The organism is Colwellia sp. 12G3 (genome assembly GCF_002836775.1).
Classification (GTDB): domain Bacteria; phylum Pseudomonadota; class Gammaproteobacteria; order Enterobacterales; family Alteromonadaceae; genus Colwellia.
The window spans coordinates 288,358-717,465 of record NZ_PJAQ01000066.1 but is presented as its reverse complement, the minus strand read 5'-3'; the positions used below and the strand labels follow the sequence as shown (position 1 = coordinate 717,465).

The 429,108-nt window shown below is 38.2% G+C and carries 361 protein-coding genes, 8 tRNA genes, 1 other RNA gene and 1 riboswitch; of the genes, 164 read left to right on the top strand and 206 right to left on the bottom strand.

Going from position 1 to position 429,108, the window contains the following annotated elements; genetic code table 11:
- Positions 1–451 precede the first annotated feature (451 nt).
- The 3 genes from CXF71_RS17450 to CXF71_RS17440 form a co-directional block, all read right to left on the bottom strand.
- Positions 452–697 carry a hypothetical protein gene (locus CXF71_RS17450; protein ID WP_101234195.1) on the bottom strand — a complete coding sequence of 82 codons (246 nt, stop codon included), beginning with the start codon at positions 695–697 and terminating at the stop codon, positions 452–454.
- 500 nt (positions 698–1,197) lie between these two features.
- On the bottom strand, positions 1,198–1,467 hold the full coding sequence (locus tag CXF71_RS17445) for a hypothetical protein (protein ID WP_101234194.1): 270 nt from the start codon (positions 1,465–1,467) through the stop codon (positions 1,198–1,200).
- Positions 1,468–1,901: 434 nt separating this feature from the next.
- On the bottom strand, positions 1,902–2,234 hold the full coding sequence (locus CXF71_RS17440; RefSeq protein ID WP_101234193.1) for an immunity protein Imm33 domain-containing protein: 333 nt from the start codon (positions 2,232–2,234) through the stop codon (positions 1,902–1,904).
- A gap of 892 nt (positions 2,235–3,126) precedes the next feature.
- Here CXF71_RS17440 and CXF71_RS17435 point away from each other — a divergent pair.
- Both CXF71_RS17435 and CXF71_RS17430 read left to right on the top strand, forming a co-directional pair.
- Positions 3,127–4,095: an integron integrase gene (locus tag CXF71_RS17435; protein WP_101234192.1), complete on the top strand. Its 969-nt coding sequence runs from the start codon at positions 3,127–3,129 to the stop codon at positions 4,093–4,095.
- Positions 4,096–4,108: 13 nt separating this feature from the next.
- The gene (locus CXF71_RS17430; protein WP_101234191.1) at positions 4,109–4,525 is read left to right on the top strand and encodes a hypothetical protein; all 417 of its coding nucleotides are present in this window, start codon (positions 4,109–4,111) and stop codon (positions 4,523–4,525) included.
- A 110-nt stretch (positions 4,526–4,635) separates the two neighbouring features.
- On the opposite strand, the gene gcvP is transcribed toward CXF71_RS17430, so the two are convergent.
- From gcvP to CXF71_RS17395, 7 genes are all read right to left on the bottom strand, one after another.
- Positions 4,636–7,533, bottom strand: a complete 2,898-nt coding sequence (gene gcvP, locus CXF71_RS17425) for an aminomethyl-transferring glycine dehydrogenase (RefSeq protein WP_101234190.1) — start codon at positions 7,531–7,533, stop codon at positions 4,636–4,638.
- Between the two features lie 279 nt (positions 7,534–7,812).
- The gene (gene gcvH / locus CXF71_RS17420; RefSeq protein WP_101234189.1) at positions 7,813–8,202 is read right to left on the bottom strand and encodes a glycine cleavage system protein GcvH; all 390 of its coding nucleotides are present in this window, start codon (positions 8,200–8,202) and stop codon (positions 7,813–7,815) included.
- A 253-nt stretch (positions 8,203–8,455) separates the two neighbouring features.
- Positions 8,456–9,544, bottom strand: coding sequence for a glycine cleavage system aminomethyltransferase GcvT (gene gcvT / locus CXF71_RS17415; protein ID WP_101234188.1), 1,089 nt, complete (start codon positions 9,542–9,544; stop codon positions 8,456–8,458).
- Between the two features lie 276 nt (positions 9,545–9,820).
- Positions 9,821–11,170: a UbiH/UbiF/VisC/COQ6 family ubiquinone biosynthesis hydroxylase gene (locus tag CXF71_RS17410; RefSeq protein WP_101234187.1), complete on the bottom strand. Its 1,350-nt coding sequence runs from the start codon at positions 11,168–11,170 to the stop codon at positions 9,821–9,823.
- A gap of 239 nt (positions 11,171–11,409) precedes the next feature.
- Entirely contained in the window at positions 11,410–12,756 is a 1,347-nt protein-coding gene (gene ubiH, locus CXF71_RS17405; RefSeq protein WP_232771527.1) for a 2-octaprenyl-6-methoxyphenyl hydroxylase, read from the bottom strand.
- Between the two features lie 50 nt (positions 12,757–12,806).
- Positions 12,807–14,174 carry a Xaa-Pro aminopeptidase gene (gene pepP, locus CXF71_RS17400; protein WP_101234185.1) on the bottom strand — a complete coding sequence of 456 codons (1,368 nt, stop codon included), beginning with the start codon at positions 14,172–14,174 and terminating at the stop codon, positions 12,807–12,809.
- 239 nt (positions 14,175–14,413) lie between these two features.
- The gene (locus CXF71_RS17395) at positions 14,414–15,016 is read right to left on the bottom strand and encodes a UPF0149 family protein (RefSeq protein ID WP_101234184.1); all 603 of its coding nucleotides are present in this window, start codon (positions 15,014–15,016) and stop codon (positions 14,414–14,416) included.
- 202 nt (positions 15,017–15,218) lie between these two features.
- Between CXF71_RS17395 and CXF71_RS17390 the strand changes: the two genes are divergently transcribed.
- The 4 genes from CXF71_RS17390 (at position 15,219) to CXF71_RS17375 (ending at position 19,241) form a co-directional block, all read left to right on the top strand.
- The gene (locus tag CXF71_RS17390; RefSeq protein ID WP_101234183.1) at positions 15,219–15,527 is read left to right on the top strand and encodes a cell division protein ZapA; all 309 of its coding nucleotides are present in this window, start codon (positions 15,219–15,221) and stop codon (positions 15,525–15,527) included.
- A 169-nt stretch (positions 15,528–15,696) separates the two neighbouring features.
- Positions 15,697–15,877, top strand: a non-coding RNA gene (ssrS, locus tag CXF71_RS17385) — 6S RNA.
- Positions 15,878–16,273: 396 nt separating this feature from the next.
- Complete coding sequence (locus CXF71_RS17380) at positions 16,274–17,500, top strand: GAF domain-containing sensor histidine kinase (protein ID WP_232771526.1); 1,227 nt, start codon at positions 16,274–16,276, stop codon at positions 17,498–17,500.
- 205 nt (positions 17,501–17,705) lie between these two features.
- Positions 17,706–19,241 carry a sensor domain-containing diguanylate cyclase gene (locus CXF71_RS17375; RefSeq protein WP_198559900.1) on the top strand — a complete coding sequence of 512 codons (1,536 nt, stop codon included), beginning with the start codon at positions 17,706–17,708 and terminating at the stop codon, positions 19,239–19,241.
- Positions 19,242–19,302: 61 nt separating this feature from the next.
- On the opposite strand, the gene CXF71_RS17370 is transcribed toward CXF71_RS17375, so the two are convergent.
- Both CXF71_RS17370 and CXF71_RS17365 read right to left on the bottom strand, forming a co-directional pair.
- A complete protein-coding gene (locus CXF71_RS17370; RefSeq protein ID WP_101234181.1) occupies positions 19,303–20,019 on the bottom strand; it encodes a hypothetical protein in 717 nt (238 codons plus the stop codon).
- A gap of 115 nt (positions 20,020–20,134) precedes the next feature.
- Positions 20,135–21,463: an MFS transporter gene (locus CXF71_RS17365; protein ID WP_101234180.1), complete on the bottom strand. Its 1,329-nt coding sequence runs from the start codon at positions 21,461–21,463 to the stop codon at positions 20,135–20,137.
- Between the two features lie 189 nt (positions 21,464–21,652).
- Between CXF71_RS17365 and murI the strand changes: the two genes are divergently transcribed.
- Positions 21,653–22,471: a glutamate racemase gene (murI, locus tag CXF71_RS17360; protein WP_332871783.1), complete on the top strand. Its 819-nt coding sequence runs from the start codon at positions 21,653–21,655 to the stop codon at positions 22,469–22,471.
- Between the two features lie 83 nt (positions 22,472–22,554).
- Here murI and CXF71_RS17355 read toward each other — a convergent pair whose 3' ends face one another.
- The gene (locus CXF71_RS17355; protein WP_101234178.1) at positions 22,555–23,697 is read right to left on the bottom strand and encodes a porin; all 1,143 of its coding nucleotides are present in this window, start codon (positions 23,695–23,697) and stop codon (positions 22,555–22,557) included.
- 272 nt (positions 23,698–23,969) lie between these two features.
- Between CXF71_RS17355 and metK the strand changes: the two genes are divergently transcribed.
- Positions 23,970–25,157, top strand: coding sequence for a methionine adenosyltransferase (gene metK, locus CXF71_RS17350; RefSeq protein WP_101234177.1), 1,188 nt, complete (start codon positions 23,970–23,972; stop codon positions 25,155–25,157).
- Between the two features lie 179 nt (positions 25,158–25,336).
- Here metK and CXF71_RS17345 read toward each other — a convergent pair whose 3' ends face one another.
- A complete protein-coding gene (locus CXF71_RS17345) occupies positions 25,337–25,939 on the bottom strand; it encodes a DUF3313 family protein (RefSeq protein WP_101234176.1) in 603 nt (200 codons plus the stop codon).
- Positions 25,940–26,103: 164 nt separating this feature from the next.
- Here CXF71_RS17345 and rsmE point away from each other — a divergent pair, with 164 nt between their 5' ends.
- From rsmE to CXF71_RS17305, 8 genes are all read left to right on the top strand, one after another.
- Entirely contained in the window at positions 26,104–26,838 is a 735-nt protein-coding gene (gene rsmE / locus CXF71_RS17340; protein WP_101234175.1) for a 16S rRNA (uracil(1498)-N(3))-methyltransferase, read from the top strand.
- A gap of 75 nt (positions 26,839–26,913) precedes the next feature.
- Entirely contained in the window at positions 26,914–27,876 is a 963-nt protein-coding gene (gene gshB, locus CXF71_RS17335; RefSeq protein ID WP_101234174.1) for a glutathione synthase, read from the top strand.
- A gap of 97 nt (positions 27,877–27,973) precedes the next feature.
- A complete protein-coding gene (locus CXF71_RS17330; protein ID WP_101234233.1) occupies positions 27,974–28,609 on the top strand; it encodes a YqgE/AlgH family protein in 636 nt (211 codons plus the stop codon).
- A 98-nt stretch (positions 28,610–28,707) separates the two neighbouring features.
- Complete coding sequence (gene ruvX, locus CXF71_RS17325; protein WP_101234173.1) at positions 28,708–29,154, top strand: Holliday junction resolvase RuvX; 447 nt, start codon at positions 28,708–28,710, stop codon at positions 29,152–29,154.
- Positions 29,155–29,180: 26 nt separating this feature from the next.
- Entirely contained in the window at positions 29,181–30,116 is a 936-nt protein-coding gene (locus CXF71_RS17320; protein ID WP_101234172.1) for an AEC family transporter, read from the top strand.
- A gap of 155 nt (positions 30,117–30,271) precedes the next feature.
- Complete coding sequence (locus CXF71_RS17315; RefSeq protein WP_101234171.1) at positions 30,272–31,240, top strand: HlyD family secretion protein; 969 nt, start codon at positions 30,272–30,274, stop codon at positions 31,238–31,240.
- Complete coding sequence (locus CXF71_RS17310; RefSeq protein ID WP_101234170.1) at positions 31,237–32,190, top strand: ABC transporter ATP-binding protein; 954 nt, start codon at positions 31,237–31,239, stop codon at positions 32,188–32,190. The genes CXF71_RS17315 and CXF71_RS17310 overlap by 4 nt, the downstream gene beginning before the upstream one ends.
- A 2-nt stretch (positions 32,191–32,192) precedes the next feature.
- Positions 32,193–33,341: an ABC transporter permease gene (locus CXF71_RS17305; RefSeq protein WP_101234169.1), complete on the top strand. Its 1,149-nt coding sequence runs from the start codon at positions 32,193–32,195 to the stop codon at positions 33,339–33,341.
- A 76-nt stretch (positions 33,342–33,417) separates the two neighbouring features.
- Here the strand turns inward: CXF71_RS17305 and CXF71_RS17300 are convergent, their stop codons facing one another.
- Complete coding sequence (locus CXF71_RS17300) at positions 33,418–34,311, bottom strand: M23 family metallopeptidase (protein ID WP_101234168.1); 894 nt, start codon at positions 34,309–34,311, stop codon at positions 33,418–33,420.
- A 180-nt stretch (positions 34,312–34,491) separates the two neighbouring features.
- On the opposite strand from CXF71_RS17300, the gene CXF71_RS17295 reads away from it, so the two are divergent.
- A complete protein-coding gene (locus CXF71_RS17295) occupies positions 34,492–34,935 on the top strand; it encodes a DUF4124 domain-containing protein (protein ID WP_101234167.1) in 444 nt (147 codons plus the stop codon).
- Positions 34,936–34,969: 34 nt separating this feature from the next.
- A complete protein-coding gene (locus CXF71_RS17290; RefSeq protein ID WP_101234166.1) occupies positions 34,970–35,647 on the top strand; it encodes a DUF2982 domain-containing protein in 678 nt (225 codons plus the stop codon).
- 61 nt (positions 35,648–35,708) lie between these two features.
- Here CXF71_RS17290 and CXF71_RS17285 read toward each other — a convergent pair whose 3' ends face one another.
- Positions 35,709–36,626: a LysR family transcriptional regulator gene (locus CXF71_RS17285; protein ID WP_101234165.1), complete on the bottom strand. Its 918-nt coding sequence runs from the start codon at positions 36,624–36,626 to the stop codon at positions 35,709–35,711.
- Between the two features lie 145 nt (positions 36,627–36,771).
- Between CXF71_RS17285 and CXF71_RS17280 the strand changes: the two genes are divergently transcribed.
- Both CXF71_RS17280 and lysA read left to right on the top strand, forming a co-directional pair.
- On the top strand, positions 36,772–37,296 hold the full coding sequence (locus tag CXF71_RS17280; RefSeq protein WP_101234164.1) for an NADPH-dependent FMN reductase: 525 nt from the start codon (positions 36,772–36,774) through the stop codon (positions 37,294–37,296).
- A gap of 295 nt (positions 37,297–37,591) precedes the next feature.
- Positions 37,592–38,854: a diaminopimelate decarboxylase gene (gene lysA / locus CXF71_RS17275; protein WP_101234163.1), complete on the top strand. Its 1,263-nt coding sequence runs from the start codon at positions 37,592–37,594 to the stop codon at positions 38,852–38,854.
- A 139-nt stretch (positions 38,855–38,993) separates the two neighbouring features.
- Here the strand turns inward: lysA and CXF71_RS17270 are convergent, their stop codons facing one another.
- Entirely contained in the window at positions 38,994–41,279 is a 2,286-nt protein-coding gene (locus tag CXF71_RS17270; protein WP_101234162.1) for a winged helix-turn-helix domain-containing protein, read from the bottom strand.
- 277 nt (positions 41,280–41,556) lie between these two features.
- Between CXF71_RS17270 and CXF71_RS17265 the strand changes: the two genes are divergently transcribed.
- From CXF71_RS17265 to CXF71_RS21845, 5 genes are all read left to right on the top strand, one after another.
- Positions 41,557–42,432, top strand: coding sequence for an alpha/beta hydrolase (locus CXF71_RS17265; RefSeq protein ID WP_101234161.1), 876 nt, complete (start codon positions 41,557–41,559; stop codon positions 42,430–42,432).
- Between the two features lie 3 nt (positions 42,433–42,435).
- Entirely contained in the window at positions 42,436–43,287 is an 852-nt protein-coding gene (locus CXF71_RS17260) for a hypothetical protein (protein ID WP_232771525.1), read from the top strand.
- Positions 43,288–43,332: 45 nt separating this feature from the next.
- Positions 43,333–44,187: a PD40 domain-containing protein gene (locus tag CXF71_RS17255; RefSeq protein ID WP_101234231.1), complete on the top strand. Its 855-nt coding sequence runs from the start codon at positions 43,333–43,335 to the stop codon at positions 44,185–44,187.
- A gap of 103 nt (positions 44,188–44,290) precedes the next feature.
- Positions 44,291–45,508, top strand: a complete 1,218-nt coding sequence (locus CXF71_RS17250) for a serine hydrolase domain-containing protein (RefSeq protein ID WP_101234160.1) — start codon at positions 44,291–44,293, stop codon at positions 45,506–45,508.
- A 208-nt stretch (positions 45,509–45,716) separates the two neighbouring features.
- The gene (locus tag CXF71_RS21845) at positions 45,717–45,839 is read left to right on the top strand and encodes a hypothetical protein (protein ID WP_269800821.1); all 123 of its coding nucleotides are present in this window, start codon (positions 45,717–45,719) and stop codon (positions 45,837–45,839) included.
- Positions 45,840–46,092: 253 nt separating this feature from the next.
- Here the strand turns inward: CXF71_RS21845 and CXF71_RS17245 are convergent, their stop codons facing one another.
- The 3 genes from CXF71_RS17245 to CXF71_RS17235 all read right to left on the bottom strand — a co-directional run bounded on the left by CXF71_RS17245 (position 46,093) and on the right by CXF71_RS17235 (position 47,429).
- Entirely contained in the window at positions 46,093–46,752 is a 660-nt protein-coding gene (locus CXF71_RS17245; protein WP_101234159.1) for a DsbA family oxidoreductase, read from the bottom strand.
- A gap of 42 nt (positions 46,753–46,794) precedes the next feature.
- Complete coding sequence (locus tag CXF71_RS17240) at positions 46,795–47,142, bottom strand: rhodanese-like domain-containing protein (RefSeq protein WP_101234158.1); 348 nt, start codon at positions 47,140–47,142, stop codon at positions 46,795–46,797.
- 77 nt (positions 47,143–47,219) lie between these two features.
- A complete protein-coding gene (locus CXF71_RS17235) occupies positions 47,220–47,429 on the bottom strand; it encodes a YgaP family membrane protein (RefSeq protein ID WP_101234157.1) in 210 nt (69 codons plus the stop codon).
- 168 nt (positions 47,430–47,597) lie between these two features.
- On the opposite strand from CXF71_RS17235, the gene CXF71_RS17230 reads away from it, so the two are divergent.
- The 4 genes from CXF71_RS17230 to CXF71_RS17215 all read left to right on the top strand — a co-directional run bounded on the left by CXF71_RS17230 (position 47,598) and on the right by CXF71_RS17215 (position 53,470).
- Positions 47,598–47,924 carry an ArsR/SmtB family transcription factor gene (locus tag CXF71_RS17230; RefSeq protein ID WP_101234156.1) on the top strand — a complete coding sequence of 109 codons (327 nt, stop codon included), beginning with the start codon at positions 47,598–47,600 and terminating at the stop codon, positions 47,922–47,924.
- Positions 47,914–51,330 carry an efflux RND transporter permease subunit gene (locus CXF71_RS17225; protein WP_101234155.1) on the top strand — a complete coding sequence of 1,139 codons (3,417 nt, stop codon included), beginning with the start codon at positions 47,914–47,916 and terminating at the stop codon, positions 51,328–51,330. The genes CXF71_RS17230 and CXF71_RS17225 overlap by 11 nt, the downstream gene beginning before the upstream one ends.
- Positions 51,327–52,406, top strand: a complete 1,080-nt coding sequence (locus CXF71_RS17220; RefSeq protein WP_101234154.1) for an efflux RND transporter periplasmic adaptor subunit — start codon at positions 51,327–51,329, stop codon at positions 52,404–52,406. Before CXF71_RS17225 ends, CXF71_RS17220 begins: the two co-directional genes overlap by 4 nt.
- Before the next feature lie 257 nt (positions 52,407–52,663).
- Positions 52,664–53,470 carry a DUF481 domain-containing protein gene (locus tag CXF71_RS17215; RefSeq protein WP_101234153.1) on the top strand — a complete coding sequence of 269 codons (807 nt, stop codon included), beginning with the start codon at positions 52,664–52,666 and terminating at the stop codon, positions 53,468–53,470.
- A 201-nt stretch (positions 53,471–53,671) separates the two neighbouring features.
- Here CXF71_RS17215 and CXF71_RS17210 read toward each other — a convergent pair whose 3' ends face one another.
- Positions 53,672–55,255 carry an isocitrate lyase gene (locus CXF71_RS17210; RefSeq protein ID WP_101234152.1) on the bottom strand — a complete coding sequence of 528 codons (1,584 nt, stop codon included), beginning with the start codon at positions 55,253–55,255 and terminating at the stop codon, positions 53,672–53,674.
- Positions 55,256–55,598: 343 nt separating this feature from the next.
- Here CXF71_RS17210 and CXF71_RS17205 point away from each other — a divergent pair, with 343 nt between their 5' ends.
- From CXF71_RS17205 to pheA, 8 genes are all read left to right on the top strand, one after another.
- On the top strand, positions 55,599–56,549 hold the full coding sequence (locus CXF71_RS17205) for a LysR family transcriptional regulator (RefSeq protein WP_101234151.1): 951 nt from the start codon (positions 55,599–55,601) through the stop codon (positions 56,547–56,549).
- A gap of 6 nt (positions 56,550–56,555) precedes the next feature.
- Positions 56,556–56,936: a CidA/LrgA family protein gene (locus CXF71_RS17200; protein ID WP_101234150.1), complete on the top strand. Its 381-nt coding sequence runs from the start codon at positions 56,556–56,558 to the stop codon at positions 56,934–56,936.
- Entirely contained in the window at positions 56,936–57,658 is a 723-nt protein-coding gene (locus CXF71_RS17195; RefSeq protein ID WP_101234149.1) for an LrgB family protein, read from the top strand. The genes CXF71_RS17200 and CXF71_RS17195 overlap by 1 nt, the downstream gene beginning before the upstream one ends.
- A 360-nt stretch (positions 57,659–58,018) precedes the next feature.
- The gene (locus tag CXF71_RS17190) at positions 58,019–60,187 is read left to right on the top strand and encodes a malate synthase G (protein WP_101234148.1); all 2,169 of its coding nucleotides are present in this window, start codon (positions 58,019–58,021) and stop codon (positions 60,185–60,187) included.
- Between the two features lie 370 nt (positions 60,188–60,557).
- Entirely contained in the window at positions 60,558–61,007 is a 450-nt protein-coding gene (locus CXF71_RS17185; protein WP_101234147.1) for a hypothetical protein, read from the top strand.
- 224 nt (positions 61,008–61,231) lie between these two features.
- The gene (locus CXF71_RS17180; RefSeq protein ID WP_101234146.1) at positions 61,232–63,673 is read left to right on the top strand and encodes a penicillin acylase family protein; all 2,442 of its coding nucleotides are present in this window, start codon (positions 61,232–61,234) and stop codon (positions 63,671–63,673) included.
- Between the two features lie 51 nt (positions 63,674–63,724).
- On the top strand, positions 63,725–64,111 hold the full coding sequence (locus tag CXF71_RS17175) for an MAPEG family protein (protein WP_101234145.1): 387 nt from the start codon (positions 63,725–63,727) through the stop codon (positions 64,109–64,111).
- A gap of 111 nt (positions 64,112–64,222) precedes the next feature.
- Positions 64,223–65,398: a prephenate dehydratase gene (gene pheA, locus CXF71_RS17170; RefSeq protein ID WP_101234144.1), complete on the top strand. Its 1,176-nt coding sequence runs from the start codon at positions 64,223–64,225 to the stop codon at positions 65,396–65,398.
- 436 nt (positions 65,399–65,834) lie between these two features.
- Here the strand turns inward: pheA and CXF71_RS17165 are convergent, their stop codons facing one another.
- The 15 genes from CXF71_RS17165 to CXF71_RS17095 form a co-directional block, all read right to left on the bottom strand.
- On the bottom strand, positions 65,835–66,245 hold the full coding sequence (locus CXF71_RS17165; RefSeq protein WP_101234143.1) for a type IV pilin protein: 411 nt from the start codon (positions 66,243–66,245) through the stop codon (positions 65,835–65,837).
- A complete protein-coding gene (locus CXF71_RS17160; RefSeq protein WP_101234142.1) occupies positions 66,245–68,521 on the bottom strand; it encodes a pilus assembly protein in 2,277 nt (758 codons plus the stop codon). The genes CXF71_RS17165 and CXF71_RS17160 overlap by 1 nt, the downstream gene beginning before the upstream one ends.
- 78 nt (positions 68,522–68,599) lie before the next feature.
- On the bottom strand, positions 68,600–69,151 hold the full coding sequence (locus tag CXF71_RS17155; protein WP_101234141.1) for a pilus assembly PilX family protein: 552 nt from the start codon (positions 69,149–69,151) through the stop codon (positions 68,600–68,602).
- Positions 69,145–70,158: a PilW family protein gene (locus CXF71_RS17150; RefSeq protein WP_101234140.1), complete on the bottom strand. Its 1,014-nt coding sequence runs from the start codon at positions 70,156–70,158 to the stop codon at positions 69,145–69,147. Before CXF71_RS17150 ends, CXF71_RS17155 begins: the two co-directional genes overlap by 7 nt.
- A gap of 12 nt (positions 70,159–70,170) precedes the next feature.
- A complete protein-coding gene (gene pilV, locus CXF71_RS17145) occupies positions 70,171–70,746 on the bottom strand; it encodes a type IV pilus modification protein PilV (protein WP_101234139.1) in 576 nt (191 codons plus the stop codon).
- A gap of 1,142 nt (positions 70,747–71,888) precedes the next feature.
- A complete protein-coding gene (locus CXF71_RS17140) occupies positions 71,889–72,311 on the bottom strand; it encodes a type IV pilin protein (protein WP_101234138.1) in 423 nt (140 codons plus the stop codon).
- 22 nt (positions 72,312–72,333) lie between these two features.
- Positions 72,334–74,397, bottom strand: a complete 2,064-nt coding sequence (locus CXF71_RS17135) for a type IV pilus modification PilV family protein (protein ID WP_157826783.1) — start codon at positions 74,395–74,397, stop codon at positions 72,334–72,336.
- 14 nt (positions 74,398–74,411) lie between these two features.
- Positions 74,412–75,680, bottom strand: coding sequence for a pilus assembly PilX family protein (locus CXF71_RS17130; RefSeq protein WP_101234136.1), 1,269 nt, complete (start codon positions 75,678–75,680; stop codon positions 74,412–74,414).
- Positions 75,674–76,468, bottom strand: a complete 795-nt coding sequence (locus CXF71_RS17125) for a PilW family protein (protein WP_101234135.1) — start codon at positions 76,466–76,468, stop codon at positions 75,674–75,676. Before CXF71_RS17125 ends, CXF71_RS17130 begins: the two co-directional genes overlap by 7 nt.
- Positions 76,468–77,115 carry a GspH/FimT family pseudopilin gene (locus tag CXF71_RS17120; RefSeq protein WP_101234134.1) on the bottom strand — a complete coding sequence of 216 codons (648 nt, stop codon included), beginning with the start codon at positions 77,113–77,115 and terminating at the stop codon, positions 76,468–76,470. The genes CXF71_RS17125 and CXF71_RS17120 overlap by 1 nt, the downstream gene beginning before the upstream one ends.
- Before the next feature lie 474 nt (positions 77,116–77,589).
- Positions 77,590–78,519 (bottom strand): 4-hydroxy-3-methylbut-2-enyl diphosphate reductase, encoded by a 930-nt coding sequence (ispH, locus tag CXF71_RS17115; protein WP_101234133.1) that lies wholly within the window; start codon positions 78,517–78,519, stop codon positions 77,590–77,592.
- 209 nt (positions 78,520–78,728) lie between these two features.
- Positions 78,729–79,688 (bottom strand): PstS family phosphate ABC transporter substrate-binding protein, encoded by a 960-nt coding sequence (locus CXF71_RS17110; RefSeq protein WP_101234132.1) that lies wholly within the window; start codon positions 79,686–79,688, stop codon positions 78,729–78,731.
- Positions 79,689–79,803: 115 nt separating this feature from the next.
- Complete coding sequence (phoR, locus tag CXF71_RS17105; RefSeq protein WP_101234131.1) at positions 79,804–81,108, bottom strand: phosphate regulon sensor histidine kinase PhoR; 1,305 nt, start codon at positions 81,106–81,108, stop codon at positions 79,804–79,806.
- Positions 81,109–81,140: 32 nt separating this feature from the next.
- The gene (gene phoB / locus CXF71_RS17100; RefSeq protein WP_101234130.1) at positions 81,141–81,848 is read right to left on the bottom strand and encodes a phosphate regulon transcriptional regulator PhoB; all 708 of its coding nucleotides are present in this window, start codon (positions 81,846–81,848) and stop codon (positions 81,141–81,143) included.
- A gap of 233 nt (positions 81,849–82,081) precedes the next feature.
- Entirely contained in the window at positions 82,082–83,089 is a 1,008-nt protein-coding gene (locus CXF71_RS17095) for a porin (RefSeq protein ID WP_101234129.1), read from the bottom strand.
- A gap of 274 nt (positions 83,090–83,363) precedes the next feature.
- Here CXF71_RS17095 and CXF71_RS17090 point away from each other — a divergent pair, with 274 nt between their 5' ends.
- The gene (locus CXF71_RS17090) at positions 83,364–85,106 is read left to right on the top strand and encodes a sensor histidine kinase (protein ID WP_101234128.1); all 1,743 of its coding nucleotides are present in this window, start codon (positions 83,364–83,366) and stop codon (positions 85,104–85,106) included.
- A gap of 74 nt (positions 85,107–85,180) precedes the next feature.
- A complete protein-coding gene (gene rdgC / locus CXF71_RS17085; RefSeq protein WP_101234127.1) occupies positions 85,181–86,104 on the top strand; it encodes a recombination-associated protein RdgC in 924 nt (307 codons plus the stop codon).
- 86 nt (positions 86,105–86,190) lie between these two features.
- On the opposite strand, the gene CXF71_RS17080 is transcribed toward rdgC, so the two are convergent.
- Positions 86,191–87,033 (bottom strand): HDOD domain-containing protein, encoded by an 843-nt coding sequence (locus CXF71_RS17080; RefSeq protein WP_101234126.1) that lies wholly within the window; start codon positions 87,031–87,033, stop codon positions 86,191–86,193.
- A gap of 265 nt (positions 87,034–87,298) precedes the next feature.
- Here CXF71_RS17080 and trhP point away from each other — a divergent pair, with 265 nt between their 5' ends.
- Both trhP and CXF71_RS17070 read left to right on the top strand, forming a co-directional pair.
- A complete protein-coding gene (gene trhP / locus CXF71_RS17075) occupies positions 87,299–88,690 on the top strand; it encodes a prephenate-dependent tRNA uridine(34) hydroxylase TrhP (RefSeq protein WP_101234125.1) in 1,392 nt (463 codons plus the stop codon).
- Between the two features lie 32 nt (positions 88,691–88,722).
- Positions 88,723–88,974 carry a YfhL family 4Fe-4S dicluster ferredoxin gene (locus CXF71_RS17070; RefSeq protein WP_101234124.1) on the top strand — a complete coding sequence of 84 codons (252 nt, stop codon included), beginning with the start codon at positions 88,723–88,725 and terminating at the stop codon, positions 88,972–88,974.
- 530 nt (positions 88,975–89,504) lie between these two features.
- Here CXF71_RS17070 and cysB read toward each other — a convergent pair.
- Positions 89,505–90,479, bottom strand: a complete 975-nt coding sequence (gene cysB / locus CXF71_RS17065; RefSeq protein ID WP_101234123.1) for an HTH-type transcriptional regulator CysB — start codon at positions 90,477–90,479, stop codon at positions 89,505–89,507.
- Between the two features lie 282 nt (positions 90,480–90,761).
- Between cysB and CXF71_RS17060 the strand changes: the two genes are divergently transcribed.
- Positions 90,762–91,532, top strand: a complete 771-nt coding sequence (locus CXF71_RS17060; protein WP_101234122.1) for a hypothetical protein — start codon at positions 90,762–90,764, stop codon at positions 91,530–91,532.
- Between the two features lie 59 nt (positions 91,533–91,591).
- Complete coding sequence (locus tag CXF71_RS17055; protein WP_101234121.1) at positions 91,592–91,960, top strand: ribosome recycling factor family protein; 369 nt, start codon at positions 91,592–91,594, stop codon at positions 91,958–91,960.
- 97 nt (positions 91,961–92,057) lie between these two features.
- Here CXF71_RS17055 and topA read toward each other — a convergent pair whose 3' ends face one another.
- Complete coding sequence (topA, locus tag CXF71_RS17050; protein WP_101234120.1) at positions 92,058–94,763, bottom strand: type I DNA topoisomerase; 2,706 nt, start codon at positions 94,761–94,763, stop codon at positions 92,058–92,060.
- A gap of 416 nt (positions 94,764–95,179) precedes the next feature.
- On the opposite strand from topA, the gene CXF71_RS17045 reads away from it, so the two are divergent.
- On the top strand, positions 95,180–96,286 hold the full coding sequence (locus tag CXF71_RS17045) for an arginase family protein (protein WP_101234119.1): 1,107 nt from the start codon (positions 95,180–95,182) through the stop codon (positions 96,284–96,286).
- Positions 96,287–96,369: 83 nt separating this feature from the next.
- Here CXF71_RS17045 and CXF71_RS17040 read toward each other — a convergent pair whose 3' ends face one another.
- Entirely contained in the window at positions 96,370–98,997 is a 2,628-nt protein-coding gene (locus tag CXF71_RS17040) for a beta strand repeat-containing protein (protein ID WP_101234118.1), read from the bottom strand.
- A 265-nt stretch (positions 98,998–99,262) separates the two neighbouring features.
- Here CXF71_RS17040 and CXF71_RS17035 point away from each other — a divergent pair, with 265 nt between their 5' ends.
- Positions 99,263–100,624 carry a dicarboxylate/amino acid:cation symporter gene (locus tag CXF71_RS17035; RefSeq protein WP_101234117.1) on the top strand — a complete coding sequence of 454 codons (1,362 nt, stop codon included), beginning with the start codon at positions 99,263–99,265 and terminating at the stop codon, positions 100,622–100,624.
- Positions 100,625–100,778: 154 nt separating this feature from the next.
- Here the strand turns inward: CXF71_RS17035 and sohB are convergent, their stop codons facing one another.
- Together sohB and CXF71_RS17025 are read right to left on the bottom strand one after the other, a co-directional pair.
- The gene (sohB, locus tag CXF71_RS17030; protein WP_101234116.1) at positions 100,779–101,828 is read right to left on the bottom strand and encodes a protease SohB; all 1,050 of its coding nucleotides are present in this window, start codon (positions 101,826–101,828) and stop codon (positions 100,779–100,781) included.
- Positions 101,829–101,985: 157 nt separating this feature from the next.
- On the bottom strand, positions 101,986–104,481 hold the full coding sequence (locus tag CXF71_RS17025) for a VolA/Pla-1 family phospholipase (RefSeq protein WP_101234115.1): 2,496 nt from the start codon (positions 104,479–104,481) through the stop codon (positions 101,986–101,988).
- 260 nt (positions 104,482–104,741) lie between these two features.
- On the opposite strand from CXF71_RS17025, the gene CXF71_RS17020 reads away from it, so the two are divergent.
- Complete coding sequence (locus CXF71_RS17020) at positions 104,742–105,479, top strand: YciK family oxidoreductase (RefSeq protein ID WP_101234114.1); 738 nt, start codon at positions 104,742–104,744, stop codon at positions 105,477–105,479.
- Between the two features lie 116 nt (positions 105,480–105,595).
- Here CXF71_RS17020 and fadD read toward each other — a convergent pair whose 3' ends face one another.
- From fadD to murJ, 9 genes are all read right to left on the bottom strand, one after another.
- Entirely contained in the window at positions 105,596–107,251 is a 1,656-nt protein-coding gene (gene fadD, locus CXF71_RS17015) for a long-chain-fatty-acid--CoA ligase FadD (RefSeq protein ID WP_101234113.1), read from the bottom strand.
- 117 nt (positions 107,252–107,368) lie between these two features.
- Complete coding sequence (locus tag CXF71_RS17010) at positions 107,369–108,295, bottom strand: alpha/beta fold hydrolase (RefSeq protein WP_101234112.1); 927 nt, start codon at positions 108,293–108,295, stop codon at positions 107,369–107,371.
- A gap of 54 nt (positions 108,296–108,349) precedes the next feature.
- The gene (locus tag CXF71_RS17005) at positions 108,350–109,030 is read right to left on the bottom strand and encodes a M50 family metallopeptidase (RefSeq protein ID WP_101234111.1); all 681 of its coding nucleotides are present in this window, start codon (positions 109,028–109,030) and stop codon (positions 108,350–108,352) included.
- A 79-nt stretch (positions 109,031–109,109) separates the two neighbouring features.
- Positions 109,110–109,817: a tRNA (adenosine(37)-N6)-threonylcarbamoyltransferase complex dimerization subunit type 1 TsaB gene (tsaB, locus tag CXF71_RS17000; RefSeq protein ID WP_101234110.1), complete on the bottom strand. Its 708-nt coding sequence runs from the start codon at positions 109,815–109,817 to the stop codon at positions 109,110–109,112.
- 19 nt (positions 109,818–109,836) lie between these two features.
- Complete coding sequence (gene fkpB / locus CXF71_RS16995; protein ID WP_101234109.1) at positions 109,837–110,280, bottom strand: FKBP-type peptidyl-prolyl cis-trans isomerase; 444 nt, start codon at positions 110,278–110,280, stop codon at positions 109,837–109,839.
- 2 nt (positions 110,281–110,282) lie between these two features.
- Positions 110,283–110,825, bottom strand: coding sequence for a signal peptidase II (gene lspA, locus CXF71_RS16990; RefSeq protein WP_101234108.1), 543 nt, complete (start codon positions 110,823–110,825; stop codon positions 110,283–110,285).
- Between the two features lie 116 nt (positions 110,826–110,941).
- On the bottom strand, positions 110,942–113,791 hold the full coding sequence (ileS, locus tag CXF71_RS16985; protein ID WP_101234230.1) for an isoleucine--tRNA ligase: 2,850 nt from the start codon (positions 113,789–113,791) through the stop codon (positions 110,942–110,944).
- 125 nt (positions 113,792–113,916) lie between these two features.
- Positions 113,917–114,837, bottom strand: coding sequence for a bifunctional riboflavin kinase/FAD synthetase (gene ribF / locus CXF71_RS16980; protein WP_101234107.1), 921 nt, complete (start codon positions 114,835–114,837; stop codon positions 113,917–113,919).
- A gap of 146 nt (positions 114,838–114,983) precedes the next feature.
- Positions 114,984–116,585 (bottom strand): murein biosynthesis integral membrane protein MurJ, encoded by a 1,602-nt coding sequence (gene murJ, locus CXF71_RS16975; protein ID WP_101234106.1) that lies wholly within the window; start codon positions 116,583–116,585, stop codon positions 114,984–114,986.
- A 334-nt stretch (positions 116,586–116,919) separates the two neighbouring features.
- Between murJ and rpsT the strand changes: the two genes are divergently transcribed.
- Together rpsT and CXF71_RS16965 are read left to right on the top strand one after the other, a co-directional pair.
- Positions 116,920–117,180, top strand: a complete 261-nt coding sequence (gene rpsT, locus CXF71_RS16970; RefSeq protein ID WP_101234105.1) for a 30S ribosomal protein S20 — start codon at positions 116,920–116,922, stop codon at positions 117,178–117,180.
- A gap of 403 nt (positions 117,181–117,583) precedes the next feature.
- Positions 117,584–119,302, top strand: coding sequence for a dipeptidyl-peptidase 3 family protein (locus CXF71_RS16965; protein ID WP_101234104.1), 1,719 nt, complete (start codon positions 117,584–117,586; stop codon positions 119,300–119,302).
- Between the two features lie 142 nt (positions 119,303–119,444).
- Here the strand turns inward: CXF71_RS16965 and CXF71_RS16960 are convergent, their stop codons facing one another.
- Together CXF71_RS16960 and CXF71_RS16955 are read right to left on the bottom strand one after the other, a co-directional pair.
- Positions 119,445–121,241 carry an acyl-CoA dehydrogenase C-terminal domain-containing protein gene (locus CXF71_RS16960; RefSeq protein WP_101234103.1) on the bottom strand — a complete coding sequence of 599 codons (1,797 nt, stop codon included), beginning with the start codon at positions 121,239–121,241 and terminating at the stop codon, positions 119,445–119,447.
- Between the two features lie 555 nt (positions 121,242–121,796).
- Positions 121,797–122,267 carry a DUF3010 family protein gene (locus CXF71_RS16955; RefSeq protein ID WP_101234102.1) on the bottom strand — a complete coding sequence of 157 codons (471 nt, stop codon included), beginning with the start codon at positions 122,265–122,267 and terminating at the stop codon, positions 121,797–121,799.
- 135 nt (positions 122,268–122,402) lie between these two features.
- Between CXF71_RS16955 and CXF71_RS16950 the strand changes: the two genes are divergently transcribed.
- Both CXF71_RS16950 and CXF71_RS16945 read left to right on the top strand, forming a co-directional pair.
- Positions 122,403–123,128 (top strand): SDR family NAD(P)-dependent oxidoreductase, encoded by a 726-nt coding sequence (locus CXF71_RS16950; RefSeq protein ID WP_101234101.1) that lies wholly within the window; start codon positions 122,403–122,405, stop codon positions 123,126–123,128.
- A gap of 53 nt (positions 123,129–123,181) precedes the next feature.
- On the top strand, positions 123,182–124,159 hold the full coding sequence (locus CXF71_RS16945; RefSeq protein ID WP_101234100.1) for an amidohydrolase family protein: 978 nt from the start codon (positions 123,182–123,184) through the stop codon (positions 124,157–124,159).
- Positions 124,160–124,179: 20 nt separating this feature from the next.
- Here the strand turns inward: CXF71_RS16945 and CXF71_RS16940 are convergent, their stop codons facing one another.
- From CXF71_RS16940 to CXF71_RS21560, 3 genes are all read right to left on the bottom strand, one after another.
- Positions 124,180–125,355 carry a mandelate racemase/muconate lactonizing enzyme family protein gene (locus CXF71_RS16940; RefSeq protein WP_101234099.1) on the bottom strand — a complete coding sequence of 392 codons (1,176 nt, stop codon included), beginning with the start codon at positions 125,353–125,355 and terminating at the stop codon, positions 124,180–124,182.
- A 273-nt stretch (positions 125,356–125,628) separates the two neighbouring features.
- Positions 125,629–126,399, bottom strand: a complete 771-nt coding sequence (locus tag CXF71_RS16935) for a class II aldolase/adducin family protein (protein ID WP_101234098.1) — start codon at positions 126,397–126,399, stop codon at positions 125,629–125,631.
- Positions 126,400–126,482: 83 nt separating this feature from the next.
- The gene (locus tag CXF71_RS21560; protein WP_198559899.1) at positions 126,483–126,656 is read right to left on the bottom strand and encodes a hypothetical protein; all 174 of its coding nucleotides are present in this window, start codon (positions 126,654–126,656) and stop codon (positions 126,483–126,485) included.
- A gap of 88 nt (positions 126,657–126,744) precedes the next feature.
- On the opposite strand from CXF71_RS21560, the gene CXF71_RS16930 reads away from it, so the two are divergent.
- Both CXF71_RS16930 and CXF71_RS16925 read left to right on the top strand, forming a co-directional pair.
- Positions 126,745–127,971, top strand: a complete 1,227-nt coding sequence (locus CXF71_RS16930; protein ID WP_101234097.1) for a threonine/serine ThrE exporter family protein — start codon at positions 126,745–126,747, stop codon at positions 127,969–127,971.
- A gap of 314 nt (positions 127,972–128,285) precedes the next feature.
- Positions 128,286–130,349 (top strand): M13 family metallopeptidase, encoded by a 2,064-nt coding sequence (locus tag CXF71_RS16925; RefSeq protein ID WP_101234096.1) that lies wholly within the window; start codon positions 128,286–128,288, stop codon positions 130,347–130,349.
- An 84-nt stretch (positions 130,350–130,433) separates the two neighbouring features.
- Here the strand turns inward: CXF71_RS16925 and CXF71_RS16920 are convergent, their stop codons facing one another.
- Complete coding sequence (locus CXF71_RS16920; RefSeq protein ID WP_101234095.1) at positions 130,434–131,381, bottom strand: substrate-binding periplasmic protein; 948 nt, start codon at positions 131,379–131,381, stop codon at positions 130,434–130,436.
- Between the two features lie 158 nt (positions 131,382–131,539).
- On the opposite strand from CXF71_RS16920, the gene CXF71_RS16915 reads away from it, so the two are divergent.
- Complete coding sequence (locus tag CXF71_RS16915) at positions 131,540–131,734, top strand: (2Fe-2S)-binding protein (RefSeq protein ID WP_101234094.1); 195 nt, start codon at positions 131,540–131,542, stop codon at positions 131,732–131,734.
- A 74-nt stretch (positions 131,735–131,808) separates the two neighbouring features.
- Here the strand turns inward: CXF71_RS16915 and bfr (CXF71_RS16910) are convergent, their stop codons facing one another.
- Together bfr (CXF71_RS16910) and bfr (CXF71_RS16905) are read right to left on the bottom strand one after the other, a co-directional pair.
- Positions 131,809–132,276, bottom strand: a complete 468-nt coding sequence (gene bfr, locus CXF71_RS16910; RefSeq protein ID WP_101234093.1) for a bacterioferritin — start codon at positions 132,274–132,276, stop codon at positions 131,809–131,811.
- Between the two features lie 8 nt (positions 132,277–132,284).
- Complete coding sequence (bfr, locus tag CXF71_RS16905; protein ID WP_101234092.1) at positions 132,285–132,770, bottom strand: bacterioferritin; 486 nt, start codon at positions 132,768–132,770, stop codon at positions 132,285–132,287.
- Positions 132,771–133,218: 448 nt separating this feature from the next.
- On the opposite strand from bfr (CXF71_RS16905), the gene CXF71_RS16900 reads away from it, so the two are divergent.
- The 5 genes from CXF71_RS16900 (at position 133,219) to CXF71_RS16880 (ending at position 138,827) form a co-directional block, all read left to right on the top strand.
- Complete coding sequence (locus CXF71_RS16900; RefSeq protein WP_101234091.1) at positions 133,219–134,049, top strand: ABC transporter ATP-binding protein; 831 nt, start codon at positions 133,219–133,221, stop codon at positions 134,047–134,049.
- Positions 134,042–135,028 (top strand): FecCD family ABC transporter permease, encoded by a 987-nt coding sequence (locus tag CXF71_RS16895; RefSeq protein WP_101234090.1) that lies wholly within the window; start codon positions 134,042–134,044, stop codon positions 135,026–135,028. The genes CXF71_RS16900 and CXF71_RS16895 overlap by 8 nt, the downstream gene beginning before the upstream one ends.
- A gap of 56 nt (positions 135,029–135,084) precedes the next feature.
- Positions 135,085–135,702 (top strand): cob(I)yrinic acid a,c-diamide adenosyltransferase, encoded by a 618-nt coding sequence (cobO, locus tag CXF71_RS16890; RefSeq protein WP_101234089.1) that lies wholly within the window; start codon positions 135,085–135,087, stop codon positions 135,700–135,702.
- 115 nt (positions 135,703–135,817) lie between these two features.
- Positions 135,818–136,723 (top strand): cobalamin-binding protein, encoded by a 906-nt coding sequence (locus CXF71_RS16885; protein WP_232771524.1) that lies wholly within the window; start codon positions 135,818–135,820, stop codon positions 136,721–136,723.
- Positions 136,724–136,761: 38 nt separating this feature from the next.
- Positions 136,762–136,913: riboswitch (cobalamin riboswitch) on the top strand.
- A 36-nt stretch (positions 136,914–136,949) separates the two neighbouring features.
- Complete coding sequence (locus tag CXF71_RS16880; RefSeq protein WP_101234088.1) at positions 136,950–138,827, top strand: TonB-dependent receptor domain-containing protein; 1,878 nt, start codon at positions 136,950–136,952, stop codon at positions 138,825–138,827.
- Positions 138,828–138,992: 165 nt separating this feature from the next.
- Here CXF71_RS16880 and CXF71_RS16875 read toward each other — a convergent pair whose 3' ends face one another.
- Together CXF71_RS16875 and CXF71_RS16870 are read right to left on the bottom strand one after the other, a co-directional pair.
- Positions 138,993–140,342, bottom strand: a complete 1,350-nt coding sequence (locus CXF71_RS16875; RefSeq protein ID WP_101234087.1) for a hypothetical protein — start codon at positions 140,340–140,342, stop codon at positions 138,993–138,995.
- A 256-nt stretch (positions 140,343–140,598) separates the two neighbouring features.
- Entirely contained in the window at positions 140,599–140,976 is a 378-nt protein-coding gene (locus tag CXF71_RS16870) for a response regulator (protein WP_101234086.1), read from the bottom strand.
- 231 nt (positions 140,977–141,207) lie between these two features.
- Here CXF71_RS16870 and CXF71_RS16865 point away from each other — a divergent pair, with 231 nt between their 5' ends.
- The 3 genes from CXF71_RS16865 (at position 141,208) to CXF71_RS16855 (ending at position 142,536) form a co-directional block, all read left to right on the top strand.
- A complete protein-coding gene (locus CXF71_RS16865; protein ID WP_101234085.1) occupies positions 141,208–141,630 on the top strand; it encodes a hypothetical protein in 423 nt (140 codons plus the stop codon).
- Positions 141,627–141,830, top strand: a complete 204-nt coding sequence (locus CXF71_RS16860) for a helix-turn-helix transcriptional regulator (protein WP_101226729.1) — start codon at positions 141,627–141,629, stop codon at positions 141,828–141,830. The genes CXF71_RS16865 and CXF71_RS16860 overlap by 4 nt, the downstream gene beginning before the upstream one ends.
- A gap of 172 nt (positions 141,831–142,002) precedes the next feature.
- Positions 142,003–142,536 (top strand): NUDIX hydrolase, encoded by a 534-nt coding sequence (locus CXF71_RS16855; protein ID WP_101234084.1) that lies wholly within the window; start codon positions 142,003–142,005, stop codon positions 142,534–142,536.
- On the opposite strand, the gene CXF71_RS16850 is transcribed toward CXF71_RS16855, so the two are convergent.
- Positions 142,533–143,246, bottom strand: a complete 714-nt coding sequence (locus tag CXF71_RS16850; protein ID WP_101234083.1) for a glutathione S-transferase — start codon at positions 143,244–143,246, stop codon at positions 142,533–142,535. The genes CXF71_RS16855 and CXF71_RS16850 overlap by 4 nt on opposite strands.
- Before the next feature lie 134 nt (positions 143,247–143,380).
- On the opposite strand from CXF71_RS16850, the gene CXF71_RS16845 reads away from it, so the two are divergent.
- Entirely contained in the window at positions 143,381–145,720 is a 2,340-nt protein-coding gene (locus CXF71_RS16845; RefSeq protein ID WP_101234082.1) for a peptidase U32 family protein, read from the top strand.
- 428 nt (positions 145,721–146,148) lie between these two features.
- On the opposite strand, the gene CXF71_RS16840 is transcribed toward CXF71_RS16845, so the two are convergent.
- From CXF71_RS16840 to trmJ, 12 genes are all read right to left on the bottom strand, one after another.
- Positions 146,149–146,592, bottom strand: a complete 444-nt coding sequence (locus tag CXF71_RS16840; RefSeq protein ID WP_101234081.1) for a CBS domain-containing protein — start codon at positions 146,590–146,592, stop codon at positions 146,149–146,151.
- Positions 146,593–147,257: 665 nt separating this feature from the next.
- A complete protein-coding gene (locus tag CXF71_RS16835; protein WP_101234080.1) occupies positions 147,258–147,587 on the bottom strand; it encodes a VF530 family DNA-binding protein in 330 nt (109 codons plus the stop codon).
- A 182-nt stretch (positions 147,588–147,769) separates the two neighbouring features.
- Positions 147,770–148,384: a LysE family translocator gene (locus CXF71_RS16830; protein WP_101234079.1), complete on the bottom strand. Its 615-nt coding sequence runs from the start codon at positions 148,382–148,384 to the stop codon at positions 147,770–147,772.
- Between the two features lie 225 nt (positions 148,385–148,609).
- Entirely contained in the window at positions 148,610–148,948 is a 339-nt protein-coding gene (gene fdx, locus CXF71_RS16825) for an ISC system 2Fe-2S type ferredoxin (RefSeq protein WP_101226722.1), read from the bottom strand.
- Positions 148,949–149,040: 92 nt separating this feature from the next.
- The gene (gene hscA, locus CXF71_RS16820; protein WP_101234078.1) at positions 149,041–150,903 is read right to left on the bottom strand and encodes a Fe-S protein assembly chaperone HscA; all 1,863 of its coding nucleotides are present in this window, start codon (positions 150,901–150,903) and stop codon (positions 149,041–149,043) included.
- Between the two features lie 99 nt (positions 150,904–151,002).
- Entirely contained in the window at positions 151,003–151,530 is a 528-nt protein-coding gene (gene hscB / locus CXF71_RS16815; RefSeq protein WP_101234077.1) for a co-chaperone HscB, read from the bottom strand.
- Between the two features lie 183 nt (positions 151,531–151,713).
- Positions 151,714–152,037: an iron-sulfur cluster assembly protein IscA gene (gene iscA / locus CXF71_RS16810; RefSeq protein ID WP_101234076.1), complete on the bottom strand. Its 324-nt coding sequence runs from the start codon at positions 152,035–152,037 to the stop codon at positions 151,714–151,716.
- Positions 152,038–152,048: 11 nt separating this feature from the next.
- Positions 152,049–152,432, bottom strand: coding sequence for a Fe-S cluster assembly scaffold IscU (gene iscU, locus CXF71_RS16805; RefSeq protein ID WP_101234075.1), 384 nt, complete (start codon positions 152,430–152,432; stop codon positions 152,049–152,051).
- 115 nt (positions 152,433–152,547) lie between these two features.
- Positions 152,548–153,762, bottom strand: a complete 1,215-nt coding sequence (locus CXF71_RS16800; protein WP_101234074.1) for an IscS subfamily cysteine desulfurase — start codon at positions 153,760–153,762, stop codon at positions 152,548–152,550.
- Positions 153,763–153,810: 48 nt separating this feature from the next.
- Positions 153,811–154,317 (bottom strand): Fe-S cluster assembly transcriptional regulator IscR, encoded by a 507-nt coding sequence (gene iscR / locus CXF71_RS16795; protein WP_101234073.1) that lies wholly within the window; start codon positions 154,315–154,317, stop codon positions 153,811–153,813.
- A gap of 285 nt (positions 154,318–154,602) precedes the next feature.
- On the bottom strand, positions 154,603–155,412 hold the full coding sequence (gene cysE / locus CXF71_RS16790; RefSeq protein WP_101234072.1) for a serine O-acetyltransferase: 810 nt from the start codon (positions 155,410–155,412) through the stop codon (positions 154,603–154,605).
- A gap of 32 nt (positions 155,413–155,444) precedes the next feature.
- Positions 155,445–156,266: a tRNA (cytosine(32)/uridine(32)-2'-O)-methyltransferase TrmJ gene (trmJ, locus tag CXF71_RS16785; protein WP_101234071.1), complete on the bottom strand. Its 822-nt coding sequence runs from the start codon at positions 156,264–156,266 to the stop codon at positions 155,445–155,447.
- A 357-nt stretch (positions 156,267–156,623) separates the two neighbouring features.
- Here trmJ and suhB point away from each other — a divergent pair, with 357 nt between their 5' ends.
- Positions 156,624–157,427, top strand: a complete 804-nt coding sequence (gene suhB / locus CXF71_RS16780) for an inositol-1-monophosphatase (protein WP_101234070.1) — start codon at positions 156,624–156,626, stop codon at positions 157,425–157,427.
- Between the two features lie 183 nt (positions 157,428–157,610).
- Entirely contained in the window at positions 157,611–158,402 is a 792-nt protein-coding gene (gene cobA, locus CXF71_RS16775) for a uroporphyrinogen-III C-methyltransferase (RefSeq protein ID WP_101234069.1), read from the top strand.
- Between the two features lie 126 nt (positions 158,403–158,528).
- On the opposite strand, the gene CXF71_RS16770 is transcribed toward cobA, so the two are convergent.
- The 6 genes from CXF71_RS16770 to queA form a co-directional block, all read right to left on the bottom strand.
- The gene (locus CXF71_RS16770; protein WP_101234068.1) at positions 158,529–159,929 is read right to left on the bottom strand and encodes a DEAD/DEAH box helicase; all 1,401 of its coding nucleotides are present in this window, start codon (positions 159,927–159,929) and stop codon (positions 158,529–158,531) included.
- A gap of 823 nt (positions 159,930–160,752) precedes the next feature.
- A complete protein-coding gene (gene secF, locus CXF71_RS16765) occupies positions 160,753–161,700 on the bottom strand; it encodes a protein translocase subunit SecF (protein ID WP_101234067.1) in 948 nt (315 codons plus the stop codon).
- Between the two features lie 21 nt (positions 161,701–161,721).
- On the bottom strand, positions 161,722–163,569 hold the full coding sequence (gene secD / locus CXF71_RS16760) for a protein translocase subunit SecD (RefSeq protein WP_101234066.1): 1,848 nt from the start codon (positions 163,567–163,569) through the stop codon (positions 161,722–161,724).
- Positions 163,570–163,834: 265 nt separating this feature from the next.
- Positions 163,835–164,170, bottom strand: a complete 336-nt coding sequence (gene yajC, locus CXF71_RS16755) for a preprotein translocase subunit YajC (protein WP_101234065.1) — start codon at positions 164,168–164,170, stop codon at positions 163,835–163,837.
- 188 nt (positions 164,171–164,358) lie between these two features.
- On the bottom strand, positions 164,359–165,492 hold the full coding sequence (gene tgt / locus CXF71_RS16750; RefSeq protein WP_198559905.1) for a tRNA guanosine(34) transglycosylase Tgt: 1,134 nt from the start codon (positions 165,490–165,492) through the stop codon (positions 164,359–164,361).
- Between the two features lie 93 nt (positions 165,493–165,585).
- Positions 165,586–166,656, bottom strand: coding sequence for a tRNA preQ1(34) S-adenosylmethionine ribosyltransferase-isomerase QueA (gene queA, locus CXF71_RS16745; protein ID WP_101234063.1), 1,071 nt, complete (start codon positions 166,654–166,656; stop codon positions 165,586–165,588).
- Between the two features lie 249 nt (positions 166,657–166,905).
- Between queA and aceK the strand changes: the two genes are divergently transcribed.
- The 8 genes from aceK to CXF71_RS16705 all read left to right on the top strand — a co-directional run bounded on the left by aceK (position 166,906) and on the right by CXF71_RS16705 (position 175,479).
- A complete protein-coding gene (gene aceK, locus CXF71_RS16740) occupies positions 166,906–168,672 on the top strand; it encodes a bifunctional isocitrate dehydrogenase kinase/phosphatase (protein WP_101234062.1) in 1,767 nt (588 codons plus the stop codon).
- Positions 168,673–168,834: 162 nt separating this feature from the next.
- Positions 168,835–168,911, top strand: a tRNA-Trp gene (locus tag CXF71_RS16735).
- A gap of 166 nt (positions 168,912–169,077) precedes the next feature.
- Entirely contained in the window at positions 169,078–169,458 is a 381-nt protein-coding gene (locus CXF71_RS16730; protein WP_101234061.1) for a DNA polymerase III subunit psi, read from the top strand.
- A gap of 5 nt (positions 169,459–169,463) precedes the next feature.
- Positions 169,464–169,955 (top strand): ribosomal protein S18-alanine N-acetyltransferase, encoded by a 492-nt coding sequence (rimI, locus tag CXF71_RS16725; protein ID WP_101234060.1) that lies wholly within the window; start codon positions 169,464–169,466, stop codon positions 169,953–169,955.
- Between the two features lie 139 nt (positions 169,956–170,094).
- Positions 170,095–170,382 carry a hypothetical protein gene (locus tag CXF71_RS16720; protein WP_232771523.1) on the top strand — a complete coding sequence of 96 codons (288 nt, stop codon included), beginning with the start codon at positions 170,095–170,097 and terminating at the stop codon, positions 170,380–170,382.
- Positions 170,383–170,676: 294 nt separating this feature from the next.
- Positions 170,677–172,257 carry a peptide chain release factor 3 gene (gene prfC / locus CXF71_RS16715; RefSeq protein ID WP_101234059.1) on the top strand — a complete coding sequence of 527 codons (1,581 nt, stop codon included), beginning with the start codon at positions 170,677–170,679 and terminating at the stop codon, positions 172,255–172,257.
- 325 nt (positions 172,258–172,582) lie between these two features.
- Entirely contained in the window at positions 172,583–174,343 is a 1,761-nt protein-coding gene (gene argS / locus CXF71_RS16710) for an arginine--tRNA ligase (protein ID WP_101234058.1), read from the top strand.
- A 257-nt stretch (positions 174,344–174,600) separates the two neighbouring features.
- Positions 174,601–175,479 (top strand): TatD family hydrolase, encoded by an 879-nt coding sequence (locus CXF71_RS16705; protein WP_232771522.1) that lies wholly within the window; start codon positions 174,601–174,603, stop codon positions 175,477–175,479.
- A gap of 19 nt (positions 175,480–175,498) precedes the next feature.
- Here CXF71_RS16705 and CXF71_RS16700 read toward each other — a convergent pair whose 3' ends face one another.
- Positions 175,499–176,182, bottom strand: coding sequence for a hypothetical protein (locus CXF71_RS16700; RefSeq protein ID WP_101234056.1), 684 nt, complete (start codon positions 176,180–176,182; stop codon positions 175,499–175,501).
- 108 nt (positions 176,183–176,290) lie between these two features.
- Between CXF71_RS16700 and serB the strand changes: the two genes are divergently transcribed.
- Positions 176,291–177,301 carry a phosphoserine phosphatase SerB gene (serB, locus tag CXF71_RS16695; RefSeq protein ID WP_101234055.1) on the top strand — a complete coding sequence of 337 codons (1,011 nt, stop codon included), beginning with the start codon at positions 176,291–176,293 and terminating at the stop codon, positions 177,299–177,301.
- An 89-nt stretch (positions 177,302–177,390) separates the two neighbouring features.
- Here serB and CXF71_RS16690 read toward each other — a convergent pair whose 3' ends face one another.
- Positions 177,391–179,862, bottom strand: coding sequence for a PilZ domain-containing protein (locus tag CXF71_RS16690; protein WP_101234054.1), 2,472 nt, complete (start codon positions 179,860–179,862; stop codon positions 177,391–177,393).
- A gap of 316 nt (positions 179,863–180,178) precedes the next feature.
- On the opposite strand from CXF71_RS16690, the gene radA reads away from it, so the two are divergent.
- The 3 genes from radA (at position 180,179) to hpf (ending at position 184,701) form a co-directional block, all read left to right on the top strand.
- Positions 180,179–181,567 carry a DNA repair protein RadA gene (radA, locus tag CXF71_RS16685; protein WP_101234053.1) on the top strand — a complete coding sequence of 463 codons (1,389 nt, stop codon included), beginning with the start codon at positions 180,179–180,181 and terminating at the stop codon, positions 181,565–181,567.
- A gap of 199 nt (positions 181,568–181,766) precedes the next feature.
- Positions 181,767–184,043 carry a S9 family peptidase gene (locus CXF71_RS16680; RefSeq protein WP_232771521.1) on the top strand — a complete coding sequence of 759 codons (2,277 nt, stop codon included), beginning with the start codon at positions 181,767–181,769 and terminating at the stop codon, positions 184,041–184,043.
- 322 nt (positions 184,044–184,365) lie between these two features.
- Positions 184,366–184,701 (top strand): ribosome hibernation-promoting factor, HPF/YfiA family, encoded by a 336-nt coding sequence (gene hpf / locus CXF71_RS16675; protein WP_101234226.1) that lies wholly within the window; start codon positions 184,366–184,368, stop codon positions 184,699–184,701.
- Positions 184,702–184,977: 276 nt separating this feature from the next.
- Here hpf and metH read toward each other — a convergent pair whose 3' ends face one another.
- Together metH and CXF71_RS16665 are read right to left on the bottom strand one after the other, a co-directional pair.
- Entirely contained in the window at positions 184,978–188,670 is a 3,693-nt protein-coding gene (gene metH / locus CXF71_RS16670; protein WP_101234052.1) for a methionine synthase, read from the bottom strand.
- Positions 188,671–188,726: 56 nt separating this feature from the next.
- Positions 188,727–189,665, bottom strand: a complete 939-nt coding sequence (locus CXF71_RS16665; RefSeq protein ID WP_101234051.1) for a homoserine O-succinyltransferase — start codon at positions 189,663–189,665, stop codon at positions 188,727–188,729.
- 543 nt (positions 189,666–190,208) lie between these two features.
- Here CXF71_RS16665 and CXF71_RS16660 point away from each other — a divergent pair.
- Positions 190,209–190,787 carry a hypothetical protein gene (locus CXF71_RS16660; protein WP_101234050.1) on the top strand — a complete coding sequence of 193 codons (579 nt, stop codon included), beginning with the start codon at positions 190,209–190,211 and terminating at the stop codon, positions 190,785–190,787.
- A gap of 109 nt (positions 190,788–190,896) precedes the next feature.
- Here the strand turns inward: CXF71_RS16660 and CXF71_RS16655 are convergent, their stop codons facing one another.
- Positions 190,897–191,379, bottom strand: coding sequence for a YajQ family cyclic di-GMP-binding protein (locus CXF71_RS16655; protein WP_101234049.1), 483 nt, complete (start codon positions 191,377–191,379; stop codon positions 190,897–190,899).
- A 191-nt stretch (positions 191,380–191,570) separates the two neighbouring features.
- Here CXF71_RS16655 and CXF71_RS16650 point away from each other — a divergent pair, with 191 nt between their 5' ends.
- Complete coding sequence (locus CXF71_RS16650) at positions 191,571–191,948, top strand: VanZ family protein (RefSeq protein WP_101234048.1); 378 nt, start codon at positions 191,571–191,573, stop codon at positions 191,946–191,948.
- Between the two features lie 31 nt (positions 191,949–191,979).
- Positions 191,980–192,981 (top strand): ketopantoate reductase family protein, encoded by a 1,002-nt coding sequence (locus CXF71_RS16645; RefSeq protein ID WP_101234047.1) that lies wholly within the window; start codon positions 191,980–191,982, stop codon positions 192,979–192,981.
- Positions 192,982–192,990: 9 nt separating this feature from the next.
- Here CXF71_RS16645 and thiI read toward each other — a convergent pair whose 3' ends face one another.
- The 3 genes from thiI to pomA all read right to left on the bottom strand — a co-directional run bounded on the left by thiI (position 192,991) and on the right by pomA (position 196,261).
- Positions 192,991–194,445 (bottom strand): tRNA uracil 4-sulfurtransferase ThiI, encoded by a 1,455-nt coding sequence (thiI, locus tag CXF71_RS16640; RefSeq protein ID WP_101234046.1) that lies wholly within the window; start codon positions 194,443–194,445, stop codon positions 192,991–192,993.
- A gap of 93 nt (positions 194,446–194,538) precedes the next feature.
- Positions 194,539–195,483, bottom strand: coding sequence for a flagellar motor protein MotB (locus tag CXF71_RS16635; RefSeq protein ID WP_101234045.1), 945 nt, complete (start codon positions 195,481–195,483; stop codon positions 194,539–194,541).
- A 13-nt stretch (positions 195,484–195,496) separates the two neighbouring features.
- Positions 195,497–196,261 (bottom strand): flagellar motor protein PomA, encoded by a 765-nt coding sequence (pomA, locus tag CXF71_RS16630; RefSeq protein WP_101234044.1) that lies wholly within the window; start codon positions 196,259–196,261, stop codon positions 195,497–195,499.
- Between the two features lie 321 nt (positions 196,262–196,582).
- On the opposite strand from pomA, the gene CXF71_RS16625 reads away from it, so the two are divergent.
- The 3 genes from CXF71_RS16625 to dxs all read left to right on the top strand — a co-directional run bounded on the left by CXF71_RS16625 (position 196,583) and on the right by dxs (position 199,700).
- Entirely contained in the window at positions 196,583–196,831 is a 249-nt protein-coding gene (locus tag CXF71_RS16625) for an exodeoxyribonuclease VII small subunit (protein ID WP_101226683.1), read from the top strand.
- Complete coding sequence (gene ispA, locus CXF71_RS16620) at positions 196,831–197,733, top strand: (2E,6E)-farnesyl diphosphate synthase (protein ID WP_101234043.1); 903 nt, start codon at positions 196,831–196,833, stop codon at positions 197,731–197,733. Before CXF71_RS16625 ends, ispA begins: the two co-directional genes overlap by 1 nt.
- Positions 197,734–197,807: 74 nt before the next feature.
- On the top strand, positions 197,808–199,700 hold the full coding sequence (dxs, locus tag CXF71_RS16615) for a 1-deoxy-D-xylulose-5-phosphate synthase (RefSeq protein WP_101234042.1): 1,893 nt from the start codon (positions 197,808–197,810) through the stop codon (positions 199,698–199,700).
- Between the two features lie 120 nt (positions 199,701–199,820).
- On the opposite strand, the gene nqrM is transcribed toward dxs, so the two are convergent.
- From nqrM to CXF71_RS16505, 21 genes are all read right to left on the bottom strand, one after another.
- Positions 199,821–200,051: a (Na+)-NQR maturation NqrM gene (nqrM, locus tag CXF71_RS16610; RefSeq protein WP_101234041.1), complete on the bottom strand. Its 231-nt coding sequence runs from the start codon at positions 200,049–200,051 to the stop codon at positions 199,821–199,823.
- Positions 200,052–200,197: 146 nt separating this feature from the next.
- Positions 200,198–201,229 (bottom strand): FAD:protein FMN transferase, encoded by a 1,032-nt coding sequence (locus CXF71_RS16605; RefSeq protein WP_101234040.1) that lies wholly within the window; start codon positions 201,227–201,229, stop codon positions 200,198–200,200.
- 247 nt (positions 201,230–201,476) lie between these two features.
- On the bottom strand, positions 201,477–202,700 hold the full coding sequence (gene nqrF / locus CXF71_RS16600; protein WP_101234039.1) for an NADH:ubiquinone reductase (Na(+)-transporting) subunit F: 1,224 nt from the start codon (positions 202,698–202,700) through the stop codon (positions 201,477–201,479).
- A 63-nt stretch (positions 202,701–202,763) separates the two neighbouring features.
- Positions 202,764–203,387, bottom strand: a complete 624-nt coding sequence (nqrE, locus tag CXF71_RS16595) for an NADH:ubiquinone reductase (Na(+)-transporting) subunit E (RefSeq protein WP_101153562.1) — start codon at positions 203,385–203,387, stop codon at positions 202,764–202,766.
- 2 nt (positions 203,388–203,389) lie between these two features.
- Entirely contained in the window at positions 203,390–204,013 is a 624-nt protein-coding gene (locus CXF71_RS16590) for an NADH:ubiquinone reductase (Na(+)-transporting) subunit D (protein ID WP_011041921.1), read from the bottom strand.
- A complete protein-coding gene (locus tag CXF71_RS16585; RefSeq protein ID WP_101234038.1) occupies positions 204,013–204,798 on the bottom strand; it encodes a Na(+)-translocating NADH-quinone reductase subunit C in 786 nt (261 codons plus the stop codon). The genes CXF71_RS16590 and CXF71_RS16585 overlap by 1 nt, the downstream gene beginning before the upstream one ends.
- A complete protein-coding gene (locus CXF71_RS16580; RefSeq protein WP_101234037.1) occupies positions 204,791–205,993 on the bottom strand; it encodes an NADH:ubiquinone reductase (Na(+)-transporting) subunit B in 1,203 nt (400 codons plus the stop codon). Before CXF71_RS16580 ends, CXF71_RS16585 begins: the two co-directional genes overlap by 8 nt.
- Positions 205,994–205,995: 2 nt before the next feature.
- Complete coding sequence (locus tag CXF71_RS16575; protein WP_101234036.1) at positions 205,996–207,333, bottom strand: Na(+)-translocating NADH-quinone reductase subunit A; 1,338 nt, start codon at positions 207,331–207,333, stop codon at positions 205,996–205,998.
- 1,133 nt (positions 207,334–208,466) lie between these two features.
- A complete protein-coding gene (gene rpoS / locus CXF71_RS16570) occupies positions 208,467–209,357 on the bottom strand; it encodes an RNA polymerase sigma factor RpoS (RefSeq protein ID WP_101234035.1) in 891 nt (296 codons plus the stop codon).
- A gap of 114 nt (positions 209,358–209,471) precedes the next feature.
- Complete coding sequence (locus CXF71_RS16565; RefSeq protein WP_101234034.1) at positions 209,472–210,347, bottom strand: peptidoglycan DD-metalloendopeptidase family protein; 876 nt, start codon at positions 210,345–210,347, stop codon at positions 209,472–209,474.
- An 83-nt stretch (positions 210,348–210,430) separates the two neighbouring features.
- Complete coding sequence (locus CXF71_RS16560; RefSeq protein WP_101234033.1) at positions 210,431–211,009, bottom strand: YqaA family protein; 579 nt, start codon at positions 211,007–211,009, stop codon at positions 210,431–210,433.
- The gene (locus CXF71_RS16555; protein ID WP_101234032.1) at positions 211,009–211,659 is read right to left on the bottom strand and encodes a protein-L-isoaspartate(D-aspartate) O-methyltransferase; all 651 of its coding nucleotides are present in this window, start codon (positions 211,657–211,659) and stop codon (positions 211,009–211,011) included. Before CXF71_RS16555 ends, CXF71_RS16560 begins: the two co-directional genes overlap by 1 nt.
- Positions 211,660–211,677: 18 nt before the next feature.
- Positions 211,678–212,433: a 5'/3'-nucleotidase SurE gene (gene surE / locus CXF71_RS16550; protein ID WP_101234225.1), complete on the bottom strand. Its 756-nt coding sequence runs from the start codon at positions 212,431–212,433 to the stop codon at positions 211,678–211,680.
- A gap of 30 nt (positions 212,434–212,463) precedes the next feature.
- Positions 212,464–213,552, bottom strand: a complete 1,089-nt coding sequence (truD, locus tag CXF71_RS16545; protein ID WP_101234031.1) for a tRNA pseudouridine(13) synthase TruD — start codon at positions 213,550–213,552, stop codon at positions 212,464–212,466.
- 64 nt (positions 213,553–213,616) lie between these two features.
- Positions 213,617–214,129 carry a 2-C-methyl-D-erythritol 2,4-cyclodiphosphate synthase gene (gene ispF / locus CXF71_RS16540; RefSeq protein WP_101234030.1) on the bottom strand — a complete coding sequence of 171 codons (513 nt, stop codon included), beginning with the start codon at positions 214,127–214,129 and terminating at the stop codon, positions 213,617–213,619.
- A 9-nt stretch (positions 214,130–214,138) separates the two neighbouring features.
- The gene (gene ispD / locus CXF71_RS16535; protein WP_101234029.1) at positions 214,139–214,864 is read right to left on the bottom strand and encodes a 2-C-methyl-D-erythritol 4-phosphate cytidylyltransferase; all 726 of its coding nucleotides are present in this window, start codon (positions 214,862–214,864) and stop codon (positions 214,139–214,141) included.
- Between the two features lie 23 nt (positions 214,865–214,887).
- Positions 214,888–215,187: a cell division protein FtsB gene (gene ftsB, locus CXF71_RS16530; RefSeq protein WP_101234028.1), complete on the bottom strand. Its 300-nt coding sequence runs from the start codon at positions 215,185–215,187 to the stop codon at positions 214,888–214,890.
- 332 nt (positions 215,188–215,519) lie between these two features.
- Positions 215,520–216,170: a hypothetical protein gene (locus tag CXF71_RS16520; protein WP_101234027.1), complete on the bottom strand. Its 651-nt coding sequence runs from the start codon at positions 216,168–216,170 to the stop codon at positions 215,520–215,522.
- 43 nt (positions 216,171–216,213) lie between these two features.
- Entirely contained in the window at positions 216,214–217,332 is a 1,119-nt protein-coding gene (locus CXF71_RS16515; RefSeq protein ID WP_442871938.1) for a beta-ketoacyl-ACP synthase III, read from the bottom strand.
- 242 nt (positions 217,333–217,574) lie between these two features.
- Complete coding sequence (locus CXF71_RS16510; protein WP_101234026.1) at positions 217,575–218,612, bottom strand: ABC transporter permease; 1,038 nt, start codon at positions 218,610–218,612, stop codon at positions 217,575–217,577.
- A gap of 27 nt (positions 218,613–218,639) precedes the next feature.
- Entirely contained in the window at positions 218,640–219,527 is an 888-nt protein-coding gene (locus CXF71_RS16505; RefSeq protein ID WP_101234025.1) for an ABC transporter ATP-binding protein, read from the bottom strand.
- A 167-nt stretch (positions 219,528–219,694) separates the two neighbouring features.
- On the opposite strand from CXF71_RS16505, the gene CXF71_RS16500 reads away from it, so the two are divergent.
- Both CXF71_RS16500 and CXF71_RS16495 read left to right on the top strand, forming a co-directional pair.
- Positions 219,695–219,901 (top strand): hypothetical protein, encoded by a 207-nt coding sequence (locus CXF71_RS16500; RefSeq protein WP_101234024.1) that lies wholly within the window; start codon positions 219,695–219,697, stop codon positions 219,899–219,901.
- On the top strand, positions 219,892–220,119 hold the full coding sequence (locus CXF71_RS16495) for a hypothetical protein (RefSeq protein WP_101234023.1): 228 nt from the start codon (positions 219,892–219,894) through the stop codon (positions 220,117–220,119). The genes CXF71_RS16500 and CXF71_RS16495 overlap by 10 nt, the downstream gene beginning before the upstream one ends.
- Positions 220,120–220,134: 15 nt before the next feature.
- Here the strand turns inward: CXF71_RS16495 and CXF71_RS16490 are convergent, their stop codons facing one another.
- Positions 220,135–222,390 (bottom strand): tRNA(Met) cytidine acetyltransferase TmcA, encoded by a 2,256-nt coding sequence (locus CXF71_RS16490; RefSeq protein WP_232771520.1) that lies wholly within the window; start codon positions 222,388–222,390, stop codon positions 220,135–220,137.
- Between the two features lie 248 nt (positions 222,391–222,638).
- On the opposite strand from CXF71_RS16490, the gene napE reads away from it, so the two are divergent.
- The 10 genes from napE to CXF71_RS16440 all read left to right on the top strand — a co-directional run bounded on the left by napE (position 222,639) and on the right by CXF71_RS16440 (position 229,663).
- Complete coding sequence (gene napE / locus CXF71_RS16485) at positions 222,639–222,803, top strand: periplasmic nitrate reductase, NapE protein (protein ID WP_101234022.1); 165 nt, start codon at positions 222,639–222,641, stop codon at positions 222,801–222,803.
- 4 nt (positions 222,804–222,807) lie between these two features.
- Entirely contained in the window at positions 222,808–223,386 is a 579-nt protein-coding gene (locus tag CXF71_RS16480; protein WP_101234021.1) for a ferredoxin-type protein NapF, read from the top strand.
- A 29-nt stretch (positions 223,387–223,415) separates the two neighbouring features.
- A complete protein-coding gene (locus CXF71_RS16475) occupies positions 223,416–223,721 on the top strand; it encodes a chaperone NapD (protein WP_101234020.1) in 306 nt (101 codons plus the stop codon).
- A 107-nt stretch (positions 223,722–223,828) separates the two neighbouring features.
- Positions 223,829–226,327: a nitrate reductase catalytic subunit NapA gene (napA, locus tag CXF71_RS16470; protein ID WP_101234019.1), complete on the top strand. Its 2,499-nt coding sequence runs from the start codon at positions 223,829–223,831 to the stop codon at positions 226,325–226,327.
- A 9-nt stretch (positions 226,328–226,336) separates the two neighbouring features.
- Positions 226,337–226,840, top strand: coding sequence for a nitrate reductase cytochrome c-type subunit (locus CXF71_RS16465; protein ID WP_101234018.1), 504 nt, complete (start codon positions 226,337–226,339; stop codon positions 226,838–226,840).
- Between the two features lie 8 nt (positions 226,841–226,848).
- Positions 226,849–227,436, top strand: a complete 588-nt coding sequence (locus tag CXF71_RS16460) for a cytochrome c3 family protein (RefSeq protein ID WP_101234017.1) — start codon at positions 226,849–226,851, stop codon at positions 227,434–227,436.
- 506 nt (positions 227,437–227,942) lie between these two features.
- A complete protein-coding gene (locus CXF71_RS16455) occupies positions 227,943–228,155 on the top strand; it encodes a PA3496 family putative envelope integrity protein (protein ID WP_101234016.1) in 213 nt (70 codons plus the stop codon).
- Positions 228,156–228,266: 111 nt separating this feature from the next.
- Positions 228,267–228,920 (top strand): pyridoxamine 5'-phosphate oxidase, encoded by a 654-nt coding sequence (gene pdxH / locus CXF71_RS16450; protein WP_101234015.1) that lies wholly within the window; start codon positions 228,267–228,269, stop codon positions 228,918–228,920.
- Entirely contained in the window at positions 228,921–229,379 is a 459-nt protein-coding gene (locus CXF71_RS16445) for a hypothetical protein (protein ID WP_101234014.1), read from the top strand. It begins immediately after the preceding gene.
- A 65-nt stretch (positions 229,380–229,444) separates the two neighbouring features.
- Positions 229,445–229,663 carry a hypothetical protein gene (locus tag CXF71_RS16440; RefSeq protein ID WP_157826782.1) on the top strand — a complete coding sequence of 73 codons (219 nt, stop codon included), beginning with the start codon at positions 229,445–229,447 and terminating at the stop codon, positions 229,661–229,663.
- 11 nt (positions 229,664–229,674) lie between these two features.
- Here the strand turns inward: CXF71_RS16440 and CXF71_RS16435 are convergent, their stop codons facing one another.
- The 20 genes from CXF71_RS16435 to CXF71_RS16340 all read right to left on the bottom strand — a co-directional run bounded on the left by CXF71_RS16435 (position 229,675) and on the right by CXF71_RS16340 (position 247,268).
- Positions 229,675–230,499: a M48 family metallopeptidase gene (locus CXF71_RS16435; RefSeq protein WP_101234012.1), complete on the bottom strand. Its 825-nt coding sequence runs from the start codon at positions 230,497–230,499 to the stop codon at positions 229,675–229,677.
- 197 nt (positions 230,500–230,696) lie between these two features.
- Positions 230,697–231,830 carry a sodium ion-translocating decarboxylase subunit beta gene (locus tag CXF71_RS16430; protein WP_101234011.1) on the bottom strand — a complete coding sequence of 378 codons (1,134 nt, stop codon included), beginning with the start codon at positions 231,828–231,830 and terminating at the stop codon, positions 230,697–230,699.
- Between the two features lie 8 nt (positions 231,831–231,838).
- A complete protein-coding gene (gene oadA, locus CXF71_RS16425) occupies positions 231,839–233,617 on the bottom strand; it encodes a sodium-extruding oxaloacetate decarboxylase subunit alpha (protein ID WP_101234010.1) in 1,779 nt (592 codons plus the stop codon).
- A 65-nt stretch (positions 233,618–233,682) separates the two neighbouring features.
- Positions 233,683–233,955: an OadG family transporter subunit gene (locus CXF71_RS16420; RefSeq protein ID WP_101234009.1), complete on the bottom strand. Its 273-nt coding sequence runs from the start codon at positions 233,953–233,955 to the stop codon at positions 233,683–233,685.
- Between the two features lie 843 nt (positions 233,956–234,798).
- Positions 234,799–234,875: transfer RNA gene (locus CXF71_RS16415), tRNA-Arg, on the bottom strand.
- 64 nt (positions 234,876–234,939) lie between these two features.
- Positions 234,940–235,016 (bottom strand) — tRNA-Arg (locus tag CXF71_RS16410).
- A 178-nt stretch (positions 235,017–235,194) separates the two neighbouring features.
- Positions 235,195–235,287, bottom strand: a tRNA-Ser gene (locus CXF71_RS16405).
- Between the two features lie 376 nt (positions 235,288–235,663).
- A tRNA-Arg gene (locus tag CXF71_RS16400) sits at positions 235,664–235,740 on the bottom strand.
- 274 nt (positions 235,741–236,014) lie between these two features.
- Positions 236,015–236,091: transfer RNA gene (locus tag CXF71_RS16395), tRNA-Arg, on the bottom strand.
- 65 nt (positions 236,092–236,156) lie between these two features.
- Positions 236,157–236,233: transfer RNA gene (locus CXF71_RS16390), tRNA-Arg, on the bottom strand.
- Positions 236,234–236,312: 79 nt separating this feature from the next.
- Positions 236,313–236,404, bottom strand: a tRNA-Ser gene (locus CXF71_RS16385).
- Between the two features lie 375 nt (positions 236,405–236,779).
- Complete coding sequence (gene csrA / locus CXF71_RS16380) at positions 236,780–236,980, bottom strand: carbon storage regulator CsrA (RefSeq protein ID WP_101234008.1); 201 nt, start codon at positions 236,978–236,980, stop codon at positions 236,780–236,782.
- Between the two features lie 448 nt (positions 236,981–237,428).
- Positions 237,429–240,059, bottom strand: coding sequence for an alanine--tRNA ligase (gene alaS, locus CXF71_RS16375; RefSeq protein WP_101234007.1), 2,631 nt, complete (start codon positions 240,057–240,059; stop codon positions 237,429–237,431).
- 51 nt (positions 240,060–240,110) lie between these two features.
- Entirely contained in the window at positions 240,111–240,347 is a 237-nt protein-coding gene (locus tag CXF71_RS16370) for a hypothetical protein (protein ID WP_101234006.1), read from the bottom strand.
- Positions 240,348–240,498: 151 nt separating this feature from the next.
- Positions 240,499–241,557 carry a DNA polymerase IV gene (dinB, locus tag CXF71_RS16365; RefSeq protein WP_101234005.1) on the bottom strand — a complete coding sequence of 353 codons (1,059 nt, stop codon included), beginning with the start codon at positions 241,555–241,557 and terminating at the stop codon, positions 240,499–240,501.
- A 125-nt stretch (positions 241,558–241,682) separates the two neighbouring features.
- Positions 241,683–242,747, bottom strand: coding sequence for a ferrochelatase (hemH, locus tag CXF71_RS16360; protein WP_101234004.1), 1,065 nt, complete (start codon positions 242,745–242,747; stop codon positions 241,683–241,685).
- Positions 242,748–242,864: 117 nt separating this feature from the next.
- On the bottom strand, positions 242,865–244,172 hold the full coding sequence (gene ccmI / locus CXF71_RS16355; RefSeq protein ID WP_101234003.1) for a c-type cytochrome biogenesis protein CcmI: 1,308 nt from the start codon (positions 244,170–244,172) through the stop codon (positions 242,865–242,867).
- 36 nt (positions 244,173–244,208) lie between these two features.
- Positions 244,209–244,676, bottom strand: coding sequence for a cytochrome c-type biogenesis protein (locus CXF71_RS16350; protein WP_101234002.1), 468 nt, complete (start codon positions 244,674–244,676; stop codon positions 244,209–244,211).
- A 1-nt stretch (position 244,677) separates the two neighbouring features.
- Positions 244,678–245,226 carry a DsbE family thiol:disulfide interchange protein gene (locus CXF71_RS16345; RefSeq protein ID WP_101234001.1) on the bottom strand — a complete coding sequence of 183 codons (549 nt, stop codon included), beginning with the start codon at positions 245,224–245,226 and terminating at the stop codon, positions 244,678–244,680.
- A 2-nt stretch (positions 245,227–245,228) separates the two neighbouring features.
- Positions 245,229–247,268 (bottom strand): heme lyase CcmF/NrfE family subunit, encoded by a 2,040-nt coding sequence (locus CXF71_RS16340; protein ID WP_101234222.1) that lies wholly within the window; start codon positions 247,266–247,268, stop codon positions 245,229–245,231.
- 334 nt (positions 247,269–247,602) lie between these two features.
- Between CXF71_RS16340 and ccmA the strand changes: the two genes are divergently transcribed.
- From ccmA to ccmE, 5 genes are all read left to right on the top strand, one after another.
- Positions 247,603–248,262: a cytochrome c biogenesis heme-transporting ATPase CcmA gene (ccmA, locus tag CXF71_RS16335; protein ID WP_101234221.1), complete on the top strand. Its 660-nt coding sequence runs from the start codon at positions 247,603–247,605 to the stop codon at positions 248,260–248,262.
- A gap of 185 nt (positions 248,263–248,447) precedes the next feature.
- Positions 248,448–249,101: a heme exporter protein CcmB gene (gene ccmB / locus CXF71_RS16330; protein ID WP_198559904.1), complete on the top strand. Its 654-nt coding sequence runs from the start codon at positions 248,448–248,450 to the stop codon at positions 249,099–249,101.
- Positions 249,101–249,847 (top strand): heme ABC transporter permease, encoded by a 747-nt coding sequence (locus tag CXF71_RS16325; RefSeq protein WP_101233999.1) that lies wholly within the window; start codon positions 249,101–249,103, stop codon positions 249,845–249,847. Before ccmB ends, CXF71_RS16325 begins: the two co-directional genes overlap by 1 nt.
- Positions 249,848–249,900: 53 nt before the next feature.
- Entirely contained in the window at positions 249,901–250,134 is a 234-nt protein-coding gene (ccmD, locus tag CXF71_RS16320) for a heme exporter protein CcmD (RefSeq protein ID WP_101233998.1), read from the top strand.
- The gene (gene ccmE / locus CXF71_RS16315; protein WP_101233997.1) at positions 250,134–250,670 is read left to right on the top strand and encodes a cytochrome c maturation protein CcmE; all 537 of its coding nucleotides are present in this window, start codon (positions 250,134–250,136) and stop codon (positions 250,668–250,670) included. The genes ccmD and ccmE overlap by 1 nt, the downstream gene beginning before the upstream one ends.
- A 193-nt stretch (positions 250,671–250,863) precedes the next feature.
- Here ccmE and CXF71_RS16310 read toward each other — a convergent pair whose 3' ends face one another.
- From CXF71_RS16310 to CXF71_RS16290, 5 genes are all read right to left on the bottom strand, one after another.
- Positions 250,864–251,004 (bottom strand): TIGR02922 family protein, encoded by a 141-nt coding sequence (locus tag CXF71_RS16310; RefSeq protein ID WP_232771518.1) that lies wholly within the window; start codon positions 251,002–251,004, stop codon positions 250,864–250,866.
- Between the two features lie 625 nt (positions 251,005–251,629).
- Positions 251,630–252,943, bottom strand: coding sequence for an N-acetylglucosamine MFS transporter NagP (gene nagP, locus CXF71_RS16305; protein WP_442871937.1), 1,314 nt, complete (start codon positions 252,941–252,943; stop codon positions 251,630–251,632).
- 57 nt (positions 252,944–253,000) lie between these two features.
- Positions 253,001–254,131, bottom strand: a complete 1,131-nt coding sequence (gene nagA, locus CXF71_RS16300) for an N-acetylglucosamine-6-phosphate deacetylase (protein ID WP_101233996.1) — start codon at positions 254,129–254,131, stop codon at positions 253,001–253,003.
- A 51-nt stretch (positions 254,132–254,182) separates the two neighbouring features.
- Positions 254,183–255,097, bottom strand: coding sequence for an N-acetylglucosamine kinase (gene nagK, locus CXF71_RS16295; protein WP_101233995.1), 915 nt, complete (start codon positions 255,095–255,097; stop codon positions 254,183–254,185).
- A 176-nt stretch (positions 255,098–255,273) separates the two neighbouring features.
- Positions 255,274–257,913 (bottom strand): family 20 glycosylhydrolase, encoded by a 2,640-nt coding sequence (locus CXF71_RS16290; RefSeq protein WP_101234219.1) that lies wholly within the window; start codon positions 257,911–257,913, stop codon positions 255,274–255,276.
- Between the two features lie 434 nt (positions 257,914–258,347).
- On the opposite strand from CXF71_RS16290, the gene CXF71_RS16285 reads away from it, so the two are divergent.
- Both CXF71_RS16285 and CXF71_RS16280 read left to right on the top strand, forming a co-directional pair.
- Positions 258,348–259,067: a DUF6445 family protein gene (locus tag CXF71_RS16285; RefSeq protein WP_101233994.1), complete on the top strand. Its 720-nt coding sequence runs from the start codon at positions 258,348–258,350 to the stop codon at positions 259,065–259,067.
- Positions 259,068–259,143: 76 nt separating this feature from the next.
- Complete coding sequence (locus CXF71_RS16280; protein WP_101233993.1) at positions 259,144–259,860, top strand: SapC family protein; 717 nt, start codon at positions 259,144–259,146, stop codon at positions 259,858–259,860.
- 50 nt (positions 259,861–259,910) lie between these two features.
- Here the strand turns inward: CXF71_RS16280 and CXF71_RS16275 are convergent, their stop codons facing one another.
- The 3 genes from CXF71_RS16275 to pgi all read right to left on the bottom strand — a co-directional run bounded on the left by CXF71_RS16275 (position 259,911) and on the right by pgi (position 266,367).
- Positions 259,911–261,434 (bottom strand): tryptophan halogenase family protein, encoded by a 1,524-nt coding sequence (locus tag CXF71_RS16275; protein ID WP_101233992.1) that lies wholly within the window; start codon positions 261,432–261,434, stop codon positions 259,911–259,913.
- A 112-nt stretch (positions 261,435–261,546) separates the two neighbouring features.
- Positions 261,547–264,198, bottom strand: a complete 2,652-nt coding sequence (locus CXF71_RS16270) for a TonB-dependent receptor (RefSeq protein WP_101233991.1) — start codon at positions 264,196–264,198, stop codon at positions 261,547–261,549.
- Positions 264,199–264,726: 528 nt separating this feature from the next.
- On the bottom strand, positions 264,727–266,367 hold the full coding sequence (gene pgi / locus CXF71_RS16265; protein WP_101233990.1) for a glucose-6-phosphate isomerase: 1,641 nt from the start codon (positions 266,365–266,367) through the stop codon (positions 264,727–264,729).
- Positions 266,368–266,622: 255 nt separating this feature from the next.
- On the opposite strand from pgi, the gene CXF71_RS16260 reads away from it, so the two are divergent.
- On the top strand, positions 266,623–267,654 hold the full coding sequence (locus CXF71_RS16260) for a LacI family DNA-binding transcriptional regulator (protein ID WP_101233989.1): 1,032 nt from the start codon (positions 266,623–266,625) through the stop codon (positions 267,652–267,654).
- Positions 267,655–267,810: 156 nt separating this feature from the next.
- Here CXF71_RS16260 and CXF71_RS21555 read toward each other — a convergent pair whose 3' ends face one another.
- The 10 genes from CXF71_RS21555 to CXF71_RS16215 form a co-directional block, all read right to left on the bottom strand.
- Positions 267,811–267,966, bottom strand: coding sequence for a hypothetical protein (locus CXF71_RS21555; protein ID WP_198559898.1), 156 nt, complete (start codon positions 267,964–267,966; stop codon positions 267,811–267,813).
- Positions 267,967–268,128: 162 nt separating this feature from the next.
- Positions 268,129–268,479, bottom strand: coding sequence for a ribonuclease E inhibitor RraB (gene rraB / locus CXF71_RS16255; protein WP_101233988.1), 351 nt, complete (start codon positions 268,477–268,479; stop codon positions 268,129–268,131).
- Between the two features lie 36 nt (positions 268,480–268,515).
- Positions 268,516–269,244 carry a 1-acylglycerol-3-phosphate O-acyltransferase gene (locus CXF71_RS16250; protein WP_198559897.1) on the bottom strand — a complete coding sequence of 243 codons (729 nt, stop codon included), beginning with the start codon at positions 269,242–269,244 and terminating at the stop codon, positions 268,516–268,518.
- 177 nt (positions 269,245–269,421) lie between these two features.
- Positions 269,422–270,192, bottom strand: a complete 771-nt coding sequence (locus CXF71_RS16245; protein WP_101233986.1) for a response regulator transcription factor — start codon at positions 270,190–270,192, stop codon at positions 269,422–269,424.
- A gap of 126 nt (positions 270,193–270,318) precedes the next feature.
- Complete coding sequence (locus tag CXF71_RS16240) at positions 270,319–271,437, bottom strand: ABC transporter ATP-binding protein (protein ID WP_101233985.1); 1,119 nt, start codon at positions 271,435–271,437, stop codon at positions 270,319–270,321.
- Positions 271,434–273,062: an ABC transporter permease gene (locus tag CXF71_RS16235; RefSeq protein ID WP_101233984.1), complete on the bottom strand. Its 1,629-nt coding sequence runs from the start codon at positions 273,060–273,062 to the stop codon at positions 271,434–271,436. Before CXF71_RS16235 ends, CXF71_RS16240 begins: the two co-directional genes overlap by 4 nt.
- Positions 273,059–274,069 (bottom strand): extracellular solute-binding protein, encoded by a 1,011-nt coding sequence (locus CXF71_RS16230; protein ID WP_101233983.1) that lies wholly within the window; start codon positions 274,067–274,069, stop codon positions 273,059–273,061. The genes CXF71_RS16235 and CXF71_RS16230 overlap by 4 nt, the downstream gene beginning before the upstream one ends.
- 107 nt (positions 274,070–274,176) lie before the next feature.
- Complete coding sequence (locus tag CXF71_RS16225; RefSeq protein ID WP_101233982.1) at positions 274,177–275,046, bottom strand: sulfite exporter TauE/SafE family protein; 870 nt, start codon at positions 275,044–275,046, stop codon at positions 274,177–274,179.
- Positions 275,047–275,105: 59 nt separating this feature from the next.
- Positions 275,106–275,621 carry a YcxB family protein gene (locus CXF71_RS16220; RefSeq protein WP_101233981.1) on the bottom strand — a complete coding sequence of 172 codons (516 nt, stop codon included), beginning with the start codon at positions 275,619–275,621 and terminating at the stop codon, positions 275,106–275,108.
- Positions 275,622–275,764: 143 nt separating this feature from the next.
- A complete protein-coding gene (locus CXF71_RS16215; protein ID WP_101233980.1) occupies positions 275,765–277,225 on the bottom strand; it encodes an HDOD domain-containing protein in 1,461 nt (486 codons plus the stop codon).
- A gap of 375 nt (positions 277,226–277,600) precedes the next feature.
- Here CXF71_RS16215 and nagB point away from each other — a divergent pair, with 375 nt between their 5' ends.
- The gene (gene nagB / locus CXF71_RS16210; RefSeq protein WP_101233979.1) at positions 277,601–278,407 is read left to right on the top strand and encodes a glucosamine-6-phosphate deaminase; all 807 of its coding nucleotides are present in this window, start codon (positions 277,601–277,603) and stop codon (positions 278,405–278,407) included.
- Between the two features lie 140 nt (positions 278,408–278,547).
- Here nagB and panP read toward each other — a convergent pair whose 3' ends face one another.
- From panP to CXF71_RS16190, 4 genes are all read right to left on the bottom strand, one after another.
- Positions 278,548–280,179 carry a pyridoxal-dependent aspartate 1-decarboxylase PanP gene (gene panP / locus CXF71_RS16205; protein ID WP_101233978.1) on the bottom strand — a complete coding sequence of 544 codons (1,632 nt, stop codon included), beginning with the start codon at positions 280,177–280,179 and terminating at the stop codon, positions 278,548–278,550.
- A gap of 168 nt (positions 280,180–280,347) precedes the next feature.
- Positions 280,348–281,103 carry a tRNA (guanine(46)-N(7))-methyltransferase TrmB gene (trmB, locus tag CXF71_RS16200; RefSeq protein ID WP_101233977.1) on the bottom strand — a complete coding sequence of 252 codons (756 nt, stop codon included), beginning with the start codon at positions 281,101–281,103 and terminating at the stop codon, positions 280,348–280,350.
- 1 nt (position 281,104) lies between these two features.
- Positions 281,105–281,869, bottom strand: coding sequence for an ABC transporter permease (locus CXF71_RS16195; RefSeq protein ID WP_101233976.1), 765 nt, complete (start codon positions 281,867–281,869; stop codon positions 281,105–281,107).
- Complete coding sequence (locus tag CXF71_RS16190) at positions 281,870–282,850, bottom strand: ABC transporter ATP-binding protein (protein ID WP_101233975.1); 981 nt, start codon at positions 282,848–282,850, stop codon at positions 281,870–281,872.
- 310 nt (positions 282,851–283,160) lie between these two features.
- On the opposite strand from CXF71_RS16190, the gene CXF71_RS16185 reads away from it, so the two are divergent.
- On the top strand, positions 283,161–285,524 hold the full coding sequence (locus tag CXF71_RS16185; protein WP_101233974.1) for a S9 family peptidase: 2,364 nt from the start codon (positions 283,161–283,163) through the stop codon (positions 285,522–285,524).
- Positions 285,525–285,821: 297 nt separating this feature from the next.
- On the opposite strand, the gene CXF71_RS16180 is transcribed toward CXF71_RS16185, so the two are convergent.
- Positions 285,822–286,004, bottom strand: coding sequence for a hypothetical protein (locus tag CXF71_RS16180; RefSeq protein ID WP_101233973.1), 183 nt, complete (start codon positions 286,002–286,004; stop codon positions 285,822–285,824).
- A gap of 123 nt (positions 286,005–286,127) precedes the next feature.
- Positions 286,128–286,526 carry a hypothetical protein gene (locus CXF71_RS16175; RefSeq protein ID WP_101233972.1) on the bottom strand — a complete coding sequence of 133 codons (399 nt, stop codon included), beginning with the start codon at positions 286,524–286,526 and terminating at the stop codon, positions 286,128–286,130.
- Positions 286,527–286,968: 442 nt separating this feature from the next.
- Between CXF71_RS16175 and CXF71_RS16170 the strand changes: the two genes are divergently transcribed.
- Positions 286,969–287,364, top strand: coding sequence for a hypothetical protein (locus CXF71_RS16170; protein ID WP_101233971.1), 396 nt, complete (start codon positions 286,969–286,971; stop codon positions 287,362–287,364).
- A gap of 48 nt (positions 287,365–287,412) precedes the next feature.
- On the opposite strand, the gene CXF71_RS16165 is transcribed toward CXF71_RS16170, so the two are convergent.
- Together CXF71_RS16165 and CXF71_RS16160 are read right to left on the bottom strand one after the other, a co-directional pair.
- Positions 287,413–290,142 (bottom strand): serine/threonine-protein kinase, encoded by a 2,730-nt coding sequence (locus CXF71_RS16165; RefSeq protein WP_101233970.1) that lies wholly within the window; start codon positions 290,140–290,142, stop codon positions 287,413–287,415.
- Positions 290,135–291,148 carry an FHA domain-containing protein gene (locus CXF71_RS16160; protein WP_101233969.1) on the bottom strand — a complete coding sequence of 338 codons (1,014 nt, stop codon included), beginning with the start codon at positions 291,146–291,148 and terminating at the stop codon, positions 290,135–290,137. Before CXF71_RS16160 ends, CXF71_RS16165 begins: the two co-directional genes overlap by 8 nt.
- An 849-nt stretch (positions 291,149–291,997) precedes the next feature.
- Here CXF71_RS16160 and CXF71_RS16155 point away from each other — a divergent pair.
- Complete coding sequence (locus tag CXF71_RS16155; protein WP_101233968.1) at positions 291,998–292,870, top strand: lysophospholipid acyltransferase family protein; 873 nt, start codon at positions 291,998–292,000, stop codon at positions 292,868–292,870.
- 164 nt (positions 292,871–293,034) lie between these two features.
- On the opposite strand, the gene pulA is transcribed toward CXF71_RS16155, so the two are convergent.
- Positions 293,035–296,037, bottom strand: coding sequence for a pullulanase-type alpha-1,6-glucosidase (gene pulA / locus CXF71_RS16150; RefSeq protein ID WP_101233967.1), 3,003 nt, complete (start codon positions 296,035–296,037; stop codon positions 293,035–293,037).
- 589 nt (positions 296,038–296,626) lie between these two features.
- Between pulA and CXF71_RS16145 the strand changes: the two genes are divergently transcribed.
- The gene (locus CXF71_RS16145) at positions 296,627–299,437 is read left to right on the top strand and encodes a TonB-dependent receptor (protein ID WP_101233966.1); all 2,811 of its coding nucleotides are present in this window, start codon (positions 296,627–296,629) and stop codon (positions 299,435–299,437) included.
- A gap of 97 nt (positions 299,438–299,534) precedes the next feature.
- On the top strand, positions 299,535–301,103 hold the full coding sequence (locus CXF71_RS16140; RefSeq protein WP_101233965.1) for a tryptophan halogenase family protein: 1,569 nt from the start codon (positions 299,535–299,537) through the stop codon (positions 301,101–301,103).
- 53 nt (positions 301,104–301,156) lie between these two features.
- Here the strand turns inward: CXF71_RS16140 and CXF71_RS16135 are convergent, their stop codons facing one another.
- The gene (locus CXF71_RS16135; RefSeq protein ID WP_101233964.1) at positions 301,157–301,846 is read right to left on the bottom strand and encodes a hypothetical protein; all 690 of its coding nucleotides are present in this window, start codon (positions 301,844–301,846) and stop codon (positions 301,157–301,159) included.
- 137 nt (positions 301,847–301,983) lie between these two features.
- Here CXF71_RS16135 and CXF71_RS16130 point away from each other — a divergent pair, with 137 nt between their 5' ends.
- The 3 genes from CXF71_RS16130 to ygjK all read left to right on the top strand — a co-directional run bounded on the left by CXF71_RS16130 (position 301,984) and on the right by ygjK (position 306,492).
- A complete protein-coding gene (locus CXF71_RS16130; RefSeq protein ID WP_101233963.1) occupies positions 301,984–302,388 on the top strand; it encodes a BlaI/MecI/CopY family transcriptional regulator in 405 nt (134 codons plus the stop codon).
- Entirely contained in the window at positions 302,381–303,709 is a 1,329-nt protein-coding gene (locus CXF71_RS16125) for a M56 family metallopeptidase (RefSeq protein WP_101233962.1), read from the top strand. Before CXF71_RS16130 ends, CXF71_RS16125 begins: the two co-directional genes overlap by 8 nt.
- Positions 303,710–303,996: 287 nt before the next feature.
- Positions 303,997–306,492: an alpha-glucosidase gene (gene ygjK / locus CXF71_RS16120; protein ID WP_101233961.1), complete on the top strand. Its 2,496-nt coding sequence runs from the start codon at positions 303,997–303,999 to the stop codon at positions 306,490–306,492.
- Between the two features lie 355 nt (positions 306,493–306,847).
- Here ygjK and CXF71_RS16115 read toward each other — a convergent pair whose 3' ends face one another.
- Positions 306,848–307,147 carry a PAS domain-containing protein gene (locus CXF71_RS16115; RefSeq protein ID WP_332871782.1) on the bottom strand — a complete coding sequence of 100 codons (300 nt, stop codon included), beginning with the start codon at positions 307,145–307,147 and terminating at the stop codon, positions 306,848–306,850.
- Positions 307,148–307,265: 118 nt separating this feature from the next.
- A complete protein-coding gene (locus CXF71_RS16110; RefSeq protein ID WP_101233959.1) occupies positions 307,266–307,844 on the bottom strand; it encodes a response regulator in 579 nt (192 codons plus the stop codon).
- A 770-nt stretch (positions 307,845–308,614) separates the two neighbouring features.
- On the opposite strand from CXF71_RS16110, the gene CXF71_RS16100 reads away from it, so the two are divergent.
- A complete protein-coding gene (locus tag CXF71_RS16100; RefSeq protein WP_101233957.1) occupies positions 308,615–309,682 on the top strand; it encodes a DUF1254 domain-containing protein in 1,068 nt (355 codons plus the stop codon).
- A gap of 395 nt (positions 309,683–310,077) precedes the next feature.
- Here the strand turns inward: CXF71_RS16100 and CXF71_RS16095 are convergent, their stop codons facing one another.
- Entirely contained in the window at positions 310,078–311,055 is a 978-nt protein-coding gene (locus tag CXF71_RS16095) for a zinc-dependent alcohol dehydrogenase family protein (RefSeq protein ID WP_101233956.1), read from the bottom strand.
- A 219-nt stretch (positions 311,056–311,274) separates the two neighbouring features.
- Between CXF71_RS16095 and CXF71_RS16090 the strand changes: the two genes are divergently transcribed.
- From CXF71_RS16090 to CXF71_RS16075, 4 genes are read left to right on the top strand one after another with little or no spacing between them, the layout of a single operon-like run.
- Positions 311,275–312,174, top strand: coding sequence for a LysR family transcriptional regulator (locus CXF71_RS16090; RefSeq protein WP_101233955.1), 900 nt, complete (start codon positions 311,275–311,277; stop codon positions 312,172–312,174).
- Between the two features lie 24 nt (positions 312,175–312,198).
- The gene (locus CXF71_RS16085; RefSeq protein ID WP_232771516.1) at positions 312,199–312,762 is read left to right on the top strand and encodes a class I SAM-dependent methyltransferase; all 564 of its coding nucleotides are present in this window, start codon (positions 312,199–312,201) and stop codon (positions 312,760–312,762) included.
- A 36-nt stretch (positions 312,763–312,798) separates the two neighbouring features.
- A complete protein-coding gene (locus CXF71_RS16080; protein ID WP_101233954.1) occupies positions 312,799–313,920 on the top strand; it encodes a GNAT family N-acetyltransferase in 1,122 nt (373 codons plus the stop codon).
- Positions 313,921–313,972: 52 nt separating this feature from the next.
- The gene (locus CXF71_RS16075) at positions 313,973–314,575 is read left to right on the top strand and encodes a DUF938 domain-containing protein (RefSeq protein WP_101233953.1); all 603 of its coding nucleotides are present in this window, start codon (positions 313,973–313,975) and stop codon (positions 314,573–314,575) included.
- A 303-nt stretch (positions 314,576–314,878) separates the two neighbouring features.
- Here CXF71_RS16075 and CXF71_RS16070 read toward each other — a convergent pair whose 3' ends face one another.
- Complete coding sequence (locus tag CXF71_RS16070) at positions 314,879–316,666, bottom strand: alpha-amylase family glycosyl hydrolase (protein WP_101233952.1); 1,788 nt, start codon at positions 316,664–316,666, stop codon at positions 314,879–314,881.
- Between the two features lie 80 nt (positions 316,667–316,746).
- Positions 316,747–318,375, bottom strand: a complete 1,629-nt coding sequence (locus tag CXF71_RS16065) for an alpha-glucosidase family protein (RefSeq protein WP_101234217.1) — start codon at positions 318,373–318,375, stop codon at positions 316,747–316,749.
- Positions 318,376–318,655: 280 nt separating this feature from the next.
- Between CXF71_RS16065 and CXF71_RS16060 the strand changes: the two genes are divergently transcribed.
- The 3 genes from CXF71_RS16060 to CXF71_RS16050 all read left to right on the top strand — a co-directional run bounded on the left by CXF71_RS16060 (position 318,656) and on the right by CXF71_RS16050 (position 324,016).
- Positions 318,656–321,232 (top strand): TIM-barrel domain-containing protein, encoded by a 2,577-nt coding sequence (locus CXF71_RS16060; protein WP_101233951.1) that lies wholly within the window; start codon positions 318,656–318,658, stop codon positions 321,230–321,232.
- 3 nt (positions 321,233–321,235) lie between these two features.
- Entirely contained in the window at positions 321,236–322,279 is a 1,044-nt protein-coding gene (locus CXF71_RS16055; RefSeq protein ID WP_101233950.1) for a glucokinase, read from the top strand.
- 249 nt (positions 322,280–322,528) lie between these two features.
- Positions 322,529–324,016 (top strand): MFS transporter, encoded by a 1,488-nt coding sequence (locus CXF71_RS16050; RefSeq protein ID WP_101233949.1) that lies wholly within the window; start codon positions 322,529–322,531, stop codon positions 324,014–324,016.
- 426 nt (positions 324,017–324,442) lie between these two features.
- Here the strand turns inward: CXF71_RS16050 and CXF71_RS16045 are convergent, their stop codons facing one another.
- The 3 genes from CXF71_RS16045 to efp all read right to left on the bottom strand — a co-directional run bounded on the left by CXF71_RS16045 (position 324,443) and on the right by efp (position 327,026).
- On the bottom strand, positions 324,443–325,465 hold the full coding sequence (locus CXF71_RS16045) for a LacI family DNA-binding transcriptional regulator (RefSeq protein ID WP_101233948.1): 1,023 nt from the start codon (positions 325,463–325,465) through the stop codon (positions 324,443–324,445).
- Positions 325,466–325,739: 274 nt separating this feature from the next.
- The gene (locus tag CXF71_RS16040) at positions 325,740–326,426 is read right to left on the bottom strand and encodes an outer membrane beta-barrel protein (RefSeq protein WP_101233947.1); all 687 of its coding nucleotides are present in this window, start codon (positions 326,424–326,426) and stop codon (positions 325,740–325,742) included.
- Between the two features lie 24 nt (positions 326,427–326,450).
- Positions 326,451–327,026: an elongation factor P gene (efp, locus tag CXF71_RS16035; protein ID WP_101233946.1), complete on the bottom strand. Its 576-nt coding sequence runs from the start codon at positions 327,024–327,026 to the stop codon at positions 326,451–326,453.
- 98 nt (positions 327,027–327,124) lie between these two features.
- Between efp and epmB the strand changes: the two genes are divergently transcribed.
- Together epmB and CXF71_RS16025 are read left to right on the top strand one after the other, a co-directional pair.
- On the top strand, positions 327,125–328,165 hold the full coding sequence (gene epmB / locus CXF71_RS16030; protein ID WP_232771515.1) for an EF-P beta-lysylation protein EpmB: 1,041 nt from the start codon (positions 327,125–327,127) through the stop codon (positions 328,163–328,165).
- Between the two features lie 52 nt (positions 328,166–328,217).
- Complete coding sequence (locus CXF71_RS16025; RefSeq protein WP_101233945.1) at positions 328,218–328,520, top strand: hypothetical protein; 303 nt, start codon at positions 328,218–328,220, stop codon at positions 328,518–328,520.
- Between the two features lie 46 nt (positions 328,521–328,566).
- On the opposite strand, the gene CXF71_RS16020 is transcribed toward CXF71_RS16025, so the two are convergent.
- The 3 genes from CXF71_RS16020 to CXF71_RS16010 form a co-directional block, all read right to left on the bottom strand.
- Positions 328,567–330,231, bottom strand: coding sequence for a mechanosensitive ion channel family protein (locus tag CXF71_RS16020; RefSeq protein ID WP_101233944.1), 1,665 nt, complete (start codon positions 330,229–330,231; stop codon positions 328,567–328,569).
- A 132-nt stretch (positions 330,232–330,363) separates the two neighbouring features.
- Positions 330,364–330,867: a DUF3016 domain-containing protein gene (locus tag CXF71_RS16015; RefSeq protein ID WP_101233943.1), complete on the bottom strand. Its 504-nt coding sequence runs from the start codon at positions 330,865–330,867 to the stop codon at positions 330,364–330,366.
- 128 nt (positions 330,868–330,995) lie between these two features.
- Positions 330,996–331,562 (bottom strand): DUF4136 domain-containing protein, encoded by a 567-nt coding sequence (locus CXF71_RS16010; protein WP_101233942.1) that lies wholly within the window; start codon positions 331,560–331,562, stop codon positions 330,996–330,998.
- Positions 331,563–331,844: 282 nt separating this feature from the next.
- Between CXF71_RS16010 and CXF71_RS16005 the strand changes: the two genes are divergently transcribed.
- The 4 genes from CXF71_RS16005 (at position 331,845) to CXF71_RS15990 (ending at position 335,920) form a co-directional block, all read left to right on the top strand.
- A complete protein-coding gene (locus CXF71_RS16005) occupies positions 331,845–333,590 on the top strand; it encodes a substrate-binding domain-containing protein (protein ID WP_232771514.1) in 1,746 nt (581 codons plus the stop codon).
- A gap of 56 nt (positions 333,591–333,646) precedes the next feature.
- Positions 333,647–334,219 carry a hypothetical protein gene (locus CXF71_RS16000; protein ID WP_157826779.1) on the top strand — a complete coding sequence of 191 codons (573 nt, stop codon included), beginning with the start codon at positions 333,647–333,649 and terminating at the stop codon, positions 334,217–334,219.
- Positions 334,220–334,530: 311 nt separating this feature from the next.
- Positions 334,531–334,953, top strand: coding sequence for a hypothetical protein (locus tag CXF71_RS15995; RefSeq protein ID WP_101233940.1), 423 nt, complete (start codon positions 334,531–334,533; stop codon positions 334,951–334,953).
- Positions 334,954–335,125: 172 nt separating this feature from the next.
- Positions 335,126–335,920 (top strand): hypothetical protein, encoded by a 795-nt coding sequence (locus tag CXF71_RS15990; RefSeq protein WP_101233939.1) that lies wholly within the window; start codon positions 335,126–335,128, stop codon positions 335,918–335,920.
- Between the two features lie 890 nt (positions 335,921–336,810).
- Here the strand turns inward: CXF71_RS15990 and CXF71_RS15985 are convergent.
- Complete coding sequence (locus tag CXF71_RS15985; RefSeq protein ID WP_101233938.1) at positions 336,811–337,470, bottom strand: 3-oxoacid CoA-transferase subunit B; 660 nt, start codon at positions 337,468–337,470, stop codon at positions 336,811–336,813.
- Between the two features lie 2 nt (positions 337,471–337,472).
- The gene (locus CXF71_RS15980; RefSeq protein ID WP_101233937.1) at positions 337,473–338,180 is read right to left on the bottom strand and encodes a CoA transferase subunit A; all 708 of its coding nucleotides are present in this window, start codon (positions 338,178–338,180) and stop codon (positions 337,473–337,475) included.
- Between the two features lie 196 nt (positions 338,181–338,376).
- Here CXF71_RS15980 and CXF71_RS15975 point away from each other — a divergent pair, with 196 nt between their 5' ends.
- The 4 genes from CXF71_RS15975 (at position 338,377) to CXF71_RS15960 (ending at position 342,141) form a co-directional block, all read left to right on the top strand.
- Entirely contained in the window at positions 338,377–339,279 is a 903-nt protein-coding gene (locus CXF71_RS15975; protein ID WP_101233936.1) for a LysR family transcriptional regulator, read from the top strand.
- 348 nt (positions 339,280–339,627) lie between these two features.
- Positions 339,628–340,425: a 3-hydroxybutyrate dehydrogenase gene (locus tag CXF71_RS15970; protein WP_101233935.1), complete on the top strand. Its 798-nt coding sequence runs from the start codon at positions 339,628–339,630 to the stop codon at positions 340,423–340,425.
- Between the two features lie 127 nt (positions 340,426–340,552).
- Entirely contained in the window at positions 340,553–341,737 is a 1,185-nt protein-coding gene (locus tag CXF71_RS15965; RefSeq protein ID WP_101233934.1) for a thiolase family protein, read from the top strand.
- Positions 341,738–341,826: 89 nt separating this feature from the next.
- Complete coding sequence (locus tag CXF71_RS15960) at positions 341,827–342,141, top strand: carboxymuconolactone decarboxylase family protein (protein WP_232771531.1); 315 nt, start codon at positions 341,827–341,829, stop codon at positions 342,139–342,141.
- A gap of 723 nt (positions 342,142–342,864) precedes the next feature.
- On the opposite strand, the gene CXF71_RS15950 is transcribed toward CXF71_RS15960, so the two are convergent.
- Together CXF71_RS15950 and CXF71_RS15945 are read right to left on the bottom strand one after the other, a co-directional pair.
- Positions 342,865–343,836 carry an alpha/beta hydrolase gene (locus CXF71_RS15950; protein ID WP_101233931.1) on the bottom strand — a complete coding sequence of 324 codons (972 nt, stop codon included), beginning with the start codon at positions 343,834–343,836 and terminating at the stop codon, positions 342,865–342,867.
- Positions 343,824–345,074: an MFS transporter gene (locus CXF71_RS15945; RefSeq protein ID WP_101233930.1), complete on the bottom strand. Its 1,251-nt coding sequence runs from the start codon at positions 345,072–345,074 to the stop codon at positions 343,824–343,826. The genes CXF71_RS15950 and CXF71_RS15945 overlap by 13 nt, the downstream gene beginning before the upstream one ends.
- A 184-nt stretch (positions 345,075–345,258) precedes the next feature.
- On the opposite strand from CXF71_RS15945, the gene CXF71_RS15940 reads away from it, so the two are divergent.
- Positions 345,259–348,744: a hybrid sensor histidine kinase/response regulator gene (locus tag CXF71_RS15940; protein ID WP_101233929.1), complete on the top strand. Its 3,486-nt coding sequence runs from the start codon at positions 345,259–345,261 to the stop codon at positions 348,742–348,744.
- A 29-nt stretch (positions 348,745–348,773) separates the two neighbouring features.
- On the opposite strand, the gene CXF71_RS15935 is transcribed toward CXF71_RS15940, so the two are convergent.
- The 9 genes from CXF71_RS15935 to CXF71_RS15895 form a co-directional block, all read right to left on the bottom strand.
- Positions 348,774–349,445: a response regulator transcription factor gene (locus tag CXF71_RS15935; protein ID WP_101233928.1), complete on the bottom strand. Its 672-nt coding sequence runs from the start codon at positions 349,443–349,445 to the stop codon at positions 348,774–348,776.
- A gap of 99 nt (positions 349,446–349,544) precedes the next feature.
- Complete coding sequence (locus tag CXF71_RS15930; protein WP_101233927.1) at positions 349,545–351,830, bottom strand: TonB-dependent receptor; 2,286 nt, start codon at positions 351,828–351,830, stop codon at positions 349,545–349,547.
- A 148-nt stretch (positions 351,831–351,978) separates the two neighbouring features.
- Entirely contained in the window at positions 351,979–352,902 is a 924-nt protein-coding gene (locus CXF71_RS15925; RefSeq protein ID WP_101233926.1) for an extracellular catalytic domain type 1 short-chain-length polyhydroxyalkanoate depolymerase, read from the bottom strand.
- Positions 352,903–353,430: 528 nt separating this feature from the next.
- On the bottom strand, positions 353,431–355,128 hold the full coding sequence (locus CXF71_RS15920) for a SulP family inorganic anion transporter (protein ID WP_232771513.1): 1,698 nt from the start codon (positions 355,126–355,128) through the stop codon (positions 353,431–353,433).
- Positions 355,129–355,745: 617 nt separating this feature from the next.
- The gene (locus tag CXF71_RS15915) at positions 355,746–356,036 is read right to left on the bottom strand and encodes a type II toxin-antitoxin system RelE/ParE family toxin (RefSeq protein ID WP_101233924.1); all 291 of its coding nucleotides are present in this window, start codon (positions 356,034–356,036) and stop codon (positions 355,746–355,748) included.
- Complete coding sequence (locus CXF71_RS15910) at positions 356,023–356,310, bottom strand: type II toxin-antitoxin system ParD family antitoxin (protein ID WP_101233923.1); 288 nt, start codon at positions 356,308–356,310, stop codon at positions 356,023–356,025. Before CXF71_RS15910 ends, CXF71_RS15915 begins: the two co-directional genes overlap by 14 nt.
- Positions 356,311–356,637: 327 nt before the next feature.
- On the bottom strand, positions 356,638–358,281 hold the full coding sequence (gene groL, locus CXF71_RS15905) for a chaperonin GroEL (RefSeq protein ID WP_101233922.1): 1,644 nt from the start codon (positions 358,279–358,281) through the stop codon (positions 356,638–356,640).
- A gap of 192 nt (positions 358,282–358,473) precedes the next feature.
- Positions 358,474–358,764 (bottom strand): co-chaperone GroES, encoded by a 291-nt coding sequence (locus tag CXF71_RS15900; RefSeq protein WP_101233921.1) that lies wholly within the window; start codon positions 358,762–358,764, stop codon positions 358,474–358,476.
- A gap of 132 nt (positions 358,765–358,896) precedes the next feature.
- Entirely contained in the window at positions 358,897–359,403 is a 507-nt protein-coding gene (locus CXF71_RS15895; RefSeq protein WP_101233920.1) for an FxsA family protein, read from the bottom strand.
- 143 nt (positions 359,404–359,546) lie between these two features.
- On the opposite strand from CXF71_RS15895, the gene cutA reads away from it, so the two are divergent.
- On the top strand, positions 359,547–359,858 hold the full coding sequence (cutA, locus tag CXF71_RS15890) for a divalent-cation tolerance protein CutA (protein WP_101233919.1): 312 nt from the start codon (positions 359,547–359,549) through the stop codon (positions 359,856–359,858).
- A gap of 5 nt (positions 359,859–359,863) precedes the next feature.
- Positions 359,864–361,705, top strand: coding sequence for a protein-disulfide reductase DsbD (locus CXF71_RS15885; RefSeq protein ID WP_101233918.1), 1,842 nt, complete (start codon positions 359,864–359,866; stop codon positions 361,703–361,705).
- Between the two features lie 55 nt (positions 361,706–361,760).
- Here CXF71_RS15885 and CXF71_RS15880 read toward each other — a convergent pair whose 3' ends face one another.
- Genes CXF71_RS15880 through CXF71_RS15870 form a run of 3 tightly spaced genes read right to left on the bottom strand, consistent with a single transcriptional unit; the run spans position 361,761 to position 365,953 of the window.
- A complete protein-coding gene (locus CXF71_RS15880) occupies positions 361,761–364,232 on the bottom strand; it encodes a putative bifunctional diguanylate cyclase/phosphodiesterase (RefSeq protein WP_101233917.1) in 2,472 nt (823 codons plus the stop codon).
- Positions 364,233–364,245: 13 nt separating this feature from the next.
- Positions 364,246–365,532 carry a hypothetical protein gene (locus tag CXF71_RS15875; RefSeq protein ID WP_101233916.1) on the bottom strand — a complete coding sequence of 429 codons (1,287 nt, stop codon included), beginning with the start codon at positions 365,530–365,532 and terminating at the stop codon, positions 364,246–364,248.
- A complete protein-coding gene (locus CXF71_RS15870) occupies positions 365,510–365,953 on the bottom strand; it encodes a substrate-binding domain-containing protein (RefSeq protein ID WP_198559896.1) in 444 nt (147 codons plus the stop codon). Before CXF71_RS15870 ends, CXF71_RS15875 begins: the two co-directional genes overlap by 23 nt.
- A gap of 328 nt (positions 365,954–366,281) precedes the next feature.
- Here CXF71_RS15870 and aroQ point away from each other — a divergent pair, with 328 nt between their 5' ends.
- The 4 genes from aroQ to CXF71_RS15850 all read left to right on the top strand — a co-directional run bounded on the left by aroQ (position 366,282) and on the right by CXF71_RS15850 (position 368,945).
- Positions 366,282–366,740: a type II 3-dehydroquinate dehydratase gene (gene aroQ / locus CXF71_RS15865; protein ID WP_101233915.1), complete on the top strand. Its 459-nt coding sequence runs from the start codon at positions 366,282–366,284 to the stop codon at positions 366,738–366,740.
- A gap of 91 nt (positions 366,741–366,831) precedes the next feature.
- Positions 366,832–367,278 (top strand): acetyl-CoA carboxylase biotin carboxyl carrier protein, encoded by a 447-nt coding sequence (gene accB / locus CXF71_RS15860; RefSeq protein ID WP_101233914.1) that lies wholly within the window; start codon positions 366,832–366,834, stop codon positions 367,276–367,278.
- A gap of 45 nt (positions 367,279–367,323) precedes the next feature.
- On the top strand, positions 367,324–368,670 hold the full coding sequence (gene accC, locus CXF71_RS15855) for an acetyl-CoA carboxylase biotin carboxylase subunit (RefSeq protein ID WP_101233913.1): 1,347 nt from the start codon (positions 367,324–367,326) through the stop codon (positions 368,668–368,670).
- Between the two features lie 110 nt (positions 368,671–368,780).
- Positions 368,781–368,945, top strand: coding sequence for an oxidoreductase-like domain-containing protein (locus tag CXF71_RS15850; protein WP_101233912.1), 165 nt, complete (start codon positions 368,781–368,783; stop codon positions 368,943–368,945).
- Between the two features lie 144 nt (positions 368,946–369,089).
- Here the strand turns inward: CXF71_RS15850 and CXF71_RS15845 are convergent, their stop codons facing one another.
- The 3 genes from CXF71_RS15845 to CXF71_RS15835 form a co-directional block, all read right to left on the bottom strand.
- Positions 369,090–372,182 (bottom strand): efflux RND transporter permease subunit, encoded by a 3,093-nt coding sequence (locus tag CXF71_RS15845; RefSeq protein ID WP_101233911.1) that lies wholly within the window; start codon positions 372,180–372,182, stop codon positions 369,090–369,092.
- Positions 372,175–375,453 (bottom strand): efflux RND transporter permease subunit, encoded by a 3,279-nt coding sequence (locus CXF71_RS15840; protein ID WP_101233910.1) that lies wholly within the window; start codon positions 375,451–375,453, stop codon positions 372,175–372,177. Before CXF71_RS15840 ends, CXF71_RS15845 begins: the two co-directional genes overlap by 8 nt.
- A 129-nt stretch (positions 375,454–375,582) precedes the next feature.
- Positions 375,583–376,707, bottom strand: a complete 1,125-nt coding sequence (locus CXF71_RS15835) for an efflux RND transporter periplasmic adaptor subunit (RefSeq protein ID WP_101233909.1) — start codon at positions 376,705–376,707, stop codon at positions 375,583–375,585.
- 411 nt (positions 376,708–377,118) lie between these two features.
- Between CXF71_RS15835 and CXF71_RS15825 the strand changes: the two genes are divergently transcribed.
- The gene (locus tag CXF71_RS15825) at positions 377,119–377,400 is read left to right on the top strand and encodes a hypothetical protein (RefSeq protein WP_232771512.1); all 282 of its coding nucleotides are present in this window, start codon (positions 377,119–377,121) and stop codon (positions 377,398–377,400) included.
- Positions 377,401–377,845: 445 nt separating this feature from the next.
- Entirely contained in the window at positions 377,846–378,787 is a 942-nt protein-coding gene (locus CXF71_RS15820) for a DUF4382 domain-containing protein (RefSeq protein WP_101233906.1), read from the top strand.
- A 513-nt stretch (positions 378,788–379,300) separates the two neighbouring features.
- On the opposite strand, the gene ssb is transcribed toward CXF71_RS15820, so the two are convergent.
- Both ssb and CXF71_RS15810 read right to left on the bottom strand, forming a co-directional pair.
- Complete coding sequence (gene ssb / locus CXF71_RS15815; protein WP_442871936.1) at positions 379,301–379,966, bottom strand: single-stranded DNA-binding protein; 666 nt, start codon at positions 379,964–379,966, stop codon at positions 379,301–379,303.
- Positions 379,967–380,272: 306 nt separating this feature from the next.
- Complete coding sequence (locus tag CXF71_RS15810; protein ID WP_101233904.1) at positions 380,273–380,677, bottom strand: acyl-CoA thioesterase; 405 nt, start codon at positions 380,675–380,677, stop codon at positions 380,273–380,275.
- 122 nt (positions 380,678–380,799) lie between these two features.
- On the opposite strand from CXF71_RS15810, the gene CXF71_RS15805 reads away from it, so the two are divergent.
- Both CXF71_RS15805 and CXF71_RS15800 read left to right on the top strand, forming a co-directional pair.
- Positions 380,800–382,416, top strand: coding sequence for an amidohydrolase family protein (locus CXF71_RS15805; protein WP_101233903.1), 1,617 nt, complete (start codon positions 380,800–380,802; stop codon positions 382,414–382,416).
- 91 nt (positions 382,417–382,507) lie between these two features.
- Positions 382,508–384,319 (top strand): hypothetical protein, encoded by a 1,812-nt coding sequence (locus CXF71_RS15800; RefSeq protein WP_101233902.1) that lies wholly within the window; start codon positions 382,508–382,510, stop codon positions 384,317–384,319.
- Positions 384,320–384,405: 86 nt separating this feature from the next.
- Here CXF71_RS15800 and pssA read toward each other — a convergent pair whose 3' ends face one another.
- Positions 384,406–385,734, bottom strand: a complete 1,329-nt coding sequence (gene pssA, locus CXF71_RS15795; RefSeq protein WP_101233901.1) for a CDP-diacylglycerol--serine O-phosphatidyltransferase — start codon at positions 385,732–385,734, stop codon at positions 384,406–384,408.
- 116 nt (positions 385,735–385,850) lie between these two features.
- Positions 385,851–387,893 (bottom strand): oxidoreductase, encoded by a 2,043-nt coding sequence (locus CXF71_RS15790; RefSeq protein ID WP_101233900.1) that lies wholly within the window; start codon positions 387,891–387,893, stop codon positions 385,851–385,853.
- A gap of 347 nt (positions 387,894–388,240) precedes the next feature.
- Between CXF71_RS15790 and CXF71_RS15785 the strand changes: the two genes are divergently transcribed.
- Positions 388,241–388,726, top strand: coding sequence for a hypothetical protein (locus CXF71_RS15785; RefSeq protein ID WP_101233899.1), 486 nt, complete (start codon positions 388,241–388,243; stop codon positions 388,724–388,726).
- A gap of 61 nt (positions 388,727–388,787) precedes the next feature.
- Here CXF71_RS15785 and CXF71_RS15780 read toward each other — a convergent pair whose 3' ends face one another.
- Together CXF71_RS15780 and CXF71_RS15775 are read right to left on the bottom strand one after the other, a co-directional pair.
- Positions 388,788–389,003 (bottom strand): dodecin, encoded by a 216-nt coding sequence (locus CXF71_RS15780; protein WP_101233898.1) that lies wholly within the window; start codon positions 389,001–389,003, stop codon positions 388,788–388,790.
- Positions 389,004–389,129: 126 nt separating this feature from the next.
- On the bottom strand, positions 389,130–390,494 hold the full coding sequence (locus CXF71_RS15775; protein ID WP_101233897.1) for an MFS transporter: 1,365 nt from the start codon (positions 390,492–390,494) through the stop codon (positions 389,130–389,132).
- A gap of 309 nt (positions 390,495–390,803) precedes the next feature.
- Between CXF71_RS15775 and uvrA the strand changes: the two genes are divergently transcribed.
- From uvrA to CXF71_RS15755, 4 genes are all read left to right on the top strand, one after another.
- Complete coding sequence (gene uvrA / locus CXF71_RS15770) at positions 390,804–393,635, top strand: excinuclease ABC subunit UvrA (RefSeq protein WP_101233896.1); 2,832 nt, start codon at positions 390,804–390,806, stop codon at positions 393,633–393,635.
- 114 nt (positions 393,636–393,749) lie between these two features.
- The gene (locus CXF71_RS15765) at positions 393,750–394,295 is read left to right on the top strand and encodes a GNAT family N-acetyltransferase (protein ID WP_101233895.1); all 546 of its coding nucleotides are present in this window, start codon (positions 393,750–393,752) and stop codon (positions 394,293–394,295) included.
- 400 nt (positions 394,296–394,695) lie between these two features.
- Positions 394,696–396,591, top strand: a complete 1,896-nt coding sequence (locus tag CXF71_RS15760) for a propionyl-CoA synthetase (protein WP_101233894.1) — start codon at positions 394,696–394,698, stop codon at positions 396,589–396,591.
- A 168-nt stretch (positions 396,592–396,759) separates the two neighbouring features.
- Positions 396,760–399,009, top strand: coding sequence for a tubulin-like doman-containing protein (locus tag CXF71_RS15755; RefSeq protein WP_232771511.1), 2,250 nt, complete (start codon positions 396,760–396,762; stop codon positions 399,007–399,009).
- A gap of 84 nt (positions 399,010–399,093) precedes the next feature.
- Here the strand turns inward: CXF71_RS15755 and rluF are convergent, their stop codons facing one another.
- On the bottom strand, positions 399,094–400,038 hold the full coding sequence (gene rluF / locus CXF71_RS15750) for a 23S rRNA pseudouridine(2604) synthase RluF (RefSeq protein ID WP_442871935.1): 945 nt from the start codon (positions 400,036–400,038) through the stop codon (positions 399,094–399,096).
- Positions 400,039–400,129: 91 nt separating this feature from the next.
- On the opposite strand from rluF, the gene CXF71_RS15745 reads away from it, so the two are divergent.
- Positions 400,130–400,831: a glycerophosphodiester phosphodiesterase gene (locus tag CXF71_RS15745; RefSeq protein ID WP_101233892.1), complete on the top strand. Its 702-nt coding sequence runs from the start codon at positions 400,130–400,132 to the stop codon at positions 400,829–400,831.
- Between the two features lie 235 nt (positions 400,832–401,066).
- Here CXF71_RS15745 and hutI read toward each other — a convergent pair whose 3' ends face one another.
- Positions 401,067–402,338 carry an imidazolonepropionase gene (hutI, locus tag CXF71_RS15740; protein WP_101234213.1) on the bottom strand — a complete coding sequence of 424 codons (1,272 nt, stop codon included), beginning with the start codon at positions 402,336–402,338 and terminating at the stop codon, positions 401,067–401,069.
- Between the two features lie 208 nt (positions 402,339–402,546).
- Between hutI and hutC the strand changes: the two genes are divergently transcribed.
- Positions 402,547–403,296 carry a histidine utilization repressor gene (gene hutC / locus CXF71_RS15735; RefSeq protein WP_101233891.1) on the top strand — a complete coding sequence of 250 codons (750 nt, stop codon included), beginning with the start codon at positions 402,547–402,549 and terminating at the stop codon, positions 403,294–403,296.
- Positions 403,297–403,516: 220 nt separating this feature from the next.
- Here the strand turns inward: hutC and CXF71_RS15730 are convergent, their stop codons facing one another.
- Both CXF71_RS15730 and hutH read right to left on the bottom strand, forming a co-directional pair.
- A complete protein-coding gene (locus CXF71_RS15730) occupies positions 403,517–405,559 on the bottom strand; it encodes a urocanate hydratase (RefSeq protein WP_101233890.1) in 2,043 nt (680 codons plus the stop codon).
- A 16-nt stretch (positions 405,560–405,575) separates the two neighbouring features.
- Entirely contained in the window at positions 405,576–407,093 is a 1,518-nt protein-coding gene (gene hutH, locus CXF71_RS15725) for a histidine ammonia-lyase (RefSeq protein ID WP_101233889.1), read from the bottom strand.
- Positions 407,094–407,227: 134 nt separating this feature from the next.
- Here hutH and CXF71_RS15720 point away from each other — a divergent pair, with 134 nt between their 5' ends.
- On the top strand, positions 407,228–408,127 hold the full coding sequence (locus CXF71_RS15720; RefSeq protein ID WP_101233888.1) for a LysR family transcriptional regulator: 900 nt from the start codon (positions 407,228–407,230) through the stop codon (positions 408,125–408,127).
- Positions 408,128–408,433: 306 nt separating this feature from the next.
- Here the strand turns inward: CXF71_RS15720 and dusC are convergent, their stop codons facing one another.
- The 5 genes from dusC to CXF71_RS15695 all read right to left on the bottom strand — a co-directional run bounded on the left by dusC (position 408,434) and on the right by CXF71_RS15695 (position 412,285).
- Complete coding sequence (gene dusC / locus CXF71_RS15715) at positions 408,434–409,366, bottom strand: tRNA dihydrouridine(16) synthase DusC (protein ID WP_101233887.1); 933 nt, start codon at positions 409,364–409,366, stop codon at positions 408,434–408,436.
- Positions 409,366–409,644: a hypothetical protein gene (locus CXF71_RS15710; RefSeq protein WP_101233886.1), complete on the bottom strand. Its 279-nt coding sequence runs from the start codon at positions 409,642–409,644 to the stop codon at positions 409,366–409,368. The genes dusC and CXF71_RS15710 overlap by 1 nt, the downstream gene beginning before the upstream one ends.
- 252 nt (positions 409,645–409,896) lie before the next feature.
- Complete coding sequence (locus tag CXF71_RS15705; protein WP_101233885.1) at positions 409,897–410,796, bottom strand: SDR family oxidoreductase; 900 nt, start codon at positions 410,794–410,796, stop codon at positions 409,897–409,899.
- A gap of 17 nt (positions 410,797–410,813) precedes the next feature.
- Positions 410,814–411,311 carry a nuclear transport factor 2 family protein gene (locus CXF71_RS15700; RefSeq protein WP_101233884.1) on the bottom strand — a complete coding sequence of 166 codons (498 nt, stop codon included), beginning with the start codon at positions 411,309–411,311 and terminating at the stop codon, positions 410,814–410,816.
- A 77-nt stretch (positions 411,312–411,388) separates the two neighbouring features.
- Positions 411,389–412,285, bottom strand: a complete 897-nt coding sequence (locus tag CXF71_RS15695; protein ID WP_101233883.1) for a bifunctional GNAT family N-acetyltransferase/hotdog fold thioesterase — start codon at positions 412,283–412,285, stop codon at positions 411,389–411,391.
- Between the two features lie 54 nt (positions 412,286–412,339).
- Here CXF71_RS15695 and CXF71_RS15690 point away from each other — a divergent pair, with 54 nt between their 5' ends.
- Positions 412,340–413,101: a hypothetical protein gene (locus tag CXF71_RS15690; protein WP_101233882.1), complete on the top strand. Its 762-nt coding sequence runs from the start codon at positions 412,340–412,342 to the stop codon at positions 413,099–413,101.
- Positions 413,102–413,827: 726 nt separating this feature from the next.
- Here the strand turns inward: CXF71_RS15690 and fusA are convergent.
- Together fusA and CXF71_RS15680 are read right to left on the bottom strand one after the other, a co-directional pair.
- Complete coding sequence (gene fusA, locus CXF71_RS15685) at positions 413,828–415,933, bottom strand: elongation factor G (protein WP_101233881.1); 2,106 nt, start codon at positions 415,931–415,933, stop codon at positions 413,828–413,830.
- A gap of 281 nt (positions 415,934–416,214) precedes the next feature.
- Complete coding sequence (locus CXF71_RS15680) at positions 416,215–416,631, bottom strand: diacylglycerol kinase (RefSeq protein WP_101233880.1); 417 nt, start codon at positions 416,629–416,631, stop codon at positions 416,215–416,217.
- 907 nt (positions 416,632–417,538) lie between these two features.
- On the opposite strand from CXF71_RS15680, the gene rpsJ reads away from it, so the two are divergent.
- The 12 genes from rpsJ (at position 417,539) to CXF71_RS15620 (ending at position 424,208) form a co-directional block, all read left to right on the top strand.
- On the top strand, positions 417,539–417,850 hold the full coding sequence (rpsJ, locus tag CXF71_RS15675; RefSeq protein WP_011041723.1) for a 30S ribosomal protein S10: 312 nt from the start codon (positions 417,539–417,541) through the stop codon (positions 417,848–417,850).
- 13 nt (positions 417,851–417,863) lie between these two features.
- A complete protein-coding gene (gene rplC, locus CXF71_RS15670) occupies positions 417,864–418,502 on the top strand; it encodes a 50S ribosomal protein L3 (RefSeq protein ID WP_101233879.1) in 639 nt (212 codons plus the stop codon).
- Positions 418,503–418,518: 16 nt separating this feature from the next.
- A complete protein-coding gene (gene rplD / locus CXF71_RS15665; protein WP_101233878.1) occupies positions 418,519–419,124 on the top strand; it encodes a 50S ribosomal protein L4 in 606 nt (201 codons plus the stop codon).
- The gene (gene rplW / locus CXF71_RS15660) at positions 419,121–419,423 is read left to right on the top strand and encodes a 50S ribosomal protein L23 (RefSeq protein ID WP_101233877.1); all 303 of its coding nucleotides are present in this window, start codon (positions 419,121–419,123) and stop codon (positions 419,421–419,423) included. Before rplD ends, rplW begins: the two co-directional genes overlap by 4 nt.
- A gap of 12 nt (positions 419,424–419,435) precedes the next feature.
- Positions 419,436–420,260: a 50S ribosomal protein L2 gene (gene rplB / locus CXF71_RS15655; protein ID WP_101233876.1), complete on the top strand. Its 825-nt coding sequence runs from the start codon at positions 419,436–419,438 to the stop codon at positions 420,258–420,260.
- A gap of 82 nt (positions 420,261–420,342) precedes the next feature.
- Positions 420,343–420,618, top strand: coding sequence for a 30S ribosomal protein S19 (gene rpsS / locus CXF71_RS15650; protein ID WP_011041718.1), 276 nt, complete (start codon positions 420,343–420,345; stop codon positions 420,616–420,618).
- Positions 420,619–420,629: 11 nt separating this feature from the next.
- Positions 420,630–420,962, top strand: coding sequence for a 50S ribosomal protein L22 (rplV, locus tag CXF71_RS15645; RefSeq protein ID WP_011041717.1), 333 nt, complete (start codon positions 420,630–420,632; stop codon positions 420,960–420,962).
- Positions 420,963–420,974: 12 nt separating this feature from the next.
- Complete coding sequence (gene rpsC / locus CXF71_RS15640; protein WP_101233875.1) at positions 420,975–421,670, top strand: 30S ribosomal protein S3; 696 nt, start codon at positions 420,975–420,977, stop codon at positions 421,668–421,670.
- Positions 421,671–421,681: 11 nt separating this feature from the next.
- Positions 421,682–422,095: a 50S ribosomal protein L16 gene (gene rplP / locus CXF71_RS15635; protein WP_101233874.1), complete on the top strand. Its 414-nt coding sequence runs from the start codon at positions 421,682–421,684 to the stop codon at positions 422,093–422,095.
- Positions 422,095–422,286 (top strand): 50S ribosomal protein L29, encoded by a 192-nt coding sequence (gene rpmC, locus CXF71_RS15630; RefSeq protein WP_011041714.1) that lies wholly within the window; start codon positions 422,095–422,097, stop codon positions 422,284–422,286. Before rplP ends, rpmC begins: the two co-directional genes overlap by 1 nt.
- Complete coding sequence (rpsQ, locus tag CXF71_RS15625; RefSeq protein WP_101228236.1) at positions 422,286–422,537, top strand: 30S ribosomal protein S17; 252 nt, start codon at positions 422,286–422,288, stop codon at positions 422,535–422,537. The genes rpmC and rpsQ overlap by 1 nt, the downstream gene beginning before the upstream one ends.
- 342 nt (positions 422,538–422,879) lie before the next feature.
- On the top strand, positions 422,880–424,208 hold the full coding sequence (locus CXF71_RS15620; protein ID WP_101233873.1) for an amidohydrolase: 1,329 nt from the start codon (positions 422,880–422,882) through the stop codon (positions 424,206–424,208).
- Between the two features lie 101 nt (positions 424,209–424,309).
- Here the strand turns inward: CXF71_RS15620 and norR are convergent, their stop codons facing one another.
- Positions 424,310–425,893 (bottom strand): nitric oxide reductase transcriptional regulator NorR, encoded by a 1,584-nt coding sequence (gene norR / locus CXF71_RS15615; protein WP_101233872.1) that lies wholly within the window; start codon positions 425,891–425,893, stop codon positions 424,310–424,312.
- A 278-nt stretch (positions 425,894–426,171) separates the two neighbouring features.
- On the opposite strand from norR, the gene CXF71_RS15610 reads away from it, so the two are divergent.
- From CXF71_RS15610 to hmpA, 3 genes are all read left to right on the top strand, one after another.
- On the top strand, positions 426,172–426,444 hold the full coding sequence (locus tag CXF71_RS15610; RefSeq protein ID WP_101233871.1) for a hypothetical protein: 273 nt from the start codon (positions 426,172–426,174) through the stop codon (positions 426,442–426,444).
- Position 426,445: 1 nt separating this feature from the next.
- Positions 426,446–427,717 (top strand): NnrS family protein, encoded by a 1,272-nt coding sequence (locus CXF71_RS15605; RefSeq protein WP_101233870.1) that lies wholly within the window; start codon positions 426,446–426,448, stop codon positions 427,715–427,717.
- 113 nt (positions 427,718–427,830) lie between these two features.
- Entirely contained in the window at positions 427,831–429,012 is a 1,182-nt protein-coding gene (gene hmpA, locus CXF71_RS15600) for an NO-inducible flavohemoprotein (protein WP_101233869.1), read from the top strand.
- Positions 429,013–429,108 lie beyond the last annotated feature (96 nt).

Genomic DNA, 429,108 nt, shown 5'->3' with positions numbered 1-429,108 from the left:
ATATTAAGCGGCTAAAATTAGTTGGCTAAAATGTTGAACGAAGTGAAAACAGCCAACTGTTTTTTGTCCGTTTGAATTGCTTGTTAGGTTAAATTTACTATAGAACCAAATAGTTAAAGCAAACTTCGAAACTTAATATAACCGCACCACGGCTATATGCCAAACCATTATTTTGAGCCATTACATAAAAGTACTTTTAGCGCACAACACAAATGTTATTACTGGACTCTCGACAATGATTCGCGACATTTAAAAAACGTTTCGGCGAAAACCCACGAAACAGAATAACCACCAAGCAAAAAATAGAAATGCATAAGTTGGTTAACCATTAAAACAGAAAAGTGGTGCCACCTAACGCCCACATTAACGGGCTAAGTAATAGTTGGCCAAAATAGCGAAGAATGAGCACGGGCAACTGTTGCGTGTCACGTTGAATTGCTTGTTATACGTACTACTGAACTGTGTGTTCTTTAATTGATTTGTTAATAGCATCAACTTGAGCTTGTTTTCTTTTACGGCAATTTACCCTATCTTGGGCATGACCTTGTTCACACTTAGATGCAGCATCGTTACTTTTGAGTACACCTAATGCAAGCTCGCCAAGATTGCCTGAACGAGTCTCGGGACTTTGATTCTTTGAACTAAGCTCAGCGCAAGAGCATAAAAAGAAAACTAGAATAAATATTAAGTACTTCATAAGTGAAGTTAACCTCCATGTACGTATAACGCTTACATAAGCGGAAAATTATAGTTGGCTAAAATTTTGAGGAACGAAAAAGAGCCAACTGTAAATTTTCCGTTTGATGTTCTTGTTAGTTGAACTTTAATTAAAAGCACAAAATTTACAATAAGTTACCATGTTTGTGGGATATTAGGAAGAATCCAAAAACCCCCAGCACCACGATACACAAAACCATGATTTTTGAGCCAAACAATACTGCCTGAACTAGCTAATGGCTTTACCGCAAAAGTGTCTTAAAAAGCGTAAAGTCTATTAGCGATCATAACCAAACTTCTGTGGCGAAAACTGAAGCGTAACCCACCAAATTAATTTAGAAAATACCGCTTTTACGCATAAATATTAACTTGATTTCGTGGTGCCAACTAACGCCCCAATAAGGGGCTGCTAATAGTTTGCTAAAATGTGAAACGTAGCGGAACCGAGCAAACTGTTAGCAGTCCTGCTTGATTGGCTTGTTATGTGTTAGTACGCCTAACTAATTCTTTTTTATACATATACTCATTAAGATACCACATGGACACACCAAATAGTAACCCTGCTAATGACCATGTTATAAAGTGAGAGGAAGCGGCTTGGAAAGTAAAACCTTCTGAGAACGGCTTACTGATAAAAGCCATAAGAATAAGCATAGGTAACCCATACGATAAAACTCCGTTGACGATGAAGAATCGTAACTTACCCTTTGTACGAAGTAGTTCCCAAGCATTAAATTGATCTTCTTTCATATTTCAAATCTCCATATTTGAATAACACATAACGCCGCTATAAGCGGCTAAGTACAATTTACTAAACTGCGCGAAGCGCGAGCAAACTGTACGTGTCCGTTTGATGGCCTTGTTAGATGCTGCGCTGGTAAAACCAAACGATACAATAACTTAAGGCGACCGTAATAAAACAACCTAACCGTGAACTTTTACGCTACACGATAAAGGTTGAACAAAATTAATAGCGTTGCCACCTTTGAAAAAGGTAAAAGAGGCAATGCTTATTAATGCTGATGCTAACTAGTTTTAGCGAAAAACTACGCACTAGAAAGCACTTTATTTAAAGCTTATTTTTATTAGCATATAACGCCCTGTTAAGGGGCAAAATTTAGTTGGCTAAAATGTTGAGCGGAGCGAAAACAGCCAACTGTATTTTGTCCCGCTTGAACAGCTTGTTATATGCCGATTAACTCCAAATCTTGCCATACATCTTCATAGCCGTCAGCAACTAAAAATCTGTGCCCTGGAGGTAATGCCAAATAAGGTTCAATTTGGGGAAGATACTCGTTAATATGTTTAACATGTAAAGGCTTAAAGAAATCAGGATCGTCGCTCCATTCTTCGCCGCACCAAATATACCAACCACACGTACCATTTTCAGCCACATGCCTTAAACCATTTATCGGAAGTTTGCCGATAGTTTCAATAGCAATACCTAATTTATCGGATTCATTACAAGGTGAAAATTCCGCTTTAAATTTAGCACAGATATCTTGCTGGCTACTCATGCTATTCCTTAGGCATATAACGCCGCTATAAGCGGCTAAGTACAATTTGCTAAACTGCGCGGAGCGCGAGCAAACTGTACGTGTCCGTTTGATGGCCTTGTTAGATGCAGCGCAGGTAAAACCAAGCGATACAATAACTTAAAGGCGACCGTAATAAAACAACCTAACCGTGAACTTTTACGCTACACGTTAAAGGTTGAACAAAACTAATAGCTTTGCACCTTTGAAAAAGGTAATTAGGCAAAGCTTATTAGTGACCTGCGTTAAACCAGTTTTAGCGAAAAACTATGTACTAGACATCACTTTATCTAAAGCTACGTTTTAACAGCATATAACGCTATATTAAGCGGCTAAGTACAATTTGCTAAATTGCGCGGAGCGCGAGCAAACTGTACGAGTCCGTTTGAATACCTTGTTAGCAGCAGGTAGTTAAAAGCACTAAACCTACAACTAACGCTAAAATTAAATTAGTGGAAGTGAGGTGCAATAAACACGGCAACACTTAGCCACTAAACTTGATTGATAAACAATAACATAGAATGCTTACCGACTTGTAAAACTCATAAGGTATACACGAAAAAGGAAGGGAAATATACACCAATCCTTTGATGTGAAGTACCAAGCAAAGCAACTAAATAAACTTGAACAAGTGTTGCCTGCTAACAGCTTAATAGAGAGAATAATTCCGTATTTAAACACGGATACTTTCCGTCTATCATGATTTTTAATTACTATTAAAATACGCTTTTTAATAGTAATTATCAATGAGTTTAATAACTTTTTAACTATTTCATAATTGCGTGCATTACGGAAATATTCCGTCTATCAAAGACACATTTTAATTTTCGACTACACTGGATATAAACACAGCGGATAATTATTTATTTTTACTATGCCTAAATCTTTATTTTTAAATAGCATCAACGAATTTATGATCACACGTAGATTTGCTAAAAGAACTATTCAAACGTACATTTATTGGATCAAGCGATATATTATTTTTAATAATAAGCAACATCCGTCAAAAATGGGCAATAATGAAGTTGAACAGTATTTAACTTACCTAGCAAATAAAGAAAATGTTGCGCCTGGAACACAAACAATTGCCCTTAATTCATTAGTTTTTCTTTATACCGAGTTTTTAAAGTCGCCCCTATCACTAACATTAAAATTTAATAAGTCGCAGCGACAAGCTAAATTGCCAGTGGTATTAACTAAAAGTGAAACTGCATGTTTACTTAGCTTAGTGGATGCTCAGTATTGGCTATTAGCTAGTCTTATGTATGGTAGCGGATTAAGGCTAATGGAAACCGTCAGGTTACGAGTTCAAGATATAGATTTTGACTATATGTCAGTTTTGGTTTGGCAAGGGAAAGGTGGTAAAAACCGCAGGGTTACTTTAGCACAAGAATTAGTGGAGCCATTAAAATTACAAATAGATATCTGTAAGAAGTATTTCGATTTAGACAACAATACATCGCATTATCAAGGAGTTTGGCTGCCCTTTGCTTTAAATAAAAAATATCCAACAGCAGCTAAAGAGTTTGGTTGGCACTATTTATTCCCATCAGCAAGATTAAGCCACGACCCTCACGATACTAATAAAGTTCGTCGACATCATATTGATGAAAGCTCATTACAAAAAGCAATTAAAAAAGCCGCTAAATTAGCACTCATCAAAAAGGTAGTCTCATGCCACACCTTGCGCCACTCTTTTGCTACACATTTGCTACAACGGGGGGCTGATATTCGTACGGTACAAGAACAACTAGGTCATACTGATATCCGAACAACACAAATATATACTCATGTTATTCAAGCAGGTGCTAATGGCGTGCGTAGTCCTTTATCTGACTTATAAATAGGATAAACTTATGGGAATAAGTCCAAGAGTCCATTTTTTTGATAAATACGGTAAAATAGAAAAAATACCTTATCGTAAGTTTGAACGCTTATTAAATGCTGACAAAGATGTATTTTACCCTAAGTACAGCTCTGAGAGGGTTAAGTGCTCCATATCCTATGTTGAAATGGAAAACCGTCAAGCGATAAACATTATTCACTGTGACTACTTAATCATAACTTTTAATGAAAATGGTCAATTAGATACAAACAAACATGCACAGGGTACAGCGTTAATGTTTCAATCTATTGATCTTCTAGGTAACTTAAATAATATTACATATTTACAGCCTGTTATAGCACAAAAGCAATATAGACAGGATTTTATATGGCAGGCAAACCAACAAGAGATTAATGCAATTGTGAAGCAAATTTTTTCAAAAAAATAAAAAAAGGCGAACCATTTCTGGTTCGCCTTTTTATTTATCAGTCAAATACTGGATCCCCGACAAAAACCTCGGGGATGACTAATCCAACTCAGGATTGAAAAATCAAAAATTTAGTCAATATAGCTTTCAATTGGTGGACATGAACAAATTAAGTTTCTGTCTCCGTATACATCATCAATACGGTTAACTGTTGGCCAGAATTTATTAGCCGCTGCCGCTGGTACTGGGAATACTGCTTCTTGAACCGTGTAACCACGATCCCAAACATCAGTAATATCAGCTAGTGTATGCGGAGCATTCTGTAATGGGTTATCGTTTAATGCCCACTCGCCAGATTCAACTTTACGTACTTCATCACGAATACATGTCATTGCTTCTATGAAACGGTCAAGCTCAACTTTAGATTCTGATTCCGTTGGTTCAATCATGAACGTGCCCGCTACTGGGAACGACATCGTTGGTGCATGGAAACCGTAATCGATTAATCGCTTTGCTATATCAACTTCAGTAATACCTGACGTTGCTTTAAGTGGGCGTAAATCAATAATACATTCGTGTGCAACACGACCATTTTTACCTGTGTATAATAACGGGTAATGTTGGCTTAGTTTAGTTGCCATGTAGTTAGCGTTAGTGATCGCATATTTACTTGCATCAGTAACACCTTTTTTACCTAAAAGCGCAACGTAAAGGTAAGAGATACATAAAATACCGGCACTACCGTAAGGTGCTGCTGATACTGCGCCGTTACCTTTCGTTTCTTCATCTACGTTGATGATTGCGTGATCTGGTAAGAATGGTGATAAATGCGCTTTAACGCCGATAGGACCCATACCTGGACCGCCACCACCGTGTGGAATAGCAAAAGTTTTGTGCAAGTTAAGGTGAGAAACATCAGCGCCGATATGGCCTGGAGATGTTAAACCAACTTGTGCATTCATGTTCGCGCCATCAAGGTAAACTTGACCGCCATTGTTATGAACGATGTTACAAATTTCTGCAATCGTTGTTTCATATACACCGTGCGTAGACGGGTAAGTGATCATGATACAAGCAAGGTTGTCTGCTAACTCTTCAGCTTTCGCTGTTAAGTCGGCCATGTCAACGTTACCTTCTTTATCACAATCTACTACAACCACTTTAAAACCAACCATTTGCGCTGTTGCAGGGTTAGTTCCGTGTGCTGAAGATGGGATTAAACAAATGTTACGATGACTGTCCCCTCGGCTTTCGTGATACTTGCTGATTGCGATTAAGCCAGCGTATTCACCTTGAGCACCCGAGTTAGGCTGCATAGACATTTTGTCGTAGCCTGTTAATTCAACTAACCAATCGGCTAGCTCATCAATCATTTTCTTGTAACCTAGCGCTTGGTTAACTGGCGCAAAAGGATGCATGTTAGCAAATTCAGGCCATGATACTGGGATCATCTGCGCTGTTGCATTTAACTTCATGGTACAAGAGCCAAGAGAGATCATTGAGTGGTTCAATGCTAAATCTTTGTTCTCAAGTTTTTTGATATAACGAAGCATTTCTGTTTCGCTGTGGTACGAGTTAAATACTGGGTGAGTTAATATTGCAGACTCACGTACTAAAGACTCAGGAATTGAAGAATGAGCTAATGCAATCACAACATCATCTAACTCAGCTACGTTAAGACCGTGACCTTCACCTAATAAGATATCGAAAAGCCCAGCTACGTTTTCACGTGTAGTGGTTTCATCTAGTGAGATAGAGATTTGACCAGCAACGTCAGTGCGGAAGTTAACACCGGCAGTTAATGCACGTGCTACCACTTCATCTTTGTTAGTTAACTTGAATGTAAGCGTGTCGAAGTAGTGAGCATGCTTGGCAATTAAGCCTTTGCTTGCTGTACCTAAACATAAAATGTCAGTTAAACGGTGAATACGGTTAGCAATAGTTTTTAAACCTTGAGGACCGTGGTAAACCGCGTAAAACGCTGCCATGTTGGCGAGTAATACTTGCGCTGTACAAATGTTTGAGTTGGCTTTTTCACGACGTATATGTTGCTCACGTGTTTGCATAGCCATGCGTAGTGCGTTGTTATCACGTGTGTCCTTTGAAACACCGATAATACGACCAGGTAATGAACGTTTGTATTTGTCAGACGTGGTAAAGAATGCAGCGTGTGGACCGCCGTATCCCATAGGAACGCCAAAACGTTGCGTTGAACCAATAACAGCATCTGCGCCTAATTCACCAGGAGACTTCAATAAAACTAAGCTCATGATGTCGGCAGCTACCGCTACAATGCCTTTTTTCTCTTGAATTTTAGCAATTAAGTCGCTGATATCCGTTACTTTACCGCTAGCGCCAGGGTATTGGATAAGGGCGCCAAAGATATCGTGATCAGCGGCTTCTTCTGCTGGAGCAACGATAATGTCGAAACCAAACATTTGTGCACGTTGCTTAACAACGTCAATTGTTTGTGGGTAAACATCATCACCGATGAAAAATAAGTTTGATTTTTTGTTTTTAGAAACACGTTTGGCTAATGCCATGGCTTCTGCTGCGGCAGTTGATTCATCTAATAATGATGCTGAAGCAAGGTCAAGACCGGTAAGGTCTATACACATTTGTTGGAAGTTTAATAATGACTCTAAACGACCTTGTGCAATTTCTGGTTGATACGGCGTATACGCCGTATACCAACCTGGATTTTCTAACACGTTACGTAAAATAACGTTTGGCGTTAAGGTACCGTAGTAACCTAAACCAATGTAAGTGTCGTTTACTTTATTTAAGCTAGCAACGGCTTTTAAATCAGCCAATGCTTGAACTTCTGTTTTACTCTCTTGGATGTTTGGTAAATCAGCTAAACGAATATCACTTGGTACGATTTCATCAATTAAGGCATCAACCGACTCAACGCCTAGGTCTTTCAACATAGCTTGAGTTTGTGATTCACTTGGGCCAATGTGGCGACGGATGAAGTCTTCAGTTTGCTCTAACTCAGCTAATGAGTTAACAATTACATTTGAGGTCATAACAGTTTCACTTAAATAAAATTTACATATTGAAAATATAAGAAAGCCTCATGTTCATAAAGAGCAAAGAGGCTTAATATTTAGTACTAATAGTTTAGCTAAGATAATCAATGTTTAGGTTGTCTTTTAACACTAAACAATAAAGCTAAATAATATTTTTCATAAACAGTCGGCTTTTAGGCAAGGCGCTGAAGTTATGAGTTTGCTGAGCTTAGTACACTAAGCGATGAAAACGAATAACAAAGGCAACGCAGCATAAATGCTGAATGTGACTGAAAATTAGTCTTCATCGATAGAGTTGGCATAACCTTCAGCATCAAGTAAGTTGTCTAACTCGCTTGCATCATCAAGTTTAACTTTAAATAACCAACCTTCACCAAACGCGTCAGAGTTAACTAACTCTGGAGCATCTTCAAGTGCTTCGTTGATTTCAACAACAGTACCTGAAACAGGTGCGTAAATGTCTGAAGCTGCTTTAACAGATTCTGCAACAGCAACATCATCACCAGTGCTGATTGAATCATCAACGTCTGGTAATTCAACAAATACCATGTCACCTAAAAGGCCTTGTGCGTGTTCAGTAATACCAACAGTAACGATACCGTCTATTGCTACGCTAACCCACTCATGAGAAGTGGCATATTTTAATTCTGTAGGGATGTTGCTCATTTTAATTGTTCCTATTGTTACTTTATTAGTAAATTGACCAAATACTTGATTCGATCAATAGATTAAATTTCTGTAAATTTATATAGCACAAATGCAGCTAGATAATAATATAAATTCTAAATAATTGGAATTACAGCAAAGGTATCGAGTTATAGATCCTTGAGCTTAGCTAATATAAGTTTGCTAAGTGATAGGACGAATAACGATGACAGTTTATACCTAAATATAATGCTGTAATTTCAAGTATGACGAATTAGAATACTTTTTTGCCGTTACGAACAAAGCTAGGCTTGGTTACTGTAACTTTAACTAATTTTTTACGCATTTCAACTTCAACAACGTCACCTACTTTTACGCTACGTGGAACACGCGCTAAAGCAACACTGTGACCTAATGTTGGAGAGAAAGTACCTGAGGTGATTTCACCGTTACCAAATTCAGTTACAACAACTTGATGTGAACGAAGCACACCTTTTTCTTCAAGCACTAAACCAACTAGCTTAGGCTGATCGCCCGCTGTTTTTTGTGCTGTTAATACGTCACGACCGATAAAATCACGGTCGGTAGGTTCCCATGCAATTGTCCACGCCATGTTAGCTGCGATTGGTGAAACTGTTTCGTCCATGTCTAAACCGTAAAGGTTCATACCGGCTTCTAAACGTAATGTATCACGAGCACCTAAACCACAAGGCGCTACACCCGCATCTAATAATTTCTGCCAGAAATCTTCAGCTGCGCTTTCAGGTACAATAATTTCGTAACCATTTTCGCCTGTGTAACCCGTAGTTGCGATAAATAAATCGCCAATTTGTACACCAAAGAATGGCTTCATGCCTTCAACAGCAGCACTTTCTTCTGCGGTAAGTAACGTAGCTACTTTTGCTATCGCTTCTGGGCCTTGAACGGCAATCATGCCAAATTCAGGACGTTCAGTAATTGTTAAGTCAAAACCAGCTGATTGCTTAGTCATCCACGCAAGATCTTTTTCACGTGTTGCTGAGTTAACCACTAAACGGTAGTTAGTGTCTGAGAAGAAGTAGATGATTAAATCATCAATCACGCCGCCTTCTTCATTCAACATACCTGTGTATAACGCTTTACCAGGAGTTGTTAGTTTAGCAACATCGTTAATCACTAAACGGCGTAAGAAAGCTTTTGCGTCAGTGCCTTGCACGTCAACAATGGTCATGTGTGAAACATCAAACATACCGGCATTGGTTCTTACTGCATGATGCTCTTCGATTTGAGAGCCATAGTTAATAGGCATTTCCCAGCCATAAAAATCAACCATTTTTGCGCCTGAAGCTAAATGCTTTGCATGTAATACTGTTTTATTAGTCATGTGTTCCACCTGAGAGTGATCAAAAGAAATAATCAAAGTTGACTGATTATAGCTGTCACTTACCGTTGATTCAACAGTAAAATCCACAATTAAAAAATATAAACCCGTGTTTCATTATTTATTAGAATTATATTTTATAAAAAGTAATATTACGAAATTAATCGCATTATTGTTTGGATTATCGAGGCACAGAACAAATAAAAGCCAATAACTTTATTGGCTTTTATTTTTTGATACTTATTATAGTGCTTGCTTATACGGGGAGAATTAGTCGTGTTAAAGGCTATCTTTTTGATAAGCAAGCTCAGGCAGATCGGCCTTGATACCTAAGGCTTGAGCAATCAAACGATTTTTAGCTGGAGCAAAATTGTTAATAATATTCATGCCCATTCCACGTAGTAATTTAATAGGTGACTGTTGCGGAGCGAAAGCTTGTTTAATGCCCTCCATGGCCGCTATCATTTCAGTGGCTTCACTTTTACGCCAGCGAGAGAATGCTTTAAGGTCTGAGCTATTAACAAATTCAGCATAACTTTCATGAGAATAGTTTTCATCATGTTCACTCAGTTTTGCTGTTAACGTTTGCGCTAAAGCTGCTGCATCAAGTAAGCCTAAGTTAACGCCCTGCCCGGCAAGCGGATGAATGGTATGCGCTGCATCGCCAATAAGAACTACGCGATCTTTAACAAAATCTTGTGCTAAACGCATGGTGAGTGGGTAAGTAAAACGCTCACTTTTAAGGGTAATATCGCCTAATTTGCCGTCACTGGCTGCCGTTAACTCTTTAGCAAAATCAATCGCATCAAGTGAGATTAAACGTTTGGCATCTTCTGGTGAGGTTGAATATACAATCGAGCATAAATCATCTACCGAGGAAACCGAGCTCTGTGTTGATGATTCTGCTTTATTTTTTTTACCAGACGTTAAAGAATTTAACGGTAAAAAGGCTAACGGCCCGGTCGGCAAGAACACCTGCCACGCAGTATTTTTATGACCTTGTGGACATGCTACAGTAGCAACAATGGCGTGATGATCGTAATCTTTAAAGATCATCGCCATGTTCATTTGCTTACGTACCCAAGAGTTAGCGCCATCTGCACCAACAACAAGTTTAGCGATAATAGGCGGTGTTGGTGTGCTGCTATTACCATTTATGGCAGTATCATTAGCGAAGGAGGCAAAAACTTCACTCTCGCCTTGACTAAGACTCGCTAATTTATTATCGGTAAAAAAGTGAATGCCTTCATCAAGCTCAGCTTGTTGCCATAAGGCATGGCGAATAACTTTATTTTCAATGATCCAACCTAGGTTATCTTCAGGGGGAAAACTGGCGCTGTCTTGGGCAGAGAAATCAAGTTTACCCAGCCCCGCTTTATCCCAAATATGCATGTGCTGATAATCTTGTACTCGGCTGTTTTCAATGGCATACCAAACGCCTAAATTTGCAAAGATGTTTTTACTGGCAACATTAATAGCACTAACTCTAACGTCAATTTTATCATCAAGTTCAGTTACCGCTAAAGTATCTACCATGGCAATTTTTAACTGGCTAGTTTTACGTAAAGCTAATGCAAGCGTTAAACCCACCATGCCCGCACCTACTATTAACACATCAAATTTTTGCATTTTCTTCTCTTGTTAAATTCTTATAAGGCACTATCGGATCTCACTTTATTAATAATGAGAATGACCTAGGTAACGATAAAAGTAAAAGTCATATGGATCCCCGACTAAGAAATCACGGAGATGACGATAACATTTCATCAGCCATCACCCTCTATGAGTTTTAACACATTCAAATCAATCGCCGTCATCCTCGAGTTTTCTTGTCGAGGATCCATTGTTTAATCTTTTAGCAGTAGCGATTAATATCCCATGGTCTTTTTAACTAAGGCATTTTTAAATGGGCTAATAACGTTAAGCGCCTGCAAACCTATGTTTCGCCCAAGCACCAACGGCGGCAAGTCATTAGCAAACAATGTCACCAATGAATCCGTTAATTGTATAACCTGTTGCTGGTCTTTCGCTCTATTAGTTTGATAAGCATGCAGTAAGGAAAAACCACCAATATCTTGATCTGCTGCCAAGGCGTTTTTAATTAATTCAGCCATCACGGCAACATCACGTAAACCTAAGTTAAAACCTTGCCCTGCGATCGGATGAATAGTATGTGAAGCATTACCGACTAGCGCCATACGATGAAACGTTTGTCGCTCGGCTTGTAACAAAACTAACGGATAAGTATCACGTTTACCAACCTGGGAGATTGCGCCAAGATAACTGCCAAAAGCACGTTCAAGCTCTTCTTTAAAAGCATCATCGCTTAAGCTTTTAATTTGCTCTGCTTGCGCAGGCGTCATTGTCCAAACGAGTGAGCAACGTGACGTATCTCCAGCTAAGCCATTCACTGAATTATTTAGCGAAGCCTTTCTTTGTTTAAGGGGGTTTAACGGTAGCATCGCAATAGGGCCAAACTCGGTAAAACGTTCAAACGCTTTATGGTGATGTGCTTTGCTGGTAGTAACATTAGCAATTAAAGCAACTTGCTGGTAATCATCACAAGTCACCTCGATATTGGCGAGTTTTCTTACTGGTGATTGCACGCCGTCACAGCCAAGTAACAACGTTGCTGACAAGATTTCACCTGAGTTAAGGGTAACCGTTATCTGCGCCTTATCTGTGGCTATTTCGTCTTGCCCTTTCCATTCGATATCAACAATGGAGTCAGGACTAAACCAGTGAATATTATTTTGACTATTATCGTTTAACGCTTTCAATTGCGCTTTACCAATAAGCGCCATATCGATGACATAACCTAAGGCATTAACGCCATGTTCCTTGGCTGCTAACCTTGCTTTGCCAAAGTGACCACGATCAGAAATATCAATAGTTGTAATAGCACTGGCATCACCTTTTAGATATTGCCAAACGCCCTGCTTAGCGAGGTATTTAGCGCTACCGTGTGAGAGTGCTAAGACCCTGGCATCAAATAAAGCATTTTCATCTGCAGGACTTGTCTGATCAAAAGGTAGGGTTTCAACAATGGCAATGGATAATAAACGGCCATCGTTTTGGGTTAATTTACTTAAACTTAACGCCATTAAGCTACCAGATAAGCCACCGCCTGAGATAATGACATCAAAATGTTGCTTATTTTTTTGCGTAAAGTTTTCCATCGCGTTCATCTTAGTATTTTTGTTTTTTATATTCACTTCAGTTGCGCTGATTTTACGTAACGGAAGTGAACCTTGTATTGATTTAGTTATGCTTTTTGCGTTTTTTTCATTAACTCTTCAATATCTTCAATGGTTTGTGGCGAGTTAGCGGTAAAGTTTTCAAAGCCCGTTGCGGTTACGGCAATGTTATCTTCTATTCGAACACCAATACCACGCCACTTTGCTTCGACGCTTAAATCACTTAGAGGGATATAAATACCAGGTTCAATGGTCATCACCATGCCCACTTCAAATGCACGTAACTGCTCTCTCTTGGTGTTGATATGATAATCACCAACATCATGTACATCTAAACCTAGCCAATGACCAAGGCCATGAATAAAGTATTCCTTGATTTTTTTATCACTAATCAGCTCGGTTAAGTCGCCTTGTAAAATACCTAAATCTACTAAGCCTTGCGTTAAAAAAGCATTGGTTAATATATTTAACTTGGCAAAAGACATACCTGGTTTGATGGCATTAATCGCAAGATTTTTGGCATCGAGCACTAATTGATAAATAGCTTTTTGCTCAGGGGTGAATTGTCCATTAACAGGGAAAGTACGGGTAATATCAGCAGCATAGCCAGCTAATTCAGCGCCGGCATCAATAAGTAATAACTCATTATTTTTTAAAACATCACTGTTATTAGTGTAATGAAGAATATTGGCGTTATCACCGCCAGCAACAATACAAGCATAGGCTGCATCCCTAGCACCATGGCGAGCAAATTCATGAAGAATGTCTGCCTCGACTTGATATTCAAATTTACCCACATGACAATTTTGCATCGCGCGTTGATGTGCTAAACCTGAAATATAGTTAGCTTGGCGCATCAAGGCCAATTCATTCTCTGTTTTAATTAAACGCAATTCTGCCACCATAGGATCAGTATCGTTTAATTGCTGTGGCACTTTAGCGCCTTGACGTATGCTGCTATTAACTTGCTTTAACCAAGTAAAAACTTGCGCCGCAAAAGTATGATCACTAAAACCAAAAAACACTTGGCTTATACCATCAAGATAATCAGGCAATAGGTTATCAATTTCAGTCACTTCAAAGCTTTCATCTACGCCATAATCTTGTACCGCTTTAATTTGACCAACGCGTCGACCATGCCAGATTTCATGCAAGGGATCTTTGGGTAATGAAAATAAAATAGACTCAGTATGACCCTGTTCGCCTTTAAGCAAAACCAACAAGGCATCTGACTCATTAAAACCCGTTAAGTAGAAAAAGTTTTTATTTTGGCAAAACGCATATTCGGTATCGTTACTGCGAGTAACTTCACTGGCCGCGGGAAATAAAGCAATACTGTTATTAGGCATTTTAGCCATTAAAGCGGCGCGATGTTTTCTATAGTCACATAATGGTAACTGACTTATTGGTGCTTTATTAAAAGGGGTAGTGGTCATATGTAGTCGCGCCTATTTCTTATTGTTTTACTTTAGTAATACCAGTTTCATTAAATAAGTGTTCTACTTTTTGGTGAGGAAAAATGGATAAGAACAAGGCATAAATTTTACTAAGTAGTTATTCTACTTATGAAATTTATAACGCTGTTATTATTTATTTTAACCATAAAAAATGATCACTTAATTAGTGAGATTGGTATAACTATCACTAGTTAACCCACTATTCGTAAACAGTAAGGTTAGTGAATTATCTTTTTGTCTGCGCTGTTGTTTTCATGGTTAGGTGGTGTCGCTAGTTCACTAAAGCACAATAAAGCTGAAATTCGAACATACTCACTAATTTCAAAATACGCCTGTTCGGTATCTTCATCTTCGTCCATTTCGTCAGATAAGTTAGCAATTTCGCTAAAATCTGTCAGTACTTCTTTAACTTCTGCAGAAACAACGGGGGTATCTTTGTGCTCTAAACCAAAACCTAAATTAAAACCTTGCACCCACATACTTAACCCATGGCCACGTTCAGCCATACTGTCATCATCATCAGGCAATACAAGGTTAAAGCTATAACTGTCATCTAGTATGCTGGTCCATAATTCACTATACATCTGCTTGAGTGCTTTCTTTACTGCTTTAGGAAAACCATCACCTTCATTAAATAAATCATGAAGCATAGTCACATACCCTTGATTTTCAAATTCAAAACCTGCACAAACTAACCCGGTTAATACACCATGAATTTCACTGGCATGGCATTTTACATCTTCGCTAGTCATAATGGCTTGCAAGGAAGCAAAGTCCATTGCGTTATTTTGGGTATCGTTATTTGAGCTTGATTCAGTCATGATTTACTTTCTATGTTTGCTGGAAGTTATGATAAGTATGGTATCACTGCCGAAAATCACAGCAAAGGAAAATAACAGAAAATGCCCATAAACTGCGCTATTTACTTGCATAGGAAGCTCAGCATCGTTATCATGAAAAATAATAGGCTAAAAATCGAGTTATTTTGTCTATATTATTAATAATACATGGAATTTTTTGTAAATGTCTCAACGAACCGTAGAAATCAACATTGTTGATCGCAAGCTAAAAATCGCTTGTCCCATAGGGCAAGAAACGGCCTTATTATCTGCGGCGCAAGAATTAAGTGATCGTTTAAGCAAAGCGAGCGTTAACAAAGCCATTAGTTCTCCGGAACAAACATTATTAATGACCGCCTTAAATTTGGCCAATGATTTATTGAAAACTCAACAGCAATTAAAAATTGAACAGCAAGGTAATCAGCAAAAAATCACCTTATTACAATCAACCATAGAACAAGCCATTTCCCATACTAAGAAAAAAACAGCTTAAGCATTAGTCGCTTACTCCTTGTACACACCTTAATAATTTATTTTCACCTTCGTCTAGCTTAGCTGCGGTTAAAGCTTAAAAATAAAACATAACGAATAATTACTCGTCACTCAGCTAAATATTACAAAAAAAAGCTTATTTGATGATATTTTTTTCGCTATACTTAATTTGTCTTCTGGGGTGTTTGTATGTGAACTGTGTCCCTGAGCCGATAAGTTTTACCTTAGGAAGTTGATTATTAACTTTTGCGCAAGCCCGGCTCGTATCGGGAAGCCTACGGTTAGCATGATATTTCCGCCCTGAACACACGGTGTTCAGGACTCTGTGAACTGCGGCACCTTGGAAGCGTCTTATCTTTTGTTAAAGTTATCTCCGTTCTAATAAAAATATCAACTATATTTCCGCGCACCACTAGAAAAGCACACGGTGTTCAGGACTCTGTGAACTGCGGCACCTTGGAAGCGTCTTATCTTTTGTTAAAATACTCTCAGTTAAAATAAGAAAATATCAACTATATTTCCGCGCACCTCTACTTTTTACCTTAATGAAAGTACCACGATGTTATAGGGTCGTGAACTGCGCTATTAAAATCAGAAGTACCTAGCATCTTAAGACTTATCGGTAATAGGGGGATTTAAAAAATAAAGTCCTACGGCCTAAACTATGCCTACCTATTGGTCAATATCGCCCATCTTTCTTATACTAATATTATGAGTTAGCGATAACCTGTCTAGGAAGGATAAATTTTGTATTATCAAAAGCATGATGAATTGATAGAAAGTTGGAACAAAACGCTTGCCGTGGTGGCTAAGCTAGCCTCTGTACCTGTAGCCTTGGTTATGAAAATGGAACAAGATTATATTAGCGTTTTTAGCAAAAACGAAAATAATGAAAATCCCTATAATGTTGGTGACTCTGAGTACTTAAATGGCTCAGGACTTTATTGTGAACAGGTAATAAAATCACAAAAAATACTAAACATACCCAATGCTCTTTCTGATGAAAACTGGAATAATAATCCTGATTTAAAACTTAATATGATTGCCTATCTTGGGCTACCCATAGTTGATGATGAAGAGACTCCCTTTGGCACTGTGTGTATTTTAGATAACAAGGAACATGTATTTTCAGAAACAACCATTGAACTACTAGAAACAGTAAAACAAAGTTTTGAAGTTCAATTAAAACAATTACATCAACAACACCTTGCTGAAGAAAAACAACAACTTGAAGAGTTATCTATATTAATCAGTGGTCTTTCTCATGAAATTAACACCCCTTTAGGTATCGGGATCACGACAATCAGCATTATTGAATCCAATATCGAAGATATCCAACAAAAATTAGACTTGAAATCGCTCAATCAAAAAACACTCTCTAACTGCCTAAATACAATTAAGGAAAGTGTAAAGTTACTTACCAACAGCCTCAATAATGCGGCTGAAAAAGTCACTACATTACAAGACTTACTAATAAGCGATAACGTAAAATCAGCTCAAATAATTTCGCTATATCCATTCTTAAATAGCATTTTTGATACGTATAAAAAGATGCTAACTACCCATAATGTAAAATACAATATCAAACAAAAGCATAGCGAGAATACAGACGCTTTTATCGTGCCCGAATTACTCCAGCAAGTGTTACTCATACTTTGTAAAAACTCACTCGAACACGGCTTAGCTGAAACAAGTAATCCGGAAATACAAATTGAGCTAATAAATTATAGTAATGTTATAAAATTGCACTATAAAGATAATGGCAAAGGAATTGATAGCGCAGAACATAATAAAATATTCAGCCCTTTTTATACAACCAGTCGCGCTATAGGTAGTAGTGGTGTGGGTTTAAGCATAGCTAAAAGAATCATAACACAGCAGTTACACGGAGAAATATCTATAGTGAACTCATCTAGCGGTGTGCACTTCATAATAAGCTTGCCCAAAGCAGTCGATTCACTTGCTAACAGTTAAGTTTTATAGACACTCAGTTTTTACCACTTAACTATTTAATAATGAGTTGCTTATTTTAGCTATTTTCATTATCTACAACTACGCTTATTTATAGTCACTATTAAACTTCAGCTTAATTTTAGCACCTATAAATCAGGTAATTGCTTTGTTTATAAACTCATTAAAAACTAAACTTATTGTCTTTTATTTATTGTTAGTTATATTTGTGGCTTTTATCAAGGTAATTTCCCTCCACTATATCCAACTACCGCAACTCTATGCGCTAGAAGCCTCATCAGATGAAAAAGATATTAGCCGTATAAAAATGGCTTTTACTTCAAAAAGTAAAGAGTATGGCGTTATAAATTATGACAATGCTGTCTGGGATGATACTTATCACTTTATAAATAATCAAAACACTGAGTTCACTGACAGTAACTTTGTTACCGATACCTATAAAAGCTTAGGCATTAATGGTATTAATATTTATGACAAACAAGCCAAAACAGTGTGGCGCCAAGCATGGGACCTTGATAATTTTAGTCCCTTAACATTTCCGCCTTTTGATAGCCCCTCTGCATTTGTGACCAAACATATTTTAGTTTCTGAAGAGCAAATTAGTACAAACAATAATAAGCCAGTTTCTCGGGTCGGGTTTACCTTTTTAAATGATAAAATTATACTTTTTGCTGCGACCAGTATTTTTCAAGCAAATTTAACGGGGAGCACTAATGGCACTATGTTATTTTGGCGTTTTTTTGATGAAGAGGTGTTAACTAACTTACAACAAAGAGCAGGTATAGATTTTACTATAGAACTGGTTCAACCCAGTCTTAAGAACACAGTAAAGCTCACGTCAAAGAATGTATTTATTAATAAATCTTACCGAACCAAGAAAGGTGAAATATATGACGTTATCCCCCTTGTAACAGGTAACGGCGGTATTAAATTTACCTATAAAGCACCGATAAGACAGTTTTCAACAAGCTGGTTAAATCAATCAACCATTACCAGTTCAATGCTTTTTTTATTGACACTCTTTATGTTATTCATATTCTTTCATTACTTTATCATTCGTCCCATATTACGTGCAGACAAAATGGTTACCGCTATTGTTAAACACAATGATCATTCGATTCGATTTTCCAGTAAAAGAAAAGATGAACTGGGTACGCTATTTAATTTAATTGACAGACTTTTAGACGGCGTGGAATCTAAGGAGCAGCAATTAATATCTCATAATATACGTCTACAGCATATCAGCCAAACAGACAGTTTAACCAAAATCCCTAACCGAAGGGCATTTGATACTCACATGAAAAAAATATTGAATACCAGCTCTTTAGGCTTAAATGTTTCGATGATGATTTGTGATGTCGATTATTTCAAAAAATATAACGATAGTTATGGTCATGCAAAAGGAGATGAAGCCCTTTATTTAATTGCTCAAGCATTGCGTAAAAATTTACATGAAGAGACGGATTTTGTTGCGCGTTACGGTGGCGAAGAGTTTGTTGTGGTATTAAAAAATACTAATGAAGACAATGCTATAGCGGTTGCTAATAATTTAATTAATATTATAGCTGATTTGAAAATACCCCATATAAAATCTGATATTCATGATTCTGTTACTATAAGCATTGGTATTCATACTTTTGTTCTCGCTGGACAACAGCAATATATGCCGTTTTTTGAACGTGCAGATGAAGCGCTTTATCAAGCTAAAGAGCAAGGGCGAAATAGAGCTATTGCCAAAGACTAATGTTACTTCCCTATAATTTATTCCTTCATTTATCAACAGAACCAAGCTTACGTTTATTACCCTAACTTATGAGGTTCATGTCGTTGATAATTTCTTGAATCGGTTTTTTATAATAAGTAGCAATTAACAGTAAACGTTGTAACTCACTATTAACCAACTGAACTTGACTACGGCATATTTTTGCAACGTTCTGAGTTATTAATTTATAGTTAGCATCATCTATAACTTGTTGTTTACTTTCAATTTCGATTAAAGCAAATAAAGCGCTTAACTCATGATTAGGTAGTGGCGATAAATTTTTATTGAAATACAAATACACTTCAACTGGGGTGAAATTTTGGCTATCACGTTGACATAGCGCATTACATAACGATTCATTACGTTCAAATAACATCATAGAGCGTAAATAATTAAATGACGGCTCTACATGAGTTACCCCTGATTGAGCGCCCGCTAATAAATAATGCAATACGTTTCGTTGGTGTTCATTAGTTTTATTAAAATTCCCCTTTAACTGTAATGAGGGGGTAAAAAAACTTAACAGTTCACTGCTTTTAAATTCCGGAATAAGGGCAAGTGGCAAGCCTTTTTTATCTATCCATTTTGTTGCTAGTTGTTGATAGAAGCCAAACTTAATAAGGCTTTTTTTCCCTTGTAGGTATAGAAAAGCCAACTGCGCTATATTTTCAGGCTCGCTTGATGTTGAATAATGTTGGAGTAAAGCGTCAAAGTCATTTTTTGCCAATAAATCGATCATTGTTTGCATGTATTGCTTCATTTTTTCCCTTATTCGTTAATCATTCAGGCTAATACCCATGGTATTGTCTCAGTAAGCATTTCAAATGGCTTCTTATTTTTACTCAACGTTGGCAACGTTATTCACTAAACAGTCATTAGCTGTTAACTTCGATAAAATCCGGTCGAGGTAGGTTATCCAATACACTATAAAGGTAGATAACGATCGACGTTAAGGCTGCAGTAGTGAGGAACAACCAAGTTCCGCCAAGTTGGTCGAGAATAATACCGCCACCTAATGGTGCTATAGCATAGCCAAATTCATAAAATGAAGCGGCACCAAAGTAGGCTCCACGTAAATGCTCTGGAGCCAAACGGTCAATGTGAACATTCATGGTAGGGAAAAGAATCGTTTCCGCTAAACTCATCACAACTATAGCGCCTATCCAACCCCAAAAAAGTGTTAATGGATTAAGCGCTAGCCAAACTTGCGAACACATTAACAAGACTAACCCCACTTGTATTCGACTAATTAAGGATAAATTTGCCATTAACTTGAGTAATAAAAATTGTGTTGAAATAATCACTAACGCATTAGTAAAAATCATCGCAGAAATAAGTTGCAGAAGATCAGGTACTTCAGCGCGTGTTAAGTATTGTATAAGGGAACTATCCATTTGTGCATAAATGAACATACATAATATGTTAGCCCAAATGAGACACTGCAATAACTTATCAGCGACTAACACCTTGATAATTTGATTAACTCCACCGCCTTTTGCTTTAAGCTTTTCTTGAGGTTTAGTTTGAGAATGAACTTCTGCAGAAGCGCTGGCGTTATCCCCATCAATCACATCGGTAGCGATTTGGTGAACTTTCAGCGATTCTTCTTTATCAAGCTTGTTATGTTGGTGAAACCCCCACCATAGAAGCGCTAATAAAAAGGCAAACGCCCCAGCGGTAATATAAAAGCTTGATTGCTCTCCGGTTAAACCTAACCATAAGCCAAGCATAGGACCCACAGCGCAGCCAACATTAACAACAAAATATAATGATTGCATGGCGAGTTCACGGGTGCCTTTATCCTTAATGAGATCGCCAATTAACGCAGAAGTAAGTGGCCGCCATAACGCTGTCGCAATAGAGCATAAAGTTATCACTAAGGCGTAACCGGCAATAGAATTCACTTGTGCTAATAACGAAAAAGAAATGATATATAAAATACCACTGGCGTACATTAACTGATGACGACCAATTCTGTCAGATAGCGCGCTACCAACAAAACTCACTATGACAGAAATTACGGCAGCACTTGAAAGAATAAGTCCTACATGTGTTGCTGATAAGGCAAACTTTTCATAGAGAATGACCGCTAAAAATGGCCAAACCATGTAATAACTGCCACGGGTAATAAATGAGCCAAATAACAAAATCCACATCAATCGAGGGAATTGTTTAAAACGATCGATTGAGACAACACCTGACATACAAACTCACTCTACTAAATTATTCTCAGCAAATAGCGAGAATAATGCATTGAACAAACTAATTAATTGACAACCTAAACAAACCAATTAAATAAACAAAAAACTTTACATAATTAATTATATTGCTTTTAACGATGAAAAAGCAATACAATTTCGATAGAGCCATTGTTTGAATAAAGCAGAGCAAAGATCATCACTAAGCAAGTAACAACACAGAATAACAATTCAGCTGCAATCGGGGTATTTGACTCCGGTGTTGGCGGCCTTTCCATTGCAAAATGTATACATCAAACATTACCCTACGAAAACTTAATTTATGTCGCTGATACCCAATATGCTCCTTACGGGGATATACAACATGACATATTAACTAAACGTGTTCATAGCATTGCACAATATTTTTTAAGCAAAAAAGTAAAAGCAATAGTTGTTGCTTGTAATACCGCGACAGTCAGTGTTATTAGCCAACTAAGAGAAGAAATTGAAGTACCTATTATCGGAGTAGAGCCGGCTATTAAACCCGCCGCTTTAGCAAGTAAAAATGCCAAGGTAGGAATACTGGTAACACAAGCGACAGCAAAGAATAAAAACTTTATTCAATTAGTAGAACGATACAAAAATGATGCTCAAGTCTCTATTCAAGCCTGCCCTGGGTTAGTTGATTTAATTGAACAAGGGAAGATTGATAACAAAGAGTGTCAGCAGTTATTGCAACAGTATTTAACCCCTCTACTTAATGAAGGTATTGATAGCTTAGTGTTAGGTTGTACCCACTACCCTTTTTTAATCAAACAAATTAAAGCTATTGCGGGAGACCAGTTAACAATTTATGAAACAGCAACACCTGTCACACAGCAACTAAAAAGAAGGTTAGCGGCATTATCGGTAAATGCTTCATTGGAGCAGACAGGGCAGTGCCAATTCTTGAGTTCAAAGGTAAGCAGTCAACAACAGGAGTTATTTTCAAAACTGTGGGGACAGTCAGTAGATTTAAAGCCTTTACCTTAAAGTATTTAAAGAAAGGGCTAGCTCGTCAAATCAAACTAACTAAGCCCTATAATTTATAGTTTCTATAATAAATAGTTTACTTGCTAAAAGGCATAAGCCATGCCAATACCAATAGCATCTTCGGCTGTTGAAATCTCATTAGAAGACGCTGTTGATGCATCTATTTTATATTCTGCATATAAATGGGTATTTTCAATCCAGAGATATTTAACACCAAGTATGATGTGTTCTAAATGGTATTTTCCACTATTACTAAACTTAGCCGTTGAACCATCTTTCAATGAGTTATAGCCAATTAAAGGGGTAATGCCGTTAGCAAAACGATATGAAGCATGAATTTCAATACCCGTTGCTTCATCCATAATTTGTCCAGCATCATTAAACTCATGGTTATCCATTTTTGTTAACAATAGAGCCGCTTGAAATCCTTGTGCTCTTAAATTGCTATAGGTCATATGGCCAGAAATTACGGTGCCTTTTTTACTGGATGATAAAGTGCCTTTAGTCGATTCTAAATTAGCTTTATTAAAGCCTAAACCAAAACCAAGTTTATAGGGTGCTTTATAAGTTAAAGCAATCGCATAAGAATCGTCATAATTTACATTTAAGTTTAAATCACCAGGCTTAAATTCATCAAATATTATCTGCTCATCAGTTGCTTGATACTGAAAACCGGCATAAAAATCATCTGAAGAATAACTATATTGAATCGCTTGCTCTGCACGGCCTGCTCCTGAAAAACCACCATCAGTACCAAAATTGTATACACCTGATGCAGCTGAGCCAAACACATCAAATACATCTGTAATACCTGTGACGTTATAAGTTACTCCCCATTGTTTACCCAGGGTTATAGTGCCGTAATCTTTGTGCGTTAAACCAACATAGCCCATACGTAACCAAAAAGGATCCTCAGCAGGACCTGTGCTGGTTAAGCTACCATTATCAACATGTAAACTATCAGAGTTTGAAGAAACTTTAACACCCCACTCTAATTTAGCTAAAGACTTCCAGTCATTCGTTAACTTATGTGATGTATCAAAGTAAAATCGAGAGAACCCATCTTGTAATTGATTATCACCATCGCTAGCGTATAAATAAATAGAAACGTTACCATTTAAATTAAAGTTTGTTTCCCCATTGTTAAACACTTCAACAGCCGAGGCATTAAAGACTGCTGCCGATGAAAGGATGGCAGAGGTCGCGATTAACTTTATTTTTCTCATACTAGTTCCTTGAATATATATTTGTTGGCCACTTCTAGCGCCATGATAATGTACACCATTATAACTTAACTCAAGGATTTACCTCACTAATCATCAAAAATAATAGCAATATCGATGAATACTTTATTAAAATCAAATTTAACGAGCCATTGATATACATCAAAACTTTAAGACGTTTAGCCGTCTAGGCGTAGAAAATGCTAGAATGTTTTTTTCAACAAGTGTAGAATCTCCACATTATTTTGTATTACTTAAATTTTTGCTGAGGACTTATGTCTAGACACTTTTTTACTTCCGAGTCAGTTTCAGAAGGACATCCCGATAAAATTGCCGATCAAATTTCTGATGCGGTATTAGATGCTATTATCGCTAAAGATAAAAATGCCCGTGTTGCCTGTGAAACGATGGTAAAAACGGGTGTTGCAATCATTTCGGGTGAAGTTTCTACTACGGCTTGGGTTGATTTAGAAAAACTTACCCGTAATGTGATTAGTGAGATAGGCTATACCTCATCAGATGTTGGCTTTGATGGCGAAACTTGCGGCATCATGAATTTGATTGGTCAACAATCTCCTGAAATAGCGCAAGGCGTAGATCGTAGTAACCCAGAAGAACAAGGTGCTGGTGATCAAGGTTTAATGTTTGGTTATGCAACCAACGAAACCCCTACGTTAATGCCTGCACCATTATACTATTCACACCGTTTAGTTGAGCGCCAAGCACAAGCACGTAAATCTGGTATTTTACCATGGTTACGTCCTGATGCTAAATCACAGGTGACGTTTATCTATGAAGATAACAAACCTGTAGCTATTGATACGGTTGTACTTTCTACTCAGCATAATCCTGAAATCAAACAAGAAGACTTGGTTAGTGCGGTAATGGAAAACATTATTAAACATGTATTACCTGCAGAGCTATTAACTAAAGATACTAAGTATCATATCAATCCAACAGGCCGTTTTGTTATTGGTGGCCCGGTAGGCGATTGTGGTTTAACAGGTCGTAAGATTATTGTTGATACTTATGGCGGCATGGCTCGTCACGGTGGTGGTGCTTTTTCTGGTAAAGATCCTTCAAAAGTTGACCGTAGTGCCGCTTACGCTGGACGTTATGTTGCTAAAAACATTGTTGCCGCCGGTTTAGCTGATCGTTGTGAAATACAAATTTCATATGCTATTGGTGTTGCTGAGCCTACATCAATCTCAATTGATACGTTTGGCACAGGAAAAATTTCTGAAGAGAAATTAGTTGAAATTGTACGTGAACATTTTGACTTACGCCCTTACGGTATCACTAAAATGTTAGACCTATTACACCCTATGTATCAGCAAACTGCAGCTTACGGTCACTTTGGCCGTGAACCATTTGAAATGACTGTTGGTGATGATACTTTCACAGCCTTTAGCTGGGAAAAAACAGATAAAGCAGATGATTTACGTAAAGCTGCCGGCTTATAGTTAAAAAGCGAATAGAGTCTAGGAGCACAGGGGGCTATGTGATAAAGCATTACTTACCCGCTCCTAACGAGTCACGGTGCAGTTTTTTATAAATTCTGTCCATAAAAAAACCAGCTATCTAATAGATAAGCTGGTTTTTTATTTTAAAGCGCTATGTTTTATACCATTAAATACAGGTACTAGTTAGCCGCATCTAATTTTTTACGTAAACTCTTACCCCAAGATTTGAATAAGCTTTTAGCATCTTCAGCACGTGCCATATCAGTGTTTGGTTGGTAATCTGAACCCACAGCTACAGTACCTTCAAAAATATGAATTAAGCTTCTTGATTTACCATCACGTAACTGAACTGATAAATGAAACTCACCTGAGCCTTTCGTTGTTGCTTCTTTATCTTCTCGTAAAGCGTATGGCATAAAGCTGATAATTTCTACATCAACAATTAATACGCCCTTACCTTCTTTTCCTACAACGTCATAGCGACCATTGTTTTCAGTCAAACCCGCTTCAACACCTTCTTTAAATCGTCTCTTTAAGTGAGCTAAATTGCTTTCAGTTACTTCCCAGTGGAAGCTGTCTTTCTCAAGCCATGGTGGTGAGATTATTTTAGTAGCAGATAGGTCTAAATCCTCAAGGTATACTTTACTGTAACCGCTTAATGAAATGATTGGGCTAGCAAAGTTTTTATCAACAGAGATTATTTCACCAGCATTTACTGATGGCACTGCAAAACCTAACGAAAGTACACCCGCCGCGAGCGTGGTAAGTATAATTTTTTTCATTTTTATTCCTTTTTATTTAGATTGCCTAAGAAATTACAAGTAATCGTATAGGGAGTCAAATGAAACTGATAAAAGAGTACAACTTTATACATTTATTCATTGTTTTTTGCACTTGCCGCCCTTATTTTAATTAAATACTGATGATTTACCTTTAAGCCCTATTTATGCGTAATCCAAGAATTTTTCAATCGAGTCAATTTACTATTAACGAAACCGTGCCATTATCTGAGGACGCGTTTGGACATGTAGTGCGCGTTTTACGCCTAAAAGAGGGGGATTCGATTACACTATTTAATGGGGATGAACCGTTTCAATATACAGCAACACTGTGTAATGTTAGTAAAAAATCGGCTAACGTAACAATAATATCTCAAGAAGAAAATAACAGTGAATCACCACTCAACATTCATTTAGGCCAAGGTATATCTCGTGGCGATAGAATGGATTTTACCTTACAAAAATCCGTTGAACTTGGCGTTAATACCATCACGCCATTATTTACAGAGCGTTGCGGAGTTAAACTAAATGCAGAGCGTCTTGAGAAAAAGCTGCAACAATGGCAAAAAATAGTCGTTAGTGCCTGTGAGCAGAGTGGCCGTGCAAACGTGCCTGTTGTTGCAGAGCCTATGCTTTTAGCTGATTGGTTAAAACAGGAAACAAGCGCCTTAAAAATTAATTTGCATCCAAAAGCACAGCATTCCATCATGAGTTTACCAATGGAAAACACCCGTGTTCGCTTACTAATAGGGCCTGAAGGTGGTTTAACCGATGAAGAAATAAGTCAAGCCAACGAAAATAGCTTTCATGATGTACTACTTGGCCCTAGAGTCTTACGTACAGAAACGGCCGCATTAACGGCAATTACCGCATTGCAGTGCCGCTTTGGTGATTTGCACTAAATTTATTGTTGTTTTTCTCAACTACAGCGTTAAAAAATTACTCATTGATTAACATCACATTGAACAGGATAAAAAATGACTACAAATAAAGTAATAAAACTCGGCATCGTAATGGATCCAATTTCACAAGTTAACGTAGTAAAAGATTCATCAATGGCAATGATGCTTGAAGCCCAGAAACGTGGCTATGAACTTTACTACATGGAAATGAAGGACTTATATCTTGAGCAAGGCGAGTGCCATGCCACAACGCACAAGGTCAAAGTCTTTGATGATAGTGAGCATTGGTATGAGTTATCTGATCCGCAAGATATAGCCGTCAGTGAATTAGATGCTGTCTTGATGCGTAAAGATCCGCCTTTTGACACCGAGTTTATTTACGCGACGTACATGTTAGAACGTGCTGAAGAAGCAGGCACACTCATTGTGAATAAGCCGTCAAGTTTACGTGATTGTAATGAAAAACTGTTTACTGCATGGTTTAGCGAATTTACGCCTAAAACTTTGGTTACTCGTAGCAGTGATAAAATCCGTGAATTTCATAAAAAGCAGCAAGACGTTATTATTAAGCCCCTTGATGGCATGGGTGGCGCTTCAATCTTCCGCATAAAAGCTGATGACGTAAATGTTGGTGTAATTATAGAAACCTTAACTAACCATGGCGAGCAATATGCCATGGTACAAGAGTTTATGCCTGAGATTGCTGATGGTGATAAGCGTATCCTCATTGTTAATGGCGAGCCGATGCCTTATTGTTTAGCGCGTATACCTGCCATGGGTGAAACTCGCGGTAACTTGGCTGCTGGTGGACGTGGTGTTGCCCGCCCGCTAAGTGTCAGTGACAAAGCGATTGCTGATGCTATTGCTCCTGAATTGAAAAAGCGTGGTCTATACTTTGTAGGTCTTGATGTTATTGGCGATAAAGTAACTGAAATCAATGTGACGAGTCCGACATGTATTCGTGAGATTGAAGCAGCTTATCCAATAAACATTAGCGGCAAATTGATGGATGCTATTGAAGATAACATCAAAAAATAAGAGTTGGAATTGCATGGCAAAATTACAAAAATTAGAACTAAAAACAAAATCCAAAACAATGCTAACAAACGAGCTGAAAATTGGTGATTCACAATCTATGGATAGTTTAGAGAACCAGTTTTTGATTGCCATGCCCTCTCTTGGTGATCCCTATTTCAATAAAACGGTCACTTATATTTGTGAACACAATGAAGAAGGCGCTATGGGTTTGATCATCAATTTGCCCGTTAATATCACCTTATCAGACTTGCTTAAACAAATAGACCCAGAAGAAGATGACAAATCAGTTAAGGGACATGATAGTTCAAGCAGTAAGCTCGCTAAAACTATTGGCTTAACTGATAATTCACTCACTGATATTACTAATAGCTTAGAGCAATTAGTACTCACAGGAGGACCTATTGCCCAACAGCGAGGCTTTGTGTTGCATAGTTCACAGAAAGGCTGGAGTAGTTCGTTAGTTCTGAATAAAGAATTAATGATCACTACCTCAAAAGATATCCTCATGGCGTTAGGTACTGAAAAAGCACCTGAACAGTTTATGGTTACCTTAGGTTATGCTGGCTGGGGGCCTGGTCAGCTTGAGAAAGAACTGCAAGAAAATTCATGGCTTACCACACCTGCTGACAGTGATATTCTGTTTAATACCCCGATAGAGCTGCGCTGGAAAAAAGCGACAGAGAAGCTAGGTATTGATCTCGCCCATTTATCTTCAGATATTGGGCATGCCTAATTGCAGCTATTTTAACAAGAGTAAACAAAACAGCCACACCTAACTTTGCACCAAACAACATAGCTAAATAAGATACTGACTACATTCCAAGGAAAAAGATGTCTACTAAAACTAAATCGCCTATTGGCCAACGTACCGTTATAGGTTTTGATTTTGGTAAAAAATATATTGGCGTTGCTGTAGGTCAAGAAATGACCGGCAGTGCGACACCACTTGGCTCGGTAAAAGCGACCGATGGTATCCCACATTGGGACAACTTAGCTAAATACCTAACAGAATGGCAACCTGATTTTATTGTCGTTGGTTTACCACTCAATATGGACGGTAGTGAGCAACAACTTACTCTGGATGCCAAGAAATTCGGCAACCGAATTAATGGTCGTTTTGGTATACCGGTAGAATTTCAAGATGAGCGACTCACCACAGCTGATGCCAAAGAACAGTTATTTGCTCGCGGTGGTTATAAGAACTTAAAAAAAGATAATATAGATGCTGAATCGGCAAGGTTGATTATTGAAAGCTTTTTTGAGCAACAGTACGACTAATAACTCCAACTGCATTCTGAGATACAATGAGTATAATTTCTATCATAATGCCACTTATCCTAGTGGCATTATTAGGTTTTGTTTGTGCAAAAAGCCAATGGCTTAATCGCGCTCAAGTCGATGCTTTAAGTAAATTTACTTTTTATCTTAGTATTCCTGCTTTTTTATTTTATCAAATGGCTCAGGCTAAATTCAGTGAACAAATTAGTCCTGCATTATTTGCGGCGTTTTACTTACCGGTATTGTGCTGTTATTGCATCGCATGGTTGAGCCATTACTTTCTCATCGAGAGAAGAAAACCTCCATCAACGGCTGGCTCAGCAGTTTTTTCTTTAGGTGCAAGTTATTCCAATACGGTAATTATTGGCTTGCCCATTTTATTAACCTTATTTGGTGAGCAAGTCCTCGGCATAATATTCTTAATTATTACTTTTCATAGTGCTCTGTTATTTACCTTAACAAGTGCCATATCAAGCTTTAGTCGTAATGGCAGAAATTCTTTTAACGGTAAAGAAATTATCAAGCAGAACCTTAAAAACCCACTGGTTGTCAGTATTTCTACCGGTTTAATCGTTAACTTACTCGGGATTGAACTGCCTTCGATATTAGCTGATGGTTTAATGTTAATGGGTAAACCGGCGATCACCTTAGCTTTATTCATCTTAGGTGCTTCACTTTCTTATTATCATGTACGCGATAAGCTTTTTGCCATTGGTATAGCCAGCTTAACCAAATTAGTTTTATTGCCGGCTTTAGTGTTACTAACAAGCCAAGTATGGTTACAGCTATCATCACTGAGCGTGACTGTACTCGTTATATTGAGTGCTTGTCCAACAGGAGTGAATGCATATTTAATTGCCAAATCACATCAGCAAGAACAACAAACCGTCGCAGGAACGGTTGTGGTGACAACATTGTTAAGCATGATCACAATCCCGCTGTGGTTACTCTTGGTTGTATAAAAAACATACTCCAGCTTACCTGCATATCGAACGAACAACTATAAAGTAATATCAAAAACTCAACTGCCCCTAGTTCACTATCTGATAATGGATTGACTTTTAACTCATTGAGATTACACTAAAAACTAATCTATATTTCAATGAGATAAATAATCATGCCTGCCAAGTTTATCGTTACTTACGCTAATCTATTGATACTGTTTCTTTCGCTAATTTCACTTAGCGCTTGTAATAACAATAAGCCCGGCCTTGCCTTAGGAACATTAGAGCGAGAACGCATAGCTCACACAGCAACAGTCAATGAAGTTATCACCGCTTTACCTGTGAGTGCGGGTAGCCAAGTAAGTAAGGGCACTGTACTGGTAAAGCTTGATGACACCATTCAAAAAGCGCTCGTCGCAAAAGCCCAAGCTCAAATGCAGCAGGCAAAAGCTAATTTAGAGAAAGTGCATAATGGTGCCCGTGAAGAAGAAGTGGCTGCTGCCTCTGCGCAAGTTGCTGGCGCAAAAGCAGCCCTCGTAAAAAGTGAAGCTAATTATAAACGCGCAAAAATACTGATTAAAAAAGAGCTAGCAAGCCAAGCAACGCTTGATAATGCCCTTGCTTCACGTGATGAAAACACCGCAAAATTACAAAGCGCCCAAGAAAAGCTATTACAACTTATTAATGGCGCCCGTATTGAAGATCTACAAATTGCCGAAGCTATTTTAGCAACCACCATTGCAGTCGTTGATAGTGAAAATAAAAAACTTAAAGACTTAACCATTACCGCTAAGCGTGATGGCTTATTAGATAACTTACCGTGGAATTTAGGTGAACGCGTCACACTAGGTAGTCCTGTCGCTATTGTTTTAGCCGGAAAAGCCCCCTTTGCTCGCGTATATGTGCCTGAACCCTATCGAGTTAATATAAAAGTAGCGGATAAATTAATGGTGCAAGTTGATGGCTTAGCTGATCCCATTATAGGGACTGTACGTTGGATATCTTCCGAGCCCGCTTTTACCCCTTATTTCGCTCTGAACCAAGCAGAGCGCGCTAATCTCATGTATTTGGCTGAAATACAATTACCCGATAGCGCAGCAGAACTTCCTATGGGCGTTCCTGCACAAGTGCAAATGCCATGAGTACCAGCGATAGTAATAGCAACAATGATAAATTTGCCATTAATGCAGAAAAACTTAGTAAAGATTTTGGGGCATTAACGGCGGTATCTGCATTAGATTTACAAGTTGAAAAGCAAACTATCTATGGTTTTTTAGGTCCTAATGGCTCAGGTAAAACGACGGCGATTCGATTACTCACGGGGTTGTTAAAACCAACCAGTGGTCAAGTCAATGTTTTGGGTTGTCATTTACCTCAAGAGGCCAATAAACTGCGTTTAAAAATTGGCTACATGACACAAAAATTCTCACTTTATGATGATCTTACTGTTAAAGAAAACTTGCAGTTTATCAGTAGAATTTACGGTTTAACGGCTAACGAACAAAAAGCACGCTTGAGTGAATTATTAAGCACTCATCAACTAACCCAGCAAAGTAAACAACTGGCTGGCAGCATGAGTGGTGGTCAAAAACAGCGTTTAGCACTTGCCGCCGCCGTGATACACAGACCTAAATTACTCTTTTTAGATGAACCCACCTCTGCAGTAGATCCACAAAACCGTAGAGAGTTTTGGGAACAATTATTTGATCTTTGCGATCAAGGCACCACCATTTTAGTGTCAACCCATTATATGGATGAAGCAGAGCGTTGTCATAAACTCGCCATTTTAGAAAATGGTATTAAAAGAGCCGATGACTCACCGCAGGCCTTAATGAATAATATGGCAGCACAAGTTGTTGAAGTTGCTGCGAACAATTTACGTCACATTAAAGACAACCTAATCAAACTGCCGCAAGTAATTTCAGCGGCTCAGTTAGGCACGCACTTACGTGTTTTAGTTAGCAAAAATGAAAGCCAACCCATAGCGCTATTACAACAGCAGCCCTGCCTAAAACTTACCGATAAATTGGCTATTGTTAGACCAAGCTTAGAAGATGTCTTCGTCAGTTGTACCGGTCAGGGAGTTGTATAATAATGAAAACATCTTTGTTAAGAATTCAAGCTATTGTAATAAAGGAGTTGTTGCAGCTTAGCCGCGATAAAATGACCTTTGGCATGGTCATCATGATACCCCTAGTACAACTACTATTATTCGCCTTTGCGATTAATACCAATGTTAGAAATATTCCAGTGGGTGTAGTCGATCATAGTCAAACATCACTGAGCCGAGTATTACAACAAACGGTTTCTGCTACGGGCATTATCACCTTCACCCACAGTTATCACTCAGTGAAAGCAGCACAAGCAGCCATAGATAGTAGTGAGGTGCGCGCGGTATTGATTATTCCAGCAGACGTGAGCCAACGTTTGGTTCGCCACCCCAGCGTCGGTTTTGGTTTACCGCCATCGAGTAAGCAAGAGACGAGTCGACCTGTAGCGCAATGGTTGGTGGATGGCTCAGATACCGTCATAGCTGGGGCAATTAAAGGTTTGCGTAATATGCCGTTAGCTGAGCTATTAGATAAACCGGCCAACCGCAATACTCCTACGTTTGAGGTCACTTTACTTTATAATCCAGAACAACGTAGTGTCGTCAATATAGTACCGGGCCTTGTAGCCGTAATACTTACCATGACCATGATAATGTTCACCTCTGCCGCCATAGTAAGAGAGCAAGAGCGCGGCAATATGGAGATGCTTATTACCACGCCGCTGGCGTCACTTGAATTGATGATTGGTAAGATATTTCCTTATATTTTTATTGGTATTATTCAAGTCAGTATTATTTTAGGGCTGGGTTATTGGCTCTTTGACGTGCCATTTAATGGTGGTTTAGCACAACTTGCTGTCGCAACCTTGCTTTTTATTTGCGCCAGCTTAGTGCTTGGTTTAGTCATATCAACAATAGCCAAAAGCCAATTACAATCAATGCAAATGACTGTCTTTATTTTACTGCCGTCGATATTATTATCTGGCTTTATGTTTCCGTATGAAGGTATGCCACTCCCAGCACAATATATTGCCGAGGCGTTGCCTGCTACTCACTTCATTCGATTAGTCAGGGGCGTAGTACTACGTGATGTGGCTATCCTTGAGATGAGCTTTGATATGCTTTGGTTGATTGGTTTTACTTGTTTTGGTTTACTTGTTGCTGCATTACGCTTTAAGAAGACCCTTGATTAAACATTGTTCAACTATACCTGTAAACCATGCAGCCTATTCATAAATCAATCTTTTTTAAAATCAATATTTTTTAAAATCAAGGTTTACTGGAACCCACCATAATCATTGCTCGTTTTGGGGTAAATACCGAGCCCTTATTATCTACAAATTTAAAAGGAATCGAGATGTTTTTAAGGCCTGAATTTTTAACTATTGAAAAGTGCAGATGAGGTCCCGTAGAAAACCCTGATGAGCCTGAGCGAGCTAATCGATCACCACGCGCCACTTTATCGCCCTCTTTTACTAATGCGGTATCCATTAATATGTGTGCGTATGACGCAAAAGTACCATCATCGTGCAACACTTGAATGACATTCGCTTTATCAAGAAAGTAACGAGTCGTGCCACTCATATGGTAATCATCCTTAACCCAAATAACTGTACCTGCTCGCACAGCAGTTAAGTAGGTCCCTACATCCATGGCGATATCAACAGCATACTTACTGTATTCACTAGTATGAGAAAACTTACCATTAAAACCTTGAGTAATTTTATGGCCTTTAGGTGAACCGAAAGGGGCATGATATTGGTAACCATCAGCAACGCTTGTGGGATCGCCCAATGCCCAGTCATAACTTATTTTAGGTGCTTTTGTCTTGCTTTCAAGTAAAGCAATGCGACCTCTTGCCGGGATGACCTTACTAATACGCTCTTGGCTAAATGGAGAAGTAAAGCCAACTTCAATAGGTGTGTAAAAAGCACTTTGAGCATAGAGGATATAACCTTCCTCACCCTTTACATTATAAAATTTAATTTTAGACGTTGGTTGTTTCGGACGAGTATATTGTAACGTTGAAAAGTCTTGCTCTTTTTCTGGCGGTTTATCACTAAAAGCCCAGTTACCATTGGCATCTTTATATTTATACATTTGCCCTGCTTGGCAAACAGTAATACACCCAGCTAGCAGTAATAATAGCCATAACCCCTTCATTATAAATCTTCCTTGTCTTACTTTTTGAAGCGCTAAAAATTAATCATAGCAGGCTGTCACATGCTAATAAAGCTATGTTATTATTTCAATATCAGACTCTGTTAACGACAAATAAGTACACAGAAAAATTTTATCTTTATGAGTATTAGATAGAAAGTATTAATCTACAAAAGGGACTTTATGAAAAATTTAAAACTACTCGGCACTATTTTACTAGTTACCAGCATTACATTATCATTTAACTCTAGCGCTGAAATTTATACTTGGACCGATGAAAACGGCAAGGTCCACTATAGCGACAAACCAGTTCATGATGAAAAAGTAACCACGGTAAAACTGAAAGAAAATAATAATATTGCCAATACAGTCACCCAAGATAATCAATGGCAGCAAGACTACAATAAAGCTAAGCAAGATAAGGCTGAACAAACTCAAAAAGAGGCTAAAGAAGCTCGTAAAAATAAAGGTTATTGCGATAACATAAAACGTCAACTCGCAAAAATTGAACACGGTGGCCGTATTTATGTCATATCACCCAAGGGCGAACGTTCATTCCAAAGTGAAGATCAACTTAAAGCAGAAAAGAAAAAATATACTAAGGCTTATAAAAAGACCTGTCGCTAAGGTATTAGTTTGATAATTAGCTAAAGAGGTAATAATGACAAGAGAATTACCTGTTATCAATATTAAAGCGCAGAGTAATCACCATGCGTTTTTTTTAATGCTCGTTGCGCTCATCATTACTTTATCAACCATTTTATTTAGCCAAGGTTATTGGCGACAATTTCACCTGGTGATCATCTTTATCTACCTGTCTGCATTAGTGATATTTATAACAGGTTTAGCCAAGTATCTTGAACCTCTTTATAGTTTATGCCTTAGCCCAAAGGGCATCAAATATCAGCATAGATACGGCCACTGGAAACTTGATTGGCCGCAAATACAGCGGATATCATTAATGAATGAAACCTTTGGCTTAACGAGAATACAGTTGCCATACATAGGTATACGACTGATAGACCTGTCGTCACTTGCTGATCAGATTTCTCCGCGTTTGGCTAATCGGCTCATTCATGAACAAAAACCTTTATTAGCTTTTGCTATTAAGATGAATTTACTCACTCTTGAGCAAAGTACGCTGAATTTTGAGCCTTTTGTTTTACCTTCCGGTGAAATATTGAAAGGGCCATTAGCCGCATTTCTTCATCACTGTACTGTGTTACATAAAGCATTGGGTTATCACTTATTCCTTCCTGAAACAGCGATTGATCGAGAGCTTAATGAGTTTTGTTCTTTACTGACTCAATGTATGAGATATTCTACTGAATATAAGTGAGCTATACCTTTTAAAAAACCTGTTAAATCACCGTTAAGACCTCCACCCAAAAGTCATGAAACTAGCCTACCTTTTTAGGCATTTTTTCAACGAGTAAATCAATGAAACATCGGACTTTAGGTGACAAATGTTTTCGGCTTGGATAAATGGCGTAAACATCAATAGTAGGCGCAAGATAATCATTAAATAATATCGCTAACTGTTTATCTTTCAGTGCTTTTTCCATAACAAATTCAGGTAATCGGCAAATACCATGACCTGCAAGCACCATGGCTAATTCCATACTTGCGCTATTGCATAAAAGCTTTGCCTTCACTTCAACTTGGCTATCAGTGCCATTTTTGCGGCTGTACACCCATTTAGTCGCTTGCTTTAAATTACTATAACAAATGCACTGGTGCTCACTAAGTTGCTCTGGTAATTGTGGCACACCAAAACGTTGTAAATAGTCATGAGATGCTACGGTATAACCTTTGCAACTGTATATTTTACGACAAACCAAACTTGACTCAGCTAATTGCTCTGTTGCTCGAATAACTAAGTCAAAGCCATCTTGAACTAAGTCTACCTGTCGATCATTTAAATCTAACACTAAGTTGACTTCAGGGTACTGGTGCATAAACTCTGATACCACGTCTTGTAAATGACTTTCGGCAAACGAAGTAGGACAACTGACTTTAAGTAAACCTTTCGGCTCTATATGACTTTGAGTTAACAGTGATATCGCATCATGAGCATCGAGCACTAATTGTTGGCATTGCTCAAAATAGACTTGTCCTTCAGGAGTCAAGCTAATAGAACGTGTGGTACGATTTAACAAACGTACTCCAACACGTGCTTCAAGTTTATTCACTGTTTTACTAATGTAAGAATTTGAATGACCTGTGGCTATCGCTGCACCTGAAAAACTGCCGCACTCAACAACTTGGGTAAAAACTACCATGCCATCGAAAAGTGTTGAATCATCATTATAAGTCATATGGAAAAAGTCATTATCATTTAAGGGTATTAATTACATTAAATTATAGTTATATAATACTTATATCAAATGTCTAAGCCAAAGTATTTAGTCATTAATTAAACATTTTAGATACCTAACTAGGTATAAATAAGGAAGCATCATTATGAAATTATTAGCCTTTGCAGCCAGCAGTAGCTCAAAATCAATCAACAAAAAATTGGCCACTTACGCAGCCTCTTTAGTATCTGGTGCCACGGTAGAAATATTAGATATTAACGATTATGAAATGCCTTTATTTAGTCAAGACAAAGAAGAAGTATTAGGTCAACCTGATGCAGCAAAAGCTTTTTACGCTAAATTGGGTCAAGCAGATGCTATTATCATTTCTTTTGCTGAGCATAACGGCTCATATACTGCGGCTTATAAAAACTTATTTGATTGGACTTCTCGTATCGACCAGAAATTATTTCAAAACAAACCCATGGTATTGCTGGCCACTTCACCAGGTCCAGGGGGTGCCAATACAGTATTAACCGCAGCGACTGGCTCTGCACCTTATTTTGCTGGTGATGTAAAAGCTAGCGTATCAGTTCCTAGCTTTTTTGATAATTTTGATAGTGAAAAACAAGAGATTAGTAACCCAACCATACTTGATCAGTTACAGTCTGCCCTTGCTCAGCTAAGCTAAGCTAATCTAATCTAGAGTAGTCAAGTTAACGACTATTTTGAGTAAATAAACACATAAGATACCATCAACGTAAACTACATAGGTTGATGGTTATTTTTAGCTATTTGGGTGTGATTTTTTCATTAACTTTACCGGCTGATTGGGTGAAAAGTACTAAAGATAGTCCAACCTCGTAGATTCCAGTTATGAGCTATAACATTTTACCTTGACGATATTGCACTTAGCCCTTGAATAGTACGACAAGTTAGCATAAGTTTAGCTACATTATGTTTGCTCAATATTCGATGATTACCCTATGACACCAGTTACCTATTTCCCGCACAAAAATAATGAAATGTTTGTTGAAGATATTGCTATTAGCACTATTGCCAAGCAGGTTCAAACCCCATTTTATTGCTATTCAAGTGCCGCTATTGAAACAAGCTTTCAAGATTATCAAAACGCTTTTAGCGAACAAGATGCTTTAGTTTGTTATGCGGTAAAAGCCAATAGTAACCAGGCGGTTCTTGCCACTTTAGCCAAATTAGGCTCAGGCGCTGACGTGGTATCAATGGGGGAAATTCGCCGTGCAATAATGGCCGGCATTCCAGCCAATAAAATTGTTTATTCTGGTGTTGCTAAAACACAGGAAGAAATTAACTATGCATTATCATTAGGTATTTTCCAGTTTAATGTTGAGTCTGAGCCAGAGCTAGAATTAATATCAAAAGTAGCCTCGTCACTCAATAAGACGGCTGCGATTGCTTTTCGCATCAACCCTAATGTTTGTGCGCAAACCCATGAAAAAATTTCCACCGGTAAAGCTGAAAATAAATTTGGCGTACCTATTTCAAAGGCAAGAGTAGCCTATAAACAAGCAGCATCGTTACCCGGTATAAAAGTTCAAGGTGTTGATGTACATATAGGTTCGCAATTAACCAGCTTGGCTCCTTTTGAAGAAGCTTACCAACATATTGCACAGCTTGTTGTTGAGCTTCGGTCCGATGGCCATGACATTAGTGTGATTGATGTCGGTGGTGGTTTAGGTATTACCTATCTAGATGAAGTGATCCCAAGTAAAAAAACCTATGCAGATATGGTTAAGGCACAACTTGGACATCTCAATTGTAAAATCATTATTGAGCCAGGGCGTTCATTATTAGGTAATGCCGGTATTCTTGTCTCAAGTGTCGTCTTTGTAAAAACGGGTGAAGAACGCCAGTTTTTATTACTTGATGCGGGTATGAACGATTTAATAAGACCGAGTATGTACGATGCATTTCATCAAATTATCGCCGTGAATAAAGGCAATAATGAGCTAAAAACTTATGACGTGGTTGGTCCTGTTTGTGAAACCGGTGATACTTTTGCCAAAGCGAGACAGGTGCATGAATCTGACGCCGGTGATTTAATTGCCATAATGAGTAGTGGCGCTTATGGTGCGGTTATGTCGTCAAGTTACAATACGCGCATGTTAGCTCCTGAAATAATGGTTAAGGGTCATGAATTTGCTGTGGTACGAAAACGCCCAAGTTATGAAGATATTATCAAACAAGATATTACCCCAAGCTGGCTGTAAAAGTTTTTGTGGCTACTCATCACTATTGAGTAGTCTTATTTAATCAACTTAAATGTTATCAACTTATTTGGCTTAGCTCTTTACACATTAAGCTATTTGTAAAGAGCTATTAATTAGGCAATCCATTTTTAGAATTACCCTATTCTCTTAAATAGAGTTCAGCCACTTCTTTGTTTGAGGAAATCCTTACTGTCATCAAAACCTGTGTCTGGTTGATGTCGGTCAAATTATCTACGTTCCTAGGTAACGCTCCGATGATTGTAAATAGTTCTTCATTAAGCGCATACGACCACAATTGAAAATCATCATTGATACCATAAATAACATTGTCTTTTATTACGAATCCCTGTTTAGCACTACCTTGACCATTTAACGCTTCAATAAGTTTATCTTCAGCTGGCCCTGGCTGCCAAAACCTGTCCATGTGATCTTTGTAAATTAATTGACCGTCTTCACTTTTTAGCGCCCAACTAACCGTCTCTTCCTTAATGATATGGATCTTGAAGTTAGTTAAGTTAAGTTCGGCGAATTTTAATACGCCTTTGATGCGTATAAGCACTAAAGCGCTGTTGTTTTTACTATCCCATTGAAAAAGTCGAACAACCGCGTATTCCAATGGGAAGGTTTTTTGCGTTGAATCCAGATGTACTTGAGTGAGAGCATAGTTGGCATTAACTAAAATACTTTTACCATCTGCCGCCCAATCCAGCCCAGATAAATAAGTATCCATGGGAAAGTGGGTAAGTTGTTGTGAGCCATTGCCGTCAGTTACCCAAAGTTGTTCTTCTCCTGAACGTTCAGAGCTGAAGGCAATTAACTCTCCATTAGGTTGTAATTTGGCTTTGTCTTCACCGAGTATCGAGCGTTGAACAACTGAAAAACTTTTGTTTGGTTCACTTTGAATCTTTGTTGTTTGGACCGATGTTATCTGTGAAAGAGGCACTGAGGCTATGTCACTATCATAGTGCCCTTTAATGACGATCATTCTATCGCCATCTGGATGAAATGTAGGTGTTCCCATTGCTTCATCAATAGATAAGCTGATGTTGGTTACTTGGCCATCATAAGATAGTGTAAATAACTGTTTACCCGTGCTAAAAATGAGTTTGTTTTTTATAGGAGTAAAGTTGGGATAGACAAGTCTAAAGTTTGCTATTTCCTGCGGATATTTGATTCGATGACTCGATAAAACCTGACCATCGGCTTTGAGTACTTCAATGTAATAATAGCCATCATTATGAAAACTGGTTAGTGCAATTAAACCGTCTTTGACCGAATAATCATAGTCGATTATATTGCCATCATCGAGCGCATAGAGGTCTTGGCTTTTGTTTTCACTAACCGAATAACTGATTAACTTCCAACGATCTGAAAACTTCTGTAATAGAACAATATTGTCATTATTTAACCATTTAGGACTTCGTATTTCTGAATTGTTACATTCCATCAATACACTCGGAGATTGAGGCGACACCAGAGCCTTGTTAAAATCCAAGTTCATCAGTTTATAACATTTTTTCTGTGTGTTCGGATTACTACAACCGCCAGTTTTAATAAACACAAGATTCTTACCATCTTGAGAAAAACTATGACTACCATATGAATCTAAGTTCTTTGTTAGCTGAAACTCTTGCTGTGTCTGGGTGTTTTTTGCCCAGACATTATTAATGCAAAATTCTTCTGAATAACGGTGAAACACAACGTATTCTCCGTCAGGCGAATAAATACTCGCTAATTCTTTATTGTCCGTTGAGGTCAATGCACGTAACTTTCCAAAGGTTAATTGCGAAGGTTGCTGAGCAGGGAGGTATTGATATCCAATAATTCCCAAAATCACTAGACCAAAGATAATAGCAATGAGTCTTAAATCCGACCTTGTCGATATTGACCTATCTGCAGAATGAGTTACGGATGTGGTTGCCGTGTTAGTGGCTGTATGCAGCACCGTATTGGTACCACTAATGGCTGCACTTATGTCGCTTTTTTTAGTAACACCTTCATTCGTTTTGCTTTCTTTAGCATAGTTTTCGTCAGCTCGGTTTTCGTCAACTACTTTTTCTTCCATGGTGTTGATGCTTATTGAGTCAGCACTTGTCGAATTGGCATTATCAGGCCATTGAACATCACACTCCAAGCTATATCCTTGTTTAGCATGGGTCTTAATATAGACTTGGACTTTACCATCGTCACCCAACGCTTTTCTTAATTGGGCGATGCTTCTTTGTAATGTATTCGTTGATACCACAGTATCTTGCCAGACTTTCTCTAATAATGCGTCATGGCTAACCACCTTGCCCTGATTTTCAGCCAAGTAGGTTAGCACTGCCAAAGCTTTGGGAGCAACTACCTGAGATTGCATATTTTGAGTGATTTGATTTCTGGATAAATCGATAAAAAAACCACCAATCCGATATTGCTCTGCCATATAACCTCTATTGCGGATGAAAACTGTACTCAAAAGTGAGTCTAAACGAAATAAATCACCTTAACACACCTCTAACACCAGCTAAACTGATTTATTTAACCATCTGATAATAGGTTGTTTTTCTAATTATCATCAAGACGTCAGGTAAAAATCATCATAACGTCAAGTATTTTAATGTCGATTCATTTACATTCAATCCTTGCTTGTTTTAACAGAGCGAACGTTAACTGATATATGTTGTGTTACCCCCATGAAAAACACCGGAAGAGATTAATTAATGAATATGAAAAAGAGTTATACCCTAGTGCTTTTATTGTTCTTGCCTTTTTTAGCTGCCCAGGCAAGCAAGGTGAATGAGACAAGTGATTTCACCTTATCGAAAATACAAGTTTTACCGATTAAAGACAAACAGGCCGATAGACAGTATGAGTTGTATATTAAGTTGCCTGAGGGATATTCAAAACATAAAGAAAAGACCTATCCTGTCATCTATTTTACTGATGCACTATGGCAAATAGAATTATTATCCGGTGCCACTGAATTTATGATGGAAGACGCTATTTTGGTCGGAATTTCTTGGCAGAAGGATATTAATGAAGATTTAAAGAAAGAACATGGGGAGCACGTCAGTCGAAATAGAGATTATTCAATAAGTAAGTCAAGCAATCCAGAAACTCAGGCTAAATATCAGCTTGGGCAGGCCAGTAATCATCTGACTTTTATTCGTAACGATGTGATTAAGGCCATAGAAAAAAATTACCGAACTGATCCTGATAATCGCACTTATTTTGGCTTTTCCGCTGGCGGACGATTTGGCGCTTATATATTAATGGCACAACCCGATACCTTTAAAAACTACATTCTTGGTAGTCCTTCGCTTTGGCGAGATATTCCCTTACTTTTTTCTCTAGAACATGCGGCATTAAAAAGTAAAGCGTCAGCGATCAACCTTTTTATTTCATATGGCGAATTGGAGAGGGAATTGAGCACCCATATCGAAGATTTTGTTACCAAGCTAAAAGCTAAAAAATATCAAGGATTATCATCAATAAAGCACGTAGCGATTGAATCTTCTGGCCATAGCGACTCATTTCCTATACTGGGCGTGCGTAGTGTGAAATGGTTATCAAGCTTGTCAAAAGAGGAGGAATAAACAATGAACCAAATTACACTTTTTATTGCTCTGCTGCTTTGTGTGATCGCTATGAGTAACAATAGTTATGGCCATGATAAGCCTGCTGTTCTGGAGGGCCCGTATCTCGGACAAAAGCCGCCGGGTTTAACGCCTGAGGTTTTTGCCCCTGGCTTTGTGTCGACAGAACATCGTGACGGTAACGGTTTCTTTACTCCGGATATGAGGGAGTTTTATTTTACTAGAAAAAACAACAAAACTAAAAAGTGGTCGTTAGTCACTTTTAAATCCAAAAATAATCAATGGCATGAGTCTGTAGTAGGCCCCAGAGTAGGTCGACCATTTATTTCGCCTGATGGTAAGATCATGCATTTGGGCAATAAATATATGGAACGCACCAGTAATGGCTGGTCGGAGGTAAAAAGTCTGGGGCCCATGTTTGAGAGAGAAGATTGGGGCATTATGCGCCTATCTGCATCAGCCAAAGGCACTTATGTATTTGATGACTACAAAAACAATGATGTGATCCGCATTTCAACAATTAAGAATGACAAACGCCAACCACCGAAATTGATGGGATCGCAGATAAACTCAGGAAAATGGACTGCCCACCCTTTCATCTCTCCCGATGAGTCTTTCATCATGTGGGATAGTGAAAGACAGAGTGGATTTGGCGAATCTGATGTCTATATTAGTTTCAAGCAGCAAGATGGTTCATGGGGGGGCGCTATTAACTTAGGTGATAAAGTAAACACCGATGCTCAGGAAAATGGTGCCTATGTAACGCCAGACGGAAAATACCTGCTCTTTAATCGACATGGTGACATCTATTGGCTAGACGCAAAGATTATCAAGATGCTTAGGCCTAAAGAGTAAGCCATTAACCTTAAATAAAAATTTATCTTAAATGAGAAATAAATGATGAAATCTATTGTTATTTTTATCGCTGTTCTGCTTTCTAGTCTAACCATTAGCAGCAAAAGCTATAGTCAGGATGACTTTCCAATCCTGAAAGGTCCCTATATGGGACAAAATCCACCAGGCATGGTGGCAGAGCCTTTTGCACCGGGCATTATATCTAAAGACGGTTGGGAGCTTGAGGGCGTTTTTTCGCCCGGCATGAAGGAATTCTACTTCACTACAAACCGAAAAAAGGCCACCGTTACCGGCTTTCGCCTGCAAAACAATATCTGGAAGAAGTATATTGAATTTCCGCGGACCGGTGAAATCACGTTCTCGCCTGACGGAAAGCGCATGCATATGGCTAAAGGCTACAAAGAACGTGTGGGTGACGGTTGGTCAGAACGTAAAAGCCTTGGGCCGATGTTTGACCGAAAGGATTGGGGAATTATGCGCCTGACGGCAAGCGCAAAGGGCACCTATGTGTTTGATGACTATAAAAGCAATGACATGATCCGCATCTCTTCGCTCAAGGATGGCAAGCGCCAGGTGCCAAAAAAGATGGGGTCAATAGTCAACACTGGCAAATGGACTGCCCATCCTTTTATCGCGCCAGACGAAAGTTACCTGATTTGGGATAGTGAGCGAGAAGGTGGCTATGGTGATACGGACCTCTATATTAGTTTCAAGCAAAAAGATGGTTTATGGGGACCAGCCATCAATATGGGTGACAAGGTTAATTCCGATAAAGCGGATTTCTATGCGAGTGTCACCCCTAATGGCAAGTACATACTTTTTAATAGAGACTTTGGTGAAGGTAATATAGACATCTATTGGGTCGATGCGCAGATTATTGAGACGCTTAGATCCAAATAATCAGCCATATAACTAGCATAAAAATCGCAGTTCTATAGTAAATAAGATGCTTACTGCTTCGAATCAAATTAAGTACTGATAATAAAAAATTATAGGAAAAACTATGAAAATCATCTTAAAAAATGTCATCGCTGCAGCACTATTATGCGTTGTAAGCAGCTTTGTTTTTATCAATACAGCTACAGCAAATTCCGAAAAAGGTAACAAAGCAACCGAAAGCCTCGCACCGGAAGTTTCAGCCGTGAATGCCAAACTCTCATTTTGGGATCTGCCTTATCTTGAAAAAGCCTTTATCGATTCAACACCCGCGGATAGAAAAGACGGTCTAGCGGTTGGCGATTTGGTAGCTCATGGCGGCAATAAAGCGATGATTTTACAGCTGGCGCAAGAGATTGCCGACCAGAAACATGGCAAATACGATAGCCTACTTATTGCCCACCAAGGTAAGCTAATCTTTGAATCCTATTATTTGCGCGGTCGCGTCAACCTGCCTCATTTTCAAAATTCTGGTACTAAAGGTTACACTAGCTTGGCGCTCGGTCGTGCTATTCAGTTGGGTTATCTGACTATGGCCGATCTGGACAAGCCACTGATCAGCTTTTTTAAAGGCCTAGATCCAACTAAATTTGTCGATGGTGTAGAAAAGATAACCCTTCATCATGCGATGACGATGAGCTCAGGGCTTCGTTTTAGCGATGAACAGAGTACCAAATTCAGGGGAAATCCCGAACAGTTTAAAGGCCTAGATCAAGTTCAGGCTTTTCTTGAGCATAGTGAGCCTGTTACCTCAGAATCTCAGATATATAAATATCAAGGCCCTGATCCGATTATGGTCATGCAAGTACTTGATGCTGTCGTGCCAGGCTCCGCTAAAGATTTTATTAAAAACGAACTATTCGATAAGCTAGGGATCAATAATTACAGCTGGCGAAATGACCTCAGTGACCTGCCAATAGGTGATTCAGGAGCAAGCATGACAGCACGCGATATGGTTAAGTTGGGAACAATGGTCATCAATAAAGGTCAATGGCTTGGCAAACAACTTATTTCAGAAAAATATTTAGCTAAAGCCACCAGCGGAATAACTAAAGCTGCAGAAGATTGGCAACCCGACGGCTTTAATTATGGCTATTTTTGGTATCAAACAGATGTGAAGCTCGGTGATAAAAGCTACGATATCAAAGTGGCTTGGGGTGCTGGTGGAAATCGCATAATTGTGATTGATGATCTTGATTTGGTTGTTGTGATCACTGGCCATGATAGTGAAGATACTATATTTTCTCAGGTTTCAAAAGTCATCCTGCCGGCGTTTGTTAAATAACCTGAACTTCGGATAAGCGAATTTGCCCAATAACGCTATTTAAGCGCCTATCAGCGTTATTTTTACTCCCAATAACCAGTTATTGGTTTGTAAAAATATCTTAATAGACACTTAAATTTCGTCACTGGAACTTTAAGTTAATTTGTTCACCTAACTTCAATAAGTTACAAAACTCTTATTCAAACCTCAGGTTAAATAAGGAATAACCTTGAAACATTTTTGTATCCCGGTAGCTCTACTACTTTTTATGCTGATGAGTAGCATCAGCCATAGTCAGGATGAATTATCAGTGCTCGAAGGCCCTTATATTGAGCAAAGCCTCCAAGATTAACGCCTGAATTTTTCTCCTCTAATAGTAGTTCGACAGCGAGATGAATCATGGGATGGCGCCATTGCAACTCGCCAAATTTTGAAATAATGTGGTGGATGCGCAGATTATTGAGACACTTAGGCGCAAATAATGACTATTATTACAATCGCAGAGAGTGCTAGGTCAAAAGACAGCTCGCCTACTGGAGCATTGAACGCCCGCTGTCCAATTGATAGCTGCCACTGATTTGTCCCGTAATCGAGTAGAAAAGTATTTAACACCAACTCGCTTCCTCGGTTGGTTGTTTTAAATGTTCTTCAATATTTGCTAATAACACCCGATAGCCAACATTGCCATAAAGTACCTGCCTACCATTATCAATAATGTAAGATGGACTACCTTTCAAAGATAACGTTTTCGCTTGTTGGTAGTCAGCCATTAACGAGGCCATTGCGCTTCCATCACACAATGTCTTATTGATATCTTCAGCATCAATACCTGCGGCCTCAATCAACGAAAATAATAAGCTAAGTTGTGATATATCTTGTCCATCAATATAAAAGGCTTGTCGTATTAACAAAGCCATTTCAATGCTTTTCACTTTGCCGTAACTCAGTTCAATGGCCTTCAGTACTAAATGCGCATTAGCCGAAGTATTTGGGCGAACTTTATGCCAAATATCTGAATTTATCGGGGCATCAGGATAAGGCGCAGCAGAGCCAATGACATGTTTTGCAAACCCCGCATATCCGCCACGTTCAGCCCATTGATTAGGAATTTTATTACTGGCATCACCAAAGACATCAAGGTAATGATATCGCAACTCAATTTTACCCGACAATTTATCATTAAGTTCATCGATACGTCGCTGCGCTATCCATGCCCAAACACATAGAACATCGCTGTAATAATCTATAACAACGGGAGCTGCCATATTTTTTCCTCTTTAATATATACTGACTCTAAATTATAATAATTAACAACAAGCGTTACAAATATCATCCAGACTCGAAGTAATTACTGAAACATTTTGGTAGCCAACTCGTTTTAATTGCTCCGCAGAAAAAATAGCACGTGCGCCAGTTGCACAATGTAAAAAAATTGGCTGCGCTTCGTTGGGATACATTTGTAGCATTTTCATTTCAAGCAAGCCACGAGGAATATTGATAGTGCCCGCAGCCGATTTTTCAGCATATTCACTGGGCTCTCGTACATCAATTATCACACCATTTTTTTCTTTAGCTAATGCAACAGCTTCTGCTGCCGCAATAATAGTTAATGATTCTCGTGCTTGTGCTATTACTTCAGGTATCGTTTTTAACATACTCATTCCTCTATAGATAAATATAGCAACCAGACTAATAAGTTAATCCGATTGATATTAGGCTAAATTTAGTTGGCTTATTCATTACAGCTGGCATTCTTATCTTTTAAGCCTAATTTTTTTAAAATTGTCATCATTAAACACCATTTAGTGAAAGATGACTGTATTAAATTTACAGCAATAAAGACGGTAAACCATAACCAATTTTGAGAATAATTAACCGCTAAAAAAAGTGATAGTAAAATCATGATACCGGCAATTAATCTGAGAGCTTCGTTGATTGTCATAACTATTTCCTTAAAAAATGAAGCGAATATTTAAAATATTTTTACGGTATAAGTAAAACATCCTAAATATTAGCATTTACTAATAAACATTATATTAGCCTTTACTAATTTAGAAAACAAGTATAAAGTAAAATACATATTTCCGCACAAGTTATTACGGATACATTTATGAATACTGAACAACAGAAATTGTTAGAGAATGCTCAAGAAGTAGCGGGGATTTTAAAGCAACTGTCTAACCCTTATCGGTTAATGGTCTTGTGCTGTTTAAGTGATAATGAACTGACTGTTGGTGATTTGAATCAACGCATTGATCTTTCACAATCTGCACTTTCACAGCATCTGGCCAAATTAAGAGAGAGTAATATAGTCACCACAAGACGTGAATCGCAGACAATTTTCTACCGTATTGGTAACCCAAAAATAGAAGAATTACTGCGTGTATTACATGAGAAATTTTGTCCCGATGACGAGTTAATTCATAATGACTACTGAAACAACTTTTACCACAAGGTTACTGAGTAAAGTACTTAAGAGTAAAATCCCACTATTTATTTTGATCTTATCGATACTGGCAGGCTTGATGGCGCTCAACTTTACGCCACGTGAAGAAGAACCACAAATTGTTGTGCCTATGATCGATGTTATCGTCGATGCCCCTGGGGTTAACGCCAAACAAGTAGAACGCTTAGTTACCACTCCACTTGAAAAACTATTAGCGCAAGTAAAAGGCGTAGAGCACGTTTATTCAGTCAGTAATAGCAATCAATCTGTGGTTACCCTGCGATTTACGGTCGGAGAAAATCGCGAACGAGCACTGTTAAATACCTATAACAAATTACACGCTAATACGGAGAAAATTCCTGCCATTGTCAGTAATTGGCGAGTAAAACCTGTTGAAGTGGATGATGTCGCTATTGTCATGTTAGCGTTATATAGCAACGATAGTAGTCAAGTAGATGATTTCGCCTTAAGACGACTTGCACAAGAAGTGTCTACCTTTTTACAAGCGATTGAAAACACCAGTGAGGTTAATATTGTTGGTGGTCGCGCCCGCCAAATACAAGTAAATATAAATCCCGAACAAATGACCGCACGACAAGTTACTGTCGATGATATTTTTAATGCGATTAAAGTGTCAAATGTACTTGAAAACCACGGTAATATTACCTTATCGAATCAATCGATTGTGCTTGAAAGTGGTGATACCTATCGGGATATTAATGCCCTAAAGCAAACCCCTATTAGTGTTATTGATGGTAGTGTTATCTTACTAAAAGATATCGCTGATGTGGTCGATGGTCCCGCGGAACAAACAAGTTATACCTGGCTAGACTACACTAACAATTCGGTTAGTGGCGCTAGTGCCGATCACCCCATGGTAACGATTAGTGTTGCCAAACAAGAAGGTAGTAATGCCGTAACGGTTGCCAACGCCGTACATGAGAAAATAGCACAATTACAATCGACAATATTCCCTGCCAATGTCGAAGTACAAATTTTACGCGACTATGGTGCAACAGCTAACGAAAAAGTAAATGATTTAACCACCAGCTTAGCGTTTGCTGTTTTTACGGTAGTGGTTTTCATTGGCGTATTTTTAGGTTGGCGCTCTGCCTTAGTCGTTGGTTTAGCGGTACCTATTTGTTATGGCATCACCTTATCGCTAGATCTACTCTTTGGTTACACCATAAATCGCGTCACCCTGTTTGCGCTTATTTTATCATTAGGTTTATTAGTCGATGACCCTATTACTGGCGTCGATAATATTGAACGGTATTTAGCAAAAATTAAAGGAAAAGCGAATACTAAAAACATGCATGACGCTATAGTCTCGGCTATCAACGAAATACGTGTACCTTTGTTAATGTCTACCGTTACTATTGTACTTGCCTTTATCCCCCTCGCATTTATAACCGGCATGATGGGACCTTATATGGCACCAATGGCCTTTAATGTTCCGTTAAGTGTCATCAGTTCAACCTTGGTGGCTTTTTTAGTTACCCCATGGCTAGCTGGAAAACTTATTAAGGCTAAAGCGATATCAACCAGTGTCACTGAGGCAGAAAAACCGCTTGGTTTTCAACGTTTTTATCGTAGAATACTAACGCCACTTCTAGATAGCCGTGCAAAAGGAAAGGCCGTTCTCGCTTTGGTATTACTGTTATTTTTACTTGCTGCTTTGTTACCTGTAATGCGTTGGGTGCCACTTAAATTATTACCTTTTGATAATAAAAATGAAGTACAGGTCATTATTGATATGCCCGAGAGTGCCACTTTAGAGCAAACGGCTGCCATGGCAAAAAAAGTGTCGGTAATATTACAAAAAATTCCTGAAGTGACCACCATTGCCAGTTATGTTGGACTCCCCTCTCCCATAGACTTTAACGGTATGGTTCGACAGTACTATCAACGTCACGCTCCATACTTAGCTGATTTGCGCGTCCTATTACTTGATAAAAGCCAACGCGAACATCAATCTCATGCCATTGTATTAAGAATGCGTGAGCACTTAGCATCGCTCAATAATGCATTAGCACAAGACAGTGATATAAAAATACGTGTGGTAGAAGTGCCACCAGGTCCCCCGGTATTAAGTACACTTGTTGCAGAAATATATGGCAATGAATTTACCCCATATGCCAGTTTACAACAGGCAGCAAGCTTAGTTGAACAGCGTCTAAAGTTAGAGCCATTTGTGGTCGAAGTCGACTCTACAGTCGGCGGCGAACAAACAAAATTACGCTTTGTTAGTGATAAAACCAAAGCAGCACTGTCTGGCATATCGACTGCAAGTATTAACCAAACTATTGCTGTGGCAACAAAAGGACAAATTGCCGGTTATTTACACCTTGATAATGAAGCATCTGCCTTGGCCATTAATATAAAATTGCCCCTTGAACAACGTCAATCATTAAGCGATTTACAACGCTTATCTTTAAAAGGGCAAGCAGGTATAGTACAAAACAGCACGCCGCAAGGCATTGATATAGCGCCACAACCTTTAGTGTCTTTAGGGGAACTTGGTGAGTTTATTGAACACACCCGTGATAAAGCAATATTCCACAAAGATTTAAGACCGGTTGTTTATGTCACTGCGGATATTTCTGGTAGAACACCTGCTGAAGTTATTGCAGACATCAATAGCGACTTAGTTCAGCATAAAACTTACCTCAATACTGAGAGTATTGAGTCAACCAATCAACAAAACTGGCAAGAGCGCAGCTTCTTCGCTAATGGTGGTGGTATTGCTTGGCAATTACCCGATGATATTGAGCTTTCATTTAGTGGTGAAGGTGAATGGCGCATAACCATTAGAGTGTTTCGTGATATGGGGCTAGCTTTTGTGTTCGCACTCACGGCAATATTTATTGTTCTACGCATTCAAACAGGCTCAGCTGCTTTATCAGGCATTATAATGTCTGCTATCCCGTTAACGGTTATTGGTATTATGCCGGGTTTCTTCTTATTGAATCAATTTGGTGAACGTCAAGTTGCAGGTGCACCTGATCCAATTCTATTCACCGCTACAGCGATGATAGGCATGATTGCTCTGGCAGGCATAGTGGTTAGAAATTCATTAATTTTAATTGAGTTTATTAGCCAAGCTCAGCAGCAAGGTTCCTCAATCAAAGAATCATTAATTCAAGCAGGCGCGGTAAGAATGAGACCAGTTTTATTAACTGCCGGTACAACGCTATTGGGTAATTTAATTATCACCTTAGATCCTGTCTTTAGTGGACTGGCCATAGCGATTATATTTGGCATTATCTCTTCAACGGTATTTACGCTGCTGGTAGTTCCTATCGTCTATTCATTAGTTTTTGATGGCAATAAAGATAACGACAACGAAGTAGATCACCCATTAGACGATTCATTAGAGAATAAGGCTTCATCATGAGTACACCTCAAGTTCAAAAAGAAAATACAGTTAAAAAATTTATTGCGCCTATATTAGCACTTATACTATTACTCATAATGGTGGCTTGGTTAGCGGGATCTTTTAACAAAAAAGTATCACCTGGTTTTGAAGCTCAATCCTCTGCATTAATTAATGCGACTAGCTATGTTGTAAAGAGCAGTAAAGAAGCAATATTTGAAGGCGTTGCTGCTAGTATTACTGCAAAACAAACAACAATTATCTCTTCAAGACTGCTGGCACGTATTGATAAAATTAACGTACGAGCAGGTGATATAGTTAAAAAAGGTGACGTATTAATCACCTTAGAAAATAAAGATTTATCATCAAAAGTAATTGAAGCCAAAGAGCAGGTCAATGCCATGCTTGCTCGACATACTGAAGCACAACAAAATTATCAGCGTGCTAGCGAGTTATTTAATAAGAAAATAGCTTCTCAGTTTGATCTAGATAAAAGTAAGGCTGACTATCAAAGCATTAAGGCCGAGCTAACAGCAGCTCAACAAAACTTAGCTCAAGCACAAACCACGTTAAGCTACGCAACATTGCGTGCGCCGATTAATGGCAAGATTGTTGATCGTTTTGCTGAGCCCGGCAATACAGCACAAGCCGGTGGGAAGTTATTATCGCTATACAATCCCCTTTCATTACGTGTTGAAGCGCAAGTGCGTGAGCAACTCGCCCTGACGCTCAGTCAAGGACAAAGTATCACAGTAGACTTACCGACAATAAAACAAAAAGTTGTCGGCCTAGTTGAAGAAATAGTGCCTGCAGCGAATACCGGTTCACGTAGCTTTTTAATAAAAGTGAGCTTACCTTACCAAGAAAGTTTATTACCTGGCATGTATGCCCGTTTATTAATTCCTGCAGGTCACGCACAAAAACTTTATGTCCCCAAAGATAGTGTTTCTCAAGTTGGGCAACTCGACTTTGTTCACGTACTGGTTAATGGACAAAGTCAAAAACGGTTTGTACGCTTAGGCGAAATAAATGAACAAGGTTTTGTTGCAATTATCTCGGGTCTCGTTATCGGAGATATTGTTACCACAAGTAACTAAATATTTTTTGTGATTCAATAGCAATGAAATATTAATGACGACTTATAACAGTGATTTATTTTTTATTTTTGAAATCATAAACATTGTAAATTCGTCGCCCTAAGTTAGCTAAAACGTACCGATAAAGTGAAACTTAATGTAACTTCTTTCATTTACACCTTGTTTACACGTTGGCTATATAGTTAAAATTTGATAGGATCGCGTAAAATTTAATACATCAACATTTTAATCGATATAATCATTTTTTAAGGATGAACATGAAATCTAAAATAGCTATTGCAGCACTTCTTTTATTACCTCTATCAGGTCAATATGCCATGGCAGAAGAAGCAGTCGCTGAAGAAAAATCTTCTTTAACTGTTTCTGCCGAATTAGGTATGTTATTTAAAACAGGTAATACTAAAAGCGGCGATATCAAAGCCGGCTTAAATATCAAGCATGAAGAAGGTCAATGGTTGAACCTATTAGCTTTTAATGCTCTTGCTAAAAAACTTGAAAAAGAAGATGAAGATACTGGCCAAGATTCTTTTGAAAGCACTGATAATAAATGGGATATATTAGGTCAAACTAACTATTCGCTGCATAAAAATGGTAAAAACTACCTTTACGGTAACCTTTTTTATCAACAAGATAAATTCAGCAGCTTCTCTTATCAAACCTCGTTCTCCGCTGGTTGGGGTCGTCATTGGTGGGAAACTGAAACAAGTTCATTTTTTGCTGATATCGGACCGGGTGTAAAATACGACGTAACCCGTGCAGAAGCAGCAACAGCAACAAATGCTGCGATTATTGAAAGCAGCGAAACTGCGGTAATAGTTCAAGCACAAGCTTTATATACGAAACAAATCAATGACTTTGTTGAATTTAAACAGTACTTTGTTGCTAAGCAAGCGCTTGAGTCTGATAAAAACAGTGTTTATAAGTCAGAAACATCATTAACGACTAAGTTAATTGAATCATTACAGTTTAAATTCGCTTTTCGTGTTGATTACGATACTGAAGTAGAACAAGGTTTTGAGAAAACTAACACTGAAACATCAGTGACTTTAGTTTATAGCTTCTAAGCTCTTAACTAAAGAACACTCAGTTAGCGATACCGTTTTTTACGCGCTTAACATTAGAAAAGGCTGTCACTTCACTTTAGAAAGCAGCCTTTTTTTGTGCCTCAATTAAAACTAATTTATTATGCGATTTAAAACAAAAAACCAGCCTTGATGGCTGGTTTTTATTATTCAATTAGGAAAGCCTAATTAAACGAGTTACTATTAAAACTGGTTAGACGTATTGTTAGCGCCGCCTGCTTTAAGAGCATTTTCACCCGCAAAGTATTCTTTGTGATCATCACCCATGTCAGAGCCTGACATGTTTTGATGTTTAACACACGCGATACCTTGACGGATTTCTTTACGTTGTACGCCTTCAACATAACCAAGCATACCCGCATCACCGAAGTACTCTTTAGCCAAGTTATCAACAGACAATGCTGTTGTGTGATAAGTAGGCAGTGTGATTAGGTGATGGAAAATACCTGCTTCACGTGAAGTATCAGATTGGAAAGTACGGATTTTTTCATCGGCTCTTGCAGACAATTCAGAAGCGTCATAATCAGCATTCATTAAATCAGCACGAACGTAAGAAGATACGTCTTCACCAGCATCAACCATCGCATCAAATGCTTGTTGACGGAAGTTAAGCGTCCAGTTAAATGAAGGGCTGTTGTTGTAAACAAGCTTAGCATTCGGGATTTCTTTACGCACTTCGTTCATCATTGCCGTGATATCAGCAACGCTTGGTGTAGCCGTTTCAATCCAAAGAAGATCAGCACCCGCTTTAATTGCTTCGATACTATCAAATACACAACGCTCTTCACCAGTACCTTGACGGAATTGGTATAAACCAGAAGGTAAACGCTTAGGACGAACTAATTTACCATCACGGTTAAAGCATACATCGCCTTCAGCCATATCAGCTACGTCAATCTCTTCAACGTCTAAGAAAGAGTTATATATGTCACCTTGATCGCCAGGCTCTTTAACAACCGCTATTTCTTTAGTAAGACCAGCACCTTCAGAATCAGTACGAGAAACGATAATGCCGTTGTCGATACCTAGCTCTAGGAAAGCATGACGTAATGCGCGGATCTTAGAATGGAAATCAGCATGAGGAACCGTTACTTTACCGTCTTGATGGCCACATTGCTTTTCATCAGCAACTTGGTTTTCAATTTGAAGAGCACAAGCACCGGCTTCGATCATTTGCTTAGCCATTAGGTAAGTCGCTTCTGCGTTACCAAAACCAGCATCGATATCAGCAATAATTGGCACAACGTGAGTAACGTGGTTATCAATTTTGTCTTGGATAGCAGCTTTGTCGCCATCGCTTGCTGCATCTAACTCGCGGAAAAGACCGCCTAGTTCACGTGCATCAGCTTGACGTAGGAAAGTGTAAAGTTCTGCAACCAAAGAGGCTACTGACGTTTTTTCGTGCATAGATTGATCAGGAAGAGGACCAAATTCGCTACGAAGTGCAGCAACCATCCAACCCGAAAGGTATAAGTAACGACGATCTGTTTTGCCATCAAAATGCTTCTTAATAGAAATCATTTTCTGTTGGCCAACAAAACCGTGCCAGCAACCTAGAGATTGAGTGTACTGTGAACTATCAGCATCATAAGCGTCCATATCTCTACGCATAATGTCTGCTGTATACTGAGCAATTTCTAAACCAGTTTTGAATTTGTTCTGTGCACGCATACGTGCAACTGATTCTGGGTTTATAGCATCCCAAGAACTTCCTGCATTTGCTTTAATCGCTTGAACTGCTTCTATTGCACTTTGATAATTAGACATAACATTCTCCAAAAGTCTTGCTGTAGATTAATTAGTAGTTATTACTAGGTATTAGTTTTGGTTATTTAACTTTCGACTTAGAGACATTAAATCAGAGGTTGAACCCCTAGATGACTGCAAGAAAGTAAGCTTTCATACCGGACTACAAAAACAATACCCTATCACAGAGGTATTTTTGAAATATATAATCTCTATTACCACCATTCACGCCATGAATGCAAATACCCATTTATTGCCATAACTAGCTGCTTTATATTGCTCAAAAGGTAGAATTTCATTGAATTAGCCTTACATTTAGCTTATATCTATCTCACTTATATTTATTTACAGAGCCATTAATGACATGAATATTTCTAAAATTGATTTGAATTTGCTTATTTATTTAGACGTATTGTTGCGAGAGAAGAATGTTACGCGGGCAGCAAGCCAACTTAACATTACGCAACCAGCAATGAGTAATGGCTTAAAACGACTTAGGACGTTATTTAACGACCCTATTTTAGTACGTACTTCTGACGGTATGGTTCCGACAGAACGTGCCCGAGGTTTGGCACCTAGCATTCGCAAGATATTGCTTGAATTAGAAGAAGCATTACAAGGTGAGGAAGAATTTAACGAATTAAAAAGCCAACGTGTTTTCAGAATAATGGCGAGTGATTATGCAGCATCAACACTCATTCCTACGCTATTAAGGTCCTTGAATGAAGTTGCTCCCAACATTACTCTCGATATAATGACACCAAGTGATGTAACCTTTCATGATGTTGAAGCGGGGAAAATTGATATGGCGATTAACCGCTTTGATGAATTACCGCAATCTTTCCACCAAAAAGCTATTTGGCGTGACTCTTTCTCTTGTTTATTAAGTGCTGATAGCCCATTAGTGAGTAAATTTAACTTAAATGCATATCTCGGTGCCAAGCATGTCTGGGTTTCAAAGACCGGCTTTGGTGTTGGTGTTGGCATGGATCCTAAGGATGTTCAAAAACTAGGCTGGGTTGATGAAGCACTCGCCCGCTTAGGTAAGAAACGTGACATAAAGGTTTTTACCCGTAATTATCATGTTGCGATGCAGTTAGCTTATGAAGATGGTTTAATTGCTACCTTACCGACAAAAGCTGCCCAGTTACATAAAAATGATAGTAATTATACTATTGTAAAACCCCCTTTTGATATCCCTGACATTGAGCTAAAAATGATCTGGAGCCCTTTACTTCACCATGATGCCAGCCATATTTGGTTTCGACAATTAGTTGTTGCTGCTGCTGCGCTAAAGTGTCAGGAGAATACATAAGTTACTATGAATAATGTGCTTTATACCATTTTCGTCATCAGTATAAGTTTACTACTAGGAAAAGTTGCTAATTATTTATTAGCGGCTTTACCAGCCAGTTTATATGGCATGATTCTTTACGCGCTTTTTTTACAACTCAATTGGTTTAGCGCTAACAGAGTAACCAAAACAAATCAGTGGTTTATTAAACATATGGGCGTATGCCTAGTGCCTGCTGGCATGGGTATCATTAATCATTTTGAACTCATTCAGCAACATGGTATTGCACTAGTGATCATTATTTTTAGCTCTACGTTTATCTTACTCACGGTTATTGGCTACTTGAGTGAGCGTTTTTTAATAACACCTGATAATTACAAGAGCGAAACAACGAAGGGCTTAAGATAATGCTAACCACTTTTATTGCTAATAGCCCAATATTGGCCAGCCTAGTTATCACTTTGATCACCATAGCAACCTATCAATTAGCGTCTGCATGCCAACAGAAATGGCAATATATATGGTTAAATCCGATGTTGTTTTCTATCTGTATATTAGTGCCTTTCCTGCTGTTAACTGAGATCAACTATCAGGAATATAACCAAACAACTCAAGTACTTAACCTTTTACTTGAGCCAGCCATTGTTGCCTTAGGTTTGCCACTTTACCAGCAATTTAAACAAATACGTTTTTATTGGCGAGAAATGACCGCGATTTTAGTCTTTGGTATTACTGTGGTTATTACCGTAAGCTTTATTCTCGCTATGTGGTTGATAAAAGCCCCTGAAATAGCGATAGCTTTGTCATTAAAATCAGTCACCACCCCTATAGGTATCACCTTAACCGAACAATTGTTTGGTGATAGCTCCATTACGGCTTTCGCCATATTGATTGCAGGTTTATTTGGTGCGTTACTGGGTCCGCAATGGCTGAGCTTTATTGGCGTTAATTCAGCTAAAGCTCAGGGATTAGCTGTTGGTAGTGCTAGCCATGTTATAGGCACTGCGGTACTCGTGCGCAAAAGTGCAGAACATGGCGCATACAGCTCTGTTGCATTGATTTTATCTGCTGTACTCACCGCACTGATCAGCCCTTGGTTAATACCTTTACTACAGATATTATTTAACTAAAAGTTGTAACATCCATATCACATCAAGCATTATTCACAATATGAATGATGTTTATCATAAAGTACAATAATATGAATCATTGTACTTACCTCACTTCATAAAATAAATTTAATACCCGTTTTACAATAACTTACAACAAAAAAGAACTACATAATGTTTACCCTATGTATTCTCGCCTCCTAAAGCACTATTGCCAGCAGTGATAATAAGCCATAGGATTATCACTAATAGTTATTTCTAGCCCTATTTGGGCTCCACAGTTATTAAAATGACGCTAGAAATAGAAACTTTTACACAAACATTCTGATGCTTTAATCCGTTTGGTCTAACACAAGTTTTTTAAAATAAGGTGAAGTAATAATGTCAGCGACAGTAACAATAGAGAACTTAACAGTAAGCCAATGTCTTTTTGATTTTATCGAATATGAAGCATTGCCTGGCACCTCCATTAGTTCGACCCATTTTTGGCAGCAGTTTTCCAGTATAATTCATGAGCTGAGCCCTGAAAACAAACAGCTTTTATTAAAGCGAGATGCCTTACAAGCAAGCATTGATAGTTATCACCAAGACAATCAGCCTCTTGAGTTCTCTCACTATAAAAAATTCTTAGCGGACATCAATTACCTTGTACCGCAAGTAGATGATTTTAGTATCAACACCTGCAATGTTGATAATGAATTAGCATTGATGGCTGGGCCACAACTTGTTGTACCGATAATGAATGCCCGTTTTGCCTTAAATGCTGTAAATGCTCGCTGGGGAAGTTTATACGATGCACTTTATGGTACTGATGTAATAAGTCATGAGAATGGTGCAGAGCCAAGCAAAACATATAACCCTATTCGTGGCAAAAAGGTTATCGCGTTTGCAAAAAATTATTTAGATCAAGTTATTCCGCTTGTAACAGGTAATCATAGCCAAGCAGTTAGCTATCACTTAACTGAACAACAATTGATGGTAAGTTTAGCTGATGGTCAGCAAACGCCTTTAAAAGATCCATCAGCATTCATCGGCTTTACTGGCAGTATAAATAAGCCAGAGTCTATGATGTTTACCCATAACGGTTTACATCTAAATTTATTGTTCAATGACGACAGCGCAATTGGTCAGGAAGATGCCGCGACTTTAAGCGATATAATACTTGAATCAGCTTTAACAACTATTATGGATTGTGAAGATTCAGTCGCTGCAGTTGATGGCGAAGATAAAGTATTAGCCTACCGAAATTGGCTAGGACTTATGACGGGGAAGTTATCTGCTACCCTCAATAAAAATGGTCAAACGATAACCCGTACCATGAATGATGACTTGAGCGTTCAGACACTCAATGGCGACACTATTACCCTTAAGGGACGTAGCTTAATATTTGTCCGTAATGTCGGCCATTTAATGACAAACAATGCCATTTTAGATAATCAAGGTAACGAAGTACCCGAAGGTATACTCGATGCAATGATCACTAGTTTAGTTGCCTTGCATGATATAAAAGGCAATAGCGAATATAGCAATAGTAGTGAAGGTTCTATTTACATTGTTAAGCCTAAAATGCACGGCCCTGAAGAAGTCGCTTTTGCCGATACTTTATTTTCGCGTGTAGAGACGGCATTGTCATTACCTCAAAACACCGTAAAAATGGGCATAATGGATGAAGAAAGACGCACTAGTGTCAATTTGAAAAACTGTATTTTCGCCGCTAAAGATCGCGTAGTCTTTATCAACACCGGCTTTTTAGACAGAACTGGCGATGAAATTCATACCTCAATGATGGCAGGACCAATGGCAAGAAAAGCGGATATAAAGCTAACGCCTTGGATTGCCGCCTATGAAGATAATAACGTTGATGTAGGGCTTGCTTGTGGATTTAGCAAAAAGGCACAAATTGGTAAGGGTATGTGGCCAATTCCTGATCAAATGTCGAATATGTTGGCAACCAAAATAAACCATGTAGAAGCGGGCGCTAATACGGCTTGGGTACCTTCACCTACTGCCGCGACACTTCATGCTTTGCATTACCATAGAGTCAATGTCTTTGATTTACAAAAACAACTTAGCAAACGTCAACCCGCTAATATAGATGATATTTTAACAATTCCACTGGCAGAACACACTAATTGGACTGACCAGGAAATTAGTGATGAGTTAGATAATAACTGTCAGGGAATTTTAGGTTATGTCGTTCGCTGGATAGATGATGGTGTAGGCTGCTCTAAAGTTCCGGATATAAATAATGTCGGCTTGATGGAAGATAGAGCTACATTACGTATTTCTAGCCAGCACATTGCTAATTGGCTAACCCATAACATTTGTACAACAGCGCAAGTGCAGGCAAGTTTAGAGAAAATGGCGAGTATTGTTGATAAACAGAATGCAAGTGATAGTGGATATCAAGCGATGAGTAATGACTTTACCAATAGTATTGCTTTTAAAGCCGCTGCAGCGTTGATATTTTCAGGAGTAGAACAGCCTAATGGTTATACTGAGCCTTTGTTGCATCAATATCGCTTAGAAAAAAAGCGTCAACTCAGTTAATCTCTCGTTATATTAAGCTCAATAAGTAAAATTGAGTCCTAAAAATAATCAACACTAATGCTATTTGAAGTTTAACCATAGCGCTAGTGTTGATTTTTCTTTATGGGGATCAGATAAAGCACAAAGGATAGTTGCCATAAACTCATCGGCTCTTATGGCCGAATAATTAGATTTAATAACTGCCAGCTTTACTTTGAAATGCTCATTTACGCGGCCTATACCATCTGCCGTATGAAAGAAGCAGCTTATCTCAATTGGCTAGCATAATAATTAAACAACCCTTAAAGTAACGTTTGTAACAATTTAGTAATGTTGAATACGTCAACATTATACTTAAACAATTATAGGCATAGCTAAAAGGAACTAAGCAATGAATTCAATTAAAGTACTATTAATCAGTTTTACTCTCACATTTATTACATTGATTTTTATTTCTCCAGCCAATGCCTCCCCGACAGCTAAAGTGCAACATTTAAACGTAAGTAATACGCTAACAAGTACATTTAATAATTACGATATAATTAACGTTGTAAGTGATGTACCTCATAATTTATCAACCAACTATCGAAATAACCTATCTACCCGTTTATTTTTTTCTAACCCTGCCATATTTAGCGAAAAACACACGAAAACAACAATAGATGTAATCAATAAATCTAACGATTTTTTTACTACTGCCATGGTTTTCAATGATAAATTACATCAACTAATTTCATACTTCACCGTACCTAGTTATGAAAATATCACTGAATCAGCTTTACCAACATCTGAGAGTAAAGTGATAAAAGAGAAATGCAAAAGTAATTTAAATTTTAGTTAACCTTTGCTGTACCAAGGTGATCATTTAATCCGCCTAATCCTCATGCTATTACCCAAGAAGTATTTTTACTTCAACAACCTCTTTTTAAATAAGTAATCAATTTACTAACCTTAGCCAGCGTAGCCATCCTAGAACTGTTTTTTGATAAAAATGTAAACTAAAAATATTCTCCAAGCGCATTTTACGTTACTCTGCTCTATCCTTTTTTGTTAGCTTGTTTACCTATGAATATTTTTAAAAAACTCCTCATCTGCTTTCTACTTATTAGTTTGTTGGTTATCGCAACAGCATCAACTTGGCTTTACAGTAAAGTTGATAGCGCTCTCCCAATACTCGATGGGAAAAAAACGGTTTTTGGCTTAAAAAAATCAGCCATCATTGAGCGTGATAAGCAAGGTATAGCGACAATAAAGGCCCAAAACAGAAATGACATTGCCGTTGCTTTAGGTTTTGTTCATGCGCAAGAAAGGTTCTTTCAAATGGATTTGCTAAGACGTAATGCTGCCGGTGAGTTAGCAAGTTTGTTTGGTCCTCTAGCCCTAGATTATGATAAATCTATTCGGAGACATCGCTTTCGAGACAGAGCAAGAGTTATAGTTGCTCAACTACCTCAAAAGCAACTTGAATTAATTAAAGCGTATACTAGAGGAGTCAACCAAGGACTAAAATACTTAAACTCATCCCCGTTTGAGTACCTCCTTCTTCAGCAAGAACCGGTGCAATGGAGTGAAGAAGATTCAGTTCTAACAATTTTTAGTATGTACATAGACCTTCAATATCATGATGGGCAACGCGAGCGTACACTCGGTTTAATGAAAGCCGTTTTTTCTGGTGATGTTTACGCATTTTTAGATCCAAAAGGCAGTATTTGGGATGCTGCTATAGATGACAGTCACACCCCTCAAGCTCCCATGCCCATTGATGCTTGGCCTTCTGCATCAAGCTTCAACACTAATGACAACGATAACAGTTACAAGAAAGCTACCGCATTAACGAGCAATGATGAAAATAGATATCAAGGCGATCATCTACCTGGCTCTAATAGCTGGGCTATATCAGGGGCTTTAAGTGCTACTGGGAGTGCGATAATAGCTAATGATATGCACCTTGGCATTCGCGTACCTAATACTTGGTTCCGCGCTTCTTTTGAATATCCCTATACCACGATTGAAAATTCAACAGTCGTTAAGGAGCAAATTAAAGTAACTGGCGCCACCTTACCCGGCACTCCCAATATGGTAATAGGCAGTAATGGTAATATAGCTTGGGGCTTTACCAACAGTTATGGCGATTACAGTGATGTTATTTTGTTGACCACTAATGCTGATAATACTCAATATTTAACACCTTCTGGCTTTAAAGATTTCATCCTTCACAAACAAGTGATCGCGATAAAGGATCAAAAAGCACAAGAAATTACCGTTACAGATACTATTTGGGGTCCTGTTATTGGTAAAAACCATCAAGGAAAATTACTTGCCTTCCGATGGGTCGCACATGATAAAGAGGCTGTTAATGGAACGGCTATCGAGTTAGAACAAGCAAAAACAGTCGAACAGGCTTTCGATATTGCCGCTCGCTCAGGTATTCCTTCTCAAAATATGCTGGTAGCTGATAAAAGTGGAGCTATTGGTTGGACAATTATGGGACCAATCCCCGCCAAAAAAGGCGATATTGGCGAAACACCACAATCATGGAGCTCTGGAGAAAATAGCTGGCAAGGTTATTTAACGCCCGCACAATATCCGCAGATTAAGAACCCAGAAAATCAAAGGTTATGGACGGCAAATTCTCGTGTAGTTGGCGGAGATATGTATAAAAAACTTGGCAATGGTGGCTACGCATTAGGGGCTAGGTCAAAACAGATTCGAGATAATTTACTGCTTCAAGAAAAATTTGATGAACAATCTCTTCTTCAAATAGGCTTAGATGATGAGGCTATTTTCTTACAACGCTGGCAAACATTTATGCTTGAGACAGTATTAACCAAGCAAGTTCTGGCACAAAAAGATAGTTTTATGCAGGTGAAAAATCTGCTGGTAAACTCAAAAGAATTAAGAGCAAGCATAGACTCTGTTAGCTATCGCTTAGTACGTAATTTTAGGATAAATCTAAGAGATAACGTTTTCTTCGAATTGAAAAACAGTTTAATTAATATAGATAAAGCATTTAGCTTCAACAGTATTCGCCACCAAATAGAAGTGCCTTTATGGCAATTAATTAATGAACAGCCAAAAAACTTCATGATGCTAGGTGAAAACAGCTGGCAGGATGTATTTACTAAAGCACTAGAGTTAACCATTGCCGATATGTCTCTTAATCAACCTTTAAATGCTGCTACCTGGGGTCAACAAAATAGCTCTGCAATAAAACACCCACTAAGCAGTGCCTTGCCTTTGTTAAACTATTGGTTGGATATGCCCAGTAAAGCATTAGCAGGTGATAGCTATATGCCGCGAGTACAAGCAAACGCTTTTGGTGCCTCTGAACGTATGGTTGTATCACCCGGTTACGAAGAGAGTGGCATCTTTCATATGCCAACTAGCCAATCAGGGCATCCGTGGAGTCCCTATTATGGCATGGGTCATAGTGATTGGGAGCAAGGTGTAGCTTCTCCATTTTTACCCGGTAAAACGCACTATAAGCTGACATTACTCAGCTATTAAATACACACTCTATAAAAAATAATCACATCAACAGATAAATGACGAGATAACATGACTATATTAATTATTTGCTTATTTTTAGCGCTACTTTTACCGTTACTCGCAAAAGGACCAGTCGCTTATGCTATGGCTAAATTAGGAGGATATAACAACAACCATCCAAGGCAGCAGCAAAGCAAGTTAACAGGATTTGGTGCTCGTGCACTAGCTGCGCATCAAAATGCTTTTGAATCGGTTATTCTTTTTGCACCTGCCGTTATTTTAGCCCTAGTAACAGGTAATACCCAACAAAATATAGTCATATTGGCTGTTGTTCATGTTGTTGCCAGAGTGTTGTATAACATTTTATATTTACTGAATATAAGCCTATTAAGGTCAATAGCATGGGCGGTAGCCACTCTATGTAGCTTCGTTATAGTATTTCAATGCATTCCTTAAGGAGAACTCCTTAACAAAAAACGTCTAAAGAAACAGTTGACACTATTCAGCTAAGCTCGCTAGAGTAACTACTCAAAGTAAGCAGTTAATTAACCATAAAAAGGTAAACAAGTGAGCGAAAAGTTAGATTTAAATGAAATACGCCAAGAAATTACGCTTTTAGATCAAGATTTATTAGCTTTGTTTGCTAAACGTCGCGCGTTAACACTTAAGGTTGCGAAGAGTAAAGTACAACAAATTCGCCCTATTCGTGACCAACAACGCGAACAAGAGCTTTTAATACGCTTAATAAAACATGGTAAAAGCTTAAGCTTAGATGCTCACTATGTTACCAGTATCTTTCAAACCATTATTGAAGACTCGGTATTAAACCAGCAAGCTTACTTACAGAGTTTAGCGAACCCTGATATTCAAATACCAACGGTAAGTGTCGCATTCTTAGGTGATAAGGGTTCATATAGCTACCTTGCTAGTCATCGATATTTTTCACGCCGCGCTGAAAAAATTATAGAGTCGGGTTGCCAAAGTTTTAATGAAATACTACAACAAGTCGAATCAGGCCAAGTTGATTACGGCATGTTACCCATCGAAAACACCAGTTCAGGTAGCATTAACGAAGTTTATGACTTACTTCAGCATACTAACCTATCAATCGTGGGTGAAATAACTCAGCCAATAGAGCATTGCCTATTAACTTCGGTAAACACCAGCTTAGACAAAATAAAAACGATTTATGCTCACGGACAGCCGTTCGCACAATGTAGTAACTTCTTAGATAAGCAAAGTGGTATTCGTATTGAATATTGCGATAGCACTGCCGATGCCATGGCTAAAGTGGCTGAATTACAAGACGATACCATAGCGGTAATAGGTAGCGAAGAAGGCGGTCAGCTTTATCAGTTACATGCATTAGAGCAATCTATTGCCAATCAAACTGAAAACCATTCACGCTTTATTTTAGTTGCTCGCAAAGCCGTTGACGTGGCAGAACAAATACCTGCCAAAACAGCAATAATTTTATCTACAGGTCAAAAAGCAGGAGCTTTAGTTGAGTGCTTGTTAGTACTTAAAGATAAAGGTATTAACATGTGTAAGCTTGAGTCTCGACCTATTCAAGGACGACCTTGGGAAGAAATGTTTTATATTGATGTAGAAGCTAATTTAAAGAGTTTTGCTTTACAAGAGGCCATTAACGACATAACCCCTCACACTAATTTCATTAAGGTACTAGGTTGTTACCCTATTGAACATATCAGTCCTACTAGTGTTCCAAGCGGTGAAATTTAAGTAATGTAATGCCATATATACCCAAACAAAAACTTCATATGGTGATGGTAGGGATCAAGATAAAGCAGGTACTAATGTAGTTTGCCCCTAAATGACTAACCTGTAATGTTTTTTAGTAGCTTTAATTATTTAATTAGTCAAAAAACAAACGATAACTGTTGGTTTTATATTATATTCATTGTAATAAAAAGCACCTTATCAAACTTATAATATTGAGTTTGATAAGGTGCTTTTTCATCTACTACAAGTATGGATTGAACTACCTTGCAACTAATTAATTTATTTTTTGCAAGGTTTGTGCTGAATTGCTCTGTGGATTTGACACATTCTTTCACTTTCAATAGGCTTTTGTTGCTGCTTTTCTTTAGCTGTAAATGAACGGCTAAAAGACAAATGTAACTAAAGTGATTGAAAGTATTATGTATGTGTTGTCATTTTATTGCTCCCAACAATGACTTGAAGTTCCACCGTTATGCCCTACTTCATCTATGGTTAATGCGAGGCAATTCCTATCATTTTCTTGGCCATTTATAGCTGTCGCCGTTAAAGTAAATGCTGTGCCATCGGCACTAACAGAAGCAATACTGTATTTTCCTGACGGTGTGATATACGGATTAGCATCCATGCCTAAGGTTGTCAAATCTGCAGTATAAGCGCGCCAATCAACAAATCGTTGTTCTTGCAAGTTAGCAAGGCGCATTAACTCCCGTTGTGCTTCAGCGCGATTTGAGCGTAAAACAAAGTCATTGTATGAAGGGTAAGCAACTGCTGCCAAAATGCCTACAATTGCTACAGCTATCATTAACTCAATCAAGGTAAAACCACGATTTGTCAGTACGTTAATCATTATTGTTGTTCAGTGCGGTAAAGATAAGTCCGCGAAGTAGATAAATTAAAACCAACAGTGATAATTGCGTCGCCAACAATGAGATCTCCCTTGCCATCATCTTCTGGTAAAACAATCAAGGTAGGAGAGCCTAACCATCCATCATTTACCTTAATCACCCTATCATCGTTATCACGTGCATTTACTTTAAATAAGTGCTTACTAATCCCCAGTGCAAGGTCCACAGCATAGAGGTTGCCATTTCCTTCCGGGGACATACAATCCACTGAATCACTAAGTACTGCTGGGGTGAAAGTAGTGAAGTAAGCTATACCATTAATAACAAGTCCTGCTGCACTATTCTTCTCTCCGCTTTGTAATAAATCGAGATACCAACCAGATTGGTTACTAACAGCAATTTGTAATGTATCTTCTTCTTGCGTTGTCATAGTTTGACTAAATGGATTATTAGTATAATTATACAAATTAGTTTTAGTAAACGCTGTTGGTGTCGGCGGAACCGAGCTTGCAGAGAAGGTCTGTGACACTATATGACTATCCTTGATCATGTAAAGCGTATCACTTGTATCCTTGCCAAGTGGATTAGACCTATCTCCTGAGCCAATGAGCACAGCATCATAAGGAACTTCCTGATGAACTGACATAGTTTCAGTGCCACTCGCGCCATCACTTACCGTAGTTTCCACTGTTTCTGAAATAAAGGTACGCACTATGGTAGGTTCATAAAAAAATCGTTGATCATTCAAACTATCGGTTTCACTACCGAAACTTGCTAACTTGAAGACTGAAAATTTTGTTTTATCGCTACCTGGCATGTCCACACGCCAGACATTTCCGCCCGTGTCTCCAACATATAACCGATCAACTAAACCATCACCAGAGCTATCTAATAAACCAATGGTCGAAGGAACACTATCTGTACCAGGAAATATAGTCGTTGCATCAGTCGGTGCCATACTCCATAAAAGAGCGCCTGTTTTAGCATCCATCATGTAAATTGCTCTACCCTTTTCATCTCTGGAGCCCACACCTAAGTAATCTTTATTGGTATCATAACCACCACCAATAAATAAGACTGGGCTAGCAGTATTGCCTGACGTATTCAACTTTGAATAGCCAACTTTAGGTTGTGACCAAGACTGCCCTAACTCTTCAAAGCCGGAAATAGTGTTATCAATACGCCACATTAACTTAGGGGCTGTTGGGTCGGTAATATCTACCCCGTAATATGAGTCGCCACCTCGCCTTAAGCCAAAAAATAGCCAGGCTGTATCTTCACCATCAATCTTACCATCACCTTTTATATCATTGAGGTGCAAAGTAATTTTACCATCGATCCCATAAACCTTTTTGACTGAAGTGTAATTATCACGTAGTGCTTTAATGTTATGAACTAATTCTTTTGGCATAAAAACCCAGTTTTCCGTTACGCTGTCGCCTTTATCTTCAAACATATGCAACGCACCGGCGTTAGTACCAACAACAACTCGAATACCATGGGTTGAACCATAATTAACAACTAAAGGTTTTGAGTGCAATGGATCAGCAAAGGTATCTTTGCGCATGTCTAGTATGCTTTTATCATTATCCTCATCATCAACATCAATGCCTTTTGCCCAACTAATTTGCTGGTCGATAGCTGCCCTCTCTATAGATTCCCCTTCATCATTAAGGAGGCCAACAACACCTAACTCAGTCGCTAAACCTGTGGCGCCTTTAAAAGCTGTTTCAAGGTTAGTGCGGTTAAAGGTGACTAAGGGTCCGACACCTGCATCCATAAAAAATGTCCGTGCTGTAGTTTTATCATCGGTAAACCATGAAGCGACATCCCAAACTGGAGAATCGGTTTTTTCATCTCCGCAGACGCTATTATCACTTCCATAACCTACAACTTCGCCAGCCTTAGCTTTATATTTTTTCAAATTACCTTCCCATCTAGCACCAATCTTAGGCTCAAATAATGAAAAATATACTGAGTCTAAGGTTTGTGCTCTATTTAAGTTGTTTGCTGCTACTGAGGCTGAAGTTAAACGACTTGTGAACGGTGGTAGGTGATTTATAATACCGGTTATCGCATGTGCTAATTGAGGGCCGTTTTTTGCAGTAAATAATATCCCTTGATCTTGCCTTGCCGTTTCTTTTAATAATTCGGTCGCTTTCTCAGTTCCCTTACTAACCTTTTCGCTGATATAAAGTTCAATATCTTCACTTAAGGTTATGTTAGATACACAAGCAAGTGCTATTGCCAGTAAACTTCTTGATAGAAACTTATTCATTTTACATCCTTATATATCTCTATACATCCCTGTACTATTACTAAACAATTACTAAACAATTACTAAATAATTGCAATATCATCGCAATAATTGCTGAACGACCCCCGCATTAACTTGGACTGTACTATTTTTTTTTCGCCCATATTCTTTTCTTACTTGCACTCTAAGTACGTTACAACTAAACACCTGAGTTGAAGAGGCCGATCTCGAATGAGGGCAATCGGTCTCTAACACAAAGTCATTATTCCCTAAGCCGATTGTTGCTGAAGTAACATCATTGTGAATATTACTCTGCACTAAAGCAGGTAATACATTTATATTACTATTTGCAAAGGTAACAATAGGTAAAACAAAATTGTTTCTTTCACCATGCGCTGGTTTGATTTGACGAAATATAAGTTCATTGGTTGCGCCAAAAGCCTCTTCATTAGCAACAACTTTTGACTCGCTTGCTCCTGACATTTTCATATCAATAGTAGTATTTAACATCAATGCAGTTGCTACTGCGGTTAACGCCACAAGAAACACCAATGAGATTACCAACACAACACCACGCTGTGTATTTCCTCTTTGACTTAAACCATGAGGGGATTGATTAATCTGCCTTTTGATGTTGTTAGTTTTTACCATGAGTCAACACTCGCATTATATAAGGTTACCGTCGAACTAAAGAGCAAACGGCGAAAATTATCATTTACGGGCAACGCCAAATTACCAAGCTGATAGGTATTGGTATTTTGATATTTATTATCAGGAAAAATACTGCGCGCTAAGACATATATCTTGACCGCCAAAATTCGTGTGCCTACAGCATTATCCCATAAGACCTCATCCATAGTAGATGCAGAGACAAATCGAGAAACAACTCCTGTTGATTCAGGACCTATACCATACATAAACCGAATTACTTCAATACCATCAACAACAGGAGCGAAGCCCATTCTGAAATTAGCAAGGCGACCTTGCATTAGCACGGGCACTACATTATTACCAACAGTTTCATCTCTGACATAGTAAACATGATGCTGATATTTCCACGTACGAGCATTATCGAGTACAGGGGTTGCACCGCCAAATGGGAATATCCCCCCAGTAACAGTATTAGTTGTTAAATAATAATTACCCGCACTTAGTACGGTTAAGGGGTTTGCAATCACTCGCTTTATTTGAATAACGTCAGATCCAACGCTAATTTTACTTCTTGTTGGAAAGCAACCAAGTGGATTTGGTTGAGCAGCCGTAAGTGTTTGTCCCCAAAGCGTTCTAAAGTGACCTACGGCTAACGGGAATGTTGCATTATTAACACCTCCCCCGACACAATCATTGCCTGGAGCTGCTGGAATCTTAGTTAAATTGGCTATTCCAAAAGTACCAGGATAATCCCCCCAAAGGTTTTGATTTAATAAATCATCAGTTAACACGCTTATAGCAAAGCGGCCATTTTCTTGGAGTTCTCCATAGCTTGAGGTTTCTGCAGTTGTTGTTCTCATACCTACAAAGATACTCATTACACCAGAGAATAATATTAAGCCGATAGCCAATGAAATCATTAACTCTACCAAAGTAAAGCCTTTTAAAGACTTGCTTGCCTTCGTTCGCTTTGATATTGGTTTGTATATTTGATTAGAATTATTCATTAACACCCTCATCTAAAAAATAAAAGCTTGGACAACAACTTGGCGTCGCTTTCTTCCGTTTATCCCACAAGCGTCATCACCAGTTCCAGCATCAACTGTCTCTGTTCTCCCCTGCCAACTTACAACGACTGTGTAAGCATTACCATTTTGTGTAATACAGCCTCTGCCGCCAACTAAACCGCCAACATTTGTTGCACCCGCAGTGGTATCAGCTCCCATTAGAGCCCGTTCCCATTCAAATATATCATTAGCCGCCATCTCTGCAGCTGTGCAGGTAGTGACTCCGGAGCATCTATTTGTCGGAACAGCATCTAACCCTGCACCATAATCGGTTCGTGCATAAGTAATTAAAGCTAAATTTGGATTTAAAGAAGGTGCATGCGCTCTCATTCTAGCAACAATATCCTGCGCCAAGCTTGAAGCAAGTGAACGCTGCATAGCATCAAAACTACCCTGCTTGGCTGTGGCTTGCATGGCAACAGCCCCTAAAATCCCAGTAACAATGATAACGAAGGCAACGATAACTTCAATAAATGTCATCCCTTGCTGGGTATTAAAAGAAAAGAGCTTGTTGTTTAAGTTACACATAAAAAGTAGTCCATTGGTTAATTGTTCACTTATCTAAAAGTGAAGACAGGACGCTTAATTTCTAAAAACGCAATGAATGAGAAAGCTTATTGACGATTTAAAATTAAGAAAGAGGTCTGAAAATTAGCAGGGAATGCCCTACCTTCGATGTAAATAGAGGGATAAATAGAGGGGTAACAAAGAATAAACTAACAATTGTTTGACTAACATAATTTAACTACCCTACCGTTCCATGGTTATCATTAGTTATACTGAGTATATAGTTAGAAACAAATAAGTCTCTTTATATGCATAAGCAGCACAACTCACTAAGAGTAAACTTTTAACACGTTATCATTATTTTTTATGTATACAGCGACTACCGACGATTTTAGAAAAAAACAACCTACTAAAACCCTAAGAATTATATAGTTAGCATAAAACAAATGCGGACAATACAACTAAACCGACAACTGTAAACTGTACATTAACACCATGCTTATTCCCTTTGCTATAGGGTGTTAACGTAACAGATTATTTAAATTTTTCTGATGAATTAAGACTAGCGCAATTCAATTAAATTGCAAATACGATGCTCTCTTCTTTGCCTGTATACTCTATAACCTGATGAACTCCAGGGTTTTTATAACTTCAAATATTTATTTTATTAACACTACTGGTACTGAAAATCCTGCGTTTACCGCTACTTTGTTGACACCTTTACCCAGTCAATTTCAATATCTGCATCGGTATCAATTAAATATGAGGTTACACCTATTTTACTGGATAATCCTGTAATGGCTTTATTTACACTAGCAAATGAATTATGACTTGGGACAATTCTGAGTATAAAAGAGATCGGCAACGTTGCTTAAGGCTGTTAAATATAACCATTAAGCGAATAGGCATAGCTAAAGATGATATACATATACCATTCAAAGTGCAGGATTTCACGGGGAATTGAAGTGCTAGGGCTGATATATTCCATTGAATATATCAGCCCTAGCAGAATTTAGTGGTGAGCTTTAAAAATATAGTTCCAGAATCGATGCTATATATCGTTAATTTAATACGCTATATAGCACTGTCGAGATTCAGCAAGTATATTATAAATCCTGTTATTCTTAATTTTATTTAAAAACAATAAAAACTAAGCATGTCAGCTAGTCCCAACAAATTGCAGGTGTTTTTAAACCATCAGGGTTACTAGCATTCGTAGTAATTACCATGAATTTACAGACTGTGTCATAAGCTTGAGCCCCTTGTGCTGTTGCTGTAATTACAAACGCATTTCCCGTAACCCCAGAAAGCGTTAACACATAGTAACCATCTGAACTTGCTGAAGCATGTTTAATAGTTTGGGTAGCACAATTATTACTTGCTCCAGCTAAAGTATCAGCGTAAAGCGAACAATTCCCCCTAAACTTAGCCTGGGCAAGTTGTAGTGATAAAGATGCCGATATTGCATCTGAGCGTTTTGCTGCCCGCATTGAGTCTTGAAAAGAAGGCAAGGCTATAGCGGCTAAAATACCGACAATAGCAACAACTATCATTACCTCTATCAAAGTAAAACCTTTGTTTTTCAATCACCTACTCCCACTAATTTAATTAAGGACAATTACCATTATTTTGAATAACTTCCAATGCTAGTACTAAATTACCTTTATCGACGTTCATTAAGTCAATCCAGGCTGTACTAGAAGCACCATCGACTATTGCAAATGTTCCTACCGAGCCAACCGGTAATACAGGATCGCTAATACAAAGTTTACTGCCATTAGTTTGAAAAGTTAATCTACCTGACCACTGCACACCTGTGGCTAACAAATCGCTATTACAGGCATAACTAGCCCCATCACTTGCTACTACACATTGCCCACCATTATCATCTGTTGTTGCGCTAGTTAAAACTTTAGTACCATTAACAACAACAGCACCAGTAACTGTTAATACATCACCGATATTACAGATATTATCACCTGCACTAATATCATTAGTAATGGTGTTATATGCTTCCCTATAATGGTCACAAGCCATAATACTATAATCAGTATTTAATTGAATATAACCATCCCATCCAGTTCCCCAATCATATACATCACATTTATACGATAGAGAGTACTGAGTGCTACTCGGTTTAGTGAATGCTGCAATAACACAATTACCGCTACCATCAGAGGTATTAACCGTTATGGCTGCTATGTCACTATCAATAGAAAGGTCAGTATTTACTAACACTTTTCCTGAGATAACGTGACGTATAGATGGCGGATCGCTTGGATCAAATGGGCAACTAGCATCCATTGAAAACACAGTATCATCAAAGCTGTCAATATAGTCAGCGTTTTGATTTAAACAAAAAAAGTCGGTCGGGATGCCTTCGAACAGTTTACCTGGCGTAGTACCTGGCGGAGTATTATATTCTAGGTCAGCACGGCTATAATAACTATCGTCACGTACCATAATACCTTCCGACTTACATTTAAACCCCTCTGTGTCATTTATATTAAGGGAGCTAATAATAAAATCATGACCCGCATCACCAGCAGCAGGTAATACTAAGGCATCTGCAACACCAATCGAATAATAAATAGGCTGCTGATTAGCATCAACTATAATATCGCCATTTCCATCTTCCTTGTGCAGCATTCCTCGGTATACACGTCGTGCTGCTATTACGGGATCAGCAAAAGCGTCCAAAGAGGTTGGGTCTCCTTGACAAACTTTATCCTTTTGTGTGATGCCACCACTTAAAATAATACCTATATTGCCATGCCACCCACCGCCTAAATAACAAGTGTAATTGTAATAAGTATAATCATTGTTTGGTGTTTTCATATCACTATTCGCAACGGGAAGTAACTCTTGAGCGTTACCATCGCTATCTAAATAATACTGCTGACAAAAAGCAGCATCCGATGCTTGAATAAACACATCTCCCGTAGTTAAACTGCTCTGCGTAGCATTATCTATATATACTCGACCTGAAATTTTAACAAAATCTGTACAGTTTCCACCCGCTAAATCACAGGCATCGATTAAGGTTAATACAATAGTGCGGTCTTTATCAACAAGACGATATTGACCATCTAAACTATCATATAAGAACATCCCATCATCCGTCGCTTTTGCTGCACCCGTGGTTATTGCTGCATTCAACTCTGCTAGGGTCAGAGTGCCGTCACCTAACCTCGCTCTACCCGTTGCCGATGGAATTAACGGTTCAGAAGCTTCACTTGATAAATCACCAACAGAACGAGGTTTTTGCCAAGCGATTGAGGAATCGATCGATACTTCTTGAGCATCGCTATGATTGTCGTTCCACTTAACATAAACAGTAATACTTTTGGCACTGTTAGCATCAGCAATAGATTCTGTACGCGTAAAAGCGGCATTAATACCCGTAATATTTGTGCTGTTACCTTTATCAACTACTACAAATGCGGCTTCAAATTCATCTGTCGTATTGATACCATTACTAAAATTACGTAATGCTTCAATACGTGACTGAGCAATAATTATTGCCTCATTTTTAGCTTTATTATCATTACTATTACCAATAATACTCGTATGTAACGTGGCAACTGATAATAAACCTACCGCCAAAATAACCAGAGAAACCAAAACTTCAATTAAACCAACGCCACGTTGTTTATCGTTTGTAACTATCATACCTTGATACCTCTTTAAAAATCTTTCCATGCTCCGGAAGCAGCAGAAAAACCACCATTATCTCGCGTGTTACTTAGTAACCTTGAATTATACCAAATATTTAAACTACCCGTAGTATTGCTTTCGCCAGCTACAATCATCGCGCCATGCACAGTAGAATTACCACTTAGAGTGACATTACCCATAACAAAAACGATGCCATAAAAATGAGGGCCACCTTTCATATCTGCATTACCATCAATAATAACAATAGATGGGTCTTCATTTGCTACATCACAAATATTTCCACCCGTTACAGCAACAGTACATCCAACCGTGCCACCATTGATATCAGCATCACCATCATACCAAATCACTTCGTTCGTCGCTAAATGCGCCGCACCAAAATCTGAACCTCCAGCTAAATCCATGGTAACTGTTGATGCTTTATAGGCAGCAGGTGTCATACCGAAAAAATTTTCAAACATCTTCTCTGCTGTTAAATTAGCCAAATTACTATCATGCTCAATGATATCTAAGCCGACTGTCACTTTATTCGATGTGCTTACTGTATTACACTTCATAGGAGTATCCATACATAAAGGGTAATTCGCATCACTTGGATCAGCAACCTCAGTTGAAACAGAGTTATTAGCGCCGAGTTCAACATCACCGCCACTCCAAATACTACTCGTTCCCTCAGGATTAATTACTGTAGCAGAGCCAGCAATATCTACAGTGCCCCTCGCAGTTAAGGGGTTATCTGGTACATTAGGAAGCGCATCAACCACTCTAATTACTTGGGTGATAGTTCTAGTGGCACTACTGTCATCACTAAAACCTTGAGAGACAATTCTAAAAGCAAAAAAAGTATCAGGCGCCGTAGTAATATCGGTAATAGTTACGGTAACACTTTGTTGTTTACCTACCACTGTACCTACCAGCGAGGTGTTAGTGGTACCAACACCCAGAACAGCTGGAGCAACAGCCGCAGCAGGAGCAAATATAGGATCTATATTAGTATCATCATCTCGATCAATACCATCAGAAATATACTGAACAGCGGTTGATAGACCAAACTCAGCCGCTTCAAAGGCAAGTGCAGAGCGGGTTTGATTATTAACTATTTTCTGCTCTAACAAAATAGCCTTAGTGCTATATAAGGTAACAAACGTTGTTAGTAACAAAAAGATTATTGATAACGAGATAACTATAGCGCCACGCTGATTACCAACAGGTTTACCGCCAGAAAATATTACTACTTTACGAGGCTGCTCTTTATATTGGTGTGATTTAATTACCATACTCTCACCCTATCATTCCTTACCCTAACAATTTGGTTCATTTGCACCTTAACTTCACTATCACTCACTAAGGAGGCTTCAATACTTATGTTTATTTGCAACGTTTCTACTGTTATATTACCAGCGGTAGCAGGAGTGGTATAACAATCAGCTTCGACGTCATCATCAGCACCCACGCCATCAGGCTCGTTAGTATTAATACAAACGGAGCTTGCTAAACTAAACGTTAAGGTATCTACTGAAATAAGATCACCGTCAGTAAGGTCTTCCCACGTACCCGCTGTACAACTTACTTGAGTTGCTAAAGCCGCATTTCCAACTCGCCTCATTTGAGCAATAGTGCCATTTAGTCGAAAACCCACAATATCTGCATCACCAAGTACACCATCTTCATCGGTATCATAGGTATAAACTAAGCACTCACCTGTTGCGACGCCATTGCCAGTGATCAGCGCATTTCCCGCAATATTATTAATCAGCCCTAATGCAGTGACAGCATTAGTACTAAAAGGGTTAGTTGCTGCATCTCTATCAATATAAGTTGCTAATGGTGTAACACCTTGCCCCCAGTAACCTGCACGTCGGACATCATTGGTGATAATATTCATTAACGCTGACGTTTGCTGCGATACCTTACTCATAGCTAAAGTATCGCTGCTGCTAACTACAGTGGCAACATAAACACTGATCAAACCAGAAATGACTATAAGCCCCAAAACAAGGGAGACCATCAATTCAATTAAGGTAAAACCTAAAGATCGATTACTCTTTATTAATTTAATTTTCATTAACAACTCGATACATTATGAAACCCACCAGATCCATCAGGATCACAAACCTTAATCAGACCCAAAGCAGTCACGTCAACTCTTAATTTAAAAGCACCGGAAGAGAAAGTAATTTTACCTGAATCTGAAATGCCTCGCAGAGGGTTAAACGTTATTTGATTAGCGTTAACGGCGTTAGTAAAACCAGAACGAGACATGCTGACTTCCGGAAATTGACTATTGGTAAAGCGCTTTAACACTTTATCATCATTATCAACACCACCATTTAAACCATCGATAATCGCATCACCATCATTAATAACTACCATACAAGCAGTAGCATCAGCAGTAGGTGATGTTTTAGTTGGATCACATGCAAGTATTCCTTCTCTATAGCCATATTGCCAAGTAGTTGTTCCAGCAAAAACCAAGGTTATACTATTAGAACGAGAAATCGATTCTATTCGAGCTTGTTGAAGGTGACTATATAGCTGTTCAGAGGCTGTAATTAATTTCTTTTTATCAAAATCATCAGTAAAACTTGGCAAGCCTACAGCCAACAAAATTGATACAATTGATATACTGATGAGTAATTCTATCAAGGTAAAACCACGTTTGTACTTCATCGTACAAAATGCTTTTACTTGGTAATTTAAGTTAAAATTCACAATACCTCCTGGTAACAGAAATATCTAATTGGTAATGTCGATTAGAAAAATAATAAAATTGAAAAATTTCAATAAAAAATGAAAGAGATAGAATTTTGCTATTATTAAACAAGCGATGAGAAAGATTCAACGAGGGGAAATAACAAAAAGATACTAGAAGTCGATGAACGTTTTTTGTGAGAAAACTGAAGAGGTTTTGGTTTGCTCTAAATTTTACCTGCATAACACTACTACCCTACCATTTCCATGGTTATAACATAACTATACTGACATAAAAAAATCAGCATAACCTATTAAGAGTAGTATCCTAACACTTCATCATTATTATTTTAATGTTTACAGCGACTACTCACAGTTCAAGTTTAACTAATAACACAACTCAACCGACAACTGTACATTAACACCATGCTCAATAACTTTGCAAGAGGGTGTTAACATAACGAGTTATTTTAACTTTCTGCTGATTAATTAAGACTAGCGCAATTCAACGGGTACTGCAAATACTATGCTCTCTTCTTTACCCGGATGTTCTATAACCTGATGACCACCATAGGTTTTTAGTGCTTCAACAACTTGCTTTATTAGCACTGCTGGTGCTGAAGCTCCGGCGGTTACGCCTACTTTATTAACTCCTGTTAACCAATCACTTTCAATATTTTCTGCGGTATCAATTAGATAAGAGGTAACCCCCATTTTACTGGCTAATTCTTTAAGTCGATTAGAGTTAGAGCTATTTTTTGCGCCAACAACCAACATAAGATCAACTTTATCAGCTATTTCGCGAACAGCGTCTTGACGGTTTTGAGTGGCATAGCAAATATCATCTTTACGTGGCCCTTCAATCAATGGAAATTTAGCTTGCAGAGCCGATATTACATCCATAGTATCATCGACAGATAATGTGGTTTGGCTACAAAAGTACAGTTTCCCTGGATTTTTCACAACTAAATTATCCACATCTTCAGGTGATTCAACTAAGTAAATACCCGCAGAATCACTACTATACTGCCCCATAGTGCCTTCAACTTCAGGATGCCCTGCATGGCCAATGAGAATACACTCAATATCCTTACGGCTAACTCGAGAAACTTCCATATGAACTTTTGTTACCAATGGGCAAGTTGCGTCAAACACTTTTAATGCTCTAGATTTAGCTTCTTGTCTGACAGCTTTAGATACACCATGCGCACTGAAGATAACGGTATTATCATCAGGAACTTCATCAAGCTCATCAACAAAAATAGCACCACGCTCTTTTAGGCCATCGACTACAAACTTATTATGAACAACTTCATGACGCACATAGATAGGGGCGCCAAATAAATCTAAAGCGCGTTCTACAATACTAATGGCTCTATCAACACCCGCACAAAAACCACGAGGGTTTGCTAAAATAATTTCCATACCTTTCCTTCATAATATGCGACAACAAATTCTGTCTATCATTATACCAGTGAAACTAATTAATTATACATAGTTTAACTGATGTTGTTTTACTGGCACAACTGAATATGAATTAAAAGGGTACGGTAAAGTAGAGGAAGGGATATGAAATGAATAGGGCTAGCTAAAGTTAAAGCTAGCCCTATTAAAAGATATTAATGTTTATAAAATTATAAACCTAATTTTTTGATTTCTTTGGCAACGACTTCACTTGGCAGTGGTATGTAACCATCTTTTTCAACGATTTCTTGACCTGATTTAGAAAGAATCATTTTCAAAAATTCAGCTTCCATAGGGGGAAGTGCTTTATTTGGGTGCTTGTTAACATAAACATATAAATAGCGTGATAGCGGATATTTACCTGAAATAGCATTTTCCATATTAGCTTCAATATAGGTTGTGCCTTTTTTAGCTAATGGTAGAGCGCGTACTCCAGAAGTTCTATAACCTATCCCCGAGTAACCTATACCATTTAGTGAGGCAGACACCGATTGTACTACGGATGCTGAACCAGGCTGTTCATTTACACTATTTTTAAAATCACCTTTACATAACGCTTTCTTTTTAAAATAACCGTAGGTACCCGATACAGAATTTCGACCGTATAATTGCACATCTTTTCCTGTCCAAACACCGGTTAAACCAAGATCTCCCCAACGGTCAATGTTTTTATCAGCGCCACATTTGCGATTATTAGAAAAAACGGCATCAACTTGTGCAATTGTTAAGCCTTCTAATGGGTTATCTTTATGAACAAAAACAGCTAAGGCATCAATTGCTACTCTTACTTGCGTAGGTTTATAGCCATATCTTTTTTGAAAGGCTTCAATTTCGCGAGATTTCATCTTACGACTCATAGGTCCAAGATTAGATGTTGCTTCTGTTAATGCTGGTGGAGCAGTAGATGAACCTGCTGCTTGAATTTGTACATTCACATTTGGGTAAGTACGTTTAAAGTCTTCTGCCCAAAAAGTCATCATATTTGCTAAGGTGTCAGAGCCTACAGAAGAGACATTACCTGAAATACCGCTAACTTTTTTATACTCAGGTAGGTTTTCATCAAGCGCTGCAGCTGAAAAACAAATTAGACTTGATAAACTAATAATACTTATAACTTTCTTTAAACTCATGGTTATCTCCGATAAGAGTTTGAACTGTTTAATTACTGATACTATACAAAGTGAACATGACAGTTATATGGATGTTTTATGACAGAATTATGACGAAAAATAAGGTTGGTTATTTCTAATGTGCGGTATCTGATAGGGAGCTCGGGTCAAAATAGATTGAGAATTCACTTCCCTGCCCCCAGTGGCTATTAATAACCAATTCAGCTTGGTGGTGATGTAATACATGCTTTACTATTGCTAACCCTAGACCTGATCCTCCGGTATCTCTAGAGCGAGACCTATCTATACGATAAAAACGCTCAGTTAAGCGGTTAACATGCTCAGGTTTAATGCCATCACCGTTATCCTTGACTGAAAAAACAGCTTTATTGTCCATCAACTGCCAACTCACGACAATACAGCCCTTAGGTGGAGTATAAGCAATTGCATTTGATAAAAGGTTAGCACAAGCACTCTTTAATTCAGTTTCAGAGCCCAATACATATACATCTGTGGAAATATCAAGGCTAATTTCGTGCTGTTTTTCTTGGTTAAGCCAAGTAACTTCATCAACTAATGTACGAATCAATTGTGCCATATTGACGCATTGCTTCTCGTCATCACTATTATTCTCAACTTTAGCTAAATTAAGTAATTGTTCAACTAAACGATCCATACGAGAGACTTGACCTTCAATCGTTTTAAATGCTTTTTGCCAATGAGGATCAAATACTTCCTGTGAAGCTTGAATCATTTCAACATATCCACGTACTACGGTTAAAGGTGTTTTTAATTCATGTGAGACATTCGCTACAAAATCACGGCGCATGTCTTCTAAACGCTGAAGGTTAGATATATCTCTTGCCAAAAGTAAGACATGATCGCTTCCATACGCCATAAGACGAATTTCAAGTTGCACATCGGAGTGAATCGGAGACAATAACAAGCAAGGAGACTCAAAGTTCTCGAGTGCTAAATAATCTGTAAATTCGGGCGCTCTAATTAAATTATCTATACGCAAACCAAAATCATCTGGCCAACGAACACCGAGAAGTCGCTGTGCTTTTTTATTACCCCACTCAATGGTAAGTTCCTCAGATAACATCAATGCCGCATCTGGAAGTGCTTCAGCCCCATCTCGAAAACGCCGGATCCTTTCATTTAATTGCTTTTGCTTATTTCGCTGTAGCTTAACTTGTCGATACAAACCGTCATATAAATATCCCCACAGCCCCTTTGCTTGAGGAGGTGATAGCGCCTTCGATTGCCAAATCCAATTAATCAGTTTAAATAAATAGTGATAATGCCAAACCAATAAAAATATACTGGTAGCAAGCATGGTTACCAAAACATAATCGAATAACCAGCCAACAAAAGCACTAGCAACTAATAAGCCCAGTAAACGATAAATAATATTTATAAAAGATAAACGAAAATGCATACTTGTCTAATTAAATTCCAACAGAGAAATAGTTACAGTGAACTTACTTTTTTTAATTTACTTGAAAAGCGATATCCAGCGCCTCGGACGGTTTGCACAAAGTCGTCGTGTCCTTCGCCAGAAATGGCTTTACGCAAACGTCTGATGTGAACATCAACAGTTCGGTCTTCAACATAAATATTTGTGCCCCAAACATTATCAAGTAACTGTTCTCGTGAATAGACTCTCTCTGTATGTGTCATGAAAAAATGCAATAAACGAAACTCTGTTGGACCTAAATCTAAGCTATTACCATTTATCGCAACACGATGAGCAACAGGGTCAAGTTTTAATCCATGAAAATCGACCTCTTCTTCAAGGGATGTTGGAGAAACACGGCGGATAACCGCCTTAATACGAGCAATAAGTTCTTTAGGCGAAAAAGGTTTCGTAACATAGTCATCGACTCCTGCTTCAAAACCTTTTACTTTATCATCTTCATCACTTCGGGCTGTCAGCATAATAATTGGGATATTACGAGTGTACTCACTTTGCTTCAGTTTTTTTGCTAACGCAACGCCTGTCCCGCCAGGTAACATCCAATCGAGTAATATTAAATCAGGATAAGGTTCATGTATTTTAGCTAATGCTTGATCAATATCACTAGCTTCAATCGCATTAAAACCATTTTGATCTAATACAAAACTTATCATCTCCCTGATAGGAGTCTCATCCTCAACGACTAAAATTTTTCTACTCATGAATACATCCTAATAATATGAATAACTGATGGAATCTACTGTTTATAAAGTAAATATTAACAAAAAATTACACTTGATAAGTTATTGTGCAGAAGTTTAGTGACAGTTTTATGACAAAAGTGAAATTATCAAGCAAGCTTATCGCTTTAGCAAGTATACGCATATAAAAAAACCGCTAATCCAGAGGAGATTAACGGCTTGTTTGAATTAAATATTAAATATAGAGGTAACGATTAGAATTTTTGTTCCATGCCGATAGCAAAGTAAGTACCTTCTGTTGCTTTTTTGATTGTCTGTTCATTAAAGCTCAAACCTTCGCGGTCGGTATACCAAGCAAAAACTTTTGTGGACTTACCTAATTTATAATCCGCACCAATACTTATCGCATCAGCACCTGCAAATTCTTGATACTGGACTTTAGCTAATACCTTACCCATTTTATATGAAACATTGGCGGCATAACCATTTTCACTACTACCAACATAATCAATATATGCATTATCAAAAACGCCACTAACTTCACTTTCCGTTAAAATACCGCCAATACGTACATTACCTATTTTGTACATACCAACTAAACGTGTTGTTTGGTAAATGGCATTTTTTCCTTGCATATTCTCATCGTGAGCAAGTGACACAAAAAAGTTAGTTTTCTTTAAGCTAGTATCACCAAATTGTACACCCACAGAAAATGGGTCACTCAAATTTTTATCTTCAGAAAGGATATAACTCGCCAAAAACTTCACATGATTAAAGCTCGGTGATTTATAGGTTAATGCATCAGTAACACGGTTTTCACCAATAAAGAGGTTTTTCAAATCGCCTTCATAATCATTAAACAAATCAAACTTACCTTGTGATACCTTTAACGTAGTATCTGATCGACCAACAGTAACTTCACCAAAACTGCCTTTAACGCCAACCCATTGGTTACGAGCAGTCAACGATCCCTTTGAATCATCATCAACATTAACTTGCCATTCAAGCTTGTAAATAGCCGTTAATCCATAATCAGTATCAAGTTTGTATGCACCTTTAACACCAACACGAGAAGCATTACTTTTCAATTCATTAAATGAGCCATCCCCTTCATCTGATGCCTGCAATGAAATATTTAATTTACCGTAAAAATCAGCAACTTCTGTATTTTGTGTTTTGATAGGGGCTTGTTCCGCGGCAACTATTGACGCTGAAAATAAAGAACAGACCGTCATTGCAATACAGCTTTTAACCAATTTCATAAGTATTCCTAAATAAGTAAATTTTAAATTATGTGTAATATTGTTAATAAGGGTACTTTACTAGATATTTATTACAACTTTGTGACAGTCGTAAGATTATATTCATAAAAAACACCTACGAATGTCATAATATCTATTTATTTAAAATGATGTTTAATTGGGTTAATATAATAATTCTTATGATTTTAGACTATATAATTATTTTCGCGCATTTTATAAATGATTTACTAGAATTAACAATAAGTTCCTACAAATTACCTAAAAGATAACTGATATGAAAATAACCAGCATATCGCGTAAGCTGCTAACAAGAGTACTTTCTGTTTATTTTATTTTAACTGTCAGTGTTACTGGCGTTCAAATTATTGCTGAATATTTTAATACTAAAAGCCATATCAATAGTGAACTTCTCACCTTACAAAAAACCATTAGTGGTAGCTTAACACGTGCTGTTTGGGAGCTAAACACTCAACAAGCTGTTGATATTTCTGAAGGTTTAATAGCTATCCCTATGATACAGGGGATAACCGTAACAGATGAAGCGAATAATGTTATCACTCAGCTTGGTGAAGTACTTACGCTACCTTCACTCGATTCTCAAAAAACCTATAATGAGCATCAAAGTATCAGTTCGCTAAGCGATGGATTATTCGGTCACTCTTTTCCGCTAATATTTGAGTTTTCAGGGCGAACTACCACCGTTGGAACTGTCACTTTACTCTCAAGCAATGATGTTATTTTTAGCCGTATTGAGGTAGGAATTTATTTCCTGATAGGCAATGCCATTGTAAAAACAGCATTTTTGGTATTCTTATTCTCATTGGCTTTTGCAAAACTATTAACCGAGCCCCTACAAGACCTAACTGCTCAAATGAAGCGACTTGATCTACATGATCCCGAAGCGTCCAAATTTCATAGTATGAACGATGAAAGAAATGAGCTTGATATCCTTGAAGATGCTTATAACAACCTCATTGATGAACTTGTTGAATTTAAAGACAAACTTGCTTTATCACAACGAGAAACCAATTCAGCAAATGACAAACTAGATGAGCAGAATTTATTGCTTGAGCAGGAAGTTGCAAGGAAAACGTCCACTTTAAGTAGAACGTTATTGAAAATGGAAGTTCAGCAAAAAGAAATGCTAAAACAGCAACATCAGCTAGAAGACGAGAATAACCGTCGCCGTAAAACTGAAAGTACATTAATTACTACCAATAAAGATTTGAAAAGCTCAATAATCGAGCTAAGTAAAGCACAAGATAGACTACTAGAGGCTGAAAAAATGTCTTCTTTAGGGCAACTCAGTGCTGAAGTTTCCCATGAAATAAATACTCCTATAGGTATTAGCATTACTTCAATAAGCTATTTATCTGATATTACCGCTAAACTACAGCAAGACATCAGTGCTCAGAAACTATCAAAGCGCACCATTGACAATTTTATAGGTAATGCTCAACAAAGTATCGAATTACTATCAAGTAACTTACAAAGAGCTGCTGAGTTAATTACCAGCTTTAAACAGGTTGCTGTTGATCAAACCAATGATAAAGTGAGATTAATCAATATTGCTAAATATCTTGATGAGATAATCCAGTCTATTCATCCAAAATTAAAAAAAACCAATCACTGTGTCAAAATTAGTTGCGATTCACATATTGAAATTTATACACATCCTGGCGCTATCGCCCAAATCATCATTAATTTAATTATTAACTCTATTATCCATGGATTTCATAATATTAACCGAGGAATGATTAATATAGATGTGAGTATAGAGCAACAAAGGTTAGTGATATGTTATAAAGATAATGGTGTCGGCATTAATAAAGAGCAACTTGATAAATTGTTTGACCCTTTTTATACCACTCAGGTAGATAAGGGGGGCACGGGTTTAGGAACTCACATAATTAAAAATTTAGTTATTGATACGCTTAATGGTTCAATTGACGCCTACTCTGAATCAGGAGAAGGCTTAAGCTATCGCATGATGTTACCCGACATGAGGTATAGCTAAAAGCTGCTGTCTTAACATCAGAATTCAGGTATGATAATCGCCAAAATACTCCCTTATCAGCCTAGGATTTACTTATGTGGTTTAAAAACCTTTACTTTTTTGCCTTTACTCGTCCATTTGAATGGTCAGAGGAAGACTTAGAAAAACATTTATCTGAGCACTTATTTACTCCACTAGGCTCTACAGAAGTTGCTCACTTTGGTTGGATCAATGCATTAGGGAAGCATGGCGATACTAGCGTTCATAGTGCAAACGGCAACTTTTTAATTTGTGCACGCAAAGAAGAAAAAATGCTTCCTGCTTCCGTAATTAAAGATATGGTTGAAGAAAAAATCAACTTGCTTGAACTAGAGCAAGGTCGTGGTGCTACGAAAAAAGAAAAAGAACAGTTTAAAGAAGACATAACGTTTGAATTACTACCTCGTGCTTTTTCTCGTATAACAGATACCCATGCATATATAAGTCCTGTTAATAATATTATCGTTATCAATTCAAGCTCACGTGGTAAAGCAGAAGATTTATTAGCGTTATTGCGTAAAGTACTTGGTACCTTACCTGTTACCAGTTTCGAACCTGACGTTTGTGCTGATGAAACGATGACTGACTGGCTGAAAGAGAAAAGCTTAGGGGGTAAGTTTACTTTAGGTATGGAAGCCGAATTTAATGCTTTAGGTGATGATGGCGCGGTTGTAAGGGTAAAAAATCAAGACCTAATAGGTGAAGAGATTCAAGCGCATTTAGATGCCGATAAGTACGTTGTAAAAATAGCGCTAGAATGGGATGAATCGTTATCATTCATTTTATGTGATGATTTAGCAATAAAAAGAGTGAAGTTTTTTGATGTTATTCACGAACAAAATGATGATATTGATAGTGATGACGTAGTTGCTAAACTTGACGCAGATTTCGCGCTAATGTCGGGAGAGTTAAATCGTTTTATTATCGAACTATTGGCTGAGTTTTCGATGAAGACGACTGACCTTTTAGAAAAAGATTAAACTCTATATTTTAGCATTAAATAAAAATGGCAACTCGACGTTGCCATTTTTATTACACGTTTATTTTATGATAACTTTAATTATTATTAAATAAACATAGCTTTTACGCAGTCACACATCTCTTTAAACTCTTCACTATCCATGTAATCAGTTGTAGGTAAAATGCCTTTCTTCGTATAATTATTTAATAATGCCTCCTTGGTAGATTCATTTTTAAAGACATTATGATAAATGGCACCAGCTCTTATAAAGTCTAAATAATGAACTTCCTTAGGTAAAATAGTTAAATCACTCCAACTTTCAGCTAGTAATGTAAAGTCCTCAGAAAACCCCCAGCTACGAGTAATTGCACCACCCACTCGTCCAGAGAGTTTAATAATAGCCTGCTGTAGAAAAGTAGGATTAGCAAAAACATCAGGATGATTTTCTGCTTCAGTTAAAATAGGTAAAACACCTATATTATGTACTAATGCCGCTAAGGTAATGGTATCTAGCGATAGTGAAGTCCGTTTATTCTCTTTTAAATATAAATTCATCAAGCTAATAGCCACCGATGCAATATCAATAGTTTTTACCCAAGCCTTATTCATATACATAGTGACGACATCATTGTGTGAAACGAATACTTGCTCAATAGCCATTGCGGTTGCAATACTCTTAATCTGTCTTAAGCCAATACGAGTTACAGCTTGTGGGACAGTTTCAACTTTAATACTGCGCCCCAAAATAGCATTATTGGCAACTTTGAGTATACCTAAAGACAAGGCTGGATCTTGAGCAATGATATCACTCATTTGGTTTAAATTAATATCAGGATCATCCGCAGCACTCCGAACTTTTAAAGCCACCTCAGGTAATGTTGGAAGTACAAGTGTGTCTTGCTTTATCTTTTCAGTCAATATTGTATACAGGGCATTTTCAGTTGCCATAAATTCACCTTTATTTTTATTATGCTTACTATTAAAAGTAGCACATTTTTATAAAAGAAAGGCTTTTTATCAATATTTTTCAACCTAATAGCTAGGATGTATATTGGTTACCTGTAACCCCTTACATACTCCTGTCCATATAAGCGAAAGTAAATATTGATCTGAATCATATTTAACTTAATTTGAACTGATACAACAGTGGGTATTGAGTATAATTTGCCGCTAATTTTTTTCCTTTTCATTCCACCATAACTCTGGATATCTCATGATAAAACCTGAACTTCTTTCTCCTGCTGGTAGTTTAAAAAACATGCGGTATGCTTTTGCATACGGCGCCGATGCTGTTTATGCTGGCCAGCCACGCTATTCATTACGCGTCAGAAACAACGAATTTAGCTTAGAAAATATTCAAATAGGTATCAATGAAGCACATCAATTAGGAAAGAAATTCTATCTAGTTAACAATATAGCTCCGCATAACGGTAAATTAAAAACTTTTCTTAAAGATATAGCGCCTGTTATTGCCATGAAGCCAGATGCATTAATCATGTCTGATCCTGGCCTAATTATGCTGGCTAGAGAAAACTTTCCTGATATGCCTATTCACTTGTCAGTACAAGCAAACGCTGTCAATTGGGCGACAGTAAAGTTTTGGCAACAACAGGGAATAGAAAGGGTAATATTATCAAGAGAATTATCCCTTGATGAAATTGAAGATATAAGATTTCATTGCCCTGAAATGGAATTAGAAGTATTTGTTCATGGCGCTCTTTGCATGGCTTACTCTGGTCGCTGTTTACTTTCAGGCTATATTAATAAAAGAGATCCAAATCAAGGAACCTGCACGAACTCCTGTCGTTGGAAGTATGATACTCATGAAGCCAAAGAGACAGAAACAGGTGATATTGTTGCTGTTAAACCTGAGTCCGTTGAAATATATATGCCAGAGCAAGATATTGTCATCCCCTCTCAAAAACCTATCGATGATGTCATTTTACTGCAAGAGCAAGGCCGCCCAGGTGAATATATGCCAGCATTTGAAGATGAACATGGCACTTACATCATGAACTCAAAAGATTTACGCGCTGTAGAGCACGTTGAGCGCTTGGTTAAAATGGGTGTGCACTCACTTAAAATTGAAGGTCGAACAAAATCATTTTATTACTGTGCAAGAACAGCACAAGTTTATGGTCAAGCCATCAATGATGCCATGGCAGATAGAACATTCAATCAAAGTCTAAATACTGACTTAGAACATCTAGCACACCGTGGTTATACCGAAGGATTTTTACAACGTCATCGCCACAGTGATACGCAAAACTATGATTATGGCTATTCAAAAAGTGATACTCAACAATTTGTTGGAGAAGTGCTAGGACGAAATAAAGTCACAGGTCTCATAGAGATAGATGTTAAAAATAAGTTCCTTACGGGTGACCAACTTGAGTTAATGACACCCGCTGGCAATCAAACATTTACCCTAATAAATATGATTAACAGTAAGAACGGTGAAAGTATTAGCGATGCTAAAGGCTCTGGACACCAAGTATCCATTGAACTTGATACTGAATTAGATCTATCTTTTGGGATTATCATGCGCTACCTCGATGAAGGCGGTACAACTCGCCACCCCTTTATACAAAACCAAAAAGATTAAGCTATTGGTGCTGATGGAAGGTCACAAATGATATGGCATTAAAAATATTAGACTCATGCATCAATTGCGATATGTGCGATCCTGAATGCCCCAATGGCGCCATTACCCTTGGCGCTGAGATTTATGAAATTGATGTAGATAAATGTACTGAATGTGTTGGCCACTATGAAAAACCCACCTGTGTGAGTGTCTGCCCTATTGATTGCGTGAAGCCAGATATAGACAATGTTGAAGATGAAGAAGCATTACTAGCTAAATTTACAAGGTTATACCACTTGGATTAATTTATACCAATTTGATTAAATTTCTTCCCAACTCAGAGCTCTGCTCGATGTTCAATAACAAGGCAAATTTGTTTCGGTTTAGTCATTCTAAATCAAATAAACTTAACGATGTTAGTGAACATCGAGAAAGCTCCCAGAGTTCGAGTTTAAAAGGTTTACATGCTGCGTTATTGATTTTGATAAGGGAATAACCATTCTCTTCAATCAATGCCTTGCCTCTAAGCCTTTTAATTCTCGCTGAGCGGGAAAGAACTTAATCAACTTGGTATTAGTGATCAAAATTCAATGAGGATAAATCTTCAGATTCAAGGTGTGTGATTGAGCAATAGCGGGCTATTGGGATTGAACGCAACGCAGAAGCTGTAGATTTAGATTTAGATTTAGATTTGGACCATTTGAAGATAGGCAATTAATTAGTACAATTGGTATTGTAGGGTTAAGAATGAAAGAATTACAAAAAAGCCCTAAATAGAATATCTACTTGGGGCTTGGTGTTCTAATGAGTAGTTTGTAATAACGACCCAAATTATTTATCTTGTCGGTAGTTCGATATCCTTCAAAAACTCATCAACCTCATGGTTATTCTTTAATAACATAGCACGAGTAACAATATCTTTGGTTAAATGAGGTGCAAAACGCTCAATAAAATCATACATGTAGGCACGCAAGAAACTACCACGTCTAAAACCAATTTTAGTTGTACTGGCATTAAATAAGTGACTAGCATCAATCACTACAAGATCACTATCAATACACGGATCAATTGCCATTGAGGCAATGACCCCAACACCAACACCTAAACGAACATAAGTTTTAATTACGTCAGCATCGGTGGCTGTGAAAGCAATTTTAGGTTTTGCTCCAGCGGCATCAAACGCAGCATCGAGCTCAGAACGACCTGTAAAACCAAAAACGTAAGTAACAAGTGAATACTTTGCAATATCATTTATCGTTATATTTTGCTTTTTAGCCAAAGGGTGATCCGGACGAACAATAATACTTCGATTCCAGTGATAACAAGGGAGCATTACCAAGTCGTTATACAAGTGTAATGATTCAGTGGCAATGGCGAAGTCTGCATCACCTTTAGCGGCCGCATCACTTATCTGTGCCGGCGTTCCTTGAGACATATGTAATGAAACTTTACTATAGCGCTTAATAAAGCCCTGAATAACATTAGGTAATGCATAACGAGCTTGGGTATGAGTAGTAGCAATACGTAATTTACCTTCATCTGGCTGAGTATGCTCTCGAGCAACGGCTTTAATGCCTTCAACTTTTGACAGTATTTGTGTCGCAATGTCTATAACATCTTGGCCAGCTTCTGTGACGTGTGTTAAATGTTTACCACTACGTCCAAAAATTTGAATGCCTAACTCATCTTCAAGCATTCTCACCTGTTTAGAAATACCTGGTTGCGAAGTAAATAAGCTATCTGCCGTGGCAGAAACGTTTAGGTTGTTGTTTAATACTTCAACGATATAGCGCAGTTGCTGTAATTTCATATAAATACTCAAGTTGCATTAATAAATGCGAAATTTGTAACGTTCTTATGCCAAAAGAATATACTTAATCAAACATTTATTCCATAATAATTTTTTACTTTTTGTAAATATAATCCCCCACTTGCTCCAAAACTCTATAAAGATTTTTTTTTAATAACTTATGCAATATTTACAAACCCGCTTTTTTTACACCTTTTTATGGTTAATGTGTAACTAGCGCTATGCTAAACAAAGCATTTTTTGTAGACTGCTTAATAGTTTATTTATTCAAGAGAATCTTAAATGATTGCTATTATTGTTGGGCTAATTATTGCCTTAATCGTTATTGTTGTTGTGGTGACTTCCATTCAACAACATAAAGAAAAATTAGAAGCAGAAAAACGGATTAAAGTATCGAAACAAAAAGCGATTATTGATGAAAGTGAAGAACTGATCCTTAATTTAGCTAACTTACCCAGCAACCCTAATATTATCAAAATATTAAACCGACGCAGTTTAAATGCAGCCAAGAGTATGCAAGAACTTATGCCGGTAGTAAAAGGCATAAAAAAAAGAGTTCAAGAATTAACATCTCGATTAAAAGCCTCTGAAGAGCTTGCAGATACGCAAAATGTCACAGATGATAATTTTACCTTGCCAGATAACGAGCAACAACTTGTTGCCATTTTACAATGTATTAAGAAATTGCGTGCCGTGCTTAAGTCAGAGCAAACTAAAGGAGCTTTAGACGCGCAAACATACACGGCTGAAGACCAACGATTAGCTGTCATGCAATTAAAAATCAATATTGAAAGCTTAGTTAAGCGCGGTACCATAGCTTTTAATAAAGAAATGCTTGGCTCCGCCAGACAATATTTTGAAAAAGCTTTGCAAAGTTTAGCGAGCACCCCGGTAAAGAATGATTATGTTACAACGAGGCAAGCTGATATCGTACAACAACTAGAAGATATCACTGACGCTTTAAAACATACCAATGCCAAAGATGCTGCTAAAAAAGCAAAAAGCGAAGAGAATGAATTAGATTTATTATTCCAACCGAAGAAAAAATGGTAATTTCTTAGCTAAGTAGTTTATCAGCTGCTTAGCTAAAACCATTCAAGACGATTAATACAGTGGAAATAATTAATACTATTAACTTGCCTTCCTTTTTACGCCGAACAATAAAATCATACGTTTTAAAGACTTATATAAGACAGCAAGGTTGTGACTTAAATCGTATAGGACGCTCTAGAAATTGGCAATTGAAAACAAACTTAACGCAATTACAAGCTATAGTAACGTTTATAGAACTGGAACACGAAGTAAGCTGGCTCTGGCTAGCAAAGCGTCTTAGAAAAGAATACCTACACTTAAATCATGCAAACTTGGTAACACTTGCAAGTCGTCTGAAAACTCTGACTATCGCTAACTTGATAGCTCACACTGACTGTACCTTAGCACAAGCAAGAAAAGTGATAGATGAGTTAGAGGGGATGGATTAGCTCTCTATTAAAGAAGTCTTCACGTTATCTATGTAATGATTAATTTGAACAAAAAAAAAGGTACCCTTGGGTACCTTTTTTTGAGCGCAGAGTTTGTTTACTCAGCAGAATCTTTACTCGTTTTCTTTGCTGCAGACTTTTTAGCTGCAGGTTTTTTTACTACTTTCTTTTTTGGTTTAGGTACTTCTTCTACCCACTTCCCATCAACGTATTTAGCAGTCCAACCTGTTGCTTTAGGCTTGCCTTCTTCAGTAGGAATCTCAGTCATTACATACTGTTCTTTGGTTTTACGGCTGTAACGTACTACCGATAAATTCCCTTCATTATCTTCTGCAGGTGCATCCGCTAAATAATAGAATTTCTCAGAAATACGGTCTCTGAACCTTTGTAACTCGGCTACTTTTGGCGCTCGAGTTTCTCTTGAACGTGGAAAAGTATGCGCAGCTAAAAAGATACCTGCCGCACCATCACGAAGTACAAAGTGAGCATCAGATTTTTCACACTCAAGCTCAGGCAATTGTACTGGGTCTTCTTTTGGTGGCGCGGCTTCACCACTCGCTAATAACTTACGAGTATTATTACATTCTTCATTAGTACAATCGAAATACTTACCAAAACGGCCAGATTTCAACTCCATTGGAGATTCACAACGGTCACAATCTAAGATGGGTCCATCATAACCTTTAATTTTAAATTCGCCCTTTTCAACTTCAATGCCATCACATACTGGGTTGTTACCACAAACATGTAATTTTCGTGTTTCGTCAATGAGGTAACTATCCATCGCGGTGCCACATTTATCACAACGGCGCATTGCCATAAGCGCTTCAGTTTCAGCATCTTCTGCTAAAACACTTTCAGCTTCTTCACCAGCCGTTAAGTTCATCGTTTTTGTACAACGTTCTTTTGGTGGTAGAGCGTAACCAGAACAACCTAAGAACACACCCGTTTGAGCCGTTCGAATGCCCATTTTACGATTACAGGTAGGACAATCAATATCAGTTAATACCGGTTCATTAGTTTGCATACCACCATCTTCTGATGGTTGGTCAGCTTTAGATAATTGTTTGGTAAAGTTTTTATAAAATTCATCTAAAACACCTTTCCAATCAGCAGTACCACCTGCTATTTCATCAAGCTCTTGTTCCATATTCGAGGTAAATTCGTAGCTCATTAATTTTTCAAAGCTACCAGATAAACTGTTAGTAACAATTTCACCCATTTTTTCAGCGTAAAAACGTTTTTTGTCTAATCGAACATAACCGCGATCTTGAATCGTTGAAATAATTGACGCATACGTTGAAGGTCTACCGATAGAACGTTTTTCTAACTCTTTTACCAATGATGCTTCGCCGAAACGTGCTGGCGGCTTAGTAAAGTGCTGAGTTGGCTCGATATTATCTAACGTTAATGTTTCGCCAACTTTTAAATCGGGTAAGTGTGTATCATCACCTTTACTCAACTGTGGATGAACAATTGTCCAACCATCAAACTGCATCACTCGGCCTTTAGCTTTTAAATCAAAGCTAGCAGCACTAATAGTGAGAGTGCTAACTGTATAACGCGCAGCAGTCATTTGACAGGCAACAAACTGACGCCAAATCAGCTCATATAGCCTCTTAGCATCGGGTTCAATACCCTCAAGAAATGCAGCTTCAAGTTTAACGTTTGATGGGCGTATTGCTTCGTGAGCCTCTTGAGCACCGGCTTTAGAGCCATAAACTTTTACTTTTTCAGGTAAGTAGTTTTCACCAAAGCTATCAGTAATGTAATTACGACACATTTCTACCGCATCTTTACTTAGATTGGTTGAATCGGTACGCATATAAGTTATATGACCCGCTTCATATAAACGTTGAGCTAAGCCCATGGTACGTTTAACGCCATAACCTAATTTAGTACTTGCAGCTTGCTGTAGTGTAGAGGTGATGAACGGTGCAGACGGTGTACTTTTTGACGGTTTATCTTCACGTTTACTAACCGCATAATCAGCCGGTTTTAATATTGCTAAAGCGGCATTGGTCTCTTTTTCAGTCGTCGGCTTAAAAGCTTTTCCATTTTCATGGGTAACATCAAGAGCTAGTACTTCACCTGTGGTTGCGTGGGTATCAACAGCAATTTCCCAGAATTCTTTTGGATCAAACGCTTTTATTTCACGTTCTTTTTCAACCACTAATTTTACTGCAACAGACTGAACACGTCCTGCAGATAAACCACGAGCCACCTTCTTCCACAATAGTGGGCTAACCATAAAGCCAACCACACGGTCGAGAAAACGTCTTGCTTGCTGGGCATTAACACCTGGCATACTCAACTCACCCGGCGTAGAAAATGCCTGTTGAATTGAACTTTCAGTTATTTCATTAAAAACTACACGGCGGAACTTTTCATCTTCCCCACCAATAATTTCTTTTAAATGCCAGGCAATCGCTTCTCCCTCGCGATCCAAATCGGTTGCGAGATAAACAATGTCGGCTTTGTCTGCTAATTTTTTAAGCTCTGCAACAACTTTTTCTTTACCTGGCAGTATTTGATAATTGGCCGCCCAGTTATTCTCTGGGTCAATGCCCATGCGATTGATTAACGCCTGTTTATCTCGCTTAGCTTTGTATTTGGCTTTTGCTTCTGGTGCCATCTTACGCACCTCAGCCGGAGACTTGGCAGCAACTTTCTTGCCTGTGCTGCTGTGTGGAAGATCACGTACATGACCTACACTCGACTTTACAATAAAGTCATTACCTAGATATTTATTAATTGTTTTCGCTTTGGCTGGCGACTCGACAATAACTAGTGATTTTGCCATAAAAATTTATAATCCTTCGATAAAGACAAATTATTTTTTGTCTTTTTATTCAAACGCCAATTTAATCAAAAAAGTGCGAGCGTACTTGTTATGACCTTGCTAGCGATAAAAAAAACATTTTATTTAAAATTATTTTTTGCATAACTATTTATAGGTATATCTATAAATATGCAACCTGACAAGTAATTATTTTACATCTCAGCGAATGCTATTCACCCAGTTACTGGTTTTAGCTATAATAGGCAGAATTGATATCACTGTGCGCTTAGTCACATTTTGCCTACATTTAGCGGCAATCATAATCGACTTTACGATAAAACATAAGAGCATAATGTTAAAAATATTTAAATAAAGAAAGTATGGGGGTCATATTCCTCAGTAGATAGCCCATGTAAATAATCAAATAGAGAGCTCAAATGACACCAATTACATCAACATTTTATAACAAACTTAGCAATTGTTTGTGTCCTCCTGGCAATGGCGTATTTACTGTAAATACCGCTAAGGAGCGTAAAGAGCAATTACACCAAACTATTTTCGGACAAGCTGTCGGAGTTGAAGATTTATGGAAAGCATCATTAAAACAACTGCCAGAGGCATCTAAGGCAGTTGTTTTAGGTGTAGCATCAGATTGTGGCGGTGGGATTTTACGTGGTGCTAACTGGGGGCCATTATTTTTACGATCTACTTTATTAGATAAGTATCCTGAGTTAACCGCATTTGATTTAGGTGATGTTCGAGTAATTCCACACTTATTATCTGATAAATATCTAAATGATGCGACTATAGCTAACTGTAAAAAAGCCTTATATCAAGATGAACATAGTAACTACCCTATCAGCCCATTAAGTATTACAGAAGATGTTTTACATGACTTCTACGCAGAATTCCCTGACAAAGGTATTTTTGGCATTGGTGGTGATCACAGTGTTAGTTACCCCTTAACTAAAGCTTATTTGCAAGCTAAAAAACAACAAGGTAAGCGCGCGGCAATAATACACTTTGATGCTCATACCGACTTATTGGTTGAACGTTTAGGTATTGATTTATGTTTCGGCTCTTGGTGCACACACATATTAGATGACCTACATGAGAAACATCATCTAATTCAAGTGGGTATTCGCTCTAGCGGCAGACCACAAAGTCACTGGGAAGAGACATTTGGCGTTAGACAGCATTGGGCAAAAGATATTAAAGCACAGGGTATTGACCAAACGATAGAAAACATTTTCGCCCAACTTAGGGATGAAAATATTGACGAACTGTATGTCAGTTTTGATATAGATGCCATTGATGACAGTTTTGCTTGTGCTACAGGTACACCTGAGCCTGATGGTTTAATGCCAGATGATGCCATGGATATCTTGCGCGCTTTAGCTGCTAAGTACCCTATAACAGGTGCTGATATGATGGAGATAGCCCCATTTACTGACAGTTGTGGTCAAGGGGTAGCAGGACAAGAGAAAACCTTAAAAGTAGGCGCGGATATTTCAGCATTTTTGCTTAAAGAGATGGCTAAGTAATCAGTAAGTTTCATTAAAATACAAGAACATATAAAAAAGGCTCCTTAGGAGCCTTTTTATTGCAAAGTTAATATAACTTAACGTTAACCTTCATTTTCAATATTAAGAGCACAATCGGCAAGCATTCCAAATGGGCCAATGGTTCCAATGGCTTGAGTAGGGGGAATTACTTTTTCAGTATTAACATGAGCAGATAATACTGGCAAGGTAAATATAGTTTGAGTAGAACTTTCACTTCCCGTCACTTTACCTGAAACAATGAGCTTAGTATCAACCCAATGGGCATAACTTTGTGGATAAATAACTCTAATGACTGAGCGACCATCAGCATCTGTAACAAATGTACCACTGACTGACACTATATTGCCCGGCGTTAGCTCACCATCATTATTAAAGTCTTCGCCATCATCTAAAATACCATTGAAGTTAACATCTTCATTACTGCATTTAGTAGGTGCGTTCCAAACAGCCATTGATGGGAGAGAGCCGACACCAGAAGCTAACCAAACAACAAACTCATCACCATCAAAAGTTGGCATCCAGAAGCCTTTGTAATAGCTTTTTGGAATCGCTGATACTGTTAATGCAACATTCTCAACAGCATTTGATTCTGCATCGGTAACAAAGACAGAATACTCTTTTACATAATCAGTAGTGCCTAGCTCTTCTAATTCATTACCCGTACCTAATGAAATAAATAATTCACGACCAGATACGGTTAAATTAACAGTATCGAATATGTCAGTATCATCTTCCACAATAGCGGTAATTACTACTGCATCTTTGGCGGAAGTACTGTTAGAGGTATAAATTGTTGAAGCAGTACCGCTACTATTAGTTACCGCAGTTGCAGGAGATATTGCACCACCACTAATATCAGTTAATACGAACTTGATTTTTTTATTCTTAACCAGATTACCGTTAGCGTCTTTAACCACAACAGAAATTGTCGAAGTCTGCTCATTTGGACCAATTGAATTGGGTGACGCTTGCGCTTTAATCGTTGCAGCACTGTCAGCAAAAAATTCAAATTCTAGATAATTAGTTAGCTCAATTGCATTTCCATTAACACTATCTTTTCCAACAAAAGTAACTAAAGCCTTGCCAGCATCCGTTGAAGTTAAGGATATACTCACCTTGCCATCAACTGTTGTACCCGACGAGGCACCTAATAAAACACCACGAGTTGTGGTAAAGGTTACAGCTGTGCCATCTGCTACTATTACCCCATCTCTTTGCCAAGTCAGTGTTACTGTAGCCGTTTGTGCTAACGAAACATCAGGAATAACAGGGGTGTTTGATGGATTAATAGTATCAACGCCGTTACTAAAACTAGTAAACAAGAATGAGTCAGATTGCACTGATACATTTTGGCTTGCCGTAGCGCCTAATGCGGCAATAATAATAGTATTTGTACCACCACTGGTACCAGTTACTCCTAACGTAGCTTGACCTTCTGAATCTGTGGTTACCATGGTAGGAATAGTGATTTCAGCGGTACCTGTATCAGATAATGATATCGCGACGTCTGTTTTAGCTACGCCATTACCATCTGAGTCTAAAACATTAATTATATAAGTAGCTGCATCATTTAGTGCCAAAGAAGCCGAACCAGTAAGAGTCAATGTTGTTCCAACCACTTCGATATCTAACGAATCGGTAATATCCCCACTCGTTACTGTTACTGTAATAATTCTATTGCTAGGGTTAATTTGAGTAGATAACTTTTTGATCACTTTACCATCTGGACCAGTGACATCTGAACTTTCCCCATTTTCATCAAGTATGTTTCCTAGCTCACCCGAACTTGGTGAAAATTGAATAGTTACTCCTTCGAGCAAATTATTATTTACATCTTTAGCAATAGCGGTCAATTCAATAGATTGCGAACCACTTGAAGCAAGTTGCTGTGTACTGGCAAATAAGTTAATCGAAGCAGCTTTCGGCTCTCCTACTATTACTTTAACCCCATCACCGATACTCGTAAAACCGATAGAAGTAGAAGCAGAATCTGTAACTTTACCAACAGTAGCTGTAACTTCAACACCACCAGCGACATCCGTAACTTTAACTGTAATCTGCGCTACACCCGAAGCATCAGTAACTGCAGTACCTATAGCGGGGTCAAACGTTGCCATTGCAGGATCATTCAAAGTAAAGGTAATAAGTTCACCTTCTACGCCTTCACCAGTACTTACTGATAAGTAACTTGCAGAAATAATAATACTATTATCTGCAGACAAATCGCCCTCTGACTTAGCAATGGAGATCTTAATTAAGTTAGATACATCACCGTCACCATCTCCGGCACTATCAAAGCTAATATTATCTGTAGCACTTTCATAGGTAGCAATGACATTTACCGAGCCTTTCATATCGGTTACTTTTACAGTTATGCTTGCAATACCATTTGCATCGGTTGTCGCTGTACCTGCAACAGGGTCGAATGTAGCAGAGCCTTCAACGGCTAAGGTAAAGGTAACCGTTTTATTAACTACGGCACTTCCATTATCTAAAACAGTTGCAAAAACCGTAATATCATTTGCTGCAGATAAATCACCATCAGATTTGGTTACCGTTAAAGTGACTGCATCAGGCGTATCGCCTCCGCCATCACCACCTGTTAGATCACCATCTCCATCACCACAAGCTACAAGTGTCATCATTGACATCAATAACAGGGTAAAACTTATACGTCGAAGTAACTGCATTAAAGCATCCTCAGTTTCTTTTTATAAATATACTTAATAAACCATATTAACTGATAAATAACAAAAAGGTACTGCTTATTAAAAAATAATTACAAACATTTACTTAGTTAAGTGTTTTTTACTTATGACTTCGTGAAAAACAGTAAAAATAAAGTAGTTTTTAATCTAGGTAATTATTGCTAACCTTAACGCTGAACTCGGATGTGTAATATATGTATAATAATTACAACTTAACTTACAACCTAGCTGAAGTAACATAGACCCTATGACAATTGATAAAACGACTTCCCCGACCCCAAATAAAGCCAGTTTAACCAGCCGTATTGTTATCGGTATGGTTGCCGGTATTTTATTAGGTACATTTTTACAATGGCTGATGCCTAATGGCTCAGACAAAGTTATCAACCTCTATCTATTTGAGCTGTCTCTAAAAGGCTTTTTTGTAGATGGTATCTTAGAGGTTATTGGCCAAGTTTTTATGGCCAGTTTACGTATGTTGGTTGTACCACTTGTTTTTGTATCGCTTGTTTGTGGGGTATGTTCGTTGAAAGATACCAGCAAGCTTGGCCGTATCGGTGGTAAAGCCGTCGCGTTATATCTTGCTACTACAGCTATAGCTATTAGCTTTGCTATTTTTATTGCCCTTATCATTGCTCCGGGCGAAGGGGTGAATATGGTTGCTAACAGTAGTTTTTCTGGTAGAGAAGCTCCTTCTTTAGCGCAAGTAATTATTCAAATGTTCCCAACTAATCCTTTTGAATCATTCGCACAAGGAAATATGCTGCAAGTAATCGTTTTTGCATTACTGTTCGGTATTGCTATCGCTCTCTCAGGAAAAGCTGGTGAGCGTGTTGCTACATTATTTGAAGATTTAAGTGAAGTAATCATGCGTCTGGTAACTATCTTGATGAATATTGCCCCTTATGGAGTATTTGCCTTATTGGCAACATTATTTACCACGGTTTCACTAACTACCTTTGGTAATTTAATTGAATATTTCTTAGTAGTATTTTTTGTACTTATTATTCATGCCTTAGTGACTTATCCTATTATTTTAAAATTATTTACCGGTTTAAACCCATTAATCTTTTTAAAGAAAATGCGCGATGCTGCTATTTTTGCTTTTTCCACCGCTAGCTCTAATGCAACCATTCCTGTCACTTTAGAAACAGCAACGAAGAAGATGGGTGTTAAAAACTCTATTGCTTCATTTACTGTGCCACTGGGCGCCACCATTAATATGGATGGGACAGCAATCATGCAAGGTGTGGCCACAGTATTTATAGCGCAGGTCTTTACCCAAGATTTAACGCTAGCTGACTACTTAACCGTTGTTCTTACCGCAACCCTTGCTTCTATAGGTACCGCTGGTGTGCCAGGAGTGGGCTTAATTATGTTAGCCATGGTATTAGAGCAAGTAGGCTTACCTGTTGAAGGTATTGCGCTGATTATTGGTGTTGATAGATTACTTGATATGACACGTACCGCAGTGAATGTTACTGGCGATAGTATGGTGAGTATCGTAGTTGCCAAGAGTGAAGATCAATTTGATAATGAAATGTATCTTGACCCACAAGCTGGTCATAACATTGAAGATATCGACTTTAAGCACCTAAAAGATAATTAACACCTCTTAATATAGCTAGCTATTGCAGAACAAAAAAAGCCTTGCTGAGTTAACTCAGTAAGGCTTTTTTATTTTATATTCAACTGGATTACTTGTATGAACTGAAGTAACTATGCATTCAAGCTGTTGCGGTTACCCGTTAATTAACCAACGACTAACCAGGGAAGATATTATTGCGTTGTAATAACTTGCCTAAAAAGCTTTCAGCTGACAGTGAAGCTGCTCTAGAGAATTTTTCAGCTAAGCCTTTTTTCACTTCATACTTAATAGCAACGACTTTATGGCTTTTACTTTTGCCTTGTAAGTAATCATCACTGGTTTGAATACTATCAACGAGACCAAGTTCTAGCGCTGTTGTACCAAACCAATGCTCACCAGTTGCTACCTTTGCCATATCTAAACTTGGTCTACGCTCACTAACAAAGTTTTTGAATAAAACGTGCGTTTCTTCCAGCTCTTCGATGAATTTTTCTTTACCCTTTTCAGTGTTTTCACCAAACATAGTTACTGTGCGTTTAAATTCGCCCGCAGTAAATTGTTCAAAGTCGATATCATGTTTCTTAAGTAGTTTATTAAAGTTTGGGACTTGAGCAATAACACCAATAGAGCCTAGAATGGCAAAAGGTGCTGCTATAATATTGTTTGCTACACAAGCCATCATGTAACCACCGCTAGCAGCGACTTTATCTACCGATACTGTTAGTGGAATATTATGTTGGCGAATGCGGTCAAGTTGTGATGAGGCTAAACCATAGCCGTGCACCATGCCGCCGCCGCTCTCTAAACGAACAAAAACTTCATCTTCAGGTTTTGCCACCGAAAGTATCGCTGAAACTTCTTCACGTAAAGAGCTGACCTCTTTGGCATCAATACTACCGTTAAAGTCAACAACAAATACATGCGCCTTTTTGGCTGGACTTTCTTCTCCTGCTTTAGCTGATTTTTTGTCAGCTTTAGCTTGCTCTTTTTCTTGTTTTTTATCGGCTTTTTCTTTGTCTTTAAATTCTTCCTTGCTCAATAACGCATGAATAATATCTTCTTCAGTTTCTGTAAACTGTTCAGATAAGTCGGTGATATCAAGCTCACCTTTTTTGTGCTGCTGTTTTGTCGCAGCACCCGCAATCGCAATAATAATGGCTATTACGGCCAAAACAAACGTTATTGCTTTAGCTAAAAACAAACCGTATTCGTATAAAAATTCCAAGAGAGCTCCTGAGGATTAGATTGTTAAACGTAGATAAAATATTTGCGCTAATTCTACACTATTTTCCTGTATTGCAAACAATGTTAGAAAATAGAAATTTTTGGCAATAAAAAAGCCCTCAAAAGAGGGCTTTAAAAAGTAAAAAGCTAGAAAGGAGCTATTTAATAATTTCGGTATTAGTTACCGTAATTAATTGGCCCATAGTAGCAAAGAATCCAGCTACTTGCCCTTGCATCTCTTGAGTGGCTGCACCAGTCACTAGAGGATCTTGAATAGAAGAACTGTTAGGAGCTGCACTTAAGATAGAGCCATGATGACCATAAATAAAACGTACCGCACCAGAGCCTTCGGTTGTACTACTAACACTTGGTAAACCTAATAAGGCAATTGCACCTTCTGTGCCACCAAATGGAGTAGTTGTAACAGTATTAGGTATAACTTGGTCAGAACAGTTATCAGTATCTAATATATCTTTGCATTGAACACCATTGCTATCGACACCATTACCCACAACTTCAATTAAATGAGTCGGAGTTTGAGTTGCTTGGATAATACTCGCATAGTTAGCTGGATCACCAGAATCAGTAACTGTTTGTGCTGCAAAAGTAAATTGACTAAAGACACCATTTATACCTGCTTGTTGCTCAGGAGTAAGTGCTGCATAAAAGGCTAGATATGCGCCAACTAACTCAGCTTCTGAAGCTCCGCCACTTTCTGGCGGGTACGCTGCATCGACCATAGCTTTAAACTCAGGAGATGAACCATAAACTAAGTTCGATTTAATTACATCACCAAAAGCACCTGATTCCATTAAGAAGTTTGCGATCATCACACCAGGCATAGCCTGTGAATTTGAAGTGATTTTGAATGCAGGGTCTATCGCAGGGTTAAGTGGTGCATTAGCTAGAGCTACTAAATTAATTCCTGTAATAGCACCTAATGAATGACCTAAAAAGTGTACATTACTCGCATCAACATTTGCGCCAACAACCGCATTTAAACCTAAACGTAGGCCCAACATATCACTTGCTGACTGACGTAAATTATCACGTGTAGTAAGTAAACTAGCTAAGTTCATGTAATGAGTAGCTGAAACGGTAGAAGCGTTAATATCATCAACGCCGTCAGGAATACCATCAGGACCAGTTATATCAAAACCACGACTACCGTGTAACGGGTGATCAATTGCAACAGTTGCAAAACCAAAGGCTGATAAAACACCTGTCATAGCAAGCATATCTTCTTTTTTCGAAGTAATACCATGCTGCATAATAACTACTGGCCAGCCATTTGCTGGCATTTCAGTTAGCGCAGGTAAGCCAAAGGTTGAACGAACGTAATCAGTTGTCGGAGAAATAACCGGCGTGGTCATTTGCACATCGAGAATTGATGGATCTGTTACCCCGGGGATATCACTTACACCGCTTGGTTCAGGTACTGGGTTAAATTTGGTTAAGTTACGTTCTGTATCTAACGGCATCACGGTTCTTAAATCTCGTAAACCTGGTGCAGCTAAACCACCTGCCTCTGACACTGCCATACAAACGCCATCAGATTGTGATAACGGCCCTTCAGGTATAGCACCTGGATTAGCAGCTGCTAAGCCAGCTAACATAGCACCTGAGTCACACAAAGCTGTCCACCAATCAGTAACTGGTGCCATAGGGAATTCTTGAGTCGGCACACCTAAATAATAAGGTAGCGTAACAGAGCCTGAATATAATTGAGCTGTTGAGTATAACGCGTTTAAATTATCAGGAAGCACTATGCCTTGCATAGCAAAAGCTGTAGCAACTGTAATTGTAGTATCTGTTACTGAAACAATAGGAGGTAAACCACCTTGTGCTAAAGGTGCAGCTAACAAGCTTTTAACGGTAAACAATACATCGGTAGTCGATTGTGTTGTCATTGCAAAAGTATAAATTAAGTTATCTTTTTCAGCGCCTGCACCAACAATTGCGTTTTCAAAACTATTTACTAAGCCTTGAAGTTGTAATTGGCTTGCTGTTGCCAATGGATTAGTCGTTATATCTTGTCGAACAAGATCATAGGTTATTGAAGCAGCAACTGATTTACCATTACTATCCTTCAGGTTATTGGTTAACGCAACCACATAAGTGGTTTTACCTTTTAACGGCTTCATCGGCACAATAGCAATACTATTGCCTTTAGCTTGCGCAACAAAATCAACACCGAAGGTTAATTCAGCAACAACCGTACAAGCAGCACCGCGTGGGACAGCTTCACAGCCGGCAGCACCGCCCATTAAAGTTTCATATATTTTTACAGAATTCCCATCAAAAACACTCGCGGCATCTAATGAAGCCCCTGCTGGAAAATCTACTGCAAGTACAAACGGGTTTGTCGTTGACCAACCATCCAATGCACTCATTGCTACTATTGGATCACTAAAATCAGTTGCATCTGCTACAGGTAAATTAAGCGTGCCATCTTGTGTTCCTGAAAATAATAAGTCATTAGGGATAGATAAGCGTGGTTTAGCAGCACCGGGATCAAAAACGACTCGTGCAAGGGAGGTAACAGCTGTACCATTTTCTGCGACTTCTTTTTGTACATCTTCGATAGTTTCGCTATCACAGGCACTTAAACCAAGTGCGCTAATAATAGCAAGACTGAGAGCTAGCTTTTTCATGTTAAATTCCCCAATGCCGTAATATTTATTATGTATTTTTTTAAGTTATTTTTATTTCAACAGTTAAACTAGTTATTCAAACTAATGTTTGAATAACTAGTAAGACCAGTTCAAGTTACCCCAAGATGTCCTAAGGTTCCAGTGATTTTTTACTTTTTTGTTCTATTTAGTAACCAAAAGAAACTTTTTGCTCGTCAATGAAAATGTCAACGCGTAGAATAGACAAGTAATTTCCTCACTCACAGCAATAAGATCCCAAGATGTTTAATTATTCAATAAAAGACGCCTGTTTAACCAACAAAACGATTTTAGTTACGGGTGCTGGGGCTGGTATCGGCCGCACTGCTGCATTAACTTATGCCCAACTTGGCGCTACAGTAATTTTACTGGGCAAAACGGTTAGTAAACTTGAAGCTGTGTATGATGAAATTGTTGCTTTAGGTCAAGCAGAGCCGGCTATTATCCCCCTTGATTTGAAAGGTGCGACTAAACAAAACTATATTGATATGTCTTCAACGATTGCCAGTCAATTCGGTAAACTTGATGGTGTATTACTTAATGCGTCTATTTTAGGTGAACTAACACCGTTCACTCAAATGCATGAACAAATATTTAATGATGTGATGAAAGTCAACGTCACCGCACAATGTTTATTGGCTCAAACCTTAATTCCGACGTTATTGTTAGCACCAAGCGCTTCTTTAGTTTTTACCTCTTCAGGTGTGGGTAGTCAAGGCCGAGCTTATTGGGGCCAATATAGCATATCTAAATTTGCCACTGAAGGTATGATGCAAGTTATTGCTGATGAATATGAAGGATCAAATTTACGTACTAATGCGATAAATCCAGGCGCTACCAATACCAACATGCGCTCTTGTGCTTTCCCCGCGGAAGATAAAGATGAACTTGCTAATCCAGAAGATATTATGCCTTTATATGTTTATTTGATGTCTGATGATAGTGTGGAAGTAAATGGTCAAACGCTAAAAGCTCAATAAAAATCAATTTGGTACTGCAGAATTTCAAATACAAAAGGCAAGCTATTACAGCTTGCCTTTTTTATTTATTGATATGAATTCATTGCAGAATTCATATCTGTATTACTATTAACGACCTAACGAAGCTCTCTTCTTAGGATTTTACCTACATTGGTTTTAGGTAATTCTTTCCTAAACTCAACTAATTTTGGTACTTTGTAATTTGTTAAGTTTTCACGACAATGTTTGATAAGTGTTTCCTCATCTAAATCATCCGACTTCTTTACCACAAAAACTTTGACAATCTCACCTGAAACTTCGTGAGGTATACCAATAGCGGCCGATTCTAACACGCCCTCATGCATGGCAAGTACTTCTTCAATTTCATTGGGATAAACATTAAATCCAGACACGATAATCATGTCTTTTTTCCGATCAACAATGGTGAAGAAACCTCTATCATCCATCATGGCAATATCACCCGTAGCAAACCAGCCATCCTTTAAGACTTCAGCAGTCGCTTCCTCGCATTTATAATAACCTGTCATGACTTGAGGGCCTTTAACCCACATTTCGCCAGACTCGCCAATATCGGCTTCATGCCCATCTTCGCGCATAATTTTAACGTCAGTTGAAGCCGCAGGAAGACCTATACTACCGTCATAAGCCTCAAGGTTGTAAGGACTTATCGTTACGAGAGGTGCACACTCAGTTAAGCCATAGCCTTCTAACAAACGGGTACCGGTTACTTGCTGCCAACGTTCAGCAACAGGACGTTGTACTGCCATTCCGCCACCAAGCGACATTTTTAACGTGCTAAAGTTAAGTTCACTAAAGCCAGGGGTATTCAATAAGCCATTAAATAAGGTATTTACGCCCGTAATTGCGGTAAATGGGTACTTTGATAATTCTTTAACAAAGTTAGGCATATCTCTTGGGTTGGTAATCAATAAATTGGTACCACCCATAGTAAAGAATGTTAGGCAATTCGCTGTCAAAGCAAAGATATGATAGAGCGGTAGCGCTGTAACAACGAGCTCTTGACCTTCTTCTAGCATTGGGAATATTGCCGCTTTAGCTTGTTGCAAGTTAGCTACCATATTTCGGTGAGTCAACATTGCGCCTTTAGATAAGCCTGTTGTGCCGCCGGTATATTGTAAAAAGGCGAGATCATCTCCGCACAATTCAACGGGGGATAATGTAAGCCCTAAACCACGTGATAAAGCCGTATTAAAACGTACTGCGTGTGGCAAATTGAAGGCTGGTACCATTTTTTTAACGTACTTAACTACACAGTTTACTACAGTGCCTTTTACTAAGCCCAAACGATCACCCAATGATGTCATGATGACATGTTTCACTGCGGTCTTATCAACAACTTTTTCAAGTGTTTGCGCAAAGTTTTCTATGATCAACATTGCTTTGGTATCAGAATCTTTTAATTGGTGCTCAAGTTCACGGGCTGTATATAAAGGGTTTACATTGACTACGGTAAGACCGGCTAATAAAGCACCAAATAACGCGATTGGATACTGTAAGCAATTAGGTACCATAATGGCGAATTTATCGCCTCTCTCTAGACCTAAATCTTGTTGTAAGTATGCTGCAAAAGCCGTTGCTTGAATTGACAGTTCTTCATACGTAATGGAAGCGCCCATATTAATGAAAGCTGTTTTATCACTAAATTTTGTAGAATATTTTGTGAACATAGCCACAATAGATGGATATTTATCCGCATCAATTTCAAACGGCACATCACTAGGGTAACTTTTTTCTAACCAAATTTTTTCCACAACGGCTTTCCTCAATAGGTGATTATGTTGCTATTTATTTTAATAATCATTTTATTTGCAGCAACTAATATTTCAATAATACAGTTTTATCAAATTTTTTAGCAATACGCCACAAATTTAAACGCTTGTTTGAATTTTACTGAGAAAATGACTAAGTAAAGATGATAATTCCTTCGTTTGTTCCATATGGACATGGTGACCACCTTCCAGCTTAGTCGTTATTAGGTTATTAACAAAGGCAGAAAAATTTTCAAGTCCTGTTGTAACCATTTCCATGCCTTTATCACCATAGACTAGTTGTAAGGGACATTTAATATCACTAAACAACTGCTGCCCCTGCGCTAAACTTAATCGATAAGGAGATAGAGTACGTAACCGCGGATCTGAACGCCAACGATATAAGACACTAGTGTCATCAACCGCAGCTTTCTCACTTGATGTCGCCTCAACCTGAATCAAGGACCTTTGTACAATTAACTTGGCATGTTCCGTATTTAAGTCAGAAACATGCTGTCGAGCTTTTACTGCTGTTTCTGCAGTAAAGGCTCGGCTAGACTTAACTGATTTCACCCGACTCAATACGCCTTTTCGTAACTGTTCAGTCGTTTGCTCTGCGGAAGCACAAATAAAACCAAACGAGTCAATTAACGTCAATGACTTTACTTTTTCAGGAAAAGCGGCAGCAAAAGCACTCGCAATCATAGCCCCCATTGAGTGAGCAACAATATCGATAGCTTGCCAATTATTAAGTTCAAATAGGGCAAATAAATCACTGACATAATCAAAAAAATGGTAATGAGCACCAACACTACGATGGTCTGAGTGACCGTGTCCTGGCCAATCAAGTGCAATAATACGCCTATTATGCAGTAAATCACTTTCTTGCGCTGTTTGCTGCATTAAGGGGAGAAAACTCGCTGCATTATCCAAGTAGCCATGTAAACATAACATTGGTTGATGTTCTTTATTCCCACAAGCGAGTGCGGTAAGTGATAAATCACCTAACTGATAGCTAAGCTCATCAATTTCATTGTTATCTGTCATAAGGATATACCTGTGAGTTAATTCTTTGAGTTAAAGCTTTAAGTGGATCCCTTATTAAAAATGAGACTTTTTATTGGTTTTAATTAAGGAATACAAAGCTGTAATAGCTAGCACACACCATAATAAGACCCAAACTAACTCAGGAACCATTGTCATAGAAGCTAAAGTGGCACCATCCCCTAAATCACGACCATCAAATAAGTATGTTGGACTAAATAAGCTATTTAATAAAATACTCAAACCAAAAAACTTTAACAATAATTGCAAATAATATAAGCGACGCATTTTTACCGTAAATACAAACATCACGGCTAAGCTCCCGATAATAATCATAGTCAGCAAGTCTCTTGCCCATAAGACGATGGAAGCAAGCAGTAAAACGATCATCACGCCAGAAAAAATTTGTGCAGTACGTTGATGACTATTCGCCAGCTTGAATAGTAGCCAACCCCAAACAGTTGCTCCGGCATAACCAAAGAAGGTAATAAAAAAGCTTAAACCACCTTGGGTAGTACATAGCCCAGCGCCTGTAGCAAACAGTTGAATATTGATGATTTCACCACCGGTAAGCAATGCAGCAATACCATGACTTATTTCATGAAAGTATGTTTCCAACCAATTCAGCGGGATAGAGACGATAGGGATTTGTCTGATGACAATGGCCGCCACCAAGAGGAAATATAATTGATATTTTTTCCAAAAGCTGGATTTAATATTTTGTGGGCTACTCGTCATAATGTACTGCCATAATGTTCTGCTATAGTTTTATTCCAGAATTTTCTGATCACAATTTACTGACAAGAATAGACTTTTTTTATTTACCCGGTAGCTTTTTCCAAGAAACAGTATCTCTAACATATACCGGCTGAGCATCTTCAGCTGATACGCCCTGCCCTTGTTCTAATTTTACTTTACCAATACTCAACATAGCTTCTGCTGTCGGGAATAACACCTCAGGACTGCCTTCATTTACTTTCAATGACAACAACTGTTCACCTAGTTTTTCAGAGTACGCATCCCAACCTGTGCCAACAGCATAGAAAGAAGCAGTAAGCACTGATGAAAGATGTTCTGTTAGTTTCTCCGGTGGTGTAACCGCTTCAGCTTGTTGTGCTTGCATAATATTGTTTTCATCAAGGACAAAGCAGCCATTATAAACTTCAGACATACGGGCATCTATTGCCGCAACAACTTGTTTTTGACCATGTTTTATATAAGCCAATTGTGCCATAGCCTGTAAGCTAGAAACACCTACAACAGGTAAGTTAGCCGAAAAGGCTAAGCCTTGAGCAACACCAACACCAATACGAACACCAGTAAAACTACCTGGCCCTTGACCAAAAACAAGACCATCAAGTTCGGCTAGCTTTATACCGGCTTCTTGAAGTACTGCATCTATCATTGGTAGTAAATGTAAACTATGCGACTGTGGGCAAAGCTCATATCGAGAGAAGGTTTTACCGTTTACTTGCAACGCAACAGAGCATGCTTCAGTTGAGGCATCAAGAGCTAAATAATTCACTATATATACCTATCATTTACTAAAGGATGTCGACTAAATCAATGACAAACGTAACAGTTTGTCCTGCAAGTGGGTGATTAAAATCGATAGTAACAGAGTCACCATTAACCTCTTTAATCATGCCTGGTAGCTCACCACCGGGTTGAGAAAAGGTAATAATATTACCTATTTCTGCAGGCACTTCAGCAGAAAACTTATCAATACCCATATAGTGAATATTGTCTGGATTCGTCTCACCAAAGGAATCTTTTGCTTCAAGGGTAAATTCTCTTGAATCACCTTTTTTCATACCAATTAGCTCAGCTTCAAAAGCAGGAGAAATACTGTTATCGCCCATAATGATTTTTGCTGGTTTATTGTTTACTTTTGTACTATCAGCAGCCGAACCATCACTTAATTTCATCGTTATATGAACAAGAATGCTTGAGTCACTTTGAATCTGTACTTGCGTTAAATCGGTCATTATTAGCTCTCTATCTTATTTGTTTTATTCTTTTGTTTTTCGTCATCATTTTCTGTATTAGTGAATGATTCAAAAATCATTAAGGCTGCACCAATAAAAATAGCGGAGTCAGCAATATTAAACGCGGCGAAATGGTAGCCAGCCCAATGAAAATCTAGAAAGTCGATAACATAACCAAATAATGCTCTATCGATTAAGTTACCTACCGCGCCACTTAAAATCATCGCAAATGCAATACTTAATAAACGCTGCTGCTTGGGCGTTTTCGCCATCCAAACGAGAAATACGATACTAGCAATACTGGCTATTGCGGTAAAAAACCAACGCTGCCAACCACCTTGGTCAGCTAAAAAGCTAAAGGCTGCTCCGGGATTATGAACATATGTGAGGTTAAAAAAAGGCAAAACAGACAAGGTTTCTTTATAGTCAAACGTACCTGCAACCCAATGTTTACTTACTTGATCAATGATTAAGCATAGTAAAGTTAGCCATAACCAACGTAACCCTGTGTCATTAAATAATTTTTTCAATGGTGATAATCTCATATAGCGCAATTAAATAAGCTATTACTAACGCCCTATAATAGGTTGTAGGTAATAGCCCAATAATAAATATTTGTTAAACTAGATTCAGTTAACTTTAATTCAAACTAATGAATTAATTAAGCGAACTGTCTTGTTTCACCTTCACCATCAACATTAGTGATACAACGACCACATAACTCAGGGTGTTTTTCGCTTTCGCCAATGTCTGTAGTGACATGCCAGCAACGGTCACACTTAATACCTTCTGCAGGGGCTACTGATAACCATAAGCCTTCTACTTCAGTATCAAGCGCATTTTCCGGTGCCGCTGTTACTATTTCAATCGTTGCTTTTGAAGTGATTAACACAAAACGAAGTTCTTCACCCAGTTTAGCTAATTTAGTCGCTAACTCTTGGGTAGCAAACAAAGTGACTTGTGCTTCTAACGCTTTACCAACAGACTTATCTTTTCTTGCTTGCTCTAACGCACGGTTTACTTCGCCACGAACAGTAAGCAGTTCAGTCCAGTATTCGTTACCAAGTTCATCTACTGAGTTACTGTTTTCAATTTGCTTAGCTAAACCATCAAACCAAACACCAGTAAAGACAAACTCATCTCGCTCACCGCTTACAGGTAATGGTAAAGCTTCCCAAATTTCTTGTGCCGTAAATGACAATATTGGTGCCATCCACGCTGTCATTGCTTCTACAATTAAGTACATAGCTGTTTGACATGAACGACGCGCATTAGAATCACTTTTAGCGGTATATTGTCTATCTTTGATAATATCTAAGTAGAAACCACCAAGCTCGTTAGTACAAAAGTTCATAATTTTGTGCACTACTACGTGAAATTCATATTCATCGTACGCGTTAATAATTTCTTCTTGTAAACGTGCTGCTTGTTCAACTACCCAACGATCTAAAGCAACCATATCGTCAAAAGCAACGCTGTGAGTCGCTGGTTCAAAACCATTTAAGTTAGATAATAAGAAGCGTGATGTATTACGTATACGGCGATAGGCATCAGCTTGACGTTTAAATATCTCATCACCCGCAGTTATTTCTTGCGTGTAATTTACTGAAGCAGTCCACAAACGTAAAATATCAGCGCCTAAGTTGTTAGTAATTTCTTTTGGGGTAATAACATTACCTAACGACTTAGACATTTTGTGACCTTTAGCGTCAACCACAAAACCGTGAGTAAGCACTTGCTTATATGGCGCTTTACCATTCATCGCAACCGATGAAATCATTGATGACATAAACCAACCACGATGTTGATCTGAGCCTTCAAGGTATAAATCTGCAATATCGTCAAATTCTTCGCGTGCTTTGATAACTGATTCGTGGGTAGTACCTGAATCAAACCATACATCTAAGGTATCAGGTACTTTAATGTATTCTTTAGCATCATCACCAATTAGCTCGCTTGGCTCTAAATCAAACCATGCTTGAATGCCTTCTTTTTCAACACGCTGAGCAACTTCTTCAATCAACTCAATGCTACGTGGATGTAATGCACCTGAATCTTGATGAATAAATAATGCCATAGGCACGCCCCACGTACGTTGACGTGAGATACACCAATCTGGACGACCTTCAACCATAGATTCAATACGGCGTTGACCCCAATCAGGGATCCACTGTGTTTTTTCGATTTCGTTTAATGAATCTTGACGTAAACCTTTTTTGTCCATGCTGATAAACCACTGCGGCGTAGCACGGAAAATTAGTGGTGTTTTATGTCTCCAACAATGCGGGTAAGAATGATCTAACGCATGATGATGTACTAATGCCCCGTTTTCTTTTAACAACTCAACCACACTAGCATTGGCTTTAAATACATGTTGGCCAGCAAGTAATGGCGTATCTTCAAGATATACACCGTTAGCGCCAACAGGATTAGCCACTTCTAAGTCATATAGCTTACCAACAACAAAATCTTCTACACCGTGACCAGGTGCAGTATGTACACAACCTGTACCTGAGTCTGTCGTTACATGTTCACCTAAAACAACCGGAACCGTAAAGTCATAGAATGGATGTTGACATTGCACTAGCTCTAGCTCGCTACCTTTACAGAAACCTAATGCATGGTATTTATCAAAGCCGAAACGATCCATACAGGTAGTAACTAAATCAGAAGCAATGATTAAACGTTGCTTTTTACCTGCCTGTTCACATTGAACTAAAGTATATTCAACCTCAGAATTTACTGCTATCGCACGGTTAGCAGGAAGTGTCCAAGGTGTTGTTGTCCAAATCACAACGCCGATTTCACCTGTCCCTTTATGGTCTTCTGGGTGAGAGAATTTATCTGCTACGGTTTCGTCGCTAATAGTAAATTTCACATCGATAGCGGGTGATTGTTTATCTTTATATTCAACTTCAGCTTCAGCTAAAGACGAACCACAATCAGTACACCAATGCACAGGTTTAAAACCTTGATGTAAGTGACCATTTTCAGCAATTTTGCCTAATGAACGGATAATATTGGCTTCTGTGCCAAAATCCATTGTTAAGTATGGGTTTTCCCAATCAGCGAAAATACCTAAACGTTTAAAATCTTCACGTTGACCATCGACTTGCTTAGCTGCATATTCACGACACTTTTGACGAAAATCGCTAGCGCTAATCTTATGACCTGGCTTGCCTACTTTTTTCTCAACCATTAATTCGATCGGTAAACCATGACAATCCCAGCCTGGTACGAAAGGAGAATTGAAATCAGATAAGTTTTTTGATTTAACAATAATATCTTTTAAGATTTTATTAACGGCATGGCCTAAATGAATATTACCATTAGCATAAGGAGGGCCATCATGAAGAATAAATGACTTTTTACCTTTCTTGGCTTCACGAATCTTGCCATAAAGATCTTTAGCTGCCCAATCTTTGAGCATGTTAGGTTCACGGTTAGCCATATTACCTTTCATAGCGAAAGAAGTAGCTGGTAAATTCAAGGTCTGTTTGTAATCACTCATGTAAATCATTATCCGTTTCTGTTGGCTGATAAACTTAACGAAACGCTATAAATATCAACCAGATTCATAACTGTTAATTGAATATATTATTTTTTAACTATCGAAAATAAAGTACAAGTAGTGCCTTAAGCGAATACTTGTTTAGCTTGTTCACAATCTTGATGAATTTGCGTAGTAAGCGCTTCAAGGCTGTCAAACTTAATCACTGGGCGTAGTTTTTTCTTCACTATCACCTCAATACATTGTCCATACAGGTTTTCATCAAAATCAAAAATGTGTACTTCTAGCTGTTGTCTAACGCCATTAATCGTTGGTCTAGCACCAATGTTTGCAACACCTTTAAATTGACCACTATTTGTTTTTACCATTACAGCAAAAACACCACTTAACGGTGAAACTCGCCTTTTAAGCAAAACATTAGCGGTTGGAAATCCCAATTGACGACCACGCTTATCACCATGAAACACCCGACCAATGATCGAGTACTCTCTGCCTAACATCTGTTTAACTGACACTAAGTCATCTTGCTCAAATGCTTGACGAATAGCGGTAGAGCTAATTCTGCAATCCGCCATTTTGTAACTTGCGGTATCTGAAACATCAAAGCCGTACTTTTCTCCCGCTTGACATAGCATAGAGAAGTTACCGGTACGATTCTTACCAAAATGAAAGTCATCACCGACAATAAGGTGCTTTATGCCTAACTTTTTAACCAATAAATTTTCTATAAAGTGCTCGGCACTTTGATTAGCAAATTTAGCGGTAAAATTGACACAAATAAGTCGCTGTACGCCAAGTTGCGCTAATAAATTATATTTATCACGTAATCGGCATAATCTAGCCGGTGCAGTTTCGGGTGAAAAAAGCTCTTGTGGTTGTGGTTCAAACACCAATACCGCAGCCACACATTCTAATGCTTTAGCTTTACTTACTAGGGCTTTAATCACTTGCTGATGCCCTAAGTGCACACCATCAAAATTACCAATAGTTAATACACAACCATGATCTTGTAATTGAATATTATGTACACCACGAACTAACTGCATTAGCTATTATTCTACCTTTTACTATGACGCTAAATGGCTAATATAAGCCACTGACGAACCTCAACTTTGACATTCGCATAAAATAAATCGACGAATTATATAACAGCGCGCGCTAATAATCAGTAGTTCAAGCACTTTATTTACGCTTATTTTTCGTCTTTTAACACTTTAAAATCACTAAAACGTATACCTAACAAAATAATCATCATCAGGTAACTGACAACGCCTAAGAGAATGCAAATAGTCAGTTGTTGTACTTGGTCAAGAAAACTCATCGCTAACCACACAGTAAAGTCACTGGATAATTGGTAAACGACCAGTGCCATAACACCAGCACTAAGCACTAATTTAGCAATAAAAATGAGTGTTTTAGTTGATAGCTGATAAACACCTTGTGCTTTTAAACCGCGATATAATAACCAAGCATTCAACGTTGCGGATAGCGTAGTTGCTAAGGCTAGACCTACATACCCGATAAAAGGTGCCAGCATTAAGTTAAATACCATGTTAGCAGCCATAGCAATAATGCCAATTTTAACAGGGGTTTTGGTATCTTGTCGTGCGTAATAACCTGGCGCGAGTATCTTAATAAACATAAAACTCAATAAGCCTGATAGGTAGGCAAATAAGGCCATCGAAACGCGTATTACCGTTTGTTGGTCAAACTCACCGCGCATAAATAACACCATAATAATAGGTTGAGCTAATACCATTAATCCTGCCAACGCTGGCCAGCCAAAGAGACAAATAACTCGAATGCCCCAATCTAACGTTGCACTAAATTCTGCGGGGCTATTTTTACTGTGCAGCTTTGACAAGCTAGGTAGTATCACTGTCGCAATACCAATACCAAAAAGACCGAGCGGGAATTCAAGTAATCTATCGGCAAAATAAAGCCAGCTAATAGACCCGGTAATTAAAAAACTGGCAATAACGGTATCAAGTAGTAAATTAATTTGTGTTACTGATACTCCAAATAACGCCGGCACAATGAGTTTTCTAATTTTTGTAACGCCTTCACTGCGCCAAGCCCATTTAGGCTTTACAAGCATACCTGCTTGGTACATAAAAGGAATCTGAAAAAGAAATTGTATTAATCCGCCTAAAAACACCCCCCAAGCTAATGCGTGAGCGGGACTTTCAGAATAAGGAGAACCCCAAATGGCCATGCCGATAATGGCGATATTTAACAGAACGGGGGTGAAAGCAGCAACAGCAAATCGCCCCATCGTATTAAGCACTGCACCCGTTAACGCAACAAAGCTAATAAACCATAAGTAAGGGAAAGTGATTGATAATAAGTTACTGGCTATATCAAATTTCTCACCACCAGGTGCGTCATTTAACCAATCAACAAACCAACCCGTACCAAAAAGCATCACAATCACTGGTGATGCAATCATACCAAATAAAGTGACAATACTTACAATGACACCTAACGTACCCGAAACCTGCGCGATTAATAAACGGGTTTGTTCGTGATTATTTTGCTTACCGCTTTCCTGTGCGTCTTGCTCATCTTTAACTCGAAATTCACTCAAAACGGGAACAAAAGCTTGAGCAAAAGCGCCCTCCGCGAATAATCTACGTAAAAAGTTTGGGATTTTATTAGCAAGAATAAATACATCAGCCATTGCCCCTGCTCCCATCACATTGGCAATAACAACATCTCGCACTAAACCTAAAACGCGAGAAACCAATGTCATTACACTAACAATCAGCCCTGATTTAATTAACTTTTTACTCAAACAAACATCTCCGCACCAAGTCTTTTTTGGTTATTTAATAGCACTACACGAATACAGAAGTAACGTGAAAATAAGGTAAAAATAAGGAAAAAATAAATAATGTGTATTATGTGATGATTTTAGCCATTTAAACAATGTATACTTACCGCTGTTCACAACATGTTTTGTTTATCGATTAAATTTTTAACGTTAAGCAGTGACCATATTCTTTTTAATTGATCTTTTATCGTTAAGATATCAATTAAACAATTAAATCATTTGACAATCAGCTAAAAAAAAGGCATATTTCGTCGCCTTAAATTTAAGCTTATAATCAATCTTTTAGGAGATCACCTTGGCTAACTCAAAGCAAGCTAAGAAGCGCGCATTACAATCTGAAAAGCGCCGTCAACATAACGCAAGTCGTCGTTCAATGATGCGTACTTTACTTAAAAAAGTACTAGCAGCAATCGAAGCTGGTGACAAAGAAGTAGCAACAAAAGAATTCGTTGCTGCTACACCAATTTTAGACCGTTACGCAAGTAAAGGTCTTATTCATAAAAATAAAGCAGCTCGTAGTAAGAGCCGTTTAAATGCAGCGATCAAAGCACTTTAATTTTTGCTTTCACTGTATTATTTTATGAAATGCTCTTCGTATAGTTAATCTATATGAATCATTTAAAAACCGACTTATGTCGGTTTTTTTATGCCTGAAATCCCCCATTTATGCCTATCCCCTTCCCTTTTCATACCAATTAAATAAAGTATAAGTTTGCATAATTCAATGAGTATAAATGTTTAACAACAAGGCGCTTGATTGAGCAATAGCTGGCAATTTCGATTGAAAGCAACGACGTTATTGGATATATAGGCCATTTGAAACTGATCACTTAGTTAGTGTAATAAGTATTCTAATGAATAGTGAACTTTACAGCCCACATAGTATTAAATTTCTCTTCACTATTGCACTCACCTCCATTTTTGTTAGTCTCTAGGCAACTTATTTATAGAGACCTCCTATGAAAGCACTAAAACTAACAAAAATAGCCGCCGTAGTCTTACTAGCCAGCACCACTTTAACCGCTTGTAACAATGCCACCGAAAGTGATACTGCTAAAGAAAACATCACTAAAGAAAGTCCCTCAACACTGAAAAATGAGAGTGCAACAAATCAACCTGAGTTACTTCCTGGCTTTGAAAACCGCTTAAATATATACAAGGAAGTAACCCTAACTGCCGACTTAAGCCATTTATCTGCTAATCAAAAGCAAATGTTAGCGTTACTTATTGATGCTTCTAAAATAATGGATGACTTATTTTGGCAGCAAGCGTATTCGCAAGATAAAAAAAGCTTTCTAGCGAGTATTAGTGATGAAACAGTGAGACGTTTTGCTGAAATTAACTATGGTCCTTGGGATCGTCTCGATGGTGATAAAGTATTTTTAACTCAAGCGACTAAAAAAGCACACGGCGCTGAGTTTTATCCTGCCGATATGACTAAAGCTGAATTTGAGCAAAGTGATTTTAGCGATAAAATGGGACTTTATTCTGTTGTTAAACGTGATGATGAAGAGAAATTGATGAGCATTTCATACTCTGAAATTTATCATGACCAAATGAATCGCGCCGCAGCAATTCTTGATAAGGCTGCAAAATTTGCCGACGATAAAGAATTTTCTAATTACCTAACGATGCGTGCCCAAGCATTACGCACTGATGAATATCAGGCTTCAGATTTCGCCTGGATGGACATGAAAAATAATCCTATCGATGTGGTTATTGGACCAATTGAAAACTATGAAGATCAACTTTATGGTTACCGCGCTGCTTTTGAATCGTATGTGTTAATTAAAGATTTAGCATGGAGTGAAAAGCTGGCCAAATACGCACAGTTTTTACCTGAGCTACAAAAAGGTTTACCCGTAGCCAAAAAATATAAAGCTGAAGTTCCTGGCTCTGATGCAGACTTAAATGCTTATGATGTTATTTATTATGCCGGTCACTCAAATGCGGGGAGTAAAACAATTGCCATTAACCTACCCAATGATGAAGAAGTTCAGCTGAAAAAAGGCACAAGACGCTTACAATTAAAAAATGCTATGCGTGCAAAGTTTGATGCCATCATGTTACCTATTGCTGATGAGCTTATCGTTCCAGAGCAACGTAAAAACGTCACCTTTACTGGTTTCTTCGCTAATACCATGTTTCATGAAGTTGCACATGGCCTAGGCATTAAAAACACCCTTAATGGCCAAGGTCCAGTTCGCCAAGCATTAAAAGAGCATGCATCGGCATTAGAGGAAGGCAAAGCTGACATTCTTGGTTTATACATGATTCGCCAATTACTTGATAAAGGCGCAATTACTGATGGTACATTAGAAGATTATTACACCACCTTTATGGCTGGAATTTTCCGTTCAATTCGTTTTGGCGCAAGTTCAGCCCACGGTAAAGCCAACATGGTTCGTTTTAATTACTTCCAAGAAAATGGTGCTTTCAGTCGTAATGAGCAAGGTTTATATAGCATTAATATTGATAAGATGACCGCGGCAATAGACTCATTATCACAACTGATATTAACCTTACAAGGTAACGGTGACTATCAAGGGGTTGATAGCTTAGTGAAAGAGAGTGGCGTTATTGGTGAAACACTTGCTGCAGATTTAGCCCGCTTAGAAGCGGCGAGTATCCCTGTAGACATCGTCTTCAAACAAGGTAAGAAAGTATTAGGCCTGTAATTGCTTAACGTAGTGGTGTAATACACCCATTAAAAAGGCGCTTATCGAGTAATTCGATAAGCGCCTTTTATTTACTTAATAAAAAGTACTTCGCAAAGAGAAGTTAGCCATTAAATAAAGCTAACTCCTTTAAACAAATAACCTAGAAAGAAAAATCATCGGCATCAAGTGCCATCATAGATTCACCACCATTTTCAACACAAGCGGCATGGCCTTTGGCACGTGGTAATATACGTTCAAAGTAAAAACGGGCTGTTTTAATTTTTGCTTGATAAAAGGCTTCTTCATCACTGCCCTGAGCAAGTTTGTCTTGCGCAACCTTCGCCATTTTGGCCCAGAAGTAAGCCAGAGTTAAGTAACCTGAGTACATCAAGTAATCAACAGAAGCAGCACCAATTTCGTCTGGATTTTTCATTGCCTTTTCGCCGACTTTTTCTGTCATTTTCTGCCAATCACCACCAAAACTCATGATAGGTTGAATAAACTCTTGCATGGCATCGTCATCAGCATTTTCTAAGCAGAACTTGGTTACTTCACTACCAAACGCTTTAAGAATTTTTCCTTTCGATCCTAATATTTTTCTTGCTAACAAATCTAAAGCTTGAATACCGGTAGTACCTTCATAGAGACAACTAATTTTAGTATCGCGCATTAGTTGTTCCATGCCCCACTCTTTTATAAATCCGTGACCACCAAAGACTTGTACACCATGACTAGTACACTCTAAACCTAATTCAGTAAGGAAAGCTTTAGCAATAGGTGTTAATAATGCGAGTTTTGTTTCCGCCGCTGCTTTTTCTTCTTCACAGGTACTAACATGTCCTATATCGACCAGTTGAGCCAAATAAGCAATCAGTGCTCGACCACCTTCTGCAATAGATTTTTGTGTTAACAACATGCGACGAACATCTGGATGAACGATTATAGCATCTGCAGGGCCTTCAGGATTCTTCACGCCTGATAAAGAACGCATCTGTAGTCTATCTTTGGCATAAGCTAATGCGCCTTGAAATGATGCCTCAGCAGCAGCAACTCCTTCAGTAGCAACACCTAATCGGGCCACGTTCATAAAGGTAAACATACAATTTAGGCCACGATTTACTTCGCCAATTAAATAACCTTTGGCGCCATCAAAGTTAATCACGCAAGTTGCATTAGCGTTAATACCCATCTTATGTTCAATCGATCCACAAGAAACGGCATTACGATCACTAATAGCACCATCGTCAGTAATATTAAACTTAGGTACAATAAATAGCGAAATGCCTTTACTGCCTTCAGGAGAACCCGGGATCCTTGCGATAACAATATGAACAATATTGTCTGATAAATCATGTTCACCGGCAGAGATAAATATTTTAGTACCGGTTAACGAATAACTACCGTCATCATTTAACTCAGCTTTTGTACGTAGCATTCCTAAATCAGTTCCGCAATGCGGCTCTGTTAAACACATGGTTCCCGTCCAAGACCCTTCAACTAACTTAGGCATAAACTGATTTTTTTGCTGTTCATTACCATGTGCTTCAATGGTCGCTAATGCGCCATGACTCAAACCTGGGTACATTGCAAAACTATGGTTCGCGCTAGAGAATAGTTCGGTAATTGCGGTATTTAATGAATGTGGAAGACCTTGGCCACCAAAATCTACATTTTGCGCTAATGTAGGCCAGCCACCTTCAACATATTGTTGATAAGCCTCTTTAAAACCATCAGGCGTGGTCACCTCACCATTGGTCCAAGTACAACCTTGTTCATCACCACTTTGATTAATAGGGGCAATAACTTGCTCAGTGAATTTTGCCGCTTCGCTGATAATGGCATCGACCATATCTAAACTAGCATCTTCATAACCTAATTTTTGATAATGGTTATCGCAATCAAGCAACTCTTGCATAACAAACTTAATATCTCTGATCGGTGCTTTGTACTCTGGCATGACTTTCTCCAATGGTTAACTTTTTGGTTTAATAAAAACAAACTGGTCTGAGGTCTGATCTTTTTTTCAAACAAGTGTTTGATTAAATCATGTTATGAACACTTTTAAAATAGTTTAAACAAAAAAAGGAACATATTTAGTTCCTTTTTAACGATTAAATTATTTGCAATAGCGTCAAAATTTCAGATTTTCATTGATGAACCATTGTTTTATTGATTGGACTATAGACCATTTTAAGCTAAACACCAGTTCAGCTTCTACCTGCTAATAACCTATATGCATAGGCATCAAGTTATCATGCTGCACCGATATCATTTTTTAGCGACTCTTACTGAGTAGTTTAATTTTCTGTTGATTAAATCAAGAGCTACGCAACGGTAATCTCAACAACAAGCATCTATTGACTTGACCTATTTCAAAAATATTTAAAAAAAAGCTTAGTGAGGTTAATCACTAAGCTTTTAATATCTCTTTTTATTTAAAAATGTTTACTTTAAATCTGTCTTTTAAAATATCACATCAAAAAATAAATTTAAAACTCATCAAACGATAAATTTAATCTTCTTGATTGTTACTTTCAGGCTCTGTTCTATAGCTGTTGTTTTGCCCTTCAAAAAAAGCAAACACTGTAGTAAATGCTTGTTCTTGAAATTGCTTTAAGCCAGTATCACGAAAATCAATATCAATTTGGCTTCTAGATAATTCTTTCTTAATAAAGGTTCCTGATAAAATTTCTACTTCTAATGCATCAATCAGTTGAATAGCCGCTTCAATTTTAAAACCAATAGGACCACCAGAAAACTTACCTTTTAAGGCGCGACCTTTAATTTGTACATGAGTAACTTGGTAATCTTCCATCAATTTTGCAAAAGCAAATTGAAATTTTTTCACTTCTTCTGCATCGCCAGCATTATCAAGGCTAATTTTTTGTACGCGTGTATGAGGAATATCATACAAGTTGTTTTCTTTTGACACGATACAAATAATCGCATCATTACTTTTAATTTCTACGCCACAAGCTCTCATGGAAAAACCTCATTAATCTAATTGCCAATATTATACACGCAAACTATACAAAGAAGTAATTGGAAGTTAACTTTATGGAACTTGGCAGAGCTTACAGGTATCATTTATTATAATTACGATAATTGAGTAAATTTAATGAAAAAAGTGTGCGTGATCACAGGTGGTAGCTCTGGTATTGGCTTAAGTATTGTAAAACTCTTCGTCGAAAATAATTACCAAGTATTTAATTTAGACTTGTCTCCCTCTGCCATAGGTGAGTTTCGTCAATGTGATGTCACTAACATAAACCAAGTAACCGAGATAATTAATGATATCGCAGATAAACACAGCATCGATGTTTTAATTTCAAATGCCGGCATTCATTTTTCGGCTACGATTGAAAATACCAGTGAAGATGATTTAGATAGAATATTTAGCATTAATGTTAAAGGTGCCTATGCTGCGATCAAGGCAGTATTACCCTCGATGAAAGCAAACAAAAATGGCGCAATTCTGTTGATGGCTTCTGACCAAGCGTTAATCGCCAAACATAATTCGTTTGCGTATAATTTAAGTAAAAGTGCCCTCGCCTCTATCGCTAAAACAACTGCGCTTGATTACGCTGCTTTTAATATTCGTGCTAATGCCGTTTGCCCTGGTACCATTGAAACACCGCTGTACCATCAAGCAATTAATAACTATTGCCAAAAATCAGGTGCTAATATAAATGAAGTGCATCAAGATGAAGCTAAATTACAACCATTACAACGCTTAGGTCAGCCAGAAGAAGTCGCTGAATTAGTGCTGTTTTTAGCTTCCGACAAGGCAAAATTTATCACCGGTAGTTTACAAGTGATTGATGGCGGTTATACCGCGCAATAATGATATACCGTAATAGACAACTATCTCGTATATAAAGGTATCTAGATAACGTTATGACAATTAACCTCATTGATCCCCATTTACATTTATTTGATCGTTCGCGTGGAGATTACCATTGGCTTAAATCTGAAAATCCCCCTTTTTGGCCAGATAAGTCAGTTATCCAACAAGACTTTTCTATTGAAAACTTAAATAATAGCTTACAAGCCAGCAGTAAAATAAAACTAGCAGGTTTTGTTCATATTGAAGCAGGTTTCGATAATGCTAAATCTTGGCGAGAACTAGCGTATATTGAAAGTTTACCCTGTCAAAAAAATAGAACTATCGCCAGCATCGATTTATTAGCGCCGCCGGAGCAGTTCCAAGCATCCTTACAAAGATTATTGCCGTATAGCAGTTTAATTGGCGCTCGCCACATTCTTGATGAACAAGCTTGTGCTATTTTAGCGAATCAAAACGCACAACAAAATTTCGCCAGCCTTAATGCAGTAAGTGACTTTATTTTTGAATTGCAATTACCCTTAGCTGATGAAAATGCGATTAAAGTGATGCCGCTATTAAGGCAAACTATCGCCAAGCATAGTCAATTGCGTTTTATCATCAATCATGCTGGTTTCCCACCTAAAATAGTGTCTAAAGAGCTCCGAGGGGATGCTTGGTTTTTATGGAAAAAGCATATAACTGAACTTGCCAAATACCCGAATGTATTCATTAAATGCTCTGGATGGGAGATGCAAGACCGACAATATGAGATGTCTTGGTTTAGTGATGTCACTAGCTTTTGCCTCGACACCTTTTTAATGGAGAGAGTGATGCTAGCCAGTAACTTTCCGCTGTGCTTACTCGGTAAAAAACTCGGTAAAAAGCTCGGTAATCAGCTAGGAAATGAGTTAAGTAATAAGAGCTATGACAGCTATTGGCAGGATATTATTGAATCACCGCTAATTAAGCAATGTAGTGAACATGAAAAAAACGCATTACTGTATAGCAATGCGCTTAATATTTATAAATTTTCTAACGAAGAAAGCTAAAGCTTAATTTAGCTAGCTACTTATCTAATCGTCACGTTTGGCGATCTTTTCACGATTTTATCGTTAAGTTCAATACCAATACCCGGTACTTCTGTCACTTGAAAAAAGCCATCCACCGGTTGTGGGTCTTGTAAACACAACTCTCTGTTCCAGTCTTTTATCGCATAAGTATGATGCTCATGAATTAAAAAGTTTGGAATGGCTGTTTCTAAGTGTAATGATGCCGCTGTTGCAACAGGGCCACCACATACGTGCGCTTGTATACGAATATCGTAAACGTCGGCATAGTCACAGACTTTTTTCGATTCAGTAAAACCGCCACATAAGCCCACATCAGGTTGTAATACATCAATACTTTGATCTTCAAAGTAAGGTCTTACATCCCAACGATGGTACAAACGCTCACCACCGGCAATCGGCACATTAACGTTATCAGAGACTTTTTTATGTACAGCAGGATTTAAATAGTTAACCGGCTCTTCGTACATCATACAACCAACTTCTTCGACAATTCTGCCCATTTGTATTGCTGAAGCTGCGCCCATTAAGGAATGTGATTCAAAAATAATGTCAACATCTTCACCAACAGCATCACGAATAGCACGTAATCTGTTACCAAATAAACGCATTTGTGGTTTAGTAAATAGTTTAGTGCGATCAAAAGAAGAGCTACCATCACCGTTATAAACGATTGGATCAACCTTAACAGCATCGTAGCCCTGGGCTACCGCTTTTAACGCCGCTTCTGCATACTGCTCAGGCTCAATGAGCTTTTTAATATCAGTGTCCCAATCAAACTGAAGTTGACTAGCATAGGTACGCAGTTTGTCATTTACCTTGCCACCCAGTAACTGGTAAACCGGCACACCTAAAGCTTTACCTTTAATGTCCCATAGTGCCGTATCAATAGCGCTCATTGCTGAATACAAAACAGGTCCGCCACCTAGACCCCAAAAGCTTTCGCGTAACATTCGAGACCATAAAAGCTCGGTATTAAAAGGATTAAAACCAATAAGCACCGCTTCACTGATCTCTTTAATCATGGCAGCTGCAGCGCTATGCCCCCAATCATAAGCTAAGCCTGCTTCACCAACACCGCTAAGACCTTCATCGGTATGTATACGTACAAAAATAGGGTTCCAACCAATGCGCTTAGGGCAATGGATATCAAAAACTTCAACGTGAGTAATCTTCATATTTTTCTCAACTAGTTAATTCGTTATTGCGAGTGACTTTTAATCTAAGCACTCTCTATAATAAATGCAGTAGTGGCTTATATTGAAGTTGTATTATTCTATGTAAAGGAAAACGCACGGAGTTGACGTTAGTCAATATTCCGTACATCCTGTACTCCACCTTTCAGGACAACCTGCGGTTGTTCAAATTATTTCCCGAATAATTTGTGAGTACTTTTGACACCTACATAGTGTAATACAGCAAGAAGATAAGCAGCTACTCTGAAATAATCTTTACTCTGCGAAACTCGGATCATGTCGATACACTCTTCGCACCATCGCTGGCCATGCTTTTTGCCCGCCGGTTTCACCAGAATGCACAATATTAGCTTGCGCCTTAATACCATCAATAATACTTTGCGGGGCATAAATAGGCTTCATACCGGTAGCCATGACTTGTAACTGTATTTCACAAGCACGTGTTAAATCATACATATGCATAAAGGCATCACCAATAGTTTTACCCATGGTTAAGGCGCCATGATTTCGCAATAACATAAAGTTTTTATCACCTAAATCATGCTGCAATCGAAGCTTTTCATCGTCATTAACCGCTAGACCTTCATAATCATGGTAACTCATCGAGGCTAAAGCAAACATTGAATACTGACTTAACGGCAACAAGCCCTCTTCCAAACTGGCAACAGCAATAGTTTCATTAGTGTGTATATGCAATGCACAAATGTCATCATGGCGTACTTGATGGACTGCACTATGAATAGTAAAACCCGCTGGGTTTATTTCAAACGGACAATCTTTGTCGATAATATTACCGTCTATATCAATTTTAACTAAATTTGATGCGGTTATTTCTTCAAAAGCTAAACCGAAAGCATTTATCAAGATATGTTCTGTGCCAGGAATGCAGACTGAAATATGAGTATGAATAAGATCATCCCAACCGTGCATTTGTAATAATCGATAACAAGCCGCCAAATCGACCCGTAATTGCCATTCTTGGGCTGATACTTTATTTTTTAAATCGAGCTTAGGCAGTTGCTGCATTACAAGAATTCTCTATGTATAAGGAAATAACGATACTGATTATCGTTAGATTTTACCTGATGATGAATAGGCAATAAAGCCGTTTAAAACATTGCTTTGATAATAGCAGCGATTAATAATATAAATACCAGTATTGGTATTATTTTACCGTACTTACCTTGCTGTTCATCGGTCATGGGTTTAGCAAACTTCTCTCCTAAAGTAACCATCAGAAATATGGCTAAAAAAACACAAGCTAAAATAATTATTAATGTCATTTTTTTCTCTTTTAATTAGTTTTTTATACCCTGTTTTAGCAAAATCGATTACCATAGCAAACAGTGCAACTTACCATCATATACCGTCATGCAACAACCCGATAATTTTTACCAAAAACGTCGTTTTATCATAAAATTAGGCAAAGCTTTACATAAGTTAGGCTCTACCGCATATCGCTTAGAAGATAACCTATTATCTATTGCTAAGTTTCTTGATATTCGCGCTTCTTTTATTATCACGCCGACCGCGTTAACTTTTATCTTATCTGATGATGAAGACGATCAGCAATATAATCATTTAGTGCGTGTTAGTCCCGGCGACATCGATCTTGGTTCTTTAGCCCGTATTGATGAACTTGTTGATGAACTAATTAACGGCCAGCGCACACTTAGTGAAGCGATTGAGCGTTTAGCTGAAGTAAAAAATAAACCGGCGCCTTATGGCACTATGCTATCTTTTTTAGCTTATGGGGCATCAAGCGGCGCTTTTGCCATGTTAATGCATACTAGCTGGCACGATGTTTTTTGGTCTACTATTTTAGGCTGGGTTACTTTTGCTTTTGTGCTTTGGGCTGAACGCTCCAGGCGCATGACAGATTTACTCGAGCCAATGGCTGCACTTATGGCATCGCTATTAGCCTCTGCCATATCAATAATTGATCCTAGCATTAATATTCCCATGGTAATTCTGTCAAGCATCATAGTATTTATACCGGGGTTATCTTTAACCGTGGGCTTATCAGAACTTGCCGCACGACATTTAATGTCTGGTACGGCGCGTATCATGGACAGTATCATGATGTTATTTAAGCTGTACTTTGGTGCTGTGCTAGGTATGGCGTTAGGCAACTTGATATGGGGTACTTCGGTATTTATTCCCCCTGAAACCATGCCTGTATGGACCTCATGGCTTGCGGTAACAACGCTGTCTGCAAGTTTAGTTATTCTCTTTAAAGTCAGATTAAAAGATGCCCCTTGGGGCATGATTTCTGGTTATATTGCCTTTGGTGTTAGCATATGGGCAAGTAACTATTTAGGCGTAGCGTTAGGCGCATTTGTTGGCGCTTTTGCATTGGGCTTATACAGTAATTTATTTTCTCGACTAATGAACCTGCCTTCTAGCATTGTAAGAATCCTCGGCTTAGTTGTGCTTGTTCCAGGATCAAAAGTTTATATTGGCTTAAATAGCGCCGTCTCTGGACAGAATATGTTGAACGTCCCTGATTTAGGCTCACAAACATTCTTAATATTTATGTCTCTAGTCGCTGGTATTATTTTCTCCAATGCAGTATTACCCCATGGAAAAACCTTGTAATTATAGTCGTATTATCAAATTTAGCGTTGATTGCCCCACAAAAAGTTAACACCTATTTAACACAATGTTAACCCTTTAAAAGCAAACACTTACATAATAAACGACTCAACCCTCCATTTTTAGCGATAAGTCAAAATAAAACAAAGATGTAAACAGATGTTTCATTCGCTAGAAATCCTTATCAATACCCCGTAGAATCGAGCAATCGTGCGTATTTAGCATGTTCAAAGTATAAATAATTACAAAAATTAAAATACTATTTATATCTTTGATTACTCAAAAAACATTCTATGATTTATAGACAAGGAATTTTCATGAAAGCAATTATTACCAGTGCAATTTGTTCATCATTATTGCTAATGACTGGCTGTAGTACGCCAGCTGACACTAGCAATAACACACAATTTACGACGCAAAAAACTGTACTGGCATCTGGTATAGAAAAAGCTAATTTTGATAGTAGTATCCGTCCACAAGATAACTTCTATCGCTATGTAAATGGTAATTGGTTAGCAAACCATGACATTCCAGGTGATAAAACGGCTATCGGTTCATTTTATGATCTTCGAGACAAAGCTGATGATGATGTTAAAGCCATCATAGAAGAACTTGCTGCCGCTAAAAACCTTACCAAAGGTAGCGATGAACAAAAAGTAGCAGATATATTTCGCTCATATATGGACACAGAGAAGCGTAATAGTTTAGGTGTTAAACCGATCCAACCTATTTTTGATGCGATTAATAACCTTAATAACAAATCAGAATTAGCGAGTTTTTTTGGTAAATATCAAGCGGTAGGCGTAGGCAGTCCTTTAGCTTTTTACATTAGCGTTGATGCTAAAGACTCGGCTAGTTATGCTACTCACATCTGGCAGAGTGGCTTAGGGTTACCTGATAAAGATTACTACTTTAATGAAACTGAGCGTTTTAGTACTTTACGTGCTGGCTATATCGCTCATATTGAAAAAATGTTCGACTTAGCCGGTATTGCTGATGGTAAAGAAGCAGCAAAAACTATTATGGCAATAGAGACTAAGTTAGCTAAATTTCATTGGACCCAAGTTCAAAGTCGCGACAGTGAAAAGCGCTATAACAAATATGCTGTTAATAAGTTAAATGAATTAACTAATGCTTTTGATTGGTCAGCTTACCTTGCTGCTCAAGGTGTTGCTTCTCAAAAAGATATAATTATTAACCAACCAGATTTTATTACCGGTTTTGGCAGTATTTTTGCGGAAACTTCGTTAACTGATTGGAAAACATATTTGAGTTTCCATAGCTTAAGTCACTTTTCTAGCTACTTAACTGCTGATATTGATAATGAAAATTTTGATTTTTATTCAAAACAGTTAAGTGGTCGAGAAGAGCAACGTCCACAATGGAAACGCGGTGTTGGTGTTGTTAACTCAAATTTAGGAGAAGTGATTGGTAAAGTTTATGTTACTCGTCATTTTACTCCTCAAGCTAAGGCGCGCATGAGCGAATTAGTTGAAAACTTACGCTCATCTTATGGCAATAGTATTGACGATCTTGAATGGATGTCTACAGATACTAAAAAAGCAGCGCATGTTAAGTTAGCCGCTTTTACGCCAAAAATTGGTTACCCTGATCGATGGGAAGATTACTCTGGTCTTAATATCGATGGTGATGATTTAGTCGGTAATATTATCCGCTCTTCACGTCTGTCTAACGATAAAGAAGTTGCTAAACTCGGTGGTCCAATTAAAAACTGGGAATGGGGCATGACACCACAAACGGTTAATGCTTACTACAACCCTACGGTAAATGAAATTGTTTTTCCTGCGGCAATATTACAAGCACCATTTTTTAATATGAGAGCTGATGATGCTGTTAATTACGGTGGCATAGGTGCGGTAATTGGACATGAAATGGGCCATGGCTTTGATGATCAGGGCAGCAAATATGATGCTGAAGGTAACCTGAGAAATTGGTGGACTGAGCAAGATTTAGCTGAATTTTCAAACAGAACTAAAGCCTTAGTTGAGCAATATGATGAATATCATGTATTTGACGACTTAGCTGTAAATGGTAAGTTGACACTCGGTGAAAACATTGGTGATTTATCAGGTGTGACTATCGCTTACAGAGCTTATAGAACCTCATTAAATGGTGTAGAAGCTCCTGTTATTGATGGTTTAACTGGCGATCAACGTTTCTTCATGGGTTATGCTCAAATCTGGCGTGCAAAAATTGTAGAGAAATCTGCACGTAACCGTGTTGCTACAGACCCACATTCACCTGCTGAATTCCGTGCTCTTGGCTCACTTTCAAACATGAATGAGTTTTATCAAGCATTTGATGTTAAAGAAGGCGATGCCATGTATATAGCACCAGAAAAACGCGTTAAAATTTGGTAGTTAGTTTACCTGTATAACAATAAAAAAGGAGCTTAGGCTCCTTTTTTATTGAGTGAAATAAATTGGCACAAAAGTAAAAAATTATTATTCTAATTCAAATAATAATGCATCAAATTGACCATTTCTTTTCATTAATTTTAATAACGTTGACAGCTTCCCAGCCAATTCTGGGTGTTTATACTTATTAATATAAACATGCAATGCTATTTCAACTAGAGGGGGCTGATGAACCATAAGTTCCTGGTCATATTTTAAATGGCTTAGGAAAGTGTTTGCTGTATCCCTACTTGTAATAGTAATATCGGCACGACCAGAATGAATAAGTGATATGGCTTGATCAAATGTATTGACTAAAATAGCCCCTTTAAATTTATCTTGATTAGTCTCAATAAATTTTGTCCCCCTTTCATAAGCAACAATATACTTATTCATACTTTGCCAACCATCAACCTTAATACCTGGCTTTCCAATAACGGATTGATCAATAATAAACAGCGGTTCATCAACTCGTTGCAAGTTAATAAACATAGTTAAATCTAGATTACTGATGCGAAATAGTTCGCCATCAAGTACACCATTATTAGCCCAAATTAAACTCCGCTTATTCGGTAGGACCTTTATTGACAGGTCATACCCAAATTGAAAAAACGCATAAGTTAAAATACGATGAGCTTTTTGATATAAAGGTGTTTCAATCGCATTAGTAGTACCTAATGTTATGGTTTTATTCGGCGCTGACTTTGCACTTAATGAATAAAAAAGTACTGCTCCGATAATAAATATATTACAAAAAAGGGGATGCAAAATAATAGACCTAAAACTGTACCATCCTCTGCCACACTTATATTTTAAGTATACAACAATCGTTAAAATGGTGTAAAAGTAAAAATTTACATCAATTAAGTTTAGCAGTAAAAGTGACTCAAATCTTTCAACAATCTTATTTTTAAGGAGCAAATTCAAGATGAAATTATTATTAATAGCTATTTCATTATAATAAATAAGACTAATAATAAGACTAATAATACTCAATAATCTTATACAAAAACCTTCTCAATAAGATCGACAACATAACGAAATACACTAACTCATTAATTTTACTACCAAACAATCTTATTGATAATTGTTATCATTACGGTTACTATAAGCATCATTGTTTCTAAGTCATTTTACATTTAAGAGTCGTTTGTATGTACGTTTGTATTTGCCATGGTGTTACCGATACACAGATAGAATCCGCTATAGATAATGGTGCGGAAACAATGAAAGAGTTAACCAAAGAACTTAAAGTAGGTTCGCAATGCGGTAAGTGCTGTCAATGCACTAAACGTGTACTAAACAAAAAATTAATGCAAATTGCTGAAGCACAGCCACAAGTCGCTTAACTACTAATTAACGAATTTAACCATTACGGACTAACTTTAAGCGGCACTTCACACATTAGTTACGACGTTAAAAGTTAACTCATCATTGATTGCAAATAGTTTTCTATACCGGCATGGCCAATAATATATTGTTGAGATTCAATCCAATCTATTTGCTCTTCTACATTTTCTAATAAGTCTTCTGCTAAATCTCTGCTGATATAATCTTGTGCCTTCTCACTCTCTACAATCAATGTTTGCAAAGCCTGACGAGATACATATTCTAAATTCATGTTTGATTGCAACATTTCTGCAGCGTGCTCGCCAATATGTAAACGCCCCAAGTCTTGTAAATTTGGCAAACCTTCTAAAAATAATATGCGTTCAATAAGATCATCCGCTTGCTTCATTTTCTCAATCGATATTTTGTAATCTGCTTTATTTAACTTTTCTAACCCCCAATTTTTATACATACGCGCATGCAAAAAATATTGATTAATCGCTATCAACTCAATAGCTAAAGTACTATTTAACAGTGCAATAATATTTTTATTACCTTTCATGACACCCCCTACCCTGGTAAATGTTGACCCATATGAGATTGGATATAATTTTGCAGACCAATTTTATCAATAAGTCCAAGCTGCTTTTCAAGCCAATAAACGTGATCTTCTTCGGTATCTTCAAGCAGTTTTTCTAACATCTCTCTACTTTGAAAATCCGCTTCACTTTCACATAAAGTAATAGAAGCTTTTAATGCCGTAACAACCTCCATTTCAAGCGTTAGATCATGATTCAACATACTAGGAACATCATTGCCAATAAGTAGATCTCGTCGGTCAGTTAAATTAGGTATGCCCTCAAGAAATAAAATTCGCTTTATCAGTGCATCAGCATGGGTTATTTCTTCTTGCATTTCATGATCAAGTTGATCGAAAAGTTTATCTAACCCCCAATCTTGATACATTCTAGAATGAATAAAGTACTGATCAATGGCTGCTAATTCGTTGTGTAACAAACCGTTAAGGCTAGCTATAACTTTTGGACTACCTTTCATGTGAGACCTCTATATGAATTGTGAATTTATTGAAAATCAACTGTCTTAAAGCGTAGTAGAGTGATAAGAATTTATCGAATTAATGCAGGGAATTGATGTTATTAACTGTTTATATTTTAAGTGAAAATTATTTGTGTTTTCATTAGCTATAAAAGCAAAACCGCTAAATAATTAACCTATGGGATTGATACTTCAACCTTACTATTTACATTATAGCTACGTACAACAAATAGCCATCTAAACATCTAAAGTTTGCTAATGATTATGAATCAATATAGAATCCGCTTTCAAAGGTTTTATTGTGTTAACGAAGATGGTTTAAATCCATCACTGTGCCCGCAACTGTGAATGAATTGATATTTATTTTTTATAGAAAATATTATTTCAAAGTCAGATAGCTAACCAAAAAACTATACTTATTACCGTGCGGGAAAACACGAGTCTAAATATGTCTACACTTCTTAATATCTCAGGCCTTAGCTGGAGAGTTCCAAATAAAGCGATTTTGCATAACATTAACTTTAATGTCAGCAAAGGTGAAGTGATCGGTATTATTGGCCCAAATGGCGCAGGTAAAACCAGCCTACTACGTTGCTTAACTAACCAAGCAAATATTCTTGCCAGTAAAAATATAAGCGGGAGCGTTCAGCTAAAAAATCGTCCCATTACACAGTACAGTGCTAAAGCAGTTGCCCAACATTTTGCCCTTGTCATGCAAAAAAATGACACTATCTTCGCCCTATCGGTGCAAGATGTTATGAAAATGGGCTTATTACCGCACAAAACGCTTTTTTCATTAGACAATGATCATGATAAAGCTCAAATAGCATTAGCCCTAAGCAAGGTAGGTTTAAGCCACGCATTAAATAGTCACTTTAATCTACTCTCTGGTGGTGAACAGCAACGCGTATTAATTGCTCGCGCACTCGTACAAGCAAGTCAAATTTTAATCCTTGATGAACCAACCAATCACCTTGATGTTTATTATCAACATCAAGTATTACAGTTAGTAAATAAACTCAATATCACGGTAATCATGACAGTCCATGATCTTAATTTAGCCAGCTTATATTGCCAGCGTTTATTATTGTTAAACCAAGGTGAGTTAATTTGCGATGGCTCTCCTAAAGAAGTATTAGCACCCAAGCAATTAAGCCAGGTATTTGGCCTACCTTGTCAACAAAGTGTTGATGCCATCACAGGCGCTACACAAGTCTCTTTTTACCTTAAAGATACTAACATTCGAGCTAGCCACTTTGCGGAGTCACTCAGTGAATAAAGTCTCAACAATCTTATTCGCATTAGCGATATTAGTTATTTTGTCGGCCCTTGCCGCTATAACATTCGGCCCAGCAGACATCGACTCAACACAATTGCTGAACTGCTTAGTCGGTACTTGTCAAAATCAAATTGCGAATATTGTTATATGGCAAGTCCGTATTCCCAGGGTACTGGTTGCGCTGGTAGCCGGCATGGGCTTAGCTATTGCCGGTGCTATTTTACAAAACACCACGCGAAACCCTCTGGCTGATCCTTACCTTTTTGGTATTGTTTCAGGTGCGGGTTTAGGTGCAACAATTGCGAACATTTCCTTAGCCGATAATCTTACTATAGCCTTGCCTTTAGCCGCATTTCTTGGCGCATTATTTTCCGTCGTTATTGTTGTTTTTATCGCTAAAGTGCTACAACGTATGGAGCAATTATTACTTGCCGGTGTTGCGGTATCATTTATGCTTGCCTCAATAACTCAATTCATTTTATATTTTGGCGAACCCTTTGCCACCAATCGCGTTATTTTTTGGCTAATGGGTAGTTTAGCGCGCGTTGAAATGAGTAACTTTTATGTCATTGCCAGTATTTTAATAATCGCAATGATCACCGTATTTGCATTACACAGACAAATTGACGCGCTATTATTAGGTGATGAAAGTGCTGCCAGCTTAGGAGTTGATGTCGATAAATTGCGTTTACTCATGTTAGGAATTTGTGCCGCGCTTACGGCAACCATAGTGGCTTATTGCGGCGGCATTGGCTTTGTTGGTTTGATGATCCCTCACATTGTTAGACAACTTATTGGCGTAACAACACTTAAATTAATTATTGGCAGTGCATTAATAGGCGCCATATTTCTTATTTGGGTAGATGTAATTGCTCGCTCTTCACTGCCTCACGCCGAAATACCTATTGGTATTATAACATCAGCACTAGGTAGTATATTTTTCTTATTTATTATGTATCGCTCTCGTGCGATAACTTAATTAATCAATGTGTAATAAACTACTCTTTAATAAATTAACACAGCAGAGATAACCCTATGACTGATGAAAAAATGACTGACAGTAACATGGCTGACAACCATAAAAAAAGAATGCAGAAATTAAAAGAGAAAGTTGATTCTCGCATTGATAGTGCTACTGATGAGCGAGGTTTATTGATAGTTATAACGGGTAACGGTAAAGGTAAAAGCACCTCTGGCTTTGGTACGGTTGCCCGTGCAGTTGGTCATGGACTTAATGCTGCCGTGGCACAATTTATAAAAGGTACTTGGGCTTGTGGAGAGCGACAATTACTTGAAAATGCAGGGGTGAAATTTAGTGTCATGGGCACAGGTTTTACTTGGAATACTCAAGACAAAGAAAAAGACATCACCGCAGCAAAACAGGTATGGCTTAAATGTAAAGAGTTACTCAGCGACACTAATCTTGATTTAGTTTTATTAGATGAGATGACCTATATGTTGTCGTATAAGTATCTCGATTTAGATGACGTGATTGAAACACTAAATAATCGTCCCAAACATCAGCACGTGATAATTACTGGCCGTGCTTGTCATCGCGCTATTATTGACCTTGCCGATACAGTAAGCGAAGTTCAATCAATCAAGCATGCTTTTGATAGTGGTATTAAAGCGCAAAAAGGTATTGATTGGTAACGTTCGATCTCTTAATAAAAACAGTGAAACTTTGGGCATTCCTTGACTAATGTTTCGCTTAAATAAGTGACAAACATTACATAGTAACTACACAGCAACTACACAGAACGATCCCATGAAATATGCAATAAAATTGACCGCCCTACTTTGTTCTTTACTTGTCATTTCAAGCTCAGCTTTTGCCGTGCCTGATAAAGAACAAAATAAAGAAACGCGTTCAGAATTAAAGAAAGAAAAAAGCAAGCCAACCATTATTGCGTTATCGCCACACATTGTCGAAATGCTTTATGATATTGGCGCCGGCGAACAAATAATTGGTACTACAGCCTTTGCTGACTACCCAGAACAAGCAAAAAAAATCCCGAAAATAGGTAATTATGTACGCTTGCAGTTAGAGCGTGTTATTGAGCTTCAGCCAGACTTAATAATCGCGTGGAAAAGTGGTAACCCAAGTGATGATTTGGCGAGGTTAGAACAACTTGGTTTCAAGGTTATTTACTCACAACCGTATTCGTTTGAAGATATAGCGAACGAATTGCGCAGTTTTGCTAAAATTACTGGTCACACAGTGCAAGGCGAAAAAGTGGCGAAAAAATTTGAACACGAATTAGCAATTATAAAAAACACCTACAAAAATAAAACTGAAATCACTGGCTTTTACGAGCTTTGGTCACGCCCTTTAACAACCGTTGCTAAAGGCAGTTGGCCCCAGCAGTTTTTAAATGTTTGTAAAGTGAAAAACCCATTTGAGCAGGTAATCACGCCATACCCGCAAATTAGTATTGAGCAAGTACTACCCGCTTCAGTTCAGTTAATTATTCAGCCACTATCGGTAAATCAAAAAGACCGTGAAGCTTTTAATTGGCAAGATTGGCCAATTATACCAGCCGTTGCCAATAAACAGATAATTCAGCCTGATGCCGATGCAATGCATCGCATGACTTTACGTAGCTTAACGGCATTAAAAGATTTGTGCGCAACCATCGATCAAACTAGAACGATTTTGCAACAAAAAACATAGCTAGCCTAAACGCTAGTCACTAAGAAGCATTTTAGGTGCCTAATAGCTTTTTTTTGAGTAATAAAATGACCTCAACAATTGCTAAAGGTGAAACGGGAAATTGGTTAAACCAATACTGCCCCCGCAACGGTGTGAGCTATCAACTTTTGATATCTCAAGTCCGGAGACCGGCCTAAAATTTAATTTATCATTGTAAGCACGGTGGGTGCCTATAACTGAGGAAAACATGAAAAAAACAATAATAGCATTAAGTATTAGTAGCCTACTTTACTCATCACTTTCTTTTGCAGCGCCAACTAACACTGCAATGATTAATAAAGCTGATGAAAACATTGTCATTACTGCTAACCGCAGTATTCAAGACAAATTTGATACTTTAGCTGCCGTGAATATATTTACCCGAGAAAATATAGAACAGATCCAACCATTGTCCATCAGTGATTTACTGGGTCGTGTTGCCGGTATTTCAATTAGTACTCAAGGTACTTCTGCTCATAAGTCTTCGTCATTTGTACGTGGCACTAATTCTGACCACGTATTAGTGTTAGTAAATGGTGTTCGTGTTGGCTCTGCCACACTTGGCGTAAAGAGCATTGCAGACATACCGGTTCAATTGGTTGAACGTGTAGAAGTCATAAAGGGACCTAGAGCTGCCTTGTGGGGATCCGATGCCGTTGGTGGCGTAATTCAAATTTTTACCCGCGACTTAAAAGCAGGTGAAGGCCAAGCAGGCATAAAAGTAGGCAGTGATAGTTTGTACCAAGGTTATGGTGCTTTAGGTTTTGGTAATGAAAATCATAGCTACACGTTAAGCGCAACAGCTGAAAAATCAAACGGTTTTGATGTGATCGTTCCTGATGGTAGCAGTATATATACGGCTGACCAAAGTGATAATGATGGTTACGACCGTCAATCGGTAGGTCTTTCTGGTACTAGCCAATTTACCAAGCAGTATGCGCTTGAATTAAACACACAGTACGATCAAGGCACTACTGAAATAGATGCAAATACCCAATACAGTGGTGATGAGAGCAGTTACGAAAACTATCATTTTTTATTAAGAAATCATCTTCAGTTAGAGCAACTATATTTACAATTGAGTTTAAGTACTTCTCAAGACCGTAATGAAGATAACTACAGTAATTTCAATGATCAAAATGGCTTTAATAATCCAAATACCTTATTCATCACTACTCGTGATCAAATAACAGCTTTAGCTCAGCTTCCCTTTGCTAACTCTTCAGAAATAACTACAGGTGTCGAGTGGTATACGGAACACATCGATAGTAATTACGCATACGATGAAACTCAACGTGATGCTAACGCTATTTTCGTTACCGGTCGTCATGATATTGAGCAGATTAAAATAGAAGCCTCTGTTCGTTACGATAAAGTGGGAGACATTAATGGTGAAACTACCTATCAATTAGCCGCTGGTTACCAAGTGAGTGAACAGTTATTGTTCTCTTTAAGTCACGGTACTGCTTTTAAAGCACCCAGCTTTAATGATTTGTATTACCCTTGGTCAGGTAATTCTGACTTAGTTTCAGAAACAGCTGATAGCTCAGAATTTTTAACCCGCTATCAACATGAACTATTTTCTGCAGAAATATCAATCTACTATACAGATATTGATAACTTAATCGAATGGGCTCAAGTTGACATTTCTGATCCATACAACTGGAAGCCTAAAAATATTGCCCAAGCTAAAATATTAGGTGCTGAAGCAACTTTTACTGCAGACATTTACAACACGAATAACACGTTAACATTGAGTCATGTTGATGCTGAAGATAAAACGACAGCACGACAGTTAGCTCGTCGACCAAATTTCTCTGCTAATTATAATCTTATCTACTCGATTGGCGAGCTTGATTTTACTTTCGACACCAATTATCAAGGCAGTAGTTACGATAATGCTAATGCTATGGATAAAACGTTAAAAGCTTATACATTGTTTGATGTCGGGGTAAATTATCGCTTAAATAGCCAAATAAATGTATTCGCTAAAGTGACAAACCTAACTGATAAAAATTATCAAACCGCAAGTGAATACCCAGGAGCTGAGCGTGGTTATAGCATAACGTTAGATTATAAATTTTAATCTAACGTTATCGTTATACAATCGATTTGACAGTTAAAGCCAATACGTATTCCTAATATTGGCTTTAAGTCACGTTAATAATAGATGAAGTAAATTATAAAAATTTATTTCACTGGACAAAAAAGCCTGCAATTGCAGGCTTTTTTAATCGTATCAATTAGTTAATTAAAATTTAAGCGCAAGTTCTGCTGCGGTCATATTTTTAACAAAATCATTATTCACATCCAAAGTAATATCACCTTGATAATGTTTAATATAATCTTGATAATCATTGTTCATATTACTTTTTATTAAGCGCACATTTGTGCGTTCTATATTGGAATCAAGATTAATAATATCTTCATAACCCGTTAATTTCGCACTTATCGCTAACACACCTTTATCTGGTCCATAAAATGTCCACTTTGCAGGCATTAATAACTTTGTATCTGGATCATAAGCAGTAAAGATAAAGTTGATGATTGCCATAGGATATCCGGCAACTGCGCTATAGTCGTAGCTACCATCAGTATTAATTTCATCAAAGTATGGTTCGTTAAAAGCAGGTTGATACTCACTAGCCATTATAGTCAAAGACTCTTCAGCACTCGGTGAAATGATTTGATGATGATTTTTAATCACAGAGCTACGAAAAATAGAGTCGCTAGGTACAAAAGTAACACTGGCATGAGATTGATAATAGGCTTCACTGACATATGGATGGGTATCAAAAAGAAGTAAGCTTTGCTCATCTTTAGTGATTTCAGCAGAAAAATGCTTAGTCCCTTGAATTATCTGATTAGTGCTAGTCTCTTGATAAGGTGGGTTTAATTGAAATACATCGGCAAATTCTAATGCGGATAATAGCCAAATACCCTCTCCATTGATGGTAAACTCATCAATAAATCCAGCAACCCCTATCGATTTTTCATTTAGATCTGTACCTGCTATAGAAAATGAACTTAATGGCCAGTCTCCATCTAAAGTTTTGCATGCTCTAACCCCTTCAAATAATGTAGTACCACTATCTATAATACTAGTGCTAGTAAAGTCCAGAGAACTCGTCACCGATGTTTGAGTCGTAAACGAGCGATGTGTTAACTTCAAGTTTTGTGTCACACATTCACAACTGGTATTATCAATAGATTCATCAAATTGCGCTTGATAATGCGATGGCGTAGCACTATTCGCTTGATAATAACTGACAACATTTAAGCCCTGTGCTTCACTTCCTTGCTGGTCTTTAGCCACTAGGGTGTAGTTAATAAATTCACTCTCCGTTACAAAGCTAATAACACCATTATCATCGGCTTTATAAGTGTTAAGTGTTTGCCACGTATCATCTTGAAGTAATAGTTCCACATCAGTAAAGGCACTTGCGACACCGCAATCGTTAGTCAATTGTGCTGTTAATGAAAAAGTATATTCTACTGGCTCGACTGGTATCTCGGGTATCTCTGGTGTATCTGAAGAACTACTACCGCAACCTTGGAGAAATAGGGTAAGCAATAAAGGGGATATGAAGTATTTGTTCAAGGGGAAATCCTTAGGGTATTATTTCAAAAAATAACGGGTAAGTGAAAATGATATAAATGTTATGACTTCAGCGTAATAATCTGAAGTTAATATGACGTTTAAAAACCTGTTCAATGGAATTATACCCAATTTCATCAGCAATTAGCTAACTTTAGTTCTGAGTATTTCGTCGGTAGGCGCGCCTATTATGGCGCTGGTAAAACACTACTTTGGCAGTAAATATTAGAAATATGATGAATTAAAAGTCGCGCCCCTATTAAGCAATATTCCTATTGCTATGTATCCAATGCAACTGTTTTTTCAAGGTACTTAAATTAAAAGGCTTGACCATAAAACCCGTCACTTCACTGGCAATAAGCTCAACTATCTTAGCCTTATCATCTTCACTAGATACCATCAATACAGGTAAGTTACAGAGTTTTTTATCTCCCCTCACTTTACTTAACAATTGTTCGCCATTTAAATTAGGCATATGTAAGTCTGTAATGAGCAAATCATAATTATTCAATCGCAACATTTTCAACGCTTGTAGCCCACAACTTGCTTCATCAGGATTTTTGTAGCCTAAATTAGTTAGCATATGCATCATCACATGACGCATTGATGGCATATCATCCACCACTAATATTTTCATCTTATTACTCCGTTGTTGAAGGCTTAGTTCACTAATAAAATTTTAAGTAAAAATTATAGCGCTGTATAATTATTTTTCCACCACATCATCAATGTACTTCTATTACAATTTAAGACACAACAAAATAAAGACTAGTAAACCAACCTTTTTGTAAAGTCCACTTGACTTACGAACCAACGCGACTACAATAAAGTCAAACCTACTTTACATTTAATCAAAGAGAGTTTACTTATGTCAAATCCAGATTATGAAAAAAACAACTATCAAACAAAAAACATCGCCAATAACATAACCTTAAGAAATTGGACCATTGCCTGGGTAGTCACCATGGCCATTGCTGCTTTTGCACCAAAATTTATTTGGGATTTCAATACAAGTTTAACCATTATTGCACTAGTCGTTAATTTAGCTATTGGTCTTCGTATGCTAATCGCCAACCGAGCGTATTTGCGCGGTCTAGATGAAATGCAGCAAAAAATATTGCTGGAAGCAATGGCATTAGCACTAGGGGTCGGCTTAGTAGTTGGCTTGAGCTACGAATTATTAGAAGATATAAAGTTGATAACTTTTCAACCAGAAATTGCTCATTTGGTTATCTTGATGGGTATAACTTATCTGCTAGCAGTAATTTCTGGTCATAGGAAGTACCAATGAAAAATCGCTTGAAAGTATTACGTGCTGAACGTGACTGGACACAAGCACAACTTGCCAGCGCTTTAGAGGTATCAAGACAAACTATCAATGCCATTGAAAAAGGTAAGTTTGATCCAAGTTTACCTCTGGCATTTAAAGCGGCGAGATTGTTTAACTTATCCATTGAAGACATTTTTCATGATGAAGTTGAAACAGTATAGTGTGTTTGATTGCTAAAAACTTGTCGCGTTAATCATTGTTAACGCGACTCTATCCCTTATATTAATGCTTGTCCTGAGGATTACTGTGAGTTCAACTGACTTGATAAACGTCATGCAAGTCCCCACCTATAACTCAATAAATATTAATCATTATCTTATTAACTGCCCAATTATGCGTCTACTCAAATCAACAACTCATGCTGATATCAACACTCTTTCAGCCAAAAGCTTTACCCGAAAAGCCACCAGAGCGATAGTGCTTAATGGTGAAAGTATCTTACTGCTTTATACCAAACGTTATCACGACTATAGCTTACCCGGTGGAGGGGTAGATGAAGGTGAAAGCATTATCAATGGTTTAATCCGCGAGCTTAAAGAAGAAACTGGCGCGCATAATGTTAAAGATATTGAAGAGTTTGGTCTCTACGAAGAGTACCGTCCATGGCATAAAAGTGGCTTTGATATTATGCATATGCAATCTTATTGCTATACCTGCACCATTGATGATGAATTACTTGAGCCGGAACTTGAAGCCCATGAACTCAATAATGGTATGCACCCTGTTTGGATGAATATACATCAGGCCATTGCTCACAATGAAGAAACCATAGCGAAAAGTGACAAAAAAGGCCTATCGATAGAACGAGAGACCTTTTTACTCAAACTCATTGTCAGTGAATTACTCAACGAATCACTGCCATGTTAGTTTACGCCAAATAAAACATCTTGTGGCTCATCGACCCATAACGGGTGTTTTGCCATTACTTTAGTAAAAATAGGGCTCTGCAAATAACTATTTAACCATTGCCTTACCATTGGGTAAGGTGATTGCAGGTACCATTGGCGTTCGATTCGTGCGAATTGTCGAATAAAGGGTATTAACGCAATATCTGCCAGGCTTTCTTTATCTGACATTAAAAATGTATGCTCAGTTAAACGCTGTTCTACTCTTTTTATGTATTGCTGACAAACTTCTCTGCACTGCGCCACATTATCCTCTTGATAACGTTTGGCACACTTGTATGCTTCTAAACAGCTTTTAAAGTCAGTATCGAACTCATTAATGAGCAAAAGCATTTCTGATAATGCGCCCTCGTTTTGGCAATCTAAAAGATCATTGGGATCCGTTTCTTGTAAAGCCCATAACATAACCTCTAAACTTTCTTCGATCACTCGGCCATTTGCTAAAACCAATACAGGCACAGTACCTTTAGGTGATACAGCTATCATTTCAGCGGGTTTATTACTCAGTACCAGATCGCGCAATAATACTTGTTGCTGCGCTTTAAAAATAGCAAGTCTGGCACGCATCGCATAGGGGCAATTTCTTAACGAATATAAAATAGGTAACGCTTTTATTTTATTAGCCTTTTCATTGCTTTTTCCATGGAAAAATTCATTGTCACTCTTATTCATTGCTATAAATATTCCAGTACTACGATAAAAAATAACTTTAAAGAGGTACCTTAACTGTATTCATTGGCTAAATATATCGGTAAAATCCCCCCTTTGAAATTTAACTGCCTAGATAACAGGCCAAAGTTGTATAAATGAGTCCTAAAATTGAATTATTAGCCCCTGGTGGTGATATCGACGCGATAAAAGCAGCTATTATTGCTGGCGCAGATGCAGTGTACTGCGGTTTAGATACTTTTAATGCTAGAAATCGTGCTGCTAATATTTCTTTTGATGAACTCGTCGGTGTTATTAGACTCGCGCATGAGTATGAATGCCAAATATTCTTAACGCTAAATATAATTATTCTAGAGCGCGAATTTAAAACGCTTGCTAAGTTATTGAGTAAATTAGCCAACACCACGCTTGATGGTGTCATAGTGCAAGATTTGGGCATGCTGTATATCCTTAAAAAGCACTTCCCTACCCTTGATATCCATGCGTCGACACAATTAACAACCCATAACATTGGCCAAATTCCGTTTTTGAAAAAACTGGGTGCCTCGCGTGTTAACTTATCTCGTGAATTAGATTTAAAAGAAATCACCGCTATTACTGCCGTATCACAAGAAGAAAACGTACTTACCGAAGTATTTGTGCACGGGTCATTATGTGTCGCCTTTTCTGGTTTATGTTATTCAACCTCTGCCAGTGTCGGTAACTCAGGTAATAGAGGCCGTTGTAGTCAAGCCTGTCGCGAAGAATATAAACCTACCGAATCAGGTAATAAATTCCCATTAAATATTAAAGACAACTCAGCATTTTTTGATTTACCGGCACTCATCGAGGCTGGCGTTCACTCTTTTAAAGTTGAAGGACGCATTAAAGGTGCAAGTTATGTACACACCGTTATTGATAGCTTCCGTAAACAAATAGATGGCTTTGTAGAAACCGGTGAATTACTTGAAGATGGCGAACGCCTTTACAAAGTATTCAACCGTGATTTTTCTAATGCATTTTTACGTGGCGATTTAAACCAATCGATGTTTATAGAAAATCCACGTGATAATTCAAAATATCATGCTATTGATAAAAGTAATGCTATTTCTGTGGTACAAATTCAAGACGTTGAACAAAGCTTAAATGACGAAAAAGAAGCAATACACGCAGACGTATTTGATAAAATTAAACACCTTAGTATTGATAAACGTAACCTCTCATTAGTGTTCTCGGGTGAAGTCGGTAAACCATTAACCGTTACCATCAAAATTAACGAGACGCATGGCAATAAAATAACCCAAGGGTTTGCTGATAAAGCGCCAAAAGAACAAACGCATGTTATGCATTCTGAACGTGCACTTATCGCTAGTGAAAAAAACTGCATTGATCATAGTGCTATAGAAAAGCGTTTTAAAAGCTTCAATAACGCAGAATTTAACTTAAGCGAGCTATCTACTGACGATATGCCAGAAAGTGTCACTATTCCTTTTAAAGAGCTTACTACGCTTAAAAATAAAATAGCAGCGCTACTCAATGACGGCAAAACTGTATTAGCAGAAGTAGAATTGCCTAAATTAATACGTCACGATAAACAAGACGATACAGCAAAATTATCGCTCTTAATATGTGATGAAAGCGATATTAATCTTGGTGATGTAACCGATGCCGATATTTACTTTAAGTTACCTGATGCTTATAAGCGTGGCTGCACTAAATACGTTAGTTTTTTCAAAGAAAATCCTCGCCTTATTCCATGGTTCCCATCAGTCTTAATTGGTAAAGATTATGATGTAGCAGTCAATATTTTAGAGCAAGTAAAGCCTAAATTAATTGTTACCAATAACACAGGTATAGCCAATAGAGCATTTGAATTAGGTATAGAGTGGATTGCAGGACCTTTCTTAAATACGACTAACTCTTATGCGTTATTAGCGATGAAAGAATCCTTTAACTGTAGCGGTGCGTTTATTTCAAATGAAATAAACCGTCAACAAATGAAAACTATCGCCCGTCCTGAAAACTTTAAGATGCTTTACAGCGTTTACCACCCTATTTTATTAATGACTAGCAGACAGTGTTTCTTCCAACAAAGTGTTGGTTGTGAAAAGCCGCGCATTGATAATGGCTGTATGCTGTCATGCGATAAGTCGACCAGCATTACTAACCTTAAGGGTGTTTCTTTTGCTATTGATAAGCAAAAAGCGGGTTACCCAAGTATTTATAATAAAGATCAATTTTTAAATACCGAAATCATACAGGACTTGACGGAATTATATGATGGTTTCATGATTGATTTAACCAACATTGGTGCTGGTGATAAAGAGTCTCCTGATAAAGTGATGCTCATTAAGCAATTTGAACAGTTACTTAAAGGCGATAAGCACAAAAAAACTAGTTACTCTAACGAACTATCCGTTGAGCAATTAGATGCTCAAGATAAGCTTAACTCACTTGTGCCAGACTCAACCAATGTGCAATACCATAACGGTTTATAATTAACTCTCTTGTAAAGAGTCGACTTTGAGAGAAATTTGACAATAAAAAAGCCGCTAGCATTTACCTGTTAGCGGCTTTTTAGTTATATACCCATGATACTTCAAGATGCTCGTTTCAGGATGCCTGTGCGATTCATGATCGAGGCGCCTCTTTTTATTAAGGGTTATTCCCTTAAAAATAGAGGCAACGAAAAACATGATTTGCTCAGACATCCCCGTAGGGCTGGTTTAGAAACGTTTTAAGCTACGTTATAGATATCGATAAGGGAACAACCATTATCTTCAATCAATGCCTTGCCTAAAAACGTTTCTAATTCCAGCTGAATCCTGCATCTTGAAGTAACATGGGTATATAGAATATGTGAATTATAGAAAGTAATCTATTAGCACGAGTATTAAATCTAAAGATTGACTCCATACTTTAGATTTTAGGAGAAATGACGTTTATTCTTCCTATACTCCACCTGTTCGCTCTTGCTGTCGATTTGCTCCAGTAGTTGCTCGAGTACGCCGCGGCGCTGCACCAGTCCGACCACTTTGCCTTCCTCAACCACTGGTAGTACCCGGCGATTGTTGTGCAGGAATTTCTCCGCGACATCGACCAAGTTGGTATTGGCACCGATCGATTCAACTTCGGTTGTCATCCGGTCTCGAACTAACTCGCCGATGGTCGAAAAGTAGCCTCCCATCAGCGCGCCGCGCATACAGTCAGCTTCAGACAGAAAGCCGATTAGATTGTTATCGGCATCAACCACTGGTGCACCGGACAGACTGGCGGTCAGCAGTTGGCGCAGGGCGACGATCACCCCGCTATCTGGGCGAAATGATAACGGTGAACGATCCATGATGGTTTTAGCGGTGATAGTCTGCATGTTTGGCTCCTAAAGCGTGGGTCGCTCGTTTGGGTATTGTTGGTTGTTGGCGAATGATAGAAAGCAAAGGCCGCGCCATATTTTTAAATTTAATAATTAACTGTTTTATTACAGTGAGTTAATTATTTTACACGACACAAAATGCAACCACTGCCTGGTAATGTATAGCGGTTACCGGGTTGAAGGGCTCTTCTTTGCACCGAAATGGTGCTGTCAGCCGAGGCATGCCTGCGCTGAGGTAAGGCAATCCGTATCAGTCTATTGATAACTGTTGAATCGCGTGGGAGAAAATCATTCATATTATGAATAAGCGATAAAACATGTTTGAGCGCTGAAAATTGCCCCGTGAGAGACATACGTTCAATAACAGAATATAAACGACTGCTATGAGGCTTAGAGTGACGTTAGTCACAAGTCCCAAATAATGCCCTCTATGCGCGCTAGTTATCTCAATACAACGTCGTGACTGACGGCAATGGTGGCTTAGTACACATAGAGGCTGAACGACTTATTGGCAAAAAGTCATCATCAAAAGCTTAAAATTTTATCAATGGGAACGTCAGCTATCGGGAAGCTGCTAGAGGAATGTGATTGTTAAGCCATGTCTGCTGTAGATCAAAATATATAAAATTTTCAAATACTAATGTCTTCAGTGTGACATAAGTCTATTTATTTTTCGATGTTGGCCAAACAAAGGGAGTGGGCTTGGTGGAAGTCGTTTCTGCTACTGCTTTATTCTGGGCGAGTATTCCCCTGATTAATTTCCCCGTTTCTTTATGCTTACTACAAAATGTTTTTAGGTATAAAATTTCAACTCTACTGCGTGCCCAAGGGGTTGTACGCAGAAATTTCAAACTTGATTTGAGACGCGGTTTATTGGTGAAACAACGAATATTAAGTAACTCACCCATCTTATCCCAACCAATTTTCTTCTCCAGTTCTGTTAGAATCTGTTCAAGTTTAACGCCGTGTAGCGGATCATTACTTTTATTCATAGTCTACCTAAAATCAAAAATAGCATTGTAACAAGTTTCCTAAATATTGACAGACATATGCGTTTAACTCAGGTAAAAGTACACCAAGCACTTTATAGAAAAGTTAATGTTGAATACTCTGTGATCTATCCATTATTTCTTTAAATTAATAACAGGGTAATGACGTAAAAACGCTCTATCACCTAATTAATTACAACACGCACTGCAAGTAACAGTAAAACCACACCTGTAACTTTATCAATTATATGACTGTTCGCTTTTAGTTTTGCCAACACGGGCCCTCTTGTTAAGCCAAATACCACAAGACAATACCATATTGTATCAAGCCCGCCGACCGTAAAAATCATAATTAATTTGTGAGTTAGACTGGCATTAACATCGACAAATTGGCTGAATAAAGCTAAAAAGAATATCGCTAACTTAGGGTTTAAAAAAGCCAATAAAAATCCATCGCGCCAGCCATTTATACGTTTATCGTTTTGACCTTGTTCGACCTCAAGGTCAATATTACTGCCATTGCTTTTTAGCGCGTTGAACGCTAAATAAAGCAAAAAAGCTGCACCTGTGTATTGAATAATTTGAAAAATGAGTGGTGACTGCACAATAACAAGACCAATGCCGGTTACTGCAATAGCCGCATACAAGCCGACACCAAAGCCGTGACTAATGGCAGTAGCTAAACCTGGTTTATGGCCGCCCAACATAGTATTACGCACAACTAATGCCAATGATGGTCCCGGAGATAAGGCGCCTAAGACACAGATAACAACTAACGATAACCACAACTCTAAGGCCATAACTTACTCTACTATTTGATTAAAAATTTAATTAATTTAATACCCATTGGCTTAATTAAGTCACTACTTTTTCATGAGGAAAATGAGCAGCTACTTACGCAGATTGGTAACGAGTATAAATGATATTAGCGCAGAGTAGGCATTATCAACTACTCTCCAATACTAAAAAGGGTAATAACATTTTCATGTTATTACCCTTTCATAATATGATGTTAATCAAGCCAACTAGTGATTTTCAGATACCATATTTACTGTGTATTTAGGGATATCCACGACTAAGTCTTCATCACCAACAATAGATTGGCAGCTAAGACGTGATTCAGGCTCTAATCCCCATGCTTTATCAAGCATATCTTCTTCGAGTTCATCGCCTTCTTCGATAGAGTCAAAGCCTTCACGAATAATAACGTGACAGGTAGTACACGCACATACTTTTTCACAAGCATGCTCAATACCGATATCGTTTCTTAGAGCAACGTTTAATACGCTCTCACCTTTTTCGGCTTCAACTACTGCGCCATCAGGACATAGCTCTGCATTGGGTAAAAATATAATTTTTGGCATTTTATTTATTCTCTGCTTGCAAGGCTTTCGCCTAACTTAAATATTATTTGAATATGCTTTAAATATTGTTTAAAACATATTCTAACGAAACGCTAAATTTTATCAACGGCCTGACCCGCAAGGGCTTGGCTAATTGAACTGTCCATACGGCGTTCAGCAAATATTGCTGTGCTGTCGTTTAACTTATCAAGCGCATTTTCTATCGCTTTAACTTCAATACCTTGGCTCACTTTCGCAAGTGCTTTAATAGCGTTTTCAATGATTATCACTTCATCACTATCAAGTAACCGACTGTCGGCAAGTAAAGCGGCTTGAACAGACTCGATAACACGAGATGCTTCAACTTGTTGCTCTTTCAACATACGCGCTTGCATATCTTCTGCAGCATTACTCATTGAATCTTTGATCATTTGACTAATTTGATTGTCCTCAAGACCAAATGAAGGTTTAACCTCAATGCTAGCTTCCACACCGGAAGATTTTTCCATCGCCGATACAGACAGTAAACCATCCGCATCAACTTTAAAGGTTACTCTAATATGTGCTGCACCTGCTGTCATGGCAGGAATACCACGTAATTCAAAACGGGCTAACGAGCGACAATCTTCAACTAATTCACGTTCACCTTGTAATACATGAACAGCCATAGCTGTTTGACCATCTTTAAAAGTGGTAAATTCTTGTGCTTTTGCCACCGGTATTGTGGTGTTGCGTGGAATAACTTTCTCTACTAAACCACCCATGGTTTCTAAGCCAAGCGATAACGGCGTCACATCAAGTAATAACATATCACTATCAGGTTTATTACCCACTAAAATATCGGCTTGAATCGCTGCGCCGATAGCGACCACTTTATCAGGGTCAATTGACGTTAAAGGTGTTTTCTTAAAGTGTTTTTCAACTTCACTACGCACTAAAGGTACGCGAGTTGAACCACCAACCATCACAACTTCGATAACTTCATCAATAGTAATATCAGCATCTTTAAGCGTGCGACGACAAGCACGTAATGTTTTATTAACTAATGCGCCAATAAGTTCATTCAACTGCACTTTGGTTAAACTTGTTTTCCAATCACTATCGTCATCAAGAGAAATAGTGATATCAACTTGTTCGTTAACGGTTAACTGTTCTTTAGCAAAACAAGCTTGCTGCATCAGTTGACGCTCTAGCGAAGGTGATAAAGGTCTTACTAAACCAGCTTGTTCAACAAGATGATCAACTAAAACAACATCAAAGTCATCTCCACCAAGCGCAGAATCACCGCCAGTGGCTAACACTTCAAATACACCTTTGTTTAAGCGTAAAATAGAGATATCAAAGGTACCGCCGCCTAAGTCATAGACAGCAATAACACCTTCTTGCCCTGAATCTAGCCCGTAAGCTACCGCGGCAGCTGTCGGCTCATTCAATAGACGAAGTACGCTAACACCAGCTAATTTTGCCGCATCTTTTGTACTTTGTCTTTGAGCATCATCAAAATGAGCTGGTACGGTAATAACAACACCAGTGAGCTCTCCACCTAAAGCAGCTTGTGCTCTTAAGTTTAAGCTTTTTAATATCTCTGCAGAGACCTGAACTGGGTTAACAGCGCCTTGCCTTGTCATAATTTCAGGATGATTTTCATCACCACAAAACTCATAAGGTAAAGAGGGATATTTGCCTTGAATGTCTTTCAGTGAACGACCTATTAAGCGTTTAGCAGAAGTAATCGTATTTTGAGCATCTTCAATGCTAAGTGCTTGTGCTGCCTGGCCAACTAAAATATTGTCTGCTTGATAGCTAACAATAGATGGCAATATATCACGGCCTTGATCATCGCTTAAGGTACTTGCGTTACCGCTTTGTACACTAGCTATTAAGGAATTCGTGGTACCAAGATCAATGCCTGCAGCTAATCTGTGTTCATGAGGAACGGTACTTTGACCGGGTTCTGCAATTTGTAATAAAGCCATGATGTTATTTCAATGATTTAGTTTAAGGTTAAATTCAAGTTTAGGTTTTGTTCTTAGCTTAATGAAAAGTCTTTAACGTTGAAGTGTTTGCTAGTCACACTAGTCATCCAATAAACTGTCTTCAAGACGGTCCACTTCAACATTTAACTTTTGATAAAACTTTAATTTACGTAAATTATCGCATGCTGCACTATTTGATGCTGCATTATTTTCACTAAGTTGCGTTCTCATTAGCTGAGAAAGCTGTAAGTATTCTGTCGACAAAACACTTTGCACTTCCAGCAATGCTGCATCAACGTCACCAGAGTGTCTAACGTCTTCAAGCATTTCTCGCAAGTCCATTTGTCGCATTAAAAAACTGGTATCTTGGAAAGAATGCTGTTCGTTCGGCATTGCTACACCACGTTGCACAAGAATATATTGGGCACGTTGTAATGGGTTTTTAAGTGTTTGATAAGCGTCGTTAATATGTGCAGATTTTTGTACAGCAATTCGCTGCTCTTGCTCTGATGCATGGGCAAACTTGTCAGGATGCACAGTCTTTTGCAAGGTTTGATAATTTAATGAAAGTTGCTGTAAATCGACATCAAAGGAAACTTCAATGTTGAATAATTGAAAGTAATTCAAAATTTTTACTCTGATTTTACATGGACGGGCACTTACAAAGTGATCTCGCCATAATGAATTCAGCTCAACGATAGTTTGCTCTGAGGCAAGGCGAAAGCACGGAGTTGACGTTAGTCAATGAGTACTTTCAACACTGCAACTGAGCAAAATAGCTAAGAGATGAACTCGTTATCACACATTAGCTTAGACGTTGAACGACTCACCACACCCACACTCACCTTTGGCGTTAGGATTGGTGAATTTAAAGCCTTCATTCAAGCCTTCTTTAACAAAGTCGAGCTCAATGCCGTCAAGATAAACAAGACTCTTCTCGTCAATGATAATGTTGACATCTTCAATATTGAATAATTGATCATCTTCATTTAAATCATCAACAAATTCCAGCACATAGGCTAAACCTGAACAACCAGTGGTTTTAATACCTAAGCGAAGCCCAAGCCCTTTCCCACGGTTTTGCATGAACGATTGAACACGTTCAGCTGCAGCAGGAGTCATGGTAACAGCCATTGCTATCTCCGTTATTTACTTTGCTTGGATTTATAATCTTCAATGGCTGCTTTAATAGCGTCTTCGGCCAAAATAGAGCAATGAATTTTTACTGGAGGTAAAGCTAACTCTTCAGCAATCGCAGTATTTTTAATCTGACCCGCTTCTTCAATTGACTTACCTTTTACCCATTCAGTTACTAATGAGCTTGAAGCAATTGCAGATCCACAACCATAAGTTTTGAATTTTGCATCTTCAATGATACCGTCTTCAGAAATTCTAAGTTGTAACTTCATGACATCGCCACACGCAGGTGCGCCAACCATACCCGTTGCTACTGATGGATCGTTTTTATCCATTGAACCTACGTTACGTGGATTCTCATAATGATCTAGTACTTTTTCGCTGTAAGCCATGTGACTCTCCTAGCTTGTGTTAAATAATCCCTAGGAACTATTTAACACTAAATGTTATTTAAAATAATGAATTGTTTACTAAGCGTTATATTATAGGCATTAGCCTATGAATCGCTTAGTGAGCAGCCCATTCAATTGAATCTAAATCGATACCTTCTTTGAACATTTCCCAAAGCGGTGACATGTCACGTAAGTGACCAATTGCATTCTTAATAAGGTCAATTGCGTAATCAATTTCTTCTGTCGTAGTAAAGCGACCAAAGCTAAAACGAATTGAGCTATGTGCCATTTCATCATTTAAGCCTAAAGCTCGAAGTACATAAGACGGCTCTAAGCTAGCTGATGTACATGCGCTGCCCGAAGATACGGCCAAATCTTTCAATGCCATGATGAGTGACTCACCTTCAACAAAGTTGAAACTAACATTCAAGTTACCTGGGTAACGTTTATCAGGGTCACCGTTAATAAATACTTGTTCCATGCTATTTACACCGGCCCATAAACGATCGCGCATTGCTGTAACATGTGCTTGATCTTGTGCCATTTCTTCTTTAGCTATTCGACACGCTTCACCCATGCCAACAATTTGATGGGTAGCTAAGGTACCAGAACGCATACCGCGTTCATGTCCGCCACCATGCGTTTGTGCTTCTAGACGTATACGCGGCTTACGGCTTACATATAATGCGCCAATGCCTTTAGGTCCGTACATTTTATGTGCTGAAATTGACATTAAATCAACTTTCAATGATTGCATGTCGATATTAATTTTACCGGCACTTTGCGCGGCATCAACATGAAAAATAATTTTACGAGCACGACACATTTCGCCAATTTCGTTGATGTCTTGAATGACACCAATTTCATTATTTACTTGCATGATACTCACTAAAATAGTGTCATCACGCATAGCGTCATTAAGTTTATTTAAATCAATTAAACCGTTTTCTTCCGGATCAAGATACGTTACTTCAAAACCTTGACGCTCTAATTCACGACAGGTATCTAATACCGCTTTATGCTCAGTTTTGCAGGTAATAATGTGCTTGCCTTTCTTATTATAGAAATTAGCTGCACCTTTAATAGCAAGGTTGTTAGATTCAGTAGCACCTGACGTAAAAACAATTTCACGTGGGTCAGCATTAATTAACTCAGCAATTTGATTACGAGCGATATCAACCGCTTCTTCAGCTTGCCAGCCAAATTTATGTGAACGAGATGCAGGGTTACCAAAATGACCATCGTTGGTCATGTACTGCATCATTTTTTCTGCTACGCGCTTGTCTACTGGTGTAGTAGCTGAGTAATCAAAATATATAGGAAGCTTCATTTGCTAACACTCTCCGAAGGTAAATCTTTAATACGACGCGACTAGTTATTACCAGTCGTTCATTACATTTTTAGTGGTTATTAATGTTTCTAAGGCTATGCTTTTATGAGCATTGATATGTAGTTCATCTTGGCGCTTAGAAACTTCTTGTACATCACCCTTAGCGACTAATTCGGATAAGGTAATATTTCTCAAGAATTCTTCAATTCGTTGGCTCAACCCTTCCCAAAGGGAATGCGTTAAACATTGTTCTCCACCCTGGCAATTGCCTTTACCCGAGCACTTAGTTGCATCAACACTTTCATTCACTGCATAAATAACATCGGCAACGGCAATTTGCGCTGAGCATCTACCCAAACGATAACCGCCACCTGGGCCGCGAACACTAGTCACAAGACCTTCTTTACGTAAACGAGAAAAAAGCTGCTCTAAATACGACAAAGATATGCCTTGGCGCTCTGAAATATCAGCCAGAGATACAGGTCCAGACACGGCATGAATAGTAACATCTAACATGGCAGTAACTGCGTAACGACCTTTAGAGGTAAGTTTCATAATCTGTTCTCAAACACTATGTTGGTGTACTCAAAATATCAATTTAGTCGTATGACTGAATCAAAACCATTTGCAAAAAAGCATCAAATAAATGCCTTGTGTTGCAAATGCTGGGCAATTTTACATAACCCTACAAATTAGTCAAGTAAATACCCTAGCGCTTTACTCAGGTATTATATACCAACAGATGTTATGCGAAAAGCAATACTTGAGTATTTTACTCAACTATTATTTTTAATCGTAACAGTTGCATACAGATTAAGGTGCTAACACAGAATAACGAGGTTAAATTTCAGGATCAAAGCTGGCCACTTTACTTTCACGACGTTGTGCAGCCGCCTTCTCATCTTCGACAAATTCACCCACTCTTAACTCAGGTAAATTCTTAGAGCAAATATCCCCACCTAAGCGGTTAATTTCTTTGCAAAGTTCGCTGACTCTATCGTCCATTAAATGCATATGATCAAGTAAACGGCCGATCGCTTTAGCCACAGGATCTGGATTATCATGTGAAACCGCATAAGCATCAAAACCAAACTTTTTAGCCGCTTCTTCTCGTTGTTGACCTTCACCTTTACTGTGTTTATCCGGTACAATTCTACCCGGAATACCAACCGCTGTAGCATTGGCGGGTAAGTCTTTAACCACAACAGAGTTAGAGCCAACTTTACCGCCCTTACCTATGGTTATTGGCCCAAGCACTTGAGCGCCAGCACCGATAACAACATTATCTTCTAGCGTAGGATGACGTTTACCCGCTTTCCAACTCGTTCCACCTAACGTGACACCGTGATAAAGCGTGACATCATTGCCTACTTCGGCGGTTTCGCCGATGACAATGCCCATACCATGGTCAATGAAAACGCGACGACCTAATTTAGCACCAGGGTGTATTTCAATACCCGTTAACCAACGGGAGAAGGTTGAAATAACGCGTGCTAATAATTTCCAATTAGCACACCATAATCTATGACTTAATCGGTGAATCCAAATGGCATGTAAGCCCGGGTAATTGAGAATAACTTCAAAACTGGTACGAGCGGCTGGATCTCTATCAAAGACACTGTTGATATCTTCTTTGATACGGCTAAACATAAATCATTCCTTCTGTGTATTTTAAGTGGCTGTTACGACTTTTCTTTACTGGACCTTTCCATCGAGGCAAAAATCCCACGCATCATCTTAATTTCTTTAACATCTGGTCTTGCACGATTAAATAAGCGTCTTAGTTTAGTCATGACTAAACCTGGGTGATTTTCTACAATAAAACCTGTCGCTTTAAGGGATTTTTCAAAGTGCTCATAAAAACGCTCTGTTTCTTCTATAACAGGATAGAGCTCATCATCTTCATTTTTAGGTTTAGCAATTAAATTACCATTACCGGTACTACGTTCTTGATAATTTTGATCGTGTGCTAATAAATAACTGGTACGTACTTCATAACTTAACGTTTGTACTGCCATCGCTAAATTTAATGAACTGTAATCAGGGTTCGCCGGTATCTGAACATGAAAATGACAAAGCTGAAGTTCTTCATTCGTTAAGCCGCTATTTTCACGACCAAAGACTAATGCGACAGGATATTCTTGTGCTTCAGAAATCATCTTTTCACCACAACCTCTAGGCTCTAGCATAGGCCAAGGTAATGTACGTGATCGGGCGCTTGTACCGACAACTAAGCCACAATCTTCAATAGCTTCAGCTAGCGTACTAACAACTTTCGCATTAGCTAAAACGTCGGTAGCCCCTGCTGCCATGGCTTGAGCTTGCCCATTAGGCATTTCAATAGGGTCGACTAAAATTAGCTGACTTAATCCCATTGTTTTCATTGCGCGTGCTGCACTACCGATATTTCGACAGTCTGAAGTGTTAACTAAAACAATTTTAACGCGGTCTAATAGTGAACCAGTGGTGTTGCTTGGCTGAGAACCTTGTTGAGAATCTGACATTGTTTACTCTTCTTGTTTGCTTATTCGGGGGTTATAACAATGAAAACAATTTATTGCCCTATTGCTTTTAACAGCCCATCTAGATGGCTAACATTCTACCATAGAAGAGTACTGCTGTGGCTAACAAAAAGCACGCATATTTCCGGTTTTTATCTATGGTAATTTGCTATTTAATAGTTTTTTTCACTCTAAAGGAAAGTAATTAAACAAATAGTTCAATTATTAAACATCATTTAAATAAGTTTATCGCTAAATGCTTTTATTTTTGCTATAATTTGCGCGCTCAATTTTCCAAGACAATGTTTGCTTGGAAATGAATCGTTCTTTTAAAAATTATTTACAAATAGGTACTCTATTATGCATCCCATGCTAAATATTGCCGTGCGCGCAGCGCGTACAGCAGGTAAAGTTATCGTTCGCTCTATGGAGCAACTTGATAAAGTTGAAATTGAATCAAAAGGCACTAACGACTTCGTCACCAGTGTTGATATTAGCTCGGAAGAAGCCATTATCGAGACTATTCGTAAATCATATCCAAATCACACTATTATTGGTGAAGAGTCTGGTGTTTTAAAAGGCAGTGAAGACGATTACCAGTGGATTATTGATCCACTAGATGGCACAACCAACTTCATCAAAGGCATTCCACACTTTGCCGTTTCAATTGCGTTAAAAGTTAAAGGCAAATTAGATCAAGCCGTTGTATTTGATCCAATTCGTGGAGAATTATTCTCAGCGAGTCGTGGTAAAGGTGCACAACTAAACGGTTTCCGAATCCGTGTAAATAAAAACAAAGAAATTTCAGGCACTATCTTAGCGACTGGTTTCCCTATTAAGCACAAACAACATAGCCTTGCTTATATGGCAATGTTCTCAGCATTATTCCAAAAATCATCAGATATACGCCGTGCAGGTTCAACTGCACTTGACCTTGCTTATGTAGCAGCTGGGCGTGTTGATGGTTTCTTCGAAATTGGTACTAAACCATTTAATACTGCTGCTGGTGAATTATTAGTGATTGAGGCAGGTGGTTTAGTTACTGACTTTACTGGCGGTCATAATCATGCAAATTCAGGCAATATTGTTGCAGCAAACACACGTATATTGAAAGATGTTTTACAAGAAATTCGCCCACATTTAGGTGATGCTCTTAGCAAGTAATTTTGCATAGTTACCCGCTATTAACCAAGATGCATGTTTCAGAGCACTTTTAATAGTAACGGGTATACATTGAACGCTATACTTAAAGGCGCCACAGATATCTTTTTAAATAAAGGTAACGTGGCGCCTTTTTTGCTTTAGGTTAGCTAGGTAGTCAATAGAAGAATAGAATTAAGAGAGCTCATGGAAAATACGAACACCACAAAACAAGCCTTTATTGCTGGAGAAGTTGCCCTAGTTGGCTCAGGACCTGGAGATCCTGACTTACTTACCTTACAGGCCTATCGCTTTATCAAGCAAGCTGAAGTTGTTATTTATGATAGATTAGTAAGTAAAGCAATAATGGCGCTACTACCCATTACTTGCCAACAGATATATGTAGGAAAAAAACAAGCAGATCATAGAGTTCCACAAGATGGTATTAATCAATTACTGGTTGATAATGCTTTATTGGGTAAAAAAGTTGTTCGTTTAAAAGGAGGAGATCCTTTTGTCTTTGGTCGAGGCTCTGAAGAAGCTCAATTTTTATTAAGTCATGGCGTTGCTTGTCACATAGTTCCAGGCATGACAGCAGCTTCTGCGTGTACTAGTTATGCTGGCATTCCGTTAACTCATCGAAAAGTTGCCCGCAGTTGCACCTTTATAACAGGTCATGTGCAAGATAATGGTGCATTAGATCTACCTTGGCAGGCATTAAATGATAAAGAACAAACCATTGTTTTTTACATGGGCATAAAAAGTTTGCCAATCATCACCGCTCAGCTGATAGAAGCGGGTCGTGATACCAATACACCAGCGGCCTTGATTCGAAAAGGCACCCATCAAGACCAGCAAGTGATAAAGGGTACATTAGCCAATTTAACCAAGTTAGTCGCTTTACATAAGATAACACCCCCAAGTTTAATTATTATTGGTGATGTGGTGGGTATATTCCCTAGTGAACAACTTACTAATTTAGGTTACTTAACTCCATAATATTTTAATTTATTCAAGGTGTTGAGCCTCAAAATTTAGCATAAAAAAAAGCCTTGTGAAGAATGTTAGCTATTCGTCATAAGGCTTTTTAATAATCGAATCAGTTATGTAAATCAATTCTACCCATTATTTTGTAGGGCGTATTGCTCTGCGTGGTTTAGGTCCAGAACCATCATATTCAGGTTTTTTACGTCTAGAAGAATCATTGCCCGGTTTTGCTTTATTGCTACTGGTATTGTTACCATTAGCATTACGACCAGAACGTTGACCATCTTTGTGCTCAACTCTGCCCTTACCTGCCTCTTGATGCTTGCCAGACTTTGGTGGCTTACCTTGTTTTAAAGGTTTGATAGCACGGGATTCACCTAACTCATTGGCAGGTATAAATTCTTCAATAACTTTTCGTTCGATGTGTTGCTGAATAACATGTTCAATGCCCCACAATAAATCTAATTCGTCGGCACACACTAGAGACAATGCTTGTCCGGTATTACCTGCACGGGCTGTTCTACCAATACGATGAACATAATCCTCAGGTACATTAGGTAGGTCAAAATTAACAACCTGTGGTAACAAATCAATATCAATACCACGGGCTGCAATATCAGTTGCTACTAATATTTTCACTGAACCATCTTTAAAAGCAGCAAGGGCTTTTGTACGTGCGCCTTGGCTTTTATTACCGTGTATCGCCGCGGCAGTTAAGCCTTCAGCTTCAAGGTGCTTAGTAAGCTTGTTTGCACCATGTTTGGTTTTTGTGAAAACCAATACTTGTTGCCAATCATTTTCTTTTATTAAATGCGTTAACACTGCTGGTTTGCGCTTTTTATCAACCGCTGTTAACCATTGAGTCACTTTTTCTGCAGTGCTATTTTCTGCATCAACTGATATCTCTAATGGATTATTGACCATACCTTTAGCTAAGGCACGAATATCAGGTGAAAATGTTGCCGAGAAGAGTAAATTTTGACGTTCTTTTGGCAAAGCAGTCATCAACTTTTTAATATCACGAATAAAGCCCATATCTAACATACGATCAGCTTCATCAAGAATGAAGACTTCTAGTTGACTAAACTTAACGGCTCTTTGATTGTATAAATCTAATAGACGCCCTGGCGTTGCTACAAGTATGTCAACACCTTGGCGAAGACGCATCATTTGTGGGTTGATTTTAACACCACCAAAAACAACGGTTGAGTGTAAGTTTAAATACTTACCATACTCTTCAATGTTTACACTTATTTGTGCTGCTAACTCGCGAGTAGGCGTCAATATCAGCGCTCTTACGTTGTTAGATGAAACCTTGTTGCCAGTACTGCTAGAAAGGCGCTGTAATAATGGCAAAGTAAACCCTGCCGTTTTACCAGTACCCGTTTGTGCTGCAGCCATTATATCGCGTCCAGAAAGCACTGCAGGAATCGCTTGTGCCTGGATAGGAGAAGGCGTTTCATATCCCTTGTCACGCACTGCTTTTAGTAATGCTTCAGATAAACCTAAATCAGTAAAATTGGTTGGGGTATCGCTCATATGTATCTCTTTAAAAAGTATTAGGGTCTGTTGACCTTTAATGTTCAAAATATTGTTCGCATTAAATGCTTTTGATCAAGGCGCTAGGAATGCAGTCTAGTTATACGATGTAAACTCTTCGCAGCGAAGAGCAATAAGTACGTTAACGAATCCAAAGCACCTTTATTAGGCACTTTTACTTCGTCATACCATAATAGAGTCATTACGAAACGTCTGCTCAGCCTTGAATAAAAAGCAAATAAACGGCTGCAAATGTAGCAGCAAAGTTAAACAGCCCCTAATCAAATACTGACAGCGTTATTAAGAATGTTGGCAGCATGAAAGGGCGTGCAGCATACAGCAAGGTTCATTCCAAGTCTATTAATACCAAGTTGATTAAGTTCTTTCCCACTCAGCGAGCATTAAAAGGCTTAGAGATAAGGCATTGATTGATGAGAATGGTTATTCAGGAGAATATGCTCCTGCATTCTCTAAGAAGCTACATCCATGTAGCGTCCTTCTCAAAATCAATAACGATGTGTGTAAGCCTTTACCTTTTATTAGGTACTCGCCCTTGGGAACTTACTCGATGCCCATTAACTTCGTTAAATTAATTTGATTTAGAGTGACTAAACCGAAATGAATTTTCCTTGTTATTGAACATCGACTATAGCTCTGAGTTGGGAAGAAATTTTATCAAATTGCTATGGGTTAGCTGTCACTCTGCATGATTTACACTTATCGCGTTAAGTGTTTGTCTTTTTACCGATAAAATAAAACACGTTAAATAAAAAAAACCGAGTAACTTTCGTTACTCGGTTTTTTTTATTAATAACAATAATGCTTAAGGCATCATAGCTTCTTGATCTTCGCCTTCTTTTTCAATCACTTCAGGTATCAAATCTTCTCTTGAAATACCTAATGATAATGCCACTAAACTAGCCACATAAATTGAAGAGTAAGTACCAACAAATACACCAAATAATAATGCCGTAGCAAAACCATGAATCAGCGCGCCACCTTGAAAAAACAAGGCTGCTAATACTAATAAGGTAGTAATTGACGTTATAAAAGTACGGCTAAGTGTTTGCGTCAAAGAGATATTAATAACGTCTTCAGCTTCACTATTGCGTATTTTTCTAAAGTTCTCACGAATACGGTCTGACACAACAATGGTATCGTTAAGTGAATAACCAATAACCGCTAAAACAGCAGCAAGTACTGTTAAGTCGAACTCTAGTTGTAAAACAGAAAACAAGCCTAGTGTTAACAACACATCATGAAATAACGCTACTACTGAGCCAACCGCAAAGCGCCATTCAAATCGAAAAGCAACGTAGACCAAAATACAAATCAATGCAGTTAGCATCGCTAAACCGCCCTGCTCTGCTAATTCATCACCAACACTTGCACCAACAAACTCAATACGACGCATATCAACCGTTTGACCGGTAGTTGATTGTAATAAATCAAGTACTTCATTACCTAACATTTCAGCTTTAACATCATCACGTAAGCCTAAACGAATAACTACATCGCGGCTACTACCGTAAAGTTGTACTTTTGCATCAGCAAAGCCGTTGCTTTTCATCACCTCACGAAGCTTTTCTAAATCAGCCGCTTCTTGAAAGCCCACCTCAATTAGCGTACCACCAGTAAAGTCTAAGCCAAAGTTTAACTTGTTGGTTGCTAACGATATAACTGAAGCAATCATTAATAATGCACTAAATATCAAGGCTATCTTGCGATAGCTCATAAAGTTGACAGTTTCTTTTAATTGTAAAATTTGCATAAATTTAAATTCCTGCCCTTACTATATCGAAAGCTTATCAAGGCGTTTACCGCCCCAAATAGCATTAACTACGGCACGAGTACCTACAACAGAGGTAAACATTGAAGTAATGATACCGATAGATAATGTGATAGCGAAACCTTTTACTGGGCCTGTACCAATTGCAAACAGAATTAACGCGGCAATTAACGTGGTGATATTGGCATCAATAATGGTTGAAAATGCTGCATCATAACCTTGATGAATAGCTTGCTGAATCGTTTTACCTTCACGTATTTCTTCACGAATACGTTCAAAAATAAGTACGTTAGCATCAACAGCCATACCAACCGTTAATACGATACCAGCCATACCTGGCAACGTTAGCGTTGCGCCTGGTATCAGTGACATAATACCAACAATTAACACTAAGTTAGCGCCTAATGCAAGGTTAGCTACTACACCAAAGGCACGGTAATAAACCATCATAAAGACAAACACTAAACCAAAGCCCATCATAATAGCTTCGAAACCAAGTCTTACGTTTTCAGCACCTAATGTCGGGCCGACTGTACGCTCTTCTACAATGGCAATTGGTGCAATCAAAGCACCTGCACGTAATAATAAGGCAAGGTTATGCGCTTCAGCTGCACTACCAGAACCGGTAATACGGAAAGATTTGCCTAAACGTGATTGAATCGTGGCAACTGAGATGATTTCTTGATGCTTTTCAAAAACTAAATTTCCTTCAGCATCTTTTTTATCAGTGGCTTTGTATTCAATGAATACCGTTGCCATCGGCTTACCAATATTACTTTTGGTGCCACTTGACATTTTAGAGCCGCCAGCACTATCAAGTGAAATGTTAACTTGTGGTCGTGAGTACTCATCAAAGCCTGATTTAGCATCGGTGATGTGATCGCCGGTTAACATGACTCGTTTTTTCAATAAGCTGGGCTTACCATCTTTATCTCTTAATAAGATAGAGTTTGCAGGTACGCGGCCGTTTAATGCATTTGATAAATCACCTTCGGTATCAACTAATCTGAACTCGATAGTTGCCGTGGCATTCAGAATTTCTTTCGCTTTCGCGGTATCTTGAACACCTGGTAATTCAATAACAATATGTTTTTTACCTTGACGTTGAACCAGCGGCTCAGCAACACCTAACTCATTAACTCGATTACGAATAATGGTGATGTTTTGTTGTAAGGCATATTCACGAATTTCTTTAAGCTTAGCTTCGGTCATTTTTGCCGTTAGCGTTAGCGTATCGTCATCAGTGGTTAACAGTAAATCACGATAGCGTTTTTTCAGTAATAATTGCGCGGCTTCTAAGTCTTCAACTTTACGGAAAACGACGACAACAGCATTATTACCTTCTTTAACACTACGGTAGCGAATTTTTTCATTGCGTAAATCACCACGAAAATCACTTACCATACCTGTTTTAGCTTTATTGACGGCTTCTTTCATGTTCACTTCCATCAAGAAGCTAACACCACCGCTTAAATCTAAGCCTAATTTCATTGGCATACCGCCAATAGCAGCTAACCATTGTGGTGTATTAGGCGTTAAGTTTAAAGCAACAGAAAACTGCTTGCCTAAATTATCATCTAATACATCACGAGCTTTTAGTTGATCTTCAGTATTTTTAAAACGCGTTAATACTTGACCATTTTCTAAAGCAATACTATCAAAGGTCAGATTACTTTCTTCTAATTGTGCTTTGATTCTATCAAGGGTAGCTGTATTAGCTTCAACGCCGCGTAAACCTGATACTTGAACAGCGGGTGATTCACCATATAGGTTTGGTGTGGCATAGAGCGCACCGAAAGCGACAATCATTGCCACCATGAGTGTTTTCCATAAGGGATATTTGTTTAACACAATGTGTCCTTTTTTGGGAGCGGCTGTATTGGCACTTTATTTTTATAATTACGGCGTTAAAGTGCTCATTGACATGCGTCAACTCCGCGCTTTCGCCTAGTACTTATTTCAATAAGGTACAAATAAAACATCTAGTAATTTTTATTTATACACTTTATAGGATTTAGCTAAGTTAGTTGGCTTTAGTTCAAAGAAAAAGCACAGAGTTGACGCGTGTCAATGAGTACTTTTGATGATGAAATAAAGCCAAATAACAAGAATAAAATTATAAAGACTTCATTGTGCCTTTTGGAAGTACTGCATTGATAGCGCCTTTCTGTACTGTTACTTCAGTACCTTCGCTGATGCTAACAACGATAAAGTCTTTTTCATCAGAAACTTTAACGATTTTGCCAACAATGCCGCCTTGCGTTAAGACTTCATCGCCTTTAGCTAGTGAAGACATTAAACCTTTATGTTCTTTTACACGTTTAGCTTGTGGACGATAAATCATGAAAAAGAATACTAAACCAAAAACGGCTAGCATAATGATCATTTCCATTCCGCCACCGGCTGCTGCTGGTCCGTCTGCTGCATGTGCTGTATTAATAAATAAACTCATAAATTCCTCTTTTTTTTATAATTGGTTAGTGATTTTGTATTTTATTGCTCTTTCGCCCAATTGATTTGTCAAAGGTACTCACTGACTAACGTCAGCTCCGTGCCTTTTCCTTTCAATTGAACGAAAGCTCTTCAAAATACTAAACCACTGGATTTAACAAAATTCTTTAATGTCCGAAAGGTTTAAAGCTAAACTTGCTTACTACCTATCGCTAATGGTGGTACTGGTAAACCACGTAAAGCGTAAAATTCTTCTACATAGGCGTCTAACTTACCTTGCTCAATCGCATCACGCAAACCCTGCATCACTTTTTGGTAAAAATGAAGGTTATGTAAGGTATTTAGTTGCGAACCCAGAATTTCTTTACACTTATCTAAATGATGTAAATAAGCACGAGAGTAATTCTTACAGGTATAACAATCACAAGTATCATCAAGTGGTGAAACATCTGTTTTATGGGCTGCATTTCTGATCTTAATAACACCCGTATTGACAAATAAATGGCCATTGCGAGCATTACGTGTCGGCATTACACAATCAAACATATCTATACCACGGCGCACACCTTCAACAAGGTCTTCCGGTTTACCTACTCCCATAAGATATCGGGGCTTATTTTTAGGTATCAAGGGCGCGGTATGATCTAATATTCGAACCATATCTTCTTTAGGCTCACCTACTGATAAACCACCAATCGCATAACCATCAAACTCAATCGCTTTTAAGCCGGCAACTGATACTTCACGTAAGTCTTCATACATTCCGCCTTGCACTATACCAAACAGTGCATTCGGGCTATCGCCGTGAGCATCCTTTGAACGCTGTGCCCAACGAAGAGAAAGTTCCATTGAATCTTTTGATTCTTTATGGCTCGCTGGATATGGCGTACATTCATCAAAAATCATGACGATATCTGAATTTAAACTACGCTGTACTTCCATGGAACGCTCAGGCGTAAGCATAATTTTTTCACCATTAACGGGTGAACTAAAACGTACACCTTCTTCGGTGATTTTACTCATTTTTCCTAAACTGAATACTTGAAAGCCGCCAGAATCAGTTAAAATCGGTCCATTCCAATTCATAAAATCATGCAAGCCACCATGCTGCTCAATAATATCGGTACCTGGGCGTAACATTAAGTGAAAGGTATTACCCAAAATAATATGAGCACCAGTAGCGGCTACTTCTTCAGCCTTCATACCTTTAACCGTACCGTAAGTACCTACAGGCATAAATGCAGGGGTTTCCACTACACCACGGTCAAATGTTAATCGGCCACGACGGGCTTTACCGTCAGTAGTGATTAGTTCATATTTCATTTTATTTTTTACTACTTCTGTCATAAATATTCTCTCTCACCCACTAGCAAAACAGGCTGGCGGTGTTTGGTTTAAAATAAGGTTACTACTTAACTAGGAATTATTTAGCTCTTGTTTAGTTAAAAACATAGCATCGCCATAACTAAAAAATCGGTACTCTTCACTTATCGCATGTTGATAAGCAGGCATAATATGGTCATAACCAGAAAATGCACTCACTAACATAAGCAACGTTGACTCAGATAAGTGAAAGTTAGTCACTAAGGCATCAATAATTTGAAATTGATAACCTGGGGTGATGAATATATCGGTATCACCATAAAAAGCACTTAAGGATTCATTGTTATCTTTGGCAGCTTTTGCCGCACTTTCCAGAGAGCGAACTGACGTTGTGCCAACCGCAACTACTCGACCACCAGCGGCTTTAGTTTTTGCTATTTGCGCGACAACTTCATCTGACACTTCAACGTACTCTGCGTGCATAATATGATCGGCAATTTCGTCAACCTTAACGGGTTGAAAAGTGCCTGCGCCAACATGTAAGGTAACAAATGCTAGTTCAACACCTTTTTCTTTGATCTTTTCTAATAAGGCTTCATCAAAATGTAAACCTGCCGTTGGCGCGGCAACTGCGCCAGGCTTTTCATTGTAAACAGTTTGATAGCGCTCTTTATCACTGTCTTCATCAGGCCTATCTATATAAGGTGGTAGTGGCATATGCCCTATATCATCTAAAATAGTTAACACTGACTGATCACTATTAAACTTTAATTCGAAAAGAGCACCATGGCGAGCCACCATTGTTGCTTTGACTTTAACGTCACTGTCTTCATTGCCGAGGAAAAGCTCATTACCTACTTTAGGAGACTTACTGGCGCGAATATGAGCAAGAGCCGTATTTTGATCGACAATACGTTCAATCAATACTTCAATTTTACCACCACTGGCTTTTTGACCAAACATTCTTGCCGGAATGACGCGAGTATTATTGAAAACCAATAAATCACCTGAATTTAATTGCGCGACAAGATCGGTAAAAACGCCATCGGTTATTACACCAGAATTACCATTTAAGGTCATTAAACGACTAGATGTGCGCTCTGCTTTTGGATAACGAGCAATAAGAGCTTCGGGTAAATCGAAGGAAAAGTCTGAAACACGCATGATATTGGCTATTTTTCTGGCTTAAAAAAGGCGTAATTTTAGAGCTGCAAGCCATTGATAGCAAGTTAATTCGCCACTTTTAAAACTTAAGCCTACAGAACAGAGAACAAAGTTGTGTTGAAACAACATTATTGTTAGTTATAACCAGTATTTATGATAATTATCTCAGCAATAAAGCTTTTAGTGTATGTTGGGAGATAATCGATACTTATATACCCCATTTTAAAACGACTAAAGAGTTGATGCCCTATGAAAAATGAACTTGCGCTTACTATAGCCACCACTATTATTAACGGTTTTGAACGCCATGTCGCACTTTTCACTGAACTTACTCAATCAGCTAGGGAACGGTTTCAACAATGCCAATGGAATGAAATCCATAGGGCAGCTAGAGCAAGAACCACTTTTTATGATGATCGCGTAACTGAAACTTTCAACCATATAAAAGAAAATTTCGACATTAGCGCGCTCGATAATGCCTTGTGGCAGCAAGTTAAAGGTGCTTACTCAGACTTATTAATCAACCATAAGCAGCCAGAGTTAGCCGAAACTTTCTATAACTCAGTATTTTGTCATTTATTTGAGCGAAAATATTATAACAATGATTATATTTTTGTTGAAAGTACTGCGCACCGACTTGATGATAAAGAATCGCCAGAAATTTACACTTCTTATCAACCGGAAGTATTGGGTTTAAAGCAAACCATCTGTGACATTATGAACAATCATAGAACGGTAATCCCCTTTGAAAATCTCGACCGTGATGTTGATGCGCTCATTAATACCTTTCGCCGCCAAGCACATAAAACCCGGGTAAAATTAGAAGACTTACAATTTGATATTCTTAACTTTACTTTTTATCGCAACAAAGGTGCCTATTTAATTGGTCGAGTTTTATCGCCTGCGGGAGAAACGCCATTTATTGTTGCGGTACTTAATAACGAAAAAGGCGGTTTATACTTAGATGCACTATTAACTACCAGTGAAAGTATGGCGGTGGTATTTGGTTTCGCACGTGCTTACTTTTTTGTAGATTGTCAGCATCCTTATGCCTTAGTTAACTTCTTACAAGGGCTTATGCCTCATAAAACCAAAGCTGATTTATATTCTGCAATTGGCTTTCATAAACAAGGTAAAACACAGTTTTATCGGGATTTCCTTAACCACCTTGATAGCAGTGATGACCAATTTGAATTAGCTGCCGGTATTAAAGGTATGGTGATGTCTGTATTCACCCTGCCTTCTTATCCCTATGTTTTTAAAATTATTAAAGATAAATTCTCACCCAGTAAAAACATGACTAAAAAAGATGTAAAAGGGAAATATCGCTTAGTTAAGTTACATGACAGGGTCGGTCGTATGGCTGATACCATGGAATATTCAGAAGTCGCATTCCCCAAAAAACGTTTTAATGAGGAACTTTTAGCTGAGTTACAAAAAGTAGCCTCCTCAATTATTCGTTATGAAGGGGCTGGTGAAGAAGAACTGCTTATTATTGAACATGTCTACATAGAACGCCGTATGGTGCCACTCAACCTATACCTAATAGATGCTCTTAAAAATAAAGAACAGGAAAAAATAGACAATGCCATGTTTGGTTATGGCGAGGCCATTAAACAACTTATCTCCGCAGATATATTCCCAGGCGACATGTTACTCAAGAACTTTGGCGTCACACGCCATGGCAGGGTAATTTTTTATGATTATGATGAAATAACCTATATGAATGAGGTAAATTTTAGGGAGAAGCCTAAAGCAATTACTGAAGAGCAACTATATGCTTCAGAGCCTTGGTATACGGTATTACCAGGAGATATGTTCCCTGAAGAAATAGCCACCTTTGCATTGGCAAACCCAAGCTATTTAAAAGCATTTAAAATACATCATCAAGATTTGTTAACCGCAAGCTATTGGCAACAATGCCAACAAGATGTCGCCAATGGTATTTATAAAAGTGTCTTTCCTTACCCTGAAAAATATCGGTTTTGTCATCAGACCAAACTAGCTAAGCAATGAAGTTTAACTTTTAAACTAAATTAAAATTTTACTTAAACAAACACAAACTGGCTACTTAACTGCCAGTTTGTTGATAAATCAGTCAAACAAACGTTTTTTAGTAAAAAAATTGCATTAGTGCTTTACCTTTTAGCTCGCATCAGTATAATTCGATTCTGCTGCAGGGGTGTAGTTCCAATTGGTAGAACAGCGGTCTCCAAAACCGATGGTTGGGAGTTCGAGTCTCTCCACCCCTGCCATTTTTTCTTCTGTTATATCTGTATACCTCCCTAATCAATCATCTACAATCTAAAGCAATTTTTTCTAGATAATACTAACTAAAAGCCTCATTTATCTGCTTTTAGTCAGCAACTAATTCTGTCATTATATTTAACCGTAAATCCAAGAGCTAATGAGCCGTAACTGATGAGCATTAATCAACATCAATTTGAGCAACTTACTGAAATGGGCATCAGTCTTTGGCAGCATCGAACTTATGAAGCTCCAAATGACGCAGTTCAGACTCAGTCCAACAACTATCTTGACATCGATTTAAAAGAGTTGGCTAATCGACAACTATTCAATGACATTTTATTAGCGACAGGCTTAAGTATCGGTGAAATTAGTCACCAAGATGATCACTTAAATTTAGGGCTATTTAACTGGTATTTCACCTCGGTATCATCACAAAATCAAATACAATGGCTTGAGCAACAGTTAATTACGCCGACTATTGCCGAAATTTCAAAGTCGCCTGCGCTTAAAAAGCAATTATGGCAATTACTGACTAAAAAAATACAAGAGTAAGCACAATGAGTAATGGATCAAAATCGAGCAAAGAATACTTTGCTGATATAGCACACTCCGATGTAGATAAGTTAATGCCGATAGAGCTTGCTTGTCACTCGCACCCATGGAGTGAGAAAACCTTTTTAAGCTGTATTGGTGGACGTTACTTTGGTGAGTTTTTCCAAGTGATTGCAAAAGACCTGCCTGCAGAACAGGCCATAGGGTTTTATATTGGCGAATATATTATTGGTGAAGCAACGCTAATGGATATTTGTGTTTTACCAACAGAGCAAGGTAAAGGATACGGTAAAGTATTACTTAATCAATTTTTAGCCCAAGCGAAAAAACTCGGTTCAACAAAAATATTCTTAGAAGTACGCGCAAAAAATATAGCGGCACAAATGCTCTATATGAATGCTGGTTTTATCGAAATTGATCGCCGTACCGGATACTACCCAAGTAACTCAGGTTTTGGCTATGAAGACGCTATTGTTATGTCATTGGCATGCAAATAAATAATTAGCTAATAAACGACTAACCTTCCCTGCTTAAATAATAAACTAGCCAACTCAGTAACAAATAACAACATTTGCATACGTAAAGTGGCTAGTTAATTCCTTTCATTTAGTTAATATACTCAACAAGGTACTTAAGGTGCCATACAGAAATTTAACAAGTGATGAGCAGAGCCATATGTTTACTAAAATAACCCCGACGACTGATAGCCAACTATCAAATGAAGATGTCGCAAACCTTATTGTGAGTGATGCGCTAAGTAAAATAAGTCAACTTACTGGCTTGAGCAAACAAAAAGCTTTTGCATTATTGTCTAACCAAGTGACCCCCCAAAGTAATGACAATAAACAGCTCGCATTTAAAAAGATACACATCCCGTTATTAGATCAAAGTGAATCTCAATTTATTTCAAGCTTATTTATCTAATTGCACAATGTAAACTCATTCTCTTTCAAGTAAATTAGCCAACATTCTGGTTGCTTGCCTTAAGTTATAAGAAGGTAAATAGTCACCTTTCATCATTATTTCTAAGCCCTATCAATCTTCGTTTTATTAATATAAAAAGTTAAGTCTTATAAACGCTGCTTTTTGTAATTTATTTCTATTTTAATGTTACAATGCGCGCAATTTTTTAATAATGATGAAAAGCCCTGTACTAAGGCTAATATTAAGCCAAGTGCAAAAGGCGTTTTCCTACTATTTACTTAACAGGTAATTTGCATGTCTGTACAGCAAAAGCAAGTCGATTTACGTCGCACCTTTGCCATCATTTCTCACCCCGACGCGGGTAAAACCACCATCACCGAAAAGGTACTTTTGTTTGGCCAAGCCTTACAAAGAGCCGGTACGGTAAAAGGTAAAAAATCAGGTCAACACGCAAAATCTGACTGGATGGAAATGGAAAAAGAGCGTGGTATCTCAATCACTACCTCGGTAATGCAATTTCCTTACAATGACTGTTTAGTAAACTTACTTGATACCCCTGGCCATGAAGATTTCTCGGAAGATACTTACCGTACCCTTACCGCTGTTGACTCATGTTTGATGGTAATTGACGTTGCCAAAGGTGTTGAAGCCCGTACAGTTAAGTTAATGGAAGTTACTCGTCTTCGCGATACGCCAATTATTACCTTCATGAACAAAATGGACCGCGATGTACGTGACCCGATGGAAGTTATGGATGAAGTTGAAGAAGTATTAAAAATTAAGTGTGCTGCCATTACTTGGCCAATAGGCATGGGTAAAGAATTTAAAGGCATTTACCATATTCTTGATGACGAAATTACCTTGTATCAATCTGGCCTAGGCCACATGATTCAAGAAAAGCGCGTTATTAAAGGTCTTCACAATCCTGAACTTGATAAAATTATTGGTAATTATGCTGATGATTTACGTGAAGAATTAGAGCTTGTTTCGGGTGCTTCTCATGACTTTAATTTAGAAGAATTCTTAAAGGGTGAATTAACACCTGTATTTTTTGGTACTGCACTCGGTAACTTTGGTGTAGACCACATGCTTGATGGTTTGACTAAATGGGCACCGAAGCCATTACCGCGTAAAACAGATTTACGCGAAGTAACCGCTGAAGAAGAAAAGTTCTCCGGTTTTATATTTAAAATCCAAGCCAATATGGATCCAAAACATCGTGACCGTATCGCCTTTATGCGTATTTGCTCAGGCAAGTATGAAAAAGGTATGAAGATGAAGCAAGTGCGTATTGGTAAAGATATAAAAATCGCCGATGCGGTAACCTTTATGGCTGGTGATCGCTCAAACGTTGAAGAAGCTTTTGCCGGTGATATTATTGGTTTACACAACCACGGTAGTATTCAAATAGGTGATACGTTTACCTCAGGTGAAATGATGAAGTTTAGTGGTATTCCTAACTTCGCACCGGAAATGTTCCGTCGTATTCGTCTTCGTGATCCATTAAAAGCTAAGCAATTACAAAAAGGTTTGATTCAGTTATCTGAAGAAGGTGCTGTACAAGTATTTAGACCTTTCATTAACAACGATATGATTGTTGGTGCTGTTGGTGTATTACAGTTTGAAGTTGTTGTGCAACGTTTGAAAACTGAATATAAAGTTGATGCGATATACGAAGCCATTAGTGTTGCTACTGCACGCTGGTGTACTTGTGATGATGAGCGCACTTTAGAGCAATTTAAAAAGAAATCGGGTGATTACTTAGCACTTGATGGTGGTAATAACTTAACGTATATCGCACCAACGATGGTTAACTTATCGCTAGCGCAAGAAAGAAACCCAGATATAGTGTTCCACTCGACCCGTGAACACTAGTTTGCTGTCGTAAATAACGTTCTAGCAGCGTTGCTCAAACATTTTTATGCAGTCACTTAGTGTACTAAGATCCGTTATAAAAATGCCCAAGCGCCTTGCTATAACGCTATCTACTTAACCAAACATGAACAGATTAAGATTATTTTTGATGATTGCTTTAGTAAAATATCAAAGATAAAAAACTAATAAAAGTTACTGACTGTGAGTTACGCATTCTCGCAGTTAGTTGGTTCAAGACAGAAGAAAACGCGCGGAGTTGACGTTAGTCAATGAGCACGATTGATGAATGTATTGAGCCAAATAACAAAGAGAATGAGATAACGAAATGAATATTAAAGAAATTTTAAGTAAACGAGTCAGTGCAGCTATGGTTGCTGCGGGCTTACCGATAGGTACTAACCCTGCCCTTAGCTTATCTAATCGTCCGAATTTTGGTGATTATCAAGCCAATGGTGTTATGGGCGCAGCGAAAAAGCTAAAAACTAACCCGCGTGAGTTAGCAACCAAGGTTGTTGCCGAGTTAGACCTAGACGGTATCGCTAGCAAAATTGAATTAGCTGGCCCTGGTTTTATTAATATTCACTTAGATGAAAATTGGCTAGCCGAGCAACTTAATAAAGTTGCTCAAGATGACAACATCGGCGTAGCACAACGTGGTGCTATTCCTGGTGATGAGCCACAAACAGTAGTGGTTGACTATTCAGCGCCTAACCTCGCTAAAGAAATGCATGTTGGTCACTTACGTTCAACCATCATTGGTGATGCTGTTGTTCGTGCACTAGAATTTCGTGGTGATAAAGTTATTCGTCAAAACCACATGGGTGATTGGGGTACGCAATTTGGTATGTTAATCGCACATTTAAGCGATAAACTCGCCAGCGATGAAGTTGCTGAAACTGCCCTTGCCGATTTAGAGAACTTTTATCGTGAAGCAAAAGTACGGTTTGATAACGAAGCAGGTTTTGCCGATAGAGCCCGTGCTGATGTCGTTAAACTGCAAAGTGGTGATGAAGCTTGTGCCAAGTTATGGCAACAGTTTATTGATATTTCAATCACCCACAGTGAAGAGATTTACGCTAAATTAAATGTGTCATTAAAACGCTCAGATATTATGGGCGAAAGCGCTTATAACGACGATTTATCTACTGTTGTTGATGAGCTTATGGCGAAAGAAATTGCCGAAGAGAGCCAAGGCGCTAAAGTTGTTTTTATTAATGAAATGGCTAACAAAGACGGTGAAGCACCGGTATTTATCGTTCAAAAATCGGGAGGCGGTTTCTTATACGCGACCACAGATTTGTCTGCATGTCGTTACCGCAGTGGTAAGCTAGCCGCTAATCGCATCATTATTTTTACTGATGCACGTCAAGCATTACACTTTAAGCAAGTTGAAATTGTTGCGCGTAAGGCTGGCTTATTACCTGAAAATGTTGGTTACCAGCATTGCCCGTTTGGTATGATGATGGGTGATGATGGTAAACCATTTAAAACCCGTACGGGTGGCACAATTAAGTTAGCAGAATTACTTGATGAATCGATCGTTCGTGCTGCGGCGTTAATCAAAGAGAAAAACCCAGAAATTACCGATGCTGATTTAACTGAAATTTCAAAGAAAGTAGGTATTGGCGCGGTTAAGTTTGCCGATTTATCGAAAAACCGTACCAGTGATTATATTTTCAACTGGAAAACTATGCTCAGCTTTGAAGGGGCTACGGCGCCTTACTTACAATACGCTTACTCACGTATTCAAAGTATCTTTTCTAAAGCAGAGAGTAAGGCCGGTACAGTAGAAAATAACGCTGTAATTAGCATTATTGAACCACAAGAAAAAGCATTGGCATTAAAGTTATTACAACTTGAAGATGTCGTTGATGCAGTCATTAGCGAATGTACGCCTAACTTGTTATGTAACTACCTCTACGAATTAGCCAGCCTTTACATGAGTTTTTATGAGGCCTGTCCTATCCTTAAAGAAGATATCAGCGATGAGGTTAAAGCGTCACGTTTAGCCTTATGTAAAGTTGTTGCCGATACCTTAAAACAAGGTTTAGATATTTTAGGCATTGAAGTAATGGATCGCATGTAAATTTAACCTAGGTCACACCATTGATGCGTCACAAAAGTACTCACTGACATTCGTCAGCTCCGTGCTTTGTTTCTTTCACTAGGGTGACCTAGATTTAAATTATGGGTATTATTCAAACATAAGTAACTACGTAATTCCCGAAGTGTCTAATCGGACGTGGCATGGATGTCACTTATTAGACAATGCTTGGAGCATATTCTCCTGAATCGAGTTTTAATGTTTAAGTCTAACTTTAGGTCTAACCATCAAAGGAGGCAATGATGCAGTTTACCGATAGCCATTGCCATCTTGACGATATTGCTTTTAGTGAGCAACTACCTGCTTTATTAGCCCAATGCCAACATCTAGCCATTAATCGTATAATTGTTCCTGCCATTGCTCCTGATAACTTTAATCAAGTACTCAGCCTAGCCAAACGTCACCACGGTAACCCGCTAAAGATTTACCCTTGTTTAGGTATTCACCCATGGTTTTTACAAGCATTGGATGAGTCGCATTTAAAACAATTATCCGAAAGTGTAAATAAATCACGAAATGACATTGTTGCCGTAGGCGAAATAGGTCTTGATGGTGCGATTGCCAAAAATGCTGAGCATAATGGGCAAACGCCAGAAGATAATTGGAATCATCAAAAGTACTTTTTTGATTTTCAACTCAACCTAGCTAAGCAACACAACTTACCCGTAATAGTTCATCACAGACAATCGCACGATAAGATAATGCCTTTTTTGAAACGGTATAAGCTAGATAGAGCAGGAATTATTCATGGTTTCTCTGGCAGTTACCAACAAGCTAAAGGTTATATAGATTTAGGCTTTAAACTCGGTGTGGGTAGTACTATCACTTATTCTCGAGCTCAAAAAACCATCAACACCATCAAGCGCCTGCCCTTAGATTGTCTAGTATTAGAAACTGATGCGCCGTCAATGCCGCTGAGTAAAGAAGTACTGACTCACAACCAAGATAATGAACAAGAAGAAAATAGGATTACGGCTCTCTCCACAGCGAGTTCTGAGGTTAATTCACCCATAAATCTGATTAAAATTTTTGAAGTATTAACGACAATACGACCTGAAAAATCAGACGAGTTAGCAAATCAACTTGAACGCAATATAGAGCAAGTTTTCTTCACGTAGACAAAGTACATAAAGTGACTTAAGTTTTTTGGCTTAAGCGATAACCTCGTCTACTAAAGCGATTTAAACCTCGGGTAAGTAAAAAGCCAATCACCCCCGCTAATAACAACATTAAGCGCTGTAAAGACTGCTGTTCTTCGTCGGCTTTGGCTAAAATATCAGTTAAATAAGACTGCTCAATAGTAAATCGTAGATAACCGTGCAGTTTATAATTGCTTGAATCGGTATATCTAATTTCTTCAATGAAAGGTGATAAGGTATCGGTTAAGTTACGTTGATGTGGCGAAATACCATAAAGATCATTAATACTTTTAGCCTTAGAGGAAGAAATGTTATTGCCCTGATTATCTTTTTCCACCGATACACTCGACACTAATAACAATCCAGAGGCATCATATAAATGCGCTTGCTTAACAAAGTTAACTTTTGTCAAACCATTGAGATAATGCTGTAAAAACGCGTCTTGCTTTAATTTACTTTCGTGTGATTGTTCAAGAATAACGGCAACACCTACAATTGCCTGTTGAAGTTGCTGCTTAGCAATATAATTAAAGTGTGCCGTTAAGTTATCAGTATTTTTCCCGTCTGTAGACTGCAAGATACCCATCAGTAATATGATAAACAAAATTGCACTAGCTAATTGCAGAATTTTATTATAAATCGACGATAATTTAGGGTATAAAGACTGTTCGGCTTGCTTCATAAGAACACTGATGATTATTTTTGCGCATTAATAGTGTCACTATAGTTAGATTATTAACTGATGTGAAGTTTATTATTTATATATATACCAATACCCTAGAGAGTTAACGTGTCTTTTATTACCAATATATTACCCCTATCGCTTGAACAGTATTTAGCCGAAAATTTGCAACATGAGCAATTACCTGTCGCCTTTAGCCTCTCTGAGCAAGGGATTACTTTAGGTAACAGAGCTCTGCCCAAAGCTACAACAGAAGAGCAAATAGAACTGGTCGTGTTTCAGCAACTGCCTATTAAAAAGCTGCTGGCATTGCAAACTCATGCTCAACTTGAAATAACCACCTTGACCACGATTAATCATCGTAATAATCAAACCAGTTGTCGCTTTCAAGTTAACTGCCCTGACTTTATTCAAGCACGTAAAGCCCTAGCTGACTTTGCTTTGGCGAATAAAATCGAAGCGGCATTATTAACGCAAGTCCCCACATTAAGTGAGCCGGGGTTATTAGTTATGGATATGGACTCAACCACGATAGAAATTGAGTGTATTGATGAAATAGCAAAGCTAGCCGGTGTTGGTGAAGAAGTCGCTGAAGTAACAGAGCGCGCAATGTTAGGCGAACTCGATTTTGCCGAAAGTTTACATCAACGTGTGGCGACATTAGCTCAATCACCAGAAAGTATATTAAGTGATGTTGCCAAAAACATTCCATTAATGGCTGGATTAAAGCCGCTAATTATTGAGCTTAAAAAGCATAATTGGCGTATTGCTATTGCTTCAGGTGGCTTTACTTATTTTGCTGATCATCTAAAAGAAACGTTAAACTTAGATGCTGCTTTTGCCAACACGCTTGAAATTATTGATGGCAAACTTACCGGGAAAGTATTAGGTGATGTGGTCGATGCGCAAGTTAAAGCTGACTCTCTAGCGATTTTAAGTAAAGAGTATAAAATACCAACAAATCAAACCGTTGCTATGGGTGATGGTGCAAACGATTTAGTGATGATGGCTGCGGCAAGTTTTGGCGTTGCTTTTCATGCTAAACCCATTGTATTGGCACAAGCTGACAGTAGTATTAACGTGCAGGGCCTCGACTGCCTATTGCACTGGTTAGCATAATTTCTTAGATTTTTATCTCACCATTTAAAAGCCTACACTCGACACCATTTAAAGGGTTGAGGTTAGGCTTTTTTAATGCCGTTATTATATCAATTATACTCTGTATTCAATGTATGCCTTAATAATGTTTCTTGTGTGACATCAATTAACTGAACGACCCCTGCAACACTATATATATCTTGTTCAAGTTGCTTACCACGATGTATTGCATATGAGCCGATATAAGCCAGCTCAGGATTCAAATGTTCCATATGTGCTTCATCAGTTCGCGATAGCTTTAATTGCAGGCTATAAAAATCACCTTGTTTCAGAGACTTTTTAATAAAAAAGTTTCTCATCTGTGGGGTGTTTAGCTCACTCTCTTGTTTTATCGTTACCGACTTATCTATGTCGGTAATACTTGTATTTATTGCAATATAGATCAGTTCACTCACGGCCGAGTCACTTGCCACTAGCTTTTTCATATGTTGGTCGATTAAATTACTGACCTTCAAATTACCTAACAATGGATATAAATTATAATAACCATGGCGATCACTTAATCGTAACATCGCTGATAATAAGTTTTTATGACTCTGGTAGCTGTGCTGCCCAGCAACTAAGGTTTCTACTTTATAGCGACTACCACTTGATTGCACCATAGCAGTAGGTATTGCCATATTTACAGCATATAAGGTCCTTAGTGCATCAGATAAACCCGGTGTTAGCATGGCATATTCGTCCGGGGTTAATTTATTTTTATTTTTATCAATTAACAGCTTAAAGAATGATCGCCCTATATGTTGATGTTCTTTAACTGATACGCGCAGATTTACCACTTTTTTATCTTGACTGATCCTCATGATTTTATAAGGTAATTGCTTTAAATCGAAGGCAGAGGTTATTTTTTGTAATTTTGGAAAAGTTAAATTAACAATATCGCCTTTAGATAAAGCCGCTGGATTTTCTAAGTCCACTTTTAGTCCAGAAACAGAAAAGTCTGCCGACAGTCCTGACCAATTTAAAGCGTTGCACTCAATGATAGTAGGGGTCTGGTATTTAAAGCGTACTTCTTGACGTTGATGACCATAATCTAGCGTTATTTCATCCACTCTACTTTCATTTTCATCATATTTATGACCAAAGCTTTTAAGCCGTTCAAGATCAATACCGGCATACCCTAACACTTGATAATCACTAATTTCACAGCTACTGGTAATGTCTATTGCCGTTATTGCAAAGGGAAGATGAGCAACAATATCATTAACTTCATCTGTTAATGGCGGATTCAAATAGTTTTGCTGCTTAGTCATAGCAGTAGATAAAGTAAAAGGCGAATATGCTTGGTCTGAATCCACGGTATGAGATGCTAACGCCGTTATTGCAAAGGTACTTTTGCTGGCAGCAAAAGCTAAGAATTGCGTGAAAAAGGCATTATCGTGCTTAAGTTGCTCTTCATCTACCGTATAGAAAAACTTATGACCTTTATGTTGGTGAATAAAGCTAAAGACTAATAAGCTTTTACCTTGCGACTCTAAAACATGTAAGCGTTTAAGTCGATCCGCGGTGATAAGGTAATGCAATGCCGAGCGCTTTTTCTCATCTCGCCAATATTGATAGATCTTTTGATTGTTCTTGGTCGTTAGCGCATAGCGAGGTAATGATTTATTCACATCGCCATCGGCACTGTGCATAAATATAACCAATTCATTTAATTTGACTAATGCATACTGCTCAAGACTTCTCGCCTGTAATGCCGCTAAACTATTATCTAAGTTTATTTTATAACGGCGTTTATTTCCTTGGATGTAACCGACTAAGAAACGTTGAAAACCATCGTTTTCAGGAATATCTATGCGCCGACAGCCTATGATCTGAGTACCTGAATCACGTAAGACATTTTGGACTTCAAAATAAAATGAGCTATCTTTACTAAATTGAAACTCTTGCTCTAACCCCGTAAATGCGATGGTTAATTGATCGCCTTTAAATAAAGCCATTTCATTAATCAGTTTAAACTTAATGCCTTTAACACTCAGATCAATACTGGTTGTCAAAATCGGCTGCTTATTCACTATGGTTAATGTGATAGGGATAGCAAAGTTCATTCGCTCTTCGACGCGGTTGGGATAGTTTTCTAGGACGTGTAACTTAGCTGGGTATTGAAGTTTTTCCATTCCCGATTTCTTGCTGCGACTTTCAATGGTGCTAGGGGTGCTCTGTTCATTTTGATAAATATTACGAAAACTATTCTTAGCATCTTTGACGGCTTCGTAAACACCAAAAGTATAGTCGCCATAAATAGCAACATTTTCTTTGAAGGCAGCGATAGCCACGTCATCCAAAAAATGAGTTTGACCTTGAAAGTCAAATAACTGGCATTCACCATTAACCAAGCCACGTAAATCGATGGCACGCGTACAAACGCTCGATAAGCGTTTTAATTCCATTTTTAATAAAAATTTTTCAGTTTTATTAAGGTGCTCTGTAGCAGCACTATAATTAGCTTCAAAACTTATTTTATTGACCTCACCACGAAAATTGTCAATGATTTTATGGTGTTTGAAAAAATCTTTATTCATAGTTTTATTATTAACTTCTGGTTCAGCCTCTATTTTAACAGCTAAAGATAGCGTTGTTACTAGATTAGAGGTTTTATCACTATTTTTAGTTTAGACAAAAAAATCAAAATCATTATAATCTAACCGACTTTATCATTAAAAACCAAGCAATTTCTATGCCTCTCTATGATGTTACTCAATCAAGGGAATTCCTTGTGACTCAATTAACTTTTTTGATAGCGTTCTAATTAACTTTAAAAAGTCTAATTAACATAATATTTTTCGATGACAGTCCCTTATCACAGTCATATTATCGTTTAAAGGTAGGTAAAACTAGATGGCCAAAGTAGCAAAAATCGAATTTGTATGCACAGATTGCGGTATGAATCACACTCGTTGGCAGGGACAATGCCGATGTGGGGCTTGGAATACCTTAGTTGAGATGAAAATCCCTAAGGCGACAGCCAATAGTACAAGCGCTCGTAAAATAACTTCAGGTGGTTATGCTGGCTTAACTGGCGGTGGCTCTAAAAAAATTAATGAGATAAAAACCACTGACGCTGAAAAGCAGCTTACCGGCATAGGTGAACTAGACCGCGTGCTTTGCGGCGGTGTGACTACAGGCTCGGTCAATATTATTTCAGGCGACCCTGGTGCGGGGAAAACCACATTACTTTCAGATCTTGTCGCACGCATGTCACAAACAACCGCATCATTATATTGTACGGCTGAAGAGTCATTGTCTCAGTTCAAAAATCGTGTGCAACGTTTAAAGCTGGATTACAATGAAGACAACCTTTATTTACTCTCTGAAACCAGTGTAGAGTCAATCATTGAACAACTAGATACACATAAGATAAAGTTTGCGGTCATTGATTCTATTCAAGCCGTTGTTACCGAAAATGCGAATGGTAGTCCTGGCTCACCTTCTCAGGTAAAAGGAGCAGCTCAAGCGTTAACGCAATATTGTAAACAAAACGATGTCACCATGTTTCTTATTGCCCATGTGAATAAAAACAATGAAATTGCTGGCCCACAAACCCTTGTTCATATCGTTGATGCCCTATTACATATCGATACAAATGATGGACAAATACGTACCCTACGTGCGAATAAAAACCGTTTTGGTGATATCGACACTGTCGGTATTTTTAAAATGTGTGAGCGCGGCATGCTCAGTGTTGATAACCCCAGTGAAATTTTCCTGTCAGGGTCAAGCACAGAATCGCCTGGTTCAACCATTACTTGTATTCGTAAAGGTAACAGAAACCTGCTGTTAGAAATTCAATGTTTGACTACAGAAACTGAAGCAGAATTTCCACAACGCGTTTGTGTAGGGTTAAACATGAACAGAATTAAAATGTTAACGGGGATTTTACGTAAACATACTAAAACGAAGATATATCACGATACCTTTTTTAATATTGTTGGCGGTTTAAAAATAGATGAATCTGAAACCTGTATCGATCTAGCCTTAGTTTCTGCACTGCTAAGTAGCCTTAATGATTTTGTTATCCCAAGAAATACCTGCATTATGGGTGAGTTGAGTTTAAACGGTGATGTTAGACCAATAGATAGTGGTGTACCTCGCGTTAAAGAAGCTGCGCAGCATGGTTTTACCGAGATCTATATTCCTTATCGAAATTATCATAAATCGATGGAAGGTTTAGGCGCCAATATCAAGGCAGTCAAAACCATACATGAGCTTATTGAACTAATAAAATAGCGACTATAAAATTTAATAACGTGCAGTTTAACTGACATAAATTGCACGTGATTAAATAAACTTTTTATCATCAAAACTTGCACTCGTGTTAAGTTTTAAAGACAATGCCTGTCATAAAATTGGCATGGACGTCATAGGCTCAACGTACAAACTCACCTATTTACATACAATTAAAACAACTTAATAAGATAACTTTCCCATGAAATTTACTGTTAAAAATGCACTTATTGCTCTTGCTTGTTCATTAGCCTTACCGCTAAATGCAAACGCTAACGCAATAGATGAAAATATCAAAGCGCCTGCCGTTACGACAAACGCAGAGCAATTAACCATTGAGCGCATTTATAGTTCGCCTTCTCTTGATGGTCAAACACCTAAATCATTAAAATTCTCTCCTGATGGAACACGGGTAACTTACCTACAAGGTAAAAGCGATGACTTACACCGTTACGATTTATGGGAATACAATTTAGCCAGTAAAGAAAATAAAATACTGGTTGATTCTCAATCACTTTTTAGTGGTCAAGAGAGCTTGTCGGATGAAGAAAAAGCTCGTCGTGAACGCCAGCGTATTTATGGTGTTGGCATCATGGAATACCAATTTTCGCAAGATGGTAGTGCTTTATTGTTCCCGCTAAATGGTGATATTTACTATTACCATTTAGCGACTAAAACAGCTAAACGCTTAACCGAAACGGCTGGTTTTGAAACGGATGTTAAATTTTCACCTAAAGGTAATTTCGTTTCCTATATTCGTGAGCAAAATATCTACGTATTAAATATTGCTTCAGGTGAAGAGCATCAGTTAACCATCGATGGTGCTGGCACGATTAAAAATGGCATGAGTGAGTTTGTTGCTCAAGAAGAAATGGCACGCATGACTGGTTATTGGTGGTCACCCGATGAAAAGCACATTGCTTTTTTACGTGTTGATGAAACCCCAGTAAAAATTGTTATTCGTAACGAAATATATGCTGAAAAAATAGAACTCATTGAACAACGTTACCCGGCAACCGGTACTAATAATGTTCATATTCAATTAGCGGTTACCGATATTAAAGGCAAAAAAATTCGCTTTGTCGATCTGGGTGACAACAAGGATATTTATCTGCCACGAGTAAAGTGGTTAGCTGATAGTAAAGACTTATCTTACCAATGGCAGAGTCGTGATCAAAAAACCTTAATATTAAAAACTTATAACTTAAAAAAACGTCGCCAAAAAACGTTATTAACTGAAGAATCTACCCATTGGCTTAATCTACATAAAGATTTAACTTTTCTAAGTGATAATAAAACCTTTATTTGGGCTTCTGAACGTGACGGCTACAAACACCTTTATCATTACAATTTAAACGGTGAGTTAATATCGCAATTAACTAAAGGCGCGTGGGTAGTTGATTCACTAACACGTGTTGATGAAAAAAATGGCTGGGTTTACTTTACAGGCAGAGCTGATACCCCCCTTGAACGTCATTTATATAAAGTGCCTCTTAGCGGGAAATCTCCTGAAAATGTACAGCGTATAACTAAGCGTAATGGCTTTCATAGCATCAATTTTAGCGCTACCAGTGAAAGTTATATTGATAGTTTCTCAAATACTAAAACGCCTAAACAGGTAAGTTTACACCTCGCTAATGGTGAACATGTTACTTGGCTAGCTGAAAACAAAGTGACGGCAGAGCACCCGGTAGCACCTTATTATGATGATTTAGTCATGCCTGAGTTTGGTTCATTAAAATCTGATGACGCAAAGGCAGATTTGTACTACAAGATTTATAAACCTAAGAACATGCAACCAGGTAAAAAGTATCCGGTTATTGTTAGAGTTTATGGTGGACCTCATGCACAACTCGTAACTAACGCATGGCAAGGTGCCGATATAACTCAATACATGCTGCAACAGGGTTATATTGTTTATCAGCTTGATAATCGCGGCTCTAACTACCGTGGTACAGCGTTTGAATTTCCAATCTATGAGAGACTTGGTCAAGTTGAAGTTACTGATCAAATTACTGGCGTAAAATATCTACATACCCTGCCCTATGTAGATCAAGAACGAATTGGTGTATTTGGTCATTCATATGGTGGCTATATGGCGTTAATGACTATGTTTAAAGCAGGTGATTATTTCAAAGCGGGCGTAAGTGGCGCGCCAGTTACCGATTGGATGCTCTACGATACACATTACACTGAACGTTATTTAAATCACCCTAAAGCGAATGCGGCAGGCTATCAGCAAAGTAGTGTATTCCCTTATGTTTCAGGTTTAAGTGGCCCTATGATGGTTTATCATGGAATGGCTGATGACAACGTATTGTTTACCAATACCACTAAGTTAATTAAAGCCTTGCAAGATGAAGGGAAAATATTTGAGTTAATGACTTACCCGGGTAGTAAACATAGTATGCGCGGTAAAAAAGTAAAGGTGCATTTAAATACCACTATCATGGACTTCTTTGATAGACACTTTAAATAACTGTTTAGCTAATTACTTTGATATTAACCATTAATCAATAGCTATCAAGCGCTAATAAAACGGCAAGTGACTTAGGTCACTTGCCGTTTTTTGTTTTGTCATTTCTGTTTTATCAGTTATTTGAATAATTAATTTATTGTTTATCTTGTTACTTTTTGTCGTATTTAAACCTGCATTTTTCATGCCCAAAAATGAACAAAGTAAGGCTAAATAACGGTTACATTTAATTGCATTTTTCTACCTTTTTCCTATTGCATTTTTATGAATGAAGGAGGAATATGAAGGTGAAGACAAAGATGAAGATAACAAAAGAGGTAAGACTATGAAGATTAAAATTTCTGGACACCACGTTGAAATAACTGAAGGTATCAAGCAATCTATCGAGAATAAGTTTGCGAAAGTCTCTAAGCATTATCCGTCGATTATGACGTTAAACTCAACCATTACCGTTGAGCCGCATCTACAAAAACTTGAAGTAACAACATTGTACGAAGGAGAGAAAGTCACCGTAAATGCTTCTGACAAACAACTGTATGTGGCCATCGCCAAAGTTGCTAAGAAACTACAAGTTGCCCTTGCTCGTCGCAAAGGTGTGTTATCAGCCAAATTTAATAATAAGTTTGTTGTACCACAAACAGACTTATATCACTCAGCTTAACTTAGACATAAACTAAGGTATAAGCGAACACGATTAGTGAAGTGCTTATAGTGTCGCAAGACATTATAAGCAAATATTAACTCAATAAATATCAACAAGAAAACTAATAGCTAGAAGTGTATTTGTAAATCGAAAAAGGCTGCATTATGATTAAATCATGATGCAGCCTTTTTTATTGTTCTCAAGGTGTACTGCTGATATCGGTAATAAAATCACCAATTCAAACAACGAATAAGTTCAGCCCTTTTATTCAAACTTAACTTATTCTGATTCAACTTATTCTGGTTCGTAGTCTAAGTTTGCAGATAACCAACGTTCTGCTTGCTCGATGGTCATACCTTTACGTGCTGCATAATCGAGCACTTGATCTTTAGCCAGTTTAGCTACGGCAAAGTACTTAGATTCTGGATGAGAAAAATACCAACCACTTACCGCAGCACCAGGCCACATGGCATAACTTGAGGTGAGGTCCATATCAATGTTTTCTTTAACATTAAGTAATTCCCACAACAAACCTTTTTCAGTATGCTCAGGGCAAGCAGGATAACCTGGCGCTGGGCGAATACCCTGATAACTTTCACGAATTAACGCGTCATTATTAAGATCTTCATCAGGCGCAAAACCCCAATATTCTTTTCGCACTTTTTCATGCAAATATTCAGCACTCGCTTCAGCTAATCGATCAGCGACCGCTTTGAGTAATATTGAATTATAAGCATCATGATCAGCATCAAAAACTTTGACTAACTCTTCCACACCAAAACCTGCTGACACAGCAAAAGCACCAACATAATCTTCAATACCTGAGTCTTTTGGTGCTATATAATCAGACAAACAACGATTAAACTGCCCTGCTGGTTTTTTACTTTGTTGACGTAGTTGGTGAAGTCTCATTAATTTTTCCTGGCGACTTTCATCGGTGTACAGCTGTATGTCATCTTGATTACTGTTCGCAGGAAACAAACCAAATACCGCTCTAGCAGATATTTTTTTATTATTGATAACGTCATCAAGCATGGCGTTAGCATCATTAAATAAGCTCGTTGCTTCAACGCCAATCACTTCATGTTTTAAAATGAGAGGATACTTGCCCGACATCTGCCATGTCATGAAAAATGGTGTCCAATCAATATATTTTCTAACTTCGTTCAAATCGATATTATCAAGTACCGTTACCCCCAACTTGTTAGGTTTTTTCGGCGTATAATCATCAAAATTAATTTTGGTGGCATTAGCTCGCGCAGCTTCAAGACTAATTAAACTTGAACGCGGACCTTTTTTATAATGGCGAACACGGACACGTTCATATTCTTCTTGGGTACTGGCAAAAAATCCTGCTTTATGTTCACTTGATAACAAGTTACTTACCACAGAGACTGCGCGAGAAGCATTCGATACATAAACCACCGGCTCATCATATTGCGGTTCAATTTTAACCGCTGTATGTGCCTTTGACGTGGTTGCACCACCAATTAATAAAGGCAATTTCAAACCTGTTCGTTTCATTTCTTTAGCAACATAAACCATTTCATCAAGTGATGGTGTGATCAAGCCTGATAGACCAATGATATCAACGTTTTCTTCTTTAGCGACGCGTAAAATATCATCACAAGAAACCATCACGCCAAGATCAATAATTTCATAGTTATTACATTGCAGTACTACGCCAACAATGTTTTTACCGATATCGTGTACATCACCTTTAACCGTGGCGAGCAACACTTTACCATTGGTGCTTATTTCAGTTTTCCCCTCTTCAATATAAGGGTTTAAGTAAGCAACCGCTTGTTTCATTACCCGCGCTGACTTTACTACTTGCGGTAAAAACATCTCACCCGCGCCAAATAAATCGCCGACGGTGTTCATGCCATCCATCAATGGCCCTTCAATAACATCTAAAGGACGGTCGGCAGCTAAACGGGCTTCTTCGGTATCCTCAATAATGAATTCATTAATGCCTTTAACTAACGCATGAGATAGACGTGCATTAATCGGCAATTCTCGCCAAGTTAAATCAGTTTTTGAAACTTGTCCGCCAGCTTTACCATGATACTCTTGAGCAATATCAAGCAAGCGTTCGGTGGCATCATCATCCTTATTCTGAATAACGTCTTCTACCGCTTGTTTCAGCTTATCGGGTAAGTCTGAATAAATAGCTAGCTGACCTGCATTAACAATACCCATGTCCATGCCATTTTTAATGGCGTAGTATAAAAATACCGCGTGAATGGCTTCACGTACGGGGTTGTTTCCTCTAAATGAGAAAGACACATTTGATACACCACCAGAGATCATCGCATAGGGTAGGTTTTTCTTAATATCATCTACCGCTTCGATAAAATCGACCGCGTAGTTATTGTGCTCTTCAATACCCGTGGCAACGGCAAAAATATTCGGGTCGAAAATAATATCTTCTGGCGGGTAACCAATTTCATCAACAAGCATGTGATAAGCACGATGACAAATTTCATATTTACGCTTACGGGTATCAGCTTGCCCTTCTTCATCAAACGCCATTACAATAACAGCAGCGCCGTAACGACGAAGTAATTCAGCTTGGTGACGGAAATTTTCTTCGCCTTCTTTCAGGCTGATAGAGTTAACAATACCTTTACCTTGAATACATTTAAGGCCTGCTTCAATGATGTCCCACTTAGAGGAGTCAATCATGATTGGCACTTTAGCAATGTCTGGTTCGCCGGCAATTAGATTTAAAAAACGCACCATAGCGGTTTTTGAGTCCAACATGCCTTCATCCATGTTGATATCAATAATCTGGGCACCATTTTCTACTTGTTGGAGGGCTACAGAGATGGCTTTATCGTAATCTTCTTCGACAATTAAGCGCTTAAACATAGCAGAGCCGGTAACGTTAGTACGTTCTCCAACGTTAACAAACAAGCTATCTTTATTAATAGTTAATGCTTCTAAACCTGATAAGCGACAAGCAACTTCACGCTTTTCAACTTTACGTGGTTTGATATTTGCAACCGAATCAGCCATGCCCCGAATATGCTCAGGCGTGGTACCACAACAACCACCAATAATATTTAAGAAACCTGACGAAGCCCACTCTTCTACGTGGGTGTTCATGTCATCAACGGTAAAATCATATTCACCAAAGGCGTTTGGCAAACCCGCATTAGGATGGGCAGAAACGGCAACATCACAAATACGGCTTAACTCTGCAACATATTGGCGTAATTCAACTGGACCTAACGCACAGTTAAGACCGAATGAAACAGGTTTAGCGTGGCGTAATGAATTATAAAAGGCTTCGGTTGTTTGTCCTGATAAAGTACGACCGGAGGCATCAGTAATCGTACCTGAAATCATTACAGGTAAACGCTCACCTAACTGGTCAAAGACAGTTTCTACTGCAAATATAGCGGCTTTAGCATTGAGGGTATCGAAAATAGTTTCGATTAAAATGATATCACTACCGCCTTCAATCAAGGCTAGCGTTGATTCAATGTAAGCATCTTTTAGCTCATCAAATGTCACGTTACGATATGCAGGATCATTGACATCAGGAGAAATTGAACAAGTACGGTTAGTTGGCCCTAACACACCGGCAACAAAACGTGGGCGGTCAGGGTTTTTCTTGGTATATTCATCGGCAGCTTCACGGGCAATTTGTGCAGCAACACGGTTAATCTCAGCGCTATACTCTTGCATGTCGTAATCGGCCATGGCAATCGTCGTCGCATTAAAGGTGTTAGTTTCAAGAATATCTGCGCCGGCTTCGAGGTATTCAAGGTGAATAGCTTTAATGATTTCTGGCTGAGTCAGCACTAACATATCGTTATTGCCTTTAACATCGGTATGCCAATCAGCAAAGCGCTCAGCTCTAAAGTCTTGCTCTTCAAATTTATACGCTTGGATCATTGTGCCCATAGCACCATCAAGAATGAGAATATTTTTAGCTAGTTGCTGTTCGAATAAGGCAAAAGATGGGTGTTTTTTCATTTTTAAATCCAAAAATAACTATTTAAAGAATAAGGTAATTTTCAGTACTTAACGTACTATTTCATTAGTGTCGAATTAATATGGTCTGCATCTAATTGGTACGGCGTTATTTGATAAACATAATAATTTAACCAGTTAGTAAAGAGTAAACTGCCATGACTTCGCCATGAGCCTACCGGTTTATTATTAACGTTATTATCTTGATAATAGTTGATTGGCAACTTGGTATCTGCATTTTTTTTACGATCTCTGAGATACTCTTCATGTAAGGTAGCGGTATCGTATTCAGGGTGTCCTGTTAGGTATACTTGTCGTTTATTTTTACTCGCCACTAAATACACACCCGCATCGGGTGATTGCGCTAATATACTCAACTCATCGATACTTTGATAATCGGTTTGATTTATATAACCATAACGAGAATGTGGCACATTAAAATTCTCATCAAAACCACGCGTTAACTCCTCTTTACTATCCAGTGGGTAATGCTGATAAACACCGGATAACTTTTGCTGACGTAAATGACGATTTAAACCGTAATAATGATATAAAGCGGCATGTGCAGCCCAACAAGAAAACATGGTTGAAGTCACATTTTTATCTGCCCAATCAAATACTTCACAAATTTTATCCCAAAAGCTAACCTCTTGATAATCAAGTAAAGCTAACGGTGCACCTGTGATGATAAGACCATCATATTGTTTGTGTTTAATATCATCAAACAAACAATAGAAATTCTCTAAATGCTCCTTCGGGGTATTTTTAGAGACATTGGCATGAATACGAACAAATTCAACATTAATTTGTAATGGCGTATTGGATAACATCCGTAAAACTTGAACTTCAGTTTCAATTTTATTAGGCATTAAGTTCAAGATCGCCACTTGCATAGGGCGAATTTCTTGATTTGTCGCACGGTCCTCAGACATAACAAAGATATTTTCGTTATCTAAGACGGAAAGAGCGGGTAATTGACCGGGAATTTTAATGGGCATAACGCTACCTAAGAAAAAAAGCACATAATAATTGAGTGTTATAATGTTACTTAGATTGCTAGCTATGTCAACATCTAAACGTATAGACGTCTATACTGTTTTTTATCATCTTAGTTATTTATCGAACTAATAGTCATGTACTACAGCACTTGGACACCTATTTTGCTTGTTGGGTAAAACTTAAAGCGTCTTATATTGGCCCAAAAATCTTAAAATCAAAGGCTACGCATCTCTCTTTACATCTATACCCGTGAGAATAAAACGAGGATAGGCAATCGTTAACATTTACCTTCTCTGAATATTTTCTGCCAACATTTACATGCCTTTTTTTGATAAGCAGCTAAATAATTAACGAGTCTAGTGGTAAATAAAAGCATAGGAGTATAATTAATCTAAATGACTATTCGGTAGTTCCCACTTAAGATTAATAATGAAGCACTGCTAATTATTAAATTTTAGAGTAAGTTACTATCTTTGTTCAAAAAATCACCCTATATTATTAATTCAACTCTACATTTATATCAACATAATGAGGCATTTATAATGGTAATGAAGAAACTAATATTGATGGGTTTAACCACGAGTTTATTATGGGGCTGCGCTACAGGAAATACACCCGAAGCTAAAATGAAAAATGCACGAGAAGAAACAGCATCAGCTTTAGGTAAAATTTATGAAGACCACCCTGATGCGAAAGCCGTTATAAACGCGAATAAAGCGCATGTCATTTGTACCGGTAGTGATAGTTATTTATTTGCGGCATCAACTGGTGGCGGAGTTTGTACAATGCATGAGGGTGGTAAAACTGACTATTATCGCTTTGCTTCTGTTGGTGTTGGCGCAGGCATTGGATTTAAGCAAATAGCTTTTGTTTATGTATTTTTAAACAATGATGCTTTAGTGCGTTTCAAAGAATCTGGTTGGGATGGCGGCGCCCGCGCCGAAGCTAGCGCTGAACATGATGGCGAAGGCACAAATGCTTCTGCAAACCAGTCTGCCGATATTGAGGGCGTAAAAATTTACCAAGCAAATTTATGGGGTGCAGCTGCACAAGCAACCGTTCAAGGTTATAAATTCTGGCATACGAACTTTACCGATGACGTAATGCAAAATAACGAATAGATGGGTATAAAAAAAGCACCAAAAATTTGTTAATTTTGGTGCTTGCTTAATTCAGTATTTATTCTAGGAAATGGCTGTAGCCACGATAAATTGACTAAAATAATAATATTTAATCTTTAAAGTTAGTAAACTGAAACGATTGCTCTAAGTCCGCTGTACGCACTAATTGCATTACCGCTTGTAGATCATCACGTTTTTTACCTGTTACCCGTACTTGTTCACCCTGTATAGCGGCTTGTACCTTCATTTTTTCGTCTTTGATCAGTTTAACAACCTTCTTTGCCATATCCTGCTCGATACCTTCTTTGAAGGTAACTTGCTGACTCCAGTTTTTCCCCGTAGCGCTAGCATTACCTACTGCCATTGCTTTGGCATCAACGTTACGCTTAGCTAATTGGCTTCTTAACATGTCGCACATTTGCTTTAATTGAAAGTCACTTTCAGCTTTTAAAACTACATTAGGTTTTTTCCATTCAAAACTGGCCTCAACACCACGGAAGTCGAAACGTGTAGTAATTTCACGATTTGCATTGTCTACGGCATTTTTAACTTCTTCTAAATCAGTTTCTGATACGATATCCATTGATGGCATAATTTTTCTCTATAGTAGGTTGAATTGTTCAATACATACCATTATACCTTCACGTTTAATGCACGCAACTAAAGTACAGATTTAAGCAAGTAACTATTCTAGGTACTTTGCCTAAGTGAAAGCTTCAATAAGAAATACTGAGTAAATCATGCTAGTATCGAGTCACTTCCTTATTTAATTGCAGATTGCTTGTGAAAGCTCGCCAACATTATTACTTTTTTATTACGGTAATTATCGTATCCATATTACTACTTTTCGCGCATGAATTTTTACCCGATCCTTTACGAAAACGTATATTTCAATTTCCCGAAATTGATACTATAGGGCACTTAACTAGCTTTTTCATTTTAACTTGGGTTAGCCACTCGCTTATAAAGTTATCACTGCAATTTTGTGTGCCATTACTTATTTTTTATGGGGCGTTAACAGAAATAGGTCAATCCTTTTTGGGTTATAGAAGTGGTGAATTAGGTGACTTCATCGCTGATGTTGTTGGTATCAGCTTATTTATATTAGCAAAATGGTTATACCGCAATTTATTTAGAAACAATATAGCTAAGACACTGTAACTAGCGACGACTAATTAAAGACGTAAATAATATGGTAAATAATAAACAAATGACCAGCAGAGTGGATAATATTGTTGTCGTTGGTCAAGGGGCAATGGGATTACTTTGGTACCATCATTTATCTCAAGATCAGATTTTAAATAGTGCGTCAGTAACTGTAAATATAAAGAACGACGTTACTTTACTTGCCTCAAATCAAGACTTACTTAGCAAGAACAATCTAAGGACTTCTAGTTATCAATTTACTTCCTATCAGCAAGCCTCCCCCAAAAGCTATCTGCTAACTTATAGCCAAATAGCGGATATAGAGTCTGCTGATATTATTCTGTTGTGCCTAAAGTCGTTTCATATCGCCAGTAAAATAGAGAGTATTGCCAAATACATTTCCCCTCATTGCATAGTGATACTTGCTCACAACGGTATAGGCACCTTTGAGGCGGTAGCCAAACTGCTACCAAGTCAGCAGGTTATACTTGCCATGTTAACTACCCATGGCAGTTTACGAATTTCACCATTAACGATAACTCATACAGGGTTAGGGCAAAGTGATATAGGACTACTTTCTGGTGAACTGAGCTATCTCCAGCAAGAGCAACTCACCAGCAAGTTGAACTCTGCCCTACCCCAGGTTACTTTTCATCAAGATATTGTGAAAAAACAGTGGTTAAAATTGGCAATTAACTGTGTGATAAACCCGATCACTGCCCTTAATAATATTGATAATGGTAAGGTAAATGACGATAATTTTACCGAGCAGATCAAAATATTATTAACTGAGATCATTGAAGTTAGCCAAGCTGAGAATATAGATTTAGCATTTACTGACTTACAAGCAATGGTTCATAAAGTAGCATTAGCAACGGAAAGTAACTGTTCTTCAATGCGAAGTGATGTGTTGGCGGGTAGATCTACAGAGGTTGATTATATCAACGGTTATATTCACCGCTTAGGTAAGAAGAATAATGTTGCCACGCCAGAGAATACTCGTCTGTGGCAACAGGTGCTGAACCTTAAAGTTAGCGCTAGCAGTTAACTCTAAAAGTTAAGGACGATACACTTTTACGTTTTTGAAACCATTATCAAGTAAATACAATGCTTGTAGTTTACTCATTACACCATGGTCACAATACAACAAGTATTCTTTGGTCATATCTAAGTCACCAAACTGTGTAGATAGCTTGTAAAACGGGATGTGCTTAACTTCAACATCACCTAGCTCTAATGGTTTATCTTCTTCTTCTTCAGGGCTACGAATGTCTAAAACAACGGCATTGTCAGGAATGTTTTCAACAAGATCTACCGCATGAATTTCTTCTTCAGCTTCTTTGCCAATATCACGAATATCATAAACACGCGTTTCACTAATAACCTTGTCTAAAACATCAAAGTTAAAGTTACCTTCTTCTTCTTCAACTTTAGATAAAACAGCTTTAACCGTCGGTTTTTTAGAAATAACACCACAATATTCTGGAATGGTTTTAGAGAATTCTTCAGTGCCAATCTCGCGTGCTATATCAATAATATCTTGCTTATCGTACGCAGCTAATGGGCGTAAAATCAGCGTATCAGTAACACGGTTGATAACGTTTAAGTTAGTTAAGGTTTGACTTGAAACCTGACCTAAACTTTCACCGGTAACAAGTGCTTGAATTTTGCCCTTCTCGGCTATTTTAGTCGCTGCACGAATCATCATTCGTTTTAGTACAACACCCATCTGGCTATTTTCAACATTTTCTAGAATCTCAGCAACAACAGGCTCAAAATCTACCGCAAAGAATTTAACTTTATGTGAAGCACCAAATTTGTTCCACAAATAATAACTGATTTGTTTTACACCTACTTCGTGGGCTGAACCACCAAGATTAAAGAAACAGTAATGAGTACGTGCACCTTTTTTAATCATTTGGTAACTTGAAACACCTGAGTCAAAACCACCCGACATTAGCGATAACACATCTTCTTGTGTCGCTATTGGAAAGCCGCCTAATCCTTGATGACGTTCAGTAACAATAAATAAGTCTTTATTTTTTATTTCAAGACGTATCGTAATATCTGGATTTTTTAGTTTAACCTTGGCACTATCTACCGCTTGATTTAACCCCCCACCCACATATTGCTCAACTTTTAGTGAATTAAAATCATGATTCCCTGTACGTTTGGCTCGTACGCAAAAAGTCTTATTTTCAATACTTTTAGCATGAACAGCTAATGTTTTTTCATAAATATCATGAACATCAACAAATTCCGTTTGCTGTACTTCTAAAAATATAGGAATGCCTGGAATACACTTAAGCGCTTCTACCAAGCGTTCTCGGTTTTCAGGTGAATTGTCTTTAGTATTAACTTCAATATTATCCCAGTTCATACGTGTAGTGACTTGTTCGTCAATACGACGCAAAACATTCTTAACGCTTGACTCTAATATTTTAGTAAAACGTTTACGGACAGGGCGAGATTTTATGGTGATCTCTGCTTGAAGCTTTACGATAAATTTCATCGGTTATGACCTAAAAAAGACAAAAAAATAATGGCGCGCATTGTACACTATTTGTCTGTCTTTTTTAAGCTTTTAACACTAAAGTATTTATTTCTATTCTTTAGTGATACCAATTCGCTCGGTTTCTTTTGCTTTACCTTGGTTAATAGCAATTTCAACACGGCGATTACGGCGACGATTAAGCGCATTAGTATTGGGTACTAAAGGTCTGGTATCGGCATGACCGGCAACCACTAAGCGAGTAGGATCAAAGTTTGGTACTTTAATCAACTGATGCGCTATTGCCACAGCACGTTTACTCGACAGATCCCAGTTAGAACTAAACAATTCTGAATCAACACCACGGTTATCTGTATTACCTGAAACCATTATTTCACCCGGCACAGTATTTAATAACTCGCCAATCTCATGAATTATAGGCCAAAACTTAGGCTGTAAGAATGCAGATCCTGAAGGAAAAGAGCCATTCTCTCTTATGCGAATTATAACTTGTTGACCCAGTGACTCGAGCTCTATCGCGCCATCTTGAATTTGTTGTTCCAGCTGTTCAGCAATTTTTTTGACTAATTCATTTACTTGCTCTTGTGCCGCTTGCTCTAAATCATCTTTAGCCTGTTGCACTGCTTGTTGTGAAAGTGCATCCTCGGTATTTTGAGATTGACCGCCACGCTCAGTACCACGCTGCTCCTGTCGCCCCCCCGCAGATGTTTCATCACCCGCTTGAAATTCAAGCATTTGCTGAGTCATTTCCATCGTTTGTTGCTGAATCACTTCAATAGGCGTTGGCTCTGGTTTTCCTGGACGGAACTCTTGGGCAATAATACTGGTACCTTTAGGAATATCTTTTACTTCAATTTTATTTTGCACACCAAAAGCGAATTTCATTGAACCTGCAATTTGCTTAAACTTTAAAACATCCATTTCCGAAAAGGATAGAAGTAACACGAAAAAGCACATTAACAGAGACATTAGATCAGCAAAAGTCCCCATCCAAGCAGGTAGTCCTGGTGGTGGACATTTACATTTTTGTTCAGACATAAGTCAACTCCCGCTACTCTTCGGTGGTATCGATTTTTCTCTTACCTTCAGCCAAATAATTTCTTAATAAGCCTTCGATAACACGGGGATTTTGACCGTCTTGAATACCGAGCACCGCATCAAGCACTAGCTCTTGGTTCATTTTTTCTTCAGCCATACGAAGTTTCAATTTTGAAGCGATAGGAATAGCAATAACGTTCGCGAGAAAAGCACCGTAAAGAGTTGTTAGTAAGGCGACAGCCATAGCTGGACCAATGGATTTTGGGTCATCCATATTAGATAACATAGCGACTAGACCTATTAGGGTGCCTATCATACCCATTGCAGGAGCGACATCAGCAAGGGCCATCATCATATTCGAGCCAGTTTCATGTCGCTCTGTGGTTAAGTTAATATCTTTCTGCAAGGTAGCTCTCACTACGTCGGCATCGTGCCCATCAACCAACATATCAACGCCCTTTTGCATAAAAGGGTTGGTTATTTCTGCTTCTTCTAACGCTAAAAATCCACCTTTACGTGCGGCATCTGCCATATCAACAGCTTTTTCAATTAACTCTTCTGGCTTTTCCAGCTTAAACATAAAAGCTTTGGCTATAATTTTTCCAATACCAAAAAACTGACCCAAGCTATAGTTAGCTAATACGATGAAAACAGAACCACCAAAAACAATAATAACTGACTGGGTATCAGCGAACATCATAATGTCGCCTGATAATACCATCGCCATAATTAATAAACCGATGGCACCTAAAATACCAATTATCGTCGCTAAATCCACAAAACTCTCCTAAACAACTTACTCATCACGTTTATAGCAATAATATAAAAAAGGACTCACTTCTTTATACTAAATGCTATTAAGACCGCACTTCAATAAAAGAATAGTACATTATGTGATAACTATTCGCTAATAACTCACGAATTATTCACTAATAATAAAATACGCAACTAAGTTTATTATCGCCCGTAGTGTCAATAACTTAACACTAATGATAAAATATTTTTAGAACAATAATTGAAGTAGGTTAATTGACCCACGCTGCAAGCTAAGGTAAGTTTGCCAAATTAAATTAACCGCTAGGTAATTAGAGCAAAAATCATGGCTAAAAAGAAACTAGAAAACCTCTCTTTTGAAGAATCATTAAATGAACTTGACACCATAGTGCAAAGTTTAGAGCAAGGCGATTTAAGCTTAGAAGAATCGATGGCTCTTTTTGAACGCGGTTTGAATCTGAGCCAATTAAGTCAAGTGAAGTTGCAAGCTGCTGAGCAAAAAGTACAAATTTTGCTCGATAAAAATGGCACTGCCCAGCTTACTGACTTTGATAGCAGTGCAGGCAATAGTTAATGATAATTCTGACTTCTTATGATTATTATCAACAACGTATTAATAATTTTTTAGCTACCAAGCTTGAAGAACTCACGATTAACGATCCTAAACTACTTGAAGCTATGCGTTATGGACTGCTTATCGGCGGCAAACGTATGCGTCCTTACTTAGCCTATATTACCGGTGAAGCGTTATCAGCTGACTTAAATGATATAGACGCGGTAGCTGGGGCACTAGAATGCATTCATGCTTACTCGCTTTTACATGATGATTTACCTGCTATGGATGACGATGACTTGAGGCGTGGTCAGCCGACTTGCCACAAAGCTTTTAATGAAGCGACGGCTATATTAGCGGGTGATGCATTGCAAACATTGGCTTTTGATATTTTGGCTAATCACTTGTTTACAACCAATCAAAGCTCATCTAGGATTCCTATTCAAGTAGAGCTTATTCAACAATTAGTTAGTGCTTCGGGTTACCAAGGCATGTGTGGCGGACAAGCGCTTGATTTAGCCGCCACCGGTAAAGGCATTTCACTATGTGAACTGGAAGTTTTACACTCTCTTAAAACCGGCGCTTTGTTAAAAGCTTCCGTATTAATGCCAGCCATGTGTAGTGAACAGGTCACCGAAGAACATAAGAAAAATTTAAGCGAATACGCACAGCTTATTGGCCTAGCTTACCAAGTACAGGATGATATTATTGACTTAACGTCAACCGAAGAAGTGTTAGGTAAGCCTGTTGGCTCTGACCTAGCAGCTAACAAAAGTACCTATCCTGCACTACTTGGTTTACAAGGCGCACAAGACAAAGCGGAAAACTTATTACAACAAGCACTTCAAGCTTTGACTAGATTACCTTACAATACCCAATCTTTAGCAGATTTTGCTACCTTTATTGTTAAGCGCAGTCACTAAGTACCTAGGCTGATTATTTCTAGGTTATGTGCAGCAAAACTTTAAATTAAATTATTATTACCAATAGACAAACTATGACTACAAACCTTGCAGACTACCCACTACTTTCTCAGATTAATATTCCAGAAGATTTGCGCAATATGCCGAAGGAACAGCTGACACGTATTAGTAATGAATTGCGTAGTTACTTACTTAATTCAGTAAGTAAAAGTAGTGGGCACTTTGCATCAGGCCTTGGAACAATTGAGCTTACCGTTGCTTTGCATTATGTGTACAACACGCCTTTTGATCACTTGATTTGGGATGTAGGTCATCAGGCTTATCCACATAAAATTTTAACTGGCAGGCGCGATCAACTTCACACTATAAGGCAAAAAGGTGGTTTACATCCTTTTCCTTGGCGAGAAGAAAGTGAGTACGATACGTTAAGTGTGGGTCATTCAAGTACTTCAATTTCTGCTGCGTTAGGTTTGGCTGTCGCCGCTGAAAAAGAAGCAAAGAATCGTAAAACTGTTGCCGTTATTGGTGATGGAGCAATGACCGCGGGTATGGCTTTTGAAGCCTTAAATCACGCCGGTGATATCAAAAAGGATATGTTAGTCATATTAAATGATAATGACATGTCAATTTCAAAAAATGTTGGCGCATTAAATAATCATTTAGCAAAATTACTATCCGGCAGTATATTCACTGGTTTTCGAGAAGGTAGTAAAAAATTATTAGGCAATATCCCGCCAATTAAAGAGCTAGCTAGCCGCGCTGAAGAACATTTAAAAGGCATGGTTGTGCCAAGTACTTTTTTTGAAGAGCTAGGGTTTAATTATATTGGCCCCATTGACGGCCACGATGTCGATAGCTTAGTCACAACAATCAAGAACATGCGTAATCTCAAAGGCCCACAGTTTTTACACGTGGTTACGACTAAGGGTAAGGGTTACCATGCCGCTGAGCAAGACCCGATAAAATATCACGCCGTACCTAAATTTAACCCGGAAGAAACTAACTTACCTCAATCAAAACCTAGCTTACCTACTTATTCGAAAATTTTTGGCGATTGGTTATGTAAAACAGCTGAAGTTGATAATAAATTAGTTGCGGTTACGCCAGCTATGGCTGAAGGCTCTGGTATGGTCGAATTCAGCCAACGTTTTCCGGATCAATACTTTGATGTCGCCATTGCTGAGCAACACGCGGTAACATATGCTGCTGGTCTTGCTATAGGTGGTCAAAAACCTGTAGTTGCTATTTATTCTAGCTTTTTACAACGTGGCTATGATCAATTCATTCACGATGTAGCGATACAAAACTTGCCGGTAATGTTTGCTGTTGATCGCGCTGGTATCGTAGGTGCCGATGGTGCAACGCATCAAGGCGTTTTTGATTTAAGTTTTTTACGATGTATTCCTAATACCGTTATCATGGCACCATCCAACGAGCGTGAATGTCAGTTAATGTTAAATACTGGTTTTAAATTAAATGGTCCTAGCGTTGTCCGCTATCCCCGTGGTAACGGTACCGGCGAAATTCTACCGGGTGTTGATGAAACCATTGAATTAGGCAAAGGTGTGACTATTCTTGAAGCGCAATCTGTAGACAACAAAGAGCCAACAAGCAAGAGCATTGCCATGTTAAGTTTTGGTACTATGCTAGGTGAAGCGAAAAAAGCTGCACGGGAACTTAATGCTACGTTAGTAGATATGCGTTTTGTTAAACCCCTCGATGAATCACTTATTGATAAGCTAAATGCAACTCATGACTGTCTGGTAACGATTGAGGATAATGCCATCGCTGGTGGTGCTGGCTCAAGCGTAAACGAATACCTACTTGCTCAAGGTAAACCTGTTGTTATTCTCAATATTGGTGTTACCGATCACTTTGTTAAGCATGGTACGCAAGAAGAAGTGCACCATGAGTTAGGTTTAGATGCCGAAGGTATTATCACTAAAATCAAAAACTTTATAAGTTAATTTTATTACGAGATTTATCAGGCAATAAAAAAGGATAATGAAGTAATTCATTATCCTTTTTTATTGGCCGAACCTTAACAGTTAACTTTTTTGGGCTGAAGCTGTTAGCTTAGTCAAATGCTATAAGTTCTGTACATCAATTCTGTTTTGTAGATTTAGCTCAAGTGCGGCTTTTTTCTCACGCTCTTGACGCTTTTCACACGGGTTGTCACAGTTACATTCTTTATCAATACCAACACTGGCTAAACCACCACAGCTACCTGCTAGGGTTTTATGTTGAAAAATATAACCTACTGCCATAGCAGCGCCCACAACAAGGAAAAATCCAAAGGAAATAAAGAAAATCATCATAATTTTATGCTCTCAACTTACTAAACTAAAAACTAAACAGCCAATGCTCAGGAACAGAGTCATTGTAATAAATATTATAGGAAAGTCCTTATCTGAAAATAAGAACTGCCCTCTTAATGTTATATGTATTGATATTTATATGGGTGTTACTTCAAATATTGTTTGAATTTTACCGTAAATTGCTCATCAAAGCCATTTTCAGTCTTAGAAATAAATAATGCTGCGAGATTATTTTTAATCGCAAAGGCCATACCTTTTTCCATGCCCATCACCATCAAGGTAGTTGATAAACCATCGGCGGTCATCGACGAAGCATGAATCACAGTAACTGAAACTAGATTGTGATCAATAGGCTTACCTGTATTGGGGTCTATAATATGAGAAAAACGTCGACCATCGGCTTCAAAGTAATTGCGGTAATCACCTGACGTTGCAACGGCATTATCTTTAGGAATAATAACTTGATGAATAGCGCGCTCTTCACCACTTGGATCTAGAATCGGTTTCTCAATTGCGATAGCCCACAGTTCACCTGTATGTTTAAAGCCTCTTAATCGCATTTCTCCGCCAATTTCAACTAAATAGTTAACTATGCCATTCTTTTCTATTAACTCAGCAACAACATCAACACCGTAGCCTTTTGCAGTGGTAGACAGATCAACATATAAGTCAGGTATTTTTTTAGAAAGCAGATTACCTTCTAATACTAAGTTTTGTAGACCTACGCGTTTTTTTGTTGCCGCTAACACCACATCACTAGGCACTTTATCAGGACGCTGTTCTGGACCAAAGCCCCATAAGTTTACTAATGGACCAACAGTCACATCTAGCTTACCTTCACTTAACTGACCAAGGCGAATTGATTCTTTAAGTACGCGAGCAAAACCAGGGGAAACTTCGATAGAGTCAGTTGAGGTAGATTGATTAAACTTTGAGATTTCAGAACTTTTAATATAAGTCGACATCTCTTGATTCACTTGTTTTAACACGTCATCAATTTTTTGCTGCAAGTTAAGTGCTTTAATCTGCTCTTTAGTGCCAACAACTTTAATATTATAAGTCGTGCCCATAGTACGACCTTGCAATAAGATTTCTTCTTTACCGGTATTATTACTTGGGAAGCAAGCTGACAATGCCAACACCAAAGCCGTTAACAACGCGAATTTCAATTTATTCATGTGTGATTCCAAATTATTATTTATATCGCTATATTTTCAATAAAAAACATAGCGATATAAATAACCTCTATTCAAAAAATAAAAAGACGACCGAAGTCGTCTTTATTTCAAATGCTTTTCAATAGTATATTTTAAAATTAAGCGTTGGATAGAGAGACTAATTCAAGGCGGATGCACGGAGCCTATGACTATAGGTGAGTACATCCAACGATGAAGTAGTGCCTCTATACACGTTTAAACTAAAATATTAGCCACCGAAGTCATCCAACATTATGTTCTCGTCTTCTACACCAAGATCTTTAAGCATACCGATAACTGCAGCATTCATCATTGGAGGACCACACATGTAGTATTCACAATCTTCTGGTGCTTCATGGTCTTTCAAATATTCTTCAAAAAGAACATTATGGATAAAACCAGTTAAGCCATCCCAGTTATCTTCAGGTTGTGGATCAGATAAAGCGACATGCCAATCAAAGTTATCATTATCAGCCGCTAAGCCGTTATAATCATCTTCATAGAACATTTCACGTTTAGAACGTGCACCATACCAAAAGCTCATCTTACGCTTAGAGTTCAAACGTTTAAGTTGATCAAAGATATGAGAACGCATTGGCGCCATACCAGCACCACCACCAATAAATACCATTTCGTTATCAGTCTCTTTAGCGAAAAACTCACCAAATGGACCAGAAATAGTTACTTTATCGCCAGCTTTAAGACTGAAGATGTATGATGACATTTTACCTGCTGGTAAATGTAAACGTCCAGGAGGAGGCGTAGCAATACGTACGTTAAGCATAATAATGCCCGCTTCTTCTGGGTAGTTAGCCATTGAGTAAGCACGTAATGTATCTGTGTCTACTTTTGACTCTACATCGAAGAAACCAAAATGTTTCCAATCGCCACGGTACTGCTCATCAATATCGAAATCACTGTATTTAACATGATGTGCTGGTGCTTCAATTTGAATGTAACCACCCGCTTTAAACGGTACTGATTCACCATTAGGAATTTGTAGCTTAAGCTCTTTAATGAACGTTGCTTTGTTATCGTTTGAGATAACTTCACATTCCCATTGTTGAACACCGAAGATTTCATCTTCAACTACAATATCCATGTCTTGCTTAACAGCAACTTGACACGCTAAACGACAGCCAGCTTTGGCTTCACGTTTATTGATGTGACCTTCTTCCGTTGGAAGAATATCGCCACCACCTGAATGCACATCAACACGACATTGGCCACAAGTACCACCGCCGCCACATGCTGAAGGAATAAAAATCCCTTGATCAGCTAATGCACCTAATAATTTACCACCTGCAGCAGTTTTAACTGCTTTAGTCGGATCGCCATTTATACTGATCGTTACTTCACCACTTGATACTAACTTAGATTTAGCAAATAAAATCACTAAGACTAAGGCAATAATTATCGCGGTAAACATCGATACGCCGAGAATTATTTCCATCGACTTTTCCTTAAACTGCTTTAAGGGTGTAAGGCAAAGTAATTTGTCTTACACCAACCAAATTTATAACGAAATACCACCGAAAGATAAGAAGCCAAAAGCCATCAATCCAGCAGTAATAAATGTAATACCTAAACCTTTCAAACCGTTTGGCACATCAGAATATTTCATCTTTTCGCGCAAACCAGCCATCAACACAATTGCTAACATCCAACCTATACCTGAACCAACGCCGTAAACGACACTTTCGCCAAGGGTAAGGTTTTTCGCAACCATAAAGGATACCGCACCAAAAATGGCACAGTTAACCGTGATTAAAGGTAAAAAGATGCCAAGCGCTTGATACAAAGCAGGAAAGTATTTATCTAACAACATTTCCAAAATTTGTACTAAAGCAGCAATAACGCCGATAAAGGTAATAAATGACAAGAAGCTAAGATCAATTGATTCTTTCGGATCAGTTATACCCATTAAACTATCAAGTGCACCCGGCGCTAAAATTGCCTGGTAGATAATTTGGTTAGCAGGAACCGCTAAACCAAGTACTACAACAACTGCTACACCTAAACCAATCGCTGTGCTAACTTTCTTTGATACCGCTAAGAAAGTACACATACCTAAGAAGAAGCTTAACGCCATGTTCTCAATAAAAATGGTTTTAACAAAAATACTTAAATAATGTTCCATGATTAATCCTTCTCAACTTGTTCAGGTTTCCATTGGCGTACAGCCCAAATGATTAAACCAATAATAAAGAATGAGCTAAACGGTAAGACTAATAGACCATTACCTTGGTACCAACCGCCGTTTTGAACTAATGGTAAAACTTCAAAACCGAAAACTTTACCAAAGCCAAGTAATTCACGAAAGAAAGCGACAACCATTAAGACCGCGCCATAACCTAAACCATTACCAATACCGTCTAAGAAACTCACGCCAGGCTTTTCTTTCATAGCAAAAGCTTCAGCACGGCCCATAACAATACAGTTAGTAATAATCAAACCAATATAAACAGATAATTCTTTAGATAATTGGTAAGAGAAGGCTTTCAATACTTGGTCAACAACAATTACCAATGAAGCAATAATCGCCATTTGCACGATAATACGTACACTAGACGGTATTTGATTACGGATAATCGAAATAAACAAGTTAGAAAATGCAGTTACTACAATTACAGCAAGTGTCATAACTAACGCATTAGCCATTGAACTTGTTACAGCAAGCGCTGAACAAACACCTAATACTTGCAATGCAATCGGGTTATTATCAACAACAGGTCCGAAGAGGACTTTTTTAGTATCTGAAGACATTAGTTCAATCCTCCATTACGGAATTTAGCAATGAAAGGACCATAGCCTTCATTACCTAGCCAAAAATGTAACGTACGTTCAACACCATTACTGGTTAATGTTGCACCAGATAATGCATCAACACCGTGAACATCACCTTTTTTAGCGCCACCTTTAACGATTTTAATCGCGATATCGCCTTGTTCATTAAACATCTTTTTACCAGGCCATAAAGCTTTCCAGTTAGGATTAAGTACTTCTGCACCTAATCCTGGAGTTTCTTTAAGATCTGAATAAACAACGCTTTGAACGGTATTAAAATCTGGTGATAAGCCAACAAAACCATACATAAGATCCCATAAACCACTACCTACAATAGGTAATACAATAGTATCTAATTGACCTTGTTCGTTTTTAACTAAATAAACAACAGCACGGTCAGCTCGGCGGTTAAGACCAGCAATATCATTGCTCGGCTTAGTACTTTTTGCTGTATCACGAGAGTCTGCACGTTCATCAAACGCATTAACATCACCTTCAATGATAGTACCTGTTTTCAGGTCTATCATTTTAGCTTCTACGCGTTTGTTATAAGTAGCGACAATGCTTTTGCTATCAGGTGAAGTACCTAAGTTAGCAAGTAAGCCTGATGCTTCAAGAATTTTAGTTTGCTTATCAAGCAATTTGTTAGCTTGTTGTAGTGGTTTTAAACCAACCGCGGCAATAGATACCAAGGCTGCACACACTAAACAGATAACTAGAACAAAACCTAGGGTTCTGCCAAATGTTTCTTTATTACTAGACATTACGTGCAAGCCTCCGTTTGATATTGCCTTGTACTACAAAGTAGTCAAACAATGGTGCAAACAAGTTAGCGAATAAAATTGCTAACATCATACCTTCTGGGAATGCTGGGTTAACAACACGAACCAATACCACCATAACGCCAACTAAAGCGCCAAACCAGTATTTACCTGTGTTAGTAAACGAAGCAGAAACAGGGTCAGTTGCCATAAACATCATACCAAAAGCAAAACCACCAATAACTAAGTGCCAATGCCAAGGCATAGCAAACATAGCATTAGTATCACTACCAATAGCATTGAATAATAATGAGGTAAGAACCATTCCGCCAAACACACCTAATACGATGCGCCAAGAAGCAATACCTTTATAAAGGATGTAAGCACCACCCAATAAAATAGCAAAAGTAGACACTTCACCAACTGAACCAGGAATAAAGCCCCAGAACGCGTTCCACCAATCAGCATTTATTGAATAATCAACAAGACCTTGGTTAGCAGCACTTAACATAGTTGCGCCAGAGAAACCATCAGCAGCAACCCATACCGCATCACCTGAAATTTGACTTGGGTAAGCAAAGAATAAAAACGCACGACCCGCTAATGCTGGGTTTAAGAAGTTTTTACCTGTACCACCAAAGATTTCTTTCGCGATAACAATACCAAAAGTAATACCAATAGCAACTTGCCATAATGGAATACTAGCTGGCAAGATAAGTGCGAATAAGATAGAAGAAACGAAGAAACCTTCATTCACTTCATGTTTGCGCACTGCGGCAAATAAAACTTCCCAAAAACCACCAACAACAAAAGTAACGGCATATATAGGTAAGAAGAACATGGCACCATAGAAAATCATATCAAACAAGCCTGAGCCAGCTGTTAATGAGCCTCCTAATAAGCTGAATAAATCAACTTGCCAAGATTGTGGTAAGGCATAACCTGCAGCTAATGCGTCAACCGCTTGATAGCCAATGTTATACATACCAAAAAACATGGCTGGGAAAACAGCAAGCCATACAGTAATCATGATACGTTTCAAGTCGATGCTATCACGAAGATGCGTTTTACCTTTATTCACATAACCTGGCGTGAATAAACCGGTAGCAACAGCTTCATAAAGTGCAAACCACTTCTCATGTTTGCCGCCTTTTTCAAAATGCGGTTCAATATCTTCAATAAACTTTTTCAAGCCCATGACTAACCTTCCTTTTCGATTGTGGTTAGGCAATCACGAAGAATTACACCGTAATCTGTTTTGCCTGGGCAAACAAATGTACACAGTGCTAAATCTTCTTCGTCTAGCTCTAAGGCACCTAGTTGTTGCGCGCCGTCGGTATCACCAGAACAAATATCGCGTAAAAATAAGGTAGGTAAAATATCTAAAGGCATAACACGTTCAAAGTTACCAATTGGCACCATGGCACGTGAGCTACCGTTAGTCGTTGTAGTCATATTAAATAACTTACTCGGGAAAAAGTGCGACATATAAGCACGAGTTACAGAGAATTTATTAGGACCTGGGTACATGTAACCAATAAATTCTTTTTCACGACCTTCCAGAATTAATGATACTTGTACGTTATAACGACCTAAGTAACCATGAACAGCAGTCGCAGTAGACCCCATTAATAGTGAGCCTGAAACAACACGTAATTCGCCATCAACCGTTTCGCCTGCTGATAACTCAGCAGTACTTGCACCTAATACCGTACGTACTAAACGAGGATTAGTAGCCGCTGGGCCTGCAAGTGATATAACACGGTTATTATCAAGTTCACCGGTAATGAATAACTTAGCAAATGCGATTACATCTTGATAACCAACATGCCAAACAAATCTTTCGGCGCTTGCTGATTTTAAGAAGTGGATATGCGTACCTACAAGTCCTGCAGGATGCTTACCAGCAAATTCGGTCACTGTAGCATTGCTATCTACAGGGATATTAGCCCCTGGCGCTTTGCTAACAAATACTTCACCACTTGTTAGACGAGATAAAATGGTTAAACCATTTTTAAACGCTTCACTTTGCTCATTAATAATGATTTCTGGATTTGCAGCTAATGGATTGGTATCCATCGCGCTAACAAAAATAGCAGCTGGAGCACTATCAATAGCAGGAACTTTGCTGAATGGGCGAGTTCTAAATGCTGTCCATAAACCTGAATCAACTAAGTTCTTAACAACGTCTTCACGTGCTATAGAAGCTAAGTCAGTTACAGGGTAAGCAGTAAACGTTTCTTGATCATAGCCATCTACCTCGATAACAACAGATTGTAAAACACGTTTTTCACCACGGTTAATTTCTTTAACAACACCGGCAGCTTGAGCTGTGAATATAACGCCAGGATTTTTTTTATCTTCAAAAATCGCTTGGCCTTTTTTTACGCGATCACCCACTTTAACAAACATGGTTGGACGCATACCCACAAACTCTTCACCGAGTGTTGCAACGGTTTTGATGGACGGACCATCATGGATTACCTGCTGAGGAGCACCTTTTACAGGAACATCCAAGCCTTTCTTTATTGTAATCATAAACACTTGCACTACTTTTGATGGGAGTATAAAAATCAGCTCATTACTTTACCTAATGAATAACACAGCATAAAAGCTTAAATATCAATTAGATAAAAACTAACTCACCAATTTCAGTGTATTTCAGTGAAGAATTAATTTTAGTGTTAACACTAAACAAAAAGACCCACTGGCTCTAAGTTAAAATTTTCTGGCGCGATATTACCACAAAATGACCTTTTTATTCTACGGGCATTCGAAATTTTTCATTACAATTTAGACTATAAATGCATATTTAGCGTAGCTTTTGCTTATTATTTAATCACGTTAACAAAATCCTAGTACATAGTGACTTAATAAGTTAAAAATCAAATGTAATTTTGTCATGCCTCACCTTGTTATTTTTCAAGTAGCTCATTGCTACAGGAGATTTATTCGTGGTGACTTTAGATGATTAAGAAATGATGATTATACCAAGTTGATTAAGTTCTTTCCCACTCAGCGAGAATTAAAAGGCTTAGAGGCAAGGCATTGATTGAAGAGAATGGTTATTCCCTTATCAAAATCAATAACGCAGCATGTAAACCTTTTAAACTCGCCCTCTGGGAGCTTTCTCGATGTTCACTAACATCGTTAAGTTTATTTGATTTAGAATGACTAAACCGAAACAAATTTGCCTTGTTATTGCATATCGAGCAGAGCTCTGAGTTGGGAAGAAATTTAATCAAATTGGTATTACACTTAGATAAAAAATAAAATCACTATGAACTTTCGATGCTCTTCAAGCCAATTACATTATTGATAGGAACTCAACAACAGGGAGAAATAATAAAGGGGGTTAATTAAGGTAACAACTTTCAAAGTAGTATCTCAATACTACAAGATACCACTGTAGCAATTACGATATTATAATTTAAAAAACTTCGCGTTCTCAAATCCCCAAAAAAAAGACATTGATTCAAATAGAGTTTACGTCAAAACAGCTACAAGTCCTTATCAACATGACTTTCTATAATAAAAGGCAGTATTCGTTAACTCAATTTACAGACATAAAAAAACAGCAAAGAGATATTGCTGTTTATTTGTATAAAGTGAAGATAGCTTTAATACCTTGTAAATGGATTAACTACTTTCTAAACACCTAATATACTGAGTTAGGCTTGAAAAATAGCCTCGATTGATAAATTTTCTTGAGATAAAATATCTCGTAAACGTTTTAATGCCTCAACTTGAATTTGACGAACACGCTCGCGTGTTAATCCAATCTCACTGCCAACATTCTCTAGTGTTGCAGCTTCATAACCAAGCAAACCAAAACGCCTTGCCAGCACTTCCCTTTGTTTGCTATTCAGCTCATTCAACCAATGAATAATATTATTACTCATATCTTCTGACTGTAAATCACTTTCAGGGCCAGTATTTTTTTCATCGGCTATAACATCCAACAAAGCTTTATCTGAGTCCCCTGCAAAAGGAGTATCCACTGAAGCAATACGTTCATTTAGTCTCAACATTTTGTTAACGTCAGCGACAGGTCTATCTAGATGTTGGGCTATATCTTCTGCGGTAGGTTCGTGATCGAGTTTTTGAATGAGTTCACGCGAAGCGCGTAAATAAATATTAAGTTCTTTAACAACATGTATGGGTAATCGAATAGTACGGGTTTGATTCATTATGGCCCGTTCAATAGTCTGTCTTATCCACCAAGTTGCATAAGTTGAAAAGCGAAATCCTCGTTCAGGATCGAATTTTTCAACCGCTCTAATTAAACCTAAGTTACCCTCTTCAATTAAATCTAGTAGCGGTAAACCTCGATTATTATAACGTCTGGCAATTTTGACAACTAAACGTAGATTACTTTCAATCATACGTTTTCGTGATGGATCATCCCCTTTAAGGGCTAAACGTGAGAAATATACTTCTTCTTCAGCGGTTAATAACGGTGAGAAACCGATTTCGCTTAAATAAATCTGCGTAGCGTCTAAATTTGACGGTGCATCTTCCTTCGATTCAACAGTATTTTTTTCTTCTTTTAATTTTACCATGCGATTCTCCCAAATGTGCAAAGACTATTTTTAGTATTTAATTATTCACGATAACTCCGATTGTTTTTATTATTTATCTTAAGTTTTATTATTTATTGCTATTATTTTATAGCATTACTTTTTTGGTAAATATTTTAAAGGATTAACTGACTTTCCTCGAAAGCGTATTTCAAAATGAAGCATAACTTTGTTGGCATCAGTGTCTCCCATGGTTGAAATAATATCGCCTCTGTTAACTTGCTGTTGCTCTTTAACAAGAATGCGATCATTGTGAGCATAAGCACTAAGATAATCATCATTATGTTTTACAATAATAAGCTTACCGTAGCCCCGAAGAGCGTTACCTGCATAGACCACTTTACCTTTTGCCGCAGATCTAATTTTAGTGCTACGACGGCCAGTAATATCAATTCCTTTATTACCTTGTGCGCTATTAGAAAAATACTCAACAACTTTGCCTTTAACGGGCCATTGCCAACGACTAATTTTTTGTGAAAATTTGTCGGATGCTTTTTCCGATTCTAAAGTGCTGTTTTGGTATGATTTTTGTGCGCTTACATTTTCACCATACGCCTGCTTTTTGGTAGATGCAAGTGTATTTTTTTGACTTTTTTCATTCTTAGTTATAGAGCTTTTAGTCGGATTTTTATGCGATACCGTACTGTTACTTGCTTTCGTTGATTTTGTAACCTCAGGTACTACTAAAATTAATTTTTGTCCGGGGTAAATTCGATAAGGAGATGCGATACTATTTAACCGAGCTATTTTTCTAACGTCGGAATTTGAACGCCAAGCGATAGAATATAGAGTTTCCCCTTTCTTAACAGTATATTGCGAAGATTTTATAGTATCCTTAGTCCGCTCCCCTAATACACTGATACTGTGAATATTTGACACGGGAGCAGGGGTATTCCTACTACTACAAGAAAAAAGTGTTATAGCAAATATAAAGTAAGAAAGTGTGTATTTGACTGTACGAATAAAACTCATAAAAATCCCTCTGGGAGGTATTATTGCTTTTTTCCTACAGAAAAAACCACTATTTATAAACATAAAGTGAATATTAATTCACTTTATCGTAAAGCAAAATAAGCGATAATAATAGCGCCAACGATGCCCCAACCTAAAACATCAACCCACTGACGGATTTTTTTCTCCATGGGACTACCTCCCCATTTAATAAGACCCGAAACCAAGAAAAAACGTAGCCCTCGACCTATCGCTGAAGCGATAAAAAACGGTAAAAATGCCATATGCAAAAAGCCAGCACTTACCGTAAACAATTTATAAGGTATAGGCGAAAATCCGGCAATAAAAACTACCCACACGCCCCACTCGTTAAACCAACCAATGGCGGTATTAAATCGTTCTTGATAACCAAAATCTGTAATAAGTGGCTGAATCCAAGGTTCAAACATCAAATAGCCAAGCCAATAACCAACCGCTCCCCCTAAAATAGAAGCGATAGTGGTTAAACTAGCAAAATACCATGCCTTTTCTGGCTTCGCCAATACCATAGGAGCAAGTAAGACATCAGGTGGAATGGGGAAAAATATGGACTCCGCAAAGGTAAGTGCTGCTAAGAAACCAGGAGCAAACTGATGTTCTGCCCAGCGTAAAGTCCACAGGTAAAGACTAGAAAAAATTTTCACTACAATAAATCTCCGGATACTAAAGGTACAAAGCGCACGGCTTCAATTTGCTGTTCGTTAAAGTCATCACCTTGACGAGTGATAATCTTTAAAATTTGAGTTTGCTCTCCAACGGGTATAATTAAACGCCCGCCATCAGCTAGTTGTTCTAATAAAGCCGGTGGTACACTTGCAGGAGCAGCTGTAACTATAATGGCCTCAAAGGGCCCTTTACTTTTCCAACCTAGCCAACCATCACCATGTTTCATTGCTACATTGTGCAACTCCATAGCGCGCAAACACCGTTTGGCTTGCCACTGTAATGCTTTGATTCGCTCTACTGAAAAAACCTTATCCGTTAACTGAGCTAAAATAGAGGTTTGATAACCCGAGCCGGTGCCAATTTCCAATATATTTTTGGGCCGACCATTAGCTAAGAGTAACTCAGACATTTTGGCGACAATATAAGGCTGTGAAATAGTTTGCCCTTGCCCAATAGGTAAGGCGGTGTTGTCATAGGCTTTATGTGCCAATATTTCTGGTACAAATATATGCCTAGGTGAATGAGCAATTGCCTGCAATACAGCAGTATTACTAATGCCTTCATTTTGTAGTTTTTGCGCTAGTAACTCTCCACTGCGCTTTGATTTTCCGCCTATACGACTAGACATCATAAGAATCCATCCGGTTTAATCTGATAAGTTGAGCTCTGTGAGCCAACTTTTAATATTTTCTATACTTTGATGAGCTGTCATATCGACCGTTAGTGGTGTTACAGACGCATATCCGTTGGCAACCGCATGGAAGTCTGTCCCCTCTCCTCCATCAAGTTCCTGTCCTAATAAGCCATACCAATAAATATCACGCTGCCATGGGTCTTGCATTCTTTGCATACTTTCAGCTTTGTGGCGGTGGCCTAGGCGCGTAACCTTTATTCCTTTTAACTCAGCTAATGGAATATCAGGTACATTAATATTTAAAATTTGATCTGCAGGTAATGGGTGAGTACGTAAGCGTTTAATTATTTTTGCCGTGACAATAGCTGCCGTTTGGTAATGTTGCTCATTTTTACCCGCCAAGGAAACTGCAATCGCAGGCATACCCATGTGACGTCCTTCAGTAGCTGCCGCCACTGTGCCTGAATAAAGAGTATCATCGCCTAAATTAGCGCCTTTATTGATACCTGCAACGACTAAATCACAATCCGTAAAGAGTTGGCTAATACCTAAGTGCACTGAATCTGTTGGAGTACCATTAACCGAGACAAAGCCATTATCCAATTGCTCTGCACGTAAAGGATTAAGCAATGTTAAGGAGTTACTAGCACCACTACAATTTCGATCAGGAGCGACTACGTTTACCGTAAAATGCTTAACGAGCTCATCAAAAAGCACTTTAATACCTAATGCGTGCACACCGTCATCATTACTCAGTAATATTTTCATCTCGCAAGCCACATTTTGCTTATCCATTATTTATGCCGGTTCCTGCTCATTCGGATTAGCAGTTGCCTCTCTCATATCAATACGCGTAGTCATATCTTGGTAGTTTAATAACTCACGCAACACAGTAGTGGCGTAACAACCGGCAGGTAAAAAGAAACTAATTTTCACTGCATTTTTATCTTCGGCTGCAGACAATAATTCAATATCGGTGTCGCTAACAGTTAAGCGAATACGACGTCGTTCTTGCTTCAACCCAAAACGCGGTAGTCCTTCACAAAACGCGGGGTTTTTCTGAGCTATAGCTTGCTCTAACGCGAACGGTTCATTACTAGTCATTAGTTCGCCCGCACCCCACATAGGTGCGGTTATATCAATATCTTTATCCGTGAAACGCTGTTTAATAGCGCTGTCTACTTCATCAAGGTGAAACACCGATTGTGTACCCGCGAGCATTAACACATCGCCAATAGCTAGTTTATCAAAACTTTTTTGCTCAATACGTTCATTGAGCACACTATTAAAAATATGTGAGCGGGCTGCCGATAAATAGATACCACGCTTTTTCTTATCTTTTACTTTTTGACCTGAAAATAAAGATAGAGCACGCTCAATGTTGCCACCGCCAATACCAAAACGCTGTTCGCCAAAATAATTAGGTACGCCCTGGTCAACAATTTGTTGCCAGCGTTCAGTAAACGCCTTAATTGCTGTTACTTCACGTAATATAAGCTCGAAGCGGTTGCCGGTTAATGCACCGGTACGTAATTTTTTATTGTGTCGCTTGTATGACAGTATTTCTACACCCTCAATATTCAAGTCATCTAAATTATATTCTTGCTTACCTGGGACGTGAACACCAAACCACTGTTCGGTAACTGCAAAGCGATCTTTTAAGCCCGCATAAGAAACAAGTTGCTCTTTCACGTTGAAATATTTAGCGAGCTCTCGCGCGACAAATAAGGTATTAGCACCCGTTTTTCGAATATGAACAAATAAATGCTCACCTTCACCACAGGGTAAAAATGGCAGTACTTCAACAACGTTAAAATCACTGATTTGGCTACGTAATAAACCACTCGATTCTGGTTTTCCGTGCAAGTAGGCTTGTTCTGATAACATGTTTTTAATCTTCTTTTAATTCGATAATGAGCTAGCGATAAGGCGATAGTGGTAATAAAGCCAACTAAATATTTTGTATTTCTTCAACAGAAGACAACGGTTGCTCTATCGCGGTTAATAAGACAACAGCATGTACTGCTACCCCTTCTTTTCGTCCGGTATATCCAAGTTTTTCTGTCGTGGTAGCTTTAACATTCACTTGATCAATGTTTGCTTTTAAGTCTTCACTTAAGCAAGCGCGCATCGCTAATAAATGAGGAGCCATTTTGGGTGCTTGTGCTACCACCGTAATATCAGCATTACCTAGTTGAAAGCCTTTATCTGTCATTAATGAAACGACATGACGTAATAGAATTCGGCTAGAAATATTTTCATACTGGCCATCAGTATCGGGAAAATGATTACCTATATCAGCTAAACATAATGCTCCTAGAATCGCATCACAAAGAGCATGAATAGCGACATCGCCATCTGAGTGAGCAATAAAACCTTGCTCAAATGGTATGTCTACACCCCCTAGCACTATAGGCCCTTCGCCACCAAATTTATGCACATCAAAACCATGACCTATACGCATTTCGTTGTCCTAACTATTAGCTTGCTTATTTAAATAAAATTCAGCTAATGCTAAATCATTGGGGTGAGTTATTTTTATATTTTCACTACTTGCAGAAACTAACAAACTTGGCAAGTTAGCCTGTTCAATAGCTGAAGCTTCATCGGTTATCTTTAAACCATTTGTTAGAGCCTGTTCTATGGCTGTCGTGAGCTCATCCGTTTTATATAGTTGTGGTGTCAAAGCATGCCATAACTGCTCTCGTTCAACGGTACACTCGATAGTACTGATATCACCTTTAGCAATATCTTCAGCATATATTCCACGTTTCATGGTATCTCGAACAGGTGTCGCTAATATTCCGCCGTGATCATTCATTAAACATTGATGAATTAACTTATCGATATCTGCATGGCTAACACAAGGACGCGCCGCATCATGGACTAATACCCAAGGGTATTTTTTCTTATCGACCGCGTGTAAACCACTAAGTACAGAATTAACACGCTCAGTACCTCCGTTTACACGAATGATGTCTTTGTGATGCGCCAATTGAGATTCAGCAAAATATTGATCATCAGTTCCTAAAGCGATAATAACTTTGCTTATTAGGGGATGACTTAACAGCCTCATTACCGTATGCGATAAAATGGTTTCATTGTTGATACTGAGGTATTGTTTGGGACAATTTGCCTGCATACGTTTACCCACACCTGCGGCGGGGACAATCGCAATGAACTTTAGTGTTGACTCCATTAAGAAGCTACCTTGCTTTTCATCTAATTATTTACGTTACGTGTATTATTTTCTTTAGGAATAAGACGGAAAAATGTTTCATTGTCCTTGATCATGCCTAACTCATTTCGAGCGCGTTCTTCAATGGCCTCCAGTCCTAATTTCAAATCATCAGTGTCGGCAAAAAGTAGCTTATTTCGTTGTTGTAATTTTTCATTGGCACTTTGCTGGCGGATAACATTATCTTTTAGGACGAGATAATCAGGCACACTATTTTTACCAAACCAAAGTCGGTATTGAAGTAATACTAATAGTATCAGCAAAATTGCTGTGAATACGCGCATAACAACCTAAGTAAAGAGTATATACCCGTTTCACTTGAAGATGCATGATTCAGCTGGAATTAGAAACGCCTTTAGGCAAGGCATTGATTGAAGAGAATAGTTATTCTATTGTCGAAATCAATAACGCAGCATAAAGCGTTTCTAAACCAGCCCTTTGGGGAAGGCTGAGCAAATCATACTCTGCGTTACATTTCTTTTTAAGGGATGACCCTTAATAAAAAAATGCGCTTTGATTATGAATCGCTCAGACTTCCTGAAACGAGCATCTTCAAGTGGAACGGGTATCTAAAACACGAAAATATTACCGTTATTATACCTATCTATGGGCAGAGTTAAATAGCTAAAGGTTTTTTGAAGTTTTTCCAATTAATAGAGCAAGATAGTAACAATTCTCTAAGCGATGGAATAATAGGGATTTGCTTACTATTACCCTGCCAGCGATGGCCGGTACAAGCTGAAGTCATTATTTTTTTATTGGGTTTAAGAAGGCGCTTATTAATCCCCTGATCCTTTTTTATTAGTTCATCCGCGGCTAACGAAAACCAACCTCCAACATTTGTGCGTATTCTTTGCTTATCAAGATCGATACGGTCAATGCAATCAATAATAATATGATCAACTAACAACACGGGTACAACAAGGCCAACGTAGATATCTTCTTGTAAATACCAGTTAATTGTATCTACGCATTCTTGGTCATTTTCTTGAGCAGACCAAGGCATTTGTTTACTTTGCTTAGCTGACCAACTGGCATTGTGTGTATCGAGCAGTAATGGCGAGTGCCCAAGCGACATTACTTGTAACATAGCGTGCGCTGTACGAGTTATGTAATAAGACAAACTTTCTAGGCGTACCTGCACAGCCTGTGCACTGGCAAAATTTCCCTTGGCTATAATACTAATTTCACGCTGATAAAGGCCATTGCAAAGCTCTGCAAACTCTCCTGTCTCAGTGTGTATTTGCCAAAGGCTAGATTGCGACATAATTCCGACCTTAAATAAGCCTTATTTCAAATAACTAGCTGCTTTAGACATATTCCAATAATAAACAACATGCGGAATATCCGGCACCGAAAGAGCATAATACACTTTTATCTCCAGTCACTAAGCCTTGTTTATGCTTATGCAAAGCAATAATACAACCTGCTGAACTAGTATTTGCATACTCATCTAATATAATTGGTGCTTCAATACTATCTGGCTCTCTACCAAGTACTTTTTTAGCAATAAAATTGTTCATATTGATATTGGCTTGATGTAAATATAATCGCTTAATATCATTAGCACCCAGTTCCATTTTTGTCATTTCACTGGTAATTAACTCAGAAACCATAGGTAAGACTTCTTTAAAAACTTTTCGCCCTTGCTGGATAAAAAACTTATCGTCATCATTAGCATTGTCGGGACTACAGTTATTCATATAACCAATATTACTGCGAATATTATTTGAAAAACTGGTCATTGGTTTTTCACTGATTATTTTAAATACATGTTCAGCATTAGCTGTACTTTCATCTTCAATGATAGAAGCGGTAGCCACATCGCCAAAAATGAAATGACTATCCCTATCTCGGTAATTAATTTGTGGTGATAATATTTCAGGGTTAATCACCAACACTGTTTTTGCCGTACCACTTCGAATGGCATTAGCCGCATTAATAATGCCAAAGGTCGCTGCAGAGCATGCAACCAACATGTCAAAGCCCCAACCGCCACAACCAAGAGCATGTTGAATCTCAATAGCCATCGCAGGGTATGAACGTTGTGTATAAGCACAAGCAACGATAATTAAATCTATATCCGCAGGCGTTTTATTAGCTGCTAACATAGCTTCTTTCGCTGCAGCGACACCTATTTCAGCCTGCATAGAGAGTTCGTCATTACCACGTTCTACATAGCGTGGTGACATAATGTCAACATTTAAAATATCTTCTTTCGCCATCACATAACGGCTTTTAATGCCTGAAGCTTTTTCAATAAAACTACTGTCTGAAGGTGATAACGCCGTTACCTTGCCATCTTCGATATCCTGACTATGGGCCAGGTTAAATTTATCTACGTATTGGTTAAAACAATGTACTAATTCATCATTGGAGATGCTCTGCGTTGGAGTGTACAAACCAGTTCCACTAATCACTACGGCCATAATAGGTCTCTTAAAATAAGGGGATAAATGCCATTGTACATTCTGTGACAACGACATATTGCAAAGCAAGTATTGCTGAGATGATAAATGTTAATCAAATATGAGCTATTTACGTGAAACGCTATACGAATTCACGCTACTTGCTTGTTTATTCAATAATACTACACCACAACACCAACGTTTCAATTTTTATTTAGCGGTGAAGTTAGCTTACTCAAGGATGACTATTAAAATTAAAGCCCTTAACGCTCGGTATTCCAACTAAACAAATAAGCCCCCAAGAACAAGAAGACACAACTCATCAGCAGTAAAATATTCACATGAAAGCTAATATCACTCAGCGTAGCTCCTTCTGTAATAACGGCTCTTGCGCCAGCAACTAAGTGAGTTAAAGGCATAAAATCTGCCAATACTTTCAACATGTTAGGCGCCCCTTCCAAGCTAAACCAAACACCTGAAAGCATCATCATAGGCCAAGACGTTAAATTCAATAATCCGCCGATAAGTTCTTCGCTTTTACTGCGACACGCCACGAGTAGCCCTAGACTAATTAAACAAAAAGCGCCTAAAGCTCCGATAATGAATAGATCGATATAGCTACCCAGCATAAAAAAGTCGAAAAATACATTACAGCCAGCATAAACGACCGTGGACATAAACATAACAATAAATAGCCGCGATAATAATTGCGCAGAAATAAATTCAAATGAGGATAATGGCGTTGCCTTTAAACGTTTTAACACTGAGTTCTTTCGATATCGCACAATGACATAACCAACACCAAATAAGCAGCTGAACATCATATTCATACCCAATATGCCCGGTAATACCCAGTCAACATAACGGATACTCTTGCCGCTGCTTTGTAAACGCGTAAAAGCTGATTTTTGCCCAAGCTGTTGACCGAGGAATATTTTTTCAACTAAATAACTTTTTGGTGACTCTTCATTTACCCAATAGCGTTGAGCACTATAGTCAACTAACAAATCGAGACTGTGACGGCTGATTTTTTCTTTGGCTAAGACAAGATCACTATAATCTATAAATTCAATAAAACGTAACTGGGTAAGTTTTGCTTGTGCTGCACTGACATTATGATCTTGCCCTTGTTCAACAAGTAGACCAATTTTATAGGCTGGACGCCCGTCACCCGAAAAGATAAACGAAAAGCCGACTAATAATAAAACGGGGAAAATCAAGTTCCAGCCAAGCGCAGATCTATCACGAAAAAACTCAATATTTCGCGCTTTAAACACGGCAAAAAAACGTTTGAAATTCATATTGCTTCCTAAAATGTAAAAGTACAGCTAAGACTGTGCTTGTAATGAATGGCCTGTTAGCTTCAAAAACAAGTCATCAAGATTAGCTGACTTGACATGTAAGCCCTCAAGAGAAACACTATGCCTCATCAACAGGGTCAACGTTTGTTCTACGTTTTTACTGGCTATTTCAATGCGATCAGCCAATTTATTCCAACCATGCTCTTTTACCAGATCATTTGAAACCTGCGCCAGAGGTAAGTAGATAAAAACATCTTCAAAATGTTTCGCTAATAGTTCGTGAGGCGTTCCTGCTTCAATTATTTTCCCTTGATCCATAATGACAATATCATCGCAAAGCTGCTCTGCTTCATCCATATAATGAGTCGTTAAAATGACCGTTTTATTTTGCCCTTTAATATTTTTAATTAGTTGCCAAAAATTTCGGCGGGCATGAGGGTCTAAGCCTGTTGTTGGCTCATCAAGAAAGATGATTTTAGGATCATTTATCAACGCCAAAGCAAGCAGTAACCGTTGTCTTTGCCCTCCCGATAATAAGCGGTTATCACGGTCTAAAAACTCACTTAAATCACATAGCTCGATTAATTGTGCTTGTGGCAATGTATTTTGATAAAAGGAAGCAAATAAGTTGAGAGTTTCCTTAACCGTTAAATAATCTTGTAAGGCGGTATGCTGAAACTGAATACCTATTTGCTGAGATATCTGACTATCTACCTGCTGCCCTTGATAAAGCACATGGCCTGAAGTCGGGCTTATAATACCTTCCATAATTTCAATAGTAGTCGTTTTCCCTGCGCCATTAGGCCCAAGCAATCCAAAACAATGGCCTTGCTGTACTTCAAAACTCACATTATCAACTGCGCATAGATCTTTATAGTTTTTGCAAAGTGACTGTACGCTTACCGCTGCGCTCATATATCTATCCTTTCTTATTCGATATCTATACTTAGTGTACTGATTAATGAGCATGAGTAATACAAAATAACATTCACTTTTACCCACTCCTTCACAAATGATAATAATTATCATTTGCATTGGGTTTATTCTTTGTTTATGATTAATAAAAATATGGAGGGTGAGATATGAGAACGATAGCAGTTAGCAATGTCGACAAAGTACAGGTAGAAATCTCAAGTAATTTACTAATGCATTTACTCAATTCGGGTTTACTACATTGTGGTGACTGTAAGTGTTTAAATGCTAATGCTAAAACAGTTATTTGGCATACCTTATTAGCAAGTAGTACCAGCAGTGATGATCTTAACGGAGAAGAAATATTATGTGCCTAGCCGTATCAAATGAATTCGCTTATATGGAAAACTGGCTCGTTATGCTACTTACCACCTATAACACCAATCCCAGTAGTGCTTTAGCGCATACTATCAATTTTTATTTAGACACGTTACTGCATCATGATGACATAAGTTTTTATGGTAATAAACGCTGTGAATACCTTGCTATGCAACGATTTTGGCGATGGCAAGGAACAAAGAAGTTAATTAATTAATTGAGTCTTATTCTACTACTTTCTAGCAGCGTTAAGATTAGCGATATTAAGCCGACAATTTATGTAATCTTTCATCTTTTGGTTTAGCATTTTTTTACCGGTTAAGCCAAATTGCTGACAAACAGTGTCACTGTCATGCTTTTGAATTAATCTTGCAATAAGCACTAAGCATGGTTGCATAACATTAGTAGAGGAATTTGTATCTTCTTTCAATAAGTCATGTTTGAGCCACAAATACAGGCTATAACAGCAGCTACTATATAACCGTTCTCCCTGTGAAAATGCTTGAACATTTGATATATCCAGCGCAGATAATCCGATTAAATCTTCTTGAGCATTTTGACTTAATAACAAAAATACCAACTCAGTTGTAAGAGTTTTATATTCGTCTAACAGTAAATAATCAAAACTTCGATAAAAACTCCTTTGGAACTCTTGCTGCTTCCGCTTATTCTTTACATTTAACCCTTTAATCAATAAAGCAGAATGCTCTCCACTTGCCTTATCTTTAGTAAAACCAATGCGAGCAGTAGAGAAATCGGCATTAAGCCAGAAACTAAGCAGTTCAGGATTAACACCAAAACTAGCGCCAATAAAATCAGCACCCTGCTCTATTGCGAGTAACTCGATGTGATTAATAAGCTTTGAACCAATACCTTGTTGTTGAATTTGTGGGTGTACCGCAATGCGCATGATACGTAAATAATGATAACTAAATGCTTGTTCAAAGCCGCAATGACTGAATAATGACTGTGGTAAAAAATGATTACGTAAACGACGTTGAGAGTTTTTTATCGCGAGAATATCCGCATTATTTATACCATTTCCTTTGCCCTCACTCATTAATAAAGCAACCGCAAGTAGCTCTGCATTACTCTGTTTTGAGGAAAAAAAACAAGCCAATTGTACCTGCGGATTATCAAGTAACAACTGCAAATCGCTCGGTTTTGTTTGATAATGTGCCGTTACCAAAATAGCAAAAACTTGCTGTAATAAAACCTCATTAATAACCAATTCCTCAGCAGTGATAACTTTAAATACTGGTTGCCCTGGAGTCTCTTGACTATTGAGAGCACTATCATCAATATTTATTTTCGACTGGGATGATATTGTCGCGGTTAAGGTAGGTAATTCTGCATTTAATAAACAGGTATTAAAAACCAATTGTTCGAGAGGATCATTTTCTCGCCAACGGATCGGCTGATTTAAATGTAAATTCACCCATTGTGGGCACAACCGATCAAGAGTCTTTTGAAATTTTAACGTAAATCCTCGCCCTGCTCCTTCATAGCCATGAACAGTACTAGAAAAAACCATACGGTGATAACTACTCAGTAATTTTTCAAGCAGATAAACAGGAATAGCCGCAGCCTCATCAACCAAAACAAGATTAACTTTTATCTTTGCCCTTAGTAATTGATCAACAGGCATAAAAGTTAACTTAGCTTTACCAAAGGAAACTTGATTACCTTGTTGAATAGCCCCCATTAAACTTTGCTTTAACTGCTGATAAAAAACGGATAAAGCTTGCGTATCTGGAGCGGTAATAATAATACTGAATTCATCATGCTCATTAGCTTTCATTACTTGAGCACAAGCAATCGCCAATGCTGATGACTTACCTCGACCGCGATCAGCCGTTAACACTAAGGGTCTTTTTCGGTGACCTGACAGCACTTTTTCAATAGCCTCAACCGCATGGTATTGCTCTTGTGTAATACATCCTAAAGGGTAAGTCGAAGCTACCGGCCCATTCGGTTGACTATCTGAAGCAACGCTATGCGGCAAAAGCATAGGTTGCGATTCAGTTAAAATTTTATGGATAGGTATTTCTGCTATCAATGAATAGAAGCGTTTAAAAAACAGGCTACTTGCTGGCTTTTCATGCAACGATGGTATAACTAAAAATAATATACCCCCTGCTTTTAGCGTTCCTGATAATGCTGCAAAAGCATCAATAGTAAACTGACTATCTACAAAAATAATGACATCACTTTCGCTACCTAACTTATCTCGATAGCGTTTTTTTTGAACATTAGCAGTAATTAGCGAATTATCGCCATAGATTAGACATTTAGAATTACATAAATACAGATTAAGCCCATGATTAACATTAGCTTTCAAAGCAACTGCTACTGATTCAATAGACTCCAATAATGATAGCGCCCATGACTCACAACCAGATAAAACAATAAGACGTCGTTCGTTTTTTAAACGTGCCTGCATTGTATATTCATTAATCCAAGGTGAAAAATCTTGTACTTGCATCATCTTTTTTAAGATCCAATATCAGCAGAAATAAATAAAATTAAAGTTATCAAGTATTTTAAAGCAAAAAATATAAATTTTATGTAGATTTTTTCAACTATTCACTTATATATTGCTTTAGACCACAAATGAACTAGGGTTAATCTGAACAACTTGATCTAGATCAACCTATTTGGTCTAACAAGCGATTAAAATTAATCCTAAATTAGCCATAAATCAGCTTACTTTAATCATAAAATTTCGAGAGCATTATGAATCAAGCAACATCTCCTGAACAACAAAAAAAGTATGAGCGAAATACTTTTATTTTTTTAGCTGTTTTTTTAGCGCCAATTTTATCGGTAATTATCGTTGCTGGATTTGGTTTTGCCATATGGTTCAGTCAACTAGCTTTCTTAGGCCCACCTGGCACTTAATATTTTGCAAACTAAAACCACTAAAGCAACGGAACGTTTAGCTGATCCTTCAAGAAGACGCTTTTTTCGCGGTCGAGTTAAAACCAAGCAAGAGTTACGTTTGCCTTGGGTAATTAATGAGGCGGTATTTACCTCTGGCTGTACTCAATGCCAAGACTGTATCCAAAGCTGTGAAACAAATATTATTGTCAAAGATGAAGATGGTTTTCCAAAAATAGATTTCAACTTAGGTGAATGCTCCTTCTGTAACAAGTGTATAGAGGTTTGCGAGCAACCACTTTTTTCAGGTACTTTCCTTGAAACTAAAAGTATTGAAATTAATACAACTGAAGAAAACACCTTAAATAATAAAAAAGCTTGGCCGGTAACTTTAGAGATTAGTGACAAGTGTTTAGCCAAGAATAATATTTATTGTCAAAGTTGTCGTGATGAATGTGAAACCAGTGTCATTAAATTTAATTACCTTGATTCAAGCATTCCACAGCCCAGCTTAAATGATCTTGATTGTAATCAATGTGGAGCGTGCATCAGAAGTTGTCCACAAGATGCCATAGCATTTACATTCGAACCAAACGCAAGCTAACTTAATTTAACGTAATTTAAAGAATCAATATGACAAAAAATACTGACAGTACAACTTGTGAATATCACGTAGCTAGCTTTGTCGCTTACCCGATATTGGCGCAGTTGGATGAAGTAAAACAAGCCATTACAAACATTGAGGGTGCAGAAATCCATGTTACCAGTGCAGAAGGTAAAATTGTTTTCACTATGGAAGGTAATAGTTATAGAGATATTGGCACCAAAATGGACATTATAAGAGTTCATAAAGGCATTATAAATTTATCTCCGGTTTATCATCAAATCCTGGATGAGACTGATAATGAAAAAAACGAAGATCAATATACAGAATTATAAAGCAATTAAAATAAATACGCTTAAATAAAGAATAAAGAATAAAGAATAAATAAAACATAACCCTATTTTAAATATCGAATCAAAATAAGTAAGAGGAAGGTGACACGATGACAATTAATCGCCGAGAATTTATTAAAGCCAATGCTATTGCAGCAGCGGCCGCAGTTGCTGGGGTATCTGTACCTGCAGTAGCATCAAATTTAATTACCAGCTCTGATATTACTAAACTAAAGTGGGATAAAGCTCCCTGTCGTTTTTGTGGTACAGGTTGTAGTGTCAATGTTGGCGTGATGGATGGCAAAGTTGTTGCTACTCACGGAGATATTAAATCTCCCGTAAACAAAGGCCTGAATTGTGTAAAAGGTTACTTCCTTTCTAAAATTATGTATGGCAAAGATCGCTTAACCACACCGCTACTTCGTATGACCGATGGTAAATACGATAAAGAAGGTGAATTTACTCCTATTTCTTGGGATCAAGCCTTTAATGTAATGGCTGAAAAAGCTAAAGACGCATTGAAAAAGGATGGTCCTGAAGCACTTGGTATGTTTGGATCTGGCCAATGGACAGTACAAGAAGGCTATGCTGCAGTTAAATTAATGAAAGCAGGTTTTCGTACTAACAATATTGATCCTAATGCTCGTCACTGTATGGCCTCTGCTGTTGGTGGCTTTATGCGTACCTTTGGTATCGATGAGCCTATGGGTTGTTACGATGATTTAGAAGCTGCAGATGCGTTTGTATTGTGGGGCTCAAATATGGCTGAAATGCACCCAATTTTATGGACGCGTTTAACTGATCGTCGTTTAAGTGCACCCCATGTAAAAGTAGCGGTATTATCAACTTTTGAGCACCGCAGCTTTGATTTAGCTGATAATGGCATGATCTTCACGCCACAAACAGATTTAGCTATTTTAAATTTCATTGCTAATTACATTATTAAAACTGATCGTGTTAATAAAGATTTTGTTAGCAAGCACACTAACTTTAGATTGGGTGAAACGGATATTGGTTACGGTTTACGTCCAGAACATCCGTTAGAGCAAGCAGCTAAGAACAATGGCAAAACAGCCGGTAGCTCAACACCAATTGATTTTGATGAATATGCAAAGTTTGTTAGCACTTATACAGTTGAATACGTTGCTAAGCTATCAGGTGTACCTGAGCATAAATTAGAAGCGTTGGCTGAGCTATACGCCGATCCGAAAATTAAAGTGACCTCTTTTTGGACTATGGGCTTTAACCAGCATACGCGTGGTGTTTGGGCCAACAACCTTGTTTATAATATCCATTTATTAACAGGTAAAATATCAACACCAGGTAACAGTCCGTTCTCGTTAACAGGTCAACCTTCTGCTTGTGGTACTGCACGTGAAGTAGGTACTTTCTCACATCGCCTACCTGCAGACATGGTTGTTAAGAATCCTAAACATAGAGCTATTGCTGAGAAAATTTGGGATCTACCTGAAGGCACTGTTCCGCCAAAACCGGGTTACCATGCTGCATTACAAAACCGCATGTTAAAGGATGGGAAATTAAACTTTTATTGGGTGCAATGTAATAATAACATGCAAGCTGCAGCCAATATTAATGAAGAAGGTTACCCTGGTTATCGTAATCCTAAAAACTTTATTGTCGTGTCTGACCCATACCCAACAGTTACCGCACAAGCCGCTGACTTAATTCTACCAACAGCAATGTGGGTAGAAAAAGAAGGTGTTTATGGTAATGCTGAACGTCGTACTCAATCTTGGTATCAAATGGTTGAAGCACCGACAGGCGCTAAATCAGATTTATGGCAACTAGTTGAATTCTCTAAACGTTTTAAAGTTGAAGACGTTTGGCCTGAAGAACTGATAGCCAAAAAACCAGAAGTACGCGGTAAAACGTTATTTGACGTACTCTACAAAGACTCATCAGTTGGAAAATTCTCCCTTGATGAAGTTCCTGAAGATCGCTTAAATGATGATGCTCGTGATTTTGGTTTTTATATTCAAAAAGGGTTATTTGAAGAATATGCAACCTTTGGTCGTGGACATGCTCATGATTTAGCTCCTTACGACAGATATCATAAAGAACGCGGGTTACGCTGGCCTGTAGTTAATGGTAAAGAAACTAAGTGGCGCTTTAAAGAAGGCTCTGATCCTTATGTTAAGCCAGGTAGTGGCTGGGATTTTTATGGTAAAAAAGATGGCCGTGCCATAATTTTTGCTCTGCCATATGAACCAGCAGCAGAATCACCTGATGAAGAATACGACTTATGGTTATCAACCGGTCGTGTATTAGAGCATTGGCATTCAGGCTCTATGACGCAACGCGTACCTGAGCTATATAAAGCCATGCCAGATGCTTTAGTTTATATGCATCCAGATGATGCTAAAAAACGTGGTATGCGTCGTGGTGATTTAGTGAAACTCATTTCACGTCGCGGTGAAGTACAAACGCGCGTAGAAACAAGAGGAAGAAATAAGCCACCAATTGGCTTAGTCTTTATGCCTTGGTTTGATGCTAGCCGTTTAGTAAACAAAGTCACTTTAGATGCCACAGATCCGTTATCGAAACAAACGGATTTTAAAAAGTGTGCCATTAAAATTGTTAAAGTTTAGGAGTCTGAAATGAAAAAATTTAACCTAGCAGTAATTGCCAGTTTATTGGTACTAACAGTATCACCAATGATGTACTCTCTAAACGCTAATGCTGCTGATAAAGAAACGGTTAATACTGTTGCTACATTAAGGGATCATACGCCTATTAATGTTCAAAAGGAGCCAAACGCAATTCCTCAAGTGATTAACAAGGATATCAAGCAAGGCCGTAATTACCCGATGCAGCCGCCTGTTATCCCGCATACTACGCGTAGTTATGAGGTGAATAAAAACAATAACAAGTGTATGTCTTGTCATTCACGTCATCGTACAGAGAAGTCACAAGCACCTATGGTAAGTGTTACACATTATATGGATCGAGATGGTAACTTCTTAGCCGATGTATCTCCTCGTCGTTACTTTTGTAACCAGTGTCATGTTACCCAACTTGATGCTGAACCTTTAGTTGAAAACACTTTCACCGATATGCACAGCTTAATGAAGAAAAAAGCTGTCACTTCTGAGAAACACTAGGGGCTATCATGAAAAATATATTTTTAATTGGTTGGCGCACACTCACTAAACCGAGTGGCTATTATAGCCTTGGAGCTTTAGTTATCGGTGGCTTTATTGCTGGTATTATCTTCTGGGGTGGCTTTAACACTGCCTTAGAAGTGACTAATACTGAAGCGTTTTGTATTTCATGTCATGAAATGGAAAACAATGTCTACGAAGAGATGAAAACTACTATTCATTTTTCTAACCGCTCAGGCGTACGTGCAACGTGCCCTGATTGTCATGTACCACATAAATGGACCGATAAAATAGCGCGAAAAATGCAAGCTTCAAAGGAAGTATGGGGCATGATTTTTGGCACTATCAATACTCGTGAGAAGTTTTTAGTACATCGTAAACGGTTGGCGCAAAATGAATGGGATCGTTTAAAAGCCAATGACTCTTTAGAGTGTCGTAACTGTCATAACTTCGACTACATGGATTTTACTGAACAAAGTGAGCGTGCTTCTTACCAACACTCTACGGCATTAGCTGCAGGTGAAAAAACCTGTATCGATTGTCATAAAGGTATTGCACATCAACTGCCCGATATGAAAGGCGTTGAAGGTTGGTAAACTCGCTCACAACATAACTAAATTACATTAACTAAAACCAGTGCTTGCCACTGGTTTTTTATTGCCTGAAATTAATATCCATTTCATTAAATTATTGCTCACTTCTGTTGGTTAAAGTACTCCACTGCAGCGTTACTCTCAATCCCAATAGCCAGCTATTGCTCAATCGAGCGCCTTGCCCTATTTATTTTCCTGTACACAACAAGATCGCAAGTTCGATGTAATTGTTATAAGTCTTACGTTACTAAAAAAATTATAAAATTGTATACTGAAATGATTATGCTTTTATCGATTAATAATTAAAAACCTACATTACAGTCAGTTATAACGAACAAGCTGAATATTAGTATAAGCTTTAATAGAAACTCAGCTTGAAAAAAGACAGGCGTAACATTTTGTCGTTTTTTTATTTATTTTGTAAAGAGGCATTGAAAATAGCAAAATTCTTACCTATGTTAATCAATATGCTTTGAAATATTTTCCAATTAGTAGTAAAGGTAGAGCCAATGGTAAGCGATATAGACGATGACTTCCTCGATGGAGCCAGTGGAGATAACATCGATGAAACGGGTGATAACAATCCTCCTAAAGGTGCCTCTTTGGCAGAAAAACAGATCCAAGAGCAAGCCCAAAAAAACCTGTTAGCAAGAAAGCGTATTGATGAACTAAAAGAAAAGAAATACCTTAAGGATTTACTTGATGATAGCGAGGATTGGTAAGCATAAGCGCATTATGCCCTATATTAGTATTACCTTGATTTAACTTTGCAATAGCATCATTTAAGCATAGAATAACTGCACATTATTAACACTCATTAATTTTTAAATATTATGACATTATTTGAAAAAATGCGCTGCCTATTAACCTTTGGTCAAGGTGTCGCTTTACCTCTTCCTGAATTATCTGCTGGCACAACGCCCACTCAATTATTTGAACAATGGTTTAATGACGCGCAAAAGTCTGGAATTTTACTGCCCGAAGCAATGTCTGTTAGTAGTTGTAATGCTGATGGCCAGCCTAGTTCGCGCATGGTACTACTGAAAAGCTATGATGAAAAAGGTTTTGTCTTTTTCACCAACTACGGCAGTCGTAAAAGCCAAGAACTTGCTGAAAACAATAAAGTAGCCTTATTGTTCCACTGGAATGTATTACAACGTCAAATTCGTATTGAAGGTACCGTCGAGAAGGTATCGATAGAGGAATCTGCTGATTATTTTCATAGCCGAGATAGAGGCAGTCAAGTTGGCGCTTGGGCTTCTAAACAAAGTCAAAAACTAAAACATGATGACGAACTCAAAGAACGCATGAGTCATTATCAAAAAAAGTTCGCACAAGGTGAAGTTCCACATCCTGAATTTTGGGGTGGATGGCGCATTAAACCCCATGCTATTGAATTTTGGCAAGGACGGTCTAATCGTCTACATGACAGAATATGTTTTGAGAAAGAAAATGAGCAGTGGATACAGCATAAGTTACACCCATAAATGAAATTAGCATATTGTATTTTTTCTCTACTTTTATGTTTGTCTACAACTGCTAATGCCCAAGACATACATATTGGCGTAGAGCCTTTTCCACCTATCGTTAATGAGAATGGTCAAGGTTATGCTATTGATATGTTCAAAGCGATTGAGAAGATATCCGATTTAAAATTTCATTTTCACATAATGAACTACGCTAGAGCGAAAAAAGAGTTACAAAAGCAAAGTTTGGATATGATTGGTTTGACTCCCCAAGGCTTTGAGACAAAAAGTTTTTATCAATATGCTGAGGATATTAATTGGTCTGTCACTGCCAAAGTAGACTTATTTGCATTAGATAAAAAGTATTTCAATACTCAATTGCTACCAGCACAAAGTATTGGGACTTTACGTGGTAATGCAGACTTTTTTCTGAGGTACTTAATATACCAAGAGATAAGTTTATTGAAGTTAGTAGCCTAACTCAGTTGACTCAAATGTTACAACTCAATCGCTTGAACGTTATAACATTTGAACGAGCGTCAACAATGTCAACCATTGAAAAATATGGGATCACCGGGGTTTATTACCAGAAAGTTGCTGAAATCCCCGCCAGTTTTGCCGTCTATAAAAATAATGAGGGCAAGAAACTAAAAGCTAAAATAGATATGCTTTTAACCAAAGTAAAAAGTAAAAATCACTTTGGTTCTTATTTCAATTATCAAAAATTAGCTGATACTGGGTTGATAACTCCACTTAACAAATAACGGCTATAACTCTAGCTTGCGGGCGTTGGGATCACTTTTGGCTTAACACAGTTAGGGCGATTACCTCTGTTATAAAGCGTCATTGCACTAGGTAAGTGTTTGGTCAATTGATTAATACGCGTTTGGTTCGATGGATGAGTCGACATAAACTCAGCCGGTGCTCCTTGGCCTGAACCTTCACTAAGTTTCGCCATATTTTGCCAAAGTTTAATACTTGCACTCGGTTCAAAACCAGAACGTGCCATAAGATCTTGACCCACAATATCTGCTTCACTCTCATGAGAACGGCTATAAGGCATTATTACGCCATATTGTAACCCTAATCCTAACCCAGCCATCCATAAGCCCTTATTTTCTACCTCTGATAATCCTACAGCGGCTGTTGCAGCAGCCATGCCCATATTCTGTAGTTTATTTGCTGATAAACGCTCATTTGAGTGATGCTCGATAACATGACCAACCTCATGACCGATAATAGCCCCTAACTGATCTTGGTTCTCAGTCACGTTTAAAATACCCGTATAAACACCTATTTTACCCCCCGGTAAAGCAAAGGCATTCACTTGCGATGAATCAAAAACAATCACTTCCCAATCACCTTTGTGAACCGATTTATCTACGTTTTTGGTAATGGATTGCGCCACACATTGCACAAAATCATTCGTCGCTTTATCTGTACTAATTGGCGTCTTTGTTTTCATGTCTTCAAATGAAGCTGCACCCATTTTATCGAGTTCAGTATCTGAAAATAACATCACTTGTTTTCGACCAGTGCTTGAACTTGTGCAGGCGGTAAGCGCGATTAACGCGCTAAGTATAATGAGAGGGAGTTTCATGGCTAACTTATATAATCCTTAAATTGTAAGTGGCGATATTTTATGACGACGACTCTTAATATGCTAGTCAGAATTGTTTTTTAGCCTGTCTTTTGTCTTTATTCACTTTTTCTTTAGGTTTCTGGATCCAATAACGGGGGCATAAAAAAACCGAGCGTAGCTCGGTTTATAAATAGTCACATTGGATAAATTAACTACTAACCACCAACTAAGGCCAATAATATCCCTGCGGCTACGGCAGAGCCTAGCACACCAGCGACGTTAGGACCCATTGCATGCATCAACAAGAAATTATGAGGATTTGCTTCTAGACCTACTTTATTGGCAACACGAGCAGCCATTGGTACTGCAGAAACACCTGCGGCTCCAATTAATGGATTGATAGGATCCTTAGAGAACTTGTTCATCGTTTTCGCCATCAATACCCCTGAAGCAGTACCAATTGAAAATGCTACAGCACCTAAGGCCAAAATACCGAGTGTTTCTACATTTAAAAAGGCTTCAGCACTTAGTTTTGAACCAACACCCAATCCTAAGAAAATAGTAGTAATATTAATTAACTCGTTTTGTGCTGTAGTACTTAAGCGATCTACAACGCCAGACTCTCGCATTAAATTACCTAGACAAAACATACCGACCAAGGGTGTTGCTGAAGGCAAGAAGAAAATCGTCATCATTAAAACGCCAAGCGGAAAAATAATTTTCTCAATTTTAGTCACTGGACGTAACTGTTTCATTTCAATTTTACGTTCTTCTTCAGTGGTTAATGCTTTCATTATTGGCGGTTGAATAATAGGTACTAATGCCATATACGAATATGCCGCGACAGCAATAGCGCCAAGTAACTCTGGTGCTAATTTTGAGGCAAGAAAAATAGCCGTCGGACCATCAGCACCACCAATAATAGCAATAGCAGAAGCATCCTTAAGGGTAAACTCTATACCTGGAACATAATTTAAAGCAATAGCACCAAACAAGGTGGCAAATATACCAAACTGTGCAGCTGCCCCTAAAAGCAGTGTTTTTGGATTGGCAATAAGCGCACCGAAGTCTGTCATTGCACCTACACCCATAAAGATAATGAGTGGGAAAATTCCCGTATCAATACCGGCATAGTAGATATAATGTAATAAACCACCTGCTTCTGAAAAACCTGCAATGGGGATATTAGTTAATATTGCACCAAACCCCATAGGTAATAACAACAAGGGTTCAAAACTTCGAGCAATGGCTAAATATAGCAGGCCACAGCCCACTAACATCATGACTATTTGGCCTAACTCAAAATTAGCTAAACCAGTTGAAAGCCATAATTTTGTTAATGAATCCATGTGATCTCCTATGAAAAACTAAGTAAGGCATCACCAACGGCAACTGAGTCGCCCTCTCTGGTGAATAAAGAGACTATTTCGCCAGACGTTACCGCACGAATTTCAGTTTCCATTTTCATTGCTTCCATAATGATAACTACATCACCCGCTTCTACTCGGTCACCTTCATGAACTAATACTTTGAAGATGTTACCAGCTAGTGGTGCATTTAACGTTTCGTTTGCAGAAATAGATGCAGACTGCTTCATTGCATCATCACCAGCAGGATGCGTTATCGCATCGATAGAGCCTCCAGGAGCAACAATAACATCATAAACCTTACCATCAACACTCACGGCATAGTTTTCTATAGTAGTTGCCGAGTTTGGCTCTGCTGAAGCTTGGCTCTTAGCACTAGCTTTAGTTGGAATAGGTTCGAAAGCAGCTGGATTATTACGGTTTTCAAGAAACTTCAAACCTATTTGTGGGAACAATGCATAAGTTAATACATCATCAATGCTTTCATCAGCTAAGTTAATATTCTTTTCTTTCGCTAAAGCTTGTAATTCATCTGATAGCTTATCCACTTCAGGATCTAATAAGTCAGCCGGACGACAGGTAATCACTTCTTTACCATCTAAAACACGTAATTGTAGTTCTGCATCAACTGGAGCTGCGGTAGCGCCATATTCACCTTTTAATACACCTGCAGTTTCTTTTGTTATAGATTTATAACGCTCACCCGTTAAGATATTAAGAACAGCTTGTGTCCCTACGATTTGTGAAGTAGGTGTTACTAGCGGAATATAACCCAAGTCTTTACGAACTTTAGGGATCTCAGTTAATACATCATCAAATCTATCTGATGCGCCTTGCTCTTTTAGCTGATTTTCCATATTCGTTAGCATGCCGCCTGGCACTTGTGCCGTTAATATACGGGCATCAACACCTTTTAAGCTACCTTCAAATTCAGCATATTTTTGCCTAACATCACGAAAATATGCAGCAACCTCTGCCATTTTCTCAACATTAAGGCCAGAAGCTCGTGGAGTGCCTTCAACAATAGCGGCAATGGTTTCTGTTGGTGAGTGGCCGTAAGTCATACTCATCGAAGAAATTGACGTATCTATTACATCAATATCGCTATCAATAGCTTTCATTTGAGTAGCAAGACTCAGCCCAGTAGTTGCATGACAATGTAAAGCGATAGGTAATGAAACCGTTTCTTTAAGGCGAGTGATTAATTCAGCAGCATCGTATGGCTTTAATAAACCTGACATATCTTTAATACAAAGCGAATGAGCCCCCATATCTTCAAGTTGCTTAGCCATAGTTAACCAGCCCTCAAGTGTATGTACAGGGCTTTCAGTATAACTTAAGGTACCTTGAGCATGCGCTCCAACTCTAACAGCTGCTTTAATCGATGTTTGTAAGTTTCTAACATCATTCATGGCATCAAAAATTCTAAAAACGTCGATACCATTGATATGAGCACGTTCGACAAATTTTTCTACAACGTCATCAGCATAATGACGGTAACCTAATATATTTTGACCACGGAATAACATTTGCTGCTTGGTTTTAGGCATCGCTTTTTTAAGCGCTCTAATACGTTCCCATGGATCTTCGCCCAAATAACGAATACATGAATCAAACGTTGCACCACCCCAAGATTCGATTGACCAATAACCAACATCATCAAGCGTTGCTGCAATCGGCAGCATATCGGCTAAACGAAGCCTAGTGGCTAAAATTGATTGATGTCCATCTCTTAAGACAACTTCGGTGATACCTAATGGCTTACTCATGTTTACGCCCTTTTATCTAACTTTTTAAATTATAATGGTGAAGAATAGTTTCAATTTTGGTCTAATTATTTATCTTGACCATGTTGAGCTCGGTAACGCTTTACCGCTCCGCTAATTGCAGCAACTACTGCTGGTGAAATATCACCTTTAGCTTTACTACTACTCTTTTTATTAGCTCGAGAATGTGGCACTACAATGGGATCTGGAAACTTTATTGCTAGTCGTGCCAACACGGTATTAATAAAAACAATTAATACACCTAAAAATGCAAATACAAATACCATTCCCGCTAACATAAGTGTTCCAGCTTCTACAAATTGCTGCTGCATATTATCCATTTTTCATTCTCGTTCAAAAATCTTACAATTAGAATAATCACTCCAATACCTATATTGCAAACAATTTTACGCTGTTTCAGAAAAATAATTGAGCGTCAACCCCAAAACAAAGAAATATTCACCATAATAACCAATATATACATATAATTCACATACCATTTTGCATACTTTAAATACTGTATACAATATCAAAACCATGAATAGCGGGTATCTCAAATAGATAAAACAGCATATTATACAATATACATAACCTCACCTTGCATGCACCAGCATTGTATATTAACCGTATATTTATACGAAGACATGGGTAGTTAGAAATATATTCAAGACAAAACAGTATCCATAATCGATAATATCAGTTAAAAAAAACCACCAAAAAGGCTGAAATTTAACCATCAATAGCATATATATTGCTAATAAATTGATCATAGGAGTAGTTACTTGGATTACTGTTCAGAAGCCATCAAATTCGATTAGCAAGGCCTTTTTGTGAGAGAGGATAACATTTGTACCATCATCACTAGAATCGAATAGTTAGGCTAATAGACGTCCTCATAGATAACTATTATCGCGATCATAAAGATGAACGAGCAGTCTTGGGATAAAGCGTGTTTGTATACTTAGATTGGTAAGCGAAAAAAGCCCCACCTAAAAAGATGAGGCTTTCGCTTTTTTATTTGGGATAATGTTAAAGCAGCAATATTCTAATCTACAACCGCAAAGGAATTAACTCGTTTTAAATGCTCTATTTAATATAAAGCTATCCAGCTTCAAGTATCAGCTGATGCATATTTTGCTCTTTAAACGTAAAAAGCCCCTCCTAAAAAGGAGGGGCTTTTTATGTGGTGGGCGTGGCAGGAGTCGAACCTGCGACCGCCTGGTTCGTAGCCAGGTACTCTATCCAGCTGAGCTACACGCCCAAAGTATAAAATTTTATCCAGCTTTAACAATAGCTGCCTTGATTATTTAACCACTTGAAGAAAGTGGTGGGCGTGGCAGGAGTCGAACCTGCGACCGCCTGGTTCGTAGCCAGGTACTCTATCCAGCTGAGCTACACGCCCTCAATAAAGTTATTTTTTATATCGTTACTTAATCGATAATACGAACGTTGTTCGTAGCCATCAAAATATATAATCTATCCAGATGTTCTACACGCCCTCATGAACTATTTTTTATATCTTAGTCTAAAGATAGCGAACTTTCGTTCTACACAACCATTATTTATCATAAGAAAGATAATGGCGGAGAGGGAGGGATTCGAACCCTCGATCCGGCTACAAACCAGATACTCCCTTAGCAGGGGAGCGCCTTCGGCCACTCGGCCACCTCTCCAATAGTTGCAAATAATAAGGAATTTTAAAAGTATCTTATAAAACCTCAAAATAGCTGATTTTCTTTATTTTACTACTTGAATAAAGTGGTGGCGTAGCAGGAGTCGAACCCTTTGCTTGAACAGCGCTTGGTACGTATTCCTACGAAACATCCAACTTCATTATTTTACCACTTGATAAAAGTGGTGGGCGCGGCAGGAGTCGAACCCTTTGCTTGAATAGCGCTTGGTTCATATTCCTACGAAACATCCAACTTCATTATTTTACCACTTGATAAAAGTGGTGGGCGCGGCAGGAGTCGAACCCTTTGCTTGAACAGCGCTTGGTTCGTATTCCTACGAAACATCCAACTTCATTATTTTACCACTTGATAAAAGTGGTGGGCGCGGCAGGAGTCGAACCTGCGACCGCCTGGTTCGTAGCCAGGTACTCTATCCAGCTGAGCTACGCGCCCTCTTCTAAGTTATTTTTTATATCGTTACAACCGATAGCGGACTAGGTCCGCAGTATTAAAACGTCTTTATCCAGTCTTAACAAACTGCTCTTCATTATTTAATCACTTGAAGTAAGTGCGAACTTGGTAGACTTGAACTTGCTACTATGAATAACTCATTAATTTTCAAGTATCTACGCTCTAAAAATTCAATAGTACTTTTTATATCAAGCACTATTTAGTCTCTACCCTTAGAACGAAAAAAGCCCCACCTACAAAGGTGGGGCTTTCGATGTGGTGGGCGTGGCAGGAGTCGAACCTGCGACCGCCTGGTTCGTAGCCAGGTACTCTATCCAGCTGAGCTACACGCCCAAAGTATAAAATTTTATCCAGCTTTAACAATAGCTGCCTTCTTTATTTTAACCACTTGAAGAAAGTGGTGGGCGTGGCAGGAGTCGAACCTGCGACCGCCTGGTTCGTAGCCAGGTACTCTATCCAGCTGAGCTACACGCCCTCATGAACTATTTTTTATATCTTAGTCTAAAGATAGCGAACTTACGTTCTACACAACCATTATTCTCATAATAAGAAAATGGCGGAGAGCGAGAGATTCGAACTCTCGAACGGATTTAAAGCCGTTACTCCCTTAGCAGGGGAGCGCCTTCGGCCACTCGGCCAGCTCTCCATTTTTCTTTTACTTATTTATTGTTGAGTACTAATGCGTATTAAAACACACTTTAGATAAGAACACTCTATCCGGCTACAAACCAGACATCCCCTTAACAGGTGAGCGTCTTCGACCACTTGGCCACCTCTCCAATGGGTGCGAATAATAAGGGATTCTAAAAATAAGTCAAACAATTTTTAGTGTTTTTTTAGGATAATTTTCTATTTGCTGACAATTCAGTCAAATATGTTGTTTTTTAATCATTAAGCAAACGTAAAGCATAAAAAAACACCGCCTGAGCGGTGTTTCTTAACTGTGATATAAAGCTTTAAATAACACTTTGTATAACACTATTATTTAAAAACTCTACAAATCGGCTTAATGATAATTGAGTTATAGATCTTTATTGCCTGAAACTTCAGTATCGCCTTTTTCGGCTTGAATACGCATGTAAATTTCTTCACGGTGCACTGAGATTTCTTTCGGCGCATTAACACCTATTCTTACCTGATTTCCTTTAACGCCTAAAACAGTCACGGTAACTTCGTCACCAATCATTAATGTTTCACCAACGCGTCGTGTTAATATAAGCATATTTTCTTCCTTATCCTTTAAAGTGAGATCACTAAATAAATATATATAAGCTAGTAATATATTCGAATAGCTACTTTTTAATCCATTCACTATAACTAATAGTCAATTTTCTATAAAAAGTCATTATTCACTAAAAACACCATATCCGATGATCGTTTTCAATGAAGCTTCGATAATAAGTAACAAAAATATTGTCACACTATTAATCTTTCATATTTTAGCAAGATTTCCATATCCTTTAATAGCTTTATAGCTTATTTTTACTACTAAATCTGTGATCAATTGCAATGATTTAGATGTTTACTGTAAGCCGTAACAGATTTGTAACATTCAATAGTTAAAATAATATTTTTATACCATTCGTTAAAATCAAAAAAGGAAGCAAATGCTTCCTTTTTTATTATAGGTAATGTTAGTGGTTAAATACGACTAACCGCTTTTATGACATCTAAGCTAATTTTTCTGTTAGCCATGCCGAGACACTTTCAAGTGCTAAGGTTATGTTTTCTGGCTGAGTACCACCCGCTTGTGCCATATCAGGACGACCGCCACCTTTACCACCGACTTGCAGAGCAACCATATTGACTAATTCGCCTGCTTTGACTCGACCAACCAAGTCTTTGGTAACACCAGCAATTAAGCCGACTTTAGGACCATTAGCGGTTGCCAGCATAATAACGCCTGATTGCATTTTGTTTTTAAGTTCATCAACCATGCCGCGAAGTGCTTTGCTTTCTACACCACCTAAATCTGCAATCAGTACCTTAACGCCATTAATTTCAATAGTGTTATTAACTAAATCAGATCCTGCTTGTGCAGCAAGCTCCTGTTTTAGCTGTCCAATTTCTTTTTCTAGCTGCTTAAAACGGCTAACAAGTTGCTCAACTTTACTACTCGCATTCGTTACATCACTTTTAACCAGTGCAGCAATACTTGTTAAAGAGGCAGTCTGTTGATTAATATAATCAAGTGCGCCGGTTCCCGTAACTGCTTCAATACGACGTACGCCTGCAGCAGTACCCGATTCAGAAACAATTTTTAATAAACCTATATCACCTGTTCTATTAACATGCACACCACCACAAAGCTCTATTGAAAAGTCACCTAAGGTTACTACACGCACTTCATCATCATATTTCTCACCAAAGAGTGCCATAGCACCTTTTTCTTTAGCTTCTTCAATATACATAGACTCAGTTTTTTTAGAGTGATTACGACGGATTTCATCATTAACCATTTGCTCAACCGTATGTAATTCTTGAGCAGTAACACCTTCAAAATGAGAAAAATCAAAACGTAATTTATCGCTATCACATAAAGAACCTTTCTGAGTAACATGGTCACCCAATACTTTGCGCAAGGCTGCATGTAATAGATGCGTTGCGGTATGGTTTTTAACAATATTAGCTCTGCGTTCAACATTAATTTCGGCTTTTACTCGACGATTTAAGCCAACATCAGTGCGCGCTGTACCTCTATGAGCAAAAGCATTACCTAATTTAATGGTATCAGTTACTTCAAATACTCCGCCATCAAGATGTAATAAACCACTATCACCTACTTGACCGCCTGATTCAGCGTAGAATGGTGTATGATCTAATATCACAATACCCTGCTCACCTGAGTTTAATTGATTTACTGGGTCTTGATCTTTGCTATTAAATAGCTCAACCACTGTCGCTGAATATGAATCATTGTCGTAACCTTTAAAAGCAGTCTTTTGGTCAGATTTAAGTTGTTGATTATAATCAGTACCAAATTGACTTGCTTGTTGTGCACGTTCTCGCTGTTGCTTCATAGCAGCATCAAAACCGTCTTTATCAATTTTCAAGTCGCGCTCTCGGGCAATATCTGCCGTTAAATCTGCCGGAAAACCGTAGGTATCGTAAAGCTTAAATACGTCATCACCTTGAATTGTATCGCCAGGTAAGTTAGCTAAAATATCTTCTAATAAGATCATGCCTCGATCGAGAGTTCGACCAAACTGCTCTTCTTCAATACGTAATAGTTTTTCAATAATTGCTTGTTGCTGAGCTAACTCTGGATATGCCTCTCCCATCTGCTCAATTAATGAGCTAACAAGTTTATGGAAGAAATGTCCTACCGCTTCTAGCTTATGACCATGTCGAATAGCACGACGAATAATACGACGAAGTACATAACCACGGCCTTCATTTGACGGTACAACTCCGTCAACAATTAAGAAGCTACATGAGCGAATATGATCACTAATAACACGGAGTGATTTATGCTCAAGGTCACTACAATCAAGTAATGCTGCAGTATCTTTAATCAGCGCTTGGAAAATATCAATTTCATAGTTGCTATGCACATTTTGCATAATTGCAGAAATACGCTCTAAGCCCATACCAGTATCAATTGAAGGGTTTGGTAACGGTTCCATGGTACCGTCACTTTGACGGTTAAACTGCATAAATACTATGTTCCATATCTCTATAAAACGGTCACCGTCTTCATCAGGAGAGCCTGGAGGTCCACCGAAGATGTCTTCCCCGTGATCATAAAATATTTCAGAACAAGGTCCACAAGGGCCGGTATCACCCATTGACCAGAAGTTATCTGATTCATATTTTTTATTAGCTGACTTATCACCTATACGAATTATTTTATCTTCAGGTACACCAATTTCATCTCGCCAGTAAGAGAAAGCTTCCTCATCCGTGGCATATACAGTGACTAACAACTTTTCTTTTGCTAAGCCTAATTCGCCAGTTAAAAACTCCCAAGCATAACTAATTGCTTCATTTTTAAAGTAATCTCCAAAACTAAAGTTACCCATCATTTCAAAAAAAGTGTGATGACGCGCAGTGTAGCCAACATTTTCTAAGTCGTTATGCTTACCACCGGCTCTTACACAACGTTGTGCAGAGGTTGCTCGTGTATAACTACGTTTTTCAGCACCTAAAAAAACATCTTTAAAAGGAACCATGCCAGCATTGGTAAATAATAATGTTGCATCATTACCAGGAACCAGTGAGCTACTTTGAACTATTTGATGTTGTTTGGTGGCAAAAAATTCTAAAAATGCCTGACGGACTTCAGCGGTGCTTTTAATCATGGGATACTCTACAAATCGATTTAGGTCTATTTTAATTAGGGTCTACGTTCATTATGGCTTTAGCTTTATACCGAAAATTTTTATTACGGGAATAACCTGGGTATTATAAAAAACGAATTTTCTTAGCTTGTTCTTTTTGTGCTGCTTATTATACGCAACCTCAGCTTGAAGATACCAATCAATTTCACAACTTTCACGCAATTCTTGGATAAATGTTGCACAAACACCTATTTGTTCAACTTCAATATTAATGTATAGCCATGCCTGAGCACGTAATACTCGTTTCATTTTGTTTTTGATCTTGTTGTGTGAAAGAAAAATTAATCAAGGTAAGGCGCTCAATTGAGCAATAGCAGGCTATTGTGAATGATAGAAACGAAGCATTGAAGTCTTTTAGAGCGCGAATGTGGGAAATATTTTAATTGAATAGGTACAAGTACTACAGTGAAAATGACATCTGTTGGCTTTCACCTGGACTATCAGCAAACCCTAAGGTTAAGCCGACCAAACGTATTCCACGGTGGTTTGACCTGCTATATGCCTTTGAGAGTAAACTAGTAAAGAGTGCCTGCTGACATTCATGACTTTGTGTCTCGACAGTAGTTTGATTAAAGTCAGCAAACTTTAGTTTTACCCCCTGCTTAATAATCTCTCTATTACTGTGTGGTGCAAGTCGAGTGAGCAGTTTCTGATATAATGACTCTATAACGAGTTCACATTCATCTTGCGACGATAAATCTTTTGCTAACGTTGTTTCAATGGCCAGTGACTTGCGTTGCCGACTAACCTCTAACGCTCTATTATCGACACCATGTGACGTTAAATACAAACTAGTAGCAAATTTACCAACGATATTTTGTAGTGTTCTAATATCACTTTGACGTACATCTGCACAGGTTACATAACCATGTTTATTTAACTTTTCAAATGTTTTCGGGCCAATACCGGGGATTTTCTTTAGTGATAGTTTTTCGACAAAATTTGCGACTTTATCAGGGGTAATAACGCACTGACCATTCGGTTTATTTTCGTCACTGGCAATTTTAGCTAAAAATTTATTTGGTGCTATTCCTGCCGATGCCGTCAGTTTTAACTCATTAAAAATATCAGCTCTAATTTTTTCAGCAATAAGGGTGGCACTGCCCTGACACATAGTTGCATCAGTAACATCAAGATAAGCCTCATCTAATGATAACGGTTCAATGAGATCGGTATAGCGAGAAAAAATTTCCCTTATATGTTTAGAGGTTTCTTTATATACATCCATGCGGCCATGAACAATTTTAAGGTGTGGGCAAAGCTGTTTTGCTTTAATAGCAGGCATTGCAGCACGGACACCAAACTGACGAGCTTGATAATTACTTGTACATAAGACACTACGTGGACCATCACCACCAACGGCTAATGGGATATTTTGATATTCAGGAAAATCACGCATTTCAACAGCAGCATAAAAGCAGTCCATATCAATATGAATGATTTTTCTCTGATTACCCATTTTACACTCCACCGCCAAGTAACTGTATATAAAAACAGTATACTATTTTTATATCACTTAGCAAGTGAGTTTATTGAATTTGCGGGGGGCTGCCCTTATTTTTAACTCTGTTCCTAACCTTTTAGCTAGTTACTTTCAGGCGAACCTAATGTTGGCTTTAATATATTAAACAAGGCATTAATATGGTCGTCACGGTCGTTTAACGCGGCGATATAATGATAGGTTTCACCACCAGCCTTTAAAAATACTTCGCTATTTTCGTGAATTAACTCTTCCAGTGTTTCTAAACAATCGGCACTAAATGCAGGGCTCATAATAGCAAGGTGTTTTATACCTTGCTCAGCAAGTTGTTCAAGAGTCACATCAGTATAAGGTTTAAGCCACTCTGCCTTACCAAAACGGGATTGAAAGGTCATGATAATTTCATCATCAGTAAAGCCTAAATCACTTTCAAGCAATAACGTTTTAACTAGTACCGTTGTTTCAAGACAGTAATCATAATAGGGATCACCCCACTGACGAAATAGCTCAGGCATACCATGATACGAAAGCACTAAGCGCTGTGGTTTTCCATGACTTGCCACATGCTCTTTTACTGTATCGGCTAATGCTTGAATATAAAGTGGATTGTTATGATAGGTATTTAAGAAGTGTATAGACGGTATATAACGCCACTTTTGTAATTCTTTACTAACAGCATCGAAAGTCGACGCTGTTGTTGGGCCTGCATACTGAGGATATAAAGGTAATACGACAATTTTATCAACACCTTGTTGTTGAAATTTTTGCATTACACTCGCCACTGATGGATTGCCATAACGCATGGCAAAATCAACAACGACATTATCACCATAGTGAGATTTAATTTTTGCCGCCAGTTTTACTTTTTGCGCTGCAGTAATGCTTATTAACGGAGCACCATCATCTTGCCAAACAGTTTGGTATAACTTGGCCGACTTTGCCGGTCGGATCCGTAAAATAATACCGTGTAAAATGATAAGCCAAATTAGACGCGGAATTTCAACTACACGCCTATCAGATAAGAACTCTCGTAAATAGCGACGTACAGCACTGGTTGTAGGTTCATCAGGTGAACCTAAATTAGTTATTAATACTGCGGTTGATGGTTTTTTCATATCATCAACCGTATTCTCACACTCTTTTTTACGTGCACTAAACCGAGATTTCATTTGGCTTTTCTTCTTATTAAACTTAATGAGCAACCTTAATACGTTGCCCGAGTAAGAAAGATCAACTTATAGCAACTTAATTAAATTATTGCCCACTTGTACTGGCTAATAGAACTGTTATTCAACTAAAGTATTTACGATCAGTTCAAGTGTTTCACTGCTATTAACATCAACACCTAAAGCTTGTGCTTTATAGTCACCTGATTTAATACCAACACCACCCTGCATTGAGACAATGGCATATACATGCACTTTTTCTACACTAGCTAAGTTATTTGTTGGGCTCATTGCTTGGCTATTGTTTAACACAATAACGGTAGGTAAATCGCTGGCTTTCATTTTAACTGCAGCAAGCGGCATACGTTGACCATTAGTAGGTACTGCATAGATAAATACTACGCGGTCTTCACCCTGTGCTAACTGCTTCGCAACTTCATCCGAGATACTAACACTCACTTTTAATTGTGGACCAGCAACCGCTTGTGTTTTATCTGCTGAATTCGTTGCTGACTGACTTACCGAGTTACCTGCTGTGCTAGTTGCTGACTGACCCAGTCGATTATTAGCTTCGGCCACTGCTTCTTTAAGAGCGGTAATATTAACGCCTTGGTTATTTGCATCAATAACACGTTGCCAATGAGTTATGGCTAGTTGGTAATTTTCACCAATAAAATTATGCATACCTAATAAAATATTGGTGGCTGCATCGTTTATATCTAGTGCTAATGCTTTATCAATATAATCTTGTACTTGGTCACTAATTTTCTGATCATTTTTATAATAAAGCGCTTGTGCAATAGCACCTAAAATATCAGCATGCTCGCCTTCAATTTTAATCACTTGGCTAAATGCAGCAACGGCCTCATCAAATCCGCCAACGGCAACATAGGTTTGTCCTAAGTTATACCAAGCTTCGCTATCTTCAGGGTTTGATTCGATATGTTGTTGCAGTTTTTCAATATGTGCCATTGCTTCATTTTCACGCTGCTTTAACATTTTCTCCTGTGACATAGCTTCTTGCTGACCATGCCCTGCAGGTAATTCAGTAATGAGTTTGTAACTGCCTTGCTTGTTATAAAGCGCGACTGAGAAAATGATAATAAATACACTTAACCCAAGTGGCCAAAACGGAGAATATGACTTTGTATTGGTCGCTACTGATACATTTTTTGACGTGCTTTCTATATCTTGCAATAAGGTGTTATCCAGTTCAGCCAATAGATATTGATAGTTTTCCTCATCAATTCCCCCTTCGCCGTAATCTTTTTCTATCTCTTTTTTATGTTCATGATACAAACGGACATTGGTTTCGTCACGCAAACTACTATCGACAAGAACGTCTTGGCTCTTCTGTTTGAAGAAAGGTCGCCATACCATTAATAATAATAAAATTAAAAATATAAGGCTTATTACTAAAAATTCCATAATGTTATCTACTACTTCTTTTAATGATACGAGTGGTTATTTATCTTTTATTAAGCTGTTGAGCTTATCTTGTTGCGCTTTCGTTAAAACCAAGGCCTCTTTAGGTACTGGTTTTCTGCGGACAATAACAATAACGATAATAATGCCGAACAAAATAAGGACTGCTGGACCAAACCATAATACGTAGGTTAATTGCGATACTCTTGGTCGATATAAAACAAACTCACCATAACGGTCGACCATAAAGTTAACAATTTCAATATCGGCTTTGCCTTGTTGTAACAACTCGTAAAGCTCTCGTCGCAAATCAGCGGCAATGGGTGAGTTAGAATCAGCTAAGTTTTGGTTTTGACATTTAGGACATCGTAATTCTTTACTTAACGCTTGAAAGCGAATTTTAGTCACTTCATCCTGAAACTCATAAGTATCAACTGGACTCGCGCTTGCCTGATTAGTACTAAAGACAAACACCAACGTGAGTATAAGTATGCTGATTAAACGCATGTTATTTCCCCTGCTTTTTTTCTTCAATTAGCTGAGCAATTAATGGCTCAAATTCACGTCGCCATACGCGCGTATCAATGGCACCAGCAAAACGTTTACGAATAATACCATGGTGATCAATAACAAATGTTTCTGGCGCGCCATAAACACCAAGGTTTAGACCTAACGTGCCTTCGTCATCAAAAATAGAGAACACATAAGGATCTTCATACTGTTGTAGCCATTGCTGTGCTGCAACACGCTCATCTTTATAATTCAAACCATACAGTTTTACTTGATCATCTTTAGCTACATCAACGAGGTACGGGTGTTCATACTTACAGGTAGGACACCAAGTAGCCCAAACATTAATTAACACAATATCACCGAGTAAATCAGCCTGTGTGACCATTTTATCGCTATTATTTAATGTTTGCAGTTCAAAAGCTGGCATAGTTTTACCAACCAATGCTGATGGCATATCTTGTGGGTTAAGTGATAAGCCACGATATAATACAACACCTAAAGCGATAACTAATATCAATGGCAGAAAGCGAATTAGCTTACCCATTATTACGCCTCCGAGGCTTTTGAATTAGTGGTGGCTGTGCCAATGATCACTTCTGACATGCTGTCAGCAGCAACAGGCGAATTTACCAATGCCGGTTTTTTACGGCGATAACGTTTATCAAGCATAGAAAGAAGACCACCTAGCCCCATAAAGATTGCGCCTAACCAAATCCAACGTACAAATGGCTTATAATGCACACGTATTGCCCAAGCACCATCTGGTAATGGGTCACCTAAAGCTACGTATACGTCACGGAACAACCCAGGATCAATGCCGGCTTCAGTCATTCCCATCGTTTGTACGCGATAAGTACGACGTTCTGGTTTGAGTGAAGCAACAAAGTCGCTTTCCTCTGTACCATTAACTTTATAGATATTAATTTGTCCCTGCTCGGCACTATAGTTTGGCCCTTCGACATGTTTAATGCCTTTGAACTCAATTTCATAACCAGAAACAGTCACTCGTTCATTCAGTGCCATTTTCACATTGGTTTCACTTTCATACATTGAAACAATGGTTACACCAACAATCGTGATCGCGATACCTGCATGAGCCGTTGCCATACCTATATGACTTGTCGTTAATTTTCCGACCGTTTGAAAGTGGTTTTTAATTTCTTTAACAACAACTAAGAAAACCCAAGTAGCTAAGGTGATGCCCATGGCAACTAAAATGTTAAACTCACCACCGTAAATCACTGGGAATAATAAGCCAAAGGCGATACTAAATACTGATGAACTTAACAGTCTTTTACGTAACTCACCTTGCTTAGCTTTTTTCCAACGAATTAACGGACCAATTCCCATTATAATGAATAGAATACTCATGATAGGAACAAAAACGGCATTAAAATACGGAGGTCCTACTGATATTTTTCCATAACCTAACGCATCAACTAATAATGGATATAAGGTACCTAAAAGTACGGTCACCGTCGCAACAACTAATATAACATTACACAGTAATAACGCTGTTTCACGTGAGTAAAAGGCAAAACGAGAAAAGCTCGCTACGGTATTTGCTCTAAATGCGTACAGTGTTAATGACCCACCCATTGCAATGGCTAAAATCACTAGGATAAAGATACCGCGAGAAGGATCTGCTGCAAAAGAGTGAACGGAAGTAATCACCCCTGAGCGTACTAAAAATGTGCCCAATAAGCTTAAGCCAAAAGCAAATATTGCCAGTAATATAGTCCAGTTTCTAAAAGTACCACGTTTTTCTGTTACGGCTAAAGAGTGAATCAGCGCAGTACCAATAAGCCAAGGCATAAATGATGCATTTTCAACAGGATCCCAGAACCACCAACCACCCCAGCCAAGTTCATAATAAGCCCACCAGCTGCCTAGCGCGATGCCTACAGTTAAGAACATCCACGCACCTACTGTCCAAGGACGAGACCAACGAGCCCAAGCAGCATCCATTTTTCCCGCCATTAACGCGGCAACAGCAAAAGCAAAGGCAACAGCAAAACCAACATAACCAAGATATAACAATGGCGGATGAATAATTAAGCCAACATCTTGTAATAATGGATTTAAATCACGACCTTCCATTGGCACATTTGGCCATAAGCGTTCAAAGGGATTAGAGGTTAATAGGGTAAAAGCTATAAATCCGATAGCAATCATACCCATGACAGCTAGCACACGAGAAATAAATTCTTCTTCAATGTCTTGTGAAAAACGCGCAACAGCTGCTGTCCATGCGGTTAATGAGAACACCCACAATAATAATGAGCCTTCATGACCGCCCCAAACAGCACTTATTTTAAAGTAATAGGGTAAATGTGTGTTTGAGTGACTGGCGATATACTTAATGGAGAAATCATCAACGACAAAACTGTAGGCAAGGATGATAAAACTGATACCGGTGAAAATAAACATACCGTAGGCGAGTGGCCTAGCATAGGTCATGAGTTTCTTTAACGAACTCTGCTCAGGGCTATGAACACCTATTAACGGAATCAAACTTAAGCAAATAGCAAAGGCTAAAGCAATTATAAGGGCTAAGTGACCGAGCTCAGGTATAAGCTCAGGCATTTGTGTCGCTACCAGTTCTGGTATCATTGGGTTCTCCGCTCTACTTCAAAAAACAATTAACCTTTAGTGATTGTTATCAATACTAATGAGGTTAAAAATTATCGCGTCATACTAACATTTTATGAGGTTAAATATTAATGTAAATTAACTGCTCAAGTTGTTTCATAATGTTACAAGTTTATTGGGCTATGTTAATATCGGCTATGGTATTATATCGTCCAAAGTGATTATACGATCCATATCAAGAATTATTCGACAAACATACGCTAGAATTCAGTCCCCTAGCTTGATGCATAGAATTTAAAAAACGTAGATTAAGAAATAAGTGAATATATTGCCAAAAAAAATCTCAACACCTTTGATCAGTGCAGTAAATCTAACCTGCATACGAGAAGAGCGCTTATTATTTGATGAACTATCTCTGGAAATTAATCCGGGAGACATAGTGCAAGTTGAAGGTCCTAATGGCTCAGGTAAAACGAGTTTATTACGTATTTTATCCGGACTGTCTCAACCCTATGACGGCAAAATTTTATATAAAAACCAGGTAATTAATTACTGTAGAGAAGAGTTTCATCAAAATTTGCTGTATTTTGGCCATTTATCAGGCGTAAAGGGCGAAATGACTGCAGAAGAAAACCTTGATTTTAATTTGGCTTTACATGGCAACAAAACCGAAGAAAACTTAGCTTATTTAGCCAAGGTAAACCTTGCTGGCTTTGAAGACAGCTTAGCGTCACATTTAAGTGCAGGTCAACATAGACGTATTGCCTTAGCCCGTTTATATCAAAGTAATGCACCTATTTGGATTTTAGATGAACCTTTTACTGCCATTGATAAACAAGGTGTTGCCAGCTTAGAGAAATTATTTTCTGCACATGCAGAGCGCGGTGGTTGTGTTATTTTAACCACGCACCAAGATTTAATTAGCATTAAACCTGAACAAGTCAAAAAGATCACCTTAGATTATAGCTATGATAGTGCTTTTGATTAATATGTATTCCTTTTAGAGCGTTTAGAGAAAATAACCGAATGACCTTAAAAGCCCCGTCTGCTCTAGAGACTGAAAAATTAGCCGTTACTCTCGATGATACTTTGATAGAGAATAGCATAATAGAAAATACCGCTTTGAAAAGTATCGCTCAGTCACCTCAACATTTGTCTTATCGTCACGCCTTTATGTTGGTATTAAAACGTGATCTTACTATTGCGATGCGTCATAAAGATGACATTATCAATCCATTATTATTTTTTGTTATTGTGGTAACGCTTTTCCCTTTAGGTATTGGACCAGAAGCACAAACCCTCAGCCGTATAGCGCCAGGAATTATTTGGGTAGCCGCCCTACTCGCCACCCTATTATCATTAGATCGCTTATTTAAATCGGATCACCTCGATGGTTCACTAGAACAAATGTTACTGAGTCCTCATCCGATATTTGTCTTAGTATTAGCAAAAATATTTGCTCATTGGTTAATAACGGGTTTACCGCTTCTCTTAATAGCACCACTGTTAGCTGTGTTATTGCATTTAAACGAACAAAGCTATACCGCTTTATTGCTTACTTTATTACTTGGCACGCCTGTACTTAGCTTACTTGGTGCAGTTGGTGTTGCGCTAACAGTAGGCATAAAAAAAGGCGGAGTATTACTGAGTTTACTTGTTTTACCTCTTTATATTCCGGTATTAATTTTTGCCACCAGCGCGATCGATACAGCTGCGCTTGGTTTACCTTACAGCGGCCAACTTGCTATAATCGCCGCATTATTCTTTGGATCTTTAACGCTCGCTCCTTTTGCTGTTGGAGCTGCCCTAAAAGTGAGTACCAACTGATGTGGAAATGGTTACATCCTTATGCAAATCCAGAAGTGTCTTATCACTTTACTAATAAATTATTACCTTGGTTAAGCGCCTTGACGGTTATATTTCTAACTATTGGCTTAGTCTGGGCATTACTGTTTGCCCCTGCCGATTATCAGCAAGGACACAGCTTTCGTATTTTCTACATCCATGTACCTGCCGCTTCTTTATCTATGGGTATTTATGTTGCCATGGCAATAGCCGCATTTAGCAGCTTAGTATGGCAATTAAAACTTGCTGACGCGTCCGCTGCTGCTATGGCGCCCGTTGGCGCTGCGTTTACTGCAATAGCGTTAATAACGGGTGCTGCTTGGGGTAAACCAATGTGGGGAACGTGGTGGATTTGGGATGCTCGTTTAACCTCTGAACTCATTTTACTGTTTTTATATCTAGGGGTAATAGCCTTGCATAACGCATTTGAAGATAAAAACTTAGCAGGTAAAGCGGCAGGAATACTTACCCTCGTAGGCGTAATAAACATCCCAATAATTAAATACTCAGTAGAGTGGTGGAATACCCTTCATCAAGGCTCTACGGTGAGTAAATTAGGCAAGCCATCCATGTCACTTGATATGCTATGGCCATTTATCTTTTGTTTTATTGGTTTTTCATTATTAGTCAGTGTGATTATATGTCTACGCTTTCGAAATGAAATTCTAGCTCGCAACAGCATTCGACCTTGGGTGCGCGAACTAGTACAACAAAGCACAGTTAAATAACACTAAGTAACACAAAACAACACTAAAATCAGTGCGTAATTGGAGAGCATTTAATGCAATTTAATAGTTTCAGCGATTTCATCAATATGGGCGGTTATGGCTTTTATGTCTGGCTTTCTTTTGGTGCGGCAGCTTTGATACTTACCCTGTTATTGATCAGTTCTAAAGCGGGTCATCAGAAAATAATCACGCAAATTGTAAAGCGAAAGCAACGAGAAGATAAGCTTCGACAAGCGAAAGAGCTACGTAAAAAACAAAATGAAGCATTAAACGAGGTAACTGAATAATGAATCCACGCCGTAAAAAACGACTTGCCATTGTTGGCTCAATCCTAATTGGTATTGGTGTTGTATCAGGGCTTGTACTTTATGCTTTGAGTCAGAATATTGATTTATTTTTTACTCCGTCAGAGATCACCCAAGGTAAAAAAGAGACGGGTTTAATGCCAAGTCTGGGTCAACGTATTCGGATCGGTGGTTTAGTGGTCCCTGGCTCAGTTAAGCGCGATCCTGAAAGCTTAAAAGTATCATTTAGACTTAGCGATATGACCATGCCTATCGTTTTCAAAGACAGTGATCCTATGATTACTGTATATTATGAAGGGATTTTGCCTGATCTATTTCGTGAAGGGCAAGGCATTGTCGCTAATGGTACGTTGACAGAGCATCCACCAACGGGTTTAAGTATTGAAGCGAGTGAAGTACTTGCTAAGCATGATGAAAACTATATGCCGGCTGAATTAGCTGAAGCTGCGGGTCAGAAACACGACAAAGCAACTTACAGTGAAAAACAATTAGAAAGTAAAAAAACTAACAGCTATTAAAATCATAGCTATCGGATTAAGAAATTAGTCTGGTTAGTCTATATTAGACACAAAAAAGGTGACATTATTGTCACCTTTTTTTATTTTAATTTTACGATTTTTATTCAGATATTGCGGTCTTAATACCAGTTTTCGTCAACCAGCTTATCACCTACACTATTGATGACATTAATATCACCATCGCACACTGCCACTATGGTTTTCCACGTTTAAATTCTTGTGGAATAATCATATCGCCATAGGCGTTTAAATTAAAACTCTGTGTTTTTCTATACATGGCTAAGTCATCATCACAACAATAGATAACGGTAACTTTCCTTTTAGCTTCACCCATAAATAAATCCTTTTAAGTGCTTTTATACAAAGTTTATGATTCTTAAACTCTACTTAAGATAATTTTTACTTCCCAATGCCATAAAAGTGGTCAGACCTTAAGCTTGATGTAATATTAATATGGTTCGACCAGTAGGTCAATACCTGCACAACCAGTTACTCATGTTTTAAACGATTATTAACAATATATTTCAAGTCTTACCACAATCCGCTAACCTGTTGAATTAATGCTATAAAAAAACCTCAATAAGGCCTATATAAAATAAGGCTGTATCGAGGTTTTCTTACTGAGCGTTTAAAGTGCTATTTTATCTAGCAATATTAAACATAGCTAACTATACCCAAACAACCTCAAGATGCTCGCTTCAGGACGGCTGGGTGATTCATAATCAAGGCGCGTATTTTACTAAGGGTAATTCCCTTAATTACATACGCAACGATGAATATGATTTACTCAGCCGTCCCCACAGGGCTGGTTTATAAACGCTTTATGCTACGTTATTGATTTCGATAAGGGAATAACCATTCTTTTCAATCAATGCCTTGCTTAAAGGCGTTTATAATTCCAGCTGAATCCTGCATCTTGAGGTTGATTGGGTATATAGCTAGGCATAACTAAACACTGTCTATTTCCAAGATTTCATTTTACAGCCTTTGACAGCGTAGAATAGAATAAATAAATAACAAGGTAACATTACAACATAACCACTTTGAAGATCTATTGCCTGTCCGCTAGTACCACTTACTAAGCTCCAAAATAATGGACCAAAAGCGCCCCCTGAAATACCCATCACTAAAAGAGCAGAGCCAACACTAGTTAATTTGCCAACACCTGAAAGTGCTAATGGGAAAACAGCAGGCCATACAATCGCGTTAGCAAGTCCTAAGAAAGCAATTAATATCAAGGTATCTGGTAACTGAGCACCACCGAGAATAAACGATAACGAGTTAGCTATAGCAAATGAATTATTATCTCCGAAGATAACACCAAAACTTAATGCCAAACCTAAAACGGCTGAGACCATCAATGCTTTTTGTTGTGAGATAAAGCGAGGAATAAGCGCGATACCTAAAATGTAACCAAGCACCATACATCCCATGGTATATGACGTCATTACACTGTAGTTTTCAACACCTAATGCAAGTGCGAACGCTCCAATAGTATCACCAGCGATAACTTCTACTGCGACATATAAAAATAATGCGACAACACCCAAAGCTAAATTAGGATGAGAAAGCGCTTCTTTTAATTGACCTTTATGATCAGCTTCACCTTCCTCTGCTTCGCTAGCTAGCTCAGGTAAAGGAGATTTTTTAACTGCAAAACCAAGAATACCAATAAATAAAGCCATACCTAGGTAAGGTAAAATTAATTTATCAGCCATGGCATCAATTTGAATTTGGCTTAACTCAGTACCAACAGTACCACTAAAGCCACTTAAGATTAAGGCGGTAAAAACGATTGGTGCAACAACACCCGCGCCTTTATTTAAGATACCCATAATTGAAATACGTGCTGCTGCTGATTCTTCAGGACCAATACGTACCACATAAGGATTAACCGCTGTTTGTAATAACGTTTGCCCTGCACCCATAACTAATTGAGCAAGTAAGAATAATGGAAAAATTTGGGTTTTAGCTGCCGGAATAAAAAGTAAACCAGCAATCATCATAGTACCCATACCCAATGCCATACCATTTTTGTACCCGACTTTGCGAATAATTGCCGCAGACGGTAAAGCTGTAAAGGTTACAGCAATATAAAAAGAGAATAATATTAGCGATGCTTGAAAGGGAGTTAATTGCAGAATTTGTTGCAAGTACGGCATTAAGGAGCCGTTTAGCCAGGTAGCAAAACCTAGGATAAAAAATAGCCCTGCGACGATTACCATCGGCAGTGCATTACTCTGTTTTTTCTCTTGTGTTAAAGACATTTCCATAACTTCCTCGTTAACTTGCATTATTGTTATAATTATTGCTTAAATTGAATGGGTAAACTAAAATTTTTCACCTGCAATCCAGGTCTCTTTCACTGATAAATCATCATTTAATACGACCATATCAGCTTGTTTTCCTTGAGTAAGCTCACCACGAATGACTGTTTGGTTTTGATATAAGTATTGTGCCGGATATAAACTGGCCATACGAATTGCTTCGCCTAACTCAATGCCTAAGCCTTGATGAGTATTCTTTACTGCACTTGCCATAGTTAATGAAGATCCCGCTAACTCGCCTGTTGTTGAGGTAAGTTTGCCGTTATCAACATAAACAATACGATCGTATAAAGCGAATTGGGTTTGATCTGTACCCACCGGAGGCATTGCATCGGTAACTAAGAATATTTTGCCTTTTGGCTTAGCTTGAATCGCTAATTTACAAGTGGCGTAATCAACATGAAAGCCATCAACAATTAAGCCGCAACTTGTGCTGTTATTTAACAGCGCCGCCCCAACAACACCAGGCTCACGACCTTGCAATGGCGACATTGCATTAAATAAATGAGTAAAGCCTGTGGCTCCGGCATCGATAGCCTGTTGAGCCGTTTGATAATCTGCATTGGTATGACCTAGGCAAACTTTAATGCCTAACTCAACCATACGTGTAACATCTTCAGCACAGACGTTCTCTGGTGCAAGAGTTACGATAACTTGGCCAATGTCTTGGCGAGAGAGAACCTGCCATTCATCATCTGAAATAGGACGGATATAATCAGCACAATGGGTGCCTTTTTTCTCAACAGATAAATGCGGCCCTTCAAAGTGAACACCGATAATACCAGGGACGCCTTCTAATATTGCTTGAGCAATGGCGTCTGCAGCTTGCTGCATCACTTCAAATTTATCGGTAATTAGCGTCGGCATCATCGCTGTAGTGCCAAATCGAGCATGAGCAGCCATGATAATTTTTAAATTATCAACCGATGGTGAGTCATTGAATAATGCCCCACCACCGCCGTTAACTTGTAAATCGATATAACCAGGAACAACTAAACCCGTAGCAATCACGTCGACTTGACTAGTGTCTTGGTCAATATCGGTAATTTTACCGTCTACTATAGTCAACACTTGATCATCAAGAAAAACTTGTCCGTCAAAAAGGCGTTGAGCATGAAAGCGTGTTTGTGTCATTAGTTGTCCTAGATTATCAAGTTCAATGGGTAAAGCGAGATTATACTGCCATTATGCCGATTGCTGAACAGACTTCTTAGCCTCTTGCTGTCGAGCAAACAGTACCGAGCCAACTTCCGGCTCATGTAATGGCTCTGCTAAGTTTGATTTAATATTATCTGCCAACCAAGACTTTAATCTCGGTGTTAAACCACCAAGCATAGACAGTCGAGGTGGATTTTTAGCCATTAAAGTACGTGCGATACTATTAATATATTCTGCACCTTCATTAACAATAGCTAAAGCGACTTCATCACCAAGCTCTGCAGCATCAAACACTAAGTTCGCTTGCTGTGCATAGAATGTCGCTTTTTGACTAGCAACCGCTTCGACAAGATCGGTATCATCTTTACAGTTCAGCTTCTGCAAAAGTACAGCTGACATTAATGTTGGCTCAACCAAACCATCAAGGGATAATAAAACTTGTTTTACACCTTGTAAGCCAAACCAAGCACCACTACCTTTATCACCGTGAGGAAAACCGTGAGCACCTACAATACTATGCTGCTCATCTACACAAGAAAAACCACATGATCCAGTACCACTAATAATAACAGCACCATCACCGCCATCATGTGCACCTAAACAAGCGATTAATAAATCAGTTGCTAAATGAATAGTTTTAAAGGGATGATGCCAATCGGCCATTTTATCAAACAGCACAGGTATATTGACTCCTGCTAAACCGACACCAGCAACTAATTCACTTAGTGCTATATGTGTTAAGCCAGCATCTTCAAGTGCTAACTTTGCTGATTCAGTAATTGAGTGTGTCGCTTGCTCAAAACCATGTAACGGATTGCCTGGACCTGAAATGCCTGTACCAAGTATTTTATTATCTTTATTCATAATAATGGCTTTACATTTACTACCACCGCCATCAATACCTAAAAATAATTCATTGCTTTTGTCACTACTTGTTAACATACCAACCCCATGTTAAATGCATATACGATTAATTTTTATTTTTTCATCTTAGCTAGAAATGACAGCGTTGTCATTTCTTTTTTAGGATAAAATTACAGCTTTATTTCAAAGTGTTACTAGATGTAACTTAACCGACTGATAATATTGAAAAATATCAGTCAGTTATTTTTTAGTTATTATTTTACTTGGGTAATACGACTTGCTCTCAAGCCGTTAGTACTTCGACTTCTCAGATTCACTTCGCCTGACACTGCAATAGGATCATGATAAGTAAGCCAGTTCCCGCCATTTACTTGATACTCTATGGTTAGGCCGGGGAAGGCTATATTGGCGTGTAATTTACCCGCTTGGATAATGGCACCAACGGTCGGCAAACGATAATCAATTTGTGCTAACTCAAGTTTAGCAAACTCTTTATGACCCAAGGTGCTGGCAAACGAATACCACTGACTATCACGCATCGCCTTTAAGTCAGCCGTAAAAGTATTGCTCTGCGATGAATACTTAGCACCCTGATAATTATAAGGTACTGCCCAATCAGCTTGATGCCAAGCACGTTCTGCAAGTGCTAACAAGCGAGGGAATACTTTATGCTCTACCATGTCATCAGTACGAACATTTTCACTCCATAACTGCCCCTGAATACCTAAGAACTTTTGACCCGCTGCTAATGGCGTTTTGGTGTCATCAGCTACATAAGCATTATCTTGTCTATCTAACCAAAACTCAGCATGAACCGGTAAATTATCTGGCATAAACTGGAATACTTTTTCAGTATTGGTATGGCGTGATGCCCAGTAATAACCATGCTCTTTTGGATCTGCTTCATGTGGAAAATCAAAATACAATACATCTGGACTAGAAATAACAACCTGCCAATCTCGATTGGCTAGCTGATGAACTTTATCGTGACCACCCCAAAATAAAGCGTCCCAAGCATTGGCTTGAACAATAGCAGGCATATTATCGACGCGAGTATGCTCCATACCATCACTCCAACCTGCTGTTTCAATATCAAGGTCCGATAAGATGCCAGCAACACGTTCGATGAAATAAGCACCAAGCTCACTCATTTGTGTCACGCCTTTGTCATTATCGGCAACAAAAGCCTTACAAGCTGGAGATTCTAACCAAGCACCTGCCGTTTCATCGGCACCAATATGATAGCGTGTGAGCGGTTGACCTGCATCAGCATGAATTTTTTTTACTTGTGTCATCACTTCAACAACGAAGTCATAAGACGATTCTAAGCAAGCATTGATGGTGTTATCACCATAAAACTGCACTGATGAATAGGTAGTGTTATCTTCAAAATCTTCTAGCAAGAATTGTTTAGCTTTTGCTTCATCTTCTAAGGCCATAAATTTTTTATAACGTGCCGTCATCGCTTTTATTGATGCACGTGAATGACCTGGCATATCAAGTGATGGGATCACTTGAATATGTCGAGCCGTGGCGGCTTGCAATATTTCTTGGTAATCACTTACGCTGTAATAACCACTGACCGATGAGTTATCATCAATACCTGCGCCTAATTGAGAGATTAAACAATTTTCTTCTATCACATCAAAACAGCGCTTTGCGCCAATATCGGTTAGTTCAGGTAAACTTGGAATTTCTAAGCGCCAGCCTTCATCATCTCCCAGATGTAAATGTAATTTATTTAATTTGTATGCCGCCATTTGATCAAGCAGTTTTAAAATAAATTCTTTCGAATGAAAATTACGAGCAACATCAACTAACATACCTCGAAAAGCGAAATGTGGTTCATCATCAACCGCTAACATAGGTAGTCGCGATTCACCAACAGTCACTAAGCTCGCTAATGATTGCAAGCCATTGAATACGCCATTAGCGTCAACGCCTACGATGGAGATTTCTTTGTCTGTTACCGTTAAACCATAACTGCCGATAACTTTATCGTTATTACTAACAATACTTAAACGCAGGGGTAGCCCTGCAGAGCTTTGTTTTACGCCTAATTTACCTAAACGTGAAATAGCAGCCTCTACCTCTTCGTGCTTAACATTACCTAATGAAACCGCAATACCTTGGCTAATATCAGCAAAGCCGCTGTTTGCATCAATGCTAACCGATTTAGGTGTGGGAATAATGGCTTGGATAACCGCTAACTTATCTTCAACAAGCCTTGAATTTCGTTGATAGAGTTTTTCACTGGTAAGCCATTGTGTGTTATCTGATGCTGACCGTTTAAACTGGGTATTGGTATCAGTAAACGCTTCAACGTGTGGTACAACTTCTAAACCCGACTCTTTATCGATAAAAGGTTTGGTACTTTCAATTACCCGTGCTTCTAGACCAGGAGCACTAACAATATAGTTAGGCATTACATCCGATTCAGCTAATGACCAAAACATAGCGCGGAAGTTTAACGTTTTTTGTTCTCCTGGAGCGAAACCAGAAAAAGTATCCTTTAAGCTGATTAGATGTAAATCGCCATTAAGGTGTTTGACGCTAAAATCATCACTTTCAAAAGATTGAATAGGCGCGATTTGGCTAAAGTGAATAGTCCAGTCTTTCGCTGCAATAGCTTGTTTAGCGGTAAAGGTTAACTCCACTTCAAAACAGGCACCATCAGCAACTTTACTGTCGCACTTATCAGTAGGGATATTAGTAACGACGCGATAGTTAACCGCTAAATTTTCAGCAATTTTATTTATGTCACTTTGCGTAACTGAATATATTGCTTGTAGGTTAATTCTCTCGCCAGTATCAACGGCTGGTTTAGGGGCTTTTTCACAACCAAGTAAAGATAAGCTAGCGGCAATAGTAAGCGCCAACATTTTTTTATTCATCTTGTTCATGTACATGTTAAAGGACCTTATACAGCTTTAAATGATAAAGACTGCTCTGCTTTAGATGTTATTGTTATCTTAACTATCCCTATTTTTGACAGCGCTGTCAAAAGTTAAATACACAAAACCTCACTTTGATAACAAGATGAAACACAATTAAAAGCTTTCTCAATACCTTTTAATAAATTGTTAGTCGATAATTTATAACAAATATACTGAAATTTTTCTTATTCCCTAACTAAAAATTAAAGCTTTTATTTCTTAAAATAATCAATGCTACTTATCTTTCAGCCGTTATATCAGCTATAACTAGTCACTACAACGCCCTTTGACAGCGCTGTCAAATGTAAGTATATTGATTTAAAAGGTTATGATATTACCGCTAAAGAAAGCATGACAACATTTACTAAAACAGCATATAAATAAGTAGGAAAATGAAAAACTTAACGTTAAACCCTAAATTAACAATACAAGAAGTCCTAATTCCTAACACGAATTTACATGCTTATATTATTGATGACTTTCTTTTAAATACCGATAGTGTGATGAATTTTGCAAAAAACATTGCCTATTATAATCCCATGCACGCAGATAATTCATATTACCCAGGTGTCCGTGACAACATGCCTGAACCTTATATACGACTGCTACAAGCTTTTTTTCAAGACAGTATTATACCAAAACTAGTAGAGTGTGAAGGATGCTCGACTATCGTACATAAAAGCCTAATATCCTTAGTAACCTGCCCTCCCTCCCAGTTACTTACTGAACAAAAAATGCCTCATGTAGATAGCTGTAAAAATAGTGAGTATGCATTTGTACATTACCTTTCAGGGGAGGAACTTGGGGGAACGAGTATCTATCGTTATATTCCAAAAGATATAATACAGCTTAAAGAACAAGACGAAAATATCCTTGACGATATGCTTAACGAAGTTATCTCAAAATCAGCAGAACATAACGGTTATATAACAAATTCTACCAGCTTATTTGAGCAAGTTTTAAAAATTGATGCAAAATTGAATCGCCTTGTCATCTACCAAGGTAATCTTTTACATGGTGCTAATTTAACCTCTAAAGAAAGTTATAGTGGTGACACCAATAATGGACGGTTCTCTATCACCTCATTTGCAAGTATTGTATCGAAACAATAAAACTAGAATAAGCAATGGTCATCGTACACCATCACCTAAGTAATTATTATAATATTAACATCGGAGTCTTTATATAATGACAAATATTGTCCCATTGAATCACCAACAGCATGCCACGCTTAAAGTAGAAGATAGTAAAGACTTTACCCGCTTCAAAGAACAACATTTGATCCCTGTAGTAGTGCAAGACTTTATTCCTTTGGCTTCTGAGTTCCCTATTGTTTTTGTAAAAAACACGGAAACGGGGCAGTTTACTGCCGTAGCAATGATGGGAATAAAACCTAACATTAACGTATATTGTCAAACACCAAACTGGTCAGCGGAAGTGATGCCGAGTAGTTTTTTTAATTATCCCTTTTCTCTTATTAGACAAAAAGAAGATGACGATAATTGTTTTGTTTGCGTTGATAGTGACAGTACAACGGTAAGTGAAGATCAGGGACAGGCATTGTTTGATGAAAAAGGTGAGCAAACTGATTACCTAAAAAGAAGAACTGAACATCTACTTAATGTTGCAGAATGGCATGAGCAAACCAATAATATCATGCAATATTTTGCCAATAAAAAATTACTAACGTTGAAATCCCTTAATCTTAATTTAGGTGGTAAGGAAAAGTTAGCCCTTAATGGGCTTTATGTTATTGATGAAAAGAAACTAGAAAATTTATCTGATGAAGAATTTAATGAATTACGAAGTAAAGGCTTACTGCCTATCATCTATGCACATTTATCATCTATGCATCAAATAGCCAGACTCGCTAAAATGCATATTAATCTAACTAAAAACACCTAAAACTTTATGAAATAAACGGCTGTATAACAAATATTATACAGCTAATTTATTTAGAATTGCTGCAAGCCAAATTTATTTATTTTCTCTAATAATACTCTATGTTCCGGTAAGTTATTCATCAAGTTATCTGTAATCTCTTTCAGTGCTGAAATTCGTTCCTCAGCGTTTGTTACCTCAATATTTTTCAATTGTGTTTTATATTTCATCCCATATAAGACAAAAAGAAAATTTTCCAAGTAAAACACTTCAAATTGGCTAAAGAAATCATCACTAATGGGAATAAATTTTTCCCACATAGCTAACTTATTCTTTAACTCTTCAGACATTGTATTAGGGTCTCTATTATCGCTCCAAAACAATGAATCATGTCTGTCAGATAAACAGTAATGTAGCTTAATAAAATCAACCACTCTCTTCCATGCGTGTCCCATCGCATGATTAAAGCGCTTCTCTAGAGTTAAGAGCTCACCTTTTTCACTAGGAAAGCGTTCGGCAAGAAAATTTGCGGAAAAATCAGTGAGCAATATAGATGTCGCCTCTAGAGGCTCTAAAAAACCTTGAGCTAACCCTAGGGCAACACAGTTTTTGTGCCAAAATTTTTCACGATAACCAATTTTCATTGGTAATTTTTTATATGTGAGTTCAGGGTTACTTCCCCCTAAATATTTATCTAGCTTAGTATGTGCTTCCTCATCACTCATATGCTTATTTGAATAGACAAAACCAACACCACGCCTAGTAGGCAAGGCTATATCCCAAATCCAGCCAGCTTGATGTGCAGTTGCAATAGTATAAGGTGGGATAGCTGAGTCTTTTTCAGTTGGCACTTGCACGACCAGAGCAGTATTAACTAACAACTGATCAGATACATCAACAAAGGGCACTTTCATGGCCTTAGAAATAAGTAAAGATTCAAAACCAGAACAATCAATATAAAAATCGAAAGCTAATTCTTCACCCTCCCTAGTAACTAGCGAACGAATTGAACCATCATCAGCAAGGCTAACGTCACTTATATGCGTTAGCAGGTGTTTAACACCATATTTAGCTTTCGCATTATCGGCAAGTAAGCCAGAAAATTTTGCTGCGTTTAGGTGGTACGCATAAGCAAGGTCTCCTTGATATTCTGGAGTAGTAATTTTTTTAGGGGCTTTTCCTTGTTCGCACACTTTATATTGAGAAGAGACTCGCTCCGCAAAAGGCACACCATCATTTTGAGTTAACCAATGTGCGGTAAGACTTTCGCTATCCTCACGACTAGGTACATCGAACAAGTGATGGAAGAAGTTATCTTTGCCGTGCTTATCTTGATCAAGCCAATTAACAAATTTAATGGATTGTTTAAAAGTAACGTCACATTGGCGGATAAAATCTGTTTCACTAATGCCAAAACTTGCTAAGGTTTTCTTTATATCGGGTACTGTGCCTTCACCAACCCCTATCGGAGCAATATCCGGAGATTCGATTAAGGTAATGGATAGTTCTGATTTTTTACACAACGTTTTACCAAGATGATTTGCTGTTAACCAGCCAGCTGTGCCACCGCCTACAATAGCAATTCTTTTAATAGTCATAAAACCTCAATGATTTTTTTAAAAATATAGCTGAATATTTGTATAAGTAATAATACGTAAAAAGCCCAGCAAGTGCTGGGCTTTTATAATAAAACGAAAGTTTTATTATATTTTAGAAACGAACAGCAACACCTAATTTAAACGTCGCTTCGCCCTCAAAAGACCATGAAGGGAAATCTAACTCTAAATCACCAGCACCAGGACCTTCACCCGCTTTGTAAGCGCCAGTTTGTAAGCTATCTTCTTCTAAGATGTTAGCAACTTCAAAAGTAACATCTAAGTAGTCAGTAGCAGACCAAGAAGTACTGAAGTCTAATGTACCGTATGCTTCATGTTGACGGTTATAGTACCATTTTGGTGCTTCACGTAACATGTACTCTGAACGCCAGTTATATGCTAAACGCGCTGAGAAGTTATCATTTTCGTAGAAACCAACAGCGTTTACAGTGTGCTCTGATGAATCAGAGAAAACAGCATTACCATCTGAGTAGTTTTCACCAGGAGATTCTGCATCAGCATAAGTATAGTTTAAGGTATAACCGAAACCGTTATCAAACGCATCTTGAACTTGTATTTCTACACCGTTGATAGAACCGCCGCTTTTATTAACAGACTGGCTTGTAGCCCAACAATCTGGTTGTGCTTCACCACAAGGGCTATCACTAGGAGTGTCAACATAATGAGGGATATCAATACCAATTTGTTGCTTCTCTAAATCTGCATGAGCGACAAATGAACTTACATCTTTAACAAAATAAGCAATACTGGCCATGCCATCGTTGCTAAAGTACCATTCAACACCAATATCAGCTTGGAAAGCTTTAAACGGGTTAAGGGCTACGTTACCTGTAGTAGCTACCATAGTACCTGGTTGAGTACTCTCTGCATTAGCTAATGATTTGTTAGCAAACATATCTTGGTAGTTAGGGCGAGAGATTACTTGTGCAGCAGAGGTACGTAAAATAACATCATCGCTTAAATCCATCGCTACGTTTAAACTAGGCAAAATTTCGCTGTAGCTACCAGAATCAGTAGAAATAGTGTCTGCGTAAGTTCCATCAGAGTTAGGAGTGTAATAATCTGATGATGCATCAGTAGATACATAGCGTAAACCTATGTTACCGCGGATACCGTCAGTATCAAAATCAGCCATTGCGTATAACGCAATATTCTCTTCATTAACACTAACAAAAGCATCTTTTTTGTATAGCATAGTAGTAGATGCAGCTGCCGAATCAGCAAGAATTAATGCTCCATTTCCAGCAGGAAGAGTAAAGCCAGCACCTGAAGAAATCATAGTAGGGAAATATTCACTAGCCGGTCTTTTAATAGTTTCAAAGCCGTCTGCTGTTAAACCTTTATAGCCTTCAGCTTTTACATCATGTTGTGCGTAACGTAAACCAGTTTTGATGTTAGAAATAACACCTAATTCTACTGGGATTTCAAAATCTAAATTCACATAAGTTTCTTCATCTGAGTTTGGATTATGTCCCATAGCCCAAGTTTGAATACCTAAAGTATCAGGCAAAACCGATAGAGGGATGTTTTTGTTGTTAACATCAAATGTAGCTTGATCACCTGTCATATCCCATGTACCGAAAGTATCATCAGAATTACGAGCATATTCACCAACAAGTGCTGTACGTGCACCACCATCTGACTGTGTATTACCTACACGACCTGAGAAGGTGAATGAAGCGGCTTCATAAGTCCAATCAAAATCAACCGTTTTTGAATCCATTGCAGCTTCACGAGCCCAAGTTTGAAAGTAACCTGACTGGAAACCTTCAGGACCGTAACCTAAATCATTGTTAGTTTTAGTTCTTACAACACAGTTACCATTAGCAGGGTTGGTTTGAGTACATGAACCTTCACCTGGGAACATAATTAGTTGGCTATTTGCATTATCAGCGGTTAAGTCTAACGACATCAAACTTAAACCAAATTCTAGCGCATCAGTTGGACGATATTGCATATCAAGATTCAAGGCAGTACGCTCACGTTCTTGTTGGAATGTCGTTGGAGCCATACCACCACTCCAGTTTCTTGAAGTTTCTACGCCATTACGTTGGTAAGTTGTTTCTGAAACAGCACCTGAAACTAAAACACCAAATGATTCATCATCATTTTTCCAGCTGTATAAACCTGAAACTTCTGGGCTAACTTCTTCATTAACCGTTCCGTAAGTACCTTTAACACTTGCAAACACTGTGTTTGCTTCTAGGTCTAATGGGCGACGAGTTTTAACGATAACCGTACCACCAATACCACCTTCCACTAAATCAGCTTGTGATGATTTATAAACTTCTAAACCACCAACCATTTCAGAAGGAAGCATAGAGTAGTTAAAACTACGGTCAATCGCTTGTTGATCATACCAACCAGTAGAGGCTACTGAATGGCCGTTTAATAAAGTACGTGTTAATTGTGCAGAAGCACCACGGATGGAAACGGATGAACCTTGACCAAACTGACGAGAAACACTAACACCAGGAATACGTGCTAAAGACTCACCAACATCGCCGTCAGGGAATTTACCAACATCTTCAGAAGATACTATATCAACGGTAGCATTTGAGAAGCGCTTGCCATTGATTGATGCTTTTAATGAACCACGAATACCGGTTACTTGAATTACTTCAACTTCGTCTTTTTTTATTTCAGAAGCTGCTGCTTCGGCTGCGATAGCTTGTGATGATACACCAGCTAGAATCATAGCAATCGAACTTGCTAATACGCCTTTCTTAAATGTTTTAGTTGACATCGACTTTCCCTTACACACGTTTTGTTTTTTAGAATGTTTTTATAAAAACTTAGAATTATTTATTTAGTTTTACGACAGCGCTGTCAATATTTAATGACAACGCTGTCATAAGACGTAATAAACCATACCGTTTATTTTTACGTTTGACCAGAATAAATTAACCAAAAAGTACGCAATAATTACAAAAAGTAACAAAGACATTGAATCTAAAGGTTTTATTATTTGTACTTTTTTTGTCATAAAACTGTTAACAGTCAAAAAATTATCACTTTTTGTTTAAAAATAATACGTAAAACATTGGGCTGTGATTTTTAATTCAAGTTTAATGAATAAAGATTCATTATGACTTAAAAAGGCTATTCGAAAATTATTTTGATGGATTATTTGATCTGCGGATAAAAAAAAGCTAATGCACAGATATGCATTAGCTTTTAGTACGCTATTTCTTTTAGCTAACCTTTATAGCCAAGCCACTTGAAATTTAAGCACTGCTATTTGAGTTAACATAATTAACACTTATAGTGACAGCTACTTTGCTGACTGGTAAAACTTCAATAAACTAGACGTTGAACAATCATGCTGAGCAGAAATGTTATCATTTTCTATCTCACTTTGTATCTCAGCAGCAAGACCTTTACCAAGCTCCACACCCCATTGATCAAAAGAACATATCTGCAAAATAATACCTTGAACAAAGATCTTATGTTCATAAGCAGCAATTAAGCTACCTAAATTTCTTGGGTTAATACATTTTAATAAAATGGTGTTGGTTGGTCTGTTACCTTTATGTACTTTATGTGGGGCCACTTTATCGATGTACTTTGCAGTACGACCTTTAGCTTTTAAATCTGCACGTACTTGCTTTTCATTAACACCAACCATCAAGGCTTGCGTTTGGGCAAAGAAGTTGGCCATTAAGGTTTCATGATGCCCCTTTACTGGTGTAACACTTTTAACCGAGCCGATAAAATCGGCGGGTACAACATTATTACTTTGATGTAGGTATTGGTAGAATGCGTGCTGCCCATTAATTCCTAATTCACCCCAAATAGAGGGTACTGTGGCATAATCGACTTCATCACCATCCCAGCTAACAGATTTACCGTTACTTTCCATTTCGGCTTGTTGTAAATAGGCCGTCAACATATGTAAAGTTTGGTCATAAGGTAAAATAGCTTGTGACTGTGAGCCAAGGAAAGTGGTATTCCAAACACTAATCAATGCGAGAATTGCCGGGAAATTATCCTTTAATGGGGCACTGATAAAGTGCTGGTCCATATCATTAGCACCACTCAGTAATTCTTCAAACTTATCGAAGCCTAAATCAAGAGCAATAGCTAAACCAATAGCTGACCATAATGAAAAGCGACCACCTACCCAATCCCACATATCAAAAATATTTTGTTCTTCTATACCAAAGCTCATAGCATTTTCTTTATTTGCTGTTACAGCGACAAAGTGTTTAGCGACTGAGTTTTCATCAAAAGAAGCACTCGTTAGCCAGTTGATAGCTGTTCGAGCATTTGTCATGGTTTCTGTGGTAGTAAACGTTTTACTTGAAACAATAAATAAAACTTTTGCAGGGTCTAGCGGGCGAAGTACTTCAACGATTTGCGCACCATCTACGTTAGATACATAATGCACGTTAACGCTGCCATCACTATATTGTTTTAAAGCTTCCGTGACCATTTGCGGGCCAAGGTTTGATCCACCCACACCAATGTTAACAATATCGGTAATCCGCTTGCCTGAGTAGCCTAACCAATGCCCTTGGCGAACTTTATCAACAAAAACTTCCATTTCTGCAAGTTGATTTTGAACATGAGTGGTAACATTTTCGCCATCAACAATAAGTGGTTCATCACTTTGGCGACGCAAGGCAGTATGCAATACAGCACGATTTTCTGTTTTATTTATTTTTTTACCTGCAAACATTTTAGCTCGCCAATTACAAACTTCTGTTTCTTCTGCTAAGGCTAACAAGGCATCTAATGTTTCACTATCGATTAGGTTTTTAGAATAATCGAGTAACATGTTGGGTAATTCTATTGAGAACTTATTGAAACGCTCGTCGTCTTGTGCAAACAAGTCATTCATGTGCTGTGATTTTTTATCTTGGGCAAGTTGCTGAAGTTTTTTCCAGCTAGCGAGTGTTTGACGTGATGACATACTAATTCCTATAAGGTGGTTTAGACACAATTATCGATTTTATAACGGCAGCTAAGTTGAGTATTTGCTCGATTTAACTATTATGACATGTGAAAATTTAATGGTACCCTATAAAAAAATGACAGCGCTGTCAATTACTAATACTTTAAATAATACTGTAAATGTCTGTGGATTACTACAGAACAGCCGTGTAATAATAACCGTAGCCTGGTTAAACCAGTAACCAGATGATAATAAGAACAAGGTTACCTGCAAATGAAAGCGACTATAAATGACGTAGCAAAACAAGCTGGCGTATCAATAAAAACAGTTTCACGTGTTATTAACAATGAAACTTCTGTACGTCAGTTAACAAGAGAGAAAGTACAACAGGCTGTCGAAGAGCTAAACTATCAGCCTAACTTAGCTGCACGTAATTTAGCAGGTGCCAAATCATTCTCTATTGCCTACATTTACGATAACCCAAACGCGTATTACATCATTGATATGCAAGAAGGCATATTATCAGCGTGTAAGAAACAAGGTTTTGAATTGTTAATTCACCCTTGTGATGCAAAGAATAAAAACATTACCGAAGAGGTTGTAAACATGGTCAAGCATGCACGTATTGCAGGCTTGATTTTGACACCACCTTTATCTGAAATGCCTGAATTTGTTAAAACATTAGTCGACCTCGATGTTAAAGTTGTTCGAATTATGTCTGGTGACGTCGCCCCTGATGATCTTAGCCCTTGTGTTATGGTCAACGATAGAGATGCGGCACAAACTATCACTCAGCATCTAATCGACTTAGGCCATAAAGATATTGCTTTTATTGCCGGTGATGCAAAGCATATGTCGACGATTGAACGCTATAAAGGTTACAGAAAAGCATTAAAAGCAAGTAATATTGATTTTGATAAAAAACTTGTTATCGAGGGTGATTATTCATTCGATTCAGGTGTTAGTGGTGCAAAGCAGTTGATGTCTACTGAAAGTAATAATACTCGCCCTACGGCTATTTTCTCTTGTAACGATGAAATTGCAGCTGGCGCATTATTTGCGGCACGATTAATGAATATTTCGATACCAGAGCAATTATCTATTGTTGGTTTTGAAAACAGTCCTTTCTCTCGTCAAACTTGGCCAAAACTGACTACGGCTGATCAGCCCAATGGTCAAATTGCTGAAGATGCAGCAAATTTACTTCTCAGCCAAGTTCGTAAGCAAAAAAATCAAGTGACCATCAGCCAATATGTACCAAAACTTATCGTCAGAGACTCAAGTGCCCTGTGTAGCAACGTTTAAGAGATGAAGCGTTAGGTAGGTGGTCTTTAGATTATTTATAGCACAGTGATTTTCACGGATAGTGTCATGAAGGTTAGCGTAAAGTTACTTACGTTAACTTAAGTTGATATGAGAAAATTTTACTTGGGGGAGAACTTAGCATTCAAACTTCAAATATTATTTACTATTGAAAGAGTCATCTATTTTTTTCATTTTAGCTAAATGATTTACGTGTGCTTTTCTTGCCGCAAAAATAAAAATGGTAACAACAACAGTTATTGAGAGAGCGAGTACAGTAGGTTCATGTGATAGTATTCTGCTAAGCCATTCCATGGTTTACTTTCCTTAGTATATAATATATTGATAAGTCCAAATATCAGCTGGTTTTTCTTAGTACCAGCAAGCCAGTTTCATAAAACTGGCTAGTTATCTCGCACATTTTAAAATATTTTGTACAAGTGTTCAAGCGTTAGAGTATTTTACTATGCCCTAACGTTATTCTTCGAAGTAAGTACCCCAGCCATCATAGTCAACACCGCATTTTTTTGCCAGCTCAAACATCGCTTGAGTTTCTTTTTTGATTAAGTCTACATCCAGCATTTGTTCAGTCGCAATATCAAAAGCAAACACCTTATCGCCATTTTCTAATTCAGCTTCTTCAGGCTCTTCAATTTCGAATCCGAGTTTAAATGCTGCAATAGCTGCCTTTTCTAATACATCAAAATCACTACTAGCAAAGTGGTGTTCTATGGTGTGATAAACTTCGTCATTAGTGCCGTCGCTAAGCAGCTCAGTAATGAGCATTTCAGTATGAGCAAACCATTCTTGTAATTCTTCATCAATCATTTTTATTACCTATTTATGTTTTATATACAACTTATGTTACTTGTTATGATAAGCCGCTGCTTCAACCGATAATTTCTCGATTTTATCAGACATTAATTCATGAACTTCATTCACTATTGAGCGTAAGTTCTCGCGGCTTGCATCATTTAGTTGAATCGGGTCTAGAAATTCTATAATAATTTTTCCATTATCCCAGCGATTTAAGTTGATAGTACCAACCTGGTTACTGGCACAAATCGGTACAATCGGCACACCTGCTTGAATAGCTGTTCGAAAAGCGCCTGTTTTCAACGGTAACAAGCCTTTACCTCGACTACGAGTACCTTCGGGAAACATCCAGATAGAAAGCTTATCTTTCTTGATTTTATCTGCCGTTAATTCAATGGTATTCATTGCCTTATTGGTGTTTTTTCGATCAATAAGGATATTACCTGATAACCAATACATTTGTCCGAAAAAAGGGATCCACTTTAAACTTTTTTTACCAACGCTCACCGTACCTGGCTGAACGGCATTAGCATGAGTAAAAAGATCATAGCTGTTCTGATGGTTTGCCATCCAAACAACAGGGCCAACACCTTTAACAGACTCAGGAATTCTGACTTCAACATCAACACCAAGAAGTTTAGGGATTTTCCCAAGAAATCTTGCGGTGTGATAAACATTATTACGGTGAAAAGGGCGCAATATTGAATAGAAAACCGAAAGGGTACAAATGATGACCAGCGCCAAGGTCATTAAAAAAACGCGTATTACAGCTAGCAAAGAAAGCTCCAGCATTGGTAGCTAAAAAAAGAGTATGGGCGAGTATACAGAAAAAACAAATAATAAGGTAAAGCTATTATCTATTTATACAAGAAAACAACGAGGATACTTGAATCATCCATTGTAAGCGCAGAGCATGTCCCCCTCCGCTTACAATGACTTTTTTTAACAGTGATATTAGGCGGTAATATTGTGAAACATATACCCTTGTCCCCAAACCGTTTCTATTTGGTTATTCTTCATACCACCCACAGTCAATTTCTCACGTAATTGGGACATTCTGACATCAAGTGTACGCTCTACGCCATTATATGCCCGTTTAAGTAGGGTATTGTAGAGATGATCTCGGGATAAAATTTTTCCCTGATGTTCAATAAGTGACTTTAATAAATTAAATTCAAAGGTCGTCAACTTCACCACCTCACTATTAATAAAGCACCGCTGTGATTTAGGCTGTAAACAAATATCTCCCATCGTCAAGCTCGCTAATTCAACTTGATTTACTGTATTATTTTGACGACGAAATAAAGCCTCAATCCGCATCATTAATATTCGACTATCAATTGGTTTACATAAATAGTCGTCGGCACCTAGCTTAAAAGCATCAAGTTGTTCTTGTTCACTATTCGTGTTTGATACAACAACAAGTAGACCATCAAATAAGGCCCGAAGATCACGTATGATTAATAGCTGTGCGCTATCAGAAAAACCGATATCCACCACGATCATATTTGGTCTATTGCCTACTAAGTAGCTTTTAAGCTCCTCATTCAAGCCCTCACCCGTTCGTATTTTTGTAGTTTGGTAACCTGATAGATTCCGATTACCTAAAAAGGTTTTACTGAGGTAATGATCATTTTCAATCAACAGTAATTTTTGCTGTGATTGATTATCATTGTTAGTTTCAAGTGATTGTGTATTTTCAACAAGCTCAATACTTGATGCCATGACAGACTCCTTAAAATTAAACGACTTTGATTTGTTTTATTTAATAATTAAATTATAAAAGCAAAGTCATGAAGAGACTGTAATAGCTTGTAATGAAACTGTAACACCTTGCAATGAAGGGGATTGTTATGAATTAGTACTTTTATTGAAAAATAAAAAATCATGCGGCTTAATGCTTAACGCCACTTTTTGCTTTAATGATAACGCGATATCGCTGTATAAACTTAACTTCTTAAATGCCATCGACTTGTCCATAACTGAATCATCGAGACTGCTTAGATAATAATGATAACCTTGCTCGGTAACACTAATATATTCAACTTGTGCATTTGCCCTATTATTGTCATCAACTAAAACAGTGAGCAGTAGTTTCGAGGGTTTTACCAGTAAATAAACTAAGTCCGCTTTTTTATCGCTATTATTCTCTATAGCAAGCTCACCTAACAAGCTCTGAACGCCTGTTGAAGTGATTTGGCAAGGAAGCCAACTGCCAAGCTGTAAAAAATCAGCAACCTGATAACTATTCGGTTGCTGGCAAATAATACTAGGAGCATCGAACTGTAACAACCTGCCCTGCGCCATTACGGCCATTTTATCAGCAAAGGTGAAGACTTCATCTTTGTTGTGGGTTACAAAAATAGCAGTCATCTTAAACTGCTTTAACAGGAGTCTTATTTCTACCATCAGTTCATTTCTAAGGCGGGCATCAATATTTGAAAAAGGCTCATCGAGTAACAGTAATTTAGGTTTTGGTGCTAAAGCTCTGGCAATGGCTACTCTTTGCTGCTGACCACCAGAAAGCTGATGAATATAACTCTCACTGTAATCGTCTAACTTTAATATGCTAAGTAAGTGGTCAATTTGTTCAAGTTGCTCCACTTTACTTAGCTTGCTGATACCAAAGGCAATATTCTCTTTTACGGTTAAGTGAGGGAATAGCGCATAATCTTGGAAAATCATACCGACTTGACGCTGCTCTGCTGGTACCGTGTGCTCACCATCACTAAGTAAATTACCATCAATGACTATTTTTCCTTTACTGGGCTTACTAAAACCAGCGATAGCATTAAGCAAGGTGGTTTTCCCACAGCCACTAGCACCAACAAGACCTAGAATATCTCCCTCATTAAGACTCAAATCCAACGTTGATAAAATCACTTTCTCTTGCAGTATTATAGATAGTTGTTGGATAGATAACAGGATAGGTGGTTCAATAGATGGCTGGGTAGTTAACAACGCGGTCATACTTTTTCCTTGCTCTTATTCAGTAGCACAATAGGTAATAAGCCGAACAACACAATGAGGATCGCCCCCAAAGCACCTTGTTCTAACATTTCATCAGAAATAAGCTGATATATTTGGCTACTTAAGGTTTCAAAATTAAAAGGACGTAATAATAATACTGCCGGTAATTCTTTCATTGCTTCCACAAAGACTAATAACCATGCCACTAATATTGCCGGGGTTAACATAGGTAAATGCACCTTAGTTAAACTGCCTCTTAAGTTAACGCCTAACGTGGCAGGTGCATAATCTAATGATCGAGGAATTTGTTTTATACCACTGGCAATGGTGCCATTAGCTATCGCTGAAAAACGTACGACCAGTGCAAAGACAATAGCAAAAATAGAGCCTGATAATATTAATCCTGGTGCAGTAAAGCCGATAAGCTCAGCCACCCCGTTAAGCCAGTGGTCAAGAGGTCCTAATGTTGACAACATCGCCATAGCCAAAACAGTGCCAGGAATTGCATAACCAAAGCCTGATATTAGTTGTGGAATCTGACGATATTTATCATTATGTAAACGCTGATATAAGCCTAATGATAAAGCGATAACGACGGCAATTGTCGCAGCAAAAACTGACACTTTCAGTGAATTGATGCCTGTAGATAACAAAACAGATAGTTGCGCAACATCACTGTATTGCACGGCCATAATGATCAATAAGGTTATTGGTAATAAGAAACCTAAAATGACCAGTGCCCAACAAAAAATGCTGGCAATAAGCTGTTGGCTAAAAGACAACTGCATCAGTTCGCGCTTTGAGTTAGGTCTAGCACTTTGATGACGAAGCCCTGCTCTGCTTCGTTGCTCTGCTAGTACCACAAATAGCACTAATAACATCAAAACACTGGCTAAAGCATTAGCCGCGCCAAGGTCGCCATAACCAAGCCAAGTATCATAAATTGCCGTCGTTAGTGTGTTAACAGAGAAATATTGTACGGTAGCAAAATCAGCTAAAGTCTCCATTAAGACTAGACTGGCCGAAACAGCAATTGCAGGTCTTGCTAAAGGCAGAGCAACTTTAAAGAAACTTTGTTTTGCGGTTAAGCCCAGTAATCGACTCGCCCGAATTAAGTTTTGATCTTGTTGTTCAAAAGCGCCACGCGTTAGCATATAAATATAGGGAAACAACACCAGTGCCAGCATCAAGGCTGCACCGGGTAAGGTACGAATATCAAAAAACCAATAATCATTTGGCGATTGCCAACCAAACCAGGCTCTTAAGCCGCGTTGTACTGGGCCTGCATAATCAAATAAGTCGGTATAAAGGTAAGCAACTAAATACGCCGGCATCGCTAAAGGTAAGAGTAACAACCAACGTAGTTGCTGCTTAAAGACAATGTTGGTTTGCGTGATAATGGCGGCACTAAATACGCCAAAAAACAAAGCTAATACCACCACCCAAAAGGCAAGTAATAGGGTATTTTCAAGGTAACTTGGTAGCACTGTTTGCCATAGATGCGTAAACAGCTGCGTTGAAGCACTAACACCACCGACTAGCATAACCACCACTGGTACTATCAGTACCAGTGCAATTATATAGCTAGATAACTTCCATGTTTTGCTGTTATACAGTGCTATCACAAATCAAACTGTGCTTGGTCTAATAGCTTTAATGCTGTTTTACGGTTTTTAGCAATATCTTCTAACGGGAGAGCATCGGCTTTATAACTCCCCCAAGAAGCAACGAGCTTAGATACTGCAACACCTTCACGAATAGGATATTCCATATTCGTTTGTGCATATAACGCTTGCGCAGGTTTAGAGACTAAAAACTCCATTAACGCTTGGGCATTTTTTACGTTAGGAGCATATTTAGCCATAGCTACACCAGAAATATTAATATGGGCGCCGCGATTTTTTTGGTTAGGAAAATTAATGTAAACTTCATCTGCCCAAACTTTCTGTTTGTCATCTTTTAACATTTTGCCAAAATAGTAACTATTGCCTAAAGAGATATCACATAAATTTTGGTGAATGGCTTGTACTTGCGCGCGATCACTTCCCTGAGGTTTACGGGCTAAATTATTCTTTACTTTTTTAAGCCAATCTAATGTGTATGTCTCGCCATGCTCACTGATCATTGAAGCAACTAAAGCAACAGTATAAGGGTGTTTACCACTACGCGTACAAACACGACCTTTATATTTTTCATCAGCTAAGTCTTCATAATTTATATCTATTTTACCTAAACGTTTCGCTGAATAAATATTACGAACGCGAGTCGTTAAGGCAAACCAAGTATTGTCTTGTGCTTGGTATTGTTTAGGGATTGCGCTGCTTAATACTGACGAGTTAACTGCTTGAACTAAGTCTTTATCACGTAATTCAATCAAACGACTAATATCTGTCGTCAGTAAAATATCGGCAGGACTGTACTTACCTTCTCGCGCTAAACGTTCAGCCATACCTTCTTTAGCAAACACCACATTGACTTTAATACCTGTTTGTTCAGTAAATTGGGTAAATAAAGGCTCAACAAGAAAAGGTTGGCGGTATGAGTAAACATTCACTTCTTCACTAGCATTTGCGCTAAAACCTGTGATAAAAAATAATGCGATAAACAAGGTGATGAACAATTTTTTAAACATAAGTAGTGTCTCAATAAAATATGATGAGCGGATTGTACAAGGACAGCAATGGCTGTCAAGGTTTTTGCGAATAACTCGCATTAAGGCTTATACAAGATAATGACCGCTTAACTTAACCCCACAGCGCCACTTAACAGTAACCAACAAGCAAAGAACAACTTCAACTTAGTCGCTGATAAGTGCGTGACTACGGTTTTAGCAAATATTCCGCCTAATACAGCCCCTGGACCTGCAAATAAAACAACTTGCCAATAAACGTCACTATTAACTTGTGCGATTGCTGTCCAAACGGTGATAGCGGAAACTATTACAGCAGCAGCAACAGCCATACTAATGTCAAAATGACGTAAAAGCAGGTAAATAACTAATAACTCGCCAACGCCAACACTTAACCAAGCGGTAACGGCACCACCAAATAAACCAATCAGTACCATTGCGATATAATCAACATAATATAGCTGACTCCGCTCACGGTGCGGTTGTAGCAAATAGATCGTTAAGATAATGAAAAAACCTAATAGCAATGAAAACCAGCTAAAACTAATGGGTAAAGCAGCTGGAGAGTCCGCGTGGTAAATAAAGACCGAATTAAGGCCAATTACCGAAGCAATAGTGGTCACACAAATGATACGTTTAAAGCCTTGCCATAAACGTAACTCTGTTTTTTCAGATTTATAATGATGCCACCAAGTAACAGCACCCGCAGTCATACCAAAGCATTGAATAGCAAAGCTTGTAGCAATGGATTGTTGCTCAGTAAAATTAAGCTGGGTAAACATGGGGATAAACACCACACCACCGCCAGCCCCGGTTGAGTTAGCGAAGATGGCGCCTACAGTGCCTAAAAAGGTAAATAAAGTATAATCAGCTAATTCAGTTAGCGTATGGCTAGAGCTCAAAAGTAATCCTGACCATAGCACTAAAAATAGCACAATAAACTTAGGGTTTGATAAACGCATAAATGCTTTTTTAGACATAGGAACTTAACTTCAACTTAGCTATTTCAACTTATCCACTTCTATTTAACTGAGTTTCCCTAAGCAATAGCGGGGTTTTTAGTCACAATAAAAGCTATCGCCTCATCAGATAAACATGCTTTAGATAGATAGCTTTTACTAGCAATGTCTTTGCCAGTAACACTTTTTCCTAAGGTAAAGGAAATAACAAAACCTAAATCGGTTTCGGTGACGAGTGTTACATCAGCCCACAAAATTCGACTATTGATATGAAATGATTCGGTCAATATTCCCTGCTCATCAATAGTCAGTTTTACTTCACTATTGGAAGCTTTACTAAGCATCTGCCTGATCACCCACCAAGGTTTATGATAATAAACACTAATCGATTCGAGCAGGCCTAAAGCAATGACGAACCAAGCGGCATAAGGATTCACAGGCGTAGCGAACAAAATAATCAAACCAAATACGGTTAGAACATTCGCTTTGAAATAGGTTTTTTTATCATGAGCCAACGTACTCGATTGAGTGTAGCATTCAGTGTAGTGGGCTTTATCTAAAATAAAACTGGTAGAAAAGGAGTTAGATTGAGTCATTAAAATTACTGGCGCTATAAAAGTTTAACTAAAAAATTAGTGCTAGTTTATCAGAAGACTTGATAAAACGAGTAATTAATTGTATCCGCAGTTACAAACACAATAGCGCCGCGGTTTCATAAAAGGATGCCTTAAAAGGCTAATTATTGGTTATACCTGATCATTGTAAGACACATATTAAGGTGGTCAATAAAGCTGCAAACTTGTTGAAAGTCTTCCTTAGGTATTTTGTCGTTAAGTGTCATTCGCTGTATACAGATCAAGCCTATCGCTTTACGTCCTATTTTAACGGGAATAAAAGCCACTGTGCCGCCACGAATGAGATCACTAATTTCGTCAGTGATTAAATGACACCAACGAGCATCTTGCTGATCATTAATCAATACCGGTGTATCTGTACTAAGCACCCTAGCAATTACATTATCAACGTGCTTAATATCAATATTAATTTTTGTGTCATCGCCTTGTCCGTTTCTATCAACCACTAACCGTGACTTAACCCTTGCCCTATCATCAACCAACATTAAAAATGAGCTCAGATCAAAAGTGAATATATTCGCTATATCTTCCAATGCTAACTGAAAATATTCATTAAAATCTTTGCTATGTTGCATCAGTTTAGTGAGTTTCATAAAACTATTGAGTAACGCTTTATCTCTACTTTCAGGCTCAGTAGGGATCACAGCTTCAACGTGAAGCGCAAAATCTTTGCTGGTAGGAAGACTATTAATACGCTCAGTTAATATTTCTGCGCTGTAAGATAAAAGCAATTTATCTGCTTGCTCTCGAGTATGATCGATTCTTACCGTTAATTGCCTGACCGTAATATTCATGATTGTGGCAATGTCTGCTAATAAACGTTGGTAGTCTTCCTCACTTCCTTCTGGCTTGGCAATAACAGCACTGAGTTTATCGGCAAAGTAGATGATTTTAACTTCATTGGTACGCGTAGTGGGTTGGTCCAATGCTTTAATTAATAAGTCACTCAATCCCCAATTCCCAGCAAGACCTTTACTTAATTCATTAAAGCTCGTGCCCATCTCTTGCTGACAATATTGCTTAAAATCTTGTGTGGATTTCGCCTCATAACTTGCCAATTTTTTAGCTACATCACCACCAGCACTCCAAAAAGCTGTTTCACCTATACGATATAACATGGCAGCAAGGTAGAGTTCTTCTTGCATTTCGTCGCTGTAATTGGGCGCCATCATTTTAGCTAACATACCAGCATAAAATGAATTAGCCATCAGCTGAGTTAACTTTTCATAAACATTCAAATCAAGGTTCTTCGACGCTAATAAGCTAGAGACTAACTTTGACGTTAGACAGATATTTTTAACGGTTTGAGTACCAAGCACTACTGTGGCGCGAGAAACGGTGGTGACTTTATTAACACTAATATGTTGAATATTATTAGCGACTTTAAGCAAGCATGAAGACAACCCTTGATCATGCAAGATAGCCGCGCTTAACTTAGTTAACGATGACTTATCATCATTAGAAAATGTATCTAACATTTTAGCAGTAGAGGTAATAGCGGGCAGTTCACTATTAGCGATAAGATCGATCCATTGTTCGGTGGTTCGTAACCCTTTATTACTCATGACAATTTCTCAATGATTATCTTTAGTAAAGCATAGTTATCATAATGCACTCAATAAGTGCTTATGTCTAAGTTTTAGCAAAAGAAAGTAACTATTTATATAGCCATTATAAGTCAAAGCAGCAATAAAGTGATGCTGTCCAAATACGGATTCTATGGGGTTACAATCACTTTACTCCCACCAATACCCGGCACTTTGCACAGGTACAGATATAATAGCTAAACTTAGATAACTATCAACAAACAACCATTAACAATTGACAGCGCTGTCATTTTTTAATAGTGTAAGATAATATCTATCATACTAAAAAGTTTATCGCTTAAAATATAAGCGTACCGTGATGCTTTATTAATTTAATTTTTCTAAGGAAAAAACATGCAAGTTATTATTTTCGATGATGCACAACAAGTTGCACAAAGTGCAGCCGAATGGGTTGCAGAGTTAATCAATAAAAAATCAGATCCTGTTTTAGGTTTGGCAACTGGCAGTACGCCTATTAGTCTTTATCAAGAATTGGTTAATAAGCACAAAGCTGGCGAACTTAGTTTCAAGAATACCACCAGTTTCAATTTAGACGAATACTTAGGCATTGATGAAAAAAATGAACAAAGTTACCGCCACTTCATGAATGTAAACTTGTTCAACCATGTTGATATTGATAAATCTAAAACCTTCGTACCTACGTGCAATAATGGTGAAAATCCAAGAGCACAGGGCTTAGCTTATGAAGATAAAATTGCTCAAGCTGGCGGTGTCGACTTACAAATTTTAGGTATCGGTGCAAATGGCCATATTGGTTTTAATGAGCCAACGTCAAGCTTAGCGTCACGTACTCGCATTAAAACACTCACTCAGCAAACTATTGATGATAACAGCCGTTTATTTACAGCTGATGAATTTCAACCAACGTTAGCTATGACCATGGGTATTGCTACCATCCTTGATGCTAGGTATGTCCTGCTTATGGCAACAGGTAAAAACAAAGCGAAAGCAGTAAAAGATATGGTAACAGGTGCATTATCAGCCGCATGTCCTGCGTCTGCTTTACAGTTGCATGAAAATGCTATTGTATTACTTGATAAAGAAGCGGCAAGCGAATTAGAAGATCAAGAATATTATATCTGGGCTAATAAGCAAAACCTGAAGATAAACCAAGAGTTTGGTTTATACCATAACTACTAACCGATAAATAACATGGCTACTAACATGGCTGGATAGGGTAGTTTAGCCCCGTTTTATTTATCAGTCGCAACAAAAAGGCTCAAGTTAATCAATACCTTTAATTGATGAACTTGAGCCTTTTTAATGATCTAATTAACAGTTTAGTTTGCTGCGTGTAGTAACTCAGGTAAAAAGTTTTCACTTTCCTGTGCTAACAGACATTGCTGTTGCAAAATATCTTGTAGAATTTCTTTAGTGGTTAACGGGTTTGCTAACACAACTCTAAAGACAATCACTTTTTCACCGCCATAACGACTCACTTCAATACGGGTACGTGAAACAAAAGAACGACCATCTTCACGTTGGCGCTTTTGAATAAACTTGGTCAGTTTACCAATCAACAAATTCACCGACTTATTGGCTTCATTATCATTACGCGCTAACAATGCTTGTACTGACTTAGGAGCATAACGATACGTTAATAGACACAACTCTGGGCGGGTTATTAACTCAAAATCATCATGCTGATTAATTAAGTCGGCAAAATACTCTGCTTTTTCTATGGCCTGATTAATTAGCATCTCATAACCAGGTCGGCTAATAATATGCAAACTAGCATAAACTAACATCGCCATTCCTGGGCGAGAGCCTTCTAGCGTATGGCTACCTAAATCTTTTGAACCTTTACGTAAAATGTATTCTGCGTGATGCTCAATGGCACTCACAGAGGCCGGGTCTTTAAAAATAACTAAACCGGCTCCCATAGGCACATACATCTGTTTATGCGCGTCAATAGTCACTGAGTCGGCTTGTTCTATGCCTTTAAGCAAAGGACGGTATTTATTCGATAACAATGTTGCACCACCCCACGCGGCATCAACATGAAAATGACATTGATGTTGCTGGGCAATTTCTGCCATTTTATCAAGCGGGTCAATATTACCGGTTTCAGTAGTACCGGCGACACCTACAATAGCGAGTATTTTGACATTTTTTGCCGCAAGTTGTTCGCATTTTTCCGCCAGCTTTTGGCAATCTATTTTATTATATTCATCGGTAGGAATAGCAATAACATTCTCTTGGCCTATGCCGAGAATATCAGCCGATTTTTTTAATGAGTAATGGCCACGGTCAGACACTAAAATAGCGAGATCTTGATAGCCATAATGTCTCATGGCACGATGCAAGCCTTCTCGCGATACACCACGAAAGTCACCATCGGCTTTAAGCAGTTTATTTCGAGCGACCCATAACGCAGTAATGTTAGCGACAGTACCACCTGAACAAAAAGCGCCAAGTGAATGTTCCGCGCTATGCATCCAATTTTGATAAAAGTCATCATCCTGTTGATACACCAAATTGTGCATCATACCTAAAACTTGACGTTCTAATGGCGTGAAAGCTTTGGAGGTTTCAACTTTAACTAAGTTTTGATTTAACCCAACCATCAATTTAGACAGCGGTAAAATAAAGGATGGTAGCGCAGAGGTCATATGACCAATAAAACTAGGACTTGAAGTATGTACAGATTGTGCGACTAATTTATCAAGCAGATGATGCATATGATCTGAGACAAACTCAGGCTGCTCTGGGATATGAGGATTGATAAAATCTTGCTCAATATCCGTTAACGCATTTTTACTGGCTACAATATGGTTGTTTAAAAAGCCAACCAAGTTTTGTGACATCTCTTGCTCAAGGCGCCCCAACGTAGAATCGGGTGCCTCAGCAACAGTAAAAATTCGATGTAAAGACTCTTGGGTCGCATCAGCAATGCGCTTAGTTGCTCTCATAGTTGTTCACTTAACTGTTCACTAGATTTCTTGCTTAGCCAATTCCAACAATTGTACATGGCAAGATTAATAATTTTGGGGTTATTTATCGTTAGTACGAAAGAACGCACTTTAATAAAAAATACCGCAAAAGTCTTGTAGTTTCGTTAACATTACTAACTATATTCACTATCGCGCTAGCGTTAATTGCCAACAAACTTGGCCACTCGCTTGATATTTCGCCTCAAACGGCGTCATCGCCAATGAAGCGTCAACAACAGGCAATGCTACAATTTCACCATGCAAAACAACAAACTTAGCCGCTTGTTGAAACTCAGCTAAATAAATACGCCAATTACTACGTAAAATCAGCTGTTCACCAATACTCGTCATTTGTGGGAAAACCGCACTACCATGCCATCGGCGTTGTAAGTGCTTAGATTTAGGCCAAGGGTTGGGATATAAAATATAGTGCTTAGATACCGACCAATTCGCGGCTTTAACTAAACGATAAAAATCATTTAAATCAGCCCGTACTAAGTGATAGTTATCAGCGGTAAAGCCATGGTCAGCATCAAAACCTTCAACATTACGATTTATTCTATGATCAGACTTATCAACGCCAATCACTAATGCCTGTGGGTTTTGTTGCGCTAACAGTCGCGTACTTTGCCCTACGCCACAGCACGCATCTAAGATTATCTCACCTTCAGGGTTTGCCACTAAAAAGGCTTTAACCAACGCATCCATTTGTGCAAAAGCTTCTTCTGTGTGTTTTTGATAAGGCTTTTGAGAAGCATGAGTGAGGTGTCTTTGCACCACCTCATCAAGCTTTTCATGAATACCTTCTTGATTACTAATAATCGCTTTAGAGTCACCCAGTACTGTTTGGCTATCCAATGTATTTATATCTCCTGCGATATTCGCTGTAGTCTTAGTAGTCATATTAGCTTCTCAGTCCTATACCTTTAGAAATCAGTACCATGGCAACGGTAAACAAAGTGACAATAAAGAAAATAATGACAGCAAAAGCAGTCACTAAACTCACATCAGATATACCTAAAAAACCGTACCTAAACGCATTAACCATATAAACAATGGGATTTACTTGCGAAACGCCCTGCCAAAATTCAGGCAATAAACTAATCGAATAAAACACACCACCAAGGTAAGTTAACGGCGTTAAAATAAAGGTAGGTATAATTGAAATATCATCAAAACTATTGGCAAAAATAGCGTTAATTAAACCACCTAACGCAAAGGTTGCCGACGTTAACGTAACCGTAGCGATAATCACCCAAATGTTATGCAGTTGAATATCAACAAAGAACAATGAAACTAGCGTTACAATCAAGCCAACTAAAATACCACGACACATGCCACCGCCAACATAACCCGCCACAATAACCCAATTAGGTACTGGCGCGACTAACATCTCTTCAACATTTCGCTGCCACTTGGCGCTAAAAAATGAAGAAGCTACATTCGAGTATGAATTGGTAATAACGCTCATCATGATAAGGCCTGGCACAATAAACGACATATAATCAAAGCCGCCCATTTCACCAATACGTGAACCAATCAACGAACCAAAAATAACAAAGTATAAGCTAATAGTTATAGCCGGGGGGACTAAGGTTTGTATCCAAATACGGGTAAAACGTTGTATTTCTTTTGTTAAAATACTTTTTAACGCAATAGAGTTATTCATTTAGTTTGCTCCCACAACAGCACTTTGCTGTTTTGCTTTAGTAGCGCTCGATTTTTTATTGATCAAACGAATAAACAAAGCTTCTAAGCGATTACTTTTATTACGCATACTCAGCACTTCAATATTTGCAGCGTTCAATTGTTCAAAAATTTGATTTAGGTTCTGCGACTTATTTAAATCGACTTCCAAGGTATGATCATCAATAACCCGATAAGCGATTGACTGTGATTGCTCGGCAAATTGCGTCAATGTACTTAGCGTTAGGTTCACTTGCAGGTCAAAAACAAAGGTTTCAACATCGAGTTGCGCGAGTAATTTTTTCATACTGGTATCTTCGACAATTTCACCACCATCAATAATGGCAATATTGCGACACAGCATTTCAGCTTCTTCTAGATAGTGCGTGGTAAGAATAATAGTAATACCCTGCTCGTTTAACGCTTTTAGAAAGTCCCACATTGAGCGGCGTAGTTCAATATCAACCCCCGCGGTTGGCTCATCTAAAATCAACATTTGTGGTTCATGCATTAACGCACGCGCAATCATTAAACGACGTTTCATACCACCAGAGAGTGAACGAGCGGGTTCATCACGCTTGTCCCATAATTCTAGCTGCTTTAAGTATTTTTCTGCACGCTGTATAGCCACCGGCTTACTTACGCCGTAGTAACCCGCTTGATTGACTAAAATATTAACCAATGGCTCAAACTGACTAAAGTTAAATTCTTGCGGCACTAAGCCAATAAAGCTTTTAGCTTTTTCTAAGTCGGTATCAATGTCATAGCCAAAGACCTTTACCTTACCACCGGTTTTATTGACCAGTGAAGTAATTACGCCAATAGAAGTAGACTTACCCGCACCATTAGGGCCAAGCAAAGCAAAAAAGTCGCCCTGTTCAACGGTTAAATCAATGCCTTTCAACGCTTGAAAACCACCTTTATAGGTTTTTTCCAGTGCGCTAATCTCTAGTGCGTATGTCATGTATGCTGCCAATCAAATTGAGGATGGAGTATAAATATGGAGCCTAAGAACTCATTTTCAATAGCTAGAATGTGATATTTATTGCCTCCCTATAACCTTGCCGGTATTACTACTTCTATAAAGCCAGCTGAACTGTGGTTATTTCAACAATAAAATGTGTACATTCATCGTCTTTCGCTTGAAGGTATATTGTATACCGCATATAGTAATCCCCTGTTTGAGCAGCTAACGTTGCCAACGATCTTTGCCCGCAACATTACGCACTTACTCTCTGCGTTAACGTTATCGGAAAATACGCTTAAGGAACATTATGCGACAAAAACACTTAATCTCTTCAATAGCTAAGCTTGCAGCCAAACTACTGCTTACTTCGGCTGTTGCCCTATCGCTTTTTGCTTGTCAAAGTACGACTAGCAAAGACAGTGAGTTAGCCACTAAAAAGTCTGACTCGCAACTAACCCTTAACGCTATTTATCAAAATAAAGCGTTTAAATCAGAAAAGGTTGGTCAAATTCGCTGGCTTAAAGATGGCAGCGGCTACCTTGCTATAGAAGTGCCCAAAGGCAGTGATAAAGAAGAAAGCACTGACAGCGAGCGTAAAGACAAAGAAATCGTACAATATGACTCTGAAACCTTAACCCGCAAAGTGTTAGTCACCACAAAACAGTTAACCCCTACTGGTGCAGACGAACCGCTGAGTATAGACGACTACATTTTTTCAGATGACCGCAGTAAATTATTAATTTATACCAACAGCAAAAAAGTATGGCGTTCAAAAAGTCGTGGTGATTATTGGTTATTTAACTTTGCCCATAACAAACTTAGCCAATTGGGCGGAAAAGAGGTAGCCGATAGCCAGCTAATGTTTGCCAAGTTTTCTCCTGATGCTAATAAAGTGGCTTATGTACTAAACAACAATATCTATTTGCAAAACCTCAATGACATGAGCATATCTCAACTAACCAACAGTGCAGGTAATGGCATTATTAATGGTTTATTCGACTGGGTTTATGAAGAAGAATTTATGATTCGTGACGGCTTTCGTTGGAGTCCAGATGGTAAAAAAATCGCTTACTGGCAACTAGACACCAGTGGCAGTAAAGATTTCATCATGATCAACAATACCGATGAGTTATACCCTACCGTCACCAAATTCCCTTACCCTAAAGTTGGCGAAGACAATGCGTTAGCTAAAGTAGGTATCGTTGATTTATCCAGTAAAAAAACTACCTGGACAAAACTGCCTAACAATTCACGAAATATGTACATTCCCCGCATGAACTGGTCAGGTAACAGCCAAGAAATACTTGTACAACACCTTAACCGTAAACAAGACATTAATCACTTATACCTAGCCAATGCTAATAGCGGCGAAGTTAAGTTAATAATGACAGAAAAAGAAGACACCTTTATAGATTTTGTTGACGATGCTAGATGGTTAGACAAGGGAAATAGCTTTATTTGGACGAGTGAACGTAGCGGTTGGCGTCATCTTTACCGCATTTCACGTGACGGTAAAACAGTGACTAACTTAACCAAAGGTGACTTTGATATCACCGACATAAAAGCCGTTGATGAAAAATCTGGCTGGTTATATTTTATTGCCTCACCGACAAACGTTGCACAGCGCTATTTATACCGCAGTAAGTTAGACGGTAGCTTGTCTAACCAACGTGTTACGCCAGCAGAGTATGCAGGATTTAACCAATATCAAATGGCAGAAAATGGCAGTTGGGCAATTCACAGCCACTCAAGCTTTACCAAACCAACCAGCAAGTACTTAGTTAATATTCCATCTGACAGTAGTACTAATGACAAAGCTGTTCATCAGAAAAAACATACCTTAATGACTAATAACAAGTTAAACGCTAAGTTAGCTGAACTTGAACTTGCGCAAACTGAATTCTTCCAAGTTGAAGCCCAAGACGGCTTAGTACTTGATGGTTACATTACTCGCCCAGCAAACTTTGATGCCAGCAAAAGCTATCCAATAATCTTCTATGTTTACGGTGAAGCGTGGGGACAAACCGTACAAGACAAATGGCGCGGCAATGCTTTTATCTGGGATCAAATGTTAACCCAGCAAGGATTTATTGTTGCCTCAATTGATAACCGCGGTACTCGTGCACCTAAAGGACAAGCATGGCGTAAATCAATTTATGGTGGCGTAGGACTATTATCGTCACGTGACCAAAGCGATGCATTAAAAGCCATGGCAAAACGTTGGTCTTATATTGATACTGACCGCGTAGGTATTTGGGGACATTCTGGTGGCGGCTCTATGACCTTAAATATGTTATTTAGATACCCTGAGCAATATCATGTCGGCATTTCATCAGCCCCCGTAGCTGACCAATTACTTTACGATACTATCTACCAAGAGCGTTATTCGGGCTTATTAGAAGATCACGCCGAAGGCTATAAAGAAGGCTCACCTATTACTCACGCGGCAAACTTACAAGGCAAGTTATTACTCGTGCATGGTACAGGTGATGACAATGTACATTACCAAGGCAGTGAGCGTTTAATCAACAAGTTAGTGGAACATAACAAGCAGTTTGAATTTATGTCTTACCCGAACCGAAGCCATAGTTTAAAAGAAGGTGAAGGCACGACACTGCATTATAAAACCATGAAAACTGAGTTCTTTAAAGAGCATTTGTTGGCTAAATAACTTTATGCACGAATAATGTAAGTTACAAAAAAGGGCAACTAGTATTTAGCTAGTTGCCCTCAAATACTTACTTAGACAGTGTAATAAGTATGAGTACTTCACTAAGATTATCTTTGTATTTTGTAATGACAAATAACTTACAATACAAATACAACAATAAAGGTAACAAAACAAGGTTATGTCAGACTGTTAGTCCGGTGGCAGTTTTTACGGGGGGGGGAGTAATAGACGTATTTTCGTGGTTGTTCGATTGGCTAGGTGGTAGAGGGTTAAGGTAAAGTACATTAACCCCCGTAATTAGATTGCTGTCTCCTGGTTCAAAAGACATAACATTTTAATAAAATTCTGAGCTTCTTTTAAGCTGCCAAAACGGCCTATAACATCCTCAATAGGATCGGTCACTTCATAAGATGTTCTTACCGCGTTATTACCTGCATTCGATAAGTCGACTTGAACTAGGTTGAAACCAGATTGTTCCATGAGTGTTGTTCTCTTTTTCATTAATAACTCCGGTTGAAAAATTGGGAAAAATAACAATCCGTCCCCTTTTAACTTCCTTTTTTGCTTCTCTTTCAGTAACTGTAACTACGTTGAAAAGTGCCATTAACTATGAATAAACGAATTTACTCCATCGCTATAGCCTAGAGCAAAAGCTTGATGGATACTTTTATAGCGACCATCAGCACTGGCATGCGAATCACCTAAACTTTCAATATCTAAACTAATGAATTTTTGTAACAATGAACCTTGTTGATATCCAGAGTTATATGCACATTGGCAGCACTTATGGGCTCCCTTAACATGCATTTGATGCTCAGCTAAGTCTGTAAGTAAACTTTCATCTACTCGTCTTGCGTGAGCTTGCTTGCATGGCACTGAACTATTCATATTTATTACCTTTAATCCACGCGTACCAGTACTTAGCTCCGACTTTGAAGCTGTATCAGTATCTCGGGTTAAGCCAAGATTTAAGTCTAAGTCTAGTGATAACATCGCATGCATTATAATTGTCTTCCTCACCCTAAAAATTTGAATAGTTTCAGGACGGTTTTTGATTTTTTAGCCTCAGACTACTATTTCATAATTAAAGACGATTGAACATTACACGCCATTACAAAAATAATGTCATGGCGTGATTTTTGAGATTTCTACGGGATAATTGTTCAAAAAATGACACCGCATTACGAAACTGAAATTAAGGCTATTTTTTAAGACAATATTTATAAAAACAAACCAAAGATAATAAGCAATGATTTAACAACAACTTATTGGACAGAAAAACAGTTACAAAGAAGATAAACAACAGCATTAAGTCAGTTGTAATTGGCTGTCATGGCTTAAGGAGCAGCTAACCTATAAATTTACATCCAGATTTCAAGGGAACTCATCCCCCATTTAATAAATAATTTTACCTAAACACTTACGTTACAAAACAGGAAACGTCATGAACAAATATATTAAAGTTTTATCACTATTGTTGGCTTTTACGAGCAGTGTTTATTTACCTAGCGCCATTGCAGCTACCACGACTAGCTCGACTGACATGCTAATCACTATAGCAGAGACTAACCCTGACCTTATTGAACGATTAGATGAAATCGCCATAACAAACCCTGAACTACTTAATCAATTATTAACAATGGCTGATGGAGATGCAGAGCAGTTGGAAAGGTTATTAAATTTAGCTGAGAGCAATTATTATATATTTTCGAAATTGGCTAGTATTAAAAGTGTTGAAACAACGCAAGTATTAACAGTAGAAGAAGAACAAGTTTCACCGTACGGTCAAATGACTACGTTTGGTACTATTGATGATAGCGGTGGTATTATTCAGAATTAATTTTATTCACTAATTTATTTAACGAACTTGGTAATTAATATTAAACGTTTAATTTAAACAACGTCCAGAATTTTCATACTTTACCATTAACTGCATAAACTCGTAGTCCTGACATAAACTATCAAACCAAGGAAGGTTAAACCAAACGACGCCGACATTATTTTTTAATGCGGCTTTCACATGATGTATAGCGGAGGCTTTCTCTTTTAACAAGCTATAGACAATAGCAGAGCTATAAGATACCTCGCCATTTTCAGGCGCTAAGGCTTGCGCTTCACTTAACGCGGCTATAGCTAAGTTCGCTTGATTTAACTGACCATAAGCTTGCGCTAAATTGGTTAAATACTTGACTTCATTCTTCCCCATTAAAATAGTTATTACTTTTTGATAGTGAGATATTGCTGACTCTTTATTACCTAATATCATTTCAATATCGGCTAGATTTAATAATTTAAAAGGATGTTGAGGGTTTAAATCTAACGCTTTTTGTGCAAAATCAAGAGATTTATCGTATTGCTTATTTAATGCGTAAGCCAAACTTAAATTAGTTAAATCTGTTCCATTGTTTAAATTAGTTACTGTCTTTTCATATGCTGCAATCGCTAATTCAAGCTTACCTTGCAGTAACCAGATATTGGCCTGAAATCGTTTTGCTTTATAATTATTAGGTACAATGGCTAGCATTTTATTCAATGTACTTTCTGCCTTAATTAAGTCCCCCATACGCCAATAGCTAAAAGCAAGATTGTTTAACAGTGTAGTACTTGGTCTAAGCTTAAAGGCATTAGAGTACGAATCAGCCGCTTTTTGATATTTTCCGGTATTAAAAAACATAAAAGCTTCAAACCCTAAAATAGTTAAGTTATCAGCGCCTCTTTTTTTTGCCTCACTGACTTGAAGTCTCGCGGCTGACATGTTTCCTCTATCGGAGGCCAACCAAAAACGGTCTATAGCTGAAAAAACGCTGTAACGATATTCCGGAGGTGAATTTTGTAGTACTAATTCAAGTCGTTTAAGATGACTTTCATCTCTAGTATGTTTATATAAATTTAGAGCTGTTTCTCGAAATAAGCTGTAAGCCGCATATAAGTAGGGAGAGCGAATTAACAGCGCCTCTAATTTATTCAAACTCTCTACACTATAATTACCATGACCTTTTATTTTGCTATAAAGAGCTATGTAATCACGGTAATCCTCTTCGTGAATAGGTCGTTGTACTAAAGCAGATTGGTTAACTTTTGAATGTTCAGGAAAGAGCGAGGCAAACTGCATTTGGCTGGTACTAAAAATGGCATTAAACTCATCTACAGGAGCTAGCCAATTTTTCTCTGACTTTACCGTTAACCTATCACTATTATTTGCTTTAGCAACCAAACGTGAAAAGCTTACTTTACAACGGCTATTATCACACTCTAACGCAGTTGTAATAATGTCTGAGGCACCTACGGCTTGCCTTAGCTTCTTCAAATCATCGGGGTATTCTTTAGTAATAGCATTCACTTCTCGTTGCGAGATTAAATACATATTTTTAGTGTTTATTACTGCTTGGCGTAAAGCATCTTCCACCGCTGACGTAACTAAATCTTGTTGCATAGGTGCCATTAATGAGCTATCAGACAATGTCGGCTTTAATATCACAACTTGCTTGGTTTCAACTTCATTCGTTTTATCAAACCAATAAAGTATAATTATCATAAGACAGAATATAGTCATGCTAGTAATGGCAATATTGTTCTGCCTAAACCAAGGTATTGGTCGGCTTTCAGATTCCTGAATAACTTGGGTAGGCTGAATAGCTTGGGTATGCAAAATAGGCTGAGTATATGAAGCAGTATCACCACCGCCTATACCAACTGAGCCAACTGAGCCAGAAGACAAAGGCAACTCACTTAAAGGCATTGTTGCTTGCTCACTTATTTCAGCTTGCATTAGCGCCGTTCTAATGTGCTTTAATCTATTTTCTATGCCGCTAGCAGTTAATGTGCGTTGCTCAAGTGGCTGAATTAACATTTCCATTAGCAAGTCAGTTAACGCACTCGGTGCATTTAACATTAAGTTTTTGGCATGTTCTGGCGTGCTTTCACATATTCTATTAGCAATATCTGTCGCTGAGCCCCCGTTATAACCCAAAGCAAAAGGATGACTCCCCACCATTAATTGATAAGCAACGATACCGAAGGAGAATATATCACTACGATAATCTAAAGCCTGCCTTTGTATTTGCTCTGGCGACATATAAAGCAAACTACCGTACTGAATGCCTTCAGCATTATCAGTCTTTTCATTACTTTCAAGCGTATTAGTAATGTTTTCATTACTTGCTATCAAAGCGATGCCAAAATCAGTGATTTTTAGCTGGCCTTGCTCATTCACTAATATATTATTTGGTTTTAAATCACAGTGAATCACATCGTTTTTATGCGCGGCGGCTAACCCTGAAGAAAGTTGCTGTAATAAATCCAGCTTTTGAATCAGAGTGCAGTAACTTTCCTGTTGAAATTGCGTTAATGTTTTACTATTGAAATACTCCATGACCAAGGAGATATGATCCCCTTCATCATGGACATTATAAATTTGGATTATATTAGAATGGTTCACACGCGCTAATAAACGTGCTTCTTGCAGGGCATGATTAACCGTATCGCCATTAGGCTGATAAGTTAATTCTTTAATGGCTACTTGTCGTTGTAATTGGTTGTCTTGGGCTAGGTAAACTTTACCCATACCACCTTCACCCAATAATCTTTCACGGCTGTAATGAGGTAACTTGTTATCCATGTAATACCGTAAGTGATACTTTATCTTGTCCGCGATTAACGATCAGTTCATTGCCTTTATAAATACGATAAAAAACGCCGGCAAAGCGTATTTTTTTACCTTTGCGCTCAATTAACTCATCACCATCGCAAGCACCATCAAGCATGTCTCTAAATTGCTGTTTAGCACGACAAACATGGGTGTTGAATAAGGTGATGTCACAACCTAACTCTTTCGTAAGAATTTCTGGTAAGCGCCAACCTTGGTTATCAGCATCAATGCCTTCTTTCGCATCTTCATCACGATGTCTAGCCAAGCTTAACGTTAAGTAATGATGGGCTTTATTTGCTAAAGATAATTTTTCATCATCCGTAGTAACCGTCAATTCAGTACTTTCTTCGTCTAGGCTTAAATTAAAACGATAATTTATCTGGTGAACCGACAATTTAGCTTTAGCCATTAGCACGGTATTTTCAGTTAACGGGGTTAATTTAAGCTGCCACTTTTGGTTATTGAAAAATAATAAGTCTGAACTTGCCACCGGATAAGCACTACCATCGGTATCAATGAGGAATTCTTTATACCATTGGTCTTTACTCGGCACATAAAACAAAGCAATTTCAGGTTTGTCTTCTGAAGGCAGTAAATTACCATCAGATAATATAATTGGTGAGTCAGTTACTTGCTCACCATTTTGGCCAATAGGCAGTAACATATTTTGCGGAGGGCTTAAGTCTTCTATCGAAAAACCGTGGCTTTCACCAGAAGCAAAAAATATCTTATCACCCACGTTAAGTTTATGTGGGGTATCTTTAACTAATTTCTGACTATTTACCCAAGTGCCATTATTGCTCAAATCTCGAATAAGCCATTGGTTGTTACTCCATTCAACGACTGCATGAATGCGAGACACTTCTTGCGCATTAATAACAGTATCAACATTAGTCGGAGAACGGCCAAAACAATGACACGCATTTAAATAACGTAATGCTTCGTTTTTAATAGTTAGATTTAAAATAGCAGCCATAAGATAATCATTGATACGTTAAGTTATTACAAAAAAGCAAAAAAGCAAAAAAAGCAAAAGAAATATGATTGTATATAAATACAAGAGACTCTTCTAGTGAAGATGATAAGTTATCTTCTCGTTTTCTAACCATTACATAAAGAGAGAGCTACTCAGTTTATTACCATAAATAGAATATATTTATCTTGGTGTAGTCATTTAAAACGATTGTTATGCGACAAACAAGCATAAACCTTCAACCATAAAAATTAAAAGTAATTTATTTCAACCACTTAATCAGTAGCACAAAGGCTATAACGATAATTTGAAATTACCATTATACCAAGTGAATATTCACTTTTTGAAAAATTAAAAAGTAATTAACCTCACCAATACAATAACACGCACTCAGTATATACATCTAAAGTTATAAAGCGATAACAATAAGTTACATTTCTAATAAAAATGATTATCAACAAGATTAAGTGACAAATCATACTGAATAGGACAGTTAGCTGAGTTTCTTTAGGTAAAAATATGCAATTAGCCCTAACAAAAGGCTTAAATACAGTCGTTTTATCACTGAGATTGTAAATATAAACATTTATCAGTCTTTTAAGTTAGTTTATTTCAAACACCTTATCAACATATCATTGGCCTATTGCTAATCAATAACCTCAGTTAACCTACCGTTTTTATTAATAAAATTTCTATGGCGATTTAGGATGAAACATAAATTTCAAACGCTTGTTTATATTTTGGTTACTTATCAATCGACAAGCTAACAAAATTGCTTCCTACATCAATATTTTTCAATACTTTCCTGCTACAATTACGCTATCTCAGTAGTAACTTTACATTGACTTTATCATGGCTAAAAAAGAGCTCACCATACGAGAAAAAACCATTTTCGACGGTATTTTCACCAAATATTTTTTAAAATTCATTTTCACCCTGTGGTTTAAACTCGCCGGTTGGAAACTCTGTAAAACGGCGCCTGAAGGTGCGGGTGTTGCGATTGCTGCGCCTCACACCTCAAATTGGGATTTTGTTTACGCCCTTGGTGCTGCCATTTTACAAGATGTAAAAATCTACTTTTCGGTAAAAGACAGCTTATGTCGGATACCACTATTAGGCACTTGGATGATGTATCTTGGCGCTATTCCTATTAATCGCTCGGCAAAAGGCGTTGGTCAAGTTGAGCAAATAAAACAGTTTATTAATAGCCAAAAACTAAATAGAGTGTTTTTCTTATTCACGCCTGAAGGCACCCGAGGCCCTGTACCTAAATGGAAAACTGGCTTTTACCATGTAGCTCAAGGCTGCGACTTACCTATATTTTTAGCTAAAGTAGATTACTTAAGCAAAGAAGCGGGTGTTTTTCACACCTTTTCTTTAACAGAAAATAAAGAGAGTGACATAAAAGCCATCCAAGCTTCTTATGAAAGTATTCAAGGTAAATTTCCTCTTGACCAATTTCCTGCATACACAGGTCGTATTCCAAAAATATCTGAAGTGGAAGCCAAGATAATCAAGGCTATGTATTCCTTTAAGGGCGTCGCCACTCAGGTTGAAATAACAGCCAAGGCAAAACTGGGCGAGTTATCAGTTACTATGCTCGACTATTTAATTGATAAAGGCCTGTTAGAGAAAAGTCATACTAGTGGTAAAAATGGTGAACCAGGCTATCAATTGACCTTTGCAGGTCGTGGCTGCTTTTTACATTTATCACCGAGTGTTTAATTAGCGCTATTAACGCTAACGTGAAATAAAAAAGGCCCGCTTAATCTATTGAAAAATAGGTTAACCGGGCCTTTTAGTTTTAATCCCCTTAGCTAAGTAGCTATTTAGGCAAACAATGTGTTCAGGTTAAATAAGGATACCAAGCAGTAAAACTAGATAGCTTATTAACGTCTAAGTTTTACAAAGACTACGCTGCTCAGTGCTGGCACGGTAAAGCCTTTTGAAGTTACTGTACTTTGTTTAACCACTTCATCAGTACCCTCTTGCTGGATTGGGTGTAATTGATACCCTTGAGTGCTGCTAGACTCAACATCAGCGTTAAAGTCCTCTTTAAAGTTATAACTAAACGTTTGTGTTTTAGCACTGGTATTGAAGATAACCATTAAACCTTGATATTTGTCATCAACTGGTTCGCCAGCGTTGTCATCAATAAACATAACTAACAAGCCAGTTTGTTGCGCTGAATTTTTCTCTGTACCATCTTTTTTGTCCTGCTTTATTCCCTGTATTGATACGCCAGCATTAAGAAAACTTACTTTATCAATAATGCTCTGTTCGCTGGTTAATCTAAATAATGGACTACTCATACGAATTGCTAACATGTCGATAAAAGCGCTACTACTGCGTTGAATATGCTCAGCATTGACCTGATCACGACCTTGGTGACCGGCAAGTACTTGTTTTATTAACGGCCAGTTAGCTTGATCTTTTTCAGCTGGTGGTAGTCCAACATTATAGAAGTTATCTTGCTTGGAAAAATCAACACGATTAAACCAATCACCGTAATCATAACTGTCGCGAAGAAATGACTTAGAGCGCATAAACTCTGAGCCCATGTGAATAAAAGGGATACCTTGAGCGAATAAGGCAAAAGACAAACTTTGAACATGCATTCGCACCCTATCGTCTGTTGACACGTTAAACGGTAAACGGTATTGGCTATTATCCCAAAGCGTTTGATTATCATGTTTGGAAACATAGTTGATGGTATCCGCCGGATCTAGCGCATATCCCGTTGGCTGATCGCCATAAGGAATATCTTTACCCAACACTTTTTTGCCATTAAGGGTTCTTAACGGGAAGTTAATTAAGTTGCCAGCTAAGCCAATGCGTAATTGATCCATTCGCAACGTATAATCAGCATAAAGCTGTGCTTGGTTTTGCATTTCGTTGCGCTGTTTGTCATTCGCCTGTTCACCAGTAGATAAAGAGTCATTCGGGAATGTTAATAACCCATTACCTACACCTTGAGAATCTCGAGTATTATTACCACCGCCACGAACCGCATCACGTAATCTATCTGAAAAAGTCCCTATTTCACTGCCACCTAGCTCTAATTGACTGGCTTGAACAAATTGGCTATTACTGACCACTTCACCAAAGTTCCAACCTTCACCATAAAAGTAAGTATCGCTGTCTACTTGGCGCACTGCTTCTCTTGCGGCCAACATGGCATCTTTTGGTTGATGCCCCATTAAGTCAAAACGAAAACCATCAATTTTATAATCGCGAGCCCAAACAACTAACGAGTCTGTCATGAGTTTTGCCATCATTACACGTTCTGTCGCGGTATTATCACAACAAGTAGATTGCTCAATAGCGCCTGTTAACGGATGCAAGCGGTGATAATACGTTGGCACTATTTTATCTAAGACTGAATTAGGCTCTAATCCGGCTTGATGAGTATGGTTATATACCACATCCATAATCACGCGAAAACCTAAGCTATGTAGACTTTGAACCATTTCTCTAAATTCTACTAAACGTGAAACGCCTTTTGCATCAACGGCATAACTGCCTTCCGGCACTGTGTAATGAAAAGGATCATAACCCCAGTTGTAGTTATCAACTTCACGTAACTCACTAACCAGTTGCTGTGCTTGATCACCCTCAACGGCATAACTCATTAAGCGTGATTTTATCGATTGTTTTGCATCGTAAGGTTGCTGACAGATGCTGGTATTCGGTGTAATGGCGCAAACTTTCCCCAGATTATCATCAATATCAAGATGATTACTGTCATCTTCGTTGACGGTAGCTATATCAAAAGTAGGTAATAAATGAATATTATTTAACCCAGCAGCTTGCAGTGTTTTTAAATGTTGCATGCCATCAGAATTCGTCTCGCTAAAGGCTTTATATTTCCCTTTGAAGTTAGCGTTACTTAGGCGCTTTTCGTTGGCACTAAAATCACGAATATGTGTTTCATAAAAAATATTGTCTTCGACATTTTTCACGGTAGGTATTGGCTGAACAAGCCAGTTTTCTGGTTGGGTAACGGCGTCATTCAAATCAACAACCTGTGAGTACTCACTATTAACCGACAAACTTAAAGAATAAGGGTCTGTAACTGATAATGATTCTATTTTTTTTGATGCAGGGTGATAAACATTAAGTTGATATTTATAATAAGCATAGTTAGCCTCGTTATTCGCTAAAACGTGCCAAATACCAGTATGTGCATCTTCTACCATTTCAAGCTTGCCACCCGTAATGGCTTGTAAGTTATCATCAAAAAGTTGCACTGAAACAGTCTGTGCTGTTGGCGCCCATAACTTAAAACTAACCCCCTCGCCTTTATGATTGCTGACAATGGTTGCGCCGAGATCAGTCACTTCATCAGCATCATTATCTCCCTGAGTATAAAGCGCATCAATTACCGCGCCTATTTGAACAAAGGAAACTTTTTGAGCATGTTCATTTTTATCAATCGCTACAACCACAATTTGTTGTTTTAACCAATGTTTGCTTTGCTCGGGTGATAATTGCACTTGAAAAACTTGAAAGTCGGCCAAATGGGGAAACTTTGTTGCCAATTTTTCAGGGAGACTAACGGGTGATAAATCAATGCTATTAAAACCATCTGACTGCTTGCTCAGTAGCTGATATTGATAGTTGTCAGCTGATTTTGGCAGCACCAATAGCTCAGTGGTTAACCAATGAGCTGAGCTATCACTCGGTAAATTAGCTAAGTCACTTTCTTTAAAGATACTTGTCTCAATTGCATTGACCTTAGCTTCGACTTTAACGCCCTGCTTAGTTAACTGAGAAGAGTGAGTAGCTTGGCTTGTTTCATCACAAGCACTCACTAACAAACAAGCAGAAAGTGCAATATAAATAGCATGGTTAGAACTTATGATAGAGCGAGGAAAAGAAGACATTTTCATAATAAATACGTCGTTAAAATTGTTATGGATAATAACTTACTCGTTCAGCTATTATTTAAATACTGATTTTACTAAATTACATACGTATTCAATATCTATAGCCCTGATGCTTCAACTATGCGAGTTTCAATACCTGAGCGACTTATGAGCAAAGCATATTTTTGTATTAATGGTTGTTTCGTTAAACATAGCAGTAAACATAATAGCTATTACAACTTTCATTATTCTAGTGCCTAGCTCTCCTTCCTAAAAGCACTATACTCATTAAAACTGCCTTACACTTTAAGTAAACAGCAAAGCATTTCCGTTATTGTGAGGAGTTTCTTTTTCAACTTAATGACTTGTTTATTTTTAAAACACTCGTTGCATACGTATTCAATACACATACAGGGCCTAACTAATCTTTGAATACGTATGCAACCTCTATTCATCTGTAATTTGCCCCTTTATATTAAAGTTGTTTACAAATAACAACGAACAGATACATACAAGCACATAACTGAACACATAAAACACAAACATATAATTATTAGGCTAAATGGAAGTTAGCTTATAAAATTAATCATGGATGGCTAGGGGAGAATATTCAATGCTACATTTTAAACCAAGCAAAATGACATTAGCGCTACTTTCAAGTGGCTTAATGGCACTAAGCACACAAGCTTTCGCTGCAGAAGAAGTTAAAGCTGCCGACAAAACTGCTGAACAAGCAGTTGAAGTAATTCAAGTTACTGGCTTTCGTAAAAGCGTGGTTGAATCAATCAACTTAAAACGATATTCATCTAATGTTGTTGAAGCAATCTCTGCTGAAGATATAGGTAAATTACCTGATTCTTCTATTGCTGAGTCTATTGCCCGTTTACCTGGTCTTGCTGCACAACGTATTGACGGTCGTGCAAGTAAAGTAAGTATTCGCGGTTTCGGTGAAAATGAAAGTGGCACTACCTTAAATGGTCGTGAGCAAGTGTCTATCGGTGATAACCGTGGCGTTGAATTTGATCTATACCCTTCTGAAATTATGAGCGGCGTTACCGTTTATAAAACACCTAATGCCAGCCTAGAAGGTGAAGGTATTGCAGGTGTTATTGATTTACAAACAATCAAACCACTAAATCAAGATGGTCGCGTTATCCAATTTAACGGTACCTATGAAAAAACAAGTTTTGATAAATTAAACCCTGATGGTGACGATGCTGGTGTAAAAGGCACGTTTTTTTACATGGACCAATTTGCAGACGATACCTTAGGTGTTGCTTTTGCTTATACGACCATGACGTCACCAAACCAAGAGAAGCGTTGGAACTCATGGGGTTACCCAGAATTTGAGTATGATGATGGATCAAAAGGTTCTATTTTAGGTGGTGCAAAGCCTTTCGTACGTTCTTCTACTTTAGATCGTGATTCTGCCATGCTCGTTATAGAAGCTGCGCCGTCTAACGATTTAAAAATTACTTTTGATGCCCTTTACGTTGACTTTTTAGATACTAAAATTTTACGTGGTATTGAAACACCATTTGCATGGGGTCAAGGTAGTATATCTGCTGATACCGCGGTAATTGATCCAGCAACAGGTTTTGTCACTAGCGCAATTACTCAAGGCCAACGTGTTGTAGTACGTAATGACTATGAAGAGCGTGATGCGCAATTAATGTCATTTGGTTTTAATACCTCTTGGGTAGCAAGTGACAAGTGGACCTTAGATTTTGATGCAAGTTATTCCAAAGTAGAACGTGAAGTTTATAGTGTTGAAAGTTATTCTGGTACTGGTCGTGGTGATAGCCGTGGCGCAGCTGATGATTTAGGCTACACGTTTGACTCAGGCAATACTGGTGCTACCTTTTCTCATGGTCTAGATTATGGCGATTACGATCTAATTCAATTAGGTGGTCCATTAAGCTGGGGCTGGAGTGGCGCACTTAATGATAAATATGGCGTTACTGGTACTGAATATGAAAACCAATTACAAGATGGTTTTGTCAACACGCCTAATATTGATGATGAGTTAACCTCTTTGAAATTTGCGGCTACTCAGGAAGTTGAATTAGGCTTAATCTCAGATATTACTTACGGTGTTTCTTACCGTGAACGTGAGAAAACGAAAAAGTCTGAAGGTTATTTCATGACCTTAAGCAGTTTTGATTACCCGAGTGGTAATACAGGTATGCAATCAGTACCTGAAGCATATCGTTTAGGCACTGCAAACTTAGACTTTATTGGTATGGGTGACATGATAGCCTACGATACTATGGGTTTAATCAACGGTGGTTATTATGACTTATTACAAGAAAGTTTAACCAACTCAACGCATGCGACTAAGTCTTGGACTGTAAATGAAAAAGTAATGTCTGCTTTTGTACAAGCTGAGCTTGTTACTGACATTGCCGGTTTACCACTTACGGGTAACGTTGGTGTACGTTATGTTTATACTGACCAATCTTCACAAGGCAACGCCTTTAATACCATTGATGGATTAGTCGTTACAGAGCCAACAGATGTTAGTCATGACTATGGTCATTTCTTACCTAGCATAAACTTATCATTGCAACTTGATGATACTCAAACGTTACGCTTTGGTGCTGCGCAAACGATTTCTCGTGCACGCTTAGATGAAATGAATGCTTCGTTTAATGCTACTTACAACCAGCAACCTGATGCAGAAGGTAACTACTGGAGTGTTTCAGGTGGTAACCCTGAACTTGAACCAAAAGAAGCTATCGGTATTGATTTATCTTATGAAAATTACTTTAGTGATGAAGGTTACTTCTCTGTAGCACTATTTCATAAAGACTTAAAAAACTGGATTTTTGATGGTACTTACGCCGTTGATATGACTGGTGTTTCCGATCCTGCCACAGGTGAGTTACCAGCAACAACTACGGGTACAGGTACAGGTAAAGTGAATGGCGGTAACGGTACTCTTTGGGGTTATGAACTTTCTGCAACCTTACCTTTCAACTTGATGTCAGAACACCTTGATGGCTTTGGACTTATCGCCAGTTATACGGGTATCGAGTCTGATATGAAAGATCAAAATGATAATGACTATGAGTTACCAGGTTTATCAGAAAGTATTACCAGTGCAACCTTTTATTATGATAAGAATGGTTTCTCAGCGCGTGCTAGTATGCGTAAACGTGGTGCCTTTAAAGGTGATGTTTACGGCTTAGGTTTCGACACAGTTCAAGTTGATATCATGGGTGAAACCATTTGGGATGCACAAATTGGTTATGACTTTGGTGAAGGCGGTTTTGAAAGCTTAGATGGTTTATCTATCTTCTTACAAGGTTATAACTTAACTGAAGAACCATTCACTTCTTTACAAGGTGATAATGCACTACAAGTACGTGATTACCAAGATTACGGTAGTAGTTACTTATTAGGTTTTAGCTACAAAATGTAGTTTTAATTTAAATAAAAATAAAGCCCTAGTGAACCTGTGTTACTAGGGCTTTTTTATTTCATTAATTAATATTTTTGCTCAGGTTAAGGAAAGTGCAATGCAACAAAATAACAGTCAAAGTCATACGCAAAATAAGATTCAAAACGTTGTTATTGTCGGTGGTGGCACTGCTGGATGGATGACAGCTTCATTATTAGCAAAGACTTTAGGAAAGGCCTTAAATATCACGCTAGTTGAATCTGACAAAATTGGTATTGTTGGTGTTGGCGAAGCCACTATTCCACCTATCGTTAATTTTAATAGCGCCATTGGTATTGATGAAAAGGCTTTTATTAAAGAAACACAAGGCACCATTAAGTTAGGCATAGAATTCAATAACTGGCATCAAGAGGGTGATAGTTATATGCACGCTTTTGGTAACATAGGTAAAAAATTTCCATTCTGTGACTTTCATCATTTTTGGCTGCGGGCTCAGCTAGATAAAAACGCCAGTAATCAGTCAATTGATAGCACTAATATTGATAGTACTAATATTAGCAGTAAGAGCTTTTGGGATTTCTCACTAAATTACCAAGCAGCAAAACAACATAAGTTTGCCCCGATTAGGAATATTCCAAATACCAATTTGCCAGGACTCGCCCACGCCTACCATTTTGATGCGGGGTTATACGCTAAATTCTTAAGTAAACATGCTATAGGTATGGGTGTTAAACGTATTGAAGGTACTATAACGCAAGTAAATCAGCATAATGAATCAGGCTTTATCGAAAGCGTATTATTGGAAAACGATCGTTGTATTAAGGGTGATTTATTTATCGACTGCAGCGGACTCGCCGCGTTATTAATCGAAAAAACGCTCAGTACTGGTTATGAAGATTACTCACATTGGCTGCCTTGTGATCGTGCGATCGCAGTCCCTTGTGAAAAAGTTGAGCCTATTGAGCCTTATACCCGATCCACCGCACATAAGGTTGGCTGGCAATGGCGTATTCCACTTCAGCATCGAACAGGTAATGGCTTAGTATACTCAAGTAAACACATGAGCGATGATGAAGCGAAAGAATTGCTGCTCAATAATATTGACGGTAAACCGCTGGCAGAGCCTAGAGTTATTCCGTTTAAAACAGGTCGTCGCCGAAAGCAATGGCATAAAAATGTGATTGCCATTGGTTTATCCAGTGGTTTCTTTGAACCACTTGAATCCACCAATATACATTTAATTCAAACTGCCGCTATACGTTTGATGAAGTTCTTCCCTCATAATGGCATTCAGCAAGAAGAAGTTGATGAATTCAACCGTCAGTCTAAAGTTGAATTAGAAGGCATTCGTGATTTCATTATCTTGCATTACAAGCTTAACAACCGAGGTGATAGTGAGTTTTGGCGTGCTTGTCAGCGTATGGAAATACCTGAATCATTACTGAATAAAATTGAGTTATTCAAAAAAACAGGCAAAGTATTTTGTAAACCTGACGACTTATTTACCGAAATCGCCTGGCAGCAAGTGATGATAGGACAAGGTAACATTCCTGACGACCACCACCCTTTAGTTGATACCCTAACAAAGGAGCAACTGACCGATTTAATGGCAAGTTTGAAAACACTTATCAATGGCACTGTTAATAAACTACCAAGTCATGATGAGTTTTTGCAGTCGTTAAAGTAGGTTCTAGCTTTAGATAACCCTCCAAATATTTAATGTAATGAGTGTAATTGATGTTACGCTCTTATCCCATAAACATAACTACATTCAGGCAAGGTATACTGCTCATCTACCGGTTTTAGTTCAATAATTTCTATCTTACCAACCACATCTGACTCTATATTTTTGTGTACTTCATAATAGAAACGCCACGCTTTATTCAACGAGATCAACTCAATATATGGGTAACTTGTGATCTGCCAATTGCCTTTTAGTTGCTCATTTTCATTGTAAGTATTATTTGAGTATAAGAATTGATAAGTTGCATCACTATTTAACCTAAGTTTTATCGAACGTTGACATTTTTTACTTACATATTCATTGGCAAGGTCTTGCGTTGTGACTTGATCATTTTTCACCAGCCCATCAGGCAGTAAAAGCAAACCAACGCTATTTTGTGCGTAATAGTGATTACCAGAAAAAAGAGGCTTTACACTAGAAACAACCCAACCCGATTTATCAAGTGAGTTGATTAAAATATTTATACTATTTTCACCTTCTACAAAGGGAGAATAGAGTAATGTCGATTGCTCAATGTCGTCAGGAAAAACAAGCGTATTAGCGATAACATCAAAGCCTAACGCCTCTAAATCCTGCGTGACTCCTTGAGTTTCCTCTGCTGATAAATAACGCGTATAAAGATGAACTTTTGTTGATGAACATGCCAAAATAAAAAAGCACATTAGTACAACAGATATAATCTTCATTTTTTACAATCCTTAATATCCAAAAAATAACCGCAGATAAAATAACCGCAGATAAAATAACAATTGACAGTGATGATTACAAGTGTAATCTATAGGTATTGATTACATGTGTAATAGTTTATTTTTCTGGAAGTAATATGACTGAAATAAGTAATGCCGAATTTGAAGTATTAGAAGCACTATGGCAAAACTACCCTGCTAGCGCTAACGATATAATTGCCAAACTTAATGAAAGCAGCGATGGTGCTGATGATAAAAATCAAGACAAGCAATGGCATGATAAAACCGTAAAAACATTACTCAACCGTTTAGTAAAAAAACAGGCGCTAAGCTTTGAAAAGCAACAACGCCATTACTTATACACTCCCTTATTAGAACGTGAAGCCTATACATTAAAGGAGAGTAAAAGTTTAATCGAGCGTATGTTTAGCGGAAAAGTAGCCCCTTTAGTCGCGGGCTTTGCCAAGCAAAATGACCTTAATAAAGACGATATAAATGCACTGAAATCATTAATTTCTGACTGGGAGAAAAATAATGATTAGCGCGTTAGTGAATTCATTACTGCCATTAACTATTTTATTATCAATAATGTTAGTTATTCGCCGACCGTTAAGAAATAGTATTGATGCCAATACTGTTTATAACTTATGGCTCATTATCCCTTTGAGTTTAATGCTTTATTTTATTCCCTTACCTTGGCAGCATTTAAGTGAATTAAGCATAAATGAACTAACCACTGTTGAGTCACAAAATAGTTTAATGCAACGTTTCTTAGTTTCACCAAGCCAAAGCATTACTCAAGAATTATCATTAGATAACCTACTAGGTTTCTGGCTAAGTAGTACATGGTTACTAGGGTTTACCTTACTTATTAGCTACTGGAGTTTAACGCAATATAACTACCGTAAAGCGTTAAAACTGGAAGTTCTAATTGATAGTAAATATCAGCAACAATTAGTCGAAAGTAATGCACATAAATTAATGATTGCACAAAGTAGCCATATACATAGCCCGATACTCATTGGGTTATTCCAACAGATTTTAGTTATTCCTGAGGACTTTGAAACACTTTATACCCATGAGCAGCAACAGCTGATCATCAGTCATGAAGTCTGTCATTTTTCTCAGCACCATATGTGGACGAACCAACTAGCGCTTTTGCTCTTAGCGCTATTTTGGTTCAATCCGCTAGCTTGGCGTGCTTATGCGGCATTTCGTCAAGATCAAGAGCATTCCTGTGACCAAGTTGTTTTGGCGCAAAAGCATACTCAATCCAGGATCCAATACTGTAAAGCACTGGTATTAGCGGCGGAAACATCGCCACCCAACGCTTTTACTTTACTTAGTTTCAAGCAAAACGGAGAACAACACTTTATGTTTAATCGAATAGAACAAATAAAACATATGTCAAAAGGCTTATCGGCAAAAAACACCATGGCTAAAGTAGCTAAAATAAGCTTAGTTACCTTGATATCAAGTTCATTATTGGTTGGCGTAAGTTACGCAGGCAGCCAAGTGATGCAAGATAAAAAGGCTGAGGCTCATAAAGAAGAAAAAGTCCATGCTTACCCAACCCAAAGGATAGAGCCTAAGTATCCTGTTGCAGCAGCTGAGGCAGGTACCGAAGGTTCGGTGGTATTAAAATTTGATGTTGAAGCCGACGGCTCAGTTAGCCATATCGAAGTTGTTAATGCTAAACCCGCTTATGTTTTTGATAAAAGTGCTGTTAGAGCATTAAAACAATGGCGTTATAAAGAAACAGGTAAGGTATCTAAAAACTTATTAGTACAATTAGATTATCTAATGGGTCCATCATCAAAAAAATTAGAATCATTGATTGAGCGTATCGAGGTAAGTCAATAACCCCAAATATCAGACTCGTAACCTATTAAATATATAAAAAATAACAATATAAACAGTTAAAAAACCAACGTATTTAACCTGTAAGGCTTACCCAGCTTTACAGGTTTTTTATTGCCTCTTTTCGACAGGACCCCGCCTTACCCAAACAAACGGATATACAATATACCGAACTTACTTCATAGTAAGCTTATCTAATACCACTTGCTGGTAACGTATAAAAATCGGACGTTTTATTGCTCCGATTGGTATAACACCAAGCTCAACTAAGAAGAGTAAGAAGAAGTACAATGCCATTATTTAGAAATACATCGTTTGCATTAATACTTGTGACCTTAATACTATATCCACTCCTTGCCTCAGCAACGACGAGTAATACCAGTAATGTCATTGACAGAGCAGGTACGCCAAAACAGCATAAAGAATACGATAAATACCAAAACCAACGCTTTAACCCACTGTTTGATTTAGGCGCTTGGCACGGCTTCTTATTACCTGAGAAACAAAACACCTACGCCGCCTTTACTGGCCCGATGATTATTGCTCAAGAATACAGCTTATTTATTGCTGAAAAATTAGATCAATTAACAATTACTGATTTAGCCAACAAACAGGTTTTAGACTTATCACTGGCGAAAATTAACCGCATTTCAAAACCAGGTGAACTACAGCAAACGTTTACCTTTGAAAAATTTACCCTTGAGTTAAACTTACACTTTGTCAGTAGCAGAACAGCTATGATTGAAACAAAATTTATCAACCTCAGTAATGACAAGCTTGCTTTTGCACTCACCTGGCAAGGTGAATTACTAGAAAAATGGGATGATAAAAAAACAGTAAAACAAGCCCTACCTCAGTGGCATAGAAGTTTAACTGCAAATACTAACGGTATTATATTTCATTTTAGTGAAGTACGTAATACCTGGAATATCCTCACCAGCAAGAGTGCCCAATATCAAATAACCCGCTCATTACCAACTAAAACAACGATTAATCAACCGCAACATAACTACCAAAGCACGGCGACTATCAGTATTGCTAAAAATGATAGTACCAGCATTTATAGCACGCAAAGTTACTTTCATAACCAAGCCGAAGCAGATGCCGAGCAAGATTTTATCAAAGAGGCCTTAGTAAAGCCTAAGGTAAAAATATTGGCAACCAAGCGCCGCTGGCAACAGTATTTAGAAAAAGGTATGGCAACAGGTAAAGACAGTCGAAAACGCAGCCCTGCACAAAATAAAGTTGCCATCAAAGCCATTGAAACACTTAATGGTAATTGGCGCAGCCCTGCGGGAAAATTAACTCACGATGGTGTTACCCCCTCAGTTACTGCTCGATGGTTTAATGGTGTTTGGGCTTGGGATAGTTGGAAACATGCTTATGCCATGGCGCACTTCAATTCTGATATTGCCAAAGAAAATATCCGCGCTATGTTTGCCTATCAAATTAAAGCTAATGATGCCATCAGACCACAAGATGAGGGCATGATTATAGATGCAATATTTTATAATCAAGATGAAGCACGCGGTGGTGATGGTGGTAACTGGAACGAACGAAACACTAAACCGCCGTTAGCAAGTTGGGCTGTGTGGGAGATATATAAAGCCACAAAAGATGTTAGCTTCATCGAAGAAATGTTGCCTAAATTACAGCGTTATCATCAATGGTGGTATCGCAATAGAGATCATAATCAAAACGGTTTAGTTGAGTATGGCGCAACTAAACATCGCTACCATAATGACGTACAAGGCAATATCAGCTTTAAAGTACGTTATTTAAAGGCGCCGAGTAATGCCGCCATTGACTTAAAAATGTGTCAGAGCGTAGAGAAAAGTTGGTATGTCTGCTCAGGTATTTCTTTATATCAACACATCATCGCCAGTAGTGATTATGACGATATAGATATTGGTGCTCAACACGGTACTGCTTGGGAATCAGGCATGGATAATGCGGCAAGGTTTGGCTTTATCAATGCTGAGCAGTTGAGTGATTTTGCTGATAAAAACTATCAAGGTGACTTAACTAAAGCCCGTAAAGACTGGCAAGTGATGTTCTACCAGAACACCAATAGCTCGGGTGATTTACTGGGTTTTTCAATCAATCAAGAATCGGTAGAGCTGAATACCTACCTTGCTCATGAAAAAACATTACTGGCTAACATGGCCGAACTACTGCAACAAAAACAGCTAGCGGCAAGTTATCGACAAGCAGCCAAGGACTTATCAAAACGTATTAATCAGTGCTTTTTCGATGAAGAGAGTGGATTTTTCTATGACAGAAGTTTTACCCTTTCTAAGGCAAAAAGTAATATAAAAGGCGTTCAAGAAAATGAGCAAGCTGATCAACATGATTGTATAGGCACCTTGTTAACTGCACGTGGCAGAGGACCAGAAGGTTGGAGTCCATTATGGGCTAACATTGCCGACGTAGATAAAGCCGAGCGCGTCAAAAACGTTATGTTAAAAAGTAATGAATTTAATACCACTATTCCTCTTGGTACCGCGGCCTTAACTAACCCCGCTTATGATGCTGACATTTATTGGCGCGGTAGAGTTTGGTTAGACCAAGTCTATTTTGGTTTAATCGCCCTTGATAATTATGGTTATCATCAAGAAGCTAAAACCTTAGCAGAAAAGTTATTTAATAATGCCGAAGGTTTGAGCGAAAATGGTTCTATTAGAGAGAACTACAACCCTGAGACAGGCGCAGTACAAGGTGCGACAAACTTTAGTTGGAGCGCTGCGCATTTGTTGATGTTGTATCGGGAGTTTTTAGCTGAGTAAAATAGTTTTTTAATGATCTAAATATCCAATAACATCGTTGCTCAATTAAGCGCCTTGTTATTCGAAATTTGTGCTATTTAAAACTTAGCTACTAATAAATATTTTGATCATCACAACTAATGAGAGAATCGAATATATTAGTTAGGTTTTTTGACTATTTCTAATCTTGAGAGCTAGCTTCCGTATGCTCTCTCATACCATCAACCAACCTAAATTATCGCTCGAATTCATTCAGATTCACGCTCACTTTGAGCCTGAATCGAGATAGATTAAATGACAAGTTTGCTGATTGGGTACATAAAAACGTCCCCAATGTTTACATCAGCTTTATGAACGGAGCGCTGACCTAAACGTCTTAATTTTTTGATGCTTTGGGGTACAAAGAGAGATACAAAACATGAATATTAACTACTAATATAGGACGATTTAATAGAGGACGATTTAATATGAGACGATTTAACAATATATTAAAGATATTTGGGTACGATACTTTGTAACCTATCCTATTCATTGTTCTATCAACATCATCCGGGTTTATAAAGTCAATAATAGGGGTGGTGAGTAACTCTTCTTCTTTATATCCTAATGCCCGACTAAATGATGGATTCACCGTTTGAAAATATCTCGCTTTGTTAAGCACACACAGCATATCAATAGAGAGTTTGAAGAATTACTCAGAGATGTTATTTTGCATTAATTAGCATAGCTATAGTTCTATGTAAGATAATCAGGTAATAGTAATAAAAGAGACATGTTCAGTTTTTTATTGACGTTTATATCGAAGGCCTTTTTTGCTCGATAAATCCCTCAATAGTTTTTTGTAAAAGCGTAAAGTCTAGTGGTTTCCCAAAGCAAGTTTCAGCCCCTAATTCGACTATCCTTTTCACATTGTCATCTGTTAGCAAACCTGTCATTGCAATCACTATAATATTTGCTGTCGATGGTGCGCTTTTAATGCGGTGGCAAATAGAAAATCCATTAATACCAGCCATCATTAAATCGAGCATCACCAAGTCAGGCTTAAAAGTATGGAGTAGATCACCTGCATCAAAAGGACTGTACGCTATTTTTATTTTAGTCTGAGGGAAAAGGCTTTGTAAAAATTGCGTAAGCATATCAGCAAACTCTTTATCATCCTCAATGATCAAAATAGAGAAATCATTTTTAGTGTTTGAACTAGGTTGGGACATCAAGGATAAGATATCGCTTTTGTCGAATCGTCTATGTCCACCGGGAGTCGTAATAAAAGGCAAGCGACCAATTTGAGCCCAATGACGAATAGTCGTTGGTGCAACATGCAGTAGTTTTGCCGCTTCTGATGGTGTTAAAAGTGATTTATCACTTATATTCAATTCAATTATCCTTATGAAATCAAGTTATTCCTAATATAACAGTAAATGACTCGTACATATTGGTCGTAATTCAATTTAACTTGATTTATATCATATTTATATAATATGCTCGTTATATAAAGTTGTTTTTGTCGTTTTTGTCGTTTTGTTTCGTTCAGTGAGGTACTGTGCCACACAAGTGTAAACTCCTGTACTAGAAAATAATGATGATAAGCTCAATTAACTGATGACTACATAAATATCGAAACAGTTATGTTCCTATTCAAACTAGAGAAAACATATATGATTTATGAAGAACATTTGAAAAAAAGTATAATAGAAAATAGTGATAAGCCTCTTGTTACTTATCCTTTCTATGAAAAGTTAATACTAGATAATGACAAAGTTTCCATAGTCACCTATGAAAATAAAAATAATATCAGAATAGGGGAAGCTCTACATAAAGTATGTAGTGGTTAAGTGATTTTTGTCACTCATTTGAAATAACTAACTCGCTTGGGGCAAAGCGAGATAGATCATAATGTTTATTCAAATAGGTATGTTACCTATTACTCATATTTCACTAGTGATATATATTCACAGCAATGATACTATCAAAATATTTCAAGGTAATACCTCTACCTGGGATCATCAACGCTCTATGCATAAAATGCATAATATTTATGTAATCTATTAATTTGCAGTAAATTTTTATGTGATTAAACTGAGAGCATTAAAATGTCGAGGTTAGAAGCCTGCGTAAATAATTTAATAGAATTAAAGGATGAATAATGAAGAGATTAGTTTTAGCAACAGCAATCAGCATGAGTTTATTATCACTTTCAGCAACAGCTGTAAATACAGTAACAACCTTAGATGAGTTTTTCGCTAGCGACGGAGTTGTAGTCACTGAAGATAACTATCCAACGCTTGAAACCTCACGTCAATTAGTTAAAATTCAAGATAAAGTAGGTGTTAATAAGTTTGACCATAAACGTTTGTTAACGCCAACTGACCAACAGCCCGTAGTTCGTATGAACCGTGATACATACTATTCATTCTCATTAGTTGATGTGTCTAAAGGTGCCTATGTCACTTTACCTGAAGTACCTGAACTTCCAGGAGGTACCTACATGTCGTTAGAAGTGGTCACAGAAGATCACCGCGTTCAACCAATGACATACGGCCCAGGTACCTATAATTTAATCGCTCATAAAGGGGAACATGTATATGCACTTGTTCGCCTAGATGCAAGATTTTCTGCCGAAGAAGCGAACAAGTTACAAGATAAAATGTCAATTACCGCCAAATCAAATAAGGTATTTGATACGGTGCAGGTAGATAAAGAATCTTTCCATGCGGTAGAGAATAGTTTGAAAGCACAAGTACCAAGCTTATTGAAAACTAACCCTGCTGAGTTTACGTTTGGTATGTTTACTGCGCCAACCGATGCTTCAAAAGAATTATTTGTGAAGAAAAAATATGCCGTTGGTGCGGCTATTGGTTGGGGTGGAGCACAATCAGTTGATAATATCTATGAGATATCAGGTAACTTCCCAATGGATAAATGTCATCAAGCAACATTTGAAGATCCAAAAGATAAAGCGTTTTGGTCTTTCACTGTGTATGACAAAAAAGGTTTCATGTTTAAAGACCTGGCTAACGTCAGCTCTAATACCGCAAAACCTAACAAAGATGGTACGTATACAATCAGCTTAGGTTGTGGTGAAGATGCGATAAACAACATCGAAACTGATAATGATACCGGTGTTTTCAACCTCGCTGTACGTCACTACATCCCATCGGATAGAGTACGTATAGATGGTTACCGTTTATTACCTTTTGTTAAAGCTCAGTAGCTTTTTAACAAAAAAATTTAGCAGTTAGCAAATTACGCTAAATTTATTTTCTAAAATGAAGGTCTATTGCAGACCTTTATTTTTGTGTGATATTCCTCCGTTTTATTGGGGGAATATCACCATTACCGCGGGGCGGTTTAGTTCTTTGTGGTGGTAGTTAACCTTTGAATTTTGGAAAAAAGCATCTGCTATTAGCTACCTTTACTTTTTAGTGATATATGAAGTTTCTCATGGTTTTATCACGATATTTGAGGTGAAATATTCGATTACTCTATATTTACTTTTCAACAACCCTTTAAAACTCAGTGCAATAATTATCATAATCGTTGGATAGCCACAAACTCTTTATAGCTTTCTCTAAGATTAACTTAAGCTATGTCCAATTAACTCTAAATCTATACAGTTAAGGTGATTTTTCCTACCGCTTTACCCGAAGTAAGATGATCGTGCGCTCTTGCTACTTCCCAGATTGAGAAATTGCTTTCATCAATAATAGGCGTGATTTTACCTGCATCTACTAAGGTGGCAATCTCAGTCAAAATGCGACCATGTGAAGCATGGTTAATACCGTGGCATAATGGAATAAGCATCAAAATACTGTGGAATGATAAACTTTTAAGGGCAATTTGTAATGGGTCAGCAATAGGAAGAATAGTCGCTACGTGGCCGTTAAACTTAACCGCTTCAAATGATTTTTCAATGTTATCACCCCCAACCGTATCAAAGACTTTATCAAAACCAACACCATCAGTGTAAGCCTGCACATAGTCTGCAACTGACTCAGTCTTATAGTCAACTAAGTTATCTGCACCTAGCGTTTTTGCAAGCTCTACATTAGCGGGTGAATATGTTGCAGTGACATTAGCACCCAATACTTTCGCTAACTGAACAGCAATATGACCAACACCACCGGTAGCGCCATGAATAAGTACATTGTCACCTATCTGCACATTCATTTTTTCAACCAGTGCTTCATAAGAAGTGATGGCTACTAATGGCAATGCCGCGGCTTGTTTCATCGTTAGCGTTTTAGGCTTGTTAGCCATTAATCTCGCATCAACCAACATAAACTCAGCTAATGCACCATCAACGCCGTTAATACCACCAGCCATGCCATATACTTCATCACCCACATTAAAATCTGTAACGCCTGTACCAATTTCAGTAACAATACCTGCAACATCACCGTGAAGTATTTCAGGTAAATTCGCTGACCAAGGTAATTCAATGGAGCGCAGCATAGTATCAATTGGGTTGACACTGCTTGCCTTCACTTTTACTACCATATGACCTGCTTTAGCTTCTGGCTTTGCTCTTTCTGCAAGTTGGAAAACGTCAGTAGTACCAATTTCTTTAATGATCATTGCTTTCATCCATTTCTCTCTTTATTTGACTCTTTAGTTGCGTAGTTGTTTGTGTCGTTATTTGCTTACTTGTGTACTTGTGTACTGATGAACAGGCTTGCTCGTTTCAATGTGGCTATTCTATCCATTGCCAATTGAACAAACCACAACCTAACTAGCAAATCACATTTGCTTTTTAGACAATGCAAAGTTAGAGTGATCACAAGTTAAATAATCCTATGAGCCATGATGAGTTCACTAAATCGCCTACTGTATTTCAACAGTGTGGTCGAAACCGGTAGTATTTCAGCTACCAGTAGAATTTTTGATGTACAGCCCTCTTCTATTTCAAGACAACTTGCCGTGCTTGAGCAAGAGCTTGGCGTACGTCTGTTAAATAAAACCACCCGAAATACTGGCTTAACGGAAGCTGGCCTTAAGTATTATGAATACTCTCAACGTATTGTCTCTGAGTTTGATGAAGCGAAAAGAGTCGTCAATGACTTGCAAGAAGTGCCTAAAGGTAAGCTTAATATAAGCATGACAGTGGGCTTTGGCGAAAGTGTGGTACTGCCACTGATTGCTAAGTTTATGTCGCTGTATCCAAAAATTGATATTGAACTGGAGTTAACCGAGCGGGTTGTTGATCTTGTCGAAGAAAATATCGATGTTGCCATTCGTAGCGGTCGTTTACCCGATTCTACAATGATAGCAAGGCAACTGGCGTTAAATAATTTTTTATTATGCGCAAGCCCTCATTACCTTACCCGCCATGGTACTCCTCACAGCCCCGCAGAGTTAAAAGATCATCAATGTATTCGCTATAACTATGCTCGCTGGAAAGATTGGTTTTTAATGGCTGAAGAGAAAACTAAACTTTCCCTCAACAAGGCAATTTCTGTTAACTCGGTTAATGGTCAGAAGCAGTTAGTACTAAATAATGCCGGGCTAGCGTTAATCCCTTTATGGGCCGTTAAAAATGAATTAGAAGATGGTAGCTTAATTCAAGTGATGCCAGATTATACTTTCAGCCCATATGAAGAGTTAAGTGCCACTTACGCCATCTACTTGAAGCGAGAGATGCTTTCACCAAAAACACGGGTTTTCTTAGACTTTTTAGTAGAGAATATCGTCAGCGTTGAAAAATAACTTATCCTATTTGAGAGTTTACCTTTGATAATTCCCGAACTTATTTTGTTTATTATTCTTGCCCTTATTATGGTCTTTTTTGCTGGCTCTATCGTATTCAGTACGGTGAAACTAGGTATTACACCTATGCCAAGCTCAAATAAAGCCTACTTTGCTATGATGCAGTTGGCTGATGAAACCGGTAATGGCACCATCATTGACTTAGGTAGTGGCTGGGGCAACTTTGTTATACGTATGGCCCAGAAATATCCGCAAAGGCAAATCGTGGGATACGAGTTATCCTATCTGCCATGGCTGACATCAACCTTACTTAAAAAAGTATTAGGCTTAAAAAACCTAACCTTGCATCGACAAGATTTTTATAAGGCAGACTTATCTGCAGCATCGGTATTAGTGTGTTATTTATTTCCCGAGGCGATGGGTAAAATCAATGATAAATTACGGTCAGACCAAGCTGACATTAACTTTCTTATAAGTAACAATTTTGCCCTGCCCTCATGGCAATCGAGTAAAACCATACGACTCGATGATTTTTACAAGTCTCCTGTTTACCTTTACAAAATTGGTAAGGATGAACTTAAGCTTTGATGTATCATGTGCCTTTAGCTAGTGAGAAATACTCTATTGAATGTCGACATAAACATTAATTTCATTCACCATATTGACAAAATATGCGCTAATACTTGGCAGAAATTAAATAGCTCATCATGCCCTTTCCTTCATTATTATTTTTTTAATGCCCTTGAAAAAAGTCAGTCGGTAAGCGCTAAACAAGGTTGGCAAGCTCATCATTTAGTGGCAACCACTCACAATGAAATAACGGCTGTTATGCCGATGTATTTGAAAAGTCACTCTTGGGGCGAATATGTTTTTGATTGGGATTGGGCTGATGCTTTTAAACGTAATGGCATAGATTATTACCCTAAATTAGTGGCAACCATTCCTTTTACCCCGGTTAGTAGTGATAAATTACTTTCTTCACAGCTGCAGATGAATGAGTTATTTGAGCCATTAATTGAGCATTGCCAACAACAAAATATAAATAGCTGGCATATTTTGTATTGCGATGAAATAAAGACGGCTTTACCTGAAGATGTTTATCAACGTAATACCGTGCAATTTCATTGGTTTAATCGTGATTATAAAACATTCGATGATTTTCTAAATACCTTCACCTCACGTAAAAGAAAAAACACGCGCAAAGAAAGACTGTCGATCATTGAGCAAGAAATTAAAATTAGACAGCTGAAAAATAATGAAATTAGCCAGCAAGACCTTGAGTTTTTTTATTTAACCTATCAACTGACCTACTTAAAACGAGGTCATCAGCCGCACTTGAATTATGAATTTTTTAAACAAATATTAGCCAATGAGTCCGACAATGTTTTATTGATTATTGCCAGTGATGCAGAAGAAGATATTGCTTGTGCACTATTTTTTTACGATGATTCTCAATTATATGGTCGATATTGGGGCTGTACTAAACCTCATAATAATTTACATTTTGAACTTTGTTATTATCGTGGCATCGAATTTTGCATTGAGAACAAACTAAAAAGCTTTAACCCAGGTACTCAAGGTGAACACAAAATTCAAAGAGGTTTCGAGCCGGTATTAACGCACTCTTACCACTGGATTAAACACCCCGCTTTTAAAATGGCCATTAAAGACTTTTGTCAACAAGAGCAAAAGCATATGCTAACCTATCAACAGCAATGTCGACAGGTATTACCTTTCAAGGAGTGATCTTTAAAGGTTATGCTTTCAAATCGTAGCTTAACTAAATTAAGAAAATATGATGAATAAACCTTTTTCCCAAGCATGTGAAAATAATAAACAACCGATTTTAAATATTTTAACAACTGTTTTTTCAAGTACTAAACATGTGTTAGAAATTGGTTCAGGTACTGGGCAACATGCCGTTTTCTTCGGCCAGCAGCTGCCCCACCTTACTTGGCAAACCAGTGATTTACCGATAAACCATTTAGGTATTAATGCATGGTTAGATGAAGCTGTTTTAGCGAATGTACAAAGACCTATTACTGTTGATTTACATAAAACTTGGCCGGTGCCTAACAATAACCTACCCGTCGATGGGCTCTATACCGCCAATACTTTACATATAATAAGTTGGCCATTAGTGGTGAAGTTTTTTGCAGCCATTGCACAAAATTTAGCAGCAGAAGCTAGCGTTTGTATTTACGGCCCCTTCAATTATAACGGGAAGTTCTCCAGCGAAAGCAATGCCAACTTTGATAGTTGGCTTAAAGAGAGAGACATAAATAGCGGTATTCGCGATATAGAAGCAATTTTATTATTGGCAAAGGCAGCAGGGCTTAATTTAATTGATGATCATCGGATGCCAGCCAACAATCGATTATTGGTTTTTTCAAAAATTTAACGTTCCCCAACATAAATCCACCTCCGCTATTTTTAAAAATTAGTGGTTTATGATCTTACCTTCTATTACTTTTCGCGCTCATAAAGTAACTACCGAGTTTGAAAAATATAGCCATTATTATTTCAAGGTAGCTAAAATTTACCCTTATAGGCAGTTCCTAATGTGAGAGTAACTTTTCATAGACAAAAAAAGCGACTTCAATATGAATTGAGGTCGCTTTTTTATTTCTCTTATTCTACTTATCGCTACTATCTAGGATTATTTAAACAATTAATTTTGTTCGTTATTTATAGCGGAGAATCGCTATTTTAATTGATAGATAGCAAAGCTTAATGGTGCTATTTCGTCCGCGTTGTCTGTGTTAACTGAACGATAAAGCAATGTCCCCTCGGCCTTAGCTGTTAATACATTGAGCTGTTGCGCATTAATCGCCGTATTGAAAACAATCAATAAATTTTGTCCTTTGCTTTCACTCGTCGCTTTCATTTGACGCGATATAGCGAAAACACCTGCTTTATCTTGTGAATAAACAACGGTCTGCTCACCAAAGCGTAACGCTGGGTATTGCTGATATAACTGCGCAAACTTAGCAAAGCTTTGATAAAAAAGATGGTTAGTATCAAAATTATCATCCGCTGTACTCTTACTTGTTGCCAGTAAATCATCATCATTATAACTAGCAACAAAAGAAGGCATCATATCTTGGCGTGATGCTTGATCACCACCATCACCCACAAAACCTTGCTCGTCACCATAATAAATAACGGGTACACCGCGACTAAAGAACATCATGGCATGTGCTAGTAAGTTACGTTGAATTTGCGCTTCTTCACTATAATGATGAGGACTTTGTTTCAGTGCATAAGCAAAGCGGCCCATGTCATGATTACCAGTAAAGTTAACTAATTGATTAGCGTTGGTGTTGCGAATAAATTTATGCTCAGTTTGATAAAAATGGTCTTTCGCAAATAATTGCGCCAATACATCAGTACCTTGCTGTTCAACCAAGGCCTTTGTCATAGCACCTTGAAAAGCAAAATCTAATACGGAAGGAATTTTAGCTTCAGTAGTAAAGCGACTCAATAATTCAGGTTCAAAACTATAAACCTCACCAAACATGAAGAAATTATCAATGCCCTGTGTTTTAGCATGAGTGATTAAAGCGGGTGAGAATTGTTGCCAAAACTCTATGTTGACATGTTTTACGGTATCAATACGAAAACCATCGGGTTTAAACTCATCAATGATATCTTTATATATATCGACCATGCCATTAACAACACTGGCTTTTTGGGTATATAAGTCATCAAGACCAGCAAAGTCACCGCGTACTGCACTTTCGCCTCGCCAAAATGAATCGCCTTGATTGTGATAAACATCCATATCATTAAGCCATGCTGGGGATTTTAATGCTTCATCACCTTTAGGAATTAATGGACTGTAATGCTTACCCTGCGCAAGTTGTGCCATTGAAATAAATGGGCAATCATTACCTTCACTTACATCAACAATCCAGCCTAAGCCGTCTTCACCGTGACATTCTTTGTACTTAATTACATCAGCGGTATGGTTAGTAATAATATCAAAAAATACTTTTATATTACGTTTGTGTGCTTGGTCTATAAAGTTTTTTAGCTCTGCGTTGCTACCAAGGTGTGGGTCAATTTCAGTAAAGTCTAAAATCCAATAACCATGATAACCTGAGGTACCTGCTTGCATAGCGCGATTACGTAATACTGGCGTTAACCAAATGGCACTTACACCCATATTATCAAGGTAAGCTAACTTGTCAGTAAGACCAGCTAAGTCACCACCGTGATACATACCCTTATGGCTTTTATCAAAACCACCGCGCGACACAGCACGTTTTTTATCATTCGCAGCCGCGCCTAAATCATTACTGGTATCACCATTGTAAAAACGGTCTGGTAAAACAAAATAAAAGACTTCGTCTTGAAAATCACGTTGTTGATAAGGTGCTAACGTTGCCGCTTTAGCTGTTAACTTAGCTTCACTTGCCTGGCTTAACGGCGATGTTACACAGGCCAAGCCTATTGCTGCTAGTACCGAACATTTACTAATAAAATTCATAACGTTTCTCTTAATGTGTTTACCGTATTGACCGAATTAACTTACTGACATAACTGACTAAGTAATTGACTAAGCAGCAATTAGAGCTTGCTATAAAAACAGCCAAAAGGGGGTAACGTTAAGGTACCATCAGCAATTGTTGCGCTTACTAGTTTATGACCAGACAACACTGTGAGGCTATCACTTGCTTGAGTCAGTGAAGATAAAGCCACTGTTTGGCTTTGCTCACTAAAATTAAAGCATACTAATAACTGCTCACCTTCGTATTGACGCACAAACGCTAATAGCGGTTCAGCGGTATCAATAAAGTTGATGTCACCATAACGTAAAGCAGGTTGCTCTTTACGCCAATGATTAAAGTGACGATAGCTATTTAGCACTGAATCAATCGCTTCATCTTGTACATCTACTGATTTATCAAAGTGCTCGTTTGCTACCGGTAACCAAGGTTTGCCTTCACTAAAGCCAGCATTAACTAAGTCATGCTGCCAAGGATGTGGCGTTCTGCAACCATCACGGCCTTTAAATTGTGGCCAAAAAGTGATGCCATATGGATCTTGAATATCTTCAAAAGCAATATCAGCTTCAGTTAAACCTAACTCTTCACCTTGATAGCTACAAACACTTCCACGTAATGACGAAATCATTGCGAAGAGCATTTTAGCAAAATCGTTACTATTAAAACCGCCCCAGCGAGTAACAACACGTTCAACATCGTGATTTGAAATAGACCAACATGGCCAGCCATCTAAAACACGTGATTCAAGGTTTTGTACTACTTGTTTAATATAACTAGCACTGAAGTTATCGGTTAATAAGTCAAAGCTGTAACCCATGTGCAAACGGTGTTCACCTTGGGTATATTCAGCCATGGTTTTCAATGAATCTTCTGAAGATATTTCACCTAAAGCAACGGTACCAGGGTACTGGTTCAGCAGAGTTCGAATATCTTCCATAAAACCGAGATTTTCATCTTGGGTATTATTGTAATAATGATACTGGTAAGCGTATGGGTTTTTCTCATCAAAGCCGATACTTGTTCTTAACTCTTTAGCCTTCGCTGGGTTATCACGTAATTGCGCATCATGATAACAAAAGTTAATCGCATCAAGGCGGAAACCATCAACACCACGTTCAAGCCAAAATTCAATATTGTCTAGCACAGCTTGACGCACATCAGGGTTATGGAAGTTCAAGTCTGGCTGACTTGTGAGAAAGTTATGTAGGTAATATTGTTGACGTCTTGGCTCCCAAGTCCAGCCTGTGCCACCAAATATAGATAACCAGTTGTTGGGTGCAGTGCCATCAGCTTTGGCATCACTCCATACGTACCAATCTGCTTTATCGTTAGTTTGATCTTCACGTGAATCAATAAACCACTGATGTTGATCAGAGGTATGACTCAACACCTGATCAATCATAATTTTAATACCAAGCGCATGCGCTTTAATGACAAGTTCATCAAAGTCCGCTAGCGTACCAAAAATAGGATCAATTTCACGATAGTCACTAATGTCATAGCCAAAATCTTTCATTGGGGATTTGAAAAAAGGCGAGATCCAAATAGCATCAACACCTAAACTAGCTATATAATCTAACTTGCTAATAATCCCTGGCAAATCGCCAATGCCATCCTGATTAGCATCATAGAAGCTACGTGGATAAATTTGATAAATTACCGCGCCACGCCACCACATTTGTTCATTCATTTGAAAACCCCAACACTGATACTTGCTTGTTTGGCGACAGTTATTATCAACTATCGTTACAGAAGCATTTAATAATTCTTTCAAATAAGAATACGCAAATAAAAACCTAGCTGAAAGGCTTTGCATACGTATGTATAACAAATCCCCAAAATTACATACGTATGTAATACTTATGCAATGAGAAGTACCCCTTGCATACGTATTCAAGATGTCGCATACCTTAGACTAAGGGTATTATCAAAAGCACTCTCGTATTCCCCCCAACCTTAAGGGTATTGTTTTGCGTTTATTCACATTTAAATACTTCAGCGTTAACTTATTAACTTATGTATTAACAAGCTTATTAGCTTGCTTAGTCATATCAACTTCATCATTGGCAAGTAATGGCAATTACCTAAACCATAAAGTAGAAGGTAATACGGTTGTTATCAAAACAAACCTCGTTGAAGTAACATTGAACGCTTATGGCGAAGGCGCAATAGCTACCCACTATCAAGATTTGAAGAAAAAACTGCCTGCCAGTCATCTGCCTTCTTTCGCCATCAAGGAACACGCGCTGAGCCGTCACTTTGTTATTAAAGAAGATAAAAATCAGCTGACCTTAACCTTGAACAAACTGAGTGCTGTAATTAACAAGGCCCCTTTTTCAATTAGTTACTACCACAAAGATAAAGACCAACAGAACAAGTTACTTATCGCTGAGGAACAAGGCTTGTTCCGCGGTGCGGTAAATGAAGTCATTGAAATTCCGCCGATAGAAGGTAGTAGCACGGCAACAAAAATCAACAAAGAATTGCCTATTCAAGGCTTTCGTTTTCATTTAGACGACACCGAAAAAATGCTTGGTGGCGGTGAACGTGTATTAGGCATGGACAGACGCGGCCATAGTTTCCCTTTATATAACCGCGCACATTACGGCTACACCACGCAATCACAACAAATGAACTTCTCGATACCGGCGGTCATGTCGAGTAATAAATACATTGTTCTATTTGATAACTCTGCCAAGGGTTATATGGATATAGCTAAAAAAGAAAAGAACATTCTCGAGTTTTCTGCTGTCGCAGGTCGTATGTCATATATCGTTTTTTCTGCAGATAGTTACCCTAAATTACTTAATAACTATGTTGATGTGACCGGTAAACAACCTTTACCACCTCGCTGGTCTTTAGGTAATTATGCGTCACGTTTTGGTTACCGCTCAGAAGCCGAAGTTAGAGCAACCGTTGATAAATTTATCGATTTAGACTTTCCTCTTGATGCACTTATCCTAGATTTATATTGGTTTGGTAAAGATATTCAAGGTCATATGGGCAATTTAGCTTGGGATAACAATGCCTTCCCTGAGCCTGAGAAAATGATCCGTGATATCAAAGATAAAGGTGTAAATACAATTTTAATCACTGAGCCTTTTATACTGAGCACATCAGGTAAGTGGCAAGATGCTGTTGAACATCAAGCATTAGCTACCGATGAACACGGCAAAGCGAAACAATTTGATTTTTATTTTGGTAATACTGGCTTAGTTGACGTCTTTAATGACAAAGGTCAGCAGTGGTTTAATAATATTTACCAGAAACTTTATCAGCAAGGCGTGACTGGTTGGTGGGGTGACTTAGGTGAGCCGGAAGTTCATCCTAGCGATACCTTGCATACGCTAAGTGATGGCAGCGTCGTAAATGCAGATGCTATTCATAATGTTTATGGTCATCAATGGGCTAAAATGGTCTTTGATAACCAAGTGAGCATGAGCCCTGATCAGCGACCATTTATTTTAATGCGTTCGGGTTTTGCCGGTTCACAGCGCTATGGCATGATCCCATGGACCGGAGATGTTAGTCGCTCTTGGGGCGGCTTAAAACCGCAAGTTGAGTTGAGCTTACAAATGAGTTTATTGGGTATGGCTTATACCCACTCTGATTTAGGCGGCTTTGCTGGTGGCGAGCAGTTTGATCAAGAGATGTATATTCGTTGGTTACAATATGGCATATTCCAGCCAATTTACCGTCCTCACGGCCAAGATAACATTGCACCAGAAGCGGTATTTCATGACAAACAAACACAAGATATTTTAAGAGAATACATCAAGTTAAGATATAAGCTGCTGCCATACAATTACACCCTCGCCTATCAAAACAGTACCACGGGCATGCCATTAATGCGCCCGCTATTCTTTGAAGAAAAAGCTGAAAAGATATCTAAATCAGGTCTTGGAGATAAAGCTGATTTGACAGTATTTGATAATGCCAGCAGTTATCTGTGGGGCGATGCCTTTTTAGTAACTCCGGTGGTATCACCTAATGTCACCTCAGTCGCAGTAAACTTACCTGCAGGTGTTTGGTTTGATTACTTCACTAGTGATAATAAACCCGCTAAAAAATATAAAGGCAATCAAACCATTAACTTGGCAACCAGTTTAGAAACGTTACCTGTGCTGGTACGTGCAGGTTCGTTTATCCCAATGGTTGATAATATTCAATCAACACAAGATTATGACGCCAGCAAATTAACCTTACATTATTATGCCGATAAATCAGTGCCCACCGCTAACTATGAAATGTATGAAGATGACGGCAAAACCTATCAAGCTATCGAAAAAGGTTTATTTGAATTACTTCAGTTTTCAGCTAAACAACAAAAACAGTTAAGTATAAGCCTTAATCGCACAGGTAAAGGTTATAAAAGCATGCCAACAGCACGTGTAATGACATTAGTTATTCATAATGTCGAACAAGCGCCAAAGAAAGTAAGCCTGAACAATAAAGTAATAAAAAACGCTATTTGGCAGAATACAGACAACACCTTAACGGTCAATTTTACTTGGCAGCATCAACCTTTAACTCTAACGATACAATAAGTCATGAATACAAATTTACCCACCACAGAAAAAAGTACTATCAACCTCATTGCTGATATTGGTGGTACCAATATTCGCTTAGCGCAAGCAACAGCAAAATCTATTACTGATACCACCGATATTGATACCTGTGGTATTGATATCACTGATATTGAAACCTATCAATGCAAAGCGTTTTCTAGCTTAGCAGAAGTGGTTGCGCATTATATTGAAGCTAAACAACTTGATAACCTAGTTATTAACGCTTGTTTTGCAATTGCTTGTCCGGTAGATAACGATTTCATTAGCATGACAAATTTACCTTGGCAGTTCTCACAAAAAGAGCTTAAAGAAAGTTTAAACCTTAATAAATTAAGCTTTATTAATGATTACACGGCAATAGCTATGGCCATTCCATTACTCTCTGAGCAACAGAAAGTAAAAATAGGTGGTGGTACCAGTGTTGCTGGTAAACCCATTTCGGTATGTGGGCCAGGCACAGGTTTAGGCGTAGCCAACTTAGTGCCACTAACTGTTGCCGGTAATGAACAATGGCACTGTATTAGTGGTGAAGGTGGTCATATTGATTTTGCTCCGATTAATGAAACTGAACAACAGGTGATGAACTTTATTCAAGGCCTCAGAAAACGTGTTTCATACGAGCAATTACTGTCTGGTTATGGTTTAGAGCAAGTTTATCAGGCGCTCTTATTTATTGAGCAAGGGAAAGAAATTACCACCATAAATGATAAACTTTCCGCTAAAGACATCACCACTAAAGCCCTTAACGGCACTTGTGATATTTGTGAGCAAACACTTGCACTCTTTTGTAATGTACTGGGTAGTTTTGCTGGTAATTTAGCCTTAATAATGAATAGCCAAGGGGGTGTTTATATCGCAGGTGGCATAGTGCCACGCTTTATTGATTACTTAAAATCAAGCGACTTTAGAGCGCGTTTTGAAAGTAAAGGTCGCTTGTCCTCTATTACCGAGCAAGCGCCCACTTACGTAATCACCGAAGAGCAACCAGGATTACTTGGCGCCGCTGCTTTTGTTTTACAAAGGTAAACAAAGGTAATCAAAGGTAACTAGACGTTACTGAATACGTATGTAACATCTAGTGGTTACTCGCTAAAATGGGTATATTAAAATTCTTGTTTTAGTTTTTTCGTTCAATAGAGCTTAAAAGATAATGCAACACACGCTTGTTTAATGCCTTATTTGGTATTGCACATTATTATTAGACTTTCCTAAAATAATAATGTGCTTTTTTTTAAAGGCAAACAAGGTAACACATAACAATAAGAGTGCATTGAGATGAGCAATCCAAGCGACATAAGTAAGCCAGCAAAAAATAGTCAGCAAAAACCCCGTTTGAGTTTTTGGCAAATTTGGAATGTAAGTTTCGGTTTTCTCGGAGTGCAGTTTGGCTTTGCCTTACAAAATGCCAATGCGAGTCGAATACTTTCTGATTTAGGCGCAGACCTTCATTCTCTATCACTATTTTGGCTAGTTGCTCCTATCATGGGCCTGATCATTCAACCTATCGTTGGAGCTGCTTCAGATAAAACGTGGAACCGCCTCGGTCGTCGTAACCCTTATATTTTAGCCGGTGGTATTGCTGCTGCCATTGGCATGTTATTAATGCCAAATTCGGCAACATTAGCGAGTTTTATCACGCCACTATTTTTTGGTGCTATGATGCTGGCGTTAATGGACGCCTCTTTTAATTTAGCTTTTCAGCCATTTCGTGCCTTAGTTTCGGACATGGTACCTTCAGAGCAGCGTAACGTCGGTTACTCTATTCAATCTTTTTTAATTAATATTGGTGCTGTTTTTGGCTCAATTTTACCTTTCGTATTAACGAATGTCATTGGCCTAGAAAATACTGCCAGTACGGGTCAAGTTGCCCCTTCGGTAATTTGGGCGTTTTATATTGGCGCAACAGTAATGCTTGGCTCGGTATTATGGACAGTATTACGTACCAAAGAATATACGCCAGGCACTAATGGTTTATCTGAACTAGAAGATAACAAAGTAGAACAATCTCTTAGCGAGAAACTAGTTGAGTTTTTCTCCCTAGTAAAAACTATGCCGAAAACGATGAAGCAACTTGCACTCGTGCAGTTCTTCTCATGGTTTGCATTATTTATTATGTGGGTATACACCATGCCTGCCATTGCACAACATATCTGGGGCATTGATGCAAAATGGTTTGACCCAACTTATTTAGAGTCTGTCGGCACCATACCCGCACATATTGCTCAAGCTAAGGGTACTGCCGGTGATTGGGTGGGTATTATCTTTGCTGCTTATTCGTTATTTGCCGCAATAGCTTCCATTTTTATGGCGAAAGTTGCCAATAAAATTGGCCGTAAACTAACGTATTCACTGTCTTTACTTGCTGGTGGTATTGGCTATTTAAGTATCATGCTGGTACATAACCCAGAGCTAACGTTGGTTAATTTAGGTATCACGCAGATTTCAGTGCCTCAAGGTGCCGTGTCGTTATTTTTACCTATGATTGGCGTTGGTATTGCTTGGGCTGCAATATTAGCAATGCCCTACGCGATTTTGGCTGGCTCATTACCGGTAAAGCAAACGGGCGTTTATATGGGAATATTTAATTTCACCATTGCGGCTCCACAAATAGTTTCTGGTATTTTTGCGGGATGGATTCTGACGGCTGTATTTGATAATCAAGCTATCTATATTATTATGTTGGCGGGTATTTCAATGTTGCTTGGTGCTATTTCGGTTTACTTTGTTAAAGAAGATGCTGAACAAGCAATTGTGACTGAGTAATACCAAGTTGATTAAGTTCGTTCCCACTCAGCGAGAATTAAAGGTTTTAGAGGCAAGGCATTGATTGAAGAGAATGGTTATTCCCTTATCGAAATCAATAACGCTGCATATAAACCCTTTAAACTCGCCATTTTGGAGCTTACTCAACGCCCACTAACATCGTTAAATTTATTTGGTTTAGAATGACTAAAATAAATAAACTCGCCTTGTTATTGAACATTGAGTACAGCTCTGAGTTGGGAAGAAATTTAATCAAATTGGTATAAGTTAACCTCGCTTCTTAAAACGTTACTGCTACCAGCTTTGATTAACGTTAATCAAAGCTGGTAATAAAGTTTATCTACTCTGATAGTCACCCTCTTAACTACTTATCTAAGAATTTATCTAACAGCTTGTCTCATTACTTTCCCAACTTACAATTACACCTTAACTACCGCAAGACTTACGAACAACTAATTCTGGTGGGATCAAGGTGGTTTTCACTTCTTCACCACTTATCATAGCCAGTAAAGTACCCACTAATAACTCGCCGGCTAACTGAGTATCTTGTTTTACTGTTGTTAGCGATGGAAAGGTAAAACTGGCAATCGCAATATCATCAAAACCTACTAGAGCGACTTGTTCTGGGATGGCAATATTATGTTCTTGTAATGCGCGCATAGCGCCAATAGCAATAAGATCACAAGCGGCACAAATAGCGTCGAAGGTCTCACCGCTTGAGATTAATTTAATCGCGGCTTGATAACCTGCTTCTTCGGTGTACAGGGCATTATATTGCAACAGTGGGTTCACCACTATTCCATTCGCTATTAGTGACTGACAGTGGCCTTTATAGCGTTCAAAAAACTCAGGAGCGTGCGTAGAGGCACTACCTAAAAAAGCAATGCTTTTACGGCCTTTATTGATGAGATGCTCGGTCATTTCTTTGCCGCCTTGATAGTTGTCACAACCTACCGAGATGAGCGGTAAATTTTTAACTTCAGCTCCCCAGCGCACAAAGTGTGTACCTTGATCTAGCAATTTAACTAACTTCTCTTCATAGTCAACATAGTCGCCATAACCTAATAAAATTAGACCATCGGCTTTATTACTGTCTTCAAAGTCAGCATGCCAGTCATCACTTGCTTGCTGAAAAGACACTAACAAGTCATAGCCTTTTTGCGAACAAGCCCGAGTTATACTGCCCAACATGGACAAGAAAAAAGGGTTAATTGCTGAATCATCATTAGTAGGATCTTCAAATAACAACAAAGCAATAGTATCACTTTGCTGTGAGCGCAAATTACTGGCATTTTTATCAACCTTGTAATTTAACTCTTTGGCAATAGCTTGAATTTTCTCTCGTGTAGCCTCATTAACTAATGGGCTATTTCGCAAAGCTCTTGAGACTGTAGATTGAGAAACCCCAGCTCTATAAGCAATATCAAATGACGTTGACTTTTCTTTCACGCGACCTACTTAAAAGTAAAATAACAAGGTTAAACTTAATATTGAATATACCTGAGCAGTTGACTTAAGTATAGCCACCAGTAACTTAAACTGAATTAACGGCTATATTTCTTGATTCTATTGCCAGTGGAATATTTTTTCTAAGCAATAAAAAACCCAGTAAACAGTCATGCTGTTCACTGGGTTTATTTAATAATAATTTACTTACGGTTTACTAACAATTAATGCTGATCGCTTTAAGTATTTATTCCGTCATCTAAGCTAAAAATACCGCCTAGAATATCGAGCCTATTTCTAGATTATAAGAGCCTATACTCGCATCCTCTGAATGGCTTAAATCAATCCACGATTGTTTATAGCTAGCTCTGAAAAAAAGACTATTATCTAGCTCGTAACGAAAACCTACAGCAAAATTATAAGAAAAACGTTCATCGTTATAAGTATTTTGATAACCATCACAAACATAGCCCCACCATGGGCTATACCAACAGAATGTGTTAGGTGGTCCATCAGCAATATTACTATCAACAAAACTCCAACCAGCACCTGCTTGTACATACGGGGTAAATTGCGAAGCAAAAACGCTATAGACCACATTAAACTGACTTTCTAACACGTCCATTTTGTGACTTATTTGATAAGTGTTATCGCTATCAGCCTCAACTAAGGTGGCGGTATAACTAGGCGTCGTTGATGAAAAATCAAAGTTAACTAAAATATGAGGGTTTACATTATAACCCAGGGTAAAACCCCAACCATAGTCACTCTTCATATCAGTTTGAGAGCCATTTTGACCATCGATAACTGTATCCTGAGAATTCAATACTTTAAAACTTGCTTCCCACTTATCACTACGCTTCGTGTAGTTAGCATTTGCATCAGTACTAGCCGTACTGGCTAATAAGCCTACAATACAGCTAACAATCATTATTTTCGACATTAACATTTTGTTAATAAACATTATTTTTCCTTTAGTTACATTAAATTATTGAGCTTTTGTTGCTCGCGAAACATATTCACCAGAACGTGTATCTATACGCACTTTCTCACCGATTTGAACAAATAAAGGGACACGTACCACAGCGCCGGTAGCTAATGTTGCTGGTTTGCCACCAGTACCAGCGGTATCACCTTTTAAGCCTGGGTCTGTTTCTGTGATATCAATATCAACAAAATTTGCCGGTGTTACGCTAATTGGGGTGCCATTCCATAGAGTAATAGTACAAATATCACCTTCAACTAACCATTTTACCGTCTCGCCTAAGGCTTTTTCTTCTGCGCCAATTTGCTCGAATGTCTCGTTATTCATAAAGTGCCAGAACTCACCATCAGCATATAAATAAGCGAGTTCTACTTCCATTACGTCAGCACCTTCAACAGACTCTCCTGATTTAAAGGTTTTCTCTAATACTTTACCTGAAACGAGTTTACGTATTTTAACGCGGCTAAAGGCTTGGCCTTTACCTGGCTTAACCAGTTCATTTTCAAGAATATTACAAGGTTCGCCATCAAGCATGATTTTAAGTCCAGCTTTAAACTGATTGGTACTGAATGTTGCCATAATAAGAGTGCTCTTTTATTAATTATTAAGTTATTTATTTGATCTTCGCTAAGCTATAACCGTTATAATGGTTGAAGTAGCTAGCAAGAGATGTTCAATTGAAATTAGAATTGCCGCAGATAATAACCCAAATTGATCATGATTTGCATCTTTGTGATGAAAAATCATGGCAAAAAGATTTACGTGACGTTGTTACTGAACCAGAAGAACTATTAAGACGACTTAATATTACCCCTGATGCCTATTTACAGCATTTCAAGGCCCGTAAATTATTTCCCGTTCGCGTACCACTTTCATTTATTAAACGTATGAAAAAAGGTGATTTTGACGATCCTCTGCTTAAGCAAGTGATGCCACTCGCTAGTGAATTTTCACTAGCCGATGGATATTCTGCCGATCCATTAAATGAGCATGATACGGTTGCTGAAGGTTTACTACATAAATACAAAAATCGAGTATTGATGATAGTAAAATCTGCTTGCGCCATTAATTGTCGCTATTGCTTTCGCCGCCATTTTCCTTACCAAGATAACAGCCCTAATAAACAGCGTTGGCAAAGTGCCCTTGACTATATTGCGGCTCATGATGAAATAAGTGAGGTTATTTTTAGTGGTGGCGATCCTTTAATGGCAAATGATGACCATCTAGCATGGTTAATTGAACAGATAGAGAAAATCCCCCATGTGTCACGTTTGCGTATTCATAGCCGTTTACCTGTGGTAATACCCAATAGGATCACAGTAAAACTGGTGGAACTTTTAAAGAACTCTCGTTTAAAAGCCACTATGGTTTTGCATATCAATCACCCTAATGAAATTAATGATGAGTTAATCGAGGCACTTGAGCCACTCCGAGCAGCCCGTATTCCATTGTTTAATCAAAGTGTATTGTTACGAGGCATAAATGATGATGCTGACGTTTTAATTAACTTAAGTGAGTCATTGTTTGATGCCGGTATTCAGCCCTACTACTTACATCTTTTCGATGCAGTACAAGGCGCAGCCCATTTCGACGTTAGCGAGGCTGATGCAGTCGCTATCTTTAAAGACATGTTAGCGAGCTTACCAGGATTTTTAATGCCTAAATTGGTACGAGAAATTGCCGGACAAGCTAACAAAACACCAATCAATCTGGCATAATTGCCAAAATAAAACCCTATTATTAATAGTAAGAACCAAAGTAATACATATTATGACTAAAGCTATTGAACAACAACTTATTGAAAATATTTCAGTTATTTTAAAAAAATCATTAACAGCTGATGCCACTTTAGCTGATTTACGTGAAAAACAAAAAGCCAGCTTTAAAGCTGTTTTTACTGCTGATTCGGCATTTTCAAGTTCAGCTGATACCTTTCAGCCATACGTTGAAGAAGTTGCCAATGACCTGTTGAAATGGCAAGCGAGTAAAGATCAAGCTCAGCTGATTGGATTAGTTAAAAAGATAGAGCAACTTTTCACGGTATTAGCTAACTTTGAGCAAAGTTATAATTAGTCGATAGTTAACTATCGACTAATTGCTCAGCTCAATTTAACTTGAGCTATTCAACAACTCTCTCTGACATAACGTGCACTTTACAGTTGTGTTCGCTCAATAGCGCTAAAATATTCAGATTGAGTTGATTGATTTCATCTAAATAGACATCAAAATCTGTCGTTGTAACATAAGCTAAAATATCCAACTCTAAACCATAGATGGTATAGGCTTTAAAATGAGTACGAAGTGGCGCGTCACCAAGGCTATCAGTAGCACTAAGCATTGATCGAATTGCGATCAGTAGTGCATCCAGATTTTCTTTCGGTGTATTTGGCGCTAAGAATATCTTGGGCTTAAAGGCCATTTTTTCACGTTCTGAATAATTTTCGATATTCATATCAATAAATTTTGCATTAGCCACATAGATAACGCTTCTATCTAACGTACGAATTCGCGTTGCGCGTAAACCTATTTCTTCTACTACACCTAAACTGTTACCAAAACGACAAAAGTTACCTATTTTAATAGGGGCTGATGTATATAAAGTAATAGCACCGATAATGTTTTCTACCGTTTTCTGCGCGGCCAATGCAATGGCTAAACCACCAATACCTAAACCTGCTAATAAGGTCGAGGCATTGAAACCAAGATTTTCTAACCAGTTCAACGCGGCAACACTAAATATAATGATCTTTATTACTGTGCCAGCAGGTCTAAGCAAATACACAGCTAAAGGTTTATCTTGAGCGACAAACTTCTCTGCTAATAGTATTTTCATTAAATCAATAAAGCGAAAAAGCACCCAACACCAAGCAATAATGAGTAAGGTACTTCCTTCAGTTACTGCTTTAAGAGCAATAGTAACATTGGCTTCATCATGAAAGTTGCGGGCGAAAATCACTGCCATTAATAAAGCAAAAGGCTCTTTAATAAATCGTAAAACGTCTTCTGATACATTTTTATATGCCCGTTTTATTCCAAAAGCGGTGACCCAAGTGAGTACTTTGGCAAGTAAATAATATAATGTAATCATCAAGGTGAAATAGAACCATTGCCAAAGCATGACACCAAATAAGTCTACTGCTGGTAATTTTTTAGCTAATAATTCTCCCAAAGGGGAATATGAATAACGCTTGAACAAACGCGGAATTTTTTCAACCGTGGCATTTGATATTTTCCAAATTTTAACTTTATCTTCAGCTCGAGGAATGCGTTGTAATAAAATATCTATATTATTACCTTGGTAATCAACCTGCCCTATCAGCTCTCTATACGAGGGTAAATCATCATTTTTACGGCCCTCTTTTAAGGTACTGATACTATTAAGATCAACCCAAAGCGTACGATTGAGTACTACACCTAATTGCCTTGCCAATTCTTCTTTACCGACACTTAGCGTTTTTTCTGAGAGGTTGCGATAATCTAAATAGTTAGTCGCTAAGGCTAAATCACCTGAGCGCATGGCACGTAAATAACCGGCAATGGCACTGCGGGGTTGGCCACGATCAAAATCATCTTTTGGAACCTTATACTCATCGGAATAATCAGATTTATCAGAATTTGGCTGTGACTCTTCTTGTCTATCGAGCATGTCTTTAATCGATACTTCATCGCCACTTTTAGATGATTGTTCGCTAAAGACACTTGGGCTGATAAGCATTAAAGAAAAGATAATACTTAGGGCAACAGAGAAACGGGTAAAAGAAGTAGAGTGTTGGACGAGCGTCATTGCGTATGTTCCTTGCTATAACGTAAAATAAATTAATAAAGATAATAACTTAAATGAGACAGGGAAAATACAATTTATTGGCACAAAAAAAGCCACCAAGGTGACTTTAATTGTGCTTATTCTAATTAAAAATTACTTACTAATAATCAATTCTTTAAAGGTTTTTTCAAACCAATCGTCAAGCATTTTCTTTTCATAACCTAAAGATTCATTTCGATACTTTAAATTGCTACCCGACATAAAACTCATATCTTTTACGACTACATCCTCTGATTGCATTACCGTGCCATTAGCATCGAGCAACTGGTACGAAAAGTTCATTCGAGGAGAATACATATGTTTAATAATTCGAGTACGGTTAATTCCGCCAGCAAGTGTATCACCGGCTAAATCAACATCAGTGACATCAATTTTTAATATTTGGTCTGCTGGCAAGGTTGCTGCAAGCTTGGCAAAGTGTTTTTCAATACTCTTAAAGGTTCGTTCTCTAAACTGTTTACGTCCTTCGTTCCCTTCATTGATATCTCGGTAACTTTTATAGTCCGTCCAAGTCACTTCACTGCTTGCTGCAAATACACTAGGTGTCAGCAATAACGTTGAAATTAATAGTGTCACTATATAAATAGATTGTTTCATATGTAATTCCTCTTATTAAATGAATACCCGCGCCAGCTAAAAAATGTATATTTAAGTAGCACTGGTATATAACGTCAGTAAATCAGTAAAGGACAACGAAAACAGTATCAATTTGATACTTTTTTGTACTAATTTGTCACGTAAAACTGGAACATTACACGACTAACGATTGAAGCGGTGCGTTGCGCTCTTTCTTCTTCACTATTATTTTCATGAGCAAAGCCTTGTGCTGCACCACGCCATACTTTTTTCCCTGTGCTTGCATCTTCTATATAAATCAAGAAGCTACCTTTTTTTAACGCATTATTACTCGGTAATCCTGGCGTAATACCAAATTCTGCATTGATAGTCTCATCCGATAAATCACTCGCTAAAGCAATACCAAAGCCAACATAAAAAACAGAATCTTTCACCTCAGCTGTATTTTTAAAACCGTGATTATTTAAGTCAGCAACGATGGCATCAGCATAAAGCTTGTATATGGCTTGAGTTTGCTCAGCCTTTAAAGATGTTTCTGCTACATATTTAGGCGCCAAAGAAAACTGACTACCTTGTGAATATGAAATAGGAATATCACGAACGCTTGATATGGCTAATTGATTTTTATTCACTTGAGTCTCTTGTGGTACGGTCACACAAGCGCTGACAAATAAACTGCTAAAAAGAGCGATGGCTAAACTAATATTTTTGTTCATTGTTCAATCCTAGATATATGTATTATCACTTTAATACTGACCTAATTATGTAACTAAGTATATAAATACATTCAATTAAAAACTGCAATAGTTTGTAATATAAATGCATCAATTTGATCTGGTATAAATCTTACCTGTTTTTCCTAATAATTCTCTTTTCTGATTGAAATTAAAGACTTATTTAATATAGCAATGATGAAAAAGTAATAACAATCGTCATAAAAATGCAATATTTACTGTCTAATATTACTGAAAATATTTTTAACCTTGGAGATAGCCTCAATGGAAACTGTTTTTTCAGGCTCATGGCAACCAAATAACCAACCCCTCATGACAAAACTGGCTGAATTATCTCGTATTGCCCAAAACGAATTTGAGATTGAAATATCCACAGAAAAAATGCTGCTAGAAGAAGATTACCGTCAATTGGTAATCAGTGAATTAACGCAACTTGCCCACCAAGAAATTAGCCAAATCACTTCTTGGTTAATTGCTATAAATGAGCAGCCACCAAAGAGTGTAGAAACTGAAGAGAATAACTCAAGCAAGCGATCCTTAATGGTATTACTCACGTTAACTGTATTGATAGTCGCTGCAACTTTTTTTTGGTATAGCAACACAACTAAATCGATTAATTCACCTTTGCCCTCACAGACACGCTTAACTAAAGTGACTTTAGATACCAGCGTGAGTAATGAACTTAAAAATTCACTCGCTAACAATACCCTACAACCTTCTGAGTCAAAAAAGGCGCCATTAAAAGTAATAGCTAAACCTGAAAGTGAAACAGTTTTTCGCTTACATGGCTCGAATACTATTGGCGAAAAATTAGCACCTTTATTACTGGAAGGTTTTTTAAAACAGCAAAACATTAACAACTTCACTTGGACTCGCGATAAGCCACTAGAACGAGTTTTACATTACAGCATTGATGATAAAAATTACGCCATTGAATTGAAATCACATGGCTCTAGTACAGCATTTTCCGCGATAAGAAATAAGACCGCCGACATAGGCATGTCTTCACGTAGAATAAAAGACAGTGAAGTTAAGCAATTAGTTACTTCTGCCGGTCATTTAAATAAACTGGGTAACGAGCATATTATTGGCTTAGATGGCTTAGCTGTTATTGTTAACCAGAATAATACTGTTAAACAACTTTCGAGTATGACACTAGCTAAAATATTCTCAGGTGAAATCAATAACTGGTCTCAAATTGGTGGCGCTTCATTACCTATAAAACTGTATGCCAGAGACCAGCATTCGGGTACTTGGGATACCTTTAAGAACCTAGTCCTGAAAAAAAATGGTAAGCAATTATCTCAACAAGCGAGACGATTTGAATCAAGCTCTAAATTATCTACATTAGTCTCACAAAATGAAGATGCCATTGGCTTTATTGGCTTAAACTATGTGCTACATAATAAAGCAATTGCGATCTCTGAAAGTAAAGATACTAATGCGATTTTTCCTACCCGCTTTACCGTAGGTACCGAAGATTACGCACTTTCAAGGCGCCTATATTTTTATACGCCTACTTCTGCTTCTAACTTGGTAAAAGACTTTGCGCAATATGCGCTTTCAACACAAGGCCAAGAAGTTGTTTCACAAGCGGGCCTCATTTCACAAAATATAAAGTTAGAACAAGTTTATCCTTTTCCTGAGGCTCCCAAAAAATACCAACAATATGCGAGTACCGCCAAACGTCTTTCACTCAACTTTAGATTTGACTATGCAACCAAAGATCTCGATAACAAAGGTAAACGTGATTTACTGCGCCTCGTTGATTTTATGGAAGACCACCAAAGCAGTAGAATTGTACTTATGGGTTTTTCAGACAGTATCGGCGCGCAAGTAAAAAATAGTGACTTATCTTATAAACGGGCCAAGTCAGTTGAACTCGCACTTACCTCTCGTGGAATCCCTGTGTTGGCCGTTGAGGGCATGGGTGAAGCATTGCCCATAGCAAATAACAATACCGATGATGGGCGCAAACGTAATCGACGAGTAGAAGTTTGGTTGCTTTAATAATTCTGCAACATTAGAAGATTATTATTGGATCGTCAGTTTATTAAAGGAAGAATATGATGTTTGACTTATTATCTAGCCAAGTAAAATTATTAACATTACTGAGTAACTATTCTACTCAAGAGTTTGACGCGGTTAGTGATAATTTTAAGTTGACGATCAAACTCCTTAACCAAAGTCCTACTGAATTATTAGACAACCGTCGAATTCACGGGGCCTTACTACCTCAAGAAGGTAAGTGTAACGATAACCTTGAACATGAAAATATTCAGGGTTTACGCTGTGAAGCAGTATTACTAAATAAAGATTACCTTATAAAAAAAATCAATACGTTTTGTTTAAGCGAGGCTATTATCGTAAGGGATAATTTTAGTAATTGTTTAGAGATTATTTTGGACCAAAACTTAGTCATACTGCCTGCTGCAGATATGAAGAAAAATAATATTGAGAAAACAAAAATTATAGAAAGGAGTAACGTGTCTCCTATTCGTTTAACTGAAATTAAACAACGCTTGGCTCAGGCTGTTCAAGTATCAACAGATAAGCAAGATGCCATCAAGAACCGCCTTAATAAGTTACTAGATAAGCCAACAGCAACCCTATCGAAAATTTCCTCTCAACAAGCTTAAAATAAGGTCTATTAGTTAGGTCTTATTCAAATAAAAGAATAATTAAATATAAAAGATCAAAGTTTCCTTTAAAAGTTGGAATACTTTATTGAGGAGGATATTCGGATACTGAATTTCAGCAGTCACAAATAGCTAAAAATTTTTTATAGGCGAACATCAGTTACAACTTAAATTAAAAGCTATCCTGGCTTGTATTGTTTTGAACTATGGTAACACATGTACAAAACCTCTAATTATATTTATAAGCGGTTGCAATAGTAGTTTTTAGCATTCGTTGTTAATAGTAACAGCCACAAGGGATATAAATTGTAATGTTGAAAGTACTACTCTTATTCATGTTGATATTACCTTTCGCTGATGTGCTCGCCTGCTTTCCTATCGTTATGTCGCTTGAAGAACGAACGAAATCTGCCGACGTTATTTTTGTTGGTTATGTCACAGGTATTCACTTAGATGATTTCCAACAATCTTTAGCGTTAAAAGAGTCTAGCGATAATAGTGTGATAACGTCTGGAGGAGAGCAAAAAACAATTACGGTATGGGTTACAGATAATTTAAAAAATTCTGCCGTAATACAGTATAAAGTTCGTCCGATTGTCGGTATATGCGGCTCAGGCGATGCTCAATTAAAAGAAAAAGTTATCCTTTTCAAAAAAGATGCTAACTGGTTTGTGATTTCATTTAATCAAAGTGAGTATCAAACAATAAAACAGACAATAGCAAACTCGAAGTAATCACCTAATTTTTTAGCTAATAAAGCATCTGCATAGCATACTGTCCGATTTGTACTAAAATTAGTCGCAATAGTGCTAATGTTCTCGCCAAAAGGTTCTATCGTTTAGTTAACTCGCCAGAAGTAAGCAGTTGACGAGTATTCACATTCACTTAATTGAGTACTAAATCATTATGAAATTATTAAAAAAAGTAACATATTCTTCTGCTGCCTTAGCTATATTGGCCGTTTCTGGTAATGTCTCTGCAAATCATACTTGGAACGATTATCACTGGGCAAGTAAAAGCAATACTATTAATTTAAAAGTTATCGATAGCACTACCCCAAATTGGGATCAGGAACTCAATGATTCACTAGGAGCTTGGTCACAATCATCAAGTCCTTTCATCTTTACCGTAGCGTCATCTGATGACAGCAGTAGAACACGAAAACGCTGTACCATGGTGTCGGGACAAATGCGGGTATGTAATGCCGCTTATGGACAAAATGGCTGGTTGGGCTTAGCTTCCATAAACCTTGATTCAAATGGTCATATTAGCCAAGGTACAGCCAAGATGAATGACAGTTATGACTCATACTGGACACAAGCCGAAAAAAACCACGTGATGTGCCAAGAAATTGGCCATGTCTTTGGATTAGGACATACCAGTGAAGATGGCTCTAGTCAGAAAACATGTATGGATTACTCACAAGATGTTAACAGTCAATGGCCGAACTCGCACGACTATCAACTATTAGCTAGCATGTATAACCATATTGATAGCTATAATAGCTACGATGATGACACGGGTTCAGGTGGTAATGGCTGTAAAGGTGGCCCTAAGAAATGTGGCAAAGCTAAGGGTAATAATGAATTTGGTTTAGGTCATAAAGTGATTTCTGCTGATAAATACGAAGTTTGGGTTGAAGCAGAATCCGACGGCACACTGACTGTCCATCATGTTTATTTAGCCGAAGGTCACCATTAACTATCTCTGATGGGAAGTCGGCTTTATTAGAACCAGTAATAGATATTACTCGTTCTGATTTTTCAATCGCTACGCCTACAGCCTTACAATTCACATTAGTTTCTTGTAAGTATTTTCAGGGGATCAATATAATATATTGTTAGACTTGTAATGGTCTAGAGAATTAGACCATCAATGTTAAAGTGATTTGATAGCCTAAAAAAAAGCCCGAATATTGCTATTCGGGTTTTTTTTAAAGTGAGGAGATTATGTAATAAAAATCACATCATGCCGCCACAGCACTGTAACACGCTAATTTAAAAGAAAAATAAATAACGGTAAATTAAAGTACCCTGCATTATACCCTTGAGCTACTGATGTTTTGTAATTACTGCATTGTTTCCTAAAAATTCAATATAACCTTTAAAGTTTCAATAGCCATAACGGGCTTTATTTATCAAAAATAACATGGAAAATCAGCTTGGGGCTTAACTAGACTATATTAAATTAGAGTGTTTAATCTATGGTGCTAATGCCCCAAAAGGCCCCTAGAAACCTCGGTTCACTTGGACAAACTAACAATACACCTACATATTAACTTGAGTGCACCAATAATTTTAAACCATTGAATATGAAACTTTTAACCGCCAAAACAATGCTATTTTTGAACCTATTAATGTTAGATTAATCACTAAATTAGTCCTTCAAAATACAATTAGAACACACAAGTTTGTAATCTAGTAACAAATTAAAAAAAGTGCCTAGAAAATTTTTTCTAGGCACTAGAGTTATTATATTAACCTGTTATTGCATATTGAACTTGATGTTATCACTTGAAAATAAATCATTGTTCCCGTTAAGGCTAACTATTGATAGCATGTCTCGTTTATCTTTGAAGCCTGATAAACAATTTAACTAAACTGCATTTCAGGAATATCACCTTCAACAACAAGTTCACCCTGAGTTAGCTTTATAATCTCTCCTACCGACACGCCTGGCGCTCGCTCTAGTAAATGAAATTTTCCCGCTTTAATTTCAATAAAAGCTAAATCTGTTAACACTTTTTTGATACAACCTTTACCAGTTAAAGGTAAAGTGCAATTACTGAGTAATTTAGACTCACCATGTTTAGATGCGTGGGTCATGGTAACGATAATATTGTCAGCACCCGCGACTAAGTCCATCGCGCCGCCCATGCCCTTAATGAGCTTTCCTGGGATCATATACGAAGCAATATTGCCATTAACATCAACTTCAAAGGCTCCTAACACAGTTAAATCAACATGGCCGCCACGTATCATGGCAAACGACTCTGCTGAATCAAAGATTGATGCGCCTGTTGCCATAGTAACGGTTTGTTTACCGGCATTAATTAAATCAGCATCAACAGCATCTTCTGTAGGGAAAACTCCCATCCCTAACAAGCCATTTTCTGATTGCAACATCACTTCTATATCTTTAGGCACAAAGTTAGCAACCAGTGTTGGTATACCTATCCCTAAGTTAACGTAATAACCATCTTGTAATTCTTGTGCCACACGCTGCGCGATTTGATCTCTTGATAAAGCCATGATTACTCTCCTGAAAGTCGCGTAGTGCGCTGTTCTATACGTTTCTCAAAACTACTTTGAATTAAGCGATTAACATAGATACCCGGAGTGTGAATCTCATCAGGGTCTAGTTGACCCGGCTCTACAATTTCCTCGACTTCAACAACAGTAATTTTTCCGGCTGTTGCCGCCAGAGGGTTAAAGTTACGGGCTGTTTTTCTAAAGACAAGGTTGCCATAACGATCTGCTTTCCATGCTTTAACAATGGCAAAGTCACCTGTAATGGACTCCTCTAAAATATAATCCCGCCCCTTAAACTGACGTTCATCTTTACCTTCTGCTACCAGCGTACCTACACCAGTGGCGGTATAAAAGGCAGGAATACCAGCACCGCCAGCACGTATTTTTTCAGCCAGTGTACCTTGAGGTGTTAGCTCAACATTCAACTCTCCTGACATCATTTGTCTTTCAAATTCTGCATTTTCACCGACATAAGAAGCAATGATTTTTTTAATTTGACGATTAGGTAACAAAAGCCCCAAACCAAAATCATCTACACCACAGTTATTAGAAACTAAAGTCAGTCCTCTTGTACCTTTACGTTGTATTTCACTGATGAGATTCTCTGGAATACCACAAAGACCAAAGCCACCAGCAATAATAGTCATATTATCCGTTAACCCAGACATCGCTTCTTCATAACTATGAACAACTTTATCAAATCCTGACATCGCTTATTACTTTTCACTTTAGTGAAAAGTCCTTAGTAAGTTTTAAGTGTTTATCAGTTTTAATCAATTGTGCGGATTTGTAAAATTGATTAATATTAAGTATTGATAACTTTTTATTATAAATAGTTGGCTACGAATTTTAGATTTCTGTGTATAAATAGCGGTGTATTAATTTTAACTTAACTGGAGTGCATAGATGAATATCACCATAAAACAAATCAGGGCATTCCTAGCTATTGCACAGGTTAAAAGCTTTGCAGAAGCATGCGAGCTATTACATATTTCTCAGCCGGCTTTAAGTATTACCATTAAAAAATTAGAAGAAACTATTGGCGGTCAACTCTTTGCGAGATCTACTAGAGCCTTAGCTTTAACCCCTGAAGGGGCGCTATTTTTACCGGTAGCTAAAAGGTTACTTGGCGATTTTGATAATGCCCTCGTTGAGCTACATGAGTCCTTTTCCCTCAAACGTGGCAATTTAAACTTTGCTGCAATGCCCTCTTTTGCCAGTACACTACTGCCGAAACAGTTAGTTACTTTTAACAGCCGACACCCAGCAATAAAAGTAAAAGTGCATGATGTTATCGCAGAAGATGCGGTAGAAATGGTACGTGCAGGTAAAGTAGAGTTTGCCATTAGCTTTGATCCTGGAAGCTCTGACGATTTAAACTTCGAAACGTTATTCACAGATAAATTCATTGCTGCCTTTCCAAAAGGTCACCCGCTCGAAAAAGTAAAAAACATACAATGGCAGGACCTTAGTAACTATCCATTTATCACCTTACAAAGACCATCAAGTATTCGCTTATTACTTGATGAAACCCTAGCAAAACAAAATGTTTTCTTAAACATTGTTTTTGAGTCCAATCAATTAGCAACAGCTGTACAAATGGTGGCAAATAATCTCGGCATTAGTGCTATTCCCTCACTCTATAAGCAGCAACTTTCCGCATTAAACCTTAAATATTGTGAATTAAACGAGCCTATTATTAGCCGACGAGTAGGTATCATTAGCAAACGTCGACACCTTTTTTCACATGCTGCGGCTGAGTTTTTATCTATTCTCCAACATAAAGCTCCTCAAGAAAAAACAGAGTAATAAAACTTATCGCTACTATTCTTCCTTGCCTATAACCTACTTATTAAAGAAGGTTTATTAATAAACTTTCTTTAAATAAGTCTTTAAATAACTACGTCACTTTCCCCCCCCTCATGAAGTGGCACTAAGGTAGTAAATCAACTCATCATCAATTCAGCTAAGGTAATGACATCGCATTACTAGGCACTGTTAAACCCTTATTAAAAGTTACTTTGCCTAGCAAGTAATAAAGATGCTTGGTAAACACCAAACAATCGACTTCGGATGTAAGTCTTATACGCTTATTTCCCTTTAATTTCAGCACAGGGAAGTGCGGATCTCTTTTTAAAAATATTTTGAGGAAACACTATGTTAGAAAATAAATCGTTAAAAGGTAAAACAGCACTTATCACTGGTTCCACAAGCGGTATTGGTTTAGCAAGTGCACATGTTCTAGCGGAACAGGGCATTAATTTAGTGTTGCACGGCTTAATGAATAATGAAGAAGGTGAAAATCTCGCGCAAGAGTTTGCGCAAAAGTATCAAATAAAAACCTTGTTCGATAATGCAAATTTAATGGACTCTGATGCCATTAGTACCTTCATGACCAAAGCGTTAAAAACTATGGGTACAATTGATATCTTGATCAATAATGCTGGTATTCAACACACCCAAGCAGTTGACACTTTTCCTGAAAGTAAATGGAATGCCATCATAGCAATTAACCTTACAGCTGCTTTTCACACCATTCAGCATTCATTAGCAGGGATGAAAGGAAATGCTTGGGGCCGCATTATTAATATAGCTTCAGTACATGGTCTAGTTGCTTCTAAAAACAAAGCTGCTTATTGTGCCGCCAAACATGGCATTGTTGGTTTGACCAAAGTTGTTGCCCTTGAATGTGCCGAGGACGGTATTACTGCTAACGCTATATGCCCAGGTTGGGTTGATACACCATTAATTAATGACCAGATTTCAGAAATCTCGGAAAAAGATAACAGTAGTTTTGAACAAGCAAAATACCAACTTATTACCGCAAAACAACCCTTACCTGAAATGATGGATCCGCGCCAAATAGGTGAATTCATATTATTTCTTTGCAGTGACAGCGCTCGTAGTATTACTGGCTCTTCGCTACCTATGGATGGTGCTTGGACGGCGCAGTAACAATCCTCAAGTAATCAGTAGTTAACCTGTAGCTAATTTATAGATGAGCATCCTGATGACATAAATTATCGCTCGGCCATTTAACAGCCAACATAACCTAACATCAATAAATTTAGGAGAAAAACATATGAACTCAGAAGATGACATTGTTATTGTCGCTGCCCAGCGTACCCCCCTGGGCAGCTTTCAAGGTTGCTTTAACAGTGTTGCTGCAACAGATTTAGGTGCTTCTGCAATTAGAAGTGCACTGGCAAGCTCGAACCTTGATAGTGACGATATAGATGAAGTCATTATGGGTTGTGTCTTACCTGCCGGGCTAGGTCAAGCGCCAGCAAGGCAAGCGGCATTAAAAGCAGGTTTATCACAAAAAACAGGCGCAACAACCATAAACAAAGTATGTGGCTCTGGCATAAAAGCTATGATGTTTGCTCATGATCTTATTAAAGCCGGCTCTATGAATGTTGTTATCGCAGGCGGTATGGAAAGCATGAGCAATGCACCTTACATGCTAGCTAATGCGAGAGCTGGCTTTCGAATGGGGCACGGCGCCATCAATGACCACATGATGACTGATGGTCTCGAAGATGCTTATGAAAATATAGCCATGGGCTGCTTTGCACAAATAACTGCCGATGAAAAAAAATTAACCAGAGCCGACATGGATAGTTTTGCCGTCAGCTCACTAAACAAAGCAACAGCAGCGATTACATCGGGTGCTTTTGACAATGAAATATCCCCATTTACGGTGACAAGTCGGCGTGGTGATACCATTGTCACTACCGATGAAGCACCAGCATTAGTTAATAAAGCTAAAATACCTAACTTGCGTTCTGCTTTTTCTAAAGGCGGTACCATTACTGCAGCCAATGCTTCATCTATTTCAGATGGCGCAGCAGCATTAGTGATGATGAAAGCATCATCAGCAAAACAAAAGGGTTTAAAACCACTTGCCCGTATTATTGCACATGCCAGCCATGCCCAAGCCCCTAAAGACTTCACCTTAGCACCTATTGGCGCTATCAACGCCTTATTAACAAAAGCTCAGTGGCAAAAGGAAGAAGTGGACCTTTGGGAAATTAACGAAGCTTTTGCCATGGTTACCATGTTAGCCATAAACAGTCTCGATATTGATCCAAACAAAGTCAACGTCAACGGTGGCGCTTGTGCATTAGGTCATCCGCTTGGCGCTAGTGGCGCAAGAATTGTCACTACACTATTACATGCCCTACTAAATAGAAAACTAAAGAAAGGTGTTGCCAGTTTATGTATTGGTGGCGGTGAAGCGGTAGCAATTGCCATTGAGGTACTTTAATTATGACGAATAAAACCGTATCTAAGCAAACTAACTTAAAAGAAAGATCCCCTGAATTATCTGCTGGTGAAAGTATCAGACGAAAAGTGATGGGTGATACTTTTGTAGATGCTGCTTTAACCAAAGCCACTGACTTTACTCAACCTATGCAAGATTATATAAACGATCATGGTTGGGGATCTACATGGCAACGTCAGGGCTTAGATTTAAAAACTCGTAGTTTAGTGACTATTGCCATGTTAACCGCTTTAAAAGCGCCACAAGAACTCAAAGGTCATATTCGTGGTGCACTTAATAATGGTGCAACTGCTGAAGAAATTCGTGAAGTACTACTACATAGCGCAGTTTATTGTGGTGCGCCAGCAGCACAAGAAGCCTTCAGAGCAGCGCAAGCAGTTTTGTAAAAAATACTCCTAACCCATACACCAAGGTAAATAAATTTTAGTTATTTTATCTTGGTCTCACTTATTTTCTTGAGTAAAACTCGCCACAACAATACAGGCAGCCATTACCTCCTCACATTATTTGAAACATTCATTATTTCATATGCTACTAAAGAGGCACTTATTTTTAGTGGTTATATGAGATCACTAGATAATACCAATTTGATTAAATTCCTTCCCAACTCAGAGCTCTACTCGATGTTCAATAACAGGGAAAATTTGTTTCGGTTTAGTCATTCTAAATCAAATAAACTTAACGATGTTAGTGGACATCGAGAAAGCTCCCAGAGGGCGAGTTTAAAAGGTTTACATGCTGCGTTATTGATTTTGACAAGGACGCTGCATATATGCAGCTTATTAGAGAATGCAGGAGCTTATTCTCCTGAATAACCATTATCTTCAATCAATGCCTTGCCTCTAAGCCTTTTAATTCTCGCTGAGTGGGAAAGAACTTAATCAACTTGGTATAACATGATGAATATTGTGTAGTACGGTTCAAACTCATGTTGAGCCTGAAATTTGACTTATCCTGCCCATTCACAAATGTGGTCAAAATTATAACGGTAAGAACTATTAATACTTTTAAGCCAATAACTAAAAATATGTATATAAAAGTAATTGATAAGAAAAATACCGAGCCTATCAAGCTCGGTCAAGAAAAGGAGTTTAAGGATGGGTTAGCTATTATGACTTAACAGGAGAGGCTTTAATGAACTCGCTAATGAGTCGATAAGTAGCCAAGCACTCTTCGCTGACCAATTCATCCAGTAACATATAAGCGTGAGTCATACCGTCAAATGCATGATGTTCCACTTCAACGCCGACCTCGGTTAATGACTTAGTATATTCAAGGCCTTCATCTCTCAGGGGATCGCATCCTGCGGTGATCACTAAGGTTGCTGGCATATTGTTAGTGAACTCACCTAATAACGGTGATGCTCTCGCTATTTTTGCTTGGGCTGTTTCACTATCAACAGAGTCACTTAGTTGGAAGTATTGTTCAAAGTACCAGCAAATTTTATCTGTTTCTAATAAAAATCCTTGGCCATTTTCTTTAATAGAGCTACTACTCATAGTGTAATCTACGCTTGGATAGATAAGGATTTGCTTCGCTATTTTTACCGACTCATTATGTTGGTTATTCATCACTAAGCTTGTACAAAGTGCGCCTCCTGCACTATCACCAGCAATGAACAACTCATCACTGTGTTTCATATCAAAAATTAACGTTTTATAGTGCAACAATAATTGCTGACAATCATCTAAACCTGCTGGATATGGATGTTCAGGAGCTAAACGATAATCGACACAAATGACAATAGCTTGAGCTGCCAGCGCCAGTTTTCTACTTATAGGGTCATATAACTCAAGGCTGCCACACATATGGCCGCCACCATGAAAGTGTAGTAACACAGGTAAAACATCATTAGAAGCCGGGTTATATATACGTACTGGGATATTATGACTAGGAGTAGCTAAGTAGCTGTTCTTAACTATATCCACATTCGGCCCAGAGCCAATCAATGGAGCCAAGTTATCTAGGCCCTGCCTAATCACTTCACTACTAAACCCCAGCCCTGTTGCTTTAGCTTCGGCTATCGCATTATTAGCTTGGTCAAGAAAAGGTGCTAATTTAGGAGATATTATTCCGCGCATAATTTTTCCTCATTTAGTTTAACTTTGTCATGGGTGCCAGCACGTTGGATTTCATTATTATCGTCAGCGGTGACTGCTTTTTTCCTCCCTGTTTCAGGTAAAAAGAAACTGCCAATAAAAAAGGTACAACTTACAAGGGAAATTAGAATAAATGACGCGGTGTAATCACCTTGGTTTACATCAACCAACTTGCCAAATAACCATAAAACAATTGTAGAGAGCAAGTAACTAATAGAATAAAAAAGGCTAAACACCACGGTAATACGCTGGCTTGTCATCTTGGGTAATTCATGAGGAATAGACACTAGAGCAGTGACTGGGAAGAAGATAAAGAAACCCAACACAATAGCTGATAAGGCTTGTAGCCACTCACTCGAACTAAAAGACAGCCCTATAATAGTGATCACCATCACAGCGCCAGACCATCGAATTACAGGCAAACGTAGCGGCATTTTTTTACTGTAAATAATGCCTGCGAGTGTACCGACAATACCAAAACCAATCACCCATTTACTTTGACTAATGCCCGCTTTGGGGTAGAAGGTAAATAGGCAAATATAAAAGGCTAATAAACCTGAATATGTTAAACCATAGGCCCAATTAAACTTGTCTTTAAGGCCATCCATATAACTATAATGCTCAATAGCTTCATCACCTTTGTTTATATCGGCATTTTCAGGTTCAAATTTTACTAATAACCAAACAAAGCTGAACAATAAACTGGCGATAGAAAAGGTAATTAAGCTAATCTTCCAATCACCCGTAAATTGATTAATTGCTGCCATTTTCCATAACACAACACCAGTGCCAATATTAAAAGCAACTGCATTAAGGCCGTTAATGACTGGCCGCTCCTCAGGGGAAAACCAATGCATAACAATCGGGTTAAAATAGACAATCATAAAAGCGCCACCTAAGCCCATCAAAAATCGGCTCAGTAACAATAATTCATAATTTGGTGCTAACGGGGTTAATAAACCAATAGCGATAAATAAACTGGCAATAAAAAAAGCGTACTTAATACCAAATTTTATTGCTATCCAAGCCGCCCCGAAAGTACCAACAATTTTAGCCAAAGTTACCGCTCCACTAATAAAGCTGGCGGAGGCTAAGCTATCTACGTGCATGACAGACATGATTTGCCCCATACTTGCAGTACCACCTACCCAAGCCATTGCAAATAATACATAGCTAATAAAAACAATGGCTTCAACTAGGTATTTGTTAGTGATTTTCATATATGATAGTTTCTGAACAAAGGAAATGTATAGTGTTAGGTTAACGTATGATTGTCAGCAAATAACTACTACCTTAGTTCACTACCTCACTCAATAGAGCATGATATGCTGACTGTAGTGTTATATCCCTATAACATTAAAAACCAGTTACTTTTATCACGACTTAAAATATAAAGGACAGCTTTTGTTAGTTTGGCTATCACTTGATACTTGGCTTATTACCGTACTTTCTATTGCCTATTTAGCGCTTCTTTTTGTAGTTGCCCATTGGGGTCAGAATCAAGCACCTGAAAACTGGAGCTGCAAACCTTGGGTTTATAGTTTATCGCTTGGTGTTAGCTGTACGTCTTGGGCATTTTACGGCACAGTAGGACAAGCAGCCACAACAGGTGCTTGGCTTGCGCCTATTTATATTGGTTCTATTCTTTGCTTAGTATTGGCTTGGCCAATGTTGCATAAAATTTTGCTCATTGTTAAACAGCAAAACTTAACGTCTATTGCTGACTTTATTGCCTTTCGCTACGATCGTTCGCCTAAAGTTGCGGCATTGGTTGCCATCGTCGCACTCATGGGCACTATTCCTTATATCGCCTTGCAACTCAGAGCAATCAGTACCAGTTTTGATTTATTAACAGGTACTTATCAGTCGGGCATCAGCACTGCTTTTGTAGTGACTATCGTACTCATCTGCTTCAGTATTTTATTTGGTACTCGCCAAATAGCCGCCAACAAGCAAAACCAAGGTTTGGTACTGGCAATCGCTTTTAGCTCAATTATTAAATTGTTCGCTTTAACCGCAGTTGGTATTTTTGCCACTTTCTTTGTTTTTGATGGTTTTACCGACTTAATTAGTCAGCGCGAAAATATCAATTCAACTACTGGCACTCATTCAGTTTACTTAGCGATAGCGCAGGCTGCGTTAGGGGCTATCACCATATTCATTTTGCCACAGCAGTTTCATATGATGATGATTGAAAATCACCATCAAGAAGAATTAAAAACAGCCCGTTGGCTATTTCCTTTGTATCTCTTACTTATTAATGTTTTTATTCTCCCCATCGCCATTGCAGGGCAATTAACTTTTCCGGGTGGTAGTGTTGATGCCGATACTTATGTATTAACCCTGCCACTTTTCTATCAGCAAGCTTGGCTTGGTATCACAGTTTATATTGGCGGTTTAGCCGCTGCAACGAGTATGGTTATAGTCGCAGCTATTGTACTTAGTACTATGATCTCTACCGAAGTATTAACACCACTGGTATTAAAATTCCGTTTATTTAATACCAAAAAAAACCAGCAATTATCGGGTTTATTACTCAATTTACGCCGTGGCTCTATCGCTATTATTTTACTATTAGCATTCATCTTTGAACGTATTATTGCTCAACAAAATCAACTGGCTACCATAGGTTTATTATCGTTTGTCTTACTATCTCAATTTGCGCCAGCCACAATCGGTGCTTTGTATTGGCGTAGAGCCAATGCCAAAGCAGCATTAACTGGTCTAATTGTAGGGAGTATTGTCTGGCTCTATACTCTTTTATTACCAGCATTAATGCCAAGTAGTCACTGGTTTGAAACTGGCTTATGGCATATCGCTTGGTTAAAGCCTACCGCGCTATTTGGTATTGATTTTTTAGATAGTACTAGCCATGGCGTTTTTTACAGTTTGCTGTTTAATGTTATCTGTTACGTTATCGTTTCTTTAATCGGTCAGCGTAGTGTTGGCGAAAAATTACAAACAGAGTATTTTGTTAATAAAAGCCAAAATCAGTTTGAGCGTCACTTATCCCTCAATGATTTATACAGTTTATTAGTACGTTTTATTGATAAAGATGCCGCTGAAGCACTCATTATTTTTTCAAAAAGTGATTTGAATAACGATAGTAAAAATCAAAAAGTCATTGAGTATACACGCTTACAGCTTTCTGGCGTACTAGGCTCTGCTTCAACACGTATGGTTATGAAGGCAGCCTCTACCTCACAAAAGATGCCGTTAGAAGATGTTGTTAGTATTGTTGATGAAGCCAACCAAATGTTTCGCTTTAATCGCGAGTTATTACAATCTGGGGTAGAGAATATTGAACAAGGTATTAGTGTCATCGATGCCGATATGCGTTTAGTAGCATGGAACCAACGTTACATTCAACTACTTGATTATCCAGTAGGTTTTGTAACGGCAGGAAAACCAATTGAAGAATTATTACGCTATAATATCGCCAAAGGCATAATTACCCCTGCCAATACTAACGCAGAAAATGAAGATTTAATTACTAGGCGTATTGAACATATGCGCATGGGCCATAATCACTACTTTCAACGTACTATGCCCAATGGTATCGTATTAGAAATTAGGGGCCAGTCAATGCCAGGCGGTGGTTTCGTTAGTACCTTTTCTGATATTACCGCTCACATAGAGTCAGAGAAGGCATTGCAAAAAGCTAATGAGAGTTTAGAGAAACGCGTAGAAGAAAGAACTCAAGAGCTACGGTTGGCTAAAGCGGAGGCAGAAGCTGCCAACAGTAGTAAAACAAGATTTTTAGCTGCTGCTAGTCATGATTTAATGCAACCTTTCAATGCCTTATCACTCTTTACATCCATGCTTAAAAAGAAAGTTGTCACTGAAGAGCTTGTTAACTTAGCCAGTAATATTGATGATTCTCTTAATGTGGTTGAAGCATTACTCTCAGATCTGGTAGAAATATCACGTCTCGATAATAGTTCTGAAAACGTTGAACAAAATCACTTTGCTTTAGAGACATTGTTAATACCGCTAAAAAATGAATTCACTGTACTTGCACAGGAAGATGACATTAACTTTAGCTACTCAGCTAGCTCTGTTTGGGTCAATTCTGATAAACGTATGTTACGTCGAATAATTCAAAATTTTTTATCTAATGCTGTATATTACTGTCGTGATAAAGAAGGCGATAAAGCCCATATTGTTAATAAGATATTACTTGGTGTGCGCCACACAAAAAACGCTGTTCGCATTGAAGTTTGGGATAATGGTCCTGGTATCGCCACCGATAAGCAGCAAACTATATTTAGAGAATTCGAACGCTTAGATCAAAACCGTGAGATCCCTGGCTTAGGACTTGGCTTAGCTATTGCTGATCGTATGGCCTCCTTACTCAATTTGAAAATCTCTTTAAAATCGACCTTGGGTAAAGGCACGGGTTTCATGATTGAAGTACCGAGGGTTGAGCAGAGCACAGTTAACTTCCCAAGTGAAAAAGCAATACTGAATGATAAGAGAACCAGTGTAATAAACGACAGCCCAGTTAAAAAGACTTTTGCCAACATGACCGTATTAGTTATAGATAATGATGCACTGATGTTAACGGCAATATCATCACAACTCACTGAATGGGGTTGTAATGTTTATACTGCTAAAGATCATGAGACTGTCGATATTGCGATTAAAGCGATGCCTGTGCAGCCTCATTTTATTGTGGGTGATTATCATTTAGATAATGAAGCTAACGGTGTTGATCTGGTGAAGCGTATATTAGTAAGTCAACACTGGCAAAGCCCTTGTGTTATTTGCTCTGCCGATCCATCAGAGCAAGTGAGACAACATACCAGTGATGCAAACTTTATGTTCTTAAGAAAGCCGGTTAAATCGCTAGCTTTAAAGCGCTTAATTAAACAAATGACGTCAGTTTAATTCGCTGCACTAAACTAAAACCAACGAAGTTAGCTATTAATGCTGACATTTTCTGTTGGTGCCAACATCAACTGTTGATAAGCCAAACCCGCTAACGTGCGGTTGTTCACTTCGAGCTTCTCTAAAATCGCCGAAACGTGTTTTTTCACGGTCGTTTCTTTAATATTTAAATCGTAGGCTATTTGTTTATTAAGCTGTCCATCAGCCACTTGGGTAAGTACCACATATTGCTGGGGGGTTAATTGAGCTAGCTGTTTAGCTAAACGCTCATTAGCAATGGCTGTTTGCTGATTTTCATTTTTTTCAATCAACTCAGGTAGCCAAATATCACCCGCTAACACTGCATCAATCGCGGAAGCTATCGTGGTTAAGTCGGCAGATTTAGGAATAAAAGCTGCAGCACCAAAGTTAATGGCTTTTTGCATGGTTTGATCATTATCATCAGAAGAAACCATGATAACAACGAGGTCAGGGTAATGGTTTTGCAACTGCGTTAAACCAGTAAAGCCATTGTTGCCTGGCATGTGTAAATCCAAGAAGACTATCTCTAAGCTAGGTGTTACTTCAATAGCCGCTAATAATTCACTAAAATTGTTAGCTTCTAACGTGCCTGCGTTATCAATACATTCAACGATGGCGTGTTTTAATGCCGTGCGAAATAGCGGATGATCATCGGCAATGATTACTTTTGCTTGTGACATATAACACTCCTATAAAATACTAAAGCTAGTATGAAAAAAAGAGCTGACAAGTGCCAGCTCTTTTTTAACGCATACTTACTAATTTAACCTAAGTAACCTTTAGAACTGGTAACCGATAGTTAAAGAAACTGTTGCAGGGTCTCCATAATAACCAATTAAAGTCGTATCACCACCTAAACCTGGTTGATAGCTGCCATCTGGATTTTGTTCTCCTAAGAAAGAGTAATTACCTACTAAATACTCCTCATCAGTAATGTTTTTCATATGTAGCGCGGCAGTCCAATCACCATCATTGCTATACCAATTCACACCAACGTTCAGTAAACCATAACCGTCTTGTGTTAATAAATTACTCGTTACGTTTAGGTCATACTCACTACGGTAATAGTAGTTACCATTAATCACAAAACTACCAATGTTACTTTCAATATTATAAGTAAAACCTATATTTGCCGTCGTTTCAGGGGTGTTAGTAATGGTAAAGGTATCAGTAATATCAATAGGGGTTCCATCACTATCATAGGAATTAACTTCTTCAAATGATGAATCGATTAGGCCTAATGTTCCAAAAAAGTTTAAATTATCTGTTGCCGCATAATTCACTTCTAACTCCATACCTGAAGCAGTTGACTGACCGATATTACCTAAACGTTGACTCAACTCACTACCATCACCACCTTCTACAGGTAGTACGGTAACAAATTGTCTGTCTTGATGGTCAAGGTAGAACACAGTGGCATTTATACGTAAATTATTATTCCATTCACTTTTTACACCTACTTCATAAGAGTCCACAATTTCAGGATCAACTGCTGGCTCAGGACCGCTTGCTCTTGGGTTAAAGGTACCTGATTTGAAACCTTGTGAATAACTAGCAAAAAACATCATGTCATCTGAATATTGATATTCAACACCCGCACGAGGCGAAAATCTAGACCAATCTGCTTTATCATTTAAGACTTCAGGGAATTCAACATCACCACGTTCATAGCCCGGTACCCAACCACTTTCAGGGTAAACCGTTTCATAGACAACACCGTTATTTACTACTGCTGTTTTTTCTTCTTGGGTATAACGTGCACCTAAAGTAAATGATAGTTGTTCAGTAACATTATAAGAGCCTTGTGCATAAGCAGCATAACTCTCGCTATCGTTACAACCTGTCACTTCACGGGTTAAGCCCGGTAAAGTCAATGACTGACCTAAGTGCTCTAAAATAGCATCAAAATGACCACAAGATTCACCATCAAAATAATATAAACCTGAAACAAGTGTTAGATTCTCACCATCATAATTTAACTGGAATTCTTGAGAAAACTGCTCATCATCATAAATGGCAGGTACATCAAAAATACGCTCTGGAGTATTATCAAAATCAATGTTAGTTTTGGAGTAGTTACTTCTACTTGCCGTTACTGATTTAACAGACCAAAAATCATTAATGAAATACTCAGCCGTTAAACTCATCCCTTCTGACTCAACGCTATTCCAAGTAGGCATACTGGTATAAGAGTCATAAACACTGTCTGGTACAGGCGCATCAGTTACCACACTAGGTAATAAACGATAACCACCTTTTGCATTTGAATCATCCACAGTATTATCGTAATTAAAACGGAAGAACCAATCATCTGTAGGCGTGAACTCAATGGTTGCACGACCAGCAAAAACATCTTTATTATAGTTCTCTAAGTCTTGCCCTGGTAAATCAGATTGTAAAAACTCGCCATAACCATCGCGAGATAAGCTCGCTAGAGCAAAACCAAAATAGAGTTTGTCTTCAATTACTGGCACTTTACCAGCCACTTTATAATCTTGACGGGCGTAATTACCAAAGGTAGCCTCTAGATCAAACTCCATGTCACCAGCCATTTTTTTGGTAACGTACTTAATAGCGCCACCTATAGTATTTTTACCGTACAAACTACCTTGTGGACCACGTAATACTTCAATACGTTCAACATCTAAAATATCAAGAACCGCACCTTGTGGGCGCGCTATATACACATCATCAACATAAATACCAACACCCGGTTCATAGCCCCACAATGGATCATCTTGACCTACCCCACGAATAAACGCGGTAAGTGTTGAGTTAGTACCACGGCTACTTTGCAACGTTGTGTTAGGTGAAAACTGCTGAACTTCTGTCATCACACTAATACCATTTTGCTCTAACTGTTCAGCGCCAATTGAGGTCACGGCTACGGGGACATTTTGCAGACTCTCTGAGGTTTTACGAGCGGTAACTTCTATGCGTTCTAAGCCAGAATGAGCTTTAGCTTTCTCAGCATCATTTTCTTCTGCAGCAAGAGCAATGTTTGACGTTAGCGCACTGGCAATGGCCAATGCAAGATAACTTAATTTCTTGTTATAGTGTTTCATATTAGTACCTTATTATAATTATATTGAATCAGTTATTTAAAATTATTGTGATGTTTTTTACTGATGTTTCAACTCTATAACAAAATGAGACAAATTTAATTTGTACTATAGTACCATAGAGCTTAACCATTGAAAATTAGCGCTTTTATTACTTAAAACCCCAAAACCTGACAATATCAGATGCACTATCAAGTGAAGATTCATAGATAAAGCTGGCACTTGCCTCTCGATTTTTTAAAGAGGAATTAACTGTTAGGCCATGACCTATTTCATTTATTTCAAGTAGCTCGACTAGAGTCTCTTTATCAGTATTCTGCCAAAGAGTTCGTTGATAATTTTCATATAATATTTTGTTTGGTTCGAGGGGTTTTTCCGACAGTGTTGACCATTGCCAAGCAAGTTGATGGGAGTTTTTAGGATTAACCACGTTGTCATTAGTGCCCGTAATAACGATTAACCTTGGCCATTGCAACACCTTTTCATTTTTACGTTTAGCCAAAGTCACTAACTCCGCAATAGATTGCGAGGGACCATTTCTCATACAAGAAATAGCTTTAGCAAGATCATTAGCACACGGATAAGGTAAACCAGCAACAACAGCACCAGCAGAAAAAACATTAGGGTAATGAGTTAATAAAGCACTTGTCATGGCGCCACCCGCAGATAGGCCCGCTATGTAAACTTGTTCGGCATCAACCTGTTTTTGTAAGGTAGTTATCATATTTTTAATCGACAGCACTTCGCCTTTATCTTTACTGATATCTTGCTCTGAAAACCAGTTGAAACAGGATTTGACATTATTTTTGTTATTTTGTTGTGGTATCAGCAAGATAAAATCATGCTGCTGAGCCAACGCGACAAAGCCACTTTGGCGAGCTAATGTTTCACCATTTTGTACGCAGCCATGTAATAGCACCACCAGTGACTTGGCTTGCTTTGAGGCTTTAAGATAACTCGCCGACAACTCTCCTGGATTGTCTCCAAAATGAGCAAGCGGCTGGAAATTAGCTTTGACGCTAATACTGATAAAAAGTAAGGAAATCCAAGTGAGGTTTTTAACAAGGGAAAACATAGTGGTTGGCTATTTTGCTGTGAGATGCCCTTATAATGGCGCATAGCCGTAGTGTGCAACATGGTACTTTAGTGCCAATAATTTATACATTTCTGTAGGCTGACTCATCAACACATCAGAATACATTGCTAACAATGGCGATTAACAAGGTTTGTACTGTTTAGTATGAGCTTTTAACTAAGCTTCGGCCGTTAACCATATTGATAACTTTATCCGTTAATATCACATCCAGTTTACACTTAGAGAAGAGAGTTCTTAATTCATGGTGAGCAAGAGGGAAAGTTTGTGAATATAGCTTCGCTGGACACGCTATTGAGAGCAAAATAGAAACGAAATGCCCTCAGTTAATTTGGTTAACTAAGTCAATAACTTAAGCCGATCTTATTTAGTCTGTTGGCAATAAGTTAGCTCGGTTTTTTCCCCATTCTGAGATATAACTACAGATTACTACTGCCCAAAAATGGTCGTTATTTATGGACCAAATTTATCCCTACTAATGGACTGTAATTAGCTTCGTTTTCTATCTTTTTAAATAAGCGCTTGAAGTGCTTGCTCTCTATTATTGAATTGATCTTTTTTATCTAATAAAGTTGCTAATGATAGCTTCTGCAATGATTGATTAATTTTCTCATTACCCGTGATAACCAACACTTTTTTATTTTTTGTCTTAGTACGTTCGATAAGGTCTGTGATCATAATAGCAGTTGTTGTTCCTATTAGTTTAGCGTTCGATAAATCTATTACTAACGTGGTAAACGATAAGTTTTCAGTAAAGCGCCGCGATAACTCTCTAGAAACAGCAAAACTAACCGGGCCGTCAATTGCTAATAAAAGCGTGTGTTCTAGGGATTTACTCAGCTTTTTCTGAATATCATCAGTTAGCTCCATATTCATCTTGCTTGATGATATTTCACTGTTTAGTTCGCGAAGTAATTCAGGTCCTTGCTTAAACGTAATGTGATCAAGTTGAATATGCGTTAAACGATCTAAAGTCACTAAATTAGCGATAAACATGCCAACTAACACTGCGGTAATTAAATCAACAAAAACGGTGAGTAGTAATACTAATAACATTAAAGAAGCAGAAAACAATCCAACTTTTTTTATCTGAAAAATAAAGCGCCAATCAATAATATCAAGACCCACTTTAATTAACATTCCCGCGAGAACAGTGTGAGGAATATACTGCGCATAATCTCCTGCCCATAAAATGACAATGAGTAAGGTAATGGAATGTATTATGCCAGAGAGGGGTGTTTTACCACCGGCACGAATGTTAATTACAGTGCGCATTGTTGCTCCAGCGCCCGGTAATGCACCAAAAAATCCCGCAATGCTATTGGCAATTCCTTGGCCGATAAGCTCTTTATCACTATTGTGGTGAGTCTCTGTCAGTGTATCAGCAACCATTGAGGTGAGTAATGAGTCGATAGCACCTAATACGGCTAATAAAAAGGCGAAATAGCTAACATCATAGAGTGTATCTAAAGATAGGCTAGGTATTATTAAACTTGGAAAACCTGTCGGAATTTCACCGATGACAGAAATGCCTTGTTGACTAATAAAGGTTGAACTAAAGACTGTTAAGGTAATTAATGCAAATAGTGGTGCGGGTATTATTTTAGTCCACTTTTCAGGCCAATAGATCATCAGTAAAAGTGTAGTTACACCAAGTAAAGTCGCATAAGTATTTTGCTGGTTAATAGCGCTTGGAATATTTGATAACGCAGCTAATGCATTGCTATCCCCTGTGCTACCTAAGAGTGGCGATATTTGAAGCAAAATAATAATAATGCCAATACCTGTCATAAAGCCAGAAATAACAGGATAGGGAACCATAACAAAATACTTGCCTAGTTTAAGTAAACCAAACAATATTTGAAATAAGCCCGCTAAAATTACACAGGTAAAGGCTAATACCAAGCCAGTATCAGGATTACTCGCGATTAGTTGCGTTAATACTAATGCCATTACCACACTCATCGGCCCTGTTGGACCTGATATTTGTGTAGCTGTACCACCAAATAAAGCAGCGAAAAAACCAACAAAAATGGCGCCATAAACTCCGGCTATTGCACCTGCACCCGATGACACGCCAAATGCTAAAGCTAATGGTAAGGCTATAACAGCAGCGGTTAAGCCGCCAAAGACATCACCTCTAAGATGCTTAAGAGATATTTTGTTTATTAAAATAATGACTACCTTTAAGTGTATATAAGAGAACACTTTAATTTTTATTAATGGGTATATGGCAAAAGGTATTTATATCGCGTGCTGAATTTTTCACCTTTAGGTAAATTGAGTGTAACAGTATAAATGCAAGTAAAAAAAGGTATTAATAGACTTTGGTAGGCGAGCTAATATGAAAAGTAGCACCAGTAATGATGTGATGGCGATTAATATTAGTCAAATAATACAAGTCATATTCTCTAACTCGCTAAGTGCCCCCTTTGCCATAGAACTATGAGATCAGATTAAAGTTATTATTCAAAATAATAAGTAAAAAAGCCTGAATATTGCTATTCAGGCTTTTCAATTTTGAGCTATAAATGGTTTTGACTATTTATGCACAGGATAAACTGTTTAATACAAGGCGCTTTATTGTGACGTTTAGTGTTTCTTAAACGAACGATAACGCAACGAAGAAGTTAACAGTTTAGACAAGTACAATTACATCATGCCGCCCACTTAATATTTATCTAATTGTTTTTATTGGATTAGTTATATGGGCATTAGTAGTGATACCCCACTTTATACCCCCAACATCTTATACGTATAAAAATAACATTAAAATCAATGAATTACATGGATTTGGCGATAAGAATAATTTCACCAAAAGACAATTAAAAATGTTTTGAGGGGTCCATACGTTGATGAAGAATACGAGCAACATCAATACCGTTATCACTGACTTGATAGAACACTATATGTTTTTCTACAGGAAAGCTTTTAGCGTCTTTATAAATTTCATTTCTTTCCCTACCAAAATCAGGATATTGAGCAAGTTTTATTAATGCGGCATCTATATTCTGTGCGTACACTTTTGCTTGCTTATTACCCCATGAACTAATTGTCGTAGAGATTATTTTATATAAATCTTCTTCTGCTAAAGAAGAAAGTCTATAGATTGGCATTGTCGCTCTTACTTTCAGGCTGTTTATTTACTGAAAGAGAGGCTTGTTCAAATATATCCATGACATTGTGATTTGACGATTCGCCCGCAACTAACTGTTCAAAACCTTTAGCGACTTCTTCGCGTAATATTTCAAGCTGTTGATTTCTAGCCGCATCTTTTTCAAACAACAATCTCAACCCATCACGGATCACTTCACTCGCTGAGGTATATAAGCCATCAGAGACTTTCTCTGTGATTCTTCTTTCGAATTCTTTACCTAAACTAATATTCATAATTAACTCTCCAACCATCCAATAATCACATTATGCGCACTATATGCGCGTAATTCAAGTTTAACTAAAAGAGAGTAATGAAAGTAAAAGTCAGTAGATTACTTTCTGCCTTCATTTAATTGACACGATCACACAGCTTAAACCCATAATATGCCGCCCATAGATGAATTATCACCTTGTTTTTATAGAGATAAGTATATGGGAGGTATTATTGATACCCCACTTTATACCCTTAAAGTTATAACGTTTGATGAAAAATAGAAATAAAAAAAGCCATAACATCAACATGTTATGGCTTACAAGAAAAGCGATTTAGGCTAAAAACTATTACATCATGCCGCCCATGCCGCCCATACCACCCATGCCGCCCATATCTGGCATAGAAGATGAATCTTGTGGAGCATCAGTAATCATCGCTTCAGTCGTTAACATTAACCCTGCAACAGAAGCGGCAAACTGTAGTGCTGAACGAGTCACTTTAGTTGGGTCTAAAATACCCATTTCAAGCATATCGCCATAAGTACTGTTACCAGCATTGTAACCGTAGTTACCTTTACCGTTACGTACTTCATTTAATACTACTGATGGCTCATCACCACAGTTAGCTACGATTTGACGAAGTGGCGCTTCCATCGCACGGATAGCAACATTAATACCGTGTGTCTGGTCTTCGTTAATACCTTCAAGGTCTTTAATTGCTTCAGCTGCGCGAACTAATGCAACACCACCACCAGCAACAACGCCTTCTTCAACGGCTGCGCGTGTGGCATGTAATGCATCTTCAACACGTGCTTTTTTCTCTTTCATTTCGATTTCAGTGGCAGCGCCAATTTTGATCACTGCAACACCGCCTGCTAGTTTAGCTAAGCGCTCTTGTAATTTTTCTTTATCGTAATCCGATGAAGAATCTTCAATTTGACCACGGATTTGAGAAACACGTGCTTTAATGTCTGCCTCATCACCAAAACCATCAATAATAATTGTGGTGTCTTTAGAGATAACAACGCGTTTAGCTTGACCTAGGTCTTCTAAAGTAGCTTTCTCTAATTCCATACCAATTTCTTCAGAAATTACAGTACCAGCCGTTAGTGTTGCAACGTCTTGTAACATTGCTTTACGACGGTCGCCAAAACCTGGTGCTTTAACTGCGGCAACTTTAACGATACCACGCATATTGTTTACTACTAATGTTGCTAGTGCTTCACCTTCAACATCTTCAGCAATAATTAGTAATGGCTTACCTGATTTAGCAACGCCTTCAAGAGTAGTTAGTAATTCGCGAATATTTGATACTTTTTTATCTACTAATAAGATAAATGGGTTTTCAAGTTCAACGGTACCGTTTTCTTGTTTGTTGATAAAGTATGGAGATAAGTAACCACGGTCGAATTGCATGCCTTCAACAACGTCTAATTCGTCAGTTAATGCTTGGCCTTCTTCAACAGTAATTACGCCTTCAGCGCCTACTTTTTCCATTGCTGTAGCAATTATTTGACCAACAGTTTCATCTGAGTTTGCAGAAATAGTTCCTACTTGCTCAATGGCTTTGTTGTCTGTAACCGGTGTTGAAGCTTCTTTTAGTGCTGCAACAGCCGCAATAACTGCTTTGTCAATACCACGTTTAAGATCCATTGGGTTCATACCCGCAGCAATAGATTTCAAACCTTCGTTAACAATAGCTTGTGCTAAAACAGTTGCAGTAGTTGTACCGTCACCCGCTTCATCATTGGCTTTAGAAGCAACTTCTTTCACCATTTGTGCGCCCATGTTTTCGAATTTATCTTCTAATTCGATTTCTTTAGCAACCGTTACACCATCTTTAGTGATTGTTGGACCACCAAAAGATTTATCAATAACTACGTTACGACCTTTTGGTCCCAACGTTACTTTTACTGCATCAGCCAATACATTTACGCCACGTAGCATTTTAGTACGTGCATCATTTCCAAATAATACGTCTTTTGAAGCCATGTTATTTATTCCTATAATTTTATTTAGTTACACTATTATTGAAATAGTGCTTAGTCTATATACACTAATAATATTGAGCCTTTACTTTAAGCGAATTCGCTCAAAGCAAAGAAAAAGCGCGTAACTTACGCTAGTAAGTGAGCACTTTTGATGTCGCGGTTGTGATGAAGTAGCGACAAATTAAGCTCTTAATTATTCGACGATTGCTAAAATGTCTGATTCACTTAATATAAGTACTTCTTCGCCATCAATTTTTTCAGTTTTAACGCCGTAACCTTCACTGAAAATAACTTGGTCGCCAACTTTTACATCTAGAGCACGTACTTCGCCATTTTCTAAAATGCGGCCATTACCTACTGCAATAACTTCAGCACGAGTAGATTTTTCTGCCGCACTACCCATTAAGACGATACCGCCTTCTGATTTTGACTCTACGTCTTTACGTTTAACAATTACACGATCATGTAGTGGACGAATGCTCATTAATTCTCTCCTGAGATTTTCAATTATGTGGTTAATTTTCCAGTCTTACTTTGGACTAGAGATTCTTGTTAATAGAAATGGGGATAAAAAAAGCCGACACAAGGTCAGCTTTGATTTTTTTGTACATTAAAATTAGTCTTTACGCTTGAACTCACCTTCTAAGGTATCGCCTTGGTGATGTGAAATAGGTTCCTTTGACGAAGTAAAAGGTTCGGCTGTATTTTCATGCTGATATACATTGCCAGCTGCACCATGATTAAAAGAGGCGCCTGCGCCAAATTGATTTACCTTGATATGCTTTTGTACTTGATTACCAATTGCTGCACGAACACTTGGTACCAGTAACAATAAACCAAATATATCGGTAACAAAACCAGGTGTTACTAATAAAACACCCGCGATTAATAACATTAAACCCGTGACTATTTCACCTGATGGCATTTCGCCCTGTGCCATTTTAGTTTGCACCGACTGTAAAGTAGCCAAGCCTTGCTGGCGTACATATTTAGCACCTAACCATGCACTTAAAATAACAATAGCGATTGTTGGCCAAACGCCCAGTAAGGCACCGACTTGCATAATCACCGTTATTTCGATGATAGGGATAATGATAAAAAGCACAAATAATAGTTGAAACATAATAATTCCTTATTTTCTATGAAACTTATATTGGGCTAATCAGGTCTTTTTCAAGGCCAACGATTGTCTATTGAGATTAGCCCTAAGTTTTCCTTAATACTCAAGGTATACTATCAACAGAACAAAACGATTAGGTAACAAAATTGTATCAATTAGTACTCACAACCTGCCCTGATGAAATAGTAGCTAAAAATATTGCACAACATCTAGTGACAGAAAAGCTTGCCGCCTGTGTAAATATTGTCTCCAACATTACCTCTGTATATAGTTGGCAGGACGAGTTACATTGCGACAGTGAAGTACAATTACTGATAAAAACCGATGAAAATAAATTCGTAATGTTAAATGATCGAATTAACCAATTACACCCGTATGACGTGGTGGAAGTTATTGCCTTGAATATCCAGCAAGGTGATAAGCATTATTTAAACTGGATCACTAATTCTTTGAAGTAGGCTTAATGAAAAATTTACTATCCCTATGCTTATTGATGTTAGCAGCTTTTACTTTTACCCCCGCTGCTGCACAAGAAAAGCAATCGATTTTTGATGTCTCTAATACCAGCTTGTTTAGCAATGATGATGAGTTTTTAAAAGTTGACCAAGCATTCTCTTTTAATTTTGATCAGAAAAATAATCAATTAGAAGTTAGTTTCGATATTGCTCCCGGCTATTACCTTTATCGCCACCAATTTAAATTCAAAGGTAAAAATATCAACTTCACTCCGGTTTTATTGCCTGAAGGTATAGACCACGAAGATGAATTTTTTGGTATTCAAAAAATATTTACTGAGCGATTAACATTCATTATAAATCTTGAACAAGTTTCAAGCGATGGCACTATCAAAGTTACTTATCAAGGCTGTGCTGAAAAAGGGCTATGTTATCCACCAACGAGTAAAACTATTGAGCTAAGCGAATTAATTACAGCAGAAAATACTGTTCTTAACTCATCTTTATCAGCCCCTAGCAACAATGAAGACATTCAAACAAGTCAAGCTGTGGTTGAAAAAAGTGAACAACATCAATTATCTGACATGCTCAAGCAGGATAGTTTGTTATTAACGCTGGTTGCCTTTTTCGTTGGCGGTTTATTATTGTCATTCACGCCCTGTGTTTTCCCTATGTACCCTATTTTAACCGGAATTATTGTTGGTCAAGGCAAGCAGTTAACAACTAAAAAAGCCTTTACTTTATCTTTTTTCTACGTACAAGGCATGGCAGTTACTTACACTCTGTTAGGTGTAGTGGTTGCATTGGCTGGCGCTAAATTCCAGGCTGTATTTCAGCACCCTATCGTATTAATTGGCCTGAGTGTTTTATTTATTTTTCTAGCGCTTTCTATGTTTGGTGTATTTAATTTAGCCTTACCTGCTAGCTGGCAAAATAAACTCAATACTATGAGTAATCAGCAAAAAGGTGGTTCAATTACTGGTGTGTTAATGATGGGCGTTATCTCGGGATTAGTTGCGTCTCCCTGTACTACAGCACCATTAACCGGTGCATTATTATACATTTCTCAAACAGGTGATGTAGTGCTTGGTGCCTCAGCGTTATACGCACTAAGCTTAGGTATGGGTTTACCTTTGCTAATACTCGGTAGCTCTGGTGGTAAATTACTACCTAAAGCCGGCGCATGGATGAATATCATCAAAAATATCTTCGGTCTATTATTACTTGCCGTTCCTATCTTTTTACTTGAACGCTTTATCCCTGAAGTGGCTAGCCAAGCGTTATGGGCCATATTAATATTAGTCAGTGCAAGCTACTTCTATGTTGCTAACCAAAACCATGCTGCGCAAAATGATCAGCAAGTAAAAGGCTTTTGGTATGGTCTGCGTTCTCTAGTCATATTTTTAATGTTGTTTTTTGGTGCTAACCTGGCATACCAGTTAGTTTTTCCAAGCAAATCCATGGTTTCCGATGCTGCTCAGCACGCTACTTTTAAACAAGTAACCTCTTTAGCACAGCTACAAAATGAAGTAGTAAGTGCCAATATGCAGGGTAAAACCGTGATGGTAGATTTGTATGCGGATTGGTGTATTGCTTGTAAAGAGTTTGAGAAATATACCTTTGTAGACGCTCAAGTACAAAAAGCATTGGCTAACAGTGTCTGGTTGCAAATTGACATGACTGACTTTGACTCAATTGAAAATGCCGAACTTGTTCAGCATTATACCATTTTGGGTTTACCTTCAATTTTGTTTTTTGATTTACAAGGAAATGAATTAACGAAACAACGTACCACTGGCTTTATGAAAGCCAGTGAGTTTGCTGCCCACGTTCAGTCGATATTCAAATAACCTGGGTTAGCGTTAACTTGACACGTTAGTCGTTGGTAGAGAAAGTCAGCCTAAGCTAGGCTGACTTATCTGCTGAGAGGTTATCAGTTACACTTTTAGGTACTTTCCAGTAACCACCTGTTGTTTGTCTATCTAACGAAGATAATAATTCTTTTTCTGGGATTGGCTTGGAGTAATAGTACCCTTGAATAATATCGCAATCATTCTCAGTTAAGCTACGCAGTTGTGCCTGAGTTTCAACACCTTCAGCAACCACCATCAAACCTAGGTTTTTCACCATTGCAATGGTGGAAGTAATTATTTGAAAATCCGAATGGTTCTCTAACATGCCAAAGATAAAGCTTTTATCTATTTTAATCACATCAACAGGCATTTTCTTCAAGTAAGCTAACGATGAATAGCCCGTACCAAAATCATCAATAGCAAAACTAAAGCCAATATTTTTTAAAGACTGCATCATAGCAATAGTATGGTCCATATCTTTCACTAACGTTTGCTCTGTTAATTCCAACTCAAAACTTTGCGCTGATAATGAAAACTCGGCTAATAAATTGTTTAAGAAGTTTGGTAAATTAGCATCTATAAATTGTCCTGCAGATAAGTTAATCGCGATACGAACGTCTTCTAAACCATATTTTTTCAGCTCTACGATTAACTCAAAGCAACGACGTATAATCCAATAGCCCAATTCAATCATGTGCTGGGAGTTTTCTAAAATGGGGATAAAGTCCTCAGGAGAAATCATGCCGCGATCAGGGTGTTGCCAACGTAATAGCGCTTCAAAACCATATATTTTTTTTGTTTTAGCACATATTTGCGGTTGTAAACTTAAGCTGAATTGTTGCTTAGCTAATGCTTGTCTAACTTCACCTTCGAGCATGACTCGATGAGCGACACGCTGAAACATTTCTTGATGGTAAATATGATATTGACCACCACCATTATCTTTAGCTTCGTACATGGCAATATCTGCATGACTGATCAAATCATCTGATTTTTCTGTCGCTGACTCGGTGTAAGCAATACCTATGCTAGTTGATACGTAGAAAATATTTGAACCGAGTTTTATTGCATCTTTAAATTGAAGTAATACCTTCTCTGCGACTTCAATAGCTTCCGCAACGCCTCTAAGGTGACTTAGTACAATAACGAACTCATCACCACCAAAACGGCAAGCTAAATCGACTTCACCAACACTAACGCGAACACGGTCTGCCGCTTGAATAAGTAGTTTGTCGCCAATACTGTGGCCATTACTGTCGTTAACCTTTTTAAAGTCATCTAAATCAAGAAAGAGCACTGCAACACCGCTTTTATGACGGGCAATATTACCGAGTGATTTGCGTAACTGGTAATTCAACATATTCCTATTTGGTAAACCTGTTAGTAAATCGTACATTGCGATATTTTCTAATTCTTTGGTTTTTTGTTCGACTACCAAGTTCAGTTGCTCTAATTCAAAACTAAGTTCTTGCGAGGAATTAGCCAAAACATCTAATTCATCTGCAAACAGTCTTGGCCTTTTTAAATCAACTTGGCGGAACTGACCGAATTTTTTTTGTGCTAATAAAGGCAAGGCATTGGATAGCAGCAATAATCGCTTAGTAAAAGGACTCGAAATAAAATAAACAAAGGCCGCTAACATGATAAAAATGAGACTTAACGATAGAATAAAGCGCTTTTGATAAGCATCATTTTTTGCTTTGTATGCTGTTACATCATCAATTAAAGCTAAATAAAAATCTTGCTTAGCTTGCTTTGACAGAGGTAATAAATTAATCAAATAGCTATTATTCTTTAAATCAAGATACAAGCCTTGTTCTAACGCTTGATTAAGTGCTGAGTATGATTTATTCATTACTAACAAGGACTCTGCTAGCCCCATATTAGACGCAGAGATGACTTTAGCCGGAGTGGACTTTATGCCATTATTACCTTTTACAGGAATACGAATGACGGCAACATCTCTATTTAATGTTGTCTTTAGAGCAAATAGCATATCAACTAGTGAAGTACTCATGGTAACAACGACCATGTCTCCTTGCTTATTGAGCAAAGGCAAACTCAATAATAATTGGCAACTTTGCGGACAATATATTCGATGCTCAGGCTCTTGCAATCTAAAGACTTGAGCAATGTTATCTTGCACTACTTGGGGGAAGTCATTAGTTGCAAATAATATATTTTCTTTGTCATCCACTAACCAAATATCTTCTACATTAAGATGTAACTGTAAAGCATCATATTGCTTCTCAAGTTGTACCGCTAAAGTAGAAAAGTCATCTTGTTGTGATAATTCTATTAAATCGGTGAATGACTCTAACCAGACAGTTAACTTGTTACGTAAAATACTATTATGTAAATTTACCTGTACCTGCCCTTGGGCAATATTGTTTTGTTGAAATTCTTGATAATCGGCTTGTAAACGCCAATAGGATAACGATGAAAAACCTACCGCTAGAAAGAGTAAGGTTGTGACAATTAATGTCAAAAGCTTGGTTGGTACACTCACAAATTTTTTATTCATTTTACTACTACTTCTAAAACCAATACATCAACTGGACAGCCCACATTTGCCAGTCTTCGGAGTCGTTAATTAATGTATTTGGCACCACTACAGGGGTCAGTCTACCTGCGCCGTTCACCCAATGATACTCTATACGAGCACTAAAATTACTGGTGATATCGTAATTGAGCCCTAAGGTAATATCTTTATGGAAGCCGAAATAATAAGGAACGACTCCTCCTGTATTTTGTTCCAACAACTTGCCATCTTTATCATCTTTATCTAAGTAAAAGTCTTCATATCGAGCCAATACAGTTAAATCTGAGGTCAACTTATAACGTATTTGACCATAATAACCTTGACCAGTACTATCTTTATAAAAATCTGGTCCGTAAAAGCCATCCGTAACAAAACGTTGTTGATATATTTCCCCACTAAACTCCCAGTACTCACCTTCATAAAGTGCATTGATTGTATAAAACTGGAAACTAAAATCAGCATCAGTAAAAAAATCAAACGCTTCATTTCTTTTATAGGTGAAATCTGAATCAAGGAAGGAAAAACCAAAACGCCATGGTGAAAAATAAGGCTGCCAGTAAAAGCTTCCATGGGTTTCATAATCTTGCTTGGCTACCCCCATAGCAATGTCTCCTAACAGGATATCTGTTTGTTCATCCGAAATAGGTGATTTACCATAGCTCAAACTAAAATCAAAATTGCCTAGTTCATCATGACTATGACTAATTTTGATTGCCGCACCGTCACTACCCACCGCAATGTCACGAAAACCATCAAAATATACAGATTGTGGCAAAATAATACTAGGTCGCGCAAAAGGAACAACTCTTGAGCTAGAGTAAAGCCAATGATTATTTTTAAAACGTCCTAAATAAACATTAGCTTGCCAAGATTCGCTATTGTAAGCTGACCAATCAAGTAGTGCATAATCTACTCGGAAACCTTTTTCGTATCTATTTCCACCATCTAAATAAACGACTTGCCCGGCAAGACGAAATTGATCGGATAATTGATACGAAGCATTAAGGCCAATTTCAGTTAATTCCGCCGATAGGTCTCCATCATCATTAACAAAGTCACTGCCATTAACATCAATTATCCCTTGTGAGATAAAGCCATGTAATTGAAGTTCTTGCGAATTTGAATGATTTTTTTCCTCTTCAGCTTTTGTCGAACCTGCGTAGCAAGCAGTAATAATGATCGCAAGCATTACTGTTCGAATAACAGACAGTCTCAAACAATATGAATACTTAACTCTACTCGTTACTTTAATTGCAGCATTAGTCTTTAATTTTGACAACATTGACTACTCCTTTACCGCTAACCTGTTGACCTTCTTCCATTTCAGAGACTTTTATACTCTTATTTTTCTTTATTTTTCTTAATGATTCGTCATCTATATAACCAATAGCACCTGGTGTTTTTATAACGGCCTGAATAAGTTCTTCTTGAGATCTAACGATTGTAGGTGCAACACCTAAACCTGAGTAAGTTAATTTGTGCCAGATACGGTTAAGTTGATAGGGGAATATTTGTAATTGCTCTTTAGCAAACCGCTGATGGAGATTGTGCTGACTAGGTAAAACAAAAACACTAATTGCACTATTATCACTCCAACGCAATTGACGCATTGTATAAATACGCCTTAACTGCGACTTAGTTAAGTTACTTTCAGTAACTTGGGGATGAGTTATTACCTCAATCGCTGAAACTTGTGAAGTCACAAGGCAAGCAAGTATGAGTACAATAACGAGGGAATAGTGTTTAATGTGAGGTCCCTTACAATAAAACTGAACAAATGTAAAAAAAACTTTTATAAATCAATGTGGTAATAACAATAACTCAATAATAATAGCCCAATTTATCAAAAAATCAAACATTTACCTCACACAAAAGAGGTATGACCAGCACTTTGCTGCTATGTTCCTCGAAAACAGGGCTATTATCGTCAATAACAAAAAACATGGCAAAAATTAACTTTTTTTGTTCACAGCGACTCTATTTTATGTAATTATTAGCGCCAATTATTATTTTATAGTGTTTTAGCAGAAGATGACCGCCAAGTTTACAGTTTTAGTGTTAAATGGACCAAACTTAAATATGCTGGGTAAACGAGAGCCTACCATTTATGGTAAGCAAAGCTTATCTGACATCATAGCAGAGCTGAGCCAGCAAGCTGGTGAAAAGCATATAACGTTACAACATCTTCAAAGCAATGCTGAACATGAATTAATCGATGCGATTCATCAAGGTTACCAACAAATTGATTTTATTATCATCAACCCTGCCGCTTTCACACATACGAGTGTAGCGCTAAGAGATGCCTTATTATCTGTTGCGATCCCTTTTATAGAGGTGCATTTATCAAATGTGCATGCTCGTGAATCTTTCAGAAAACACTCTTACTTATCTGATATTGCCACAGGTGTTATTTGCGGTTTTGGTGCGCAAGGTTATAGCTTTGCCCTTGATGCTGCTCATACCTACCTAAATAAAGCACAAATCGATTAATAAGAACAAGTAACAAACCGTAACAGTTAATGACCAATCATTAACTTATATTTTAAATATATATTTTAGTAACCCAAATTAAGGTGTCCCAATGGATATTCGTAAAATCAAAAAACTTATCGAACTGGTTGAAGAGTCAGGTATCAACGAATTAGAGATCTCTGAAGGTGAAGAATCAGTACGTATAAGCCGTGGTGCTGTTGTAATGCAACAGGCCCCTATGATGCAGCAAGCTCCTATGGCAGCACCTGCAGCAGTAGCACCTTTAGCAGCGCCTGCGGAAGCGGCTGCACCAGTAATTACTGGTCATATCGTTCGTTCACCTATGGTGGGCACTTACTATGCATCTGCTTCACCTGATTCTCCTGCATTCGCTGAAGTTGGTAAGCATGTAAATGCTGGTGATACATTATGTATTGTTGAAGCAATGAAGATGATGAACCAAATCGAAGCTGATAAGTCTGGCGTTATCAAAGAAGTATTAGCACAAAATGAAGATGCCATTGAATTTGACCAACCTTTATTCATCATTGAATAAGCCCACTGATCTAAAATAAAAGATTTTAAAAATAAGGGTTATTCCATGTTAGAAAAAGTTGTTATCGCCAATCGTGGCGAAATTGCCTTAAGAATATTACGTGCTTGTAAAGAGTTAGGTATTAAAACAGTCGCTGTGCATTCAACTGCTGATAAAAATCTAAAACACGTTTTATTAGCTGATGAAACTATCTGTATTGGTAAAGCTCCGGCACCTGATAGTTACCTTAATATTCCTGCAATCATCACTGCTGCAGAATTAACTAATGCCGTAGCTATTCACCCTGGTTATGGATTTTTAGCTGAAAATGCTGACTTTGCTGAGCAGGTTGAAAATTCTGGTTTTGCCTTTATCGGTCCAAAAGCAGAAAGCATCCGTATAATGGGTGATAAAGTTCAAGCAATCAAAGCAATGAAAGTAGCAGGAGTACCTTGTGTACCTGGCTCTGATGGTCCATTGGATGATGATGAAGCAGCAAACAAAGCCCATGCTAAACGCATTGGTTACCCTATTATCGTTAAAGCAGCAGGTGGCGGTGGTGGCCGTGGTATGCGTGTTGTGCGTAATGAAGAAGACCTAATAGAGTCTATTGCCTTAACTAAAAAAGAAGCCGGCACTATTTTCAAGAATGATATGGTTTACATGGAAAAATTCCTTGAAAATCCACGTCATGTTGAAATTCAGATAATGGCTGACGGCAAAGGCGCTGCAATCCATTTAGGTGAACGTGATTGTTCAATGCAACGTCGTCATCAAAAAGTAGTAGAAGAAGCTCCGGCACCAGGCATTACACCTGAAATGCGCGCCAAAATTGGTGAGCGTTGTTGTAAAGCTTGTATTGACATTAACTACCGCGGCGCTGGAACTTTTGAATTCTTGTATGAAAATGGTGAATTTTACTTCATTGAAATGAACACACGTATTCAGGTTGAGCATCCAGTCACTGAAATGATCACAGGTGTTGATTTGATCAAAGAGCAACTTCGTGTTGCTGCTGGTCAACCGTTATCTTATACCCAAGATGATATCAAAATTGCAGGTCACTCTATTGAATGTCGTATCAATGCGGAAGATCCTCGTACATTTATTCCTTCACCGGGTAAAATTACGCGTTTCCACCCACCAGGTGGTTTAGGTGTACGTTGGGATTCTCATATATATGCGGGTTACTCTGTTCCACCATATTATGATTCTATGATTGGTAAGCTAATCACTTGGGGTGATAATCGTGATGTAGCCATTGCCCGTATGCGTAATGCTTTATCAGAGTTAGTGATTGACGGTATTAAAACTAATATTACTTTGCATCAAGATATTTTAAGAGATCAAGGTTTTGTTAACGGCGGTGCTAACATTCATTACTTAGAGCACAAGTTAGCCGAACTTGACTAACGACTTCTCTAGTCTGTAATAAACAAAAGCTCTGCCAATGCAGAGCTTTTTTGTTACTATAGCTTTAATAATTTCAGTTAAATTTCAACATATTTTGAGTTAAAAAAATCATGCCAAATCCTCATGAAAAACCAATAGCCCCTGCCGATGATGATTGTTGTGGCGGTGGTGCCTGTAATCCTTGTGTTTGGGATCACTATTATGCTGAATTACAGAAATGGCGTATTGAAGAAGCTAAAATTAGAGCAGAACAAGTAGAAAACAAAGAAGATTAAACATTTCAGCTATAACTTGTAAAGGGCTATAGCTGAAATAAAAAGCCAGTAAGAGTTACCTCTCACTGGCTTTTTTATTATTAGTTCTTAGTTCTTAGTTCTTAGTTCTTAGTTCTTAGTTCTTAGAATACTCGCAGCTTCTCACTACACCTTAGCAATGCGTTTAGCAAAAACATTTGCCTTATTAAAACCAATGCTCGAGTTCCTAGCCATTTTACTGAACATCAAGTAACACCAAGGCACAAGATATAAACTCGTTACTGTAGAGAACGTTAAACCACCAATGATTGCTACAGCTAAAGGTGCATAAGATGGTCCATCTCCGCCTATTTGTGTTGAGCCCAATGCCAATGGAACCATGCCTAATACTGTCGTTGCTACTGTCATCAACACAGGACGAAGTCGGGTAATACAAATATCTGCGATCACAGATTCTAACTCTTCAATCTTTGGAGACATCTGGTTTATTTGATCAATGAGTACTATGCCATTATTGACCACTATCCCCATTAATATCAAAATACCAATCATGCCCATCACTGACATACTGCTACCTGTAATAAGGAAAAACCAAAAGACTCCGACAATAGAATAAAGAATAGAGCTAATGATAGCGGCAGGTAGTAATAAAGACTCAAATAAAGCCGCCATAACGATATATATCATGGCTAAAGCCAATAACATATTAACCACCATAATGTTTTGTTCTTGTTGTTGACGATTGAAACCACGGCCCAATTTCCACGTGTAGCCCGCAGGTAGGTTTAAGGTTTCCATGGCTTGTTCAATACGTTCTTGGGCTTGCTCCATGGTTATTTCATTCATGTTTGCCCCAATGGTCAATGCAGTTTGGCGTTCTTCTCGATAAATTGCCGCGAGCCTTGGCTGAACCTTAAATTGAGCAACACTTTCCAAGCTTATATTTTGACCATCAATTTGCGTAATAGGTAACTTTTTCAATTGATTTAGCGAGTACTTAAGGCGCTCATCGTATAGTAAGCGAATATTTACTTCGCCATTAGGATCATGACGGAAACTTCGTAGCTCAAGCCCACGTAATGCAGTACCTACTATTTGCGCGACTTGACGTGAATCTAGCCCTAATTGGTTAGCCTTAAATCTGTCTATCACCACAACCATTTCTTTTTGATGTTGAGAGATATCACTTTTTACATCCGTTAAGCCCTCAACATGGGATAGCACAGGTACAATTTGATCAGATAGGCTCATCAATTTTTCTGTTGAGGAGCCTAGCAAGGTGACACTAACGCCACCCGATTTTGCGCTCTGCCAACCAAAATCTGGTTTAGCTTCGGCAAATACCGGCATATTTTTTCGAATAAGCTCTTTTAACTCACTCATTGAAATATCGCGACTTTCTTTCAATAACAAAGTAGAAGAAGCACGTTCGCCACTATAGTAGCTATAAACAGATTCGATAAAGAACTCTTCTTTATGCTCATATAAATAGTTTTCCATACGGTTAACCATCGATTCTACATGCTCAAGCGGAAACTGACCTTCAACGTGATATCGCATAAATAGTCTAGTACCGTCTTGGTTGTCATTATTATCCGAGGTAATAACGCCCATAGGAATAGCACTACTTGCTAAAATCAACAAGGCGCAAAAGCCGGTGATTTTTGGATGCGCTAATACCCATGAAAGGCTTTTTTTATAGCGCGCATGACCACTTTTAGCTGATTGAGTGCTAGTTACTTTTGCTGCTTTTGGCGCAAGACTCTCCAAAGACATTTTACTCAGTAATAACGGCAGCAAGGTTTTTGCAATCAATAACGATGCCCCTAACGAAATACAAATAGCTATAGCAACATGCTCTAAGAAAACCGTCAGTTGTACTTTTTCGCCAATGATATTTGGCAAAAAAACTATCATGGTTGTTAAGGTACCAGCCATTACGGCCAACGAGACTTTATCTACACCTTGTAGTATGTTCTTAATTTTTTCTTCTTTAGTTTTGGCTGGATTATTGCGATGCTCAGCAGCAATCGATTCGGTGATCACCACAGAATTATCAACCAACATACCTACCGCTAATAACAGCCCCATCATAGATAAGATATTAAGTGAATAACCTAAAAAGTACATAACCGCTAAGGTAATACAAATTGAAAAGGGTACTGAAGCCACAACTAGCATGGTTGCCGTTGTATTTCGAAGAAACAGAAATAACACAATAAATGACAGAGTTGCACCGATAGCGCCAGCCATTAATAAATCAGCTAGAGAATCGGTCACACCTTTCGCCTGATCTTCCATCATAAAAATATTTATGCCACTAAACTGAGGACTTTTCGATATTTCATCAACCGCACTAACCACTCGTCCAGCAACCTCAACAAGATTGGCACTTGATTCTTTAAATATATTCACGCCAATCGCATAACTTCTATCTAAATGTCGGCCATCTATGCGCTCTGGTTGTTCAAATACCACATCAGCTACATCGCCCAGATAAACATTATCTTTAACCACCAATCCTCTAATATCATTTAGCTCAGTAAACTCACCTTTAGGACTGATTCTAATGGTATTGCTCGCTGACTTTAATGAACCCGCATTAATGGTGAAATTGTGCGCCTGTAACATAGCAGTTAACTGACGAATATCAACATTATGACTGGCCATTCGCTCGGTTCGTAAGCGAATAGAAATTTGTCGTTGGTCTACCCCATAAAGCTCAACTTTTGAAACACCTGACATTCGCTCTAATGGTTTCTTCAAATAATTATTGAGTAACTGAAAGCTATTTTGTAGTTCACGTTCGCTCGAAATACGCAGTGTGAGTATAGGCATATCGGCGGTTGAAAACTGATAGACAAATACCCGCTGTAAATCTTCGGGTAATAAATGACGAACCGCATCTATTTTTTCACGCGCTTCTATCGATTTTCCCGTTAAGCTACTTTCCCATTCAACTTCAATACCTATTTCAGCACCATGTTCTGTTGAGCGAGAATTAAGTCGTTGTATACCGCCCATAGTTGCTAACGCTTCTTCAAGCGGCTTCGTAACTAATCGCTCTACTTCTGCAGGCGTTGATGCTTGATATGGCGCACTTATCACCATTTCAGGAATATCAATACCCGGCCATTTTTCAAGAGGAAGCAATTGACTGGCAGCCACCCCCATCATTAGCATGGTTAAACAAAGCATCAGGGTGGTCACTGGTTTCTTAATCGCCAGCTCAGTTAAGTTAAACTTGCTATCAGACATTTTGTGGCTCCAGCATTGCGCTTATTCCAGATTCTTTATTCTTTTCATCACTCAGCGACACAAACTTTTTATGATCAAATAATTGATAAAGCACCGGTAAAACGATTAACGTTAATAACGTTGAACAAAGAAGACCACTAATTACCGTAATCGCCATAGGGGTTCTAAGCTCTGCTCCTTCGCCCATACCTAAAGCCATTGGTAATAAACCCAGTGCGGTTGTCAGTGTCGTCATTATGATAGGGCGTAACCGAGACTGAGCAGCCTGTTTTATCGACGTATCTTTATCAAGTCCTTGTTCGCGTAATTGGTTAATTCTATCTAATAAAACAATGGCATTATTCACCACAATACCCGCTAACATAATCAACCCAATAAAGACTATCACACTGATATTACTGCCAAAGAAATATAAACCATAAATAGAGCCGACAGCAGCTAGCGGTATACTGAACAATATTAATAATGGCTGTAGCAATGATTCAAACTGAGACGCCATGACTAAATAAACTAAAAATACCGCTAAGGTTAATGCCATTAACATTGAGTTAAATGACTGTTCCATCTCTTCACTCTGCCCACCGAAAGTAGGTACTACGGTTAACGGTAATTTTAATTGACTGATTAACTCCTTCGCCTTAGCGAGTGCACTGTTCTGATCGCCCATCGCAATATTCGCGCTAATAACAGCAACACGCTGTTGGTTAATACGATTAATTTGCGCAGGTCCAACAGTCTCAACAATATTACTGATGCTTGCTAGTGTGATAGGAAAGTCATTATTTGGATTAACAACAAGCTCTCGTAAATCATCAATAGAGTCGCGTTGTTTTTCATCACTACGTACTAATATGTCAATTTTACGATCAAGTAAGGTATATTTACTGGCTATATTACCGCCGATTTTCACTGCAACAAGTCTTGCGATATCCGGTGCATTTAATCCTAACTGCGCAATTTTTTGCTGATTAAAATGTATGGCTAGTTCTGGTTGTCCTTTACGTTGGCTATTGGCCACATCAACAAATTGTAAATCTTGTTCCATCAATGTTGTTAATTTTTTACTGTAGTTGGTAAGTAAATCAAGATCATAGCTTGCCAACTCAATACTGATTGGTTTGCTAAAGGTAAACAGCTCGGGTTGATTTAATTGCGTGGTCGCACCAACAAGCTTTTGCGTGTATTGACGAATATCAGCCATCACTAATGCTTCGTCTTGGCTATCATGCAACATTATTTGTAATCTAGCCTGATGCTCGCCACCTTTATCAGCATTACTGGTCATTAAACTTCCTCGACCCGTTAACGAATAAGTACTTTTAATGCGCTTATCTTCTGCTAGTTGCTGAGCAATTTGATTAATGGTTCGATCTGTTACGGCTAGTGGTGTACCAGGAGCAAGTTCAAGTTCAAGATAAAACTCTCCTTGCGCCAAAGGTGGCAATAATTCCACGCCAATTTTCGGTAAAATGAAGAAAGCAGAGCCTGCAAACACTAAGCTGAAAAACAACGTAATAACACCATGTTTCAAGGCAAGTGATAACGATTTTGTATAGAGCGAAGCTAATTGCTCAAAAATAAAATTAAAGCCTCCTGTGAGAGGCTTCATAACAAATGATGCTACTTTACTCACACCGTGAAAACTTAATAAAACAATACGCGTAATCAGCATGGGTAACCAAATAAAGATAACTTTCAGCGGTAATACCAAAATAAATGTTATTTTTTTATACCATACAAGTTCTTTAAAGCGGGCTTTATCTTGAACAGCATCTTCCGTCGTTTCCTCAACAGCTTTAGCAGCTTGTCTTGAAGCCAGCATGGGTATTAAGGTTAATGCAACAACCAATGAAGCAATCAGCGCAAAGGCGACTGTCATGGCCTGATCGGCAAAGAGCTGTCCGGCAACACCTTCAACAAAAATTAACGGCACAAAAACCGCCAACGTAGTCAGTGTTGACGCAATAATCGCACCACTCACTTCTTTAGTGCCTTTTCTAGCTGCTTCAACAACGCTGAGCCCTTGTTCCTTGTAACGCGCAATATTTTCAAGCACCACAATAGCATTATCAACCAGTAACCCCGTTGCTAATGCAATACCGCCAAGTGACATGATATTAAGACTAATACCGTTGCCATACATCATGTTAAAGGTGGCAATAACTGACACGGGTATTGATAATGAAATAATGAGCGTTGGGGTAATCGACCGTAAGAACAGATAAAGAATGAACATAGCCAACAAACCACCAATAATGGCGGCTGATTTTACTTCGCTAATGGCATTAGTGATGAAGGTTGATTGGTCATAGACCACAGTTAATTGATAACGGTCTCCCAGTAATTTATTAATGGCATCTAGTTTGTTATTAATTAATTTGGCTACTTGTACCGTGTTGGCGTCACCTTCTTTATAAATAGCTAATTCAACCGCTTCAACGGCGTTTATACGTGTTACATCCGTACGCTCTTTGTAACCATCAACAATCGTAGCGATATCATTTAGTGTGATTATTTGATCATTTTCTCGATAAACAACTAATTCACCAATTTGATTGATATTAGTAAATTGATTCAGTGTACGAACTAAATATTGGGTGTTACCTTCGATTAACTTACCTGCTGAAATGTTGATATTTTCTGCATTAATTCTGTTAATGATTTCTTGGCTACTTAAATTAAGTTGTGCCAGTTTATGTTGGTCAATAACCACTTGATACTCTTGTTCAAGTCCGCCGCCTAGCTTTACCGACGCAACCCCAAGCAGAGATTCTAATTGACGCTTCACATCATATTCTGCAAAGGTTCGTAGTTGAGTTAAGCCGGCAACTGAATTATCTGATGTTTGTAAGCCTAAACGAATAATGGGGTCTAAAGACGGGTTAAATTTCAAAATTAATGGCTTTTGTACATCAAGGGGTAGACGAATAAGATCGAGCTTTTCCCTGACTTCTAAGCTGGTAATATCCATCGCCACATCCCACTCAAACTCAAGTAATACGTCTGACTGGCCCGCTTTAGATACCGAGCTTATTTTTCTTAATCCTTTTACCACACCGACAGCTTCTTCAATGGGTTTAGTAATTAATTGCTCAATCTCTGCAGGTGCGGCTCCTGTATAATTGGTTCGTACAGTCAAAGTTGGGTAAGATAATTCAGGTAAGAGGTTAACCGCAAGACGAGATAAGCCCACTAAGCCAAAAAGCATCACCGCAAAGGTAAACATCCACACAGTTACCGGACGTTTAATTGCTACATCAACAACACTCATGATAAAGCTCCAATGGTATTTACACTACTGATCAGCAATGAAGTAAAAATTATAAAGACGGTGGCTACTGGGTGTTTAGCAACCACAAAGAGCAAGCTATCAATCAAAATATTCATCCTTAGTTGCCCTCTATTTATTCGCTATTGCGATTGCCGTATCTGTCTCTGTTAGCTCTTCATCAAGGCTATCTTCATCACTTGGCTTGGCATTTAAAATCTCAACTAAGGCATTGGCTTTAAGGTTATGTTGGCCATTTACCACAACTCTGTCTCCTTCTTCCAGTTCACCACTTATCTCAGTCAATTGTTCTTGCACAAAACCTTTGTTAATTAACACTTCTACCGCTTTATTGTCCTTCACTAAATAAATTTTGCTTTGGTTATCAAGCGTAATGATTGCATCCGTTGGAATGGTTAAAGTGTCTTTGTGGGTATCGAAGGTCAGTGCTATTTGCGCGAACATACCAGGCTTTAATGCCAACTCTTCATTACCTAAAGATAAAATGACTTTGAAAGTACCACTACGGCTATCAATTACTGGTGAAATTGAACGTATTTTCGCAAGAAACTGTTTACCTTGACGAGCACTAAACTGTAATACCGCTTGTTGTCCTAATTGAACATTACTCAGTTGATGTTCCGGTAAATAAACGATGGCTTCTAAACTTGATTGATCAACAATATGAAATAGTTTTTGATAACCTTGAGTGAAATGACCCGTTCTAATAAACCGCTTAGAAATGTAACCTGAGATAGGCGCAACAACTCGGCTATCAGTTAAATCTAACGCAGCTAATTCTCTTGCCGCTATCGCCGCTCTATATTGATATTTCAATTTGTCTGAGGCTTGTGCACTCACTAACTGTTTTTCAGCCATTAACGATAAACGCTTCAACTCCTGCTCAATACCAGCGAGTTCTGCTTCTGCTTTATCAAGTGCTAATTGATAACGTCTCGCATCGACTTTAGCAAGCAGTTGGCCTTTTTCAACATAATCACCTTCTTCAACCGTTAGCTCTTCAATAATACCGGTCACGCGCGTGATAATGTCCGCTTCATTACGGGACTCTAATGTCGCTGTGGTGTGAAAGTTTGATGAAACATCTTTACGTTCAATATTCGCGACCATTACCGGTATCGCAAATTCGGCGACTTTTTTATCTTCTTCCTTCGCTTCGGGCTCAGAACAAGCGGTTAAAAAGGCAGCTGCAACTATTGCAGAAGAGAGTAATAATGTTTTAGAAAAAGTAAGCATGGGTATTTCCGTATTTTTTAATAATGCATTAAAAATAGCACAACCTATGCCAGTTACTCATTTTCTTTATGTAACAGCAAGTTACATTTTAAAACTTAGATTAACAAAACGTAATGTGGTTAAATTGACTAATGAATTAGTATTTTGCATAGTTATTATTGTCAAATTCACTAACTACTTATAATTTCAGTAATTACCCTTAAAGGGATTGGTGAGTTATATTTTTAATATAACAAATAAAAACAATGCATTAGATTGGTATCGCACGTTTAACCAACAAATAGCAGAATAAAGTTACACCGTTCAAAAAGCTATTCAGCGTACAAAAAACAACATAAACCTAACAATTCCAAACAGTCTAACCAACCTTAATTGTTTATTATTTCATCACAGCTAAATTGTGAGATAGATATGATGTTGAACACTCAAATACAAAATAATGATTTAAAGTTAGTGAATGTTTTTTTAACGGATAGCAGACAGCAAAACTATGATCAAGATACCCTTTGGGAGCAGCTTAATCTTAGCCAGCAATATGCGGCATGCAGTTTAGGTCAGTTTGGCTACCTACTCACCTATGTTCGTTCAATTGGGGACAATACCTTGGCAATTTTAAAACAAAATGACAAAATTGCTACTATCAATGAAGCAGGTACTATCAATATTAACCCGGCTATTTCGTGCCGTCAGTAACGAATAACACAATACTCAAAGCACTGAAAAACATAAGGGCGAGCAGTTGCTTGCCTGGTAACTCATTGTGTTTAGTGACCAGTGAAATAAGTGTTAACTTAATTTCCGTAAACTCAGCTCATTCAAATAGATTATTCCACTATTCCCGCTATACAAACTCAAATAAGATAGCGCTGTAATCATGCTGATTTTTTATTTTCAAACAAGCATTTGCAATCGTTAGGGTTTGAGCTAGTGACACACAACTGCGCTGATTAATTATAAAAGAGCTGCGTGTAACTAAAATAATCAAATTGAACACGATTGGGTTTTCCTTTATTATTGGACAAATAACTAAAAAAATATTGTTAAAATTCGACAACGTTCCGTTAATCACTTTGTTTTTACAAAGTATCTATAGTTTCATTAATTAGTTTTAACTATTAAAAATTAAAGGCTCCACATTATGATAAATAAAAAAACAATTGCCTCTCTTACTTTAGCCAGCTTGTTATTAGCTGCCTGTGGTGGTTCTGATGATAAAGAAGCATCTAAATTTTCATTAGGTGTCAGTGATGCACCCGTTGATGAGACTGTAGTGGTTGCGATTGAAATAGAGAGTATAAAACTAACAAATACCGACGAAAGTAACGGTAAACAAGAAGTTTTCATTGATGAGTTCACCAATGAGGATGGCGACACCGTAGAGACTATACAAGTCAATTTACTTGATTTTACGGGTACCGCCCAAATGAAAATTGTTGATGAAGCACAAGGTATAACCCTTGAAGATGGTAACTATACTATGGAGTTAGTGGTGGTTGATGCTGGCTCTTATGTCATATTGAACAATGATGCTACAGAATATGATATTAAAATTCCTAGCTCGCGTTTGAAGCTTGGTGAATTTTCTGTTCATAGTGACGCAGTACAAGTTGCCGATAAACCTGCCTACACCATCGAGTTTGACTTAACTCAGTCATTAGTTTTACGAGGGAATGATCCTGCAAAAAATGGCTATATCATCAAACCTCATGGCGTTCGCATTATAAGTTTATATGGTGATATATCGGGTACAGTAGCACCGGAAAACACCAATTTAGGGGCTTGCATGGTTTATTTATATAATGATTCTCCAGCATTACTAACTGACCTTTTTGATAGTACTGATGAGACATTTGTTGGTGAAGTACCAGCCGAAAGCGCACCACTTGCTGCAACTACTGTTGCCGTTGATGGTAGCTATAGTATTGGTTTTGTCCCTGAAGGTACTTACACTGTCGCATTGAGATGTAATACCGAAACCGATAATAATGTTCAATATGAGCAACTAACTATTCCATCACCTGAAGGTAACTTACAAACAGTTACTGTTTCAGCCGGCGGCACAAGTAATGTTAGCTTCTAACTAATACCAATTTGATTAAATTTCTTCCCAACTCAGAGCTCTGCTCGATGTTCAATAACAAGGCAAATTTGTTTCGGTTTAGTCATTCTAAATCAAATAAACTTAACGATGTTAGTGAACATCGAGAAAGCTCCCAGAGGGCGAGTTTAAAAGGTTTACATGCTGCGTTATTGATTTTGATAAGGGAATAACCATTCTCTTCAATCAATGCCTTGCCTCTAAGCCTTTTAATTATCGCTGAGTGGGAAAGAACTTAATCAACTTGGTATAATGTATTCGCTAAAAATATAACTCGAATATATGTAAACTAACCAAAGCCAAGAATCATTCTTGGCTTTTTATTTAATCAGTTTTTTAGCTGGCCATCCGCAATGATTACTTGGGTTTGTGACATACGAACCTCACTTGCTCCTTATTATGATCCTGCTCTGATAGCTAATAAAGTAGAAACCTTAATGTTAAAACAAAAAAGGTGAGCATAAGCTCACCTTTTTTATATTCTATAAATATCCCCTAAAACGGAATATCATCATCAAAATCAATTGATGGTTCTTGTGGATTTACTTTAGGTGCTTGTTGCTGTTGCTGGTAACCACCTTGTTGTGCTGGTGCTTGCTGCTGGTAACCACCTTGTTGTGCTGGTGCTTGTTGCTGAGGTGCAAAGCCACTTTGTTGTGCTGGTGCTTGTTGCTGAGGAGCAAAACCACCTTGTTGTGCTGGAGCTTGTTGCTGTGGTGCAAAGCCACCTTGTTGTGCTTGTTGCTGTGGTGCAAAACCACCTTGTTGTGCTTGTTGCTGTGGTGCAAAACCACCCGCTTGTTGACCGCCGCCTTGCTTGCCATCTAACATCTGCATTACGCCATTAAAGCCCTGTAATACTATTTCAGTAGTGTATTGCTCTTGACCTTGTTGGTTGGTCCACTTACGCGTTTGTAAAGAACCTTCAAGATATACTTTTGAACCTTTTTTCAAGTATTCACCAGCAATCTCAGCAAGCTTGCCAAACATAACAACACGATGCCATTCTGTTTTTTCTTTTTGCTCACCACTTTGCTTATCTTTCCATGAGTCTGACGTTGCTACAGTAATGTTTGCTACTGCGCCGCCATTTGGCATAAAACGTACCTCAGGATCTTTACCTAAGTTACCTACTATGATTACTTTATTTACACCCGCCATGAAAATATCCTATTAATTGAGCTATTAAGACCTACGCTGCTTCTTTATCTATTTAAATAGAAAGGAAGTTGTCTTTGAAATTTAGTTTAAGAGTGTAATTCTATAGTGAGCGGCGATCAAATTCGAGTGATTTTTTGTTTAAAGCGCATTTATTTTATTTTAGTCTCTTTTAGAAATACCGAACAAAATAGCATGACCAAAACAGTGAGAAATTTCGGCGATAATCTTACTTACTAATTATTTGTTAACACACAGAATTAGTATCCTAGCGCTATATTCACGCCAAATAAAATCGTAAACATTGGATTACGATGCCTTAAATTCAATAAAGTGCTCTGCTAGCTTTACTCGAATCTCATCAGATATTTTTTTAGAACTTTGCGCTTGATAATCAAAGTTCACCATGGCTGCCGTACCCGATACACATTTTTCACCGTGTTGCCAAAGTTCTTGATAGACATCAAACGAGGCTCCACCAATTCGACTAATGTAGGTTCTGATCTCTATTTCTTTACCATAAAAAAGTTGCCCATGATAAGACACTTCTATTTTAGCAATAATAAGTTGCCATTTTTTAGGGTCTAAATCAGGGGTGAAAAACTTAAATATGGGTGCTCGCCCACCTTCAAACCAAACCGGTGGTTTAGTGTTGTTTATGTGCCCTAAAGCATCAGTATCACTAAAGTGTGGCATCATTTTTTCACTGAACATAATTAACCTTTTTATATTGTTAGCTGTACTGAAAATATTTGAGTACCGTTAATATTACTTTTACTTATAAGATATAGTATCTTAACTGCATTCGAAATATCAAAAATATTAGAGATAAATAAATGAATAAATCATTATCCTTACTTGGCTATTTCTTTGCTTACATAGCGTTCACGTTAGCCATTAATATCACTACTGTCACTCCTGCTTTAGCATCAGGTGATGCCAAAGCCCCTGAACGTACAACCGGTAAAGGGCCCTATAAACGCCTTATTCTTAGGGGCGGTATTGTTATTAGTGGTGAAGGTGCACCCGCGCGTGGGCCAATGGATATTGTCATTGAAAATGATCGCATCGTAAAAATAGTCAATGTTGGTAATCCTGGTGTACCTATCTCACAAACACGCCGTCCTATAGCTCGCCCTGGTGATGAAGAGATTAATATTGAAGGTCAATATGTACTGCCTGGCTTTATTGATATGCATGGCCATATTGGTGGCAGTGCCGATAATATTCCTGCCGAGTATGTATTTAAATTATGGCTAGCCCACGGTATTACTACGGTACGAGAGCCTGGTAGTTTTAATGGTATTGATTGGGTGATGGACCATGTGAAGCGCAGTGAAGAAAATAGCATTGCCGCACCCCGTATCATGCCTTACTTTGTATTTGGCTTAGGGTTAGATGAGCAGATAACAACAGCAAAGCAAGCGACGAAGTGGGTAAAGTCTCTGCCTAAAAAAGGCGCGAAAGGCATTAAGTTTTTTGGTTCGACACCCGAAATAATGACAGCGGCACTCGATGAAGCAAAAAATCAGGGTCTAGGTAGTATGATGCATCATGCCCAACTTGATGTAACCAATATGAACGTGCTTGATTCAGCTCGATTAGGGCTAACGACTATGGAACATTGGTATGGTTTACCTGAAGCATTATTTGAACATCAACATATTCAAAATTACTCTCCAGAATATAATTATAATAATGAACAAGATAGGTTTGCTGAAGCCGGCCGATTATGGCAACAGGCTGCGAAACCAAACAGTGAGAAATGGTTAAGTGTTCGTGATGAATTACTCAGTTTAGATTTCACCTTAAACCCAACATTTACCATTTACGAAGCAAATCGCGATTTAATGCGTGATATGAATGCCGATTGGCATAAAGAATATACTCTGCCAACCTTATGGGATTTTTTCCAACCTAACCGTAATGCTCATGGCTCGTACTGGTTTGATTGGACCACAGATGATGAAATTGCTTGGAAGAAAAACTATCAGCAATGGATGGGATTTGTGAATGATTATAAAAATCACGGTGGTCGAGTAACCGTAGGCTCAGATTCAGGTTATATATTCAAAATTTATGGTTTTAGTTATATTCGGGAATTAGAACTGCTGCGAGAAGCTGGCTTTAATGCTCTTGAGGTTATTCAATCAGCAACGATTAATGGCGCTGAAGCATTAGGTATGGAGGATGAAATTGGTTCTATCCGTATAGGTAAAAAAGCTGACTTAGTAATAGTTGGCGAAAACCCATTACGTAACCTTAAAGTACTTTATGGTACAGGTCATTTTCGTTTAGATGAAAACAATAAACCTATCCGCGCAGGCGGCATTAATTACACCATAAAAGACGGTATAGTTTACGATGCCAAGTTACTGCTAGAACAAGTGAAAATAATGGTTGAACACGCTAAAATCAAAAAAATTGATAAGATTAAAAAAGCAAAACACTAAATAAAAAATGTTGAAGCTAGCGATTAACGCTATAGTTAAATGAGTGATATATAAAAGTATTACTCATTTACTTCTCTATTTTAGGTACGCGATGCTGTTTTTATTAGAAGTCATAACAACAATAAAAAAATGTAATGTTATATCGCCAATATCTGTGCAAAAAAGGTCATTTACTGGGCGTGATAGAGCAATACCTAACCTGCTATCATTAATAGTCGTTGGATTACTATTATCTACTTCCTATGACGTCTCAGCGTCTGCTGAACAAACGATTAATAACGAAAACACTACCAAGAACTCAGATGATAACTCACTAAGTGTCCATTTAGATGAATCAGCTATTGCCCTCTCCGACAAAAAAGCATGGTGCGATAGCAACCAACCCAAGATAACGTTCAAACCACAAACCATTTTTGATGTAAACGAAGAAGGCTTTATCTTTTTACATCGTTGGGCCAATGCTATTCACATTGATACCAAAATCGTAACCTTAGAAAATGAGGCTACTTTTTTTATTGATAAATGTACAAAAACCTTTGCTGATATGGCTGAACTTGAGCGCCATTTACGCAGTAGAAAATTCTTAAGAGATGCGGAGGTTAGTGCTGATGAATATGTCGAAAACATTACCATCACCACTTGGGATAATTGGTCACTTATGCCAACCATTAGCTTTGGTCGTAAAGGAGGTATCAACACTTACAGCTTTGGTATCAAAGAACGTAATTTACTTGGTCTAGGCATAGATACTGAAATTGAGTCATACCGAAACACCCAGCGTTCAGGTTACAAGCTACAAGCCACTATCCCGCTTTTTCAAAAGCAAAACAGCTCAGTCGAATTAGGCTTTGCCGATAATGATGACGGGCAACAACGTAGCTTATTTCTGCATAAAACATTTGCTGGTTTTCATACCAAAACAGCTTATCAATTAGGCTTTAATGAAGAGTCACGTAACGACACTCTTTTTCAAAATGGTAAAGACCAAAGTGTATTTGACCATGATATCAGCTTTAAAGAAGGCAGTTATGCTTGGCTACACTTTAACGATGACAGTCGATTACTTCGATATCGTTTAGGCATAACACAAGATAAAGACACTTTTTCAGCGCTTACTATTGAAGAGGAAAGCGAGTTATCCAGTCCTCCTCTCACTGATGTTCACCCCGAAGATAGAAACTTACTTTATCCATGGTTTGCTTTTGAATATATTGAAAAGGATTTTAGGAAGCTCACCAACGTGCACTTGATCACTCAAATAGAGGATTTTAACCATGGTTGGCAACTAAGCTCTCGTCTTGGCTTAGGCAATGGTAATAAAAATGATTCTGCATGGGCGGTCTGGAAAATGCGTGTAAAGAAAGGTTATAACTTACATGACAATGCTTTATTGCTGCTTGATCTGGCACTGGAAAATGATATTTATCAAGAAAGAGATAGTCGTTTATTGATAACGCTTAGCGGGGAATATTTTTATCAATTTAATAAAAGCTGGGGATTTTATTTAAGTAATGCCAATGTTGCCAGTACAAATCAATATCTTGATCAGCCTGTCACTATGGGGGGAGATACCGGTTTACGTGGTTTTCCACTGCAATATCAACACGGAAAAAATAGTATTAAGCTTACTTCTGAAATCAGGTACTATCCTGAAATCAATCTTTTTAAACTTTTTGATTTAGCCGGTGTGGCTTTTGTCGATGCGGGTCGCACCTATGGTGAGTCAACGGTTAAAAACATAGAAGATGGCTGGCTAGGATCTGCAGGGCTTGGCTTGAGATTACACTCTCCCCATTCCGGTGGTAACCATTCAATCATTCATATCGACTTTGCCTTTCCACAAAGTGAAAACCCAGAGATTAATCATTTTGAAATAAGAGTACAGGCAAAAAAATCATTCTAGCTATCTTTAATCATTGCCTTTAACAATGAAATTTTTAGCCATGTGTACTTTAGCCATGAAAGGATTCTCGTTACAACCCATAGGGCTTACAAGAAACGTTTCAATACTCTGTCTATTTGAGCGACACGTATCTTTTTCAATAATTTCTGTGGTTTTTCAGGATAATCATCGACTGATTCAATATCAGAATAATGCAAGACTTTAGTGGTGTTAACTAAAATACCAAGTAATTCATCATCTGTTTTTTGCAAAAAGTTTTTATTAGCGTCATCAATCAGTAGACCATTTTCTAAATCTAGTGCCCAAGCACGAGGATTTAAATTACTGCCGGTGATCAAGTGGTAACGATCATCAACTCTTAAACCTTTCAGGTGAAAGCTATTATCTTCATCTTTCCACAGGTGGATATTCAATAAACCTTGGTCGATAAAGTTTTGATAACGCTTTACAAAGCGTTTCAGTAACATCTCATAAACGTAAGGGATAATTCCGATAGTACTAAACTCATCATCGTTACCAATAAAGAAATCATTAGCCGTTTTATCACCAACAACCACGGTAGTTTTAACACCACGTTTTAATGCTTTAATAACATCTCGAGCCAACGGGTGAGGCAGATTAAAATAGGGCGTGAAAAGTATCATATTATTATCAGCTTTTTGTACTAACTGACGAGTAGCTTGATTAAGCTGGTTTTTAAGGCGACCAAAACCGACCAGCGGCGTAATAAAAACTTTATCACTCACTAGTTTTGACTGACTAAGACCTTGTTGCTGAGGAACGCTATAATGAGAATTTTTTAACTTAAGCTTTAATGCGACTAACGTTTTCTTTTGCTCAACGGTATCAGGTAACCACTCTTGATTTAGTAATGGCGCTAGGCCTGAATCAATAAAAGTATCCGTTAAGTAATGACAAAAGCTATCGGCTAATACTGAACTATTGATCGTACAGTAGCGATCTAAACGATATCGTTCACCTTGGTGTAAATAGATATCATTAATGCTTGCACCCGTATAGAAAAGCTTATCATCGAAAACCATGCCTTTAAGATGCAAAACACCAAAGACTTCTTTACGCTTTACTGCAGCACCATAAATGTTGATTGTTTGCGGATAGTCTTGCGCTAACTTTAAGTAAAGAGCACGATTACCTAAGCTAGATTTTTCACCGATTAAACCGCGTTGACCACGATTAAAATCAACAAAAATATTAATTTCTATCTCTGGGAAGTTTGCTTTAGCTTGATATAACGCATGGAGGATTTCTCTACCCGCGTCATCATCTTGTAAATACAAGGCCGTAATGAAAATGCGCTGGCGCGCACCCTCAATTAATAACAACAACTGCTGCTTATACTCTTTAGGCGTGGTAAAAAACGCTACATCACTGCCATCGACAATTATTTCTTGCACTGTGCTCTATCTAAAAAAGAATCAATTAAGGATAGTATATCAATAGTTAACCGAAGAAATATAGGGTTTTTCATCGGTTAACCTCTCTACTATCAATGGTAAAGTACTAACTATGTTTAAATTTTAACCGCTAACTCAGCCGCTTGGCGTATTGCACGTTTAGCATCTAGTTCAGAGGCAACATTGGCACCACCAATAAGATGTACAGGTAAACCACCCTCAATGAGTGCTTGCTGCAAATCTCGATTCGACTCTTGCCCTGCACAGATAATAATATTATCGACTTCAAGCAATTGCTCTTCACCATCAACTTCAATCACTAAACCTTTGTCGGTAATCGCTTTATAACTTGCGCCAGCGACCATATTAACGCCTTGTTTAACTAAATTGGCTCTATGTACCCAACCAGATGTTTTACCTAGCCCTTTACCTACCTTAGTGGTTTTACGTTGTATCAGTGTGATCTTCCGTTCTGGATTATGCTTAGGTACATCTTGTTTATTTAGCAGGGCTCCATTGTTCTGGTATTGCTTATCAACACCCCAGTTTTTAAGCCATGCTTCAGGATCGTTCGTTAATGACTTTTCTGATAAGTAAGTTGCTACATCAAAACCAATACCACCAGCACCTATGATGGCAACATTATTACCTACTTCGATTTTATCTCGTAACACTTGTAAATAAGTAAGCACTTTCTTACTAGCGAAACCTTCTTCTAGTCCTTCTATACCTAATTTTCTTGGTTTAATACCGGTAGCAAGTATTACTTCATCAAAGCCAGCCTCAAGTAACTTTTCAGCACTTTGCTCACTATTAAGGTGTACTTTTATATCGTGTAAACTTAGTTGTTTGTTAAAGTAACGTAAGGTTTCAAAAAACTCTTCTTTACCGGGTACTTGTTTAGCTACATTGAACTGACCACCTATCTCGCTAATTTTATCAAACAGCTCAACATGATGTCCTCGCTCTGCAGCATAAACACTAAATGCTAAACCCGCAGGTCCGGCGCCAATTACGGCTAATTTTTTAATTTTTTTCGCTTTTTCTAAAACTAATTCAGTTTCATAACATGCCATTGGATTAACTAGGCATGAAGCTCGTTTTTGTTCAAAAACGTGGTCTAAACAGGCTTGGTTACAACCAATACAGGTATTAATTTCGTCGGCTTTATTACTCGCCGCTTTATTAACAAAGTCGGCATCTGCAAGGAAAGGTCTCGCCATTGACACCATATCAGCTTGCCCAGACGATAGAACTTGCTCAGCAACTTCAGGTGTATTAATTCGATTAGTGGTGATTAATGGAATAGACACTTCTTTTTTCATTTTTTCAGTAACCCAAGTAAATGCCGCGCGGGGTACTGAAGTTACAATGGTAGGCACACGTGCTTCATGCCAACCAATACCTGTGTTAATTAATGTGGCTCCTGCTTGCTCTACCGCTTTTGCCATGGTGACAATTTCTTCCCAACTATTACCCCCTTCAACCAAATCCAACATAGATAAACGAAAGATGATAATAAAGTGTTCGCCCACTTTGGCGCGTACCGCTTTAATCGTTTCAATAGCTAGGCGCATTCTATTTTCAATGCTACCGCCCCACTCATCACTACGTTTATTAGTTCTAACACAAGCAAACTGGTTAATTAAATAACCTTCTGAGCCCATTATTTCTACGCCATCGTAGCCAGCTTTAGCGGCCAATTTGGCTGAATAAGCATAATCTTTAATGGTTGATTTAATTTGCCTAACCGACATAGCTTTAGGCATAAAAGGAGAAATAGGTGATTTAATTTTACTTGGGGCGACACCAAAAGGGTGATAAGCGTATCGACCCGTATGTAATAATTGCAAACAAATTTTAGTGGGGTATTGATGAACGGCGTCGGTTACTTGTTTGTGCTTTTTAGTTTGCCAAAAGTGACTTAACTCACTACCAAAAGGCGCAATTCTGCCGCGTAGATTAGGACTTACACCACCGGTAACAATTAAGCCAACTCCGCCTTTTGCCCTAGCTTGATAGAATGCTGCTAATTTAGCAAAACCACCTCGTTCTTCTTCTAGGCCTGTGTGCATGGATCCCATGAGGACACGATTAGCTAATTGGGTAAAGCCAAGATCTAATGGCGCTAATAAATGTGGGTAGGCAGTTGTTGTCATAATTATGCTCTGCTATTGGTCGAACCAGTTGATATAGATTCATTAATTTACTGGCATTTCGACAAAAACACAAGTTATGATAAAATAGCCTCGTTAATATTAGCTTAAAATACACAGATATTAACTCAATTACGTAGTTATCTACTGCTTACTAGAAATATTTATAATAATACCAGTTCCATTAAGTTTGTGATCTTGTTGTGCGTAGGAAAAACAATTCAAGGGTAGGCGCTTGATTGACCAATAGCTGGCTATTGGGATTGAGAGCAACGCCGCCTCGGATTATTTTAACCAGCGCAAGTGAGCAATAACTTAATGGGATTGGTATAACGATAGAATGAAATTTAATGCTCAATAAAAAACAGATAATTGATCTTGTTATCACAGAACTTTCAAGAGAACATCAACAAGCGATTGATGCGGCAAACGACGCACATGCCGCTGCGGTTGATGATCAAAGTGTTGCTGAAACACAATATGATACGCTAGCGATAGAAGCGAGCTATTTAGCTGAGGGGCAATCTAAGCGAGTGATTGAATTTCAACATGCCATCGATGCTTATAAAGCACTCAACATTGTTGAATTCAATAGTGATAGTTATATTGCTTTAGGCGCTTTAGTACAATTATCCGCTGATTTGGAAGCTAATCACTGGTTCTTTATTGGTCCAGCCGCTGGTGGGTTTCGCTGTCGGCTAGATAATATAAATATCACGGTGATAACACCACAATCACCGATGGGAACTGCATTAATTGGTAAACAACAAGAAGATGATATAGAAATTATGCTCGGCAGCAATCAGCGAACAGATTACATTGCTGCGCTTAAGTAAGCTAAATAGACTTAACTTAGCTCATATTAAATTACGCTAAGTTAGGCTAAGTTACCTCCGGTTAACTCGATTCTATTTTAAAGCCAATCTTCAAGGTAACTTGGTAATGACCAACGGCGCCATTAACTATATGCCCCCTCGTTTCTGTTACCTCGAACCAATCCATATTTTTGATGGTTTTATGACACTCCGCCAAAGCGTTTTCTATGGCGTCTTCGATGCTGGTTTTAGATGAACCAACCATTTCAATTTTTTTGTAAGTATGATGTTCTGACATAATAATGACACGCTAAAATAAAGGATAAAGTAAACTTTAGTTTAGCGTGCTTTTGTCAGTTTGCTGAATGAGTGTGAAATAACTACATTGATCCAGCTTTGCTCAAAGTAAGTTGTGCGGTAATGACTAATCTTGTAATAAAGCTTTAATAGCAAGTAAATCAACCACTTTAACATCAACCTTTAAATAAGCGACCGCTTCTGTATGTACTAGCGTTGCTTCAATAACACCAGGCATATTGATTAATTGTTCAGCCATTTTATCCGCTTCTTCTTCGCAAGTAATATTGGTGGCAAAACTAAAGCTCTTTGATTTTTTTAATGGCTGCATGCCAAAACTGATAACTAACCAAATCACAGTTACTAAAGCCATCACTAAGAAGATAGTTTGCTCACCGTACTGACTAGCAATATAACCACCAACAATACCACCAACAAAAGCACCTAAAAACTGGCTACTTGAATAAACCCCCATAGCACTACCTTTAACTCCAGCAGGTGCTATGCGCGATAAAATAGATGGCATAGTGGCTTCTAAATAATTAAAAGCAGTAAAAAATATGACAATGGATAAAACTAAACTCCAAAAGCCACTGGGTAGAAGCCAAAGTAAAAATAAAGCCAAGGCTAGCAATGCAATGGCAGCGCTGAACATTGGGTTTTCCTTTTGTTTCTTAATAGCAAAAATCATAAAAGGAACCATTAAAAAGAAAGAACCAAGCAAAGCGGGCAAGTATATTTGCCAATGGTCTTCAAGTGCCAGACCACTAGCGACAAATTGTTTTGGCAAGGTGATAAAACAGGCGGTTAGTGCCATATGTAAAATGAAAACTCCCCAGTTTAAACGTGATAACTGTGGATGACGAATCAAACGAGTAATTTGTTCAGGCAAGGCAACATTATCGCCACGAGGGGCTTTGTTCACCGAGTTAGGCACCATAAATTGAATCATCGCCATCGCTAAAATGGTTAATATTCCTGTGAACCAAAATAAACCACTTAAACCAAAAGCATCAGCGACTATGGGGCCTAAAATCATGGCAAAAGTGAATGATAAGCCGATAAACATACCTATGGTTGCCATCACTTTGGGTCGCTGCTCTTCACGGCTTAAATCAGCGGCCAACGCGAGTACAGCACTAGCAATAGCGCCCATACCTTGAATTGCACGACCGAGTACTACACCATAAATAGTGTCGGACATTGCCGCGACAATACTACCAATAAGAAATACCACTAAACCCGCAAGAATGACCGGTTTTCGGCCAAATTTATCTGACAAAATACCCATAGGTATTTGTAACAAAGCTTGAGTTAGCCCATATGCACCAATAGCTAAGCCCAACCACATAGGACTATAACCCGTAAGTTGTTCACCATAAATGGCAAACACGGGTAAGATCATGAATAGCCCTAACATGCGTACGCCAAAGACACTGGCTAAGGAAAAGGCGGCTTTTTTCTCTATGCGGTTTAAACCTGAAATACTCATAACGTTGCTAAAACCTAAAATAAATGGAGACGTCGGTAAAAATTGCCGACAGTTTACCATGCTAAGAAGCACAACAGAATCCCCACAATGAAAACAAGGTGTTAAGTACTCGGTAGTTTGGTCGTCATGTTAAATTTTGGTTCGCCTACATAACGACATATTACCGTTTCTTCCTTTTCCTAAACCAGCAACAAAACACTGTAAAAATAAACAGTTTATTTTACTGTTATGCCCTAGATTAGTTTTTATACTGGAAATTATATGACATAATCGTCGGTTCTATTTTATCGCTATTTGAGTTAAAAACGCATGAAGAATATTGAAGTCAGAGGGGCTCGTACACATAACCTCAAAGACATTAGTTTAACAATACCTCGAGATAAACTCGTGGTCATTACCGGCCTTTCTGGTTCAGGAAAATCTTCTCTTGCCTTTGATACACTCTACGCAGAGGGACAACGTCGTTACGTAGAATCTCTTTCAGCTTATGCGCGTCAATTTTTATCATTAATGGAAAAACCTGATGTCGACCATATTGAAGGTTTATCACCCGCTATTTCCATTGAACAGAAATCAACCTCTCATAACCCACGTTCAACCGTAGGTACCATTACAGAGATATACGATTACTTGCGTTTACTTTACGCAAGAGTTGGTGAGCCTCGATGTCCAGAGCATGGCCAAGCACTGGCCGCACAAACAGTTTCACAAATGGTCGATAAAGTTTTAGCGCTTGAAGAAGGCACTAAAGTAATGCTGCTTGCGCCCATTGTACAAGACCGTAAAGGCGAACATGTAAAATTACTTGATAACTTAGCTGCTCAAGGTTTTATTCGTGCGCGCATTGATGGCGAAGTTTGTGACTTATCCGATCCACCGACACTCGAATTACAGAAAAAACACACTATTGAAGTTGTCGTTGATCGCATCAAAGTACGTGAAGATATTCAATTACGACTGTCAGAGTCTTTTGAAACGACCTTAACCTTAACTTCAGGTACGGCTAAAGTCGCTTTTATGGACGAGCCCGACCGAGAAGAGTTAATTTTTTCGGCTAATTTCGCTTGTTCACACTGTGGTTACAGCATGCAAGAACTAGAGCCTCGTTTATTCTCTTTTAATAACCCTGCAGGCGCTTGTCAAACGTGTGATGGTTTAGGTATTGAGCAATATTTTGATAGCACTCGCGTGATTGCTAACGCCGAGTTAAGTCTTGCTAGTGGCGCCGTACGTGGTTGGGACAAACGTAATTTTTATTACTTCCAAATGCTGCAAGCTCTTGCCCTGCATTTCAAATTTGACGTTGATAAACCCTTTAATAAATTATCTGCTGAAGCGCAAAAAACCGTACTTTTTGGCAGTGGCAAACAAGAGATTGAATTTAAATATATGAACGATCGTGGTGATGTTGTGGTGCGTAAGCATCCCTTTGAAGGCATCATCAATAATATGCAACGCCGCTATAAAGAAACCGAGTCAAACTCAGTACGTGAAGAGCTAGGAAAATACCTTAACTCACAACATTGTCCTGATTGTAATGGTAGCCGGTTACGCTTAGAGGCTCGTAATGTCTTTATCGAGGATACGCCACTCAATGTCGTGGCTGATTTATCGATTAGTGATGCGCTCAACTTCTTCCAAGGTTTAACTCTTACCGGTCAAAGAGGCCAAGTTGCCGAAAAAATATTAAAAGAAGTAAACGAGCGCTTAGGCTTTTTAGTGAACGTTGGCCTTAATTACCTCAACTTATCTCGTGGTGCAAACACTCTATCTGGCGGTGAAGCACAGCGAATACGCCTTGCTAGCCAAATTGGCGCAGGTTTGGTTGGGGTAATGTATGTATTGGATGAACCCTCTATTGGCCTACACCAACGTGATAATGAACGTTTACTTGGCACTTTGTTACACCTTCGTGATTTAGGTAATACTGTTATCGTTGTTGAGCATGATGAAGATGCTATTCGTGCGGCCGACTTTGTTATTGATATTGGACCGGGTGCCGGTGTACATGGTGGTGAAATTATCGCGCAAGGTACTGTCGATGACATACTCAATTGCAAAGAATCTTTAACTGGTAAGTATCTTTCTGGCGTAGAACGCATTGAAATACCTAAGAAACGTCATGCTTTTGATAAAAAGAGTGTTGTTAAGCTCAAAGGCGCTACCGGCAACAATTTGAAAAATGTTGATTTAGTCATTCCTACGGGCTTAATGACCTGTGTCACTGGCGTTTCTGGCTCAGGAAAATCAACGCTTATTAACGATACTTTATATAAATTAGCGCATATTGAGCTCAATGGTGCAACACTTGATGAGCCAGCTCCTTACAAGAGTATTCATGGTTTAGAACTGTTAGATAAAGTTATCGAGATTGATCAAAGCCCGATTGGTAGAACACCTCGCTCTAACCCGGCAACCTATACTGGTATATTTACTGCAATACGTGACATGTTTGCCGCCACCCAAGAATCTCGTTCTCGTGGTTATAAATCAGGTCGCTTTAGCTTTAATGTTAAAGGTGGTCGCTGTGAAGCCTGTCAAGGTGACGGTATGATCAAAGTAGAAATGCACTTTTTACCTGATGTTTATGTGCCATGTGATGTTTGTAAGAGTAAACGTTATAACCGTGAGACGTTAGAAGTGTTATATAAAGGTAAAAATATCCATCAAGTTTTGGATATGACCATTGAAGATGCGTTTGATTTTTTCAAGGCGATACCTGCGATAAACCGTAAACTACAAACCTTAATGGATGTGGGTTTAAGTTATATCAAGTTAGGTCAATCTGCCGTGACACTTTCTGGTGGCGAAGCGCAGCGCGTTAAATTATCAAAAGAGTTATCCAAAAGAGATACTGGAAAAACTTTATATATTCTAGATGAACCAACCACTGGACTGCATTTTCACGATATTAAACAATTGCTCAATGTTATTCATCGATTACGTGACCATGGTAATACCATCGTAGTGATTGAACATAACTTAGATGTTGTAAAAACAGCCGATTGGGTTATCGATCTAGGTCCTGAAGGCGGCGCGGGTGGTGGTGAAATATTAGTTACCGGTACACCTGAACAGGTTGCCAAACATAAAACCTCACATACAGCGAGATTTCTAAGACCATTGTTAGCCTCTAAATAAAAAATATCGCATTAGCAGTAATTTTTTTATCATGGACAGACTAAAAGCAAACCGAGCATAACGTAAATACATCACGTTATGCTCTACTTATTTCTTTCTTTTAATAGGCTTTTTATGCATATCGAAAATAGTGAACGACTTACCTTTAGATTAATGGACATCAATGATGGCCAAGCATTGTGGGCGATAGATCAAGACCCCGAAGTAATGAAGTTTCTTAATGGCGGTAAACCCACCAGCATAGAGCAAGTTAATAGTGTGTTTATCCCGCGTATGGAAAAATACCGTGATAGCAAATTAGGTTGGGGCATTTGGCAAGTATCAGACAAAAGTACCGATGAATACTTAGGTTGGGTATTAATTCGCCCAATGTCATTTTTTACGGAGTCACCAAACTTTAATGATTTAGAATTAGGGTGGCGTTTTTTCAAAAGTACTTGGGGAAAAGGTTATGCCACCGAAGCGGCAATAGCGATTAAAGATGCCGTTGTCGCTCAGTCCGATGTTACTCATGTTTCAGCCCTTGCTGTGGCCGATAACTTAGCATCTGTTGGCGTCATGAAAAAAATGGGCATGAGTTTTGTCAGAGCCTATTTACATAAAGATCCTATCGGTGACTTTGATGCAGTGCATTATCAAATGTCGGTGACTAAGCCTTGATCCGAAACTCCTAGCAATGTTAATAGCGAAAAAGCTAATTTTACGGGATTTATTAGTACATAGTCGTTACTAATCAAAGTGCGGGATTTCAGTGGGAATTAAAATCACACTGGCATATCCCCATTTGCCCTCAAAGCATGGTACTTTGAGGGCAATCAACAATGTTATTGTCGACAGTTACATCTACCATCACTTAATAAGCTATTATTTATACCGATATATAAAAGTTTTTAACACCTATTACAAAAACAAACATATCCGAATAAAAACAACGAACTAACCAAGTAAATAGAGGCTATTCCGTCCTCCAAAAACACCACTACTAGGCTAAGGTCTAATAGGTAAATTTTGTCGACAGTTTTAATGTATGTGTATCTGAGTTATTTACAAGGCCAATATCATGAAACACATTGAACAGCAGGCATTAGCAACAAATTCACCCGAGACTTACTGGCAAGAACAGGCAGAGCTTGTTGCTTGGTATAAAAAACCTCAAACGATATTGTCGACAAATAATGACTCTTGGCATGAATGGTTTGCTGATGGCGAACTGAACTCTTGTTATCTCGCTTTGGATTACCATGTTGAGCAAGGTCGTGGCGCTCAAACCGCATTAGTATATGACTCGCCTGTTACCGGACAAAAACAAAAATTTAGCTACAGTGAACTCACCTCTTTAGTAGCCAAGTTTGCTGATGTGCTCAGAGCACATGATGTCAGTAAAGGCGATCGTGTATTAATTTATATGCCAATGATCCCCCAAGCGGCTATAGCAATGTTGGCATGTGCGCGTTTAGGTGCAATTCATTCTGTTGTTTTTGGCGGCTTTGCTGCTAATGAGCTTGCCGTTCGTATTAATGATGCAGAGCCAAAAGTCATTGTCGGCGCAAGCTGTGGTGTTGAAATAGCAAAAATAATTCCCTATAAACCCTTAATTGATGAAGCTATCGAAATCGCTGTTCATAAACCAAAAAATTGCATCATTTTCCAAAGAGAAGAAGTCAAAGCCGAGCTAAAGCCGCATAGAGATCTCGACTGGCAAGAACAAATGGATGTTGCAGTAGAAATTCCACCCGTTCCCGTTAAAAGTACTGATCCCCTCTATATTTTGTATACCTCTGGTACTACTGGCAAACCCAAAGGCGTGGTTAGAGATAATGGTGGCCATGCAGTCGCTATGTTATATAGCATGAAACATATCTATGGCATGCAGCCAGGTGATACTTTTTGGGCCGCTTCAGATGTTGGCTGGGTTGTTGGTCATTCCTATATTATTTATGGCACGTTAATGGCGGGTTGTACGACAATAATGTATGAAGGAAAACCGATTAAAACGCCTGATGCAGGCGCTTTTTGGCGCGTATGTGCTGAGTATAAAGTGAATGCTTTATTTACAGCCCCTACTGCTTTTCGTGCCATTGGTAAAGAAGATCCTCAAGGCGACTTGCTAAAAGATTACGACCTCTCATCATTAAAACGCTTATTCCTAGCAGGCGAACGCTTAGACCCAGCAACTTATCATTGGCTTAAAGAAAAAACACAGTTACCCGTAATAGATCATTGGTGGCAAACAGAAACTGGCTGGGCAATTGCTAGCACACCATTAGATGACGGCTCTGGTAATATAGTGGCAACAAAAGCTGGCTCTGCTGGTTTTCCTATCGCGGGATTTGATGTACAAATTCTTGATGCCGATGGTCAACAAGTCCCTGCTGGGCAACAAGGTAGTGTGGCAATAAAACTACCACTGCCTCCTGGCTGTTTAGCCACCATTTATCGCGACCCGCAACGCTTAATATCTGGATATTTATCAACTTATCCTGGTTATTATATATCAGGAGATGGCGGCTATATTGATGAAGAGGGTTATCTTTTTATCATGGGTCGTATTGATGATGTTATCAATGTTGCTGGCCATCGTTTATCAACAGGTGAAATGGAAGAAGTTTTATCGAGTCATCCAGCTGTAGCAGAGTGTGCAGTGGTAGGCATTAACGATTCATTAAAAGGGCAAGTTCCTTTAGGCCTAGTAGTGATAAAAAATGGTATTACCACCAGTGATGAAGATCTAATTGATGAATTAAAACAAAGTATTCGCAATGATATTGGGGCAATAGCGTCATTGAAAAAATTACTTATCATCGATAGGTTACCCAAAACCCGTTCAGGCAAAATATTACGCAAAACCCTTAGGCAAATGATTGACGGACAAGAGATTGAAATACCTTCAACTATTGAAGATAGCCAAGTGATAACTGAGCTTTCGTCAGCCCTGCTTAATATTAACAAAGCATAAACCTTTTCTATGACAACGTTTATCAAACACATGGAAGTGTTGATAGCGTAATCATTCGAGTACAATGTTAAATTAATAGTTTGAATAACCTAAGTTTTTTTTAGGCTATTTCTCAGTTTATATCCTATCTTTATTGATGCTAATAAGTAAAATAACTGGGGATAATGGATGCAAACGAAACATACGACGGCCAAAACAGCTAAAACAGCACAGTCAACAGTCAAGAAAGATCAAAGCAGCACTAAAACCAAAGCGACTATTGCTAGCTCATCTGGTATAACTCCAAGTGATGACTTTGACATCATAGTAAAAACAGATAAAAATGTTAATCGCTCTTCAGATCCAACCCACCTCTATTTTACTGAAAAAGACTTGTCCCGTATTTTAACCAATTTAGATACCTTACGGGATGAAGTATACCCTGTCCCTGTTGAACAAGAAGGACAACAAAAAAAATCACAACCCTTCCCATCAGTTTGTCTTATTGGCTTAGGGCGATGTGGATCTAATATAGCGCTAGATGTAGCCTCATTAGTTCACAGTGCTCGCAATTATTATTTAAACGAATTTCATAATGAGATGAAAAAAGCCAAAGAGCGTGAAGGCAGTTCGTTAAAATGGATCAAACGAAGCTTAAAACTACAAAATAAAAAATCGAACAAACCGGTATTTTTAATTGAGCCATTAGTCATGCTGGGCGACTTAGATAAAGATATTGAAGGGCGGATTCGGTATTCTTCACAAAGCTATGATAAAGATTTTCTTGATGATTATAGTAAACTAAAAATAATGGATTTATCTGAGGTTCATGCTGGTGGTGCTGGTAATGCGCCTATTTTAGGACAATATCTTGCTAAAATGATCCTCAATAAAGAAACAGAACATTTCAATAATACTGATTGGCAATTCATCCATTCTTACCTGATTGATTCTTGTGGCATTAAAGCCAACCAATCGCGTTTATATTTTTATATATTTAGTGCTGGCGGCGGAACGGGCTCTGGTATGGCATCAGAGTTTGGTCTAGCTCAGCAATATTCTTACATGAGCAAAACCTTTGAAATTCGCTCAGAAAAAGAAATAGCCACTCACGGGCAGAATTTTGTTTTTGAGCCTATCTTTACCAGCGGCATTTGCATTTTGCCAAATATAAACGATCCAAGTATTGAGGTCTCTGAAGCACTGCATATCAATGCTGGTCGTTTATTATGTAAGTATTTAGCGGAAGAGTGGGACTTTTCGTACAATCTAGATAATGAAAAAGATCATGTCGACGGAGATGCGCCTTATAGGATCCGGCCATGGAATGCCATGATGCTAATATCAAATGACATTATGCGCTATGCCGAGCAAAGTGATACCAACGGTGGCATTAAATATATTGATGTCAATACCATGGAAAAACATGCCAACCAATATATTAGCCAACAAATTTTTAATATATTAACAGCTCAAGCGGTTACCACCGATTATGATGATAACTACTTTCGTCGTGCTGGTATCGATATAGGGGAAACTATTCGTTTAGATGCTAATGATTTATTTATGAGCTTAGCTGGACCCGTTGCCATCGCTTACGCCGAATCAGTAGTAGCGGACTCTACAACAGCAAATCAAGAACAAAAGCAGCCGAGTTTTAATGGTGAAAAAGTGGTCTTAGATGTTGACGATTTATTTTTCAGATCAATTGATTTACCGCACTTTAATGACGCTACACAAGCCATTGAAGGGGTTAGTTTATTACCCATTGAATCAGAGGAATATAAGCTCGCTTTAGAAAAATATAAAAGCTCAGGCTTTGATGCTAAACATTTAAAAGATCTTCACTTTTTCAAAAATTGTTCATCAATAGTTTCAATTATTTCACTCCCTAAAGACTATAAACTGTCTTATATGGACTTAAATAAACTAAAAATGCATCTGAACAATTTATTCCCTAATACCACCTTAAAGCGCTATGCCTTAGTTATTGGTGCCTCAGCTAATTTATCGTTAACGACCTTAATTGCCAAAAGCCCATGTTTAAGTGATGACTTTTTAACACTCATTGTTTCTTACATTAAGCGTTGCTTTGCTAAAGAAGAATATCGTTTCGATGACTCTTTAGATGTTGCTATTATCGACTTTATTAAAGCGCCAGTATTTGATGAAGCAAAGTTAGAGGAAATGTTGATTGAACATGAAAATCCGGCAAAAATACTCGATACCAATTGGTATGCTATCAAACCTATGTATGAAAAGAAGTATCGAGAATTAGTCCGTGATGAGAAGAAGTTTACGTCCATTAACGATATACGATTAACCATAGATAGTGTGAAAAAATCAATTCATTACCTGAGAGAAATATATCGTCATCGAATCAGTAAAACGAAGGTTATCTCACTCAATAAGAAGTCTACTAAGCCTAGTGTTTTATAGTGTTTTTTTCTAAATAATGTCGAGAAAACCCCGTGATTTAAGCGAAATAAATTCGCGGGGTAGTTCGAAAAATAAAGACCCTATTTAGTCTTTGGTTTTATGGCTGTTATAAGGCCAAACATCTTTTGGATCCTCCTGCTTTGCATCTTCCTGTTTACTAGAAGGTGTTTGTTCAGGTGTATCCTGTTTAGTTTTAGAATCACTTTTATTATCTGCATTGTTTAACGAGGCCGATAGCTCTTCAAGCTCACTCATGTTTGAAGCCGTTTGTTTAGGCTGAGCTGTATTAATGGCGGTTTTACTAGACCCTTCAACCGCTTTGTTAATTTCGGCCATTTCACTTGCCGTTAGTTCTCGCCATTGACCTGGGGTTAAATCCCCCAACTCAACTTTCATGATACGTGAGCGTTTTAATTTTAAAACCTCATAATCGAGATATTCACACATGCGGCGAATTTGACGGTTAAGACCTTGGGTAAGAATAATGGTAAATTCAAAACGGCTTTTAACTTGTACGATACAAGGTTTGGTAATGGTTCCTAAAATAGGTACGCCACGAGACATTCTCTCAATAAAACGTTCACTAATCGGTTTATCTACGGTGACAATATATTCTTTGTCATGAGCATTTTCCGCGCGTAATATTTTATTAACAATATCACCATCACTGGTGAGAAATATTAAACCTTCAGAAGGTTTGTCTAAGCGACCGATAGGAAATATACGTTTTTTATGACCAATCGCATCAATAATATTACCGCGTACGTGTTTTTCAGTAGTACAGGTAATACCGATAGGTTTGTTATAAGCGATATAAATACGATCCGATTTGTCATCACTAATTGCTGCGATTTCATATCCGTCGACTTTAACTACATCACCCACTAACACTTTAGTACCAAGCTCTGGCACTCTATCATTGATGGTTACACGGTTGCCTTCTATCATTTTATCGGCACTACGGCGCGAACAAAAACCAGAGTCACTAATGTATTTATTTAAACGTTTTGGGGAGGTCGAGGTGGTCAAGTTAATCTCTGCTCATTTTGCTTTAGGACATATTAATTAATAAGTATTATACTCAAAAGTAACACTAATGTATTAATCATCTTTCATCACTATGCTAATTTTTGCACATCGCGGCGTCAGCGCCGTTGAACCAGAAAACACATTACTCGCCATCCAATCAGCAATTGATATTAAAGTCGATGGTATTGAAATCGATATATTCGAGGTAGAAAACCAGTTCGTGGTGATTCATGATCGTAAGCTAGAGCGCACCACGTCAGGATCGGGATTAATTACCCAGCAGACTTTTGATAAAATACGCCAACTCGATGCAGGAAAAGGTGAGAGAATACCGACATTAGAGGAAGTACTCGCGATTATCCCGCCTTGTTGTTTGTTAAATATAGAACTTAAAGGAATTAACAATGTTTCCTTACTGCTTGAATGTATTGATAATGCAATATCTCGGTACGGCATTGAAAGTAGCCAACTCTTGATATCCTCTTTTAATCATCAACAACTGCAACAACTATCACGGCAACGTCCTGAATTAGCCATTGGCGCACTAACAGCATGTTTACCAATAGGTTATGCCAAATTTGCTACTACGCTAAATGCCTATTCAGTACATATAAGTATTGATGTTGTTAATGAGCATTTTGTGAAAGATGCACATCAACGCGGGCTAAAAGTATTTGTCTATACGGTAGATGAACATGAAGATATTACTATGCTAGTCGATTTAGGGGTTGATGGCATTTTTGCCAACAACCCTAAACAAGCAAGACGGTATTTACAGCAAATTTATTCTTAGAGAGTAAATAACCTAATCTAGGGATAAGCAGCACTTGCTCAACATTCCCATTTTTATGTGGCTCTCATCGTTAAACGTCGATAAATAGCTAGCCATTCATAAACGTTTTACCTTGATAACCGCAGCAACTGAAACATTGATGAGATATCTAACGACTCTGACTTTTTGTAGGTTTTTGCATTGGTATCTTTTACTAAAACATCAAACACCCATTATCCAAAGTTCAGGTTAAATCTTAAATGACTTGCTTGCCATCCTTTACTAATGCCGTTAATGGATTAACGCCAAACTGATAGCATAACTCTGCAGGTTGGCTAACATTCCATAATGCAAGATCAGCATCATAACCAACGGCCAACTGCCCTTTACTTTCGCTTAATCCTAGGGCCTTAGCGCCATAACAGGTAATTCCTGCCAATGCTTCACTCGGTGTTAACCTAAATAAAGTACACGCCATATTAAGCATTAAATGAATATTATGAATAGGAGATGTTCCTGGGTTTGCATCGGTAGCAACCGCCATTGGTACTTGATGTTTTCTTAATAATTCAATCGGTGGTAATTGCGTTTCACGTAGGAAGTAAAAAGCGCCAGGTAATAATACCGCGGTCATACCCGATTTTTTCATCGCCTTAATACCTGCTTCATCAAGAAATTCAATATGATCAGATGACAAAGCATTATAGTTTGCTGCAAGCTCTGAAGCACCTAAGTTAGATAATTGCTCTGCATGAACTTTAATAGGTAAGTTATGGAATTGTGCTGCATCAAAAACACGTTTAGTTTGCTCTAGACTAAAACCTATGCCTTCACAAAATACGTCAACGGCATCTGCTAAGTTTTCACTTACCACTTGTGGCAACATTTCATCGCAAACAATATCAAGGTAGCCTTCGGCATTATCTTTATATTCTGTCGGTAAAGCATGCGCACCGAGAAAAGTACGCTTGATCGTCACGGGAAGTTCATCAGCTAAAAGACCTGCTACTTTTAGCATTTTAATTTCATTTGCCGTATCTAAACCATAACCTGATTTAATTTCAACAGTAGTCACACCCTGTTGATGTAAAGCAGTTAGACGCGGTAAAGCACTCGCAAGTAACTCTTGCTCACTCGCCTTTCGCGTCGCTGAAACGGTTGATACTATACCACCGCCAGCGTTGGCTATTTCTTGATAGCTTTTACCCTGTAAACGCATTTCAAATTCATTGGCACGATTACCGCCATACACTAAATGCGTATGGCAATCGATTAAACCTGGCGTTAACCATTGGCCTTTGCCATCAATAATATCAACAGAGTCGACCTTCAAGCTATCACCATCTTTGTCAGATAAAGAGTCTGATAATGAATCAGGTAAATCACTTTGCTTACCTAGCCAAACAATTTTTCCAGCACTAATCGCTAAGGCGCCATTGATAATTTCACCATAGCTATTCGCGCCATCAGTCATCGTTGCCAGATTTACATTGATATAAAGGGTTTGCCAGTGCTTAGAAAGTGTCATATCGCTACCTAATGGAGAAAGTGATGAATAATATGAAAGCAAAAATAACCAGCTAACCTCAATATAAAGGCAACTAGCGAATAAGCTCACCATGATAGAAAAATTTTACCTTGAAACTATGCAAACCGCAACTTGTATATACAACTCTTGCCTTTTCATTAAAGATGTGAGATCGTATAAATAAGTTCAAACAAATGCAAATATCATCATGACTGTCAATTCTAGTAATAGCACTAATATCAGCGTAACAAAAAAAGATAAGCCAGCTAAGTATACTATTATCAAACAATATATCTGTGAGAATATTGAATCAGGTGAATGGCCGCAAAATGCAAAAGTACCTTCTGAAAACGAACTAACTCAGCAATTTAATGTCAGTCGTATGACAGCAAGGCGTGCCTTACAAGATTTAACCGAGCAAGGAATAGTAGTTCGCTCTCAAGGTGCAGGTACTTTTGTCGCAACGTTTAAATCCCAGTCTTCATTATTAGAAATTCGTAATATTAGTGATGAGATTAGTGGTCGTGGTCATCAGCATAAAGCGAAGCAGTTATTATTAAGATCTATTGCCGTCACTGAAGAAATAGCTATTTTACTCAACTTAAAAAATAACGAACATGTTTTTTATTCTGAGATATTACATTATGAAAATGATGATCCAATCCAGTTAGAACACCGTTATGTAAATGCCAGTTTAGTGCCTGAGTATTTATTACAAAACTTTACTGAAATCACTCCGCATGAATATCTTTCATCAGTTGCGCCGTTAACGGAAGCAACCCATGAAATAGAAGCGGTTTTAGCTAGCACTGATATTTGCCATCAGTTAGACATACCCTCGAGTACACCTTGTTTACAAGTGAAGCGCCGTACTTGGTCAAAACAAGGTGTCGTTAGTGTCGCTATCTTAACATCACCAGGCAATAAATATCGTTTAGGCAGCCACCTTAAATTTTAAATAGGCCCAAAATAAAAATGTTAAGGTCATCACTGATGTTTTTTATCTTAGCATGAACATTCTTAGGATAATGTAGCCCTGCATTGTCTAACAAGATTTTTCTGTACTGTTTGCATTCACTAAGAAGCTGCGTCCATACAGCACCCTTATCAAAATCAATGACTGTAATTGGTATTGGAGCTATTCCTGATAGACAGAAATAGCTCCAAAGCCTAGTATTTTAAAACGATAAGTTATTCAAAATATCGTCATCAACCAGATTAGCTAAAGTGACTTTAAGCTTAGGCGTTCTTGCCATTTCGCGTTTTATAGCAAAATTGGCTTCTGAATTTCGCGCCCAGCTACGTCTTGCAATACCATTGTTAACATCAAAGAGCAGCATAGATTTTAGTTTACGCTCAGCATCTTCAGTGCCATCAAGCAACATACCAAAACCACCGTTGACCACTTCACCCCAGCCTACGCCGCCACCATTATGGATAGAAACCCAAGTAGCGCCACGGAAACTATCACCAATTACATTATGAATAGCCATATCTGCAGTAAAGCGACTGCCATCATAAATATTGGACGTTTCGCGATACGGTGAATCTGTGCCACTTACATCATGGTGATCACGGCCTAATACTACTGGACCAATTTCACCATTGTTGATGGCGTCATTAAAGGCTTTAGCAATTTCCATGCGGCCTTGAGCATCAGCATAAAGAATACGAGCTTGTGAACCAACAACTAATTTGTTTTGCTTAGCATCTTCAATCCAAGTAATGTTATCTTGCATTTGCTGCTGAATTTCTTCAGGTGACTCTTGCATGATCTTTCTAAGAACACTTGCTGCAATGGCATCAGTTTTATCTAAATCTTCCGATTTACCAGAAGCACATACCCAACGAAATGGTCCAAAACCATAGTCAAAACACATTGGCCCTAAGATATCTTGAACGTATGATGGATATTTAAAGTCAATGCCATTTTCAGCCATAACATCGCCACCGGCGCGTGAAGCTTCGAGTAAGAAAGCGTTGCCATAATCGAAGAAATAAGTACCTTTGGCTGTATGTTTATTTACTGCGTCTGCATGTCGCCTAAGTGTTTCCTGTACTTTAACTTTGAACGCTTCAGGCTCTTCTCGAATTAATCGATTTGATTCTTCATAGCTAATGTCTACTGGATAATAACCGCCTGACCAAGGATTATGTAATGACGTTTGGTCTGAGCCTAAGTGAATAAAAATTTCTTGCTCGAAAAAACGTTCCCATACATCAACGATATTACCTATGTAGGCAATTGATACCACTTCTTCATTGGCTTGTGCTTCTTTCACACGTGCAACAAGCTCATCCATGTTATCAATTAGCTCGTCAACCCAACCTTGCTGATGACGTTTAGTTGCGGCATTGGCATTCACTTCAGCACAAACAGTAATGCAATTAGCAATATTACCTGCTTTAGGTTGCGCACCACTCATGCCACCTAAGCCTGCTGTTAGGAATATTTTCCCTTTAGACGTTTCACCTTTCTTGCCACCGGTATTAAGGACTTTACGGAACGCATTCATCACAGTGATTGTAGTGCCATGAACAATGCCTTGCGGACCAATATACATGAAAGAGCCCGCGGTCATTTGCCCGTATTGTGTTACACCTAAGGCATTAAACTTTTCCCAATCATCTGGCTGAGAGTAATTAGGGATCATCATGCCATTGGTTACAACAACACGAGGCGCTTCTTTTGAAGAAGGAAATAATCCCATCGGGTGACCAGAGTAAAGATGCAGTGTTTGATCACTTTCCATTTCACTCAAATATTTCATCGACAACAAGTATTGTGCCCAATTTTGAAAAACCGCACCATTGCCGCCATAAGTAATTAACTCTTCAGGATGTTGTGCAACAGCAGGGTCTAGGTTGTTTTCAACCATTAGCATGATTGCCGCTGCCTGAGTACATTTAGCAGGATAATCGCTAATCGAGCGTGCTTTCAAGGTATAACTTGGCTTGAATCTGTACATATAAATACGACCAAAATCCTTTAATTCTTGAGCAAACTCTACCGCTAATTCTTGATGCCATTCTTTAGGAAAGTAACGCAGCGCATTTCTTACCGCCAGCTGCTTTTCGTCAGCTGATAGTATGTCTTTGCGCTTAGGAGCACGATTTGCATCGGCAGGATAAGCTTTTGCCGGTGGTAATTCGCTTGGGATCCCTTGCTTTATACTCTCTTTGAAAAGCGTTAGGTCTTGAAAATTCATCGTTGTTGTCATAGCAATGGGCCCTTTATTAATGGTTTAAGCTAACGGTAAATGCTTGCGACTTAACTAATTTTATCATGGCATCGATGTCAGGTTTTAATAGTCTATCTTCTTCAAGTTTAGCTACCTTCGCTCTGATCACTGCATGGTTTAGTTCAATAAGTTCTGAGCATTTATTAGGGCGTCTAAATTCGATAGCCTGTGCCGCATACATTAACTCGATAGCCAGTATTTTCTCTAAGTTACCTAAGATTTGATTTAATTGTCTGCCAGAAATACTACCCATAGAAACATGATCTTCCTGACCCATAGAGGTAGGTACACTATCAGCGGATGGTGGAAAACAAAGAGATTTGTTTTCTGTTACCAATGCAGCCGTCGTATATTGTGGGATCATCATCCCTGAGTTTAAGCCACCTGCAGAGGTCAATAATCTCGGTAATCCGTGTAAACCTTCTAACAATAAATAACAACGTCTGTCAGAGATATTACCTAACTCAGAAGCCGCAATCGAAGCGTAATCTAGAACCATCGCTAGTGGTTGGCCATGAAAGTTACCACCTGAAATAGCCTCTTCGCTACTGATAACAATTGGGTTATCCGTAACAGAGTTCATTTCAACTTCCACTAACTCTTCTAAATGATAAAACGCATTACGTGATGCGCCATGCACTTGTGGAATACATCGTAATGAATAAGGGTCTTGAACACGTTCACATTCTTCATGGTCAGCCATGTTTTGTGAACCTTTAAATAAACTTCTCATGCGTCCCGCAACTTCAAGGTTTCCTTTAAATGCGCGTACTTGATGCAACTCTTCTCTAAATGGAGATTCGCTGCCTTGCATACCTTCGATACTCATTGCACCTGTGACATCAGCAAGGTCTAATAAATAACGCATTTTAGTTAGCGCTGTAATGGCATGGGATAATATAAATTGTGTGCCGTTAATTAACGCCAAGCCTTCTTTAGCGTGCAGGTCCATAATATCTAGACCATTTTCGCTAAGTAATGGTGCTGCAGCGACTATTTTATCGGCTTGCCCCTCTTCACTTATCCAAAACTCACCTTCACCAAGTAATGGTAAAAACAAGTGAGAAAGTGGTGCTAAGTCACCCGATGCGCCTACTGAGCCTTGCTCTGGTACAACAGGAATCAAATCAAGTTTGATAAACGCTAACATACGTTCTACAACGTCAAGGCGAATACCTGAAAAACCTTGGCTTAGCGCATGTACCTTAGTGATTAACATCAGCTTAGAAATTGCTTTTTCGATTGGCTCACCAACACCTACGGCATGGGTGATAAGCAGATTTTTTTGTAATAAATTAGTATCTTCAGGTGAAATTTGTGTATCACATAATGGGCCAAAGCCCGTGTTGATACCATATACAGCTTTATCTGAAGCAGCCATTTTCTCTACGCGTTGGCGGCTTATGTTGATTTTATCTATCGCTTCTTGGCAAAGCTCAGCTTTGATACTGCCATTAGCAATACCATTTACAATATCAAGATTCAGGCGATCAATACCGTATTTAAATGTCATCTTAATGCTCCTAATTATTTAGTTGTTTTATGTAGCTTAATACCCTTATTTTATCTTGCCCTATATGTTTTATAAATACATAATAACCATAATTCATTCCGGATTTACCGAACTAAAGAGGGCAACTAAAAACTATGCAAGTTCATGACGTTGATTTACGTTTACTCCGGATTTTCGTCGCCATTGTTGAATGTGGTGGTTTATCCGCGGCAGAGTCCCGTTTAAATATAGGTCGTTCTACCATAAGTGCCCATTTATCGGATTTAGAAGTTCGTTTAGGTATCAAATTATGCAACCGTGGCAGAAGTGGTTTTGAGCTCACAGAAACAGGCCGTGTTACTTATCAAGCATCGCTAGAGTTACTACAACAATGTGAAGCATTTACCAGTACCGTTGCTAGTTCGAAAAATGAACTTTCAGGTCGCGTAACTATTGCAACTATTGATACTTTTGTCAGCGATCCGCGCTGTGGTGTTGCCCGTGTTATTTCAGCATTAAAAGCGAAAGGCGATAACCTCCAGTTTGATATTAATGTCTGTGAAGCACGTGAAGTAGAAATATCGGTAGCTAATGGCCGTTCGCTAGTTGGCCTAGGAGTGAGTCGCCATCACCTGCGTGGTTTAGATTATTATCCACTACACAATGAAACCAACTATTTATATTGCGGTCAAGGACACACGTTGTTCGACTGTAAGCCGTCAGAAGTAACTAGACTGCTTGAAACCGCTGAAGTGATCACCAGTAACTATATGCGTGATAGAGAAGTAAGAAATGATGGCTTAAATTATCAAAACAGTGCGACGGCCTACAATGACGAAGGCATAGCTCACCTTATATTGTCAGGTGAGTTTATTGGTTATTTACCAGAACACTATGCGAATTATTGGGTTGATAAGGGCTTATTTAAGTCGATTCTTCCCCAAAAATACTTTTATAAAATCCCAGTGATGTTAATTTCTTCAAAAAGCAACATGGCTTCGCCGTTGGCAAACGCACTGATAGAAGAAATTAAGCGCTGTCATTCTTTTCGATAATCTTGGAACTCAAAAATTAACATGCCTATGCACTTGGCTCAAGGACGTCACCCCCGTGGTGTCTTAATCGGGGGATCCAGCTTCTAAAAGTGATGGATCAGGACAATATGCGTCCGGCATTGTCTAATAAGAAGCATCCATGCTCCGTTTTAATCAGAGACTTAGAAGATGACGTTTACAGCAAAATCCTGAGTTAACTTGATAGGCATAAAAATTAATGGAATATATACTCGTTCTAGGAACTGCGGGTATAAATAGAAAAAAGGGCAACAAATGTCGCCCTTTTTAACTATTTTTCTCTACTTTTTAAAACGCAGCTTTAATATCTTCGGCTGTTTTTAACCTTCTTATTTCATCAAATAGATCACCCGCTTCTGGATAATGATTTTTTAAATACTTCAGCCACTGCTTAATACGATTACAGTAATACTTGCTCTTGTCGCCGTGAGTTTCAAATTCTGTATAGGCAGATAATATAGCCAGCACTTCTAACCACGGCATAATATCGCTTTCTTGTTTAATAACTTGTCCTAAATTAGGAATAGTTAAGGCACCACGACCAACCATAATATCTTTACAGCCAGAAACTTCTCGACACTTAACTGCATCTTCTAAATTCCAAATTTCTCCATTAGCGATAACGGGAATATTAATGGCATTTTTAATTTTAGCAATCCACTGCCAATGTGCTGGTGGTTTGTAACCTTCTACTTTAGTACGGGCATGTACAGTCAGTTCATTGGCACCTGCAGCTTCAACCGCTTGCGCATTTTCTATGGCAAGGGTTTTGTCTTCATAACCCAAACGAATTTTAGCACTGACAATGGTGTCGCTGGGTACCGCTTCTTTAACTGCTTTTATTATTTGATAAAGATTTTCGGGGTCTTTTAATAAAATTGATCCACCACGACTTTTATTAACCGCTTTAGAGGGACAGCCAAAGTTTAAATCGATACCACTTGAACCAAGCTCTATTACTTTGGCGGCATTTTCAGCCATATACTCAGGGTATTGTCCCAATAACTGTACTCGAACAGGGGTGCCTGCTTTCGTGCAGCTGCCGTAAACATTAGCATTAATTAATTCAGGGCAGTATCGATGAAAAACACGTTCTGGCAGCACTTGGTCAACCACACGAATAAACTCAGTAACACAGAGATCATAACTACCTACTTGCGTGAGTAATTCACGCATCCTGTAATCTAGCACGCCTTCCATAGGCGCAAGTACAACGCGCATTAGTGTGAAGTATCCTTTGTAGAATTCAGTGATTTAGCCGTTTTATTTATCCGAAAACGAGTGGCGACATTAATGAGTAAATAATAAAAAGCTAACGTTAAAGAGGCTACCGTTAGATGAATAAATAACGTGAATGGCTGTAAATTTTCTTGCCAGAAAAAGATTGGCCCTGCATACGTCACATAACAAAGATCCAAAATAGTGACATGGCCCCATACAACAAGAAACAGTAGTTTAGCTTGATGACGAATTATAAATTTTGTTGGGAATAAATTCAAAAGTTTGCTCTTTAATAAATATCAGCGCTAGTATATCAAAAGCGCTGTGGCCCAGTATATTAATCCTTTTGATATAAGAAAAAATTCCTATGTAGTTAACTCAGAGTCTTACTGTACAAGTCATACTCGAAGTATCTGATCAAAGATGACGTTGACAAACTGGAGCCCTGATTAATACACCACGAGGATGACACCCTTAAGTCAGGTGCATAGGCGCGTAAGAAAATTATCACTTAAACATCAGAAAAGGAATTACTCATCTTGGTCTAGCCAGTTGAGTAAATCATCATAAACAAATGAGTAATTTAATTCGGAACGTGTTTTTGTAGCTGAGACTATTTTTGGTTCGCTCGCTGATGCCAAGTTACTCTCTTCAAAACTAGGTGCCGGTAATTGTAAGGCAATCGCTGCCGCTTGATAATATTGCTTTTTAGTTACCTGAGTTGAACTAACTCCATTAAAAATACCACCTTGGATGTCACTTTGTAACAATGCATGAATAAGACCAATGGCATCATGTTGATGAATTAAGTTAACAATAGCCTGTGGACTTTTGAGCATACGGCCATTTAATAAAAACTTGCCCGGGTGTCGATTTGGTCCCACTAAACCAGATAACCTGAGTACATAAGCAATTCTCTTAGCTAAGTTAGCATTTGACTCAATATCACTATTTACATTGAAATTTAGCACCGCTTGCTCTGCATCATTTAATACAGACACTTTATCTGCAGATAAATCTAACTCAATACCTTCATCAACCTGTCCTGATAAACCGTTATATATAGCACTGCTGCTCAGTAAAATAATCTGTTCAACGCAGTTACCAGCTTTAGCCGATTCAACTAACTGCTTTACTTTCTCAGCATAGTCAACTCGACCTTGCCTAAATTGTGGCGTAATAGCGATAACTAAACATTGTTGTTTAAAAATGGGGTGGCTATTTAACAACGCTTGATCTGCTGGTAAGCATAACACCGCAGTATCAACGCCTTGGCTTTTCAATTGTTCGGTATTCTCAATGTTACTTCTCGTTGCGAGTACTGCTACTCCTTGTGCTTTCAACTGATGTGCTAATGCGCTGCCCAGCCAACCACAACCAACTATGCCTACAGAGGCAATTACCTTAGTGCTTACTTCGTTACTCATCATGTTTATTCTCATTTTCTCTATTGAAGCTGCTCAAAAGACTTTATCTGTTTAACAAGTGCTTTAGCTAAGCCGTTAGGCATAGGGATTGATAGATTGTATTGGGATATTTTCCAGCCTTGCTTAGTTTTTATCAATACGCCTGAACCACGACAAGTACCATAACTTTCACTGAATAATAATTCATCAAAAAAGGCTACCTGCCCTTCTTTAACTAAACTGATGTTTCGTTCAGTCGGAGTATAGAGCCAGCCTGTGCCTTTTGAAAAATAAGGTACCACAAAGGCTTTAAATTCCTCTTTACTCCAACGCTCGCTAGCATCAGTGCCAAGAAAAATGGCCTCTTCGCTAAATAAGTCGAAGTAAGGTTTTGCTTGAGCATCTGCTGCCGCCTGATGAAAGCTATTTAACACTTTAGCTATACTTTGTTCTTCACTCGCGGCAAGCGCGGTCAAACTGCATAACTGAGCAGTTAGTCCAAAAACTACCGTTGCGACTAACAGATAATACTTTTTCATATTTTCTCACTTTTAACGTTATGGCTGATATTAGCCTTGATATTTTCGTTTAGCTTAGCGCTAATTGAGAACTTACATTAGGCTTTTGGAGCTAACACCGCATAACTTCCGGTGAAGGTAGCAGCAACTTTATCACCATTGTAAAGCTGAGCTGTTAACTTAATACGCGCATTTTTTCCCAAGGTTAATCGAGTAAAGTCACCCGATACTGATTCAGTACAAACTTTTGCATACCCCATGCCTGTTATCGGTGCATGATATTCAATATTCGCCTTAGCTAAGACAATATCTCCTTTAAGTTGTAAGTGTTGCAACTGCAAATATACCCACCCCCAACCTGATAAAGTAGCCAAGGTATAAATACTGCCAGCAAACATAGTGTTATGCAGGTTTTTATTAAAACTGCCCTCACAATGTGTAATAAGCTCTTTACCATCAAAATAACTAATTTTAATGTTCATCGCTTTACTGAGCGGAATAGTGTCATGCCAAATATTTTGTAGTGCCACTGATAATTTTTGTTGATGATTATCACAAGGGACTAACGTTTTACTCATGGAGAAATGTTCAATTTCATCAAACAATCGGTGTGAAAAACCATGCAAGGTATAACCAAGTCGCTGATAAAATATCACAGCATTTGCTCGAGCATTCAAAGTCAAATCAGTAATACCTAGCTTTTGTGCTTGAAGCTCTAGGGATTTCATCATTTGCTGACCAAGACCTTGCCCTTGTGCTTCTTCGCTGACTGCCATGAAGCGTATTTGACCGCTGAACTGGCTAGATTTCTCTAGTCTTCCCACAGCGAGTACTTCGTTATTTTCATCGATAATCATACGATGAAGGCTTTCCTGCTCGAGGCTATCACGTTCACTGCCTAAGACTTGTCCCCATGGCTGACGTAATATTTGCCAACGTAGTTGGTAATATTGCTCAAACTCTAAAACGGTTTTTGGTGACCTGCAGACTTTCATTGGCTATCCTTACGCTTATTCAATATTATTAATAGTAAATTTAGGAATTGGCTTATGCAGTTAGCGAAACATTTAGCCCAAGGGCGGTTAGTGTATTTAAGCCAACAACAAGATGCAATAACGGTAAGTGAAAACGACTCTTATCGTTGGATGGCATTTAGTGATGTAGTGCAAAGTGTTATGCACAAACGTAAACCTTGGCAATTAACATTACCCCATCAAATTGCTCTGCTATTGCCTCTACTGATATTTAGACCAACGCGCATCATTGAACTAGGCTTGGGTGGTGGAAACCTCACCCGTTTTTTACAGCATTTATCACCTGATATAAAGTTAAAGACGATTGATCACAGTCAAGAAGTTATCGATAGTTTTACTCAATACTTCAATCCAGAACAAGTTGATATGGATATAACCTGTGCTGATGGCATGACATGGTTAGACCAGCAAAATGCAGACGATATCGACTGGATTATTTGTGATGTTTATCAGTCTCAGGAGTTTGGTTTTGATTGCATCGTAAATCAGCTTGAGGTGTTAACAAGCAAGTTAGATTCACATGCCTGTTTGTCAATTAACTTACCTGATATAAGTGACCATGATATTAACTTATGTTTAACGATATTACAGCAGTTACGGCCAGATCATCATATTACTTATTTCAATATTCCTAACTATCTAAATATTGTTATTCATCTAACGCCTATACATTGGCAACTACATCGGTTAATAAAGCGAAACAAGCAGAGTTACCTACCTCTGGTGACTTTGCACCGTTGGCGAAGATTTTGGCCTCATGGCCTTCAACTTAATTAATCTCGATGACTATTAATTAAAAGACCGCACAATAAATAATTTTTACTGAATTGCAGGCAATAAAAAAGCATGCCGAAGCATGCTTTTATCAAAAAATAATTAGAGACTAATTATTTTCTACTTTCTAGCTGCGTCTTTAGCTATTTTAGCTGCTTTAACTTCAGCAATTACAGTTTCACACCGTTAATAGGACAAGGCACCTGTATTGCTAGCGGAGAATTCCGTTGGAATTTCTTCATGCCTTCCTATTATAATGGCCAAATTGCAGGCAATAAAAAAGCATGCCGAAGCATGCTTTTATCAAAATAACTAACGCTTATCTATTTTCTAGCAGCATCTTTAGCGATTTTAGCCGCTTTAACTTCAGCAATTACAGTTTCACACCGTTAATAGGACAAGGCACCTGTATTGCTAGCGGAGAATTCCGTTGGAATTTCTTCATGCCTTCCTATTCTAATGGCCAAATTGCAGGCAATAAAAAAGCATGCCGAAGCATACTTTTATCAAAATAACTAACGCTTATCTATTTTCTAGCTGCGTCTTTAGCTATTTTAGCTGCTTTAACTTCAGCAATTACAGTTTCACACCATTAATAGGACAAGGCACCTGTATTGCTAGCGGAGAATTCCGTTGGAATTTCTTCATGCCTTCCTATTATAATGGCCAAATTGCAGGCAATAAAAAAGCATGCCGAAGCATGCTTTTATCAAAATAACTAACGCTTATCTATTTTCTAGCAGCATCTTTAGCGATTTTAGCCGCTTTAACTTCAGCAATTACAGTTTCAGCTACGTTATTAGGACAAGGCATGTAGTGAGAGAATTCCATAGAGAATTGACCACGACCTGATGTCATTGTACGTAAAGTTCCGATGTAACCGAACATTTCTGAAAGAGGTACGTCAGCTTTAATACGAACACCAGAAACACCCGCTTCTTGACCTGCGATCATGCCACGACGACGGTTTAAATCACCAATAACATCACCAACGTGATCATCAGGAGTAAACACATCAACTTTCATGATAGGTTCGATTAACTGTGCACCAGCTTTTGGAATTGATTGACGGAAAGCACCACGAGCAGCTAATTCAAATGCAACAGCAGATGAATCGACAGCATGGAAGCCACCATCGTATAATTCAATTTCAACGTCAAGTACAGGGAAACCAGCAAGAACACCAGTATCCATCATGCCTTTGAAGCCTTTTTCAATAGCTGGGAAGAATTCTTTTGGTACATTACCACCAACAACAACAGAGCTAAATACAAAACCTGAACCAGGTTCGCCAGGCTTGATACGGTAATCAATTTTACCGAACTGACCAGAACCACCAGATTGTTTCTTATGTGTGTAAGAATCTTCAATTGCAGTCGTGATAGTTTCACGATAAGCAACTTGTGGCTTACCAACTTGTAATTCAACACCATAGCTACGTTTTAGAATATCTACTTTGATATCTAAGTGAAGCTCACCCATACCAGATAAAATCGTTTCACCTGAATCTTCATCAGTTTCAACTTTAAAAGTAGGATCTTCTGCAACCATTTTACCGATAGCAATACCCATTTTCTCAGTAGAACCTTTATCTTTTGGTGTTACAGAAATTGAAATTACAGGCTTAGGGAATACCATAGCTTCTAGGATGATAGGGTGTTTAGGATCACATAATGTGTGACCTGTCTGAACGTTACCTTTCATACCAACAATTGCGATGATATCACCAGCTTGTGCTGAAGTAAGTTCGTTACGGTCATCGGCTTGCATTTCACACATACGACCAACACGCTCAGTTTTTCCTGTTGCAGCATTAAGAATGGTATCGCCTTTCTTCAATGTACCTGAATAGATACGTACGAAAGTTAATGTACCAAAACGGTCATCAGTGATTTTGAATGCTAACGCTTTGAATGTTTCGTCTGCAGAAACAATTGCGTATTCACCATTAGCATCGCCAAACTCATCAGTAAGTGGTTGAGGATTAACATCGGTAGGTGAAGGCAAGTAATCAACAACAGCATCAAGAATTAATTGAATACCTTTGTTTTTAAATGCAGATGCACCGTAAGTTGGGAAGAAAGTCATATCACGAGTACCAGCACGGATACACGCTTTGATTTGTTCTATAGTAGGAACCATTTCCCCTTCTAAGAACTCCATTAACATGTCTTCATCAACTTCTAAAGCTGTTTCAATTAACTTCACACGGTACTCAGCAGCTTGTTCTACCATGTCTGCAGGAATATCAGTGATTGTGAAGTTTTCAGGAAGACCTGTGTCATCCCAGATGTAAGCTTTTTCAGAAAGTAGGTCAACAACACCAACAAAATCATCTTCAGTACCAATAGGTAAAGTCATGATTAATGGGTTAGCACCTAAAACGTCTTTAACTTGCTTACAAACACGGTAGAAATCAGCACCTAAACGGTCTAATTTGTTAACCATGATGATACGAGCAACTTTTGAGTCATTCGCATAACGCCAGTTAGTTTCTGATTGTGGCTCAACACCACCAGAACCACAGAAAACACCAACGCCGCCATCAAGTACTTTTAATGAACGGTATACTTCAACAGTGAAATCAACGTGACCAGGAGTATCGATGACATTAAAACGGTGATCGTTCCAAAAACAACTTACCGCAGCAGACTGGATAGTAATACCGCGCTCAGCTTCTTGTTCCATGAAGTCAGTCGTAGACTCGCCGTCATGTACTTCACCAGTTTTATGGATCTGACCGGTAAGTTTAAGGATACGTTCAGTTGTTGTGGTTTTACCAGCATCAACGTGAGCGAAGATACCAATGTTTCTGTATTTAGCTAAATCTGCCATTCTAGTACTCTACTTAGTTTAAGGTCTATCCCACTTTATCTTCTATATATAAGAAAGAATAAAAGCAGAATTGTTGAAAATTTGCGCGCGAGTATAACATTAACAAAAGCAAATCCATAGAAAATTGATAAATATTTTACTAAATAGTAATATTTAATAGTCACTAATTTACGTTAAAAATAGCTCCTTTATGATGTTCTACTTATATAGTTGTCCCTATATAGTTGTACCTATATATAGGTAGAAAAAAGGTAACGAATAAAATGTATTAAAAAGACGCCCTAATATGAAGTGCTCACGTAGTTATCAAAGAGAATACCAGCCCAAGTAATCACACAAAAACAAATAGCTAAAAATACAGCCGCAGAGCCTAAATCTTTTGCCCGACCAGATAATTCATGATGCTCTAGTCCAATACGATCTACCACGGCTTCTATTCCTGAGTTTATCACTTCGACTAACAGTAATAATATTAACGCCCCTATTAATAGTGCTAACTGCATTCCACCCTTAGCAATATATAAGCTCAGTGGAAATAAACAAAGACATAGGTATAACTCTTGTCTAAATGCTGATTCATATTTATATGCCGCTTTTAATCCTAAAAAAGAGCAGCGAGTTGCTTTTACTATGCGAGTAAAGCCTGAACCGTTAGGCTTAGCATTTCCCCCTGATTGTTCAAAATTATTTTTGTCCATACGAAGATCCCCTTTACTAATCAAGATGCCTATTTCTGAGTGATTGAGCTATTTAAATTTAAGGCGCTATGATGAAATCATTATCATTCAGGAGAATATGCTCATCTATTCTCTAATAACACCATCCATGTAGCGCCATTATAAATCACAACAACGATTAAGTGATGTTGCTCAAACACTTCTTCGATGGGCTTAAAATAGAATGGGCATGAAGTTTTAAAAGAAAGTGACTATCATACTGTTGCAAAGTTATTAGTTGATAATTTTAATCGAGCCAGATTTTTTAATAAAATCGCCAATCTCATATTGTTTGGTGAACAAACCGCTAGAAATATTGTGTTATCGACTAAATTGGCTTTATTAAGATAACTCGCCAAATCGTAACACCACACAGCCTAGGTAAATGAAATAGATCAAACCTCATTCTATAAAGTAATAATGAAAAATCCATAATTACCATCTATACCAATCGGATTAATGCTCTCATCAGCAGACTAATGAATACATTACCGTAATCAAGATGCATCTTAAGCGTGTTTGAGTAATATCACTTAGTTGACGCAGTTAAAGTAGAGGTATTATGTCCGTGCAGCTATATCCTTCTAAGTAGAAACTACCTTTAGCCTGCTATAAATGACTTAATCTACAATAAGCGACAAGAAAGCTTGCACATAAAAAGGTTTCTTGTATAATACGCGCTCGCATTCAGCCGAATTGAGTGTGTTTGCTTAAGACTTTTACTAAAGGTAATCGCTTATAGCACTAAATAAATAAGAATATTATTTTTGTTTATTTCACAGCAGCTCTAATTTTGAGTTGAATGTTTATTAGTTAATACACCCCCTTCCAGCACATAAGGAAGCAGAGGGTTGTATTTTTTTGTTCTTTAAAAAGGGGATTTGTCTACATGTCAAATCAAAGAATTCGCATTCGTTTGAAAGCGTTCGATCATCGTTTGATTGATCAATCTACAGCAGAAATCGTTGATACTGCAAAACGTACTGGCGCACAGGTTCGTGGTCCAATTCCACTTCCTACTCGCAAAGAACGTTACACTATCTTGACTTCTCCACACGTTAACAAAGATGCACGTGATCAGTACGAAATTCGTACTCACAAACGCATGATTGATATCGTTGAGCCAACTGAAAAGACTGTAGACGCATTAATGCGTTTAGATCTTGCAGCTGGTGTTGATGTTCAAATCAGCTTGGGCTAAGGGGAGTTTTAACATGACTATAGGTCTAGTTGGACGTAAAGTGGGTATGACTCGTGTCTTCACAGAAGATGGTGTTTCTACCCCTGTTACTGTTATTGAAGTTGAAGCAAACCGTGTTGCTCAAGTTAAAACAGTAGACAACGATGGTTATTCAGCGCTACAAGTTACTACGGGCAAGCGTAAAGCAAGCCGTGTAACTAAACCAGCTGCTGGACATTTCGCGAAAGCAGGTATCGAAGCAGGCCGCGGCTTGTGGGAATTCCGTTTAAACGAAAATGAAGGTAGTGACATCGAAGCTGGCAGTGAAATCACTGTTTCATTATTCAATGACACTAAATTAGTAGACGTTACTGGTACATCGAAAGGTAAAGGCTTCCAAGGCGGTATTAAACGCTGGAACTTTAGCATGCAACATGCAACGCATGGTGTTTCGTTATCACATAGATCTAACGGTTCGTTAGGTCAATGTCAAACACCAGGTCGTGTATTTAAAGGCAAGAAAATGTCTGGTCACATGGGTGCTGTGCGTTGTACTACACAAAACCTTGAATTGGTTCGCGTTGATGCTGAACGTAACTTGCTGCTTATTAAAGGCGCAGTTCCGGGTGCTATCAATGGCAACGTAATCATTAAACCAGCTGTTAAAGCTTAGTCCAGGAGATTTTATGATGGAATTATCATTAAAAGACGCAACAGGTACTCTTGAAGTATCTGAAGCAACTTTTGGACGTGAGTTTAACGAAGCGTTAGTACATCAGGTAGTAGTTGCATATGCAGCTGGTGCTCGTCAAGGTACTCGTGCTCAGAAAACTCGCTCAGAAGTTAGTGGCGGTGGTGCAAAACCATGGCGCCAAAAAGGTACTGGCCGTGCACGTGCTGGTACTACTCGTGGTCCAATTTGGCGTTCAGGTGGTGTTACATTTGCCGCTAAACCTCAAGATCACAGCCAAAAAGTTAACCGTAAAATGTATCGTGGTGCTATCGCTAGCATCCTATCTGAATTAGTTCGTCAAGAACGTTTAGTAGTAGTTAACGATTTTTCGGTTGAAACGCCTAAAACTAAAGACTTAGTTGCTAAGTTAAAAGGTTTAGAGCTTAAAGACGTATTGATTGTAACGAAAGAAGTTGATGAGAACTTGTTCTTATCTGCACGTAACTTGTATAAAGTTGACGTTCGTGATGTTGCAGCAATTGACCCTGTAAGCTTAGTAGGTTTCGAAAAAGTTTTAATCACTGCTGATGCGATTAAAGAAATTGAGGGGATTTTAGCATGATAAACGAAGAACGTTTGTTGAAAGTGCTTTTAGCACCAAATATTTCTGAAAAAGCAACTACTGCTGCTGAAGCAAACAACACTGTTGTTTTCAAAGTAGTAACTGATGCGACTAAAGCCGAAATTAAAGCGGCTGTTGAGAAACTTTTCGAAGTTTCAGTAGACGGTGTTCGTACTTTAAATGTTAAAGGTAAAGAGAAACGTACAGGTGCTCGTACTGGTCGTCGTAACGATTGGAAAAAAGCATATGTTACTCTTAGCGAAGGTAGTGAAATCGACTTCGTTGGCGCGGAATCATAAGGAGCAGCTAAAATGGCTATAGTAAAATGTAAACCTACTTCTCCGGGTCGTCGTCACCTAGTTAAAGTGGTAAACAAAGAACTTCATACAGGTAAGCCTTATGCACCACTATTAGACACTAAGTCTAAGTCTGGTGGTCGTAACAATAATGGTCGCATTACGGTTCGTCACATTGGTGGTGGTCATAAGCAACATTATCGTATTATCGATTTCAAACGTCTTAAAGATGGCATTCCAGCCAAAGTTGAACGTTTAGAATATGATCCAAATCGTAGTGCTAACATCGCGTTAGTATTGTATGCCGATGGTGAACGTCGTTACATCTTAGCCCCTAAAGGCTTATCAGCAGGTGATAGTGTCCTGTCTGGTGTAGGTGCTCCGATCAAAGCTGGTAATACAATGCCACTACGTAACATACCATTAGGTAGTGTTATTCACGCAATCGAACTTAAGCCTGGCAAAGGTGCTCAAATAGCACGTGCAGCCGGTACTTACGCACAATTAGTTGCGAAAGACGGTGCTTACGTTACTTTACGTCTTCGCTCTGGCGAAATGCGTAAAGTTGAAACAGATTGTCGTGCAACTTTAGGTGAAATCGGCAATTCTGAACACATGCTTCGCTCTCTGGGTAAAGCTGGTGCTTCAAGATGGCGCGGTGTTCGCCCAACTGTTCGTGGTGTTGCCATGAACCCAGTTGATCACCCACACGGTGGTGGTGAAGGTAAGACATCTGGCGGTCGTCACCCGGTATCCCCTTGGGGCGTACCAACTAAGGGTTACAAGACTCGTTCGAACAAGCGTACTGATAAATTTATCGTACGTCGTCGTACTAAGTAATTTAGTACATTTAATTAATATTCTGATTGCTGAACTTAGCTTGCTAAGTTCACATGATGAATTGAATATATAAGGATTCACCATGCCACGTTCCCTCAAGAAAGGTCCATTTATTGACCTACACTTGTTGACGAAGGTAGAGAAAGCGGTGGAAAGCGGGAATAAAAAGCCAATTAAAACTTGGTCCCGTCGTTCAATGATCATTCCTACAATGATCGGATTGACCATCGCTGTCCATAATGGCCGTCAACACGTTCCTGTATTTGTTACCGAAGAAATGATCGGTCACAAATTAGGAGAATTTGCACCAACTCGTACTTATCGCGGTCATGTCGCTGATAAGAAAGCGAAGAAATAGGGGAAGTTACAATGCAAGCTATTGCTATACATAAATTTGCCCGCGGTTCTGCTCAGAAAGCGCGTTTAGTTGCGGATCAAATCCGTGGCGTTAACGTAGAGAAAGCACTTGAAATCCTAACTTTTAGCAACAAGAAAGCTGCTGAATTAGTTAAAAAAGTACTTAACTCTGCTATCGCGAATGCCGAGCATAACGAAGGTGCAGATATTGATGAATTATTCGTTAAAACAATTTTGATTGACGATGGTCCAACAATGAAACGTATTATGCCACGTGCGAAAGGCCGAGCCGATCGCATCATCAAGCGCACTAGTCACATCACTGTGATCGTGTCTGATTCTTAGGAGTATATTAGTATGGGTCAAAAAGTTCATCCTAACGGTATTCGCTTAGGTATCACGAAACCTTTCGCGTCTACTTGGTTTGCAAGCAATAAAGATTTTGCTAGCAACTTAGACGGCGACCATAAGGTTCGCGAATTTTTAAAAGAAAAGCTAAAACGTGCATCACTTTCAAAAGTGGTAATCGAACGTCCAGCTAAATCTATCCGCGTAACAATTCACACGGCTCGTCCAGGTGTTGTTATCGGTAAGAAAGGCGAAGATGTTGAGAAACTACGTTTAGCCGTTTCTAAAATTGCTGGTGTTCCTGCTCAAATCAACATAGCTGAAGTACGTAAGCCAGAAATGGATGCGCAGCTAGTTGCAGACAGCATTGCTAGTCAATTAGAACGTCGTGTTATGTTCCGTCGCGCTATGAAGCGTGCAGTTCAAAATGCAATGCGTTTAGGCGCCAAAGGCATCAAAGTACAGGTTAGTGGTCGTTTAGGCGGCGCTGATATCGCACGTGCAGAATGGTATCGTGAAGGTCGTGTACCTTTACATACATTACGTGCTGATATTGACTACGCAATTGCGCGTGGTAACACTACTTACGGTGTTATTGGTATCAAAGTTTGGATTTTCAAAGGTGAAGTAATTGGGAAGATGCCACTTAAGGCAGAAGAACCAGCGGCTAAGCCTAAAAGAAAAACCAATCGCAAGCCTAAGTAGAGGAATCAGTAATGTTACAACCAAAACGTACTAAATTCCGCAAGCAATTTAAACTGCGCAACCGTGGTCTTGCTCACGTAGGTAGTTCAGTTAGCTTCGGTACTTTCGGTTTGAAATCAATGGAACGTGGTCGTATGACTGCTCGCCAAATTGAAGCCGCTCGTCGTGCCATGACTCGTCATGTGAAACGTCAAGGTAAAATCTGGATACGCGTATTCCCTGATAAGCCAATTACTAAAAAACCTCTTGAGGTTCGTATGGGTAAAGGTAAGGGTTCAGTAGAATATTGGGTTTGCCAAATTCTTCCTGGTCGTGTTCTTTATGAAATGGAAGGTGTTTCTGAAGAAGTAGCACGTGAAGCTTTTGCTTTAGCTGCCTCTAAGCTTCCATTCAAAACTTCCTTCGTAACTAGGACGGCATTGTAATGAAAGTTAGTGAACTTAAAGCAAAAAGCATTGAAGAGCTTAACGCTGAATTACTAGAACTTCTTCGCGAGCAGTTTAACTACCGCATGCAAGCAAGTACTGGTCAATTAGCACAAACTCATTTGCTAAGAATCGTACGTCGCAATATCGCACGTGTTAAGACTATCATCACTGAAAAGGCAGGTAAGTAATGAGCGAAACTAAAATCCGCACACTACAAGGCGTCGTAATCAGTAACAAAATGGATAAGTCTATCGTTGTTTTGATTGAACGTCGTGTTAAGCACCCTATGTACGGTAAATACATGACGCGTTCAACTAAGTTGAAAGCACATGATGAAACTAACGTATGTAACGAAGGTGACTTAGTAACTATTACTGAAGTTGCGCCAATTTCTAAGTCTAAAAACTGGAAATTAGTTGACGTAATTACTAAAGCTTAATTTTTATAATTAAACTTTAAATAGTTAGTAAAAAGACCTTAACATTTATTTGTTAAGGTCTTTTTTTTGTTCTTAATTTAGTAATAGGCCAATTTCTAAGTCTGCTGTTCCTTGTTAAAAGAAAAGACACGTGGAAATTAGTTGACGTGATTACTAAAGCTTAATTTTTATAATTAAACTTTAAATAGTTAGTAAAAAGACCTTAACATTTATTTGTTAAGGTCTTTTTTTATGTCTTGAGTAAAACACTTTCAAGGACTACAACATTAATTGCCCGAACTCATTTGAACAGTTTAGTGCATTAAGCTAAGATGGATTTTTAATCGTTCACTGAGTAATACAATGAAATATATAGCATTTATAACCTCTGTTTTATGCCTTGCTAGCAGCTCATTATCCTATGCCACAACTAGTGCTAGTAGCAATAATGCAAAGTTAGTCAACGCTGTCATGCCTGAATTAATGACGCTATATATGGATTTACACCAAAGCCCAGAGCTTTCTAGTGTGGAATTTAATACCGCAAAGAAATTAGCTAAAACGGCGCGCGCATTAGGCTTTGAGGTCACTGAACAAGTCGGTGGTACGGGTGTTGTTGCAGTATTAAAAAATGGTCAAGGTCCTACGGTATTAATTCGTGCTGATATGGATGCCCTACCAGTGAAAGAGCAAACAGGTTTAGCCTTTGCGTCCAAGGTTATTACTACCACTGAAGAAGGCTTACAAGCTCACGTAATGCATGCCTGCGCACATGATACTCATATGACAAGTTGGATTGGTACGGCAAAGTTGCTCAGTGAAAATAAAGAGAATTGGTCTGGTACTTTAGTGATGATCTTACAACCTGCGGAAGAGCGTGGTCGTGGTGCAAAAGACATGATTGCCGACGGCTTATATAAGCGTTTCCCAAAACCTGACTATGCCTTAGCTTTTCATAATTCAGCCAGCTTAAAAGCAGGTGTTATTGGTTATACTCCGGGTTTTACCTTTGCTAATGTCGATAGTGTCAATATCCTTGTTAAAGGGGTTGGTGGTCATGGTGCCTACCCACATGCAACTAAAGACCCGATTGTATTAGGCGCACGCATTGTTGGCGCTTTACAAACCTTGGTTAGTCGCGAATTAGATCCTCAAGATCCTGCGGTAGTCACCGTCGGCAGCTTTCAATCTGGTACTAAGCACAATATCATTTCTGATCAGGCATTATTGCTGTTAACCGTTCGTAGCTATTCAGATGAAACGCGTCAAACCTTGCTTGATGGTATTGCTAGAATAGCCAAAGGTGAAGGCATCGCCATGGGTTTACCTGAAAAACTACTGCCTGAAGTTATCGTTAAGGATGAATATACACCGGCAACCTATAATGAACCTGAGTTCACTAAAAAGATGGCACAGCTCTTTACTGTAGAACTAGGTAAAGAGCGCGTTATTGAAGTACCTGCGGTCATGGCCGGAGAAGACTTTGGTCGCTATTACAAAGCGGATAACAGCATCAAAAGCATGATATTTTGGGTAGGTGGTGTGCCTTTTGATAAGTGGCAATCAGCCAAAGAAACTGGCGAAGGTTTACCGTCATTACACAGTCCATTTTGGGCACCGGATGCGAGAAAAGTTATTGCTACCGCAACACAGGCGATGAATAGCGCAGTGTTAACTATTTTGGCTAAATAAGCAGTCACTTAACTATTTATGGACGCTTTATAATACGAGCGAATTAGTTAGCTTAACTAATTTCTCGTACTTCCTGCCTTATATCCTGTTTCCTCAATAAATTAAATAACTGACTTAACTACTTTAATATTCAAGCGTTTAGCAATACGATTTAAATTAGCTCTATCGGTCGATAGTCGTCGTGCCGCTGCCGCCCAGTTACCTTCTTCTTCTTTAAGTATTCGGCTAATTAATTGTTTTTGAAAGTTCTCGGTTTCTTCTTTTAAATGAAAGTTAGTATGCTGTTCAGGTGTTGATAATAAGCCGTTTACGGCTATGAGCTCTATCGGTAGTTCGACGCCAATCGCGTTAAGTGAACCACAATCAACTTTATCGATAGAGATTATCGCTTTACCACGTTGACGGGCTCGTGCTTTTAAAGTTGCTCGGCTAACAACATGTTCTAATTCACGGACATTACCTGGCCAGTTGTATTGCGTTAAATGAGCAACTGCTTGCTCGGTAATTTTTAACTGAGTTATGCCGAGCTTACGTCGAGTTTGTTCAACAAAATAACCCGCGAGCAACTGCACATCGCCAACTCTCTCGTACAACCTTGGCACCCGGATAGGGTATACGCTTAATCTGTGGTACAAATCAGCACGAAAACGCCCTTCACCGACTTCTTCTTTCAAGTCTCTATTGGTCGCTGCGACAATACGAACGTCGACTTCCTCAACATTGTCTTGGCCAACCGGTTGGATCTCATTACTCTGTATCGCTCTTAAAATCTTACTTTGTGCAGCCAGCGGTAACTCGCCTATTTCATCTAGAAATAAGGTACCACCATCGGCTAATGCAAACTTACCAGCACGATTTCTTTCAGCACCCGTAAACGCCCCTTTTACATGACCAAAAAGCTCACTTTCAATCAAATTCTCCGGCAAAGCGGCACAATTGACATAAACCATAGGACCATGATGTCGCATTGACTTTTGATGTAAGGTTCGGGCAACAAGTTCTTTACCTACGCCAGTTTCACCATAGATTAAGATATTAAAATCGGAGGAAGCAACTATGTCTAATTCTTGTTTCAGTTGCGACATAATAGGGCTTTCACCAATAAGTTCGCCACCATCACGCTTCCACGCCTCTTCTGTTAATTCTGCCACCACACGCTGTGAATGATCAGCCCTACTTTCAAGTTGATCCAGTAGAAAAGCCGTATTGAGTGTTGCTGCCGCAATGGCTGAAATAACCTCTAACGTCCGTACCTCAATATCTTCAAAGTCATGGGGCGTTAGGCTATCAATTGTTAATAAACCTAACAATTTATCATCATAATACAATGGTAAACCCATGCATGAATGCACAGGTAAATCGCCAGCACGATCTATTAATAATCCATCGTAGGGATCAGGTAATGGTGAGTCGGCAGCAAAACGAATCGGTGACTTTGATTGGCAAAGTGCTAGAAATCGTGGGTGCTCTTCAACATAAAAACGACGTCCTAAGGTATCTCTACTTAATCCTTGCAGGGCAATGGGTTTTAGCACATCCCCATGAAAAGACAGTAATGCTACCGCGTCACAGGTAATGGTTTTTCTGACGGTATCTAATAACCGATCAAATCTATCTTTGCTATTTAAGCTCGTTGCAAGATCGAGTGCTAACTCAATAACTGCCGTTGAAGATATTTGTTTCATAGTTTGTCCTGATGAGAGGTTCAGTTCCGAACATTATAGTTAGCGGAAAAGTTAGGATAACAGTAACTTCTAGTGAGACAAAATAACACAACCGAGTCTTTATGACCACACAACAAGTGAGTCTATATGACTACAAGAAGTAAGTATAAAAATATAAACAATTGAATATAAAGTAAAAATAAACCTGGCACTTACTTTGCTATATCAGTGATAAATAAGTGCAGTAATTAATAATCCATAAATAATAATCCATAAATAATAATCAACAAGAGGCCGCCATGTATTCACAATTTTCTATCGCTCGCCAACTACCCACTATAGATAACGCATTAGGTTTTCAAAAATGCTTAGTCATAGGTAACTACCTCATGTTGTTATCTTTAGTGATTGTGAGTACTTCTATATTTATTACTTTTGGTTATGACGAACACTTCACCATTTCAGCGCAAGTATCTGCGCATATTGCCACTATCGTTTTTGCTGGTTTACTCAAAATTGGCTATGTCTTGCGCTGCGTTGCTTTACATGGCTTTGGTAAAAGGAACTTTTAATATGTTACAAATTCAAGATTCAGAGACTGCTCAACTAACTTATGACCAGCAAGATACAAGTTCAGTCAGCTTTATAGCAAAGCACCCCGCGCTTGACTTACCTTTTAGAAGTTACTTTTTACTTGCCGTGACTTGCTCTATGTTCTCGTTAGGAATATGGGCAGCCTATTTTAATGGTTATTTCACTTTTAGCGACAATGGCATTAGCCCGCTAGCTTGGCATATTCATGAAATGATCTTTGGTTTTGCTGCCACCGTTGCTGTTGGTTTTGTTCTTACCGCTGCACAAACATGGACAGGACAACCAAGCATTAAGGGCTTACCGGTATTAGCTTTTATAGCACTTTGGCTAATGGTTAGAGTCGCCTTATTCATTAACTTACCTAGCACTATTGTCATAGCCATCATCTTACAAAGCTTTTGGTGGCTTGGTGCCATTGCTGTTTTCACGCGGTTAGTGCTTAAAAGTAACAACCGCCGAAACTACCTATTTATTCCATTATTATCGGTGTTAATGCTGCTTAATATTGCCTTATTACTGCTCGACTTCAACGGTCATTATGAATTGACCCGTCATATTGCTAGAACCTGTGTGCTGATGTTTTGTTTACTAATGGGTATTTTAGGTGGTCGAGTGATCCCTTTTTTCACCATATCCGGTGCTAAACTTTCACCAATAACTAGCCCTAGTTGGCTAACACCATTACTCACCATTACTTCAGTTTCAGGTGTACTGGTGTTTTTTAGTTCGGCTTTCATTGATTTACCCTTTAGCCCTGCTGGATTAATGATAACAGCAGGACTACTTCACCTCGTTAGACAAAGTTACTGGCGTAGCTTTGCTACTAGAAACATCGCTTTATTATGGTCCTTGCACTTATCGTATTTTTCACTAGGTTTGGGATTAATATTACTCGGTATGAGCTACCAGCCCTTGCATGGCATTGGCTTTATTCAGTTAGGCATTTCCTTTGGTGATGCACTGCATTTAATTACCATAGCCGCAATGGGCTTGATGATTTTTGCCATGATGAGCCGAGTATCGCTTGGCCATACAGGCAGAGCATTAACACCGAGTAAACTGGTTTCATGGGTATTTATTCTGATTATTCTGTCAGCACTGACACGAGCCTTTATGCCGACATTAATTTTTCAGCCGCTGTTGAGTTGGAATATTAGCGCCTTCGCCTGGCTAATCGCCGGTGCTTTGTTCTTAAAAATTTACTACCCGATTTTGACCGCTAAAAGAATTGAGAAGTCCTTTAGTCGTTAAAAGAATAAATACACAGCAATACCAATTATTTCAAAAATACAAAATCCATGAGTACCACGCTAGGTAATTTACCTAGAGCTCATTTTTCATTTCAGTTTTCCTTAGGAGCAATCATGTTAACTGACAAGCACATAGACATAATAAAAAGTACTATTCCCCTTTTAGAAAATGCAGGTCCCGCGTTAACGGGTCATTTTTATCAACGATTATTCACCCATAATCCTGAGTTGCAAGATATCTTCAATATGGCTAATCAACACTCGGGTAGACAACAAGTTGCACTGTTTGAAGCTATAGCAGCCTATGCTAAAAATATTGAAAACTTAGCGGTATTAACCACAGCAGTAGAACGTATTGCGCAAAAACATACTAGTTTCAATATTAAAGCACCGCATTACGCGGTTGTCGGGCATCACCTTATCGAGACATTGCGAGAATTAGCGAGCGACGCTTTCACTGCCGATGTTGAAGAAGCATGGACAGCAGCTTATCAATTTTTATCACAAATATTTATTAACAGAGAAACCGAACTATACCAAGAACGTGCTGAGACATTAGGTGGCTGGCGCGACGCCAGAGCATTTACTGTGGTAAATAAAATAGTTGAATCGAAGTTAGTAACGAGCTTTATTTTTGCACCTGTTGATGACAAACCAGTAATAGGCTTTAAGCCTGGCCAGTATCTGGGTATTGAAGTCTGTGATCCAAACCGAGAGTTTAAAGAAATACGTCAATATTCTTTATCTGATAAAGCCAATAATGAAACCTATCGAATTTCAGTAAAACGTGAAGCAAACGAAGTACCAGGTATTGTTTCAAACTATTTGCATGATGAACTACATATAGCTGATAAAGTAGACTTATACGCGCCCGCAGGTGACTTTTTCTTTACTGACCGACAAGCACCTGTGGTATTGCTTTCTGCCGGTGTTGGCATAACCCCTATGCAAGCAATACTAGAGACATTAGCTCAACAAGATTATAACCATGCAGTGCATTATTTACATGCCTGTGAAAACAGTGAACAACATTCATTTTCATCAAAAACAGCTGGCCTTATTGAAGAGAATAATTGGCAGCAAGCTATTTGGTATCGAGACGAAGTGAATGAGCAATCGCATATTCATCACGGTATGATGGATTTAACTAAGGTAGAATTGCCAATTGAACACGGAAACTTCTATCTTTGTGGACCTATTCCGTTCATGCAGTTTGCCAAGCAACAGTTACTAAATTTAGGCGTAGTTATGGAGAATATTCACTATGAAGTGTTCGGTCCTCATGCGGATTTATAGCTGATACTAGCATTTTAAAATCTCACTAAAATATCAGCTACAATGAATGGTCACAACAAAATAAAGCAGCACTTAACCGTTGCTGCTTTATTTAAT

Excerpts from the sequence above, each read along its gene's own strand:
- CXF71_RS16285 (WP_101233994.1), top strand. The coding sequence starts at position 258,348 with ATGAAAAACTTAACGTTAAACCCTAAATTAACAATACAAGAAGTCCTA.
- CXF71_RS17110 (WP_101234132.1), bottom strand. The coding sequence starts at position 79,688 with ATGAGTTTAAAGAAAGTTATAAGTATTATTAGTTTATCAAGTCTAATT.
- CXF71_RS15765 (WP_101233895.1), top strand. The coding sequence starts at position 393,750 with ATGCATATCGAAAATAGTGAACGACTTACCTTTAGATTAATGGACATC.
- fkpB (WP_101234109.1), bottom strand. The coding sequence starts at position 110,280 with ATGACCGATTTAACGCAAGTACAGATTCAAAGTGACTCAAGCATTCTT.
- CXF71_RS16900 (WP_101234091.1), top strand. The coding sequence starts at position 133,219 with ATGTCTACACTTCTTAATATCTCAGGCCTTAGCTGGAGAGTTCCAAAT.
- rdgC (WP_101234127.1), top strand. The coding sequence starts at position 85,181 with ATGTGGTTTAAAAACCTTTACTTTTTTGCCTTTACTCGTCCATTTGAA.
- CXF71_RS17160 (WP_101234142.1), bottom strand. The coding sequence starts at position 68,521 with ATGAATAAGTTTCTATCAAGAAGTTTACTGGCAATAGCACTTGCTTGT.
- CXF71_RS15885 (WP_101233918.1), top strand. The coding sequence starts at position 359,864 with ATGAAAAATTTACTATCCCTATGCTTATTGATGTTAGCAGCTTTTACT.
- argS (WP_101234058.1), top strand. The coding sequence starts at position 172,583 with ATGAATATTAAAGAAATTTTAAGTAAACGAGTCAGTGCAGCTATGGTT.
- CXF71_RS17365 (WP_101234180.1), bottom strand. The coding sequence starts at position 21,463 with ATGTCAGGTGTTGTCTCAATCGATCGTTTTAAACAATTCCCTCGATTG.
- CXF71_RS16020 (WP_101233944.1), bottom strand. The coding sequence starts at position 330,231 with ATGACGCTCGTCCAACACTCTACTTCTTTTACCCGTTTCTCTGTTGCC.
- CXF71_RS17320 (WP_101234172.1), top strand. The coding sequence starts at position 29,181 with ATGAGTATAATTTCTATCATAATGCCACTTATCCTAGTGGCATTATTA.
- gcvP (WP_101234190.1), bottom strand. The coding sequence starts at position 7,533 with ATGACCTCAAATGTAATTGTTAACTCATTAGCTGAGTTAGAGCAAACT.
- CXF71_RS16345 (WP_101234001.1), bottom strand. The coding sequence starts at position 245,226 with ATGGGTAAGCTAATTCGCTTTCTGCCATTGATATTAGTTATCGCTTTA.
- CXF71_RS17310 (WP_101234170.1), top strand. The coding sequence starts at position 31,237 with ATGAGTACCAGCGATAGTAATAGCAACAATGATAAATTTGCCATTAAT.
- CXF71_RS16635 (WP_101234045.1), bottom strand. The coding sequence starts at position 195,483 with ATGTCTGAACAAAAATGTAAATGTCCACCACCAGGACTACCTGCTTGG.
- groL (WP_101233922.1), bottom strand. The coding sequence starts at position 358,281 with ATGGCTTCAAAAGACGTATTATTTGGAAATGATGCACGTACTAAAATG.
- CXF71_RS15810 (WP_101233904.1), bottom strand. The coding sequence starts at position 380,677 with ATGTTCAGTGAAAAAATGATGCCACACTTTAGTGATACTGATGCTTTA.
- CXF71_RS16655 (WP_101234049.1), bottom strand. The coding sequence starts at position 191,379 with ATGCCATCAATGGATATCGTATCAGAAACTGATTTAGAAGAAGTTAAA.
- CXF71_RS15915 (WP_101233924.1), bottom strand. The coding sequence starts at position 356,036 with ATGCCAATCTATAGACTTTCTTCTTTAGCAGAAGAAGATTTATATAAA.
- dxs (WP_101234042.1), top strand. The coding sequence starts at position 197,808 with ATGACTACAAACCTTGCAGACTACCCACTACTTTCTCAGATTAATATT.
- CXF71_RS16770 (WP_101234068.1), bottom strand. The coding sequence starts at position 159,929 with ATGAGCGATACCCCAACCAATTTTACTGATTTAGGTTTATCTGAAGCA.
- CXF71_RS16800 (WP_101234074.1), bottom strand. The coding sequence starts at position 153,762 with ATGAAGCTTCCTATATATTTTGATTACTCAGCTACTACACCAGTAGAC.
- CXF71_RS17260 (WP_232771525.1), top strand. The coding sequence starts at position 42,436 with ATGAACCAAATTACACTTTTTATTGCTCTGCTGCTTTGTGTGATCGCT.
- CXF71_RS15935 (WP_101233928.1), bottom strand. The coding sequence starts at position 349,445 with ATGTCACAAGCAAAAGTAATCATTGCCGATGATCATCCGCTATTTCGC.
- hutI (WP_101234213.1), bottom strand. The coding sequence starts at position 402,338 with ATGACACTTTCTAAGCACTGGCAAACCCTTTATATCAATGTAAATCTG.
- CXF71_RS15990 (WP_101233939.1), top strand. The coding sequence starts at position 335,126 with ATGAAATTATTAAAAAAAGTAACATATTCTTCTGCTGCCTTAGCTATA.
- CXF71_RS16185 (WP_101233974.1), top strand. The coding sequence starts at position 283,161 with ATGCGACAAAAACACTTAATCTCTTCAATAGCTAAGCTTGCAGCCAAA.
- pilV (WP_101234139.1), bottom strand. The coding sequence starts at position 70,746 with ATGTGTAACTTAAACAACAAGCTCTTTTCTTTTAATACCCAGCAAGGG.
- rplW (WP_101233877.1), top strand. The coding sequence starts at position 419,121 with ATGATAAACGAAGAACGTTTGTTGAAAGTGCTTTTAGCACCAAATATT.
- CXF71_RS17185 (WP_101234147.1), top strand. The coding sequence starts at position 60,558 with ATGAATTCAATTAAAGTACTATTAATCAGTTTTACTCTCACATTTATT.
- CXF71_RS15620 (WP_101233873.1), top strand. The coding sequence starts at position 422,880 with ATGAAATATATAGCATTTATAACCTCTGTTTTATGCCTTGCTAGCAGC.
- CXF71_RS16930 (WP_101234097.1), top strand. The coding sequence starts at position 126,745 with ATGCAACAACCCGATAATTTTTACCAAAAACGTCGTTTTATCATAAAA.
- CXF71_RS16325 (WP_101233999.1), top strand. The coding sequence starts at position 249,101 with ATGTGGAAATGGTTACATCCTTATGCAAATCCAGAAGTGTCTTATCAC.
- hemH (WP_101234004.1), bottom strand. The coding sequence starts at position 242,747 with ATGAAATCTCGGTTTAGTGCACGTAAAAAAGAGTGTGAGAATACGGTT.
- CXF71_RS16915 (WP_101234094.1), top strand. The coding sequence starts at position 131,540 with ATGTACGTTTGTATTTGCCATGGTGTTACCGATACACAGATAGAATCC.
- CXF71_RS16870 (WP_101234086.1), bottom strand. The coding sequence starts at position 140,976 with ATGAAAATATTAGTGGTGGATGATATGCCATCAATGCGTCATGTGATG.
- CXF71_RS16730 (WP_101234061.1), top strand. The coding sequence starts at position 169,078 with ATGAGCATTAATCAACATCAATTTGAGCAACTTACTGAAATGGGCATC.
- hutH (WP_101233889.1), bottom strand. The coding sequence starts at position 407,093 with ATGACATTTAAATACGGTATTGATCGCCTGAATCTTGATATTGTAAAT.
- CXF71_RS16215 (WP_101233980.1), bottom strand. The coding sequence starts at position 277,225 with ATGAGTAATAAAGGGTTACGAACCACCGAACAATGGATCGATCTTATC.
- CXF71_RS16420 (WP_101234009.1), bottom strand. The coding sequence starts at position 233,955 with ATGGATAATATGCAGCAGCAATTTGTAGAAGCTGGAACACTTATGTTA.
- CXF71_RS17125 (WP_101234135.1), bottom strand. The coding sequence starts at position 76,468 with ATGAAAATTAAATTAATAAAGAGTAATCGATCTTTAGGTTTTACCTTA.
- CXF71_RS16490 (WP_232771520.1), bottom strand. The coding sequence starts at position 222,390 with ATGATGCAAGTACAAGATTTTTCACCTTGGATTAATGAATATACAATG.
- CXF71_RS16865 (WP_101234085.1), top strand. The coding sequence starts at position 141,208 with ATGTCAAATCCAGATTATGAAAAAAACAACTATCAAACAAAAAACATC.
- CXF71_RS16000 (WP_157826779.1), top strand. The coding sequence starts at position 333,647 with ATGATGTTTGACTTATTATCTAGCCAAGTAAAATTATTAACATTACTG.
- CXF71_RS16340 (WP_101234222.1), bottom strand. The coding sequence starts at position 247,268 with ATGCCTGAGCTTATACCTGAGCTCGGTCACTTAGCCCTTATAATTGCT.
- CXF71_RS16860 (WP_101226729.1), top strand. The coding sequence starts at position 141,627 with ATGAAAAATCGCTTGAAAGTATTACGTGCTGAACGTGACTGGACACAA.
- iscU (WP_101234075.1), bottom strand. The coding sequence starts at position 152,432 with ATGGCTTACAGCGAAAAAGTACTAGATCATTATGAGAATCCACGTAAC.
- rraB (WP_101233988.1), bottom strand. The coding sequence starts at position 268,479 with ATGATTGATGAAGAATTACAAGAATGGTTTGCTCATACTGAAATGCTC.
- cysB (WP_101234123.1), bottom strand. The coding sequence starts at position 90,479 with ATGAAATTACAGCAACTGCGCTATATCGTTGAAGTATTAAACAACAAC.
- trhP (WP_101234125.1), top strand. The coding sequence starts at position 87,299 with ATGATAAAACCTGAACTTCTTTCTCCTGCTGGTAGTTTAAAAAACATG.
- truD (WP_101234031.1), bottom strand. The coding sequence starts at position 213,552 with ATGTTATCAGAACAAGCCTACTTGCACGGAAAACCAGAATCGAGTGGT.
- CXF71_RS17215 (WP_101234153.1), top strand. The coding sequence starts at position 52,664 with ATGAAATCTAAAATAGCTATTGCAGCACTTCTTTTATTACCTCTATCA.
- CXF71_RS16370 (WP_101234006.1), bottom strand. The coding sequence starts at position 240,347 with ATGAAACGAGTATTACGTGCTCAGGCATGGCTATACATTAATATTGAA.
- CXF71_RS16010 (WP_101233942.1), bottom strand. The coding sequence starts at position 331,562 with ATGAACAAAAATATTAGTTTAGCCATCGCTCTTTTTAGCAGTTTATTT.
- CXF71_RS17395 (WP_101234184.1), bottom strand. The coding sequence starts at position 15,016 with ATGACTGAATCAAGCTCAAATAACGATACCCAAAATAACGCAATGGAC.
- CXF71_RS17450 (WP_101234195.1), bottom strand. The coding sequence starts at position 697 with ATGAAGTACTTAATATTTATTCTAGTTTTCTTTTTATGCTCTTGCGCT.
- csrA (WP_101234008.1), bottom strand. The coding sequence starts at position 236,980 with ATGCTTATATTAACACGACGCGTTGGTGAAACATTAATGATTGGTGAC.
- CXF71_RS16135 (WP_101233964.1), bottom strand. The coding sequence starts at position 301,846 with ATGAAGATTATATCTGTTGTACTAATGTGCTTTTTTATTTTGGCATGT.
- CXF71_RS17295 (WP_101234167.1), top strand. The coding sequence starts at position 34,492 with ATGAAAAATTTAAAACTACTCGGCACTATTTTACTAGTTACCAGCATT.
- CXF71_RS16660 (WP_101234050.1), top strand. The coding sequence starts at position 190,209 with ATGGTAATGAAGAAACTAATATTGATGGGTTTAACCACGAGTTTATTA.
- CXF71_RS16165 (WP_101233970.1), bottom strand. The coding sequence starts at position 290,142 with ATGGATAACAAGTTACCTCATTACAGCCGTGAAAGATTATTGGGTGAA.
- CXF71_RS15950 (WP_101233931.1), bottom strand. The coding sequence starts at position 343,836 with ATGCGCGGAATAATATCTCCTAAATTAGCACCTTTTCTTGACCAAGCT.
- ileS (WP_101234230.1), bottom strand. The coding sequence starts at position 113,791 with ATGAGTGATTACAAACAGACCTTGAATTTACCAGCTACTTCTTTCGCT.
- surE (WP_101234225.1), bottom strand. The coding sequence starts at position 212,433 with ATGAAAATATTACTGAGTAATGATGACGGTGTGCACGCATTAGGTATT.
- lysA (WP_101234163.1), top strand. The coding sequence starts at position 37,592 with ATGACACCAGTTACCTATTTCCCGCACAAAAATAATGAAATGTTTGTT.
- pdxH (WP_101234015.1), top strand. The coding sequence starts at position 228,267 with ATGACATTATTTGAAAAAATGCGCTGCCTATTAACCTTTGGTCAAGGT.
- CXF71_RS17190 (WP_101234148.1), top strand. The coding sequence starts at position 58,019 with ATGTCAGCGACAGTAACAATAGAGAACTTAACAGTAAGCCAATGTCTT.
- CXF71_RS15755 (WP_232771511.1), top strand. The coding sequence starts at position 396,760 with ATGCAAACGAAACATACGACGGCCAAAACAGCTAAAACAGCACAGTCA.
- CXF71_RS17205 (WP_101234151.1), top strand. The coding sequence starts at position 55,599 with ATGAATATTTCTAAAATTGATTTGAATTTGCTTATTTATTTAGACGTA.
- CXF71_RS15880 (WP_101233917.1), bottom strand. The coding sequence starts at position 364,232 with ATGAATAAAAAATTTGTGAGTGTACCAACCAAGCTTTTGACATTAATT.
- rsmE (WP_101234175.1), top strand. The coding sequence starts at position 26,104 with ATGCGTAATCCAAGAATTTTTCAATCGAGTCAATTTACTATTAACGAA.
- CXF71_RS17285 (WP_101234165.1), bottom strand. The coding sequence starts at position 36,626 with ATGACTTATAATGATGATTCAACACTTTTCGATGGCATGGTAGTTTTT.
- CXF71_RS17180 (WP_101234146.1), top strand. The coding sequence starts at position 61,232 with ATGAATATTTTTAAAAAACTCCTCATCTGCTTTCTACTTATTAGTTTG.
- CXF71_RS16095 (WP_101233956.1), bottom strand. The coding sequence starts at position 311,055 with ATGAAAGCAATGATCATTAAAGAAATTGGTACTACTGACGTTTTCCAA.
- CXF71_RS17010 (WP_101234112.1), bottom strand. The coding sequence starts at position 108,295 with ATGACAGATAACAATGAAATTGATGAGCTTAGCTATCAGTTAGGTGAT.
- CXF71_RS16290 (WP_101234219.1), bottom strand. The coding sequence starts at position 257,913 with ATGAATAAAAAAATGTTGGCGCTTACTATTGCCGCTAGCTTATCTTTA.
- rplC (WP_101233879.1), top strand. The coding sequence starts at position 417,864 with ATGACTATAGGTCTAGTTGGACGTAAAGTGGGTATGACTCGTGTCTTC.
- CXF71_RS16590 (WP_011041921.1), bottom strand. The coding sequence starts at position 204,013 with ATGTCTTCAGATACTAAAAAAGTCCTCTTCGGACCTGTTGTTGATAAT.
- CXF71_RS16260 (WP_101233989.1), top strand. The coding sequence starts at position 266,623 with ATGAAAGCGACTATAAATGACGTAGCAAAACAAGCTGGCGTATCAATA.
- CXF71_RS15995 (WP_101233940.1), top strand. The coding sequence starts at position 334,531 with ATGTTGAAAGTACTACTCTTATTCATGTTGATATTACCTTTCGCTGAT.
- phoB (WP_101234130.1), bottom strand. The coding sequence starts at position 81,848 with ATGAGTAGAAAAATTTTAGTCGTTGAGGATGAGACTCCTATCAGGGAG.
- fusA (WP_101233881.1), bottom strand. The coding sequence starts at position 415,933 with ATGGCAGATTTAGCTAAATACAGAAACATTGGTATCTTCGCTCACGTT.
- CXF71_RS17435 (WP_101234192.1), top strand. The coding sequence starts at position 3,127 with ATGCCTAAATCTTTATTTTTAAATAGCATCAACGAATTTATGATCACA.
- CXF71_RS16025 (WP_101233945.1), top strand. The coding sequence starts at position 328,218 with ATGACTAAAGCTATTGAACAACAACTTATTGAAAATATTTCAGTTATT.
- CXF71_RS16965 (WP_101234104.1), top strand. The coding sequence starts at position 117,584 with ATGAAAGCACTAAAACTAACAAAAATAGCCGCCGTAGTCTTACTAGCC.
- CXF71_RS15680 (WP_101233880.1), bottom strand. The coding sequence starts at position 416,631 with ATGGACAAAAATAATTTTGAACAATCAGGGGGAAATGCTAAGCCTAAC.
- rplB (WP_101233876.1), top strand. The coding sequence starts at position 419,436 with ATGGCTATAGTAAAATGTAAACCTACTTCTCCGGGTCGTCGTCACCTA.
- metH (WP_101234052.1), bottom strand. The coding sequence starts at position 188,670 with ATGAAAAAACACCCATCTTTTGCCTTATTCGAACAGCAACTAGCTAAA.
- CXF71_RS16055 (WP_101233950.1), top strand. The coding sequence starts at position 321,236 with ATGAATACAAATTTACCCACCACAGAAAAAAGTACTATCAACCTCATT.
- CXF71_RS16680 (WP_232771521.1), top strand. The coding sequence starts at position 181,767 with ATGAAATTTACTGTTAAAAATGCACTTATTGCTCTTGCTTGTTCATTA.
- ccmD (WP_101233998.1), top strand. The coding sequence starts at position 249,901 with ATGCAATTTAATAGTTTCAGCGATTTCATCAATATGGGCGGTTATGGC.
- CXF71_RS17035 (WP_101234117.1), top strand. The coding sequence starts at position 99,263 with ATGACAATTGATAAAACGACTTCCCCGACCCCAAATAAAGCCAGTTTA.
- radA (WP_101234053.1), top strand. The coding sequence starts at position 180,179 with ATGGCCAAAGTAGCAAAAATCGAATTTGTATGCACAGATTGCGGTATG.
- CXF71_RS17235 (WP_101234157.1), bottom strand. The coding sequence starts at position 47,429 with ATGACAATCAACGAAGCTCTCAGATTAATTGCCGGTATCATGATTTTA.
- rpmC (WP_011041714.1), top strand. The coding sequence starts at position 422,095 with ATGAAAGTTAGTGAACTTAAAGCAAAAAGCATTGAAGAGCTTAACGCT.
- CXF71_RS15980 (WP_101233937.1), bottom strand. The coding sequence starts at position 338,180 with ATGTCAGGATTTGATAAAGTTGTTCATAGTTATGAAGAAGCGATGTCT.
- nqrM (WP_101234041.1), bottom strand. The coding sequence starts at position 200,051 with ATGATGATTTTCTTTATTTCCTTTGGATTTTTCCTTGTTGTGGGCGCT.
- CXF71_RS16040 (WP_101233947.1), bottom strand. The coding sequence starts at position 326,426 with ATGTTTATTAACAAAATGTTAATGTCGAAAATAATGATTGTTAGCTGT.
- nqrE (WP_101153562.1), bottom strand. The coding sequence starts at position 203,387 with ATGGAACATTATTTAAGTATTTTTGTTAAAACCATTTTTATTGAGAAC.
- CXF71_RS15800 (WP_101233902.1), top strand. The coding sequence starts at position 382,508 with ATGCTGTTTTTATTAGAAGTCATAACAACAATAAAAAAATGTAATGTT.
- CXF71_RS15730 (WP_101233890.1), bottom strand. The coding sequence starts at position 405,559 with ATGACAACAACGATGAATTTTCAAGACCTAACGCTTTTCAAAGAGAGT.
- nagB (WP_101233979.1), top strand. The coding sequence starts at position 277,601 with ATGCAAGTTATTATTTTCGATGATGCACAACAAGTTGCACAAAGTGCA.
- CXF71_RS17045 (WP_101234119.1), top strand. The coding sequence starts at position 95,180 with ATGACACCAATTACATCAACATTTTATAACAAACTTAGCAATTGTTTG.
- CXF71_RS16955 (WP_101234102.1), bottom strand. The coding sequence starts at position 122,267 with ATGAGAGCTTGTGGCGTAGAAATTAAAAGTAATGATGCGATTATTTGT.
- CXF71_RS15910 (WP_101233923.1), bottom strand. The coding sequence starts at position 356,310 with ATGAATATTAGTTTAGGTAAAGAATTCGAAAGAAGAATCACAGAGAAA.
- gcvT (WP_101234188.1), bottom strand. The coding sequence starts at position 9,544 with ATGACTAATAAAACAGTATTACATGCAAAGCATTTAGCTTCAGGCGCA.
- CXF71_RS15825 (WP_232771512.1), top strand. The coding sequence starts at position 377,119 with ATGATGTTGAACACTCAAATACAAAATAATGATTTAAAGTTAGTGAAT.
- ispF (WP_101234030.1), bottom strand. The coding sequence starts at position 214,129 with ATGCGTATAGGTCATGGTTTTGATGTGCATAAATTTGGTGGCGAAGGG.
- CXF71_RS16505 (WP_101234025.1), bottom strand. The coding sequence starts at position 219,527 with ATGAGCGCAGCGGTAAGCGTACAGTCACTTTGCAAAAACTATAAAGAT.
- oadA (WP_101234010.1), bottom strand. The coding sequence starts at position 233,617 with ATGAGTAAGCCATTAGGTATCACCGAAGTTGTCTTAAGAGATGGACAT.
- CXF71_RS15775 (WP_101233897.1), bottom strand. The coding sequence starts at position 390,494 with ATGAGTATTTCAGGTTTAAACCGCATAGAGAAAAAAGCCGCCTTTTCC.
- CXF71_RS17330 (WP_101234233.1), top strand. The coding sequence starts at position 27,974 with ATGGATAGTTTAGAGAACCAGTTTTTGATTGCCATGCCCTCTCTTGGT.
- CXF71_RS16580 (WP_101234037.1), bottom strand. The coding sequence starts at position 205,993 with ATGGGCTTGAAAAAGTTTATTGAAGATATTGAACCGCATTTTGAAAAA.
- CXF71_RS16155 (WP_101233968.1), top strand. The coding sequence starts at position 291,998 with ATGGCTAAAAAAGAGCTCACCATACGAGAAAAAACCATTTTCGACGGT.
- CXF71_RS16625 (WP_101226683.1), top strand. The coding sequence starts at position 196,583 with ATGGCTAAAAAGAAACTAGAAAACCTCTCTTTTGAAGAATCATTAAAT.
- cobO (WP_101234089.1), top strand. The coding sequence starts at position 135,085 with ATGACTGATGAAAAAATGACTGACAGTAACATGGCTGACAACCATAAA.
- CXF71_RS16835 (WP_101234080.1), bottom strand. The coding sequence starts at position 147,587 with ATGAATAAAAGTAATGATCCGCTACACGGCGTTAAACTTGAACAGATT.
- CXF71_RS17150 (WP_101234140.1), bottom strand. The coding sequence starts at position 70,158 with ATGAATAATTCTAATCAAATATACAAACCAATATCAAAGCGAACGAAG.
- alaS (WP_101234007.1), bottom strand. The coding sequence starts at position 240,059 with ATGATTAAAAGCACCGCTGAAGTCCGTCAGGCATTTTTAGAATTTTTT.
- CXF71_RS16280 (WP_101233993.1), top strand. The coding sequence starts at position 259,144 with ATGACAAATATTGTCCCATTGAATCACCAACAGCATGCCACGCTTAAA.
- CXF71_RS16075 (WP_101233953.1), top strand. The coding sequence starts at position 313,973 with ATGAATAAACCTTTTTCCCAAGCATGTGAAAATAATAAACAACCGATT.
- CXF71_RS15605 (WP_101233870.1), top strand. The coding sequence starts at position 426,446 with ATGTTACAAATTCAAGATTCAGAGACTGCTCAACTAACTTATGACCAG.
- trmJ (WP_101234071.1), bottom strand. The coding sequence starts at position 156,266 with ATGTCAGATTCTCAACAAGGTTCTCAGCCAAGCAACACCACTGGTTCA.
- CXF71_RS16275 (WP_101233992.1), bottom strand. The coding sequence starts at position 261,434 with ATGACTATTAAAAGAATTGCTATTGTAGGCGGTGGCACAGCTGGCTGG.
- CXF71_RS16840 (WP_101234081.1), bottom strand. The coding sequence starts at position 146,592 with ATGCAGACTATCACCGCTAAAACCATCATGGATCGTTCACCGTTATCA.
- CXF71_RS17155 (WP_101234141.1), bottom strand. The coding sequence starts at position 69,151 with ATGGTAAAAACTAACAACATCAAAAGGCAGATTAATCAATCCCCTCAT.
- CXF71_RS15700 (WP_101233884.1), bottom strand. The coding sequence starts at position 411,311 with ATGAAAAAGTATTATCTGTTAGTCGCAACGGTAGTTTTTGGACTAACT.
- CXF71_RS16665 (WP_101234051.1), bottom strand. The coding sequence starts at position 189,665 with ATGCCCATTAAAATTCCCGGTCAATTACCCGCTCTTTCCGTCTTAGAT.
- hmpA (WP_101233869.1), top strand. The coding sequence starts at position 427,831 with ATGTTAACTGACAAGCACATAGACATAATAAAAAGTACTATTCCCCTT.
- nagK (WP_101233995.1), bottom strand. The coding sequence starts at position 255,097 with ATGTTAACAAGTAGTGACAAAAGCAATGAATTATTTTTAGGTATTGAT.
- CXF71_RS16440 (WP_157826782.1), top strand. The coding sequence starts at position 229,445 with ATGTCAACCATTGAAAAATATGGGATCACCGGGGTTTATTACCAGAAA.
- CXF71_RS16225 (WP_101233982.1), bottom strand. The coding sequence starts at position 275,046 with ATGTCTAAAAAAGCATTTATGCGTTTATCAAACCCTAAGTTTATTGTG.
- ccmI (WP_101234003.1), bottom strand. The coding sequence starts at position 244,172 with ATGGAATTTTTAGTAATAAGCCTTATATTTTTAATTTTATTATTATTA.
- CXF71_RS15690 (WP_101233882.1), top strand. The coding sequence starts at position 412,340 with ATGCAGTTAGCGAAACATTTAGCCCAAGGGCGGTTAGTGTATTTAAGC.
- CXF71_RS16190 (WP_101233975.1), bottom strand. The coding sequence starts at position 282,850 with ATGACATACGCACTAGAGATTAGCGCACTGGAAAAAACCTATAAAGGT.
- rplP (WP_101233874.1), top strand. The coding sequence starts at position 421,682 with ATGTTACAACCAAAACGTACTAAATTCCGCAAGCAATTTAAACTGCGC.
- ispH (WP_101234133.1), bottom strand. The coding sequence starts at position 78,519 with ATGGAAATTATTTTAGCAAACCCTCGTGGTTTTTGTGCGGGTGTTGAT.
- ispD (WP_101234029.1), bottom strand. The coding sequence starts at position 214,864 with ATGGAGTCAACACTAAAGTTCATTGCGATTGTCCCCGCCGCAGGTGTG.
- norR (WP_101233872.1), bottom strand. The coding sequence starts at position 425,893 with ATGAAACAAATATCTTCAACGGCAGTTATTGAGTTAGCACTCGATCTT.
- CXF71_RS16705 (WP_232771522.1), top strand. The coding sequence starts at position 174,601 with ATGATGCAGTTTACCGATAGCCATTGCCATCTTGACGATATTGCTTTT.
- CXF71_RS15975 (WP_101233936.1), top strand. The coding sequence starts at position 338,377 with ATGAATATCACCATAAAACAAATCAGGGCATTCCTAGCTATTGCACAG.
- CXF71_RS17060 (WP_101234122.1), top strand. The coding sequence starts at position 90,762 with ATGATTGCTATTATTGTTGGGCTAATTATTGCCTTAATCGTTATTGTT.
- CXF71_RS16845 (WP_101234082.1), top strand. The coding sequence starts at position 143,381 with ATGAGTCCTAAAATTGAATTATTAGCCCCTGGTGGTGATATCGACGCG.
- CXF71_RS17175 (WP_101234145.1), top strand. The coding sequence starts at position 63,725 with ATGACTATATTAATTATTTGCTTATTTTTAGCGCTACTTTTACCGTTA.
- aroQ (WP_101233915.1), top strand. The coding sequence starts at position 366,282 with ATGACCGCCAAGTTTACAGTTTTAGTGTTAAATGGACCAAACTTAAAT.
- fdx (WP_101226722.1), bottom strand. The coding sequence starts at position 148,948 with ATGCCAAAAATTATATTTTTACCCAATGCAGAGCTATGTCCTGATGGC.
- ssb (WP_442871936.1), bottom strand. The coding sequence starts at position 379,966 with ATGGCGGGTGTAAATAAAGTAATCATAGTAGGTAACTTAGGTAAAGAT.
- CXF71_RS16510 (WP_101234026.1), bottom strand. The coding sequence starts at position 218,612 with ATGAATTTCAAACGTTTTTTTGCCGTGTTTAAAGCGCGAAATATTGAG.
- CXF71_RS16885 (WP_232771524.1), top strand. The coding sequence starts at position 135,818 with ATGAAATATGCAATAAAATTGACCGCCCTACTTTGTTCTTTACTTGTC.
- CXF71_RS15705 (WP_101233885.1), bottom strand. The coding sequence starts at position 410,796 with ATGATGAGTAACGAAGTAAGCACTAAGGTAATTGCCTCTGTAGGCATA.
- CXF71_RS17095 (WP_101234129.1), bottom strand. The coding sequence starts at position 83,089 with ATGAAATTGGTTAAAAGCTGTATTGCAATGACGGTCTGTTCTTTATTT.
- CXF71_RS16880 (WP_101234088.1), top strand. The coding sequence starts at position 136,950 with ATGAAAAAAACAATAATAGCATTAAGTATTAGTAGCCTACTTTACTCA.
- CXF71_RS15965 (WP_101233934.1), top strand. The coding sequence starts at position 340,553 with ATGAACTCAGAAGATGACATTGTTATTGTCGCTGCCCAGCGTACCCCC.
- CXF71_RS17265 (WP_101234161.1), top strand. The coding sequence starts at position 41,557 with ATGAATATGAAAAAGAGTTATACCCTAGTGCTTTTATTGTTCTTGCCT.
- CXF71_RS17300 (WP_101234168.1), bottom strand. The coding sequence starts at position 34,311 with ATGAAGGGGTTATGGCTATTATTACTGCTAGCTGGGTGTATTACTGTT.
- ccmB (WP_198559904.1), top strand. The coding sequence starts at position 248,448 with ATGTTGGTATTAAAACGTGATCTTACTATTGCGATGCGTCATAAAGAT.
- CXF71_RS15785 (WP_101233899.1), top strand. The coding sequence starts at position 388,241 with ATGCTCAATAAAAAACAGATAATTGATCTTGTTATCACAGAACTTTCA.
- CXF71_RS15985 (WP_101233938.1), bottom strand. The coding sequence starts at position 337,470 with ATGGCTTTATCAAGAGATCAAATCGCGCAGCGTGTGGCACAAGAATTA.
- iscA (WP_101234076.1), bottom strand. The coding sequence starts at position 152,037 with ATGGCTGTTACCATGACTCCTGCTGCAGCTGAACGTGTTCAATCGTTC.
- CXF71_RS16050 (WP_101233949.1), top strand. The coding sequence starts at position 322,529 with ATGAGCAATCCAAGCGACATAAGTAAGCCAGCAAAAAATAGTCAGCAA.
- CXF71_RS16465 (WP_101234018.1), top strand. The coding sequence starts at position 226,337 with ATGAAAAAATTTAACCTAGCAGTAATTGCCAGTTTATTGGTACTAACA.
- thiI (WP_101234046.1), bottom strand. The coding sequence starts at position 194,445 with ATGAAATTTATCGTAAAGCTTCAAGCAGAGATCACCATAAAATCTCGC.
- rpoS (WP_101234035.1), bottom strand. The coding sequence starts at position 209,357 with ATGGTAAAATTAAAAGAAGAAAAAAATACTGTTGAATCGAAGGAAGAT.
- dusC (WP_101233887.1), bottom strand. The coding sequence starts at position 409,366 with ATGCGCGTTGTACTTGCGCCTATGGAAGGCGTGCTAGATTACAGGATG.
- efp (WP_101233946.1), bottom strand. The coding sequence starts at position 327,026 with ATGGCAACATTCAGTACCAATCAGTTTAAAGCTGGACTTAAAATCATG.
- CXF71_RS15790 (WP_101233900.1), bottom strand. The coding sequence starts at position 387,893 with ATGACAACAACTGCCTACCCACATTTATTAGCGCCATTAGATCTTGGC.
- rplD (WP_101233878.1), top strand. The coding sequence starts at position 418,519 with ATGGAATTATCATTAAAAGACGCAACAGGTACTCTTGAAGTATCTGAA.
- CXF71_RS17195 (WP_101234149.1), top strand. The coding sequence starts at position 56,936 with ATGCTAACCACTTTTATTGCTAATAGCCCAATATTGGCCAGCCTAGTT.
- nqrF (WP_101234039.1), bottom strand. The coding sequence starts at position 202,700 with ATGGAAATAATTCTCGGCGTATCGATGTTTACCGCGATAATTATTGCC.
- pulA (WP_101233967.1), bottom strand. The coding sequence starts at position 296,037 with ATGAAAATGTCTTCTTTTCCTCGCTCTATCATAAGTTCTAACCATGCT.
- CXF71_RS15695 (WP_101233883.1), bottom strand. The coding sequence starts at position 412,285 with ATGAAAGTCTGCAGGTCACCAAAAACCGTTTTAGAGTTTGAGCAATAT.
- CXF71_RS17130 (WP_101234136.1), bottom strand. The coding sequence starts at position 75,680 with ATGGTAATTAAATCACACCAATATAAAGAGCAGCCTCGTAAAGTAGTA.
- CXF71_RS16960 (WP_101234103.1), bottom strand. The coding sequence starts at position 121,241 with ATGCCAGAGTACAAAGCACCGATCAGAGATATTAAGTTTGTTATGCAA.
- CXF71_RS16495 (WP_101234023.1), top strand. The coding sequence starts at position 219,892 with ATGTGCCTAGCCGTATCAAATGAATTCGCTTATATGGAAAACTGGCTC.
- hscA (WP_101234078.1), bottom strand. The coding sequence starts at position 150,903 with ATGGCTTTATTACAAATTGCAGAACCCGGTCAAAGTACCGTTCCTCAT.
- metK (WP_101234177.1), top strand. The coding sequence starts at position 23,970 with ATGTCTAGACACTTTTTTACTTCCGAGTCAGTTTCAGAAGGACATCCC.
- CXF71_RS17315 (WP_101234171.1), top strand. The coding sequence starts at position 30,272 with ATGCCTGCCAAGTTTATCGTTACTTACGCTAATCTATTGATACTGTTT.
- CXF71_RS16015 (WP_101233943.1), bottom strand. The coding sequence starts at position 330,867 with ATGAAACAATCTATTTATATAGTGACACTATTAATTTCAACGTTATTG.
- rpsC (WP_101233875.1), top strand. The coding sequence starts at position 420,975 with ATGGGTCAAAAAGTTCATCCTAACGGTATTCGCTTAGGTATCACGAAA.
- CXF71_RS16100 (WP_101233957.1), top strand. The coding sequence starts at position 308,615 with ATGAAGAGATTAGTTTTAGCAACAGCAATCAGCATGAGTTTATTATCA.
- CXF71_RS17165 (WP_101234143.1), bottom strand. The coding sequence starts at position 66,245 with ATGATTAACGTACTGACAAATCGTGGTTTTACCTTGATTGAGTTAATG.
- CXF71_RS16145 (WP_101233966.1), top strand. The coding sequence starts at position 296,627 with ATGCTACATTTTAAACCAAGCAAAATGACATTAGCGCTACTTTCAAGT.
- phoR (WP_101234131.1), bottom strand. The coding sequence starts at position 81,108 with ATGCATTTTCGTTTATCTTTTATAAATATTATTTATCGTTTACTGGGC.
- CXF71_RS16195 (WP_101233976.1), bottom strand. The coding sequence starts at position 281,869 with ATGAATAACTCTATTGCGTTAAAAAGTATTTTAACAAAAGAAATACAA.
- rpsQ (WP_101228236.1), top strand. The coding sequence starts at position 422,286 with ATGAGCGAAACTAAAATCCGCACACTACAAGGCGTCGTAATCAGTAAC.
- CXF71_RS16090 (WP_101233955.1), top strand. The coding sequence starts at position 311,275 with ATGAGTTCACTAAATCGCCTACTGTATTTCAACAGTGTGGTCGAAACC.
- rpsJ (WP_011041723.1), top strand. The coding sequence starts at position 417,539 with ATGTCAAATCAAAGAATTCGCATTCGTTTGAAAGCGTTCGATCATCGT.
- CXF71_RS16130 (WP_101233963.1), top strand. The coding sequence starts at position 301,984 with ATGACTGAAATAAGTAATGCCGAATTTGAAGTATTAGAAGCACTATGG.
- tgt (WP_198559905.1), bottom strand. The coding sequence starts at position 165,492 with ATGAAATATGAACTAATCACTACTGACGGTAAAGCCCGTCGTGGCCGA.
- panP (WP_101233978.1), bottom strand. The coding sequence starts at position 280,179 with ATGAGAGCAACTAAGCGCATTGCTGATGCGACCCAAGAGTCTTTACAT.
- hutC (WP_101233891.1), top strand. The coding sequence starts at position 402,547 with ATGACTGTCAATTCTAGTAATAGCACTAATATCAGCGTAACAAAAAAA.
- CXF71_RS17025 (WP_101234115.1), bottom strand. The coding sequence starts at position 104,481 with ATGAAAAAGCTAGCTCTCAGTCTTGCTATTATTAGCGCACTTGGTTTA.
- CXF71_RS16070 (WP_101233952.1), bottom strand. The coding sequence starts at position 316,666 with ATGAATTTTATTAGTAAATGTTCGGTACTAGCAGCAATAGGCTTGGCC.
- hpf (WP_101234226.1), top strand. The coding sequence starts at position 184,366 with ATGAAGATTAAAATTTCTGGACACCACGTTGAAATAACTGAAGGTATC.
- CXF71_RS16950 (WP_101234101.1), top strand. The coding sequence starts at position 122,403 with ATGAAAAAAGTGTGCGTGATCACAGGTGGTAGCTCTGGTATTGGCTTA.
- CXF71_RS16160 (WP_101233969.1), bottom strand. The coding sequence starts at position 291,148 with ATGGCTGCTATTTTAAATCTAACTATTAAAAACGAAGCATTACGTTAT.
- CXF71_RS16475 (WP_101234020.1), top strand. The coding sequence starts at position 223,416 with ATGACAAAAAATACTGACAGTACAACTTGTGAATATCACGTAGCTAGC.
- CXF71_RS16575 (WP_101234036.1), bottom strand. The coding sequence starts at position 207,333 with ATGATTACAATAAAGAAAGGCTTGGATGTTCCTGTAAAAGGTGCTCCT.
- CXF71_RS17430 (WP_101234191.1), top strand. The coding sequence starts at position 4,109 with ATGGGAATAAGTCCAAGAGTCCATTTTTTTGATAAATACGGTAAAATA.
- CXF71_RS21555 (WP_198559898.1), bottom strand. The coding sequence starts at position 267,966 with ATGGAATGGCTTAGCAGAATACTATCACATGAACCTACTGTACTCGCT.
- CXF71_RS16940 (WP_101234099.1), bottom strand. The coding sequence starts at position 125,355 with ATGAAGATTACTCACGTTGAAGTTTTTGATATCCATTGCCCTAAGCGC.
- CXF71_RS16460 (WP_101234017.1), top strand. The coding sequence starts at position 226,849 with ATGAAAAATATATTTTTAATTGGTTGGCGCACACTCACTAAACCGAGT.
- CXF71_RS16180 (WP_101233973.1), bottom strand. The coding sequence starts at position 286,004 with ATGGAACAATCTGGTTTCAACCTAGTTCAAGTCGACTTATCGAATGCA.
- CXF71_RS17200 (WP_101234150.1), top strand. The coding sequence starts at position 56,556 with ATGAATAATGTGCTTTATACCATTTTCGTCATCAGTATAAGTTTACTA.
- CXF71_RS16125 (WP_101233962.1), top strand. The coding sequence starts at position 302,381 with ATGATTAGCGCGTTAGTGAATTCATTACTGCCATTAACTATTTTATTA.
- CXF71_RS17245 (WP_101234159.1), bottom strand. The coding sequence starts at position 46,752 with ATGGCAGCTCCCGTTGTTATAGATTATTACAGCGATGTTCTATGTGTT.
- CXF71_RS16565 (WP_101234034.1), bottom strand. The coding sequence starts at position 210,347 with ATGAGTTTTATTCGTACAGTCAAATACACACTTTCTTACTTTATATTT.
- CXF71_RS16645 (WP_101234047.1), top strand. The coding sequence starts at position 191,980 with ATGGTAAATAATAAACAAATGACCAGCAGAGTGGATAATATTGTTGTC.
- CXF71_RS15840 (WP_101233910.1), bottom strand. The coding sequence starts at position 375,453 with ATGAGTGTTGTTGATGTAGCAATTAAACGTCCGGTAACTGTGTGGATG.
- CXF71_RS16585 (WP_101234038.1), bottom strand. The coding sequence starts at position 204,798 with ATGTCTAGTAATAAAGAAACATTTGGCAGAACCCTAGGTTTTGTTCTA.
- CXF71_RS16455 (WP_101234016.1), top strand. The coding sequence starts at position 227,943 with ATGGTAAGCGATATAGACGATGACTTCCTCGATGGAGCCAGTGGAGAT.
- CXF71_RS16500 (WP_101234024.1), top strand. The coding sequence starts at position 219,695 with ATGAGAACGATAGCAGTTAGCAATGTCGACAAAGTACAGGTAGAAATC.
- accC (WP_101233913.1), top strand. The coding sequence starts at position 367,324 with ATGTTAGAAAAAGTTGTTATCGCCAATCGTGGCGAAATTGCCTTAAGA.
- CXF71_RS16555 (WP_101234032.1), bottom strand. The coding sequence starts at position 211,659 with ATGTCTAGTCGTATAGGCGGAAAATCAAAGCGCAGTGGAGAGTTACTA.
- CXF71_RS16855 (WP_101234084.1), top strand. The coding sequence starts at position 142,003 with ATGCGTCTACTCAAATCAACAACTCATGCTGATATCAACACTCTTTCA.
- gcvH (WP_101234189.1), bottom strand. The coding sequence starts at position 8,202 with ATGAGCAACATCCCTACAGAATTAAAATATGCCACTTCTCATGAGTGG.
- CXF71_RS15925 (WP_101233926.1), bottom strand. The coding sequence starts at position 352,902 with ATGTTTTCCCTTGTTAAAAACCTCACTTGGATTTCCTTACTTTTTATC.
- napE (WP_101234022.1), top strand. The coding sequence starts at position 222,639 with ATGAATCAAGCAACATCTCCTGAACAACAAAAAAAGTATGAGCGAAAT.
- CXF71_RS17355 (WP_101234178.1), bottom strand. The coding sequence starts at position 23,697 with ATGAGAAAAATAAAGTTAATCGCGACCTCTGCCATCCTTTCATCGGCA.
- CXF71_RS16605 (WP_101234040.1), bottom strand. The coding sequence starts at position 201,229 with ATGAATAAATTGAAATTCGCGTTGTTAACGGCTTTGGTGTTGGCATTG.
- iscR (WP_101234073.1), bottom strand. The coding sequence starts at position 154,317 with ATGAAACTTACCTCTAAAGGTCGTTACGCAGTTACTGCCATGTTAGAT.
- accB (WP_101233914.1), top strand. The coding sequence starts at position 366,832 with ATGGATATTCGTAAAATCAAAAAACTTATCGAACTGGTTGAAGAGTCA.
- trmB (WP_101233977.1), bottom strand. The coding sequence starts at position 281,103 with ATGACTACTAAGACTACAGCGAATATCGCAGGAGATATAAATACATTG.
- rimI (WP_101234060.1), top strand. The coding sequence starts at position 169,464 with ATGAGTAATGGATCAAAATCGAGCAAAGAATACTTTGCTGATATAGCA.
- CXF71_RS16245 (WP_101233986.1), bottom strand. The coding sequence starts at position 270,192 with ATGGCATCAAGTATTGAGCTTGTTGAAAATACACAATCACTTGAAACT.
- CXF71_RS15835 (WP_101233909.1), bottom strand. The coding sequence starts at position 376,707 with ATGCTTACTTTTTCTAAAACATTATTACTCTCTTCTGCAATAGTTGCA.
- CXF71_RS17070 (WP_101234124.1), top strand. The coding sequence starts at position 88,723 with ATGGCATTAAAAATATTAGACTCATGCATCAATTGCGATATGTGCGAT.
- CXF71_RS17445 (WP_101234194.1), bottom strand. The coding sequence starts at position 1,467 with ATGAAAGAAGATCAATTTAATGCTTGGGAACTACTTCGTACAAAGGGT.
- CXF71_RS15845 (WP_101233911.1), bottom strand. The coding sequence starts at position 372,182 with ATGTCTGATAGCAAGTTTAACTTAACTGAGCTGGCGATTAAGAAACCA.
- uvrA (WP_101233896.1), top strand. The coding sequence starts at position 390,804 with ATGAAGAATATTGAAGTCAGAGGGGCTCGTACACATAACCTCAAAGAC.
- CXF71_RS16310 (WP_232771518.1), bottom strand. The coding sequence starts at position 251,004 with ATGGGTGAAGCTAAAAGGAAAGTTACCGTTATCTATTGTTGTGATGAT.
- ftsB (WP_101234028.1), bottom strand. The coding sequence starts at position 215,187 with ATGCGCGTATTCACAGCAATTTTGCTGATACTATTAGTATTACTTCAA.
- nagP (WP_442871937.1), bottom strand. The coding sequence starts at position 252,943 with ATGGAAATGTCTTTAACACAAGAGAAAAAACAGAGTAATGCACTGCCG.
- CXF71_RS15760 (WP_101233894.1), top strand. The coding sequence starts at position 394,696 with ATGAAACACATTGAACAGCAGGCATTAGCAACAAATTCACCCGAGACT.
- CXF71_RS16520 (WP_101234027.1), bottom strand. The coding sequence starts at position 216,170 with ATGTCGCAATCTAGCCTTTGGCAAATACACACTGAGACAGGAGAGTTT.
- CXF71_RS17005 (WP_101234111.1), bottom strand. The coding sequence starts at position 109,030 with ATGACGAGTAGCCCACAAAATATTAAATCCAGCTTTTGGAAAAAATAT.
- pgi (WP_101233990.1), bottom strand. The coding sequence starts at position 266,367 with ATGTCATCACGTCAAACACTCGCTAGCTGGAAAAAACTTCAGCAACTT.
- CXF71_RS15850 (WP_101233912.1), top strand. The coding sequence starts at position 368,781 with ATGCCAAATCCTCATGAAAAACCAATAGCCCCTGCCGATGATGATTGT.
- aceK (WP_101234062.1), top strand. The coding sequence starts at position 166,906 with ATGAAAAATGAACTTGCGCTTACTATAGCCACCACTATTATTAACGGT.
- CXF71_RS16170 (WP_101233971.1), top strand. The coding sequence starts at position 286,969 with ATGAACAAATATATTAAAGTTTTATCACTATTGTTGGCTTTTACGAGC.
- ispA (WP_101234043.1), top strand. The coding sequence starts at position 196,831 with ATGATAATTCTGACTTCTTATGATTATTATCAACAACGTATTAATAAT.
- CXF71_RS15610 (WP_101233871.1), top strand. The coding sequence starts at position 426,172 with ATGTATTCACAATTTTCTATCGCTCGCCAACTACCCACTATAGATAAC.
- CXF71_RS17440 (WP_101234193.1), bottom strand. The coding sequence starts at position 2,234 with ATGAGTAGCCAGCAAGATATCTGTGCTAAATTTAAAGCGGAATTTTCA.
- CXF71_RS17270 (WP_101234162.1), bottom strand. The coding sequence starts at position 41,279 with ATGGCAGAGCAATATCGGATTGGTGGTTTTTTTATCGATTTATCCAGA.
- pepP (WP_101234185.1), bottom strand. The coding sequence starts at position 14,174 with ATGACCACTACCCCTTTTAATAAAGCACCAATAAGTCAGTTACCATTA.
- CXF71_RS17255 (WP_101234231.1), top strand. The coding sequence starts at position 43,333 with ATGAAATCTATTGTTATTTTTATCGCTGTTCTGCTTTCTAGTCTAACC.
- CXF71_RS15780 (WP_101233898.1), bottom strand. The coding sequence starts at position 389,003 with ATGTCAGAACATCATACTTACAAAAAAATTGAAATGGTTGGTTCATCT.
- CXF71_RS15960 (WP_232771531.1), top strand. The coding sequence starts at position 341,827 with ATGGGTGATACTTTTGTAGATGCTGCTTTAACCAAAGCCACTGACTTT.
- CXF71_RS17290 (WP_101234166.1), top strand. The coding sequence starts at position 34,970 with ATGACAAGAGAATTACCTGTTATCAATATTAAAGCGCAGAGTAATCAC.
- CXF71_RS17225 (WP_101234155.1), top strand. The coding sequence starts at position 47,914 with ATGACTACTGAAACAACTTTTACCACAAGGTTACTGAGTAAAGTACTT.
- CXF71_RS15720 (WP_101233888.1), top strand. The coding sequence starts at position 407,228 with ATGCAAGTTCATGACGTTGATTTACGTTTACTCCGGATTTTCGTCGCC.
- ccmE (WP_101233997.1), top strand. The coding sequence starts at position 250,134 with ATGAATCCACGCCGTAAAAAACGACTTGCCATTGTTGGCTCAATCCTA.
- CXF71_RS15970 (WP_101233935.1), top strand. The coding sequence starts at position 339,628 with ATGTTAGAAAATAAATCGTTAAAAGGTAAAACAGCACTTATCACTGGT.
- CXF71_RS16270 (WP_101233991.1), bottom strand. The coding sequence starts at position 264,198 with ATGTCAACTAAAACATTTAAGAAAGGCGTATTAGCAAGTTCGATTGCT.
- CXF71_RS17345 (WP_101234176.1), bottom strand. The coding sequence starts at position 25,939 with ATGAAAAAAATTATACTTACCACGCTCGCGGCGGGTGTACTTTCGTTA.
- CXF71_RS16690 (WP_101234054.1), bottom strand. The coding sequence starts at position 179,862 with ATGAATAAAGATTTTTTCAAACACCATAAAATCATTGACAATTTTCGT.
- CXF71_RS17080 (WP_101234126.1), bottom strand. The coding sequence starts at position 87,033 with ATGGCAACTGAAAATGCCCTGTATACAATATTGACTGAAAAGATAAAG.
- dinB (WP_101234005.1), bottom strand. The coding sequence starts at position 241,557 with ATGGGTAATCAGAGAAAAATCATTCATATTGATATGGACTGCTTTTAT.
- CXF71_RS17040 (WP_101234118.1), bottom strand. The coding sequence starts at position 98,997 with ATGCAGTTACTTCGACGTATAAGTTTTACCCTGTTATTGATGTCAATG.
- cobA (WP_101234069.1), top strand. The coding sequence starts at position 157,611 with ATGGAAAATACGAACACCACAAAACAAGCCTTTATTGCTGGAGAAGTT.
- CXF71_RS17020 (WP_101234114.1), top strand. The coding sequence starts at position 104,742 with ATGTTTAATTATTCAATAAAAGACGCCTGTTTAACCAACAAAACGATT.
- CXF71_RS16140 (WP_101233965.1), top strand. The coding sequence starts at position 299,535 with ATGCAACAAAATAACAGTCAAAGTCATACGCAAAATAAGATTCAAAAC.
- lspA (WP_101234108.1), bottom strand. The coding sequence starts at position 110,825 with ATGAGATTATCACCATTGAAAAAATTATTTAATGACACAGGGTTACGT.
- yajC (WP_101234065.1), bottom strand. The coding sequence starts at position 164,170 with ATGAGTTTATTTATTAATACAGCACATGCAGCAGACGGACCAGCAGCA.
- CXF71_RS16220 (WP_101233981.1), bottom strand. The coding sequence starts at position 275,621 with ATGACTCAATCTAACTCCTTTTCTACCAGTTTTATTTTAGATAAAGCC.
- CXF71_RS16935 (WP_101234098.1), bottom strand. The coding sequence starts at position 126,399 with ATGCAGCAACTGCCTAAGCTCGATTTAAAAAATAAAGTATCAGCCCAA.
- CXF71_RS16435 (WP_101234012.1), bottom strand. The coding sequence starts at position 230,499 with ATGAAACTCCCTCTCATTATACTTAGCGCGTTAATCGCGCTTACCGCC.
- CXF71_RS16230 (WP_101233983.1), bottom strand. The coding sequence starts at position 274,069 with ATGTTTAAAAAATTGTTCATCACCTTGTTTATCGCATTATTTTTTATC.
- CXF71_RS16445 (WP_101234014.1), top strand. The coding sequence starts at position 228,921 with ATGAAATTAGCATATTGTATTTTTTCTCTACTTTTATGTTTGTCTACA.
- CXF71_RS16945 (WP_101234100.1), top strand. The coding sequence starts at position 123,182 with ATGACAATTAACCTCATTGATCCCCATTTACATTTATTTGATCGTTCG.
- CXF71_RS17390 (WP_101234183.1), top strand. The coding sequence starts at position 15,219 with ATGTCTCAACGAACCGTAGAAATCAACATTGTTGATCGCAAGCTAAAA.
- CXF71_RS16850 (WP_101234083.1), bottom strand. The coding sequence starts at position 143,246 with ATGAATAAGAGTGACAATGAATTTTTCCATGGAAAAAGCAATGAAAAG.
- CXF71_RS17135 (WP_157826783.1), bottom strand. The coding sequence starts at position 74,397 with ATGATAGTTACAAACGATAAACAACGTGGCGTTGGTTTAATTGAAGTT.
- CXF71_RS15945 (WP_101233930.1), bottom strand. The coding sequence starts at position 345,074 with ATGAAAATCACTAACAAATACCTAGTTGAAGCCATTGTTTTTATTAGC.
- CXF71_RS15875 (WP_101233916.1), bottom strand. The coding sequence starts at position 365,532 with ATGTTGTCAAAATTAAAGACTAATGCTGCAATTAAAGTAACGAGTAGA.
- CXF71_RS17370 (WP_101234181.1), bottom strand. The coding sequence starts at position 20,019 with ATGAAGCAATACATGCAAACAATGATCGATTTATTGGCAAAAAATGAC.
- CXF71_RS16350 (WP_101234002.1), bottom strand. The coding sequence starts at position 244,676 with ATGCGTTTAATCAGCATACTTATACTCACGTTGGTGTTTGTCTTTAGT.
- CXF71_RS17410 (WP_101234187.1), bottom strand. The coding sequence starts at position 11,170 with ATGCAAAAATTTGATGTGTTAATAGTAGGTGCGGGCATGGTGGGTTTA.
- CXF71_RS16065 (WP_101234217.1), bottom strand. The coding sequence starts at position 318,375 with ATGAATGAACAAATGTGGTGGCGTGGCGCGGTAATTTATCAAATTTAT.
- ribF (WP_101234107.1), bottom strand. The coding sequence starts at position 114,837 with ATGCAGTTAGTTCGTGGTGTACATAATATTCAATTACAAGATCATGGT.
- CXF71_RS15895 (WP_101233920.1), bottom strand. The coding sequence starts at position 359,403 with ATGTTTCAACTATTATTTGTGCTTTTTATCATTATCCCTATCATCGAA.
- CXF71_RS17305 (WP_101234169.1), top strand. The coding sequence starts at position 32,193 with ATGAAAACATCTTTGTTAAGAATTCAAGCTATTGTAATAAAGGAGTTG.
- CXF71_RS15805 (WP_101233903.1), top strand. The coding sequence starts at position 380,800 with ATGAATAAATCATTATCCTTACTTGGCTATTTCTTTGCTTACATAGCG.
- cysE (WP_101234072.1), bottom strand. The coding sequence starts at position 155,412 with ATGTTTAGCCGTATCAAAGAAGATATCAACAGTGTCTTTGATAGAGAT.
- CXF71_RS17210 (WP_101234152.1), bottom strand. The coding sequence starts at position 55,255 with ATGTCTAATTATCAAAGTGCAATAGAAGCAGTTCAAGCGATTAAAGCA.
- gshB (WP_101234174.1), top strand. The coding sequence starts at position 26,914 with ATGACTACAAATAAAGTAATAAAACTCGGCATCGTAATGGATCCAATT.
- ygjK (WP_101233961.1), top strand. The coding sequence starts at position 303,997 with ATGCCATTATTTAGAAATACATCGTTTGCATTAATACTTGTGACCTTA.
- CXF71_RS17240 (WP_101234158.1), bottom strand. The coding sequence starts at position 47,142 with ATGTTAAAAACGATACCTGAAGTAATAGCACAAGCACGAGAATCATTA.
- CXF71_RS15820 (WP_101233906.1), top strand. The coding sequence starts at position 377,846 with ATGATAAATAAAAAAACAATTGCCTCTCTTACTTTAGCCAGCTTGTTA.
- CXF71_RS17220 (WP_101234154.1), top strand. The coding sequence starts at position 51,327 with ATGAGTACACCTCAAGTTCAAAAAGAAAATACAGTTAAAAAATTTATT.
- CXF71_RS16925 (WP_101234096.1), top strand. The coding sequence starts at position 128,286 with ATGAAAGCAATTATTACCAGTGCAATTTGTTCATCATTATTGCTAATG.
- CXF71_RS21560 (WP_198559899.1), bottom strand. The coding sequence starts at position 126,656 with ATGACATTAATAATTATTTTAGCTTGTGTTTTTTTAGCCATATTTCTG.
- CXF71_RS16005 (WP_232771514.1), top strand. The coding sequence starts at position 331,845 with ATGGAAACTGTTTTTTCAGGCTCATGGCAACCAAATAACCAACCCCTC.
- CXF71_RS16240 (WP_101233985.1), bottom strand. The coding sequence starts at position 271,437 with ATGACCGCGTTGTTAACTACCCAGCCATCTATTGAACCACCTATCCTG.
- CXF71_RS16430 (WP_101234011.1), bottom strand. The coding sequence starts at position 231,830 with ATGGATTCATTAACAAAATTATGGCTTTCAACTGGTTTAGCTAATTTT.
- CXF71_RS16175 (WP_101233972.1), bottom strand. The coding sequence starts at position 286,526 with ATGCATGCGATGTTATCACTAGACTTAGACTTAAATCTTGGCTTAACC.
- prfC (WP_101234059.1), top strand. The coding sequence starts at position 170,677 with ATGTCTGTACAGCAAAAGCAAGTCGATTTACGTCGCACCTTTGCCATC.
- rpsS (WP_011041718.1), top strand. The coding sequence starts at position 420,343 with ATGCCACGTTCCCTCAAGAAAGGTCCATTTATTGACCTACACTTGTTG.
- CXF71_RS17280 (WP_101234164.1), top strand. The coding sequence starts at position 36,772 with ATGAAATTATTAGCCTTTGCAGCCAGCAGTAGCTCAAAATCAATCAAC.
- queA (WP_101234063.1), bottom strand. The coding sequence starts at position 166,656 with ATGCGTGTTTCAGACTTTTCCTTCGATTTACCCGAAGCTCTTATTGCT.
- ruvX (WP_101234173.1), top strand. The coding sequence starts at position 28,708 with ATGTCTACTAAAACTAAATCGCCTATTGGCCAACGTACCGTTATAGGT.
- bfr (WP_101234092.1), bottom strand. The coding sequence starts at position 132,770 with ATGAAAGGTAGTCCAAAAGTTATAGCTAGCCTTAACGGTTTGTTACAC.
- CXF71_RS17090 (WP_101234128.1), top strand. The coding sequence starts at position 83,364 with ATGAAAATAACCAGCATATCGCGTAAGCTGCTAACAAGAGTACTTTCT.
- CXF71_RS17230 (WP_101234156.1), top strand. The coding sequence starts at position 47,598 with ATGAATACTGAACAACAGAAATTGTTAGAGAATGCTCAAGAAGTAGCG.
- CXF71_RS16700 (WP_101234056.1), bottom strand. The coding sequence starts at position 176,182 with ATGAAGCAAGCCGAACAGTCTTTATACCCTAAATTATCGTCGATTTAT.
- CXF71_RS17250 (WP_101234160.1), top strand. The coding sequence starts at position 44,291 with ATGAAAATCATCTTAAAAAATGTCATCGCTGCAGCACTATTATGCGTT.
- topA (WP_101234120.1), bottom strand. The coding sequence starts at position 94,763 with ATGGCAAAATCACTAGTTATTGTCGAGTCGCCAGCCAAAGCGAAAACA.
- CXF71_RS15900 (WP_101233921.1), bottom strand. The coding sequence starts at position 358,764 with ATGAGCATTCGTCCACTACATGATCGTGTAATTGTTAAACGTAAAGAC.
- CXF71_RS15930 (WP_101233927.1), bottom strand. The coding sequence starts at position 351,830 with ATGAAACACTATAACAAGAAATTAAGTTATCTTGCATTGGCCATTGCC.
- CXF71_RS16515 (WP_442871938.1), bottom strand. The coding sequence starts at position 217,332 with ATGGCCGTAGTGATTAGTGGAACTGGTTTGTACACTCCAACGCAGAGC.
- secF (WP_101234067.1), bottom strand. The coding sequence starts at position 161,700 with ATGCAAATTTTACAATTAAAAGAAACTGTCAACTTTATGAGCTATCGC.
- CXF71_RS15745 (WP_101233892.1), top strand. The coding sequence starts at position 400,130 with ATGCTAATTTTTGCACATCGCGGCGTCAGCGCCGTTGAACCAGAAAAC.
- bfr (WP_101234093.1), bottom strand. The coding sequence starts at position 132,276 with ATGAAAGGTAATAAAAATATTATTGCACTGTTAAATAGTACTTTAGCT.
- nagA (WP_101233996.1), bottom strand. The coding sequence starts at position 254,131 with ATGACACAAACACGCTTTCATGCTCAACGCCTTTTTGACGGACAAGTT.
- suhB (WP_101234070.1), top strand. The coding sequence starts at position 156,624 with ATGCATCCCATGCTAAATATTGCCGTGCGCGCAGCGCGTACAGCAGGT.
- napA (WP_101234019.1), top strand. The coding sequence starts at position 223,829 with ATGACAATTAATCGCCGAGAATTTATTAAAGCCAATGCTATTGCAGCA.
- rplV (WP_011041717.1), top strand. The coding sequence starts at position 420,630 with ATGCAAGCTATTGCTATACATAAATTTGCCCGCGGTTCTGCTCAGAAA.
- CXF71_RS16830 (WP_101234079.1), bottom strand. The coding sequence starts at position 148,384 with ATGGCCTTAGAGTTGTGGTTATCGTTAGTTGTTATCTGTGTCTTAGGC.